The sequence below is a fragment of the Streptomyces mashuensis genome (assembly GCF_014654785.1).
Taxonomy (GTDB): Bacteria; Actinomycetota; Actinomycetes; order Streptomycetales; family Streptomycetaceae; genus Streptomyces; species Streptomyces mashuensis.
The window spans coordinates 1-446,740 of record NZ_BNBD01000004.1 but is presented as its reverse complement, the minus strand read 5'-3'; the positions used below and the strand labels follow the sequence as shown (position 1 = coordinate 446,740).

433 protein-coding genes, 14 tRNA genes and 5 pseudogenes are annotated in these 446,740 nt (G+C 72.6%); 174 read left to right on the top strand and 278 right to left on the bottom strand.

Translation table 11 applies throughout. From position 1 onward, the window contains the following. The first annotated feature begins 206 nt into the window (after nucleotides 1-206). The gene (locus IE305_RS13890) at nucleotides 207-455 is read left to right on the top strand and encodes a DUF3073 domain-containing protein (RefSeq protein WP_190129825.1); all 249 of its coding nucleotides are present in this window, start codon (nucleotides 207-209) and stop codon (nucleotides 453-455) included. A gap of 189 nt (nucleotides 456-644) precedes the next feature. Here the strand turns inward: IE305_RS13890 and purM are convergent, their stop codons facing one another. From purM to purS, 6 genes are all read right to left on the bottom strand, one after another. Further along, nucleotides 645-1,724 carry a phosphoribosylformylglycinamidine cyclo-ligase gene (gene purM, locus IE305_RS13885; protein WP_190129824.1) on the bottom strand — a complete coding sequence of 360 codons (1,080 nt, stop codon included), beginning with the start codon at nucleotides 1,722-1,724 and terminating at the stop codon, nucleotides 645-647. A 44-nt stretch (nucleotides 1,725-1,768) separates the two neighbouring features. After that, the gene (gene purF / locus IE305_RS13880) at nucleotides 1,769-3,286 is read right to left on the bottom strand and encodes an amidophosphoribosyltransferase (protein WP_190129823.1); all 1,518 of its coding nucleotides are present in this window, start codon (nucleotides 3,284-3,286) and stop codon (nucleotides 1,769-1,771) included. Nucleotides 3,287-3,414: 128 nt separating this feature from the next. Beyond that, a complete protein-coding gene (locus tag IE305_RS13875) occupies nucleotides 3,415-4,251 on the bottom strand; it encodes a sterol carrier family protein (protein ID WP_190129822.1) in 837 nt (278 codons plus the stop codon). Nucleotides 4,252-4,388: 137 nt separating this feature from the next. After that, on the bottom strand, nucleotides 4,389-6,638 hold the full coding sequence (gene purL / locus IE305_RS13870; RefSeq protein WP_190129821.1) for a phosphoribosylformylglycinamidine synthase subunit PurL: 2,250 nt from the start codon (nucleotides 6,636-6,638) through the stop codon (nucleotides 4,389-4,391). A 91-nt stretch (nucleotides 6,639-6,729) separates the two neighbouring features. Further along, a complete protein-coding gene (purQ, locus tag IE305_RS13865) occupies nucleotides 6,730-7,407 on the bottom strand; it encodes a phosphoribosylformylglycinamidine synthase subunit PurQ (protein WP_190129820.1) in 678 nt (225 codons plus the stop codon). Further along, complete coding sequence (purS, locus tag IE305_RS13860; RefSeq protein ID WP_006604673.1) at nucleotides 7,404-7,649, bottom strand: phosphoribosylformylglycinamidine synthase subunit PurS; 246 nt, start codon at nucleotides 7,647-7,649, stop codon at nucleotides 7,404-7,406. Before purS ends, purQ begins: the two co-directional genes overlap by 4 nt. 327 nt (nucleotides 7,650-7,976) lie before the next feature. Between purS and IE305_RS13855 the strand changes: the two genes are divergently transcribed. From IE305_RS13855 to IE305_RS13820, 8 genes are all read left to right on the top strand, one after another. Continuing rightward, nucleotides 7,977-8,294 carry a histone-like nucleoid-structuring protein Lsr2 gene (locus tag IE305_RS13855; protein WP_190129819.1) on the top strand — a complete coding sequence of 106 codons (318 nt, stop codon included), beginning with the start codon at nucleotides 7,977-7,979 and terminating at the stop codon, nucleotides 8,292-8,294. Nucleotides 8,295-8,469: 175 nt separating this feature from the next. After that, a tRNA-Gly gene (locus tag IE305_RS13850) sits at nucleotides 8,470-8,541 on the top strand. A gap of 45 nt (nucleotides 8,542-8,586) precedes the next feature. Next, nucleotides 8,587-8,658: transfer RNA gene (locus IE305_RS13845), tRNA-Gly, on the top strand. 46 nt (nucleotides 8,659-8,704) lie between these two features. Further along, nucleotides 8,705-8,776: transfer RNA gene (locus IE305_RS13840), tRNA-Gly, on the top strand. Nucleotides 8,777-8,854: 78 nt separating this feature from the next. Beyond that, nucleotides 8,855-8,927 (top strand) — tRNA-Gly (locus tag IE305_RS13835). A gap of 89 nt (nucleotides 8,928-9,016) precedes the next feature. Then, the gene (locus tag IE305_RS13830; RefSeq protein ID WP_229890918.1) at nucleotides 9,017-10,375 is read left to right on the top strand and encodes a sensor histidine kinase; all 1,359 of its coding nucleotides are present in this window, start codon (nucleotides 9,017-9,019) and stop codon (nucleotides 10,373-10,375) included. Then, nucleotides 10,372-11,010 carry a response regulator transcription factor gene (locus tag IE305_RS13825; RefSeq protein WP_190129818.1) on the top strand — a complete coding sequence of 213 codons (639 nt, stop codon included), beginning with the start codon at nucleotides 10,372-10,374 and terminating at the stop codon, nucleotides 11,008-11,010. Before IE305_RS13830 ends, IE305_RS13825 begins: the two co-directional genes overlap by 4 nt. A 36-nt stretch (nucleotides 11,011-11,046) precedes the next feature. Further along, nucleotides 11,047-11,119 (top strand) — tRNA-Gly (locus IE305_RS13820). A 123-nt stretch (nucleotides 11,120-11,242) separates the two neighbouring features. Here IE305_RS13820 and IE305_RS13815 read toward each other — a convergent pair. From IE305_RS13815 to purD, 4 genes are all read right to left on the bottom strand, one after another. Further along, nucleotides 11,243-12,142, bottom strand: a complete 900-nt coding sequence (locus IE305_RS13815) for a phosphoribosylaminoimidazolesuccinocarboxamide synthase (protein ID WP_190129817.1) — start codon at nucleotides 12,140-12,142, stop codon at nucleotides 11,243-11,245. Between the two features lie 71 nt (nucleotides 12,143-12,213). Then, nucleotides 12,214-13,692, bottom strand: coding sequence for a N,N-dimethylformamidase beta subunit family domain-containing protein (locus tag IE305_RS13810; protein ID WP_190129816.1), 1,479 nt, complete (start codon nucleotides 13,690-13,692; stop codon nucleotides 12,214-12,216). 185 nt (nucleotides 13,693-13,877) lie between these two features. Continuing rightward, on the bottom strand, nucleotides 13,878-15,620 hold the full coding sequence (locus IE305_RS13805) for a hypothetical protein (RefSeq protein WP_373311618.1): 1,743 nt from the start codon (nucleotides 15,618-15,620) through the stop codon (nucleotides 13,878-13,880). 209 nt (nucleotides 15,621-15,829) lie between these two features. Continuing rightward, entirely contained in the window at nucleotides 15,830-17,092 is a 1,263-nt protein-coding gene (gene purD, locus IE305_RS13800) for a phosphoribosylamine--glycine ligase (RefSeq protein WP_190129814.1), read from the bottom strand. A 332-nt stretch (nucleotides 17,093-17,424) separates the two neighbouring features. On the opposite strand from purD, the gene IE305_RS13795 reads away from it, so the two are divergent. Continuing rightward, nucleotides 17,425-18,153, top strand: a complete 729-nt coding sequence (locus tag IE305_RS13795) for an SLATT domain-containing protein (RefSeq protein ID WP_190129897.1) — start codon at nucleotides 17,425-17,427, stop codon at nucleotides 18,151-18,153. A 39-nt stretch (nucleotides 18,154-18,192) separates the two neighbouring features. On the opposite strand, the gene IE305_RS13790 is transcribed toward IE305_RS13795, so the two are convergent. The 4 genes from IE305_RS13790 to IE305_RS13775 all read right to left on the bottom strand — a co-directional run bounded on the left by IE305_RS13790 (nucleotide 18,193) and on the right by IE305_RS13775 (nucleotide 23,845). Further along, entirely contained in the window at nucleotides 18,193-18,843 is a 651-nt protein-coding gene (locus tag IE305_RS13790) for a putative DNA-mimic protein (RefSeq protein ID WP_190129813.1), read from the bottom strand. Nucleotides 18,844-18,962: 119 nt separating this feature from the next. Further along, complete coding sequence (locus tag IE305_RS13785; protein ID WP_190129896.1) at nucleotides 18,963-21,437, bottom strand: glycosyltransferase; 2,475 nt, start codon at nucleotides 21,435-21,437, stop codon at nucleotides 18,963-18,965. A 38-nt stretch (nucleotides 21,438-21,475) separates the two neighbouring features. Further along, nucleotides 21,476-22,282, bottom strand: a complete 807-nt coding sequence (locus IE305_RS13780) for a GntR family transcriptional regulator (protein ID WP_190129812.1) — start codon at nucleotides 22,280-22,282, stop codon at nucleotides 21,476-21,478. Between the two features lie 177 nt (nucleotides 22,283-22,459). Continuing rightward, nucleotides 22,460-23,845: an aspartate aminotransferase family protein gene (locus IE305_RS13775; protein WP_190129811.1), complete on the bottom strand. Its 1,386-nt coding sequence runs from the start codon at nucleotides 23,843-23,845 to the stop codon at nucleotides 22,460-22,462. Between the two features lie 352 nt (nucleotides 23,846-24,197). Between IE305_RS13775 and IE305_RS13770 the strand changes: the two genes are divergently transcribed. Further along, on the top strand, nucleotides 24,198-25,994 hold the full coding sequence (locus tag IE305_RS13770) for a serine/threonine-protein kinase (protein WP_190129895.1): 1,797 nt from the start codon (nucleotides 24,198-24,200) through the stop codon (nucleotides 25,992-25,994). 70 nt (nucleotides 25,995-26,064) lie between these two features. Here IE305_RS13770 and IE305_RS13765 read toward each other — a convergent pair whose 3' ends face one another. Next, on the bottom strand, nucleotides 26,065-27,348 hold the full coding sequence (locus IE305_RS13765; protein ID WP_190129810.1) for an adenylosuccinate synthase: 1,284 nt from the start codon (nucleotides 27,346-27,348) through the stop codon (nucleotides 26,065-26,067). A 177-nt stretch (nucleotides 27,349-27,525) separates the two neighbouring features. On the opposite strand from IE305_RS13765, the gene IE305_RS13760 reads away from it, so the two are divergent. After that, on the top strand, nucleotides 27,526-28,365 hold the full coding sequence (locus IE305_RS13760; protein ID WP_190129809.1) for a diacylglycerol kinase: 840 nt from the start codon (nucleotides 27,526-27,528) through the stop codon (nucleotides 28,363-28,365). A 386-nt stretch (nucleotides 28,366-28,751) separates the two neighbouring features. Here the strand turns inward: IE305_RS13760 and IE305_RS13755 are convergent, their stop codons facing one another. The 14 genes from IE305_RS13755 to IE305_RS13690 all read right to left on the bottom strand — a co-directional run bounded on the left by IE305_RS13755 (nucleotide 28,752) and on the right by IE305_RS13690 (nucleotide 42,603). Further along, nucleotides 28,752-29,423 carry a response regulator gene (locus IE305_RS13755; protein WP_190129808.1) on the bottom strand — a complete coding sequence of 224 codons (672 nt, stop codon included), beginning with the start codon at nucleotides 29,421-29,423 and terminating at the stop codon, nucleotides 28,752-28,754. Continuing rightward, nucleotides 29,420-30,742 (bottom strand): sensor histidine kinase, encoded by a 1,323-nt coding sequence (locus tag IE305_RS13750; protein ID WP_373311616.1) that lies wholly within the window; start codon nucleotides 30,740-30,742, stop codon nucleotides 29,420-29,422. The genes IE305_RS13755 and IE305_RS13750 overlap by 4 nt, the downstream gene beginning before the upstream one ends. Before the next feature lie 65 nt (nucleotides 30,743-30,807). Then, nucleotides 30,808-31,542 carry an alpha/beta hydrolase family protein gene (locus IE305_RS13745; protein ID WP_190129806.1) on the bottom strand — a complete coding sequence of 245 codons (735 nt, stop codon included), beginning with the start codon at nucleotides 31,540-31,542 and terminating at the stop codon, nucleotides 30,808-30,810. Continuing rightward, the gene (gene kynU / locus IE305_RS13740; protein ID WP_190129805.1) at nucleotides 31,539-32,837 is read right to left on the bottom strand and encodes a kynureninase; all 1,299 of its coding nucleotides are present in this window, start codon (nucleotides 32,835-32,837) and stop codon (nucleotides 31,539-31,541) included. The genes IE305_RS13745 and kynU overlap by 4 nt, the downstream gene beginning before the upstream one ends. Continuing rightward, a complete protein-coding gene (locus IE305_RS13735; protein ID WP_229890914.1) occupies nucleotides 32,830-33,696 on the bottom strand; it encodes a tryptophan 2,3-dioxygenase family protein in 867 nt (288 codons plus the stop codon). The genes kynU and IE305_RS13735 overlap by 8 nt, the downstream gene beginning before the upstream one ends. Before the next feature lie 110 nt (nucleotides 33,697-33,806). Further along, nucleotides 33,807-34,220 (bottom strand): DUF3151 domain-containing protein, encoded by a 414-nt coding sequence (locus tag IE305_RS13730; RefSeq protein WP_190129803.1) that lies wholly within the window; start codon nucleotides 34,218-34,220, stop codon nucleotides 33,807-33,809. Between the two features lie 125 nt (nucleotides 34,221-34,345). Then, nucleotides 34,346-35,788 carry an MFS transporter gene (locus IE305_RS13725; protein WP_190129894.1) on the bottom strand — a complete coding sequence of 481 codons (1,443 nt, stop codon included), beginning with the start codon at nucleotides 35,786-35,788 and terminating at the stop codon, nucleotides 34,346-34,348. A 137-nt stretch (nucleotides 35,789-35,925) separates the two neighbouring features. Continuing rightward, nucleotides 35,926-36,948 carry a class II fructose-bisphosphate aldolase gene (gene fbaA / locus IE305_RS13720; RefSeq protein WP_190129802.1) on the bottom strand — a complete coding sequence of 341 codons (1,023 nt, stop codon included), beginning with the start codon at nucleotides 36,946-36,948 and terminating at the stop codon, nucleotides 35,926-35,928. A 228-nt stretch (nucleotides 36,949-37,176) separates the two neighbouring features. Beyond that, complete coding sequence (pyrE, locus tag IE305_RS13715; protein ID WP_190129801.1) at nucleotides 37,177-37,716, bottom strand: orotate phosphoribosyltransferase; 540 nt, start codon at nucleotides 37,714-37,716, stop codon at nucleotides 37,177-37,179. A 42-nt stretch (nucleotides 37,717-37,758) separates the two neighbouring features. Beyond that, on the bottom strand, nucleotides 37,759-38,562 hold the full coding sequence (locus IE305_RS13710; protein ID WP_229890912.1) for an aldose epimerase family protein: 804 nt from the start codon (nucleotides 38,560-38,562) through the stop codon (nucleotides 37,759-37,761). 42 nt (nucleotides 38,563-38,604) lie between these two features. Next, complete coding sequence (locus IE305_RS13705; protein ID WP_190129800.1) at nucleotides 38,605-39,528, bottom strand: SRPBCC domain-containing protein; 924 nt, start codon at nucleotides 39,526-39,528, stop codon at nucleotides 38,605-38,607. Between the two features lie 107 nt (nucleotides 39,529-39,635). After that, nucleotides 39,636-40,286, bottom strand: a complete 651-nt coding sequence (locus tag IE305_RS13700) for an NAD(P)-dependent oxidoreductase (RefSeq protein WP_190129799.1) — start codon at nucleotides 40,284-40,286, stop codon at nucleotides 39,636-39,638. 139 nt (nucleotides 40,287-40,425) lie between these two features. Beyond that, nucleotides 40,426-42,009, bottom strand: a complete 1,584-nt coding sequence (locus IE305_RS13695) for a polyamine aminopropyltransferase (protein WP_190129798.1) — start codon at nucleotides 42,007-42,009, stop codon at nucleotides 40,426-40,428. A 57-nt stretch (nucleotides 42,010-42,066) separates the two neighbouring features. Then, nucleotides 42,067-42,603, bottom strand: a complete 537-nt coding sequence (locus IE305_RS13690; protein WP_190129797.1) for a DUF2617 family protein — start codon at nucleotides 42,601-42,603, stop codon at nucleotides 42,067-42,069. Between the two features lie 782 nt (nucleotides 42,604-43,385). Here IE305_RS13690 and IE305_RS13685 point away from each other — a divergent pair. Continuing rightward, the gene (locus tag IE305_RS13685) at nucleotides 43,386-44,594 is read left to right on the top strand and encodes a putative hexosyltransferase (protein WP_190129796.1); all 1,209 of its coding nucleotides are present in this window, start codon (nucleotides 43,386-43,388) and stop codon (nucleotides 44,592-44,594) included. 37 nt (nucleotides 44,595-44,631) lie between these two features. Here the strand turns inward: IE305_RS13685 and IE305_RS13680 are convergent, their stop codons facing one another. Both IE305_RS13680 and clpB read right to left on the bottom strand, forming a co-directional pair. Then, complete coding sequence (locus IE305_RS13680) at nucleotides 44,632-45,168, bottom strand: YbjN domain-containing protein (protein WP_229890911.1); 537 nt, start codon at nucleotides 45,166-45,168, stop codon at nucleotides 44,632-44,634. A gap of 115 nt (nucleotides 45,169-45,283) precedes the next feature. Further along, a complete protein-coding gene (gene clpB, locus IE305_RS13675; protein ID WP_190129794.1) occupies nucleotides 45,284-47,935 on the bottom strand; it encodes an ATP-dependent chaperone ClpB in 2,652 nt (883 codons plus the stop codon). 150 nt (nucleotides 47,936-48,085) lie between these two features. Between clpB and IE305_RS13670 the strand changes: the two genes are divergently transcribed. After that, on the top strand, nucleotides 48,086-48,490 hold the full coding sequence (locus IE305_RS13670) for a pyridoxamine 5'-phosphate oxidase family protein (RefSeq protein WP_190129793.1): 405 nt from the start codon (nucleotides 48,086-48,088) through the stop codon (nucleotides 48,488-48,490). Here IE305_RS13670 and IE305_RS13665 read toward each other — a convergent pair. Beyond that, complete coding sequence (locus IE305_RS13665; RefSeq protein WP_190129892.1) at nucleotides 48,465-49,439, bottom strand: hypothetical protein; 975 nt, start codon at nucleotides 49,437-49,439, stop codon at nucleotides 48,465-48,467. The two genes, IE305_RS13670 and IE305_RS13665, sit on opposite strands and share 26 nt — an antisense overlap. 157 nt (nucleotides 49,440-49,596) lie before the next feature. Between IE305_RS13665 and IE305_RS13660 the strand changes: the two genes are divergently transcribed. Further along, the gene (locus tag IE305_RS13660) at nucleotides 49,597-50,289 is read left to right on the top strand and encodes a hypothetical protein (protein WP_190129792.1); all 693 of its coding nucleotides are present in this window, start codon (nucleotides 49,597-49,599) and stop codon (nucleotides 50,287-50,289) included. A 25-nt stretch (nucleotides 50,290-50,314) separates the two neighbouring features. Here IE305_RS13660 and IE305_RS13655 read toward each other — a convergent pair whose 3' ends face one another. Beyond that, nucleotides 50,315-50,923, bottom strand: a complete 609-nt coding sequence (locus tag IE305_RS13655; RefSeq protein WP_190129791.1) for an SMI1/KNR4 family protein — start codon at nucleotides 50,921-50,923, stop codon at nucleotides 50,315-50,317. Between the two features lie 68 nt (nucleotides 50,924-50,991). Here IE305_RS13655 and IE305_RS13650 point away from each other — a divergent pair, with 68 nt between their 5' ends. Further along, the gene (locus tag IE305_RS13650; RefSeq protein ID WP_190129790.1) at nucleotides 50,992-51,447 is read left to right on the top strand and encodes a hypothetical protein; all 456 of its coding nucleotides are present in this window, start codon (nucleotides 50,992-50,994) and stop codon (nucleotides 51,445-51,447) included. Here the strand turns inward: IE305_RS13650 and IE305_RS13645 are convergent. The 7 genes from IE305_RS13645 to IE305_RS13615 form a co-directional block, all read right to left on the bottom strand. Then, nucleotides 51,417-51,980 carry a hypothetical protein gene (locus tag IE305_RS13645; RefSeq protein ID WP_190129891.1) on the bottom strand — a complete coding sequence of 188 codons (564 nt, stop codon included), beginning with the start codon at nucleotides 51,978-51,980 and terminating at the stop codon, nucleotides 51,417-51,419. The genes IE305_RS13650 and IE305_RS13645 overlap by 31 nt on opposite strands. A gap of 41 nt (nucleotides 51,981-52,021) precedes the next feature. After that, nucleotides 52,022-52,354 carry a hypothetical protein gene (locus tag IE305_RS13640; protein ID WP_229890909.1) on the bottom strand — a complete coding sequence of 111 codons (333 nt, stop codon included), beginning with the start codon at nucleotides 52,352-52,354 and terminating at the stop codon, nucleotides 52,022-52,024. A 9-nt stretch (nucleotides 52,355-52,363) separates the two neighbouring features. Then, on the bottom strand, nucleotides 52,364-52,891 hold the full coding sequence (locus IE305_RS13635; RefSeq protein WP_190129789.1) for a MepB family protein: 528 nt from the start codon (nucleotides 52,889-52,891) through the stop codon (nucleotides 52,364-52,366). Between the two features lie 80 nt (nucleotides 52,892-52,971). After that, nucleotides 52,972-53,361, bottom strand: a complete 390-nt coding sequence (locus IE305_RS13630; RefSeq protein ID WP_190129788.1) for a VOC family protein — start codon at nucleotides 53,359-53,361, stop codon at nucleotides 52,972-52,974. Between the two features lie 79 nt (nucleotides 53,362-53,440). After that, nucleotides 53,441-54,001 (bottom strand): DUF3291 domain-containing protein, encoded by a 561-nt coding sequence (locus tag IE305_RS13625; protein WP_190129787.1) that lies wholly within the window; start codon nucleotides 53,999-54,001, stop codon nucleotides 53,441-53,443. 836 nt (nucleotides 54,002-54,837) lie between these two features. Further along, on the bottom strand, nucleotides 54,838-55,038 hold the full coding sequence (locus IE305_RS13620; protein ID WP_190129786.1) for a DUF397 domain-containing protein: 201 nt from the start codon (nucleotides 55,036-55,038) through the stop codon (nucleotides 54,838-54,840). An 11-nt stretch (nucleotides 55,039-55,049) separates the two neighbouring features. Next, complete coding sequence (locus IE305_RS13615) at nucleotides 55,050-55,901, bottom strand: helix-turn-helix domain-containing protein (protein WP_190129785.1); 852 nt, start codon at nucleotides 55,899-55,901, stop codon at nucleotides 55,050-55,052. A gap of 263 nt (nucleotides 55,902-56,164) precedes the next feature. Here IE305_RS13615 and IE305_RS13610 point away from each other — a divergent pair, with 263 nt between their 5' ends. The 4 genes from IE305_RS13610 to nadE all read left to right on the top strand — a co-directional run bounded on the left by IE305_RS13610 (nucleotide 56,165) and on the right by nadE (nucleotide 59,779). Further along, nucleotides 56,165-56,659: an ATP-binding protein gene (locus IE305_RS13610; protein ID WP_190129784.1), complete on the top strand. Its 495-nt coding sequence runs from the start codon at nucleotides 56,165-56,167 to the stop codon at nucleotides 56,657-56,659. A gap of 171 nt (nucleotides 56,660-56,830) precedes the next feature. Then, on the top strand, nucleotides 56,831-57,121 hold the full coding sequence (locus IE305_RS13605) for a hypothetical protein (protein ID WP_190129783.1): 291 nt from the start codon (nucleotides 56,831-56,833) through the stop codon (nucleotides 57,119-57,121). Then, on the top strand, nucleotides 57,118-58,839 hold the full coding sequence (locus tag IE305_RS33480) for a sigma-70 family RNA polymerase sigma factor (RefSeq protein ID WP_190129782.1): 1,722 nt from the start codon (nucleotides 57,118-57,120) through the stop codon (nucleotides 58,837-58,839). Before IE305_RS13605 ends, IE305_RS33480 begins: the two co-directional genes overlap by 4 nt. 109 nt (nucleotides 58,840-58,948) lie before the next feature. After that, nucleotides 58,949-59,779 (top strand): NAD(+) synthase, encoded by an 831-nt coding sequence (gene nadE, locus IE305_RS13595; RefSeq protein ID WP_308440246.1) that lies wholly within the window; start codon nucleotides 58,949-58,951, stop codon nucleotides 59,777-59,779. Between the two features lie 70 nt (nucleotides 59,780-59,849). On the opposite strand, the gene IE305_RS13590 is transcribed toward nadE, so the two are convergent. From IE305_RS13590 to dnaK, 9 genes are all read right to left on the bottom strand, one after another. After that, nucleotides 59,850-60,386, bottom strand: coding sequence for a hypothetical protein (locus IE305_RS13590; protein WP_190129781.1), 537 nt, complete (start codon nucleotides 60,384-60,386; stop codon nucleotides 59,850-59,852). A 96-nt stretch (nucleotides 60,387-60,482) separates the two neighbouring features. After that, nucleotides 60,483-61,256 carry a helix-turn-helix transcriptional regulator gene (locus tag IE305_RS13585; RefSeq protein ID WP_190129780.1) on the bottom strand — a complete coding sequence of 258 codons (774 nt, stop codon included), beginning with the start codon at nucleotides 61,254-61,256 and terminating at the stop codon, nucleotides 60,483-60,485. A gap of 117 nt (nucleotides 61,257-61,373) precedes the next feature. Beyond that, on the bottom strand, nucleotides 61,374-62,105 hold the full coding sequence (locus IE305_RS13580) for a DUF4097 family beta strand repeat-containing protein (protein WP_190129779.1): 732 nt from the start codon (nucleotides 62,103-62,105) through the stop codon (nucleotides 61,374-61,376). A gap of 216 nt (nucleotides 62,106-62,321) precedes the next feature. After that, on the bottom strand, nucleotides 62,322-62,942 hold the full coding sequence (locus IE305_RS13575; protein WP_190129778.1) for a pentapeptide repeat-containing protein: 621 nt from the start codon (nucleotides 62,940-62,942) through the stop codon (nucleotides 62,322-62,324). Then, nucleotides 62,902-63,399: an SRPBCC family protein gene (locus IE305_RS13570; protein WP_190129777.1), complete on the bottom strand. Its 498-nt coding sequence runs from the start codon at nucleotides 63,397-63,399 to the stop codon at nucleotides 62,902-62,904. Before IE305_RS13570 ends, IE305_RS13575 begins: the two co-directional genes overlap by 41 nt. Nucleotides 63,400-63,576: 177 nt before the next feature. Then, a complete protein-coding gene (locus IE305_RS13565; protein ID WP_190129776.1) occupies nucleotides 63,577-64,029 on the bottom strand; it encodes a heat shock protein transcriptional repressor HspR in 453 nt (150 codons plus the stop codon). A gap of 1 nt (nucleotide 64,030) precedes the next feature. After that, a complete protein-coding gene (dnaJ, locus tag IE305_RS13560; protein WP_190129775.1) occupies nucleotides 64,031-65,203 on the bottom strand; it encodes a molecular chaperone DnaJ in 1,173 nt (390 codons plus the stop codon). Nucleotides 65,204-65,239: 36 nt separating this feature from the next. Next, entirely contained in the window at nucleotides 65,240-65,908 is a 669-nt protein-coding gene (grpE, locus tag IE305_RS13555; protein ID WP_190129774.1) for a nucleotide exchange factor GrpE, read from the bottom strand. Next, the gene (gene dnaK / locus IE305_RS13550) at nucleotides 65,905-67,767 is read right to left on the bottom strand and encodes a molecular chaperone DnaK (protein ID WP_190129773.1); all 1,863 of its coding nucleotides are present in this window, start codon (nucleotides 67,765-67,767) and stop codon (nucleotides 65,905-65,907) included. Before dnaK ends, grpE begins: the two co-directional genes overlap by 4 nt. Before the next feature lie 357 nt (nucleotides 67,768-68,124). Between dnaK and IE305_RS13545 the strand changes: the two genes are divergently transcribed. From IE305_RS13545 to IE305_RS13530, 4 genes are all read left to right on the top strand, one after another. After that, on the top strand, nucleotides 68,125-70,404 hold the full coding sequence (locus IE305_RS13545; RefSeq protein ID WP_190129772.1) for a (Fe-S)-binding protein: 2,280 nt from the start codon (nucleotides 68,125-68,127) through the stop codon (nucleotides 70,402-70,404). A gap of 152 nt (nucleotides 70,405-70,556) precedes the next feature. Beyond that, nucleotides 70,557-71,117, top strand: a complete 561-nt coding sequence (locus IE305_RS13540) for a Uma2 family endonuclease (protein WP_190129771.1) — start codon at nucleotides 70,557-70,559, stop codon at nucleotides 71,115-71,117. A gap of 51 nt (nucleotides 71,118-71,168) precedes the next feature. Beyond that, nucleotides 71,169-71,696 carry a MarR family winged helix-turn-helix transcriptional regulator gene (locus IE305_RS13535; RefSeq protein ID WP_190129770.1) on the top strand — a complete coding sequence of 176 codons (528 nt, stop codon included), beginning with the start codon at nucleotides 71,169-71,171 and terminating at the stop codon, nucleotides 71,694-71,696. A gap of 172 nt (nucleotides 71,697-71,868) precedes the next feature. After that, the gene (locus tag IE305_RS13530; protein WP_190129889.1) at nucleotides 71,869-72,822 is read left to right on the top strand and encodes a Yip1 family protein; all 954 of its coding nucleotides are present in this window, start codon (nucleotides 71,869-71,871) and stop codon (nucleotides 72,820-72,822) included. 76 nt (nucleotides 72,823-72,898) lie between these two features. On the opposite strand, the gene IE305_RS13525 is transcribed toward IE305_RS13530, so the two are convergent. The 3 genes from IE305_RS13525 to IE305_RS13515 all read right to left on the bottom strand — a co-directional run bounded on the left by IE305_RS13525 (nucleotide 72,899) and on the right by IE305_RS13515 (nucleotide 74,280). Continuing rightward, on the bottom strand, nucleotides 72,899-73,396 hold the full coding sequence (locus IE305_RS13525; protein ID WP_171078668.1) for a phosphoribosyltransferase: 498 nt from the start codon (nucleotides 73,394-73,396) through the stop codon (nucleotides 72,899-72,901). 51 nt (nucleotides 73,397-73,447) lie between these two features. Beyond that, nucleotides 73,448-74,023 carry a dCTP deaminase gene (gene dcd / locus IE305_RS13520; RefSeq protein WP_190129769.1) on the bottom strand — a complete coding sequence of 192 codons (576 nt, stop codon included), beginning with the start codon at nucleotides 74,021-74,023 and terminating at the stop codon, nucleotides 73,448-73,450. 92 nt (nucleotides 74,024-74,115) lie between these two features. Further along, a complete protein-coding gene (locus tag IE305_RS13515; RefSeq protein WP_190129768.1) occupies nucleotides 74,116-74,280 on the bottom strand; it encodes a hypothetical protein in 165 nt (54 codons plus the stop codon). A gap of 259 nt (nucleotides 74,281-74,539) precedes the next feature. On the opposite strand from IE305_RS13515, the gene IE305_RS13510 reads away from it, so the two are divergent. After that, nucleotides 74,540-74,610: transfer RNA gene (locus IE305_RS13510), tRNA-Gly, on the top strand. Nucleotides 74,611-74,691: 81 nt separating this feature from the next. Here the strand turns inward: IE305_RS13510 and IE305_RS13505 are convergent. From IE305_RS13505 to IE305_RS13485, 5 genes and pseudogenes are all read right to left on the bottom strand, one after another. Continuing rightward, nucleotides 74,692-75,234: an NUDIX hydrolase gene (locus IE305_RS13505; protein ID WP_190129767.1), complete on the bottom strand. Its 543-nt coding sequence runs from the start codon at nucleotides 75,232-75,234 to the stop codon at nucleotides 74,692-74,694. A gap of 5 nt (nucleotides 75,235-75,239) precedes the next feature. Continuing rightward, nucleotides 75,240-76,360, bottom strand: a pseudogene (locus tag IE305_RS13500) (NAD(P)-binding domain-containing protein). 47 nt (nucleotides 76,361-76,407) lie between these two features. Continuing rightward, nucleotides 76,408-76,662, bottom strand: a complete 255-nt coding sequence (locus tag IE305_RS13495; protein WP_190129766.1) for a hypothetical protein — start codon at nucleotides 76,660-76,662, stop codon at nucleotides 76,408-76,410. Then, nucleotides 76,656-77,075, bottom strand: coding sequence for an ATP-binding protein (locus IE305_RS13490; RefSeq protein WP_229890907.1), 420 nt, complete (start codon nucleotides 77,073-77,075; stop codon nucleotides 76,656-76,658). The genes IE305_RS13495 and IE305_RS13490 overlap by 7 nt, the downstream gene beginning before the upstream one ends. After that, complete coding sequence (locus IE305_RS13485) at nucleotides 77,072-77,506, bottom strand: hypothetical protein (protein WP_190129765.1); 435 nt, start codon at nucleotides 77,504-77,506, stop codon at nucleotides 77,072-77,074. The genes IE305_RS13490 and IE305_RS13485 overlap by 4 nt, the downstream gene beginning before the upstream one ends. 201 nt (nucleotides 77,507-77,707) lie before the next feature. Between IE305_RS13485 and IE305_RS13480 the strand changes: the two genes are divergently transcribed. The 3 genes from IE305_RS13480 to IE305_RS13470 are packed head-to-tail and all read left to right on the top strand — an operon-like array spanning nucleotide 77,708 to nucleotide 80,274. Continuing rightward, entirely contained in the window at nucleotides 77,708-78,802 is a 1,095-nt protein-coding gene (locus tag IE305_RS13480; protein WP_190129764.1) for a helix-turn-helix domain-containing protein, read from the top strand. Nucleotides 78,803-78,818: 16 nt separating this feature from the next. Beyond that, nucleotides 78,819-79,490, top strand: coding sequence for a YdcF family protein (locus IE305_RS13475; protein ID WP_229890905.1), 672 nt, complete (start codon nucleotides 78,819-78,821; stop codon nucleotides 79,488-79,490). 16 nt (nucleotides 79,491-79,506) lie between these two features. After that, entirely contained in the window at nucleotides 79,507-80,274 is a 768-nt protein-coding gene (locus tag IE305_RS13470; RefSeq protein WP_229890903.1) for a WbqC family protein, read from the top strand. Here the strand turns inward: IE305_RS13470 and IE305_RS13465 are convergent. Both IE305_RS13465 and IE305_RS13460 read right to left on the bottom strand, forming a co-directional pair. Beyond that, nucleotides 80,228-80,653: an Ig-like domain-containing protein gene (locus IE305_RS13465; protein WP_190129762.1), complete on the bottom strand. Its 426-nt coding sequence runs from the start codon at nucleotides 80,651-80,653 to the stop codon at nucleotides 80,228-80,230. The genes IE305_RS13470 and IE305_RS13465 overlap by 47 nt on opposite strands. A 156-nt stretch (nucleotides 80,654-80,809) precedes the next feature. Further along, nucleotides 80,810-81,292, bottom strand: a complete 483-nt coding sequence (locus tag IE305_RS13460) for a DUF5994 family protein (RefSeq protein WP_190129761.1) — start codon at nucleotides 81,290-81,292, stop codon at nucleotides 80,810-80,812. 206 nt (nucleotides 81,293-81,498) lie between these two features. Between IE305_RS13460 and IE305_RS13455 the strand changes: the two genes are divergently transcribed. The 5 genes and pseudogenes from IE305_RS13455 to IE305_RS13435 all read left to right on the top strand — a co-directional run bounded on the left by IE305_RS13455 (nucleotide 81,499) and on the right by IE305_RS13435 (nucleotide 84,082). Continuing rightward, nucleotides 81,499-81,801, top strand: coding sequence for a hypothetical protein (locus IE305_RS13455; RefSeq protein ID WP_190129760.1), 303 nt, complete (start codon nucleotides 81,499-81,501; stop codon nucleotides 81,799-81,801). Next, nucleotides 81,785-82,072 carry a hypothetical protein gene (locus IE305_RS13450; RefSeq protein WP_190129759.1) on the top strand — a complete coding sequence of 96 codons (288 nt, stop codon included), beginning with the start codon at nucleotides 81,785-81,787 and terminating at the stop codon, nucleotides 82,070-82,072. The genes IE305_RS13455 and IE305_RS13450 overlap by 17 nt, the downstream gene beginning before the upstream one ends. A gap of 453 nt (nucleotides 82,073-82,525) precedes the next feature. Then, nucleotides 82,526-82,696 (top strand): annotated as a pseudogene (locus IE305_RS13445) (arsenate reductase/protein-tyrosine-phosphatase family protein); the annotation flags it as partial. 136 nt (nucleotides 82,697-82,832) lie between these two features. Then, a complete protein-coding gene (locus IE305_RS13440) occupies nucleotides 82,833-83,162 on the top strand; it encodes a hypothetical protein (RefSeq protein ID WP_190129758.1) in 330 nt (109 codons plus the stop codon). A gap of 2 nt (nucleotides 83,163-83,164) precedes the next feature. Further along, on the top strand, nucleotides 83,165-84,082 hold the full coding sequence (locus tag IE305_RS13435) for an RICIN domain-containing protein (RefSeq protein WP_190129757.1): 918 nt from the start codon (nucleotides 83,165-83,167) through the stop codon (nucleotides 84,080-84,082). Here IE305_RS13435 and IE305_RS13430 read toward each other — a convergent pair. The 4 genes from IE305_RS13430 to IE305_RS13415 form a co-directional block, all read right to left on the bottom strand. Continuing rightward, the gene (locus IE305_RS13430; protein ID WP_190129756.1) at nucleotides 84,079-84,732 is read right to left on the bottom strand and encodes a CatB-related O-acetyltransferase; all 654 of its coding nucleotides are present in this window, start codon (nucleotides 84,730-84,732) and stop codon (nucleotides 84,079-84,081) included. The two genes, IE305_RS13435 and IE305_RS13430, sit on opposite strands and share 4 nt — an antisense overlap. Before the next feature lie 23 nt (nucleotides 84,733-84,755). Then, the gene (locus IE305_RS13425; RefSeq protein WP_190129755.1) at nucleotides 84,756-86,000 is read right to left on the bottom strand and encodes a glycosyltransferase; all 1,245 of its coding nucleotides are present in this window, start codon (nucleotides 85,998-86,000) and stop codon (nucleotides 84,756-84,758) included. A 172-nt stretch (nucleotides 86,001-86,172) separates the two neighbouring features. Next, nucleotides 86,173-86,601, bottom strand: a complete 429-nt coding sequence (locus tag IE305_RS13420; RefSeq protein WP_190129754.1) for a hypothetical protein — start codon at nucleotides 86,599-86,601, stop codon at nucleotides 86,173-86,175. A 50-nt stretch (nucleotides 86,602-86,651) separates the two neighbouring features. Further along, nucleotides 86,652-87,191 (bottom strand): DUF2231 domain-containing protein, encoded by a 540-nt coding sequence (locus tag IE305_RS13415; protein ID WP_190129753.1) that lies wholly within the window; start codon nucleotides 87,189-87,191, stop codon nucleotides 86,652-86,654. 159 nt (nucleotides 87,192-87,350) lie between these two features. Here IE305_RS13415 and IE305_RS13410 point away from each other — a divergent pair, with 159 nt between their 5' ends. Next, on the top strand, nucleotides 87,351-88,091 hold the full coding sequence (locus IE305_RS13410; RefSeq protein WP_190129752.1) for a helix-turn-helix transcriptional regulator: 741 nt from the start codon (nucleotides 87,351-87,353) through the stop codon (nucleotides 88,089-88,091). Between the two features lie 26 nt (nucleotides 88,092-88,117). Here the strand turns inward: IE305_RS13410 and IE305_RS13405 are convergent, their stop codons facing one another. Continuing rightward, a complete protein-coding gene (locus IE305_RS13405; RefSeq protein WP_229890901.1) occupies nucleotides 88,118-89,113 on the bottom strand; it encodes a GlxA family transcriptional regulator in 996 nt (331 codons plus the stop codon). 104 nt (nucleotides 89,114-89,217) lie between these two features. Between IE305_RS13405 and IE305_RS13400 the strand changes: the two genes are divergently transcribed. Next, the gene (locus tag IE305_RS13400) at nucleotides 89,218-89,904 is read left to right on the top strand and encodes an HD domain-containing protein (protein WP_190129751.1); all 687 of its coding nucleotides are present in this window, start codon (nucleotides 89,218-89,220) and stop codon (nucleotides 89,902-89,904) included. Nucleotides 89,905-90,195: 291 nt separating this feature from the next. Here the strand turns inward: IE305_RS13400 and IE305_RS13395 are convergent, their stop codons facing one another. From IE305_RS13395 to IE305_RS13295, 21 genes are all read right to left on the bottom strand, one after another. Next, nucleotides 90,196-90,417, bottom strand: coding sequence for a hypothetical protein (locus IE305_RS13395; RefSeq protein ID WP_190129750.1), 222 nt, complete (start codon nucleotides 90,415-90,417; stop codon nucleotides 90,196-90,198). 32 nt (nucleotides 90,418-90,449) lie between these two features. After that, the gene (gene qcrB / locus IE305_RS13390) at nucleotides 90,450-92,147 is read right to left on the bottom strand and encodes a cytochrome bc1 complex cytochrome b subunit (protein WP_190129749.1); all 1,698 of its coding nucleotides are present in this window, start codon (nucleotides 92,145-92,147) and stop codon (nucleotides 90,450-90,452) included. A gap of 102 nt (nucleotides 92,148-92,249) precedes the next feature. After that, nucleotides 92,250-92,945 carry a hypothetical protein gene (locus IE305_RS13385; protein WP_190129885.1) on the bottom strand — a complete coding sequence of 232 codons (696 nt, stop codon included), beginning with the start codon at nucleotides 92,943-92,945 and terminating at the stop codon, nucleotides 92,250-92,252. Nucleotides 92,946-93,496: 551 nt separating this feature from the next. After that, complete coding sequence (locus IE305_RS13380; protein WP_190129904.1) at nucleotides 93,497-94,879, bottom strand: hypothetical protein; 1,383 nt, start codon at nucleotides 94,877-94,879, stop codon at nucleotides 93,497-93,499. A 61-nt stretch (nucleotides 94,880-94,940) separates the two neighbouring features. Next, the gene (locus IE305_RS13375; RefSeq protein WP_229890899.1) at nucleotides 94,941-96,155 is read right to left on the bottom strand and encodes a peptidase M23; all 1,215 of its coding nucleotides are present in this window, start codon (nucleotides 96,153-96,155) and stop codon (nucleotides 94,941-94,943) included. Nucleotides 96,156-96,213: 58 nt separating this feature from the next. After that, nucleotides 96,214-97,017 carry a hypothetical protein gene (locus tag IE305_RS13370; RefSeq protein ID WP_190129747.1) on the bottom strand — a complete coding sequence of 268 codons (804 nt, stop codon included), beginning with the start codon at nucleotides 97,015-97,017 and terminating at the stop codon, nucleotides 96,214-96,216. A gap of 7 nt (nucleotides 97,018-97,024) precedes the next feature. Next, nucleotides 97,025-99,184, bottom strand: coding sequence for a hypothetical protein (locus IE305_RS13365; RefSeq protein WP_190129746.1), 2,160 nt, complete (start codon nucleotides 99,182-99,184; stop codon nucleotides 97,025-97,027). Further along, nucleotides 99,181-99,633, bottom strand: coding sequence for a hypothetical protein (locus IE305_RS13360; protein WP_190129745.1), 453 nt, complete (start codon nucleotides 99,631-99,633; stop codon nucleotides 99,181-99,183). The genes IE305_RS13365 and IE305_RS13360 overlap by 4 nt, the downstream gene beginning before the upstream one ends. 98 nt (nucleotides 99,634-99,731) lie before the next feature. Beyond that, complete coding sequence (locus IE305_RS13355; protein ID WP_229890897.1) at nucleotides 99,732-102,293, bottom strand: ATP-binding protein; 2,562 nt, start codon at nucleotides 102,291-102,293, stop codon at nucleotides 99,732-99,734. Beyond that, nucleotides 102,290-102,985: a hypothetical protein gene (locus tag IE305_RS13350; RefSeq protein WP_190129744.1), complete on the bottom strand. Its 696-nt coding sequence runs from the start codon at nucleotides 102,983-102,985 to the stop codon at nucleotides 102,290-102,292. Before IE305_RS13350 ends, IE305_RS13355 begins: the two co-directional genes overlap by 4 nt. After that, nucleotides 102,982-103,218: a hypothetical protein gene (locus tag IE305_RS13345; RefSeq protein WP_190129743.1), complete on the bottom strand. Its 237-nt coding sequence runs from the start codon at nucleotides 103,216-103,218 to the stop codon at nucleotides 102,982-102,984. The genes IE305_RS13350 and IE305_RS13345 overlap by 4 nt, the downstream gene beginning before the upstream one ends. A 102-nt stretch (nucleotides 103,219-103,320) precedes the next feature. Further along, nucleotides 103,321-104,610, bottom strand: a complete 1,290-nt coding sequence (locus IE305_RS13340; RefSeq protein WP_190129742.1) for a conjugal transfer protein — start codon at nucleotides 104,608-104,610, stop codon at nucleotides 103,321-103,323. A 153-nt stretch (nucleotides 104,611-104,763) separates the two neighbouring features. Next, nucleotides 104,764-105,771, bottom strand: coding sequence for a hypothetical protein (locus IE305_RS13335; protein ID WP_190129741.1), 1,008 nt, complete (start codon nucleotides 105,769-105,771; stop codon nucleotides 104,764-104,766). Beyond that, a complete protein-coding gene (locus IE305_RS13330; RefSeq protein WP_190129740.1) occupies nucleotides 105,768-106,262 on the bottom strand; it encodes a hypothetical protein in 495 nt (164 codons plus the stop codon). The genes IE305_RS13335 and IE305_RS13330 overlap by 4 nt, the downstream gene beginning before the upstream one ends. Further along, nucleotides 106,259-106,945 (bottom strand): hypothetical protein, encoded by a 687-nt coding sequence (locus IE305_RS13325; RefSeq protein WP_190129739.1) that lies wholly within the window; start codon nucleotides 106,943-106,945, stop codon nucleotides 106,259-106,261. Before IE305_RS13325 ends, IE305_RS13330 begins: the two co-directional genes overlap by 4 nt. Continuing rightward, the gene (locus tag IE305_RS13320; protein WP_190129738.1) at nucleotides 106,942-107,997 is read right to left on the bottom strand and encodes a hypothetical protein; all 1,056 of its coding nucleotides are present in this window, start codon (nucleotides 107,995-107,997) and stop codon (nucleotides 106,942-106,944) included. The genes IE305_RS13325 and IE305_RS13320 overlap by 4 nt, the downstream gene beginning before the upstream one ends. 11 nt (nucleotides 107,998-108,008) lie before the next feature. Beyond that, nucleotides 108,009-110,024, bottom strand: coding sequence for a type IV secretory system conjugative DNA transfer family protein (locus IE305_RS13315; protein ID WP_190129737.1), 2,016 nt, complete (start codon nucleotides 110,022-110,024; stop codon nucleotides 108,009-108,011). 118 nt (nucleotides 110,025-110,142) lie between these two features. Further along, a complete protein-coding gene (locus IE305_RS13310) occupies nucleotides 110,143-110,778 on the bottom strand; it encodes a hypothetical protein (RefSeq protein ID WP_190129736.1) in 636 nt (211 codons plus the stop codon). Nucleotides 110,779-110,825: 47 nt separating this feature from the next. Beyond that, nucleotides 110,826-112,880: a hypothetical protein gene (locus IE305_RS13305; protein WP_190129735.1), complete on the bottom strand. Its 2,055-nt coding sequence runs from the start codon at nucleotides 112,878-112,880 to the stop codon at nucleotides 110,826-110,828. Nucleotides 112,881-113,014: 134 nt separating this feature from the next. Then, nucleotides 113,015-113,233: a hypothetical protein gene (locus IE305_RS13300; RefSeq protein ID WP_190129734.1), complete on the bottom strand. Its 219-nt coding sequence runs from the start codon at nucleotides 113,231-113,233 to the stop codon at nucleotides 113,015-113,017. An 81-nt stretch (nucleotides 113,234-113,314) separates the two neighbouring features. Then, on the bottom strand, nucleotides 113,315-113,530 hold the full coding sequence (locus IE305_RS13295; RefSeq protein ID WP_190129733.1) for a hypothetical protein: 216 nt from the start codon (nucleotides 113,528-113,530) through the stop codon (nucleotides 113,315-113,317). Nucleotides 113,531-113,742: 212 nt separating this feature from the next. Here IE305_RS13295 and IE305_RS13290 point away from each other — a divergent pair, with 212 nt between their 5' ends. Together IE305_RS13290 and IE305_RS13285 are read left to right on the top strand one after the other, a co-directional pair. Then, on the top strand, nucleotides 113,743-114,159 hold the full coding sequence (locus tag IE305_RS13290) for a helix-turn-helix domain-containing protein (protein WP_190129732.1): 417 nt from the start codon (nucleotides 113,743-113,745) through the stop codon (nucleotides 114,157-114,159). Nucleotides 114,160-114,363: 204 nt separating this feature from the next. Then, nucleotides 114,364-114,630 (top strand): hypothetical protein, encoded by a 267-nt coding sequence (locus IE305_RS13285; RefSeq protein WP_190129731.1) that lies wholly within the window; start codon nucleotides 114,364-114,366, stop codon nucleotides 114,628-114,630. Nucleotides 114,631-114,729: 99 nt separating this feature from the next. On the opposite strand, the gene IE305_RS13280 is transcribed toward IE305_RS13285, so the two are convergent. From IE305_RS13280 to IE305_RS13270, 3 genes are all read right to left on the bottom strand, one after another. Next, complete coding sequence (locus IE305_RS13280; protein ID WP_190129730.1) at nucleotides 114,730-115,164, bottom strand: rodlin; 435 nt, start codon at nucleotides 115,162-115,164, stop codon at nucleotides 114,730-114,732. 185 nt (nucleotides 115,165-115,349) lie between these two features. After that, on the bottom strand, nucleotides 115,350-115,745 hold the full coding sequence (locus IE305_RS13275; protein WP_190129729.1) for a rodlin: 396 nt from the start codon (nucleotides 115,743-115,745) through the stop codon (nucleotides 115,350-115,352). A 182-nt stretch (nucleotides 115,746-115,927) separates the two neighbouring features. Beyond that, nucleotides 115,928-116,221, bottom strand: coding sequence for a hypothetical protein (locus tag IE305_RS13270; protein ID WP_190129728.1), 294 nt, complete (start codon nucleotides 116,219-116,221; stop codon nucleotides 115,928-115,930). A gap of 393 nt (nucleotides 116,222-116,614) precedes the next feature. Between IE305_RS13270 and IE305_RS13265 the strand changes: the two genes are divergently transcribed. Then, complete coding sequence (locus IE305_RS13265; RefSeq protein ID WP_190129727.1) at nucleotides 116,615-117,190, top strand: TetR/AcrR family transcriptional regulator; 576 nt, start codon at nucleotides 116,615-116,617, stop codon at nucleotides 117,188-117,190. 173 nt (nucleotides 117,191-117,363) lie between these two features. Here IE305_RS13265 and IE305_RS13260 read toward each other — a convergent pair whose 3' ends face one another. The 3 genes from IE305_RS13260 to IE305_RS13250 all read right to left on the bottom strand — a co-directional run bounded on the left by IE305_RS13260 (nucleotide 117,364) and on the right by IE305_RS13250 (nucleotide 120,327). Next, nucleotides 117,364-118,155 (bottom strand): SDR family NAD(P)-dependent oxidoreductase, encoded by a 792-nt coding sequence (locus tag IE305_RS13260; RefSeq protein WP_229890895.1) that lies wholly within the window; start codon nucleotides 118,153-118,155, stop codon nucleotides 117,364-117,366. Nucleotides 118,156-118,211: 56 nt separating this feature from the next. Continuing rightward, entirely contained in the window at nucleotides 118,212-118,889 is a 678-nt protein-coding gene (locus IE305_RS13255) for a ScbR family autoregulator-binding transcription factor (protein WP_190129726.1), read from the bottom strand. 166 nt (nucleotides 118,890-119,055) lie between these two features. Continuing rightward, complete coding sequence (locus IE305_RS13250; protein WP_190129725.1) at nucleotides 119,056-120,327, bottom strand: cytochrome P450 family protein; 1,272 nt, start codon at nucleotides 120,325-120,327, stop codon at nucleotides 119,056-119,058. Between the two features lie 56 nt (nucleotides 120,328-120,383). Here IE305_RS13250 and IE305_RS13245 point away from each other — a divergent pair. Beyond that, a pseudogene (locus IE305_RS13245) lies at nucleotides 120,384-121,421 on the top strand (ScbA/BarX family gamma-butyrolactone biosynthesis protein); the annotation flags it as partial. A gap of 46 nt (nucleotides 121,422-121,467) precedes the next feature. On the opposite strand, the gene IE305_RS13240 reads toward IE305_RS13245, so the two are convergent. Next, a complete protein-coding gene (locus IE305_RS13240; RefSeq protein WP_190129724.1) occupies nucleotides 121,468-122,817 on the bottom strand; it encodes an alpha/beta hydrolase in 1,350 nt (449 codons plus the stop codon). A gap of 248 nt (nucleotides 122,818-123,065) precedes the next feature. Between IE305_RS13240 and IE305_RS13235 the strand changes: the two genes are divergently transcribed. From IE305_RS13235 to IE305_RS13210, 6 genes are all read left to right on the top strand, one after another. After that, nucleotides 123,066-124,481 (top strand): carotenoid oxygenase family protein, encoded by a 1,416-nt coding sequence (locus IE305_RS13235; protein WP_190129723.1) that lies wholly within the window; start codon nucleotides 123,066-123,068, stop codon nucleotides 124,479-124,481. 153 nt (nucleotides 124,482-124,634) lie between these two features. Next, nucleotides 124,635-125,792, top strand: coding sequence for a VWA domain-containing protein (locus tag IE305_RS13230; RefSeq protein ID WP_190129722.1), 1,158 nt, complete (start codon nucleotides 124,635-124,637; stop codon nucleotides 125,790-125,792). 107 nt (nucleotides 125,793-125,899) lie between these two features. Beyond that, nucleotides 125,900-126,115 carry a hypothetical protein gene (locus IE305_RS13225; RefSeq protein ID WP_229890894.1) on the top strand — a complete coding sequence of 72 codons (216 nt, stop codon included), beginning with the start codon at nucleotides 125,900-125,902 and terminating at the stop codon, nucleotides 126,113-126,115. Continuing rightward, a complete protein-coding gene (locus IE305_RS13220; RefSeq protein ID WP_190129720.1) occupies nucleotides 126,112-126,348 on the top strand; it encodes a DUF7848 domain-containing protein in 237 nt (78 codons plus the stop codon). The genes IE305_RS13225 and IE305_RS13220 overlap by 4 nt, the downstream gene beginning before the upstream one ends. Before the next feature lie 158 nt (nucleotides 126,349-126,506). Then, a complete protein-coding gene (gene metG, locus IE305_RS13215; RefSeq protein WP_190129719.1) occupies nucleotides 126,507-128,234 on the top strand; it encodes a methionine--tRNA ligase in 1,728 nt (575 codons plus the stop codon). A 144-nt stretch (nucleotides 128,235-128,378) separates the two neighbouring features. Continuing rightward, nucleotides 128,379-128,756 carry a DNA-binding response regulator gene (locus IE305_RS13210; RefSeq protein ID WP_190129718.1) on the top strand — a complete coding sequence of 126 codons (378 nt, stop codon included), beginning with the start codon at nucleotides 128,379-128,381 and terminating at the stop codon, nucleotides 128,754-128,756. A 71-nt stretch (nucleotides 128,757-128,827) separates the two neighbouring features. On the opposite strand, the gene aspS is transcribed toward IE305_RS13210, so the two are convergent. Next, nucleotides 128,828-130,615 carry an aspartate--tRNA ligase gene (aspS, locus tag IE305_RS13205; RefSeq protein WP_190129717.1) on the bottom strand — a complete coding sequence of 596 codons (1,788 nt, stop codon included), beginning with the start codon at nucleotides 130,613-130,615 and terminating at the stop codon, nucleotides 128,828-128,830. Nucleotides 130,616-130,742: 127 nt separating this feature from the next. On the opposite strand from aspS, the gene IE305_RS13200 reads away from it, so the two are divergent. After that, complete coding sequence (locus IE305_RS13200; protein ID WP_190129716.1) at nucleotides 130,743-132,899, top strand: ATP-binding SpoIIE family protein phosphatase; 2,157 nt, start codon at nucleotides 130,743-130,745, stop codon at nucleotides 132,897-132,899. 26 nt (nucleotides 132,900-132,925) lie between these two features. Here IE305_RS13200 and IE305_RS13195 read toward each other — a convergent pair. Beyond that, nucleotides 132,926-133,760 (bottom strand): annotated as a pseudogene (locus IE305_RS13195) (pirin family protein). Nucleotides 133,761-133,881: 121 nt separating this feature from the next. Here IE305_RS13195 and IE305_RS13190 point away from each other — a divergent pair. Further along, complete coding sequence (locus IE305_RS13190) at nucleotides 133,882-134,793, top strand: trypsin-like serine peptidase (protein ID WP_190129715.1); 912 nt, start codon at nucleotides 133,882-133,884, stop codon at nucleotides 134,791-134,793. On the opposite strand, the gene IE305_RS13185 is transcribed toward IE305_RS13190, so the two are convergent. After that, a complete protein-coding gene (locus IE305_RS13185) occupies nucleotides 134,790-135,242 on the bottom strand; it encodes an SseB family protein (protein ID WP_190129714.1) in 453 nt (150 codons plus the stop codon). The two genes, IE305_RS13190 and IE305_RS13185, sit on opposite strands and share 4 nt — an antisense overlap. A 129-nt stretch (nucleotides 135,243-135,371) precedes the next feature. Here IE305_RS13185 and IE305_RS13180 point away from each other — a divergent pair, with 129 nt between their 5' ends. Then, nucleotides 135,372-137,198, top strand: coding sequence for an acyl-CoA dehydrogenase (locus IE305_RS13180; protein ID WP_190129713.1), 1,827 nt, complete (start codon nucleotides 135,372-135,374; stop codon nucleotides 137,196-137,198). A gap of 58 nt (nucleotides 137,199-137,256) precedes the next feature. Here the strand turns inward: IE305_RS13180 and IE305_RS13175 are convergent, their stop codons facing one another. The 4 genes from IE305_RS13175 to IE305_RS13160 are packed head-to-tail and all read right to left on the bottom strand — an operon-like array spanning nucleotide 137,257 to nucleotide 140,094. Next, the gene (locus tag IE305_RS13175) at nucleotides 137,257-137,781 is read right to left on the bottom strand and encodes a GNAT family N-acetyltransferase (RefSeq protein WP_190129712.1); all 525 of its coding nucleotides are present in this window, start codon (nucleotides 137,779-137,781) and stop codon (nucleotides 137,257-137,259) included. 14 nt (nucleotides 137,782-137,795) lie between these two features. Continuing rightward, nucleotides 137,796-138,332: a GNAT family N-acetyltransferase gene (locus IE305_RS13170; protein WP_190129711.1), complete on the bottom strand. Its 537-nt coding sequence runs from the start codon at nucleotides 138,330-138,332 to the stop codon at nucleotides 137,796-137,798. After that, nucleotides 138,329-138,853: a GNAT family N-acetyltransferase gene (locus IE305_RS13165; RefSeq protein ID WP_229890892.1), complete on the bottom strand. Its 525-nt coding sequence runs from the start codon at nucleotides 138,851-138,853 to the stop codon at nucleotides 138,329-138,331. Before IE305_RS13165 ends, IE305_RS13170 begins: the two co-directional genes overlap by 4 nt. Next, the gene (locus tag IE305_RS13160) at nucleotides 138,850-140,094 is read right to left on the bottom strand and encodes an NsdA family TPR-like regulatory protein (RefSeq protein ID WP_190129710.1); all 1,245 of its coding nucleotides are present in this window, start codon (nucleotides 140,092-140,094) and stop codon (nucleotides 138,850-138,852) included. Before IE305_RS13160 ends, IE305_RS13165 begins: the two co-directional genes overlap by 4 nt. Nucleotides 140,095-140,322: 228 nt before the next feature. On the opposite strand from IE305_RS13160, the gene IE305_RS13155 reads away from it, so the two are divergent. The 4 genes from IE305_RS13155 to IE305_RS13140 all read left to right on the top strand — a co-directional run bounded on the left by IE305_RS13155 (nucleotide 140,323) and on the right by IE305_RS13140 (nucleotide 143,181). Next, entirely contained in the window at nucleotides 140,323-140,787 is a 465-nt protein-coding gene (locus IE305_RS13155) for an ATP-binding protein (protein ID WP_190129709.1), read from the top strand. A 57-nt stretch (nucleotides 140,788-140,844) separates the two neighbouring features. Next, nucleotides 140,845-142,134 (top strand): M18 family aminopeptidase, encoded by a 1,290-nt coding sequence (locus IE305_RS13150; RefSeq protein WP_190129708.1) that lies wholly within the window; start codon nucleotides 140,845-140,847, stop codon nucleotides 142,132-142,134. 63 nt (nucleotides 142,135-142,197) lie between these two features. After that, on the top strand, nucleotides 142,198-142,851 hold the full coding sequence (locus IE305_RS13145) for a DUF4232 domain-containing protein (RefSeq protein WP_190129707.1): 654 nt from the start codon (nucleotides 142,198-142,200) through the stop codon (nucleotides 142,849-142,851). Between the two features lie 105 nt (nucleotides 142,852-142,956). Beyond that, nucleotides 142,957-143,181, top strand: coding sequence for a hypothetical protein (locus IE305_RS13140; protein ID WP_190129706.1), 225 nt, complete (start codon nucleotides 142,957-142,959; stop codon nucleotides 143,179-143,181). A 19-nt stretch (nucleotides 143,182-143,200) separates the two neighbouring features. On the opposite strand, the gene IE305_RS13135 is transcribed toward IE305_RS13140, so the two are convergent. Next, nucleotides 143,201-145,015 (bottom strand): NHL domain-containing thioredoxin family protein, encoded by a 1,815-nt coding sequence (locus tag IE305_RS13135; RefSeq protein WP_190129705.1) that lies wholly within the window; start codon nucleotides 145,013-145,015, stop codon nucleotides 143,201-143,203. 87 nt (nucleotides 145,016-145,102) lie between these two features. Further along, a complete protein-coding gene (locus IE305_RS13130) occupies nucleotides 145,103-145,885 on the bottom strand; it encodes a carbon-nitrogen family hydrolase (protein WP_190129704.1) in 783 nt (260 codons plus the stop codon). A 137-nt stretch (nucleotides 145,886-146,022) separates the two neighbouring features. Between IE305_RS13130 and IE305_RS13125 the strand changes: the two genes are divergently transcribed. Beyond that, complete coding sequence (locus IE305_RS13125; protein ID WP_190129703.1) at nucleotides 146,023-146,853, top strand: maleylpyruvate isomerase family mycothiol-dependent enzyme; 831 nt, start codon at nucleotides 146,023-146,025, stop codon at nucleotides 146,851-146,853. Nucleotides 146,854-146,892: 39 nt separating this feature from the next. On the opposite strand, the gene IE305_RS13120 is transcribed toward IE305_RS13125, so the two are convergent. The 6 genes from IE305_RS13120 to pdhA (IE305_RS13095) all read right to left on the bottom strand — a co-directional run bounded on the left by IE305_RS13120 (nucleotide 146,893) and on the right by pdhA (IE305_RS13095) (nucleotide 153,763). Then, nucleotides 146,893-148,224, bottom strand: coding sequence for an MFS transporter (locus tag IE305_RS13120; protein WP_190129702.1), 1,332 nt, complete (start codon nucleotides 148,222-148,224; stop codon nucleotides 146,893-146,895). Beyond that, a complete protein-coding gene (locus IE305_RS13115) occupies nucleotides 148,221-148,883 on the bottom strand; it encodes a GntR family transcriptional regulator (protein ID WP_190129701.1) in 663 nt (220 codons plus the stop codon). The genes IE305_RS13120 and IE305_RS13115 overlap by 4 nt, the downstream gene beginning before the upstream one ends. 113 nt (nucleotides 148,884-148,996) lie before the next feature. Then, nucleotides 148,997-149,866, bottom strand: a complete 870-nt coding sequence (locus IE305_RS13110; protein WP_190129700.1) for a helix-turn-helix transcriptional regulator — start codon at nucleotides 149,864-149,866, stop codon at nucleotides 148,997-148,999. 222 nt (nucleotides 149,867-150,088) lie between these two features. Further along, nucleotides 150,089-151,606 (bottom strand): dihydrolipoamide acetyltransferase family protein, encoded by a 1,518-nt coding sequence (locus IE305_RS13105; protein WP_190129699.1) that lies wholly within the window; start codon nucleotides 151,604-151,606, stop codon nucleotides 150,089-150,091. A 23-nt stretch (nucleotides 151,607-151,629) separates the two neighbouring features. Then, nucleotides 151,630-152,610: an alpha-ketoacid dehydrogenase subunit beta gene (locus IE305_RS13100; RefSeq protein ID WP_190129698.1), complete on the bottom strand. Its 981-nt coding sequence runs from the start codon at nucleotides 152,608-152,610 to the stop codon at nucleotides 151,630-151,632. Between the two features lies 1 nt (nucleotide 152,611). Continuing rightward, complete coding sequence (gene pdhA / locus IE305_RS13095; RefSeq protein WP_190129697.1) at nucleotides 152,612-153,763, bottom strand: pyruvate dehydrogenase (acetyl-transferring) E1 component subunit alpha; 1,152 nt, start codon at nucleotides 153,761-153,763, stop codon at nucleotides 152,612-152,614. 360 nt (nucleotides 153,764-154,123) lie between these two features. Here pdhA (IE305_RS13095) and IE305_RS13090 point away from each other — a divergent pair, with 360 nt between their 5' ends. From IE305_RS13090 to IE305_RS13080, 3 genes are all read left to right on the top strand, one after another. Next, nucleotides 154,124-154,795 (top strand): response regulator, encoded by a 672-nt coding sequence (locus tag IE305_RS13090; protein WP_308440245.1) that lies wholly within the window; start codon nucleotides 154,124-154,126, stop codon nucleotides 154,793-154,795. Between the two features lie 92 nt (nucleotides 154,796-154,887). Continuing rightward, nucleotides 154,888-155,346 (top strand): pyridoxamine 5'-phosphate oxidase family protein, encoded by a 459-nt coding sequence (locus IE305_RS13085; protein WP_190129695.1) that lies wholly within the window; start codon nucleotides 154,888-154,890, stop codon nucleotides 155,344-155,346. 15 nt (nucleotides 155,347-155,361) lie between these two features. Next, nucleotides 155,362-156,474 carry a phosphotransferase gene (locus tag IE305_RS13080; protein ID WP_190129694.1) on the top strand — a complete coding sequence of 371 codons (1,113 nt, stop codon included), beginning with the start codon at nucleotides 155,362-155,364 and terminating at the stop codon, nucleotides 156,472-156,474. A 66-nt stretch (nucleotides 156,475-156,540) separates the two neighbouring features. Here the strand turns inward: IE305_RS13080 and IE305_RS13075 are convergent, their stop codons facing one another. After that, nucleotides 156,541-158,202, bottom strand: a complete 1,662-nt coding sequence (locus tag IE305_RS13075) for a protein kinase domain-containing protein (protein WP_190129693.1) — start codon at nucleotides 158,200-158,202, stop codon at nucleotides 156,541-156,543. A gap of 397 nt (nucleotides 158,203-158,599) precedes the next feature. Here IE305_RS13075 and IE305_RS13070 point away from each other — a divergent pair, with 397 nt between their 5' ends. Further along, nucleotides 158,600-160,345, top strand: a complete 1,746-nt coding sequence (locus IE305_RS13070; protein ID WP_190129692.1) for a protein kinase domain-containing protein — start codon at nucleotides 158,600-158,602, stop codon at nucleotides 160,343-160,345. An 89-nt stretch (nucleotides 160,346-160,434) separates the two neighbouring features. On the opposite strand, the gene IE305_RS13065 is transcribed toward IE305_RS13070, so the two are convergent. The 9 genes from IE305_RS13065 to pdhA (IE305_RS13025) form a co-directional block, all read right to left on the bottom strand. Beyond that, a complete protein-coding gene (locus IE305_RS13065) occupies nucleotides 160,435-160,995 on the bottom strand; it encodes a bacterial proteasome activator family protein (RefSeq protein ID WP_190129691.1) in 561 nt (186 codons plus the stop codon). 139 nt (nucleotides 160,996-161,134) lie between these two features. Beyond that, the gene (locus IE305_RS13060) at nucleotides 161,135-161,797 is read right to left on the bottom strand and encodes a hypothetical protein (RefSeq protein WP_190129690.1); all 663 of its coding nucleotides are present in this window, start codon (nucleotides 161,795-161,797) and stop codon (nucleotides 161,135-161,137) included. Between the two features lie 132 nt (nucleotides 161,798-161,929). Beyond that, nucleotides 161,930-162,907 carry an NAD(P)H-quinone oxidoreductase gene (locus IE305_RS13055; RefSeq protein ID WP_190129689.1) on the bottom strand — a complete coding sequence of 326 codons (978 nt, stop codon included), beginning with the start codon at nucleotides 162,905-162,907 and terminating at the stop codon, nucleotides 161,930-161,932. A 9-nt stretch (nucleotides 162,908-162,916) separates the two neighbouring features. Continuing rightward, on the bottom strand, nucleotides 162,917-163,975 hold the full coding sequence (locus IE305_RS13050) for a potassium channel family protein (RefSeq protein ID WP_190129881.1): 1,059 nt from the start codon (nucleotides 163,973-163,975) through the stop codon (nucleotides 162,917-162,919). Then, entirely contained in the window at nucleotides 163,975-166,281 is a 2,307-nt protein-coding gene (locus tag IE305_RS13045; RefSeq protein ID WP_190129688.1) for a molybdopterin molybdotransferase MoeA, read from the bottom strand. Before IE305_RS13045 ends, IE305_RS13050 begins: the two co-directional genes overlap by 1 nt. Continuing rightward, a complete protein-coding gene (locus IE305_RS13040; RefSeq protein WP_229890890.1) occupies nucleotides 166,278-167,147 on the bottom strand; it encodes an NTP transferase domain-containing protein in 870 nt (289 codons plus the stop codon). Before IE305_RS13040 ends, IE305_RS13045 begins: the two co-directional genes overlap by 4 nt. Before the next feature lie 40 nt (nucleotides 167,148-167,187). Further along, entirely contained in the window at nucleotides 167,188-168,507 is a 1,320-nt protein-coding gene (locus IE305_RS13035) for a dihydrolipoamide acetyltransferase family protein (RefSeq protein ID WP_190129687.1), read from the bottom strand. Then, nucleotides 168,507-169,577 (bottom strand): alpha-ketoacid dehydrogenase subunit beta, encoded by a 1,071-nt coding sequence (locus tag IE305_RS13030; protein ID WP_190129686.1) that lies wholly within the window; start codon nucleotides 169,575-169,577, stop codon nucleotides 168,507-168,509. Before IE305_RS13030 ends, IE305_RS13035 begins: the two co-directional genes overlap by 1 nt. Continuing rightward, entirely contained in the window at nucleotides 169,574-170,743 is a 1,170-nt protein-coding gene (gene pdhA / locus IE305_RS13025; protein ID WP_190129685.1) for a pyruvate dehydrogenase (acetyl-transferring) E1 component subunit alpha, read from the bottom strand. Before pdhA (IE305_RS13025) ends, IE305_RS13030 begins: the two co-directional genes overlap by 4 nt. A 182-nt stretch (nucleotides 170,744-170,925) precedes the next feature. On the opposite strand from pdhA (IE305_RS13025), the gene IE305_RS13020 reads away from it, so the two are divergent. Next, complete coding sequence (locus tag IE305_RS13020) at nucleotides 170,926-171,414, top strand: Lrp/AsnC family transcriptional regulator (RefSeq protein ID WP_190129684.1); 489 nt, start codon at nucleotides 170,926-170,928, stop codon at nucleotides 171,412-171,414. Nucleotides 171,415-171,463: 49 nt separating this feature from the next. Here the strand turns inward: IE305_RS13020 and IE305_RS13015 are convergent, their stop codons facing one another. Further along, nucleotides 171,464-172,060 (bottom strand): TetR/AcrR family transcriptional regulator, encoded by a 597-nt coding sequence (locus tag IE305_RS13015; RefSeq protein WP_190129683.1) that lies wholly within the window; start codon nucleotides 172,058-172,060, stop codon nucleotides 171,464-171,466. Further along, the gene (locus tag IE305_RS13010) at nucleotides 172,057-173,589 is read right to left on the bottom strand and encodes a 3-hydroxyacyl-CoA dehydrogenase (RefSeq protein WP_190129682.1); all 1,533 of its coding nucleotides are present in this window, start codon (nucleotides 173,587-173,589) and stop codon (nucleotides 172,057-172,059) included. The genes IE305_RS13015 and IE305_RS13010 overlap by 4 nt, the downstream gene beginning before the upstream one ends. A 170-nt stretch (nucleotides 173,590-173,759) precedes the next feature. Between IE305_RS13010 and paaN the strand changes: the two genes are divergently transcribed. Next, a complete protein-coding gene (gene paaN / locus IE305_RS13005) occupies nucleotides 173,760-175,481 on the top strand; it encodes a phenylacetic acid degradation protein PaaN (protein WP_190129681.1) in 1,722 nt (573 codons plus the stop codon). Here the strand turns inward: paaN and IE305_RS13000 are convergent. From IE305_RS13000 to IE305_RS12990, 3 genes are read right to left on the bottom strand one after another with little or no spacing between them, the layout of a single operon-like run. Then, nucleotides 175,478-176,275, bottom strand: a complete 798-nt coding sequence (locus tag IE305_RS13000) for a TrmH family RNA methyltransferase (protein ID WP_190129680.1) — start codon at nucleotides 176,273-176,275, stop codon at nucleotides 175,478-175,480. The genes paaN and IE305_RS13000 overlap by 4 nt on opposite strands. Before the next feature lie 11 nt (nucleotides 176,276-176,286). Continuing rightward, nucleotides 176,287-177,522: an HTTM domain-containing protein gene (locus tag IE305_RS12995; RefSeq protein WP_229890889.1), complete on the bottom strand. Its 1,236-nt coding sequence runs from the start codon at nucleotides 177,520-177,522 to the stop codon at nucleotides 176,287-176,289. Beyond that, nucleotides 177,519-178,190, bottom strand: a complete 672-nt coding sequence (locus IE305_RS12990; RefSeq protein ID WP_190129678.1) for a DUF5819 family protein — start codon at nucleotides 178,188-178,190, stop codon at nucleotides 177,519-177,521. Before IE305_RS12990 ends, IE305_RS12995 begins: the two co-directional genes overlap by 4 nt. 230 nt (nucleotides 178,191-178,420) lie before the next feature. Between IE305_RS12990 and paaA the strand changes: the two genes are divergently transcribed. The 6 genes from paaA (at nucleotide 178,421) to IE305_RS12960 (ending at nucleotide 183,304) form a co-directional block, all read left to right on the top strand. Further along, nucleotides 178,421-179,386, top strand: coding sequence for a 1,2-phenylacetyl-CoA epoxidase subunit PaaA (gene paaA / locus IE305_RS12985; RefSeq protein ID WP_190129677.1), 966 nt, complete (start codon nucleotides 178,421-178,423; stop codon nucleotides 179,384-179,386). Then, nucleotides 179,383-179,670 (top strand): 1,2-phenylacetyl-CoA epoxidase subunit PaaB, encoded by a 288-nt coding sequence (gene paaB / locus IE305_RS12980; RefSeq protein WP_190129676.1) that lies wholly within the window; start codon nucleotides 179,383-179,385, stop codon nucleotides 179,668-179,670. The genes paaA and paaB overlap by 4 nt, the downstream gene beginning before the upstream one ends. Beyond that, entirely contained in the window at nucleotides 179,667-180,413 is a 747-nt protein-coding gene (gene paaC, locus IE305_RS12975) for a 1,2-phenylacetyl-CoA epoxidase subunit PaaC (protein WP_229890887.1), read from the top strand. The genes paaB and paaC overlap by 4 nt, the downstream gene beginning before the upstream one ends. Then, on the top strand, nucleotides 180,407-180,904 hold the full coding sequence (gene paaD / locus IE305_RS12970; protein WP_190129675.1) for a 1,2-phenylacetyl-CoA epoxidase subunit PaaD: 498 nt from the start codon (nucleotides 180,407-180,409) through the stop codon (nucleotides 180,902-180,904). Before paaC ends, paaD begins: the two co-directional genes overlap by 7 nt. Beyond that, the gene (locus IE305_RS12965; protein WP_190129674.1) at nucleotides 180,905-182,017 is read left to right on the top strand and encodes a 2Fe-2S iron-sulfur cluster-binding protein; all 1,113 of its coding nucleotides are present in this window, start codon (nucleotides 180,905-180,907) and stop codon (nucleotides 182,015-182,017) included. It begins immediately after the preceding gene. 102 nt (nucleotides 182,018-182,119) lie between these two features. After that, nucleotides 182,120-183,304 (top strand): acyl-CoA dehydrogenase family protein, encoded by a 1,185-nt coding sequence (locus tag IE305_RS12960; protein ID WP_190129673.1) that lies wholly within the window; start codon nucleotides 182,120-182,122, stop codon nucleotides 183,302-183,304. A gap of 35 nt (nucleotides 183,305-183,339) precedes the next feature. Here the strand turns inward: IE305_RS12960 and IE305_RS12955 are convergent, their stop codons facing one another. The 4 genes from IE305_RS12955 to IE305_RS12940 form a co-directional block, all read right to left on the bottom strand. Then, entirely contained in the window at nucleotides 183,340-183,687 is a 348-nt protein-coding gene (locus tag IE305_RS12955; protein ID WP_190129672.1) for a rhodanese-like domain-containing protein, read from the bottom strand. Nucleotides 183,688-183,722: 35 nt separating this feature from the next. Continuing rightward, complete coding sequence (locus tag IE305_RS12950; protein ID WP_190129671.1) at nucleotides 183,723-184,523, bottom strand: hypothetical protein; 801 nt, start codon at nucleotides 184,521-184,523, stop codon at nucleotides 183,723-183,725. A 67-nt stretch (nucleotides 184,524-184,590) separates the two neighbouring features. Beyond that, nucleotides 184,591-186,054, bottom strand: a complete 1,464-nt coding sequence (locus tag IE305_RS12945; RefSeq protein ID WP_190129670.1) for a DUF2252 domain-containing protein — start codon at nucleotides 186,052-186,054, stop codon at nucleotides 184,591-184,593. Between the two features lie 52 nt (nucleotides 186,055-186,106). Further along, nucleotides 186,107-186,190 (bottom strand) — tRNA-Leu (locus tag IE305_RS12940). 415 nt (nucleotides 186,191-186,605) lie between these two features. On the opposite strand from IE305_RS12940, the gene IE305_RS12935 reads away from it, so the two are divergent. From IE305_RS12935 to pknB, 6 genes are all read left to right on the top strand, one after another. Further along, nucleotides 186,606-187,445: an FHA domain-containing protein gene (locus IE305_RS12935; RefSeq protein WP_190129669.1), complete on the top strand. Its 840-nt coding sequence runs from the start codon at nucleotides 186,606-186,608 to the stop codon at nucleotides 187,443-187,445. Nucleotides 187,446-187,455: 10 nt separating this feature from the next. Then, a complete protein-coding gene (locus IE305_RS12930; RefSeq protein WP_190129668.1) occupies nucleotides 187,456-187,977 on the top strand; it encodes an FHA domain-containing protein FhaB/FipA in 522 nt (173 codons plus the stop codon). Between the two features lie 75 nt (nucleotides 187,978-188,052). Next, nucleotides 188,053-189,570, top strand: a complete 1,518-nt coding sequence (locus IE305_RS12925; protein WP_190129878.1) for a Stp1/IreP family PP2C-type Ser/Thr phosphatase — start codon at nucleotides 188,053-188,055, stop codon at nucleotides 189,568-189,570. 20 nt (nucleotides 189,571-189,590) lie between these two features. Beyond that, on the top strand, nucleotides 189,591-191,021 hold the full coding sequence (locus tag IE305_RS12920) for an FtsW/RodA/SpoVE family cell cycle protein (protein ID WP_373311608.1): 1,431 nt from the start codon (nucleotides 189,591-189,593) through the stop codon (nucleotides 191,019-191,021). Beyond that, a complete protein-coding gene (locus IE305_RS12915; protein WP_190129667.1) occupies nucleotides 191,018-192,472 on the top strand; it encodes a peptidoglycan D,D-transpeptidase FtsI family protein in 1,455 nt (484 codons plus the stop codon). Before IE305_RS12920 ends, IE305_RS12915 begins: the two co-directional genes overlap by 4 nt. Before the next feature lie 164 nt (nucleotides 192,473-192,636). Continuing rightward, a complete protein-coding gene (pknB, locus tag IE305_RS12910) occupies nucleotides 192,637-194,670 on the top strand; it encodes a Stk1 family PASTA domain-containing Ser/Thr kinase (protein WP_190129666.1) in 2,034 nt (677 codons plus the stop codon). 77 nt (nucleotides 194,671-194,747) lie between these two features. Here the strand turns inward: pknB and IE305_RS12905 are convergent, their stop codons facing one another. From IE305_RS12905 to IE305_RS12880, 6 genes are read right to left on the bottom strand one after another with little or no spacing between them, the layout of a single operon-like run. Then, complete coding sequence (locus IE305_RS12905; protein WP_229890885.1) at nucleotides 194,748-195,455, bottom strand: class E sortase; 708 nt, start codon at nucleotides 195,453-195,455, stop codon at nucleotides 194,748-194,750. 42 nt (nucleotides 195,456-195,497) lie between these two features. Continuing rightward, entirely contained in the window at nucleotides 195,498-196,373 is an 876-nt protein-coding gene (locus IE305_RS12900; RefSeq protein WP_373311606.1) for a class E sortase, read from the bottom strand. Beyond that, nucleotides 196,370-197,026, bottom strand: coding sequence for an aminodeoxychorismate/anthranilate synthase component II (locus tag IE305_RS12895; RefSeq protein ID WP_190129664.1), 657 nt, complete (start codon nucleotides 197,024-197,026; stop codon nucleotides 196,370-196,372). Before IE305_RS12895 ends, IE305_RS12900 begins: the two co-directional genes overlap by 4 nt. Then, nucleotides 197,023-197,205, bottom strand: a complete 183-nt coding sequence (locus IE305_RS12890; protein WP_190129663.1) for a hypothetical protein — start codon at nucleotides 197,203-197,205, stop codon at nucleotides 197,023-197,025. Before IE305_RS12890 ends, IE305_RS12895 begins: the two co-directional genes overlap by 4 nt. A 55-nt stretch (nucleotides 197,206-197,260) precedes the next feature. Further along, nucleotides 197,261-198,085, bottom strand: coding sequence for a class E sortase (locus IE305_RS12885; RefSeq protein WP_190129662.1), 825 nt, complete (start codon nucleotides 198,083-198,085; stop codon nucleotides 197,261-197,263). Nucleotides 198,086-198,121: 36 nt separating this feature from the next. Continuing rightward, nucleotides 198,122-198,886, bottom strand: a complete 765-nt coding sequence (locus IE305_RS12880) for a DUF881 domain-containing protein (RefSeq protein ID WP_190129661.1) — start codon at nucleotides 198,884-198,886, stop codon at nucleotides 198,122-198,124. A 146-nt stretch (nucleotides 198,887-199,032) separates the two neighbouring features. On the opposite strand from IE305_RS12880, the gene crgA reads away from it, so the two are divergent. Beyond that, complete coding sequence (gene crgA, locus IE305_RS12875) at nucleotides 199,033-199,287, top strand: cell division protein CrgA (protein WP_190129660.1); 255 nt, start codon at nucleotides 199,033-199,035, stop codon at nucleotides 199,285-199,287. 327 nt (nucleotides 199,288-199,614) lie between these two features. On the opposite strand, the gene IE305_RS12870 is transcribed toward crgA, so the two are convergent. Beyond that, on the bottom strand, nucleotides 199,615-200,490 hold the full coding sequence (locus IE305_RS12870; protein WP_190129659.1) for a rhomboid family intramembrane serine protease: 876 nt from the start codon (nucleotides 200,488-200,490) through the stop codon (nucleotides 199,615-199,617). Between the two features lie 113 nt (nucleotides 200,491-200,603). Next, complete coding sequence (locus IE305_RS12865; protein WP_190129658.1) at nucleotides 200,604-201,131, bottom strand: peptidylprolyl isomerase; 528 nt, start codon at nucleotides 201,129-201,131, stop codon at nucleotides 200,604-200,606. 227 nt (nucleotides 201,132-201,358) lie between these two features. Between IE305_RS12865 and IE305_RS12860 the strand changes: the two genes are divergently transcribed. The 4 genes from IE305_RS12860 to IE305_RS12845 all read left to right on the top strand — a co-directional run bounded on the left by IE305_RS12860 (nucleotide 201,359) and on the right by IE305_RS12845 (nucleotide 205,632). Further along, nucleotides 201,359-202,000, top strand: coding sequence for a DUF5324 family protein (locus tag IE305_RS12860; RefSeq protein ID WP_190129657.1), 642 nt, complete (start codon nucleotides 201,359-201,361; stop codon nucleotides 201,998-202,000). 457 nt (nucleotides 202,001-202,457) lie between these two features. Further along, on the top strand, nucleotides 202,458-203,009 hold the full coding sequence (locus tag IE305_RS12855; protein WP_190129875.1) for a Uma2 family endonuclease: 552 nt from the start codon (nucleotides 202,458-202,460) through the stop codon (nucleotides 203,007-203,009). 276 nt (nucleotides 203,010-203,285) lie between these two features. After that, nucleotides 203,286-204,641, top strand: coding sequence for an NAD(P)-binding domain-containing protein (locus IE305_RS12850; protein WP_373311604.1), 1,356 nt, complete (start codon nucleotides 203,286-203,288; stop codon nucleotides 204,639-204,641). A 16-nt stretch (nucleotides 204,642-204,657) separates the two neighbouring features. Further along, the gene (locus IE305_RS12845; RefSeq protein WP_190129874.1) at nucleotides 204,658-205,632 is read left to right on the top strand and encodes an L-threonylcarbamoyladenylate synthase; all 975 of its coding nucleotides are present in this window, start codon (nucleotides 204,658-204,660) and stop codon (nucleotides 205,630-205,632) included. Nucleotides 205,633-205,651: 19 nt separating this feature from the next. On the opposite strand, the gene IE305_RS12840 is transcribed toward IE305_RS12845, so the two are convergent. Continuing rightward, on the bottom strand, nucleotides 205,652-206,293 hold the full coding sequence (locus tag IE305_RS12840) for a carbonic anhydrase (RefSeq protein WP_004939886.1): 642 nt from the start codon (nucleotides 206,291-206,293) through the stop codon (nucleotides 205,652-205,654). Between the two features lie 100 nt (nucleotides 206,294-206,393). Then, nucleotides 206,394-207,485 (bottom strand): bile acid:sodium symporter family protein, encoded by a 1,092-nt coding sequence (locus IE305_RS12835; RefSeq protein WP_004939883.1) that lies wholly within the window; start codon nucleotides 207,483-207,485, stop codon nucleotides 206,394-206,396. A gap of 94 nt (nucleotides 207,486-207,579) precedes the next feature. Between IE305_RS12835 and IE305_RS12830 the strand changes: the two genes are divergently transcribed. Continuing rightward, a complete protein-coding gene (locus IE305_RS12830; RefSeq protein ID WP_004939882.1) occupies nucleotides 207,580-208,422 on the top strand; it encodes a COG4705 family protein in 843 nt (280 codons plus the stop codon). On the opposite strand, the gene IE305_RS12825 is transcribed toward IE305_RS12830, so the two are convergent. From IE305_RS12825 to IE305_RS12810, 4 genes are read right to left on the bottom strand one after another with little or no spacing between them, the layout of a single operon-like run. After that, nucleotides 208,403-209,779 (bottom strand): sensor histidine kinase, encoded by a 1,377-nt coding sequence (locus IE305_RS12825; RefSeq protein ID WP_004939880.1) that lies wholly within the window; start codon nucleotides 209,777-209,779, stop codon nucleotides 208,403-208,405. The genes IE305_RS12830 and IE305_RS12825 overlap by 20 nt on opposite strands. Continuing rightward, nucleotides 209,776-210,438 (bottom strand): response regulator transcription factor, encoded by a 663-nt coding sequence (locus tag IE305_RS12820; RefSeq protein ID WP_004939877.1) that lies wholly within the window; start codon nucleotides 210,436-210,438, stop codon nucleotides 209,776-209,778. The genes IE305_RS12825 and IE305_RS12820 overlap by 4 nt, the downstream gene beginning before the upstream one ends. Nucleotides 210,439-210,447: 9 nt before the next feature. Beyond that, the gene (locus IE305_RS12815; protein WP_004939876.1) at nucleotides 210,448-211,143 is read right to left on the bottom strand and encodes a phosphatase PAP2 family protein; all 696 of its coding nucleotides are present in this window, start codon (nucleotides 211,141-211,143) and stop codon (nucleotides 210,448-210,450) included. Further along, nucleotides 211,140-211,817 carry a DedA family protein gene (locus tag IE305_RS12810; RefSeq protein ID WP_040887897.1) on the bottom strand — a complete coding sequence of 226 codons (678 nt, stop codon included), beginning with the start codon at nucleotides 211,815-211,817 and terminating at the stop codon, nucleotides 211,140-211,142. The genes IE305_RS12815 and IE305_RS12810 overlap by 4 nt, the downstream gene beginning before the upstream one ends. A gap of 116 nt (nucleotides 211,818-211,933) precedes the next feature. Between IE305_RS12810 and IE305_RS12805 the strand changes: the two genes are divergently transcribed. The 3 genes from IE305_RS12805 to IE305_RS12795 all read left to right on the top strand — a co-directional run bounded on the left by IE305_RS12805 (nucleotide 211,934) and on the right by IE305_RS12795 (nucleotide 214,011). Then, nucleotides 211,934-212,305, top strand: a complete 372-nt coding sequence (locus IE305_RS12805; RefSeq protein WP_004939872.1) for a BlaI/MecI/CopY family transcriptional regulator — start codon at nucleotides 211,934-211,936, stop codon at nucleotides 212,303-212,305. Further along, nucleotides 212,302-213,234 carry a M56 family metallopeptidase gene (locus IE305_RS12800; RefSeq protein WP_004939870.1) on the top strand — a complete coding sequence of 311 codons (933 nt, stop codon included), beginning with the start codon at nucleotides 212,302-212,304 and terminating at the stop codon, nucleotides 213,232-213,234. Before IE305_RS12805 ends, IE305_RS12800 begins: the two co-directional genes overlap by 4 nt. A gap of 156 nt (nucleotides 213,235-213,390) precedes the next feature. After that, nucleotides 213,391-214,011: a phosphatase PAP2 family protein gene (locus tag IE305_RS12795; RefSeq protein WP_004939869.1), complete on the top strand. Its 621-nt coding sequence runs from the start codon at nucleotides 213,391-213,393 to the stop codon at nucleotides 214,009-214,011. A gap of 111 nt (nucleotides 214,012-214,122) precedes the next feature. Here IE305_RS12795 and nicT read toward each other — a convergent pair whose 3' ends face one another. Next, nucleotides 214,123-215,163, bottom strand: a complete 1,041-nt coding sequence (gene nicT / locus IE305_RS12790) for a Nickel transporter NicT (RefSeq protein WP_004939867.1) — start codon at nucleotides 215,161-215,163, stop codon at nucleotides 214,123-214,125. A gap of 447 nt (nucleotides 215,164-215,610) precedes the next feature. Here nicT and IE305_RS12785 point away from each other — a divergent pair, with 447 nt between their 5' ends. The 4 genes from IE305_RS12785 to IE305_RS12770 are packed head-to-tail and all read left to right on the top strand — an operon-like array spanning nucleotide 215,611 to nucleotide 220,236. Next, nucleotides 215,611-216,216 (top strand): hypothetical protein, encoded by a 606-nt coding sequence (locus IE305_RS12785; protein WP_004939865.1) that lies wholly within the window; start codon nucleotides 215,611-215,613, stop codon nucleotides 216,214-216,216. Beyond that, a complete protein-coding gene (locus tag IE305_RS12780; protein WP_040887933.1) occupies nucleotides 216,216-216,878 on the top strand; it encodes an ABC transporter ATP-binding protein in 663 nt (220 codons plus the stop codon). Before IE305_RS12785 ends, IE305_RS12780 begins: the two co-directional genes overlap by 1 nt. Further along, entirely contained in the window at nucleotides 216,878-217,594 is a 717-nt protein-coding gene (locus tag IE305_RS12775; protein WP_004939861.1) for an ABC transporter ATP-binding protein, read from the top strand. The genes IE305_RS12780 and IE305_RS12775 overlap by 1 nt, the downstream gene beginning before the upstream one ends. Further along, nucleotides 217,591-220,236, top strand: a complete 2,646-nt coding sequence (locus IE305_RS12770; protein WP_190129655.1) for an FtsX-like permease family protein — start codon at nucleotides 217,591-217,593, stop codon at nucleotides 220,234-220,236. The genes IE305_RS12775 and IE305_RS12770 overlap by 4 nt, the downstream gene beginning before the upstream one ends. A 15-nt stretch (nucleotides 220,237-220,251) precedes the next feature. Here IE305_RS12770 and IE305_RS12765 read toward each other — a convergent pair whose 3' ends face one another. The 3 genes from IE305_RS12765 to IE305_RS12755 form a co-directional block, all read right to left on the bottom strand. Continuing rightward, entirely contained in the window at nucleotides 220,252-221,547 is a 1,296-nt protein-coding gene (locus tag IE305_RS12765; RefSeq protein WP_004939858.1) for a sensor histidine kinase, read from the bottom strand. Nucleotides 221,548-221,549: 2 nt separating this feature from the next. Further along, nucleotides 221,550-222,239: a response regulator transcription factor gene (locus IE305_RS12760; protein ID WP_004939855.1), complete on the bottom strand. Its 690-nt coding sequence runs from the start codon at nucleotides 222,237-222,239 to the stop codon at nucleotides 221,550-221,552. Between the two features lie 276 nt (nucleotides 222,240-222,515). Further along, nucleotides 222,516-222,588, bottom strand: a tRNA-Ala gene (locus tag IE305_RS12755). A gap of 117 nt (nucleotides 222,589-222,705) precedes the next feature. On the opposite strand from IE305_RS12755, the gene IE305_RS12750 reads away from it, so the two are divergent. Together IE305_RS12750 and IE305_RS12745 are read left to right on the top strand one after the other, a co-directional pair. Beyond that, nucleotides 222,706-223,251 (top strand): helix-turn-helix domain-containing protein, encoded by a 546-nt coding sequence (locus IE305_RS12750; RefSeq protein WP_190129654.1) that lies wholly within the window; start codon nucleotides 222,706-222,708, stop codon nucleotides 223,249-223,251. Between the two features lie 47 nt (nucleotides 223,252-223,298). Next, nucleotides 223,299-224,450 (top strand): serine/threonine-protein kinase, encoded by a 1,152-nt coding sequence (locus tag IE305_RS12745; RefSeq protein WP_190129653.1) that lies wholly within the window; start codon nucleotides 223,299-223,301, stop codon nucleotides 224,448-224,450. A gap of 115 nt (nucleotides 224,451-224,565) precedes the next feature. On the opposite strand, the gene IE305_RS32970 is transcribed toward IE305_RS12745, so the two are convergent. The 10 genes from IE305_RS32970 to dnaA all read right to left on the bottom strand — a co-directional run bounded on the left by IE305_RS32970 (nucleotide 224,566) and on the right by dnaA (nucleotide 237,848). After that, nucleotides 224,566-224,700 (bottom strand): DLW-39 family protein, encoded by a 135-nt coding sequence (locus IE305_RS32970; protein WP_229890884.1) that lies wholly within the window; start codon nucleotides 224,698-224,700, stop codon nucleotides 224,566-224,568. A gap of 144 nt (nucleotides 224,701-224,844) precedes the next feature. Further along, a tRNA-Ile gene (locus IE305_RS12735) sits at nucleotides 224,845-224,918 on the bottom strand. Between the two features lie 74 nt (nucleotides 224,919-224,992). Then, on the bottom strand, nucleotides 224,993-225,619 hold the full coding sequence (locus IE305_RS12730; RefSeq protein ID WP_190129873.1) for a DUF3566 domain-containing protein: 627 nt from the start codon (nucleotides 225,617-225,619) through the stop codon (nucleotides 224,993-224,995). A 438-nt stretch (nucleotides 225,620-226,057) separates the two neighbouring features. Then, nucleotides 226,058-228,694: a DNA gyrase subunit A gene (gyrA, locus tag IE305_RS12725; RefSeq protein WP_190129652.1), complete on the bottom strand. Its 2,637-nt coding sequence runs from the start codon at nucleotides 228,692-228,694 to the stop codon at nucleotides 226,058-226,060. Between the two features lie 50 nt (nucleotides 228,695-228,744). Beyond that, nucleotides 228,745-230,790, bottom strand: coding sequence for a DNA topoisomerase (ATP-hydrolyzing) subunit B (gene gyrB / locus IE305_RS12720; RefSeq protein ID WP_190129651.1), 2,046 nt, complete (start codon nucleotides 230,788-230,790; stop codon nucleotides 228,745-228,747). 390 nt (nucleotides 230,791-231,180) lie between these two features. Further along, nucleotides 231,181-231,687 carry a DciA family protein gene (locus IE305_RS12715; RefSeq protein ID WP_190129650.1) on the bottom strand — a complete coding sequence of 169 codons (507 nt, stop codon included), beginning with the start codon at nucleotides 231,685-231,687 and terminating at the stop codon, nucleotides 231,181-231,183. Beyond that, the gene (gene recF / locus IE305_RS12710) at nucleotides 231,684-232,808 is read right to left on the bottom strand and encodes a DNA replication/repair protein RecF (RefSeq protein ID WP_190129649.1); all 1,125 of its coding nucleotides are present in this window, start codon (nucleotides 232,806-232,808) and stop codon (nucleotides 231,684-231,686) included. The genes IE305_RS12715 and recF overlap by 4 nt, the downstream gene beginning before the upstream one ends. Before the next feature lie 70 nt (nucleotides 232,809-232,878). After that, entirely contained in the window at nucleotides 232,879-233,754 is an 876-nt protein-coding gene (gene gnd / locus IE305_RS12705; RefSeq protein WP_190129648.1) for a phosphogluconate dehydrogenase (NAD(+)-dependent, decarboxylating), read from the bottom strand. Nucleotides 233,755-233,894: 140 nt separating this feature from the next. Continuing rightward, complete coding sequence (dnaN, locus tag IE305_RS12700) at nucleotides 233,895-235,025, bottom strand: DNA polymerase III subunit beta (protein WP_190129647.1); 1,131 nt, start codon at nucleotides 235,023-235,025, stop codon at nucleotides 233,895-233,897. 861 nt (nucleotides 235,026-235,886) lie between these two features. Further along, nucleotides 235,887-237,848, bottom strand: a complete 1,962-nt coding sequence (gene dnaA / locus IE305_RS12695; protein ID WP_190129646.1) for a chromosomal replication initiator protein DnaA — start codon at nucleotides 237,846-237,848, stop codon at nucleotides 235,887-235,889. 424 nt (nucleotides 237,849-238,272) lie between these two features. Between dnaA and rpmH the strand changes: the two genes are divergently transcribed. From rpmH to IE305_RS12650, 9 genes and pseudogenes are all read left to right on the top strand, one after another. Next, nucleotides 238,273-238,410 carry a 50S ribosomal protein L34 gene (rpmH, locus tag IE305_RS12690; protein ID WP_003956500.1) on the top strand — a complete coding sequence of 46 codons (138 nt, stop codon included), beginning with the start codon at nucleotides 238,273-238,275 and terminating at the stop codon, nucleotides 238,408-238,410. Between the two features lie 25 nt (nucleotides 238,411-238,435). After that, nucleotides 238,436-238,801: pseudogene (gene rnpA, locus IE305_RS12685) on the top strand (ribonuclease P protein component); the annotation flags it as partial. Nucleotides 238,802-238,887: 86 nt separating this feature from the next. Then, complete coding sequence (yidD, locus tag IE305_RS12680; protein WP_190129644.1) at nucleotides 238,888-239,205, top strand: membrane protein insertion efficiency factor YidD; 318 nt, start codon at nucleotides 238,888-238,890, stop codon at nucleotides 239,203-239,205. Between the two features lie 3 nt (nucleotides 239,206-239,208). Further along, nucleotides 239,209-240,312 carry a membrane protein insertase YidC gene (gene yidC, locus IE305_RS12675; RefSeq protein WP_190129643.1) on the top strand — a complete coding sequence of 368 codons (1,104 nt, stop codon included), beginning with the start codon at nucleotides 239,209-239,211 and terminating at the stop codon, nucleotides 240,310-240,312. Continuing rightward, complete coding sequence (locus IE305_RS12670; RefSeq protein WP_190129642.1) at nucleotides 240,312-240,839, top strand: Jag family protein; 528 nt, start codon at nucleotides 240,312-240,314, stop codon at nucleotides 240,837-240,839. The genes yidC and IE305_RS12670 overlap by 1 nt, the downstream gene beginning before the upstream one ends. 195 nt (nucleotides 240,840-241,034) lie before the next feature. Then, nucleotides 241,035-241,751 carry a 16S rRNA (guanine(527)-N(7))-methyltransferase RsmG gene (gene rsmG / locus IE305_RS12665; protein WP_190129641.1) on the top strand — a complete coding sequence of 239 codons (717 nt, stop codon included), beginning with the start codon at nucleotides 241,035-241,037 and terminating at the stop codon, nucleotides 241,749-241,751. A 272-nt stretch (nucleotides 241,752-242,023) separates the two neighbouring features. Next, nucleotides 242,024-243,112 carry a ParA family protein gene (locus tag IE305_RS12660; RefSeq protein WP_190129640.1) on the top strand — a complete coding sequence of 363 codons (1,089 nt, stop codon included), beginning with the start codon at nucleotides 242,024-242,026 and terminating at the stop codon, nucleotides 243,110-243,112. Continuing rightward, nucleotides 243,109-244,191, top strand: a complete 1,083-nt coding sequence (locus tag IE305_RS12655; protein WP_190129639.1) for a ParB/RepB/Spo0J family partition protein — start codon at nucleotides 243,109-243,111, stop codon at nucleotides 244,189-244,191. Before IE305_RS12660 ends, IE305_RS12655 begins: the two co-directional genes overlap by 4 nt. Before the next feature lie 348 nt (nucleotides 244,192-244,539). Continuing rightward, the gene (locus IE305_RS12650) at nucleotides 244,540-245,157 is read left to right on the top strand and encodes a GNAT family N-acetyltransferase (RefSeq protein WP_190129638.1); all 618 of its coding nucleotides are present in this window, start codon (nucleotides 244,540-244,542) and stop codon (nucleotides 245,155-245,157) included. Nucleotides 245,158-245,252: 95 nt separating this feature from the next. On the opposite strand, the gene trxA is transcribed toward IE305_RS12650, so the two are convergent. The 7 genes from trxA to IE305_RS12615 all read right to left on the bottom strand — a co-directional run bounded on the left by trxA (nucleotide 245,253) and on the right by IE305_RS12615 (nucleotide 255,303). Next, nucleotides 245,253-245,579: a thioredoxin gene (trxA, locus tag IE305_RS12645; protein ID WP_190129637.1), complete on the bottom strand. Its 327-nt coding sequence runs from the start codon at nucleotides 245,577-245,579 to the stop codon at nucleotides 245,253-245,255. Nucleotides 245,580-245,626: 47 nt separating this feature from the next. Next, nucleotides 245,627-246,595: a thioredoxin-disulfide reductase gene (trxB, locus tag IE305_RS12640; protein ID WP_190129636.1), complete on the bottom strand. Its 969-nt coding sequence runs from the start codon at nucleotides 246,593-246,595 to the stop codon at nucleotides 245,627-245,629. 141 nt (nucleotides 246,596-246,736) lie between these two features. Beyond that, nucleotides 246,737-247,645, bottom strand: coding sequence for an RsmA family anti-sigma factor (locus IE305_RS12635; protein ID WP_190129635.1), 909 nt, complete (start codon nucleotides 247,643-247,645; stop codon nucleotides 246,737-246,739). Beyond that, nucleotides 247,642-248,340 (bottom strand): RNA polymerase sigma factor SigM, encoded by a 699-nt coding sequence (gene sigM / locus IE305_RS12630; protein ID WP_190129872.1) that lies wholly within the window; start codon nucleotides 248,338-248,340, stop codon nucleotides 247,642-247,644. The genes IE305_RS12635 and sigM overlap by 4 nt, the downstream gene beginning before the upstream one ends. Before the next feature lie 641 nt (nucleotides 248,341-248,981). Then, nucleotides 248,982-250,670 (bottom strand): protein kinase family protein, encoded by a 1,689-nt coding sequence (locus IE305_RS12625; RefSeq protein ID WP_190129634.1) that lies wholly within the window; start codon nucleotides 250,668-250,670, stop codon nucleotides 248,982-248,984. Nucleotides 250,671-250,779: 109 nt separating this feature from the next. After that, entirely contained in the window at nucleotides 250,780-252,945 is a 2,166-nt protein-coding gene (gene murJ, locus IE305_RS12620; protein ID WP_190129633.1) for a murein biosynthesis integral membrane protein MurJ, read from the bottom strand. A 45-nt stretch (nucleotides 252,946-252,990) separates the two neighbouring features. Beyond that, nucleotides 252,991-255,303 carry a DUF6049 family protein gene (locus IE305_RS12615; protein ID WP_190129632.1) on the bottom strand — a complete coding sequence of 771 codons (2,313 nt, stop codon included), beginning with the start codon at nucleotides 255,301-255,303 and terminating at the stop codon, nucleotides 252,991-252,993. A 219-nt stretch (nucleotides 255,304-255,522) separates the two neighbouring features. Between IE305_RS12615 and IE305_RS12610 the strand changes: the two genes are divergently transcribed. Next, nucleotides 255,523-256,983, top strand: coding sequence for a CCA tRNA nucleotidyltransferase (locus IE305_RS12610; RefSeq protein WP_190129631.1), 1,461 nt, complete (start codon nucleotides 255,523-255,525; stop codon nucleotides 256,981-256,983). Nucleotides 256,984-257,060: 77 nt separating this feature from the next. Here IE305_RS12610 and IE305_RS12605 read toward each other — a convergent pair whose 3' ends face one another. The 3 genes from IE305_RS12605 to IE305_RS12595 form a co-directional block, all read right to left on the bottom strand. Continuing rightward, entirely contained in the window at nucleotides 257,061-258,380 is a 1,320-nt protein-coding gene (locus IE305_RS12605; RefSeq protein WP_229890882.1) for an MFS transporter, read from the bottom strand. Between the two features lie 87 nt (nucleotides 258,381-258,467). Further along, nucleotides 258,468-259,550, bottom strand: a complete 1,083-nt coding sequence (locus IE305_RS12600) for an inositol-3-phosphate synthase (protein WP_190129630.1) — start codon at nucleotides 259,548-259,550, stop codon at nucleotides 258,468-258,470. A 51-nt stretch (nucleotides 259,551-259,601) separates the two neighbouring features. Continuing rightward, nucleotides 259,602-260,270, bottom strand: a complete 669-nt coding sequence (locus tag IE305_RS12595; protein WP_190129629.1) for a PadR family transcriptional regulator — start codon at nucleotides 260,268-260,270, stop codon at nucleotides 259,602-259,604. 357 nt (nucleotides 260,271-260,627) lie between these two features. Between IE305_RS12595 and IE305_RS12590 the strand changes: the two genes are divergently transcribed. After that, entirely contained in the window at nucleotides 260,628-263,261 is a 2,634-nt protein-coding gene (locus IE305_RS12590; RefSeq protein ID WP_190129628.1) for a transglycosylase domain-containing protein, read from the top strand. A gap of 131 nt (nucleotides 263,262-263,392) precedes the next feature. Continuing rightward, the gene (locus tag IE305_RS12585; protein ID WP_190129627.1) at nucleotides 263,393-264,883 is read left to right on the top strand and encodes a glycosyltransferase family 87 protein; all 1,491 of its coding nucleotides are present in this window, start codon (nucleotides 263,393-263,395) and stop codon (nucleotides 264,881-264,883) included. Between the two features lie 49 nt (nucleotides 264,884-264,932). On the opposite strand, the gene IE305_RS12580 is transcribed toward IE305_RS12585, so the two are convergent. The 3 genes from IE305_RS12580 to IE305_RS12570 all read right to left on the bottom strand — a co-directional run bounded on the left by IE305_RS12580 (nucleotide 264,933) and on the right by IE305_RS12570 (nucleotide 267,583). Next, nucleotides 264,933-265,964 carry an alanine racemase gene (locus IE305_RS12580; RefSeq protein WP_190129626.1) on the bottom strand — a complete coding sequence of 344 codons (1,032 nt, stop codon included), beginning with the start codon at nucleotides 265,962-265,964 and terminating at the stop codon, nucleotides 264,933-264,935. Nucleotides 265,965-266,024: 60 nt separating this feature from the next. After that, entirely contained in the window at nucleotides 266,025-267,143 is a 1,119-nt protein-coding gene (locus IE305_RS12575; RefSeq protein ID WP_190129625.1) for a lipid II:glycine glycyltransferase FemX, read from the bottom strand. 110 nt (nucleotides 267,144-267,253) lie between these two features. Beyond that, nucleotides 267,254-267,583, bottom strand: coding sequence for a hypothetical protein (locus IE305_RS12570; RefSeq protein WP_190129624.1), 330 nt, complete (start codon nucleotides 267,581-267,583; stop codon nucleotides 267,254-267,256). Nucleotides 267,584-267,859: 276 nt separating this feature from the next. Between IE305_RS12570 and rpsF the strand changes: the two genes are divergently transcribed. The 4 genes from rpsF to rplI all read left to right on the top strand — a co-directional run bounded on the left by rpsF (nucleotide 267,860) and on the right by rplI (nucleotide 269,548). Beyond that, nucleotides 267,860-268,150: a 30S ribosomal protein S6 gene (rpsF, locus tag IE305_RS12565; protein WP_004950685.1), complete on the top strand. Its 291-nt coding sequence runs from the start codon at nucleotides 267,860-267,862 to the stop codon at nucleotides 268,148-268,150. Nucleotides 268,151-268,228: 78 nt separating this feature from the next. Then, the gene (locus IE305_RS12560; protein ID WP_190129623.1) at nucleotides 268,229-268,804 is read left to right on the top strand and encodes a single-stranded DNA-binding protein; all 576 of its coding nucleotides are present in this window, start codon (nucleotides 268,229-268,231) and stop codon (nucleotides 268,802-268,804) included. A gap of 42 nt (nucleotides 268,805-268,846) precedes the next feature. Next, complete coding sequence (gene rpsR, locus IE305_RS12555; RefSeq protein ID WP_004950692.1) at nucleotides 268,847-269,083, top strand: 30S ribosomal protein S18; 237 nt, start codon at nucleotides 268,847-268,849, stop codon at nucleotides 269,081-269,083. 18 nt (nucleotides 269,084-269,101) lie between these two features. Continuing rightward, nucleotides 269,102-269,548 (top strand): 50S ribosomal protein L9, encoded by a 447-nt coding sequence (rplI, locus tag IE305_RS12550; protein ID WP_190129622.1) that lies wholly within the window; start codon nucleotides 269,102-269,104, stop codon nucleotides 269,546-269,548. Nucleotides 269,549-269,676: 128 nt separating this feature from the next. On the opposite strand, the gene IE305_RS12545 is transcribed toward rplI, so the two are convergent. Then, entirely contained in the window at nucleotides 269,677-271,017 is a 1,341-nt protein-coding gene (locus IE305_RS12545; RefSeq protein WP_190129621.1) for an MATE family efflux transporter, read from the bottom strand. Between the two features lie 428 nt (nucleotides 271,018-271,445). Between IE305_RS12545 and dnaB the strand changes: the two genes are divergently transcribed. From dnaB to IE305_RS12520, 5 genes are all read left to right on the top strand, one after another. Then, nucleotides 271,446-272,975, top strand: coding sequence for a replicative DNA helicase (gene dnaB / locus IE305_RS12540; RefSeq protein WP_190129620.1), 1,530 nt, complete (start codon nucleotides 271,446-271,448; stop codon nucleotides 272,973-272,975). A gap of 172 nt (nucleotides 272,976-273,147) precedes the next feature. Further along, the gene (locus IE305_RS12535; protein WP_190129619.1) at nucleotides 273,148-273,663 is read left to right on the top strand and encodes a GNAT family N-acetyltransferase; all 516 of its coding nucleotides are present in this window, start codon (nucleotides 273,148-273,150) and stop codon (nucleotides 273,661-273,663) included. A 61-nt stretch (nucleotides 273,664-273,724) separates the two neighbouring features. Continuing rightward, nucleotides 273,725-274,594, top strand: a complete 870-nt coding sequence (locus IE305_RS12530; RefSeq protein ID WP_190129618.1) for an ATP-grasp domain-containing protein — start codon at nucleotides 273,725-273,727, stop codon at nucleotides 274,592-274,594. A gap of 58 nt (nucleotides 274,595-274,652) precedes the next feature. After that, nucleotides 274,653-275,798: a pyridoxal-phosphate-dependent aminotransferase family protein gene (locus tag IE305_RS12525; RefSeq protein ID WP_190129617.1), complete on the top strand. Its 1,146-nt coding sequence runs from the start codon at nucleotides 274,653-274,655 to the stop codon at nucleotides 275,796-275,798. 190 nt (nucleotides 275,799-275,988) lie between these two features. Then, nucleotides 275,989-276,768, top strand: coding sequence for a TetR/AcrR family transcriptional regulator (locus IE305_RS12520; RefSeq protein ID WP_190129616.1), 780 nt, complete (start codon nucleotides 275,989-275,991; stop codon nucleotides 276,766-276,768). Here the strand turns inward: IE305_RS12520 and IE305_RS12515 are convergent. After that, nucleotides 276,765-277,226: a MarR family winged helix-turn-helix transcriptional regulator gene (locus IE305_RS12515; RefSeq protein WP_190129615.1), complete on the bottom strand. Its 462-nt coding sequence runs from the start codon at nucleotides 277,224-277,226 to the stop codon at nucleotides 276,765-276,767. The two genes, IE305_RS12520 and IE305_RS12515, sit on opposite strands and share 4 nt — an antisense overlap. Nucleotides 277,227-277,430: 204 nt before the next feature. Here IE305_RS12515 and IE305_RS12510 point away from each other — a divergent pair, with 204 nt between their 5' ends. Beyond that, entirely contained in the window at nucleotides 277,431-278,681 is a 1,251-nt protein-coding gene (locus IE305_RS12510; protein ID WP_190129614.1) for an MFS transporter, read from the top strand. A 53-nt stretch (nucleotides 278,682-278,734) separates the two neighbouring features. Next, on the top strand, nucleotides 278,735-279,367 hold the full coding sequence (locus IE305_RS12505) for an HAD family hydrolase (RefSeq protein ID WP_190129613.1): 633 nt from the start codon (nucleotides 278,735-278,737) through the stop codon (nucleotides 279,365-279,367). A gap of 12 nt (nucleotides 279,368-279,379) precedes the next feature. On the opposite strand, the gene IE305_RS12500 is transcribed toward IE305_RS12505, so the two are convergent. From IE305_RS12500 to IE305_RS12490, 3 genes are all read right to left on the bottom strand, one after another. Continuing rightward, complete coding sequence (locus IE305_RS12500; protein ID WP_190129612.1) at nucleotides 279,380-279,874, bottom strand: NUDIX hydrolase; 495 nt, start codon at nucleotides 279,872-279,874, stop codon at nucleotides 279,380-279,382. A 52-nt stretch (nucleotides 279,875-279,926) separates the two neighbouring features. Then, the gene (locus IE305_RS12495) at nucleotides 279,927-280,823 is read right to left on the bottom strand and encodes a LysR family transcriptional regulator (protein WP_190129611.1); all 897 of its coding nucleotides are present in this window, start codon (nucleotides 280,821-280,823) and stop codon (nucleotides 279,927-279,929) included. 225 nt (nucleotides 280,824-281,048) lie between these two features. Next, on the bottom strand, nucleotides 281,049-281,429 hold the full coding sequence (locus IE305_RS12490) for a phage holin family protein (RefSeq protein WP_190129610.1): 381 nt from the start codon (nucleotides 281,427-281,429) through the stop codon (nucleotides 281,049-281,051). An 80-nt stretch (nucleotides 281,430-281,509) separates the two neighbouring features. On the opposite strand from IE305_RS12490, the gene IE305_RS12485 reads away from it, so the two are divergent. The 3 genes from IE305_RS12485 (at nucleotide 281,510) to IE305_RS12475 (ending at nucleotide 283,152) form a co-directional block, all read left to right on the top strand. Continuing rightward, the gene (locus IE305_RS12485; RefSeq protein ID WP_190129609.1) at nucleotides 281,510-281,827 is read left to right on the top strand and encodes a cupin domain-containing protein; all 318 of its coding nucleotides are present in this window, start codon (nucleotides 281,510-281,512) and stop codon (nucleotides 281,825-281,827) included. Nucleotides 281,828-282,053: 226 nt separating this feature from the next. Beyond that, on the top strand, nucleotides 282,054-282,275 hold the full coding sequence (locus tag IE305_RS12480; RefSeq protein ID WP_190129871.1) for a DUF5326 family protein: 222 nt from the start codon (nucleotides 282,054-282,056) through the stop codon (nucleotides 282,273-282,275). A gap of 430 nt (nucleotides 282,276-282,705) precedes the next feature. Further along, entirely contained in the window at nucleotides 282,706-283,152 is a 447-nt protein-coding gene (locus IE305_RS12475) for an SsgA family sporulation/cell division regulator (protein ID WP_126915073.1), read from the top strand. 12 nt (nucleotides 283,153-283,164) lie between these two features. Here the strand turns inward: IE305_RS12475 and IE305_RS12470 are convergent, their stop codons facing one another. From IE305_RS12470 to IE305_RS12460, 3 genes are all read right to left on the bottom strand, one after another. Beyond that, nucleotides 283,165-284,772 (bottom strand): SPFH domain-containing protein, encoded by a 1,608-nt coding sequence (locus tag IE305_RS12470; protein WP_190129608.1) that lies wholly within the window; start codon nucleotides 284,770-284,772, stop codon nucleotides 283,165-283,167. 89 nt (nucleotides 284,773-284,861) lie between these two features. Continuing rightward, nucleotides 284,862-285,098 (bottom strand): NfeD C-terminal domain-containing protein, encoded by a 237-nt coding sequence (locus IE305_RS12465; protein WP_190129607.1) that lies wholly within the window; start codon nucleotides 285,096-285,098, stop codon nucleotides 284,862-284,864. A gap of 25 nt (nucleotides 285,099-285,123) precedes the next feature. Continuing rightward, entirely contained in the window at nucleotides 285,124-286,431 is a 1,308-nt protein-coding gene (locus IE305_RS12460; protein WP_190129606.1) for a YibE/F family protein, read from the bottom strand. Between the two features lie 194 nt (nucleotides 286,432-286,625). On the opposite strand from IE305_RS12460, the gene thiC reads away from it, so the two are divergent. Then, nucleotides 286,626-288,425 (top strand): phosphomethylpyrimidine synthase ThiC, encoded by a 1,800-nt coding sequence (gene thiC / locus IE305_RS12455; protein WP_190129605.1) that lies wholly within the window; start codon nucleotides 286,626-286,628, stop codon nucleotides 288,423-288,425. Nucleotides 288,426-288,477: 52 nt separating this feature from the next. On the opposite strand, the gene IE305_RS12450 is transcribed toward thiC, so the two are convergent. The 3 genes from IE305_RS12450 to IE305_RS12440 all read right to left on the bottom strand — a co-directional run bounded on the left by IE305_RS12450 (nucleotide 288,478) and on the right by IE305_RS12440 (nucleotide 292,160). Continuing rightward, on the bottom strand, nucleotides 288,478-289,323 hold the full coding sequence (locus tag IE305_RS12450) for a hypothetical protein (protein ID WP_190129604.1): 846 nt from the start codon (nucleotides 289,321-289,323) through the stop codon (nucleotides 288,478-288,480). Between the two features lie 220 nt (nucleotides 289,324-289,543). Next, nucleotides 289,544-290,671 (bottom strand): metallophosphoesterase, encoded by a 1,128-nt coding sequence (locus IE305_RS12445; protein ID WP_373311600.1) that lies wholly within the window; start codon nucleotides 290,669-290,671, stop codon nucleotides 289,544-289,546. 352 nt (nucleotides 290,672-291,023) lie between these two features. Continuing rightward, nucleotides 291,024-292,160: a LacI family DNA-binding transcriptional regulator gene (locus IE305_RS12440; protein ID WP_190129603.1), complete on the bottom strand. Its 1,137-nt coding sequence runs from the start codon at nucleotides 292,158-292,160 to the stop codon at nucleotides 291,024-291,026. A 372-nt stretch (nucleotides 292,161-292,532) separates the two neighbouring features. Here IE305_RS12440 and hisC point away from each other — a divergent pair, with 372 nt between their 5' ends. From hisC to IE305_RS32965, 6 genes are all read left to right on the top strand, one after another. Beyond that, a complete protein-coding gene (gene hisC / locus IE305_RS12435) occupies nucleotides 292,533-293,612 on the top strand; it encodes a histidinol-phosphate transaminase (RefSeq protein ID WP_190129602.1) in 1,080 nt (359 codons plus the stop codon). Between the two features lie 226 nt (nucleotides 293,613-293,838). Then, complete coding sequence (locus IE305_RS12430; protein ID WP_190129601.1) at nucleotides 293,839-295,440, top strand: cytochrome ubiquinol oxidase subunit I; 1,602 nt, start codon at nucleotides 293,839-293,841, stop codon at nucleotides 295,438-295,440. 26 nt (nucleotides 295,441-295,466) lie between these two features. Continuing rightward, nucleotides 295,467-296,468: a cytochrome d ubiquinol oxidase subunit II gene (cydB, locus tag IE305_RS12425; protein WP_190129600.1), complete on the top strand. Its 1,002-nt coding sequence runs from the start codon at nucleotides 295,467-295,469 to the stop codon at nucleotides 296,466-296,468. Nucleotides 296,469-296,479: 11 nt separating this feature from the next. Next, entirely contained in the window at nucleotides 296,480-300,073 is a 3,594-nt protein-coding gene (gene cydD / locus IE305_RS12420) for a thiol reductant ABC exporter subunit CydD (protein WP_190129599.1), read from the top strand. A gap of 9 nt (nucleotides 300,074-300,082) precedes the next feature. After that, complete coding sequence (locus tag IE305_RS12415) at nucleotides 300,083-301,720, top strand: GAF domain-containing sensor histidine kinase (protein ID WP_190129598.1); 1,638 nt, start codon at nucleotides 300,083-300,085, stop codon at nucleotides 301,718-301,720. 148 nt (nucleotides 301,721-301,868) lie between these two features. Beyond that, complete coding sequence (locus tag IE305_RS32965) at nucleotides 301,869-302,954, top strand: M23 family metallopeptidase (protein WP_229890879.1); 1,086 nt, start codon at nucleotides 301,869-301,871, stop codon at nucleotides 302,952-302,954. Nucleotides 302,955-302,969: 15 nt separating this feature from the next. On the opposite strand, the gene IE305_RS12405 is transcribed toward IE305_RS32965, so the two are convergent. Beyond that, entirely contained in the window at nucleotides 302,970-303,833 is an 864-nt protein-coding gene (locus IE305_RS12405; protein WP_190129597.1) for an HAD family hydrolase, read from the bottom strand. A gap of 67 nt (nucleotides 303,834-303,900) precedes the next feature. Then, nucleotides 303,901-304,827, bottom strand: coding sequence for an LLM class flavin-dependent oxidoreductase (locus tag IE305_RS12400; protein ID WP_190129596.1), 927 nt, complete (start codon nucleotides 304,825-304,827; stop codon nucleotides 303,901-303,903). A 146-nt stretch (nucleotides 304,828-304,973) separates the two neighbouring features. Between IE305_RS12400 and htpX the strand changes: the two genes are divergently transcribed. Further along, nucleotides 304,974-305,876: a zinc metalloprotease HtpX gene (gene htpX / locus IE305_RS12395; protein WP_190129595.1), complete on the top strand. Its 903-nt coding sequence runs from the start codon at nucleotides 304,974-304,976 to the stop codon at nucleotides 305,874-305,876. 13 nt (nucleotides 305,877-305,889) lie between these two features. Then, nucleotides 305,890-306,477: a PspA-associated protein PspAB gene (pspAB, locus tag IE305_RS12390; protein ID WP_190129594.1), complete on the top strand. Its 588-nt coding sequence runs from the start codon at nucleotides 305,890-305,892 to the stop codon at nucleotides 306,475-306,477. Here pspAB and IE305_RS12385 read toward each other — a convergent pair. Genes IE305_RS12385 through IE305_RS12370 form a run of 4 tightly spaced genes read right to left on the bottom strand, consistent with a single transcriptional unit; the run spans nucleotide 306,395 to nucleotide 311,043 of the window. Then, nucleotides 306,395-307,396: a MerR family transcriptional regulator gene (locus IE305_RS12385; RefSeq protein ID WP_229890877.1), complete on the bottom strand. Its 1,002-nt coding sequence runs from the start codon at nucleotides 307,394-307,396 to the stop codon at nucleotides 306,395-306,397. The genes pspAB and IE305_RS12385 overlap by 83 nt on opposite strands. A gap of 14 nt (nucleotides 307,397-307,410) precedes the next feature. Then, a complete protein-coding gene (locus tag IE305_RS12380) occupies nucleotides 307,411-308,340 on the bottom strand; it encodes a metal-dependent hydrolase (RefSeq protein ID WP_190129592.1) in 930 nt (309 codons plus the stop codon). Between the two features lie 16 nt (nucleotides 308,341-308,356). Continuing rightward, nucleotides 308,357-310,147: an SDR family oxidoreductase gene (locus IE305_RS12375; RefSeq protein ID WP_190129868.1), complete on the bottom strand. Its 1,791-nt coding sequence runs from the start codon at nucleotides 310,145-310,147 to the stop codon at nucleotides 308,357-308,359. A 50-nt stretch (nucleotides 310,148-310,197) separates the two neighbouring features. Continuing rightward, nucleotides 310,198-311,043, bottom strand: a complete 846-nt coding sequence (locus IE305_RS12370) for a M24 family metallopeptidase (protein ID WP_190129591.1) — start codon at nucleotides 311,041-311,043, stop codon at nucleotides 310,198-310,200. A gap of 274 nt (nucleotides 311,044-311,317) precedes the next feature. Here IE305_RS12370 and IE305_RS12365 point away from each other — a divergent pair, with 274 nt between their 5' ends. From IE305_RS12365 to IE305_RS12350, 4 genes are read left to right on the top strand one after another with little or no spacing between them, the layout of a single operon-like run. Beyond that, nucleotides 311,318-312,304, top strand: a complete 987-nt coding sequence (locus tag IE305_RS12365) for an ABC transporter ATP-binding protein (RefSeq protein WP_190129590.1) — start codon at nucleotides 311,318-311,320, stop codon at nucleotides 312,302-312,304. Continuing rightward, nucleotides 312,294-313,220 carry an ABC transporter permease gene (locus IE305_RS12360; RefSeq protein WP_190129589.1) on the top strand — a complete coding sequence of 309 codons (927 nt, stop codon included), beginning with the start codon at nucleotides 312,294-312,296 and terminating at the stop codon, nucleotides 313,218-313,220. Before IE305_RS12365 ends, IE305_RS12360 begins: the two co-directional genes overlap by 11 nt. Beyond that, a complete protein-coding gene (locus IE305_RS12355) occupies nucleotides 313,217-314,128 on the top strand; it encodes an ABC transporter ATP-binding protein (RefSeq protein ID WP_190129588.1) in 912 nt (303 codons plus the stop codon). Before IE305_RS12360 ends, IE305_RS12355 begins: the two co-directional genes overlap by 4 nt. A 26-nt stretch (nucleotides 314,129-314,154) precedes the next feature. Further along, nucleotides 314,155-314,874: an ABC transporter permease subunit gene (locus tag IE305_RS12350; protein ID WP_190129867.1), complete on the top strand. Its 720-nt coding sequence runs from the start codon at nucleotides 314,155-314,157 to the stop codon at nucleotides 314,872-314,874. A gap of 37 nt (nucleotides 314,875-314,911) precedes the next feature. Here the strand turns inward: IE305_RS12350 and IE305_RS12345 are convergent, their stop codons facing one another. Then, complete coding sequence (locus IE305_RS12345) at nucleotides 314,912-316,180, bottom strand: CynX/NimT family MFS transporter (RefSeq protein ID WP_190129587.1); 1,269 nt, start codon at nucleotides 316,178-316,180, stop codon at nucleotides 314,912-314,914. Between the two features lie 50 nt (nucleotides 316,181-316,230). Beyond that, nucleotides 316,231-316,959, bottom strand: coding sequence for a FadR/GntR family transcriptional regulator (locus tag IE305_RS12340; protein ID WP_190129586.1), 729 nt, complete (start codon nucleotides 316,957-316,959; stop codon nucleotides 316,231-316,233). Nucleotides 316,960-317,035: 76 nt separating this feature from the next. Between IE305_RS12340 and IE305_RS12335 the strand changes: the two genes are divergently transcribed. Further along, on the top strand, nucleotides 317,036-317,803 hold the full coding sequence (locus tag IE305_RS12335; RefSeq protein ID WP_373311599.1) for a rhomboid-like protein: 768 nt from the start codon (nucleotides 317,036-317,038) through the stop codon (nucleotides 317,801-317,803). Here IE305_RS12335 and IE305_RS12330 read toward each other — a convergent pair. From IE305_RS12330 to IE305_RS12290, 9 genes are all read right to left on the bottom strand, one after another. Beyond that, nucleotides 317,736-318,566, bottom strand: a complete 831-nt coding sequence (locus IE305_RS12330; protein WP_190129585.1) for an HAD family hydrolase — start codon at nucleotides 318,564-318,566, stop codon at nucleotides 317,736-317,738. The two genes, IE305_RS12335 and IE305_RS12330, sit on opposite strands and share 68 nt — an antisense overlap. Next, complete coding sequence (gene serS / locus IE305_RS12325) at nucleotides 318,563-319,840, bottom strand: serine--tRNA ligase (protein ID WP_190129584.1); 1,278 nt, start codon at nucleotides 319,838-319,840, stop codon at nucleotides 318,563-318,565. Before serS ends, IE305_RS12330 begins: the two co-directional genes overlap by 4 nt. Before the next feature lie 627 nt (nucleotides 319,841-320,467). Next, entirely contained in the window at nucleotides 320,468-321,418 is a 951-nt protein-coding gene (gene pheA / locus IE305_RS12320) for a prephenate dehydratase (protein ID WP_190129865.1), read from the bottom strand. A 92-nt stretch (nucleotides 321,419-321,510) separates the two neighbouring features. Further along, nucleotides 321,511-322,800, bottom strand: coding sequence for an iron uptake transporter deferrochelatase/peroxidase subunit (gene efeB, locus IE305_RS12315; RefSeq protein WP_190129583.1), 1,290 nt, complete (start codon nucleotides 322,798-322,800; stop codon nucleotides 321,511-321,513). Continuing rightward, nucleotides 322,800-324,686, bottom strand: coding sequence for a copper resistance protein CopC (locus tag IE305_RS12310; RefSeq protein ID WP_190129582.1), 1,887 nt, complete (start codon nucleotides 324,684-324,686; stop codon nucleotides 322,800-322,802). The genes efeB and IE305_RS12310 overlap by 1 nt, the downstream gene beginning before the upstream one ends. Further along, nucleotides 324,683-325,177, bottom strand: a complete 495-nt coding sequence (locus IE305_RS12305; RefSeq protein ID WP_229890873.1) for a copper chaperone PCu(A)C — start codon at nucleotides 325,175-325,177, stop codon at nucleotides 324,683-324,685. Before IE305_RS12305 ends, IE305_RS12310 begins: the two co-directional genes overlap by 4 nt. After that, entirely contained in the window at nucleotides 325,174-325,839 is a 666-nt protein-coding gene (locus IE305_RS12300; RefSeq protein ID WP_190129581.1) for an SCO family protein, read from the bottom strand. The genes IE305_RS12305 and IE305_RS12300 overlap by 4 nt, the downstream gene beginning before the upstream one ends. Nucleotides 325,840-325,920: 81 nt before the next feature. Continuing rightward, on the bottom strand, nucleotides 325,921-326,682 hold the full coding sequence (locus IE305_RS12295) for a YcnI family copper-binding membrane protein (RefSeq protein ID WP_190129580.1): 762 nt from the start codon (nucleotides 326,680-326,682) through the stop codon (nucleotides 325,921-325,923). A gap of 109 nt (nucleotides 326,683-326,791) precedes the next feature. Further along, complete coding sequence (locus IE305_RS12290) at nucleotides 326,792-327,574, bottom strand: hypothetical protein (RefSeq protein ID WP_190129579.1); 783 nt, start codon at nucleotides 327,572-327,574, stop codon at nucleotides 326,792-326,794. 204 nt (nucleotides 327,575-327,778) lie between these two features. On the opposite strand from IE305_RS12290, the gene IE305_RS12285 reads away from it, so the two are divergent. Further along, complete coding sequence (locus IE305_RS12285) at nucleotides 327,779-328,300, top strand: ATP-binding protein (protein WP_190129578.1); 522 nt, start codon at nucleotides 327,779-327,781, stop codon at nucleotides 328,298-328,300. Between the two features lie 15 nt (nucleotides 328,301-328,315). Here IE305_RS12285 and IE305_RS12280 read toward each other — a convergent pair whose 3' ends face one another. Then, complete coding sequence (locus tag IE305_RS12280) at nucleotides 328,316-329,806, bottom strand: aminopeptidase P family protein (RefSeq protein WP_373311597.1); 1,491 nt, start codon at nucleotides 329,804-329,806, stop codon at nucleotides 328,316-328,318. A 101-nt stretch (nucleotides 329,807-329,907) separates the two neighbouring features. Beyond that, nucleotides 329,908-331,410 carry a PP2C family protein-serine/threonine phosphatase gene (locus IE305_RS12275; RefSeq protein ID WP_190129577.1) on the bottom strand — a complete coding sequence of 501 codons (1,503 nt, stop codon included), beginning with the start codon at nucleotides 331,408-331,410 and terminating at the stop codon, nucleotides 329,908-329,910. Nucleotides 331,411-332,188: 778 nt separating this feature from the next. On the opposite strand from IE305_RS12275, the gene IE305_RS12270 reads away from it, so the two are divergent. Both IE305_RS12270 and IE305_RS12265 read left to right on the top strand, forming a co-directional pair. Next, nucleotides 332,189-333,070 (top strand): bifunctional DNA primase/polymerase, encoded by an 882-nt coding sequence (locus IE305_RS12270; RefSeq protein WP_229890871.1) that lies wholly within the window; start codon nucleotides 332,189-332,191, stop codon nucleotides 333,068-333,070. Between the two features lie 416 nt (nucleotides 333,071-333,486). Next, on the top strand, nucleotides 333,487-334,209 hold the full coding sequence (locus tag IE305_RS12265) for a hypothetical protein (RefSeq protein ID WP_229890869.1): 723 nt from the start codon (nucleotides 333,487-333,489) through the stop codon (nucleotides 334,207-334,209). A gap of 665 nt (nucleotides 334,210-334,874) precedes the next feature. Here IE305_RS12265 and IE305_RS12260 read toward each other — a convergent pair. The 3 genes from IE305_RS12260 to IE305_RS12250 form a co-directional block, all read right to left on the bottom strand. Beyond that, nucleotides 334,875-335,843 (bottom strand): DUF5926 family protein, encoded by a 969-nt coding sequence (locus IE305_RS12260; protein ID WP_190129576.1) that lies wholly within the window; start codon nucleotides 335,841-335,843, stop codon nucleotides 334,875-334,877. A gap of 256 nt (nucleotides 335,844-336,099) precedes the next feature. Continuing rightward, a complete protein-coding gene (locus IE305_RS12255) occupies nucleotides 336,100-336,750 on the bottom strand; it encodes an ATP-binding protein (RefSeq protein ID WP_229890938.1) in 651 nt (216 codons plus the stop codon). Nucleotides 336,751-336,937: 187 nt separating this feature from the next. Then, complete coding sequence (locus IE305_RS12250; RefSeq protein WP_229890867.1) at nucleotides 336,938-337,789, bottom strand: glycerophosphodiester phosphodiesterase; 852 nt, start codon at nucleotides 337,787-337,789, stop codon at nucleotides 336,938-336,940. A 207-nt stretch (nucleotides 337,790-337,996) separates the two neighbouring features. Between IE305_RS12250 and IE305_RS12245 the strand changes: the two genes are divergently transcribed. Beyond that, nucleotides 337,997-339,478, top strand: coding sequence for a S1C family serine protease (locus IE305_RS12245; RefSeq protein WP_229890865.1), 1,482 nt, complete (start codon nucleotides 337,997-337,999; stop codon nucleotides 339,476-339,478). A gap of 60 nt (nucleotides 339,479-339,538) precedes the next feature. Further along, nucleotides 339,539-339,625 (top strand) — tRNA-Ser (locus IE305_RS12240). Nucleotides 339,626-339,697: 72 nt separating this feature from the next. Here IE305_RS12240 and IE305_RS12235 read toward each other — a convergent pair. From IE305_RS12235 to IE305_RS12145, 20 genes are all read right to left on the bottom strand, one after another. Then, a complete protein-coding gene (locus IE305_RS12235; protein ID WP_229890863.1) occupies nucleotides 339,698-341,167 on the bottom strand; it encodes a tyrosine-type recombinase/integrase in 1,470 nt (489 codons plus the stop codon). Further along, nucleotides 341,161-341,361 (bottom strand): helix-turn-helix transcriptional regulator, encoded by a 201-nt coding sequence (locus IE305_RS12230; RefSeq protein ID WP_190129573.1) that lies wholly within the window; start codon nucleotides 341,359-341,361, stop codon nucleotides 341,161-341,163. The genes IE305_RS12235 and IE305_RS12230 overlap by 7 nt, the downstream gene beginning before the upstream one ends. Before the next feature lie 4 nt (nucleotides 341,362-341,365). Continuing rightward, the gene (locus tag IE305_RS12225) at nucleotides 341,366-343,252 is read right to left on the bottom strand and encodes an AICE element replication initiation protein (protein WP_229890861.1); all 1,887 of its coding nucleotides are present in this window, start codon (nucleotides 343,250-343,252) and stop codon (nucleotides 341,366-341,368) included. After that, a complete protein-coding gene (locus tag IE305_RS12220; RefSeq protein WP_190129572.1) occupies nucleotides 343,249-344,163 on the bottom strand; it encodes a bifunctional DNA primase/polymerase in 915 nt (304 codons plus the stop codon). Before IE305_RS12220 ends, IE305_RS12225 begins: the two co-directional genes overlap by 4 nt. A gap of 153 nt (nucleotides 344,164-344,316) precedes the next feature. Next, a complete protein-coding gene (traB, locus tag IE305_RS33475; RefSeq protein WP_190129571.1) occupies nucleotides 344,317-346,392 on the bottom strand; it encodes a plasmid transfer protein TraB in 2,076 nt (691 codons plus the stop codon). Nucleotides 346,393-346,423: 31 nt separating this feature from the next. Beyond that, entirely contained in the window at nucleotides 346,424-347,005 is a 582-nt protein-coding gene (gene traA / locus IE305_RS12210) for a plasmid transfer protein TraA (RefSeq protein WP_190129570.1), read from the bottom strand. Beyond that, nucleotides 347,002-347,547, bottom strand: coding sequence for a hypothetical protein (locus IE305_RS12205; RefSeq protein WP_190129569.1), 546 nt, complete (start codon nucleotides 347,545-347,547; stop codon nucleotides 347,002-347,004). The genes traA and IE305_RS12205 overlap by 4 nt, the downstream gene beginning before the upstream one ends. Then, nucleotides 347,544-348,206, bottom strand: a complete 663-nt coding sequence (locus tag IE305_RS12200) for a GGDEF domain-containing protein (protein WP_190129568.1) — start codon at nucleotides 348,204-348,206, stop codon at nucleotides 347,544-347,546. The genes IE305_RS12205 and IE305_RS12200 overlap by 4 nt, the downstream gene beginning before the upstream one ends. Beyond that, entirely contained in the window at nucleotides 348,203-349,150 is a 948-nt protein-coding gene (locus tag IE305_RS12195) for a DUF2637 domain-containing protein (RefSeq protein ID WP_190129567.1), read from the bottom strand. The genes IE305_RS12200 and IE305_RS12195 overlap by 4 nt, the downstream gene beginning before the upstream one ends. Continuing rightward, nucleotides 349,147-349,395, bottom strand: coding sequence for a hypothetical protein (locus tag IE305_RS12190; protein ID WP_190129566.1), 249 nt, complete (start codon nucleotides 349,393-349,395; stop codon nucleotides 349,147-349,149). The genes IE305_RS12195 and IE305_RS12190 overlap by 4 nt, the downstream gene beginning before the upstream one ends. Nucleotides 349,396-349,503: 108 nt before the next feature. After that, nucleotides 349,504-349,710: a hypothetical protein gene (locus tag IE305_RS12185; RefSeq protein ID WP_190129565.1), complete on the bottom strand. Its 207-nt coding sequence runs from the start codon at nucleotides 349,708-349,710 to the stop codon at nucleotides 349,504-349,506. A gap of 5 nt (nucleotides 349,711-349,715) precedes the next feature. Next, entirely contained in the window at nucleotides 349,716-350,192 is a 477-nt protein-coding gene (locus IE305_RS12180; protein WP_190129564.1) for a hypothetical protein, read from the bottom strand. A 1-nt stretch (nucleotide 350,193) separates the two neighbouring features. After that, entirely contained in the window at nucleotides 350,194-350,820 is a 627-nt protein-coding gene (locus tag IE305_RS12175; protein WP_190129563.1) for a hypothetical protein, read from the bottom strand. Continuing rightward, the gene (locus IE305_RS12170; RefSeq protein ID WP_229890859.1) at nucleotides 350,817-351,557 is read right to left on the bottom strand and encodes an exonuclease domain-containing protein; all 741 of its coding nucleotides are present in this window, start codon (nucleotides 351,555-351,557) and stop codon (nucleotides 350,817-350,819) included. Before IE305_RS12170 ends, IE305_RS12175 begins: the two co-directional genes overlap by 4 nt. Continuing rightward, the gene (locus tag IE305_RS33470; protein ID WP_268255922.1) at nucleotides 351,554-351,679 is read right to left on the bottom strand and encodes a hypothetical protein; all 126 of its coding nucleotides are present in this window, start codon (nucleotides 351,677-351,679) and stop codon (nucleotides 351,554-351,556) included. The genes IE305_RS12170 and IE305_RS33470 overlap by 4 nt, the downstream gene beginning before the upstream one ends. After that, entirely contained in the window at nucleotides 351,676-351,918 is a 243-nt protein-coding gene (locus IE305_RS12165; protein WP_190129562.1) for a hypothetical protein, read from the bottom strand. The genes IE305_RS33470 and IE305_RS12165 overlap by 4 nt, the downstream gene beginning before the upstream one ends. Nucleotides 351,919-352,024: 106 nt before the next feature. Further along, nucleotides 352,025-352,402 (bottom strand): hypothetical protein, encoded by a 378-nt coding sequence (locus tag IE305_RS12160; protein ID WP_190129561.1) that lies wholly within the window; start codon nucleotides 352,400-352,402, stop codon nucleotides 352,025-352,027. Continuing rightward, a complete protein-coding gene (locus tag IE305_RS12155) occupies nucleotides 352,399-352,746 on the bottom strand; it encodes a WhiB family transcriptional regulator (protein WP_308440244.1) in 348 nt (115 codons plus the stop codon). Before IE305_RS12155 ends, IE305_RS12160 begins: the two co-directional genes overlap by 4 nt. Then, nucleotides 352,743-352,919, bottom strand: a complete 177-nt coding sequence (locus IE305_RS12150) for a hypothetical protein (RefSeq protein ID WP_190129560.1) — start codon at nucleotides 352,917-352,919, stop codon at nucleotides 352,743-352,745. Before IE305_RS12150 ends, IE305_RS12155 begins: the two co-directional genes overlap by 4 nt. Then, nucleotides 352,919-353,284, bottom strand: coding sequence for a hypothetical protein (locus IE305_RS12145; RefSeq protein WP_190129559.1), 366 nt, complete (start codon nucleotides 353,282-353,284; stop codon nucleotides 352,919-352,921). The genes IE305_RS12150 and IE305_RS12145 overlap by 1 nt, the downstream gene beginning before the upstream one ends. Before the next feature lie 319 nt (nucleotides 353,285-353,603). Between IE305_RS12145 and IE305_RS12140 the strand changes: the two genes are divergently transcribed. Together IE305_RS12140 and IE305_RS12135 are read left to right on the top strand one after the other, a co-directional pair. Then, nucleotides 353,604-354,371: a helix-turn-helix domain-containing protein gene (locus IE305_RS12140; RefSeq protein ID WP_190129558.1), complete on the top strand. Its 768-nt coding sequence runs from the start codon at nucleotides 353,604-353,606 to the stop codon at nucleotides 354,369-354,371. Further along, nucleotides 354,368-354,841 carry an NUDIX domain-containing protein gene (locus IE305_RS12135; RefSeq protein WP_190129557.1) on the top strand — a complete coding sequence of 158 codons (474 nt, stop codon included), beginning with the start codon at nucleotides 354,368-354,370 and terminating at the stop codon, nucleotides 354,839-354,841. The genes IE305_RS12140 and IE305_RS12135 overlap by 4 nt, the downstream gene beginning before the upstream one ends. On the opposite strand, the gene IE305_RS12130 is transcribed toward IE305_RS12135, so the two are convergent. The 8 genes from IE305_RS12130 to IE305_RS12095 form a co-directional block, all read right to left on the bottom strand. Next, complete coding sequence (locus tag IE305_RS12130) at nucleotides 354,829-355,395, bottom strand: HD domain-containing protein (RefSeq protein WP_190129556.1); 567 nt, start codon at nucleotides 355,393-355,395, stop codon at nucleotides 354,829-354,831. The two genes, IE305_RS12135 and IE305_RS12130, sit on opposite strands and share 13 nt — an antisense overlap. Nucleotides 355,396-355,406: 11 nt before the next feature. Further along, complete coding sequence (locus IE305_RS12125; protein ID WP_190129555.1) at nucleotides 355,407-355,853, bottom strand: GntR family transcriptional regulator; 447 nt, start codon at nucleotides 355,851-355,853, stop codon at nucleotides 355,407-355,409. A gap of 1,072 nt (nucleotides 355,854-356,925) precedes the next feature. Further along, complete coding sequence (locus IE305_RS12120) at nucleotides 356,926-357,468, bottom strand: SigE family RNA polymerase sigma factor (protein WP_190129554.1); 543 nt, start codon at nucleotides 357,466-357,468, stop codon at nucleotides 356,926-356,928. A gap of 143 nt (nucleotides 357,469-357,611) precedes the next feature. Continuing rightward, complete coding sequence (locus IE305_RS12115; RefSeq protein ID WP_190129553.1) at nucleotides 357,612-358,460, bottom strand: DUF1906 domain-containing protein; 849 nt, start codon at nucleotides 358,458-358,460, stop codon at nucleotides 357,612-357,614. Nucleotides 358,461-358,514: 54 nt separating this feature from the next. Next, nucleotides 358,515-359,669, bottom strand: coding sequence for a lipid-transfer protein (locus IE305_RS12110; protein ID WP_190129552.1), 1,155 nt, complete (start codon nucleotides 359,667-359,669; stop codon nucleotides 358,515-358,517). Then, the gene (locus IE305_RS12105; RefSeq protein ID WP_190129551.1) at nucleotides 359,669-360,109 is read right to left on the bottom strand and encodes a MaoC family dehydratase; all 441 of its coding nucleotides are present in this window, start codon (nucleotides 360,107-360,109) and stop codon (nucleotides 359,669-359,671) included. Before IE305_RS12105 ends, IE305_RS12110 begins: the two co-directional genes overlap by 1 nt. After that, on the bottom strand, nucleotides 360,106-361,077 hold the full coding sequence (locus IE305_RS12100; RefSeq protein WP_190129550.1) for a bifunctional MaoC family dehydratase N-terminal/OB-fold nucleic acid binding domain-containing protein: 972 nt from the start codon (nucleotides 361,075-361,077) through the stop codon (nucleotides 360,106-360,108). Before IE305_RS12100 ends, IE305_RS12105 begins: the two co-directional genes overlap by 4 nt. 206 nt (nucleotides 361,078-361,283) lie before the next feature. Continuing rightward, nucleotides 361,284-361,610 carry a hypothetical protein gene (locus IE305_RS12095; RefSeq protein ID WP_190129549.1) on the bottom strand — a complete coding sequence of 109 codons (327 nt, stop codon included), beginning with the start codon at nucleotides 361,608-361,610 and terminating at the stop codon, nucleotides 361,284-361,286. Nucleotides 361,611-362,040: 430 nt separating this feature from the next. Between IE305_RS12095 and IE305_RS12090 the strand changes: the two genes are divergently transcribed. Both IE305_RS12090 and IE305_RS12085 read left to right on the top strand, forming a co-directional pair. Then, nucleotides 362,041-362,838, top strand: coding sequence for a GGDEF domain-containing protein (locus IE305_RS12090; protein ID WP_190129548.1), 798 nt, complete (start codon nucleotides 362,041-362,043; stop codon nucleotides 362,836-362,838). Nucleotides 362,839-363,084: 246 nt separating this feature from the next. Then, nucleotides 363,085-364,044 carry an SGNH/GDSL hydrolase family protein gene (locus IE305_RS12085; RefSeq protein WP_190129547.1) on the top strand — a complete coding sequence of 320 codons (960 nt, stop codon included), beginning with the start codon at nucleotides 363,085-363,087 and terminating at the stop codon, nucleotides 364,042-364,044. A gap of 33 nt (nucleotides 364,045-364,077) precedes the next feature. Here IE305_RS12085 and IE305_RS12080 read toward each other — a convergent pair whose 3' ends face one another. Both IE305_RS12080 and IE305_RS12075 read right to left on the bottom strand, forming a co-directional pair. Further along, nucleotides 364,078-365,247: an RNA polymerase sigma factor gene (locus IE305_RS12080; protein ID WP_190129546.1), complete on the bottom strand. Its 1,170-nt coding sequence runs from the start codon at nucleotides 365,245-365,247 to the stop codon at nucleotides 364,078-364,080. A gap of 22 nt (nucleotides 365,248-365,269) precedes the next feature. Next, nucleotides 365,270-365,686 carry a YciI family protein gene (locus IE305_RS12075; RefSeq protein ID WP_190129545.1) on the bottom strand — a complete coding sequence of 139 codons (417 nt, stop codon included), beginning with the start codon at nucleotides 365,684-365,686 and terminating at the stop codon, nucleotides 365,270-365,272. Between the two features lie 301 nt (nucleotides 365,687-365,987). On the opposite strand from IE305_RS12075, the gene IE305_RS12070 reads away from it, so the two are divergent. Further along, the gene (locus tag IE305_RS12070; protein ID WP_190129544.1) at nucleotides 365,988-367,646 is read left to right on the top strand and encodes a long-chain fatty acid--CoA ligase; all 1,659 of its coding nucleotides are present in this window, start codon (nucleotides 365,988-365,990) and stop codon (nucleotides 367,644-367,646) included. Nucleotides 367,647-367,721: 75 nt separating this feature from the next. Here IE305_RS12070 and IE305_RS12065 read toward each other — a convergent pair whose 3' ends face one another. Continuing rightward, on the bottom strand, nucleotides 367,722-368,990 hold the full coding sequence (locus IE305_RS12065; RefSeq protein WP_190129543.1) for an MFS transporter: 1,269 nt from the start codon (nucleotides 368,988-368,990) through the stop codon (nucleotides 367,722-367,724). Nucleotides 368,991-369,128: 138 nt separating this feature from the next. Between IE305_RS12065 and IE305_RS12060 the strand changes: the two genes are divergently transcribed. Beyond that, nucleotides 369,129-369,755 (top strand): TetR/AcrR family transcriptional regulator, encoded by a 627-nt coding sequence (locus tag IE305_RS12060; protein WP_190129542.1) that lies wholly within the window; start codon nucleotides 369,129-369,131, stop codon nucleotides 369,753-369,755. A gap of 9 nt (nucleotides 369,756-369,764) precedes the next feature. Here the strand turns inward: IE305_RS12060 and IE305_RS12055 are convergent, their stop codons facing one another. Continuing rightward, nucleotides 369,765-375,173, bottom strand: a complete 5,409-nt coding sequence (locus IE305_RS12055; RefSeq protein ID WP_190129541.1) for a PAS domain-containing protein — start codon at nucleotides 375,171-375,173, stop codon at nucleotides 369,765-369,767. 210 nt (nucleotides 375,174-375,383) lie between these two features. Next, on the bottom strand, nucleotides 375,384-375,899 hold the full coding sequence (locus IE305_RS12050; RefSeq protein WP_190129540.1) for an SSI family serine proteinase inhibitor: 516 nt from the start codon (nucleotides 375,897-375,899) through the stop codon (nucleotides 375,384-375,386). Nucleotides 375,900-376,106: 207 nt separating this feature from the next. Between IE305_RS12050 and IE305_RS12045 the strand changes: the two genes are divergently transcribed. The 3 genes from IE305_RS12045 (at nucleotide 376,107) to IE305_RS12035 (ending at nucleotide 376,570) form a co-directional block, all read left to right on the top strand. Beyond that, a tRNA-Ser gene (locus IE305_RS12045) sits at nucleotides 376,107-376,197 on the top strand. Nucleotides 376,198-376,381: 184 nt separating this feature from the next. Continuing rightward, nucleotides 376,382-376,454 (top strand) — tRNA-Arg (locus tag IE305_RS12040). Between the two features lie 42 nt (nucleotides 376,455-376,496). Then, nucleotides 376,497-376,570 (top strand) — tRNA-Met (locus IE305_RS12035). A gap of 67 nt (nucleotides 376,571-376,637) precedes the next feature. Here IE305_RS12035 and IE305_RS12030 read toward each other — a convergent pair. Further along, a complete protein-coding gene (locus IE305_RS12030) occupies nucleotides 376,638-377,552 on the bottom strand; it encodes an LLM class F420-dependent oxidoreductase (protein WP_190129539.1) in 915 nt (304 codons plus the stop codon). Between the two features lie 185 nt (nucleotides 377,553-377,737). Between IE305_RS12030 and IE305_RS12025 the strand changes: the two genes are divergently transcribed. Together IE305_RS12025 and IE305_RS12020 are read left to right on the top strand one after the other, a co-directional pair. Next, nucleotides 377,738-379,291 (top strand): MFS transporter, encoded by a 1,554-nt coding sequence (locus IE305_RS12025; RefSeq protein WP_190129538.1) that lies wholly within the window; start codon nucleotides 377,738-377,740, stop codon nucleotides 379,289-379,291. 82 nt (nucleotides 379,292-379,373) lie between these two features. Then, entirely contained in the window at nucleotides 379,374-380,177 is an 804-nt protein-coding gene (locus tag IE305_RS12020) for a TetR/AcrR family transcriptional regulator (RefSeq protein WP_190129537.1), read from the top strand. A 164-nt stretch (nucleotides 380,178-380,341) separates the two neighbouring features. Here IE305_RS12020 and IE305_RS12015 read toward each other — a convergent pair whose 3' ends face one another. The 7 genes from IE305_RS12015 to IE305_RS11985 all read right to left on the bottom strand — a co-directional run bounded on the left by IE305_RS12015 (nucleotide 380,342) and on the right by IE305_RS11985 (nucleotide 386,466). Continuing rightward, nucleotides 380,342-381,910: an MDR family MFS transporter gene (locus tag IE305_RS12015; RefSeq protein WP_506005202.1), complete on the bottom strand. Its 1,569-nt coding sequence runs from the start codon at nucleotides 381,908-381,910 to the stop codon at nucleotides 380,342-380,344. An 82-nt stretch (nucleotides 381,911-381,992) separates the two neighbouring features. Further along, a complete protein-coding gene (locus tag IE305_RS12010) occupies nucleotides 381,993-382,487 on the bottom strand; it encodes a MarR family winged helix-turn-helix transcriptional regulator (protein ID WP_190129535.1) in 495 nt (164 codons plus the stop codon). Nucleotides 382,488-382,661: 174 nt separating this feature from the next. Then, complete coding sequence (locus IE305_RS32955) at nucleotides 382,662-382,901, bottom strand: hypothetical protein (RefSeq protein WP_229890857.1); 240 nt, start codon at nucleotides 382,899-382,901, stop codon at nucleotides 382,662-382,664. A 727-nt stretch (nucleotides 382,902-383,628) separates the two neighbouring features. Next, nucleotides 383,629-384,462 (bottom strand): RNA polymerase sigma factor SigF, encoded by an 834-nt coding sequence (locus tag IE305_RS12000; protein WP_190129533.1) that lies wholly within the window; start codon nucleotides 384,460-384,462, stop codon nucleotides 383,629-383,631. Nucleotides 384,463-384,662: 200 nt separating this feature from the next. Further along, the gene (locus IE305_RS11995; RefSeq protein ID WP_190129860.1) at nucleotides 384,663-385,487 is read right to left on the bottom strand and encodes an RNA polymerase sigma factor SigF; all 825 of its coding nucleotides are present in this window, start codon (nucleotides 385,485-385,487) and stop codon (nucleotides 384,663-384,665) included. Between the two features lie 450 nt (nucleotides 385,488-385,937). After that, nucleotides 385,938-386,231: a Dabb family protein gene (locus IE305_RS11990; RefSeq protein WP_190129532.1), complete on the bottom strand. Its 294-nt coding sequence runs from the start codon at nucleotides 386,229-386,231 to the stop codon at nucleotides 385,938-385,940. Nucleotides 386,232-386,274: 43 nt separating this feature from the next. Then, a complete protein-coding gene (locus tag IE305_RS11985) occupies nucleotides 386,275-386,466 on the bottom strand; it encodes a hypothetical protein (protein WP_190129903.1) in 192 nt (63 codons plus the stop codon). 491 nt (nucleotides 386,467-386,957) lie between these two features. Between IE305_RS11985 and IE305_RS11980 the strand changes: the two genes are divergently transcribed. After that, nucleotides 386,958-387,332, top strand: coding sequence for an STAS domain-containing protein (locus IE305_RS11980; RefSeq protein WP_190129531.1), 375 nt, complete (start codon nucleotides 386,958-386,960; stop codon nucleotides 387,330-387,332). Nucleotides 387,333-387,427: 95 nt separating this feature from the next. On the opposite strand, the gene IE305_RS11975 is transcribed toward IE305_RS11980, so the two are convergent. Continuing rightward, a complete protein-coding gene (locus IE305_RS11975) occupies nucleotides 387,428-388,051 on the bottom strand; it encodes a TetR/AcrR family transcriptional regulator (RefSeq protein ID WP_190129530.1) in 624 nt (207 codons plus the stop codon). A gap of 118 nt (nucleotides 388,052-388,169) precedes the next feature. On the opposite strand from IE305_RS11975, the gene IE305_RS11970 reads away from it, so the two are divergent. Together IE305_RS11970 and IE305_RS11965 are read left to right on the top strand one after the other, a co-directional pair. Continuing rightward, complete coding sequence (locus IE305_RS11970) at nucleotides 388,170-388,874, top strand: DUF998 domain-containing protein (protein ID WP_190129529.1); 705 nt, start codon at nucleotides 388,170-388,172, stop codon at nucleotides 388,872-388,874. Beyond that, complete coding sequence (locus tag IE305_RS11965; RefSeq protein ID WP_190129528.1) at nucleotides 388,871-389,077, top strand: DUF4287 domain-containing protein; 207 nt, start codon at nucleotides 388,871-388,873, stop codon at nucleotides 389,075-389,077. Before IE305_RS11970 ends, IE305_RS11965 begins: the two co-directional genes overlap by 4 nt. Nucleotides 389,078-389,257: 180 nt before the next feature. Here the strand turns inward: IE305_RS11965 and IE305_RS11960 are convergent, their stop codons facing one another. Beyond that, entirely contained in the window at nucleotides 389,258-389,806 is a 549-nt protein-coding gene (locus IE305_RS11960) for a TetR/AcrR family transcriptional regulator (protein ID WP_229890855.1), read from the bottom strand. Beyond that, on the bottom strand, nucleotides 389,803-390,234 hold the full coding sequence (locus tag IE305_RS11955) for an SRPBCC domain-containing protein (protein ID WP_190129527.1): 432 nt from the start codon (nucleotides 390,232-390,234) through the stop codon (nucleotides 389,803-389,805). Before IE305_RS11955 ends, IE305_RS11960 begins: the two co-directional genes overlap by 4 nt. Before the next feature lie 198 nt (nucleotides 390,235-390,432). Here IE305_RS11955 and IE305_RS11950 point away from each other — a divergent pair, with 198 nt between their 5' ends. Together IE305_RS11950 and IE305_RS11945 are read left to right on the top strand one after the other, a co-directional pair. Then, nucleotides 390,433-390,780, top strand: coding sequence for a VOC family protein (locus IE305_RS11950; protein ID WP_190129526.1), 348 nt, complete (start codon nucleotides 390,433-390,435; stop codon nucleotides 390,778-390,780). Nucleotides 390,781-390,893: 113 nt separating this feature from the next. Then, nucleotides 390,894-391,403: a hypothetical protein gene (locus IE305_RS11945; RefSeq protein WP_190129525.1), complete on the top strand. Its 510-nt coding sequence runs from the start codon at nucleotides 390,894-390,896 to the stop codon at nucleotides 391,401-391,403. 520 nt (nucleotides 391,404-391,923) lie between these two features. On the opposite strand, the gene IE305_RS11940 is transcribed toward IE305_RS11945, so the two are convergent. Then, nucleotides 391,924-392,124 (bottom strand): GntR family transcriptional regulator, encoded by a 201-nt coding sequence (locus tag IE305_RS11940; protein ID WP_308440247.1) that lies wholly within the window; start codon nucleotides 392,122-392,124, stop codon nucleotides 391,924-391,926. 210 nt (nucleotides 392,125-392,334) lie between these two features. Between IE305_RS11940 and IE305_RS11935 the strand changes: the two genes are divergently transcribed. Then, nucleotides 392,335-392,496, top strand: a complete 162-nt coding sequence (locus tag IE305_RS11935) for a hypothetical protein (protein WP_190129523.1) — start codon at nucleotides 392,335-392,337, stop codon at nucleotides 392,494-392,496. Beyond that, nucleotides 392,493-392,732, top strand: coding sequence for a hypothetical protein (locus tag IE305_RS11930; protein WP_190129522.1), 240 nt, complete (start codon nucleotides 392,493-392,495; stop codon nucleotides 392,730-392,732). The genes IE305_RS11935 and IE305_RS11930 overlap by 4 nt, the downstream gene beginning before the upstream one ends. Nucleotides 392,733-393,062: 330 nt before the next feature. Here the strand turns inward: IE305_RS11930 and IE305_RS11925 are convergent, their stop codons facing one another. After that, entirely contained in the window at nucleotides 393,063-393,434 is a 372-nt protein-coding gene (locus tag IE305_RS11925; protein ID WP_229890854.1) for a DUF3703 domain-containing protein, read from the bottom strand. A gap of 59 nt (nucleotides 393,435-393,493) precedes the next feature. On the opposite strand from IE305_RS11925, the gene IE305_RS11920 reads away from it, so the two are divergent. Beyond that, nucleotides 393,494-393,829 carry an ArsR/SmtB family transcription factor gene (locus IE305_RS11920; protein ID WP_190129521.1) on the top strand — a complete coding sequence of 112 codons (336 nt, stop codon included), beginning with the start codon at nucleotides 393,494-393,496 and terminating at the stop codon, nucleotides 393,827-393,829. A gap of 229 nt (nucleotides 393,830-394,058) precedes the next feature. Here the strand turns inward: IE305_RS11920 and IE305_RS33465 are convergent, their stop codons facing one another. From IE305_RS33465 to IE305_RS32940, 5 genes are all read right to left on the bottom strand, one after another. Continuing rightward, the gene (locus tag IE305_RS33465) at nucleotides 394,059-396,776 is read right to left on the bottom strand and encodes an AfsR/SARP family transcriptional regulator (protein WP_190129520.1); all 2,718 of its coding nucleotides are present in this window, start codon (nucleotides 396,774-396,776) and stop codon (nucleotides 394,059-394,061) included. A gap of 122 nt (nucleotides 396,777-396,898) precedes the next feature. Continuing rightward, a tRNA-Ser gene (locus tag IE305_RS11910) sits at nucleotides 396,899-396,986 on the bottom strand. A 141-nt stretch (nucleotides 396,987-397,127) separates the two neighbouring features. Next, nucleotides 397,128-397,634 carry a tRNA adenosine(34) deaminase TadA gene (gene tadA / locus IE305_RS11905; RefSeq protein ID WP_190129858.1) on the bottom strand — a complete coding sequence of 169 codons (507 nt, stop codon included), beginning with the start codon at nucleotides 397,632-397,634 and terminating at the stop codon, nucleotides 397,128-397,130. A 95-nt stretch (nucleotides 397,635-397,729) separates the two neighbouring features. Further along, entirely contained in the window at nucleotides 397,730-398,263 is a 534-nt protein-coding gene (locus tag IE305_RS11900) for a tRNA adenosine deaminase-associated protein (RefSeq protein ID WP_190129519.1), read from the bottom strand. A 163-nt stretch (nucleotides 398,264-398,426) separates the two neighbouring features. Then, nucleotides 398,427-398,732, bottom strand: a complete 306-nt coding sequence (locus IE305_RS32940) for a hypothetical protein (protein ID WP_229890934.1) — start codon at nucleotides 398,730-398,732, stop codon at nucleotides 398,427-398,429. Nucleotides 398,733-398,934: 202 nt separating this feature from the next. Here IE305_RS32940 and upp point away from each other — a divergent pair, with 202 nt between their 5' ends. Further along, nucleotides 398,935-399,570 carry a uracil phosphoribosyltransferase gene (gene upp, locus IE305_RS11895; RefSeq protein WP_190129518.1) on the top strand — a complete coding sequence of 212 codons (636 nt, stop codon included), beginning with the start codon at nucleotides 398,935-398,937 and terminating at the stop codon, nucleotides 399,568-399,570. A 67-nt stretch (nucleotides 399,571-399,637) separates the two neighbouring features. Here the strand turns inward: upp and IE305_RS11890 are convergent, their stop codons facing one another. The 5 genes from IE305_RS11890 to IE305_RS11870 all read right to left on the bottom strand — a co-directional run bounded on the left by IE305_RS11890 (nucleotide 399,638) and on the right by IE305_RS11870 (nucleotide 401,797). Further along, nucleotides 399,638-399,976 carry a tail fiber domain-containing protein gene (locus IE305_RS11890; RefSeq protein WP_190129517.1) on the bottom strand — a complete coding sequence of 113 codons (339 nt, stop codon included), beginning with the start codon at nucleotides 399,974-399,976 and terminating at the stop codon, nucleotides 399,638-399,640. Next, a complete protein-coding gene (locus IE305_RS11885) occupies nucleotides 399,973-400,173 on the bottom strand; it encodes a hypothetical protein (protein ID WP_190129516.1) in 201 nt (66 codons plus the stop codon). The genes IE305_RS11890 and IE305_RS11885 overlap by 4 nt, the downstream gene beginning before the upstream one ends. 87 nt (nucleotides 400,174-400,260) lie before the next feature. Next, nucleotides 400,261-400,560 carry a chaplin family protein gene (locus IE305_RS11880; RefSeq protein WP_190129515.1) on the bottom strand — a complete coding sequence of 100 codons (300 nt, stop codon included), beginning with the start codon at nucleotides 400,558-400,560 and terminating at the stop codon, nucleotides 400,261-400,263. 146 nt (nucleotides 400,561-400,706) lie between these two features. Continuing rightward, nucleotides 400,707-401,387 (bottom strand): LytR C-terminal domain-containing protein, encoded by a 681-nt coding sequence (locus IE305_RS11875; RefSeq protein WP_190129514.1) that lies wholly within the window; start codon nucleotides 401,385-401,387, stop codon nucleotides 400,707-400,709. 113 nt (nucleotides 401,388-401,500) lie between these two features. Continuing rightward, nucleotides 401,501-401,797, bottom strand: a complete 297-nt coding sequence (locus IE305_RS11870; RefSeq protein ID WP_004943146.1) for a type II toxin-antitoxin system VapB family antitoxin — start codon at nucleotides 401,795-401,797, stop codon at nucleotides 401,501-401,503. Nucleotides 401,798-401,885: 88 nt separating this feature from the next. On the opposite strand from IE305_RS11870, the gene IE305_RS11865 reads away from it, so the two are divergent. Next, on the top strand, nucleotides 401,886-403,469 hold the full coding sequence (locus IE305_RS11865) for a helicase HerA-like domain-containing protein (protein ID WP_190129513.1): 1,584 nt from the start codon (nucleotides 401,886-401,888) through the stop codon (nucleotides 403,467-403,469). Nucleotides 403,470-403,496: 27 nt separating this feature from the next. On the opposite strand, the gene IE305_RS11860 is transcribed toward IE305_RS11865, so the two are convergent. The 4 genes from IE305_RS11860 to IE305_RS11845 form a co-directional block, all read right to left on the bottom strand. Beyond that, nucleotides 403,497-403,706 carry a DUF5988 family protein gene (locus IE305_RS11860; protein ID WP_190129512.1) on the bottom strand — a complete coding sequence of 70 codons (210 nt, stop codon included), beginning with the start codon at nucleotides 403,704-403,706 and terminating at the stop codon, nucleotides 403,497-403,499. Nucleotides 403,707-403,792: 86 nt separating this feature from the next. Beyond that, entirely contained in the window at nucleotides 403,793-404,386 is a 594-nt protein-coding gene (locus tag IE305_RS11855) for an HhH-GPD-type base excision DNA repair protein (protein WP_190129511.1), read from the bottom strand. Between the two features lie 45 nt (nucleotides 404,387-404,431). Further along, nucleotides 404,432-407,296, bottom strand: a complete 2,865-nt coding sequence (locus tag IE305_RS11850) for a M48 family metalloprotease (protein ID WP_190129510.1) — start codon at nucleotides 407,294-407,296, stop codon at nucleotides 404,432-404,434. Between the two features lie 105 nt (nucleotides 407,297-407,401). Further along, entirely contained in the window at nucleotides 407,402-407,971 is a 570-nt protein-coding gene (locus IE305_RS11845) for a hypothetical protein (RefSeq protein WP_229890852.1), read from the bottom strand. Nucleotides 407,972-408,317: 346 nt separating this feature from the next. Between IE305_RS11845 and IE305_RS11840 the strand changes: the two genes are divergently transcribed. Beyond that, on the top strand, nucleotides 408,318-409,427 hold the full coding sequence (locus tag IE305_RS11840) for a sensor histidine kinase (RefSeq protein WP_190129509.1): 1,110 nt from the start codon (nucleotides 408,318-408,320) through the stop codon (nucleotides 409,425-409,427). Further along, nucleotides 409,424-410,164 carry a response regulator gene (locus IE305_RS11835; RefSeq protein ID WP_190129508.1) on the top strand — a complete coding sequence of 247 codons (741 nt, stop codon included), beginning with the start codon at nucleotides 409,424-409,426 and terminating at the stop codon, nucleotides 410,162-410,164. Before IE305_RS11840 ends, IE305_RS11835 begins: the two co-directional genes overlap by 4 nt. Here IE305_RS11835 and IE305_RS11830 read toward each other — a convergent pair. The 4 genes from IE305_RS11830 to IE305_RS11815 all read right to left on the bottom strand — a co-directional run bounded on the left by IE305_RS11830 (nucleotide 410,097) and on the right by IE305_RS11815 (nucleotide 414,029). After that, nucleotides 410,097-411,113, bottom strand: a complete 1,017-nt coding sequence (locus IE305_RS11830; RefSeq protein WP_190129507.1) for an acyltransferase domain-containing protein — start codon at nucleotides 411,111-411,113, stop codon at nucleotides 410,097-410,099. The two genes, IE305_RS11835 and IE305_RS11830, sit on opposite strands and share 68 nt — an antisense overlap. A 255-nt stretch (nucleotides 411,114-411,368) precedes the next feature. Further along, complete coding sequence (locus IE305_RS11825; protein WP_190129506.1) at nucleotides 411,369-412,520, bottom strand: beta-ketoacyl synthase N-terminal-like domain-containing protein; 1,152 nt, start codon at nucleotides 412,518-412,520, stop codon at nucleotides 411,369-411,371. Further along, nucleotides 412,517-413,767, bottom strand: coding sequence for a beta-ketoacyl-[acyl-carrier-protein] synthase family protein (locus IE305_RS11820; protein WP_190129505.1), 1,251 nt, complete (start codon nucleotides 413,765-413,767; stop codon nucleotides 412,517-412,519). The genes IE305_RS11825 and IE305_RS11820 overlap by 4 nt, the downstream gene beginning before the upstream one ends. Beyond that, nucleotides 413,760-414,029: an acyl carrier protein gene (locus IE305_RS11815; protein WP_190129504.1), complete on the bottom strand. Its 270-nt coding sequence runs from the start codon at nucleotides 414,027-414,029 to the stop codon at nucleotides 413,760-413,762. Before IE305_RS11815 ends, IE305_RS11820 begins: the two co-directional genes overlap by 8 nt. A gap of 287 nt (nucleotides 414,030-414,316) precedes the next feature. On the opposite strand from IE305_RS11815, the gene IE305_RS11810 reads away from it, so the two are divergent. The 5 genes from IE305_RS11810 (at nucleotide 414,317) to IE305_RS11790 (ending at nucleotide 419,251) form a co-directional block, all read left to right on the top strand. Then, nucleotides 414,317-415,426, top strand: coding sequence for a 3-oxoacyl-[acyl-carrier-protein] synthase III C-terminal domain-containing protein (locus IE305_RS11810; RefSeq protein WP_229890850.1), 1,110 nt, complete (start codon nucleotides 414,317-414,319; stop codon nucleotides 415,424-415,426). Nucleotides 415,427-415,460: 34 nt separating this feature from the next. Next, a complete protein-coding gene (locus IE305_RS11805) occupies nucleotides 415,461-416,165 on the top strand; it encodes an SDR family oxidoreductase (protein ID WP_190129503.1) in 705 nt (234 codons plus the stop codon). A 44-nt stretch (nucleotides 416,166-416,209) separates the two neighbouring features. Next, a complete protein-coding gene (locus IE305_RS11800; protein ID WP_268255926.1) occupies nucleotides 416,210-417,727 on the top strand; it encodes an MFS transporter in 1,518 nt (505 codons plus the stop codon). Between the two features lie 94 nt (nucleotides 417,728-417,821). Continuing rightward, a complete protein-coding gene (locus IE305_RS11795; protein WP_190129501.1) occupies nucleotides 417,822-418,586 on the top strand; it encodes an AfsR/SARP family transcriptional regulator in 765 nt (254 codons plus the stop codon). Beyond that, the gene (locus IE305_RS11790) at nucleotides 418,583-419,251 is read left to right on the top strand and encodes a 4'-phosphopantetheinyl transferase family protein (RefSeq protein ID WP_190129500.1); all 669 of its coding nucleotides are present in this window, start codon (nucleotides 418,583-418,585) and stop codon (nucleotides 419,249-419,251) included. The genes IE305_RS11795 and IE305_RS11790 overlap by 4 nt, the downstream gene beginning before the upstream one ends. Here the strand turns inward: IE305_RS11790 and IE305_RS11785 are convergent. From IE305_RS11785 to IE305_RS11760, 6 genes are all read right to left on the bottom strand, one after another. Further along, nucleotides 419,199-420,122: a UbiA family prenyltransferase gene (locus IE305_RS11785; RefSeq protein WP_190129499.1), complete on the bottom strand. Its 924-nt coding sequence runs from the start codon at nucleotides 420,120-420,122 to the stop codon at nucleotides 419,199-419,201. The genes IE305_RS11790 and IE305_RS11785 overlap by 53 nt on opposite strands. Nucleotides 420,123-420,242: 120 nt before the next feature. Next, nucleotides 420,243-420,770 carry a hypothetical protein gene (locus IE305_RS11780; protein ID WP_229890846.1) on the bottom strand — a complete coding sequence of 176 codons (528 nt, stop codon included), beginning with the start codon at nucleotides 420,768-420,770 and terminating at the stop codon, nucleotides 420,243-420,245. Between the two features lie 254 nt (nucleotides 420,771-421,024). Next, the gene (locus tag IE305_RS11775; protein ID WP_190129498.1) at nucleotides 421,025-421,414 is read right to left on the bottom strand and encodes a MerR family transcriptional regulator; all 390 of its coding nucleotides are present in this window, start codon (nucleotides 421,412-421,414) and stop codon (nucleotides 421,025-421,027) included. Between the two features lie 462 nt (nucleotides 421,415-421,876). Further along, nucleotides 421,877-422,218, bottom strand: a complete 342-nt coding sequence (locus tag IE305_RS11770) for an SCO5918 family protein (protein ID WP_190129497.1) — start codon at nucleotides 422,216-422,218, stop codon at nucleotides 421,877-421,879. Between the two features lie 239 nt (nucleotides 422,219-422,457). Beyond that, nucleotides 422,458-422,661 carry a cold-shock protein gene (locus IE305_RS11765; RefSeq protein ID WP_190129496.1) on the bottom strand — a complete coding sequence of 68 codons (204 nt, stop codon included), beginning with the start codon at nucleotides 422,659-422,661 and terminating at the stop codon, nucleotides 422,458-422,460. A 1,111-nt stretch (nucleotides 422,662-423,772) separates the two neighbouring features. Beyond that, complete coding sequence (locus tag IE305_RS11760) at nucleotides 423,773-424,513, bottom strand: hypothetical protein (RefSeq protein ID WP_190129495.1); 741 nt, start codon at nucleotides 424,511-424,513, stop codon at nucleotides 423,773-423,775. 164 nt (nucleotides 424,514-424,677) lie between these two features. Between IE305_RS11760 and IE305_RS11755 the strand changes: the two genes are divergently transcribed. Beyond that, nucleotides 424,678-425,247, top strand: a complete 570-nt coding sequence (locus IE305_RS11755) for an HD domain-containing protein (protein ID WP_229890843.1) — start codon at nucleotides 424,678-424,680, stop codon at nucleotides 425,245-425,247. Between the two features lie 9 nt (nucleotides 425,248-425,256). Here the strand turns inward: IE305_RS11755 and IE305_RS11750 are convergent, their stop codons facing one another. Both IE305_RS11750 and IE305_RS11745 read right to left on the bottom strand, forming a co-directional pair. Continuing rightward, entirely contained in the window at nucleotides 425,257-425,724 is a 468-nt protein-coding gene (locus IE305_RS11750) for an NUDIX hydrolase (protein WP_190129494.1), read from the bottom strand. 7 nt (nucleotides 425,725-425,731) lie between these two features. Further along, on the bottom strand, nucleotides 425,732-426,481 hold the full coding sequence (locus IE305_RS11745; protein ID WP_190129493.1) for a DUF5919 domain-containing protein: 750 nt from the start codon (nucleotides 426,479-426,481) through the stop codon (nucleotides 425,732-425,734). Between the two features lie 98 nt (nucleotides 426,482-426,579). On the opposite strand from IE305_RS11745, the gene IE305_RS11740 reads away from it, so the two are divergent. From IE305_RS11740 to IE305_RS11675, 14 genes are all read left to right on the top strand, one after another. Further along, nucleotides 426,580-427,278, top strand: a complete 699-nt coding sequence (locus IE305_RS11740; RefSeq protein ID WP_190129492.1) for an HAD family hydrolase — start codon at nucleotides 426,580-426,582, stop codon at nucleotides 427,276-427,278. A gap of 149 nt (nucleotides 427,279-427,427) precedes the next feature. Further along, complete coding sequence (locus tag IE305_RS11735; RefSeq protein ID WP_190129491.1) at nucleotides 427,428-428,522, top strand: hypothetical protein; 1,095 nt, start codon at nucleotides 427,428-427,430, stop codon at nucleotides 428,520-428,522. Between the two features lie 14 nt (nucleotides 428,523-428,536). Further along, the gene (locus tag IE305_RS11730) at nucleotides 428,537-430,567 is read left to right on the top strand and encodes a phosphoketolase family protein (protein ID WP_229890841.1); all 2,031 of its coding nucleotides are present in this window, start codon (nucleotides 428,537-428,539) and stop codon (nucleotides 430,565-430,567) included. Then, nucleotides 430,564-431,634 (top strand): enolase C-terminal domain-like protein, encoded by a 1,071-nt coding sequence (locus tag IE305_RS11725; protein WP_190129489.1) that lies wholly within the window; start codon nucleotides 430,564-430,566, stop codon nucleotides 431,632-431,634. Before IE305_RS11730 ends, IE305_RS11725 begins: the two co-directional genes overlap by 4 nt. Continuing rightward, the gene (locus tag IE305_RS11720) at nucleotides 431,616-432,062 is read left to right on the top strand and encodes a YdeI/OmpD-associated family protein (protein WP_190129488.1); all 447 of its coding nucleotides are present in this window, start codon (nucleotides 431,616-431,618) and stop codon (nucleotides 432,060-432,062) included. The genes IE305_RS11725 and IE305_RS11720 overlap by 19 nt, the downstream gene beginning before the upstream one ends. Beyond that, entirely contained in the window at nucleotides 432,059-432,724 is a 666-nt protein-coding gene (locus IE305_RS11715; RefSeq protein ID WP_190129487.1) for an HAD family hydrolase, read from the top strand. Before IE305_RS11720 ends, IE305_RS11715 begins: the two co-directional genes overlap by 4 nt. Beyond that, entirely contained in the window at nucleotides 432,721-433,518 is a 798-nt protein-coding gene (locus IE305_RS11710; RefSeq protein WP_190129486.1) for a class I SAM-dependent methyltransferase, read from the top strand. Before IE305_RS11715 ends, IE305_RS11710 begins: the two co-directional genes overlap by 4 nt. Beyond that, nucleotides 433,515-434,354: a creatininase family protein gene (locus IE305_RS11705; RefSeq protein ID WP_190129485.1), complete on the top strand. Its 840-nt coding sequence runs from the start codon at nucleotides 433,515-433,517 to the stop codon at nucleotides 434,352-434,354. Before IE305_RS11710 ends, IE305_RS11705 begins: the two co-directional genes overlap by 4 nt. Next, nucleotides 434,338-435,102 (top strand): phytanoyl-CoA dioxygenase family protein, encoded by a 765-nt coding sequence (locus tag IE305_RS11700; RefSeq protein ID WP_190129484.1) that lies wholly within the window; start codon nucleotides 434,338-434,340, stop codon nucleotides 435,100-435,102. Before IE305_RS11705 ends, IE305_RS11700 begins: the two co-directional genes overlap by 17 nt. A 3-nt stretch (nucleotides 435,103-435,105) precedes the next feature. Further along, nucleotides 435,106-435,756 (top strand): L-threonylcarbamoyladenylate synthase, encoded by a 651-nt coding sequence (locus IE305_RS11695; RefSeq protein WP_190129483.1) that lies wholly within the window; start codon nucleotides 435,106-435,108, stop codon nucleotides 435,754-435,756. Between the two features lie 168 nt (nucleotides 435,757-435,924). Beyond that, the gene (locus IE305_RS11690) at nucleotides 435,925-436,749 is read left to right on the top strand and encodes a hypothetical protein (RefSeq protein WP_229890839.1); all 825 of its coding nucleotides are present in this window, start codon (nucleotides 435,925-435,927) and stop codon (nucleotides 436,747-436,749) included. A gap of 42 nt (nucleotides 436,750-436,791) precedes the next feature. Next, nucleotides 436,792-438,321: an amino acid permease gene (locus tag IE305_RS11685; protein ID WP_190129481.1), complete on the top strand. Its 1,530-nt coding sequence runs from the start codon at nucleotides 436,792-436,794 to the stop codon at nucleotides 438,319-438,321. A gap of 372 nt (nucleotides 438,322-438,693) precedes the next feature. Next, on the top strand, nucleotides 438,694-439,302 hold the full coding sequence (locus tag IE305_RS11680; RefSeq protein ID WP_373311585.1) for a restriction endonuclease: 609 nt from the start codon (nucleotides 438,694-438,696) through the stop codon (nucleotides 439,300-439,302). Between the two features lie 171 nt (nucleotides 439,303-439,473). Then, nucleotides 439,474-439,683 (top strand): hypothetical protein, encoded by a 210-nt coding sequence (locus IE305_RS11675; protein ID WP_190129480.1) that lies wholly within the window; start codon nucleotides 439,474-439,476, stop codon nucleotides 439,681-439,683. Nucleotides 439,684-439,707: 24 nt separating this feature from the next. On the opposite strand, the gene IE305_RS11670 is transcribed toward IE305_RS11675, so the two are convergent. The 6 genes from IE305_RS11670 to IE305_RS11645 form a co-directional block, all read right to left on the bottom strand. After that, nucleotides 439,708-440,400, bottom strand: coding sequence for a hypothetical protein (locus IE305_RS11670; RefSeq protein ID WP_190129479.1), 693 nt, complete (start codon nucleotides 440,398-440,400; stop codon nucleotides 439,708-439,710). A 44-nt stretch (nucleotides 440,401-440,444) separates the two neighbouring features. Beyond that, nucleotides 440,445-441,053, bottom strand: a complete 609-nt coding sequence (locus IE305_RS11665; RefSeq protein WP_190129478.1) for a hypothetical protein — start codon at nucleotides 441,051-441,053, stop codon at nucleotides 440,445-440,447. Between the two features lie 270 nt (nucleotides 441,054-441,323). Further along, entirely contained in the window at nucleotides 441,324-443,051 is a 1,728-nt protein-coding gene (locus tag IE305_RS11660) for a relaxase/mobilization nuclease domain-containing protein (RefSeq protein ID WP_190129477.1), read from the bottom strand. Further along, nucleotides 443,052-443,708, bottom strand: a complete 657-nt coding sequence (locus tag IE305_RS11655) for a MobC family plasmid mobilization relaxosome protein (protein WP_190129476.1) — start codon at nucleotides 443,706-443,708, stop codon at nucleotides 443,052-443,054. It lies immediately after the preceding gene. 292 nt (nucleotides 443,709-444,000) lie between these two features. Continuing rightward, entirely contained in the window at nucleotides 444,001-444,768 is a 768-nt protein-coding gene (locus tag IE305_RS33760; RefSeq protein WP_190129852.1) for a DUF2637 domain-containing protein, read from the bottom strand. 265 nt (nucleotides 444,769-445,033) lie between these two features. Then, nucleotides 445,034-446,569 (bottom strand): DnaB-like helicase N-terminal domain-containing protein, encoded by a 1,536-nt coding sequence (locus tag IE305_RS11645; protein WP_373311583.1) that lies wholly within the window; start codon nucleotides 446,567-446,569, stop codon nucleotides 445,034-445,036. Nucleotides 446,570-446,740 lie beyond the last annotated feature (171 nt).

Here is a 446,740-nt window from a genome sequence, read left to right as displayed (position 1 = left end):
ATCACAGCTGACCAGCGGGGACGGGGCCTCTCGCCGGTTGTGCTCCGTGGCACGTCATGCGGGCGACGTACCGTATGGCCACAGAAGCAGGTACCGTTGAAGCCCTACAGGCCGGATCCCCAACCGCGGATCCGCTCTGACTCATGATCGTGAACGCGTGTCAAGACTCTGGGGCCGTCGAGCCCCGTCAATGAGGGGGTCGAGCCATGGGGCGCGGCCGGGCCAAGGCCAAGCAGACAAAGGTCGCCCGCCAGCTGAAGTACAACAGCGGCGGGACCGACCTCGCACGTCTGGCCGAGGAGCTTGGCGCATCGCCGAGCCAGCAGCCGCCGAACGGCGAACCGTTCGAGGATGACGAGGACGACGACCCGTACGCGCGGTACGCCGAGCTGTACAACAAGGACGACGACGACGAGGACGAGTACGACACGTCCCGCCAGCGTCGCCGCGCCTGACCTCGGCTGAACCCGACCACGGACCCGGTCCAGGGCCTCTGCCAGGACCGGGTCTTGTGCTGCCGTGACGCTGGGCGCTGTGCCTTCGCGTCTTCCGGTACCCCGGTGCGGGCCGTCGTTCGACTGCGGGCCGTGTGTGCCCGCCCGTGCCGCCCCTGCGGCACGACCGCCCACACACGGCCCGAGGGCTCACACCGCGTAGTCACCCTCGAGGGTGACGGCTTCCGTCGCCTCGCCGCGCTCCCGCACCTCGCCGCACACCCACGCGTCCACGCCGCGGTCCGCCAGGACCGACAGGGCGACGTCCACCGACTGCTGCGGCACCACGGCCATCATGCCGACGCCCATGTTGAGCGTCTTCTCCAGCTCGGGCCGGACCACGCCGCCCAGCGAGCCGACCAGGTCGAAGATCGCGCCCGGCGCCCAGGTGGAGCGGTCCACCGTGGCGTGCAGGCCGTCCGGGACCACCCGGGCCAGGTTGTTGGCCAGGCCGCCGCCGGTGATGTGCGAGAACGCGTGCACCTCGGCCGTGCGCAGCAGCGCCAGGCAGTCCAGCGAGTAGATCTTCGTGGGCTCCAGCAGCTCCTCGCCGAGGGTCCGGCCCAGCTCGGGGACCTCGCGGTCCAGAGCCCAGCCGGCCCGGTCGAAGAGGACGTGGCGGACGAGTGAGTACCCGTTCGAGTGAAGTCCCGACGACGCCATCGCGATGACGACGTCACCCGCCCGCATCCGGTCGGCGCCCAGCACCGCGTCGGCCTCGACCACGCCCGTGCCGGCACCCGCGACGTCGAACTCGTCGGGGCCCAGCAGGCCGGGGTGCTCGGCGGTCTCGCCGCCGACCAGCGCGCAGCCGGCCAGGACACAGCCCTCGGCGATGCCCTTGACGACCGCCGCCACCCGCTCGGGGTGGAGCTTGCCGACGCAGATGTAGTCGGTCATGAACAGCGGCTCGGCACCGCAGACGACGATGTCGTCCATGACCATGGCCACCAGGTCGTGCCCGATGGTGTCGTAGACGCCCATGCGGCGCGCGATGTCGACCTTGGTGCCGACGCCGTCGGTGGCCGAGGCGAGCAGGGGACGCTCGTAGCGCTTGAGGGCAGAGGCGTCGAAGAGGCCGGCGAAGCCGCCGAGGCCGCCGACGACCTCGGGGCGGGTGGCCTTCTTCACCCACTGCTTCATCAGCTCGACGGCGTGGTCACCGGCCTCGATGTCCACGCCGGCCGATTTGTAGGACGCCGACGCACTGGCACCGGTGGTCTGAGACATGCTTCAGAACTTTCGTGTCGTACTGCGGGGGTGTTGCGGGGGTCCTACGGGCGGCGCAGGGCGTCGGCGGCGTCGGGGCCGCCGGCCAGCTCGCTCTCCAGCAGGTGCTTGCCCAGCAGCTCGGGGTCGGGCAGCTCGATGGGGTACTCGCCGTCGAAGCAGGCCCGGCACAGGTTGGGCTTGGCGATCGTGGTCGCCTCGATCATCCCGTCGAGGGAGATGTACGCCAGGGAGTCCGCGCCGAGCGACCGGCCGATCTCCTCGACGCTCATGCCGTTGGCGATCAGCTCCGCACGGGTGGCGAAGTCGATGCCGAAGAAGCAGGGCCACTTGATCGGCGGCGAGGAGATGCGCACGTGCACCTCGGCCGCCCCGGCCTCGCGCAGCATCCGCACCAGGGCGCGCTGGGTGTTGCCGCGGACGATCGAGTCGTCGACGACCACCAGGCGCTTGCCGCGGATGACCTCCTTGAGGGGGTTCAGCTTGAGCCGGATGCCGAGCTGGCGGATGGTCTGGCTGGGCTGGATGAACGTCCGGCCCACGTAGCTGTTCTTGACCAGGCCCGAGCCGTACGGGATGCCGCTGGCCTCGGCGTAGCCGACCGCGGCCGGCGTGCCGGACTCCGGGGTCGCTATCACCAGGTCCGCGTCGGCCGGCGCCTCGGCCGCCAGGCGGCGGCCCATCTCCACGCGGGAGAGGTAGACGTTCCGCCCGGCGATGTCGGTGTCGGGGCGGGCCAGGTACACGTACTCGAAGATGCAGCCCTTGGGGCGGGCCTCGGCGAAGCGGCTGGTCCGCACGCCCTGCTCGTCGATGGCGATCAGCTCGCCGGGCTCGATCTCGCGAACGAAGGACGCGCCCACGATGTCGAGGGCGGCCGTCTCGGAGGCCACCACCCAGCCGCGCTCCAGGCGGCCCAGGACCAGCGGGCGGATGCCCTGCGGGTCACGGGCGGCGTACAGCGTCTGCTCGTCCATGAAGACCAGGGAGAAGGCGCCCCGGACCCGCGGCAGGACCGCGGCGGCGGCCTGCTCGACGGTCAGCGGCTTGCCGTCCTCGTCGGTCTGGCCGGCCAGCAGGGCGGTGACCAGGTCGGTGTCGTTGGTCGCCGCCACCTGGGTGGCCCGGCCGTTGTCGCGGGGCAGCGCGGCGACCATCTCCGCCAGCTCGGCGGTGTTGACCAGGTTGCCGTTGTGACCCAGCGCGATCGAGCCGTTGGCCGTCGCCCGGAAGGTCGGCTGCGCGTTCTCCCACACCGAGGCTCCGGTGGTGGAGTAGCGGGCGTGTCCGACCGCGATATGGCCCTTGAGGGAGCCGAGGGATGTTTCGTCGAAGACCTGGGACACCAGTCCCATGTCCTTGAAAACGAGGATCTGGGAGCCGTTGCTCACCGCGATGCCCGCGGACTCCTGTCCACGGTGCTGCAGCGCGTACAGCCCGAAATAAGTGAGTTTGGAGACCTCTTCGCCCGGAGCCCAGACACCGAAGACGCCACACGCGTCCTGGGGGCCCTTTTCGCCGGGAAGCAGGTCGTGGTTGAGTCGTCCATCACCACGAGGCACACCTCGAGTCTATGGCAGGGACGAGGTTCATCCGAACCGGGGACGGCCGGTATTGCCTCACACCACGCACAGCCACACCTCGGGCACAGGGAATGACCGCAAGTGGCTGGATTTCATCTGCTCTTCGCTCAAGCGAACAAAGGAAGTTGCGCCGAAAGATCGGCGCGCTCGCCGCTCGCGGTGACGGCGTGATCCGCCATGGCCGCCGGCCACGTCGCACGGCCCGTGGCCAGCCTGATCCACGTCACCGGGTCGGCCTCCACCACGTTCGGCGGCGTGCCCCGGGTGTGCCGCGGCCCCGCCACGCACTGGACCACGGCGAACGGCGGGATGCGCACCTCCACGGCGCCGCCCGGCGCCTTGGCGGCCAGGGCGTCGGCGAGCAGGCGTGTGACGGCCGCGAGGGCCTGCCGGTCGTGCCGTACGGCCGTACCCGTGGCCTCCGCCAGGTCGTCGGCGTGCACCACCGTCTCCACCAGGCGGGTGACCAGCACGTCGGCCACCGTCATGGGGCCGAGGACCGTCGTCACGACGTCGCCCGGATCCGCCTGCCGCAGCGCCGATTCCAGCCGTTCCACGGCCAGATCGAACCGTTCCAGCACGGCCTGCGGGCCTCCGGCGGCCACCGCCGCCGCGTTCGCCGACGTCTTCTCCGCCACCTCCGCGGCACGCTCGCCCATGCGGCCGACGTACTCGAGCAGGCCGACGCGCGGGGCCCGCGGCGCGGGCCGCGGGCCCTCGAGGAGCCGCGGCAACCACTCGACGGCGCCGACCACATGGACGATCAGCTCCCGCACGGTCCACTCGCCCAGCCGCGTACGGGCCGCCAGCAGCGCCTCCGCGTCCGGTTCCGCGCACACCACTCCCACCAGGTCGCGCACGGCACGCACCTGCCCTTCGAGGGCGGCGCGGGTGCGGACCGGGTCGAAGCTGCGGACACGGGGTTGACGCGGTGCTGAAGGCATGCCGCGAGCCTAATCGTTGGCCACGCTTCCGGGTGGGCCAACCGCTCAGTAGGGTCGGCCCACCCGTGTTTTTGCCATACGCATATGGCCAGTTGACGTATCCGGCTGTCGGACGGACGTCCCGCCGGGTTGTCGTATCAGCCGACGAGCGACGGGATCGTCGCCTCGTGCGCCGCCCGGAGTTCGGCCAGCGACAGACCGAACTGCCCCTGGATCTCCAGCGCTTCGCCGTCGACGACACCGATCCGGGTGGCCGGCAGCCCCCGCGCACCGCACATGTCGGTGAACCGCAGCTCCTCGCTGCGCGGCACGGAGACGACCGCGCGGCCCGCGGACTCGGAGAAGAGGAACACGAAGGGGTCCAGGCCGTCGGGGACGACGATCCGGGCACCCTTGCCGCCGCGCAGGCACGACTCCGTGAGGGCCTGGACCAGACCGCCGTCGGACAGGTCGTGCGCCGCGTCGATCATGCCGTCGCGGGACGCGGCGATCAGGATCTCGGCGAGCAGCTTCTCGCGGTCCAGGTCCACGGCCGGCGGCAGCCCGCCGAGGTGGTCGTGGATCACCTGCGACCAGGCCGAACCGCCCAGCTCCTCGCGCGTGTCGCCGAGGAGGTAGAGCAGCTGGCCCTCCTCCCGGAACGCCATCGGCGTACGGCGGTTGACGTCGTCGATCACGCCGAGCACCGCGACGACGGGCGTCGGGTGGATCGCCGTCTCGCCCGTCTGGTTGTACAGCGAGACGTTGCCGCCGGTCACCGGCGTGCCCAGGGCGAGGCAGCCGTCCGCCAGGCCACGGGTGGCCTCGGCGAACTGCCACATCACCGCCGGGTCCTCCGGCGAACCGAAGTTGAGGCAGTTGGAGATCGCCAGCGGGCGGGCGCCGGTGGCGGCCACGTTGCGGTACGACTCGGCCAGCGCCAGCTGCGCGCCCGCGTACGGGTCGAGCTTGGCGTAGCGGCCGTTGCCGTCGGTGGCGACCGCGACGCCGAGGCCGGTCTCCTCGTCGATGCGGATCATGCCCGAGTCCTCGGGCTGCGCCAGCACGGTGTTGCCCTGCACGAAGCGGTCGTACTGGTCGGTGATCCACGACTTGGACGCCTGGTTCGGCGAGGAGATCACCTTCAGGACCTGCTCGCGCAGCTCCTCCGGGGTCTGCGGGCGCGGCAGCGCGTTCGCGTCGTCCGCCTGGAGCGCGTCCTGCCACTCGGGGCGGGCGTACGGGCGCTCGTACACCGGGCCCTCGTGGGCGACGGTGCGCGGCGGCACGTCGACGATCTGCTCGCCGTGCCAGAAGATCTCCAGCCGCTCGCCGTCGGTGACCTCACCGATGACGGTGGCGATGACGTCCCACTTCTCGCAGATCTCCAGGAAGCGGTCGATCTTCGAGGGCTCGACGACGGCGCACATGCGTTCCTGCGACTCGCTCATGAGGATCTCCTCGGGCGAGAGGGTCGCGTCGCGCAGGTGCACACGGTCGAGGTCGACGCGCATGCCGCCGGAGCCGGCGCTGGCCAGCTCGCTGGTGGCGCAGGACAGCCCGGCGCCGCCGAGGTCCTGGATGCCCTCGACCAGGCCCTCGCGGAAGAGCTCCAGGGTGCACTCGATGAGGAGCTTCTCCTGGAACGGGTCGCCGACCTGGACGGCGGGGCGCTTGGTGGGCTTCGAGTCGTCGAAGGTCTCGGACGCGAGGACCGAGACGCCGCCGATGCCGTCGCCGCCCGTGCGGGCGCCGTAGAGGACGACCTTGTTGCCGGCGCCGGACGCCTTGGCCAGGTGGATGTCCTCGTGCTTCATCACGCCGATGCACAGGGCGTTGACCAGCGGGTTGCCCTGGTAGCAGGGGTCGAAGACGACCTCGCCGCCGATGTTGGGCAGGCCCAGGCAGTTGCCGTAGCCGCCGATGCCCGCGACGACGCCCGGCAGGACGCGCTTGGTGTCGGGGTGGTCGGCGGCGCCGAAGCGCAGCGGGTCCATGACGGCGACCGGGCGGGCGCCCATGGCGAGGATGTCGCGCACGATGCCGCCGACGCCGGTGGCCGCGCCCTGGTAGGGCTCGATGTACGACGGGTGGTTGTGCGACTCCACCTTGAAGGTGACCGCGTAGCCCTGGCCGACGTCGACGACGCCGGCGTTCTCGCCGATGCCGACGAGGAGGGCGTCGTTCTCGGGGGCCTTCTCGCCGAACTGGCGCAGGTGCACCTTGCTCGACTTGTACGAGCAGTGCTCGGACCACATGACGGAGTACATGGCGAGCTCGGCGCCGGTGGGGCGGCGGCCGAGGATCGCGCGGATGCGCTCGTACTCGTCCTGCTTGAGGCCGAGTTCGGCCCAGGGCTGCTCGACGTCGGGGGTCTCGTTGGCGTGCTTGACGGTGTCGAGAGTCATCAGGCGCTCTTCCTCGTTCGCTTCTCCGCCCGCGCGGCGAGAGGTGCGGCTTTCGTGCTCGTCTGCGGCTGGGTGGCCGCGCGTGCGACGCTCATGCGACCAGCTTCTTGAGGAGCGAGGTGAAGAATCCGAGCCCGTCGGTGCGGCCGGTGCCGACGAGGGGCTCGACCGCGTGCTCGGGGTGCGGCATCAGGCCGACGACGTTGCCGGCGGCGTTGGTGATGCCGGCGATGTCGCGGAGCGAGCCGTTGGGGTTGCCGTCGAGGTACCGGAAGGCGACGCGGCCCTCGGCCTCCAGCTCGTCCAGGGTCCGCTCGTCGGCCACGTAGCGGCCGTCGATGTTCTTCAGCGGGACGGAGATCTCCTGGCCCGCCTCGTAGTCGGCCGTCCAGGCGGTCTCCGCGTTCTCGACGCGGAGCTTCTGGTCGCGGCAGACGAAGTGCAGGTGGTTGTTGCGCAGCATGGCGCCGGGCAGCAGGTGGGTCTCGGTGAGCACCTGGAAGCCGTTGCAGATGCCGAGGACCGGCAGGCCGGCCTTCGCCTGCTCGACGACGGTCTCCATGACCGGCGAGAAGCGGGAGATGGCGCCGGCGCGCAGGTAGTCGCCGTAGGAGAAGCCGCCGGGCAGGACCACGGCGTCGACCTGCTTGAGGTCCTTGTCGCGGTGCCAGAGGGGGACGGGCTCCAGGCCGGCGATGCGGACGGCGCGCTGCGTGTCGCGGTCGTCGAGCGTGCCGGGGAAGGTCACGACCCCTACGCGTGCAGTCACGAGTCGACCCTCACGGTGAAGTCTTCGATCACGGTGTTGGCAAGAAACGTTTCGGCCATCTCGTGGATGCGGGCGAGGGCGGCGTCGTCGACGGGCCCCTCCACCTCGAGTTCGAATCGCTTGCCCTGACGGACGTCGGCGATCCCCTCGAAGCCCAGGCGTGGCAGTGCGCGCTGCACCGCCTGCCCCTGCGGGTCGAGGATCTCCGGCTTGAGCATGACGTCGACTACGACGCGTGCCACTGGCACTCCCGGTGTTGGTGCGTGAGCTGAAGCGGTACGGCCAGAGTACAGTCCCAAAAAATCTACGCGCATAGATATGCTGGGCTTATCCTCCGGGTTTCCCGGCGGGGGCCGGAACGGGGCGAGAGCGACCCCGGGAAAAATTCCGGGAAAAATGCCGCACGGCCGCACCGTCGTGATTGCGGGCGGCGGCAGGAAGAGAATTAACTGGGCCTCGCCTGGCAAAGCCCCTTGCTGTACAAATGAATATGTATTGATCGAGAACGACTACACCTCTTGCATCTCCGCAGGTCAGCGCGGGGATGCCGGCCGAAAGGACCGATTTCCGTGGCGCAGCGCGTAGTGGTCACACTCTCCGACGACATCGACGGCGGGGAAGCCGCGGAGACCCTCATCTTCGGACTCGACGGCAAGACGTACGAGATCGACCTGAGCGCCGCCAATGCGAAGAAACTGCGCGGCATCCTCGAGCCTTACGTGGAAGCCGGCCGCAAGCAGTCCCGGTCGGGCCGCGCGTACCGCCGCACGGCCGTGGCGCCGGACCCGGCGGCGGTACGGGCCTGGGCACGCTCGCACGGCATGGAGGTGCCGCCCCGGGGCCGCATCCCGAAGAAGGTCTACGACGCGTTCCACGCGGCGGTCTGAAGCGGGGGTCCGCGACGGGGGCCGGAGCACCGGCGGGCGGGGCCGGCGGGCGGCGGCGGGCGGGGGGCCGGCGGCGGCCGATCATCGGATTTGCCAACCGCCCCCCTTGATCGGCTACAGTCTGGATCAACGCCGAGGGGCAACGCCGGGAAGCCGGTGAGAACTTCGACGCCACGCGGGTGTAGCTCAGTAGTAGAGCGCCCCCTTTCCAAGGGGGAGGCGCAGTGTGCGATTCCTGTCACCCGCTCCGACCGTCCACCGGCCGCTTCATGCGGCCGGACCGGACGGCCACGCGGGTGTAGCTCAGTAGTAGAGCGCCCTCTTTCCAAGAGGGAGGCGCAGTGTGCGATTCCTGTCACCCGCTCCGACCGTCCAACCGGTTGCCTCGTGCAGCCGGACCGGACGGGCATGCGGGTGTAGCTCAGTAGTAGAGCGCCCCCTTTCCAAGGGGGAGGCGCAGTGTGCGATTCCTGTCACCCGCTCTCGACTGCTTACCGACCACTCCGGTGGATCAGGTAGAGTAGTCCTCGCACCGCCCGGTGAAAGCCGGTCGGGAGCATGCGGACGTAGCTCAGTTGGTAGAGCGCAACCTTGCCAAGGTTGAGGTCGCGAGTTCGAGCCTCGTCGTCCGCTCAGAGAACGAAGGGCCCCGGTCGGAAGACCGGGGCCCTTCGGCGTTCCGGCGCCGGGACGGGGGAACGAACGCAGCGGGGGTGGGACACGTGCTCGACAGCGTGCGGCGCATACGGAGCCAGAGCAAGGTCCGGAAGATCGATCTCTATACGCGGGTCGGCTCCTACGTCGTCCCGTGGTTCTTCCTGCTCCCCCAGGGGGCGCTGCTGCTGAAGGACGCGCCGGCCGAGGGCGGCGCCCGGCTGCTCGCGTGGCTGCTGTGCGGCCTCGGCGCCGCCGTGTGCCTGACCGGGATACCGCTGCTGAGCCGCGCCTTCGACCGGTACCTGGGCAGGGACGTGGCCTTCCGGTGGTGGCCCGCGGTCGTGGGCGTCCTGCTGCTCGCGACGCTCGCGACCAGCGTCGCGCTGACCTCGGTGGAGCACGGGGCGAAGACGGTGGGCGCCCAGATGCTGCTCGGCATGGGCATCGCGATGATCCCGGTCGGCTCCTACTGCCTGGTGGTCCGCAAGCGGGTCTTCGCGCTGTCGGCGGTGGCCGGCGGCGCGCTGCTGGCCGTGCCGTACTGGCCGGCGGGCGTTCCGTTCTCGGGGTTGCTGGCCATCGGGGTCGTGAGCCTGTTCATCTGCGGCTGGGTGATGTCCGTCGTCCGCGTCTCCGGGTGGATGCTCGGCATCGTCTGGGAGGTGGACGCGGCCCGGGCGGTGCAGGCGCGGCTCGCGGTCGCCGAGGAACGGCTGCGGTTCGGCCGGGACATGCACGACGTGCTGGGCCGGAACCTGGCCGTCATCGCCCTCAAGAGCGAACTGGCGGTACGGCTCGCGGAGCGCGACCCGGCGCGTGCGCTGGAGCAGATGACCGAGGTGCAGCGCATGGCACAGGACTCGCAGCGCGAGCTGCGCGAGGTGGTGCGCGGCTACCGCGAGGCCGACCTGCACACCGAGCTGGTGGGCGCGCGGGGCGTGCTGTCGGCCGCCGGGACCGAGTGCCTCATCGACGACATCGCGGGCGAGGAGCTGCCGGCGGCCGTGCAGTCGGTCCTGGCATGGGTGGTGCGCGAGGGGACGACCAACGTGCTGCGGCACGCCGACGCGCGGCGGTGCTCGATGCGGCTGCGGATCTCCCGCGGGCAGGTGGTCCTGACGATCGAGAACGACGGGCTGCGGGACGGGACGGCCGGCGGCGGGGGCGGTTCGGGGCTGGCGGGCCTGCGCGAGCGGCTGACGACGCTCGGCGGGACCCTGACGGACGGTCCGGGCGGCGGCAAGGGAACGTTCCGGCTGACGGCGAAGGTGCCGCTGACGGAGACGGGCACGGAGACGGACGCGGAGGCGGAGGCGGGCGCGGAGACGCGCGCCGAGGCGCGCGCGGGGACGGCCGCGCCCGTCCCCGCGCCGGTGGCGGTGACGGCCGGCGATGCGGGCCGTACGACGGGAGGGAACGCATGACGACGGCCGGTGCGGTGGCGGGCGGTGCCCCGGTGCGGGTGCTGCTGGCGGACGACGAGCACCTGATCCGGGGCGCGCTGGCCGCGCTGCTGGGGCTGGAGGAGGACCTGCGGGTGGTCGCCGAGGCCGGCTCGGGGCCGGAGGCGGTGGCGATGGCGCGGGCGCACCGGCCGGACGTGGCGGTGGTCGACCTCCAGATGCCGGGCTTCGACGGTGTGAGAGTCGCCACATCCCTGCGGGCCGAACTGCCCGGGTGCCGGGTGCTGATCGTGACGAGCCACGGCCGCCCGGGGCACCTGCGGCGGGCCCTGGAGGCGGGGGTGCGGGGGTTCGTGCCGAAGACCGTCTCGGCGCAGCGGCTCGCCGAGATCATCCGTACCGTGCACGCCGGAGGCCGTTATGTGGACCCGGAGTTGGCGGCCGACGCCATCAGCGCGGGCGACTCGCCGCTGAGCCCGCGGGAGGCCGAACTGCTGGAGCTGGCGGAGGACGGGGCGCCCGTCGCGGAGATCGCTGTGCGGGCCTCGCTGACCCCGGGGACGGTGCGGAACTACCTCTCGTCGGCCGCCGCGAAGCTCGGCGCGGAGAACCGTCATGCGGCGGCGCGCATCGCACGGGCTCAGGGTTGGCTATAGTGGTACCCGCACCGCACGGAAGAGCGGAGCAAACAGGCGGACGTAGCTCAGTTGGTAGAGCGCAACCTTGCCAAGGTTGAGGTCGCGAGTTCGAGCCTCGTCGTCCGCTCAGAGAACGAAGGCCCCGGTCGGAAGACCGGGGCCTTCGGCGTTCCCCGGGGAACGCCGGGCATGGAGAAGGGGGCTGCTGTGGCGTACGCCACAGCAGCCCCCTTCTCGTCTCACCGGCGGGTCAGGACCACTTCTGTCCCGTCAGGCGCTCGTACGCCTCGGCGTACTTCGCGCGGGTGCGCTCCACGATCTCCTGGGGCAGCGGCGGCGGGGGCTGCTCGCCGTTCCGGTCCCAGCCGGAGGCCGGGGAGGAGAGCCAGTCGCGGACGAACTGCTTGTCGAAGGAGGGCTGGGGGCGGCCCGGCTGCCAGGTGTCGGCGGGCCAGAAGCGGGACGAGTCGGGGGTGAGCACCTCGTCGGCGAGGACGAGGTCGCCGTCCGCCCACCCGAACTCGAACTTGGTGTCGGCGAGGATGATGCCGCGGTCGCGGGCGATGTCGCGGGCGCGGCTGTAGACGGCGAGGGTGGCCTGGCGGAGCCGGGCGGCGGTCTCGGCGCCGACCTGGCGGGCCACCTCCTCGTAGGAGACGTTCTCGTCGTGCTCGCCGACCTCGGCCTTGGTGGCCGGGGTGAAGATCGGCGAGGGCAGCTCGGAGCCGTCCTGGAGGCCCTCGGGCAGCGCCAGGCCGCAGACCGTGCGGGACTGCTCGTACTCGGCCAGGCCCGAGCCCGTGAGGTAGCCGCGGGCCACGCACTCGACGGGCACCATGTCCAGCGAGCGGCAGATCAGGGTGCGCCCGGCCCAGTCGGCGGGGGCGCCGGCGGGCAGTTCGTCGGAGAGCACGTGGTGGGGGACGAGGTCGGCGAGCCGGTCGAACCACCACAGGGAGAGCTGGGTGAGGATGCGGCCCTTGTCGGGGATCGCGGTGGGCAGCACCCAGTCGTAGGCGGACATGCGGTCGCTGGCCACCATCACCAGCCGGCCCGCCTCGTCGCGATACAGGTCGCGCACCTTGCCCGTGTGCAGATGCACAAGGCCCGGCACCTCCACGGGCTTGGGCTTCTCGACGAATCCGGACACAGAGCCTCCTGGTGGTTTGCGCCAAACACCTCGATTCTGCCGTACGGCGCGGCCGGCGCCCCAGCGAGGGGTCAGTCCCGTTTGCAGATGCGGTCGAGGAGGTTGGCGGTGGCCCGCTGGATGCGGGGGTCGACGTGGCCGGGCCGGTCCAGCGCCGGTGACCAGGCGAAGGTGCCGGAGGCGAAGACCAGGGCGCCGCTGGGGGCGCGGTAGAGCGAGGTCTCCTGGTGGCGGGTGGCGCCCTCGCCGTCGGTGTACGGGGAGTGGGCGAGGAGGATACGGCGGGTGTGCGGGGGCAGGGCGGTGCGCGGGTAGTACCGGTCGGCCTCGCCGGCCACCAGACCGGGGATCTCGTCGCCCTCGCCGGCGCCGGTGGCGTCCCACAGCCAGTGCCCGGCGTTGCGGACGACCAGGGGCGCGGGTTCGGGGACGCGGCCGCCGTACTGGATGCCGAGGAGCTGCTGCTCGGGGGGTGCCAGCTCGCGCCACAGCGCCGGGCGGCCGGGGCCGCGCCGTTTGCGGCAGGTGAGCAGGTGGTCGGGGCCGGCGGGGGAGGCGCCCAGCTCGGTCTGCCAGTACATGGTGTTGGCGGAGAGGAAGACGAGGGAGGTGCCGCCGTCGCGGGCGTCCTCGGCGACGCGGCGCATGGGCGCGGACCAGTACTCGTCGTGGCCGGGGAAGACCATGCCGCGGTAGCGCGCCGGATCGATTCGGCCGGCGTGCAGGTCGCGGGCCTCGGCGTAGGCGAGGTCGTAGCCGTAGCGCTCGGCCCAGCGGACGAAGTCGTAGGCGTGGCCCACGTGCAGGGGGAGGCCGGCGCCCGCGTAGGGGCGGTCGAAGGAGACGGTGGTGGCGGCGCCCTCCTCGCCGAGCAGCCGGCCCCCGTCGTCCCAGGCGTGGTAGAGGCTGGCGCCGGTGCGGCCGTCCTCGGGGTAGAGGTTGTACGCCTGCCAGGTGATGTCGGGGAGGACGAGGAGCAGGTCGGCGGGGGCGTCGTCGCGGACGGTGAAGGGGATGTGGCTGCGGTGGGCGTCGGCGGTGGTGAGGACGGCGACGTAGGCGCCGGTCCGCCAGAAGGACGGGATCTGGAGCCGCCAGGACAGCCACCAGTGGTGGCAGGAGACGGTGCGGTCGACGGCGAGCGGCGGGGGCTGGACGATGCCGGACAGCCGGGGGCTGGTGGTGATCTTGGCGGCGCCCACGCCGCCGTAGTGGCCGATGCGGTAGACGTCGACGGCGAACGGCTGGGGCGGGTCGACGGTGATGCGGAAGTCGATGGTCTCGCCGGGGGCGACGGCGCTCGCGGAGGCGAAGCCCTTGATCTGGCAGTGGACGTCGTCGGCGGTGCGCGGCCCGGGTCTGCGCTGGGGCGGGACGCGTCTTCCGCCGGGGGCGAGGACCGGATCGACGTACCAGGGGATGATCTGTCCCGTGTCGTCGAAGTAGTACTCGCCGCCGCGCAGCCAGGGCAGGGGGCCCTGGCCGAAGGGGTCGGAGACGGCGTGCGCGAGAGCTCCGGATTCCCAGCGGCGGATCTGCTCCGTCCCCATGTGCGACTCCCTCCCCTAGGCCCCCGTATAACCATTCGGTTTCCCAGCAGATCACACGATGCACCCGGGCGGTCACCGTTCGTCGGGAAATTACCCGAAAGTGATGGCTCTGCCCCTACTCAGCGTGACACTGTCACTGGCTGTCACTTCGGGCTGTCACTCCGGGCCGGACGGTGACGAGCGGTTCAGACCAGCCGGACGGGCTTCTCGGGGCGTACCCCCACCTCGCCCAGCCATGCGCGCAGCGGCTCGCCGTCACCGTCCTCGATGAGGCTGAGGACCGTACGGGTGAGGTCGCCGCGGCGGGTGCCGCCGACGAGGAGGGCCGGGCCGTCCAGCCAGTCCAGGCCCGGGGTGGCGCCCGCGGTGTCCACCGCGGCGCAGCAGACCATGGCCGTCACGTGGTCGGCCAGCAGCTCGCGGCCGCTGCGCGGCGGCTGGAGCGGGAACAGCGGGGCCAGCCCGTCGGCCCAGGAGCCCGCGGCGGCGACGGACGCGCCGCGCCGGGCCGCCCGCTCCTCGCGGGCCGCCTCCCGGGCCACCTCGGCGGTCAGCCGCACTTCGAGCTCCTCCCCCACGCCGCCGCCGGCCGGGCCGCTGAGCCGGTCCAGGACACGGGCGACGGTGGGCGCGGCGGGCCCGGGCCCCCGGCCGGGGGCGCGGCCCGGGCCGTGCGGCGTGATGTCGTCGAGCACGTCGAGGGCGCGGTGCAGGCGGGCGGCCTCCAGCCGCCACTTGCGGTCGACGACCTCCTCCGGGTACTGGCTCCAGGCCACGGGGGACCAGTCGGGGCCGGTCTCGGCGGGGCCGCCGTGGAACAGCCGGGCGGCCAGCAGGGAGGCGGCCTCGTCGATCAGGCCGGGCTCCTCCAGCAGGTCGCAGGCGGGCCGCTCGCCGAGCCGGGAGGCGAAGCCCTCGGCGAGCCGGTCGCGGCGGGAGAGCTCGGTGAGCGCCGAGACCACGCCCGCGTCGAGCCGCGAGGGCCAGCGGCCCATGCGCCAGGCCGGCAGGGCCACCCGGTTGAGCAGCCGGTCCCAGCCCGCGTACGCGAGCCCCACCTGCTCCTGGGCGACGATGCGCAGGCCGTAGTCCACCGCCTGGGCGCGCTCGGACGCGGCGGCGGCCACGCCGCGCTCCATCTCGGCGGCGTGGTCCCGGCAGGCGCGCAGCAGGAGGCGGGCCACCCAGCCGACGAACGCCAGCCAGCGCCGGTCCGCGGCGACCGCCACGGCGGCGTCCAGGCCCCGCACGAACCGCCGGGCGGCGGCTATGTCGGGGTGCGCGGCGGGGCCCGTGCCGGCGACGACGGGGGCGAGCAGGGCGCGGAGCTCGGAGACGCGCATCCACCACAGGAACGGCGACCCGATCACCAGGACGGGCGCCGTGACGGCCCGGCGCCGCAGCCGGGGCAGCGGACGCCGCCCGGGGCCGTGCGCCGGGTGCGTACGGTCCTCCAGCCAGCTGTCGCAGTCGGGGGTGAGCGCTATGGCCGAGGGGGCGGGCACCCCCAGCCGGTCGGCGAGGTCGCGGACGAGCCGGTAGAGGTCGGGCGCGGTGCCCTCGGGGATGGGCACGGTGGGGCTGAGGGCCGGCCGGGCGCGGGCCACGACCGCGGCCACCCCGGCGGCCAGCAGCAGGCTCAGCACCGCCAGGGCCGTCACGGCGGGGCGGGCCACGTCCCACGCGGAGCCCCGGGGCACGTGGCCGGTGGCCGTGCCCACGGTGAGCACCACGGCCGCGGCGGCGGGCAACAGGGCGACGGCCAGCGCGGCGCCGCGTACCCGCAGCACCGCCAGGGCCCGTGCGCGCGCGGTCGGCGCCACTGCATCCGGACCTGCCACGAACCGATCACCCCCAGTTGCCTCTCGTGCTCTGCCGAGGTGCCCGGCGTGGGCGGTCCCGCGCCCGACGCCGTCGCCGTTGCTCATCACCCCCACTGTGGCACCGGGCTCCGACATCGCAATGCCGGTGGGCCGGTTGCCGGACGGACGACGGCCTGCGCGGCACCCTAGTTGGGGGCGGTACGTGCGTCAGCCCATTGGGCAATCGCTCACCCGATGGAATGGCTTCGGGGCCAAGGGCATGCGGCGGAGGGGGACGGCCGTTCCGGGTGTGCCGCCCCCTCACGATGGGTCCTTCAGCGCGCTGCGCGGGCCTCCTGGGCGGCCTTCGCGGCAATGTCGGTGCGATGGTGCGAACCCGCCAGTCGCACGCGGGAGACGGCCTCGTAGGCCCGCTCACGTGCCGTGTCCAGGTCGTCACCGGTGGCGGTCACGGACAGCACCCGGCCGCCCGCGCTGACCACCCGGCCCGCGTCGTCCCGCCGGGTGCCGGCGTGCAGCACGTACGCGCCCTCGACGGCCGCAGCCGCGTCAAGGCCCTCGATCGGGTCACCGGTGCGCGGCGTCCCCGGGTAGTTGTGCGAGGCGACGACGACCGTCACGGCGGCGCCGTCGCTCCAGCGCAGCGGCGGCTGTTCGGCGAGCCGGCCGGTGGCCGCGTTCAGCAGCAGGCCGGCGAGCGGGGTCTGCAGCCGGGCCAGGACGACCTGCGTCTCCGGGTCGCCGAAGCGGGCGTTGAACTCGATGACCCGTACGCCGCGCGAGGTGAGCGCCAGGCCCGCGTACAGCAGGCCGGAGAAGGGCGTGCCGCGGCGGCGCAGCTCGTCCACGGTGGGCTGCAGCACCGTCTGCAGCACCTCGTCCACCAGCTTCGGGTCGGCCCACGGCAGCGGCGAATAGGCGCCCATGCCGCCGGTGTTGGGGCCCTCGTCGCCGTCCAGGGCGCGCTTGAAGTCCTGTGCGGGCTGGAGCGGCAGCACGGTCTCGCCGTCGGTGACGGCGAACAGCGACACCTCCGGCCCGTCGAGGAACTCCTCGATCACGACGCGGTCGCAGGCCAGCGCGTGCGCGCGGGCGACGGCCACGTCGGAGGTCACGACGACGCCCTTGCCGGCCGCCAGCCCGTCGTCCTTGACGACGTACGGCGCGCCGAAGGCGTCCAGCGCCTCGTCGGTCTCCGTGGGCGTCGTGCACACGTAACTACGGGCGGTGGGCACGCCCGCGGCGGCCATGACGTCCTTCGCGAACGCCTTGGAGCCCTCCAGCCGGGCGGCCTCCGCGGAGGGGCCGAAGACCGGGAAGCCGTGCTCGCGCAGCACGTCCGCGACGCCGGCGACGAGCGGCGCCTCGGGGCCGACGACCACCAGGTCCGCGCCCAGTTCCGTGGCCAGCGCGGCGACGGCCGCGCCGTCCTGGGCGTCCACCGGGTGCGTTTCGGCCACCTCGGTGATCCCGGCGTTGCCGGGGGCGCAGTGGACGGCGGTGACGCCGGGGTCGAGGGACAGGGAGCGGCACAGGGCGTGTTCGCGGGCGCCGCCGCCGATGACGAGGACCTTCACAGGAGCCACCCTATTGCCTGGCTTGTGGATCAGTACGACTCGGGGGGTGTGCCGCTCTCGTAGGAACCTCGTAGAGCCGCTCTGGAGCCGCGTCCGGCGGGCCGTCCCACCCCCGTGGGCGTCATCGGGGCCCGAGCGGCGAACTCTTTCGGGTGAGAGATGACGGGCCCTATACCCGATTCCGCAGCACGTACGGACGGAAAAGGCTGGATCTTGTGCCCAACGCCAACCATTCGGCGGTAGGAAGGTGGCAGCGATCACCGACAAGGGTCACTGTGTCGATTCGCCGACACCGGCGGCAGGAGAGGGAGTGCAGGGTGAGCCAGCCTGAGATGCAGCCCGAGGGGCTCCCGCGGGAGCAGGGAGGCCACCCCAAAGGGGTGCACAGGGGCGACCTGCGCGGCCGGACCTTCCCGCTGGGGGACTGGGGCGAGCCCGCCGAGCGGCTCGACGAGCTGTACCGGTGGGTCGAGGGCGGTGCGCTGCGCCTGGCCGACTGGTACCTGGACGACCGGGCCTGGAAGCGCCGCTGGGCGCGCGGGCTGCGCGTGGCCGCCGCGGCCTGTGCCGTGGTGGGGGCCGCGCTGCCGCTGCTCCAGCTGACCGGGGTGCTGCACCGGGGCACGTCGTGGGCGTTCCTGGCGCTGCTGGGCGCGGTGGCGTGCGTGGCCTGCGACCGGTACTTCGGCCTCACGTCGGGCTGGATGCGGGCGGTGGCCACGGCGCAGGCCGTGCAGCGGCGGCTGGAGGCCCTCCAGTTCGACTGGGCCTCGGAGTGCGTGCGCGAGGTGCTGGGCCCCACGGAGGGCACGGCCAGCGAGGCGGCGGAGCGCTGCCTGAGTGTGCTGCGGCGGTTCTCGGAGGACATCTCCGAGCTCGTCCGGGCCGAGACGGCCGACTGGATGGTGGAGTTCCGCGCGGGCCCGGCGCCGCTGCTGGCGCAGTCGCTGGTGGCGTGGGGGCCGCGGGGCGAGCCGGGCGGGCCCGTGGGCCGCTTCCCGATGCCGCCCCACACCCGGCCCAACATGCCGCGCCAGCGGCCCCCGGAGTCGCCCCGCTGACAGCGGCCGCCGGGGGCGTTCCCGTGTCCCGGGCCGTCGTCAGCTGAACACGATCATCGACCCCTGCCCCAGGCTGCGGGTGGCCGCCGCGTGCAGTCCCAGCCAGGCGTGCCGCTCGCGGGCGAAGGGGCTGTCGCCGGACGGGCCGGGTGTCGCGCGCTCCTGGAGGCCCGTGGGGCGCTGCGGGGCGGCCGGCGGCGCGGGCGGGTCGTGCGGGTCGATGCCCAGCGCGGGCGCCACGGCGACGAGTTCGCGCAGCAGCCCCTGGCTGGAGCCCAACGGGCCGCCGCCCTCCAGGAGTTCCTCGTTGGCCAGCGGGTGCGCGAAGTCCACGGGCACGTAGGCGCCGGCGTGGTCGTAGTGCCACACGAGGTGCGACTGCTGTGCCGCCGTCTCGAACATCTCCATCAACTGCTCGTAGTCGCCGCCCAGTTCGTCCACCGGGGTGACGGCGAGGCCGCACAGGTTCAGCAGGTGGGCGCGGCGCAGGAAGTGCAGGGCGTCGTAGTCGAAGGCGGCGACGGGCGCCACCTCCCCGGCGAGGCCGGGCATGTAGCCGAAGACGGGCACGGGCGGCAGCCCCGCCTCGCCGAGTGCCTTGTCGTAGGCGGCGATCTCCTCGGCGAAGGGGTTGTCGGGGCTGTGGCACAGCACGTCCACGAGGGGCACCAGCCAGAGGTCACAGGCCAACGTGAGCTCACTCTCGTTCCGCCGTCCGATGCGATGGTCGGGCCAGAGTAGTGCCGCTCAGCCGCTTGTCATACAGGCCCGGCCGACCGGAACGGCCCCGGTCCGGCATCGGTTGGGCCTCAGCCGGTCCCGCGGACGTCCCACACCCACGTGTCGCCGGCCCGTACGGGGGCCTTGCCGACCAGTGCGGTGACCGTCTCGCGCAGTTCCTGCGCGTGCGGGTGGTGCGGCAGGACGAGCGCGTCGGCGCGCCAGAAGTCCAGGTCGCGCTGGAAGTCGCGGCGGACCCGGGCGTCGACGGCGGGCTGCTTGCCCGTCTCGGCGACCTGCCGCAGCAGCTCGGACGTGGCGCGCGGCTCCGGCCCGTAGATGCCGGTGCGGTCCGGGCCCCAGGGGCCGTTGAAGTAGCCGCCGGGGAAGGGGAAGCCCAGGTCCGCGTCCATCTGCCAGCCCAGGGCCGCGGTGTCGCTCGGCGAGGGCACCGGTACGGGCACCAGGGAGCGGCCGGGGCGCACGTACTGGCGCCAGGTGCCGTCGGCGACGAAGGCGGGCGCGGGGGCGCGCTCGATCACCGGGTACGGGGTGGGCAGCAGGGGCAGCACGGCGACGACGAGGGCGGCGCAGCCCAGCACGCGGCGCGACGCCTCGCGCTCGCTGCGGGGCCGGCGCAGCACCAGCCGGTCGCAGGCCAGCGCGACGAGGATGCCCAGGACGGGGGCGCAGACCATGGCGACGCGGGACTCGATGACCGACTCGTAGAACGGCAGCTGCGCCAGCAGCCGCCACGGGCCGGGGAGGGTCTTGTCGGTGCCGGGCAGCGGGATGTTCTGGCCGAGGGAGAGGACGGCGGCGGCGAGCGCGGTGAGGCCGAGCGCGCGGACGCGCGGCTGGTCGCGCAGGTGCACGCAGACGGCCACGGCGACGGCGACGAGCGGCCAGCCGAAGAAACCGTTCTCCTCGGTGCGGTTGAGCGACAGCGACGCCGCCACCTTCTCGTCCCCGGCCAGCGAGCGGGTGGCGAACTCCAGCAGCGCCATCGGGTGGTTGCCCACCTGGCCGTGCAGCACGCTGTGGTAGCTCTGCGGGCCCAGGAACTGCCAGCCCACCGGGACGATCACCAGCGGTACGGCGACCAGCGCGGCCACGCCCAGGCCGCGCAGCAGGGGCCGGGCGACGGCACGCGCGACGTCCGGTGCGGCGATCGCGTAGAACAGCGCGAACAGCGCCATGCCGGTGACGGCCAGCAGCAGCGCCTCCTCGCCCAGGAACACCTGGTAGGCGAGGAAGAGGCCGAGCACGACGCCGTCGCGCCGGGTGCGGCGGCCCTCGCACAGCCGCAGCGCCCGGTCGACGATGAGCGGCATCATGAACAGCACCGCGAAGTTGGGGTGGGCGGTGCCGTGGGAGACCATGGGCGGCGCGAAGCCGCACAGCCCGCCGCCGAGCGCGGCCGCCCAGCGGGAGCGCACGAAGCGCCGGGCCAGCAGCCAGTACCAGGAGAACGCGGTGGCGGCCGTGCCGCCGATGAGCACCACGGCCCACGTGACGTGCGCACCGAACGCGAGCGTGACGGGCGCGAGCGGCACCGACAGGCCCAGCATGACGGTGTTCGCCATGAGGTTGACGCCCAGCGGGAAGTTCTGGAGGTCGCTGAAGAGCGGGTTGCGCAGGTGGGCGACGTTGTCCGCGGTGACCGCGAAGAACCACTCCCACTGCGTCTGGTCGGAGCCGGAGTCGGCCAGGTAGCGGTGGCCCGGGCCGGTCAGCAGCCCGGAGTAGAGGAACAGCGCCAGCAGCAGGTAGAGCGCGGGCACGGCCAGGGCGGCGGGGCCGGCGGCGCGCCAGCGGAGGCGGACCACGTCCGCCAGCACCCGCGGGTAGGCCAGCGGCCGCACCTTGGACCCGGGCTGGTGGGCCCAGCGGACGGGCACCTCGGCCACCTCCCAGTCGCGCTGGTGGAAGAAGCGCAGGATCTCCACGTCGAAGCTCCAGCCGTCCAGGCGGGAGTCGGCGAACGCGGCCCGCACCTTGTCGCCGTCGAAGAGCTTGAAACCGCACTGCGTGTCGCGGATGCCGGGCACGGCGGCGGCGCGTATGAGGCCGGCGCCCAGCCGGCCCAGGAGCTCGCGCACCGCGTGCTGGCGCACCGCTATCCGCGAGTCCGGCAGCGCACGGGAGCCGACGGCGGCCGCGGCGCCCGCGTCCAGCCGCTCGCTCAGGGCGCCGAACTCCTCGATGGGCGTGGCCAGGTCGGCGTCGGTGACCAGGACGCGGCGGCCGCGCGAGGCCAGCACGCCGGTGCGGACGGCGTGGCCCTTGCCGCGGTTCTCGGGGGTGCGGAGCAGCCGGACGCGGGGCTCCTCGCGGGCGGCGGCCTCGGCGACGGCGGCGGTGCCGTCGGCCGAGCCGTCGTCGACGACGATCAGCTCCCAGTCGGTGCCGGGGAGGGCGCGGAGGTGGTCGCGCACGGCGCGGAGCGTGGGGCCGAGCCGTTGTTCCTCGTTGTACGCGGGGACGACGACGGTGAGGTCGACGGTGCCGCGGTCCGGGGCGGGGCCGGCCGGCGGGCCGGCGGTGGCGCCGGCGGCGGGTATCGCGGGGCGGTCGGCGGGCGGCACGGCCGCGGAGGTCGTCACGAGCGGGCCTCGTTCCGCTCGGCGAGGGGGGAGGGGGCGCCGGGTGCGGTGGGCGTGGCGGGGGCGGTCGGGGCGTGTGCGTCGGCGGCGTGTGCGGGCGCGTGGGCCGGGGCGCAGGTGCGGGTGGTGCGCGCCGCGCAGAGCGTGTCGACCAGCCTGCGGGTGTGCGCGGCGTAGCCCTCGATGATGTCCTGCGCCCGTTCGGCGTCCTGGGAGGCCACGGCCTCGACCAGCTCGACGTGCCGGTCCCAGAGGCGGCCCCGCAGGTCGCCCAGGCGGCGCAGCAGCGGCACGGTGAAGACCCAGCCCTGCACCCGGATGCGGTCGAGGAAGGCGGATATGTACGGGTTGCCGACGAGGCCGGCCATCTCGCGCCAGAACCGCAGGTCGTAGCCGATGAGGATGTCGAGGTCGCCGGCCATGGCGGCGCGTGCCGCCTCCTCGGCGCGGCGCCGCACGGAGGCGAGCGCCTCGGGGGTGGCGGCGTACAGTGCGCGGGCCGCCGAGCGGCGGAAGACACCGTCGATGATCAGCGACCGGGCTTCGAGCATGGCGGTGAAGTCGGCGTGGGAGAACTCGCGCACCCGGTAGCTCTTGTGCAGCTCGACGTCGAGCAGGCCCTGCGAGCACAGGTCGAGGAGCGCCTCGCGGACGGGCGTGGCCGACACGCCGTACTGGTCGGCGATCTCCTTGACGGTGAACTGCCGGCCCGCCGGGAGCCGTCCCGCGATCATCTCGTCGCGCAACGCCTCGGCGATCTGTGAGCGCAGCGTCGTGCGCTTGACAGGCTCACTGCCGGGCATGGTCTCCGTCTCCCCTTCCGTGACCGCGCGCCGGGCATGCGAACGGCCCATCGCACACGAAAGGTTCACGCTACCAGGGGTTACGGAGCGGATCGGAGTGCGCACGGAGCGCGTACGACAGGGGCGCGCTGCTCACGCGGGCGCGCCCCTGCCGTCGGAGCCGGACGGCAGCGGCCGTCAGCCCCCGGTGGTGTACGTGTCGGCCACCGACAGGGCGGCGTCCAGGGCGGCCAGGCCCTCCTTCGCCTCCTCCTCGGTGATCGTGCAGGGCGGCACCACGTGGGTGCGGTTCATGTTCACGAACGGCCACAGGCCCGCCTTCCGGCAGGCCGCCGCAAAGGCGGCCATGGGGGCGGCGGCCTCGCCCGCGGCGTTGTACGGCACGAGCGGCTCGCGGGTGTCCCGGTCGCGGACGAGCTCCAGCGCCCAGAACATGCCCAGGCCCCGCACCTCGCCCACCGAGGGGTGGCGCGCGGCGAGTTCGCGCAGGCCGGGGCCGATCACGTCGGCGCCGATGCGGGCGGCGTGCTCCACCACGCCCTCCTCCGCCATCGCGGTGATCGTGGCGACGGCGGCGGCGCAGGCCAGGGGGTGCCCGGAGTAGGTGAGCCCGCCGGGGTAGGGGCGGTCCTCGAAGCCGGCGGCGATCTCCGCGGAGATCGCCACGCCGCCCAGCGGCACGTAGCCGGAGTTGACGCCCTTGGCGAAGGTCAGCAGGTCGGGGACGACGTCGAAGTGCTCGGCGGCGAACCAGCGGCCGGTCCGGCCGAAGCCGGCCATCACCTCGTCGAGGACGAGCACGATCCCGTACCGGTCGCACAGCGCACGGACGCCGGGCAGGTAGCCGGGCGGCGGCACCATGATGCCGGCGGTGCCCGGCACGGTCTCCAGCACGATCGCGGCGATGGTGCCCGGCCCCTCGAAGACGATGGTGTCCTCCAGGTGCGCCAGCGCCCGCTCGCACTCCTGCTCCTCGCTCGTCGCGTGGAACGGCGAGCGGTAGAGGTACGGCGCCCAGAAGTGCACCACGCCCGCCGCGCCCTGGTCGGAGGGCCAGCGGCGGGGGTCGCCGGTCAGGTGGATCGCGGTGGTGGTGGCGCCGTGGTACGAGCGGTAGGCGGAGAGGACCTTGGTGCGGCCGGTGTGCAGCCGGGCCAGGCGGACGGCGTTCTCGACCGCCTCCGCACCACCGTTGGTGAAGAAGATCTTGTCGAGGTCGCCCGGCGTGCGCTCGGCGATGAGGCGCGCGGCCTCGGCGCGCGCCTCCACCGCGAATCCGGGCGCGAACGTCGCGAGCCGGCCCGCCTGTTCCTGGATCGCCGCGACGACCTTGGGGTGCTGGTAGCCGATGTTGGTGAAGACGAGGCCGCTGGAGAAGTCGAGGTAGCGGTTGCCGTCGTGGTCCCAGAAGTACGAGCCCTCGGCGCCGGCCACGGCGAGCGGGTCGATGCGGCCCTGCGCGGCCCAGGGGTGGAAGACGTGCGCGCGGTCGGTGGCCTTGATCGCGGCCCCGGCCGCGGGGTCGCCGGGGAGGGAGGAGGGGGACGGGTTCGCGTTGCTCACGGGCGTGACCTCGGGGTGGGACGGCCCAGCGGCGGCTGGGGACCGGGCGGGCAGGGGGCGCTGTGTGCTGCGTACGCGCCGAGCCTAGGCCGCGCACGCCCCGTACGGCACCGGCACTGTGTCGGCCGCTCGCCGCGCACGTGGACACAGTGCCGGGCGCGGCGCCCCGCCGCGCGGATACCCGCCCTCCGGCGGTGCCGCTATCCTCCCCGCACCGAACACGGGGGAAGCGCACGGGGAAACACGCGCGCGGGACGCGCCCGGGGGGCACCGCATGAAGAGCAACGAACAGCACGAACAGAACGAACGGCAGCAACGGGATGAACAGGGTGAGCGGGGCGAACCGCCGGTGATCGAACGGCTGCGGCCGGAGGACCCGCGCACGCTCGGCGCCTACCGGCTGCTGGGCCGGCTCGGCGCCGGCGGCATGGGCCGCGTCTACCTGGCCCGCTCCGGCCGGGGCCGCATCGTCGCGGTCAAGCTGATCCAGCCCGAGCTGGCCGGGCAGGACGAGTTCCGCCGCCGGTTCCGGCAGGAGGTACGGGCCGCACGGCGGGTCGGCGGCGAATGGACCGCGCCGGTCCTCGACGCCGACACCGAGGCGGAGATCCCCTGGGTCGCCACCGGCTACATCGCCGGCCCCTCGCTGCGGCAGGTCGTCGACCGCGACCACGGCGCGCTGCCCGAACGCTCGGTACGGGTGCTCGGCGCCGGCCTGGCCCGCGCGCTCCAGGCGGTGCACGCCGCCGGGATCGTCCACCGCGACCTCAAGCCGTCCAACGTACTGCTCACCCTCGACGGGCCGCGCGTCATCGACTTCGGCATCGCCCGCGCCCTGGACCCCGTCACCGACGGCGGCGTCACCCGCACCGGGCAGGCCGTCGGCTCGCCCGGCTTCATGTCGCCCGAGCAGGTGCGCGGCGAGATCGTCACCCCGGCGGGCGACGTCTTCTGCCTCGGCTCGGTGCTGGCGTACGCGGCCACCGGCCGGTCGCCGTTCGGCACGGCCGACAGCGGCGCGCACGCCGTGATGTACCGCATCGCCGAGGAGGAGCCCGACCTCACGGGCGTGCCCGGGGGGCTGCTGGAGCTGATATCCGCGGCCCTGGCCAAGGCGCCCGGCGACCGGCCGACGCCCGAGGAGTTCCTGCGCCTCACGGGCGCGGCCGACCTCACCGCGACCCTCGCCGACCCCCGGTCGTCGGCCGAGCCGTGGCTGCCCGCGGCGCTGGTCGCCCGCCTGGGGCGGCACGCGGTGGCGCTGCTGGAGGTGGAGAGCCCGGAGGGGCCGGAGGGCCCGGAGTCCCCCGCCGGGGACGGCGAGGCGCCCACCCGCGTGGTGCCGCCGGTGGACGCCCGGCCGGCCGACCCGCCGACCGTCACCGCCTCCGGGGGCCACCCGCTGCCACCGCTCGCCCCGCCGCCGGGGCCGGGGGCGGGGGCGGGGGCGGGGGGCGCCTACGGGCCATACGCGCCGTACGGGATGCCCGGCGGCCCCGTGCCGCCGATGCCGCCGGTGCAGCCGGCGCGCCCGTCCCGTACCCCCCTCCTGGTGGCCGTGCTGGTCACCGCCGCGCTGCTGGCCGGCGGCGGCACCGTGTACCTGCTCACCCGGCCGCGCGACAACGCCGGCGGCCATGCGAGCGCCTCGTCCGGCACGGCCCCCGTCACCGCACCCCCGGCCGGCGCCTCGCCGAACTCGTCGGCGACGCGCCGCCCCACGGACGACAGCACCGAACCGGACCCCGTCCTCTCGCTCTCGCCCGCGGCCTCGCCCACCGCCGGCAACACCGGCGCGCAGGCGTACGCCGGCACCTGGCAGGCGGCCTTCAACTCCGGCAGCGGCCTCAACAACCGCACCCTCACCGTCCGGCGCGGCACGGTGACGCAGGTGACCATCCAGGGCAGCGGCGTCCTCGACGACGGCACGCCGTACAGCTGCCAGTGGACGGCGACGGCCACCGGCGGCGGCACCGCCGGCACCCCGCTGCACCTGGGCCCGTCGACCGTCACCCAGGCCAGCCCCCGCTCGGCCTGCCAGCCCGGCTCGGCCTCCGACCTGGTGCTGCTCCCGGACGGCCGGATGCGCCGCGACTTCACCGACAGCGGCACGCGCGACGCGTCGCTGGTCTACAGCAGAACGGGCTGAGAACGCGACCGCCCCGGCGGCCGGAAGGCCACCGGGGCGGTACGCGCGCAGACCGGACCGGTCGGACCGGTCAGAGGAACGAGCGGATCTCGATCGTCTCGTCGCGGCCGGGGCCGACGCCGATCGCGGAGATCGGGGCACCCGACATCTCCTCCAGCGCCTTCACGTACGCCTGGGCGTTCTTCGGCAGCTCGGAGAAGGTCTTGGCCTTCGAGATGTCCTCGGTCCAGCCCGGCAGCATCTCGTAGACCGGCTTCGCGTGGTGGAAGTCGGTCTGGCTGTAGGGCAGCTCCTCGACGCGCTTGCCGTCGATCTCGTACGCCACGCAGACCGGGATCTGCTCCCAGCCGGTGAGCACGTCGAGCTTGGTGAGGAAGAAGTCCGTCAGGCCGTTGACGCGCGTCGCGTAGCGGGCGATGACCGCGTCGAACCAGCCGCAGCGGCGGTCACGGCCGGTGGTGACACCGCGCTCGCCGCCGATGACGCGGAGCTTCTCGCCGTCCTCGTCGAACAGCTCGGTCGGGAACGGGCCGGCGCCCACGCGGGTGGTGTACGCCTTGAGGATGCCGATCACCCGGTTGATCTTCGTCGGGCCCACGCCCGCGCCCGTGCAGGCGCCGCCCGCGGTCGGGTTCGAGGAGGTGACGAAGGGGTACGTGCCGTGGTCGACGTCGAGCAGCGTGCCCTGGCCGCCCTCGAAGAGGACGACCTTGCCCTCGTCGATGGCGTTGTTCAGGATCAGCGTCGTGTCGGCGACGAACGGCTTGATCTGGTCGGCGTAGGCCAGCAGGCCGTCGACGATCTGCGCCGAGTCGATGGCGCGGCGGTTGTACAGCTTGGCGAGGAGCTGGTTCTTCAGCTCCAGCGCCGCCTCGACCTTCTGGGTCAGGATCGACTCGTCGTAGAGGTCCTGGACCCGGATGCCCACGCGGTTGATCTTGTCGGCGTAGGTCGGGCCGATGCCGCGGCCGGTCGTACCGATCTTGCGCTTGCCGAGGAAGCGCTCGCCCACCTTGTCGAGGGTGACGTTGTAGGGCGTGATCAGGTGCGCGTTACCGCTGATGAGCAGCTTGGACGTGTCGACGCCGCGCTCGTTCAGCCCGCTCAGCTCGGAGAGCAGGACCGCCGGGTCGACGACGACACCGTTGCCGATGACCGGGGTGCACCCCGGCGAGAGGATCCCGGAAGGGAGCAGGTGCAGCGCGTATTTCTGGTCACCCACGACCACCGTGTGGCCGGCGTTGTTGCCGCCCTGGTAACGCACCACGTAGTCCACGGAGCCACCGAGCAGGTCGGTGGCCTTTCCCTTGCCCTCGTCACCCCACTGAGCACCGAGCAGCACAAGTGCGGGCACAGGCGTACACCCCTTCCGGGCGGGGCATGTCCAACGTGCACAGGTGGCGGGAGGGCCGCTCAAACGGGCCTTTCACCGCCGCCGGAGCCGTCGAACCGGTGCCCCGGATAGACGAAGCCCCTGGCGCAACAGCGACAGGGGCTCTTGCACCGAGAGATTACCTGAGGAAGGACGAACGTGTCGGCTGCAGACCCGACCGGAGCGCAGCTGCTCGTCGTCATCGACCCGGTCGCGCGGCGTGTGGACGGCGAGTCCACACGGATCGCGAGGGACGTGCTGTGCGCCGGAGCGGTGGCCAAAATCTGCCTCCCGAGCGGGGCGGAGGAGGTGGCACGGGCGGTCGCCAGACGGGGTCGCCGCCGGACCGTCGTCATCGGTGACGACCGGGCCCTGCTGCGCGTGGTCGGCCTGCTGCACCGGCGCCGCGAGCTGGCCGACACGCCGCTGGCGTGGGTGCCGGTCGGTTCGCTGCCGGCCGTGACGGTGGCACGCGAGCTGGGCGTGCCGCTGGGGGCGGTCGCCGCGGCCCGGGCGGTGCTGGAGGGCGTGGAGCGGCGGCTGGGGCTGCTGGCGGACGACAGCGACGGCGTGGTGCTGCACGGCCTGCACGTGCCGTCCGGCGCGTCGCACCGCGCCGCGGCCGTGCCGGCCGGGGGCGGCGCCCCCTGGTGGTCACCGGCGGCCCGCACGGCCCGTACGGCGCTGACGCTGCTGTCGGGCCCCTCGGACCGGCACCCCCTGCCGGGCTGCGCGCGGCTGCGGGTGGAGGCGGACGGGGTGCTGCTGGCGGACCTGGACCGCCCGGTGGGCCGCGTCGCGGTGTCCGCGGTCGACGGCCTGGCCCACGTGGCGATCCACCCCCGCACAGGCACCCACCCCCTCCGCACCCACGCCCGCACGGTCACGGTCTCGGGCCCGGACTTCCGCTACCGAGCAGACAACCGCGTCCGCGGCCCGGTACGCACCCGCACGTGGACGGCGGTCCCGGAGGCCTGGCGACTGACGCTGCCGGGGTAGGGGGCGGTGCGGGGGGCGGATCGAAGGGGCGCAGCCCCTTCACGCCCGCGCCGGCGCGAGGGGCCGGGCCCCTTCACCGCCCGCGACCCGCGGGGCTCGAAAGGGCCGCCAGGCCCTTTCATCCCGCCGCGACGGCGCGCAACCACAACGGCGCAGCCCGGCGGTGCCGAACCCACCGGCCGGGGACAGCACGGCACCGCCGGGCTCCGCCGTGGGGGCTGATCACCGTCGCGGCGGATTGAAGGGGCGGAGCCCCTTCACGCCCGCGCCGGCGCGGCGGGTCCGAAGGGGCCGGGCCCCTCACGCCCACGCCGGCACGGCGGGCTCGCAGGGGCCGGGCCCTTCACGCCCGCGCCGGCGCGTCGGAGGCCCCCCGGCGGGAGCCGTCACGCGCCGGGCCGTACCAGCCCCGTCTCGTACGCGAAGACCGCCGCCTGCGTGCGGTCGCGCAGGCCCAGTTTCACCAGGATGCGGCTGACGTGCGTCTTCACCGTCGACTCCGCCACCACCAGGTCCGCCGCGATCTCCGAGTTCGAGCGGCCCTGGGCCACCAGCACGAGGACCTCCGTCTCGCGGTCCGTGAGGTCGCCGAAGCGTTCGGCCGAAGGGGGCGGCGTCGTGCGGCCCGCCGCGCCCAGGCGGGTGAACTCCTGGATGAGGCGTTTGGTGACCGCCGGGGCCAGCAGCGCCTCGCCGGCCGCGACGACGCGTACGCCCTCCGCCAGCTGCGTCGCCGACGCGTCCTTCAGCAGGAAGCCGCTCGCCCCGGCGCGCAGCGCCTGGTACACGTACTCGTCCAGGTCGAACGTGGTGAGCACCAGCACCTTCGCGTCCGCGTCGGCCGCGACGATCTCCCGGGTGGCGTCGAGGCCGTTCATCTCCGGCATGCGGATGTCCATGAGCACCACGTCCGGGCGGAGCGCGGCGACCTTCCCGACCGCGTCGCGGCCGTTCACCGCCTCGCCGATCACCTCGATGTCGGGCTGTGCGCCCAGCAGCACCGAGAAGCCCTCGCGGACCATCATCTGGTCGTCGACGATCAGCACTTTGATGCTCACTCGGCCACCGCCTCCGCGCCGGGCAGGAACGCCGTCACCTCGTAGCCGCCGTCACCCGTGGGCCCCGTGGCCATGCTGCCGCCGAGCATCGTGACGCGCTCCCGCATGCCGAGCAGACCGTGGCCCGCGCCCGGCGACGGCTTGGCCAGCCGGTCCGGCCGGCCGTTGACGACGCGCAGGCCCAGCCCGCCCAGGACGTGGCTGATCTCGACGCGCGCGGGCGCGCCCGGCGCGTGCCGCAGCACGTTGCTGAGCGCCTCCTGCACGATCCGGTACGCCGACAGCTCCACGCCCTGCGGCAGCCGCCGCACCGGCCCGGTCACGACGAGTTCGACACTCAGCCCGGCCTGGCGCACATTGGCCAGCAGCCCGTCCAGGTCGGCCAGCGTGGGCTGCGGGGCCTCCGGCCCCGCGTCGCCGAGCGCGTCGGGGTCCTCGGACCGTACGACACCCAGGACGCGCCGCAGCTCGGTCAGCGCGGCCACCGCGTTCTCGCGGATCGTGGCGAACGCGGCGGCGAGCTCCGGCGGCGGGTCCTGCACCCGGTACGGCGCGGCCTCGGCCTGGATCGCGACGACCGACATGTGGTGCGCGACGACGTCGTGCAGCTCGCGCGCGATGGTCGTGCGCTCCTCCAGCAGCGTGCGCCGTGAGCGCTCGGCGCGCGTGACCTCGGTCTGCACCTCCACCTGCCGCCGGGAGTCACGCATCGCCCGCCACGCCGCCACGGCGAAGAGCACGACGCCCGAGGCCACCGTCATCTCGAAGAGGACCCCGTAGCCGTAGCCGTAGGAGCCGCCCACCGAGCTCATCGCCGCGCCGAAGGCCGTGGTCAGCAGCCACATGCCGGCGGCGAGGCGGGGCCGGGTGCGCAGGGTGACGAGGGCCATCACGACGAGGTGGGACGCGAACCACACGGGGTTCCACGGCGTGCCGCCGACGACCGCGGCGCTCAGGAAGGCCGCGCCCAGCGACAGCCACCAGGCGCCGACCGGCCGGAACAGCGTCGTCACCAGCGGCACGACGGCGATCGCCGAGAACAGCAGGGCGTCGAGGCCCGGCCGGCGCGAGAACAGGGCGAGTGCCATCAGCAGGGCCAGCCCGGCGACCGCCGCGTGCGGCAGCCAGCGCACGTACCGCCGCAGCCCGGCCGGCACCCGGCGCAGCAGGGGGTGACCGTCGGCGAGGGGCGGCAGCGGCCGCAGCGCGAAGGCGTCGGTGAACAGGTCCTGGCGCAAGCCGGCGAGGGCGCCCCTGACGAGGTGGAACTCGCTGCGCGGGGCGGCGGTCGTGGGAGAGGTGTCGGTCACGCCGTCCACCGTAAGGAAACGTTTCCATCCCGGCGTCCCCACGGAAGCGGATCTGTGCGGGTCCGTCTCAAGTACTACCCGGCGGACCGCCCCGGGTCCTCCCTCACTGCTTCGCGCAGGACGTCGTACGCCGCCGTGCCCGGCGTGAGGGGCGCGAAGTGGTCCGCGCCGGGGAGGACGCGCAGCTCCACACGGCCGCCGGCGGCCCGCGCGGCGGCCGCGTAGCCGGTGGACAGGGCGGCCGGCACGTCGGCGTCGTCGCTGCCGTGCAGCACGGTGACGGGCACCCGGGCCGGCACCAGCCGTACGGGATCGGCACCGGCCTCGTCGTGCCCGCCCAGCAGCTCGTCCACGGCACCGTCGCTCAGCCGCAGCCGCCGGGCCAGCCCGAGGTCGGCGACGGGCGCCACGGCCACCACGTGGTCGACGGCGAGCCGTGCCCCGGCGGGCGAGGAGACGGCCCAGAGCGCGAGGTGCCCGCCGGCGGAGTGCCCGACGAGTACGTGCCGGCCGACGCCGCCGGCCGACCGCGACCCCACCGCCGCGACCACGTCCTCCGCCGTCGCCGGCCAGCCCCCTCCCCCGCCCACCCGGCGGTACTCGGCCAGCGCCACCTCCACGCCCTCGGCCGCCAGGGCCTGCGCCAGCGGCACCAGGTAGGAGCGGTCGTAGCGCTGCCGCCAGTAGCCGCCGTGCAGCAGGGTCACGCGGAGCCCGGCCGGGCCGTGCGCCGGCGGGCCGTACACGTCGACGACCTGGCTGGGGTGCGGCCCGTACGCGAGCGTGGTGCGCGGGCCGGCGGCGGTCACCGGACCGGCCCCGACGTCACCACCTCGCCGAGCACCCGCGCCGCGCGCTCGGTGTCGGCGAACGACGTGTACAGCGGCGCGAAGCCGAAGCGCAGCACGTCCGGGCGGCGGAAGTCGCCGACGACGCCGCGCCGGACCAGCTCCGCCATGACGTCCCCGGCGCCGGCGCAGCGCAGCGACACCTGGCTGCCGCGTTCCTCGTGCGGCAGCGGCGTCACGCACTCCGTGCGCCCGGCGGGCACGTACCGTTCCACGCAGCGCAGGAAGAAGTCGGTCAGGTCCAGGCTCTTGGCGCGCACCACGCCCAGGTCGACGCCGTCCCACACGTCGAGGGCCGCGTCGAGCGCGAGCAGCGACAGGATCTCCGGCGTGCCGACGCGGCCGCGCACCGCGCCGTCCGCGGGCGTGTAGGCCGGGTCCATGCCGAAGGGGTCGGCGTGCGAGTTCCAGCCGGGCAGCGGCGAGTCGAAGCGCGGCTGGAGTTCGCGGCGCACGTACAGGCAGGCGGGCGCGCCCGGCCCGCCGTTGAGGTACTTGTACGTGCACGCCACCGCGAAGTCCGCGCCGGACGCGTCGAGCCCGACCGGCAGCGCGCCCGCGCTGTGGCACAGGTCCCACACCGTGCGGGCGCCCGCGGCGTGCAGCGCCCCGGTGATGCCGGGCAGGTCGTGCAGCCGGCCCGTGCGGTAGTCGACGTGGTTGACGAGCGCGACGGCCGTACGGGGCCCCGCCGCCTCGGCGACGTCCGTGGCCGGCACCGCCCGCACCGTACAGCCCGTCAGACGGGCGGCGGAGGCGGCGATGTAGCCGTCGGTGGGGAACGTCGCCGCGTCGACGAGGACCTCGTCGCGGCCCGGCGCCGCGGCCCGCGCCAGCCGTACCGCGCCCACCACGGCCTTGAACACGTTGACGCTGGTCGAGTCGCCGGCCACCACCTGCCCGGGGGCCGCGCCGAGCAGCCGGCCGACCCGGTCGCCGACCCGCTCCGGCGCCGTCCACCAGCCCGACTCGGTCCACGAGCGGATGCGCAGCCGGCCCCACTCCTCCTCGACGACGGCCGCCAGCCGCCCGGCGACGCCGCGCGGCAGGGCGCCCAGCGAGTTGCCGTCCAGGTAGACGACCCCTTCCGGGTCGCCGGGGGCGTCGACCACGAACGCCTCCCGCCGGTCCCGCAGCGGATCGGCGGCGTCCAGCGCGGCGGCCTCGGCGGCCAGGCACGGCGGCCCGCCCGTCTCCGGCTCCGGCCCCGCCCACGGGGCGAACTCGGGCACCCCGCCCGGGAACACGTCAGACATGGCTGCGGGCCGTCCACAGCTCGGGGAACACGTGCTTCGCGGCCCGCTTCTCCAGCCACGCCACGCCCGCCGAACCGCCCGACCCCACCTTCGCCCCCATGGCCCGGCGGGTCGCCACCAGGTGGTCGTTGCGCCAGCGCCACACCAGCTCGGCGACCTCCGTCAGCGCCTCCCCCAGCCGGCACTCCGGGCTGTGCTGGTCACCGGCGTACACCTGCTGCCACACCCGTTCCACGGCCGGGTCAGGGGCGTAGCGCTCCGCCACGTCGCGGTGCACGACCGCGCCGGGTATCGCATGGCCGCGCCGCGCCAGCCAGCGCAGCACCTCGTCGTACAGGCCCGGCTCGTGCAGCGCCTTCTCCAGCTCGGCGTGGATGCGCGGCGCACCGCGGTAGGGCACCAGCATGGCAGCCGACTTCTCGCCGAGCAGGAACTCCAGCCGCCGGTACGTGGCCGACTGGAAGCCGGACGCCTCCCCCAGCGCGGCGCGGAACGCGTTGAACTGGGCCGGCGTCAGGTGCGCCAGCGGCTCCCAGCACGCGTTGAGCGCCCGGAGCTCGTACGTGGAGCGCTTCAGCGCGGCCATGGCCCGCGGCACGTCGTCCTCGCGCAGGCCCCGCGCGGCGGTCTCCCACTCGTGCACGATCAGCGTGAACCACAGCTCCATCACCTGCGTGGTGACGAGGAACGACATCTCGCCCGGGTCGTCGGTGAGGGGCTGCTGGAGGTGGGACAGGACGTCGGCCCGTACGTACTCCTCGTACGGGGTGGAGCCGGAGAACTCGAGGTTGGGCCCGGGAACGGGAGCCCCGTCCGGGGCGGGTGGTGCGGGCGGGCCGAGCGGTGGTTCGGGGAACACGTCGCCTCCCTGCAAGTCGCACGCCCCCCGGGATCGCCGGGGGCACGCCGCGATCATGCGGTGCCGGACGCCGCCACGGCAAGGGCCGTGACGGCGTCCCGGCCGGGCGGTCAGCCCAGGGTGTTGGCGGCGGTCGGCGAGCTGTCGCGCAGGAACTGCGAGCAGCGCTCGTACTCCTCCTGCTCGCCGATGGCCTGCGCGGCGCGGGCCAGCGCGTGCAGCGCCCGCAGGAAGCCGCGGTTGGGCTCGTGCTCGAACGGCACCGGCCCGTGGCCCTTCCATCCGCTGCGGCGCAGCGCGTCCAGGCCGCGGTGGTAGCCGGTGCGGGCGTAGGCGTACGACTCGACGACGCGGCCGGCCTCGAACGCCTCGTCGGCCAGCTGCGCCCACGCCAGGGAGGAGGCGGGGTACTTCGCGGCGACGTCGGCCGGGGCCGTGCCGGAGGCGAGCAGCTCGCGCGGCTCGGGGTCGTCGGGCAGGTGGGTCGGGGGCGGTCCCCCGAGCAGGTTCTCGTGAATGGCCATGGACTCCAGTCTGCCCGCTCGCGGGGCCGGTGGGCGGCCCGGGGCACGGCCTGTCCGCGGCGGGCGGGGGCACGGGGCGGGGGCACGGGGCACGGGCGGGGCAGGGCCTGTCGTCCGGTCGCGCGTCACGTCTCGCCCGGGTCGAGTGGCGGTGAGGACACCCCGCAGTGGTACGCGCACTCCGGGTGGCAGCTGCGGCGGCGCCGGTCGCGTACGGTCGTCCAGGCCAGCACCGAGCCGGCCACGAGCGCGCCCGCGCACAGCACCATGGCGCGGGTGAAGGCGGCGTCGAACGCGGCCGGGTCGCGCTGGGCGTCCTCGCCCATGCCGGCGGCCAGCGGGAGCGCGGCGACCGCGACGAGGCCGGCGGCCCGCGCGGCGGCGTTGTTGATGCCGCTGGCCAGGCCCGCGCGGGACACGTCCACGGACGCCAGCACGGTCGCCGTCAGCGGCGCCACCAGCACCGCCATGCCCAAGCCCAGCACCACGAGGGCGGGCAGCACGTCCCGCCAGTACACCGCGCCGCTGCCGGCCCGGGTCATCAGCAGCAGCCCGCCCGCGCACAGCAGCGGCCCCACGGTCAGCGGAAGCCGCGCGCCGATGCGCTCGGCGACGCGGCCGGAGCGCGCGGACAGCAGCAGCATCAGCACGGTGGTGGGCAGCAGGGCCGTGCCGGCGGCCAGCGCCGACCAGCCGGCGACGATCTGGAGCTGGAGCACGGCGAGGAAGAAGAAGCCGCTGAACGCCGCGTACACGAACAGCGTGACGACGTTGACGGCGGTGAACGTCCGGGCGCGGAAGATCTCCAGCGGCAGCATGGGGTTGGGCCGGCGCCGCTCCACGACGACGAACGCCACGCCGAGCAGGACGCCCGCGACGGCCGGCCCGAGCACAGCGGGCGAGGCGCCCCGGCCGGGCGCGGCGATCAGCGCGTACGTCACGGCGCCCAGCGCGAGGGCGCCGAGGGCCGCGCCGAGCACGTCGAAGCGGCCGCCTGCGGCGGGGTCGCGGGTCTCGGGGACGCAGCGGCGGGCGACCAGGACGCAGACCGCGGCCACGGGCAGGTTGATCAGGAACACCCAGCGCCAGCCCGGCCCGTCGACCAGCCAGCCGCCGACGAACGGGCCGACCGCGGCGGCCACGCCGCCCAGCCCGGACCAGGCGCCCACCGCGGGCGCCCGGTCCTCGGCGCGGAAGACGGACTGGAGCAGGGCGAGCGAGCCGGGCGTGAGGAGGGCGCCGCCGACGCCCTGGAGCGCGCGGGCGGCGATGAGCACGCCGGCGCCGGGTGCGAGCCCGCAGGCGAGGGAGGCGAGGGCGAACCAGATCACGCCGAGGAGGAAGATCCGGCGCCGTCCGTAGCGGTCGCCGAGCGAGCCGCCCAGGAGGATCAGCCCGGCGAGGGTGAGCATGTAGGCGTTGACCGTCCACTGGAGCGCGGCCAGGCCCACACCGAAGTCGCGGCCGATGTGCGGCAGGGCGACGGTCACGACGGTGCTGTCCAGCAGGGCCATGCCGCTCCCCAGCACGGCCGTGAGCAGCACGGCCCGGCCCGGCCCGGTGCCCATGCGGACGTCGGGGGGCGCGGGGGCGGGGGCGGTCACGGGGCGCGAACCGGTCACCCTCGCATGGTCGCGCAAGGGCCCGGCCGCCGCATGGTGACGGCGACCGGGCCCTTCGGATCCGGCTTCAGCGGATCACTGGGTCACTTCAGCTTGGTGCCCGTGGAGCGCAGGTCGGCGCAGGCCTTGGCGACGCGCTCGGCCATGCTCGCCTCGGCCAGCTTGCCCCAGGTGCGCGGGTCGTAGGCCTTCTTGTTGCCGACCTCGCCGTCGACCTTCAGGACGCCGTCGTAGTTCTGGAACATGTGGGCCGCGACGGGGCGGGTGAAGGCGTACTGGGTGTCGGTGTCGAGGTTCATCTTCACGACGCCGTTCTCCAGCGCGGTGCGGATCTCCTCCTGGGTGGAGCCGGAGCCGCCGTGGAAGACGAAGTCGAAGGGGTTGTCCTTGCCGAAGCGGGCGGCGACGCCCTCCTGGAGGTCCTTGAGCAGCTCGGGGCGGAGCACGACGTTGCCCGGCTTGTAGACGCCGTGGACGTTGCCGAAGGAGGCGGCCAGCAGGTAGCGGCCCTTCTCGCCCAGGCCCAGGGCCTCGGCGGTGCGGACGGCGTCCTCGACGGTGGTGTAGAGCTCGTCGTTGATCTCGTGCGAGACGCCGTCCTCCTCGCCACCGGTCGGGGTGATCTCGACCTCGAGGATGATCTTCGCGGCGGCGGCCTTGGCGAGCAGCTCCTGGGCGATGGCCAGGTTGTCGGCGAGGGTCTCGGCCGAGCCGTCCCACATGTGGGACTGGAAGAGCGGGTTCTCGCCCTTGGCGACGCGCTCGGCGGAGATGTCGATCAGCGGGCGGACGTAGCCGTCGAGCTTGTCCTTCGGGCAGTGGTCGGTGTGCAGCGCAATGTTCACCGGGTACTTCTTGGCGACGACGTGCGCGAACTCGGCGAGCGCCACCGCACCGGAGACCATGTCCTTGCTGTACTGGCCGCCCAGGAACTCCGCACCACCGGTGGAGATCTGGATGATGCCGTCGCTCTCCGCCTCGGCGAAACCGCGCAGGGCGGCGTGCAGAGTCTGCGTCGAGGTCACGTTGATGGCCGGGTAGGCGAACTTGCCTGCCTTCGCCCGGTCGAGCATCTCGTTGTAGACCTCGGGGGTTGCGATGGGCATCTGTCCGCTCCTTGTGATGTGCGGTTACGGGCGAATTCTGGGCCCTGACCTAGGGGGCGACGGTCATCGTCGCCACCATCTTCCCAGACTCCCCGCATTACTCCACATGAGGCTCACGCCTCCCCGCACGGGGGAAAGGCGCGTGGTTTCACGTGAAACCACGCGCCTTTCCTCACGCGATCATCCTCCGAATGCGGGATATCCGCAGGTCAGAGCGGGAGGCCGGGCTCAGGCCAGGTCGAGGTCGGCCAGCGTGTAGCCGGTGAGGTAGCTCAGGCCGGCGTCCTGAATGGCCTGCTCGGCACCCCGGTCGACGATGGTGGCCACGGCCACGACCTCGGCGCCGGCCTCGCGCGCGGCCTCCACGGCGGTCAGCGGGGAGCCGCCGGTGGTGGAGGTGTCCTCGACAACGAGCACCCGCCGGCCCTTGATGTCCGGGCCCTCGATGCGGCGCTGCATGCCGTGGGTCTTCTGCGCCTTGCGCACGACGAACGCGTCCAGCTTGCGGCCGCGCGCGGCGGCGGCGTGCAGCATCGCGGAGGCCACGGGGTCGGCGCCCAGGGTGAGGCCGCCGACGGCGTCGAAGTCCAGGTCCGCGGTCAGGTCCAGCATCACCTGGCCGACCAGGGGCGCCGCCTCGGCGTCCAGGGTGATCCGGCGCAGGTCGATGTAGTAGTCGGCCTCCTTGCCGGAGGAGAGGGTCACCTTGCCGTGGACCACGGCCTTGTCCTTGATGTGCTGCAGCAGGGCGTCGCGCGCGTCGGTCATGCCCCTGAGCTTAGGCCACGGTCCGGCCGGGTCCCGGTCCGCTCAGGCCGTGGTCCGCCAGGTCCAGGTGGTCGAGATCTCCAGCGGGTCGATGGGCGTGACCAGGCGGGGCTGGGTGTTGAGCCCGTTGGGCGGCCCGGACTGCGGCTCCACGCACACCGCCTCGGCCTGCTCGTCGTAGACGACGACCCACTCGGCGCGGCTGGTGATCCTCAGTTCCAGGGCGTCCGGCCAGCGCAGGGTGACGTCCACCCCGTCGGGCATGCCGAAGCAGTCGTCCCAGGGGCCGGGCTGCGGGTCGATGCGGCGGCCGGTGGGCAGGTGGTCGGCGCCGCGCTCCTCCTGCCAGGCGGGGCTGAAGCCGATCTCGGCGTCCTTGCCGGTGCCGAGGTTCCGCAGGAACCACGGGTGCCAGCCGGCCTGCGCCGGGAACGAGTCGCCGTACGTCTCCACGCCCATGGCCAGGGTCAGGGACCCGGGGTTCAGCTCCACCATCTGGGTGACCTTGCCGCTGTACGGCCAGGGGTCGGCCAGGTCGTACGTGAAGACGGCCGAGCGCTCGTCGGCCCGGCGTGTGGTCCAGGCGACGTCCCGGCCGGTGCCGTGAATGGCGTGCGGGCCCGAATTGACGGGCATCTGGTGCACGTCGCCGCCGTTGCGGAAGCGGCCGTGGTCGATGCGGCCGCACCACGGGACCATGGGGAAGCAGCCGTACCGGTCGCCCTGCCGCAGCAGCTCGGTGCCGTCCAGGCGCAGGCTGGTCAGCCTGCACCCGTGGACGGGGTCCACGGTCACCTCGGCACCGCCGGCCGTCAGCGTCACTGTGTGGGTCAGGTTCTCGCTCACGGTGCCGACCCTAGGGCCTCCGCCGGTACGGGGCCCGCCGGTTCACCGACGGCGGCGCAGCGCGCGCGTCACCACGACGGCGCCCGCGATGGCGAGCGCCGCGGCGGGCGCGGCCCAGCGCAGGGCGGCGGTGCCGGTGGCCGCCTCGGGCGCGGGGACGGGCGCGTACCGGCCGCGGGGCGGCGCGTGGTCGACCTCCTCGGCGCTCCGGCCGATCATGGTGCGCCGGGCGTGCGCCGCCTCTGCGGGCGGCTCCTCACCGCTGCCGCCCGCGTTCTCCGCGGCGGCCCCGAACCCTTCGGGCAGTGCGGCGTCCGCGAGGTCGCCGCTCTCGACGCCGCTGCCGGAGGCGGTGCCGACGAGGTCGTCGCCGTTGCCGAGGGGGGTGCCGGCTTCGTCGCCGAGGCCGGCGGCGTGCGGGTGGCCGCCGCGGGTGTCGGGCGTGGTGCTGTCGGGGCCGGTGGTGTCAGGGGCTTCGGTGTCGGGAGCTTGGGCGTCGGGAGCGGCGTCGTCCGTCCTGTCCGTCCCCTCCGCCGTGTCCTCGCGGAGGGCGTCCGTGAGGGCGGCGCCGAAGCGGTCGAGCAGGCGGCGGCCCGCGGACTCGGTGGTCTTGGGGTCCAGCTCGGCGAGGCGGCCGGCGCCGCTGACCGTGCCGGTGCAGGTCAGGCGGGTGCCGCCGGGTGCCTCCTCGGGCAGCGCGGTCAGCGTGAACGTCACCGTGGCCGAGCCCCGCACCTCGGTGCCCTCGCCCGACAGCTCGTACGCGCCCCCGCGCTCGGTGAGCCGCAGCGCGCCCCGGTACGTGATCGTGGAGCCGCCGATGCGCAGCCGCAGCCGTCCGGACAGCGCGGTGTCCGACGCGGCGTCCTGCTGCAACCCGGGCACGCAGCGGGCGACGCGCGCCGGGTCCGCCAGGACCTTCCGCACCGCGTCGGGGGGGAACGGAACGAACACCTCATGCTCCATGGCAAGCGAGCCTACCCACCGCCTCCGCCGTCGTTGCCGCCCCGGTCGAATCCGATCGAACTTTCCGTCAGAAGACGGTCAGAAGCCGGTCGGCAGCACCTGTTCCGTCAGTAGCCCACGGTGAAGCGCTCGCCGACGTGCTGCGGCTTCTCGATCTCGTCGACCAGCGCGACCGCGTAGTCCTCGGCGGAGATGCGGCTCGTGCCGTCGTCGTCCACGACGAGGTCCTCCAGGGCCGTGCGGTAGCGGCCCGTGCGCTCGCCCGGGGCGATCTGCCCGGCGGGGCTGAGGTTGGTCCAGCGGACGTCGGTGACCGAGCGGTAGACGTCGAGGGCGTCGCCGTGCGCGTGCATGATCTGGAGCAGTTCACCGGGCAGGCCGGGCGCGTCCCACACCCGGCTGCCGTCGGCGGTGCGCAGGGAGCCCGCGCCGCCCACGGCGATGATGCGCGGGGCCGCGTCGCCGAGCTGTCGTACGCCGGCGACCAGGGCTTTCGCGGCGGGCGCGATGGTGGCGGCGTGACCGGGGCCGCCTCCGCCGCCGACGGCGCTGACCACGACGTCCTGGCCGCGCGCGACCCCGGCCACCGCGTCGGCGTCGAGGACGTCGCCGGTGGTGACCGTGAGCCGGGGATGCTGCTCGGTGAGCCGGGACGGGTCGCGGACGACCGCCGTGACCTCGTGACCGCGGTCCAGCGCCTCCCGCAGGACGCGGCTGCCGATCATGCCGGTGGCGCCGAAGAGGGCGATCCTGGCCATGGGCTTCTCCTCCCGAATGCTCCCGGCGCTCCCGGGTGATCCTGCGTGATCCCGGATGTTCGAGCGCGGCACTGCCGCATGCCACGCTAGGCCCGCGCCCGGTGCCCCGCCACCGCGGCACCGCGCCGCGCGCGTGCCGTCAGCCCGGGTAGCGCGGGTGCATGAGCGTGGACGGCAGCAGCCCCTCCTCCCGGCCGAGCTCCGCGGCGTGGCGGTCCTCGCTGAGCTGGTGCGAGGTGAGTGCCTGCAGCGGGGGCCGTACGCCGGGCAGCCGCAGCCGTACGGGGTCGCGGGAGGCGAGGACGAAGCCCCAGCCGCGGCGTCCGTCGGGCCGGTCGGGCGAGGCGCGGACGCGGTAGGGGGCGGTGTGCAGGCCGACGGAGCGGACGGTGGTCTCGACGGTCCAGAAGACGTGGGGGCGGGCGTCCAGGTCACCGGCGTTCACGGCTATTCGGCCGCCGGGGGCGAGGGCGCGCAGGGCCAGCCCGTAGAACTCCTGGGCGTAGAGCTTGGCGCTGGGCGTGACGCCGGGCTCGGGCAGGTCGCAGAGGACCACGTCGTACGCGGCGGGGCCGGTGCCGGGGGCGGCGGGGCCGGGCCGGTCGCCGGGGTCGCCGCGCAGCCAGTCGAAGGCGTCGGCCGTGACGACGTGGACGCGCGGGTCCTGGTAGGCGCCGTGGTTGAGGGCGACGAGGCCGGGGTCGGTGCGGGCGAGGCGCAGCACCTCCGCGTCCAGTTCGACGACGGTGACGGTGGCCACGTCCGCGTACCGCAGCACTTCGCGCACCGCCAGGCCGTCGCCGCCGCCGAGGACGAGGACGTGCCGGTGGGGGCCGGCCATGGCGGGGTGGACGAGGGCCTCGTGGTAGCGGGCCTCGTCGCCGCCGACGCGGAGGCGGCCGTCGAGGAAGAGGGAGAGCGGCCGGCCGCCGGCCCCGCCGGTGAGGACGACCTCCTGCACGGGGCTGTGCACGGCGACGCGGACGTCCGTGCCGTAGACGGCGTGCCGGGCGGCGCGCTCGAAGGGGCCGCTGAGCGCCGAGCAGACGGCGAGTGCCAGCAGCACCAGGGCGTTGGCGACGACCAGCGTCCAGCGGGCGCGGGGCGACAGGTCGCCGCGGAACAGCCACAGCACCAGCGCGCCGCCGGCGACGGCGTTGACCGCGCCCGTGACGAGCGCGCCCGTCAACTGGCCCAGCACCGGCAGGAGGAGGAAGGGGAAGGCGAGCCCGCCGACGAGGGCGCCCACGTAGTCGGCGGCGAAGAGGTCGGCGACGGCGCCGCCGGCGTCCTGCCGGCGGATGCGCTGGATGAGGGTCATCAGCAGCGGCACCTCGGCGCCGATCAGTACGCCGGTCACGAGGGAGAAGCCGACGAGCGCGGGCCGGGCCTGTCCGTACCAGGCGAAGCAGGCGTAGAGCGCCATGGCGGACAGGCCGCCGGTCAGTGCGAGCAGGGCCTCGACCGTGGCGAAGCCGAGCGCCGCGCGGCGGCGCAGGCGTTTGGCCAGCAGGGAGCCGAGCCCCATGGCGAAGACCATCACCGACAGGACGACGGAGGCCTGGGTGACGGAGTCGCCTATCAAGTACGAGGCCAGGGCGACCAGTTCCAGCTCGTACACCAGCCCACAGGCGGCGCAGACGAAGACCGTGGTGAGCACGAGGAGGCGGCCGAGCCCGGCCGGTACCGGCAACCGCGCTGGCACCGGGCGGTGGTGAACCATGCGGTAACGCTACGTCACGAACCCATGACGCACTTGTCACCCACAAGGGTTAAATACTCACGCCGAGGGGTGACCCTCCAGGGGCGCCGCCGTGCGCACCCCCACGCGGGTGCGGGTGGCGACCAGCCGTCCTTCCTGCGGGTAGGCGTGCCAGGTGCGCCAGCCGACGCGGCCGTCGCAGCGCTGGGCGAGGAGCGCGGTGAACGCGTGCGGGCTGCCGGGGAACGTCCCGGCCAGGCCCTGCGGGTGGTCGGCGACCAGCGCGAGCAGCTCCTGCGCGCGCCCCGCGAACGAGCTGCCGGGCAGGGTCTCGACGCGCGCCGCGAACTCGTACTCCCAGGCGCCGACGCGCTTGGAGACGCCCAGGGGGAGCGGGGTGCTGCTGCCGGGTATGCAGGCGACGGTCTCGGAACAGATCCCGCCGTCCTCCCGGAGTATGACCTGGTGGGAGGCGCCCAGCAGGCGCAGTTGCACGGTGGACCCGGCGAGTTCGAGGTCGAGGACCGCCAGCGCGGGGAGGGGTTCCCTCCCCAGGCACCAGGCGAGGTCGGCGGCCCGGGTGTCGGTGTAGGTGGTCTTGAGCGTGGTGAGCATGGGTCGGCTCCGCGAGCGAGCAGGGGAGGGTGGGCCGGCCCGCTCCGCGGAGGACGGGGTCGAGGACGGGACCCCTGTCGGATTCCGGACGGTGCCGCCGGCTCATGCCCGCATACGAGGTCCCCGATTCCGCGTTCCGGGGGACGTTCCGGCATTCCCGGGAGGGCCTCTCAACGTGGCTCTGTATGGAGAGGGAATCACGAATGGGCCGCGCTCACAGCGGTTTTACCCATCATCTTCCCGATTCCATCCACGCGAGGGCCGAGCAGTTCACATGTTCAGCAGACCGGCGTCCGACCGGGCCCGCAGGACGGCTCCGCATATGCGTGCACGCATGGGCCACCTGCAACTCTCTCGCAATGCACGTGCACGAAATCGCTGTCAGGGCCACGGAATTCCGCGCGGGCCGTCGCGCATTCCGCACGGCAAGCCCCTCGTTCCCGGAAAGGAGACGGGCGCGGAGAACAGCGCGTACGCCGACGCCTGCTCCCCGACGCCCCGGTGGCCCGCGCGAGCGCCCCGGCGCGGACGACGCACACGTACGCGGTCCTCCGCACTCGCCGCCCCCGTACGCACCGGTCGTGAGCCGGCCCGCCCGGGCCCCGCCGGTGTGCCCGCCCGCCATGCACAGCACACCCCGCGCGCCGCCGCACGGCGACAGCCCGAGGTGCCCCCGTGCGGGTGGAAGGCGCACCGCATACGGGCGCTCCGCCTCGCGCGTGCGCAGGAGGGGCCGCATCGTCGGAGTGCCCCGACCACCGCGCCCGCACCGGAGGTGCCCCGTGCCCGCCGACACCGCAGCGCCCGTACGCGCCACGGACCCGGGCCGCCCCTCCGGCACCCGGCCCGGCCGCCGGGCGGACCGGGTGCGCGAGGCCCTGCACCGCGCGCTGCCCGCGCTCGCGCTGTACGCGGCGGTGCGGCTGACCGGCATGGCGGTGATGGCGGGGTGGGCCTGGTGGGTGGGCAAGCACCCGCGCACGCTGCTCGGGCACCTGTGGGACGGCATCTGGTACGCGGGCATCGCCCGGCACGGCTACGGCCTGGTGCTGCCCTCCCCCACCACCCGCGGCGTGATCTTCAACGACCTGGCGTTCTTCCCGCTCCTCCCCGGCCTGGTGCGGGCCGTGGCCACCGTCCTGCCCGTCACCGTGGTCAGCGCCGGGCTGCTGGTGTCCTGGGCCGCCGCCGGGGCGGCCGCCTGGGGCGTGTACGCGGTCGGCGAGCGGCTGCACGGCCGCCGCACCGGCATCTGGCTCGTGCTGCTGTGGGGCCTGCTGCCGCACGCCATCGTGCAGACCATGGCGTACACCGAGTCGCTGATGACGGCCCTCGCTGCCTGGTCCCTGTACGCGGTGCTCACCGGCCGGTGGGTGTGGGGCGGCACGCTCGCGCTGCTCGCGGGGCTGTCCCGGCCCAACGGCATCGCGGTGGCCGCGGCGCTGTGCTGCACCGCGGCGGCCGTGCTGTGGCGCCACCCGGCGGCCCGCCGCAACGGGCGGATCTGGCTGGGCGCGGCCCTGTCGCCCGTGGGCTGGGCCGGCTACGTGGTGTGGGCCGGCCGCGAGTCGGGCGGCGGCTGGCTGGGCTACTTCGAGGTGCAGCGGCTGTGGGGGTCGCGGTTCGACTTCGGGTGGGACGCGCTGCACTTCGTCCGCCACCTCGTCGTCGCCCGCGACTCCCTGGCGTACTACACCACCCTGGCCATCCTGGGGGCGGCGCTGCTGGCCCTGGTGTGCTTCGTCCTCGACCGGCCGCCGCTGCCGCTGCTGGTGTACACGCTGGTCCTGGCCGTGATCGCGGTGGGCGGCTCCAACTACTTCGCGTCCAAGCCGCGCTTCCTGCTGCCCGCCTTCCCACTGCTGCTGCCGGCGGCCCTGGCCATGACGAGAGCCCGGCCGCGCACCGTCGCCCTCGCGACGGCCACGCTGGCCGGGCTCTCCTTCTGCTACGGAACGTATCTGCTGACGATCGCCCGGGTGCCCATGTAGCGGGCCCCGGCGTGACCCCGCAGGATCAGTCCTGCGGTCAGTCCTCGGCGTCCGGCTTGTCGTCGCCGTCGGCCTCGATGTCGGCCTCCAGACCGAGCTGCTCGACGAGCCACTTGTCGAACTCGATCGACGCCCGCACCCAGCTGACCGTGCTGGACACGAAGTGCTCCAGCGAGACCCCGACGCCGATCAGCATCTGGACCTCACCGATCAGACGGACCGTGCCGTCGTCGTGGGTGTGGGTGTAGACCTTCGGCCAGAGGGTGCGACGGTTCCAGTCGTCGATCACCTCAAGGATCTTGGGCTTCTGCTCGATGTCGTGCGGACGGTCGTAGAACGTCCGCACCGAGAAGACCCGCTGCTCCTCCTCGCCCCGGAACATGAAGTACGTCCGGAACTCCTCCCACGGGGCAGCGAGGTCACCCTCGTCGTCCACGAGGTACTTGAGCTCCATCTGGTCGAGGAGCTGCTTGACCAGGTCCTGGTCGGGGATGACGGGGCCGGCCGGACCCGTCTCAGGCTGCGGTTCGGGCCGGGCCCCGAAGTTCGGAATCGAGGACGGGTCGATGCTCACCGTGTACTTCCCTTCGTACGGTCTCCCGCCATCCTCCCCCATCCCGGGCGGGGCGTGGCAAGCCCCGCCCCACCCGTGTCACGGTGTTGTCCGCCCGCCCGCCGGATTCAACGGTTCACCCGGCGGCCGGCTGCGGCACGGCGGCCACGGTGAGCTCCGTGCCCCCGTCCGCCACGTCGACCCGTACGGTGTCGCCGTCCCGCACCTGCCCCGCCAGGATGGCGCGGGCCAGCTGGTCGCCGATGGCCGTCTGCACCAGCCGGCGCAGCGGCCGGGCGCCGTAGCTGAGGTCCGGCGGAGCACCGCCGTCCGCGGCCGGTTCGTGGCCCAGCCGGGCCAGCCAGGCCAGCGCGGCCGGGCTGACGTCGAGCACGAGCCTGCGGTCGGCCAGCCGGCGCTGGAGGTGACCGATCTGCAGCCCGGCGATCCGCTCCAGCTGGCCGGTGCCCAGCGGGTGGAAGACGACGACGTCGTCGAGCCGGTTGAGGAACTCGGGCCGGAACGAGGCCCGCACCGTCTCCAGCACGCGCTGCTTCTTCTGCTCCTCGTCCAGCGCCGGGTCCACCAGGAACGTCGACCCCAGGTTGGACGTCAGGATCAGGATGGTGTTGCGGAAGTCCACCGTCCGGCCCTGGCCGTCGGTGAGCCGGCCGTCGTCCAGCACCTGGAGCAGGATGTCGAAGACCTCGTGGTGGGCCTTCTCCACCTCGTCCAGAAGGATCACGCTGTACGGGCGGCGGCGCACCGCCTCCGTCAGCTGGCCGCCCTCCTCGTACCCCACGTAGCCGGGCGGGGCACCGACCAGGCGCGCCACCGAGTGCTTCTCGCCGTACTCGCTCATGTCGATGCGGACCATGGCCCGCTCGTCGTCGAACAGGAAGTCGGCGAGCGCCTTCGCCAGCTCCGTCTTGCCCACACCGGTCGGGCCGAGGAACAGGAACGAGCCGGTGGGCCGGTCCGGGTCGGCGATGCCGGCCCGCGAACGCCGCACGGCGTCGGACACGGCCCGCACGGCCTCCGTCTGCCCGATCAGCCGCTTGCCGATCTCCTCCTCCATGCGCAGCAGCTTCTGCGTCTCGCCCTCCAGCAGCCGGCCCGCGGGGATGCCGGTCCAGGAGGCGACGACGTCGGCGATGTCGTCCGGGCCGACCTCCTCCTTGACCATGAGGTCCTTCGTGGCGGCCTCCTGCTCGGCCTCCGCCTCGGCCCGCGCGGCGTCCTCCAGCTCCCGCTCGACCGCGGGGATCTCCCCGTACAGCAGCTTCGACGCCGTGTCGAAGTCACCGTCGCGCTGCGCCCGCTCGGCCTGCACCCGCAGGTCGTCCAGGCGCTCCTTGAGCTCACCGACCCGGTTGAGGGACTGCTTCTCGCGCTCCCAGCGGGCGGTCAGGCCGCGCAGCTCCTCCTCCTTGTCGGCCAGGTCGCGGCGGAGCCGCTCCAGCCGCACCTTGCTGGCCTCGTCGGACTCGTTGCGCAGGGCCAGCTCCTCCATCTTCAGCCGGTCCACGGCGCGCTGCAGCTCGTCGATCTCCACGGGCGAGGAGTCGATCTCCATGCGCAGCCGGGACGCGGCCTCGTCGACGAGGTCGATGGCCTTGTCGGGCAGGAAGCGGGAGGTGATGTACCGGTCGGAGAGGGTGGCCGCGGCCACCAGCGCCGAGTCGGCGATCTGCACCTTGTGGTGCGCCTCGTAGCGGCCCTTGAGGCCGCGGAGGATGGCGATGGAGTCCTCCACGGAGGGCTCGGCGACCAGCACCTGCTGGAAGCGGCGCTCCAGGGCGGGGTCCTTCTCGACGCGCTCGCGGTACTCGTCGAGCGTCGTCGCGCCGACCATGCGCAGCTCGCCGCGGGCCAGCATGGGCTTGAGCATGTTGCCCGCGTCCATGGCCGAGTCGCCGCCGGCGCCCGCGCCGACGACCGTGTGCAGCTCGTCGATGAAGGTGATGATCTGCCCGTCGCTGGCCTTGATCTCCGCCAGGACGGTCTTCAGCCGCTCCTCGAACTCGCCGCGGTACTTCGCGCCCGCGACCATCGCGCCCAGGTCCAGGGAGACCAGCCGCTTGTTCTTCAGCGACTCGGGGACGTCGCCCTTCACTATCCGCTGGGCCAGGCCCTCCACGACGGCCGTCTTGCCGACGCCGGGCTCGCCGATGAGCACCGGGTTGTTCTTCGTGCGGCGCGACAGCACCTGCACCACGCGCCGGATCTCGTGGTCCCGCCCGATGACCGGGTCGAGCCGGCCCTCGCGCGCCGCCGCCGTGAAGTCCGTGCCGAACTTCTCCAGCGCCTTGTACGTGCCCTCCGGGTCCGGAGTCGTCACCCGCTGTCCGCCCCTTGCCTTCTCGAACGCCTCCAGCAGCTTCTCCGCGGAGGCTCCCTGTGCCGCCAGCAGCTCCCCGGTGCGCCCGCCCTTGGCCGCGAGGCCGATGAGCAGGTGCTCGGTGGAGATGTACTCGTCGCCGAGGTCGCGCGCCCGCTGCGAGGCGTCGGCCAGCGCGGCCATCAGCTCGCGGTTGGGCTGCGGCGGGGCGACGGTGGACCCCTGCACGCTGGGCAGCGCGGCGAGCTCGCGCTCGGCGGCCGAGCGCAGCGCCGCGGCGTCGGCCTCGACGGCCGCGAGCAGGTCCATCACGTTCTCGTTGTCGCGCACCGCGAGCAGCGCCAGCAGCAGGTGGGCGGGGGTCATGTCGACGTGCCCGGCCGCCACCGCGCGATCGTTCGCGGCGCTGAGCGCCTCACGGCTCTTGTTGGTCAGCTCGGCATCCACGACCTGTGACTCCTCCTCCGGCTGCGGATCAGCCCTGTTCCCGTCGGTGTCCCTGCGGTACTCGACCTCCGATAAGTTGAGTCTAGTCCACTCAATGTGGTTTTCCCAGTGCCGCCCCGGCCCACCCGGTGGCCGCACTACGCTGCCCGCATGGCCCACGACCTCCGCGCACTCGACCCCGACTACCTCACTTTCTGGCGTGAGCGGCACCTCTGCACCCTGACCACGCTCCGCCCCAACGGCACGCCCCACGTCGTCGCCGTCGGCGTCACCTTCGACCCCCACACCGGCATAGCCCGCGTCATCACCAACAAGGGCAGCCGCAAGGTCGCCAACGTCCTCGCCGCCGGGCCCGACGGCGCCCCCGTCGCCGTCTGCCAGCTGGAGGGCAAGCGCTGGGCCACCCTGGAGGGCCGCGCCGTCGTCCGCACCGAGGCCGACGTCATCGCCGACGCCGTCGCCCGCTACGCCGAGCGCTACGGCCGCACCCCCCAGCCCAACCCCGAACGCGTCGCCATCGAGATCACCGTCACCCGCGCCCTCGGCCGCGGCTGAGCGCCGCACGGATGTCGCGGATCATCACGTCCGGCCGGTCGAAGACATCCCTCGCCGTGAACCGCAGGATGCTCCCCACCTCCGGGCACGCCGCCAGATCGTTGAACCGCTCCACGTCGCGCTGATGCTGCGCCCGGCTCCCGTGCCAGGCGTAGCCCTCCGTCTCCACCACCAGCCCCGCCTCCCGGAAGAGGAAGTCGGGGTAGACCCGGCGGCCGGTGGTGGGCACGACGAGCATCACCTGCGTCTCCGGGTACAGGCCCGCGTCGTGCATCCGCAGCCGGGCGATGGTCTCGGCCGGGGAGCCCGCCTTCGGGTCGGCCAGCGCCAGCCACCACGCCGCCCGGCTCGCCCCGCGCAGCTCCGGTGCGGTGGTCAGGGCCCGCCCGACGGCGTCCACCGTCGTCAGCGGCGGCCCCCGCCGGCCGGACGGCACGGGACCGCCCGGCCCGGCCCGCTCCTCCACCTCGCACCGGTGGCGCCAGCCCAGCGCGGCGTCGACGGCCACCAGCACCTCGTCGCGCGGACCCGCCCGCAGCAGGTCGGCCAGCGTCCGGGCGACGGTGGTCGTCCGCAGGCCCCCGGCCGTCACCGTCACATCCGCCGCCGGCAGCGGCAGCCGCCGCAGCACCACGTCCTTCGGCGCCGCGCCCTCGCCGATGAACTCCGTGCGCGGCGCCCGCGGCACGATGCCGTGCAGCCGGGCCGCCGACCAGTGGCCGGCCACCCACGCGGGGTGCGCCAGCTGGTGCGCCCACAGCGCCTCCCGCTCCCCCACCGGCCGCCCCGGCAGCAACCACGCACCGGGCCGTACCCGCGTCCACCCCTCCTTCGTCAGTACGCGGCGCAACCGCGCCCGCGTCCACCCGCTCTCCAGCGCCTGCGCCTGCGCGGCAAGCACCACTCCGCCCTGCGACTCCGCCAGGGCCCGCAACTCGTCCCCCGTCATCACGCTGAGTAGTCTTCCGCTGCGGGTCAAGCCCCGCCAGCCCCTGTGGAAAACGCGGGTGACGACTTTCCCTGACGGCCCGTCACCCACCGTCAACTCCCGCCGCGCACCCTGTGGATACTCCCCGGTCACGCCACGGAACGGTTACGGTTCCGCCATGGGATGGGGTTGGCTGCAGCTGTCGACGGACGGCACACAAGGCGGCGGTATCCGCCTGAAATATCCGGACGCCGCCTTCACCACCGCGGTGGAGGCCCGCGCGGACTTACAACGGCACCTCGACAGAGGTGCCGACGAGCCGCACTTCGCCAAGGCCGCCGCGGCCTGGCGCGACGCCTCCCCGACCGCGAAGGCCGTCCGTTCCCTGCCGTACGCGTGGACGCTCTACGAGATACCGCGCGGCTCCACGCCCGCCGCGGCGGCCAACACCACCGCCCGCGAGCAGGCGCGACACCTCCTCGACCAGCCCTCGGCCGCCGGCCGCACCCGGTCGTCCCGGCCCTGGCAGGCCGGGCCCCGCTTCCCCCTGGTGCTGTTCGTCCTCGGCCTGCTCTTCCTCGGCGGCTGCGGCCTGAAGCTGGTGGCCGACGGCCTCACCGACCACCGCGAACCCACCTGCGACGGCAAGGCCATGCGGCCCTGGGACGTCTGCGTCACCACGAGGGCCGGCCGTTCCGGCAGCAGCCAGTACACCGAGACGTACCAGGAAAAGGCCGACGCCCTCGCCCACAGCACCGACTTCTCCGTGCCGCTGGGCGTGGCCCTGCTCGTGCTCTGCGTCGCCCTGCTGCTGTGGCGCCACTCGCGGACGAAGCGCCGCGCACAGTGGGCGAAGGAGCAGGAAAACTGAAGGGCACGAGGGCGGGCGGCCGTGGCTACCGCCCCGGCTCCGCCCCCGCCAGCCGGGCCTTGGCCTCCGTCCAGGGGCACGGCTCCTGCGGCCCCTCCTCACCAGGGGCCTCGTAGGCGTCCTCCTCGTACCAGCCCTTGCCGGCCAGCCACGTCTCCAGCCACTCCTCCAGGCTGCCGGCGTCGACGTACCAGGCGTCGGCCCAGTCGTCGTGGGCGTCGTTCGGCTCGTACAGCAGCACCGTGCCGGTCGCGCTGTGGCAGTCGACCGCCGCGTACATGCCGCAGCCCCAGTCGAGGAGCGGCAGCACACCGGCCGGCCAGTGCGGGTCGTCGGTGCAGGCGGCGTCCGAGAGCTCGTCGCGGTACGCCGAAACCAGGGTCCGCCCGTCACCCGTGAGGGGGAGCAGCTGGTAGCCGGGCCCGTAGCCGCCGTTGCCGACCTCCCGGTACAGCCGCGCGAGCAACGGCGGTAGCGCCAGCCCGAGTTCGGCCTCCACGGCGGCCAGTTCCCGCGCGCTCACCGGCGCGCGCAGCGCGTCACCCCTGTCGGCCCGGGCCCGTACGGCCACCCGGGCGACGACGTCGGGCCTCTCGCCGGCCCGCGTACCCGTCTCCGCATTCGTGTCCGTCACGCCCCGATCATGTCACTCGCCGCTGACACCGGGTTTCTCTACGCTGCGAGCCGGAGGTGCTCTCGGCCATGGAGGAAGCAGTGACGGCACAGGACGCGCCCGTGGCGAGCCCGCGGGTCCGGAACGACACCAGCCGCCCCGCGAGCGCGCAGACCGCCCCCGGCCGGCAACCGGAGCACAGCCGCGGCCTCCTCGCGCCCGTCCTCGTCAACCTCGCTCTCGGGGTGCCCGCGATGCTGCCCCTCTACCTCGCCTGGTGGCTGCTGACCGCGTACCTCCCCATGGACTGCCACACCCTCGAAGAAGCAGCCCGCCCCGATGTCACCAACTGCCACTACACCACCGTCGACCACGCGGGCCCCGTGATGTTCCTGCTCGCGGTCACCGGGGCGCTCCTCCTCGCCGTCGCCCTCGTCGTCGACGTCGTCCTGCCCCTGCGGCGCGGCCGCCGCCTCCGCCCCTGGCTCGGCGCCGCCGCGCTGATCCCCGTCCCCTACGCGCTGGCCGCACTCACGCTCGGCTGACGCGTCCACAGGCTGAGGTCGCTGCTCGTCGCGACCGCAAAGGTCTGCCCGGACTGCGAGAAACCGGCCGCCCTGAGCTCGGACCAGGACGCATGGAAGACGTGCCACCAGCCCTCCCCGTGCGCGTTCCGGTGCGGCATGCCGCCGTCACAGCAGAGCAGTACGCGGTGGTGCGGCCAGTCCGGCGCGACGACCTCCACGGTCCAGCCGTCGCCGGCCGTCCGGTGCAGACCACCGCCGTACAGCCCGGCGACGGGCACCCGTACGCCCTCCACCGGCCCCAGGCCCCGGCACGACAGCACGCCGTCCGCCGTGGTCTCCACGTCCTCGTCCGAGTCGCGGTCCCGCGCGATCCGTTCGCCGGTGACCGCGTCGAACAGCCCCCGCCCGGCGTGCGACACGGTCAGGACGAGGTCGCGGCCCGACGCGGGATGCGTCGCGAACCCGATGCCCGTCAGCCCGCCGACCGGCACGTACGGCGCGAACACCGGCCGCCACGGTTCCGGCGCGGCCGTGACAGGTGCGGCGAGCATACGGTCGCGCAGCCCGGCCTGGTACGGGGTGAGGGCGCGCGTCACGGCGCCACCCGGTGCAGCACGCTCCGGCCCGACCGCAGCCACGTCCGCGCAGCCTCCACCGTCACCTCCATGTCGTCGCGGTAGCCCCGCTGCGTGAACACGAGCACCTCACCCGGGCCACGCCGTCCGGCGCGAACAGCTGCGCCTCGGCCGCGACGACCGTGTTCACCGGCCCCGGCGCCGCCGCAACGCTCTCGTCGATGTCGAAATACGCCGTCCCGCACCCGCACGTGCGGCAGCTGAGCACGCAGCGCACGGTGCGTCGCATCGTCCCTGGTCAGGAGAAGATCCAACACGTCGGCGAGATCGTCGGGCAAGCGTTCGTCCACTCCCCGAGGCTATCCGGGGAGGTAGAGGGCGCGGGCACGTCCCAGGTCGGCAGGCCCGTCCTCGCCGAGGTGGAGGAAGTACTGCACCTGCCACGCCTGGGTGCTGCGGGCCTGCCGGCTGGTCGTGGTCACCCACGGCGGATAGACGCGGAATCCGCGCTTGCCGCCGGATCGGTCGCGGGAGACGATGTCGCGCTCGCACAACACCTCGCGCGGGAACACGAACTGCCCGAAGCCGTCGTCGTCGCGGCTGCTGATGACGAAGAGGTCCACGCCGTCGCCGGCGTCGAAGGGCCGGATCGGCCCCTCCTCCGACCGCTGCCACACCGTGACGAACTGGCCCACCTTCGCCGGGGTGGTCCTGGCCACGCGGAACCGGACCGCCCGGCCGTCGAGCGTGAACGCGCACGCCGCGTACTCGGCGCTCTCCGGTTCGGGCACCGGCTGCGAGCAGGCGAAACCGCACGGGTCGTACACCCGCGCCTTGGCCGCCAGCAGGTCACCGTGAAGCCCCGCCCATGGCTGATTCGTCACCATGCCGCCATCCTGCCTGACGTGGCGCTTCGCGTACGCAACGGTGGGGCCTCACCGGGCGGGACCGGACCACGCACCCGCGGTTACGCCGGCCAGCCGCCGTAGGGAACGGTGATGAGCTCCATGGCATGGCCGGCGGGGTCCATGAAGTACACGCCGCGCCCACCGTCGTTGTGGTTGATCGCACCGGGCTGCTGCCGGTGCGGGTCGGCATAGTGCTCGACACCGCGTTCCCTGATGCGTGCGTACGCCGCGTCGAACTCCTCCTCCGAGACCAGGAAGGCGTAATGCTGTGGGGTGATGCTCTCCGCGGGGATCGTGGCGAAGTCCAGCGTGACGCCGTTGCTCAGCTCGACCGCGATGAACGGACCCCACTCGGCGCTGATCTCAAGGCCCAGCACGTCCGCGAAGAACGCGGCGGATTCCCGGTTGTCACGGGCATGGACGATCGTGTGGTTCAACTCGACGGGCATTGGTATGCCTCCAGGGGCATCTCCCGGCACCTCCATGCCTCACTCGACCAGTGACCGACACGCGATGCCGCAGCGCATATTAGCGCTCAGTACGGTCGCTCTTCGGCCCGGTACCGTTGAGCCTCGTCGGAGTTCCGTCCGGGGCGAACGAGTGGCGGAAAGTGAAGGCGTGCGGCGCCACGCCGTGGTCGTGCAGGTGCTCCAGCCTGGACACCCCGTCCTCCCAACTGGGTATCACGCCGTCGGCGACCCACCAGAACACGTGACTCGGGTGTTCCGACCTCTCGACCCAGTCGTAACGCCTGTTCAGCGCCTCACGGTGCACACCGGTGTAGATGGCGTCGAAGGCCGGGCGCAGATCGGTCCAGAGCGAGAGGGTCGCGGCCAGGGCCGTGGTTTCCGCCGTACGACCCTTGTCGTACCAGCTCGGTACGGCGAACTCTCCCCACGCACCCCAGTCGGCCTCGAAGTGCGAGCCGCGTTCACCGTATTCCGCATCGGCGTGCGCGATGTATCCAGGGTGCTGGCTGATCTTCCGATAGACGGCCGCACCGAGGTCGTAGAACTCGCGCGTGAGCGGTCCCGGATCGGCGAGAGGCGACTTCAGGACGCCGAAGGTGTACAGAGCAAGCTGGGGCATGCGTCTCTCCCTGATTGGGGGTGCCTGGCGTGGACCCGGTCCGGCGCCTCCGTGGGCAACCGCCGAAGACCAGGTGAAGGTAGCCGCCTTTGCGGACCATGTCGAAGTTGCGTTTTCCCTGCCCAAATGCCCTCGTCGGCACGGCCATTGCGGGGGCGGCGCCCGTGCCGGTCGAGCCATGCTGCGGGCCACCCCGCGCCCTCACGGCACGCGTGAACACGGCCGAATGCAACGGGGGACGGAGCGTGGACGCGACGCCCACCCTCGCCGCCACTCTCCGGGCACGCCTCAAAGCCGCGAAGCGGCGCCCCCGCCCCGCACCAGCCCCGCCCAACCTCACCACCCGTCGCCGGGCACGCCCCCCAAGCCGCGAAGCGGCGCCCCCGCCCCGCACCCACCCCGCCCAACCTCACCGCCCCTCGCCGGGCACGCCCCCAAAGCCGCGCAGCGGCAGACCCCCAGGGCGCAGCCCAGGCCCTCCCCGCCCCAAGCCGCGAAGCGGCACAGTCGCGCTCCGCATTGCTGCGGCACGAACACGCCGTGGGCCAGCCATCTCGCCCTGCGCGGCACGTACGGACGCCCCCAACGCAACGGGGGCGGTGCGCCAGTCGCGCTCCGCGCAGCACCGACGCCATACGTGGAGGGCCGACCCTCGCCTTTGCGGGGCGCGTGAACGCCTCAAAGCACGTGGGGCGTAGGGCGGCGAGCTCGGCCGGGGCGTCGAGCTCCCGGAGCGCCAGCGCCTTACGCCCGGTACACGACTCGACGTACTCCCTTCTGGAGTACCTGCCGAAGAGCCGATCTCGCGCCTTGCGCTTCGGCCACCGCGTTCGAGGTCAGCACACCCGACGGCCGAACGCGTCACTCTTAGCGGCTCGCACGAACGCGGCCAGCGCGGCAGTGCCAGGGCGGACGACAACTCCGGGGTCGTCACTCTCACGCAGCACCGGCTCAGTGCCGGCGGCAGCCAGCTCTATGCAGGAGTTGTTTTCCCCTGTTCCGCAGAAGGAGCTCTTCTGCCATCGGGTCGGGCCCATAGGGATACCTCTCACGTCTCGCTCAGGATTTGCAGCACAAATTCGCGGCTCGCCTCGGCGTCAAGCGCCAAACGATCAGCCGTACGCAGCACCGTCCGGTACCGCTCAAGCTCAGTCTCGGCATCCAGGAAGAGACTGTCATGCACTTCATCGATCTGGACGGTGTCGAGCTGCGGCACATCGCCTGCGAAATATTGCATCGCGAAGCCCATGCAGACGAACCCCTCAGCGGCGAAGGGGATGACCCGCACGGTCACTCCCCGCTGCTCCGAGCTCTTCACGATGAGCTCGAGCTGGTCACGCACCACGCCGCGGTCGCCGACCTTCATGCGCAGCGCAGCCTCGTGCACGAAGAACTGGTAGGGCACGGCATCGACACGATCGAGGGCGCTCTTGCGTCGCATGCGGAAGTCGAGCACCAGGTCCAGGTTGCGCGGCCTGGCCTCCGGTGGCATGTACGAGAAGATGGCCTCGGAGTAGGCGCGGGTCTGCAAGAGACCTGGTACATAAACGATTTGCTGACTGGTGATCCGGCGCGCGTGCCACTCGAAGGCCGCCAGATCGAGCAACTTCTGCGGCACTCGCCCCTGGTACTCGCGCCACCAGCCGCGCTCCTGGCGCCCGGTCAGCTTCGCAAGCGCGTCGACGTACGCCTCGTCCGCGCAGCCGTACAGTGCCGCCATTGTGCGTAGCCGTTCCTCGCCGACGCCGAAACGACCAATCTCAATATGACTCAGCCGCATGGGTGTTACGCCCAACTGCGCGGCGGCTTCGCGCGCCGTAAGGCCCACTCGCTCACGCATTTTGCGCAGTTCGGCACCGAGTCGCGCCTGGCGCGCGGTGGGGTTGTTCCTGGGCGGCATGGAGCCAGTCTCCCTGCGATGGGGCGCGTGCGAGCGCCACGATGCCATGCCCGCCCCCGATGGGGCGAACTTCCTGGAGCTGGTTGCAAGGGGGCTAGATAGCCCCCTACGTTGAGTGCCGCGCCGCTCACGCAGCGACCACACCGGCCCCCGGAAGCGCACCGCCCTGCCCTGCCCCACTCACCCGTGCTCAGCGCAGCGCAGCAGCGGCAATGACACCGGCCGCCGAACGTTCACCCACCCCCCGTGCCCCAGGAGGCGTCATGCTGCTGCACCTGCCCGCGCCCAAGCCCCCCGCGCCCGACGTCGCACCGTTCGAGTACCGCTTCCACCTGCCCCGCGACGCCCGCGCCGTGCGCGTCGCACGTACCGCCCTCCGCACCGCGCTCCATGCCCACGACCTGCCCGAGTTCGTCGGGCGGGCCGAGCTGCTCGCCGGGGAGCTCGTCACCAACGCGTTCGTCCACACCACCGGCGACGCCGAACTCACCCTCTGGTGGTCGCAGTGGCGCGTCCTCCGGCTCAGCGTCCGGGACCACTCCCCGTACCGACCCACCCTCGCCCGCCCCCACCACTCCACCGACGAGAGCGGCCGCGGACTCCGGCTCCTCGCCCTGCTCTCCGACCGGTGGGGTTGTACCCGCGTCGTACGCGACCTCTACGGCGGCGAGACCAAGTCCGTCTGGTGCGAGCTCACCCGCCAGGCCCCACCCGCCTGGGCCGAGTGGGACAGCACCGCACCCACGACATCCGTATGACGCGTGCCGGCGGGCCGGTACCGGCCCGCCCCCGCTCCGGCGCTTGATCAACGGGCGCCGGAGACGGCCCGTGCGTATCTTTCCTCGTCCTCCGCCCAAAAACCGGTGATCCCGCGCCGCCGCGCACCCCTCTCCATCGACCCCGTTCCGCACCCCCTGGAGGAACGAACGATGGACCAACGGCTCGTGGTCACCAGCCTCACCAGCCTCGTCCGAACCGCCGCTCTCGCCACCGTCACCGTCGCCACCGACTGCTCGCTGCCCGAGGGCCTCGTCCGGGACCTCGTCGTGCTCGGCGCCAACGCACTCGTCTCCGACCTGCTGTTCCTCCTGCGCCGCCACGATCTCCGTGTGGCGGCCGGGCTCGCGCACGCCCGCCGGCGCCGTTCCACCACCGTGTCCGCCCTTGTGTCACCTTCGGACGTGACGTCCGCACCCCGGGCCGACGAGGTGACGCCGTGACGACAACCCACCGTCCCCACGAGGAAACCCCCTACGAGAAGGACCTGGCCGGCCGTCTGCGCACCGCACCGGCCGGGCCGGAACGCGACGCCGTGATCGACGAGATCCTCCGGCACTACAAGAGCCCCCTCAGCCACTACTGCCACCGGACCATGGGACCCCACCGGGCAGCCGCTGACGACGCGGCGGCGGACACCCTCTCGTCCGTGTGGTTGCTCCTGCACGGTGACGGGGGTGAGAAGCCGCCGCACCGGCCCGAACACCTGAAGAGCTGGCTCTTCGCCGTCGCCCGCCGGCGCTGCCTCGACCAGGGCCGGCGGATCGGGGAGCAGCGGAAGCGGTTCGTGGACGACCCCGATGCCGTTCTGCTGTCGCAGACGCCACGCGTGCTGCGCCTGGAGGCGGCCAAGGAGGACGATCTCGACGCCCTGCGCCAGTGCTTCGCCCTCGCCGAGGCCGTCGTACTGACCCTGCCCCGCAGGCAGCAACGCCTGTACCAGCTGTACCGTCTCCGCGACCTCAGCACGGCGCAGATCGCCGCGCAGCTGAGGTGCAGCACGGTCCAGGCCGACAGCCGGGTCCAGCGGCACCGTGACGCCCTCGCCCCGGCGCTCATGGTGAACCTGCTGGCCCGCGACCCCGACAGCCGCGACTCCCGGGCCTGGGCCCGGGCCCGGCCGGGTGGGCCGGCACCGGCGCCGGCACCGGCCGGGCCCCTCCCGGCGACCTCCTGCGCCGTACTCACCCGGGCCCTGGCGCAGCACGTCCGCGAGTCGCCGGAGATCCGGGCCATCCTCGACGATCCCGACAGCACCGCCGCGCTGCCGCGCAGGATCTGCCGGTCCCTGGAGCCGCACGCGAAGCACTGCGAGAGGTGCCGGGCCAATTACGAACGCATCAGGCTGCACCGCGTGCCCGCCGTCGCCGGCCTCCTCGGCCTGGGGGCGCTGACGAACGCCAAGCGGCACGGAATGCAGCCCGTCGCTTCCGTCTCGTCCGTCTCGTCCGTCTCGTCCGTCTCGTCCACCGCGCACACGCCGTCCCCCGGCTGGGGCCCCCGGCCCACCGTGGCACGCAACCTCCTCCTCTCCGCCCTGGGCACCGCGGCCCTGGGCGCCGCAGCCCTGTGGGGCGCGCCGGCCGCCGGCCTGCCGGACCACGGCCCTGACGCGAACCACCTGGCCCTCCTCGGCCCGTCGGTCAGCGCCCCGCGCGACGCGGCACCCGAGGAACGGCACGTACGAGCGCAGGGCGACCGGCAGACGTCACCGGCCGAGCCGCCCGCCGACCGTCCGGCGCCCGCGCCTTCCCCCCGGCGGTCCCCTGCGGGCGAGCGGAACGGCGCGCCGGAAGCCCCCCGGGAGCCGGCACTCCCGCTCCCCACCCCGTCCGCCCCGTCCGCCCCCTCCACGCCGGCCACGCCGTCGCCCGAGAAGACGGCGCCCGCCGAGAAGACCAAAGAGGCTGCCAAGAAGGTGCAGCCCCTGCAGCCCCAGCCCCACCCGACGCCGCCGGCCTCCGGGCAGTCTCCCCACCGACCGCACGAGTCCCTCCCCGGCTCGGGCCCGTCGCCGCGGCACACGATCATCGCCGTCCCGGGGCAGGTGGCGCAGAACCCCGGAAAGAAGCAGCCCCCGCCGTCCTCCGCCCCTTCCACCTCTTCCACCCCGTCCATCCCTTCGTCCACCCCTTCCGGTGTCCCCGGCGAACCGAGCTGACCCGGCCCCCCGGCTAGGCTGGCTCTCCAGCACCACCAGCACCGGAATCCCGGAACCCCGGAACCCCGGAACCCCGAAACACCGAACTCGCGAAATCGAGGAGCCCGACGTGAGCCAGCCCGCGTCCATCGCCCTGCAGCAGGAGATCGCCCGCGAACTCCAGGTCGCCGAGGTCTTCGACGCCGGGCAGGAGATCGAGCGCCGGGTGGCCTTCCTCACCGAGCGGCTGACCTCCAGCGGGCTGCGTTCCCTCGTGCTCGGCATCAGCGGCGGCGTCGACTCGACCACCGCCGGCCGGCTGTGCCAGCTGGCCGTGGAGCGGGCCCGCGCCGCCGGGCACGAGGCGGAGTTCTACGCCATGCGGCTGCCCTACGGCGTGCAGGCCGACGAGCACGACGCGCAGCTCGCGCTCTCCTTCATCCGCGCCGATCACGTCCTGACCGTGGACGTGAAGCCCGCCAGCGACGCCGCGCTGGAGGCCGCGGTCGCCGGCGGTGTGACCTTCCGCGACGCCCATCACCAGGACTTCGTGCACGGCAACATCAAGGCGCGGCAGCGCATGATCGCCCAGTACGCGGTCGCCGGCGCGCACCACGGGCTCGTTGTCGGCACCGACCACGCCGCGGAGGCCGTGTCCGGCTTCTTCACGAAGTTCGGCGACGGCGCGGCCGACCTCGTACCGCTGACCGGCCTCACCAAGCGCCGGGTGCGTGCTGTCGCCGAGGCGCTGGGCGCGCCCACCGAGCTGGTGTGGAAGACCCCGACGGCCGACCTGGAGACGCTCGACCCGGGCAAGGCGGACGAGGTCGCGCTCGGTGTCACGTACGACGACATCGACGACTTCCTCGAGGGCAAGCCGGTGGACGAGCGCGCCTTCGAGACGATCGTCAACCGTTACCGCCTCACCGAGCACAAGCGTCAGCTGCCCATCGCTCCCTGAGACCGGGGTCGAGTCTCCTCGGCTCCTCGACTCCTCGACTCCTCGACTCTTCGACTCCTCGACCAGACCTCTACTGGACCGGACCCGTCAGCGTTTCGATCGGCCGAGGCGGCCATTCCGGCTCCTTCCGGGTAAGCCTTGCCAGCTCTTCCGGTGGTTCGGCGCCGTCCTGAACGGTCATGACGTAGGCCTTCGCTTCCTGCAGGCTCAGCCGCGGGGCCTGCTTGCGCAGGTGGCTCATCGCGGCCACGACGCCTGCGGAGTGGACGAGCGCGCGAACCGTGGCGGCCAGCGGATCAGGTGGTCGGATGCCCCGGGTCTGCAGGAGGTACTGGTCCTCCCAGCCCTCGTCCTCCCACCAGACGGTGGGCACGTAGTGGATGCTCCCGTCGTGCCGGTCCACCAGGTAGTGGCCGCCGACGAAGCTGCCGCGCATGTCACGGGCCCGGGCCTGCTCCGCCGAGCGCCAGAAGACGAGCCAGCCGACTGTGCGTTCCTCCACGTGGTAGATGTCCGGCGTGGGGGGAGGCCCCTCCCACGGCCACGTCGGCAGCTCTCTGGCCAGGAAGGACTCGACGAGCTCGACGGCGCGTTCCTCGGAGATCACGGTCTCATCATTCGCCACAGGTCAAACGGTTTTCGGGCATGCCCGCGCCGTCCCCCGCCCAGATCTCAAACGCGGTCCGAGCCGCGGCGCTCCCGCTCAGGCCACCAGCCCCTCGCGTTTCGCGAGCAGGACCGTCGAGACGCGGTTGTTCGTGCCGAGCTTCCGGTAGACCTTCTCCAGGTGGCGGTTCACCGTGCTCGGGGAGATCAGCAGCCGGCGCGCGATGCCCTCGGCGGTGAGGCCCTCGGCCAGCAGCCCCAGCACCGTGAGCTCGCGCGGGGTCAGGTCGTGCGCGGTGGGCGCCGGCGCGGGGGGCGGCGCCACCGCCGTACGCAGGCGGCGCAGCTCGCAAATGTGGCGCTCCATGGTGAGCAGCAGGGGCTGGATGCGCACTGCGAGGGTGAGTTCCTGCTCGGTGAACGCGTCGCTGCGCCCGAGGACGAGCGAGCGCAGTGCCTGCGGGTCGCCGGGGACGGGCAGGCCCAGCTGCTCCTGGCCGCTGTACTCGCGGGCCTCGTCGTACCAGACCGAGTGCCGCCGTCTGTCGCTGATGCGGTCGAGGACGACCGGGGTGGTGCCGCCCGACATCAGGTGGCGGGCCAGGGGGTGCTGCGCGGGTGTGGGGTGCCGTCGGGTGAGCTCCGGGGCGAGGGAACCGTGGGCGTCGGGCGCCCATGCTTCCGTCCGGAGAACGCGCTCAGCGGTGTAGAAGCCGAAGAACGTCACTGCTCTGCACTCGAACGTCTGCTGGACGTGCTGCACGACCAACGGGCATGCCGCCGCCGGGTCGGTGTTCCCCAGCACGGCTGCCGCGAGGTCCAGCATGTGCTCGTAGTCCCGCGCACGTAACGGTGAACGTGGCTGTGCCATGCACGAGAGTCTGCAAACCGGCTCCCCCGACCACAAGGGGCCCCCTCCCCCCTCCCCTCCCCCCCTTCCCCGGTCTCAGGAGTGATCGGCGCTGTCTCGGGCGCGTCCGGCGCTGTCTCAGGACCGTTCGACGCTGATGGCGCCGCTGCCGGTGGACAGGTCGAGCCGGTACTTGCCGGACGAGTCGTTGTCGACGGCTATGTCCTTGCCGCCGCTGTTGGTCTTGGCCTTCACCTGGTACGTCGCGTCCGGGACGGTGAGGCTGACGGCGCCGCTGCCGGCCTGGGCGCGGACGTCCTGGGGCGCGGACAGCTTGATGTCGATGGCGCCGCTGTCGGTCTTCGCCGTGACCGGGCCGCCCTTCAGGCCGTGCGCGGTGATTGCGCCGCTGCCGGCGCGTATGTCGACCTTGCCGGTCACGTCGTCGAGGTCGATGGCGCCGGAGCCGGTCTTCACCTGCACCGCGCCCGTCCTGGTCAGCTTGACCGCGCCGCTGGAGTTCTCGCCGGTGACGGGGAGGCCCGCGGGGAGGTCGATCGTGTAGTTCACCGAGCAGTCGTCGCCGCAGCCGCGGAGAATCAGGACGCCGTTCTCCACCTGGTACGTCTTCCCCTCCGGTGCGGTGTCCCGGCTGTATTCCACGGAGCGGTGCACGTTCACCGTGGTGTCGCCCTGCCGGCCGCGCAGGGTGACACCGCCGGAGCCGTTGTCCAGGCGCACGGAGGTGATCTTCTGGGAGACGGTGGCGTCGTCCTCCAGGGTCTTGTTCAGCATGCCGCACGCGCTGAGTCCCCCGACGGCCACGCCGGTCGTCACGAGAGCAGCGATCAGACGGTTGCGCGTGCGCATGATGTGTTCCCCACCGTTCTTGAATTCCTGTCAGTCCTGTCAGTCCTGTCAGTCCTGTCGGCCTTCGGCCTGTCGGACTGTCGGCCCTGTCGGCATCTCCGAGTTTGTCAGCGGGGCATGATGCGAACCATCGGGGAAAACCCCGAGTTCCCCCCGATCCCGACCCCGAGGCTCCCCGAGTACCCCCGGCTTCCCCCGCCTTCTCCCGCCTTCCCCTCACTCCCCCGGCCCGGCCCCCACCCGGATGCCCAGCTGCGCCGCCAACGCCGGTGCCAGGTCCAGCAGCTGCGCGGGGCTGATCAGCGCGCCCGCGAGGCCGTCCACGCCCCGGGTCACCTCCAGCTCCGCCGTCTCCCGCAGGTCGACGTCCTTCAGCCGGGCCCGCGCGAAGTCCGCGCCCCTCAGCACGCAGTCGCGGAACACCACGTTCTCCAGCCGCGCCTCGCCGAAGTCCGGCTCGATCAGCACGCAGCCCTCGAACACGACGTCCTTCAGCGTCGCCTTCCGCAGGTTCAGGTAGTCGATCTTGCCGCCGGTGAACCGGACGCGGTCCATCCGCGCCCCGTGCAACTGCGCCCCGCCCAGCCGGGCGTCGACGACCTCCGCGTCCCGCAGCACCGCCTCCGCCAGGTCCGTGCCCACCCCGCGCACCTCGCGCAGCACGCTGTCGACGAACCGCGCCCGGCCCAGCTCCGTACCGTCCAGCGTGCACCGCTCCAGCACGCAGTCGAGGAAGCTCGACCCCCAGCCGTTCAGGCCGGACAGGTCCACGTCCTCGAACCGTTCGCCGTCGTGGTCACCGTCCGGCTCCAGCACCACTCTCGCCGCCCCTGCCATGCGCGCCTCCTCCGTCGGGGTCCATCCTCTCCCGCGTCAGCTCCGCCGCCCCCGCGTCGAGGATCGTGCCGAAGACGTAGGCGATCACAGCCTTCGCGGGCCCCGCGACGCACCGCAACGGCGGGCGGAACCGCGTCGTCCACTCGACCAGCGTGCCCTCCGGCACCTCCGTGAACGTCAGCCGGCCCAGCTCGTGCCGCGCCGACGGCACGCTGCGCTCGACGACGTAGTCGAAGCCGTACGGCGGGTTGTACGCGGTCACGCGCTCCCGGAACCAGCCGATCAGCCACGTGTGCAGCCGCACCGCCCCCACCCCGTACGGCGCGCCCTCGCCCTGCCGGGCCAGGCGCGCCCTCAGCACGAACGGCGAGCGCGTGTAGTGGGTGGTCGTGGCGCACCAGTCGAACACCTCGGCAATGGGTGCGTCGATCACCCGGCGGACCGTCACAGTTTCCATGCCCTGCCCCCATTCCAGTGGGCCTCGGTCGGCCCTGTTCACCCTGTGGACAGCCCGGAGCCCGCGATCGTGACAGCCCCGCCCACCCCGCGCCCCGTGACCCGCCTCACATACGCCGGTGGCCCCTCACCCGGACGGGTGAGGGGCCACCTGGCCACACGTCAGTGCACCACTGCGTCAGTGCTTCTTCTGGTCCCGCTTCGGCCGCCAGACCACCAGCGCGCTGGCCTGCTGCACCTCCTGGTACGGGACGAGGTCCCGGCGGTAGGAGGCGTGCACCGCCGCCTCCGCCTGCCGCATCGCCGTGGCCGCGCCGTCCAGCGCGTCCTGCAGGTCCGCGATCTTGGCCTGGAGCGCTGCGACCTGGTTCTCCAGCTCGATGATGCGCTTGATGCCGGCCAGGTTGATGCCCTCGTCCTGGCTGAGCTGCTGCACCTGCCGCAGCAGTTCGATGTCGCGGGCGGAGTAGCGGCGGCCGCGCCCGGCCGTGCGGTCGGGGGAGACCAGGCCGAGGCGGTCGTACTGCCGCAGTGTCTGCGGGTGGAGTCCCGACAGCTGGGCGGCGACGGAGATGACGTAGACCGGCGACTCGTCGGTCAGTTCGTACGGATTGCGTCGGCGGCCGTCCATCTCATGCTCCCTTCGCGGCCTGGAAGAGCTCCGCTCGCGGATCCTCGTTCGCTGTCGCCTCGCGGTAGGACTCGAGGATCTCCTTCGCCTTGCCGTCGAGGTGCGGCGGCACCGCGACCTCGATGGTGATGAGGAGGTCGCCGCGGGTGCCGTCCTTGCGCACCGCGCCCTTGCCGCGGGCCCGCATGGTCCGCCCGTTGGGCGTGCCGGCGGGCAGCTTCAGGGTGACCGCGGGGCCGTTCAGGGTGGGGACGCGGACCTCGCCGCCGAGCGCCGCCTCCACGAAGGTGACGGGCACGGTGACGGTGAGGTTGTCGCCCTTGCGGCCGAACACCGGGTGGCTGCCGACGTGTACGACGACGTAGAGGTCGCCGTGGGGTCCGCCGCGCTCGCCCGGGGCGCCCTTGCCGCGCAGCCGGATCCGCTGGCCGTCGGAGACGCCGGCCGGGATGCGGACCTGCATGGTGCGGGAGGACTGGGCGCGGCCGCTGCCCTTGCAGACGTCGCAGGGGTTCTCGGGGATCAGCCCGCGGCCCCGGCACTCGGGGCAGGGGTCGGTCAGCGAGAAGCTGCCGCCGGCGCCGCGCGACACCTGGCCGGTGCCGACGCAGCTGGGGCAGACCCGTGGCGTACCGTTTTTGTCGCCCGTGCCGGAGCACGCCTTGCACGCCGCCGAGGACGACATGCGGAGCGGGACCGTGGCCCCCTCCACCGCCTCGGTGAAGCTGAGCGTGACCTCCGACTCGATGTCCTGGCCGCGGCGCGGCTGGGTACGCGTACCCGTGCCGCCGCCGCGGTTGAACAGGCCGCCGAACACGTCGCCGAGGCCGCCGCCGAAGCCGCCGCCGGCCCCGGGCTGGGCGCCCCCGAAGAGGTCGCCCAGGTCGAAGTTGAACGATCCGCCGGCGCCCGGCCCGGCACGGAAGCCTCCGTTGCCGAACAGGGCGCGCGCCTCGTCGTACTCCTTGCGGCGCTTGGGGTCGGCGAGGACGTCGTTCGCCTCGGAGATCTCCTTGAAGCGCTCCTCGGCCGAGGCGTCACCCTTGTTGGCGTCCGGGTGGTACTCGCGGGCGAGCTTCCGGTACGCCTTCTTGATCTCCGCCTCGGTGGCGTCCTTGGAGACGCCGAGGACCTTGTACAGGTCCTTTTCGAGCAGGTCCCTGCTGAGGCTCATCCTCGACGTCCCTCCTTCCTCGTCCTCCGCTGTGCGTCAGCCCTCGTCCGGGCCACCGCTCTCCTCGTCCGACGACTCGTCCTCGGCCTTGGGCTGCGCGCCGGGCTGCGGCTCGGCCACGGCCACCCGCGCGGGGCGGATGGTCCGCTCGCCGATGCGATACCCCGGCTGCAGGATCTGCACGCACGTCGTCTCGGTGACGTCGGGCGCGTAGCTGTGCATCAGTGCTTCGTGGACCAGCGGGTCGAAGGGCTCGCCCTCCTTGCCGAACTGCTGCAGGCCCATCTTGGCGGCGACGGTCTCCAGCGACTCGGCGACGGACTTGAAGCCGCCGACGAGCTCGCCGTGTTCGCGGGCGCGGCCGATGTCGTCGAGCACCGGGAGGAGCTCCGACAGCAGGTTCGCGACGGCGACCTCCTTGACGGCGGCCCGGTCGCGCTCCACGCGGCGACGGTAGTTCTGGTACTCCGCCTGGAGCCGCTGGAGGTCCGCGGTGCGCTCGTTGAGCGCGGCCTGGGCCTGGTCCAGCTGCGCCTTCAGGCCCACCTCGACCAGTTCCTCGCCGCCGCCGGAGGCGCCGGCCGGGCCGGCCGGGCCCGCCTGTCCGGCGGACCCGGCGGCCTGCTGCGCCGCCTCGTCGGGCGTCGTGGCGTCGGAGGGTCCTTCAGGCTTCTCGTTGTCAAAGCCCGGGGTCTCCTCCGTCACGCGGACGCACCACCCTTCGGCTTCTCGTCGTCGATGATCTCGGCGTCGACCACGTCGTCGTCGGCCTTGGCGCCCGCACCGGCACCGGCGGCACCACCCGCGGCGCCGGCGGCGCCGTGCGCGGACTGGGCGTCGGCGTACATGGCCTGGCCGAGCTTCTGGCTGACCGCGGCGACCTTCTCGATCGCGGTGCGGATCTCGCCGGTGTCCTCGCCCTTGAGCTTCTCCTTCAGCTCGGCGACGGCGGTCTCGACCTCGGTCTTCACCTCGGCCGGCACCTTCTCCTCGTTGTCCTTGAGGAACTTCTCCGTCTGGTAGACGAGCTGCTCGCCCTGGTTGCGGGTCTCGGCGGCCTCGCGGCGGCGGGTGTCCTCCTCCGCGTACTGCTCGGCCTCCTGACGCATCCGCTCGACCTCGTCCTTGGGCAGCGACGAGCCGCCGGTGACGGTCATCTTCTGCTCCTTGCCCGTGCCCAGGTCCTTGGCGGTCACGTGCATGATGCCGTTGGCGTCGATGTCGAAGGAGACCTCGATCTGCGGGACGCCGCGCGGGGCCGGCGGGAGGCCGGTCAGCTCGAACATGCCGAGCTTCTTGTTGTACGCGGCGATCTCGCGCTCGCCCTGGTAGACCTGGATCTGCACGGACGGCTGGTTGTCCTCGGCCGTCGTGAAGATCTCGGAGCGCTTGGTGGGGATCGTGGTGTTGCGCTCGATCAGCTTGGTCATGATGCCGCCCTTGGTCTCGATACCGAGGGACAGCGGGGTGACGTCGAGGAGCAGGACGTCCTTGACCTCGCCCTTGAGGACACCGGCCTGGAGCGAGGCGCCGATGGCGACGACCTCGTCCGGGTTGACGCCCTTGTTGGCCTCCTTGCCGCCGGTCAGCTCCTTGACGAGCTCGGCGACGGCGGGCATACGGGTCGAGCCGCCGACGAGGACGACGTGGTCGATCTCGGACAGGCTGATGCCGGCGTCCTTGATGACGTTGTGGAACGGCACCTTGCAGCGCTCGAGCAGGTCGGCCGTCAGCTGCTGGAACTGGGCGCGGGTGAGCTTCTCGTCCAGGTGCAGCGGGCCCTCGGCGGACGCCGTGATGTAGGGCAGGTTGATCGTCGTCTCGGTGGACGAGGACAGCTCGATCTTCGCCTTCTCGGCGGCCTCGCGCAGGCGCTGGAGCGCCATCTTGTCCTTGGACAGGTCGACGCCGTGGCCGTTGGCGAACTGCTTGACCAGGTAGTCGACGACGCGCTGGTCCCAGTCGTCACCACCGAGGTGGTTGTCACCGTTGGTGGCCTTGACCTCGACGACACCGTCGCCGATCTCCAGCAGCGAGACGTCGAACGTACCGCCACCGAGGTCGAAGACCAGGATGGTCTGGTCGTCCTTGTCCAGGCCGTAGGCCAGGGCGGCGGCCGTGGGCTCGTTGACGATGCGCAGGACGTTCAGGCCCGCGATCTCGCCGGCCTCCTTGGTGGCCTGACGCTCGGAGTCGTTGAAGTACGCCGGGACGGTGATGACCGCGTCGGTGACCTTCTCGCCCAGGTAGGCCTCGGCGTCCCGCTTCAGCTTCTGCAGGATGAAGGCGCTGATCTGCTGCGGGTTGAAGTCCTTGCCGTCCAGGTTGATCTTCCAGTCGGTGCCCATGTGGCGCTTGACCGACCGGATGGTCCTGTCGACGTTCGTCACGGCCTGGCGCTTGGCGACCTCGCCGACCAGCACCTCGCCGTTCTTGGCGAAGGCGACGACGGACGGCGTGGTCCTGGCGCCCTCGGCGTTGGTGATGACTGTGGGCTCACCGCCCTCGAGAACACTGACGACGGAGTTCGTCGTACCCAGGTCGATGCCGACCGCTCGTGCCATGTCGCTTTCCTCCAGCTGACTTGAGTGGAACAGACTCAAGGGTGCAGCACCCGGCGAAACCTGTCAACAGAGCTGAGTCGGGCCCGCTCAACTTTTATATGATACTTACTGTCAGTGGCGGCCGGTGACACGTGGGTGGAAGCTGGAGCCGAGGAGGAGGAAGGGGAGAAGAAAGGGATGCCTGGGCGACGCAGATCACCGGCCATGCGGGTATATCGCGCGCGCGAAGGTGAGTAGTCTCGTACGGACTGGATAAGTTACCCATTAGTAATCCCGCTCGCAGTCCCGCCCGTAGTCCCACTATCCCGCTCGTAGTCCCGCTAGTAGTCCCGCTCTCGCGGGCCCGAGGAGCCACCCATGCAACTCGCCGCGATCATCGTGTCGCTGGTCCTCATCGCGGTCGGCGTCGCGCTGTTCGGCCGTGCCCTCCTGCAGCTGTACCGCTTCATGCGGCTCGGCCAGCCCGTCCCCGCCGGCTCCCGGACCGACGACCCCGCGCAGCGCACCGTCACGGTGGTCAAGGAGTTCCTGGGCCACACGCGCATGAACAAGTGGGGCGTCGTCGGCGTGGCGCACTGGTTCGTGGCGGTGGGCTTCTTCTCCCTGCTGCTGACGATCGTCAACGCGATCGGCCAGTTGTTCAAGGCCGACTGGATCCTGCCCGTCATCGGTGACTGGGCGCCGTACAACGTCTTCGTCGAGTTCCTCGGCACGATGACCGCGCTCGGCATCCTCACCCTGATCGTCGTGCGGCAGCTGAGCAAGCCGGGCCGGGCGGGCCGCAAGTCGCGCTTCGCGGGGTCCAACTTCGGCCAGGCGTACTTCGTCGAGGCGGTCATCCTGATCGTCGGCGTCTGCATCTTCATGCTGCACGCCCTGGAGGGCGCCCAGCACCACGTGGACGGCTACGAGGCCTCGTTCTTCATCTCGTACCCGGTGGTGTCGTGGCTGGAGGGGATGGACGTCTCCACGCTCCAGAACCTCACCTACTTCTTCGCGGGCCTGAAGATCGCGACCTCGTTCATCTGGATGATCACGGTCTCGCTGAAGACGGACATGGGCGTGGCCTGGCACCGCTTCCTGGCCTTCCCCAACATCTGGTTCAAGCGCGAGGCGAGCGGTGACGTGGCGCTGGGCGCGCTGCAGCCGATGACGAGCGGCGGCAAGCCGATCGACTTCGAGGACCCGGGCGAGGACGACACGTTCGGCGTCTCGAAGGTCGAGGAGTTCTCCTGGAAGGGCCTGCTCGACTTCTCCACCTGCACCGAGTGCGGCCGCTGCCAGTCGCAGTGCCCCGCCTGGAACACGGGCAAGCCGCTCTCCCCCAAGCTGCTCATCATGTCGCTGCGCGACCACGCGCACGCCAAGGCGCCGTACCTGCTGGCGGGCGGCGGCAAGGACGCGGAGGGCGCGGAGAAGGCCACCGCCGAGCAGCTGAAGGACGTGCCGGCCGCCGCCCTGGCGGAGGCCGAGCGGCCGCTGATCGGCACGCTGGAGGAGAACGGCGTCATCGACCCGGACGTGCTGTGGTCCTGCACCACGTGCGGCGCGTGCGTCGAGCAGTGCCCCGTCGACATCGAGCACGTCGACCACATCGTCGACATGCGCCGCTACCAGGTGATGATCGAGAGCGCGTTCCCGTCCGAGGCGGGCACGATGCTGAAGAACCTGGAGAAGAAGGGCAACCCCTGGGGCCTGGCGAAGAAGCAGCGCCTCGCCTGGACCAAGGAGGTCGACTTCGAGGTCCCGGTCGTCGGCAAGGACGTCGAGGACCTGACGGAGGTCGACTACCTCTACTGGGTCGGCTGCGCCGGCGCGCTGGAGGACCGGGCCAAGAAGACGACGAAGGCGTTCGCCGAGCTGCTGCACATGGCGGGCGTGAAGTTCGCCATCATGGGCGGCGAGGAGGCCTGCACGGGCGACTCGGCGCGCCGCCTGGGCAACGAGTTCCTGTTCCAGCAGCTGGGACAGCAGAACGTCGAGATGCTGAACATGGCGTTCGGTGAGGACTCGGACGACGAGTCGACGAAGAAGCCGAAGTCCAAGAAGAAGATCGTCGCGACCTGCCCGCACTGCTTCAACACCATCGCGAACGAGTACCCGCAGCTGGGCGGCGAGTACGAGGTCATCCACCACACGCAGCTGCTCCAGCACCTGATCGACGAGGGGAAGCTCGTCCCCGTCACGCCGGTCGAGGGCCTGATCACCTACCACGACCCGTGCTACCTGGGCCGCCACAACAAGGTCTACACGCCGCCGCGCGAGATCATCGCCAAGGTGCCGGGCCTGCGGAACGAGGAGATGCACCGCCACAAGGAGCGCGGCTTCTGCTGTGGCGCGGGCGGCGCGCGCATGTGGATGGAGGAGCGCATCGGCAAGCGCATCAACAACGAGCGCGTCGACGAGGCGCTGTCCCTCAACCCGGACATCGTCTCCACCGCCTGCCCCTTCTGCCTCGTCATGCTGACCGACTCGGTCAACGGGAAGAAGAACGAGGGCAAGGCGAAGGAGTCGGTCCAGGTCGTGGACGTCGCCCAGCTGCTGCTGGAGTCGGTGAAGACCCCGGCGGCCCCGGAGGGCGACGCTGACGGCGAACCGGCGGGCGCGCCGGAGCCGGACCCGGAGCCGGTGAAGTAGGCGGTGGAGCAGGCGGTGAAGTAGCCGCTTCCGCACCTACGGCAACGGCCGGGCCCCGCGACGTACGCGTCGCGGGGCCCGGCCGTTGTCATGGGTGCGTGGGACGATGAGTCCATTCGCTCCAGCAGCCCGCTCTTCCGAGGAGCCCCGTCATGGATCACGCCGGTAGGCGCGCCATCGCCGAGGAGCTGATGAAGCACGCTCCCGACGCGATCGCCGGGGTCGAGATCACGCCGGACGGAATCCTCATGATGCCGAGTCCGTCCGGCACTCACGAGCTCGTCGCAATGCGGCTGCGACATCAGCTCGACCCCCAGCTCGCAGAAGGTCTGGTGGCTCACACAGGGGGCGACGTCGAAGACCCCGCTCTCGGGCTCCTGCGCCGCCCGGATCTGGTCGTCCTTCCGGAGGCAGCGATGGACACCGCCGGCTCGTTCCGCCCCCGGGACCTGGAGCTTGTCGCCGAGATCGCCTCACCGGCCACCCACTCCAACGACTACACCCAGAAGGTGTACGACTACGCCGCAATGGGGATCGCGCTGTATCTGCTGATCGACCCTCGCAAGGGAACCGCGGCCGTCATGTCCGATCCGGGCACCTGCGCGGACGGTCGGTTCTCCTACCGCGCCCGCCACAACTACGTCTTCGGCGACAAGGTCTCCGTCGGCCCCTGGACCGTCGACACCTCCGAGTTCCGCCGCTACCCCTCCTGACCCCCCAACGCCCTTGATCTCAAGCAAGCTTGAGGTCCTAACGTCGTCCCCATGACGACGACGAAGCTCACCATCGCCAGCGCCGCCACCGAGAACCTCGCCGGGCAGCCCATCGGCTACTGGAGCTGGGCCGCCCACAAGGCCGTCATCCGGCACATCCGGTCCGCCATGGCCAAGATGGACCTCACCCAGCCGCAGTGGTGGGTGCTCAACCGGATCGAGGCCACGGAGGGCGGGCTGGGGCGCGAGGAGGCGCGGGAGTTGCTCTCCACCACCCTCGATGAGGCGCCGGACGAGATCGACCGGGCCCTGGACTCCCTCGTCGCCCGGGGCTGGGTGACGGAGTCGTCGGAGGGGGAGGAGGGGGACGGGGACCGGTACGTCCGGTACGTGCTGACCGACGCCGGGCGGGCGGCCAAGGAGCGGATCTTCGAGGTCGTCGTGAAGGTGCGCGAGGAGATCCACGCGGGCATCACGGACGAGGAGTACGTGGCCGCGCTGTCCGTCCTGCGCCGCATGATCAGCAACGTGGGCGCCGACGAACTGCTCTCCCCGGGGCGTTGGACGCCCAAGCGGTGACACCGGCAGTGGCACCCACGGCGTAGTGCGCGAGGAGTAGACGGCGGGCCCCGCCCCGGATTTTTCCCCTAGGGGATGTCACAGGTCGGCCGCAAACCCCGGCCCGTTACCCCGGGGACGGCGCCGGTCGCTCTCCGGAGCGGGTACGTTCGAGGGCGTGGCTGGATTCAGGATGGGACGCGGGCGGGACGCGCAGGGCCCGGCGCCCGCGCGGCAAGGACAGCAGCAGGCGCCGTACGGCGGGCAGCCGGGCGCGCCGGCGTACGGCGGTGCGCCCGGGGGCGGCTACGGCGGGCCGCAGCAGTGGCAGCAGCAACAGCCGCCGCAGCCCCCGCAGCCGGGCGGCTACGAGGAGCCGGAGTACTTCGGCGGCGGGCAGCCGCAGCAGCCGTACCCGCCCTCCCACGGGCAGCAGCCGTACCAGCAGCCCCACCAGCAGCCGTACGGTGCCCCGGCGTACTACGGGGACGGCGGCGACGCGGGGCGCACCCAGCAGTTCAGCGTGGGCGAGGCGCCGGACGCGTACGACGGTTACGACCCGTACGGCGACCAGGGCGCCCCGGTCGCGCCGGCGCCGCCGCCCGGGCCGCGGCTGCACTGGAAGGACCTGCTGACCGGCATCGTGCTGCGCCCGTCGGCCACGTTCTGGCAGATGCGCGACCACCAGGTGTGGGTGCCCGCGCTGATCGTCACGTTCGTCTACGGCCTGCTGGCCGTCTTCGGCTTCGACAAGGCGCGCGCGGACGTGCTGAACGCCTCGCTGGCGAACAGCCTGCCGTGGGTGCTGGTCACCGGCGTGGTCGTGGTGGCCGGTGGGCTGATCATGGGTGCGGTCACGCACACGATGGCGCGCCAGCTGGGCGGCGACGGCATATGGCAGCCCACGGTCGGGCTCTCCATGCTGATCATGTCGCTGACGGACGCGCCGCGGCTGCTGTTCGCGATGTTCCTGGGCGGCGACAGCGCGCTGGTGCAGGTGCTGGGCTGGGCCACCTGGGTGCTGGGCGGCGTGCTGCTCACGTCGATGGTGAGCAAGTCGCACGACCTGCCGTGGCCGCGGGCGCTGGGCGCGTCGGCGATCCAGCTGGTGGCGCTGCTGTCGCTGATCAAGCTGGGAACGCTGTAGAGGATCGCAATCCCCCTACGACTGAGGGCCCGCTCCGGTCTCCGGAGCGGGCCCTCACCCGTAGGTCGGGCGGGGATCAGGCGTCGAGGACCTGGCCCTCGCGGCGGACGACCGGCGGCTCGACCGACCAGGGGAAGTTGATCCAGTCGTCGGTGCGCTTCCAGACGTACTCGCACTTCACGAGCGACTGCGGCTTCTCGTAGATCACCGCGCTGCGCACCTCGGCGACGTGGTCGAGGCAGAAGTCGTGCACGAGCTTGAGGGTCTTGCCGGTGTCGGCGACGTCGTCGGCGATCAGCACCTTCTTGTTGGAGAAGTCGATCGCGTTGGGGACGGGCGCGAGCATGACCGGCATCTCGAGCGTGGAACCGACGCCGGTGTAGAACTCCACGTTCACGAGGTGGATGTTCTTGCAGTCCAGGGCGTACGCCAGACCGCCGGCGACGAAGACGCCGCCGCGCGCGATCGACAGGACGATGTCCGGCTCGTAGCCGTCGTCCGCGATGGTCTGGGCCAGCTCACGGATGGCCTGCCCGAAGAGGGGGTAGGTCAGGTTCTCGCGGTTGTCGCTCACTGTTGCTCTCGCCCTGTTCCCTGGGGTCTGTCCCTGGTCTTCCCGGTGGGGTCAGACCTGCGTGCGATGGAAGTTCTGGAAGGACCGCGAGGGGGTCGGCCCGCGCTGGCCCTGGTAGCGGGAACCGTGCTTGGCGGACCCGTAGGGATGCTCGACGGGGGAGGTCAGCCGGAACATGCACAGCTGGCCGATCTTCATCCCCGGCCACAGCTTGATGGGGAGCGTGGCCATGTTCGACAGCTCCAGCGTGACGTGCCCGGAGAAGCCCGGGTCGATGAAGCCGGCGGTCGAGTGCGTCAGCAGACCGAGGCGGCCGAGGCTGGACTTGCCCTCCAGCCGGGAGGCGATGTCGCCCGGGAGCGTGATCACCTCGTAGGTGGAGGCCAGCACGAACTCACCGGGGTGCAGGATGAACGCCTCGTCGCCCTCCGGCACCACCTCGCGGGTGAGGTCCGCCTGCTCGACCGCGGGGTCGATGTGCGGGTACCGGTGGTTCTCGAACACCCGGAAGTAGCGGTCGAGCCGCACATCGATGCTGGACGGCTGCACCATCGATTCGTCGTACGGGTCGATCCGCACGCGGCCGGCGTCGATCTCGGCCCGGATGTCCTTGTCTGAGAGAAGCACGCTCCGAGGATACGCGGAGAAGACGGACAACCCGACAACGCGGGCCCCAGCCCCGTGGTGACCGGGGCCCGCGCGGTGGGATGATCTCCGGTTCAGCCCTTCTCGGTCGCCACGGGGACGGACTGCCGCAGCCGGGCGCAGCGCGGGCAGCGCAGAAGCCGTCCGGGGCCGATCCGGCCGGGTCCGAGGTGCTGCATCGGGAACGAGGCGGTGCTGAAGACGTGCCCCTCGGCACAGCGAACGACGGTGCGGTCCATCGAGCTCCCTTTCCCCATGAAACGTGAGAGACAAAAGCCACATTAGGGGATGCATCGGACCGCCTTGAAGGCGGCACCCCGGAGCCCGGCAGGGACCACCCGCCACCCCCACGGTACGCCCAACTCCCCACCCGCACGCCGCCGTCCCCCGACCCCCCACATCGCCCTCACACGACAAGAAGGCCACCGCGGCAAGTGCACCGGGGGCCTTCGATGGGGTAGAGTGTGCGACGCTGAGACGCTCAAAAGGGCGCCTCGCGCGGGCGTAGTTTAATGGTAGAACATGAGCTTCCCAAGCTCAGAGCGCGAGTTCGATTCTCGTCGCCCGCTCTGTACGAAACCCCCAGGTCACAGGCGACCTGGGGGTTTCTTGTTGTCCAGTGAGGCCGGGGGCGCATAGCCCCCACCGCATCAGCGGAGGGCGGCGGCCACCCGTCGGCGCAGGCGCTCGTCGGTGATGGTCTCCGCGTCGCGCCAGGCGGCGTCGGTGACCTCCTCGGTCTGCAGCTGGTGGACGTCGGCGGTGGTGCGGAAGAGGAACCGGAAGTCGATGTGCTGGTGGTCGGGCTCACCCTTGGTGTCGTTCGCCGGGATCGGGTGAACGTCGATGTGGACGGGCCGGTCCGCCACAGCGGTGACGGCGTCGGCGGGGATGCCGGTCTCCTCGGTGAGCTCGCGCAGGGCCGCCTCCAGGAGGGTGTCGTCCTGGGCTTCGAGGTGGCCACCGGGCAGCAGCCACCTGTCCAGCGCGAGGTGGTGGATGTGCAGGATGCGGCCGTCCGGGCGCGCGAGGATGGCGCCGGCGGTGGCGTGGCCGCGGAACTCCTTGCGGCTGGCCAGGTCGGCCCCGTCGTCCAGGAGACCGAGGACGGGCGCGAGGGCGGGCTTCTCGTCGGGGTGCTCGTCGAGGTAGCCGTGGAGGGTGCTGCGGATGTGGTCTGCCGTGATGGCCAAGTCGATCACCTGTTGAAGTAGGAGAGCCAGGTCGCCGCGATCGCGGCTCGGTCGTCCGCGCTGACCTCGTGGAGGCCGGGGCCAGGTCGGCGCGGGTGTGCATCCTGATCGCGGCCAGGATCTCGGCTTGGACCAGGAAGATGAAAGGTCCGACGCTCGCGCCGTGCAGGAAGTTGACGGCGTTGCCGCCGTTGGCGAGGTAGAAGTAGTGGCCGGTGGTCTGGTAGCGGGTGACGTGCTCGCCGACCATCGTGCGGGTGTAGACGTCCGGCAGCGCGTCCAGCTCCAGCTCGTCCTCCCGCGAAATGACCGTAGCGACGTAGGCGCCATTGCGCAGGTGGGGGAAGTCCTCGCCCGTGAGGGAGCGGGCTCCGGTCGCGCAGAGCACCAGGCCGGCCGAGGCGAGGGCCGCCTCGCGGTCGCGGGCGACGGCAAAGCCTTGGGAGAGGGCCTGGGTGCGGCGGACGGGGTCGATGTCGTGGACCGTGACCTGGACGCCTTTGGCGTGCAGGAGGCGGGCGATGGAGGAGCCGAGCTTGCCGAAACCGATCACGAGGGCAGGGCGGCCGTGGAGGATGTCGCCGCGGTCGCGCAGGACGGCCTCGGTGAAGAAGACGACGGACTGACCGACCAGGAAGTCCTCCGGGTCCTTCAGCGGCGAGCGGGCGACCGAGACGACGGGACAGGGCAGCTTGTCGAGCGCCATGTAGCGGCGGTGGCCGTTCTCGGTGTCCTCGATGACGCCGAGGATCTGACCGGTGAAGCAGCTGTGGAGGTCGCCGAGGGCGGGGGCGTAGTAGCCGCCGACGTCCAGCAGCACCACCGGCTCGCCGGCGGCCCTGGCTTCGAGGTAGTCCAGGGCGGTGTCGGGGTCGGTGAACAGCTCGCGGGAGAGGGTGTCGCAGGGGGTGGTCTGTTCGATCGCGCGCTGGGCGGCGGGGAGGACGGACTTCGGCTTGGGCAGCACCGCCCGTAGCCGGGCCATCGCGGCGACCGCACGTACGAAGGCGGGCCGCTCGGCCAGCAGGTGCGTGATCAGGAAGGCAGTGGCCTGCTCGGTGGGGGCGAACTGGGTGGTGATCTTGGTGAAGTAGGCGTCCAGCCGGGCGCGCTCGAAGGGTTCCATGGCAGTTCCCTCTCGGTTGAGTCTGGGGTCGTGCATGGGCGGCTGGGTCAGGAGGCGTGGGCGAGGCCGAAGAGGAGCCGGTCGGCCGTGCGGCCGGCATCGAGGTAGGTGTCGAGACGGGCGGCGGTCGCGATCGCGGCGGGTGTGTCGTGGCTGGTGCGGCCGGGCGGGTGGGCCGGCAGGACGTGCGCGATGTCCTGCCCGTCCGGGCCGGGACCGGACCACGTCCAGGCGCTCAGCGCGAACAGCAGGCCCGGGCCGGGCCCCGAGGACGGCGCAGGGGTCAGGGTGCGGGTCAGCATGGCGTCTCCTGCAGGGCGGGCACGATGTGGAACCGCGACCAGACGATCTTTCCGGAGGGGTGAAGGGCATCGACGCCCCAGCCGACGGAGAGAGCGGCGACCAGACGCAGCCCGCGGCCGGACGTGACGTCGTGGGTCAGGACGCGGACTTCGGGCCGGCGCGGGTGGTCGTCATGGACTTCCAGGTGGAGATAGCGGCCGTCGATGGCCAGCCGGACCAGGAAGCTGCCGTAGGTGTTGGCGTGGACGACCGCGTTGGTCGCCAGCTCCGAAACGCACAGCCGGACGTCTTCGGCGAGGGCGTCCAGGCCCCAGGCCAGGAGGGTCTTGTCGACGAAGTCGCGGGCCAGTCCGACGGAAGCCGGCGCCGAGGCGAAGAATCGCTGGTCGAACCGGGTCATGGAGGGGTTCATGACTCCGCCTCCAGTGCCGGTGTGGACCCGTGGCCGCGCCGGCGGCCCTGGGATCCCCCGTGGCCAGGGCGCCGGTGGCGGGCCGGGCCCGGTAGCTCCTTGCGGACCAGCAGCAGCCGGGCCCCGGTCGCCGTGATGCGCTTGCTCCGCGTGGCGGCTATGGCCCTGGGGCCCAGGTGGGAGACGGAGGGCAGCACGACGCCGTAGGTGCCGGGCACACTCAGCGCGTCCATCAGTCCGGTGAAGGCAGCAGAGTTGACCGTGGTGACGCGTTCGGTGAACACGCCGGACAGCGAGAGCTCGTGCTGGTGGCAGTACTCGGCCAGCGACCGCTTCAGGGCCGCCTCGCGGGCCGTGGAGACGTTGACCAGCCGCAGGAAGCCATGGACGACCGGGCCGCTGACACGGCGATGCTCGGTGAGGGGTTCCATGAAGGGGACCGTCCAAAAGATCAAAGGGGCACGGCTCAGGAAGGCAGGCCACGCCAGCCGAAGAAGGCGCTGTGACCTGCGTGTTGAAGCGTGCTCCTGCTCGCGCGGCGACGAAATGACGCGGTGTTGCACTTGCGTTGCACTTCCGTCCCCCCGCATGCGTGTTCCGTGCTTGCATGAGCTCTCGGAAGGGAGCGACGCGTGGCGACCCTGCATCACTGGACCGGCCTGGAAGCACGTTCCTTGCGGCTCGCCCTGCGGATGAGCGTCCGCGCGTTCGCCCAGCACCTCGGCGTCGCCGTCCGCACCGTCTCCAACTGGGACAAGTACCTGTCCGCGACCGAGCCTCGCCCTGACACCCAGGCGATCTTGGACACCGCGCTCGCCCGCGCGGACGCCTCCGTGCACTTGCGGTTCGAGACGTTCCTCTCCGAGGCCGGCGGGCCGCCCGCGACGACCCGCCGCGTCACTTCGGCAGGCCCCAGGGCCTGGGAGTACGAGTCGTGGACCGACGACCTGGACCGGGTCGTGGTCGCCTTGAGCCGCCAGAACTTCGCCTTCGCCGACAACCTGCTGGGCCGGTGGCTGAACCGCTTCCGACCGCCGGAGTTGGACGACAAGGGTCTGTATCTCCTCGCCCGTTCCACAGCCCTCATGGGGGACCTCAAACGCGACCAGGGGGCGGTGGTGGGGCCGCTGTCGGCCCAGCACGCCTATGCCGGAGCTCGCTCGATCTTCAGCCAGCTCGACATCCCGCGCCGCGTCGCCCAGCTCGACCTCTCCCTGGCGGTCGTCGCCGAGATGTCCGGCCGCCTGGAGACCGCCGCCCGCACCTACGAACACCTGGCCGTCGACGACCGGCTCGCCCGCCGCGACCGCGCCAGGGCCCGCCTGTGGGTGGGGACCGCGCTGAGCAAGGAAGGCGAGCACGAGTACGCGGCCCGCGTCATGCTGGTCGCGACCCGCGACTTCGAAGACCTCGGCGAGCCGGACGACTGGTCCGTCGCCCACCAGAAACTCGCCCTCGCCCACCGAGGCGCCGGCGACCTGAGCAGAGCCCTGCACTTCATCGGCATCGCCCGCAGAACCGGAGCGGCCGACTCGCCGATGCAGCGCGTGCGTCTGGACACCGCTCACGGACACATCCTGCTGTCCGACCCTGCCACCCGGGATGATGGCCTGACGGCCCTCGACCAGGCCGCGAAGCTGGCCGCTCAGTACGGGATGAGCCACCAGCTGGCCAGCATCGAGAGCATCCGGAAGACCGCCGGGGTGATCAGCCCCCGGCGGGGGTGACCAGGGAGAGACGCCAGTGACGACGGACATCCAGCGGGCCATCACCGACGACCAGCGCCGGCGGGCAGAGCTGATCTGGGACTACCACCAGATGGGCCACGAGCTCCGGCCGGCGGACGCCGCGATCGGCCTCGGCAGCCACGACCTGGGCGTCCCCGCCTTCTGCGCCGAGCTGTACCGAGCCGGCCTCTTCCCCACCCTCGTCTTCTCCGGCGGGCCCAACCCCACCCGCCCCGGCCGCTTCCCTCGCGGCGAGGCCGTGCACTTCCGCGAGCACGCGCTCGCCCTCGGCGTCCCGGACGAAGCAGTTCTGCTGGAGCCCCAGGCCAGGAACACCGGGCAGAACATCACCTTCTCCCGCGACGTCCTGGCCGCCGCCGGCCTCGACGTCACGACCGTGCTGCTGGTCGCCATGCCCTACATGGAGCGACGAGCGTTCGCCACCGCCCGCAAGGTCTGGCCCGAGGTAGAGGTGCTCTGCGCCTCGGCGCCGCTGGAGTTCGACGACTACCTGAAGACGATCGGCGACGAGAAGCTCGTCGTCGACCAGCTCGTCGGTGACCTGCAACGCGTGATCGAGTACCCGAAGCTCGGCTTCGCCATCGAGCAGGACGTCCCGGAGGACGTGCATGCCGCGTACGTATCCCTCATCAGCGACGGCTTCGACAGCCGCCTCCTCACCACCTGAAACCGCACGGGGTGGGGTGTGTGCCATCCACCAGCCCAACTTCTTCCCCCGGCTGACCACGCTGGCCAAGCTGTTCGCGGCGGACTACTGGATCGTCCTCGACGACGTCCAGTTCACCCGCCGTGACTACCAGCACCGGGCCCGCCTCGCAGCCCTGGACAACCCGGCCGACCGCAGATGGCTGACCATCCCCACCCATCTGCCCAACGGCCGGCAGACGCTGATCAGGGAGGCGATGATGCCCGAGCCAGCCCGGTCCCGGGAGCGAACTGCCCGCGTGCTGCGACAGCACTATGGGGCCAGCCCCCACTGGCCCGTCTTCGAGCAGGCTCTGACCGTGGTTCTCGATGCCTTCGCCGACGGCCAGACGGCAGCCGTTGCCGAGGCGTCCACGCGGGCCCTGCTGGGCCTCCTGGGCTGGAGAGGCCACATCGTCCGCAGCAGCGGCCTTCCGGCCCGACCAGAACGCTCGCAGCGGCTCGCCGACCTGGCCGCCGCTGTCAGGTCCCGGTCGTATCTGTGCGGCACCGGAGGAATGCGCTACCTTCGCCCAGCCCCCTTCGCGGCCTACAGCATCACGGTCATGCCCCCCGAAGAGGATGTTCATGCAGGTCAGAGCAGAGACGACCCCCGGGCCCCCGTGATTCCCAAGAGCGTGAGTTCGATTCTCGTCGCCCGCTCTTACGGAAGACCCAGGTCACTGACCTGGGCCTTCTTCGCGTTAAAGGGCCGACGCTTCAGCCGATGCCGGGCTCGATCTCGCCGCGGGCGCTCACGGGCATGAACTTCTTGTTGCCCTGGAAGTGCGCCTCGTAGCCGGAGCCGAGCGCGTGGGCCCACAGCAGGGGGTCGAGGAGGTTCGATCCGCTGTCGAGGTGGGCGACATCGGTCGCGTCGGTGACCGGCGTACCGATCTGGCGGCTGTCGGAGACCGTGAAGGTGATCGGCTGTCCCTTGATGGGCTGACCGTCGCTGTCGATCAGTTTCGCGCTGATCTGCGCCTGCGCCTGCCCGAGCACGGCGCCCTTCACCGTTGACGCCGTGAGCTGCGGGTACTCCTTCTCCGGGTCCGGCTGGGGCTGCGGCGGGTAGTACACGTACGGGCCCGGCTGGGGGAACCCGTACGGTCCGGGCGGAGGGTGCTGCGGGTAGGGCTGCGTCACAGGGGCACCCCGCCACGGCTCCTCCGCCGCGTGCCCATCCGTCCCCTTCAGGACGGTTGGCAGCGGTCACCGCGGGCATCAGGAGTCGGCCGCCTCCGTTCGCCGGCCGTTCTGTGCAGCCCCAGGTCGGCGACTCGGGGGGCGCATGGCATGACGTCAGGTCGAGGATTTCCGGCCGGTTCCGGTGTTGATGAGAATCCGTGCCGCCTGCGTGACGTTGCCGGCCCGGACAGCCTGGGACATCGCGGCGCGGGCCGCCTGCGGGGTCGCGTGCGGTGGCACCACCAGCAGCGAAAAGTGGTCCTGTTCGCCCCGGGTGATCAGCACAGTGTCGTCACCGATCGGGAAGGAGTCGATGTGCACCACTCGGTCGTCGACGACCAGCCGGGTCGGAAGCTCGTCCCAGGCCGTGGCATCCAGCCCGACGCGGGTGATCGGGCCGAGGTGCTCGGTGAGAGCGCTCACCAGAGCGGGCAGCTCGGCCACGATGTCACGCGACCGCGGCCACCACGCCCCGTCGAGGATGCCCTCGCGGGATCCCGTCGTCTCCAACCGGAGGAGCGCGGTCCCCGGCTTCACGGCCTCGTCGAACGTGCCCGGCGGCAGCCCGGAGGCAGGGGGTGTATCGGAGTCAGCCATGATCGTTCCGCCCGTCTGCGGGTCAACGGAGCGGCGGATACCGCGTCCGCCGCTCTCCACGCTACGCCGCGGGCCACGCGCGTGGGGCCTCCTGACCGGAGCCTCCTGTGGAGAGAGCGAGTCGGCCTCGCAGAGCACACGTGCCCAGGCATAGGATGCAGAGGGGGTATGCCGAAGGCCCGGCACTGCGCCGCGGGAGGTACGCCATGAACAACGAGCAGCCGTCCTCCGCGGACCACGCCGAGGTCCGTATCGTCGGCGCGACGCCGGAGGTCTGCCGTCGTGTCGCGGAGGCGCTCCGTCACTGCTTCTCCTCGACCGAGCAGCGCAGTTACCCCGCGGGCCAGGACGGAGGAACCCGGCTTCACCTCATCGTCGACACCGCACACCCGGCGGAGCCCGCGCGGTCCTGGCTGGCGGCCAGCCGGTCGTCGGCCGACGAGCGTGCCGAGGCGGGCGAAGCGTGTCGACCGCGGCCCGGAGAGCGACGTCATGACGACACTGGGTGAACGCAGGGCCTATCGCAGGGCGGTCCTTGAAGCTCTGTACGCAGCCGTCGAACTCAATCATCCGGAGGTCAGCGGAGCAGCGCTCCGGGACCGGCTGCCCATGCCCGACGAGGATCTTTCGGCCGCCTGCGCCTACCTGGCGGACGCGGGCCTGATCACTGTCGACTGGACCTCGCACAACACACCCGCCACCGCCTCGCTCACCCATGACGGCATCTACTTCATGGAAGAGGAGGAGGCGGAGGAGCGGGAAGAGGAGGAACGCCACTGACGCAGGCGCCACTGTCCTGCGGCCGCCGGACAGCGGCAGCGAGCATCGACGAGACGGCCCACGCGCGAGTGCCACCACTTCGCGAGGCGCTCGACCGTCTCGCCACGACGGCCGGCCCCGCCCTGTTCCGTGCCCCATCCGTGCCCTTCAGAGCGGTGAACTGCGGTCTGAACTGTGCGGACCAGAGACCCCAGAATCCGCGCAAACCCACCATCGTCGCAGGTCACATGCATAAGAGCGGTGCGAGCGCTCGTGATTCCCAAGCTCAGAGCGCGAGTTCGATTCTCGTCGCCCGCTCTGTACGAAAACCCCAGGTCATCGACCTGGGGTTTTCTGCGTGAACTTCGCCCTCATGTGGACCGGCTCGACGGCGCTTGGTCGCGCGGCCGGCCTGGTAACACCTGCGCGCGACCACTCGGCGGCGAGCGGCCACCGCCCCGGAAGGTTCCGCCCGTGTCCGAGTCCTCCACGCCCTCGGTCCTGTTCGTGTGCGTCCACAACGCCGGCCGCTCCCAGATGGGCGCCGCCTTCCTCGCCCACCTCGGCCAAGGCCGCGTCGAAGTCCGCTCCGCCGGCTCGGCTCCCGCCGAGACGGTGAACCCGGCCGTGGTGGACGAGAGCGCCGCAACAAACTGAACGCAGTCGTGCCCCCTCCCCCGTAAGGGGCATCTCCGCCGGATGCGCCGTCCGGGCCCGGCGGGGGTGGATACCGTCGGCTGCTTGAAAGCAGCCTGAAAGCAGGACGGTACGGGGGAGTGGGATGTCGGGCTTCGAGGTGGCGGCCGGGTTCTTGGGGGCCTGGGCGGTGCAGAAGGTCAGGCGGGTGGCCGGGCGGGCGGATGCGGAGGTCGACCGCGCGGTGGATGCGGCGATGGACGACCTGCACGAGCTGGTGAGCACCAGGTTGGGAGAAGGCGCCGCAGAGCCGGAGCCCTCCGGCCGTCCGGCGACGGGATGCGGGTCGGGAAGCATCGCCGACCATGCCACCTTCAACGTCAATGCGGAGAACGGTGTGGCCGTCGGCATCGTCAGGGGCTCCCTGGTCGTAGGGGCGGGGACCCCTTCTCTTTCCGGTACGAAACAGAGCTGAGCGTGTCCGGCGTTTCCCAGGGCGGCCAGGACACCGAGCCGGCAGACGGCCCGCAGACGCGCACGCGGAGCGGCGACCTCACCGTCAGTTCCAAGGTCAACAAGGGCATATCGATCGGGTGGGCCGAGAGGGTCCTCATCAAGGTGCGGGAGCACCGCTCGCGCATCCTGTTCGTCGTGGTCCCTGTCGTCACGACAGGCGGCGCGTTCCTCGCCGGCACGCTCGTGCCGCACGAATCCGCGGCTCCGGAGCACGGCTCGCAGGGGCGGGGGAAGCCGTCGCCGTCCGTGCTCTCCTCGCCCTCCCCCGCCGGGTCCTCGTCCGCGTCGCCGTCGGCCTCTGCGGTGTCCCCGCCTCCTCCGGTGCCCATGGCCACGCGTGCCCCGGCCGGTCCCGACCCGCACGACGACAGCGGCGGCGGGCCGGCGCCGGGCCGGAGCCCCGATCCCGCGCCCACCGCGCAAGGCGGCGCGCCGGGCCCCCGGGCTGCCGGGACGGGGACGCTCTCCCCGGGAGCCCGGTCGCACCTGGAGAACGTCGCCCAGCAGCAGTGCCTGTCCGGTGACGACTTCTCTCCCGCCTTCGGGCCCTGCGGTGCCGGCTCCAGCTACTCCTGGACCCTTCGCTCCACCGGGGGCGGCGCCTTCACCCTGGTCAACCGCGCCAGCGGCAAGTGTCTGACGGCGCCGAACAACAACAACTACGCAGCCGGCCTGAATCCGTGCGGCTGGGGCGCCAACGAGCACTGGCACATCGACACCTCGGCCTCGGCGGGCCAGACCCTGCAGAACAACGAGACCGGCCACTGCCTGACGATCGCCCCGCCGCAGATCGGCTTCAACGGCGCCAACCAGGTGCAGGTGGCCACCTGCAACAGCGACGACCCCCGGCAGCTCTGGAAGGGCGGTGGGCCCGCCTAGGCGCGGGGGCCGCCGGCCGGGGCGGCGGCCTCCAGGTCGGTGATGCTGCCGGACATGATGGTGCGGACGTGCTCCGTGATGTGCTCGGCGGGCCAGTCCCACCAGGCCACCGCCAGCAGCCGGGCCACGTCCTCCTCGCTGTAGCGGGTGCGGATGAGACGGGCCGGGTTGCCGCCGACGATGCCGTAGTCGGGCACGTCCGCGGTGACCACGGCCCCGGACGCGATGATCGCGCCGTGCCCGATCCGTACGCCGGGCATGACGGTCGTGCCGTGGCCGAACCAGACGTCGTTGCCGACGACCGTGTCGCCCCGGTTCGGCAGGCCGGTGAGCAGGTCGAAGTGGTCGGCCCACGAGCCGCCCATGGTGGGGAAGGGGAAGGTCGAGGGGCCGTCCATGCGGTGGTTGGCGCCGTTCATGATGAACCGCACGCCCGTGCCCAGCGCACAGAACTTGCCGATGACCAGCTTCTCCGGCCCGTAGTGGTAGAGCACGTTGCGCGTCTCGAACGCGGTCGGGTCGTCCGGGTCGTCGTAGTACGAGTACTCCCCCACCTCGATCAGCGGGGACTTCACCAGCGGCTTCAGCTGCACCACGCGCGGCTGGCCGGGCATGGGGTGGAGGACGGTCGGGTCGGCGGGTACGGGCATGCGGGGTCCTTCCAGGTGGTCGTCTACGCGTGGTGGTTCATCGTGTCGTTCATCGTTTCGCGCAGTCGCCGGGCGGCCACCGTCGCCCCGTCGGTGCGGATCGTGGCGGCCACGGCTTGTGCCCGTGCGCGGGTCCCCGGCTCCAGGGCGGTCGCGAGCGCGGCCGAGAGGGACGCGCGGGCCGGGACCGGGCCGTCGTGGGCGGCGCCGATGCCCAGTTCGGCCACGCGGGCGGCCCAGTACGGCTGGTCCGCCATCTGCGGCACGATCACCTGGGGTGCGCCGGCGCGCGCGGCCGTCGTCGTCGTACCCGCGCCGCCGTGGTGCACGACGGCCGCCACCCGGCCGAACAGGGCCTGCTGGTTGACCTCGCCGACGACGAAGCAGTCGTCGCCGTCGTCGGCCGCGGCCAGGCCGGCCCAGCCGCGGGAGACCAGGACGCGGCGGCCCTGCGCGCGGACCGCCGCGACGGTCTCCTGGGCGGCGTCCTGCGCGTCGCGCATCGGCATGCTGCCGAAGCCCACGTACACCGGCGGCTCGCCGGCCTCCAGGAACGCCACCAGGTCGGCCGGCAGCGGGCGTTCGTCCTGCCGGATCCACGCGCCGGTCTGCACCACGTCGAGGTCCGCCGGCCGCAGCCACGGGGCCAGCGTGGGGTCGGCCGCCAGCCACGGGCGGTCGGTGAAGACGTGGCCGCGGACGTCGTCCACCGGGGGCAGGCCGACCGAGGCCCGGTGCGTGTTGATCGCGCCGCCGAACAGCAGGTTCATGTCCTCGGCGTTGAGGTCCCACAGCGCGCGGTTGTCCGCCACGCCCGTGGGGGCCGGGCGGCCCGGCCAGGCGAGCGGCGGGTGGTGCGGCGACGGCAGGTACGTGGGGAAGAACGCCACGAACCCGTAGGGGACGCCCCGCTTCTCGGCCACCGCGCGTGCCGCGGCCGCGGCCGGGAGCAGGCCGGTCGCCAGCACGGCGCCGCAGCCCTCGGCCACCGCGGCGACCTCCTCGTACGTCGCGGCGACGAGCCGGGCCGCACGCTCGGACAGCCCCTCCGCCGCCGGCTTCTCCGGCCCGGTCACCGCCTTGGTCGCCATGGCGCGCACCGACCGGCCCAGCGGCACCAGCGGAAGCCCGAAGCCGTCCAGCAGCTCCGCGAAGTCCGGCGGGGCGCACATCTGCACGTCCGTGCCCAGTTCCCGCAGGCTCAGGGCGAGCGCCACCATCGGTTCGACGTCGCCCCGCGACCCGTACGCCACCAGCAACACCCGCATACCGCAACCCCCGTGTTCGCCCGACCGCGCGCTCTCGCGCTCTGCTGACCTGGTGTTTTCCAGGTCAGGTCGGCGATTCTGCGGCATGACGGGGGCCTTGCCGCAAGGCCCCCCGTGCGCTATATCTTGATCATGGAGAGGGGCTCGCGCCCCTCATTTTTCTTTGTGACGCTCAGTCGCCCGCCACGCCCAGCGCCGTCAGCAGGACCAGGACGACCGTGGCCACGGCGAGGAGACCGTGGAGTACGACCACGGGCACCGGGAAGTGACGCTCCGGGGGGACGGCCGGCCCCGTCGCCGTACGGCGGACCGGGAGCCAGCGGGCCAGCATGGTGAAGCCCAGCAGGGCCACGGGGACGAGCAGGCCGAACGCGACCCAGGCCAGCACGTCCCGGTCGGTGAGCAGGTAGACGATCCAGACGACCAGGCCGGCCGCGGCGAGCAGGAAGTGCCCGAAGAGCACCGGCACGGGGAGCCGGCTGACGGCCCTTCCGCCCGTGCCGCCCTTCCCGCCCTTCCCGCCCTTGGCGATCCAGGTGCCCAGCAGGTAGAAGCCGCCGAGTGCGGTGACGACCCATGCGATCAGTGCGGCGATGCCCATGAGATTCTCCCGGGAACGTTCGAGTGGCGAGTAGGTACGCGTGTGCTCCGTCAGGACGGTTCCGGCGCCTTCTCTTCCCTCCGGTAGCCGTCGGCCTGGGTGTCCTCGTCCGCGACCCGCACCCCGTAGCGGTAGGCGAGCATGCCGCCCAGGTAGCCGGAGACCGCCAGCGCCGCGATCGAGGCGACGGACAGTGCCAGCATCGCCGCGCCCACCGCCCGGTCCGGCGGCTGGGCGGCGCGGCGCCAGAGGAAGTTGGCCGCGTACGCGCCCGTCACCGCGAGGTTGAGGGCCATGTGCAGGAGGCCCACCCGGAACGCGCGCGTGCCGGGCGGGACGACGCACAGGTCGAGGAAGCCGACGGCGGCGGCCGCCAGGGCGCCGATCACGCCCAGGGCGATCAGCCACAGGGAGCCGCGGGTCAGGAAACCGGGATCGTCCGTGAGGTGGGACGCGACGTCGAAGACGAGGCTCGCCACCCATGCCCCGATCGGCACAGTGACGAGGATCGGGTGCCACGGGTGCCCGTAGGGGCCTGCCAGGAGGGAGCTGACCGGCTGTTTCGCCTGGCGTTGTGCCGGAGTGGGCATGGCGGCCTCCGAGCGGTGGTCGGTGCGTCGCTGGACCTACCTTTTTCACCAATCAGTTTTGGCGAAATCCGGCGCCACGGTCAAGCAACCCGGGTGAACCGCGCTCCTAAGCGCCCCGCAGGGGTTTCTGCCCAAACTCTTGCGCGATACCGTGGCCCGGTGGGACTGGACGACACCTCGCTGACGACCCTGGCCGCCCTCGCCGACGACCTGCGCCGCAGCATGTTCGACTTCATACGGCGGCAGCGGCGCCCGGTCACCCGCGAGGAGGTCGCCGACACCGTGGGGATCTCCCGCAAGCTCGCCGCCTTCCACCTCGACAAACTCGTCGCGGCCGGCCTGCTGCGGGCCCACTACGGCCATCCGGAGGGCATCCGCAAGGTCGGCCGCCGCCCCAAGGTCTACGAGCCGGTCGCCGAGGCGATCGCCGTCAGCATCCCCGAGCGCCGCTACGAGATGCTCGCCGACGTCCTCACCGAAGCCGTGATGACCGAGGCGGACGGCGAGCCGGCCCGCGATGCCGCCCTGCGCGTGGCGTACGGACGCGGGGAGACCCTCGGCGCCGGCGAACGCGAGCGGGTGCGGCCGGGCCGGCTCGGCGCCGAGCGGGGCCTCAGCCTGGCCGCGGAGACCCTCGACGGCCTCGGCTTCGAACCGGAACGCGCCGCCCCCACCGTGCTGCGGCTGCGCAACTGCCCCTTCCACCCGCTCGCCGCCAAGGCCCCCGACCTCGTCTGCGGCCTCAACCAGGCGTTCCTCGCCGGCTACCTGCACGGCCTGGGCAGCGACAGGACCACGGCGGTACTGGCACCGCAGCCCGGCCACTGCTGCGTCGAACTCCGCGCGGGCGAGGACACCGACGACACCGGCCCGGCCGACGGGACCGCCTGCCGGAGGTGACGGCGGGCTCGGCCCACGTCGCCGCGTCAGGTTCCGGTTCCGCTGCGGAACGCCTTCCGGTACGCGTGCGGGGACGTGCCCGTGTGGCGGGTGAAGTGGTGGCGCAGGGTGGTCGGGGAGCCGAAGCCGGTGCGGTCCGCGACGAGGGTGACGGGCAGGTCGGTCGTTTCCAGCAGTTGCCGGGCGCGGTCGATGCGGGCGTGCAGGAGCCACTGGAGGGGCGTCGTGCCGGTCTGGGCGCGGAAGTGGCGGTTGAGGGTGCGGACGCTGGTGCGGGCGTGCGTGGCGATGGCGGTGAGGGTGAGCGGTTCGTGGAGGTGGCTCTCCATCCACCGCAGGACGGGCTGGAGCGCGCCGGGGTCGGCGGGCGGCTGCGGGCGTTCGATGTACTGGGCCTGACCGCCGTCGCGTTGCAACGGCATGACGATGCGGCGCGCGGTGGCCGCCGCGAGGTCCGCGCCGAGGTCGCGGCGCACCAGGTGGAGGCAGAGGTCGAGCCCCGCGGCCACGCCGGCCGAGGTGATCAGGTCGCCGTGGTCGACGAAGAGGACGGCGGGGTCGACGTCGACGCGCGGGTGCCGGCGGGCCAGTTCGCCGGCGTACTGCCAGTGCGTGGTGGCGCGGCGGCCGTCGAGCAGGCCCGTGGCGGCCAGCGTGAACGCGCCGACGCACACCGAGGCCAGCCGGGCCCCGCGCGCCGCCGCCCGCCGCAGTGCCTCGACCACGGCGGGGTCCGGTGCGGCGAGGAAGTGGGCGGTGGCAGGGACGACGACGGTGGCGCCCTCGCCGAGCCCGTCCAGGCCGTCGAGGCCGTACGGCGTACGGATGCGGAAGGCGCCGTGCTCGGGGGACGTGGTCACACTGCGGCCGGGGGCGCAGACCCGGAGGTCGTAGTACGGCGTGCCGGCGGCCTGGTTGGCGGTGCCGAAGACCTGGCCGGGGAGCGACAGCTCGAAGGGGACGACGCCGTCGAGCGCGAGCACGGCCACCGGCACGTCGGTCTTGGCAGTCATGGCAGGCATGGCCAGAAGTTAGCGCGGGTCGGCATTCCGGCCGCTGTGCGGGGCGCGGCCGGGGCCGCACGATCGAGGGGTGGCCCCCGTCTCCCCCTCCCCCAGGAGCCTTCATGTCCGATGCTGCTGCCCTCCTGCCCGCCGCGTACGACGCCTTCGGCCTGCCGCGGACGGAGCTGACCGCCCGTGCGCTGCGCTACGCCGAGGAGACCGAGCCCGCCGTCGTCTTCCGGCACAGCGTGCGGAGCTACCTCTTCGCCCGTGCGCTCGGTGATCACGACGGTCTGCGGCCGGGGGTGGACTACGACGACGAGCTGGTGTTCGTCAGCTGCGTGCTGCACGACCTGGGCCTGTCGGAGGCGGGGAACGGCGGCGGGCGGTTCGAGGTGGACGGCGCGGACCTCGCCGCCCGCTTCCTGCGGGAGCAGGGGGTGGGCGCGGAGGCGATGGCCGTGGTGTGGGACGCAATCGCCCTGCACACGTCGGAGGGGATCGCCCCCCGCAAGGGCCCGGAGGTCGCCCTGGCCCACGCGGGCATCTCGGCGGACATCCTGGGCATCGGCAAGGAGCTGCTGCCCACCGGCTTCGCCGACCGCGTCCACGCGGCGTTCCCCCGCGAGAACCTCGCGTACGCGCTGTCGGACATCGTCGTCCGGCAGGCCCTGGCCAACCCCGCGAAGGCGGGCCCGCTGGGCTTCCCCGGGCAGGTGCTGCGCCACCACGTGCCGGAGGGGACGCTGCCAGGCTGGTACGACCTGATCGCGGCGGCGGGGTGGGGCGACCGGCCGCTCGCAGGCTGACAGAACCGCAGGTCAGAGGCAGGGCGGAGGACCTTCGGACATACCTCTTGACTCTGTCCGAATAAGGAGGAAACTACCTAATACGCCAGACAACCGGTGAGAGCACATCGTCGGTGCAGACGTCAGCCGGCGAGAGCGACTCCCATGTCGGCTCAACTGGCCAGGCCCCCGGAAGAGCACGTACCGAGGCCGGGGTCGACAGCGACGGCTGGAGACCAGCGGACAGGTACGGAGCGCCGGGGGCTGTCGTATGCCCGTCGTATGCCCGGAGGCCCGTACCTGCACCTGTGCTCATCTGCCCGCCCGTTCGTCCGCCGCCGGCAGCGTCCACGCGTTGACCAGGCGCCGGGCGCGGCCCGCCTCCTCCGCGAAGACGAGGATCTGGAGCCGCCACGGGGAGCGGGAGAGGCGGCGGCGGGGGCAGGGGGCCGTGGTGGAGCGGATGCCGCAGGTGTCGAGGAAGCGGCGGACCTCCGCGGCCGCCGTGGGCGTGGCCACGCGGGCGACGGGCACCAGGAGCCCGTAGGGGTACGGGGCGCGGCGGGTCAGTGCCGGGCCTCGCCGACGGGCTGTTCCGTGTGCGCGTGGTGGCCGGCCCCGGGCCCGTGGTGGGCCTCGACGGCGTGCCGGTACTCGTCCGGCGTCGGCTTGGGCACCTGGCCGCCGGGGCCGAACCAGGCGGCGGCCAGCCGGGTGCGTACGCGCTCGGTCCAGGTGGTGGGGCGGCGGGTGCCGTGTTCGTCGGTCGCGGGCGGCAGCTCGGCCGGGCGCGGCTGGTCGTGGGCGGTGAGGCTGTAGAGGTCCGCCTGGACGAGGGGTTCGTGGATCTCGAAGTACTCGCCGTGCGGTGCCCGGGTGATGACGCCCGTCTCGCGGCCGTGCAGGATCTTGTCGCGGTCGCGGCGCTGGAGGCCCATGCAGATGCGTTTCGTGGCGACGAAGACCAGCACCGGCAGGACGAAGAAGCCGACCCGCACCGTCCAGGTGATCGCGTTGATGGAGAGGTGGAAGCGGGTGGCGAAGAGGTCGTTGCCGCCGCCGACCAGCAGGAGCAGGTACTCCGCGACCCAGGCGGCGCCGAAGGCGGTGCGCATGGGGTTGTTGCGTGGCCGTTCGGCGATGTGGTGCTCGCCCTTGTCGCCGGTGAGCCATGCCTCGAAGAAGGGGTAGAGCCACAGGGCGAGCAGGATGGCGGGGAAGACCAGGAGCGGGATGAACACGCCGAGGACGAGCGTGTGGCCCAGGAAGTTGATCTCCCAGCCGGGCATGACGCGGATGAGGCCCTCGGAGTAGCCCATGTACCAGTCGGGCTGGGCGTCGGTGGTCACCTGGTCGGGGCGGTAGGGCCCGTAGGCCCAGATGGGGTTGATCTGGGCGATGGCCGAGAAGATCGCGAGGATGCCGCCGACGAGGAAGAAGAAGCCGCCGGCCTTGGCCATGTAGACGGGCATCAGCGGCATGCCGACGACGTTGCGGTTGCTGCGGCCGGGCCCGTAGCCCTGGGTGTGCTTGTGGTAGAAGACGAGCAGCAGGTGCAGGGCCAGCAGCGCCACCATGATGCCGGGGATCAGCAGCACGTGGACGGTGAACAGGCGCGGGATCCAGATGCTGCCCGGGTACTCGCCGCCGAAGAGGAAGAAGACGAGGTACGTGCCGACGATCGGCACGGACAGGATCGCGCCCTCCATGAAGCGGATGCCGGTGCCGGAGAGCAGGTCGTCGGGGAGCGAGTAGCCCATGAAGCCGTCGAACATGCCGAGGATCAGCAGGCCGGCGCCGAACAGCCAGTTGAGCTCGCGGGGCTTGCGGAAGGCGCCGGTGAAGAAGACGCGCATCATGTGCACGAGCATCGCCATGATGAAGACCAGCGCCGCCCAGTGGTGCAGCTGACGGATCAGCAGGCCGCCGCGCACGTCGAAGCTGATGTCGAGGGTGGATTTGTACGCCTGCGACATGAGGATGCCGTTCAGGGGCGTGTAGCGGCCGTGGTAGACGACCTCGTCCATCCCCGGTTTGAAGAAGAACGTCAGGAAGACGCCGGTGAGGATGATGATGAGGAACGAGTAGAGCGCGACCTCGCCCAGCATGAACGACCAGTGGTCGGGGAAGATCTTCCGCAGGTTGGCCTTGGCGAGCGAGAAGAGACCGACGCGCCCGTCGGCCCAGTTCGCCAGCCGCTCGCCCCGGGACGCCGGCCCCGCGGGGCCCCGGCCGGCCGCGGGGGCCTGCTGTGTGTTCGTCATGCGCCGCACTCCCGGAAGACCCACGCGCTGCTCCGACGGGACCATCTTCCATGCGGTACGGGACGAATGCCCGGATTTGGCGTTATGTGTCGGCCGACCGGGTCAAACCTCGTCCTCCTCGCCGTACGGCGCCTCCTCGATCAGGCGTTCGGCGATGTCGGCGGCCCAGGCGTGCGCCCAGCCGCGCAGCGCGGTCCGTGCCGCCTCGTCGAGGCCCTGGGCGGCGAACGCGCGGTCGTCCAGCAGGTCCGCCGCCTCCAGGCGGGCCTGGAGGTCGGCAAGGTCGAACGCGTCGCGCGCGTGCCGCCGCCCGAGCGCCTCCAGCTCGGCCCAGGACCAGCGGCCGCACGCGGCCGCGGCCCGCACGTCCATCAGGTCCCCGGCGAGCCCACGGTCGGCCAGGGCCCGCACGCGCAGGCCCACGGCGTCCTCGACGGCGAGGGTCAGCCCGTGGACGGTGAGCACGGGCTGACGCATCGTCTCCTTGGCGAGGCCGACGGTGTACGCGTCATCACCCGTACCGGCGGCAGGATCGGCGACGACAAGCCGAGCCTCCAACGGCTCCCCGCCGCCGGTCACCCGCACCCCCCACCCCCGCTCGACCAGCCCGGCTCGCAGGGCATCGACGATCCGGTCCATGGGCTCGGCCGCATCGGTGACCAGCTCCAGCCCGGCACCGCCGGCGACCACCGCACCGATCCCGTGCGCGCGGAGGGCATACGCCCCACCGAGCACGAGGGGGTACGCGGCCCCGGCCACGACGAGGTCGGCGAGCAGCCGCCGCAGGGCGGGGGGCATGGGGGCGTTCGGCCCTTTGGGCTCGCGGGGGCCGTTGGGTGCGTCGGGGCCGTTGGGCTCGTCGGGTGCTTCGGACGCCGGGTCCAGGGTCATGGGGCGGATTATGACGCAGGGGTGGGGGGTGAGCGGGTGCGGTGGGGTGGGCGCAGGAGGTGGGCGCAGCGCGCCGGTGACCGGGTCCGGGGCGGCGGCCTGGTGGCCCCGGCGCGTGCACCGGCGCGGTGAGTCTGCGATGGGGCGGCGGCCTGCGGGCGGGCACGCGCTGGGCAGCCCTGACGCAGGTGGGGGGGGGCAGGCGCGCCGCGCGTCGCGGGTCGCCGCGGCACGGCTACGCCGGGGGCGACGGGCGCAAGCGCCCGTACGGCTATGCCGTGAGTGCGGCAATACGGGCGAGCGACGGACGCAGCTCGTCCGCGGCAGTGGGGTCGGCAGCCCGCGGGCGGGCACGCGCTGGACAGCCCTGACGGAGGCGCTGGGCAGGCGCGCCGCGCGCATCGCCGGTCGCCGCGGCACGGCTACGCCGCGGGCGACGGGCGCAAGCGCCCGTACGGCTACGCCGTGAGTGCGGCAATACGGGCAAGCGACGGGCGCAGCTCGTCCGCGGCAGTGGGATCGGCGGCCCGCAGCCGGGACCAGGCGGCGTGTGCGTTGCGTGCTGCGCGCCGGACGTCGCCCTCGGGCGCACCGATCGCCTGCCAGCGCTCGGCGGTACGGATGTGGAGCCGCGTGGCCTTGGCCCAGTCGTCCCGCAGCAGCAACGACAGCCACGCCCGCGTAGCGAGCGCCCCCGCGGAATGCGGGTGCAACGGCCCGTACTCGGCGGTCAGCGCGTCCTCCAGCTCCTCCGCATCCTGCGCGGCGGCCCGCAAGTCGCCGCGCAGCTCGGCGGTGACGATGCGCGAGAGAAGCGCGGCATGCCCCGGCTCCAGCGGGGGCACGGCGGGGGCAGGTGTGAAGGGGGAGGGCGCCGGTGCCGGCGCCGCTACGGGTGCGGCGGTCGGGGCCGGTTCGGGCTCCGCCACGGCTGCCGGCGCTGCGCCGGACTCAGACGCCGGGGCGGAGGCATGCTGCTGGGCCGGGGCGGCGTCGGGCGCGGGCGCCACGGCCGGCACGTCGGTCGGCTGCGGCGCCGGGGCCGGGGCCGGGGCGAGGGCAGTCTCCGGCGCGGGCGCAGCCGTCGGCCCCGGCTCGGGGGCACCCTCCGGCACCCCAACGGGCACCGCAGCACTCGGCTCCACCGCGACAGGCGCCGCCGCGCCCAGCCCCGGCGCGGGTGCCGTAACGGCGGTGGACGCCAGCGCCGGCCCCGCATCCGGGGCGCCCTCCGGCACCGCCACCGTGGGCCCCGCCGCACTCGGCACTCGCGCCGGCCCGGCGACCTGGGTCGACGCATGGCCAGCCCCCGCCACGGGCGCGGCCAGCCCCGGCTCGGCCGCGACGGGCGCCGTCGCACCCGGCCCCGCGGAGGCCGCCGATGCCGGCACCGCATTCGGGGCGGGCCCCGGCGCGGGGGCCGCGACCGCGCCCGGCCCGGGCGCGGGCTCCGAAACGGCAGAGGACGCCGACGCCCGCCCCGCATCCGAGGCACCCTCCGCCACCGCCACCGCGCCCGGTCCCGCCGCACCCGGCACCGCCTCCACGCTCGGCCCCGCCGCCGGCGGCACCGGATGTGGGCTGTCCAAGGGCGTGACCGCGCCGTCGTGGTCGACTATCAGGGGCCAGACCGAGCCGTCCGGTTCCTTCGCGTTGATGCGTATGGGGTGACCCCGGCGGGCCGCGCGGACGCGGATGTCGGCCAGGGCCGACGTTCTCGCGTCCTGGCCCGGCAGAAGGTCCACCGGTTCGCCCTCGACCGTCGCCTCACCCGTCGCGCTGATCACGACGGTGTAGACGGGCGTCAGGGGGACCGACTCGGGGTCCGTCACGACAGGCATGGTCAATCCTCACTTACGCCGGCCGGCTCCGGCCCGGCCCGGCCCGGTAATCATGACCGGGTCAGCCCGCGTTGGGGTAATAGGGGGGCGACCAGCCCAGGTACTTCGCCCTCCACTTCGTCTCGATGTCGGTGGCCGGGACGATCGAGATCTCCCCCGGTGTGCCGATGTCGTTCGACGCGATCTTGCCGTCGCCCACGTAGATGGCCACGTGGCCCGCCCGGTGCCCGGTGTCCCAGAACATCAGCGCGCCCGGCGGCGGGTTGCGGTCGCCGTCGTGCCGCATCTCCTTCGGCATCACCTCCTGGTAGTGGTCGATGGCGAACGGCGTGCCCGACGAGTTCCAGCCGTAGGCGATCGACGTGAAGGCGAGGCAGCGCTGGTACCAGATCGAGTGGTGGGTCTCCGCTTCCTTCCGGGCGTAGGCGATCGCTTCCGCCGTCGAGCTGCGGTTCTTCACCACCGCCGGCCAGTTCGCCTTCCCGTCGTGGAACGCGTCGCCCGGCTTCCCCGGGGTCCCCGGCGCGTCGCCGGTGCCGCAGTCGCCGTTGTCGTCGCCGCCGTCCGTGTCCTTCGGCTCGTCCGGGTCCGTCCCGTCGGCCTTGCCGTTCTCGTGGCCCCGGCCCGTGCTGCTGCCCCTGCCGGAACCTTTCTTCCCCGGCTGCGGCGGGTGGTTCTCACCGCGTCGCTCCAGGTCGATGCCCGCTTCCTTGGCGATGCTGCGGGCCTGCGTCTCCTTCGGCGCGTACGCGTTCGGGAAGCCTGACCGCTGGACCGCCTGGGCCGCGTCGTTGAGGGACATGGTTTCCCACCGGATGTCCGCGAGGCCGGGCGGGTCGCCGCTGTCGCCGCCGAAGAAGAACATCTTCGCGGCGTACTTCGGGTCGAGGATCTGCTCGCGCGTGCCCCAGCCCGACGACGGGCGCTGCTGGAACAGGCCCAGCGAGTCGCGGTCGCCCTTGTCGATGTTGTCGAGCTGCGACTCGGTCAGCGCCGTCATCAGCGCGATGAGCGTGGCCCGGCCGGGCAGCTTGCCGTCGACGGCCACCTGGTCGATGATCTTGGCGTTGGTGACCTGCTTGGCCCGCAGGTCCTTGTTCGCACCGCCGTTGGGGTCGCCCTGGCCGCCGTTGCCGTGCGGGCCGTCGTCGGCGGGCAGGCCGCGTTCGCCGCAGCCGGCGGCGGAGGCCGAGCCCCCGCCGATGCCGGCCATGGCGCCGAAGATGATGAGCGCGAAGATGCCGATGGCGGCGAGGGGCACCCCGATCTTCACCATCAGGGCACGCCGGGCTCCCCCAGCCGCCAGGGCTATCGCCTGACGTCCGTCCACCGGCTCAGACCCCCAGGATCCGGCCCACGCGCCACCCGGCGCCGCCGCGCGTGATCTCGGTGAGCAGGACCTTCTTCTCGTTGTACGTGCGGTAGCCCGCGACGGTCGTCTCGACCGTGACCCTGCGCCACACCCGCGCCGGCGTGTCCGCCTGGCTGCGCACGCGGTCGTCGTCGGCCGGGCCGACGGTGACGTGGTCGACGGTGGACACGCCGCCGTTCGACACCAGCTCGTTCCAGGCCGGGTCGTCGAACTGCGCGAGGTTCTCGGCCAGGGCCGGCGTCATCCAGGGGGCGGCGCGCTTCACCACCGCCCTGTGGCTCTTGTCCACCGGAGGGTTGCGGGCCCAGTAGACCTTCGCCCACCCCTCCGCCGCCGTCTCCGGCTTGCCGAGGTCGACAGGCACCGCCACGGACGCGGAGGGCGACGGCGACGGGGCGGCCGAGGCGCCCGGCGTGCCGGGCCCCTTGGCGTCCGCCTTCTCGCTCTGTGCGTCCGGCCCGCCGCCCGCCCGGACGACCTTCGCGGGCGGGCGCTCGTCCTCCGGCCACCAGTGCTGCACGGCCGCGCCCAGCAGGAGGAAACCGGCGATCACCACGATGGCGCCGCCCGCCGTCACCGGCTCGCGGCGGCGTTCCTCCGCCAGGCGCCGCTTGACCTCCACCTTCTTGTCCTGGCGGTAGATCTTGCGGGCGCGGCGGCGCAGCGACCGCTTGCCGACCTCCTCGATCTCGTCCGGGTAGTCGTACGGGGTCCGCAGCAGCTCCCGCCACTCGGCCGGGTCCTGCGGCTTCCGCTCCTTGCTCACTCCCTGCTCACCTGTTCTTCCTGGGGCGGCGGCCGGACGGGGCGGCGGGGGCACCGCCGGAACGATTCACCTGGGCCGAGCCGCCCGCCAGGGCCGCCCGGCGGGCGTCGCCGATGCGCTGCTGGCGTGCCGCGTTGTGCGGCCGCGGGGCCGTACGGAAGCGGTAGGCGTCCTGGCCGCGGCCCTGCGGCGTGGCGGGGCGCCGGGCGGCGGTGCTCTTCCCGGTGGCGTTCTTCTGCTGGCCGGTCTGGCCGGTCTGACCGTTCTGGCCGTTGGCCGGGCGGGTCGTCCTGCCGACCGTGGCGTTCTTCACGGCGGCGTTCTTCACCGCGGCGTTCTGCGCACCCGCGCCGTCCTGCCGCTGTCCCTGCCGTTGCTCGGAGCGGAGCGTGGTGCGCGGGCGGACGTTGCCGACCGCCGTCGTCCGCCGGTCCGGCAGCGTCGCGATCGTACGGCCGGCAGGGGCACCGGCCGCCGCGGCGCGGCCGACGGCCCCGCCACGTCCCGCGGCCGAGGCGCCGTCGGCGCCACCACCCGCGCCGGGCTTCTTGCCCAGGCCGCCTTCGGCGACCGGGCGGTGGGCGTTGGCGGCGTACCAGGAGCTGAGGCCCATGGCCTTGCCGACGTGCGAGACCTTGTCGTCGAAGGCGCGTGCGCCGGCCTTCGCACCGGCCCGCGCAGCCCCCATTGCTGCGCCGCCCGCCTTCCGGCCGGCCCAGCCGGCCGCGCGGCCCGTCTTCCGGGCCGTCCAGCCGGTCGCCCGGCCGGCGAGCCGGCTGGCGCCGCGGCCGAGGGCCATGCCGGCCGCCGAGGCGCCCGGCGACAGCGCGCCGGTGACACCGACGATGCTCTCCATGACCGCGCGGAACTTGAGCGCCACGATGGCCGTGGTGATGCTGACGCCGATGGCGGCGAAGTAGCCGTACTGGCCCATCAGCCCGATGCTGACGGTGTTCAGCACCAGGACGACGCCGAGCACCATCGTGCTGACGAACGACTGGAGCGCGAAGCCCAGCAGCGCGTCGAACCAGCGCAGGCCCCACTGCCGCGGCCGCCCGGGGATCACCCAGAGGCAGGCGAAGACGACGCCCGCGAGCAGCAGCATCATGGCGCCGATCAGCGAGGCGAGGGACGCGAAGGCCAGGGCGATGGCGAGGACGGCGAACATCAGGGCGCAGATGAAGGCCGCGATGCACACGGTGACCCGGCCGGCGTCCTTGCCCTGCCGCCAGTGCATGGCGGGCATGCCGATCTTCCCGTCGCTCATGTCCTGGCTGAGGAACCGCTTGCGGTCGTCGTCGAAGTCCTCGTCGGTCGGCTTGTCGGTGCGCTTCAGGACGTCCTGGCCGAACTCCTTGCAGGTGTCGAGGTTGCCGAACTCGGCGATGCACCAGGGGGTGACGACGTACGAGCGCCAGACGGCGTCGCTGGCCTGCCGCACGAGCAGGTTCTTCTTCTCCGCCTCGCTCGCGCCCTTGCCGGCGTCGCCCAGGTCGGCGCCGTCGACGGCGATGGGCTCCTTGTTGTCGCCCTTCATGCCGGCGGCGGCAGCCTTCATGGCGACGCTGGAGCCGACGTTGCGGACGCTGTCGATGCCGTCGACCCACACGCCGGGCGTGCTGATCAGCGACACGGCGAGGACGCCGGCGGCCGCCACCCAGCCGAGCTGGCTGAGATAGCTGCCGTTGGCCTTGCGGTGGTTGGCCCAGGCCACCAGGGCGCCCACCGCGAGGGCCGAGGGCAGCAGCGTCTCGCCGGCCTCCTTGCCGGCGCCGGTTATCGCGTCGGTGATGGCGTTGCGGATGCCGGAGACGTCGGTGAAGTTCAGCGTCCACTGGACGGCGACGACGGCCGACTGGGCGACCCACACGGTCAGGCCCATGAAGAGCGAGGCGATGCCCTGCAGGATCTGCCAGCCGACGTCCCGCCAGCCCAGCTCGGCGTCGAGCCGGAAGTAGCGGGCCGAGCCGTACAGCTCGTAGAGGGTGTGGCCGCTGCCCTCGCCGACGCGCGGGGTGCGGAGCAGGTCGCCGATGCCCGCGGGGTTGTACTTCTTGTACTTGTCGTCGTCGGCGGCGGCCGCCCCGGCCGTCACCATGATGGTGGTGAGGGCGCCGAGGAGGGGGATGGCGATGTTCCGGAATCGGGGGAGTCGGGGGAGTCTCATGCCGCGGGCCTCATCAGGGCGCTGCGGACGGGGACGGCGCTCGCCATCGCCTCGTCGTCGGCCAGCGCTACTTGGTCGACGAGCCACTTCCCCTCGACCTTGACCATGCGTATGGCCTCCCGCCTGTAGTAGGCGTGGCCGTCGACGACGGTCTTCTGTGTGAGCATCAAGCCCGTACCCGCGGAGTGGTTCCTGATCGGTCCCACGTCCACCGGTCCGCCCTCGACAGTGACAGTGACGCCTTCCTCGGGCTTACTGCGGGAGTCCCGGTAGGTTTCCAGGCACTCCGACCGAGTCAGCTTGGTCTCCGTCCTCAAGCCGCATCTCGTCTCCGCGTCCCCAGCGAGATCGGCCTTGACGTACCGAAGGGCGACGTCCTTCATCGCCGCCTCGTCCTTCGCCCGGGCCGCCGCCTCCGCGTCGGCGCGGGCGCGCTCCTCCTTCGTCACGCCGCCCGGGGTGCTCTTCCCGGAGGACGAGCACCCGGTGACCGCCAGCGCCGATACCGCCGACACGGTCAGGGCCGCGGCCACCGCCGCCGTGCGCCTCACGCGATCGCCCCCTGCGGCTCGGGCTTCGCCGTCGACACGGGCGCCGCCGCCGTCCGCGGCGTCGTGCTGAGCAGCTCCAGCAGTTCCAGCGACGGCACGTCGAACTGCACCGTCGCGCTGCTGAACCGGCGGTCGCGCATGATGCAGTGGCCGTGCCGGATCTCCTGCGTGACGTCGACGCCGATCGCCTGGATCAGCTGGCGCGTGTGCGGGCCCTTCGGCAGGTCCAGCAGGGCCGCCATCGCGTCCTGCTGCTCGGGCGTGGTCAGCTGGAAGCCGAAGACCGTCGTCATCTGCTCCACCAGGCCCGTCAGGCCGGCCAGCGACTCGGGGTCCTGCGTGTCGACGACCAGGGCGGTGTGCAGGGCGCGGCCGACACGGGCGATGTACTGGAGGAACGAGCTGCCCTCGCGCGTCGCCGTCAGGACGTGCACCTCGGGCACCGCCACGACCTTGCGCAGGCCGCGGAGGTCCTTCCGGCCGGCCATGCTGATGCCGTAGGCCAGCAGCGAGTGGACCAGCGCGACCGAGAGGCGCTGGTGCACCGACCAGTCGTCGCGGTCGTCGTCCGGCGACGGCAGCGTGATGCCGGGCACCTGCACGACCCAGATGCCGGGCGTGGGCGTGATGAGCGTGGAGCCGGAGGGCCGGCCCATGAAGGGCGCGCCGAGGCCGGTGAGCGACAGCTCGTACAGGGCGTCGCCGGCCTCGCGGGCCAGTTCGTCCGTCGACCGCCGCAGCCGCTCGATGACCTTCCACGTCGCCGGTTCGCCGTCGGCGATGACCTCGTTGACCGCGCTCTGGATGGGCGTCTCCGCGCCCCGCATCCGCAGGTGCTGCGGCAGGGCGATGCCCAGCTGCGCCGGGACCTCGGTCTGCGCGCGTTCGGCGCTCTCGCCCGACAGCAGCGTGAACAGGTCGGCCACGCCCGCGTACTCGGCGCCCGTCTCGATCAGGTGGGCGTTCAGTCCGTAGCGCTGTCCGGCCGACACCAGGCCGCCCATGTCGCCCTTGAAGTCCAGGGCGAGGACGAACGAGCCGCGGAACCCGGAGTCCAGCAGCGACAGCATCATGGCGGTCGTCTTGCCGCGGCCGCTTCGGCCGATGAACGCGGTCGTCGTCGCGTCGCCGCGCTCGGAACCGCCGGTGAGGTCGTTGCGGACCACGCCGGGCGTGGAGCCGGTGAGGTAGCCGATGATCGGGCCGGTGTCGTCGCCGACCGACGCGCCGCCCCAGAACCAGGAGCCGGCGAACGCGCCGACCGTGCGCGTGTGCACCAGGTCGGGCACGCGCAGCATGTCGCCGGGCTGCGCCTCCAGCCACAGCTCGCGCTGCTCCTCGGCGGCGACGCTCACCTCGATGCCGATGCCGCCGTAGAAGCCGATGACGGCGTCGCAGCGGGCCCGCAGGTCCTCCAGCGAGATGTCGCTGGTGACGATGAGGCGCGGGTGGTCCTCCATGAGGGTGACGTCCTCGCGCTTCATGTCGCGCGAGAGGACCGCCATCGTCTCCTCGGTCTCCTCGATCTCCTGCGCGGTCTCGCCGGCGGAGTGCTTGGCGGCGCTCTGCCGCTGCTCCTTGGCGAGGCGGCGCACCTCGTCGATCTGCTTGAGGGCGTCGCGCTTGTGCAGCACCTTGAAGCGGACCGACGGCTCGGGGTTGACCGGCTTGACCTGGATGTCGCGGGCGTTCTCGTCGTCGTCGCCGTACTCGGGCACGTACGTGATCTCGGCGACGGCCCGCAGCCACTCGCCGGCGCCCGGCGACTCCATCTCCTCCGGGAAGCCGTCCATGGTGAGCACCGCGACCCACGTCGTGGTGTCGCCGCGCTGGTCGACGACGCGCAGGTGGTCGGGGTACGGCAGGACGCGGCCGCGGGTGAGCTGGGCGAGCTTGGCGCCCGTGATCATTCCGTCGGCGTCGGGGTTCGGCAGGACGGTGTTGCGGCGCTGCTCGCGGGCGATCATCCAGGCGAGCATCTCGACGGTGGCCGGCTGGGCCTTCCACGGCGTCGTCTCCAGCTGCCGGCCCAGTCGGCGGGTGAGCGCGTCGAGGCGGGCGATCTCCTTCTGCGACACCGACGTCGAACCGATGCCCAGGGCCTCCTGCACGCCGCGGCTGCCGCGCGCCTTCGCCTGCGTGGCGCGCTCGGACAGCCGTACGCCGAGCAGCAGCAGCCGGGTGGGGAGCTCCAGCTGGTGCAGCCGTTCGACGCGCATGCCGGCCCAGTCGGCGTAGCGGCCGGCGGAGAAGAGGGTGTCCGCCTCGGCCCGGTACTCCTCGGCGTTGAGCGGCGCCCACAGCACCTTCAGGTGGCAGTCGTAGCCGGAGAGGGTACGGGCGAGGGCGCTGCTGGCCTGGTCGTGCTCGGCGTCGCGCGCCGACTCCGACATCAGGTCGGTGTTGGAGCTGCCGAGGACGAACCACGCCTCGGCGTGCGTCTCGGTGATGACGAGGCCGTCGGCGAGGGCGACGTAGCGGGGCGGCGGGGCGGACCGGTCGCCGTCGACCCCGAGGAAGCGGGCGATGCCCTTGGTGAACTTCATGGCGTACCTCACGTACCTTCCTGGCCGGCCCTGGCCCGCTGGGCGGCGAGCGGGGCGGGCATGGGCGCCGGGCGGCCGCCCGTCCACGCCTGCGGCGCGGCCCCGGCCTGCCGTTCGGCGCGGTGCCGGGCGGCCTGCTGTTCGGCGGCCTTGCGGTCCTTGGCGGACATGGTGCGCATGCGGGCGCGGTAGACGTGGTCGGGGCCGTACAGGCGCGGCCGGGCGTCGAGCCGGACGGGCCGGCCCGCGGTGGACTTCGGTTCGTCGCCGCCGAGCACGCCCTCGAAGACGCCCATGCCGGGCAGCGCCAGGAACTCCTCGCTGCGGTCGCCGAGGCGGGCGCGGAGCGGCAGCCACTCGCTGCGGTCGGCGGCGCGCCGGCCGCCGTTGACGACGGGGCGGTGGCCGACCGTCAGGTAGCGCACCGCGAGAGCCCACTGGGTCAGGTTCCAGCGGCGCTCGTTGCGGCGGGAGCGCTGCGAGCCGTAGAAGGTGATCAGCGCGGGCGGGGCGAAGTAGAGGGTGAAGAGGAACTTCGACGGGACGCCGAAGACGAGCAGCAGCCCACCCACCCAGACCGCGTAGATCACGGCACCGGTCACCAGGACGCGGCGGGACGGCCCCTCACCGAGGTCCATCCCGAACAGCTCGTGCTGCCGTGTCTCGAGGTCGAAGTGGCGGGTGAAGGTGTGCCCGACCCTCATGCGCCCGCCACTTTGTTCCAGATCGCGGTGAGCATGCCCTTGGAGGCGTCGGGGGCGAACACGAAGCCCGCGACGACGACGCCGGCCATGAAGTGGCCGAGCAGCTCGCCCCATTCGCGCTTGGCGTAGTGGCCGATGGCGCGGACGGCGAGCACGATCAGGAAGATGTTCCCGGCGATCAGGAACACCCAGGACTTGAGGGCGGCGCCGTCGGTCAGCGCGAGTTGCTGCATCTGTTTTCCCCTTGGGTGAACTACGGGTGCCGCACACGGCGGACGGTGGAACTGGGAGCACGGCCCGGTCCGGCGGGCGGCCCGCCGGCGGGCCGCCGCACGTCAGGGCGTGAGGCCGCCGTGGATCTCGGACACCTGCCAGCGCTCGGCGCCCTGGGCCGAGGTCACGCGGGTCACCTTGACCCGGTACGTCTGCTCCAGCTCGGCGGCGCCGACCTGCCAGCTGACGACGGCGGTGCCGACGCGGTCGGTGCCGCTGCCCTGGTCGACGGACCAGGTCCGGACAGAGCCGAGGGCCATGCCGGGCGGAAGGGCCGGGATGTAGGTGCCGGGTGCGGCGACGGACTCGGGCTCGCCGGCGGCGTACTTCCGGAAGAACTCCTCGACGACGTCACGCGTCTTGTCGCCGAACTCCATGTCGGCGCTCGACGTGGCGGGTGCCGGCACGGCGGGCCCGCTCGCCGGGACGCCGACGATGCCGGGCTGGCCGGTGACGACGATGCGGCCGGAGACGCGGACGACGGGGACCTCCAGGCCCACCCACCGGGTGGTGGAGGGCTTGGCGGTGGCCGGTTTGGACTTGTCGTCCGGCTTCTTGTCCTTGTCGTCCTTCTTCGCGTCGTCGGTCTTCTTGTCCTTGTCGTCCGGCTTGGGCTGCGACTGCTGCTGTTGCTGCTGGTCGGTGGCCGGGCCCTTGACGAGGACGTCGACGCGGACGCGGGCGCGCTTGTCGGCGAGCAGGGACACCTGGCCGGGCTGGGCCACGATCACTTCCTGGTGGCCCTTGGAGTTCCAGCCGGTGGTGGTGTCGGTGCCGCGGGGCATGTCGCGGGCCAGCGCGTCGGCGCGGGCCTGCGGATCGGACTCGTCCCAGGTCAGGTACGCGCGGGCGAACCGCGCGGCCACGGACTGCGCCTCCTGGACGGGGTAGTCCGGGCCGCTCTGCACCTGCACGGGCGCGGGCTTGGGCGCGGCGGGTGCCCAGATCCAGGACCGGACGCCGGTGATCGCGGCGAGGGCGACGACGGCCCACAGCACGCCGCGGCCGACCTTCACGGCGAACTTGGCGCCGCTGTTCTCGTCCTCGAGCTGCCACGGGACCTGGCTGCCGGCCGTGCCGCCCTGCGGGGCGGGCCCGCTGCCGGCGCCGCCGGCCTCGGCGGCCCCGGGCCGGACGGGCACGCCGTCCTGCGCCTGGAGCCGCGCGGCGGCCTGCGTCCACTGCTGGAGCCCGGCGGGCGCGGTCTGGGCGGCCGGCGCGACCGGGGCGGCCGGCGTGGGCGCGGTGGTGGCCTGCGCCGCATCCGTCCCGGTGGGCGGCGGGGCGACCTTGCCGGCCCGCGGCTCGGGAAGATTGAGTATCCGCCGCATGACCGTCTTGAACGTGCTCAACCTTGGTGACCCTTCCCCCGATCAAGGCCTGAGTGTCATGGACAGTACGTTGATCGATTACTGATCGTCAAATGCCTTCTATTGGCCTTTACCTGTCGCACGAACAACATCAGTTGATCGATCTTGAACGGACTTCAGGTCTGCGCCAAGCGCTTACTTCAGGGAAGGACCACGCCCCTGCGACTGTGTGGGCAGCACCTCGACGGCGGGCGCCACGGCGTTTTGCCGCTGTTCCGCCCGGCGTTCCGGTTGACGTTTTGTGGCCAAGTTGTTGCGCAGCCGCGGGCCTTCTGTCTGCAACGTCTCGTCCAGTCCCGTGCTGAGCCGGTTTGTCTGCTGCTGCGGGCCCGCCGAGGCCGCCGTCGCCGCCGCCGCATGCGTCTCCCGGAGGTCGGACTCCATTCGGCGCACTTCCGCGACGATTTCCGGATTGACGTCCGGGTTCAGCTTTGCCCTGATCTTCCGGTTGCCCAGCTCGTCGACGCCGGGCGGAATGCGCACATTTTCGTAGCGCTCATTCTGGAGAAGGTCGGCGGCCTGCACGTACTGCTTCGTCATCGCCGCCTTCTGCTGCGGCGTCAGGTCGTCGAGCTTCTCGACATGTTCGGCAAACTGGCCGGACCGGGTGAGTTCGTAGAGCTCGTGGTTGTCCGTCTTCGCCTTGAAACTGTCCGGCGTATGGAACTGGAGCTCGAACTTCTCCTTCGTCTCCGGGTGCTGCCACGCCGTGTTGACCCCCTTGTAGACGGGGTCCTCCCACGTGTTCTGCTCCGAAATCGGCTCGAAGCCCCGGGCGCGCAGCTCGCCGTACGCCTGCCGGGTGCCCTCGACGTAGCCGTCGGGCTCGAACGTGAGGGTGTAGCGGTTGAGGTCGTCGACGTCCGCGACGACGTCCTCGACGTCGTCACCACGGTCGACCGCGCCCGCGGCCTTGCGCCGGAAGGAGTCCAGCCCCTTCAGCGAGTACTCCAGGCCCTCCAGCCTGCCGCCGTGCGCGGCCGTGCGCTCCCCCACCTCGCCCAGCAGGCCGTCGAGCCGGCCCCGCGCCGCCTTCGCCGCCTCCCAGCGGGCGGTGACCACCCGGTTCTCCTCGGCGGTCAGCGTGAGGTGGTCCTCCCGCTTCTCCTTCGCGCCCCGCCAGGGGCCGACCTCGGTGCTCACAGCTCCGTCGCCCCCACGATGCCGCGCAGCTCCATGAGCAGCTCCTCCGCCCGGTCGGCGGAGATCTCCTCCAGGTGCGGCGGATTCGACGTGCGGGCGTCGAAGAACTCGGACACCGCGGTGTCGGGACGCCACTCGTTCGACCGCATGAACGTTTCGTCGTAGATACGCTCCGGGCTCCGGCGACGCCGGCACACCGTCGTCGGCGCCTTGCCCTCGCGCCACCGCCGCTCACTCGACCAGTAGGCCCAGTACGTCACCCAGCCCTGCCGGTCGGCGCGCAGCTGCGCCGCGCGCTCCGCCGGCACGGGGTGCAGCACGTCCGGCACCGGCGCGTACCGCACGGCCGTGTCCTTCACGTCGTGCCACTCCCAGTCGAGGAGCGACAGGTACTCCCAGTCGTCCCCCCGCCGGCGCCACAGCCCGTCCGGCCGCTCCGGCGTCCAGCCCTGCGGCACCTCGGCGAAATACTCGTACTGCTGCTCACTCATCCCTGGTTCTCCTCTGCGTCGTGGCCCGAGCCGTACCGCCTGCTCTGCAGCAGCCGCGCCGCGTCCTCGTGGCTCTTGCCGACGGCCACGCCACCGGCGGGCCGGCGGATGCGGGCGGAGCGGTAGAGATCGTAGAGAGGGCCGTTCTCCGACTGGACCGCAAAGCTCTCCGGCGTGTGGAACACGACCTCGAACACCGTCCCTCCGCCGGAACGGTCCCTCCAGGCCACGCGGAAAGCCTTGTGCACGAGGTCCTGCCAGCTGTTCCGCTCCGATCCCGGCACCGGCTCGAACCCCTGCTCGTGCAGCAGGGCGTACGCCTGCTGGACACCCGCCGTGTAGTGATCGGTTGCGAGGACCACGGTGTACCGGTTGAGATCGGTGATCTTCTCCGCGAACGTCCCGGCGTCGACCCGCAGCCGCACCCGGGCCGCGGCCTGGCGACGGAAGGCGGCGAGCCCCTTCAGCCGGAACTTCCGGCCCTCCTGCCGCGCCCCGCAGGGCTCCGCCAGCCGCGCCACCACGCCCTCGACCACGGCGTCCAGCGCGGGCATCGCGGCCCGCGCCCGGTGCCAGCGCGCCGTGACCACGGCGTTCTGCTCCGCGGTCAGCGCCAGGGGGAGTTCCAGGGCCGGGTCGTCGTCCCGCCAGGGGCCCGGGCCCGCGTCCTGCGTCGTGCTCACAGGTCCGTCGCTCCCTTCGCGCCGCACAGCTCGTGCAGCAGCCGTTCCGCCTCGGCCGCGGCGATCTCCACCAGGTGCGGCGGGTCGGACGGCCGGGGGTCGAAGAAGTCGTGCACCGCCGTCGTGGGCTCCCACGCGCCGTCCGGGCCGTACGCCTCGTCGTACACGCGCTCCGGGCTGCGGCGGCGACGGCACACCGTCGTCGGTGGCTGCCCCGCGTGGTGGGCGAGGGCGTCGGCGTAGTGCGCCCAGTACGTGACCCAGCGGGCACGGTCCGCGGCGAGGGCCAGGGCGTCGTCCGTCGGCAGCGGACGCAGGGTCTGGTGGGGTACGGGCAGGTCGCCGGCCGGGTGCCAGGACCAGTCCAGGAGGGAGAAGTACTCCCACGCGTCGCCCTCGTTGCGCCACAGGCCGTCCGGGCGGTCCGGCGTGCTGCCCTGCGGGACCTCGGCGAAGAACGCGTACCGCGCGTTCTCGCGGCGCCTGCGCTCCTCCGCCGCCGCGGCGATGCGGGCCTCCAGGGCCTCGGCGTCCGTGGCGCGGCCCGGGCGGTCCGGGGAATGGCCCGTCTCGCACTCACGGAACATGTAGTTCTGCCGGATGCGCTCCACCGTCGGCCACAGCCACATCTGGTGCCAGTACGCCATCTCCGACCCGGCACCCGCCGGGTCGGCGTCCGCCTCGGCCGCCGCCCGCCACGCGGAGTGCAGCGCGGCCAGCTCCTCCACCACACCGCCGTGCTGCGGCCAGCACGGCCAGATGCGCAGGTGCAGCTGCGGCGCGTAGTGCCGGCCCAGCCAGTCCACCCAGCCGGCCAGGTCCTGCCAGTCCTGGGCGGAGGCACGGAGGGACCAGGGCAGGCACTCCTTGGCCGCGCCATCGGCGGACGGCGCCGCCTCGCCCGCCGGCAGGCGTTCGATCAGTTCGGCGACGACCTCCTCGGCCTCCGCCACGCGCTGCTTCATACCCAGCGCGAACTGCTGGACCTTCTCCTCCAGTTCGGCCTTGTACGCCAGGAACTCGTCGAGCCGCAGCCCCTCGTCGTTCGACATCGCGACTCCCTCTACTGCGGCCGGTGGGTGGGCATGGGCGGCACGGGCGGCACCCCGTACGGCGTCACCTGCGGCGGCACGGGCGGCCCGGCCTGCGGCGGCACCGGGGGCGGCAGCTGCGGCGGCATGGGCGGAGGCGCCACCGCCTGCGGCTGCTGCACCGGCAACTGAACCGGCTGCGGCTGCTGCTCCGCGTACGGCTCGATGCCCGGCACCGCGCCGATGCGCGACGCACGCGTCGCGTTCTCACCCGCCCGCAGCGCCTGCCCGTCGCGGCGCTGGTCCCACGGCTCCAGCTGGACGATCACGCCGGGCGCGCCGCGGAACAGCAGCAGGGCCTGGCCGTGCGGGAGCTGCCGGATCTCCTCGGGGCGCAGGATGCGGCGCTCCCGGGTCACCTCCGACGTGGAGTAGCCGAAGATGCGGCTGGTGTCGCGAGAGGTGGAGAGCTCCACGAGCTCCGTCTCGCCGATCAGGTCGGAGAAGCGGCGGAGGGCGTCGATGTCCTTGAGGCCGCCCATGACGAGCGTCGCGGCGGCGTTGTCGAGGAGGGTGTCGGCCTCCTTGTCGCCCCAGCACAGGGCGGCCTGCGCCATGGACTGGAGGGCGTAGACGAGGTGGATGCCGTAGCCGCGCGCGTCGGAGGCGAGGGACGGCAGCTTGGGCAGCGGCGCGACGTTGGCGACCTCGTCGAGGACCAGGCGGAGGAACGGGTCGAGGCGGCCCGAGGGCATGCGCGGGGCGCGGCGCTTGGCCGCGTCGACGACCTCGCCGAGCAGCATGGTGGTGAGTGGTGCGACGTTGGTGGAGGCGTTGGAGTCGCTGATGAGGACGAGGGTGTCGTTCGACGCGACGAAGCGGTCGGCGTCGAAGACGGGCACGCCGGGGCGGGGTGTGACGCTGCGGAGCACCTTGCGCAGGGCGAGCGGCTCGATCTGCGCGGACAGCGTCTGCCGGGTGGAGGCGACGGTCTCGTCGGCGCCGGTGGAGACGGAGCGCAGGAGGACGTCCCAGCCGGGTTCGGCGTTCGGGTGGTCGGTGAGGATGGCGCGCGGTTCGCTGGCCGTCTCCAGGTTGGTGGCCCAGCGCAGCACGTGCTCGATGGTGCGGCCCTCGAGCGCGGCCGCGTGGAGCAGGCGGGTCAGGGCGGAGGAGGCGGTCTGCTTGAAGAAGCCGGAGTTGCCGGAGCCGCCGTCGTCGGCGCCCATGGCGGCGGAGAACGACAGGGCGCGGGAGGTGGCGGTCTCGCCGTTCTCGCAGCCGGCGACGGGGTCCCACACCATGGGGTCGGGCCAGCCGACGGTGTCGAGCGGGTCGAAGACCCAGACGCGGCCCTGGCGGGAGCGGGGCTCGGCGATGACGTCGAGGACGTCGGCGCGGGTGGAGGTGACGACGAGCGGGCCGGGGGCGTCGAGGCAGGCGGGGATGACGACGGTGCGGGACTTGCCGGCGCCCGACGGGGCGATGACGGCGACGGAGTCCTCGGGCGTGGCCACGAGCGGCTGGCCGGAGCCGAGCTGGCGGCCCATGCGCCAGCCGACCTCGCGGAGTTCGGCGCGGGCGGCGGCCTTGGCGTCGTAGCGGCCGTCCTTGCCGGTGAAGCTGGTGGCGCGGGTCTGCTTGGCGGCCTTGCGGGCGCGTTCCTCGCCGAGGTTGTACCGGGCCTCGTCGGCGCTGGCCAGGCCCTCGCCGCCGGCGCCGCGGCTGCTGCGGTGGTGGGCGCGTACGGCGAGGGCGATGACGAGGGACGGGACGGCGATGGTGGCGGCCCAGGCGCCGAGGGTGGTGGCGGGCGAGGCGGCCTGGATGCCGTCGCCGCGCAGCCCGTCGAGGGGGTGGTGCAGGGCGAGGGCCTTCACGGTGGCGGCGATGTCCGCGATGCCCATGCCGTCCGCGGTGAGGCACAGGGCGAGGTGCCAGGTGACGAAGAGGCCGACGAGGACCCCCACGGCTTTGGCGAGGGCTATCTGGCCCTGCGGGCCCGCCCCCGTTTCTCTCTTCCGTCCCGTTTCGCGGGTGTTTCCCACGCGTGGCCCCCGTCCTTCGTCCTGCGCTCCTCGCGGATCGCAGTGACGTTAACACCTGGCGCGGGGGCCACTTGTGTCACAGGGCTACTCGCGGTAGAGCAGCCCGGCGAACGGGGCGTCAGTGGCCGGGCCAGCCGTCGAGGTGGCGGTGGACGGTGACGGCCGGACGCGGGGTGGGGCGGTCGAAGGAGGCGGGGGCGGAGAGGACGGACGTCACCTCGGCGGCCAGCGCGTCGGTGCGCCGCTTGAGTTCGGCCGCGGGGAGGCGCGAGCGTCCGAGGTCGTCGAGGCGCCGGTGGATGCCGTCCAGCTCGGCGCGGGCGGCGGAGGACAGGCGGCGCTCCTCGTGGGTGGAGACGACGAACTGGTAGGCGGCGGCGAGCGTCTGGCAGCCGGTGCAGTGGTCGTTGAGGGCCTGCCCGTCGTTGACGGCGGTGAGCCGGACGTGGTCGCCGGCGAGCGTGACGATCTGGAAGGACAGGGCGACCGAGCGGCAGGCGTCGTCGGCGGTGCAGCGGGCGGAGCGGGCCACGGCCCGGTTGTCCAGGCGCGCGCCGGCCACGTGGCCGAACTGGCGGAGGGTGAAGCTGTCGCGCACGTCGGTGTGGTGGCGGTGGTCGGCCACGGTGCGGACGGCGTCGTGGGTGACGGCGACCGCCTCGGCCGCCTGGGCGGGGCCGCCGGTGACGGCGGTCGCCACGCCGGCCGCGAGCAGGCCGACGCGGAGGAAGTGACGGGAGATATAGGCGTGCATGGAGTGCCTCCAGGCGGGTGTGGGCGCGAAGGTGAGGGTGTGTGGGCTCAGGGCGTCGCCGTGGCCGTGGGCGGTGCCGGTGCGGGCGCGGGTGCGGGCGCGGTGGCCGGCGGCGGCGCGGAGGCGGCCGGCGGCGGGGTCGGCGCCGGGGTCGCCGGGGCGGGCGGCGGCGTGGTGGCCGGTGCGCTGGGCACCGGCTTGGGCGGGGGCGGGGCGGTCGGGGGTGCCGGGGCGGCCGGTGCGGTGGCCGGGGCCGTCGCCGGGGCGGGCTGCGGCGCGGGGGCGCTCGGCGCGGGGCCGGGGCGGCCGGGCGATACGGGCGCGGGCGGCGCGGTGGCGGCCGGGGCGGGACCGGGCGCGGGGGGCTGCACGGCGGGCGGCACGGCCGGCGGGATGCGCCAGGGCAGCGGCCGAACGGCGGGGGTGGCACCGTCGGGCGCCCAGCCGCCGGGCGGGCGGGCCCCCACGGGGCCGGGACCGGCCACCGGGCCGTCGGCCCGGTCCGGCCCGGGCGGTACGGGCACGACGGGGACGTGCGGTTGCAGCACCGGGGCGAGCGGCGGCGCCGGGGGCAGCGGCTTGGGCGTGACGCCGCTGGTCCACGCGTAGGCGAGGGTGGTGACGACGGCGGCCACGCCCAGGACGAGCACGGCGCGCAGCCGCGGCCGGCCGGAGGTGGCCCGCAGCGCGTTGCGGCCGAGGCGGCCGGAGAGCCGTACGGACAGGTACGTCATGCCGGCGAGCGGCACGATCAGCATGAGGCTGCCGAGGACGCCCGCCAGCCCGGCCGGGATCTCCCCGTCGGCGAACGCCTCGTACGTGCCGGCGAGCTGCACGGTGAGCGAGCGGGCGCCGGTGGCGACGAGGCGGGGCAGGTTCCAGAGGGCGTAGGCGAGTTCGGCGGCGAGGAACGGCACCATCGTCACCACCCACGCGGTGACGACCGCCCGGGTGCGGGGCTTGAGGTCGGCGACGGCCGGGTCGGTGCCGCGCCAGGGCAGCATGCTCAGCAGGATGGGCCGGATCCGGCCGTAGAGGTCGGGGACGCCGGCGAGGTCGCCGAGGATGAAGTAGCCGTCGAGCCGGACGGCGGGCATGAGCTGCTCCAGCACCTCGAAGTGGCCGAGGTAGACGGCGCAGAGCAGGAAGGGCTGGCCGGTGACGAAGTACAGGCCGGTCAGCAGGAGCATGAAGACGACGTTGAAGTAGACCCCGCCGAGGTCGGTGCGGAGCCGTCCGGCGCGGCCGATGCGGTAGACGTCGGTGACGTCGGTGTACATCGACGGCCAGATGAGGAAGATGCCGCAGCCGATGCAGCCGGGTCTCGCGCCGTCGTAGTGGCAGGCCGAGGCGTGCCCGAACTCGTGGAAGAGCAGCGAGGCCACGGTCAGGCCGAAGACGGCGAGCAGCAGCAGGGGCTGGTCGAGGACGTTGAGGACGGGCGTCATCGCACCGTGGAAGGCGAACAGCCACACGTCCATGGCGGCGGCGAGCAGCAGGACGCCCGCCACGACGAGCGGCCGGTGCAGCCAGGCGAGGGAGCGCGCGATGGCGACCGTGCGCCGCTCGCCGAAGATGATGCGGTGCCCCTTGAGGCTGAGCAGCAGGTCGGAGCGCGGCCCCTGGACCTCGTCGCTCTCCTGGCCGGGCGGCACGGTGACGCCCAGCGGCTCGAGCTTGTGCTCCACCAGATAGGCGATGTTGTCGCCGCTGACCTCACGGCCGAAGCCGGCGCTGACGACGCGCGCGACGGCGTCCGTGTCGCGTTTGCCGTCGATGGCCGACGCGACCAGGTGGAGCAGGTGGGACAGCTGCACCACCTGGCCGTCGGCCCGCCGGGCGAGGTACTTGGGCGTGGTGAACCCCGAGCCCTGGTACTCGCCGAGCAGGCGCAGCCCGGCCGCCGTGCGGGGTACGAGGGGCGGCGGGCCGGGCGGCAGCAGGAGGGTGGCCGGGCCCGCCGCCGGGTTCCGGTCCGGCGGCGCCTCCTCCAGCGCGTACGGGAACCCCCCGGGGCCGGGCACCGGCGCGCCGGTGCCGGTTCCGGTGCCGGGGGCGGGGGAGCGGCCGAGGCCGGCCTCTTCTTCTCCGACCACCGTCATGCTCTGCTTCCCCCTCGACCCCTCGGGCCCTCGAACCCTCGCGAACCCTCGAACCCTCGACGAACCGCTGTGTCCCCCGTGCGGCCCGGCGGGCCGCGCCTTCCCCTTGACGGGCCCGCCGGTGCTCGATGCGCCTACTGGCGGATGGAGATCGCCTGCTCGGCCTGCGACTGGGCCAGCGCGAACGGCGAGTCGGCGTTGGCGGCGAGGGACTCGTTGTGGGCCGCGACGTTGGCGATGTGCTTGGTGACCGTCGTCGTCCGGGTGAAGCTGAACTTCAGCCGGCCCAGGGCCTCACGGCCCGGCAGCAGCTCGGCGGACTCGGCCTCCAGCTCAACGGGGTTCATGCTCATGGCAGTGCCTCTCTGTGTCGGTCGGTGCGTGCGGTGCGGTACGTGCGGTGGTGTGCAACCGGCGCGGGAGCGCCGGCGTCGTCACTGCTGGATGGAGATGGTCTGGGCCGCCTGCGACTGCGCCACCGCGTCCGGCGAGCAGATGTTGAGCGCCTGCGACTCGTTGTGGGCCGCGACGTTGGCGATGTGCTTGGTGACCGTCGTCGTCCGGGTGAAGCTGAACTTCAGCCGGCCCAGGGCCTCGCGGCCCGGGAGCAGTTCGGCGGACTCGGCCTCGAGCTCCTGCGCGTCGAGCATGGTTCCCCCTCCGGGATGTGGTGCGCGTGGGTGCCGGGCACGGGCTGGACCCCCCGGCCCGTGTCCGATGTTGTCGGACGAGCTGTCCAACGAGATTGGACAGTAGTGGCCCGCGAACGCACCGCGCAACCGGAACGCCACAACGCCCGCCGTAGAATCGGTTCCACCCGAGCGCGCCCGCCCGAGCCAGCGAGAGCAGGAAGCGACCGTCAGTGGCCAACGCACTGCAGCAGATCATCAGACAGCGCCTCGACCGGCAGGGGTGGTCCTACGGAGACGTCGCCCGCCGGGGCGGCATCCCCCGCTCGACCGTGCACCACCTGGCCACCTCCGACCGCCTGGCGCGCATGCCGCAGCCGGCCACGCTGGAGGGGCTGGCCCGGGGGCTCGACCTCCCCCTGGACTCCGTGCGCCGGGCCGCCGCCGAGGCGTGCGGCATCCACCTCTACCCGACCACGCCGGAGGAACCGGCGGGCGCCCCGGCCGACCCCGAGGTCGACCTGCTGATCGCCAGCGTCCAGCGCCTCTCCGCCGAGGACCGTCGGCACGTGACGGCCCTGGTCGAGTCGTTGCTCGACCGCGCACCGAAGAAGCCCGCGGACGGCACCGGGGACCGGCGGGAGAGCTGAACCGGCTCGCTCCGTACGGGAGTTCGTCCGACGGCACACCGGCCGAACGTCCGTACGCGTACCCGGGTGAGCGCCCTACGGGGACGCCGCCGCCGGCCCGCACGGTTCCCGTGCACGGCCGGAACGGGCGAATATTCCCGTCCTGCCGAGACGCACTCCCCCGCCCCGATATCGTCGCGCTCTGCTTGAGTCCAGGGGGAATGCGTGCTCGTAGTCAGTGGTGGTTCGACCTCCAACGCCGTCGTCCGCGGGCGGTGCGGGGAATCGGTGGTCCTGCTCTCGGGCGACCTGCCCGAGGAGCTCACCGACAGCAGCGTCGCCGAGCTGCTGGACCTGGCCGCGGCCGTGCTCACCGGCGAGGAGATGACCATGTTCCGCGCCTGCCTCGACACCCTGCGCCGCGGCGGGCCGCTGCCGGGCCGGCGCCGCGTGGAGGTCGACGGCGCGGTGCTCACCGTGTACGAGAGCTGAGCCGCCGGCCCGCGCGATGGGCTCATGACGGCACGGAGCCGCCCCCCGGGATCGCCGGGGGGCGGCTGTCTTCGGGCGGGCGCCGGTCAGTGGCGCCGGTCAGTGGTGCCTGTGGTGCCCGTCGTCCTCGTGCACGACGATCTCGCGGTTGCCGGATCCGTTGCCGGACAGGATCGGGATCTCGTCCAGGATGTGCGACAGCGGGTCGTCGCCGTCGTTGATCGTCGAGTTCTCGGTGCACTGCTGCTGTTGCTGCGAGGACAGGATCGGCACGTCCTGGATGCCGACGTTGAGCAGGGCGAGGAGCGACTGGGCGCCCAGCTTGCCGATCGCGATGCAGGGCTTGTTGAGCGAGCCGTTGATCAGGCCCATCTGCGGGCTCATGTACCCGCCGGTCCAGGTGTTGCCGTACATCTGCGTGGCGCCGTTGGCGTTCGCGACGTCCCGGCCGTCGCCGATGGCCATCGCCGGACCCGCGGCACCACCGACAGCGGAGACCGCCAGAGCGGCCGTGGCCACAACCTTTTTGAACACGTCATTCCTCGCTCGGGGTCGACGAACTGCACGAACTACCTGCCCAACCCCGGAGCGTCGCGGAAGGTTATCGGGCCCCGCCGGGCTTCATTCGTTCGGCCCAGGGAAAACAACGGAAAATCCCCCCGCCGCGGGTCCCGCACACCCGCAGCAGGGGGATTTCGCCGTTCGCCGTCCCGGCCCGGTCAGTGACCGTTCGCGGAACCGTTGCCCGAGAGGATCGGGATCTCGTCCAGGATGTGCGACAGCGGGTCGTCGCCGTCGTTGATCGTGGAGTTGTCGGTGCACTGCTGCTGCTGCTGCGACGTGAGGATCGGAACGTCCTGCACACCGATGTTGATGAGCGCGAGGACGGACTGGAGACCCAGCTTGCCGATGGCGATGCAGGGCTTGTTCAGCGTGCCCTGGATCAAGCTCATCTGCGGGCTTTCCTTGCCGTCCGTGTGCGTGTTGCCGTAACCGGTCTTCGCACCATTGGCGTTCACGACGTCCTGGTCGTTCTCGATGGCCATCGCCGGGGAGGCGACGGCGCCGACCGCGGAAGCCGTGACGGCGGCCGTGGCGAGTACCTTCTTGAGCACGTCTCTTGCCTTTCGATCGAGTAGCGCCCCCACTGAGAAAGCGTTCTGCATAACTCCGACGCATTCCCGAGGTTCCGGCGCGCCCCGGTTTTCACTCATTCGCGCCAGTAGGGGAGTTGGCCGATCGAGCAGACAGGAAACCTGCTTCGGCGGATGGTTCTCCGGATACTTCTACGGATACTTCAGCGGGTCATTCGGCGATAGGAAAAAATGCTGGTCAGCGTGACGTAGCGGTACTGCCCGCCGCGTTCGCTGCGCAGTTCGCCGCGTTCTATCAGATGCGCCACGGTCCACGGCGTGAGGCCCAGCATCGAGGCCGCGGTACGGACCGGGACGCTCAGCCCCTCGAAGACCGCGGGGAGGGGCTCCCCGGCCACGCGGTCGTCCACTGTGCGCCCGCCCGCCACGAAGCGGTCACGTGCGGCGCCGTCGTGTGCGGCGTGGAAGTCGATCGCGGCAACAGCGTGACGTGCCATGTCGACCGCACCATCCCCTCGGTTCCGTCCAGTCACTTTCGTACTTGCCGTCAGGCAAGCCGGCCCCGTGGGAACAGTATGCACCCCCTAACCGGGCGTCAAGTACGGTATTCCGGGGCCTGCGGTCCGCGAAAGTGCCCGTACACGGGGGTGGAGGGGGCGGAACGGAGGCGCGCGGGGAGCCGGAAACCGGGCCTTCACGCCGTTGACCGGCGCCACGGGGCCCGCGCGGACGCCTAACGTATGGGGTGCCCACCCGGAAACTAACTTGCCGCCGGGCTAGTTAACTCCTCGAGGCACTGCCGAAGGGAGGCCGCCGCGGCCGGGCGCCCGTACCGGGCCCCGGCCGCGGCGGCCGGTTCACGACGGAAAGACGAAAGCGGGAAAGAGACCATGGCCAGCACCCCACAGGCCCGCCGGAGCAACACCCGCGAGCGCATCCAGCAGACGGCCCTGGACCTCTTCGTCTCGCGCGGCTACGACAAGACCTCGCTGCGGGAGATCGCCGAGGAACTGGGCGTCACCAAGGCCGCGCTGTACTACCACTTCAAGACGAAGGAGGACATCCTCACCGCGCTCTCGGACCAGCTGGGGGAGCCCGTCGACGCCCTCATCGCCTGGGGCCTGGGCCAGCCCCCCACCCTGGAGACCAAGCGGGAACTGCTCCGGCGCTACAGCGCCGTGCTCAAGGACGCCGCCCCTCTCTACCGCATCCTCCAGGAGAACCAGGCGTCGCTGCGGGAGCTCGCGATCGGCGAGCGGCTGCGCGAGCGCGTCGTCTCCGTCTCCCGCCTGGTGCAGGCCGGCGACGCCCCGCTGACCACGCAACTCCGGCTCGCGAGCGCCCTGCTGACCGTGCATTACGGCGCCCTGGACCTGGACGCGGTCCAGGGCGACCCGGAGGAGAAGCGATCGGTGCTCCTCGACATCGCGCTGGAGCTCCTGGAGTCGGCCGCCCCGGTCGGCTGAGGCTCACCTTCGGGTGAATCCGGCCGCCGGGCCGGCCCCGGAGAGCCCGGCAAACCGCACAGTCCGTTTTCCGGACGACATCCGTGCGGAGCGGTCCGTGCGGAGCGGTACGCAATGCACCCGCCGGAAGGCACGATTCCGCCCCCCAGGTGCCCGGAGACCTCCCCGGACGGTCAGCGCGCGGTGAAGCCGCCGTCCACGGGCACGGTGGCGCCGGTGACGAACGAGGAACGGTCGGCGCACAGCCACGCCGCGGCCTGCGCGATCTCCACGGGCTCTGCGACCCGCGGCAGCATCGAGCCGCCGGTCAGGAACTCCTCGACGCCGGGGTTCTCGTCGAAGCCCTTCTGCATCAGCTCGGTCCGGGTCGCGCCGACGGCCAGCGTGTTCACGCGGATGCCCCGGCTCCCGTACTCGTCGGCCGCCGCCTTCGTCAGGCCGATCACCGCGTGCTTGGCGGCGATGTACGGCGCGGACGGCACCCCGGGGGCGACCAGCCCGGCCGTGCTGGAGGTGTTGACGATGGAGCCGCCGTGCGGGTTCTCCAGCATCACGGGGATCTGCTGCCGCATGCAGTTCCACACGCCGCGCACATTGACGTCCATGATGCCGTCGAAGTCGGCGTCGTCCATGAGGTGCATCGGCGTGCGCGCCGTGCCCCAGCCGGCGTTGTTGAACGCCGCGTCCAGCCCGCCGTACGTCTCCACGGCCACCTCCACGGCACGCGCCGCGTCCGCGGCCACCGTCACGTCGCCGGGCACGGCGGTGGCGGCACCCCCGGCGGCGGTCAGCTCGGCGGCCAGCTCGTGCAGCCGGCCGGCGCGACGGGCCATGAGCACCACGGCGGCGCCCTCGGCGACGAACAGCCGGGCGGCGGCAGCACCGATGCCGCTGGACGCGCCGGTGATCATCACCGTTCTGCCGGCGAGCATGCCTTCTCTGTCGTTCGGGGCTCTGTCATTCATGGGAAGTGATCATCAACGACGCGCCGTGGACCCGGCAAGAGCCGGTCCCGCAGCGCTCAGACGGACACCGCCGCGGCCGCTTCCCTGGCCTCCTCGGCCGCCCGGCGGCCCGCCGCCACCACGCGCGCCCCGCGGTCCGGGGCCGTGTCGAGCTGCACCAGCACCGCGGGCGTGGCCAGCGCCGGCAGGATGTGCCGGAAGAGCACCGAGATCTGCTGCTCCAGGTCGGCCAGGCCCGTCGCGATCTGCGACACGATCATCACGCCCGTCCAGGCGCTGATCACGAACTTCGCCGTGACGTCGGGGTCCACGTGCGGCAGCACCTCGCCCCGGGCCTTGGCCTGCGCCAGCAGCCCGGAGGACACCACGTTCCACCCGGACCACGGGCCCTCGCTCACCAGCGGCTGCATCTGCGGGTCCATCGCCAGCCGGGCGCCGGCCCGGAGCAGCGGTTCGCCCGGCAGCCGGTGGGCCAGTGCCATGCCGACGTCCACCCACTCCTGGAGCTTGGACGCCTGCGGCAGCACGCCCTCCACGGAGACCTGCTCGGCCAGGATGCCGCGGGCGAGCGCCTCCTTGGAGTCGAAGTGGAAGTAGAGCGCGCCCTTGGTGACGCCGGCGCGGGCCAGGATGTCGGAGACGGTGCACGCCTCGTAGCCGCGCTCGGCGAAGAGCTCGGCGGCGGCCTGCAGCGCGGCCCGACGCGTCCTGATCCCCCGCTCCTGCTGCGCCACCCGTGACCTCCCCCTCGCCGCCGCCGGGCCGTTCCCCGCGCTCCCCGTCCCTCCCGGGGTCGCTCCCGGGAAAGCCGCCGACCGGACGGACCGGTATTTTACCCGTCCGCACATTATGGAATTCGCCTTGGCGAAAAACCGTCAGGGAAGCGAAACGGACACCTCGCTAGGAATGCGGACCGAGCCGTACCGGAAGCCGTCGGTGGCCGTGCGAGATAAACGACTCGAGCGGCTCCGCCGCCGCCGGCGGAACCGCGAGCGCAAGGTGGGGGAATCGGCCGAAAAGGGCGGGCAGTGCCAGGGACGCCTCCATCCGCGCGAGCGGCGCGCCGAGGCAGCGGTGCACGCCGTGGCCGAACGCCAGGTGCGTACGGCGCGTGGGCCGGGTGACGTCGAACCGCGCCGCGTCGGCGCCGTGCCGCTCCGGGTCGAGACCCGCGGCGCAGACGGACACCACGATCGGGTCGCCGGCGCGGATCAGCACGTCACCGGCCTCGATGTCCTCCACCGCGAACCGCAGGGGGACGGTGGCGACGGGGCCGCGGGCCCGGAGCGTCTCCTCCACCACGTCGTCCCACCCGGCGGCGCCGGAGCGCACGACGGCCAGCTGCGCGGGGTCACCGAGCAGGGCGAAGACCGCCTGGTCGAGGAGGTTGACGGTGGTCTCGTGGCCGGCACCGATGAGCAGCAGGAGCGTGTCGGCGAGCTCCTTCTCCGACAGGCCGCCGCCGGCCCCGTCGTGCGCGGCGATCAGGTCGCTCGTCATGTCGGCGCCGGGCGCGGCCCGCCGCACGTTGATCAGCTCGGTCAACAGCCCGTACAGCTCGCGCTGGTTGGCCTGGGCCTCCTCGGCGGTGAGGGAGGTGCGGAAGGTCGTGTCGACGGCCTGCCGCAGCGGGGCCCGCAGGTCCGCGGGGATGCCGAGCGTCTCGCAGAGGACGCCCAGCGGCAGCGGGTGCGCGAAGTGGGCGCGCAGGTCGACCACCTCGTCGGCGCCGAACTCCGCGAGCCGGTCCACCGTTTCGGCCACGACCGCCTCGACGCGCGGCCGCAGGGCCTCCGTCCGGCGGGCGGTGAACGCGCCGGCCACCGGGCCGCGCAGCCGGCGGTGCTCGGCGCCGTAGGCGGTGAGCATGTTGCGCACCGACACCCACATGGCCAGCGGCCAGCTCTCGTCCACCTCACCGGTGGCCCACGCGGGCCAGTGGCGGTGGGCGTCCTTGGAGACGCGCGGGTCGAGCAGGAGCCGCTCGGCGAGGTCGTGCCGGGTGACGGCCCAGGCGGCCACGCCGCCCGGCAGCTCCACCCGGACCACCGGCCCGGCCCGGCGCAGCCGCTCGGCCTCGCCCAGCACGTCCCGGCCGGAGGGGTCGAGCACGAAGGGCCGGGACCGGGGCGGGGGCGGGGGCGCGACGGGGCAGGTCTGCTGGGGCGGCATCGGGGGATCTCCGGGGTGCATGCGGTGCTGAACACCGCATTCTGTGCCCTTCCGTCATGGCGACGGAGGAAATCCGGCCACCGGGTATTGCTGTTCCGGACAATGTGCGTGCTTTTCTTGACCCCTGCGCGGCCCCGATTTACGGAGAGGGCGTGCAGCAGCCGAACAGTGCGAAGAGTACGAACCCTGCGTTCATTGCGAACGGGAACGGGGCCGGGAACGGGGCCGGGAATCCTCCGGCCCGGCAGACCCGGCAAATGAGCGGAACAATCGACTCCGTTCCCAGGGAGCTGGTGCACCGCGCGGCGGCGGCCGAGGTGTTCCTGACCGGGGGCGCACCGGCCGGCGGGCGGCGCTTCCTGCTCACGGCGCAGTGGCCCCGCGCGCACGCCTTCTTCACGCGCCCCGCGCCCGGCGGCCCGCGCCACGACCTGCTGCTGGCCGCCGAGACCATCCGGCAGGCGGGCCTCTACGTCGCGCACACCGCCTGGGGCGTGCCGCTGGGCCACCACTTCCTGCTGCGCGACCTGTCGGTGGCCGCCGCCGGGGAGGCCGGGGAGGCCGGCGAGGACGCGCTCGCCATCGGCCCGGCACCCACCGGCCTCACGCTGGAGGCCCGCTGCACCACGGCGGACCGGCGCGGCCGGCACGTCGCCTTCCGCATGGATCTCACGGTGCGCCGCGAGGGCCGGCCGGTGGCCACGGGCGGCGGCGCCTTCCTCTGCGTACCGCCGGCGGTGTACGCGCGGATGCGCGGCGACCGGTGCAGCTCCGCCGACCGGGCCGCGCTGCCCCGCCCGGCCCCGGCCGCCCCGGCCGCGGTCGGCCGGGAGGCCGCCGCCGACGTCGTGCTCTCCCCCACCGCCCGGCCCGGCCGCTGGCTGCTCAACCCGGACCCGCGCCACCCGGTGCTCTTCGACCACCCCGCCGACCACGTGCCGGGCATGGTGCTGCTGGAGGCGGCGCGCCAGGCCGCGTACGGCACGCTCGGCCCGGGGTCCGGCGAGCCGGTGGCGGTGGCCGCGGTCTTCGACCGGTACGCGGAGCTGGACCGGCCCTGCTTCCTGGACGTCACGGGTGCGCCGGGGGGCGGCGGGCCCGCGGTGGAGGTGACGGGCACGCAGGACGGGCTGCGGGTCTTCAGCTGCCGGCTGGTTCCGCGGCTTCCTGCTCCGGCTTCTGCTCCTGCTGCTCGTCGTCGCTCTTCTTCTCTTCTTCCTGCTTCTTCTGCTCCTCGGCCTTCTTCTCTTCCTCGGCCTTCTTCTCCTCTTCCTGCTTCTTCTGCTCGTCCGGCTTCTGCGGCGGCTGCGGCTTGTCCGCCGTGTCCTGCGGGAACGTGAGCTGCTGGCTCATCCACTCCAGCACCGGGCCTATCTCCCGCCGCCAGGTCGTGAAGTGGTGGCTGCCCTCGGGCAGGACGATCGACGAGGCGCTCATCGGCGCCTTGACCGCCTTGAGGAAACGCTCCGTCTCGGCATAGTTCTTCTCGCCCTTCTTGCTGGTGGTCACGAGCACGGACACCCGCGGCACCGGCATGTTCCTCAGCCGCCAGACCAGGTCGTGCTCGTTCTGCTTCTGCCGGGCCTCCGGGCCCGTGCCGAAGAGGTTGCCCGTGGTGAGGTCGTTGCCGACCTTGTAGTCGCCGGAGAGGGCGGCCGCCGCGGGGTAGACGCCGGGCTGGCGCATGGCGAGCTGGAGGGCGCACGTCCCGCCGGAGGAGTAGCCGAGGACGCCCCAGGCGCTGGGGTCGTGGCCGACGCGGTAGGTGCTCTTCAGCGCGTCGGGCAGGTCCTTGGTGAAGAACGTCTCGGCCTGCGGGCCGTCGGGCACGTCCACGCACTCGGTGTCGCGGGGCGGCGCGATGGTCGGCCGGACCATCACGATGACGGTGGGCTGCATCCGGTTCTCGGCGAGCAGCCGGCCCGCGGTCTGCGGCACCTGGAGGTGCTGCGCGAGGTTCATGATCCCGCCGGGATAGCCGCTGATCACGACCATGACGGGGAAGCGGTGCCGCTCGTACTGCTTCTGGAAGTACTGCGGGGGGAGATAGACGAACGCGGGATTGACGGCGTGCGAGCGCTGGCCGACGATCCGCACCGACTGGACCTTGCCCTCCTTGTCGGCGGGGCCGCGCGGAATTCCGCCCACCTTGTCGAGGCCCTGCGGGCCGGCGGGCTGCACGAGTCCGTCCTTGGAGGCGCCGACGGTGGCGTAGGGGCCGCCCTTGCCCATCTCGTTCACATTGACCGGGGACTTGTCGACCCGGCCGAGGAGCTGATTCCAGGTGCCGTAGAACTCGCCCCAGGAATTCACGGCGAGAGCCAGTGCGGCCATGACGGCCAGCTGGGTCATGAGGATGGTGCCCAGCCGTCCCAGGACGGGCAGCACACCGCGCCCGGCCAGGCGGGGCCACAGCCACACGGTGAGTGCCACGCACAACACGGCGGCGAACGCCACCGTGTACAAGAGCGACCGGCTGGTCAGGCCCATGTGCCTCTCCACTCCCTGCCCCGGGACGGGTACTCGTGTTCGGTCCGGCGATGTCACCGGTAAAGAGGCGGGAACACACGGACAGGGTTGCCCTGACGTGGCCCTGAACCGCTTTACTGCCCTCTTCTTCCTACCCACGGCCGGTGACCGGAGCCCCAATCCCAGGTGGAGACTGGCCGAACCCTCGCTTCCGCTGGAAGGTGGAAATCGAGGGCCTCGCGGGGGCGGGCCCGTGGAGGTGTCAGGGCATGACCGGCACGAACCCGTACGGGCAGCCGTACGAAAACCCGTATCTCAGCGGCCTGTACGCGCCGGTGCACGACGAGACCACCGCGTACGACCTGCCGGTCACCGGGCGCCTCCCGGAATCCCTCGACGGCCGTTATCTGCGCAACGGGCCGAATCCGCTGCACGTACCGGACCCGGCCGGATACCACTGGTTCTCCGGCGACGGAATGATTCACGGGGTGCGGCTGCGCGACGGGCACGCCGAGTGGTACCGGAATCGCTGGATCCGTTCCGAGTCGGTGGCGCGCGGCCTCGGGGAGAAGGTGCTGTACGGGCCGCGCCACATGGGCATGGATTTCGCGCCGAACACGCATGTGACGCTGTTCGCCGGGCACTGCCTGGCGCTGGTCGAGGGCGGCGCGCTCCCCTACGAGATCGACCCCGAGCTGGAGACGGTCGGCCCGTTCGACTTCCACGGCACGCTGCCCGGCGGCTACGCCGCGCACACCCTGACCGACCCGGACCGCGGCGAGCTGCACGCGGTGGCCTACTGCCCGGCGCTGCCGTACGTGCAGTACCTGGTGGCCGGGGCGGACGGGCGGATCCGGCGGCGCGTGGACGTGCGCGTCGACGGGCACCCGGTGATGCACGACTTCTCCCTCACGAAGCGGTACGTGCTCCTCTACGACCTGCCGGTCGTCTTCGACTGGCGCGGGCACCGCGGCCGGCCCCGCCCCGTCTGGCGGCCGGGCCGGCCGGCGCGGCTCGGCGTGCTGCCCCGGGAGGGCGGCGCGGACGCGGTGCGCTGGCTGGAGGTCGAGCCGTGCTTCGTCCTCCACCCGATGAACGCGTACGAGCACGGCGGCGGCCGGTACGTCACGGTGCACGTGCTGCGGTACGACCGCTACTTCGTCACGCCCCGGCCGCAGCCCGGCGAGCACGTGGCGCACCTGGAGCGCTGGACGGCCGACCTGACGGCCGGCACGGTGCGCCGGGAGCAGCTGGACGACCGGCCCGTGGAGTACCCGCGCGTCGACCCGCGCCGCCTGACCCGCCGGCACCGCTTCGGCTACGCGGTGCGGGAGCGCGGGCGGGGGGCGGGCGGGGGCGCGGCGCTGGTCAAGTACGACCTGGAGCGCGGTACGGGCACGGAGTTCCGGGTGCCGGCGGGCGACGACGTGGGCGAGGGGGTGTTCGTGCCGGCCGGGCCGGGCGCGGCGGAGGACGACGGCTGGGTGCTGGCGTTCGCGTACGACGCCCGGCGCGGGGCCTCCGACCTGCTGGTGCTGGCGGCCGCGGACGTGGCGGCCGGGCCGGTGGCGCGGGTGCATCTGCCGGTGCGGGTACCGGCCGGATTTCACGGCAACTGGATTCCCGACGACGCTACGGGGGAGCCGGAGGAGTGGCCGTGCGGTGAGGGCCCGGTGCGGTGGTGAACCCACCGATCGGCGTGTCGGGGGTGAACGTACTGGACTGGGCTTGACGACTGCCCTTACGTAGTCGTCAGCCACAGGACGTTCGCGCTCCACCCCATACCGCGGGCATTTCATCACATCCGGGACACGAGACAGCTGAAGGAACGTATTCCCATGGGCATTCGGAGTCTGCTGCGGATCGCATTCGGCCGTTCCGCGACGGGTACATCCGCCGAACCCGACGAACCGAGCGTGCCCCAGCAGAACGCGGGGCCGGCGGGGCCGGCGAACACGGCACCCCCTCCGGAGCCGCCGGCCGCGGAGGGGGTGCCCGCCACCGTCTCCGTACCGGCGCAGCCGACCGCCGAGACCGCCGACCGGGCCGCCGACCCGGCCGTGGACCGGGCCGGTGACACCGTGCCCGACCCCGGGCCGCTCGGGCCCATCCCGGGGCCGCCCGTGCCGCCGCCCGAGCCGACGCCCGAACCGGAGCCGCAGCCGACGCCCATGCCGAAGCCGAAGCCGGTGCCGCAGCCCGAACCGTCCCCGGCGCCGGACCCGCAGCCGCTGCCCGAGCCCCCGCCCGGCCCCGAGCCCCGGCCGCGGCCGGCCGAGCCCCCGCCGGGCCCCGAGCCCGAGCCGTCCCCCGCCATGGACCCGGACCTGCTCACGACGGCCGGGGCCTGCGTGCGACAGCAGGGGCTGACCGGGCAGCGCGCCGCCGTGTACCTCGTGCTGGACCGTTCCGGCTCCATGCGGCCGTACTACAAGGACGGCAGCGTCCAGCACCTGGCCGACCAGGTGCTCGCGCTGACCGCCCACCTCGCCGACGGCGTGCTGCCCGTCGTCTTCTTCTCCACCGACGTCGACGGCACGGCCGCGCTGACCGCCGGCGACCACGAGGACCGCGTCCGCGAGCTCCACGAGTCGTACGGGCACATGGGCCGCACCCACTACCACCGGGCGATCGACGCGGTCGTCGGCCACTACAAGGAGTCCGGCACGACCGACCCGGCGCTCGTCGTCTTCCAGACCGACGGCGCGCCCTCCGACCGGGCCGCGGCGGAGGAGGCGCTGTGCGCGGCGGCCGAGTTCCCCCTCTACTGGCAGTTCGTCGGCTTCGGCGACCCGGTGAGCAAGACCTTCGGCTTCCTGCGCCGGCTCTCCGAGCAGCTGCCGGTGCCGGAGCGGCGGGTGGTGGACAACGCCGGCTTCTTCCACGCCGGCAGCGAGCCGCGGCTGCTGCCGGACGGGGACCTCTACCGGGAACTGCTGGCCGGGTTCCCCGCATGGCTGGACCGGGCCCGCGCCGCGGGGATCGCCCGCCCGTAGCGCCGTCCGCGGATCCACTCGTACGGCCGCCCTGTACCGTCCCTGTGCGCGCTTAAACCACTCTCCGTAGTCGATCAGCGCGCGCAGGGCTGGGCATGGATAGGGCCGTGAACAACGAAATTCCCCCCGGTACCCTTGCCATCGACACCCGCACCGGCCGGCTCGGCCAGGTCATGGACCACCACGCCGGTTACGTACAGCTACGGCCGCCGCGCGGCGGGATCGAGTGGAACTGTCCTCCCGACAAGGCCCGGCCGGTCCGCCCGGGCCCCGAGCGCGGGGAGCACCGGGAGCAGCGCGAGCACCGGGAGCGCCCGGCGTGAGCATCAGGACCGTCTTCCGCTACGGGACGTGGACCCTCCAGCCGGACCGGGAGCCGGACGCCGAGCCGGTCACGTACGCGATGCAGTGCGCCGTGTGCGGGGCCGGCTCCGCGCCGCAGGAGGACGCGGCGGGGGCCCAGGACTGGGCGTTCCGGCACGCGGGGCGCAACCCCTCCCACCACACCTACCGGGAGGTGATCACCAGGCCGTGGCGGGCCTGGATGCGGCCCTGACCACCGGCCCCGGCCACCGCCCCTGACCGGCGGAGACGGCGTTGACGCAGCCGTCACAAAACGTCGCGATCGGCCCCTTGGCGCTCGGATACGCTAAAGGTGCGCCTCCACTTCCGAGGCGGGGACATCTCCACACCACCGACCAGGGAGCAGCCGCAATGGCTCGACACCTCATCACCAGCGCCCTTCCGTACATCAACGGGATCAAGCACCTGGGCAACATGGTGGGGTCCATGCTCCCGGCGGACGTCTACACGCGCTTCCTGCGCCAGACCGGGCGCGAGGCGCTGTACATCTGCGCCACCGACGAGCACGGCACCCCCGCCGAACTGGCCGCCAAGGAGGCGGGGCTGCCCGTCGCCGAGTTCTGCGCCCAGCAGCACGAGGCGCAGAAGGCGGTCTACGACGGCTTCCGGATCTCCTTCGACTACTTCGGCCGCAGCTCGTCCGCGGAGAACCGGGAGATCACCCAGCACTTCGCGCGGCAGCTGCAGAAGAACGGCTTCATCGAGGAGCGGGCCATCCGCCAGGTCTACTCGCTGACCGACGGCCGCTTCCTGCCCGACCGCTACATCGTCGGCACCTGCCCGCACTGCGGCTACGACAAGGCGCGCGGCGACCAGTGCGAGAACTGCACCCGTGTGCTGGACCCGACCGACCTGATCGACGCCCGCTCGGCGATCAGCGGCAGCAGCGACCTGGAGGTGCGCGAGACCAAGCACCTGTTCCTGCTCCAGTCGAAGCTCCAGGGCGAGGTCGAGGCGTGGATCGACGAGCACGGCAAGGACTGGCCGGTGCTGGCCTCCTCCATCGCCCGCAAGTGGCTGACCGAGGGCCTCAACGACCGTGCCATCACCCGTGACCTGGACTGGGGCGTGCCGGTCCCGGCCGACACGTGGCCGGAGCTGGCCGCCGAGGGCAAGGTCTTCTACGTCTGGTTCGACGCGCCGATCGAGTACATCGGCGCGACGAAGGAGTGGGCGGGCCAGGACCCGGAGAACCGCGACTGGAAGTCGTGGTGGTACGAGGCCGAGGACGTGCGCTACACGCAGTTCATGGCCAAGGACAACGTCCCCTTCCACACGGTGATGTTCCCCGCCACCGAGCTGGGCACCCGTGAGCCCTGGAAGAAGGTCGACTACGTCAAGGCCTTCAACTGGCTGACGTACTACGGCGGCAAGTTCTCCACCTCGCAGAAGCGCGGCGTCTTCACCGACACCGCCCTGGAGCTGCTGCCGGCCGACTACTGGCGCTACTTCCTGATGGCCGCCGCCCCCGAGTCCGACGACTCGTCGTTCACCTGGGAGCACTTCGCGGCCACGGTCAACAAGGACCTGGCCGACACCCTGGGCAACTTCGTCAACCGCGTCCTGTCGTTCTCCCGCAAGCGGTTCGGCGACGCGGTCCCGGTCGGCCTGGAGGAGGGCGAGGCCGAGGCGCAGCTGGGCCAGCAGATCGCCGAGCTGCTGCTGGAGTACGAGCGCCACCTGGAGGACCTCCAGTTCCGCAAGGCGGCGCAGGCGCTGCGCGCCCTGTGGAGCGCGGGCAACTCCTACCTGGAGACGAAGGCGCCCTGGCTGGAGATCAAGACCGACCCCGAGGGCGCGGCCCTGACGCTGCGCACGGCGATGAACCTCATCCACCTCTACGCGGTCGTCTCCGAGCCGTTCATCCCGGCCACGGCGGCGGCCATGCGGTCGGCGTTCGCCCTGGAGGACGGCACGGCGCAGAAGCGCGCCACGTGGGTGACGCAGGACGAGGCCAAGTCGCTGACCTTCGTCCCGGCGGGCACGCCGTTCACGGTCCCGCCGGTGCTCTTCGCCAAGATCACGGACGAGGACCTGGAGACGTACCGCGAGCGCTTCGGCGGCAGCGAAGAGGCGTAAGGACCATTGCCGCGCGAGGGCCCCGGAACCATGCGGTTCCGGGGCCCTCGCGCATGCGTTGATCCATCGGCAATCGTTCGTTGACCGCCGCCCCGCACGCTGGAGGGGTCCTTTCGGCGTGATCGAGGAAGAGCTGGGTTCGCAGTGTTCGACGAAGGCATCACCGTAAGCGTCCACGGCGGCGACGAGCTGGGCCGGTACCGGGTCGTCCGGCAGCTGCGCGCCCTTGCGGGCATCGGCGTCGTCGCGGCGGACGAGGGCCCCGCGGCCGTGGACGTCCTCCTGCTGTCGCGGCACGACCCCGAGGCCGCGGACCGGCTGCGGGCGATGGCCCGCGCGAACCGCGCCCCGCTGCTCGTGGTGGCCGACGACCTGGGCCCGGCGGAGCTGATGGCGGTCGGGGAGTACGGCGTGCGGTCCGTGCTGTGGGGCGAACGGCTGACCCCGGGCCGGCTGTCGCGCGCCGTGCACACCGCGGCCGGCTGCTGCCCGGGAGCCCCGCTGCCCCTGGCCCTGGTGTGACGCCGGTATGCCGAAGGCCGGCCGGGCTGCTGCCCGGCCGGCCTTCGGTACGCCGGTGATGCGGTGACGACCTACTTCGTCGGCTTGTACGGGGTCGGCTTCGCCGCGCCCGTACGGATGCTGAGGTGGAGCTCCTTCAGCCGCGCCTCGTCGACCTCGCTCGGGGCGCCCATGAGCAGGTCCTGGGCGTTGCCGTTGAGCGGGAAGGCGATGGTCTCGCGGATGTTGGGCTCGTCGGCGAGCAGCATCACGATGCGGTCGACGCCCGGGGCGATGCCGCCGTGCGGCGGGGCGCCGAACTTGAAGGCGCGCAGCATGCCGCCGAACTCGCGCTCGACGTCCTCGTTGCTGTAGCCGGCGATCTCGAACGCCTTGTACATGACGTCCGGCTCGTGGTTACGGATGGCGCCGGAGGACAGCTCGACACCGTTGCAGACGATGTCGTACTGCCAGGCGAGGATGTCCAGCGGGTCCTTGGTCTCCAGGGCCTCCAGGCCGCCCTGCGGCATGGAGAAGGGGTTGTGGGAGAACTCGATCCGGCCGGTGTCCTCGTTCTTCTCGAACATCGGGAAGTCGACGATCCAGCAGAACCGGAAGACGTTCTCCTCGAACTGGCCGGCGCGCTTGGCGGCCTCGACGCGGACCGCGCCCATGATCTTGGAGACCTCGTCGAACGCGCCGGCGCCGAAGAAGACGGCGTGGCCGGGCTCGAGGCCGAGGCGCTCGGTGAGGGCCTTGACGTCGTCCTCGGTGAGGAACTTGGCGATCGGGCCGGACAGCTGGCCGCCCTCGCCCACGCGGATCCAGGCGAGACCCTGGGCGCCCTGCTCGACGGCGAACTGGCCGAGGCCGTCGAAGAACTTGCGCGGCTGGTCCTGGACGGACGGCACGGCCAGCGCCCGGACGTGCTTGCCGGCGAACGCCTTGAACTCCGAGCCGGCGAAGACGTCGCTGACGTCGACGAGCTCCAGCTTGGCGCGCAGGTCGGGCTTGTCCGAGCCGTACTTGACCATCGCCTCGCGGAACGGGATGCGCGGGAACGGCGAGGTGACGTGACGGCCCTGGCCGAACTCCTCGAAGAGCTCGGTCATGACCTTCTCGATGACCTGGAAGACGTCCTCCTGCTCGACGAAGGACATCTCGACGTCGAGCTGGTAGAACTCGCCCGGCGAGCGGTCGGCGCGGGCGTCCTCGTCGCGGAAGCAGGGCGCGATCTGGAAGTAGCGGTCGAAGCCGGCGATCATCAGCAGCTGCTTGAACTGCTGCGGGGCCTGCGGCAGCGCGTAGAACTTGCCGGCGTGCAGGCGGGACGGCACGAGGAAGTCGCGGGCGCCCTCGGGCGAGGTGGCCGACAGGATCGGGGTGGCCAGCTCGTTGAAGCCGAGCGCGGTCATCTTCTCGCGCATGGCGCGGATGACCTGGGTGCGCAGCAGGATGTTGCGGTGCATGCGCTCACGGCGCAGGTCGAGGAAGCGGTACTCCAGGCGGCGCTCCTCGTTGACACCGTCCTCGGTGTTGATGGTGAAGGGGATCTGCTCGGCGGCGCCGAGCACCTCCACGTCGGTGACCTCGACCTCGATCTCGCCGGTGGGCAGCTCGGGGTTGACGTTGTCGGCGCCGCGGCTGACGACCTTGCCGTCCACGCGGACGACGGTCTCCTTGGTCAGGTGGCTCAGGGCCTCGTTGGCGGCGGTGCCGGGGCGGGCCACGAGCTGGACCAGGCCGTAGTGGTCGCGCAGGTCGATGAAGAGGATGCCGCCCAGGTCGCGCCGATTGTGCAGCCAGCCACTGAGCCGGACGTCGGTGCCGACGTCAGCCGCACGGAGCTCGCCGCAGGTGTGGGACCGGTAACGATGCATCGTTCATCCAAGTCGTGGTCGGAGGCGTGGGTCGTGCGCGGGCCGTGTGCGCACAGCACAGGCAAGGGTACTGCCCCCCGCATACCATCAGTGGTCCTGAGCGGCCATAACCACATAAAGTGGGGCAATGCGCACCGAGGACGTACTCACGGCCACCGCGACCGGTGTCTGGTACTGGGACAGGGCCTCGGACGTCGTCACCGTCGACGCGGAGGCCGCGCGGCTGCTCGGCCTGCCCGCCGCGCCGGCCCGGCTGACGGAGAGCGCCCTGCGCGCCCGCTTCTACCCGGCGGACTACATCGAGATGTCCGGCGTGATCACGCTGGCCCTGGCCGAGGACACCCTCGCCGAGTCCCGGATGCGGGTGGTGGACGAGGAGGGCCGGGTGCTGCGGACGGTGCGCAGCCGCACCCGGCAGGTGAACGACGGCGGTGACGTGACGAACGACGTGCGGCTGGTCGGCACCCTCCAGGAGGTGCCCGAGTCGCACCCCGCGGGCACGTACCCGGAGGCCCCGGCCGTGACGGGCGAGTGGCGCCGGCACCGCGAGGCGTTCCTGCTGGACGCCGGCCGGGCGCTGGCCGAGGCGCGGTCCACGTCCGAGGTGCTGCGGGTGGCCGCCACGCTGTCCATGCCGGGCTTCGAGCCTTCCGGCCTCGCGGTCTTCCTCGGCGAGGCGGGCCGGGTGCGGCTGATCGGCCTGCACGGCTACGGGCCCGGCGACATGGACGCGTTCCTCGACGTCCCCATGGACCGGCCCTACCCCGCCAACGAGGTGATCCGCACCGGCCGCGCCCTCTACCTCTCCGCACCCGAGGACTACCAGCGGCGCTTCCCCGAGGTCTACCCGCTGATCCGCCGGTTCAGCCGGCGGTCCTGGGCCTTCCTGCCGCTGATCAACGCGGGGCGCACCATCGGCGCCTGGATGGCGGGGTTCAGCGTGCCGGTGGCGTTCACGCCCGACGAGCGCTCGGTGCTCACCACGGTGGCGCGCATGCTCGCCCAGGCGCTGAGCCGGGCCAGCGCGCACGACTCGGAACGTGAGCTGGTCGGCGGCATCCAGCGCTCGATGATGCCCACGGTCCGGCCGGACATCCCCGGCATGAGCGTGGCGGCGCGCTACGTGCCCACGGGCGGCGGGCTGGAGGTGGGCGGCGACTGGTACGACATGATCCCGCTGCCCAACGAGAAATTGGCACTGGTCATCGGGGACGTGCAGGGGCACGACGTCCGCGCCGCGGGGCTCATGGGGCAGCTGCGGATCGCCCTGCGCGCGTACGCCTCCGAGGGCCACCACCCCGACGCCGTACTGTCGCGCGCCTCCCGCTTCCTGGCGGGCATCAACGGGGACGGCGGGGAAGGCGGGGACGCGGCGGGCGACCCCCGTTTCGCGACGTGCCTCTACATCGAGGTGTGCCCCAGCAGCGGGTCGCTGGTCATCGCCCGTGCGGGCCACCCCGACCCGGCCATCCGGCTCAGCGACGGCACCATGCTGGTGCGGCCCACGGCGGGCGGGCTGCCGCTGGGCATCGTGCCCGACACCGACTACCCCACCACGCGCATCGTCCTGGAGCCCGGCGAGACGATGATGGTCTGCACCGACGGCCTCATCGAGACGGGCGGCCACGACCTGGAGACGGGCTGGAGCCGGCTGCGGTCGGTCGTCGAGGAGCAGGAGCTCGACCACGAGGCCGAGGACGGCCTGGAGAAGCTCGCCGACGCGCTGGTGCAGGCCGTCCACGGCCCGCCGTCGCACCATATGACCGGCCCGCTCATCGACCGCCGCGAGGACGACATCGCGCTGCTGCTGCTCCGCCGCGACCCGCTGCCCCCGTACCCCGGCGCGCCCCCGGCCGCCCACCCGCGGCGCACCGTGCTGACCATCGCGCAGGCGGAGCCGGAACGGATCGCGGAGGCCCGGCAGCACGTGCGCGACCTGATGCACGACTGGCCGGACGAGGACCAGCGGGACTCGGCGGTGCTGATGGTCTCCGAGATGATCACCAATGTGCTGGTGCACACGGACGGGGACGCGGTGCTGGTGGCGGAGATATCCGGGCCGCCGGGGCGGCGCTGCGTCCGGGTGGACGTCGCCGACAGCAGCGACGAGCTGCCGCACCCCCGGCACCCGGGGGAGCTGGCCTCCTCCGGGCGCGGGCTGGTGCTGATGGAACTGCTGGCCGGGGCGTGGGGGGTGGACCCCCGCGGCGAGGGCAAGAACATCTGGTTCGAGCTCTACGAGGGCGCGCCGCGGCCGGCGGCGGGGTTCGAGGGCGTGACCTGAAGGGCGTGACCTGAGCGGCCGGGGGCTCAGCGGGCGTGGAGCTCCGGGGCCTCGGCGGGGATGACGCCCAGCCGGCCGGCCTGGAAGTCCTCGAACGCCTGGACCAGCTCGGCCTCGGTGTTCATCACGAACGGGCCGTAGTGCCGCATGGGCTCGCGGATCGGCTGCCCGCCCAGCAGGACGACCTCGAAGTTCTCCGTCCGCGAGTCCTGCCGCTCGTCGGCGCGGATCGTCAGGGAGCCGCCCTCGCCGAAGACGACGGTCCGGCCCTCGCCGAACGGCCGGCCCTCGGCGCCCGCCGAGCCCTGGCCGGCGAGCCCGTACGCCAGGGCGTTGAAGTCGGGTCGCCAGGGCAGCGTCACGGCCGCACCCGGGCTGAGGGACAGGTGGATCATCGTGATCGGGGTGTGCGTGGCGCCGGGCCCGGCGTGGCCCGCGACCTCGCCCGCGATCAGCCGGATCAGCGCCCCGCCGTCCGGGGAGGTGAGCAGGGTGACGGCGCCCGCCCGGATGTCCTGGTACTTCGGGGCGATCATCTTGTCCTTGGCGGGCAGGTTGACCCACAGCTGGAGGCCGTGGAACAGCCCACCGCTGAGGACGAGCTCCTCCGGCGGCGTCTCGATGTGCAGCAGGCCGGAGCCGGCCGTCATCCACTGCGTGTCGCCGTCGGTGATCACTCCGCCGCCGCCGTGCGAGTCGCGGTGCACGAAGGTGCCGTCGATCACGAAGGGGTCCAGGTACTGGTGGCGGATGCAGACCGCTCGGAGCGGTGGAGACGGCCAGCACGGGCCGGTCGGTGGCCCCGGCGGGTGCGGTGACGCGCGGCAGGACGAGCGGGTTTTCAACGGACACAGCGGGCATCCCGGCCTCCTCGGTCGATACGTCCAAGTTAGTTGAATCCTTAACCAACTGCAAGGGCGGAGCATTCCCGCTGCTCTGCGCGGAGGAGGTGGCCCGGCGGAGAAGGGTGGACACTTGATCAATGCGCATGAACGTCCGCCGCCCCCTGGCCCCCGCCGGTTACGCCGCCGTGCTGGGCCTCGTCGCCGTCCTGGTCGCCGTCGGGCTGCTGGTGGCACGCAAGGGGCTGGCCTTCGACGCCCCGGTGGCGGACGGCGACGGCAACGGGCACTTCGCCCAGCCCTCGGCGGCCGCCGAGGAGACGGCCCAGGCCATGCGCACCGCCGTACGCGCCGGAACCCCGGCCGCCGCCTCGCCCGCCCCCGCGTCGGCCGGCGGGCAGGGCACAGCCGCGGAGGCGGCGCCCCTGCCGTACGTGGGCACGTTCTTCTACACGGGGCAGGGCGCGCCGGACCACGGCTGCACGGGCACGGTGGTGCACAGCCCGCGCGGCGACGTGGTGGTCACCGCGGCCCACTGCGTGCACCAGGGCGGCTTCCGCACGGATCTCGCCTTCGTGCCCGGCTACCACGACGGCACGGCCCCCTACGGCGTGTGGCTGCCGGTCTCGGTCGACGTCGACCCGGCCTGGGCGGACAGCCAGGACCCCGACCACGACGTGGCGTACCTACGGGTCCGCGCCGCCGGCCCCGAGGCCGTACGGCGGCCCGTCGAACGGCTCACCGGCGCGGCGACCCCGGTCTTCGGGGCATCGCGCGAGGGGGCCGTACGCGTCCTGGGCTACCCGAACGGCGAGGACGCGCCGGTGGCCTGCGCCGGCCGCGTCGAGCCCGAGGGCGACACCCAGCTGCGCTTCCCCTGCCCCGGGCTGCCCAACGGCACCAGCGGCAGCCCGTTCCTCACGGGCGACGGCCGGCTGGTGGGCGTGCTGGGCGGCAAGGACACGGGCGGCGACGACGAGGTGTCATACAGCCCGTACCTGGGGGGCGCGGCGGAACGCCTGTACCGCCGCGCCACAGGTCTCAATGACTAGCCGTACATCCGTCGCATCATGAACTCCACCATCTGCTCGACGGCCTTGGCGTCGAAGACCATGCGGTGGTCGCCCTCCATGTCCAGCACGAAGCCGTAGCCCGTCGGGAGCAGGTCGATCACCTCGGCGCCGGTGAGCACGAAGTACTTCGACTCCTTGCCGGCGTACCGGCGCAGCTCCTTCAGCGAGGTGAACATGGGGATCACCGGCTGCTGGGTGTTGTGCAGGGCGAGGAAGCCGGGGTTGTCGCCGCGCGGGCAGTAGACCTTGGAGCTGCAGAAGACGGCCTGGAAGTCCTCGGCGGACATCTGGCCGGTGGTGAAGGCACGGACGGCGTCGGCGAGCGACGGGGGTGACGGCTCGGGGTAGAGCGGCTGTTCGCCGTAGCCGCCGGGCTGCTGCGGGGGTGCGTAGCCCTGCTGTGCCGCGTTCTGGTCGTAGCCGTACATGGCCCAAAGCGTAAAGGGTCACAGTTGGGCGATCAGGTCTTGCGCCTTATTACCGACGGGTAGCATCATGCTGCTACTGACCGGTACGCACAGAGGATCGCCTCTCCCGCACCTACGGAGCCGTCTGTCATGGGCCACTACAAGTCGAATCTTCGCGACATCGAGTTCAACCTCTTCGAGGTCCTCGGCCGCGACAAGCTGTACGGCACCGGCCCCTTCGGGGAAATGGACGTCGAGACGGCGAAGAGCGTGCTGTCGGAGCTGACCCGCCTCGCGGAGAACGAGTTCGCCGAGTCCTTCGCGGACACGGACCGCAACCCGCCGGTGTTCGACCCCGAGACCAACACCGCCCCGGTCCCGGCCACGTTCAAGAAGAGCTTCCGCGCCTTCATGGACTCCGAGTACTGGCGCCTGGGCCTGCCCGAGGAGATCGGCGGCACCACCTCCCCGCGCTCCCTGATCTGGGCCTACGCCGAGCTCATCCTCGGCTCCAACCCGGCCATCTGGATGTACTCCTCGGGCCCCGCCTTCGCGGGCATCCTCTTCGAGGAGGGCAACGAGCAGCAGAAGCACATCGCCAAGCTCGCGGTGGAGAAGGAGTGGGGCTCCACCATGGTCCTCACCGAGCCGGACGCCGGCTCGGACGTGGGCGCCGGCCGCACCAAGGCCGTGCAGCAGGAGGACGGCTCCTGGCACATCACCGGTGTGAAGCGCTTCATCACCTCCGGCGAGCACGACATGGCGGAGAACATCCTCCACTACGTCCTCGCCCGCCCCGAGGGCCACGGCCCCGGCACCAAGGGCCTGTCCCTCTTCCTCGTCCCGAAGTACGAGTTCGACTTCGAGACCGGCGAGCTGGGCGAGCGCAACGGCGTCTACGCCACCAACGTCGAGCACAAGATGGGCCTCAAGGCGTCCAACACGTGCGAGATGACCTTCGGCGACAAGCACCCCGCCAAGGGCTGGCTCATCGGCGACAAGCACGACGGCATCCGCCAGATGTTCCGCATCATCGAGTTCGCCCGCATGATGGTCGGCACGAAGGCCATCGCCACCCTCTCCACCGGCTACCTCAACGCACTCGAGTACGCCAAGGAGCGCGTGCAGGGCCCGGACCTGGCCAACTTCACCGACAAGACGGCGCCCAAGGTCACCATCACCCACCACCCCGACGTGCGCCGCTCGCTGATGACGCAGAAGGCGTACGCCGAGGGCATGCGCGCGCTGGTGATGTACACCGCCGCCATCCAGGACGAGATCCAGGTCAAGGAGGCCGCGGGCGAGGACGCCAAGGCGCTCAACGGCCTCAACGACCTGCTGCTGCCCATCGTCAAGGGCTACGGCTCCGAGAAGTCGTACGCGCTGCTCTCCGAGTCCCTCCAGACCTTCGGCGGCTCCGGCTACCTGCAGGAGTACCCGATCGAGCAGTACATCCGGGACTCGAAGATCGACACCCTCTACGAGGGCACCACCGCCATCCAGGGCCAGGACTTCTTCTTCCGGAAGATCGTCCGCGACCAGGGCCAGGCGCTCACCACCCTCTCCGAGGAGATCAAGAAGTTCCTCGCCGAGGCCGCGGGCGGCGAGGACCTCGCCGAGGCCCGCGAGCTCCTCGCCAAGGCCGCGGTGGACCTGGAGGGCATCGTCGGCGCCATGCTGACGGACCTCGCCGCCACGGAGAAGGACGTCAAGTCCATCTACAAGGTCGGCCTCAACACCACCCGCCTGCTGATGGCCTCGGGTGACGTCGTCGTCGCCTACCTGCTCCTCAAGGGCGCCGCGGTCGCCGCCGAGAAGCTCCCGACGGCCTCCACGAAGGACAAGTCCTTCTACACCGGCAAGATCGCCGCCGCGAAGCACTTCGCCCGCACGGTCCTGCCCCACCTCGCGGTGGAGCGCACCCTGGCCGAGCAGGTCGACCAGTCGCTGATGGAGCTGGACGAGTCGGCGTTCTGATCGCCTGACCTGCCGTGAGCGCCGGGCCCCCCGCGGGGGGCCCGGCGCTCACGCGTTCTCACGGGCGGAGGCCGAGCAGCATCACGTCGTGAAGGTCGGCGCCTTCCCAGGGCCGCGCCTCGCCGACCTTGCGGTACCCCCACGCCCGGTAGGCGGCGGTTGCCGCCGTGCTCTCCGGATGGACGTTGAGGAGCACCCGCTCGGCCCCGACACCGTCGAGCAGCGCGTCGTGCAGACGACGACCGACGCCCTGCCCACGCCACGCCCCCCGCACGGCGAGCTCCAGCAGCCCGAACGTCCGGTGCCCGTCCTCACGGCTCAGGTCGTCGGGCACGGGCTCGGTCAACTGAGCCCACCACCGCGTGGCGGGCCCGAGGAGGTGGCCGTACGCCATGCCGACCGGTTCGCCGTCCCCGGCGCGCGCGAGGACAGCGCGGAAGACCGGCTTACGGGCCAGCGTCCGGAAGCGCCGGCAGGCGGCCGAGACGTCGGCGGCGGACTCGCGGTACGGCGGCTCCGCGAACACCTCGGCGTAGACCAGCCTGAACGCGTCCTCGGCCGCTGCCGCGGCCGACCCGTCCATGCACTCGACCCTGCTCAGAGCGGCAGCTCGGCAACCATGACGGCGAACAGCGGCGAGTCCGGGAACGGCCGGCGCTCGCCGACCTTGCGGTAACCCCATGACTCGTAGAGCGCCTGCACCTTGGGGTGGGTGACGTCCACGAGCAGGGCGGCCAGGTCGTCGTCCGCCCGGTGCGCCAGCAGCGCGTGGTGCAGCCGCGCGGAGTGCCCCTGCTTCCGCCACTTCGGCCGCACCATCAGCTCCGACACGTGGAACGTCCGCGTCTTCTCCGGTGCGGGGTCGAGGTGCTCGCGCCACCACTCCCGCCCGGCCTGGGCGGCGGCCCCGTACGCGTACCCGACGGGCTCCACACCGTCGTACCCGATGACGCACGAGAACCCGGGATTGCCCGACCAGTGGTCCACGAACCAGGGGAACCGCTGGACGAACGGGTCGTCGGCCCGGTCGGCGTACGCGTCGGCGTGCACGTCGAGGAGCGTCTGGCGGATGCGGGCGGCGTCGTCGTGGGTGTACTGGCGGACGACGATCCCTCGCCCGTCGTCCCCGCTCACCGGATGTCCCGCAGCATCGCGGTCAGCACCGGTCCGTCCGGGGACGGCTGCTGGTGGCTGATCGTCGTGTAACCCCACGACTCGTAGAGCGCGAGCACCTTGCCGTCTCCGGCCTCGGCGTTCACCAACAGGGAGACGCGCTTCTCTGGGCGTCCGGCCAGCAGCTCGTCATGGATGCGGCGGGCGCTCCCGGTCTTCCGCCACCGCTCGCGCACCATGATTTCCTTCAGCGCCACGGTGGGTGTGCTGGTGCAATCGGCGGGGAGCGGCGTGGCCATGCGCTTCCACCAGCGGTCGTCGGGCGTCAGGGTGTTGACGTAGGCGTAACCGATGGGCTCGTCACCGTCGTAGCCGATCACCGCTTCCCACCCCGGGTCGTTCGCATGCCGCGCCAGCCGCTCGCCGTACCGCTCCACGGAATAGTGCGGGCGGTGGAGCTGGTCGGCGCCCAGCGCTCGGCGGCCCCCACCGGAATGGCCGGTGCGAGGCGCTTGGCGGCTCTGCTCTGCGCGGCGGCTCACGTCGTACCGCCGATCGAGCGCTCGAAGTCGTTCCATGCGCGCGCCTGCGCACTGCCTGGTGCTTCCCGGCTCAGCCTTCTGCCGAAGTCACGGAGGATATCGGCCACCCGGGGATGCTCGGCGCTGATCGTGACGGACATCGCGGTCCGAACGGCTGCTTCGACGTCGCCCTGGCACAGCTGGGCGATGGCGAGACGGGCCGTGACGATGGCCCGGTCTCGTTGCATGGACGGGCCGAGCAGAGCAAGGCTGCGGTGGGCGTGCGCTTCGGCCTGCGGGTAGTCGCCCAGGCTGAGGTACGCGGAGAGCGCCAGCTCCTCGACCTCTGCCCGGTTGCAGACGGCCCTCAACCAAGCAGGTCGCTGAACGCTCATGTCAGCGCGCTCCCACGCTTCCCTGGCATGGCCCAACGCTCGCCGCACCCCTTGGCGGTTGCCGGTGACGCCGTGGATCGCGGCTTGGCGAGCGTGCCCGAGGCAGGCGAACACCGGGTCGCGGCGGGCCACAGGCAGACCACGCGCCACGTCGTTGGCGGCCAGGGCGTCGGTGGGGCGTCCGAGGTGGCGATAGAGGCTGCCCGCGTGTGACCAGATCCGGAACTGAATCGTCTGATCGCCCGACATTGCCGCCAGCCCGGCGGCGCGATCGAGATGACGCTGCGCGGCTTCGAAACGGCGGCCATCGGTGGCCGCCCACATTGCCGACGACATGAAACCGGCGGCGCAGCCGTACAGGGCCCTGCGAGTGTGCTGGCCGGCGTCGCCGCGGCTCTGTAGCAACATGGCTTCACCGGCGAGGTCGCAAGCCCGCACTTCGATGCTGGTCCGACCTCCGTACTTGTGATCGTTCGCGATGATGGCAGCGAACTTGCGGTGCAGCCGTTCGACGTCGGTGAGACCGACACGGCGGGACGCCGCGGCCGCGGGGGCGCTGACGGCCAAGGCCGTTGCGGCAGCGACGGTCATGAAGTTTCGGCGGTGCACGGGGGCCTTCCCTCCTGTCGTTCGTGGTGGCGTAAAGCCCAGTTCCTCGGCCGAACACGCGAAGATCGCCTCTAAAGCCGCCCGCTGGGCTGGGTGCGGCCAGCGCGTGCGCCCGGAGACCCAATTCCGGACCGTCCGGTCGCCCACCGTGCCGGCGCGACCTCCCTCGATCAGGAGCAGGCTGACTTTGTTGGCGAGCTCCATCTGCGTGTAACCCGCCTCGGCCATACGGCGCTTGAGGAGTTCGTTGCCCTCCATGTGCCCACGGTAGCCACCCGGCGGCTCTGCGTGGCACACCGCGCCCTCGAAATTTCCGGTTCGGCGCGCTCAACGCCCCCACCACTTTTCCTCCCCCACCCCCCACCCCCGCCGTTGTACTGGGCATCCCCGGCCGGCGTTCGGGCCGGGACCGATAGGCCGTCACCGTCGCCTATTCGCCGCGCGCCCGCCCGGCGGCGGTGGCGGCTCGGACCATGTGAGGCGAGCATGACCACGACCCCGCACCCCGCCCCCACCGGCGTCCCCGCCTACACGCAGAGCCTGCCGCGTGAGCCCGCGTCCGCGCGGCAGGCGCGGTTGCTGGTGACCGCCGTGCTGCACACGTGGAATCTGCCGCACCTGCTCGACACCGGGTTGCTGATCGTCTCCGAGCTCGTCGGCAACGCCGTGCGGCACACCGCGTGCGACACCCTGCGCGTCACCGTGTCGCGCACGCGGGCCGGGCGGGTGCGGTTCGCCGTGGTGGACATGTCGCCGCAGCGGCCCGTGCGGCTGGCCGCGGGCAGCGGCGACGACAAAGGGCGGGGGCTCGCCGTGGTCGCGGCGCTCGCCGACCGGTGGGACGTCGACCCGCTGCCGTGGGGGAAGCGGGTATGGGCCGACGTCGGGGAAGCGCCGCCGGTCGCGCGGTTGCCCTGGCCGCTGACCTATGGGGCTCCGCCCCAGCGGTAGGACAAAGGGGCGGCCATTACCCCCCGGAATTCGTCCTCCCCTCCTTATCCTGGCCGCATGAGTTCTGCGCACCGCTTCGACCGCGGACACACCGACGACCTGATGTCCTTCCTCGCGGCCAGCCCGTCGCCGTACCACGCGGTGGCGAGCACTGCGGAGCGGCTGGAGAAGGCCGGGTTCCGGCGGGTGGCGGAGACCGACGCGTGGGATGCCACGGCCGGGGGGAAGTTCGTGACGCGCGGTGGCGCGATCATCGCCTGGTACGTGCCCGAGGGCGCGACGCCCTCGACGCCGTTCCGCATCGTCGGCGCGCACACCGACTCGCCCAACCTGCGCGTGAAGCCCGTGCCCGACACCGGCGCGCTGGGCTGGCGGCAGGTCGCCGTGGAGATCTACGGCGGGACGCTGCTCAACACCTGGCTCGACCGCGACCTCGGCCTGTCCGGGCGGGTCACCCTGCGGGACGGCAGCGACCACCTCGTCAACGTCGACCGGCCCCTGCTGCGCGTGCCCCAGCTCGCCATCCACCTCGACCGCGGCGTCAACAGCGAAGGGCTCAAGCTCGACGCGCAGCGCCACATGACGCCCTTGTGGGGCCTCGGCGAGGCGCGCGAGGGCGACCTCGTCCGCTTCGTGGCGCAGGAGAGCGACCTGCCGGCCGAGGAGATCGCCGGCTGGGACCTGATGACGCACAGCGTCGAACCGCCCGCCTACCTCGGCCGCGACCGCGAGCTGCTGGCCGGGCCGCGCATGGACAACCTGCTGTCCGTGCACGCCGCGACGGCCGCCCTGATCGCCGCGGCGGCCGCCGGCCCCGGCCACATCCCCGTGCTCGCCGCCTTCGACCACGAGGAGAACGGCAGCCAGTCCGACACCGGCGCCGAGGGCCCCCTGCTGGGCACCGTGCTGGAGCGGTCCGTGCTCGCCCGCGGCGGTACGTACGAGGACCGGGCCCGCGCCCTGGCCGCGTCCGTCTGCCTGTCCTCCGACACCGGCCACGCCGTGCACCCCAACTACCCCGAGCGGCACGACCCCGGCCACCACCCGGTGCCCAACGGCGGCCCCATCCTGAAGGTGAACGTCAACCAGCGGTACGCCACCGACGGACGCGGCCGGGCGGTGTGGGCCTCGGCCTGCGAGCGGGCCGGCGTGCCCTGGCAGACGTTCGTCTCCAACAACTCCATGCCCTGCGGCACGACCATCGGCCCCATCACCGCCGCCCGCCACGGCATCACCACCGTCGACATCGGCGTGGCCTGCCTGTCGATGCACTCCGCCCGCGAACTGTGCGGCGCCGACGACCCGTACCTGCTGGCCTCCGCCCTGGCCGCCTTTCTGGAGGACTGACCGTCCGACAGCCTGATATACAGCCCCCGGAACCAGCGCACCACTGACCCCGGGGAAACCACCATGACCACCCGCAGCCTTCGGATCGCCGTCGCCGCCCTCACCGCGACCGCCGCCCTCACCCTCACCGCGTGCGGCGGCGGCGATACGAAGAAGGAGCAGTCCGCCCCGGCGTCCGCCGGCGCCGAGGAGAACAGCGACGCGGGCACGGACGGCACCGCCGACAGCAACGACGGGACCGACAGCGACGGGGGCACCGACGACAGCGGCGAGGAGCAGGCCACGGCGGACAAGGGCGACGCCTGCGCCCCCGACGCGGTGAAGGTCGAGGTCCGGCAGGTGTCCTCGCCCGCCCGGCACGTCGTGCTGGTGGCGACCAACACCTCGTCGACGCTCTGCTACGCCTACGGCTTCCCGTTCCTGCGCTTCGACCAGGACCAGGCGTCGGCCGCCGCCGTCGAGGAGAGCCGCACCCAGGACCGCACCGCGCTCAAGCCGGGCAAGTCCGCGTACGCGGGTGTGCTCACGTCGGCGACCGACGGCTCGGGCGGGCCGGGCCGGGACGTGAAGGAACTGTCCGTCACCTTCCAGAACGCGAAGGGCGAGCCGGTCGGCACGCCGGCCCGCGTCCCCGCGCCCGGCGGGAAGCTGCACGTGGACGACACGGCCCGGACCTCGTACTGGGTGTACGACGAATCCGCCGCCCTGAAGTTCTAGCCCGGGAGTTCCGGCCCGGACGTTCCAGCCCGGACCGGCGGGGTAGCCGCACCTGTGCCCAGCCGGCCAGGCCGGCGACCTACGCCGAACTCCGGGAGGCAACCCATGGGCATGGGATGGTGCATTGGTCTGATCGCCGCGGGCGGGATCCTGACGTTCGCCGTCGACTGGAAAGCCGACGGCGTGAACGTCCCCCTGGTGGGGCTGATCCTCATGGCGGCCGGTTTCCTCGGCCTGAGCGCCTACGTGACCGTCTTCAAGCGCCGCCGCATGCAGCCCCCGCCCCCGGCGGCCCCCGTCGTGGAGGAGGACCACCGGTTCGTCCGGTGACCGGACCCCAGGAGCGCGGTCAGCCGTCCAGGCCCGCCAGCACCAGCGGCAGCCGGGCGGCGCCGCCCGCCACGACCCGGACCGGGACGCCCCAGTCCTGCTGGTGCACATGGCAGGCCGGGTATTCGTTGTCCGGGTCGTCGTCGCAGGAGGCGGCCATGGCCGAGACGTGCAGCACGCCCTCGGTCACGCCGTCCGCCAGCACCAGGTCACGGCCGAGATCCGTGCCCTGGCCCGCGCCCTCGGCCAGCAGCTCCGGCGGCGTCGAGCTGACGAGCAGCCGCGTCGAGGGGCCGTACCGCGTGTCGAGCTTCTGGCCCGCCGGGGCCTGGAACACCACGTCGAGCCGGAGGGCGCCGGGGGCGACCTCCGTGGCCTCGCGCTGCGTCCGGTGCGCCACGGCGTCGACGCGCACGGCCTCCTCCGGCAGGCGCAGCCGCGTCAGCCGGTGCCGGGCCGATTCGACGACCACGATGTCGTCGCCCACGAGGACCGCGCCGGACGGCTCGCGCAGGTCGGTGGCGAGCGTGCTGACCTGGCCGGTGGCCGGGTCGTAGCGGCGCAGGGCGTGGTTGTACGTGTCGGAGACGGCGACGGAGCCGTCGGGCAGCACGGTCACGCCGAGGGGGTGCTGCAACAGGGCCTGCGCGGCGTCGCCGTCGCGGTGGCCGAAGTCGAACAGGCCGGCACCGACGGCCGTGCGGACGGCGAAGCCGTCGCCGTCGCGCTCGACGTAGCGGAGGGCGGACGTCTCGGAGTCGGCGAGCCAGAGGCGGTCGCCGCCGGAGGCGAGGCCGGAGGGCTGGGCGAACCAGGCGTCGGCGGCGGGGCCGTCGACGAGGCCCTCGTTGGTGGTGCCGGCCGCGGCGGTGACGGTGCCGGTCCGCGGGTCGTACGTCCACAGCTGGTGGACGCCGGCCATGGCGATCCACAGCCGGTCGGCGAACCAGGCGACGTCCCAGGGGGACGACAGGTCGACCTCGCGGGCGGGCCCGGAGGTGGGCGAACCCTGCCACCACTGGCGGCCCGTGCCGGCCAGGGTGGTGACCTCGCCGGTGGCGGGGTCGTACGCACGCAGGGCGTGGTTGACGGTGTCGGCGACGGCGACCGTGCCGTCGGGCAGCAGCGCCAGGCCCTGGGGCTCGCTGAAGCGGGCCTTCTCGGCGGGCCCGTCGGTCAAGCCGCGCTCGCCGGTGCCGATGCGGCGGACGACGGTCTCGCCGTCGGCGGCGAGCTCGACGAGGGCGTGCCGGGTGGAGTCGGAGACGAGGAAGGTGCCGCCGGGCAGCAGCAGGGCCTTGCCGGGGAAGCGCAGGTCGGTGGCGGCGGGCTCCGGCGGGACGTAGGGGCCGTCGCCGCGGTGCAGCGTGCCCTTGGCGGCGTGCGTGGCCTCCAGCTCGCCGACCAGGCGTTCCAGGGCGTGGGCGTGGCCCTCGCCGGCGTGCTGGGCGACGACGTAGCCCTCGGGGTCGATCACGACGAGGGTGGGCCAGGCGCGGACGGCGTACTGCTTCCAGGTGGCGAGCTCGGGGTCGTCGAGGACGGGGTGCTCGACGCCGTAGCGCTCGACGGCGTCGACGACGGCCCGGTGGTCGGCCTCGTGCACGAACTTCGGCGAGTGCACGCCGATGATCACGACGGTGTCGCGGTGGGCCTCCTCCAGCTCGCGCAGCTCGTCGAGGACGTGCAGGCAGTTCACGCAGCAGAACGTCCAGAAGTCGAGGATGACGATGCGGCCCCGCAGGTCCGCGAGCGTGAGGTCCTTGCCACCGGTGTTGAGCCAGCCGCCCTTGCCGATGAGCTCGGGGGCGCGGACGCGTGCGTGTGCAGCCATGTCCCCATCCAACATCAGGGGCGTCGGCGTCTCTTCCCGTGTCTCGCCGACCGGACGATCAGCGTCTCAAGAAGCGGTCCACGCGGTCTACGGGTGCTTCAGCACACGGTCCTTCAGCGCCGGGAACTCCTCCCGGGTGCGGGCCACGGCTGCCGGGTCGATCTCCGCCGTGAGGACCTCCTCGTCCGGGCCGGCCTCGGCGATCACCTCGCCCCACGGGCCGACGACGATGCTGTGGCCGGCCTGGGGGGTGCCGCCGTGGGTGCCGGCGGTGCCGCAGGCGAGGACGTACGCCTGGTTCTCGACGGCGCGGGCACGGGCGAGCAGCGTCCAGTGCTCGCGGCGCCGCTCGGGCCAGCCCGCGGGGAGCACGAAGGCGTGCGCGCCGGCGTCGGTGAGGGCCCGGAAGAGCTCGGGGAACCGCAGGTCGTAGCAGGTGGCGAGGCCGGCGGTGAGGCCGGGCAGGCCCACGGTGACGGGCTCGGTGCCCGCGGACATGAGGACGGCCTCGCCGCGGTCGAAACCGAATCGGTGGATCTTCCGGTACGTGGCGGTGAGCGCGCCGTCGGGCGAGAAGACGAGGGAGGTGTTGTAGAGGGCACCGGCGGCGTCGCGTTCGACGACGGAGCCGGCGTGCAGCCAGACCGCCGCGTCGCGGGCGGCGGCGGACATCGCGGCGGCGGTGGGGCCGTCGAGGGGTTCGGCGCCGTCGGCGAAGCGGTCGAAGGCGAAGGCGCCGACGGTCCACAGTTCGGGCAGGACGACGAGACCGGCTCCGCGCTGGGCGCGGACCAGGGCGGCGGCGCGTTCACGGCGCGCGGCGACGGGTTCCTCGTCCCGCACACCCAACTGGATCAACGAGGCGCGCACAGTACCACCACTCTCCGCATGCGTCACACGAAACCTCTGCCGGGGCGACCGTCGGCAGCGTAACTTAGCGGTGGAGAACCCCGACAGCACATGCCACGCACCCACTCGCCGCACCGCACCGCCCGAGGGATCCGCCCGTGACAGTCCACCCCAGCCTGCAGCCCGCGATCGACGCCTGGACCCATTCCGTCGAATCCGTCAACGAATTGGTCAAGCCGCTCGCCGAGAGCGACTGGAACCGGGCCACGGAGTGCCCGGGGTGGTCAGTGCGCGACGTGGTCTCCCACATCATCGGCGTCGAGTGCGAAATGCTGGGCGAACCACGGCCCATTCACACGCTGCCGCGCGATCTCCGCCATGTCACCGACGAGTTCTCGCGCTACATCGAGGTGCAGGTGGACGTGCGGCGCTGCCACACGGCGCTGGAGATGACGTCGGAGCTGGAGTACACGATCATCCGGCGATCGCGGCAGCTGCGGAACGAGTCGCGGCCCCCGCACACACGGGTGCGCTGGCCGCTGGGCAGCGGCCACGAGCAGACGCTCGAACGGTCGCTCGTCACCCGGGCCTTCGACGTGTGGGTGCACGAACAGGACCTGCGCCGGGCGCTGGGCGTGCCGGGCAACCTGGACTCGCCGGCAGCCGTGCTGGCCCGCGACCACCTGCTGCGCGCGCTGCCGCGCGTGGTGGCCAAGGACGCGGCGGCGCGCGAGGGTTCGGTGATCGTCTTCGATGTGCACGGCCCGCTGGAGTTCCTGCGCACGGTCCGGGTGGGCCCGCGCGGCACGGCCACGGTGGACAGCACGGTGTCGCTGGGCCCGACGGTGACGCTGGCGCTGGACTGGGAGACGTACGCGCGCCTGGCGTGCGGCCGGGTGCGGCCCGCGGCGGTGCGGGACCGCCTCAAGGTGGAGGGCGACGAGGGGCTGGCGCAGGCGGTCCTGGACGTCTTCGCGGTCACGCCCTGAGCCCTCTGAGCCCTCTGAGCCCTCTGAGCCCCCGGGGGCTCACGCCGTGAGGTCGCCCTGGTTCACCGGTACGTGCACGGTCTCCACCCGTGACGCCACGACGCGTTCCCGTTCGCGCTGCGAGGCGCGTCCGCGCAGCCGCAGGATCTGCGAGAGGCCCACGGCCTGGAGGACGAAGACGGAGGCGAACGCCAGGCGGTAGTTGTCGCCGGTGGCGTCCAGGAGGAGGCCGACGGCCAGCAGCGTGGTGATGGTGGCGACGAAGCCGCCCATGTTGACGATGCCGGAGGCGGTGCCCTGCCGTTCCGGCGGGTTGGCGGGCCGGGCGAAGTCGAAGCCGACCATCGACGACGGGCCGCAGGCGCCCAGCACCACGCACAGCGTCACCAGCAACCACAGCGGCGCGTGGCCGGGCCAGACGAGGACCGCCGCCCAGAGCAGGGCCGTCGCGGTGAGGGTGCCCAGCACCAGCGGGAGGCGGGCGGCGTGGTGGCGGGCCACGATCTGCCCGTAGACGAGGCCGACGACCATGCTGACGAGCACGACGAGGGTGAGCAGCGTGCCGGCGGTGTCGAGGGACAGGCCCTGCGCCTCCACCAGGAACGGCATGCCCCACAGCAGCAGGAAGACCAGGACGGGGAACTGCGTGGTGAAGTGCGCCCACAGGCCCAGCCGGGTGCCGGGTTCCCTCCAGGCGCGGACGACCTGCTGCCGGACGAAGCCCTTGCCGGGGCGGGGGCCGGGCGCGGGTGCGTGGCCGTCGGGGTGGTCCTGGAGGAAGAGCAGGGCCAGCAGGAGCACCAGCAGCCCGGCGGCGGCGCTGCCGCCGAAGGTGGCGGTCCACCCGGCGTCGTGCAGCAGCCGGGCCAGGACGACGGTGGAGACGAGGTTGCCGCCCATCCCGATGAGCGCGGCCACCTGGGCGATGAGGGGCCCGGTGCGGGCGGGGAACCAGCGGGCGCCCAGCCGCAGCACGCTGATGAACGTCATCGCGTCGCCCAGGCCCAGCAGGGCCCGGCAGGCGAGGGCGGCGGCGTAGGAGTGGCTGAGGGCGAACCCGGCCTGCCCGGCGGTGAACAGGGCGGCGCCCAGGGCGAGCACCGTACGGGTGCCCAGCCGGTCGACCATGAGGCCGACGGGTATCTGCATGCCGGCGTAGACCAGCAACTGGAGTATGGAGAAGGTGGACAGCGCGGAGGCGCCGATGCCGAAGCGCTCGGCGGCGTCCAGGCCGGCCACGCCCAGGCTGGTGCGGAAGATGATGGCGACGAAGTAGACGGCGACGCCCACGCCCCAGACGGCCACCGCCCGGCGGCCGCCGGGCGGGTCGCCGGGCAGGGTGGCGCAGCCGCTCGGTCCGGCTGAGCTCATCGGATGTCCCCCCGGGCGAGGTTGCTGAACCGGTGGATGTGCCGGTCCACGGCGGCGGTGGCCGCCCCGGCGTCCCCGGAGCGCAGCGCTTCGAGGATCTCGGTGTGTTCGGCGATGCTCCGCGCGATGCGGTCGGGGTGGGCGTGCAGCACGGCGACGCCCATGCGCAGCTGCCGGTCGCGGAGCTGCTCGTAGAGGCCGGCGAGGATGCGGTTGCCGGCGTTGCGCACGATCTCGGCGTGGAACGCTCGGTCGCTGTCGGACACGGCCGCGAGGTCGCCCGCCTCCGCCTGCCGTCTCATCGTCTCGACGTGCTCCTCCAGGCGGGCGATCAGGGCCGGGGAGGCCGGGACGGCCTTGCCCGCGGCGTGCTTCTCCACCAGCAGCCGCGTCTCCACCACGTCCGCGATCTCCTGCGCGTCCACGGCGAGCACGAGCGCCCCCTTCTTGGGGTACAGCTTGAGGAGTCCCTCCCCCTCCAGCCGCAGCAGCGCCTCGCGGACCGGGGTGCGGGAGACGCCCACGGCCTGGGCGACATCACCCTCCGTCAGCAGGGTGCCGCCGGCGTAACGCCGGTGCAGTACGGCCTCCTTGACGTGCGCGTACGCGCGGTCGGCGGCGGCGGGGCGGGGGGTGCGGACGGCGGGGGCGGTCGGCATGCGCACAGCATAGATACAACACGGACGGCTGATGAGAGGCCGTCCGCCATACGGACGGCCCGACGGACGGCCCGCGGCGGCCCGCGGACGGCCTGCCCGGTGCCGGTTCTCCGTCAGTCCTCGTCGACGGGCGTGATGAGGACGAACCGCAGGTCCTGACGCTGGATGGGGAGCAGGACGTGGCTCGTCACCCGGATCTCCCTGTGGTCGTGGTACGGCAGGCACAGCCGGAAGACGTGGCCGTCGCGGTGCTCGACCACGTCGTGCTCCTCGGCCCAGATGCGGCGGCAGTCGGCGTCCGCGTCGAGGATCTCGGCGACGAGCGCGCGCAGTTCGGCGTTGCCCGGGTCGCTGTTGGCGGCCACGCGCAGCATGGCCAGGTAGACGCGGGCGCAGCTGTCATCCCAGTCGAGCATCTGCTCGCGGGCCTCGGGGTGCAGCAGCGCCCAGCGCATGAGGTTGGGGCGGGGGCGCAGCACCCAGGGGAACCAGGCGCCCATGAGGGCGTTGGCGGCGACGATGTTCCAGGCACCGTCGGAGAGGTAGGCGGGGCAGCCGACCTGGCGTTCGAGCAGGGTGCGGACGCCGGCGGGGAGGCCGGGGGCGGGGGGTGCGGCGGGGGTGCGGCCGGTCTCGGGGGGTCTGCGGCCGCTGACGGCGAGGAAGAGGGTGAGGGTCTCGGCCTCGCTCAGCCGCAGGGCGCGGGCCACGCGCAGCAGGAAGCCCTCGGAGAAGTCGTGCCGGCGGCCGGCCTCCAGGGCGCGGTACCAGCCCTCGCTGACGCCGGTCAGCCGGGCCACGTGCCGCTGGGAGAGGCGGCGGCCGGGGCGGGGCGACACGCCGCGCAGCTCGGGAACCGTCCGGGCGTCGACGCGGGCCCGCCAGGCGCGGAGCAGACGGCTGATGGACTCGCCGTCCGCGTGGCCGTGGTCGCCGCCGTGGTCGTGGTCACCGCCGGGGTCGTGGCCGTCCTCGCGGTCCACCGCGGCCTCCTGATGGCCTTCCGATCCGACACTGCAAGTGTCGGTCATTCTTCAGTAAATTGCCCAGACGGGCCATTCCACCCGTGCCGGTGGCGGGCCCGAGGCCGCTCAGCACACGGCGCGGGGCCCGGACGTCCTGGCCGCTCCTCACGGGAGGGGGGTGAGGAGGGGGAGCGTCCGGGCCCCGCGCCGCGTGCGCCCGTACGGGCGGCAGCCGGGGGCTCAGCCCCAGGTCACCAGGCGCCGCTGCGGGTCCTCCAGGACCGCCGCGATGTCGGCGAGGACCTTGGAGCCCAGTTCGCCGTCGACGAGGCGGTGGTCGAAGGACAGCGCGAGCGTGGTGACGTGGCGCGGCTTGACCTTGCCCTTGTGCACCCACGGCTGGAGCTTGATGGCGCCCACCGCCAGGATCGCCGACTCGCCGGGGTTGAGGATGGGCGTGCCGGTGTCGACGCCGAAGACGCCGACGTTGGTGATGGTGACGGTGCCGCCGCTCATGTCCGCCGGGCTCGTCTTCCCCTCCCGCGCGGTCGCCACCAGGTCCGCCAGCGCCTGCGACAGCTCGGGGAGCGTCTTGGCGTGGGCGTCCTTGATGTTCGGCACGATGAGGCCGCGCGGCGTGGCGGCGGCGATGCCCAGGTTCACGTAGTGCTTGAGGACGATCTCCTGGTTCTCCTCGTCCCACGACGCGTTGACGTCCGGGTTGCGGCGGATGGCCGTCAGGAGCGCCTTGGCGACGATGAGCAGCGGGTTGACCCGCAGGCCGGCCATGTCCGGGTCGGCCTTGAGCTTCTCCACCAGCTTCATGGTGCGCGTGACGTCGACGGTGACGAACTCCGTCACGTGCGGCGCGGTGAACGCGCTGGCCACCATCGCCTGCGCGGTCGCCTTGCGCACGCCCTTGACGGGGATGCGGGTCTCGCGGGCGCCGGCCGGGACCGCCACGGGGCCCTGCGGCGCGGCCTCGGGGGCGACGGGAGCGGCGGGTGCTTCGGGTGCGACAGGGGCGGCGGCTGCCGGGGCGGCCGTCAGCGCCGTGGCCGCCGCGTGCACGTCGTCGCGGGTGACGACGCCGTCGGGGCCGGTGGGGGTGACGGACGCCAGGTCGATGCCCAGGTCCTTGGCGAGCTTGCGCACCGGCGGCTTGGCCAGCGGCCGGGCCGCGGCGGGCGCCGCCGGGGCGGCGGGTGCGGGCACGCGCGGCGCGCACGGCACGGCGGCCGCCGGGGCGGGCGCCGGCGCGTGGCCGTTGAGCTCCGCCTGGAGGGCGGCGGCCACGGGGGCGGGCGCGGACGCCTCGGGGCGGGCCTTGCGGGGCCGGCGCTTGGTGGACGAGGGCGCGGCGCCGTAGCCGACGAGGACGGCCTGGCGGCCCTGGGCGGGCTCCTCCTCGCCCTCGGCGGGCAGGGCGGGGGCGGCCTGGGCGGTGCTCTCCGCGTGCGCGGCGGTCGAGGCCGGGGCCTCCTCCGCGGGCCCCGCCTCCGGCCGGGTGTCCACGGAGATGATCACCTGGCCCACGTCGACGGTGGTGCCCTCGGGGAAGCGCAGCTCGTGCACGACGCCGTCGTAGGGGATGGGGAGTTCGACGGCCGCCTTGGCCGTCTCCACCTCGCACACCACCTGTCCGTCGGAGACGGTGTCGCCCGGCTGGACGTACCACTTGAGGATCTCGGCCTCGGTGAGTCCCTCGCCCACGTCGGGCATCTTGAACTCGCGGAAGCGCTCGGTGTTCGCGGTCATGGTCACGCCTCTCCTCGGGTCCCCTAGTACGCCAGCGCGCGGTCGACGGAGTCGAGCACGCGGTCCAGGCCGGGCAGGTACTCGTCCTCCAGCCGGGACGGCGGGTAGGGCGCGTGGTAGCCGCCGACCCGCAGGACGGGGGCCTCCAGGTGGTAGAAGCAGCGCTCGGTGATGCGCGCGGCGATCTCCGCGCCCGAGCCGAAGAAGACCGGCGCCTCGTGCACGACGACCAGGCGGCGGGTCTTCTCCACGGACCGCTGGATCGCGTCGAAGTCGATGGGCGAGACCGACCGCAGGTCCAGGACCTCCAGCGACTTGCCCTCCTCCGCGGCGGCCGCGGCGGCCTCCAGGCAGGTCTTGACCATCGGGCCGTACGCGACGAGCGTCAGGTCGGTGCCCTCGCGGACCGTGCGGGCGGCGTGCAGCGGGCCCGGGATGGCGGCCGTGTCGACCTCGGAGCGGTCGTGGTAGCGGCGCTTGGGCTCGAAGTAGATGACCGGGTCGTCGCTCTGGATGGCCTGCTGGAGCATCCAGTAGGCGTCCGAGGCGTTCGACGGCGTGACCACCTTCAGGCCCGCGACGTGCGCGAACAGCGCCTCGGGCGACTCGCTGTGGTGCTCGACGGCGCCGATCGCGCCGCCGTAGGGGATGCGGATGACGACGGGCAGCTTGACCTTGCCGAGCGCCCGCGCGTGCATCTTGGCGAGCTGCGTGACGATCTGGTCGTACGCGGGGAACACGAAGCCGTCGAACTGGATCTCGACGACGGGACGGTAGCCGCGCAGGGCCATGCCGATGGCGGTGCCGACGATGCCGGACTCGGCCAGCGGCGTGTCGATCACGCGGTTCTCGCCGAAGTCCTTCTGCAGCCCGTCCGTGACGCGGAAGACGCCGCCGAGCTTGCCGACGTCCTCACCCATGATCAGGACCTTGGGGTCGTTCTCGAGGGCGGTGCGCAGGGAGGCGTTGATCGCCTTGGCGATCGAGAGCTTCTCGGTGCTCATGTCAGTTGCTCTCCTCGTCGGCGAACGAAGCCTGGTACGCGGCGAACTGCGCGCGCTCCTCGTCGACGAGGGCGTGCCCGTCGGCGTAGGTGTGCTCGAACATCGCCAGGGGTTCCGGGTCGGGCATGGTGCGCACGGTGTCGCGCACACGCTTGGCCAGGGCGTCGCTCTCCGCCTCCAGGGCGGTGAAGAACGCCTCGTCGGCCAGGCCCTCCTTCTCCAGGTGGGCGCGGAGCCGCAGGATCGGGTCCTTGGCCTCCCACAGCTCGCGCTCCTCGTCGCGCCGGTAGCGCGTGGGGTCGTCCGAGGTGGTGTGGGCGCCCATGCGGTAGGTGTACGCCTCGACGAGCATCGGGCCCTGGCCCGTGCGGGCGCGCTCCAGCGCGGCCCGGGTGACGGCGAGCACGGCCAGCACGTCGTTGCCGTCCACCCGCACGCCGGGGAAGCCGTAGCCCTGGGCGCGCTGGTAGAGCGGGACGCGGGTCTGCCGCTCGGTGGGCTCCGAGATCGCCCACTGGTTGTTCTGGCAGAAGAACACCACGGGGGCGTTGTAGACGGCGGCGAAGGTGAACGCCTCCGCCACGTCGCCCTGGGAGGAGGCGCCGTCGCCGAAGTAGGCCACGACCGCGGAGTCCGTGCCGTCCATGGCCGCGCCCATGGCGTAGCCGGTGGCGTGCAGCGCCTGCGAGCCGATGACGATCGTGTACAGGTGGAAGTTGTTCTCGTTGGGGTCCCAGCCGCCGTTGTTCACGCCGCGGAACATCCCCAGCAGGTTCACCGGGTCGACGCCGCGGCACCAGGCCACGCCGTGCTCACGGTAGGTGGGGAAGACGTAGTCGTCGTCGCGGGTCGCCCGGCCCGAGCCGATCTGCGCGGCCTCCTGGCCCAGCAGGGAGGCCCACAGGCCCAGTTCGCCCTGGCGCTGCAGGGTGGTGGCCTCGCCGTCGAAGCGGCGGGTCAGCACCATGTCCCGGTACAGGCCGCGGAGTTCCCCGGGCGTCAGGTCGATGGCGTAGTCCGGGTGCTCCACCCGGTCGCCCTCCGGCGTCAGCAGCTGTACGAGCTCCGGCTCACTGCCGGTCGCCTTCTTGGCGCCGGCGCGCTTGCCGCTGCTGCGGCGCGGCTTGCGCGCGGCAGTGCTGTCCACGGTCACGTGTCGCTCCTCCGTCTGTCCGGCCCCCGGGGTCGCCGGCGGCCGGAGGGGGTCCCTCCGCCGTGAGGCGAGGGGAGGCTCGCCCGCTCCCCGACGGCACACGGGGTGGGTGTGCCGAGGCCGGAACCGGGCGTGACAGTGCCCCGGCGAATGGCCTGCAATAAGCACGTTACCCAGTACTCCGCATTCCTGCGAAACCCTGCTTGACCTGCGATTTTGCTTGGATTTCCAAGTAAATCGAGAAAGCCGGGTCACGGTGGGTGCCAATGCACTGGTCAGCGCCTTGCGAGCCGCCGGAACGGGGGCACGTTATCCCGGAGGACAAGGGCGGGGGAAGGGTTGATGTGTGAGACTGTGACTGTGCGCGAACAGGGAAAAATCACGGTATTTCTGCTCGATGACCACGAAGTCGTGCGCCGTGGCGTGCACGAGCTGCTCTCCGGAGAGCCCGGGATCGAGGTCGTGGGCGAGGCCGGGACGGTCGCCGACGCCCTGGTCCGCATTCCCGCGACACGGCCCGACGTGGCCGTACTGGACGTTCGCCTTCCGGATGGCAGCGGAGTGGAAGTCTGCCGCGAGATCCGATCGCAGGACGAGAACATCAAATGCCTGATGCTCACCTCCTACGCCGATGACGAGGCCCTTTTCGACGCCATCATGGCCGGGGCCGCCGGATACGTACTCAAGGCCATCCGCGGCAACGAGCTCCTCACCGCCGTACGGGACGTCGCCGCCGGCAGATCCCTGCTCGACCCGGTGGCCACCGCGCGCGTCCTGGAACGCCTCCGTGACGGCCGCGGCGCCCGCGGCGACGACCGGCTGGCCACCCTCACCGACCAGGAGCGCCGCATCCTCGACCTGATCGGCGAGGGCCTCACCAACCGCGCGATCGGCGAACGGCTCCACCTCGCCGAGAAGACGATCAAGAACTATGTCTCCAGCCTGCTGTCCAAGCTGGGCATGGAGCGCCGCTCCCAGGCCGCGGCCTACGTCGCCCGCCGCCAGGCCGAGCAGCGCGGGCCGGCCCACTGAGACCCGCGGACACCCCCTACGGGACCAACGTCCCGCCCCACCCGGGCCCTGCTGCCCTACGGCGCGGACCGGCCCCGGTGCACAGTGAGGCCATGCCCACCGCGCCGCCCGGCCTCCCCGACCCGTCCTTCGCCACGGACGCGTACGCCCTCGGTCTGCTCGCCCGCTCCCCCTACGGGCGGATCTCCGTCAGCATGCGTGCGCTGCCCTTCGTCACCGTGGCCCGGCACGTCGTACGGGACGGGCGGGTGCTGCTGCGGCTGCACGGCGGCTTCGGCTACGCCGCCGCGTGCGACGGCAGCGTGGCCGCGTACGCCGCCGACAACCTCGCCGGGCGCACCGAGGGCGACGAGAGCGTGTGGACCGTCCAGTTCGTCGGCACGGCCCGCGCCCTCGAACCCGACGCGGCCGACCTGGAGCTCTTCGGCCGCGCCCCCACCACGGCCGACGGCGCGCCCTTCGTACCCGAATACCTGTGCATGGAACCCCAGTTCATCACCGTGCACCACCTCGAAGGCGTACCCGCGCGACAAGTCGCACACGCAGGGTGATCTAACATTTGGGGCGTGCCGCGCTCACTTGTCTCCCCCGCCCCGCCGGACGCCCCACCCGACCACGGCACGCTGCGCACCCTCCTGCGCCGCTACGAACGCGCCGGCGAGGTCGTCTCCTGCGAGACGCTCACCGAGGGTCTCCTCAACCGCGGCTACCGCCTCTCCACCACCCGCGGCCGCTTCTTCCTCAAGCACCACCTCGACGGCGACCGGGACACCATCGCGCGCCAGCACGACGCCACCCGCCGCCTGGACGTCCTCGGCCTGCCCGTCGCCCCGCCCGTCACCGACGCCGACGGCAACACCGTCACCGTCCTCGACGGCCGCTGCTACGCCCTCCACCCCTGGGTCGACGGCCGGCACCGCGACGGCGGCGAACTGACCCGCGCCCAGTGCCGCCGGCTGGGCGCGCTGCTGGGGCACGTGCACACGGGCCTGGAACGGGTCATGGAAGGGCCGGAGCGGGCCGTGCGGGGGCCTGTGGGGGGGCCCGGGGGGCCGGGGGCACCCGGAGCGCCCGGAGCGGGCCCGGAGGCCGGGGACGCCGCCGCCGACCCCGAGGACACCTTCGCGCTCATCGACGAGCTGCTGCGCCTCATCCGCCGCGGCCGCGCCGACCGGCCCCGCGACACGTTCGACGAGCTCGCCGAGCACCGCCTCGTCGAGCGCCGCGCCCTGCTGGAGCAGCACGCCCACCTCCGGCCCCCGCCCGCCGTCACCCCGGCCCGGGGCTGGGTGCACGGCGACTTCCACCCGCTCAACGTGCTGTACCGCGGCGGCGAACCCGCCGCGATCGTCGACTGGGACCGGCTGGGCGTGAAACCGCGCGCCGAGGAGGCCGTCCGGGCCGCCGTGATCTTCTTCGTCCGCCCCGACGGCACGCTGGACCTCGCCAAGGTCCGGTCGTACGCGCGCGCGTACCGGCGGGCGGCCGGAGCCGGCACGGACGAGATGGGCGCCGCGGTGCACCGGGTGTGGTGGGAGCGGCTCAACGACTTCTGGATGCTGCGCTGGCGCTACCAGCGCGGCGACCACCGCGCCGACCCCGGCTTCCCCGCGTCGGCGGCGCTGGCGGTGTGGTGGACGCGCTCGTACGAACGGGTGCGCGAGGCGTTCACCGACTGAGCACGTACGCGCAGAGGGCGCGCCCCCTGGTGGGGGCGCGCCCTCTGCGCGTGGTGCGACGGTGCGTCAGCCGGTGGGGCCCTGCACGGTGTTGCCGGCGGTGGTGGTGCCGGTGTTACCGGTGTTGCCACCGGAGTTGCCGCCGGAGGTGGGGGGCTGCGTCGGGTTCTTCGGGTCGTCCGTCGGCTGCTTGGTCGGGCCCGTGGTGGGCTCGGTCGGGTTCGACGGGCCGGTCGACGGCTCGTGCGAGGGCTTCTGCGAGTGCCCGCGCGTCGGGTTCGGGTCCGGGTCGCTGTTCCAGTCGGAGTCCGAGTCCCGCTCGCCGTTGTCCGTACCCGCCGTGCTGCCGTGACCCGGCGACGGGTTGCCCGACTTCTTGGGCCCCTTGGACGGTTCGGCGCTGGGGGAGGTGCTGGGCGAGACCGACGTCTTGGGGGTGCCGGTCTTGCCACCGGTGTCGTTGCCCATGCCCTTTACGACGAACGCCACGCCCGCCGCCACGACCACGAGCACCGCCACCACGGCCAGCCAGAGCTTGCCCTTGCCGCCGCCGTTGCCGTTGCCGCCGTGACCGCCGCCGTAGCCGGGGTCGCCGCCGTAACCGCCGCCGCCGGGGCCGCCGGCCGCGGGGCCGGGGCGCTGCGGCACGGCGCGCTGCTGCGCGGTGCCGGGGCCGTGCTGGGCGCGCGGCATCGCCGTGGTGGCGGCCATGCCGCCCGCGCCCATGCCGCCGATCACCTGGGTGGCGGCGGTGGCCTCGTCGACCGGGCCGGTGTCCCAGCTGCCGGTGTGGCCGCCCTGGTTGTGCAGCATCTCCAGCGCGTACTGCACCAGGCCGCGCATCTCCTCGGCGCTCTGGAACCGGTCGTCCGGGTCCTTGGCGAGGGAGCGCATGACGAGCCCGTCCAGCTCCGGCGGCACCGACTGGAGCACCTGCGACGGCGGCACCGGGGTGTCCTGGACGTGCTGGTAGACCACCGACAGCGGCGTCTCGCCGGTGAAGGGCGGGCGCAGCGCCAGCAGTTCGTAGAGCAGGCAGCCGGTCGCGTACAGGTCGGAGCGGGCGTCGACGGTCTTGCCGAGGGCCTGCTCGGGCGACAGGTACTGCGGCGTGCCCATCACCATGCCGGTCTGCGTCATGGTCGACTGCGCGCCGTGCAGGGCACGGGCGATGCCGAAGTCCATGACCTTGACGGCGCCGGTGTTGGTGATGATGACGTTGGCCGGCTTGATGTCGCGGTGGACGATGCCGTGCGCGTGGCTGTAGGCCAGCGCCTCCAGCACGCCGGAGACGATGATCAGGGCCTGCTCGGGCGGCGGCGCCTCCGCGTTGAGCAGCAGGTCGCGAATGGTGCGGCCCTCGACCAGCTCCATGACGATGTACGGCACGACATTGCGGCCGACGGTGTCCTCGCCGGAGTCGTAGACCGCGACCACCGCGTGGTGGTTCAGGCCCGCGACCGACTGCGCCTCGCGGGTGAAGCGGGCCTTGGAGACGGGGTCCTCGGCCAGGTCGGCGCGGAGCAGCTTGACCGCGACCGTGCGGCCCAGGCGTACGTCCTCGGCGGCGAACACTTCGGCCATGCCGCCGCGGCCGAGCCGGTGGGTGAGGCGGTAGCGGCCGTCGCCGACCAGACCACCGTTGCTCCACATTTCAGGCACATCGGGCATTCCGCTCCCGTTGGCGTCAGGGTCGGACGGACCCTGGGCGCTCTGCGTCTGTGCCATCAGTCCTCGCCGTCGTGTCTGGCCGCTTCGCGTGGGAGGCGATTGCGCGGGGGAATGTCGATGTAGCTATCTTCCGCTAGGGCACGGTACAGCCTTCACGCCGCGCGCCGGTCCGGGATGGACCGGCTATCAAACCCGTACCGGCACGAGCAAGGCAAATCCCGTGACGGCTTGTCGCGCATCCGGTCACGGAACGGGCACGCGGCTTGACGTGCCCGTGGCCTGCGGCAGACTTGGCCGGGATACATCAAGAACATCAGAAGAACGTGCTCCACCAGAAGAACACGATCGGACCTTCGTCCGGGACCTCCGGCCCCGGTTCGCGAGGACGAACCGCCCGCCGAAACGATCCGGGCGGACCGTACGCCAGGCAGTGCGCCGAGGGGGAAGTAACACCATGAGCCAGGACGGCGCGCAGGGCCGTTACGCGGGACGATCCGTCGGAGGCGGCCGCTACCAGCTCCGCGGCCTGCTCGGCGAGGGCGGCATGGCCTCCGTGCACCTGGCCTACGACACGGTCCTCGACCGCCAGGTCGCCATCAAGACGCTGCACACCGAGCTCGGCCGGGAATCGTCGTTCCGCGAGCGCTTCCGCCGCGAGGCGCAGGCCGTGGCCAAGCTCACCCACACGAACATCGTCTCGGTGTTCGACACGGGCGAGGACGAGCTCGACGGCGCCACGATGCCGTACATCGTCATGGAGTACGTCGAGGGCCGCCCGCTGCGCTCCGTGCTCGACGAGGACGTGGCCCGGTTCGGCGCCATGCCCGCCGAGAAGGCGTTGAAGATCACATCGGACGTGCTCGCGGCGCTCGAGGTCAGCCACGAGATGGGGCTGGTCCACCGCGACATCAAGCCCGGCAACGTGATGATGACCAAGCGCGACGTGGTCAAGGTCATGGACTTCGGCATCGCCCGCGCCATGCAGTCCGGCGTGACCTCGATGACGCAGACCGGCATGGTCGTCGGCACGCCCCAGTACCTCTCCCCCGAGCAGGCGCTCGGCCGCGGCGTCGACGCCCGGTCCGACCTGTACTCGGTCGGCATCATGCTCTTCGAGCTGCTGACCGGCCGGCTGCCCTTCGACGCGGACTCGCCGCTGGCCATCGCCTACGCGCACGTCCAGGAGGAGCCGGTCGCGCCCTCCTCGATCAACCGCTCCATCCCGCCGGCCGTCGACGCGCTCGTGGCCCGGGCCCTGAAGAAGAACCCGAACGAGCGTTTCCCCAGCGCCGAGGCGATGCGCGGCGAGTGCGCACGCGTGGCGACCACGGCGCAGTCCGCGCCGCCGCCCACCATCGTCGAGGGCGCCCCGGCGCCCCGCAGCGGCGCGGGCGTGGGCTCCGCAGTCTTCCCGCCCGTCGACGGCCAGCGGCCCGCTCCGGGCCCCCAGGGCCTCCAGACGCCCTACCAGCCCCCCGTCGGACCCCCGACCCCCCAGGGGCCCTACAACGGCGGCTACGGGCCCTCCACGCCCCCTCCCGGCCCGTACCAGACCCCGTCCCCCACTCCGGCTTACCAGCCGGGGCCGAGCACACCCCCGCCGTACGCGTCCCCCTCGGGGCCGGGCGCCGGTGGGTCCGGCGGCTCCGGGAAGTCGAACAAGCCGGTGCTGATCGGCTCGGCGGTCGTCGCCGTGCTCGCGGTCATCGCCGTGATCGCCGCCGTGTCGCTGAACACCGGCAACAGCGACGACAACGACAACCGGGCCGTCGCGTCCCCCAGCCGCGGCGCGGTCACGGCGGCGCCCGGCGGCGGCAACGCCACCACGGGCGGCACCACCGGCGGCACGACGACGGGCGGCGGCGGCACCGGTGGCGGCTCCACGACCACCGGGGGCACCCAGTCGAAGGTCAAGATGGGCGACAAGACCAAGACCATCGACACGGAGAAGTGCACCAAGGCGTACGACAACTGGCAGGACAAGTCGAAGAAGAGCGCCCCGGACTTCAAGTTCCTCTACATCGACTCGGTGAAGTCCTGCCTGGTGGCGGCCGGCTGGAAGTACCGCATCGACTCGGTGAACGAGAACCTGTGGGGCAAGGGCACCGTCATGACGCAGCTGCCCGACTCCGGTGACGCGTTCGACCCGAAGACGGGCGAGTTCGTGCTGACGGTGTCGACGGGCGAGCCGGCGTCGTAAGGCGTACGTACACGCGAAGGGGCCGGTCACCCGGGTGGGGTGACCGGCCCCTTCACGCATGCGGCTCGCGCAGGACTACAGCAACGGGACTACAGGTACGGGCCCGAGCGGGCGCCGCCGTGCTGCTGGCCCTCGTGCCCGTCCTCGTTGAGCACACCGGCCGGCAGGGCCCGCCGCATCTGCTCCAGCTGGGCGCGCGCCGCCATCTGCTGGGCGAACAGCGTGGTCTGGATGCCGTGGAACAGGCCCTCCAGCCATCCGACCAACTGTGCCTGGGCAATGCGCAGTTCGGCCTCGGTGGGCAGGTTCTCGTCGGTGAACGGGAGCGAGAGCCGCTCCAGCTCCTCGACGAGCTCCGGCGCCAGGCCGTCCTCCAGCTCCTTGACCGAGCTGCGGTGGATCTCCTTCAGGCGGGCGCGGCTCGCCTCGTCCAGGGGGGCCGCCCGGACCTCCTCCAGCAGCTGCTTGATCATGCTGCCGATACGCATGACCTTCGCCGGCTGTTCCACCATCTCCGTCACCGGGACCTCGCGCGACTCGTCGTCGCCCTCCCCGCCGCCGGGGCTGGCGCTGCCGAGAGCCATGCCGTCCGGTCCGACGACCAGAACGTGCGGGCTCTCCTGCGACCGTTCATTCCTCGGCATATCCATGCCGCCATTCTCTCGCACAGGTGATTTCCCCCTGGTGATGCCCCCGTACACGTCTGATCCACCGCGGTGGTGTGCGGGGGCGCGTGCCCGTACGGGGGGCGCGTGCCGTACGGGGGCGCTGGCCCGTAAGGGGGGCGGGTCAGCCGCGGCGGAGCCGCAGCGCGAGGAACGCGAGCCCGAGGCCGGTGAGCACCATGCCGGTGCCCAGGGGCAGCACCCGCATGGCGCGGGCGGGGTGGCTCGCCGCGGTGCGCGACGCGCTGTGCTGCGCGTGCGCCGGGTAGTGGTACGGCCCGTACGGGGCGGAGGGCGCCGCGGCGGACGGGGAACTGTCGCCCTGGGACAGCCACGGGGCGTCCTGGGCGGCGGGGGACTCCTGCGGGCCGGGCGTGTCAGGGGTGGCCGGCGGGTTGCCGGGCAGCCGCGGGTCCTGGGTGTCCTCGGGGTCCTCGCCCTCGGCGGCCGTGAGGCCCAGGGGGCGTGCCGCGGGGCCGTGCGGCACCGGGGGGTGCCGGCGGGGCGCCTCGCGGTGGCTGCTCTTGCCGAGGCCGGCGCCGGGGTGGGTGGCCGGGTGGTGCGGTTCCCCGGCCGGCGGGGTGCCGCTCAGCCGGCCCGGTACGGGCGACGGCGGCGTGGAGGGGAAGACCGTGGTCGAGGGCGTGGCCGCCACGGGTGCGGGAGGCGGAGCCGTCGGCTCGCGCTGTTCCGCCCGTGCCGGCCACGGGGCTATGGACCACGGCGCTATCAGTGCCGACGACACCGCCAGGCCGAACAGGGTCGTCGCCCGGGACCGAGCGCCCATGTCGTATCGCCACCCTCCGCAACGCGTCACCCCCCACGTGTGACCCCCTACGGACACCCCAACCCTCACACGGGCACGCGGGTGCGGCGCGCTGGGCGGCCGGTCGGGTGACGCGGGCGGAGCAGCCCCCGCTCAGAAGGTGAGCAGGACCTTCCCCACGTGCGTGCTCTCCTCCAGCACCCGGTGGGCCTCCGGGGCCTCCCGTACGGGCAGCGTGCGGTCGACGACCGGCCGGACCCGGCCGCCGGCGATCAGCGGCCACACGTGCTCGCGCACGGCCGCCACGATCGCCGCCTTCTCCTCCAGGGGGCGGGCCCGCAGCGTCGTACCGGCGACCGCCGCCCGCTTGAGCATCAGCTTGGTCAGGTCGATCTCGGCCGTGCGGCCGCCCTGGAGACCGATGATGACGAGCCGTCCGTTGACGGCGAGCGCCTCGATGTTCTGCGCGAGGTACTTGGCGCCGATGATGTCGAGGACGACGTCGGCGCCGACGCCGCCGGTCACCTTGTGCAGCTCCTCGACGAAGTCCTGCTCGCGGTAGTCGATGAGGACGTCCGCGCCCAGTTCGCGGCAGCGCTCCAGCTTCTCGGGACCGCCCGCCGTGACGGCGACGCGCGCACCGACGGCCTTGCCCAGCTGGACGGCCATCGTGCCGATGCCGCTGCCGCCGCCGTGCACGAGCAGCGTCTCGCCGGGGCGCAGGTGCCCCACCATGAAGACGTTCGACCAGACCGTGGCCGTCACCTCGGGCAGGGCGGCCGCGGTGACGAGGTCGAGGCCCTCGGGCACGGGCAGCACCTGGCCGGCCGGTACGCACACCTTCTCGGCGTAGCCGCCGCCCGCCAGCAGGGCGCACACCTCGTCGCCGACCGCCCAGCCGCTGACGCCGGCGCCGAGGGCGGCGATGCGGCCGGACACCTCCAGGCCGGGGTAGGGGGAGGCGCCGGGCGGCGGGTCGTAGAACCCCTGCCGCTGCACCACGTCGGCACGGTTGACACCGGCCGCCACGACGTCGATCAGGACCTCCCCGGCGCCGGGCGCGGGGTCGGGGACCTCGGCCCACACCAGGGCCTCGGGGCCCCCGGGAACGGGAATGGTGATCGCATACATGCCGCGAGGCTACTCCCACTCCCCGTCCGGGAGCGGGCGGGCGCGGACGATGGTGATCAGCCGGTCCGTGGCCTGGAGGGGGCCGGCCTGCGGGTCGTCGTACGGCAGGAGGCGGTGGCCGCGCAGCACCGACACCACCAGGTCGTCGACCTCGCGCACGCCGAGGCCCACCTCCGCCTTGACGACGGGGCGTTCGACGAGGTCGAGGCCGCTGCCCTGCTGGATGAGGTCCTCTATGACGGTGACGGCGCTGGGGCTGAGGACGGACAGGCCGAGCAGGCGGCCGGCGGCGCTGGCGCTGGTGATGACCGCGTCGGCGCCGGACTGGCGCAACAGGGGCGCGTTCTCCTCCTCGCGCACCGCCGCGACGATTTTCGCGCCCCGGTTGAGCTGGCGGGCGGTGAGCGTGACGAGGACGGCGGTGTCGTCGCGCTGGGTGGCGACGATGATCCGGCGGGCGCGCTGGACCTCGGCGCGCAGCAGCACGTCACTGCGGGTGGCGTCGCCGACGACGCCCGCATAGCCGTGGGCGGTGGCCGCCTCGACGGCCTTGGGGCTCGGGTCGACGACGACGATCCGGTCCTTCTTCTCCCGCCCCGACGTGCCGAGGGTCTGCACGGCGTGCCGGCCCTTCGTGCCGAAGCCGATGACGACGGTGTGGTCTCGCAAGGCGGCTCTCCAGCGGGTCTGGCGCCACTGCTCCCGGGTGCGCTCGGTGAGCACCTCCAGGGTGGTGCCGACCAGGATGATCAGGAAGAGGACCCGGAGGGGCGTCACGACCAGCACGTTCGTCAGCCGGGCGCTGTCGCTGTGCGGGACGATGTCGCCGTATCCGGTGGTGGACAGGGTGACGGTCGAGTAGTAGAGCGCGTCGAGCAGGCTCATCTCGCCGTCGGCGTTGTCGTGGTAGCCGCCGCGGTCGGCGTAGACGACGAGGACGGTGACGGCCATGACGAACAGCGCGAGCAGCAGCCGCCGGACGACCTGGCGGACGGGCGCGACGCTGTAGCGCGGCAGGACGATGCGGATGTCGGCGTCCTGACCGTCGGCGGCGGGCCCGGACTGCATCACGGTGTGCACCAGGGGAACGGCAGCAGCGCGACCTCGGTTCCCGGGGACGCCCCGCCGGGCGGTACGACGGCCAGCGCGTCGGCGGCGGCCAGGCCGCGCAGCATGGCGGGGCCGTGGAACCGCAGCGGGCGGGCCCGCCCGGTGCGGGTGCGGGCGACGGGCACGAGGCGGGTGTCGGCGGGGTGGCCGGTGACCTCGTCGGTGAGCCGCGCCAGGGGCGGTTCGGTGCGGGGTCGGCCGGACAGGGAGCGCAGCAGCGGCTCGGCGAGCGTGAGCAGGCCGGCGACGGCGGCGAGGGGGTTGCCGGGCAGGCCGACGAGGTGGCGGCGCGGGCCCAGGCGGGCCAGCAGCATGGGGTGGCCGGGGCGTACGGCGACGCCGTCGACGAGCAGCTCGGCGCGGAGGCGGCGGAGCGTGGGGTGGACGTGGTCGACGGGCCCGGCGGCGGTACCGCCGGTGGTGACGACGACGTCGGCCCCGGACCCGGCCAGGGCGGCGCCCAGCGCCCCGGCGTCGTCGCCCAGCCGCCGCACGCCGACGACGTCCGCACCGAGAGCGGTCAGCCAGGGCCCCAGCAGGGGCCCGAGGGCGTCCCGGATCCGCCCGTCCCGGGGCAGCCCTTCGTGCAGCAGCTCGTCCCCGAGCACGAACACCTCGACGCGCGGCCGAGGCACGACCTCCAGCTCGTCATACCCGGCAGCAGCAGCCAGCCCCAACACCACAGGACTGACCACGCCCCCGGCCCCCAGCAACTCGTCCCCGACCCGGCACTCCTGCCCCCGCGGCCGAATGTCCTGCCCCTGATCGACATGCCGCCCGGCATACAGCTCGGTACCCATACGAACGGTCCCGTGCTCGGAACGGAGAACAGCAGTGGCCCCGGGCGGCACACGAGCCCCGGTGGCAATCCGGACGGCGGCACCGTCGGGAAGGGGAGCGACGGAGGGGGAACCGGCGAGGAGGGGGGTGGGGGGGCCGGTGGGGGAGACGGCGGTGGAGGCCGCAGCGGGCGCGCCGGTGGCCGTCGCGGCGGCGCTGGACGGGGTGTTGGTGGGGGCGCCGGTGAGGCCGCCGGTGGGCGCGGCGGGGGCGGTGGGCGCGCCGGGGGCGTCTGCGGCCTCGGGGGCAGCGGTGGCGCCGGTGGCCGTCGCGGCGGCGCTGGACGGGGTGTTGGTGGAGGCGCCGACGAGGCCACCGGTGGGCGCGGCGGGGTGGCCGATCGCCACCGCGGTGGGCTGATCGTCCGCACCGGGCATGCCTGCGGCGCCTGGGGCCGCAGCGCTGTCGGTTGCCGTTGCGGGGCCGCCGGCAACGGCCCCGGCGGGGCCCCCGGCCGCCGGGCCGACGGCTGCTTGCCCGTGCGGGCAGACAGCGCCTGCGGCGCCCGAGGCAGCCTGATCACCCGCTGGGACAGCGGCTGCGCGGGCCGCGTTGGTCGCGTCCGCGGGCTCGGCGCCGGAGGCAGCCGCGGCGGCGATGCCACCGGTGGGCGCGGCGGGGTGGCCGACCGCGGCAACGGCGGTGATCTGGTCACCCGTGCGGGCCTCGTCCGCGGCGGCGACGGTTGCGGTGGCGGCTGCCTGCGCGCCGGCGATGCCGGCCGCAGGGCCCGCGGCCGCCTCAGCGGCGGCGCCTACGGCGCCCGGGGCGGCAGCGCCGCCAACAGCGGCCTGACCGTCCGCGAGGACAGCGGCGCCCGTGGGCACTGCGTCGGCGGTTCCCGTCGCCATCGCGGCGACAGCCGCCGGGCCGGCGCCTGCGGCGCCCTGGTCGGCCCCGCAAGTCCCACCCGCGGCGGCAGCCTCCGCGTCGGCGGCAGCCCCCTGGCCCTCCGGGCCGCCCACGGTGCCGGCGGTGCCCGATGTGCCGGTTCGTTCCCCGTCCCCGTCAGGGGACACCGGCAGGCGCCAGGGGCCCGGGCCCGAGACGGCCCAGCCGTCCATCGCGGCCGTGTCGAAGGCCGGCAGGTCGGTGAGCGCCGTCAGAGGTGCGGCCAGGACCTCGCCCAGGGCCTCGGACAGGGGCCGGGTGCGCGGTGCCGGCGGCGTGGCCGCGCGGGCGGCCGTGCGGCGGGCCGTGGGCCACGGGGTGCGGTTGCCGTGGCAGCCGGCGTCCGCGGGGGCCGGCTCGGGGGCTTCCGGTTCCTCCGGTTCCTTGAACGGGTCCTCGTCGAACGGGAAGAACGGGCGGCCGACAGGCCGCACCCGCATGCGGCCGGCGCCCGGCGCGTCGGCGAACAGCGCCAGCGCCTCGTCGGCGGCCCGGTCGAGCGCGTGCTCGGCGTCGTCCCTGCGGTCCGTCATGGCCTTCCGTCGTGCCCTTCCTGCTCGCGCGCCCACTCCTCCGCGAGCGCGGCGGCGCGGCGGGCCGCGCGGGCGACCGCGTCGGGGCCGCCCCCGTCCAGGGCCGCCGCGTACCCGACGAGGAACGTCGTCAGCGGCGCGGCCGGGCGGGCGACGCCGTGCGCGGCGTCGCGGGCGAGGTCGAGGAGACCGGCCGTGTCGACGTCGAGGCCGATGCCGAGTTCGGCCTTGACCGCGGAGATCCATTCATCCAGCACGGTCCTATCGTCCCTGATGCGGGCGCGGGCCGTGCCGATGTCCTCCCAGGTGTCGCAGTCGAAGGCGGCGGTGGGGTGCGGGAGCCGGGCCAGGCGCAGCTCGGCGGTGAGCAGCCGCACCGGCAGTCCGGTCAGCGTGCCGTGCTCGGCGACGAGCAGGCCGAGCTCGCGCCGCAGGTCCTCGGCGCGGTAGGCGGCCACGAGCGGCTGGTCGCGGCCGTCGGGGTCGGTGAGCAGCACGCCGTCGGGCCCGTCGGGCGCGGCGAGCGGGCGGAGGAGCGCGGCGGCGGTGCCGCGGTCGAGGAACGGCAGGTCGGCGGAGAGGACGAGGAGCCGGTCCGCGGTGACCTGCCGGAGCCCGGCGGCGAGGCCGGCGAGCGGGCCGCCGCCGGGCGGCTGTTCGCGGGTCCAGGTGACGGGGCGGGCGGTGGGCCGGCGGGGGCCCACGACGACGGTCCGCCGGGCGCCGGCGCAGGCGTCCAGCACCCGGTCGAGGAGCGGCCGGCCCCCGACACGTACGGCGGGTTTGTCCGCGCCGCCGAGCCGCCGGGCCGCGCCGCCGGCCAGCACCACCGCGTCGTACTCCGCCGTCGGGTCGTCAGCACTCACCCCCCGAGTATGGCGTGGGCCGCCGGCCGGCCGGATGCGGTCAGACGGTGCGCAGCAGGACCGCCGGTTGTTCGACGCAGTCGGCCACGTAGCGCAGGAAGCCGCCCGCGGTGCCGCCGTCGCAGACGCGGTGGTCGAACGTGAACGACAGCTGCACCACCTGCCGCACCGCGAGTTCGCCCTGGTGGACCCAGGGCTTGGGGGCTATGCGGCCGACGCCGAGCATGGCCGCCTCGGGGTGGTTGAGGATGGGCGTGGAGCCGTCGACGCCGAACACGCCGTAGTTGTTGAGGGTGAACGTGCCGCCGGTCAGCTCGGCGGGGCTGAGCTTGCCGGCGCGCGCCGCTTCGGTGAGGCGGGCCATTTCGACGGACAGTTCGACCGCGTTGCGGGCGTGGGCGTCGCGCACGACGGGCACGACGAGGCCGCGGTCGGTCTGGGCCGCGAACCCCAGGTGCACGTCGGGCAGCCGCACGATCTCCTGCGCCTCCGTGTCCACGGTGGCGTTGAGCTCGGGGTACTTGGCGAGGGCCGCGGTGCAGACGCGGGCCAGGAGGGCGAGCAGCGACACCTTGGCGCCGCCGGAGACGTTCATCGCGCGGCGGGCGGCGATCAGCTCGGTGGCGTCGGCGTCGACCCAGCACGTGGCGTCGGGGATCTCCTGCCGGCTGCGGCTGAGCTTCTCCGCGACCGCGCCCCGTACGCCCCGCAGGGGCACGCGCAGGCCGTCGGCCACGGGGCGGCCGGTGCCGGCGCGGCCCGTACGGGTCGTGGTGCGGGCGGGCCGCTCGGCGCGGGCGGTACCGGCTGCCCGTGCGGCCTGTTCGACGTCGGAGCGGAGTATCAGCCCGTCGGGCCCGGTGCCGCGCAGTCGTGTGAGGTCGACGCCGCGCTCGCGCGCCAGGCGGCGGACGAGCGGGGAGATGACGGCGACGGTGGCAGGTGGGGCGGCGGCGGCCGGCGGCGGCTCGGCGGCGGTGCGGCCGGCGTCGCGCGGCGAGGGCCGGACGCGGCGGCGGCGCGGGGCGGGCGCCTGCGTGCCGTAGCCGACGAGGACGTTGCCGGACCCTTCGGCCCCCTCTCCGGCGGCGGGCGCCGCCTCCGCGGCAGTGGCGTCGCCCACGGCCACGGTCAGCAGGGGCGCGCCGACGGGCAGTTCGTCGCCCTCGCCGCCGAAGCGGGCGGTGACCACGCCCGCGTAGGGGCAGGGGACCTCCACCATCGCCTTGGCGGTCTCCACCTCGACCACCGGCTGGTCGACGGCGACCACGTCGCCCACCTTCACCAGCCAGCGGACGACCTGTGCCTCGGTGAGGCCCTCGCCCAGGTCGGGCAGTGTGAACTCGCGCACCACGGCCATCAGCGCGCACCACTCTCGTCGTCGGTAGCGGCAGCGGTCCCGGGGGTCCGCTCGGTCCAGTCGGATTCCCACTGGAGGCGGGCGACCGCGTCGAGCACGCGGTCGACGCCCGGCAGGTGGTGCTTCTCCAGCATGGGCGGGGGGTACGGGATGTCGAAGCCGGTCACGCGCAGCACCGGCGCCTCCAGGTGGTGGAAGCAGCGCTCGGTCACCCGGGCGGCCACTTCGCCGCCGGGGCCGCCGAAGCCGGGGGCCTCGTGCACGACCACCGCGCGGCCGGTGCGCCGTACGGAGGCGCACACGGTCTCCTCGTCGAAGGGCACGAGCGACCGCAGGTCGACGACCTCCAGGTCCCAGCCCTCGTCGACGGCGGCCTCGGCGGCCTCCATGCAGACGGGCAGGGCCGGGCCGTAGGTGATCAGCGTGGCGGACGTGCCGCGGCGGCGGACCACGGCGCGGCCGATGCCGGGCACCTCGTCGGGCCGTTCGGGGTCCCAGGCGGCCTTGGACCAGTACAGGCGCTTGGGTTCGAGGAACACCACGGGGTCGTCGGAGGCGATGGCGGCGCGCAGCAGCCCGTAGGCGTCGGCGACGGTGGCCGGGGTGACGACGTGCAGGCCGGGGGTGGCGGCGTAGTACGCCTCGGAGGAGTCGCTGTGGTGCTCGACGCCGCCGATGCCGCCGCCGTAGGGGACGCGCACGGTGAGGGGCATCGGGAGGGCGCCGCGGGTGCGGTTGCGCATGCGCGACACGTGGCTGACGAGCTGCTCGAAGGCCGGGTAGGCGAAGGCGTCGAACTGCATCTCGACCACGGGCCGCAGCCCGTACATGGCCATGCCGACGGCGGTGCCCATGATGCCGGCCTCCGCGAGCGGCGTGTCCACGCAGCGGTCCTCGCCGAACTCCTTGGCGAGCCCGTCGGTGATGCGGAAGACGCCGCCGAGGGTGCCCACGTCCTCGCCGAGGACGTGCACGGCCGGGTCGTCGGCCATGGCGTCGCGCAGCGCCCGGCGGAGCGCCTCGGCCATGGTGGCCGGCTTGAGGCCGGGGCCGGCGGGGGCGGTGGTCATCGCTGCCTTCCTTCCTGGGGGCCGCCCTCCGGCGCACCGGGGAGCTCGCCCGCGGCGGTCAGCTCAGCACGCAATTGTGCTGCCTGGGCGCGCAGTTGGGCAGTCTGCTCGGCGTAAACGTGGGCGAACAGTTCCATCGGGTCGAGCACGGGGTCCTGGTTCATCCGCTCGCGCAGGTCGGCGGCCATGCGCTCGGCGGCGTCCCGTGCGGCCCGTATGACGTCCTCGGTCAGCAGCCCGCGGCCGGTCAGCTCGCGTTCCAGGAGGGTGACCGGGTCGTGGGCGCGCCACGCCTCGACCTCGGCGTCGCCGCGGTAGCGGGTGGCGTCGTCGGCGTTGGTGTGGGCGTCGAGGCGGTAGGTGACAGCCTCGACGAGGGTGGGGCCGCCGCCGGAGCGGGCGCAGCGCAGCGCGTCGGTGAGCACGTGGTGGACGGCGGCGGCGTCGTTTCCGTCGACCAGGCGGCCGGGCATGCCGTATCCGACGGCCTTGTGGGCCAGTGAGGGAGCGGCCGTCTGCTTGGCGAGGGGGACGGAGATGGCGAAGCCGTTGTTCTGCACGAGGAAGACCACGGGGGCGCGCCACACCGCGGCGAAGTTGAGCGCCTCGTGGAAGTCGCCCTCGCTCGTGCCGCCGTCGCCCACGAGGGCGAGCGCCACGACGTCGTCGCCCTTGAGGCGGGCGGCGTGGGCCAGGCCCACGGCGTGCGGGAGCTGGGTGGCCAGGGGGGTGCACAGGGGGGCGACACGGTGCTCGGCGGGGTCGTAGCCGGTGTGCCAGTCGCCGCGGAGCAGGGTGAGGGCCTGCACGGGGTCGAGGCCGCGGACGACCGCGGCGAGGGTGTCGCGGTAGCTGGGGAAGAGCCAGTCCTGCTGCTGGAGGACCAGGCCGGCCGCGACCTGGCACGCCTCCTGGCCCGTGGAGGAGGGGTAGACCGCGAGGCGCCCCTGCCGGGTGAGTGCGGTGGCCTGCGCGTTGTACCGCCGGCCGCGCACCAGCTGGCCGTGCAGCTCCAGCAGCAGTGCCGGGTCGAGCCCGGCGGCCGCGGGGGTGCCCAGGAGGCGGAGCGGCTCCGCGTCGGGCAGCAGCGGCGCGGGGTCGGTACGGGGTTGCCAGGCGGGGGGCGGGGCGGGCCGGTACGGGCCCGGCTGCTCCAGCACCGTCATGACGAGCACCTCCTCGGGGGCGAGCTCTGGGGACGAACGTGGCCGGAAAGCGACCCGCGCTCTCCCTACCGATTGTTCGGTCGTCGGCACTTTTTGGCTACAGGCGGCCGGAGCCTGTGGACAAACGGTTCTCCACAGCCTGAGATATGGACTGGACGTCCATGAAGGGGAGGCATGGCGGTATGGCGGAGGAACAGATGGCCACGCCGGGCGGCAGACCGCCCGCGCGCCCGCTGGACGACATCGACCGCTCGATATTGCGCATGCTCCAGGCCGACGGACGGGCCTCGATACGGTCCGTGGCCGAGCGCGTGCACGTCTCGCGGGCCAATGCCTACGCCCGCATCAACCGGCTCATCGACGACGGCGTCATCCGCGGCTTCGGCGCCCGCGTCGACCAGGAGCGGGCCGGCCACGGCGCGTCGGCCTACATCACGCTGAAGATCGTCCAGAATTCCTGGCGCACGGTCCGCGAAAAGATCCGCGAGCTGCCCGGGGTCGCGCACATCGCACTGGTCAGCGGCGACTTCGACGTGCTGCTGCTGGTGCACACGCGCGACAACCGCGCCCTGCGCGAGCTGGTCCTCACCCGCATCCAGGCCATCGACGAGGTGCTGAGCACCCGCACCCTGCTGGTGTTCGAGGAGACGGACCTCAAGGACGAGTGCTGACCGCGGGGGCCGGGCCGACGCTCACGGGCGCCCGGCCCCCGCGGTGGGCTCAGGCCGGGTCGTGCGTGCGCAGGCCCGCGAGGGCGGTGCGGACCACGGCGTCGGCCACCTCGTCGGCGGACGCTCCGCCGCGCCCGGGGCGGTACCACTCCGCCACCGAATTGATCATGCCGAAGAGCAGCCGGGTAGCCAGCCGTACGTCCACGTCCTGCCGGAGGTCGCCGTCCGCGGCGGCCTCCTTCAGCAGGGCGGCGACCCGGTGGTCGAACTCGCGGCGCCGCTCCATCGCCCAGCGCTCGGTGCCGGTGTTGCCCCGCACCCGCAGCAGCAGCGTGACGTACGGCAGCTCGTCGATCAGCACGTCCACGGTGCGCCGGGTGACGTACTCCAGGCGGTCGACCGCGCGTCCGGAGGTGGCCGCCGGCTCGTCCAGGACCGCGAAGAGCCCGTCGAGCGCGCGGCTTATCGCCAGCCGCAGCAGCTCCTCCTTGCTCCGCACGTGGTGGTAGATCGAGGACTTGGAGATGCCGGCGGCCTTGGAGAGGTGCTCCATGGACGTGCCGTCGTAGCCGCGCTCGTTGAACACCTTGACGGCGACCGCGAGCAGCGATTCGGGCGTGTAGGTGTCGCGCTTGGCCATGGTCATGATTGAACCAGGCCCTCGTCGGCGGCCGCACGGCGGCGCAGGGACTGGCAGGCGGCGTACCGGCCGCCGGGGTACTCGTCGTCCATGTTGCGCAGGAACCTCCCCAGCCACGCGTGCCCCACGGCCGCCCCCCACTCCAGGGGCCCGCGCGGGTAGTTCACGCCCAGCCGCATGGCGGTGTCGACGTCCTCGCGGCTCGCGACGCCCCGGCCGGCGGCGTCCTCGGCGAAGTCGGCGAGCTGGGCGACCGTCCGGGCCACGATCATGCCGGGGACGTCGCCGATGACGCTGACCTGCTTGCCGAGCGCCTGGAAGAGGCCGGTGGCGGCGGCCAGGTCGGCCGGGGGCACGGTCTCGGAGGCGGCCAGGGCGATGCGGGTGCAGGCGCGGTAGTCGAGGGCCAGGTCGAAGGTGATCAGGGGGCCGGGGCGGTGGGTGCCGGTGGCGGCCCTGCCGTCGGTCAGGGCGAGGCGGGTGCCGCCGGGCAGGACGATCCCGCCGTCCGCCGGGGCGGGCGCGCGGTCGCCGGGGACGACCTCGATGCCCGCCTCCTCGATCATCGGCAGCAGGTCGCCGGCGCCCGCGGGCAGGTCGCCGTGCCGGCCGACGGCGTCCGGCGGGGCGCACGGCGCGGCGGTGGCCGGCCCGGGCCGGGGGGCGCCCGCGCCGTGGTCGTACCAGCCGCGGCCCGACTTGCGGCCCAGCAGTCCGGCCTGGACCAGGCGCTGCTGGGCGAGCGAGGGCCGGAACTTCGGGTCGTGGAAGAACGCCTCGTAGACCGAGTGGGTGACGGCGTTGTTCACATCCTGGCCGATGAGGTCGGTGAGCTCGAAGGGGCCCATGGCGAAGCCGCCGCAGTCGCGCAGCACGGCGTCGATCGTGGCGGGTTCGGCGGCGCCCTCCTCGTACACGCGGAAGGCTTCGGCGTAGAAGGGCCGGGCGAGGCGGTTGACGAGGAAGCCGGGGGTGTCGGCGCAGCGCACGGGGGTCTTGCCCCAGGCGGTCATGAGGTCCTGGGCGGCGGTGGCGACGGTGTCGTCGGTGGCGTGGCCGCGGACGACCTCGACGAGGGGCAGGAGGGGCGCGGGGTTGAAGAAGTGCAGGCCGAGGCAGCGGCCGGGCCGGCGGAGGGGCGCGGCGACGGCGGTCACGGGCAGGGAGGAGGTGTTGGTGGCCAGGACGCAGGCGTCGTCGACGACGGCTTCGAGCGCGGTGAACAGCTGCTGTTTGGCGTCGAGTTGTTCCACGATCGCCTCGATCACCAGGGCGGCGTCGGCGAGTTCGGCGAGGCCGTCGGCGGGTCGCAGCCGTTCGAGGGCGGGTTCGAGCCGGTCCGCGGCGAGCCGGCCCTTCTCGGCGAGCCGGAGCAGGCGGTCCGACACGGCCTTCGCGGCCTCCGCGGCCCGGCCGGGGGCCGCGTCGTACAGCCGTACGGGATGTCCCGCGAGCAGGGCGACCTGGGCGATGCCCTGGCCCATGGTGCCCGTGCCGACGACGGCGACGGTGCGGCCGGGGTCGATGGCGGTCATGGCAGTGATCCTCCCCGATGAGTTGTCCACAGCTTCGCCGGGCCCCCTTGTCCCGACCGATCGTTCGGTTACTGTATCCAGCGGGGGTGCTTCCCCCGCAGCAGGAGCCCGAAAATTCCGTACGCAGTGCCCGTAGCAGGGTCTTCCGCCCGACGAGGAGTTGGTCAGACGTGACCGCCGGACTCACCACCGCCCAGCTGACCGAGAAGCACCAGCCCACGCTCGACCAGGCGCTCGCCACGATCCGCTCGCGCGGCTACTGGTCCCCCTACCCCGAGCACCCCAAGGCGTACGGCGCCGACGGCGTGCCCGGCAGCCTGGGAGCCGAGGAGGGGCACGCCGCCTTCGAGGCGCTGCGCGGCAAGCGGTTCGAGCTGGACCAGCCCGGCACCGACGGCTGGACGGCCACGGAGAGCTCGCCGTACGGGCTGGAGCTGGGCATCGAGTACCCGCACGCCGACGTCGACGTGCTGCTCGCCGCGCAGCGCGCCGCCATGCCGGCCTGGCGCGACGCGGGCCCGCGGGCACGCGCGGCGGTGTGCCTGGAGATCCTCGCCCGGATCAACGCGCGCACGCACGAGTTCGCGCACGCGGTCATGCACACCAGCGGGCAGGCGTTCATGATGGCGTTCCAGGCCGGCGGGCCGCACGCCCAGGACCGCGGCCTGGAGGCCGTGGCCTACGCGTACGCCGCGCAGACCGAGGCGGCGCCGCCGGAGGCCGAGTGGGTCAAGCCGCAGGGCAAGCGGGAGCCGCTGGAGCTGCGCAAGGCGTTCACCACGGTGCCGCGCGGCATCGGCCTCGTCATCGGCTGCAACACCTTCCCCACGTGGAACGGCTTCCCCGGCCTGTTCGCCTCGCTGGCCACCGGCAACGCGGTCCTGGTCAAGCCGCACCCCCGCGCGGTTCTGCCGCTGGCGCTCACCGTGCGCATCGCCCGCGAGGTGCTGCGGGACGCCGGCTTCGCCCCGGACCTGGTCGCGCTCGCCGCCGAGCGGCAGGACGAGGGCATCGCCAAGACGCTGGCCGTGCGCCCCGAGATCCGCGTCATCGACTACACCGGCTCCACCGCCTTCGGCGACTGGCTGGAGACCAACGCCCGCCAGGCGCAGGTCTTCACGGAGAAGGCCGGGGTCAACACGGTCGTCGTCGACTCCACCGACGACTACAAGGGCATGCTCTCCAACCTGGCCTTCTCGCTGTCCCTCTACAGCGGCCAGATGTGCACCACCCCGCAGAACCTGCTGGTGCCGCGCGAGGGCATCGCGACGGACGCCGGCCACAAGTCGTACGACGAGGTCGTCGCCGACCTGGCCGGCGCCGTCGACAAGCTGCTGGGCGACGACGCCCGCGCCAACGCCCTGCTCGGCGCCATCGTCAACGACCAGGTGAGCGCCCGTATCGACGCGGCCGCACAGCTCGGCGAGGTCGCCCTCGCCTCCCGTACGGTCGCCAACCCCGACTTCCCCGGCGCCACGGTCCGCACCCCGGTGATCGTGAAGCTGGACGGTGCCAAGCCGGACGCCGAGGCGGCGTACCTCTCGGAGTGCTTCGGGCCGGTGGCCTTCGCCGTGGCGGTCGACTCGACGGAGGCCGCCGTCGGCCTGCTGCGCCGCACGGTGCGCGAGAAGGGCGCCATGACGGTCGGGGCGTACACGACGTCGCCGGAGGCCGAGCGGCTGATCGAGGAAGCATGTCTGGAGGAGTGCGCGCAGCTGTCCCTCAACCTCACCGGCGGGGTGTACGTGAACCAGACCGCCGCCTTCTCCGACTACCACGGCTCCGGCGGCAACCCGGCGGCCAACGCGGTGCTGTGCGACAGCGCGTTCGTCGCGCCGCGGTTCCGCACGGTGGAGGTGCGCCGGCCGGTGGCACCGGCCGCGCAGGCCTAGCCGGCGGTGTGCGGCTCCGGGGCCGGGCCGGCCCCGGAGCGGGCACCCCAGTGGAACAGCGCCATGGCCACGCTGGTGGCCAGGTTGTAGCTGGAGACCTGGGGCCGCATGGGCAGGGCCACCAGGTGGTCGGCGGTGGCCCGCAGCTCCGGCGAGACGCCGTGCCGTTCGGAGCCGAAGACGAGCAGGGCGTCGTCGGGCAGGGTCAGCGCGCGGATGTCCGCGCCCTCGGGGTCCAGGACGTAGCGGGGTCCCGGCGGCAGCCCGTCGTACGGCAGCTGTTCCACGGCGGTGGCGTAGTGCAGGCCGGCGCCCGAACGGACGGCGTTGGGGTGCCAGGGGTCGAGGTCGCCGGTGGTGACCACGCCCGTGGCGCCGAAGCCCGCCGCGAGGCGGACGACGGCACCGACGTTGCCGAGGTTGCGCGGGTTGTCGAGGACGACGACCGGGGCCCGGCGGGGCCGTGCCGTCAGCGCCGCCAGGTTGTCCCCGCGGTCGCGCCGGCCGGCCAGGCCGGCCACGCCCGTCGGGTGGACGCGGGGCACGAGCGCGCGCAGCTCGGCGGCGGGGATCTCCACCAGCAGCCCGTCGAGGGTCCCGGCGAGGTCGGGCGCGAGGTCTGCGGCCAGCCGCAGGGCGGCGGCCTTGTCGGAGGCGACGGCGGTGCGCACCGGCGCCCCGAAGCGCAGGGCGTGCTTGAGCGCGTGGAACCCGTCGAGCAGGACGGCGTCCGGGGCCTCCCGGCCCCACTGCCGTACGGCGGCCGCGGCGGGGTCCTCGGTGGTGGCGTCCATGGGCCGCAAGCCTACGTGGCCGGTCCCCCGCCGCCGACGAGCGAGCCGTCGGGCGCCGGTTCCTCGCGCGGCGCGGGCACCGCGGCCGGGCGGGCGGGCCGCAGCCGGTCGCGGGCGCGGCCGGCGAGGGCGCCCAGGCGGAGGAGGAAGGAGGTGGGGAGGAAGACCGCGTCCGCCACGATCATGGCGAGCGAGAAGAACGGCAGGCCCAGCAGCACGGCGATGCCGGCGTGCTCGGCCATCATCACCACCAGCAGCACGTTCTTCGCGCGCCGGTTGAGCAGCGTGAAGGGGAAGGCGGTCTGGGAGATCACCGTGCCGTAGCTCATCAGCATGACCAGCACGCCGCTGCCCACCAGGGCGTGGGAGAGGCCGGGCCAGGGCGCGAAGTAGTCGATGTGCATCGGGTAGTAGACCGCGGTGCCGTCCTGCCAGCGCGAGCCCTGGATCTTGTACCAGCCGGCGGTGGCGTAGATCAGGCACACCTCGGCCATGATCACCAGCAGGGTGGCATTGTGCGCCAGGTTCGCCAGGGAGTCGAGCACGGTGCGGGGCTCGCCGGGCGCGTAGCGGCAGACCAGCCACCACAGCGCGTGGACGAGCCACAGTCCCCACAGCACGGTCGCCCAGCCGAGGCCGGGCAGCGGGCCGTGCTCCGTCCAGGCCAGGCGGGTGTCGGTGACGAGCTGCGCGGCGGCCAGGGCGGCGCCGCAGCCGGCCCACAGCAGGACGCCGCCCGGCTCGGGCGTGGTCGTGCCGGCGCGGGCGCGGCGCGCGGCGCGGCGGGCGTCCAGCGACCAGACCTGTCCGCAGCGGACCAGGACGAGGTAGAGCGCCATCAGGTGGATGACGTTGTCGCCGCCGTCGCCGACGAGGATGCTGCGGTTCTGCAGCGCGAGCACGCCGGTCATGGACAGGACGGCCATGGCCCGGGTGTGCCAGCCGAGCAGGAGGAGGGCGGCGGAGACCAGCGCGACGAGATAGACGGCCTCGAACCACACCGGGCTGTCGGACCACATCAGCGCGGTGAAGGCGTGGTTGTCGTCCGTGAGCCGGCGCGCCAGGTCCCAGCCCCAGGGGCTGCCGGGCCCGTAGAGCTCGTACCGGTGGGGCCACTCGCGGAGCAGGAAGCACACCCAGGTGAAGGACAGGCCGATACGCAGTACGGCCGTCTGGTACGGGCCGAGGGCGGTGCCGGTGACGCGGGCGAGCCCTTGGGCGAGGCCGCGGGTGAGCGAGCCGGTCATCGGTGACCTCCCAGGTCGGCAGTGGTGACGGGCCACCAGGGCAGCACCCGGTAGGCGGGCTTGGTGTCGGTCTTCTCCTCGCTCCACGGCGGCGGGGCGATGGGTGTGGTGACCGCACGGACCTGCACGCGGCCGGGCTCCCGGCCGCGGGGGCCGGTGGCGAGGCGGGCGACGACGATACGGCGGAGGTACTGCTCGGACAGCTCGCCGCGCAGGCCGACGGGGCGCCCCTGGGCATCGTGGGTGGCCGCGTAGAAGTCCCAGGCGCGGCGGAGTTCGTTCTGCTGCGTGTGGCTGGGCACGGGGTTGTGGCGGACGGCGGCGCCGTCCTGGGCCGAGAGGTCGGCCCAGGACGTGACGGTGACGGCGCCGCCGGGGCCGGGCAGTTCGGCGCGGGCCTGGACCGCGATGTTCTGCTGGAGCGGGTTGGGGGCGAAGAGCTTCCAGTTCTGTTCGAACTCGGGCAGCACGTAGTCGTCGATGGCGGCGGCGTGCTGCTTGCTGACCGTGTTCGGGGGCGCCACGTGCAGGAAGACCATGGCCAGGTGCACGGCCGCGGCCACCGTCACCGCCACCGCGCCGGCCGCCGTGACGAGGCGCGCGGGCAGCGAGAGCGCCTCCGGCCCGGCGTCGCCGCCGGCCCGCCCGTGCCCGTCGTCCGTGTCCATACCCCGCCCCGTTCCTGTGTTCGCACCGCCCCGGCCGGGCGGCGTGCACCCGAACGGTACCGAGGCCGTCCCGCAGGGCCCAGCGGCCCCGGCCCTTCACGGCTTCCCGGGGGTTGCGTCGGGGTTCTCCCGGAGGGAGATCCAGGGTTGACACCCTCCGCCGGGGCGGCTCACCATTGAACCGAACGATCGGTCGGTAGGGAGTTCCACGGCGGACGAGGGGGCACGGCATGACGGCGACGGCGCCTGAGACGGAAGCACCGGACACCGCGGGGCTGGAGGCGGTGTTCGAGGCCGCGGTGGCCGCCGACGAGCGCATCGAGCCACGGGACTGGATGCCCGACGCGTACCGCGCGACGCTGGTCCGGCAGATGGCCCAGCACGCGCACTCCGAGATCATCGGCATGCAGCCCGAGGCCAACTGGATCACCCGCGCGCCCTCCCTGCGGCGCAAGGCGATCCTCATGGCCAAGGTGCAGGACGAGGCCGGGCACGGCCTCTACCTCTACAGCGCGGCGGAGACGCTGGGCACGGGCCGCGAGGAGCTGCTCGACAAGCTCCACGCCGGCCGCCAGCGCTACTCCTCGATCTTCAACTACCCCACGCTGACCTGGGCGGACGTCGGAGCCATCGGCTGGCTCGTGGACGGCGCGGCCATCACCAACCAGGTGCCGCTGTGCCGCTGCTCCTACGGGCCCTACGCCCGCGCCATGGTCCGCATCTGCAAGGAGGAGTCCTTCCACCAGCGCCAGGGGTACGAGCTGCTGCTGACCCTCAGCCGCGGCACCCCCGCCCAGCACGCCATGGCGCAGGACGCCGTGGACCGCTGGTGGTGGCCCTCGCTGATGATGTTCGGGCCGCCCGACGACGCGTCCGCCCATTCGGCCCAGTCCATGGCCTGGAAGATCAAGCGGCACTCCAACGACGAGCTGCGCCAGCGCTTCGTGGACATCTGCGTGCCGCAGGCCGAGTCGCTCGGCCTGACCCTGCCCGACCCCGACCTCCGCTGGAACGAGGAGCGCGGGCACTACGACTTCGGCCCCATCGACTGGGACGAGTTCCACGAGGTCCTGCGGGGCAACGGGCCCTGCAACGACCAGCGGCTCGCCCAGCGGCGGCGGGCCCACGAAGAAGGCGCCTGGGTGCGCGAAGCTGCCGCCGCGTACGCGGCCAAGCACGGGGAGGCGACGGCATGACCGGCACCGACTGGCCGCTGTGGGAGGTGTTCGTGCGCAGCAGGCGGGGCCTGTCCCACACCCACGCCGGCAGCCTGCACGCCCCGGACGCCGAAATGGCCCTGCGGAACGCACGCGACCTGTACACCCGGCGCTCCGAGGGCGTGTCCATCTGGGTGGTGCCCTCGGCCGCCGTCACCGCTTCCTCGCCCGACGAGAAGGACCCCTTCTTCGAGCCGGCCGCCGACAAGCCCTACCGCCACCCCACGTTCTACGAGATCCCGGAGGGGGTGCAGCACCTGTGACCGGGACGACGAGCAGGACGACGGTGACGACAGTGGTCCCCGAGCGCGCGGCGCTCGCCCTCGGCGACGACGCCCTGGTGCTGTCGCACCGGCTGGGGGAGTGGGCCGGGCACGCGCCCGTCCTGGAGGAGGAGGTCGCCCTCGCCAACATCGCCCTGGACCTGCTGGGCCAGGCCCGGACCCTGCTGTCCCTCGTCGGCGACGAGGACGACCTGGCCTTCCTCCGCGAGGAACGCGCCTTCCGCAACGTCCAGCTGGTCGAGCAGCCCAACGGCGACTTCGCCCACACCATCGCGCGCCAGCTGTACTTCTCCGCCTACCAGGAGCTGTTGTACGGCCAACTGGCCGCGTCGGACACGGTGTTCGCGCCGCTCGCCGCGAAAGCCGTCAAGGAAGTGGCCTACCACCGGGACCACGCCGAGCACTGGACGCTCCGGCTCGGCGACGGCACCGACGAGAGCCGCCGCCGCATGCGCCACGCCCTCGACGCCCTGTGGCGGTACACGGGCGAGCTGTTCGAGCCTGTGGAGGGCCTGCCGGTCGACGGGCCGGCCCTCCGCGAGGGCTGGCTGGGCCGGATCACCGGCGTCCTGGAGCGCGCCGGGCTCGCCCTGCCGGAAGGGCCGCAGCACACCCCGTGGGCGGCCGGCGGCGGCCGGCAGGGCATCCACACCGAGCCCTTCGGACGGATGCTCGCCGAGATGCAGCACCTGCACCGCAGCCACCCGGGGGCGTCATGGTGACCGCGCCCACCGCCCTGGAGGAGCGGCTCCGCACCCTGGCCGGGGCCGTCCCCGACCCCGAGCTGCCCATGGTCACCCTCGCCGAACTGGGCGTCCTGCGCGGCGTCCACCTCACCGGCCCGGGCCACGTGGAGGTCGAGCTCACCCCCACGTACACCGGCTGCCCCGCCGTGGAGGCCATGGCGGCGGACATCGAGCGGGTGCTGCACGAGCACGGTCAGGCGGAGGTGACCGTGCGCACCGTCCTCTCCCCGCCCTGGTCCACCGACGACATCACCGCCGAGGGCCGGCGCAAGCTCGCCGAGGCCGGCATCGCGCCCCCGCGCCCGGCGGGGCACGGCGGGCCCGTCCCGGTGGGCCTGGCCATCCGCTGCCCGCACTGCGGATCCACCGACACGGAGCTGCTCAGCCGGTTCTCCTCCACCGCCTGCAAGGCGCTGCGCCGCTGCACGGCGTGCCGCGAACCCTTCGACCACTTCAAGGAGTTGTAGATGGCAGCGGTCCGCCACGGCGCCTTCCACCCCCTGCGGGTCGCGGCCGTCGAGCCGCTCACCGACGACGCGGTGGCCGTCACCCTCGCCGTCCCCCCGGAGCAGCGCGCCGCCTTCCACTACCTGCCCGGCCAGCATCTGGCGCTGCGCCGCGTCGTGGACGGCGAGGAGATACGCCGCACCTACTCGCTCTGCGCCCCGGCACCCGGCCCCGAGGGGCCCAGCACGCTGCGGATCGGGGTGCGGCTGGTGGAGGGCGGCGCGTTCTCCCCCTGGGCGCACAAGGAACTCGCCGTGGGGGACACCATGGAGGTCCTGCCGCCGGCCGGGCGGTTCGTGCTGGAGCCGCGGCCCGGCCACTTCGCGGCCGTCGTCGGCGGGAGCGGGATCACGCCCGTCCTGTCCATCGCCGGCACCCTGCTGGCCCGGGAGCCCCAGGCGCGGTTCTGCCTCATACGCAGCGACCGCACCACCGCCTCCACGATGTTCCTGGACGAGGTCGCCGACCTCAAGGACCGTCACCCCGGCCGGTTCCAGCTCGTACAGACCCTGACCCGCGAGGAGCAGCAGGCCGGCCCCGCCTCCGGCCGGCTCGACGAGGAACGGCTGACCGGGCTGCTCCCCGCGCTGCTGCCGGTGGGCGACGTGGACGGCTGGTTCCTGTGCGGACCGCACGGCCTGGTGGCCGGGGCCGAGCGGGCGCTGCGGGGGCTCGGGGTGGCCCGGGAGCGCATCCACGAGGAGATCTTCCACGTGGAGGAGACCGTGGCGGAGACCGCCGGGGACGCCGGGACCGCCGTCACCACGCCGGGCGCGGCGGCGGCCGGGGCTCCCGCGCACAGTTCCGTCACGGCCACGCTCGACGGGCGCAGCGGCCGCTGGCCGGTGCGGGACGGCGAATCGCTGCTGGAGACGGTGCTGCGCAACCGTGCCGACGCGCCGTACGCCTGCAAGGGCGGGGTGTGCGGGACGTGCCGGGCCCACCTGGTGGCGGGACAGGTGCGGATGGACCGCAACTTCGCGCTGGAGCAGGACGAGCTGGACGCCGGGTACGTGCTGGCCTGCCAGTCCCATCCGGTCACCGAGGAGGTGGAGCTGGACTTCGACCGGTGACCCCGCGCGGCCGGCCCGGGACATCCGCACGGTTCCGCCCGGCGCCCGACTGCACTAACCTGCCCACGATCTGACGATACGTCAGGCGGCAGGAGGCCGGCAGTGGACTTCACCTTCACCGAGGAGCAGCAGGCCGCCGCCGAGGCGGCGCGGGGTGTCCTGGCCAAGGTGACGCCCGACGGCGTGCCCAGCCCGGCGCGGGTGCCCGGGGCGGTGGCCGAGGGCTTCGACCGCCCCCTGTGGGACCGCCTGGCCACGGCCGGGGTGGTGGGGCTGACCGTGCCGCGCGCGCACGGCGGCGCCGGCCTCGGAGCCATCGCGCTGTGCCTGGCGCTGCGCGAGGCGGGCCGGGTCCTCGCCCGCGTCCCGCTGCTGGAGACCGGGGCCGCGGCCCTGGTGCTCGGCACGTACGGCGGGGACGCAGCCGGCCGGCTGCTGCCGGCCCTGGTACGGGGCGAGGCCGTCGTCACCGCGGCCGCCGCCGGGCCGACCGGGCACGGCCCGGCCGAGCTGGCCGTCACCGCACGCCCCGACGGGGACGGCTGGGTCCTCGACGGCGCCCACACCGCCGTCCCCTGGGCCCACAGCGCCGACCACCTGCTGCTCCCCGCCCACACCACCGAAGGACGGCCCGTCCTGGCGCTCCTGCCCCACGACCGGGCCCATGACCAGGCTCATGACCGTGCCCACGGCCCTGCCCACCACCGGCCCCGGCCCGGCGTCTCGCTCGCCGAGCAGGTGTCCACCACCGGCGAGCGGTACGGCCACCTCACGCTGGACGGGGTGCGGGCCCGCGCCGACGAAATGATCACCGCCGAGGGAGCCTGGGACGCGCTGCGCGACCTGCTGACGACCGGCACCTGTGCCCTCGCCCTCGGACTGGGCGAGGCCGTTCTGGAGCGGACCAGCGGCTACACCGCCGAGCGGCACCAGTTCGGGCACCCGCTGGCCACGTTCCAGGCCGTGGCCGTCCAGGCCGCCGACCGCTACATGGACCTGCGCGCCATGGAGGCCACGCTCTGGCAGGCGGCCTGGCGGCTGGAGTCGGGGGCGGACGGCCCGCTGCCGGCCGCCGCCGACGTGGCCGTGGCCAAGATCTGGGCAGCGCAGGGCGTGCGGCGCGTCGTCCAGACCGCGCACCACCTGCACGGCGGCGCCGGTGCCGACACGGACCACCCGCTGCACCGCTACCACGCCTGGGCCAAGCAGCTGGAGCTCTCCCTCGGCCCGGCCGCCGCCCACGAAGAGGCCCTGGGCGACCTGCTGGCCGCCCACCCCCTCACCTGAAGCTCACATGAAGCCTGAAGCTCCCCTGACAGGGCTCAGATCACCGTGCCGGGCGTGCCGTCAACGGCGACCACCGGGCGGCCCGTCGCCTCCCAGGCCGACATTCCGCCGTCGACGTTGACCGCGTCCAGGCCGCGCTGCACGAGGTACGCGGTGACCTGCGCCGAACGGCCCCCGGACCGGCAGATGACGTTGATCCGGCCGCCCTCGGGCGCCCGCTCCAGCAGCTCCTCGTAGCGCGCCACGAAGTCGCTCATCGGCAGGTGCAGCGCCCCCTCGGCGTGCCCGGCCCGCCACTCGTCGTCCTCCCGCACGTCCAGCAGGAAGTCGTCCGCGGCGAGGGAGTCGACACCGACCGTGGGAACACCGGATCCAAATCGCATGCCACCGAAGCTACCCGACGCGAAGCCGTCCGGCGTCAGCCGGTCAACGTCGCCAGGTGCGCCTCGCGCTCCGCGATCTGCGCCACCAGCCCGTCGCCGATCTGCGCCAGCAGCCCGTCCGGGTCGTCCTGCGCCATCTTCACCAGCGAGCCGATCGCCGACCCCTCCAGTTCGGCCGCCACCGACGTCAGCATGTCCTTGCGCCGCGCCAGCCACTCCAGCCGCTCGTACAGCTCCTCCGCGCGGCTCGGGCGGCGCTGCGGCGGCAACGGGCCGGCGGCCCACTCCGCGGCCAGCTCGCCCAGCTGATCCTCGTCCCCGGCGGCGTACGCGGCGTTGACGCGCACCACGAACTCCTCGCGCCGTGCCCGGTCCGCGTCGTCCCGGGCCAGGTCCGGGTGGGCCTTGCGGATCAGCTCCCGGTACGCCCGGCGGGCCGCGTCGCTCGGCCGCACCCGCTGCGGCGGCCGCACCGGCTGCCCGGTGAGCATCGCCGTCGCCTCCGGGAAGAGCCCGTCGGCGTCCATCCACCCGCCGAGCAGCTCCTCCACACCCGGGATGGGCTGGACCAGCGCCCGCGCCTCCTGCGCCCGGAGCACGTCCTCCGGGGCACCGGTGCGCGCCGCCACGGCCTCGGCGATCAGCGCGTCCAGCTCGTCGAGACGGGCGTACATCGGGCCCAGCCGCTGCTGGTGGAGCCGGGAGAAGTTCTCGACCTCCACCCGGAAGGTCTCGACCGCGATCTCGTACTCGATCAGGGCCTGTTCGGCGGTGCGGACGGCCTGTTCGAGCCGCTCGGTCCCCGGTTCCCCTGCGAGCGCTTCCGGATTCGTCACCGCCCCAGCCTATGCCGCCCCGGGGACCACCCACGGCCCCCAGGACCCGACAGGACCCCCCGGCCCCTCACACGCCCGTCTCGGCCGCCACCCGGCCGCTGCGCACCGCCGCCGCCAGCTCCGCGTGGTCCGCCTCCGTACGGTCCGCGTAGCGCACCGCGAACGCCGCCACCGCCTCGTCCAGCTCCTCGCCCTTGCCGCAGTAGCCGCCGATCAGCAGCGGGTCCGCGCTGTGCGCGTGCGCCCGCGCCAGCAGCGCGCCCGTCATCCGGCCGTAGTCGTCCAGCTCGCCCGGGGCCAGCGCCGCCGGGTCGACGCTGCCCTTGCGGTTGCGGAACTGCCGCACCTGGCAGGGCCGGCCCTCCACCGTCGTCCACCCCAGCAGCACGTCGCTGACGACCTGCATCGACTTCTGCCCCAGCACCACGCGCCGCCCCTCGTGGCCCACTTCGGCCGGCAGGAAGCCCGCCTTCTCCACGTACGGCAGCAGCACCGAGGACCGCGCCTCCTTCACCTGGAGCACCAGCGGCTCGCCCCGGTGGTCCAGGAGCAGCACCACCCACGAGCGCAGCCCCACGCTGCCCGTGCCCACCACGCGGAACGCCACGTCCTGCACCTCGTGCCGGGCCATCAGCGGCAGCAGCTCCGGCGGCAGCGTCGTCAGGTACTCCCCCAGCGCCGCGGCGACCGCCGCCGCCTCCCCGTCCGGCACCCGGCGCAGCACCGGTGGCGCGTCCACGAACCGCCGGCCGCCCGCGCCGTCGCTCTCGGTGGCCTTCGCGGCGAACCGGGCGCTCGTGTTCCGCCGGGCCTTGGCCGCGACCCGGTCCAGCGTGCCCACCAGCTGGTGCGCATCGGCGTGCGAGACGAGCGCCTCGTCCGCGATGGCGTTCCACGCGGCGGTCGCCGGCATGCCGGCCAGCAGCCGCATCGTGCGCCGGTAGGCACCCACGGCGTCCCGTGCCGCGTCCCGGCACGTCGCCTCGTCGGCCCCGGCCTCCCGGCCGGCCAGCACCAGGGAGGCCGCCAGCCGCTTCACGTCCCACTCCCACGGCCCGTACAGGGTCTCGTCGAAGTCGTTCAGATCGATGATCAGCTCGCCGCGGGCGTCGCCGTACAGGCCGAAGTTCGCCGCGTGCGCGTCCCCGCACAGCTGCGCGCCCACGCCCGTGACCGGCGTCTCCACCAGGTCGTACGCCATCAGCCCGGCCGAGCCGCGCAGGAAGGCGAACGGCGAGGCGGCCATGCGCCCCACCCGGATCGGGGTCAGCTCGGGCAGCCGGCCGGCGTTCGCCGCCTCCACCGACTCCACGGCCCCCGGGCGGCCCGCCGCGGGCCGCCACTCGGCGTGCGCCGCGCGCGGCACCGTACGACGCAGCGCCTTCCCCGCGCCCTTCGCGGCCTTCGCTCCGTTCGCGGCCTTCCGGCCCGCTCCCTCGGCCTGCGGCCGGGCGAACCCCGGCACGTACGGCAGTCGCGACATCCCCGCACTCCCCCTCGAGAGATCACAAGAGATCCCCACCGTACGCATCCTGCGGGTACGACAAAACTCCCCCAGGTCCGAAGACCTGGGGGAGTCGTTGTGCGCGAGGGGGGAGTTGAACCCCCACGCCCTTTCGGGCACTGGAACCTGAATCCAGCGCGTCTGCCTATTCCGCCACCCGCGCATGGGTGCGTCTTCCGGTTTCCGGCGGCTCCCCGGCGTTTCCGCCCGGTTGTCGTCCGTTCGCCTTCCGACATCGAGAACATTAGCACGGTCCGGAGGGTGGTTTCACACCCGTGGCCTCGGCCCCCTCGCCCGGCGGCCCCCGGCGTCCCCCGCCCAGGGGGCACGACGAGGGTCACACCGCCCTTGGCCCGGGGACCCCTCCGGTTGCGGGACACTGACCAGAGGGCGCCTCTACGATCCGTGGGTGACGGGACGCCCCGCACGTTCGCCGGACGGGGCGGCGGAGGGCGACACTCGTCACTCCTCGCACCGAAGGGGAACCAGCTGTTTTCCGGACGCGTGGATACGATCAGTAAGCAGTATCAGGAACGACACCGAGCATCACGGACGTCACTGAGGGAAGGAGGTGCCCCGTGGGAGTACTGAAGCGCTTCGAGCAGCGACTCGAAGGACTCGTGAACGGCACCTTCGCCAAGGTGTTCAAGTCAGAGGTGCAGCCCGTCGAGATCGCGGGCGCACTCCAGCGCGAGTGCGACAACAACGCCACCATCTGGAACCGCGACCGCACCGTCGTCCCCAACGACTTCATCGTGGAACTGAGCGCCCCCGACTACGAGCGCCTCAGCCCCTACGCCGGACAGCTCGGCGACGAGCTCTCCGGCATGGTCCGCGACTACGCGAAGCAGCAGCGCTACACCTTCATGGGGACGATCAAGGTCCACCTGGAGAAGGCCGACGACCTCGACACCGGCCTCTACCGCGTGCGCAGCCGCACTCTGGCCGCCAGCGAGTCGCAGGACCCCCACGCCGGCCGGCCCGCGGCCCGGGCCGCCGGCGGAGCCGCCACGCAGGGCGGCGGCTGGCCGCCCCAGCCGCACGGCGCCCCGCCCATGCCCACCAGCCCCCCGCCCGGCGTACGGCCCCTGCCGCCGCGCCCCGGCGGCCCCGGCACCGGCACCACGGGCGGCATGCAGACCCGGCGCTGGATCGAGATCAACGGCACCCGCCACCAGATCTCCCGGCCCACCCTGGTGCTGGGCCGCAGCACCGAAGCGGACGTACGGATCGACGACCCCGGCGTCTCCCGCCGGCACTGTGAAATCCGGGTCGGCACCCCCGCGACGATCCAGGACCTGGGGTCGACCAACGGCATCGTGGTGGACGGCCAGCACACCACGCGCGCTACGCTCCGCGACGGCTCACGCATCGTCGTGGGCAGCACCACCATCGTTTACCGGCAAGCCGAAGGGTGAAGCGGGGGCAATGTCAGAGCTGACCCTCACGGTCATGCGGTTGGGTTTCCTCGCCGTACTGTGGCTGTTCGTCATCGTGGCCGTACAGGTCATTCGCAGCGATCTGTTCGGCACGCGCGTGACGCAGCGCGGCTCCCGCCGCGGCGGGGACACCCGGCAGCAGCGGGCCCAGCAGGCCGCCCCGCCGCAGCAGCGCCAGCAGTCCGGCGGCCGCCGCGCGGACCGCGGCCGCCGTGGCGCGCCCACCAAGCTGGTGGTCTCCGAAGGCTCCCTCTCCGGCACCACGGTGGCCCTCCAGGGCCAGACGATCTCCCTCGGCCGTGCCCACGACTCCACGATCGTGCTGGACGACGACTACGCCTCCAGCCGGCACGCCCGGATCTACCCCGACCGCGACGGCCAGTGGATCGTCGAGGACCTCGGGTCGACCAACGGCACGTACCTCGACCGCACCCGCCTGACCGCTCCGACCCCGATCCCGCTCGGCGCGCCGATCCGCATCGGCAAGACCGTCATCGAGCTGCGGAAGTAGTAGGACCATGACGACCGGAGGGTGGGCAGCGTGGCTGGGAAGGGGCTGTACCCGGAGCCGACGGGCGAGGTGCGCATGAGTCTGTCACTGCGCTTCGCCGCCGGATCGCACAAGGGCATGATCCGGGAGGGCAACGAGGACTCCGGTTACGCCGGCCCCCGGCTGCTCGCCATCGCGGACGGCATGGGCGGCCAGGCGGCCGGCGAGGTCGCCTCCTCCGAGGTCATCTCCACCCTGGTCCAGCTGGACGACGACGTGCCCGGCTCGGACATCCTCACCTCGCTCGGCACGGCCGTGCAGCGCGCCAACGAACAGCTGCGCGTCATGGTCGAGGAGGACCCGCAGCTGGAGGGCATGGGCACCACCCTGACCGCCCTGCTGTGGACCGGCCAGCGGCTGGGCCTCGTGCACGTGGGCGACTCCCGCGCGTACCTGCTGCGCGACGGCGTCCTCACCCAGATCACACAGGACCACACCTGGGTGCAGCGCCTCGTCGACGAGGGGCGCATCACCGAGGAGGAGGCCACCACCCACCCGCAGCGCTCCCTGCTGATGCGCGCGCTGGGCAGCGGCGACCACGTGGAGCCGGACCTGTCCATCCGCGAGGTGCGGGCCGGCGACCGCTACCTGATCTGCTCCGACGGCCTCTCCGGCGTGGTCAGCCACCAGACCATGGAGGAGACCCTCGCCAGCTACCAGAACCCGCACGACACCGTGCAGGAACTGATCCAGCTGGCGCTGCGCGGCGGTGGCCCGGACAACATCACCTGCATCGTCGCCGACGTCCTCGACGTCGACGGCGGCGACACCCTCGGCGGGCAGCTCAACGACACCCCGGTGATCGTCGGTGCGGTCGCCGAGAACCAGCTCCAGTACGGCGACGGCGCCCTGCACACCCCGGCCGGCCGCGCCGCCGAGCACGCCCGCGCCCACCGGCCCGTCCCCCCGCAGGACGGCGGCGCCGGCGGCTTCGGCCCGCCCGGCAGCGGCGACGCCGCCATGGGCGCCGTGCCGGACGGCACCTTCGGCCCGTTCACCGACGAGGACTTCGTCAAGCCGCGCCGCAAGGGCGTCTGGCTGAAGCGGTCGCTGATCATCGCCCTGGCGCTGGGCGTCGTCGGCGGCGGCCTCTACGGCGGCTACCAGTGGACGCAGACGCAGTACTACGTGGGCGCCAAGGACAACGACCACGTGGCGGTCTACCAGGGCATCAACCAGGACCTGGCGTGGCTGAGCCTGAGCCGGCTCTACCAGGACCACCCCGAGATCGAACTCAAGTACCTCCCGGTCGACCAGCGCAGCCGTGTCGTGGACACGATCACGGTGGGCAGCCGGGACCAGGCCCTCCAGAAGGCCAAGGAGCTGGGCACGCTCGCCGGCGCCTGCAAGAAGGAGGACGAGCGGCGCAGGGCCGAGCAGCAGCAGCGGGAGAACGAGAAGCAGAACGCCGACCGGCTGAGCGGCGCGAAGGACCCGGCGAAGGAGAAGGAGGCCGAGGCGCGCGCCAACGCGGCCGCCACCCCGGCCCCCGGTCCCACCCTCAGCGAGGAAGAACAGAAGTTGGTCCCGCAGTGCAGCAGCGCCCAGCAGTGAAGCCGTAGGGGGCCACACGCATGTCAGCGATTTCACCGATGCCGAACACCACCAATACGACGATCAGCACCGCGGGCCCGCCCAGCCGGCGCAACACCGAGCTGGCGCTGCTGGCCTTCGCCGTCCTGATCCCGTGCTTCGCCTACATGAACGTGGGCCTCGCCATGGACGGCGAGATGCCCTCCGGCATGCTCGGCTACGGCATCGGCCTCGGCCTGCTCGCCGGCGTCGGCCACCTGGTGGTGCGGAAGTTCGCCAAGTACGCGGACCCGATCCTGCTGCCGATGGCGACGCTCCTGAACGGCATCGGCCTCGTGCTGATCTGGCGCCTGGACCAGTCGCCGCGGCTCCAGGCCTCGAAGGTCTACGCGCCGGCGGCCACCAACCAGCTGCTGTTCTCGGCCATGGGCATCGCGCTGTTCATCGCCGTGCTGATCGTCATCAAGGACCACCGCGTCCTCCAGCGCTACACCTACATCTCGATGGTGGTGGCGCTGGGCCTGCTGATCGCGCCGATGTTCTTCCCCGCGAAGTTCGGCGCGCGCATCTGGATCACCATCCCGGGCATCGGCGGCATCCAGCCGGGTGAGTTCGCCAAGATCGTGCTGGCGGTGTTCTTCGCCGGCTACCTGATGGTCAAGCGGGACGCGCTGGCCCTGGCCAGCCGCCGCTTCATGGGCCTGTACCTGCCGCGCGGCCGTGACCTGGGCCCGATCCTGACGGTCTGGGGCTTCTCGATCCTGGTCCTGGTCTTCGAGACCGACCTCGGTACCTCGCTGCTGTTCTTCGGCATGTTCGTCGTGATGCTGTACGTCGCGACCGAGCGCACCAGCTGGATCGTCTTCGGTCTGCTGATGTCGGCCGCCGGCGCGGTGGGCGTGGCCTCCTTCGAGACCCACGTGCAGCAGCGCGTGCAGGCGTGGCTCGACCCCATGGGCGAGTTCCTCAAGAGCAAGCAGGGCCTGGCCGGCCACTCCGAGCAGTCGATGCAGGCCCTGTGGGCCTTCGGCTCCGGCGGCGTCTTCGGCACCGGCTGGGGCCAGGGCCACTCCGACCTGATCGGCTTCGCCGCCAACTCCGACTTCATCCTGGCCACGGTCGGCGAGGAGCTCGGCCTGGCCGGCATCATGGCCATACTCCTGGTCTACGGGCTGATCGTGGAGCGCGGCGTGCGCACCGCGCTGGCCGCCCGCGACCCCTTCGGCAAGCTGCTGGCCACGGGTCTGGCCGGTGCGTTCGCCATCCAGGTGTTCGTGGTCGCCGGCGGCGTCATGGGCCTGATCCCGCTGACCGGTATGACGATGCCGTTCATGGCGCAGGGCGGTTCATCGGTCATCGCCAACTGGGCGCTGGTGGCCGTCCTGATCAAGATCAGTGACACCGCGCGCCGTCCCGCGCCGGCCCCCGCCCCGTCCCCCGACGCCGAGATGACCCAGGTGGTCCGCCCGTGAACAAGCCCGTGCGCCGGATCGCCGTCTTCTGCGGCCTGCTGGTCCTCGCCCTGATGATCAGGGACAACTGGATCCAGTTCGTCAAGGCCGGCGAGCTCAAGGCCGACAAGAACAACCGCCGCGTCACCATCGCCCGCTACGGCCAGCCGCGCGGCGACATCATCGTCGACGGCCAGAAGATCACCGGCTCGGTGGAGACCGGCGGCATCGACTACAAGTTCAAGCGCACCTACGTCAACGGTGCGATGTGGGCCCCGGTCACGGGCTACAGCTCGCAGGTCTTCGGCTCCAGCCAGCTGGAGTCCCTGGAGGACAAGGTCCTCACCGGCGACGACGACCGGCTGTTCTTCAACCGCACGGTCGACATGATCACCGGCAAGGGCAAGAAGGGCGGTGACGTGATCACCACCCTGAACGCCAAGGCGCAGGAGGCCGCCTTCAAGGGTCTGGGCGACAAGCAGGGCGCCGTCGCCGCCCTCGACCCGCGCACCGGCAAGATCCTCGCGCTGGCGTCCACGCCGTCGTACGACCCGTCGACGATCGCGGGCGCACTCGACGGCAAGGCGTGGAAGAACCTGGACTCCGACAAGGCCAAGCCGATGCTCAACCGGGCGCTGCGGCAGACCTACCCGCCGGGCTCCACCTTCAAGGTCGTCACGGCCGCCGCCGCGCTGGAGAACGGCCTGTACAAGGACGTCGACTCCAAGACGGACTCGCCGCTGCCCTGGACGCTGCCGGACACCCGGATCGAGCTGAAGAACGAGGGCAACCTGCCCTGCAAGGACGCCACCCTGCGCGAGGCGCTGCGGGTGTCCTGCAACAGCGTCTTCGGCAAGATCAGCGCCGACCTGGGCAACAAGAAGATGATCGACCAGGCGAACAAGTTCGGCTTCAACAAGACCGTCGACACGCCCGTCCGGACCGCGGCCAGCGTCTACCCCAAGGACAACCGGCCGCAGAACGCCATGGCCGGCATCGGCCAGGCGTCCAACCGCGCCACCCCGCTCCAGATGGCCATGATCGCGGCCGCCGTCGCCAACAACGGCAAGCTCATGGAGCCGTACATGGTCGACAAGCTGCGCGCCCCGAACCTCAACGTCATCGAGCACCACCAGCCCAAGGAGATGAGCCAGCCCATCTCCGCGGACACCGCGCGCCAGCTGCAGAGCATCATGGAGACGGTGGTCGAGAAGGGCACCGGAACCAACGCGCAGATCCCGAACGTCAAGGTCGGTGGCAAGACCGGTACCGCCCAGCACGGCGTCGACAACAGCGGCAACCCGTACGCGTGGTTCATCTCCTACGCCAAGACGGACAACGGTTCGCCGGTCGCCGTCGCGGTCGTCATCGAGGGCGACGAGAACACCGCCCGTGACGACATCGCCGGTGGTGCGCTCGCCGCCCCCATCGCCAAGAGCGTCATGGAGGCGGTGCTCAAGACGGAGAAGTGATCCGGCTCACCCCGTCGCAGCCGCACGCCGTTCCCGTCGGTACCGGTCCTGTATCGGGTGACCGTCGCACCCGGAAGGCGTCCGGCGCGGCGGGTACGGTATGCCGGACAGCACTCTGCCGGACGTAACGAAGGTGCGGTCAGGAGAACGGAAGGGCTGGAGCTATGGAAGAGCCGCGTCGCCTCGGCGGCCGGTACGAGCTGGGCTCGGTGCTCGGCCGTGGTGGCATGGCCGAGGTGTACCTCGCGCACGACACCCGGCTCGGCCGCACCGTCGCCGTGAAGACGCTGCGTGTGGACCTCGCACGCGACCCGTCCTTCCAGGCCCGGTTCCGCCGTGAGGCCCAGTCTGCGGCCTCGTTGAACCACCCCTCGATCGTCGCCGTGTACGACACCGGCGAGGACTACGTCGACGGCGTGTCGATCCCGTACATCGTCATGGAGTACGTGGACGGCTCGACCCTCCGCGAGCTGCTGCACTCGGGCCGCAAGCTGCTGCCCGAGCGGTCGCTGGAGATGACCATCGGCGTGCTCCAGGCGCTGGAGTACTCGCACCGCGCCGGCATCGTCCACCGCGACATCAAGCCCGCCAACGTCATGCTGACCCGCACCGGCCAGGTGAAGGTCATGGACTTCGGCATCGCGCGCGCCATGGGCGACGCCGGCATGACGATGACGCAGACCGCGGCCGTGATCGGCACCGCCCAGTACCTCTCGCCCGAGCAGGCCCAGGGCGAGCAGGTCGACGCCCGGTCCGACCTGTACTCGACGGGCTGCCTGCTGTACGAGCTGCTCACGGTCCGGCCGCCCTTCGTGGGCGACTCGCCGGTGGCCGTGGCGTACCAGCACGTGCGGGAGGAGCCCAACCCGCCGAGCATGTACGACCCCGAGATCACGCCGGAGATGGACGCCATCGTCCTGAAGGCGCTGGTCAAGGACCGCGACTACCGCTACCAGTCGGCCGACGAGATGCGCGCCGACATCGAGGCGGCCCTGGACGGCCAGCCGGTGGCGGCCACGGCCACGCTGGGCGCCATCGGCGCCGGCTACGGCGAGGACCAGCCCACCACGATGCTGCGCTCGCAGGACCGCGGCGGCCCGGCCGGCCAGACGTCGATGATGCCGCCCGTCCAGGACGGCGGCGGCTACGGCGGCTACGACGACGGCCAGGGCGGCGGACGCCGCGGCGGTGGCGGCCGGAAGAGCAACCTGTCGACGATCCTGCTGGTCGTGGCGGGCGTGCTGGTGCTCGTCGGTGCGATCTTCATCGGCAAGTCGATCTTCAGTGGCGGCAACAACTCGCAGGTCACCGTGCCGCGGCTGATCGGCGAGACGCTGGAGAGCGCGCAGAAGATGGGGCAGAACGGCGACTTCAAGGTCGTCCAGTCGGCCACGAAACCGTGCGACCAGCCCAAGGGCAAGATCTGCGAGCAGACGCCGGCGCCGGACTCCAAGGTCGACCGGGGCGGTGACGTCAAGGTCGTGGTGTCGGAGGGCGCGGAGAAGGTCAACGTGCCGGACGTCACCGGCACGAAGGTCGACGAGGCCACCGCGACGCTGGAGAAGCTGGGCTTCCAGGTCAAGACGAAGCCGGAGGAGACCGACGGCACGACCGCGGGTCTCGTCATGCGGCAGAACCCGAAGGCCGGCACCAAGCAGGACAAGGGCTCGGAGATCACCCTGACGGTGGCCGCCCAGGCCGCGTCGAGGACCGTCCCGCCCGTCGTCGGCCAGACCTACGACAACGCGTCGAAGCAGCTGACCGACCTCGGCTTCCAGGTGAAGCGCGAGGACGAGGACTCGACGCAGCCGCCCAACACGGTGGTCCGCCAGAGCCCCGACGGCAACACCTCGGCCCGCGCGGGCTCCACGGTGACGCTGTTCGTGTCGAAGGGCCAGGCCCAGCCGTCGCAGGTGCCGAACCTCGTGCCGACGTCGCTCAAGGACGCCAAGAAGGCGCTGAAGGACGCGGGCCTGAAGGTCGGCGCCATCACCGGCCCGCAGGACGACAACGCGGTGGTCGTCACACAGGACCAGGCCCCCGGCACGCAGGTCCCCAAGGGCACCGCGGTGAACCTCACCACGGCCCCCGGCGGCGGCGCCGGCCCCGGTGGCAACCCCGCCGGCCAGACCACCACGACCGGTGGCCAGGACACCGGCGGCGGCTTCTTCGGCGGCGTCTTCGGCCGCAAGCACTGAGAACGAACATATGCGGCAGGCCCCGGCGTCCGGGAACGGACGGCCGGGGCCTGTTGCATACCTGCGCCGGCTCGGCGTCAGCGCAGTTCCTTCGGCGGGGTGCGCTTGGCGTCGACCTTCTCCGTGCGGGACAGTTCCGCCCAGACGACGTAGCGGTAGTCGGAGGTGTAGACGGGCGTGCAGGTCGTCAGCGTGAGGTAGCGGCCCGGCCTGCTCCTCCCGGACTCCTTGGGCACCTGGTCGATCACGGCGGTGTTGTAGCGGGACGTCTGCTTCAGCTCCGCGTACACCGTGTAGACGTACCAGACGTCGCGCGTCTCGAAGACGATCGCGTCGCCGTCCTTCAGCTTGTCGATGTTGTGGAACTTCGCGCCGTGGCCGTCGCGGTGCGCCGCGAGCGTCACGTTGCCCTGCCGGTCCCACGGCATCGCCGACGCCACCGGCTCCTTGTAGAAGCCCGCCACGCCCTCGTTGAGGACCTTGCTGCCCGTGCCGGCCTTCACCAGCACCTCGCCGTTGTGCATCGCCGGTACGTGCAGGAAGCCGATGCCGTCCTTGGTGTCCAGGGCGCCGGGGGCACCGGAGCCGGCCCCGGGGGCGGACTGCGCCCAGTGGTCGCGGATCCTGCCGCCCTGCCGCTTGGCCTCGCGGTCCGCCAGGACGTTCGTCCACCACAGCGAGTAGACGACGAAGAGGGCCAGGATCAGGCCGGCGGTGATGAGCAGTTCCCCCAGCACGCCGACGGTGGCGGCTATGCGCCCCCGGGCGCGGTCGGTCCGTGCCACAGACGTTCGTCCCCCGCTTCGCTCCACTGGCCCCACTGGCCTTCAGCTGACGAGCGCATCCGGTTTGCCCTTGCTCCGCGGCCGCTCCTCGACCATCTTGCCCCACACGATCAGCCGGTACGTACTGGTGAACTCGGGGGTGCAGGTGGTGAGCGTGATGTAGCGGCCGGGCCGGGTGAAGCCGGAACCGGCCGGCACGGGGTCGATGACCCGGACGTTCGCCGGTGACGTCTGGTCCAGACGACTCGTCATCTCATAGGTGTAGAAGGCGTTTGCAGTCTCCACAACGATCTTGTCGCCGGGCTTCAGCCGGTTGACGTAGCGGAACGGTTCGCCGTGCGTGTTGCGGTGGCCGGCCAGCGCGAAGTTGCCCTGCCGGTCCCAGGGCATGGCGGTCGCGGGTCCGCCGTCGCCCGCGTAGTGCCCGACCATGCCCCGGTCGAGCACCTGGTGCTTGCCCACGCCCTGCGCGATGGGGGCCTTCACGTCGAGCGCGGGGATGTACAGGATGGCGAAGCCCTGGCCGGGCGAGAACTCGCCGGCGTCGCGGTCGTGGCCGGCGCCCGCGTTCGCCCAGCTGTCCCGCAGGTCGCTGGCGGCACCGCCGGCCTGCCGGTGCGCGATGACGTTGGTCCACCACAACTGGTAGGCGACGAACAGCAGCAGGACCGTGCCCAGGGTGATGAACAGCTCGCCGACCGCCCGGGTCGCGATCACGCCCCAGCTGTCCTTGCGGGCGCGCGCGGCGCGCTGTGCGGCGCGACGGCGCTCCGCGCGCCCTCCGGGGGCGGTGACGGGCTGCTCCGGCTCGATCCGGCGCAGCTGCATCGTGGGCCGGTCCTCGGGCGGCAGCGGCCGGGAGACCGGCGTGGGGGCCTCCCGGGGCCTGGCATCGCTCTCGGGCCGGAGAGCGGTCACGCCCCGTCCTTGCCCACCACCGGGGCGAGCCCCGCCGAACGTTCCACCGCCCCCGGGTCGCCGCAGGCGGCCAGCCAGTTGGCGAGCATCCGGTGGCCCCACTCGGTGAGCACGGACTCCGGGTGGAACTGGACGCCCTCGACGGGCAGGTCACGGTGGCGCAGGCCCATGATGATGCCGCCCTGGGAGCTCTCCGACTCCTCGGTCCAGGCGGTGATCTCCAGCTCGTCCGGCCAGGACGACCGGTCGACGGCCAGCGAGTGGTAGCGGGTGGCCGTGAAGGGCGAGGGCAGCCCCTTGAAGACGCCCTTGCCGCCGTGCACCACGGGGGAGGTCTTGCCGTGCAGCAGCTCGGGCGCGCGGTCGACGACGCCGCCGTAGGCCACAGCCATCGACTGCATGCCCAGGCAGACGCCGAAGACGGGCACGCCCGTGGTGGCGCAGTGCCGCACCATGTCGATGCACACGCCGGCCTGCTCGGGCGCGCCGGGCCCGGGCGACAGCAGCACGCCGTCGAAGCCGTCCTGGGCGTGCTCCGGCGTCACCTCGTCGTTCCGCAGGACCTCGCACTCGGCGCCGAGCTGGTAGAGGTACTGGACGAGGTTGAACACGAAGCTGTCGTAGTTGTCGACGACGAGGATGCGGGCGCTCACGGGGTCACCGCCTGCATGCCGTTGTTGTCGACCGTCACGTCGTTGAACGGCAGCAGCGGCTCCGCCCAGGGGAAGACGTACTGGAAGAGGGCATAGACGACCGCCAGCACCAGCACGAGCGCGATCAGGCTCTTCACCCATGCGTTGCCCGGCAGATGACGCCAGATCCAGGGGTACATGCTGTCCCTACCCGCCGATCAGTCGGAAGTTGCGACACCAGACTACGGGGGCAGCCTACGGCGCGGCGGGCGCTGTGGTCTCCAGGTGGGCCCAGACGACGAGCCGGTGGCTGTGCCCCCACTCGGGGTCGCAGGTGGTCAGCGTCAGATAGCGGCCGGGCGCGGCGTACCCGGCGGCGGCCGGCACGGGGTCGAGGACGCGGGTGTCGGTGGGCGCGGTGCGGTACGGCCGGGTGTCGACGCGGTACGTGAACCAGGTCGTCCCGTCGGTGAGCAGGACGGCGTCGCCGGGGCGGAGCCGTGGCAGGTCCTTGAAGGGGTCGCCGTGGGTGCGGCGGTGGCCGGCGACGGCGAAGTTGCCGGTGCCGCCGAGCGGCGCGCTGCCCTCGTAGTGGCCCAGGCCCCGCTTGAGCGTGTCGAGGCCGGTGCCCTCCAGGACGGGCTTGGCCCAGTCGGTGCCGAAGCGGGGCACGTACATGACGGCGAAGGCGGCACCGGCGCGCGGCGGGGCGGCGGGGGCAGCCGTGCCGCCGGTGCGGGGGGCCGGGGAGGCGGGCGGGGCAGGTGAAGCGGTGGCTCCGGGGACGGCCGGGGCAGTCACGCCGGTGCCGTCCGCGGGGGCGGGCACGGGGGCGGGGGCGGGCGGGGCCGCGTCGGGTCGTGGCTCGCCCGGCGGGGCGTCCGGGACCGTGGGCGGGGCCACCGCCGCGGAGCCGCCGTGCCGCGCCCACTGGTCCCGTAAGCGGCCGATCTCGCCGTCCATGGCGCTGTCGGCGCGTACGCCCGTCCAGTACAGGAGGTAGACCACGAAGAGCACGACGAGGGCCCCGCTGGTCAGGCACAGCTCGCTGAGGGCGCGTACGGCGCGTCGTGACCTCACCGGGCCGCTCCTTCCGGAGCGCCCCTCGCCGGGGCGCTAGCCGACGGGCTTGGCGTAGTGGAGGTCCACTGTGCCCGAGTAACCGGGCAGCGTCACCGTGTCGTGCTGGTCGACTTTCCAGCCGAGGCCGTACGCGGCCACGTACTGCTGGTAGTTCTGGATGGCGGGCGACTCGGCGAGGGCCTTGCGCAGGGCGGCGCGGTCGCCGACGGCCGTGACCTTGTAGGGCGGGGAGTAGACGCGGCCCTGCAGGATGAGGGTGTTGCCGACGCAGCGCACGGCGCTGGTGGAGATCAGCCGCTGGTCCATGACCTCGATGCCGCGGGCGCCGCCCTTCCACAGGGCGTTGACGACGGCCTGGAGGTCCTGCTGGTGGATGACCAGGTCGTTGGGCTGGGGCTGGGGGACGCCGGGGATCTTGGCGGTGGCGTTGGGGGGCGCGTCGGTGAGGGTGACGGTGAGGCCCTGGCCGCTGAGCTTGCGGGTGCCGGCGGCGTCCTCCAGGGCGGCGAGCTTCCGGTCCTGCGCCGCGGTGCTGCCGTTGTCGCGGCGGGCGAGGGCGTCGACGCGGTCGCGGGCGCCGGCCGCGCTCTCCTCCAGGTCCTTGTTCTTGCGGCTGCGCTCCTGGATGAGGTCGGAGAGCCGCAGCATGGAGTCGTCGGTGCGGATGTTGGTGCCCTGCGCGGTGTTGAAGCTGATCCAGAAGATGAGGCCGGCGAGCGCGAAGACGCCGGCGGTCAGCAGCCGCACCGGCCGGAACCGCCGGGCGGGCGCGTTGGTGGAGTCCGCAGAATTACGCACCGTACCCTTATCCTCTCCGACGCCGCGGAAGCACTACGCTAACGGACGCCCGGGGGATGGAAGCGCTCCCGTCGCGTCCCCGCCCCGGCGGACAGTCCTTGTAAGCCCAGCGCGGTCACGCAGCGCATCGACAGGAGAGTTCCCTCGTGCCGAAGTCACGGATCCGCAAGAAAGACGACTTCACGCCGCCGCCGGTGAAGCAGCAGAACCTGAAGCTGGTCACGGGACGCCGCTGGGTGGCGCCGGTGATGCTGGCGCTGTTCCTGATCGGGCTGGCCTGGATCGTCGTCTTCTACGTGACGAGCGGCGACATGCCGGTGGAGTCGCTGCACAACTGGAACATCGTCGTGGGCTTCGGCTTCATCGCCGCGGGGTTCGTGGTCTCCACGCAGTGGAAGTAGCGGCGGAACAGCAGCGGAAACAGCGGGCCGCGCAAGCTCTGGCCCGAGCTTTCCGATGAGTTATCCACACCCTCGTCCACAGTGGGGAAAAACTCAGAAGATCTGTGGATAACTTCCGCCAGGTTGACGCCGGTGTGACTGATCGCGACCGTCCCGCAAAGATCGTCACACCGGCTTCTTGGCATAAAGACCCAGGTCAGAGCGGTCCACTTGGCCGGAACGACGAGTTCCGCACAGCGCGCACAAGATCCGGCACGCGTTGTGGACAACCTGTGCGTCCACCGGTGTGGGTGACCACGGCCGATGCACCACCGCCCGGCCCCCTCCTCAGCCGCCGGTCAGCTCCTGCGTCCGGACGAACACCATGGCGGCGATCACCACCAGGGCCGCGCCGGCCGTCCCCCACTGCACCAGGGCACGCCTGCCGCGCGGCGCGTGCACCATGCCGAAGGCCACGGCCGCACCCACCACCAGGCCGCCGATGTGGGCCTCCCGGGCGATGTCCGACCAGGTGAAGGTGAAGATCAGGTTGAGCACGAGCAGCGCGATGATCGGCCGCATGTCGTACTTCAGCCGGTGCATCAGCACGGCCGTGGCGCCCAGCAGGCCGAAAATCGCACCGGACGCGCCCAGCGAGGGCTGGTTCGGGGCGGCCACCAGGTACGACAGGGCGCTGCCGCCGAGCGCCGAGAGCACGTAGAGCACGACGAAACGGAGGCGGCCGAGCGCCACCTCGAGCGGTGGGCCGAGCCACCACAGCGAGATCATGTTGAGCGCGATGTGCTCCGGCCGCTGGTGCAGGAAGGCCGCGCTCAGCAGCCGGTACCACTGGCCCTCCGCGACGCCCTCCAGCGGGCCGCCGTCCACGACGCGCGCCCTGCCCAGCATCTCCAGGGCGCTCAGCAGGCCCTCGCCGCCGGCCATGACGGCGATCCACAGGCCGGCGTTGACCGCCAGGATGATCTTCGTGACGAGGCGCGGGTCGGCCACGTGCACGCTGCCCGCGATCGTGCGCGGCGCGGTGGCGCGCGGGCCCGCGCCCGTACCCCCGCCGGCCCCGCCGCCGCCCGCGCACTCCGGGCACTGGAAGCCGACCGACGCGCTGACCATGCAGTCGGGGCAGATGGGCCGCTCGCACCGGGTGCAGCGGATGCCGGTCTCCCGGTCGGGGTGGCGATAGCAGCAGACGGCCTGGTCGTTCATGCTCTCCCCTTGCCCTGTGGCGAGCCGGTGAATGCCGAGCCCCGTCAGCACGCGCGGCCCCGCCCGTCATACGGACGGGCGGGGCTCAAGGTTCCCGTGGGAGCCGGCCGGCGTCAGCGCTTCTCGATGACGACCGACTCGATGCGCACGTCGTTGACCGGGCGGTCGGTGCGCGGGTTCGTCTGCGTCGTCGCGATGGCGTCCACGACCTTCTTGGAGGCGTCGTTGGAGACCTCGCCGAAGATGGTGTGCTTGCCGGTCAGCCAGGCGGTCGGCGAGACGGTGATGAAGAACTGCGAGCCGTTGGTGCCCGGGCCGGCGTTGGCCATGGCCAGCAGGTAGGGCTTGTTGAAGGCGAGGTCCGGGTGGAACTCGTCGGCGAACTTGTACCCCGGGCCACCGGTGCCGTTGCCCAGCGGGTCACCGCCCTGGATCATGAAGCCCTCGATGACACGGTGGAAGATCGTGCCGTCGTACAGACGGTCCGTCGTCTTCTGGCCCGTCTCCGGGTTGACCCACTCGCGCTCACCCGAGGCGAGCTCGACGAAGTTCTTCACCGTCTTCGGGGCGTGGTCCGGGAAAAGCCGGATCTCGATGTCGCCCTGGTTGGTCTTCAGGGTGGCGTAGAGCTGCTCAGCCACGATCTACCTTCCATAGTCTTCACTGACGGCTACCGATCCTCGCACGACCCGTCCCGTGCGCGTAGCCACCGAAGCGCCCGCGCGCGGCGGCGAACCGTGGCATTGTCGAGCCCGGGGCGCCGTTGACCCGGATGCCCGCTGCACATGCCGGACCACCCGTGGACAGGCATGATTTTCCACCGGGTGGAAAGGCGACATTCCAGTACGCCACCGAGGAGGAGGTTCTCGTGACCCGCAAGGACAGCGTGCGCGCCGCGACCATGACGGCCAAGGACAGCGTGCGTCACGCCGCGGAGGTGGTGGCGCCCTACGCCGGAACGGCCAAGGACACGGCCGTGCACTACGCGCACGAGGCCCGGGCCCGGCTCGCGCCGAAGGTCTCCGAGGCCGCCCACCAGGCCCGTTCGCAGTACGACGCGCATGTGCAGCCCCGCCTGGAGCACGCCCGCGAAGCCATTCCCCCCAAGGCCGGCCAGGCCGTCGCCCGGGCCCGCGCCGCCGCCGAGCCGGTGCGCGAGGAGGCCGTCGCCCGTACCGCCGCGGCCGTCGCCGCGCTGCGCGGCCAGGTGTCGGCCGCCGAGATCGAGAAGCTGGCGAAGAAGAAGCGCTGCCGCCGCGGCCGCGCCGCCAAGCGCGTCCTCCTGCTCGGCCTGCTCGCCGGCGGCGCGTACGCGGCGTGGAAGTGGTGGGACAAGCAGGCCAACCCCGACTGGCTGGTCGAGCCCCCGGAGGCCACCGAGCCCGCCGGCCGCGGCCGGCTCACCTCCGTCGACGGCAGCGGCGCCGACGCCCTCGACCCGGAGGTCCAGGCGAAGCAGGACCGCGCCGACACGGAGGCCGCCCCCGGCAACGACGACACCCGCGGCTGATCCGGCCGGGGCCCGCCCCGGCACAGCAGCACGGCACAGCAGCACGACAAAGCCCTCCGATCCGCGCTGTCGCAGGTCGGAGGGCGTTTTTTTGTGGAGCCTAGGGGAGTCGAACCCGAAATCGTTACCTTTCCAACCTGGGAAGATGCCGGAGGATCGGACATTTTCGCCTGTTTCCACCCTCTTGAACCCGGCTCCATCCCACTCGGTCCGCGACCCGTGTTGACGTGTCAACACAGACCAACGGGCGCTTACAGAAGCGAATCATGCAGCCTTCTGTTCGCCTTCACAGTCGCAACTACGCAGTAAGCAGGCGATCGGCGCCCCGCCCGCTAGTGCAAAGGCCCGACAGGCGACGGCTTCCCTACGGCGGACCGTACAAGCCTGCTCGGCTACCGGGCCCGCCTAGACTGGGCGCGGGAGGTGTGTGGTGACCGTTACTGAGGACCGGCCGCAGATGCTGGCCGAGGAGTTCGAGCGCATCGCCGCCGCCGCCGAGCGCGAAGGCGTCCGGATGGAGTTCATCCACGGCAGGCTGGGGGTCAAGGCGGTGCCGGACGGCGACCACGACGAGATCATCCGGTGGCTGATGGAGCACTGCATGCAGCACCGCCCCGACCTGTGGCTCTACCCCGAACGCGGCCTGCGCGTCGAGCAGTACCGCAAGGGCCACGCCAAGCCGGACGGTGCCCTCGCCACCAAAGGGGCGTTTGCCGGACAGGGCGAGTGGGCGGATCCCGGCCAGGTCCTGATGGTCGTCGAGGTCACCTCGTACGACAGCGACACCGACAAGCGTGACCGGGAAGAGAAGCCCGTCGCCTACGCGCAGACCGGCATCCCCCTGTACCTGCTGATCGACCGGGACACCTGCGAGACCCTCCTCTACACCGAGCCCGACGGCGGCACCTACGCCAGTCTGCTCCGCCGCCCGTTCGGCCGCACTGTCCATCTGCCCGAACCCGTCGGCTTCGACCTCGACACGGAACCCCTGAAGGACTGGGTGCGCTGACCCGGCCCGCGCCCGGCTCCACCGGACGCTTCCGGCCCGGTCGGTCCCACCGTGACGGCCCAGCAGCCGATCACAGTACTGATCAAGGCGCGGCCCGTGGAGCACGCAGGAAGAGGGCCGTGACGAGGAGGTCGGCGGTGAGGGCCGGGCGGCACTCCGGCCTGGCTCCCGCCCCGGGCGGACAAGTCGGTGCGGGTCTGGCGATAGTCCAGCAGGGCACTCCCACCCGGGGGCACACTGGGCCTTCGGGGGAGGCGCATGCGGCGTTGTGAGCGTATGCGTCCGACCTGGTCTGTCCGCGTCCGGGGAGAGTATGGACCGAGGGTCGGGGGTTGGATGACTCAGGTGGTTCCTTGGCGCCGTGAGCTGCGTGGGGTGGGGCGGCATGGTCCTGTGGTGGTGATCGGTGCGGGGCCGTACGGCCTGTCGGTGACCGCACATCTGCGTGCCTCGGGGGTGGATGTACGTATCTTCGGGGACATCATGGGCAGTTGGCGGCATGCCATGGCCACGGGCATGTTCTTGAAGTCGACACCGCAGGCGACGGACCTGTCGGCACCCGTACCCGGGGGGACGCTGGCCGACTTCTGCCGGGCCGTGGGTGGGAGCGTGCTGACGGAGCTGACGCCCATCCCGTGCGCGACCTTCGTCCGGTACGGCATGTGGTTCACCGAGCATTACGTCGGCGAGGTGGAAAACACCCGCGTCCGGACCGTCGAGCGGTCACGCACCGGCTACCGGGTCTGTCTGGAGGGCGGCGAGGAAATCGGTGCGGCAGCCGTGGTCGTGGCCACGGGACTGGGCGCGCTCGCCCATATTCCTCCCCGGCTTCTTCCCCTGGCACCGCGCGGACCGGGACCCGACGCCGCGCTGTCCCACACCAGCCAGCACACCGACCTCTCACGCTACGCCAGGCAGCACGTGGCCGTGGTGGGCGGTGGCCAGTCCGCCCTGGAAAGCGCGGCCCTCCTGCACGAAGCAGGCGCCGACGTCCGTGTTCTCGTCCGCAGTCCCCGGATTCGCTGGGGTGACACTCCGGTCCCGCACCGCCCTCTTCTTCAGCGGGTCATCAAGCCGTCCTCACCACTCGGCACCGGCTGGGCCCTGGCGACCGTCTGCCACGCGCCCCACGCGGTACGTCGTCTGCCGGCTCCTTCCCGGCTTCTGCTCCACCGGCGTGCCCTGGGGCCGTCGGGTGGGTGGTGGCTGCGCGAGCGCGTCGAGGGCGTCCTGCCCGTGCACTGTTCCCGCCACATCGTCCACGCCCACCTCCGCGGCGAGCAGGCACACCTCACGCTTGCGGGCGCGGGAGAAGGTCCGCCGAAGCTGTGCGTCGACCATCTCCTGGCCGCCACCGGCTACCGCCTCGACCTGGAGGCCCTGGAGTTTCTCTCGCCGGTCCTGCGCCACCGGCTCGACCGAGTCCCCGGCTCGCGGGCCCCCCGCCTGACCGCGGCGTTCGAGTCCTCCTTCCCGGCCCTGTACTTCACCGGGTCCCTGGCAGCCCCCACCTTCGGCCCGATGCTCCGCTTCGTCGCCGGTACCGCCTTCGCCGCGCGCCGCATCACTGCCCACCTGACCGGGCGCGCCCCCCACCACGGGCGGTCGGGGGTGGCGGTACGGCGGCAGTGAGAAGATTGCGAGGGTGATGGTAGTAACCAGTGATATCGAGAAGGCGGCCGAGGTGCTGCGCGCCGGGGGCCTGGTGGCCCTGCCGACGGAGACCGTCTACGGTCTGGGCGCCAACGCTGAAGATCCTGCCGCGGTCGCGCAAATCTTCCAGGCCAAGGGGCGCCCGCCCACTCACCCGCTGATCGTCCACATCGGCGGCGCGGACCAGCTGGACGAGTGGGTCGAGGAGGTGCCGGCGACGGCGCGCCTGCTGGCCGAGCACTTCTGGCCGGGGCCGCTGACGCTGGTCCTGCGGCGCGGCCGACGGGTGCCTCTCGAAGCCACGGGTGGCCTGGAGACGGTGGCTGTGCGGGTGCCCGACCACCCTGTCGCGCTCGCCCTGCTGGCGGCCTTCGGCGGCGGCATCACGGCTCCGTCCGCGAACCGCTTCGGCTCGGTCAGCCCCACGACGGCGGACCACGTCCGGGCGGAGCTCGGTGACGCGGTCGGCTTCGTGCTGGACGGCGGCCCGTGCGGCGTCGGCGTGGAGTCGACCATCGTCGATGTCACGGGCGACGTCCCGGGCATCCTGCGGCCCGGCGGCGTCACCCGCGAGGACCTCGAAGCGGTACTGGGGCGTCCGGTCACGGTCCCCTCCGCCAGCCACGTCCGGGTGCCGGGCCAGCACCCCTCCCACTACGCGCCCCGTGCGCGGGTCGTCCTGGCCGAGCCGGAGAAGGCCGTTGCCGAAGCCGAGCTCGCACAGCAGAGGGGACACCGGGTGGGTCTCCTTCTTCCCCCCGCCCTCGCCGGCGCTCCGGTGAAGGCGCACGCCGTCGTGACGGTCCCCGCCTCGATGCCGGCCTACGCGCGCGGGCTGTACGGGCTCCTGCGCGAGTTCGACCGGCGCGGGTGCGACCTCGTCATCGCGTCACTGCCGGCCGAGGAGGGCCTGGGGCTCGCGATCGCCAACCGGCTCCGCCGCGCCGCGGGACCCCGGCTCTCCCCGTGACCGTTCACGGCCAAAGCGGTCAGGACGCGGTGGCGGCCGCCGCGTCCAGGCCGTGGGCCGCGACAAGCCGTGCGCTGCCGTCGGCCAGGCGGTAGGACAGGCCCACCACGGCGGCGCGGCCGGCGGCGACCTTCCCGGCGAGGGCGCGGGAGCGGTCCAGCAGCAGGTCGGCGGTGTGCTTCACGTGCTCTGCCAGGATCTCGTCGGGTTCCACTCGCCCGGCCGCGCGGGCTGCCAGCACGCTGGGGGTGACCCGTTCGACGACGTCCCGTACGTAGCCCGTGGCGGGCACACCGTCCTCCAGCGCGGCGCAGGCGGCCCCGACCGCACCACAGGAGTCGTGGCCGAGCACCACGACCAGCGGGCAGTCCAGTATGCCGACGCCGTACTCGATGCTGCCCAGCACCTCCGGCCCCAGCACGTGCCCGGCCGTGCGCACCACGAACAGGTCGCCCAGGCCCCGGTCAAAGATGATCTCTGCGGCCAGGCGGGAGTCGGAGCACCCGAACAGCACCGCGAAGGGCTGCTGGCCCGGCGCGGTCTCGGCGCGACGGGTGGCGTCCTGGTTGGGGTGTTCGGGCCTGCCCGCGACGAAGCGCCCGTTACCGGCCATCAGCAGCGCGAAGGCGCCGGAGGGCGTCAGGGTCTGGATCTCGGTCATACCCGCAGCCTACGAGCCGGTACCTGCCGCACGCACTGCCTGGTCCTGGCGGAGCACGCCGTCTCGGGCCGCTGCGCATCCGGCGGGACACGCTTGCCGGTCACGCTGCCGCCGCGCCGTGCACCGGCTCCCTGACGTGCCCGGGCCGTTCGCGGACGATGCGGCCGGCGGCCAGTTTCTGCAGCAGGCCGTAGGCGAGTACGGGCAGCAGCAGGTAGGGCTTGTCAGGGAGCGTGGTGGTGATGAGGACGGCGCTCGCGCTGCTGTTGTTCATGCCGCAGGCGAGGGTGAGGGACGACCCGGTGGACGGTTCCAGGCGCAGCAGCCGGGCTGCGAGGTGCCCCAGGGTGAAGGAGAGCGCGCACACCACCGTCGCCACGGTCAGCGCGGCGGCGAGGAGGAGGGGCCGGGGCTGGCGGAAGAAGGAGCCGAGGGCGCCGCTGGCGTTGACGTAGGTCAGGAGCAGTGAGCCCCACAGTGCCGCCATCGGTGTCGCGTGCAGCACGGGCCTCGACGAGCGGGCCGGCAGCAGCATTCGGCACAGGATGCCGGCGCCGCAGGGCAGCAGGACGGAGGTGAGGGCGAATCCGGGGCCGAAGGTGTGGGCCGCCTGGTGCAGTGATGCCGCGTAGTCGCCGCCCAGCAGGGGGGACAGGGCGGTCATGGTCAGGGGGATGGTGAAGGGGCTCAGCAGGGTGGAGGCGAGGACGAGTCCGACCATGACGGGCTGGTCGGCGTTGCCCTTGCCGGTCCAGACGGTGGCGCCGGCCGCCACGGGCATCGCGACGATCAGGATCATGGCGGTGACGAGTCCGCTGCCGCCGTCGGTGTCGGGCGAGGTGTGCAAAGCGATCGCGACGGCGGGGATGACCAGCAGTGGGGCGATCAGGTGCAGGGCGAGGCCGGCGAGGAGAGCCAGGGGCCGCCGCAGTAGCCGGCCCAGGTCGCGGAGAGGTACCTGGAGGCCGGCCGAGAACAGCACCAGGGACAGCAGCGCCGCCGGGACGCTCACCGGGAGGTGTCCGGTCGGCAGCGGAACGGTGCGGGTGTGGCGGAGCCACAGGCCGGGTCCGGGCAGCGCGACGGCGGCGAGGTACGCCGTGGTGACGGCCCGTCCGAGCCGTCGGCGCAGCCACGCCGTCAGGCGGGCCACCGGGGAGGAGACGGGCTGTCGGGACGCGTCATGGCTCATGGCGATCAGGTTCCGGTACGGGGCGCGGCCTCGCCCGGCGGATCCGGGACGTGGTCAGGATGCGTTCAGGTCGGCGGTGGCACAGTCGGGCGCCATGACCCCTGAGATCTCCGAAACCACCGAAGTACCGGACGCGCGCGTCGCTGATGGCGTGGGCACCGTCCGCCGGCTGCCGTGGAACAAGGTCCCCGAAGTCACGCTGTACTTCTGGGTGATCAAGGTGTTGTGCACAACGGTCGGTGAGACCGCAGCGGATCTGCTCAACAGCAGGGCCGGTCTGGGGCTGACGGGTGTGTCGCTGTTGATGAGCGCGCTGCTGGCGGCGGCGCTGGTGGCGCAGTTCCGGGCCCGGTCCTACCGTCCCGGTCCGTACTGGCTGGTCGTGGCCCTGGTCAGCGTCGTCGGGACGCTGATCACCGACAACCTGACCGACAATCTGGGGGTGCCGCTCCCGGTCAGCACCGGCGTGTTCGCCGTCGCGCTGACCGGAGTGTTCGCCGTCTGGTACCGCAGTGAGCGGACCCTGTCGATCCACCATGTCGACAGCGTCCGGCGGGAGGGCTTCTACTGGCTGGCGGTGCTGTGCACCTTCGCCCTGGGCACCGCGGCCGGCGACCTGGTCGCCGAGCGCGTGGACTTGGGCTACTGGCTGTCCGCCGTGTTGTTCGCCTCGGTGATCGCCGCCGTCGCGGTGGCGCGCTTCGCCCTCGGCCTGGACGCGGTGTGGAGCTTCTGGATCGCCTACGTCCTGACCCGGCCGCTCGGCGCCTCGGCCGGCGACTACCTGTCCCAGCCTGCCGCGGACGGCGGCCTGGGGCTGGGCACGGTGGTCACCAGCGGGCTCTTCCTCGCCGTCATCGCCGGCCTGGTGGTGTTCCTGACGGTGACGCGCCGGGACGTGACCGAGCGGGAACGCCTCACGCCGCGGGAAGGCTGATGACGAAGGCGGCGCCCGGGGCGTGCCGGGCGTCGTGCCGCACGTCGCCGCCGGCGGAGCGGGCCAGGCGTCGCGCGAGCGGCAGTCCGAGGCCCGCACCGCCGTGCCCGTCGTCCGGGTCGGCACGGTGACCCGGCTGGAACAGCCGATCCGTGAAGGAGCCCGGGACGCCCGGACCGTCATCGGTGATCTCGACGCACACGCTGCCGTCCGGGTGCTGCCCGGCCCTGATGAGGACGCGGAAGCGGGCGTGGCGCAGCGCGTTGTCGAGGAGGGGGCTGACGATCCGTTCCAGCAGGGCGGCGGGGACGCCCACCGTCAGCGTGTGCGGGCAGCTCACCGTCACAGTGGCCGGGCCGTCGGCGGGGACCGCCGCGGTGAGGCGGTCCAGTACGGGCAGGACTCCGGTGGTGCCGGGGGCGGTGCGGGCACTGTCGCGGGCGTCGTCGAGGAGGGTGTCGCAGATCGTCCGCATGCACTGGGCCGCGTCCGCGAGTCTGGCGTGTGTGGCCCGGGTTTCCTCGGCCGAACGGGGCCGTACCCGCCACCAGTCCAGTTCCGCGGTGATGCGGGCGAGGGGGTTGCGCAGTTCGTGCGACAGCTCGGCGGTGAGCCGCTGTTCGTGCCGCAGCACCGCGCGGATGCGGTCCAGCAGGCCGTCCAGGGAGACTCCCAGCCGCGCCAGTTCGAGGGGGCGGTCGGTGGTGCCGAAGCGTTCGTCGGAAGCGACGGCGCTCCACCGGGTGGCCTGTTCGGTCATGGTCCGCACCGGGTGGAGGGCCCGTCCGACCGCGAGGCGGGTGAGGACGTAGGTGCAGACGAGGATCGTCGCGCCCAGGGCGAGGGAGGCGAGGAGCAGGGTGTCCGCCGAGGCCCGGTAGGGGGAGAGGTCCAGGGCGGTGACGACGACGGCGCGCGGTGGAGTGTGCGGGGCGGGGTCGCCGACGGGCCGGGAACACAGGCGCAGGGGACCGTGGGCCTCGATGGTGGCGCACCTCCGGGTGCTGCCGGGTGCGGCGAGCCGGGCGGCGGCTTCGGTGAGAGTGCTGCCGGCCGGGGCCGAGGCGGGGCGTTCGAGCAGCCGGGCGCCGGCGTAGATCCACACATTCGTGTCGAGCAGTGCGTCGTCCGCCGTCTCACGCACGCGTACCGGGTCGTGGCGGGTGTCCACGGTGGTGGCCACGGCCTCGGCGCGGGTGCGCAGTTCGTCGTCGGCCTGGCGCCGCAGATGGGTGCGGGCGACGACGTTGAACAACACGGTGAGGGCCACCATCACCAGGGTCGCCGTGGCGAGGGCCACCAGCGAGAGGCGGCCGCCCAGGGTACGGGGCCACAGGGCCCCGCGGGTCGTCGTCATACCAGCCGGTGCCCGATCCCTCGTGTGGTGCGGATGGTCAGGTCGCTGCCCGCTTCCCGCAGTTTGCGCCGTAGCCGGCTCAGGTACTGGTCGAGGGTGTTGTCGCTGACACGGGCGCCTTCGGGCCAGCCGGCCCGGACCAGTTCGCGCCGGCCCACGATGTCGCCGCGGGCGGCCATGAGCGTGGCCAGCAGACGGAACTCCGTCGGGGTGAGGGCGGTGTCACGCCCGGCCACGCCGGCGGTGAAGCGGGCCGGGTCCAGCGACAGGTCCCCCGTACGGGCCGGTGCCTCCCGCCCCGCCCGCTTGATCGCCGCTCGCAGGCGGGCAGCGAGTTCCACGAGGTGGAACGGCTTGGTCAGGTAGTCGTCGCCGCCGGCGGAGAATCCGCCGAGGCGGTCGGTGAGCCGGTGGTGGGCCGTCAGGAAGAGTACGGGCGCCCGGAAGCCGTTGGCCCGCATCGCCTGGCACACGTCGCGCCCGTCCGCGTCGGGCAACCCGACGTCCAGGACCACCGCGTCGACGGCGTCACCGGCCAGGCGCAGGGCGCCGGCACCGTCCCGGGCCCCTACCGCCGTGAAGCCCTCGTCACGCAGGCCGCGCAGCAGCACGTCCCGCAGGGCGTGGTCGTCGTCGACGACCAGGATGGTGTGCCGCACCTGTCTCCTTCACCGACTCGGGCGGGGGCCGGCATCGTGCCCCGGATCCGTTCCGTTCTTCTGCGCGGGGGTGGTGAGCGCGGGCAGCCACCGGGCGGCTGCCACGACGCACGCCGCGTACCAGGCGAGGGCGAAGAGCCAGCCGCCGATGACGTCGCTGAACCAGTGGACCCCGAGGTGGACGCGGGTCAGCCCGACCGCGGCACCCCAGCAGCCGATGACCGCGACAACGAGCGTGCGGCCGGGGAACGAGCGCAGGAGTACGGCCGTGATCAGCAGCGCGGCCGTGAGGGCCGCCGTGGTGGCATGGCCGGAGGGGAACGACCACCCCGACGCGTGCGTCGCCCACTCACCGGCCGGCGGGCGGGGCCGGCCGATCAGGTGGAGCACCGCCCGCCGCAGGAGCTGCCCCGCGCCCAGGCACAGCAGGCTCGCGGCGGCAGCGATCAGCTTGCGGCGCTTCGTACGCCCCGCGATGACACCCGCCACGGCGGCCAGTACATAGGGGATCGCGCCCGTACCCGTATCGGTCAGCCTCCGTATCGCGGTCACCGCCGTGGCGGGGCGGTGACCGACGGCCCACGAGAGCAGGGCGCGGTCCACGGGCAGCGGGGAACCACCCCGTGCGGTGACGATGCCGGCCAGCAGCGCGAAGCCGGCCAGGGCCGCGAGGCCCGCCGCGGCCGCCGTACGTCGCCGGATCACTCGCCGGCCCCGCCCCGCCGCCCGGCCGCGGCGCGACGGGAGCGCAGGAGCTCGGACAGGAGCGGCAGGAGCGAGAGCACGACGATCAGCGCCACGAGGGGCAGGAGGTACCGGTCGACGCTGGGGATGGACGAGCCCAGGGCGTAGCCGGCCAGGGTCAGGCCCACCGTCCACAGCAGCCCGCCGGTCACCTGCCAGAGCGTGAACGAACGCGCCGGTACGCCCAGGGCACCGGCCATGGGGTTGAGCACCGTGCGGACCACGGGCACGAACCGGGCCAGCACGATCGCCTTGGCGATGCCGTACCGGGCCAGCAGTTCCTCCGCCCGCCGGGCTCCTTCCCGCAGCCGGGCGGAGCGGCTGCGGGCGAGCAGGGCGCCGCCGGCCTTCCTGCCGATCAGGTAGCCGCACTGCGAGCCCGTCAGCGTCCCGGCGACGGCCACGATCAGCAGGGGCGCCAGCGACAGGTGCACGCCGGTGGCCGACGAGCCGGTGCACAGCAGACCGGCGGTGAAGAGCAGGGAGTCGCCGGGCAGGAAGAACCCGACCAGCAGGCCCGTCTCGGCGAACAGCACGACGCCGACCCCGAGCACCCCGAAGGCCGCCAGGAGTGACTGGGCGTCCAGGACATTCACGGCGAGCGGCGACGCCGTGGCGAACAAAGGTGCGGACATCGTCGCGTGCCCTTCCATAATGAGGGAGCGGGCGGCCTGCACGGCACCCCGGCTGACTACAAGCATATAGACGGTCTACTGGTGTGTAGACGACGGCAGGGTGAAGGAACGTTCCCATGACGAACGCGAAGGACGAGCGCCGGCCGGCGGGCGAGCTGGAGGCCGGGGTCCTGGCCGTGCTGTGGGCCGCGGGAACCCCCCTGACGCCGGCCGAGGTGCAGGCGGCCCTCCCGCACGACCCGGCCAGGACCACGGTGACCACGACCCTGGCCCGGCTGCACGACAAAGGCATAGCCGGACGCCGGCGCCAGGGCCGCGGCTACGCCTACTTCCCCGTCCAGGACGCTCCGGGCCTGACGGCCCTGCGCATGCACAGCGAACTCGAACGGGACGCCGACCGCGAAACCGTCCTGGCCCGCTTCGTCGCCCACCTCAGCCCCGACGACGAACGTCTCCTGAGAGACCTGCTGGACGCGGAGGAACAATGACCGCCCTCCTGCTGCTCCCGCTGCTGCTCCCCCTCGTCGCGCCCGCACTGGCACGGCGCACCGCGCGGCGGCTCGCCCCCGCCCCCGCCTTGTGGGTGCTGACCCTCGCCGCACTCGCGCTGGCCGGCGGTTCACTGACCGCGCTGGGCGCCCTCGTCCTCACGGGCCTGCTGAAAGTGCCCGCCTTCGCGTCGCTCGGGGAGCTCGTCCACCCCCTGCGCACCCCGTGGGACGCCGTCGCCGTGCCGTCGGCCGCGGCGGCGGCCGGCCTGCTCGCCGTCGGCGGCTGGACGCTGACCCGCTCCGCCGTCCGGCAGGCCAGAGGGCTGCGGGCCGCCCACACCGAGGCCGCCCGCCGTCCGGCGGCGGGGGACCTGTGCATCGTCGACTCGCCGCGGCCGGACGCCTACGCCCTGCCCGGCCGGCCCGGCCGCGTCGTGATCACCACCGCGATGATCCGCAGTCTCGACGCGGCCGAACGCGAGGTCCTCTTCGCCCACGAACGCGCCCACAACACCTACCGCCACCACTACTTCCTGGCTGCGGCCGAACTCGCCGCCCACTGCCACCCGGCCCTGCGCCCCGTCCGTGACGCCATCCGGTACGCGGCCGAGCGCATGGCCGACGAAGCCGCTGCCGCCACCGTCGGCGACCGGCGCCTGACCGCCCGCGCCATCGCCCGCGCGGCCCTCGCCTCCAGCGCCCACCGCTCCGGCCGGCCCGCCGTCGTACCGGCGGCGACCGCCGGCCCCGTTCCCCGCCGCGTCGCCGCCCTCCTCACCGGCCCCCCGCCCCGGCGCCACAGGGTCACGCCGTGGATCGCCCTCCTCCTCGCCGCCTGCGCCACCGCCTCCGTGGGCGCCACGGCGACCGGCATGGCCGATCTCCACCACGAGGTCGAAGTCGCCCAGGGTGAGATCGCTCGCTGATCACAGCCGCTCCGCCCGGGCGCGTGGAACCGCCCGCCTTCCGTTATCGTCTACCGGCGTGTAGTCACCCGCGCGAGCCGACCGCACGCCGCCGCCTGCCAACGGACCGCGCCCGCGCGGGGCCCGCGCCCGTTCACACGATGGGACCCACTGACGATGACGACCGCCTCCGCTCCGCCCGGCCTCGACGGAGCCGCGATAGACGGCGGCCTCTACACCGACGTCACCGACTTCGCGCACCACACGCGCTGGCTCAACGGCGCGGTGGCCTTCTACACGACCTACGGCATCGCCCTCTTCGGCCTCCTTCTGCTCGCCGCGTGGTGGCTGGCCCGCCCCCGCGACGCACGCACCATGGCCGCCGCACTGCTCACCCCGGTCGCGGCCGTCATCGCCTACCTCGTGAACGACGGCGTCAAATCCGTCTTCCAGGAAGCGCGCCCCTGCCGGGCCCTGCCGCACGACTTCCTCATCGAAACGTGCCCTCCGGCCAACGACTACGCCTTCCCCAGCAACCACACCACCGTCGCCTTCGCCGTGGCCGCCGGCCTCCTGCTGGTCAACCGGCGCCTGGCCGCACTGGCCTGGCCCGCGGCGATCCTCATGGCCGCGTCGCGCGTCTACGTCGGCGCCCACTACCCCCACGACGTCCTCGTGGGAGCCCTCGTCGGCATCCTCCTCGGAGCCGCCGTCGTGGCCGTCACGCGCCGGCCGGCCGCACCGGTCGTCTCCCGACTGCGCGGCGGCCCGGCACGGGCACTCCTCGGAGCCGCCTGACCGGTACGACGCCGCGGTCCGGCCCGCACGACGCCGGAGACCTCGCAACCCGGTCGGGGCAGATCACGGCGCCCGTCCGGGGCCTCCGGGCGGGCAAAACTGGTCCGGGGGTCAGTCGGGGGCCGCCTCGCCGGTCTGGACGCGGGCGGTCCACTTCTCCTCGATGCGGGCGAGCCTCCATACGGCCAGGGCGATGGCCCAGGTGGCGGCGAACAGGGCGACGATGGCGAAGCCGATCGTGTTCAGGTCCAAGCCGCCGATCCAGTCCCAGAACGGCCCGTGGAGGCCGGCCTTGTCGGCCAGGAGTGCCAGGAGTTCCACGGTGCCGATCAGCAGGGCGACGGCGACCGACAGGCCGGTGACGGTGAGGTTGTAGTAGACCTTGCGCACCGGCTTGGAGAAGGCCCAGCCGTAGGCGAAGTTCATGAACGTACCGTCGATGGTGTCCAGCAGCGACATCCCCGCCGCGAACAGCACCGGCAGACACAGGATCGCGTACCAGGGCAGACCGGAGGCGGCCCCGGAACCGGCCAGGACCAGCAGCGCGACCTCGGTCGCGGTGTCGAAGCCGAGGCCGAACAGCAGGCCCAGCGGATACATCTGCCACGGCTGGGTGACCGACTTCATCATCCGGCCCAGCAGGCGGTTCATGAACCCGCGATGGTTCAGCTGCTCCTCCAGTGCCGCCTCGTCGAAGTGGCCGGCGCGCATCTGCCGGAAGACCTTCCAGAGCCCGGCCAGGATCACCACGTTGATGAGGGCGATCACGTAGAGGAACACACCGGAGACGGTCGTGCCGATCCAGCCCGTGACGTCGTGCAGCTCCGAGTCGTCGTGCTCCACCGGCCCGGCCAGGCTCTTGACGCCGAGGGAGAGCAGGAAGGCCAGGGCGAAGACGACGCTGGAGTGCCCGAGGGAGAACCAGAAACCCACCGACAGCGGCCGCCGGCCGGAGTGCATCAGCTTGCGGGTCGTGTTGTCGATCGCCGCGATGTGGTCGGCGTCGAAGGCGTGCCGCATCCCCAGGGTGTAGGCGGTCACCCCGATCCCGATACCGAAGGTCTTCGTGCCCAGGCTGTAGTGCTCCGGGGTCACGAGCACGACCAGGGTGAACCAGCCGACGGCATGCAGGGCCAGGATGACGGCGGCCATCCCACCGAGCCGCCGCCACTCATGGCGAGAAACAGCTCCTGCCGCACGTCGCCAGCGCGAAGGACGTATGCCGGGGACGGTGGAGGAACCGGTGGTCGTCACAGGGAATCCTTCCGTCGGTGGCCAAGGGACGGCACACCGTAGGCGCCGATGATTCGTACCTGCAATGCCTATGCAACAACGCCCGGAAGCAGGAGGCCACCGGCAGGCGCACAGCCGCCACCACGCGCCGGGTAGCCCGGACAACGCAACGTAATGAGCTTGCAAGCCCAACCGAGGGCCCTCGGTCACCCGGGGGCGGGGACGGTCCGTCCGGTGGCCGTTTTTTTCACCGCGCGCTTACCTCGCGCGGTGCGGGCGCTGACCGGGGGGCTCCTAGCGTGGGAGCAGAGACGGAGAACCGGAGGCGGCTTTCCGGCCGCCCGCACCGCTGTGGAGGTGCCTGTCATGCGTCGTCCGCTCGCCGCCGCCGCGGCCGGTCTGGCCCTGGTCGCCGGAGCCGGAGCCGCGGCCTGCTCCTCGTCGTCGCCCCCTTCGCACCCGCCGCCGTCATCCTCACAGCAGCAGAAGCCGGCGGATACGAATCCGCCGGGCGACATACCCGACACCCAGGCGTTCGTGCCCTGGTCGTCCCCTGACGGTGCCTTCACGGTGAAGGTGCCGGAGGGCTGGTCGCGCAGTTCTCAGGGGGCGGCGACGGTGTTCACCGACAAGTTCAACAGTGTGCGTGCCGAGCGCGTCCCTGCCACGACGGCTCCCACCGTCGACTCCGTACGCATGCGCGACATACCCGAGATCCAGGCCGGCAGCAGGCATTTCTCCCTGGTCTCGGTGACCGAGGTACAGCGCAAGGGCGGCAAGGCGGTACTCGCCGAGTACCACGCCGACTCGGCGCCCGACCAGGTGACCGGCAAGAGCGTCCCCTTGGACGTCCAGCGGTACGTCTTCTTCTCGCCCGGCAAGGGTGAGGCCGTACTGACGCTGTCCGGCGGCGTGGGGGCGGACAACGTCGATCCCTGGCGGACCGTCACCGACTCCTTCCGGTGGTCGTGATGACCGTGCCCGTACTCAGCGCCCGCTCCCTGTACCGGTTCTTCCGGGCCGGGGAGGAGGAGACGTTCGCGTTGCAGGGCGTGGGGCTGGAAGTCGGCAGCGGCGAGACCGTGGCCGTGACCGGGCCGTCGGGCTCGGGGAAGACCACCCTGCTCAACTGTCTGGCCGGTCTCGACGAGCCCGACGGCGGCACCGTGACCGTCGCCGGTGAGCGGCTCAGCCACCGGCCCGAACGCGAGCGGAGCGGCATCCGCGCACGGCACATCGGGATGGTGTTCCAGTCGGGCAACCTGCTGGAGCACCTCACCGTGCGGGACAACGTCGCGCTCGTCCAGCGGCTGGTGGCCGCGCGGACCCGGGTGCCGCCGCAGGAACTGCTGGAGCGGACGGGCATCGCGCACCGCGCGGACGCACTGCCACGCCAGTTGTCCGGAGGGGAGGCGGCTCGTGCCGGTCTTGCCGTCGCTCTCGCCAACGCGCCGGAGGTGCTGCTCGCCGACGAGCCGACCGGTGAGGTGGACGGAGAGACCGAGCGGCGGCTGCTGGCCCTGCTGCGCGAGCGGGCCGCCGACGGCACGGCGGTCGTCGTGGTCACCCACAGCCGGGCCGTGGCGGCGGTCGCCGACCGGGTGCTGCGGCTGCGGGACGGGAGGTGGACGTGATGGGCGCCGTGGCCCCCGCCGTGGGCGTGCCGCTGGTCCGCTGCGAGAACGCGGCCCGTACCTACGGCCGCGGGCCGGCGGCCGTGGTCGCGGTGCACAGTGTGACCTGTTCGGTGCCGCCCGGCGCCCGCGTCTGCGTGGTGGGACCGTCGGGTTCGGGCAAGTCCACCCTGCTGCACCTGATGGCGGGCCTGGACCGGCCCACGACGGGCCGGGTGAGTCACCCGGGGCTCGGCGGGGAGGACGCGCGGGGGCTCGCCCGGCATATCGGCGTCGTCTTCCAGGGCCCGAGCCTACTGCCCCCGCTCACCGCCGCCGAGAACGTCGCGCTCCCCCTGCGGATCGACGGCGTGCCGGGGGACGAGGTCGCGTCCCGCACGAGGGCGGCCCTGCGAAGCCTGGACCTGGAGCCGCTGGCCGGCCGGCTGCCGGACGACCTGTCGGCCGGGCAGGCCCAGCGCGTCGCGGTGGCCAGAGTGCTGGCACGTGGGCCCGCCCTCGTGCTGGCCGACGAGCCGACCGGCCAGCTGGACCGCGCCACGGGCCGTCAGGTACTGACGGTGCTGCTGACCGCCGCCGCCGAGCTGGGGGCGGCGGTCCTGGTGACGACCCACGACCCGCTCGTCGCCCGTGCCCTGGACATCCGCTGGTACATGGCCGACGGACGGCTGGTCCAGCCGGAGGCCCGGCCGGAGAGGGAAGGGGACCCAAGGTGATCAGGATATGGCTGTCCGGTCTGCTGCGCCGGCGCGGCGGACGACTTCTCGGAGTCGCGGCCGGCGTGGCCATGGCCGTGGCGCTCCTGGCGGCGCTCGGCGGTTTCCTCGGTGCGACGCGGGCGACGATGACCGCCCAGTCCGTGCGCGGGGTCGTCGTGGACTGGCAGGTGCAGACGGTGAGCGGCACCGACACCCGAACGGCGCTGACCACGGTGCGGAACGTCCCGGGCACCCGGACGGCCCTGCCCGTCGGATACGCCGGCACCAGCGGCCTGGCCGCCACCGCCGCGGGCACCTCCCAGGCCACCGGCCCCGGCGTGGTACTGGGTCTTCCGGACGGGTACGGCGCGGCCTTCCCCGGCGAGATCCGGGTGCTGGCCGGCCGCGGCAACGGGGTGCTGCTGGCGCAGCAGACCGCCGCGAACCTCCACGCGGCCCCGGGCGACACGGTGACCGTCGGACGCGCCGGACTGCCGCCGGTGAAGGTCCGGGTGGACGGCGTGGTGGACCTGCCCCACGCCGACTCGCTCTTCCAGAACGTCGGCGCACCGCCGCAGTCGCAACCGACGGCACCGCCGGACAACGTCGTGCTGCTGCCCCAGGGCCGCTGGCACGCCACCTTCGACCCGATGGCCAAAGGCCGCCCCGATCTCGTCCACGACCAGATCCACGTGCGGCGCAGCCACACGCTGCCGCACGACCCGGCATCCGCGTACGTGGCGGCGACCGGCAGCGCGCACAACGCGGAGGCGCGGCTGGCCGGGACCGCGGTCGTCGGCGACAACCTGGGCGCCGTGCTGGGCGCGGCCCGCTCGGACGCCCTGTACGCGCAGACGCTCTTCCTCTTCCTCGGCGTCCCCGGCGCGCTGCTGGCGGGCGCGCTCACGGCGGCGGTTGCAGGATCGGGGGCTCAGCGGCGGCGCCGGGAGCAGTCGCTGCTGCGGGCGCGCGGTGCCCCGGCGGGGCGGCTCCTCGGCCTGGCGGCCGTGGAGGCCGTGGTCGTGGCCGCCGCCGGCGGGGCGGCGGGACTGGGCATCGCGGCGTTGCTGGGCAGGGTGGCCTTCGGCACGGCCGGCACGTTCGCCGCCGACTGGGCAGTGGCCGCGATCGTCGCGGGGGCGGCCATCGCGGGTGCCACCGTCCTGCTGCCCGCCCGCCGGGACCTCAAGGCGTCCACGGTCGTCGCAGGGCGCACGGCGGTGGAGCACCGCTCCGTGCCGCGCGCCGCGTGGTGGGTACTGGCCGCCGGGCTGCTGCTGGGGTCGCTGGCGGTGTTCCGGGTCACCAGCCGTACGAATTACGCCCTCGTCCTCGCTCCCGAGGGCACGCCCACCCTGTCGGTGGACTACTGGGCGTTCGCCGGGCCCGCGCTGCTGTGGGCAGGCGGAGCGCTGCTGGCCTGGCTGGTGGCGGACCTGGTGCTGCGGCGCGGCCGGCCGGTGCTGGCGCGGCTGCTGCGTCCACTGGCGGGGCCCTTGTCCGGGACGGTCGCGGCGAGCCTGTCGCGGCAGCGCGGCACGGTGCTGCGGGGCGTGGTCCTGCTGGCACTGGCGACGGCGTTCGCCGCCTCGACGGCCGTGTTCAACTCCACCTACCGCCAGCAGGCCGAAGTCGACGCGGTCCTCTCCAACGGCGCCGACGTCACCGTCACCGAATCCCCCGGCTCCACCACGAGCGCGGCGGACGCGGCACGGGTGGCGGCGCTGCCCGGGGTGCGGCGGGTGGAGCCACTGCAGCACCGCTTCGCCTACGTCGGCCCGGATCTGCAGGATCTGTACGGGGTCCGGCCGTCCACCGTCGTGGCGGCGGGCAGGCTGCAGGACGCGTACTTCTCCGGCGGCACCGCCCGGCAGGTGATGGACCACCTGGCCCGTCAGCCCGACGGGCTGCTCGTCAGCGCCGAGACAGCCAAGGACTTCCAGCTCAACCCCGGCGACCAGGTCAGCCTGCGCCTCCAGGACAACCGCACCCACCGGCTGCGGCCCGTCGTCTTCCACTTCGCGGGCGTCGTCAAGGAATTCCCGACCGCCCCCAAGGACAGCTTCCTGGTGGCCAACGCCTCCTATGTCGCCCGTGCGACCGGGAACGACACCGCCGGCACCCTGCTCGTCGACACCGGCGGCACCGGACAGCAAGCCGTGGCCCGGCACGTCCGGGCAACGCTCGGCCCCACCGCGCACGTCTCGGACCTGCCGTCGGCCCGGACGGTGACCGGCTCCAGCCTCACCGCCGTGGACCTGAGCGGTCTCACCCGCGTCGAACTCGGCTTCGCCCTTGCCATCGGAGCGGCGGCGGGCGGCCTCGTGCTCGCCCTCGGCCTGGCCGAGCGGCGGCGCACCCTGGCACTCGCCTCCGTACTGGGCGCCCGGGGGCGGCAGCTGTCCGGGTTCGTGTGGAGCGAGGCGGGCCTGGTCGCCACGGCCGGCGCGGCCGCCGGCGCCGTACTGGGCTGGGCCCTGTCCGAGATGCTGGTCAAGGTCCTCTCCGGCGTTTTCGACCCGCCCCCGTCGGCCCTCGCCGTGCCGTGGGACTACCTCGGCGCCCTGGCCGCGGCCGTAGCGGCGGCCCTGGCGGTGGCCGCCTGGACGGCGGTGCGGCACGCCCGGCGGCCACCGCTCACGGAGCTGAGGGAGCTGTGATCCCGAACAGGCCGGTCACGGCTCCGGCCCTTCCGGCCCGCCGGCGATCAGCCAGGTGAAACAAGGGTGGGGGGACCTCCTCGACACCCTCAGCCGACCGCCCTCGGCCTCCACCAGGGAACGGGCGAGCGCGAGCCCGATTCCATGCCCGCCGCCGTCATCCCGCCGCCGGGCGAAGACGTCCTCGTCATCAGGCAGGCCGGGGCCCTCGTCCTCCACATCCACAGCCACCACTCCGGCGGCGTCCCTGGCCCGTACCGTCACCACGCCCCGGCCATGGACGGCGGCGTTGGACAGCAGGACATCCAGCACCTGCCGGGCCGCGCGCGGTGAGCCGACCGCCTCGGGCAGCCCCTCCTCGACGACGACCCGCAGGGGCCGTCCGGCTGCCGCCAGTTCGCCGTGCCAGCGCCGCTCGGCATCGGCGAGCAGCGCGTTCAGATGCAGCGGCGCCCGCTCCGGCACGTCCCGGGCCAAGGACAGCAGATCGCCCAGTGTGGCCTCCATGGCGGCGAGCGAGTCCAGGGCGGTGCGCGTCGCGTCGCGCGGCCCGGGCGCGCCGGTGGCCGGCGCGCTCTCCAGCTCCAGGCGCGCCCGGGTCAGTGCGGTGCGCAGCTGATGGGAGGCGTCCGCGCTGAAGGCCCGCTCCCGCCCCAGGAGCCGCTCGACGCGTTCGGCAGCGCGGTTGAGGGCGGCGGCCACCTCGTCGGCCTCCGGCAGACCGCAGGCGGCGGCCCGTGCCGCCAGGTCTCCGCTCTCCAGCCGCCGGGCCGTCGCGGCGAGCGCCTCCAGCGGCCGCGCGAGGCGGCGGCTGGACCGCACGGACAGCGCCACCCCCACGCCGACCGCGACCGCCGCCAGTCCCGCCATGCCCGCCCAGGTCAGCGCCGCTCGCCGCAACGGCCCGCGGGCCGGCGACCCGGCCCGCACCACCGCCCGGACCCGCTCCCCGGCCCCCACAGGGACCGCCGTCACCAACCAGTCGCCCAGCTCCCCTGACGAAGTCCTGCCGGTCAGGGCGTCCCGCACGGGACCGTCGCCCCGCACCGGCCCGGAACCGGTGACGAGATGCGCCCTGTCGTCGTACACGGCGACCCGGGTGCCGGGCTCGGCGCGGGGCACCTCCATCGGGTCCCGTGTGTCGTGCACATTCGCCGGCACGTCCACCGTCGTCCGTTCGGCGAGTTCCTGCAGCACACGGACCTCCTCCTGCCGGTACAGCCGGAACACCGCCACGGCCAGCGGAACGGCGAACAGCATCACCGCGCACACCACGGCGACAGTGATCGCCCGGAGGACACGGTGCCGCACGGTCAGTGCCCCGGCGGCGGTTCGAGCCGGTATCCGAAGTGCCGCAGCGTCGTGATCCGCACCCTCTCACCGAGCTTGCGGCGCAACGCGGCCACGTGGACGTCCAAGGTCTTGGTGGCGCCGAACCAGTTCTCGTCCCACACATCACTCATCAGATCTTCCCGGCTGACCGCCTGCCCGACGGAGGCGGCCAGCCGGGCGAGGAGGTCGAACTCCTTCGGCCGCAGCTCCACCTCCCCCACCGGGGTGAGACAGCGCCGGGCGGCGAGATCGATCAGCAGGGCACCGTGGCGGATCCGTACGGCGTCGCCCGCACCGCGACCGCCGGGTGAGGCGCGCCGCAGATGGGCCGCGATCCGTGCCTGGAGCTCGGCGAGCCGGAACGGCTTCGTCAGATAGTCGTCCGCACCCGACTCCAGGGCCTCGACGACGTCCATCTCCCCGGTCCGGGCCGTCAGCACCACCAGCACCGCACCGGGAAGCCGCTCCCGCAGGCGACGGCACAGCTCGAACCCGTCGACGTCCGGCAGCCCCAGGTCCAGCAGCACCAGTTCGGCGGGCTCCCGGGCGGCCCGGGCGAGCGCGGCCGCACCGTCGGGACACCACTCGCTCTCGTACCCCTGGGCGCGCAGCATCGCGGTGAGCCTGTCCCCGATGGTGTCGTCGTCCTCGACGATCACGACGCGTGCCATGTCTTCACGCTAACGGCAGGGCACACGTACGACCTGTCACGCCGGCCGGCCGGACAGCCGCGCCTTCGGACGTCGTACCAGTGGCTCGCCGCGCCCGTTTGCCGGGGACACGGCTCGTCTCCGGCCACGCATCCACGCCGCCGGATACCAGGGGATCCATCTCCGAGCTCCCCCACACACTTTGCACGGCCGTCCGTGCTGACACGTCAACACGGAAAACCGGGACAAAAAGACCCCTCTGACCGCGTTTTCGCAGGTCAGAGGGGTGCAAGAGAGTGGAGCCTAGGGGAGTCGAACCCCTGACATCTGCCATGCAAAGACAGCGCTCTACCAACTGAGCTAAGGCCCCGCTGGGACCAGACTACCCGGTGCCCGGGGTGTTTCCCGACCGGGTATCGCCGCGACCCACCGCTCTCCGTAGGATGCACCGCGAGATTCGCGGCAGCGAAGCGAAGGGGAGAGCGAGATGGACGCAGCACAGCAAGAAGCCACCGCCCGCGCGCGAGAGCTGCAGCGGAGCTGGTACGGGGAGCCGCTGGGGGCGCTGTTCCGCCGTCTCATCGACGACCTCGGCCTCAACCAGGCCCGGCTGGCCTCCGTGCTGGGTCTCTCCGCCCCCATGCTCTCACAGCTGATGAGCGGTCAGCGGGCGAAGATCGGCAACCCGGCCGTCGTCCAGCGCGTCCAGGCGCTCCAGGAGCTGTCCCGGCAGGTCGCCGACGGCACCGTGAGCGCCGCCGAGGCCGCCGAGCGCATGGAGGAGGTCAAGCGCAGCTCGGGCGGGTCCGTCCTCAACTCCACGCAGACCACGGCCAGCAGCGGTGCCCCGACCGTGCGGCGCGTCGTGCGCGAGATCCAGTCGCTGCTGCGCTCGGTGGCCGGCGCCGGCGACATCATCGAGGCCGCCCAGCTGCTCTCCCCCACCCACCCCGAACTGGCCGAGTTCCTCCGCGTGTACGGCGCCGGACGGACCTCGGAGGCCGTGGCGCACTACGAGGCGCACCAGAGCTGAACGCACGCCGGGCGGGGCCGGCGCGGGGCGGGGGTGAGGCGAAGCTCATGGGCGAGGTCTTCGCCGGTCGGTACCAGCTGGTGGATCCGATCGGCCGCGGCGGGGCGGGAGCCGTCTGGCGGACCTGGGACCACCGGCGGCGGCGCTACGTGGCGGCCAAGGTGCTCCAGCAGAGCGACGCCCACACGCTGCTGAGGTTCGTCCGCGAACAGGCGCTGCGCATCGACCACCCCCACGTCCTCGCGCCGATGAACTGGGCGGCCGACGACGACAAGGTGCTGTTCACCATGGAGATGGTGGGCGGCGGCTCGCTGGCCCACCTCATCGGCGACTACGGCCCCCTGCCGCCGCGGTACGTCTGCGTCCTGCTCGACCAGCTGCTGTCCGCCCTCACCGCGGTGCACGCCGAGGGCGTCGTCCACCGCGACATCAAACCCGCCAACCTGCTCCTGGAGGCCACCGGCACCGGCCGGCCGCACTTACGGCTCTCCGATTTCGGCATCGCCATGCGGAAGGGCGAGCCGCGGCTCACGGAGACCAACCTGGTGATGGGGACGCCGGGTTACTTCGCGCCCGAGCAAATGCTGGGCGAGGAACCGGACTTCCCCGCCGACCTCTTCGCCGTCGGCCTCGTGGCGCTCTATCTCCTCACCGGCCGGAAACCCGACGCCGAGGCCCTCGTCGAGCGTTTCACGGAGCAGGGCGTGCCGGGCCCGCCGCAGGAAGTCCCCGCGCCGCTGTGGGACGTCCTCGCGCATCTGCTGCACCCGGACCCGTACGCCCGCTTCCGTACCGCCGCGGGCGCCCGCAAGGCCCTCGCCGCCGCCGTGGAGCTGCTGGCCGAGCCGCCGGCCGACGAGGAGCGCATCGAGGTCTTCGACCAGCTGGGCCCCCTGCCGCCCGGCTACGGCCCGGACGGACCGGAAACGCAGCCGGTGCCGGAAACGAAGCCGGTACCGGAGCCGGAAACGGAGCCGGCGACGCGGCCCGAAACGGAATCCGTACCGCCGCCGCCCGCGGTACCGCCCCTGCCCCCCTTGCCCGCCGTGCCGCCCCCGCCGGCGCAACCGCCGGCCACCCGCCCGTACCCCGCGCCCGTACGCGTCACCGCCCCCGTACGCGTCACCGCGCCCCTCGCCGTGCTGCTGCTGGCGTTGTTGTGCCTGGCCGTGGGCGTGTGGGCGCTGATGGCGGCCTGAGCTCCCGGGCTGATACGTGGTCTGCGTCACAGGGGGCGTTCACTGCCGCAACGCAACAGAGCGGGGCCCCGGCCGTGAACGGCCGGGGCCCCGCTTCGAGACTGTTGTGTGCGAGTCAGGCGTTGGTACCTGCGGGCACGGAGTCGGTCGCCTCCGTCCACAGGTCCTGCTCGGCGCGATCGGCCTGGATCTGCCGGTACACGAGGAGCCCGCCGATGGCGGCCAGTGCGACCAGGAGGAGCTTCTTCACCGCGCGACCTCGTCTTTCCTTAGACGTAAGGGGACCTCTGGTGGCCGATGATACACACCGGCCGATACCGATCGGTGACCTGGACCCCCGGTGACAAAAGCGATCGGCCCGAACGGAATTGTCCGTTCGGGCCGACCGAGGCGGTGGGGCTAACAGGACTTGAACCTGTGGCCTCTTCCTTATCAGGGAAGCGCTCTAACCGTCTGAGCTATAGCCCCTCGCGACACGGAAAACATTAGCGCACGTGGGGCCCAGTCCCAAAATCGTGCCCCGGGCCCCGCGCGCTCGACCGCTACTCGTCCTCCGCGAGCGTGAGCTCCACGCCGCCCACGAACCCGGCGGCGAGGTTGTAGACGAAGGCGCCCAGGGTGGCCAGGGCGGTGGCCAGCACCACGTCGATGACGGCGATGACGGACGTGAAGAGCAGCACGTGCGGCAGCGACAGGAACGACTCCAGGTCGAAGCCGCCGCCCTCGCTGGAGCTGGTGGCGTCGCTGACCGTGCCGCCGATGGCGGAGAAGACGCCCATGGCGTCCATGACCAGCCACAGCACGGTGGCGGCCACGATGGTGCACACGCCCAGCGCCACGGACAGCAGGAAGCTGACCTTCATCACCGACCAGGGGTCGGCCTTGGCCACGCGCAGCCGGGCGGTACGGCTCCGGGCGGCGGGTGCCGCCGGGCGGGGCGCGGCGGGGCGCTGCCGGGCGTCCTGGCCGCCCGGCACGTCGTCGACGGGGCGGGCGGGGGCCGGCACCGTCCCGGCGCCCTTGGCGGGCTTCTGGGGGGCCTGCCGAGCGCTCTGGCCGCCCTTCTGGGGGGCCTTCTGCGCGGGGCGCGGGGTGGCCTTGGGGGCCTGCGGCTCCCCGGCCGTCCCCTCGGCGGGCTCCCCGGCAGACTCCCCGGCAGACTTGGTCAGCCTGGCCGGCTCTCCGGCCGGCTCCTTGCCGGTGCCCTTGGCGCCGTCCTCGGCGGCCGGCTTCCCGGTCTGCTTCCCGGCGGCCGGCGCGGCCGGTGCGGCCGTCCGGGGATCCGTCCGGGGGTCGGTCTTCTTGTCCTGCTTCCCGTCCCGCTTGGCGGGACGCGCGCCCTTGGCGGACGCCGTCCGGGCCGCCGACGAGGCGGAACCGGAACCGTCCTCCGGGCGGGAAGCGGAACGGTCGGCCGGAGGCTCGTACGCCTTCGGCGGGTGGTAGGGCTGTGGACCCGTGGTCTCCGTCATGGTTCTCCCCCTGCCTGCGGGCCTGGCACCACCGCCCCGGGAGCCGGCGCCCTGCACGGGCGCCGCGCCGTCGAACGGGCCACGGGCACCGTCCCCGCCCGATGCGGTGACGGTGCCCGTGGCTCGGCTCACGACTTACTCCTCGGTGTCCTCGGCCGGGGGCGCCACGCCCTCGGCCGCCTGCGACCCGTCGACCTCGGCCGCGTCGGCCGACTCGTCGACCTCCTCAGCCTCGCGACCGGCCTCGGCGTTGCGGGCGATGCCCACGACGGCATCGCGCTTGCCCAGGTTGATCAGTTGGACGCCCATGGTGTCACGGCCCGTCTCCCTGACTTCGCTGACCCGGGTCCGGATGACGCCGCCGCCGAGGGTGATCGCCAGGATCTCGTCGCTCTCGTCCACCACCAGGGCCCCGACGAGCGAACCGCGGTCCTCGACGATCTTCGCGGCCTTGATGCCCAGACCGCCACGGCCCTGGACGCGGTACTCGTCGACGTTGGTGCGCTTCGCGTAGCCGCCGTCGGTGGCGGTGAACACGAACGTGCCCGGCCGGACCACGTTCATCGACAGCAGCTCGTCGCCCTCGCGGAAGCTCATGCCCTTCACACCGGACGTCGCACGGCCCATCGGGCGCAGGGCGTCGTCCGAAGCGGTGAAGCGGATCGACTGCGCCTTCTTGCTGATCAGCAGCAGGTCGTCGTCCGCGGACACCAGCTCGGCACCGATCAGCTCGTCCTCGCCGCCGGCCTCCGTCTCGCGGAGGTTGATGGCGATGACGCCGCCGGAGCGCGGCGAGTCGTAGTCCTTCAGCGGGGTCTTCTTCACCAGGCCCGACTTGGTGGCGAGCACCAGGTAGGGCGCGGCCTCGTAGTCGCGGACGGCGAGGATCTGGGCGATCTTCTCGTCCGGCTGGAAGGCCAGCAGGTTGGCCACGTGCTGGCCGCGCGCGTCCCGGCCGGCGTCCGGCAGCTCGTACGCCTTGGCCCGGTAGACGCGGCCCTTGTTGGTGAAGAACAGCAGCCAGTGGTGCGTCGTCGACACGAAGAAGTGGTCGACGATGTCCTCTTCCTTCAGCTTGGTGCCGCGGACGCCCTTGCCACCGCGCTTCTGCGAGCGGTAGTCCTCGATCCGCGTGCGCTTCACATAGCCGCTGCGCGTGATCGTGACGACGATGTCCTCCTCGGCGATCAGGTCCTCCATGGACATGTCGCCGTCGAAGGGCACCAGCTGGGAGCGCCGGTCGTCGCCGAACTTCTCGACGATCTGGGTCAGTTCCTCGCTGATGATCGCGCGCTGCCGCTCCGGCGAGGCCAGGATGGCGTTGTACTCGTCGATCTTCGCCTGGAGGTCGTCGTGCTCGGCGACGATCTTCTGCCGCTCCAGGGCGGCCAGGCGGCGCAGCTGCATCTCGAGGATGGCGTTGGCCTGGATCTCGTCGATCTCCAGCAGGCCCATCAGGCCGCTGCGCGCGACGTCGACGGTGTCGCTGCGCCGGATGAGGGCGATGACCTCGTCGATCGCGTCGAGCGCCTTGAGCAGGCCGCGCAGGATGTGGGCGCGCTCCTCGGCCTTGCGCAGCCGGAAGCGGGTGCGCCGGACGATGACCTCGATCTGGTGGGTGACCCAGTTGCGGATGAAGGCGTCCAGCGACAGGGTCCGGGGCACGCCGTCGACCAGCGCGAGCATGTTCGCGCCGAAGTTGGTCTGGAGGTCGGTGTGCTTGTAGAGGTTGTTGAGGACGACCTTGGCGACCGCGTCCCGCTTGAGGACGATCACCAGGCGCTGGCCGGTGCGCGAGGAGGTCTCGTCGCGGACGTCGGCGATGCCGCCGATCCGGCCGTCCTTCACCAGGTCGGCGATCTTCTGCGCGAGGTTGTCCGGGTTGACCTGGTAGGGCAGCTCGGTGACCACCAGGCACTGGCGGTTCTGGATCTCCTCGACCTCGACCACGGCGCGCATGGTGATCGAGCCGCGGCCCGTGCGGTACGCCTCCTCGATGCCCTTGCGGCCGACCACGAGGGCGCCGGTCGGGAAGTCGGGGCCCTTGATGCGCTCGACGAGCGCGTCGAGCAGCTCCTCGGGGGTGGCCTCGGGGTTGGCCAGGTACCACTGGGCGCCCTCGGCGACCTCACGCAGGTTGTGCGGCGGGATGTTGGTCGCCATGCCGACCGCGATGCCGGCCGAGCCGTTGACCAGCAGGTTCGGGAAGCGCGACGGCAGGACCGTGGGCTCCTGGTTGCGGCCGTCGTAGTTGTCCTGGAAGTCGACGGTCTCCTCGTCGATGTCCCGGACCATCTCCATCGACAGCGGCGCCATCTTGCACTCGGTGTACCGCATGGCGGCGGCCGGGTCGTTGCCCGGCGAACCGAAGTTGCCGTTGGAGTCCACCAGCGGCATCCGCATGGCCCACGGCTGGGCCAGGCGGACGAGGGCGTCGTAGATGGAGGCGTCGCCGTGCGGGTGGTACGTACCCATGACGTCACCGACGACGCGCGCGCACTTGTAGAAGCCGCGCTCGGGGCGGTAGCCGCCGTCGTACATGGCGTACAGCACGCGGCGGTGCACCGGCTTGAGGCCGTCGCGGACGTCGGGCAGCGCACGCGAGACGATGACGCTCATCGCGTAGTCGAGGTACGAGCGCTGCATCTCCGTCTCGAGCCCGACGGGCTCGACGCGCATGCCGACACCCGCCAGCGGGGCCGGGGCGCCCTCGGGGGTGACCTCGGGGACGGGTGCGGAGGGGGTCTCGGGGGTCGGGGTCTCGTCGGCCATTGCTGTTCAAAGTCCTTTCGCGCTGCGGCTGTTTCTCGTGGCCGACAGGCTCAGATGTCGAGGAAGCGGACGTCCTTGGCGTTGCGCTGGATGAAGGAGCGCCGGGCCTCGACGTCCTCGCCCATGAGCACCGAGAACAGGTCGTCCGCCTGCGCGGCGTCGTCCAGGGTGACCTGGCCGAGCACGCGGTGGTCGACGTCCATGGTGGTGACGCGCAGCTCCTCGGCGTTCATCTCGCCCAGACCCTTGAAGCGCTGGACCGAGTCGTCCTTGATCCGCTTGCCGTTCTCCCGGCCGAGCTGGATCAGGGCGTCGCGCTCGCGGTCGGAGTAGGCGTACTCGAAGTCGTCCTTGCCCCACTTGATCTTGTAGAGCGGCGGGCGCGACAGGTAGACGTGCCCGGCCTCGACCAGCGGCCGCATGAAGCGGAAGAGGAAGGTGAGCAGCAGGGTGTTGATGTGCTGGCCGTCGACGTCGGCGTCCGCCATCAGAATGATCTTGTGGTAGCGGAGCTTCGCGATGTCGAAGTCCTCGTGCACACCGGTGCCGAAGGCGGAGATCAGCGCCTGGATCTCCTGGTTCTGCAGGATCTTGTCGACCCGGGCCTTCTCCACGTTGAGGATCTTGCCTCGGATGGGCAGGATCGCCTGGTACTGCGGGTTCCGGCCGGACTTGGCCGAGCCGCCGGCGGAGTCGCCCTCGACGATGAAGATCTCGCACTTGGCCGGGTCGTTCGACTGGCAGTCGGCCAGCTTGCCCGGCAGCGACGCCGTCTCCAGCAGCCCCTTGCGGCGCGTCAGGTCGCGCGCCTTGCGGGCCGCGACGCGCGCGGTGGCCGCCTGGATGGCCTTGCGGATGATGTCCGCGGCCTCGTTGGGGTTGCGGTCCAGCCAGTCGGTGAGCTCCTCGTAGACCGCCTTCTGCACGAAGGTCTTCGCCTCCGTGTTGCCCAGCTTGGTCTTCGTCTGGCCCTCGAACTGCGGCTCGCTCAGCTTGACCGAGATGATCGCGGTCAGGCCCTCGCGGATGTCGTCGCCCGTGAGGTTGTCGTCCTTCTCGCGGAGCAGCTTCTTGTCGCGCGCGTACTTGTTGATCAGCGACGTCAGCGCGGCGCGGAAGCCCTCCTCGTGGGTACCGCCCTCATGGGTGTGGATGATGTTCGCGAAGCTGTAGACACCCTCGGTGTACTGGGTGTTCCACTGCATCGCGATCTCGAGGGAGAGCGACCGCTCCTTGTCCTCGGCGTCGAAGGCGATGACCGTGGGGTGGACCAGGTCGCCCTTGCGCGAGTTCAGGTAGCGGACGAAGTCGGAGATGCCGCCCTCGTAGTGGTAGCGGACGGAGAGCGGCTTGCCCTCCTCGTCCACGTGGTCCGGGCGCTCGTCGGTCAGCGACAGGGTCAGGCCCTTGTTGAGGAAGGCCATCTCCTGGAAGCGCCGCGACAGCGTCTCGAAGGAGTACTCGGTGGTCTCGAAGATGTCGCCGTCGGCCCAGAAGGTGACCGAGGTGCCCGTCTCGTCGGTCGCCTCGTTCTGCTGCAGCGGGGCGGTCGGGACGCCGAGCTTGTAGTCCTGGGTCCAGCGGTGGCCGTCGGTCTTGATCTCGACGGCGACGCGCGTGGACAGGGCGTTGACGACGGAGACGCCGACGCCGTGCAGACCACCGGAGACGGCGTAGCCGCCGCCGCCGAACTTGCCGCCCGCGTGCAGCACGGTCAGGACGACCTCGACGGCGGGCTTGCCCTCGGAGGGCACGATGCCGACCGGGATGCCACGGCCGTTGTCGACGACGCGCACGCCGCCGTCCGGCAGGATCGTCACGTCGATGGTGTCCGCGTACCCGGCCAGCGCCTCGTCGACGGAGTTGTCGACGACCTCGTACACCAGGTGGTGCAGGCCGCGCTCGCCGGTGGAACCGATGTACATGCCCGGGCGCTTGCGCACCGCGTCCAGGCCCTCCAGAACGGTGATCGCACTGGCGTCGTACGACGTCCCACCGCCGGCGGCGCCCGGTGCGGCGCCCACCGCCTCGGAGGGGGTGGTGTTCTCGTTGGGGTTGCCGGAATCGGCCACGAAGCGCCCTTTCTGGCACAGCACAGGACCTTCCCTGCTGCGACGGGGATCCCCGGGGCAGGCAGGAGCGGCTGCGTCGTTCGACAAGATCCGCGATTCGCGCGGGATTACTCTCTAGTGTACCGGTGGCGCTGACATGAATGGGGGTTTGGCGGTGCCTGAGTCCGCATGTGCCGCCCTGAACCGGCATCAGCCGACTCCCTATATGCGCCCCCGGGCTCCAAGAGGCTCACAGCGGCACTCAGCGCTTCCGGCTGTCAACCGCCCGCTACCGTGAGCGGGGTCTCACCCTCGGTCGCGCCCCGCACGGACAACGAACGACGGCGGCCGGCCGTCCCCGTCAGGGGTGGCCGACCGCCGTCGTCCGTTCCTCCGGTGCCGTCACAGGGGAGCGGTACGGGCGTCACTCCTGGCTCACCCGTACGTATCCCCGGGGCCGCGGCTGCCCGGCGCACGCAGCGGGCCGAACCGCTGCGCCGGGCCGCCCGGGCCCAGCACCTTGATCAGCTTCACCGTGCCCTGGCCCAGGTCCGCGTTGAGCCGCGCCACCAGCTGCGGCGCCAGCAGCCGCAGCTGCGTCGCCCACGCCGTCGAGTCGCACCGCACCGTCAGCACCCGCGCGTCCTCGTCGTACCGCTCCGGCACGCAGTGCAGCGCCAGGTCCGGCCCCACGATCTGCGGCCAGCGGCCCATCACCCCGCCCACCGCCGCCGGCGTCTCCCAGCCGCGCTCGGTGATCAGGCGGTTGATCGCCGCGCCCAGCGGCATGGGGTCGCGGCCGTCGGCACGCGCCCCCGAGCGCAGGCCCCCGCGCTTCGCCTGCTTCTTCTGCTGCACCGCGGCGCCCCGCGCCCGCGCCTGCTCCTTCGCCGCCCGCAGGGCGACGCGCGCCAGGTCCACACCCGACGGCTGCTCGCTCATACGCGCTCCACCGTGCCCTCCGACACCGCGAACCGCGCCCCGGACAGCGCCGCCGGCACGTCCTCGGCCACCGCCGCCGTCACCAGCACCTGCTCGGCCGGCGCCACCAGCTCCGCCAGCCGCTCCCGGCGCCGCGCGTCCAGCTCCGCGAACACGTCGTCCAGGACGAGCACCGGCTCGTTGCCCTCCGCGCGCAGCAGCTCGTACGAGGCCAGCCGCAGCGCCAGCGCGTACGACCAGGACTCGCCGTGGCTCGCGTACCCCTTCGCCGGCAGCCGGCCCAGGCCCAGCAGCAGGTCGTCGCGGTGCGGGCCGGCCAGCGTCACGCCCCGCTCGATCTCCTGCTTCCGCGCCTCGCCGAGCGCCGCCAGCAGCACCTCGTACAGCTCCTCGCGGCTCCGCACGCCCTCGGCGCCCGCCGGGCCGCGGTAGTCCAGGGCGACCGGGCCGCCGCCGGGCGCCAGCAGCTCGTACGCCTTGTCGGCGAGCGGGCCCAGCGCGTCGATCAGGTCCAGACGGCGCGCGAGCAGCTCCGCGCCGGCGCGCGCGAGGTGCTGGTCCCACACATCGAGCGTGGACAGGTCCATGGACTTGCCCCCGTGCCGGCGCGCCATCGCCGCCGACTTCAGCAGCGTGTTGCGCTGCTTCAGCACGCGCTCGTAGTCCGAGCGCACGCCCGCCATGCGCGGCGCACGCGCCGTGATCAGCTCGTCCAGGAAGCGGCGCCGCTCACCCGGGTCGCCCTTCACCAGCGCCAGGTCCTCCGGCGCGAACAGCACCGTCCGCAGGATGCCCAGCACGTCCCGCGGTCTGACCTGGGACGAGCGGTTGATCCGGGCCCGGTTGGCGCGGCCCGGGTTCAGCTCCAGCTCGATCAGCTGCTGCCGCTCGCCCTGCACCACGGCGGCCCGGACGACGGCCCGGTCCGCGCCCATGCGCACCAGCGGCGCGTCCGAGGACACCCGGTGGCTGCCCAGCGTGGCCAGGTAGCCGACGGCCTCGACCAGGTTGGTCTTGCCCTGTCCGTTGGGGCCCACGAACGCCGTGACGCCCGGGTCGAGGGCGACCTCGGCCCGGGCGTACGAGCGGAAGTCGGCGAGCGACAGATGCGCAACGTGCATGGTGACGCGCCGACCTCCCCCGGCTGCTGCTGTGGTGCTGGTGCGGGCTGCCCTGCGGCAGCCGGCGGAATTACTTGCTCTCGACCGCGTGGCCGCCGAACTGGTTGCGCAGCGCGGCGATCATCTTCATCTGCGGCGAGTCCTCCTGGCGCGACGCGAAGCGCGCGAAGAGGGAGGCGGTGATCGCCGGCAGCGGCACCGCGTTGTCGATGGCGGCCTCGACCGTCCAGCGGCCCTCGCCGGAGTCGGCCGCGTAGCCGCGCAGCCGGTCCAGGTGCTCGTCGTCGTCCAGGGCGCGGACGGCCAGGTCGAGCAGCCAGGAACGGATGACCGTGCCCTCCTGCCAGGAGCGGAAGACCTCGCGGACGTCGGTGACCGACTCCACCGCCTCCAGCAGCTCCCAGCCCTCGGCGAAGGCCTGCATCATCGCGTACTCGATGCCGTTGTGGACCATCTTGGCGAAGTGGCCCGCACCGACCTTGCCCGCGTGGACGGAACCGAAGTCGCCCTCGGGCTTCAGCGCGTCGAAGACCGGCTGCACCTTCGCCACGTGCTCGGCGTCGCCGCCGTACATGAGCGCGTAGCCGTTCTCCAGGCCCCAGACACCACCGGAGACGCCGCAGTCGACGAAGCCGATGCCCTTGGCGGCGAGCTGCTCGGCGTGCTTCTCGTCGTCGGTCCAGCGCGAGTTGCCGCCGTCGACCACGACGTCGCCCGGGGAGAGCAGCTCGGCGAGCTCGTCGATGGTGGACTGGGTGGCGGCACCGGCCGGCACCATGACCCACACGACGCGCGGACCCTGCAGGGAATCCACAAGCTCCTTCAGGCTGTGGACATCCGCCAGGTCGCGGTTGCGGTCGTATCCGATGACGGTGTGGCCGGCGCGGCGGATGCGCTCGCGCATGTTGCCGCCCATCTTGCCGAGACCGACGAGACCGAGCTCCATCAGTGATCCTTCGTGCCGTAGTCGTGCGATGCGTACCGGAGGTACCTCCTCCGAGCCTACGCCCGGGGGGTCCGTGCACAGCTGTGGGCCGGGGGCGCTCATCGGGTGAGCGCGCCCCTTCCGGCCACGGTGCGGCCGGGTCAGCCCGACAGGCGGACCGGCATGATCAGGTACTTGTACGCCTCGTCCGCCTCGGCGTCCACGGCGGGCTTGCCGCTGAGCAGCGCCGGCTTGGTGGGCGTGGTGAAGGAGAGCTGGGCGACCGGCGAGTCGATCGCGGACAGGCCCTCCAGCAGGAAGCCGGGGTTGAACGCGATGGAGATGTCGTCGCCCTCCAGCTGCGCGTCGACCCTTTCCACAGCCTGTGCGTCGTCGCTGGAGCCGGCCTCCAGGATGAGCACGCCCTGCTCGAAGCTGAGCCGGACCGGCGTGTTCCGCTCGGCGACGAGCGACACGCGCTTGACGGCCTCGACGAACGGGGCGGTCTCGATCACGGCCACCGAGTTGAACTCGGTCGGGAAGAGCGTGCGGTACTTCGGCAGGTCGCCCTCGAGCAGGCGGGTGGTCGTACGGCGGCCGGAGCCCTCGAAGCCGATCAGGCCCTCGCCGGCGCCGGAACCGCTCAGGGCCAGCGAGACGCTCTCGCCTCCGCTGAGCGACTTGGCGGTGTCCAGCAGCGTCTTGGCGGGCACCAGGGCGACGGCGGAGGTGTCCGGGGTCTCCGGCTTCCACATGAACTCGCGGACCGCGAAGCGGTAGCGGTCGGTGGAGGCCAGCGTGACGGTGTCGCCCTCGATCTCGATGCGCACACCGGTGAGCACCGGGAGGGTGTCGTCACGGCCGGCGGCGATGGCGACCTGGGCGACGGCGGAGGCGAAGACCTCGGCGGGCACGGTGCCGGTGGTGGTCGGCATCTGCGGCAGCGCCGGGTACTCCTCCACAGGCAGGGTGTGGAGTGTGAATCGCGAGGAGCCGCAGACGACGGTGACGCGCACGCCGTCGGTGGAGATCTCCACAGGCCTGTTGGGGAGCGAGCGGCAGATGTCGGCGAGCAGGCGGCCGGAGACCAGGACGGTGCCGTCCTCCTCCACGTCCGCCTCGACCGACACACGGGCCGAGACCTCGTAGTCGAAGCCGGAGAGGCTGAGCGTGCCGTCCTCCGCCTTCAGCAGCAAACCCGCGAGGACCGGCACCGGCGGACGGGCCGGGAGGCTACGGGCCGCCCAGGCCACTGCCTCCGCGAGTACATCGCGCTCCACCCGGATCTTCACCGGAACCGCCTCCTGCTTGTTGCTGGCTCGCCCTGCTGGCTTCTTCCTCTGGCGCCAATCGCCGGGGACCAGTCTGACGCACGCCGCTGACAGATGCTGCGGGCGGCGGTCAAGTCGAGGTCCGGGGCGTGGCGCCGGCTCGGCGCGAGTTGTGCACAGCCCCCGCTTCGAAGCGAGTTCCCCGGTTGATCTCTGTGGTCGTAGTAGTAGGGCCTGTGGAAACCGTGGATAACCGGCTTTGCCCAGGTCAGCGCCGGAATTTTGTCCACTGCCCCTGTGGGTGGCGCCGGTGGATAACCGGGGTGGTCTGTGGACCGCGCGAAGTTGTGCACACCCGATGCACAGGCAGGGCGCACTTCTCCCCAGGTGTGTCCCCAGCTTTACCCAGGTTGCCCACAGCCCAATCCGGCAGCTTGGTGTGACGCCTTTCACTCGGTGCGGTGATCTTCGGCGTTTCGTTGCCGAACAGTGGACAGGGATGTGGAAAGGCTGTGTATAACACCGGCTGTCCTGTGGGTGGCCGGTGGACAACCGCGACGGCGGCTGTGGGCAGCTCCGTCGTCCACAGGCTGTGGACCACCGTTTGCCACAAATCCACACCCCGCTGACCTCAGCTGATGGCATATCAACAGCCCGGTCTGTGGACACCGTATGGATAACTTCGCAGTCCCCAGGGTGTGGACGGTGGACAACCCCGGAATCTGTGGAGAACCCGCAGGCCGGGCCCACTATTCGAACAGACGGTGCGGGGGTCCGGGTACGCGGAAGGGCGCCCCGGGGGATCCCGGAGCGCCCTTGGACGGTCTGTGGAGTGCTGAGGAGGCCTGCGGAGGCCCGTGGTTGGGGCCTGTGGGGGCCGTGTCAGCCGTTCTTGATGCGGTTCGTCAGCTCGGTCACCTGGTTGTAGATGGACCGCCGTTCGGCCATCAACGCCCGGATCTTGCGGTCCGCGTGCATCACCGTGGTGTGGTCGCGGCCGCCGAACTGCGCGCCGATCTTCGGCAGCGACAGGTCCGTCAGCTCCCGGCACAGGTACATCGCGATCTGCCGCGCCGTCACCAGTACGCGGCTGCGCGAGGCACCGCACAGGTCCTCGACGGTGTGGCCGAAGTAGTCCGCGGTGGCCGCCATGATGGCCGTGGCCGTGATCTCCGGCGAGGCGTCCTCGCCGCCGGGGATCAGGTCCTTCAGCACGATCTCGGTCAGGCCCAGGTCGACCGGCTGCCGGTTGAGGCTCGCGAAGGCCGTCACCCGGATCAGCGCGCCCTCGAGCTCGCGGATGTTGCGCGAGATCCGGGAGGCGATGAACTCCAGTACCTCCGGCGGTGCGTTGAGCTGCTCCTGCACCGCCTTCTTCCGCAGGATCGCGATCCGGGTCTCCAGCTCGGGCGGCTGGACGTCCGTGATCAGGCCCCACTCGAAGCGGTTCCGCAGCCGGTCCTCCAGGGTCACCAGCTGCTTGGGCGGCCGGTCCGACGAGAGGACGATCTGCTTGTTGGCGTTGTGCAGGGTGTTGAAGGTGTGGAAGAACTCCTCCTGCGTCGACTCCTTGCTCGCCAGGAACTGGATGTCGTCGACCAGCAGGATGTCCATGTCGCGGTAGCGCTTGCGGAACGCATCCGCCTTGCCGTCGCGGATGGAGTTGATGAACTCGTTGGTGAACTCCTCGGAGCTCACGTAGCGCACACGCGTGCCCGGATAGAGGTTGCGCGCGTAGTGCCCGATGGCGTGCAGCAGGTGGGTCTTGCCCAGGCCCGACTCGCCGTAGATGAAGAGCGGGTTGTACGCCTTGGCCGGAGCCTCGGCGACCGCGACCGCCGCCGCGTGCGCGAACCGGTTGGACGCGCCGATGACGAACGTGTCGAAGAGGTACTTGGGGTTCAGCCGGGCCGTCGGCTCGCCGGAGCCGCCCCCCGAGCCGGAGCCGGAACCGCCGGTCCCGCCACTGCCGGAGCCCGGCCCCCCGGACGTACCGCCGGGCACCGGGCCGGCCCCCGCGCCGCCGCGCGGCCCGCCGTCGGGCAGCTCGCGGCGCTGCTGCTGGTCGTACGGCAGCCGCTCGGCGGCCTGGCCGGCCGTGCCGTAGTCGCGCTGCTGGTCGTACGGGTTGTCGTAGGAGGCGGGCGGCGTGGCGTACGGGTCGCGTTCGCCCTCGCCGAAGCCGCCGAGGCGCTGCTGCTGCCAGCCGTAATCGGCACCGGCCCCGTGGGCACCGCCGTTGCCGCCGGCACCGCCGTCGCCGCGCTCGGGCAGGGACGGGCCCGACGGCGCCGCGTGGCGCGGCCAGGCGCCGGGCTCGGGGCGCTGCTGGTACTCGGGGTAGGCGGGGCGCACGGACGGCAGGTCGTCGCCGGCCTGGCGGCCGTACGCGTCCCGGGCGTCGCGCACGTCACGGCCGTCGCGTGCCTCGTAGCCGCCGCCGGTCGCTCCGGAGCCCTCGTATCCCTCGTATGCGTCGCGTCCCTCGTACGAGTCACGGCCGGACCGGTCCGTGGGGCGGACGGGGGGCCGGCCGCGGTCCCGCTCCGGGGTGGCCGGGGCCTGGCCGGCCGACTCGTCGACGGTGATCGCGATGCGGATCGGGCGGCCGCACTCCCGGCTCAGGGTCTCGCTGACGATCGGCGCGAGCCGCCCCTCCAGGACGCCCTTGGCGAATTCGTTCGGGACCGCGAGCAGGGCCGTGTCCGCCACCAGCGCGAGCGGCTGGCAGCGCTTGATCCAGTGTTCGTCCTTCGTCTCGACGCCCTGGCCGCGCCCCTCGCCGAGGAGCTGCTCGAGCACGCGCGGCCACACTGCGGCAAGATCGGCGGGCAGGTCAGCCACAGGGCACGCTCTCTCAGTCACGGGGGGTGCCCTGGAGTCCCACGAATGTGTGGTTCTCGGGACGGGCGGGAAGGATTCGGAGTTCAGTCACGGTAGTCAGGCCGAGGCGCGTGGTTCAAGTCGTTGTCCACAGGGTGTGTACAAATGTGCCATGCGGCCGCGCCTGGCGCCGGACCGGGGCGGGAGCGGATACGGTGGGGGCGGTGCGCTGCCGGTTTGACCGGATGGCGTAACGGCGCGTACCGTGGCGAGGTCGAGTTGTCGATGGCTGCTGCCGCCTGCCTCCGATGGGCAAGGATCACGGTCTTCTTCTGATCGCGGTCATGAAGCGGTGCACTTGGGCGTATTGCGAGTCTCCTCGTGGGCGCACGGTGACAGCCAGGCGATGTACCGCCATCACACGATTCATTTCTGGAGTCCCCGAGTGAGCAAGCGCACCTTCCAGCCGAACAACCGCCGTCGCGCGAAGACCCACGGCTTCCGCCTGCGCATGCGCACCCGTGCCGGCCGCGCGATCCTCGCGTCCCGCCGCAGCAAGGGTCGCGCCCGCCTGTCGGCCTGACCAGCCCGACGTCAAGGTCCATGACGTGCTGCCTTCCGAGTCTCGGCTGAGGCGGCGCGAGGACTTCGCGACCGCGGTACGCCGAGGACGCCGGGCCGGGCGCCCGCTCCTCGTCGTCCACCTACGCAGCGGTAACACGGACCCGCACACGCCGGGGGGAACGGTCCCCCCGGCGCGTGCGGGTTTCGTCGTGAGCAAGGCGGTCGGCGGAGCGGTGGTCCGCAACCGGGTCAAACGACGGCTGCGCCACCTCGTGCGTGACCGGCTGGATGTGCTGCCCGCCGGTAGCCTGGTGGTGGTGCGAGCCCTGCCCGGCGCGGGTGAGGCGGAGTACGGCCGGCTGGCCCATGACCTCGACGCCGCACTGCAGCGGCTGGTGGGCGGGGGTGCCCCCGGCGGAGCCGAGGGCAGGGCACCACGAAGCAATCCCCCGGGGGGTGACCCCCGGAGCCCCGGGATCCCGGGAGGGAGCGCACGGTGAAGTACCCGCTGCTGTGGTTGATCAAGCTCTACCAGTGGACCGTGAGCCCGCTGCTGGGACCGGTCTGCAAGTACTACCCCTCGTGCTCGCACTACGGCTACACGGCCATCCAGGTGCACGGCGCGGTCAAGGGGTCCGTACTGACGGCCTGGCGCATCCTGCGCTGCAACCCGTGGTCGCTCGGCGGCGTCGACCACGTCCCTCCCCGGAAGCGTCCGGTCTGGCACCAGCGGCTGAGGAGCCGACTGGGCGGGCACCCCGCCATGGCGCCCGCCGCACAGCCCGAGACTCAGCCCAACGCCCAAGGAGCCTGATTCGTGGACACGATCCTCGGTCCTCTCTATGACGCTGTTTCCTGGATCATCGTCCAGTTCCACTCGTTCTACAGCCTGATCTTCAACAAGGACAGTGGCGCGGCGTGGGGTCTGTCCATCGTCTCGCTGGTGGTGCTGATCCGCATCTGCCTGATCCCGCTCTTCGTGAAGCAGATCAAGGCCACGCGGAACATGCAGGCGCTCCAGCCGAAGATGAAGGCGATCCAGGAGCGCTACAAGAACGACCGGCAGCGCCAGTCGGAAGAGATGATGAAGCTCTACAAGGAGACGGGCACCAACCCGCTCTCGAGCTGTCTCCCGATCCTGGCCCAGTCGCCGTTCTTCATCTCCCTCTACCAGGTCCTCAACCACATCGCCGGCGGCCGTGTCGTCGGTGTGATGGACCAGTCGCTGGTCGACAGCGCCCGTAAGGCGCACATCTTCGGGGCCCCGATCGCGTCCAAGTTCATGGACAGCGCGAGCAAGGTCGAGTCGCTCGGTGCCACGCTGACCGACGTCCGCGTCGTCACGATCATCATGATCGTGCTGATGTCGCTGTCGCAGTTCTACACGCAGCGCCAGCTGATGACGAAGAACGTCGACCTCACGGTGAAGACGCCCTTCATGCAGCAGCAGAAGATGCTGATGTACGTCTTCCCGATCATGTTCGCCGTCTTCGGCATCAACTTCCCGGTCGGTGTCCTGGTCTACTGGCTGACCACCAACGTGTGGACCATGGGCCAGCAGATGTTCGTCATCCGCCGCAACCCCACTCCGGGCAGCCTCGCCTACAAGCAGCGCCAGGAGCGCCTGCGGGCCAAGGGCAAGATCGTGGAGGACCCGGCCGAGGTCCAGGCCAAGGAGGCCGCCGAGGCCGCCCGTGCCGCCCGCCAGCAGCCCAAGCGGCAGACCAAGGCCAAGCGCCAGGTCGGCGGCTCCGCCCAGGCCACGCGGTCCACGGCGGGCTCGCAGCAGGAGACCGACGAGGCCACGTCCGGCGGTTCCCGTGAGACCAAGGCCGGCAAGCAGCAGGGCGGCGGCAAGTCCGGGCAGCGCAAGGGCGGCCAGCAGCGGCCCAAGCACCCCTCGCACCCGTCCAAGAAGTGATGAAGGAGCCCACTGTGACGGACACGCAGCGTCAGAGCGCCGCCGAGGTCACCGACACCCTCACCCGCCTCGAGCAGGAGGGCGAGATCGCGGCCGACTACCTGGAGGGGCTGCTGGACATCGCCGACCTCGACGGGGACATCGACATGGATGTCGAGGGCGACCGCGCCTCCGTGTCGATCATCAGCGACGGCACCAGCCGCGACCTGCAGAAGCTGGTCGGCCGGGACGGTGAGGTGCTGGAGGCCCTCCAGGAGCTCACCCGCCTCGCCGTGAACCGGGAGACCGGTGACCGCAGCCGCCTGATGCTCGACATCGCCGGCTTCCGCGCCCGCAAGCGCGAGGAGCTGTCCGGGCTGGGCACGAAGGCCGCCGAGGAGGCCCGCAGCACCGGCAAGCCGGTCAAGCTGGACCCCATGACGCCCTTCGAGCGCAAGGTGGTCCACGACGCCGTGGCCGCGGCCGGCCTGCGCAGCGAGTCCGAGGGCGAGGAGCCCCAGCGCCGGGTGGTCGTCCTCCCGGCCTGACGGTCTCGTCCGGTATGACGTCGGCCCCGTCTGCTCGTTCTGCGTGCGGACGGGGCCGAGCCTTCTCGGCATGATCCCCACCGGAATCAGCGGTGGATAATCGGCGGTAGAGGTCGGCGGACAGGATTCCGCCGCCCATGCGTACACACCCTGTGTACGGAAGAACCGAAGACGGAAGACGGAAGGACGGTTCCCGTGGAAGAGGCAGCGGAGCTCCCCCCGGCGCCCGCGGCGGCGCGGGCGGTATTCGGTGACCGCTTTCCGGAGGCCGTCCGCTATGCGGAGCTCCTCGCGGACGTCGGCGTCCAGCGCGGCCTGATCGGCCCCCGTGAGGTGCCCCGGCTCTGGGAACGGCACCTGCTCAACTGTGCGGTGCTCGGCGAGGCCGTGCCCGAGGGCGTCTCGGTGTGCGACGTGGGCTCCGGCGCCGGCCTGCCCGGCATCCCGCTCGCCCTGTGCCGCCCCGACCTCCAGATCACCCTGCTGGAGCCGCTGCTGCGGCGCACCACCTTCCTCCAGGAGGTCGTGGAGCTGCTGGGCCTGGACCACGTCCGCGTGGTGCGCGGCCGGGCCGAAGAGGTGCTCGGCAAGATGGAGCCGGTGCACGTCGTCACGGCCCGGGCCGTGGCGCCCCTGGACCGGCTGGCCGGCTGGGGCGTGCCGCTGCTGCGGCCCTACGGCGAGATGCTGGCCCTCAAGGGCGACACCGCCGAGGAGGAGCTGCAGAACGCCCGTGCCGCGCTCAGCAAGCTCGGCGCCGTGAACGCCTCCGTGCTGCACGTGGGCGAGGGCGTCGTCGATCCGCCGTCCACGCTGGTGCGGGTCGAGGTCGGGGAGAGCCCGGGCGGTGTGCGCTTCGCCGCCAAGCGGGCGAAGGCGGCCCGGACAGGGCGGGCGCGCCGGCGCCGCTGAGTGGGGGCCCTTGGGGCCCTTCACTGCGGGGCCCTTTACTCCATACAACCCGGCAAAACTACTCGTAACGGAGTGTCTCCGTCGGGGAGTGGCGCGTCACGGGCATCGTGTTTCACGTGAAACGTCGCTCCCTGGTGCATGGAATCATCGGCCGCGGTCGAGCGGCCGCCGCTCCGCGTGATCGTCGTCCGGTTCAGGACATGGGTTCATCCACAGGTTCACGGGATTCATCCACAGGAGAACGGGGCTCGCTGGTTCGTGACCCCGAAACCATGGCAGGCTCTGTGCATTGCGAGCCTGAAGTCGAGGAGAGTGAATCCTTGCGGTCCGACGCCAATATCGCGGGGCCGATGACCGATCCGGTCCCCGGCCCCCGCCCCGCCGACTCCGAACCCCTGGCTGCTGCCGCTCCTCTGCCGTCGGGCACGGTGCTGCCCCAGGGCGGCCCGGTGTCCTCCGGCGAGCTCGTTTCACGTGAAACGTCGACGTCCTCGATGCCCCGGCCGGAGCAGACCCGGGTGATGGTGGTCGCCAACCAGAAGGGCGGCGTCGGCAAGACCACGACCACCGTCAATCTGGCCGCGTCGCTGGCCCTCCACGGCAACCGGGTCCTGGTCATCGACCTCGACCCCCAGGGCAATGCCTCCACGGCGCTGGGCATCGACCACCACGCCGAGGTGCCCTCGATCTACGACGTCCTGGTGGACAACAAGCAGCTCTCCGAGGTGGTGCAGCCGGTCCGCGACGTGGAGGGCCTGTTCTGCGCCCCGGCGACCATCGACCTGGCCGGTGCCGAGATCGAGCTGGTCTCGCTCGTGGCGCGGGAGAGCCGGCTGGACCGGGCGATCAAGGCGTACGAGCAGCCGCTGGACTACATCCTCATCGACTGTCCGCCCTCGCTGGGCCTGCTGACGGTCAACGCCCTGGTCGCCGGTGCCGAGGTGCTCATCCCCATCCAGTGCGAGTACTACGCGCTGGAGGGGCTGGGCCAGCTGCTGCGCAACGTGGAGCTGGTGCGGGGGCACCTCAACCCCAAGCTCCATGTCTCGACGATCCTGCTGACCATGTACGACGGCCGGACCAGGCTCGCTTCCCAGGTCGCGGAGGAGGTGCGCAGCCACTTCGGCCACGAGGTGCTGCGGACCAGCATTCCGCGCTCGGTCCGTATCTCCGAGGCCCCCAGTTACGGTCAGACGGTCCTGACCTACGACCCGGGCTCCAGCGGTGCCCTGTCGTACCTGGAGGCGGCGCGGGAGATTGCGTTCCGGGGGATCGGGGTGCACTACGACGGCAGCAGGGCCCACACCGTGGGCCATCAGCAACAGCACGACCAGCACAGCATGGCGGAGGGGCTTCAGTGAGTGAGCGACGTAGGGGACTGGGCCGGGGGCTCGGTGCGCTGATCCCGCCGGCGCCGAAGGGGGCGGACGCGAGCGGGCCGGCGGTCGGGTCCGGCGTGACGTCGCCGTCGGCGGTGCCGGTGCTGGTGCCCGAGCGCGGGGTGGCCGCGGCGAAGGTGACGACGTTTCCGGTGGACGACGTGGTCGTGCCGGACAGCGCGGTGGTCCCCGAGTCGGTCGCCCGGGAGACGCACTTCGCGGAGCTCCCGCTGGACGCCATCACCCCCAACCCTCGGCAGCCGAGGGAGGAGTTCGACGAGGACGCCCTCGCGGAACTCGTCACCTCCATCCAGGAAGTGGGCCTCCTCCAGCCGGTCGTCGTCCGGCAGCTGGGTGCCGAGCGGTACGAGCTCATCATGGGGGAGCGGCGCTGGCGTGCCTGCCGGAAGGCCGGCCTGGAGCGCATCCCCGCCATCGTCCGTGCCACCGAGGACGAGAAGCTGCTGCTGGACGCGCTGCTGGAGAACCTCCACCGGGCCCAGCTGAACCCGCTGGAGGAAGCAGCGGCCTACGACCAGCTGCTCAAGGACTTCCGCTGCACGCACGAGGAGCTGGCCAACCGCATCGGCCGGTCCCGTTCGAAGATCACCAACACCCTGCGGCTGCTGAAGCTGGCGCCGGAAGTGCAGAAGAAGGTCGCTTCCGGAGTGCTGATGGACGGCCATGCCCGGGCGCTGGTCGCCGTCGAGGACCCGGCGGACCAGGTGGCGCTGGCCACCCGCATCGTGGCCGAGGGGCTCTCGGTCCGGACCGTCGAAGAGCTCGTCCAGCTGCTGAAGTCCGACCCGAAGAAGCCGCGCAAGGCCAAGAGCCCGCGGGCCGGCACTCGTATCTCGCCCGCGCTGACCGACCTTGCCACGCGGCTCTCGGACCGTTTCGAGACCCGGGTGAAGGTGGACCTGGGCCAGAAGAAGGGCAAGATCGTCGTCGAGTTCGCCTCGATGGAGGATCTGGAGCGCATCCTCGGCACCCTTGCCCCCGGCGAGGGCAAGGTGCTGGAGAAGCCTCTCGACGCCGACGGCGAGCGCACGGACGGCTGAGCGCGCGGAGGGCTGAGCGGGGGACACCGACCGGAGACCGGTCGGAGACCCACCGGAGGGCGGGTTGTGTTTCACGTGGAACACCACGTGGAAGACAACCCGCCCTTTGCCTTGTCGAGCTGTCCCGTCAATCTGCCGGTGGATACGATGCGTTGAGGTATGGCACATCCACGTTGGACGCAGTTCACGGAGGGGCGAGGCCATGCGAACGGTGAGCAGGACCGGACTGGTGGCAGCGGGCCTGGGCCTGGGGGCGGTCGGCGGATTCGTCGGCAGCTTTCTCAGGGAGCGCCATGCGCTGCTCACCACCCGGAGCGTGGCACGCGACGGAAGTGAGGTACTGACTGCATGGGGCGTCGGCTCGTACCGCTCACCTTGGACAACCTCCCTGACCTCCCGAAGCGCTGCCGCGCCTGCGTCTTCTGGGAGCTGGACCCCGTCAGTGGCGAGGCCGCGCTGAGGGCAGGCCGCCCGGACCTGGAGAAGGAAGCCTGGCTCTCCGCGGTGCTGCTGGAGTGGGGCTCCTGCGGCCGTGTCGTCTACGTCGACGAGGTGCCGGTGGGCTTCGTGCTCTATGCGCCACCCGCCTATGTCCCCCGGTCGACCGCTTTTCCCACCAGCCCGGTGGCGGCGGACGCCGTCCAGCTGATGACCGCCTGGCTGATCCCCGGGTACCAGGGGCAGGGGCTGGGCCGGGTCATGGTGCAGACGGTGGCGAAGGACGTCCTGCGGCGCGGCTTCAAGGCGATCGAGGCGTTCGGTGACGCCACATGGAAGGAGCCGGCCTGTGTCCTCCCGGCCGACCACCTTCTGGCGGTGGGCTTCAAGACCGTACGCCCCCACCCCCGCTATCCCCGGCTGCGGCTGGAGCTGAGGACGGCGCTCTCCTGGAAGGAGGACGTCGAGCTGGCCCTGGACCGGCTGCTCGGCGCGGTGCAGAAGGAGCCGGCGCTCCGGCCGCTCTAGGAGGGACGACAAACGGGCCCGTCCTGAAGGACGGGCCCGTTTCACGTGAAACAAGCGACTGCGGCTGCGGAAGCCACCGCGGCAGCCTCCGGCTGTCAGCCGTGGATGTGCTCGCTCAGCTCGCGCTCGAGCATCGCCTTCGGCTTGGCGCCGACGATGGTCTGCACGACCTCGCCGCCCTTGTAGACGTTGAGGGTCGGGATCGACATCACGCCGTACTTGGCGGCCGTGTTGGGGTTCTGGTCGATGTTGAGCTTCACGATCTCGAGCTTGTCGCCGTACTCCTCGGCGATGGCCTCGAGCGACGGGGCGATCTGGCGGCAGGGGCCGCACCACTCGGCCCAGAAGTCCACCAGGACGGGCTTGTCGCTCTTGAGGACTTCCTGCTCGAAGTCCTTGTCGGTCACAGACTTGAGAGCCACGGGGGTCTCCTTGGGGGTGTTTCTGCGGGAGGGGGGAGGGGGGTGGTTCAGGGGGTCTTCTCGGGCTCGCGGACACCCTCGCCGTCGGAGAGGGAGGCGAGGAACCGCTCGGCGTCCAGCGCGGCGGCACAGCCGGTGCCGGCCGCGGTGATGGCCTGGCGGTAGGTGTGGTCCACCACGTCGCCCGCGGCGAAGACGCCGGAGAGGTTGGTGCGGGTCGAGGGGGCGTCGACCTTGAGGTAGCCCTCCTCGTCGAGGTCCAGCTGGCCCTTGAAGAGCTCGGTGCGCGGGTCGTGGCCGATCGCGATGAACAGACCGGTCACGGGCAGCTCGGACGTCTCACCGGTGGTGCGGTTGCGCAGGGTCAGGCCGGCGAGCTTGGACTCGCCGTGCAGCTCCGCGACCTCGCTGTCCCACACGAAGGAGATCTTCGGGTCGGCGAAGGCGCGCTCCTGCATGGCCTTGCTGGCCCGCAGCGTGTCCCGGCGGTGGACGACCGTGACGGACTTGGCGAACCGGGAGAGGAAGGTCGCCTCCTCCATCGCGGTGTCGCCACCACCGATGACGGCGATGTCCTGGTCCTTGAAGAAGAAGCCGTCGCAGGTGGCGCACCACGAGACACCACGGCCGGACAGGTCGTCCTCGCGGGGCAGACCCAGCTTGCGGTGCTGCGAGCCGGTGGTGACGATCACGGCCTTGGCGCGGTGGACCGTGCCGGCCGAGTCGGTGACGGTCTTGATCTCGTCGGTCAGGTCGACGGCGACGACGTCGTCCGGGATCAGCTCGGCACCGAAGCGCTCGGCCTGGGCCCGCATGTTGTCCATCAGGTCGGGACCCATGATGCCCTCGCGGAAGCCGGGGAAGTTCTCGACCTCGGTGGTGTTCATCAGGGCGCCACCGGCGGTCACGGCACCCTCGAAGACCAGCGGCTTCAGGGAGGCACGGGCGGTGTAGAGCGCGGCGGTGTATCCCGCGGGCCCGGAGCCGATGATGATCACGTTGCGGACGTCGCTCACGGGTGTCTTCCTTGTCTCTGCCGACTGCTGGCTGTCTGGTCCTGCGTGGTGCTGTGTGCGTCTCACACCACCCAACGGATCCTACGGGGCGGGCATTCCCCGAGGGGACGACAGCGCGCGAGAGGCCGTGGCCGAGCGTGGTCAGGCACGGGGGAATGTGTGCTGGACCAGGACCGTACCCGGTACCGAGGGCGAGGTGGTCTCGCAGGAGGCCGAGACGACGTAGGCGTCGACCCGTCCGGCGTCCTCGGGGTGCGGCAGCACGACCAGGTAGGCGTCCTCGCCGCGGTACTTCTCCGGCCGGGTGCCGAGCGGCTGGTCCTGGCGGCCGATCCCGTCCCGGACGCAGGCCGGCGCGGTGGTGAGCCGCGCGCCCAAGGTGGTCTCCGCCGGCTTCTCCGCGCTCATCCCCCGCGACTCGGTGCTCTTCGTGCTCAGCAGCAGCTCACGGACATGGGCCTGGAGCGTGGCTGCTTCCTCGGACGAGACGGTGGGCCGGCCGTTGGGCGTCCCGGCGGCATCCGAGTGGGAACCACCGCCCTCGCCGGCCTGGAGAAAGAAGGTGCCGGCCCCGATCACGGCGGCGGCACAGGCCGCCCCGACGAGCGCCTGGCGCCACCGGCGCGCCCTGGCCCGGCCCGGCCCTGTTGCCGCGGGCGCGCGGCCGGAGGGGCGGGTGGGGGTGGGCCGGGGCGCTGTTTCACGTGAAACGGCGCCCTTCTCGTCGATGCCGGTTTCACGCGGTCCTGTTTCACGTGAAACGGAGGTCCGGTCCTCCGGGGCTTCGGGTGCGGTGGCCGACAGCAGCGCTTCGGCGGCCAGCGCGGCGTCGATGCGCCCGGCGATGTCGGCCGGCATCCGGGGCGGCCCGGGAAGGGTGCCCAGCAGGCCACGGATCTCGTCGAGGGACGTCCGTACGTCGTCGCACAGCTCGCAGCCGGCGAGGTGCTCCCGGATGTCCGCCGTGCGCGACGGCGGGAGCAGCCCCTCGGTCAGTGCGGAGATCTCCGCGACCTCCGGGTGCCCATCCGTGCCGGTCCTCGAGGTCACGCTCGCCCACCTCCGCCCTTCACTGGGTCTGTCTCTCCATGTCCCGCCGGTGGTGGGACGGACGTCCCTTGCGACCGGTTCCTTCCCCTGTCAAGGGCCGGGCTACCCCTGCCATCGGGCCGCAAATGGGTGAGGAGCGGCAGCAACCGGGCTCTCCCCCGGGCGCATCTGCTCTTCACCGTTCCGGTCGGCACTCCGAGGATGCGGGCCGCCTCGGCGACCGGATATCCCTGCATGTCGACCAGGACGAGCGCGGCCCGCTGATCCGGCGGCAGGGTGGTCAGCGCCTGGATCAGCTCGCGGTGCAGGTCTCTCCGCTCGGCGGGCGCCGCCGCCGACTCGTGCGGCTCCAGCAGCTGCTCCAGCCGCTCGGTCTCGGCGAGCGGCGCGGTCCGCCGGGACGCCGCCTTGCGGGCCCGGTCCAGACAGGCGTTGACGGTGATCCGGTGCAGCCACGTGGTGACGGCCGACTGCCCCCGGAAGGTGTGGGCGGCCCGGTAGGCGGACACCAGCGCGTCCTGCAGCGCGTCGGCGGCCTCCTCCCGGTCCCCGAGCGTCCGCAAGGCCACGGCCCAGAGCCGGTCCCGGTGCCGCCGGACTATCTCCCCGAACGCGTGGGGATCACCGTTGACGTGCAGGGTGAGAAGCTCGGCATCGCAAAGAGCGTCAACTTGCCAAGAATCAGTGCTTGGGATGTCACTCACCCCCTGCTGAGCGCTAGCTGTCACAGGATGTGGCTTGAAGCTTGCGGAGGTATTTAGAACTTCGTCGAGAGATCGACTAGCTGCTACCCAACTTGTGTTTTGCCTGTAGTTGCGTGGCGAAGAGGCAAATCTGGCTGGAAATGTTATGGCTTACCGGCGAATGCGGTGAAACAATCTCGCTCGAACGAGTGTTCCGTTGCCCGTCTCTTGTGAGTGGATGTATATGTCAAGACGAAGCTGGTTTTCTGTGGCAGTCGTAGCAGCGACTCTGGCGGGAGGCTTAACGGTTGCTCCGGCTGCTAATGCTGCTGGATCGCCTCCTGTTGAGTGTTGGGATTGGTGGCATAACGCCCATAAGTGGACTGCAAAGTGTGAAGTGAAGCGAGGGGCGGCGCGTGCTCTTACGGATTGTGGCGACATGAACAACCCTAGTACCAGATATGGTCGCTGGGTAGGGGTTGGAAGGTGGGACTTCGGCGGTGACTGCGGGGATGAGCACTTTACGGCATCTGACATCCAAAGCACCGAAGAATAAAAAATTAACCCTTGGTTATGCTTCTTCCGGGCCTGCCGGGAAGAGGTATTGACTGGTTTGCGGGCGTCGAGTTTTCGGCGCCCGCAACCTCACGAGTTCACCGACCTGGATCCGCATCGCTGGTCAGACCTAGGGCTTTGATTTCGGCGATTCCGCCGCGGTAGCTGCCCGGACCGTCAGGGGGGAGCTCGGTGACGTGAATCAGTACGTAGCGGCTCTTCAATGCTTTGTGGAGATTCGCCTTGAGGTTCTGGTCAACTCTTTTCAATTCGGTGATTCGCTGGGTAAACTCTCGAAGAGCTGAGGGGCTCTGTGCTGACGGGTCGGCAGCGAGTATCTCTACGGTTTGACCCGGGCGGTACATGATCACGTCAACTTCTGTGATGCTCTGGACGTTGCCTAGATCGACGATAATGCCACTTCCGTCCGCTCGGCGTGGAAGGTTTCCAAAATTCGGGAATCCGTCGAACCGCCCTGTGATCCACGCAGACGCAGGATTGCCGTCGGCGGAATTCTGAACTGTCTTAGGACTCGTGGGTGGTCCTAGTGGAGAGAATTCTGCAACGCTCGCAATCTGAAGCGGTCGCGCCACGATCTTCTGCGAAGCATCGTCCTCCGCCGACTGCGACCGCGGTGTGTCCTTCTCGCCGTCCTTGAGCAGCGCGTCCGCGATCTGCCAGCTGCCCAGGCCGAGCGCCGCGATCAGCAGCGCGGACACGCTCCACTTGAGGGCGCGGCCCGTACGGCCCTCCAGGGGGGCCGGCGGGGGCGGCGGTACCGGCTGGGCCGGGCTGCCGGGGCGGGCTGCCGCGCCCACGCGCGGATACGGCGGCGGGGTCGTGAAGTCCGGCTCCGGCGGGCGGATGCGCGGCATCGCGGAGACGGCCTTGGCCAGCTCCTCCGGCGTCGTGCAGGGCGCTTCCTGGGCCTTGTCGCTCCCGAGGGCCCGCATGGCCAGCTCGGAGAGGCCGCGGTGCACCCCGGCGCGCACCTGGTCGGGGGCGATGAGGCCGACCCCCTTGGGCAGGCCGGGCAGGCCGTGGGCGTTGCCCTCGTACGGCCAGCGCTGCGTGAGCGCGGCGTACAGCAGGGCGCCGATGGCCTCGGTGTCGGTGCGCTGCGGGTTGTCGGAGGAGATGCCGCGCAGCGCGGCCATCACGGCCAGGCCTCGGATGCGGTACTGGCCGGTGACGGTGCGCAGGACGGAGCCGGGGTTGAGCCGCAGATGGGCGAGGCCCTCGCGGTGCGCGGCGGCCATGGCCTGGGACACCTGGCTGACGAGCTGGTACGCCTCGTGCGGTTCGAGCGGCCCTGAGGAGAGGACGGGCGTGAGCTCGGTGGCGTCGGGCAGCCACTCGTGGACGACGTAGACGAGGTCGTTCTCCTCGACGGCGTCGAGGACCTGGACGAAGCGGGGGTCGCCCAGCAGGGCGGAGGAGCGGGCGGCGGCGAGGACGGGACGGGCCCTGGGGTGGTCGGCGGGCAGGAGGTGGACGCCCACGGCGCGGCGGAGCTTCTCGTCCACCGCACGCCAGCTGCTGAATCCCTCCAGACGGGTGACGCACTCCTCCAGGCGGTACCTTCTGGCGAGCTTGTGGCCGCTGTGCAACTCGAGCGGTTGTGCGTCGCGCGCGGGGCTTCCGCTCTCCGCGCGCTGGCTCTTGCTGTGGGTGCCGCCCTTGTCGTCGGTCTCGGTTCCGTCGGTCGCGGCCTTCTTCACGGCGCTCAGTGGCTGGTCGCCGCTGGTGTCGGCCACGTCGACGGCAGCCGTGCTCCGTTCCGCCACCGTCGCTCCTGCCTCCCCATCCGTTGCACGCTGTCCACAGCCAAGACAATTGTGCCCACAGTCCGGCGCTATGCACGACACGCGGCGGCGGGCGATGGTTGTGCTCCGGTCAGCGCCCGATCCGTCCGCGCACCATACCGACCATGGCGGTCAGCTCCTCGATCCGCATCCGCTTCGCGGCGATGTAGAACACCGCGATCAGGAGGAGACCACCACCGGCCAGCGATGCGAGCGAACCGATGACACCGCTGCCCAGGAGCTGACCGATTCCGTACGCGGTGGCGCCGCCGATGAGGGCGGCGGGCACGCAGGCGCCGATGAGGCGGGCGTAGGTGCGGACGACGCGGGCACCGTCGAGGTCGCCGCCGAGGCGGTGGCTCAGGCGGCGCCAGGCGACGCCGACACCGACCGCGTAGGCCAGGCCGTAGGAGGCGGCCATGCCGGCGACGGCCCAGCGGGCCGGCAGGACCAGGTAGCTGAGGGCGGACGCGGCCGCGTTGACGGCGGCGACGATCACCGTGTTGTAGAAGGGGGTCCGGGTGTCCTCGTAGGCGTAGAAGCCGCGGAGGATCACGTACTGCGCCGAGAACGGGATGAGGCCGACGCCGAAGGACATCAGGATGTAGCCGATGTTGGTGGCGCCGTTCACGCCCGAGCCGGACGAGAACATCAGGGTGGCCATCGGGACGCCGAGCGCCACGAAGGCGAAGGCGCACGGCACGATGGCGACGGCCGAGGTCCGCAGGCCGTGGGAGAGGTCGTCCCGGACGGCCGTGACGTCCCCGTCGTGCGCGGCCCGCGAGATGCGGGGCAGGACCGCGGTCATCACCGAGACGGTGATGATGGCCTGCGGCATCTGCCAGAGCTGGAGCGCGTAGTTGTACGCGGTGATGCCCGTACCCGGGTCGGTCTTCGCCGCGAGCGCGCCCGCCTTGGTGGCCAGCTGCGTCACGACCACCATGCCCAGCTGGTTGGCGAGGACGAAGAAGAGCGTCCACTTGGCCAGGCCCGCGGCCTTGCCGAGGCCCTGTCCGCGCCAGTCGAAGCGCGGCCGGATGCGGAAGCCGGTGTCCCGCAGGTAGGGCAGCATCGCCAGGGACTGGACGGCGAGTCCCAGCAGCGTGCCGATGCCGAGGAGGCGGATGCCCTCCGGCGTGATGGTGTCGGCGCTGACGTCGGTGCTGGTGTACGGGCCGAAGGCCCAGATGAAGGCGCCGAAGGTGGCGATGATGATGATGTTGTTGAGGACCGGGGTCCACATCATCGCGCCGAAGCGGCCGCGGGCGTTGAGGATCTGGCCGATGACGACGTGCACGCCCATGAAGAACAAGGTGGGCACGCAGTAGCGGGCGAAGGCGACCGCCACGTCCCTGCGGGCCGGGTCCCCGGCGATTGTCGGCGACATCAGCTGGATGAAGAGCGGGGCAGCGAGCACGCACACGGTGGTGACACCGGCCAGCAGCACGACGACGAGCGTGAGGAGCCGGTTGGCGTACGCCTCGCCGCCGTCGTCGTCGTTCTTCATAGCGCGCACGAGCTGCGGGATGAAGACGGAGTTCAGGGCGCCACCGGCGACGAGGATGTAGATCATCGTCGGCAGGACGTTGGCGACCTGGTAGTCGTCGTTCAGATTGCTCACGCCGATCGCGGCGGCCATCACCAGGTTCCGGCCGAAGCCGAGGAGCCGGGAGACCATCGTGCCGGCGGCCATCAGCGCGCTGGACTTGAGCAGGCTCGACGCCCGGCCGCCCTTGGCGGGCGCCGGCTCGGCGGCGGCCGCGGGCGGCACCGTCTCGCGCGCGGCCTCCTGCACCGGCTCGGGGCCGGGGCCCGACGGGGGCGGCGGGGGCGGGAATGCGGCCTGCCGCATGGGCTGCGTCGCCTGCGTGTCGTAGCCGCCCTGGCCGCCGTACTGGCCGGGCGCGGGGATCTGCTGCCCGGGGGTGCCCGGCGGGCGCTGCGGCTCGTAGGGCTGCTGCTGGTCGCGGTAGAGGTGCGCGAACGCGTCCCGGCCGCCGGCCCCCGCGGGGCCCTGCTCGCCGAAGCCGCTCACGCCGATGACCTGGGTCGCGGCCGCGTCGTCGGGCCGGCCCTGCGCCTCCGGCTGCGGGGCGGCGTTCCAGGGGCCGCCCGTGTAGGCGTCCCGCAGGTAGGGGTCACGGGCGTACGGCTGCTGCCCCTGGCCGGCCGGCGGCGGGGGCGGGGTCGGCGGGTAGTGACCCCGCTGGTCACCGCCGGTCCCGTGACCGCGGTCACCGTCGTACGGCGCGCTCATCGCTACCCCACCTCATCGTCCGCGGCCTGCCGGCCACACAAAACGTCAACGTTCCACTTTCTCACCCGAGCCGGACGGGGAACCGTCCCGCGCTCCGGATTCGGCTGCGGGATCACCCGGCTGCCCCGGCTCGCCGTCTCCGGCCCCGCCGTCGTCACCACAGTCTCCCCCGTCGCCGTTCCCAGGGCCGTCACCTGCGGCTCCGCGGGCCGCGGCCCGCTTGCGCTGGAGGTAGATCCGGAGCCCCGCGAGGACCAGGAGGAGGACACCACCCGCGATGACCAGCAGAACCATAGGGGTGATGGAGGTGACATGCACAGTGAAGAGCACCGGCTCGCCGTACGGCTGCCCGTCCTCCGTGTACAGCCGGGCAGTGACCTGCACCGGGCCGTTGGCGTTGGCCCGCGTCTCGAACTTCACCGACTGCTGGCGGCCGCCGCCGATCTCGATCTGCCGCGGCGCCTCGATCTTCAGGCGGTTGGGCTGGCTGGAGGTGAGCACCAGCTTCAGGCCCCTGACCCCCTGGAACAGGCCGTTGTGCACCGTGACCGGGATGGTCGCGCTGCGGCCGGACAGCGTGGCGTCCGACTTCTCCACCAGGTGCACCTGGCGGGTGAGCTCGGTGAGGTACGACTGCACCGCGTCCCGGAAGCCGGCGGCCCCGCGCGGGTTGCCGCGCCACGACGTCGACATCTCCCGCATGATCGCGCTGCCGAACGGGGTGACCACCCGGTCCTGCGAGGTGAGGATCACCTTGAAGCTGTCCAGTGCGCCCTGCGTCCGCTGAATCGCCTCGAACGCCTCGGTGGGCAGCTCCTGGTCGCGCAGCGACTCCGGGTACGAGCCGGCCCCCGGCACCTGCTGGTTCGCCGCCGGGTCGGGCTGCATCCGGGCCGCGTCGCCCAGGCTCATGGGCTGGGCCCAGCGCTCGTCCGACAGCCCCCGCAGCGCGGTCGCCATGGCCTGTGCCTGGCTCGCCGTGGGCATGCGCTGCGGGGCGACGACGATGCTCCGCTCGTTCTCCGGCGCCTGCTTGTTCACCACGAGGCTCTGCGCCAGGAACCGCTGCACGGCCAGCGAGGCGTCGTTCCCCCGCACCATGTCGCCCTGGAAGGCCGTGGACAGCCGGGCGTCCGCCACGATCGCGGTGTTCCCGCCACCGATCTGGCGGGCCGCCGTCGGCGCGTACGGCGAGCCGCCGGGCTCCTTGAGGCTGTCGCTGCGGGCGATGACGTTGTGGGCGCCCGCCGAGGTCGCCACGTCCACGATCGAGGAGTCCACCGCGCCGTCCACCGGCCAGGCGAAGTCCGTGCGCGGCTTCACGCCCAGGATCGTGTCGACCGTGACGGAGGCCAGCTCGGTGGCGGACTGGAGGTGGCTGAGCGCGCCCGAGACGTCCTTGCCGCGGTGGGCGAGCGACGCCAGGTCGGGGTCGGCGAACGGCAACGCCACGACCTCGTGGTTCGCCACCGCGTCCTGGAGCTGGTTGAGCCACTGCTTGGCGACTGCCTGGCCCTTGCCCGGCGTGCTCTGCCCGCCGGGGCCGCCGACCTGGTACCGCTTGGTCATCGCCTCGACCGTGGCCAGCAGGTCCGGGTCGATCACCCAGGTGACCGGCAGCGTCTTGCCCAGCGCGACCAGCTGCTGCAACCGGCCACCGGGGCCCAGCTCCGCGGCGAGGTCGTCATTGGGGAAGATCGGCGTCTGCTGCTGGTCCGGCTCGGTGCGGGCCGTGAGGTGCGTACCGGAGATCAGCGGCCACAGGAACGTCAGGCGGGTCTTCTTGCCCTCCGTCGCGGACGGCTGCCAGGGCAGCAGCGTCCGGTGGATGCCCAGGACCCGCTCCGACGAGCCGCCGGCCTGACCCGAGACGGTGACGCCCAGCTGGTAGACGCCGTCCTTGCCGAGGTCCAGGTCCTTGACCGGCAGGCTCAGCGTGAAGTCCCGGCTGACCCCCGGCGGCAGGGCGTCGAGCTTCTGCGTGTGGTTGCCGATCTCCGAGCCGTCCGACCCGGAGAAGCCGCTCCGGTCACCGATGTCGTCCATGTCGCTGCGCGTGCCGACCTGCTGGCCCACCCGCAGCCCCACGTGGGCGCCGGTGATCGTCGACCCGCTGTTGTTGGTGACCGAACCGGAGATCGTGAGGGTGTCGTCCTGCCGGGGCGCCACCGGAGCGAAACTGTCGACCGTCACACCGACCGCATGCCCACCGGGGTTGTCGGCGCGCGCCACCGGGGCCGCCCGCAGCTGCCCGAGCCCCAGGACGAACAGCATCCCCGCCAGGAGGACCGCAGTGCGTCGGCGCCACCGGCAGGCAGGAGCGGATCTCGTCCCCTGGAACTCTGCCGCCTCGGCCACGCGCTCGCCCGTCCCTCGTCGTCGTCAGTGGTCGTCGGATGTGCGTCCACGAATGGTAACGAGGCCCGCTGGGGCGAAGTGCCGCGGACCGCACTACAAGATCGCCGGTGCGCGCCCGTTGTCCGGGCCGGTCCTGCTTTGGGCCGGTCGCCTCCGCGACCGGGAACCCCGGGGGAACGAAGAGGCTCATCCGCGCGCGGACACGTACCCTCTTCTGTTGTGCCGAACGCCAACAATGACAGCCATACCCCGTCGCCGGTCAACGAGCTCAGCCAGGCGCAGCGCCGAGCCGTGAGCGAGTTGCTCCGGGTCTCCCCCGTGGCCGACGACCTCGCCCGCCGCTTCCAGGAGGCCGGGTTCACCCTCGCCCTGGTCGGTGGATCGGTGCGGGACGCGCTGCTCGGCCGCCTCGGCAACGACCTGGACTTCACCACGGACGCCCGCCCCGACGACGTCCTGAAGATCGTCCGGCCCTGGGCGGACGCCGTGTGGGAGGTCGGCATCGCCTTCGGGACCGTGGGCTGCCGCAAGTCCGACTTCGACATCGAGATCACCACATACCGGTCCGAAGCGTACGACCGCACCTCCCGCAAGCCCGAGGTCTCCTACGGCGACTCCATTGAGGAGGACTTGGTCCGCCGCGACTTCACCGTCAACGCGATGGCCGTCGCGCTGCCGGAGAAGGAGTTCATCGACCCGCACAACGGCCTCGACGACCTGGCCGCCCGGGTCCTGCGCACCCCCGGCACCCCCGAGGACTCCTTTTCCGACGACCCGCTGCGCATGATGCGGGCCGCCCGTTTCGCCGCGCAGCTCGACTTCGACGTCGCGCCCGAGGTCGTCACCGCCATGACCGACATGGCCGCCCGGCTGGAGATCGTCTCCGCCGAGCGCGTCCGGGACGAGCTCAACAAGCTCATCCTCTCGGAGCACCCCCGCAAGGGCCTCAAGCTCCTCGTCGACACCGGCCTGGCCGCCCACGTCCTGCCCGAGCTCCCCGCCCTCCGCCTGGAGCGCGACGAGCACCACCGGCACAAGGACGTCTACGAGCACACCCTCACGGTCCTGGAGCAGGCCATGGACCTGGAGCAGGAGGGCCCCGACCTGGTCCTGCGCCTCGCCGCCCTGCTGCACGACATCGGCAAGCCCCGCACCCGCCGCTTCGAGAAGGACGGCCGGGTCTCCTTCCACCACCACGAGGTGGTGGGCGCCAAGATGACCAAGGCCCGGCTGACCAAGCTGAAGTACTCCAACGACATGGTCAAGGACGTCTCCCGGCTGGTCGAGCTGCACCTGCGCTTCCACGGCTACGGCACGGGCGAGTGGACCGACTCCGCCGTCCGCCGGTACGTACGGGACGCCGGCCCCCTCCTGGAGCGGCTGCACAAGCTGACGCGCTCGGACTGCACCACGCGGAACAAGCGCAAGGCCAACGCCCTCTCCCGCGCCTACGACGGCCTGGAGGAGCGCATCGCCCGCCTCCAGGAGCAGGAGGAGCTCGACGCCATCCGGCCGGACCTCGACGGCAACGAAATCATGGAGATCCTCGGCATCCGCCCCGGCCCCGAGGTGGGCCAGGCGTACCGGCACATGCTGGAGCTGCGCCTGGAGCACGGCCCGATGGAGCCGGACGCTGCGGTGGCGGCGCTCAAGGAGTGGTGGGCCGAGCAGCAGGGCTGATGCATCGGCGGGCTCGTGTTCCACGCGGGTGTTTCACGTGAAACACGAGCCGGCCGGGTGCGCGGAGGGGCGGTGTTTCACGTGAAACGCCGCCCTTCTGTCGTGGAGCGCTGCTCCTCACTCGTGTCGCGCCGCTCCTCGGTCGTACCCGTCAGGCTGACCGCGACCACCGCGTAGACGACGGCCACGGCCACGACCAGTCCGGCGGACCGGCCGTCCGGTGGCAGGACCAGGGCCGCCACGCCGGCCGCTCCGACGAAGGCCACGTTGAACAGGACGTCGTAGAGGGAGAAGACGCGCCCCCGGAAGACGTCGTCCACGGAGGCCTGCACCACGGTGTCCGTCGCGATCTTCGCGCCCTGTGTGGTGAGCCCCAGGGCGAACGCGCCGACCAGCATGGGGGCCGGCTCGAAGGGCAGGCCCAGGCTCGGTTCCAGGACGGCCGCGGTTCCCGCGCAGGCGGCCATCCAGCCCAGCCGGCCCAGCCGCCCGACGGCCCACGGCGTGACGAGGGCCGCCGCGAAGAAGCCCGCGCCCGACACGGCCACCGCGTAGCCCAGCAGCGCCAGGCCCTCCGCCTCGCTGCTCGCCCACGCGTACCGGCAGAGCATCAGCAGGGTGATCGTCAGGGCGCCGTAGCAGAAGCGCATCAGCGTCATGGCGGTCAGGGCCCGGGCCGCGGTCCGGCGTTCGGCCAGGTGGCGGACGCCCGCGACGAGGCCGCGCGTGGTGATGAGCAGGGCGGTCCGTACCGGGGTGCGCGGGGCCACGTCCGGCCCGAGCAGCCCGGCCCGCATGCGCAGCGAGCTCAGGCCGGCGGCCAGGTAGAGCGCGGCGCCGAGCAGCACCACGAGGGCGTCGGCGGTGGCGCCGGCAGGGGCGCCGAGGCGTACGGCGAAGGCGAGGCCGCCGCCGGCGGTGGCGGCGAGCGTTCCGGCGGTCGGGGAGAGCGCGTTGGCCATCACCAGGCGTTCGGGGGAGTCGACGACCCGGGGCAGGGCCGCGGACAGGCCCGCCAGGACGAAGCGGTTGACCGCGGTCACCGACAGCGCGGAGGCGTAGAACAGCCCGTCCGGCACGTGGCCGACGACGAGTGCGGCGGTCCCCGCGGCCAGGGCGGCACGCAGCAGGTTGCCGTACAGCAGCACCTGGCGGCGGCGCCAGCGGTCGAGGAGCACGCCGGCGAAGGGGCCCAGCAGGGAGTAGGGGAGCAGCAGGACCGCCATGGCGGAGGCGATGGCGGCGGGGGACGTCTCCTTCTCGGGGGAGAAGACGACGTGGGCGGCGAGCGCGACCTGGTAGACGCCGTCGGCCGTCTGGGAGAGCAGCCGTACGGCGAGGAGGCGGCGGAACCCGTGCAGCCGCAGCAGGACGCGAAGATCACGCACAACGGGCATGGTGCCCAGCCTCACACAACACACAGGTCCCCGGGTGCAACACCCGGGGACCTGTGATCAGGCGAACGGCTCAGCGGGGGACGCGGCTCAGCGCTCGACCTCGCCCTTGATGAACTTCTCGACGTTCTCGCGGGCCTCGTCGTCGAAGTACTGGACCGGCGGGGACTTCATGAAGTACGAGGAGGCGGAGAGGATCGGGCCGCCGATGCCGCGGTCCTTGGCGATCTTCGCGGCGCGCAGGGCGTCGATGATGACGCCGGCGGAGTTCGGGGAGTCCCAGACCTCGAGCTTGTACTCCAGGCTCAGCGGGACGTCACCGAACGCGCGGCCCTCCAGGCGGACGTAGGCCCACTTGCGGTCGTCCAGCCAGGCCACGTAGTCCGACGGGCCGATGTGGACGTTCTTCTCGCCCAGGTCGCGGTCGGGGATCTGGGAGGTGACGGCCTGCGTCTTGGAGATCTTCTTGGACTCCAGGCGGTCGCGCTCGAGCATGTTCTTGAAGTCCATGTTGCCGCCGACGTTCAGCTGCATCGTGCGGTCCAGGACGACGCCGCGGTCCTCGAACAGCTTGGCCATCACGCGGTGCGTGATGGTGGCGCCGACCTGCGACTTGATGTCGTCACCGACGATCGGCACCCCGGCCTCGGTGAACTTGTCCGCCCACTCCTTGGTGCCGGCGATGAAGACCGGGAGGGCGTTGACGAAGGCGACCTTGGCGTCGATGGCGCACTGGGCGTAGAACTTGGCGGCCTCCTCGGAGCCCACCGGCAGGTAGCAGACCAGGACGTCGACCTGCTTGTCCTTGAGGACCTGGACGATGTCGACCGGGGCCTCGGCGGACTCCTCGATGGTCTGGCGGTAGTACTTGCCCAGACCGTCGAGGGTGTGGCCGCGCTGGACGGTGACGCCGGTGGCCGGCACGTCGCAGATCTTGATGGTGTTGTTCTCGCTGGCGCCGATGGCGTCGGCCAGGTCGAGGCCGACCTTCTTGGCGTCGACGTCGAAAGCGGCCACGAACTCGACATCACGCACGTGGTAGTCGCCGAACTGCACGTGCATCAGACCCGGCACACGGCCGTTCGGGTCGGCGTCCTTGTAGTACTCGACGCCCTGCACCAGCGAGGCGGCGCAGTTGCCCACACCGACGATCGCTACGCGAACCGAACCCATTCCGGTTGCTCCCTGTTAGTACTCGACGAACTCCCTGCGGACGGCAGGGGTTCACTTGGCGGTGTCGTCGGACGGATCCGGCCGGGTGCCACCCCGGTGCCGGGGCAGGCCGCCCGCTTCTCCTGATGTGTCGTGGGCGGCGGTGCCGTTGCGCTGGTCGCGCCCCGCCCGCTCGCTCTCGATCAGCTCGTTCAGCCAGCGGACTTCCCGCTCGACCGATTCCATGCCGTGCCGCTGGAGTTCGAGCGTGTAGTCGTCCAGCCGGTCGCGGCTGCGGGCCAGGGAGGCGCGCATCTTCTCGAGGCGCTCCTCCAGCCGGCTGCGGCGGCCCTCCAGCACCCGCATCCGCACGTCCCGCGAGGTCTGCCCGAAGAACGCGAAGCGGGCGGCGAAGTGCTCGTCCTCCCAGGCGTCGGGGCCGGTGTGGGCGAGCAGCTGCTCGAAGTGCTCCTTGCCCGCGGTGGTCAGCCGGTAGACGATCTTCGCCCGCCGGCCGGCCAGGGACGCCGCGCGGGCGTCCTCCGGGGCACTGCCGGGCTCCTCCGTCAGCCAGCCGTTGGCCACGAGGGTCTTCAGGCAGGGGTAGAGACTGCCGTAGCTGAACGCACGGAACACCCCGAGCGAGGTGTTGAGGCGTTTGCGCAGCTCGTACCCGTGCATGGGGGACTCGCGGAGCAGGCCGAGGACGGCGAACTCGAGGATGCCGGAGCGTCGGCTCATGTCCCCTCCTTCGTCCGCAGACCCTTTATTCCGAGCTGATGTATCGACTCGATACATCCCGACGATAGAACGAGCGTCCTGACTCGACAAGAGGGCCTGCGGTGAACGAGGTCACATCACCGATTCGTGGGACACAACCAGCCTGAATTGGAGTGAACATCCCCAGTGGGAGTGATTTGGCCGTGCGTAGTCTGTGCGCCATGCAGACCAATGGGAACCGGGTGACGCTCTCGTGCGTCCTCGTCCCGTACGCAGTACGGCCCTTCGCTCGGGGGGACAGCCGGGCCGTATGCCGGGGGGACCGCAAGCCACCTGCCGCTGTCAGGCGATAGCGCCTGCCCGAGGAGTAACCGTTCGATGAGCGAGCACCGCCGCAAGCCGCCGCAGTCTCATCAGGGCGGCGGCCGAGCCGCGGCCCGTCGCGCGGCTCAGCAGCCGGCGTCCGGCCGCCGCGCCGCACCACCCGGCAACTCCGCCGGGCGAGGCCGCGGCCGCGGGGACGAACCCCGTTCCGCAAGCCGCGCCGAAAGCCGCCGCGCCGCAGGTCAGCGCGGTACACCCGCGGGCCGCAGACGGTCACCGGACGCCGGGCCCGGCGGCGGTGGCCGCGGGCGCCGGGACGGGGGCCGGCCCGGGCGCCGGCGCCTGGTGGACTACCCCCGGGCCGGGAAGACCGGATTCCGGCGCTGGATCCCGTCCTGGAAGCTGGTGGCCGGCCTCGTCGTCACCTTCATAGGGCTCGTCGTCGGCATCGTCGGCGTGGCCCTGGCGGTCGTCCAGGTGCCCAGCGCCCAGAAGGCCGCCGTCGTCGAGAAGAACGTCTACTACTGGTCCGACGGCAAGCAGATGGTGGTCGCCGGCGGCGGCAACCTGAACCGGCAGATCGTGTCGTACCAGCAGATCCCCGACTCGATGAAGAACGCGGTGATCTCGGCCGAGAACGCCAGCTTCGAGAAGGACTGGGGCGTCGACCCGATGGGCATCCTGCGCGCCGTCGTGAAGATGGCGCAGGGCGGTGAGACGCAGAGCGGTTCGACCATCACCCAGCAGTTCGTGAAGAACACGTACCTGAGCCAGGAGCAGACGCTCAAGCGCAAGGCCACCGAGCTGCTCATCTCCGTGAAGGTCGGGGCCACCAAGGACAAGCCCTTCATCCTCGCCGGCTACCTCAACACCGCGTACTACGGGCGCGGCGCCTACGGCATCCAGGCCGCCGCCCGCGCGTACTTCGACAAGGACTGCGGCCAGCTGACGCCCAGCGAGAGCGCGTTCCTCGCCGCCACGCTCAACGGCCCGAACCTCTACGACCCCTACGGCGGTCAGGGCCCGGCCGCGACGCCGGAGAAGAACACCAAGCGCGCCACCGAGCGCTGGGAGTGGACGCTCAACCGTGAGGTCCAGGTCGGCCGGATGGACGCCGCCGAGCGCGACAAGTGGATCCAGAAGGGCTTCCCGCAGCCGCAGAAGCCCAAGCCGGCGACCAACCGGGCCGGTCAGATCGGCTACCTCACCGACCTCGCCGACAACTACATCGTCGCCCACTCCAGGATCAGCAAGGCCGAGCTGGACAAGGGTGGTTATCAGATCTACACCACCTTCGACCGGGACAAGGTCAATGCGCTGTCGAAGTCGGTCGAGGAGGTGCGGAAGGCGAACATCAAGCCGGACGTCCGCGACGTCGACAAGTTCGTGCAGTTCGGCGGCGCGTCCGTGGAGCCGAAGACCGGCAAGATCGTCGCGATCTACGGCGGCGAGAACGCGCTGGAGCACTTCACCAACAACGCCGACTACACCGGCGTCCAGGTCGGCTCGACCTTCAAGCCGTTCGTCCTGGCCGCCGCCATGACGCACGGCAAGCGCAACCCCGGGCTCGGCGAGAAGCAGAGCGACGCCCAGCGCACGCTCGTCTCCCCCGAGAGCATCTACAACGGCAACAACAAGCTGACGCTGCGCAAGTACAACGGCACCGTGTGGCACGACGAGAACGGCAAGGAGTGGCACCAGCGGAACGACGGTGACGAGGACCGCGGTCCCATCACCCTCCGCACGGCCATGCAGTTCTCCGTCAACACGCCCTACATCCAGCTCGGCATGGACGTGGGCACGGACCTGGTGCAGGAGGCCGCGCTCAAGGCCGGTCTCGACGAGGACCAGCTGGCCTCGCTGACGCCCACCTTCTCGCTGGGCACCTCGGCGCCCAGCGCGATCCGGCTCGCCGACGCGTACGCGACCTTCGCGGCGAGCGGCAAGCAGTCCGAGCCGTACTCGGTGGAGAAGGTCGAGAAGAACGGCAACCCCGTCTACGCGCACGAGAAGAAGACCGCGCAGGCCTTCGACCCGAACGTCGCCAACAACGTCACGGACGTGCTGAAGACCGTCGTCGAGGCGGGTACGGGTACGTCGGCGCAGCTGGGCAACCGGCCGGTGGCGGGCAAGACCGGTACGACCGACGGCAACCGGTCGGCCTGGTTCGCCGGGTACACGCCGCAGCTGTCCACCGCGATCGGGATGTACCGCGTGGACCCCAACGCCAAGCGGCAGGAGTTCCTCTCCATGCGCGGCGTGGGTGGCAAGCCCACCATTCACGGCGCCTCCTTCCCGGCCGAGATCTGGGCCGACTACATGGGCCAGGCGCTCAAGGGACAGCCGGTCATGCAGTTCGACCCGCCGCAGCCGATCGGTGAGAAGGTCTACGGCGACGGCGCCAGCCCCTCCCCCAGCGCCTCGCCGTCCGCCTCCGCGCCGGCCTCGCCGTCGCCCTCGGCGTCCGCCTCGCCGTCGAAGCAGCCCTCCAGCTCGCCGTCGCCGACCAGGAGCTGCGGCCTGCTGGACCCGAAGTGCCACTCGGGCAACGGGAACGGCGGCGGCAACGGCAACGGTGGCGGGAACGGCGGTCCCGGGGGCATCGGCGATCCGGGCGAGTCCCCGTCGCCCGACTACTCCCGGCGTCCGCAGGGCGGGGGAGGCCTCTTCGGAGGACCCCACGGCTGATCATCCGATTAATCCGGTCAGGCGGGCCTGACCTGGGCATTCGAGGGCCGTTCCGCGCACGCGCGGGACGGCCCTCGGGCGTTGTCCACAGGCACCGCCGGGTGCCGGGCCGGTACGGCAGGATGTCCGTCATGAGAAGCGTGCGGGACGACCAGCTTGTACGGCCCACCGTCGAGGACGAGGTGGCCGCCGCCGGCAGCGAGCTCTTCGGCGGGCCGGTGGGCCGCCGTGCGTTGCTGGGCGTGAGCTGGTGGACGCCGGTCCGGGTGATCGCGCTCGTCGCCATCGGCATGTTCGCCCTCGGCATGGTGCAGAAGCTGCCGTGCTACGACCACGGCTGGTTCCTGGGCGCCACCACCCAGTACACCCACGCCTGCTACTCCGACATCCCGCACCTGTACAACGGCCGCGGCTTCGACCAGGGGCTCATTCCCTATCTCGACCGCATCCCGCAGACGCTCTCCGGCGGCATGGAGTACCTGGAGTACCCGGTGCTCACGGGCCTGTTCATGGAGGTGGCCGCGCTGCTCACACCCGGCGGCGGCACCCTGCAGCACCGGGAGCAGGCGTACTGGTTCATCAACGCCGGGATGCTGATGGCCTGCGCCGCCGTCATCGCGGTCTGCGTGGCCCGGACGCACCGGCGCCGCCCGTGGGACGCGCTGCTGGTCGCCCTGGCCCCGGCCTTCGCGCTGACGGCCACCATCAACTGGGACCTGTTCGCCGTGGCCCTCACCGCGGCCGCCATGCTGATGTGGTCCCGGAGCAGGGCGGTGGCGGCGGGCGTGCTGATCGGCCTCGCCGCGGCGGCGAAGCTCTACCCCGCCCTGCTGCTGGGGCCGCTGCTGGTGCTGTGCCTGCGCGCCGGCCGCCTGCGCGCCTTCCTCGGTACGGCGGCGGCCGCGGCCGGGGCCTGGCTGGTGGTGAACCTGCCGCTGATGTTCACGCACGACGCCGGCGGCTTCCACATCCGGCCCGGCTGGGCGAAGTTCTACACCTTCAGCCAGGAGCGGCCGGTGGACTTCGGGTCGGTCTGGCTGGTCGTCTCCCAGCGCACCGGCGACCCGCTCGACGACGCCAACACCTACGCCACGCTGCTGATGCTGCTGGGCGCGCTGGGCATCGGGGCGCTGGCCCTGAGCGCGCCCCGGCGGCCCCGGTTCGCGCAGCTGGCCTTCCTGGTGGTCGCGCTGTTCATCCTGGTGAACAAGGTCTACTCACCGCAGTACGTGCTGTGGCTCGTGCCGCTGGCGGCGCTGGCCCGGCCCAAGTGGCGGGACTTCCTCGTCTGGCAGGCGTGCGAGGTGCTCTACTTCCTGGGCATCTGGTTCTACCTGGCCTACACCGGCAGCGGTGACAAGCACCAGGGACTGCCGGCCGAGGGCTACCAGCTGGCCATCGTCGTCCACCTGCTGGGGACGCTCTACCTGTGCGCGCTCGTGGTGCGCGACATCCTGCTGCCCGAGCGGGACGTGGTGCGCCGCGACGGCTCGGACGACCCTTCCGGGGGCGTGCTGGACGGGGCGCCGGACATATTCGTCCTCGGCGCCGACCGCGAGGAGCGGACGGCACCCGAGGACGGTACGCGTGTCCAGTGGGGCACCGGGAGCCGCCGGCCGTAGGCGGCGGCCCCGGTGGTCCGTGACAGGGGGGAACGGATCCGTGCGGGGATCAGTGGTCGAGGACGCGGTCGAACTGCGTCGTGGTGTGCCGCAGATGGGCCACCAGCTCGTCGCCGACCTGGGGGGCGGGCGCGTCGTTCGGCACGAACAGGATCGAGACCTGCATGTGCGGGGGCTCGGCGAACCACCGCTGCTTGCCGGCCCAGACGAAGGGCGACAGGTTGCGGTTCATGGTGGCGAGGCCCGCGCGGGCGACGCCCTTGGCGCGGGGCATCATGCCGTGCAGCGCCTTGGGCGCCTCCAGGCCGACGCCGTGCGAGGTGCCGCCGGCCACCACGACCAGGTAGCCGTCGCCGGGGGCCTTCTGTTGGCGGTAGCCGAAGCGGTCGCCCTTGGCGACGGCCGTGACGTCCAGGACCGCGCCGCGGTACTGGGTGGCGTCGTGGTCGCCGAGCCACAGCCGGGTGCCGATGCGGGCCCGGAAGCGGGTCTGCGGGTAGCGCTGCTGGAGCTGGACGAGCTCCTCGGCGCGCAGGTGGCTGACGAACATGGTGTGCAGCGGCAGGTGGGCGGCGCGCAGCCGCTCCATCCAGCCGGCGACCTCGTCCACCGCCGTGCTGCCGTCACCGCGGTCCAGCGGCAGGTGGATGGCGAAGCCCTCCAGGCGCACGTCCTCGATGGCGGCGTGCAGCTTGGGGAGGTCCTCCTCGCTGATGCCGTGCCGCTTCATCGTGCTCATGACCTCGATGACGACGCGCGCGCCCACGAGGCCGCGCACGCCCTCCACCGAGGAGACCGAGCGGATGACGCGGTCCGGCAGCGGCACCGGCTCCTCGCCGAGCCGGAAGGGGGTCAGCACCAGCAGGTCGCCGCTGAACAGGTCCTTGATCCGGGCCGCTTCGTAGGTGGTGCCGACGGCGAGGATGTCGGCGCCCATCCGGGTCGCCTCCTCGGCGAGCCGGTCGTGGCCGAAGCCGTAGCCGTTGCCCTTGCACACCGGGACGATCCCCGGAAACTGCTGGACGACGGACTGCTGGTGTGCCCGCCAGCGCGCGGTGTCGACGTAGAGCGTGAGCGCCATGGCCGGTCCCGGAACCTTTCCCTGGGTCTGCTGAGTGACGTGGTGGTGGTCGCGAAGGGGTCAGCGGCGCGACATGTACATGTCGAGAGCCTTGTGGAGCAGCTTGTTGAGCGGGAAGTCCCACTCGCCGAGGTACTCCGCCGCCTGGCCGCCGGTGCCGACCTTGAACTGGATGAGGCCGAAGAGGTGGTCCGTCTCGTCCAGCGAGTCGCCGATGCCGCGCAGGTCGTAGACGCTGGCGCCGAGCGCGTAGGCGTCGCGCAGCATCCGCCACTGCATGGCGTTCGACGGCCGGACCTCACGCTTGTGGTTCGCCGAGGCGCCGTACGAGTACCAGACGTGCCCGCCGACGATCAGCATCGTCGCCGCGGCCACCGCCTCGCCCTCGTGCACGGCGAAGTACAGCCGCATGCGGTTGGGGTCCTCGCTGTTGAGGGCCGTCCACATGCGCTGGAAGTAGCTCAGCGGGCGCGGGCGGAACTTGTCGCGCTCGGCCGTGATCTCGTAGAGGTGCTGCCAGGTCGGCAGGTCCTCGTAACCGCCCTGCACGACCTCGACGCCGGCCTTCTCGGCCTTCTTGATGTTGCGCCGCCACAGCTGGTTGAAGCCCTTGTGGACGTCCTCCAGGGAACGGTTCTCCAGCGGCACCTGGAAGACGTAGCGCGGCTGCACGTCACCGAAGCCGGCGCCGCCGTCCTCGCCCTGCTGCCAGCCCATCCGGCGCAGCTGGTCGGCGACCTCGAAGGCGCGCGGCTCGATGAAGGTGGCCTCGACGTCCCGCAGGCGCTTGGCGTCCGGGTCGGCGATGCCCTTCTTGATCGCGTCGGCGTCCCAGCGGCGGATGACGACCGGCGGGCCCATCTTCACGGAGAAGGCGCCCTGCTTCTTGAGGTGCTCCAGCATCGGGCGGAGCCAGTCGGCCAGGTTCGGCGCGTACCAGTTGATCACCGGGCCCTCGGGCAGGTAGGCCAGGTAGCGCTTGATCTTGGGCAGCTGGCGGTACAGCACCAGGCCCACGCCCACCAGCTGGCCGGTCTTGTCGAACCAGCCCAGGTTCTCCGACCGCCACTCGGCCTTGACGTCCGCCCATCCCGGCACCTGCATGTGACTGGCCGCGGGCAGGGTCTGGATGTACGCCAGATGCTGCTCTCGGCTGATGGTCCTCAGGGTCAGGCTCATGCGGGGCGCTCCTCGGCAGGTGTGTCCCCAGGATCGGGGCTCCGGCTCTCGCGCCGAAGCCTACTGCGACCGGGGAGCGCCCCGTTTGGGCGTACGGCCCCTTTTCCGACTTATCCGATCAGACCGCCGAACAGTCCTCCGTGGGCCATGCCCAGGAAGAAGCCGATGGCCGCCGCGCCCAGGCCGACGATCAGCAGGAAGCGCTCGGCGGTGGTGGCCGAGATGAACTGCCCCCACGCCCCCGTGAGGATGCCCGCAAGGCCGCTCCACGAGCTGAGCAGGTGCATGTCCTTGAACGCCGAGGAGACGAAGGCCACCAGACCGAGCACGACGGTCACGGCGGCGAGGGTGTTCTCGACGGGGTGGGGCTTGCCATCGCTGTTCAGCACGCCGTTGATCAGGGCGCGGAGCCCGTGGGGTTGCCGTGCTGCCTGTGTCATGGGGGTACCTCCTGAAGCCAGGCGGCGCGGTGTAGCGCCGGTCACACCCGTTGCGTTCAGAGTGCTGTGCCGGGCGGTCCGATTTCAACCGGACCGGGTGTTCGGGGTACTGTGTACGGTCTGCATCGGTGTCTGCCCGGACCCAGCGGCGGTCCCGGGGGCTACCCAGGGACTCCCCGCTGATTGTCAGTGTCGGCCGATACCGTTGTTCACGCATCACGACCCTCCTGCCACGGATCGACCGTGGCCGCTGAGTCCAAAGGAGGTGGGTTCCACATGCGTCACTACGAGGTGATGGTCATCCTCGACCCCGATCTCGAGGAGCGTGCAGTCTCCCCGCTGATCGAGAACTTCCTCTCCGTCGTCCGTGAGGGCAACGGAAAGGTCGAGAAGGTCGACACCTGGGGCCGTCGTCGTCTCGCTTACGAGATCAAGAAGAAGCCCGAGGGCATCTACTCGGTCATCGACCTGCAGGCCGAGCCTGCGGTCGTCAAGGAGCTCGACCGCCAGATGAACCTGAACGAGTCGGTCCTCCGGACCAAGGTCCTCCGTCCCGAGACCCACTGAACCCCGACGGTTCAGAGGTAATCGGGCTGCATCTCCACGAGTAGCAAGCAGCCAGCACACCCGCCGAGAGGTTCATCCATGGCAGGCGAGACCGTCATCACGGTCGTCGGCAATCTGGTCGACGACCCCGAGCTGCGCTTCACCCCCTCCGGTGCGGCGGTCGCGAAGTTCCGCATCGCGTCCACCCCCCGCACCTTCGACCGCCAGACCAACGAGTGGAAGGACGGCGAGAGCCTCTTCCTCACGTGCTCGGTGTGGCGGCAGGCGGCGGAGAACGTCGCCGAGTCGCTCCAGCGGGGCATGCGCGTCATCGTGCAGGGCCGGCTGAAGCAGCGGTCCTACGAGGACCGCGAGGGCGTCAAGCGCACGGTCTACGAGCTCGACGTCGACGAGGTCGGTGCCAGCCTGCGGAACGCCACGGCGAAGGTCACCAAGACCGCGGGCCGCGGTGGCGGTGGCCAGGGTGGCTTCGGTGGTGGCCAGGGCGGCGGCTGGGGCTCCGGCCCCGGCGGCCAGCAGGGCGGCGGCGGTGCTCCCGCCGACGACCCCTGGGCCACCGGCGCTCCGTCCGGCAGCCAGCAGGGCGGCGGCGGAGGAGGCTGGGGCGGCGGCTCCGGCAACTCCGGCGGCTACTCCGACGAGCCGCCCTTCTAAGGGCGTCGGCACAGAAACTTCTTGATTCACAGGAGAAAGACAATGGCGAAGCCGCCCCCGCGCAAGCCGAAGAAGAAGGTCTGCGCGTTCTGCAAGGACAAGACCGCTTACGTGGACTACAAGGACACGAACATGCTGCGGAAGTTCATTTCCGACCGCGGCAAGATCCGTGCCCGTCGCGTGACCGGCAACTGCACTCAGCACCAGCGTGACGTCGCCACGGCCGTGAAGAACAGCCGTGAGATGGCGCTGCTGCCCTACACCTCGTCCGCGCGATAAGGGAAGGGTGACCGACCAATGAAGATCATCCTCACCCACGAGGTCTCCGGCCTCGGTGTCGCCGGCGACGTCGTGGACGTCAAGGACGGCTACGCTCGCAACTACCTGGTCCCGCGCGGTTTCGCGATCCGCTGGACCAAGGGTGGCGAGAAGGACGTCGAGCAGATCCGTCGCGCTCGCAAGATCCGCGAGATCGCCTCGGTCGAGCAGGCCAACGAGGTCAAGGCCCAGCTCGAGGGTGTCAAGGTTCGCCTGGCCACCCGTGCCGGCGAGGCCGGCCGTCTGTTCGGCTCCGTGACCCCGGCCGACATCGCTGCCGCGATCAAGTCCTCCGGCGGTCCCGAGGTCGACAAGCGCCGTGTCGAGGTGGGCTCGCCCATCAAGACCCTCGGCGCCCACCAGGTGTCCGTGCGTCTGCACGCCGACGTCGTTGCCAAGCTCGGCATCGAGGTCGTCGCCGCCTGACGGCCGTGACCACAGGCACAGCCTGACGGAAGGGCCGCACCCCAGCCGGGGTGCGGCCCTTCCGCCGTTCCGGTCGCCTTCCGGCGGCTGCCGGGCGCGCCGTACCCGTACCCGTACGCGCGCCGGGCTCAGGCCCGGACCGCGCCGGTGACGAGCCAGCGGCCGGAACGGGCCCGCGCCCACAGGGTCAGCAGCCGGACCGCCATCATCACGGTCATCGCCCACCACAGCGTCGTCAGCCCGCCGCCCACCACCGGCACCAGGAGCGCGGCGGGCGTGAACACGGCCAGGACGAGCAGCATCGCCCGTGCCAGGTAGGGGCCGTCGCCGGCCCCCATCAGCACGCCGTCCAGGACGAACACCGCGCCGGCCACGGGCTGCCCCACCGCCACCACCAGGAGCGCGGGCAGCAGCGTGCCGCGCACCCCCGGGTCCGAGGTGAACAGGGGGACGAACACCGGCCGCGAGAGCACCACGAGGGCGCCCAGGACCACACCCGACACGACGCCCCACTGCACCATCCGCCGGCAGACGGCCTTCGCCCCGTCGCTGTCCCCGGCGCCCAGGTAGCGGCCGATGATCGCCTGACCGGCGATGGCGATGGCGTCCAGGGCGAAGGCGAGCAGGTTCCACAGGCTGAGCACGATCTGGTGGGCGGCGATCTCGTCGTCACCCAGCCGGGCGGCGACCGCCGTGGCGATCATCAGCACGGCGCGCAGCGAGAGCGTACGGACCAGCAGCGGCGCGCCGGCCTGGGCGCAGGCCCGGATGCCGGCGGCGTCCGGCCGCAGCGAGGCGCCGTGCCGCCGGGCGCCGCGGACGACGACGGCCAGGTAGACGGCGGCCATGGCGCACTGGGCGATCACGGTGCCCCACGCGGAGCCGGCGATGCCCAGGCCGGCGCCGTAGACGAGGGCGACGTTCAGCGCGGTGTTGAGGGCGAAGCCGCCCACGGCGACGTAGAGCGGGGTCCGGGTGTCCTGGAGCCCCCGCAGGACGCCGGTCGCCGCCAGGACGACGAGCATCGCGGGGATGCCCAGGGCGCTGATGCGCAGGTACGTGGTGCCGTAGGGCGCGGCGGTGGGGGAGGCGCCGAAGAGCCGGATCAGGGCGGGGGCCGCGACCAGGACGGCCGCGGCGACGGCGGCGCCGAGGAGCGCGCCGAGCCAGATGCCGTCCATGCCCTGCCGGATGGCGGCCCGCCGGTCACCCGCACCGATGCGCCGGGCGACCGCGGCGGTGGTGGCGTAGGCGAGGAAGACGAAGACGCCGGCGGCGGTGGTGAGGAGCGCGGCGGCGACCCCGAGGCCGGCCAGCTGACGGGTGCCGAGGTGGCCGACGATGGCGCTGTCCGCCATGACGAAGAGGGGCTCGGCGACGAGCGCGCCGAAGGCGGGCACGGCGAGTGCGACGATCTCCCGGTCGTGCCGGCGGATGCCGGTCGGGCCGGTGGTGGGGGCGTGGCTCACGGGGTGGTCCTCACAGGGCCGTCCAATCTTCCACAGGTAATCGCTGCACTTAGCTTACGCCCCTTACTTTCGGGACTGGTGTGTGATCTTCTCTGCGCCGTTTGTCGCGATCTCCGCCCACCCGGCGAAGTTTTTCTCCTCAACAGCCGGTGGATGATAAACATGCAGGTCAGGAGGGTGAGGTGAGGGGGACTGTGTGTTTGTCCACAGTGGTTTCCCCCGACCCATGCACAGGATCGGGGCAGTTCTCCACAGGCTGAGGCAGTTCATCCACACCCCCTGTGGATAACCAGATTGGCTGACGGTGCCCGCAGCCCTACCGTGGACCGGTCGCACGCGGAGTCCGGTGCGCGATGTGTCAGAGCCGTGCCGTAGGAAAGAGGGGCACGGCGAGGTCCGCTGCGCGGACGGGAGGAGGTGGCCCAGGGGTGAGCATCCCCGAGCCCATGGACGACCCCTGGGGCGAGGCCGGACCCGGCGACAGACTTCCCTTCCCGCGCTCCCGCCGGGGCGACGGACGCGACGGCGGCAAGGGCCGCGGCGGCCGTCACGACCGCGGCGACGGCTCCGGCCGTGACGGGCACGGCGGTCACGACGGCGGCGGTGGTGACGACGGCTGGGACCGCGGCAGCGGCTTCGAGCGCGTCCCCCCGCAGGACCTCGACGCCGAGCAGTCCGTCCTGGGCGGCATGCTGCTCTCCAAGGACGCGATCGCCGACGTCGTCGAGGTGCTCAAGCGCGAGGACTTCTACCGCCCCGCCCACGAGACCATCTACCAGGCCATTCTCGACCTCTACGCCAAGGGCGAACCGGCCGACCCCATCACCGTCGCGGCCGAGCTGACCAAGCGCGGCGAGATCACCCGCGTCGGCGGCGCCGCCTACCTGCACACCCTGGTGCAGTCGGTGCCCACGGCGGCCAACGCCGAGTACTACGCCGAGATCGTCCACGAGCGCGCCGTGCTGCGCCGCCTCGTCGAGGCGGGCACGCGCATCACGCAGATGGGATACGCGGCCGACGGCGACGTCGACGACATCGTCAACAAGGCCCAGGCCGAGATCTATGCCGTCACCGAGCAGCGGACCAGCGAGGACTACCTCCCGCTCGGCGACATCATGGAGGGCGCGCTCGACGAGATCGAGGCGATCGGGTCGCGCAGCGGCCAGATGTCCGGCGTCCCCACCGGCTTCACGGACCTCGACGCGCTCACCAACGGCCTCCACCCCGGCCAGATGATCGTCATCGCGGCCCGTCCCGCCATGGGTAAGTCCACCCTCGCGCTGGACTTCGCGCGGGCCGCCTCGATCAAGAGCAACCTGCCCAGCGTCATCTTCTCCCTCGAAATGGGCCGCAACGAGATCGCCATGCGTCTGCTGTCCGCCGAGGCGCGCGTGGCCCTGCACCACATGCGCTCCGGCTCGATGACGGACGACGACTGGACCCGGCTCGCCCGCCGCATGCCCGACGTCTCCGCGGCGCCGCTCTACATCGACGACTCGCCCAACCTGTCGATGATGGAGATCCGCGCCAAGTGCCGCCGCCTGAAGCAGCGCAACGACCTCAAGCTCGTCGTCATCGACTACCTCCAGCTGATGCAGTCGGGCGGCTCGCGCCGCCCCGAGAGCCGTCAGCAGGAGGTCTCGGACATGTCCCGCAACCTCAAGCTCCTCGCCAAGGAGCTGGAGGTCCCCGTGATCGCGCTCTCCCAGCTGAACCGTGGCCCCGAGCAGCGTACGGACAAGAAGCCGATGGTCTCCGACCTGCGTGAATCGGGCTCCATCGAGCAGGACGCCGACATGGTCATCCTGCTCCACCGCGAGGACGCCTACGAGAAGGAGTCGCCGCGCGCCGGCGAGGCCGACCTGATCGTGGCCAAGCACCGTAACGGCCCCACGGCCACCATCACGGTCGCCTTCCAGGGCCACTACTCGCGCTTCGTGGACATGGCACAGACCTGATCACCGGCAGCCCGGACACCGGTGCTAGGGTCTCGCCCACGCGAGAGACGCGTGATCAAGGACCAGGGAGGTTGATGAATATGGCCGCCGCCGGCCGTCCTCAGCATGCCCTCGTCCGGACGACGCGCTGACGGAGCGCGGTCCGGGTCGTTCCCACGACCAGGAGTGACACGTGTCCTCTTCCTCTGCCTCTTCTTCCTCTGCTGCCTCTGCTCATGCAGACCTGACCACCGACCGCCTCGTCCTCCGTCCCTGGACGACGGCCGAGGCCGCCGCGGTCGTCGGTGACTCCAGGCGCGCCGACTGGGCCGACGACTTCCCCGCCGAAGGCGACCGCGTCGTCGCCGGCCTCTTCGGCCAGTACCCCGACTGGCTCGGCCCGTACGGCCACCGTCTGGTCGTCGAGCGCGACAGCGGCCTGGTGGTGGGCTCCATAGGCCTGTTCTGGCCACCGGCCGACGGCACTCTGGAGATCGGCTACGGCATCGTGGCCTCCCGCCGGGGCCGCGGTTACGCCCCCGAGGCCACCCGGGCACTCGCCGCGTACGCCCTCGCCGCGCCCGGCGTCCACACCGTGGTCGCCACCGTGGAGCTCACGAACCCGGCGTCCGTCCGCGTCCTGGAGAAGGCCGGCTTCCACCACTGGGCCACCGACGAGCAGACGGCCCGCTACCGGCTGCTTGCCTGACACACCGTAGGGACCGGGGCCGGGTGTACTTTTGTGATCATCCGATCACGCTGGGAGTGAGATGTCCGTCCGGCCCCGTCTCCTGTACGTCACCGATCTCACCTATCAGGCGCGCGGGCGCCGGTACTGCGACGAGGACATCTTCCTGTCCGGCCGGCTGCGGGCGGACTTCGACGTCGCCCTGTGCCACCCGCGGGACGCCACGGCGCTGATGGAGTCCTTCGACGCCGTGGTCGTCCGCAACAGCGGTCCGGTGATCCACTACCAGGAGGAGTACGCCGCGTTCCGCGCCCGCGCGCTGGAGCGCGGCGTACGCGTCCACAACCAGCTGACCGGCAAGGCCGACATGGTGGGCAAGCAGTACCTGCTCGACCTGAGCGCCGAGGGCTACCCCGTCATACCCACCGCCGGCAGCGCCGAGGACCTCGGGCGGCTGCCGCGGGCGGAGGCGTACGTGGTCAAGCCGCGGTCGGGGGCCGACTCGATCGGCCTGCGCGTGGTGGACCGGGCCGGCCTGGAGTCCATGGCGGCCGGCGAGGACCTGGCCGAGGTGCTCGTACAGCCGCGGATCGACTTCCGCTACGAGGTCTCGTTCTACTTCGTCGACCGTGCCTTCCAGTACGCCCTGTACGCGCCGCGGCCCGAGCGGCGCTGGGAGCTGGAGCCGTACGCACCGACGGCGGAGGACCTGGCGTTCGCGCAGCGGTTCGTCGACTGGAACGCGATGGACCACGGCATCCAGCGCGTGGACGCCTGCCGCGCGCCGGACGGCGGGCTGCTGCTCGTCGAGCTGGAGGACCTCAACCCGTACCTCTCCCTGGACCTCGTCGCGCCGGCCGTGCGCGACGCGTTCGTGACGGCGATGACGGAGTCTCTGCACCGGCTCCTCGCCGGTGTCCCCTCCTCGGCGGGGGCCCCGGCCCGGACGTAGAGTCGACGGGAGAACGGCCGGCGCCGGACCCGCGGCGCGAGACCACCTGGAAGGCACCGTGACCGCGAACACCGCGCACACCGCGAGCACCGCTCCGGACCTGCTCGACCTGGCGCCGCTGAGCGCCGCCCACTTCGCCCGCGTCGAGGACAAGACGGCGGCGCTGATGCGGACGGCCGAGAGCGTCGTGACGATGCAGGGCGAGGCCCTGCTGCCGCTGGAGGCGTGCATCCGTTCCGCCGTACGGCCCGGCAGCACGGCCCTCAACGTGATCACCGGTCCGTACGGCGAGACGTTCGGCGGCTGGCTGCGCTCGTGCGGCGCGGAGGTCGTCACCGTGACGGCGCCCTTCAGCGGCGCCGTCGGCGCGGAGCAGGTCGCGGACGCGCTCCGTGCGCACCCCGCCATCGACTTCGTCAGCCTGGTGCACGCCGAGGCGGCCACCGGCAACACCAACCCGGTCGCCCAGATCGGCGCGGTGGTGCGGGAGCACGGCGCGCTGCTGATGCTCGACGCGGTCGCGTCGGTCGGCGCGGAGCCGCTGCTGACCGACGAGTGGGGCGTCGATCTGTGCGTCATCGGCGGGCAGAAGGCACTGGCCGGCCCCGCCGGTGTGTCGGTGGCGTCCGTCAGCGCCCGCGCGTGGGAGCGGATCGCGGCCAATGAGCAGGCGCCCCGCCGCTCGTACCTGTCGCTCCTGGACTGGAAGGAGCGCTGGATCGACGGCGGGCGCGCGGCCCTGCCGCACGCCCCGGCGCAGCTGGAGATGCTGGCGCTGGAGCAGGCCGTGGACCGCGTGCGCGCAGAGGGCCTGGACAGCGCCATCGCGCGCCACCGCGCCGCCTCGGCGGCCACGCGCGCCGGTGTACGGGCCCTGGAGTCCCTCGCCCCCTACGTGGTGCGGGACGAGGACGCCGCGCCCGTCGCCACGACGCTGCGCGCGCCCGACGGCGTGGACGCCCGGGACGTGGTGGCGGCGGCGCTGGCCGCCGACGCGTCGGTGCCGCTGCAGGCGGCGGGCGGTGCGCTGGCCAAGGAAATGATCCGGGTCAACCACTACGGGATGGACGCCGACCGCGAGACGGTCCTGGCCTCGCTGTCCGCGCTGGTGGACGGCCTGCGCGCGCTGGGCGCGCCGGTGGCGCCGGTGGACGGCGCGCTGGAGGCGGCGGGCGCGGCGTGGGACGCGGTGGCCACGGGCTGACCGGTCCTTCTGCGGGGCCGCCGCCGGTGCTGTTCGGCACCGGCGGCGGCCCCTTTTTTCTTGTCTCGTCCCAGAGAACTGTTAGCACGGGTTTTCGGTATATGTCGCCTGCGCCTCCTCGCTCACTCACACGGATAGAATCGGAACCCACGTCCCGTTTCCCTTCCCGGTACCCGGAGGCACCTCGCGCATGGACCGGACCCGTACGCCGTCCCGTCCGGCGGTGGCGCCGGCCACGCCGGTTCAGGGGTCCGCGGCCCTGCGGGCCGACGCGCGGCGCAATCGGCAACTCGTGCTGCAAGCAGCGCGATCGGCGTTCGAAGAACAGGGGTTGTCGGTACCGCTCGGCGAGATCGCGCGCCGCGCCGGCGTGGGCACGGGCACCGTCTACCGCCATTTCCCTTCCAAGGAAGCCCTGTTCAGGGCGACGGTCGTGGACCGGGTACGGCTCTTCACCGACTCCGCACGGGAGTTGGCGCAGGCGGACGACCCCGGACCGGTCTTCTTCCGCTACCTGGCGGCGGTGGTGCGGCTCTCGGTGCGCAACAAGGGGCTGTGCGACGCGCTGGAGGGCAGTTTCGAGCCCTCACCGGGCGTCGAGGCGGACTTCCGTGACGCCCTGGGCGTCCTGCTGCGCCGGGCCCAACAGGCCGGTGCGGTACGGCGGGACGTGGGGATGGACGACGTGATGGCGCTGCTGCTGGGGTGCCTGTCGATGGAGCAGCGCCGCGGGCCGGGGCTGCCGCCGGGCCGGATGACGGCGCTGGCCTGCGACAGCCTCCGCCCGGGTCGGCATGTGACGAAACTCCCCGCCCCGGTGCCGGAAGGGCGTAACGAAACGGGGCGATGCGCCGTGTGCGGCGACCCGGTGCGCTCGGCGCGTACGGGCAGGCCCGCGCGGTACTGCGGGGGCGCGTGCCGGCAGAAGGCGCACCGCGAGCGCGTGCGGGCGCGTGGGCGCGAAGGCTAGGAAGAGGGCGAGAGGGAGCGCACGGCGTCGACGAGCGGGGCGAGCTCGGCGCGGTCGGACGCGTCCTTGAGGGCCTCGCGCAGGGCGGCGTCGTTCGTGGGGCGGGCCTCGGCGAGCAGGGAGCGGCCGGCGTCGGTGACGTCGGTGTAGATGCCGCGGCGGTCGGTGGGGCAGAGGTAGCGGGTCAGCAGGCCGCGGTCCTCCAGCCGGGTGACCAGGCGCGTCGTGGCGCTCTGGCTGAGGACGACGGCGTCGGCGACCTCGTTCATGCGCAGGTGCCCGCCCTCGCCGTCGTGCTGGCGGCTGAGCACGTCGAGCACGGAGAACTCGCGGACGCTGAGGTCGTGGTGGGCCTGGAGGGCTCGTTCCAGGTGCGCCTCGATGCGGCTGTGCAGGGCGGACAGGGCGCACCAGCCCTGGGCCAGCCCGACGAGAGCGGGGTCCGGGGTGCGGGACATGTTTCGCGCCCTCCTTCGGTGTCCTACGCCTGAAGCGTGCTGTTCACACCAGGGTAGCCTTCCGACGCAATAGCAAGCGCTTGCAAGTATCGGCGGACGCAATTATTGTTTAGGCCGTTAGAAGGTGTGCGCGGTGTTTCTGGCCGTGGTGCTCCCGCCTTCCTCTCTTCCTCTCCCCCTCTTCCGTCTTCGAAGGACCTCGTCATGCCCCTCGCCCTGCTGGCGCTCGCCATCGGCGCCTTCGGCATCGGCACGACCGAGTTCGTCACGTCCGGCCTGCTGCCCGAGGTCGTGGACGAATTCGGCGTGTCCGTCCCCACGGCCGGCTACCTCTCCACGGGGTACGCCCTCGGTGTCGTCCTCGGCGCCCCGCTGCTGGCCGTGCTCGGCGCCCGCATACCGCGCAAGCGGATGCTCATGGGCCTCATGGGCCTGTTCGTCGTGGGCAACGCGCTCTCGGCCGCCGCACCCGCCTTCGGGCTGCTGCTCACCGGCCGGATCGTGGCCTCGCTGGCGCACGGCGCCTTCTTCGGCATCGGCGCCGTCGTGGCCGCGGACCTGGTCGCGCCGCACAAGCGGGCGGGCGCCATCGCCATGATGTTCACCGGCCTGACCGTGGCCAACGTCGTGGGCGTGCCCGTCGGCACCCTCGTCGGGCAGAGCGCCGGCTGGCGCGTCACCTTCTACGCCATAGCCGGCCTGGGCGTGCTCGCCGTCCTCGGCATAGCCGCGCTCGTGCCCGCCCAGCCGCGGCCGGAGCACTCGCCGGTCCGGGGCGAGCTGGCCGCCTTCCGTAACCCGCAGGTGCTCCTCGCCATGGCGATGACCGTCCTGGGCTTCGGCGGCGTGTTCACCATGACCACGTACCTCACGCCGATGGCGACCGAGGTCACCGGCTACGCCCCGTCCTCGGTGACCTGGCTGCTCGTCCTCTTCGGGCTGGGCATGGTGGGCGGCAACCTGGTGGGCGGGCGCTATGCCGACCGCGCGCTGATGCCGATGCTCTTCACCGCGCTCGGCGGCCTGGCGGTGCTGCTCGCCCTGCTGCCGCTCGCCGCGCACCACAAGGCGGCGGCGGCCGCGGACATCCTGCTCATCGGCGCCTTCGGGTTCGCCACGGTGCCGCCGCTGCAGAAGCGGGTGCTGGACCAGACGGCGGGCGCGCCCACGCTGGCCTCGGCGGTGAACATCGGTGCGTTCAACCTGGGCAACGCGCTGGCGGCCTGGCTCGGCGGCCTGGTGATATCCGCCGGCCTCGGCTACACCTCGCCCCCCTGGGTGGGGGCGCTGATGGCGGGGGCGGCGCTGGGGCTGGCGCTGGTCTCCGCGGCGCTGGAGCGGCGGGCCGTCCGGTCCGGACGCGTCGTGGCGGCGGGCCCGGCGACGGGCCGCGGGAACGCGGGGACCTCCGCGGCCGCCGAGGTCGCGGGCGAGCGGGTCGGGGCGGCGGGCTGAGAGAACCGGCGGAAGGGGGAGGAGCGCCACCGGGCCGCCTAGGCTCGGTGGCCATGAGCAGACTGCACTTGTTCGACCTGGACGGGACGCTGATCCGCGGCTCGGCGGCGGCCGTCGAGATCGCCCGCCGGCTCGGGCTGGAGGCGGAGACCGACGAGCTGGAGCGGGCGTTCGCGGCGGGGCGGCTGACGCCGGCGCGGTTCGCGGCACTGGCCGTGGAGCTGTGGACGGAGCTGACCGAGGCGCAGGTGGCGGCGGCCTTCGAGGGCGCGCCGTGGCTGGCGGGGATACGGGAGGTGTGGTCGGAGATCAGGGCGCGGGGCGAGCGGTGTGCGGTGATCTCGCTGTCGCCGGCGTTCTTCGTCGAGAGGCTGCTCGACTGGGGAGCGGATGCGGCGTACGGGTCGCGGTGGCCGGCGGTGCCGTTCCGGGAGGCGGTCGATCCGGCGGGCATCCTCGACGCGGCGGCCAAGGTGCGGATCGCGGACGAGCTGTGCGGGCGGTACGGGCTGGGCCGGGCGGACTGCGTGGCGTACGGCGACTCGATGTCGGACGCGCGGCTGTTCGGGGTGGTGCCGGTGTCGGTGGCGGTGAACGCCGACCACCACGTCCGGGACATCGCCACCCACGCCTACCGCGGCGGCGACCTGCGCGAGGCGTACGCGCTGGTGGCGGGGCGGGGGTAGGGGCCCAGGGGGTCATCCCAAGTCGTGGGCCAGCAGCGCCCGTACCCCCTCGATGTTGGCGCGGAGGTAGGCGCGCAGCGTCGGGGGGACGACCTCGACGGAGTCGAGGCCGGCGCGGGTGAAGGGGATGCTCACGACGTCGTAGGTGCCCTGCGGGTCGTCGATCTCGGGGCCGTGGCGGCGGGCGAGGTCCATGGAGGCGAGGCGGCAGACGAAGAAGTGCTGCACCTTCACGCCGTGGTCGTGGCCGTGGGGGTGGGGGACGGTGTCGACGAAGGCGGGGACGACGTCGGTGATCTTGGCGCCGAGCTCCTCGTCGACCTCGCGGTGGAGGGCTGCGACGACCGTGGTGTCGCCGGGTTCGACGCCGCCGCCCGGGGTGATCCAGTAGGGGGCCTGGCCGGGCTTGGTGCGTTTGATGAGGATCATGTCGAGCCCGCCGGTGGCGGGGTCGCCGTCGAGCAGGATGGCGCGGGCGGTGCGTTTGACCACGGGCCGTTCGGTCATACGGGACATCTGCCGCAACGGGGAGCGGCTGAAACCCGTCGGTGGGGGTCCGTCACCAGGACATCGCGGCGCGCAGCAGCCACTCGTGGGCGCGGGCGAGGTGCGGCTGGGCGAGGGAGCCGGTGCGGACGAGCAGGAAGTAGGTGCGCAGCGGGGGCACGGGCGGGTCGAGCAGGGCCACCACCTCTCCGCGGTCCAGGGCGTCGCCGCACAGGTAGCGGGGCAGGACGCCGATGCCGGCGCCGGCGGTGATGCTGGCCAGGACGGCCCGGAGGTCGGGGACGACGACGGTGCCGGGGGCGACGGGCTTGGAGTCGAAGACGGCGGCCCAGTAGCGGGAGACGAACGGCAGGCTCTCGTGCACCTCGACGACGGGGAGCTGTTCCAGGGCGTGGACGCCCTGGTCGCGCAGGACGGCGGGGCCGCCGAGGCGGGCGGCCCAGCGCGGGGCGGCGACCAGGACGTGTTCCTCGTCGCACAGCGGGGTGGCGGTGAGGAGCCGGCCGCGGGGCCGGGCGGTGGTGATGGCCAGGTCGTGGTGGCCGGCGGCGAGTCCCTCGAAGAGGTCGTCGGCCATGCCGTGGGTGGCGCGGACGGTCAGGCCGCGGGCGACGAGCGGGGTGAGCGCGGGGAGGGCGCGCAGGGCGGTGAACTCCGGTGGCCCGGCCAGGTGCAGGGTGCGCCGGGGGTGCCCGGGGTCGAGGCCGGCCTCGGTGATCTCCAGGAGGGCGTCGAGGTGCGGTGCGATCTTGTGCGCGAGCTCGTCGCCGAGGGTGGTGGGGAGGACGCCGCGGGCGCGGCGGAGGAAGAGGGGGCGTCCCAGCTGCCGTTCGAGGGTGCGGATCTGGCCGGTGACCGCGGGCTGGGAGAGGCCGAGGAGCGCGGCGGCCCGGGTGAAGGAGCCGGCCCGGTGCACGGTGACGAAGGTGCGGAGCAGGGCCAGGTCCATGCCGTCTCCCCCCAGCTGCCCGGAGTCGGTGCGCCACCGGCCGTAGGGGAACTATAAATAAGTCGATAGGGCGGTGTCGCCGGTGTGATTGGACACTGACGCAGAGTCAACTAGCCTGGATCGGGCGGTTCTTCCCGCGTGGAACCGCGACGGCTCGAGCCATGAGGGGGGAGGCTCGAGCCGTCCTGCGCGGTGGGGCCGGTGCGGCTGCCGGTTCCGGCCCGGTCAGTCCTGGTCGTCGGGCAGGATCATGTGCATCGCCCAGGCCACGACGGAGACGATCACGCCGCCGACGAGTGCCGCCCAGAAGCCCTCGACGTGGAAGGCCAGGCCCAGCCGGTCCGCCAGCCAGGACGTGAGCAGCAGCATCGCCGCGTTGATCACGAGGGTGATGAGCCCGAGCGTGAGGATGAAGAGCGGCAGGGACAGCAGCTTCACCACGGGCTTGACGATGAAGTTGACCGCGCCGAAGACGAGGGCCACGAGGAAGAGCGTGACCACCTTGCGGGCGGTGTTCTCGCCGGACAGGGTGATCCCCTTGAGCAGCCAGATGGCCACTGCCAGGGCCGCCGCGTTGGCGATCGTCTTGACTACGAAGTTCTTCATGGTGAGATCGTTGCAGACCGGCGCGGGCGATGAAGATCGTCCGCCGCGGAGCGACCGGCACGGTGGAGGACGGGCGAGAGATGAAGGCATTCCGGCTTGACGAACTGGAGGCCGAGCGCGTCGCCAACGACGGCGCCTATCTTCAGTTCCTGCGGGAGCGGAACATGTCGGCGGGGCTGTACGCGCTGAACGCCGGCGCCGTCGACCCGCAGGGCCCGCACGAGCAGGACGAGATCTACGTCGTGATCAGCGGCCGGGCCTCGGTCACGGTGGGCGCCGAGACGACGGAGGTGGGGCGCGGCAGCGTGGTCTACGTACCGGCGCGGGTGCCGCACCGCTTCCATCACATCAGTGAGGATCTCAGGGTTCTGGTGGTCTTTTCTCCACCCGAGAGCTGAGTCGTTTCCCCGCATCCCGTAGGGGGAGGTTCAGGGTCCGGCAAGGGGCGCGGGAGCCTCGCCGGGGCCCCTCCGCGACCTAGCATCGAAAGCACACCGGGACATTCGGGTCCCGGGCGGCCCGTGGGCCACGGCAGGGCATTCGTGAAGGGTGCCGTCGTGTCACCGGGACCGTGACATGACGGCGGCGCGGGAATCCGCGCCCGATGCGAGAGCAGGGGTCGAGATGGCGGAGAAGGGATTTCTCGCGGGGCTTCCGTGGTGGGTGAAGTGGATCGCGCTGCCCGTTCTGGTGCTGGTCGTCTTCGGCAGCCTGATCATGAGCCTGCTGGGCTTTGTCATCTCGCTGCTCTTCAAGGCGCTGCTGCTGGTGGCTCTCGTCGCCGGGCTGGTCTTCGTCGTCAGGAAATTCACGTCGTCGTCCTCGTCGTCGAGGGGCGACTGGTAGGGGACGGCCGGCCCCGGGCGCGCGAAAGCGCCCGGGAACGTCCCACCGGCAGGCGGCGTCGCCCACGCCACCGTCCGGTGTCCGCTCGGTCAACTCAACGAAGCGGAAGGCCCGGAGTTATCTCCCCCGTCAACTTCCCGCCGTCAACGTCGGCACAAGGCGCACGACATCGAGCGGTAATCCGTGGGAGCTCGGCCCACTTTGGCCAGTTCTCGGCCGGTCCGTGCCATCAAATCCCACGTTACGACTCCGCGGAGTAGTCGAGTCGCTACGCTCCAGAGTCGGAGAGCTCGTATGCTCACCCTCGGTCTCCATGAGTAACTGGAAAATCACTCCTTGTGATCCACTGGGCGTTCTTGTCAGACTATGGCGTCATTGGGGCCATCAGGCTTCAATCCCTGCCAAACCGACGAAGACGGGGCATTGGGCGATGCGCGACACAGTTCAGGCAGAAGTGGTCATGACCTTCCTCGTCTCCGAGGAGCTGTCCTTCCGGATCCCGGTGGAGCTGGGCTACGACAGCAGCGATCCCTACGCGGTGAAGTTCACCTTCCACCTCCCCGGCGACGCCCCGGTGACCTGGGCCTTCGCCCGGGAGCTGCTGCTGGACGGGCTGAGCCAGCCCTCCGGCGAGGGCGATGTGCACATCGCCCCCGCCTCCTCGCAGCACCTGTCGGACGTGTTCATCCGGCTGCAAGTGGGAGGCGAGGGGGCGCTGTTCCGGGCGGGGGCGGCGCCCCTCGTGGCGTTCCTCGACCGCACCGACCGCGTCGCCCCGCTGGGCGAGGAGCACACGGTCGCCGACTTCGACTACGAGCTCGCCGCCGCCCTCGACAGCATCCTCGCCGGCAACCCCGAGGGGCAGAACGCCGGTTGACCCGGCCCCGCCTCAGCCCTCCTCGGCCTCGACCGGCACCCGCTCGCTGCGCGGTGCCACCGCCGCCGTGCGCCGCCCGGAGGACGGAGCCCCACCCGTAGGAGCACCGCCCGCCGCGGCCCCGCCCACGGCCGGGCCCCCGCCGGACCGGCCGGTGCCGCCCGTGCCCGGACCCCCGTCCGCGCCCGGCGCACCGTTCACCGCGTTCACCGTGTTCAGCTCGTTCGTCTCGTTCATCACCGTCAGCAGCCGCCGGGCCAGACCCAGACCCGTACCCCCCATCGCCACGGCCTTCGCGAAGAGGTCCGACAACCCCTCCGCGCCGTTCAGCAGCACCACCTGGTCCACGTTGCCCAGCGCCAGACCCGCCGCCTCCACGATCTCCGGCCAGCGTTCCGCCAGCTGCTGTGCGACGACCGCCTCCTGGTTCTCGGCCAGCGCCTCCGCCCGTGCCTTGATGGCCGCGGCCTGCGCCAGACCCTGGGCGCGGGCCGCCTCGGCCCCCGCCAGCCCCTTGGCCTGCGCGGCCGCGGCCTCGGCCTCACCAGTGGCCCGGGTGGCGGCCGCCGCCGCGTCGCCGCGGGCCCGGGTGGCCTCCGCCTCGGCGGCCGCGGCGGCCTTCACCCGGGTCGCCTCGGCCGCCGCCGCCAGCTCGGTCTCCCGGGCCCTGGCCTCGGCGGCCGAGATCCGGGCGTCCCGCTCGGCCTCGGCCAGCGTGCGCTTCTCGTACGCCGCCGCGTCCGCCGGCTTGCGCACGTCCGCCTGGAGCTGCTGCTCCCGCTGCCGCGCCGCCAGCTCGGCCACCTTCGTCTCCTGCACCACGACCTCCTGCCGGGCCGCCGCCTCCGCCAGCGGGCCGGCCTGCCGGGCCTTGGCGGCCGCGCTGTCCCGCTCCGCCTGGTAGCCGGCCTGGAGGATCTCGCTGTCCCGCGTCGCCTCGGCCATCCGGGCCGCCGCCTGCTGCTCCGCCTCCGTGGCCCGCCGGCCCGCCTCCGCGGCCGCGATGCGTGCGTCCCGCTGCACCGCCGCCGCGTGCGGGGCGGAGAGGTTCTTGATGTAGCCCGTCGGGTCCTGGATCTCGTGGATCTGCAACGAGTCGATGATCAGGCCCAGCTTCTCCATCTCCGTGCCCGAGGCCGCCCGGGTCTCGGCCGTCAGCCGCTCCCGGTCGCGGATCATCTCCTCCACGGTCAACCCGCCGACGATCGAGCGGAGATGACCGGCGAAGACGTTGTGCACCCGTTCGGGCATCTGCTTCTGCTGGTCGAGGAAGCGCCGGGCGGCATTGGCGATGGAGACCAGGTCGTCCCCCACCTTGAAGATCACCACGCCGTGCACCTTGAGCGGTATGCCCTGGTTCGTCAGGCAATCCACATGCAGGTTCGCCTCGTTCAGGTCCAGGGACAGCTTCCGCACCGCCTGCACCCCGGGCAGGACGAACGTCCCGCGCCCGGTGACGATGCGGAAGCCCATGCCCTCCTCCAGGCCCTCCGTCCGGTGCTTCGAACCGGAGATCACCAACGCCTCGTTCGGCTCGGCGACCCGCCACATCAGCTTGAACAGTCCCACCACGACGCCCACGGCGACGACGACCGCCCCCGCCACGATGCCGATGACCATGCGCCACGTCCCCCTTCGTCGAGCACCGGCCGGAAGCACTCCGCCACCGGCCCGCACCTACGCGTACGCCTGCGCGCTTCCGCGCGCCCCTAGCCGTAAGCGGAAGTGACATACACCGTTCGAGGTGGCTGATAGTCGACGACGACCACCACCGTGCCCCGCTCGATGCGTTCGCCCGGCTCCGCCGGATGGGCCAGGAACGCCTCGGCGCCGCCCCGCACCCGGACCATGACCTCGCCGACCAGACCCGGCCCGACCGTCCCCGTCACCCTGCCGAGTGCACCGACCACCGACGCCCCCCGTCCCCCGCGGCCGTCCCTGCGCATGTCACTGCGCGTGTCACTTCGCGTGTCACTTCGCGCGGCGGCGCCTGCCGCCGCGGGCCCTGCCCCGCCCCCCGGCGCGGCCCCGCACCCCGCCGCCGGGGCTGCGGTCCGCGCTGACCACCAGCGCGGCCAGCACCGTCGTCACCGGCACCGAGGCGACCAGGCCGATGCTGCCGACGAGCGTGCGGACGATCTCCTCCGCGACGATCTCGCTCGTCGCGACCGCGCCCACCCCGCTGTCCGCGATCCGGAACAGCAGCAGCAACGGCAGCGCGGCACCCGCGTACGCCAGCACCAGGGTGTTGACCACCGAAGCGATATGGTCCCGCCCGATGCGCATCGCGGCGCCGTACAGTTTCCGCCAATTCGCCGTGGGATCGGCCTCCTTCAGCTCCCACACGGCGGAGGTCTGGGTGACCGTCACGTCGTCCAGCACGCCCAGCGAGCCGATGATGATGCCGGCCAGCAGCAGGCCCTGGATCTTGATCTCCGGGTAGAGGCTGTGCACCAGTGACGTCTGGTCGTCGGTGTTGCCCGTGAGGTGCGCCCACTCGGTGAACAGCGACCCCAGCAGGCCGATGAGGAGCAGCGAGGTCAGCGTGCCCAGCACCGCCACGGAGGTCCGGGCGTTGAGGCCGTGGCAGAGGTAGAGCGCGAGCAGCATGATGGCGCTGCCGCCGACGACCGCGACCAGGAGCGGGTCGGACCCCTGCAGGATCGCCGGAAGGATGAACATCGTCAGGATGCCGAAGCTGATGACGAGGGCGATCAGGGCGAACACCCCGCGCAGCCGGCCCACCACCACGACCGCCAGCGCGAAGATGCCGGCGAGTATCGCCATCGGCATCGTCCGGTCGACGTCGAGGACGGAGTAGCGCAGGTTCTCCGGAGCCTTCGGCGCGTACGCGAGCAGCACTTCCTGGCCGGTCTGGTATCGGCGGGTGGCGTCGGGCTGCACGATCTCCGCGAAGGTGCTGCCCTTGTCGGGGCCGGAGGTGACCTCGACGGTGGCCTTCTCGCACGGCCCCTTGACGACCGGCGGGCCGCCGGGCTGCTGCCGGCTCGGCTGGGCGCCGGCCCGGGCGCAGTCCATCTCCTCCACCGCCGTCACGCGCCCCGACTCGGTCTTCTGGTCGAGGCCGATGCCGGTGTGCTGGTGCGGCGGCGTGCCGCCGGGCCAGAGGACGATCAGGCAGGTCACCACGGCGGTGGCGAAGGGGATGAGCACCGCCGCGATGACATTGCGCAAACGTGCCGAAACCGGCGCGGCGGGGCCATGGGAGTGCGCGTGGGAGTGCCCATGGGCGTGGGGGGAGTGGTTCGAGCGGGTCACCCGCGCATCATCGCAAGCCCCCCTGGCCGCCCCGACGGGGTAGGCGCTAGCGTGGTGCCACCTTTGCAATCGCGGGAGCTCGGAGCACCGGGCTGAGAGGGCGCTGACCTTCGCACGGGACATGAGTGCGGAAGCTGCTGCGCCGACCGCCGAACCTGTTACCGGGTAATGCCGGCGTAGGGAGTTACGGTCATATGACCTCGCAGGATGCACGCACGTCCGCAACCGGTCGCGAGATCGGCTGGCACAAGGACTACGTGACCGGCTCGCGACCGGACCTCCGGGTCCCGGTCCGCCGGGTGCACCTCACCAACGGCCGGGACGTACAGCTGTACGACACCTCCGGCCCGTACACCGATCCGGCGGTCGAGACGGACGTCCGCCGCGGCCTGACGCCGCTCCGGGAGAACTGGATCATCGCGCGCGGCGACACCGAGGAGTACGCCGGGCGCCCGGTGCGCCCGGAGGACGACGGCATCAGGCACACCTCGCCGCGCGGCGGCCTGCGGAACCTGGACGCGGTGTTCCCGGGCCGGCCGCGCCAGCCGCGGCGGGCGCGCGGCGGCGCGGTCACGCAGCTGGCGTACGCGCGCCGCGGCGAGATCACGGCGGAGATGGAGTACGTCGCGCTGCGCGAGAACGTCTCCCCCGAGACGGTCCGCGAGGAGATCGCGGCGGGCCGCGCCGTCCTCCCGGCCAACGTCAACCACCCCGAAATCGAGCCGATGATCATCGGCAAGAAGTTCCTGGTCAAGGTCAACGCCAACATCGGCAACTCCGCGGTGACCTCCTCCATCGAGGAGGAGGTGGAGAAGATGACCTGGGCGACGCGCTGGGGCGCGGACACGGTCATGGACCTCTCCACCGGCCGCAACATCCACACCACCCGCGAGTGGGTGCTGCGCAACTCGCCCGTGCCGATCGGCACCGTGCCGCTCTACCAGGCGCTGGAGAAGGTGGACGGCAAGGCCGAGGAGCTGACCTGGGAGATCTACAAGGACACGGTCATCGAGCAGGCCGAGCAGGGCGTGGACTACATGACCGTCCACGCGGGCGTGCGCCTGGCGTACGTGCCCCTGACCGCGCGCCGCAAGACCGGCATCGTCTCGCGCGGCGGCTCGATCATGGCCGCGTGGTGCCTGGCGCACCACAAGGAGTCGTTCCTCTACGAGAACTTCGAGGAGCTCTGCGAGATCCTCGCCGCGTACGACGTGACGTACTCCCTCGGCGACGGCCTGCGGCCCGGTTCGATCGCGGACGCGAACGACGAGGCGCAGTTCGCGGAGTTGCGGACGCTGGGCGAGCTCAACCGCATCGCCAAGCGGCACGACGTGCAGACGATGATCGAGGGCCCGGGTCACGTCCCGATGCACAAGATCAAGGAGAACATCGACCTCCAGCAGGAGATCTGCGAGGAGGCGCCGTTCTACACCCTCGGCCCGCTGACCACGGACATCGCGCCCGCGTACGACCACATCACCTCGGGCATCGGCGCGGCGATGATCGCCTGGTGGGGCACGGCCATGCTCTGCTACGTCACGCCGAAGGAGCACCTGGGCCTGCCGGACCGCGACGACGTCAAGACCGGCGTCATCACCTACAAGATCGCCGCCCATGCGGCGGATCTGGCCAAGGGCCACCCGGGCGCGCAGGAATGGGACGACGCGCTCTCCGACGCCCGGTTCGAGTTCCGCTGGGAGGACCAGTTCAACCTGGCCCTCGACCCGGACACGGCCCGCGCCTTCCACGACGAGACGCTGCCGGCGGAACCCGCGAAGACCGCGCACTTCTGCTCGATGTGCGGCCCGAAGTTCTGTTCGATGAAGATCTCGCAGGACATTCGCCGGGAACACGGCGGAGCACTGGCCGCGGACGACGTGGACGCCGCGGAAGTGGAGGCCGGAATGGCCCAGAAGGCCAGGGAGTTCGCGGCCGCGGGCAACCGGGTCTATCTGCCCGTCGTCGAGAAGGCCGCGGAGCCGGCCGCGGAGTAGGCGGCACCCGCGGGTGACATGACGCGGGCCGTGGGGCCTCGGCCGCCCGGGGTTATTCGGGGCGGTGTTCCGAGGCGCTGCGGCCCGCGTTGCCGAATTCCGGGCCGCGGTCGGGGCCGCGGTCCGGGCCGGTGAAATCCGGGCTCGTCCACTCGGGGCGGCTGAACCCCGGGCGTGCGTGGCCCGGGCGGGGCGTACGGGACGGGCTCTGCGCCCGGCCGAGGGCGCGAGGGGTGCGGGGCGTGGACGGGGTGCCGGTGAGCGCCTCGCGGAGGAACGGCCGTACGCCGCGGTCCAGGAGCGCCTGCCGCCACGCCTCGCGGGCCCGCTCCGCCTCCTCGGCCAGCGGGTCCGGGACGGGCTCGTCCGCGGGCGCCCCCCGGCCGTTGCGCAGGGCGGTGACCAGCATGCCCGCCATGGCCACCAGCGCCCCCGCGACGGTGAGCGCCCCGAACCACCAGCCGATGCTGATCATCGGGCCGGCCACGGACTCGTTCACCCCGACCGTCCGGGTGACGTAGCCGATCAGCAGGAAGATCATCGCGGCGATGCCGGAGAGCGTCGGTGCCAGCACCGCCAGGACGGCCGCCGCGCCCGCCCCGTCGTCCTCCGGGCCGGCCCCGGAAACGACACCGCCGCCGTCCGGACGGGGCCGGGCGGCGGCGGGGCGGGCACGCAGCTTGTCACGCGCTTTCGCATAGTCGCGGTATTCCGCCGAGGCACAGGCGGTGATGGCGGCCATGGCACTCAGGGCCATGGCGCGCAGCTGTTCGGCGGAGAGCTGTTTCCCTATGGCAGCGGCGAGTTCCGGGTCGTGTTTCGCGGCACGCAGCGCCTGGTCGAGCACCCGCTCGAATTCCTGGCGGTCCTCGGCCGGCAGATGCCGATCGCTGTTCATGTGCGTCCCCCGATGCTCCGTAGGGCCTGGTGCCGGGGTGGAGCGGGCAGTGGGCGGAAACGGAGGAAACTCTTGGGCAGAACTGCGCGGGACAGCTGCCGGAGCCTGCTACGGATAAGCCGATGGTAGAGCCGCACCGGCGCGTGGTGACAGCGTGTTGTGAGAATTGGCCCGCGCCGGTGGAACTCCAGACATGCCCGGCGCGTGCCCGGACGAATCCTCAGCCGCCCAGCGGAAGTTGTACGACCAGCAGTTTTCCGGCCATCGTCACCCCGCCGTCCATGGCCAGGGCCAGCCCGTCGGCGTACAGGTGGGGGCCCTCCACGGCGGGCGCGGAGTCCTCACCGTCCGCATCCTCGGTACCGACCTCGCCGAGGAGGTACGGGATGGGGCTGTGCCCGTGGACGAGGCGGCTGCCGCCGTAGGTGGCCAGCAGCTCGCGCGCGGCCAGCGGGCCGGTCTCCTCGTCGCGGAAGGCGAAGCGCTTGGTGAACTTGCGGAACAGGTCCCAGACCTCGTCCGGGTCGTTGCGCTGGATCGCCTCGGTGATCGCGTCGTTGACGTCCTCGATGGAGTCGCCGAACTCCAGGTACGCCGTGGTGTCGGAGTGCACCAGCAGGTGCCCGTCCTCCTCCGCGATGGCGTCGAGTCGCGACATCCACTGGAGGTGGTGGTCCTCCAGACGCTCCATGTCGGAGCGCTGGCCGCCGTTGAGCAGCCAGGCCGCCTGGAAGGAGGCCGTGCCGGCGCCGGAGTTGACCGGCGTGTCGGCGAACCGCTTGGCGCCGATCAGCAGCAGCTCGTGGTTGCCCATGAGGGCCTTGCAGTAGCCACCGGCCGCCGCGGCCTCCGCGGACAGCCGCATGACGAGGTCGATCACGCCGACGCCGTCCGGGCCGCGGTCGGTGAAGTCGCCGAGGAACCACAGCCGGGCGTTGCCCGCGGCCCAGTGGCCCTGCGCGTCGATGAGGCCCTGCTCGCCGAGCGCCTCGTAGAGCTCGTCCAGATAGCCGTGGACGTCGCCGACGACGTACAGCGGGCCCGGACCGCCGGCCGGCAGGTGCTGCGACTGGGGCTGCGGCTGCTGCTGCGGCGGGGACAGCGGGGTCAGCTCGACGGTGGGGACGTCCTGCGGCGCGCCCTGGCCGATGACGGGCAGGTCGCGCGCGGTCGGGGTGTACCCGTCGGCGTAGTCCGGGTACTCCGGAGGCACGGGCGGCACCGGAGGGGCGGCGGGGTGCGCGGGATGGCCGTAGCCGGGTACGGAAGGATGCGCGGCGTATCCGGGGAAGTGCGGCATCGCCGCCGTGGTCCGTGCCGCAGGTCCCTGCCCGGCCCCCTGAGTCATCGACCCCTCCACCATCGCGCCGCCGTGCACCCTGTGGACCTTGCCTGGTCGACGGCGGTCCGTGGTGTCGTGCGCCCATCATAGGAATGACCGTCGCGCCTTGTGACGCACCAGGGGCTGTGAATCGGAGCGGGAGACCGGGTTCACCGGTCATTTCTCCCCAAATGAACCGTTACCTGAGCCGTTCGCGCCGGTCAGACGGGCTGTGCTCGCTTCCGCGCGCCGGAGGCGCCAGGGCGCCCGTGTGCCGGACCCCGGTCCACTCGTGGTTGACGCGGGTCGGGCGGTACGGGCCGGGTCGTGCGGGTCACCCGGGGTCGGCCGGGTGCGGGTGCGGTGGTGGACGCCGGCGTCAGCCGGGTGCGGGGCCGCCGGGCCGGGGTGGGGCCGGGCCGCGCGGCGCGCTGACGGTGGTGCGCGGCGGGCGGCGTTCGGAGGAGGTCCGCACGATCAGCTCCGTCGGTATCACCTGCTCCACCGGCCGGCCGGTGTCCAGCCCCTCGATGGCGTCGATCAGCAGCTGGACGACGGCGGTGCCGATCCGGCGCGGCTTGAGCGACAGCGTGGTGATCGGCGGCTCGGTGGTGGCGTACACCGTGGACTCGCTGCAGCAGACCAGCAGCAGGTCCTCCGGGACGCGCAGCCCGTAGCGGCGGGCTGCGGCGAGCAGGTCCGTGCCGTTCGGGTCGAACAGCCCGTACACCGCGTCGGGCCGGTCGGGCCGGGCCAGCAGCCGGTCGGCGGCCACGGCGCCGGCGCAGGGGTCGTGCGCCGGGTACTCCTCGTAGACCGGGTCCTGGCCGACGCGCTCGCACCAGCGCAGGTAGGCGGTGGTGGACAGGCGCGTGTACGTGTCGGTGGTGGTGCCGGTGAGCAGGCCGATCCGGCGCGCCCCGGCGGCGGCCAGGTGGTCGAGGATGCCGAGCACGGCGGCCTCGTGGTCGTTGTCGACCCAGGCCGTGACGGGCAGCGAGCCGGCCGGGCGGCCGTCGGACACCACGGGGATGCCCTGGCGGACCAGGTCGGAGACGACCGGGTCGTGGTCGGAGGGGTCGACGACGACGGTGCCGTCGAGCGCCACGTTGGACCACACGTCGTGCCGCGAGGTGGCCGGGAGGATCACCAGGGCGTAGCCGCGGGCGAGGGCCGCCGACGTCGCGGCCCTGGCCATCTCGGCGAAGTAGGCGAACTCGGTGAAGGTGAAAGGTTCATCCCCGTACGTGGTCACGGTCAGGCCGATGAGGCCCGATTTGCCCGTGCGGAGGGTGCGGGCCGCGGCGGAGGGCCGGTAGCCCAGCCGGTCCGCCACCTCGCGGACATGGCGTCGGGTCGCGTCCGGTAGCCGGCCCTTGCCGTTGAGCGCGTCGGAGACGGTCGTGATCGAGACCCCGGCTGCGGCGGCCACGTCCCGGATGCCCGCGCGCCCCTGCCGGGTGGACCGGCGGGCTGTCTCACCCCGGCTCACCTGGTGCTTCCCTGCTGCTGTCATGGCAGGCCGATAGTAGGGCTCGGGTGGTCCGCAGGGAGGGGGCCTCATTTGACTGTTGACAGGCACGTTTCTGCTGTGGCGTTTCCCCTGAATGACCATGGAAATGCAGGTAGTTGGGCGGCCGGGTGGGGGGCTGTCGGCCTCTGGCATATCCACGCCCAAGGAAGTGGTCAGGTCTCGGTGAGGTCTCAACTCACCTTCACGGGTGACGCGCGCCAGGGGGCCCGCCACGGCGCGCGCGATCAGCAGAGCGCTCCCCCGGCTCTGGACGCCGCCCGGGGGAATCCTCATAAGGTGTGCAGTATTCAGGTGTGCAGTATCCGGGCCGGACAGCCGAGGAGCCGGCGGCCCGGGGACCCGAGGAGGACCGCGGTGACCGAGAAGACCCCGAAGCTGCGCGCCGCGCTGGACGGTGTGCCCACGTACAAGCCGGGCAAGCCGGCGGCAGCGGGCGGCCCGGTGGCCTACAAGCTGTCCTCCAACGAGAACCCCTACCCCCCGCTGCCCGGCGTGCTGGACACGGCGCTGGCCGCGGCGGCCTCGTTCAACCGCTACCCCGACATGGCGTGCACCGGCCTGATGGCCGAGCTGTCCGAGCGGTTCGGGGTGCCGCTGACGCACCTGGCGACCGGCACCGGCTCGGTCGGCGTCGCCCAGCAGCTGGTGCAGGCCACGGCCGGCCCCGGTGACGAGGTCGTGTACGCGTGGCGGTCGTTCGAGGCGTACCCGATCATCACGCAGGTCGCGAGCGCCACGCCGGTGCAGGTGCCGCTGACGCCGGGCGACGTGCACGACCTCGACGCGATGCTCGCCGCGATCACGGACCGGACCCGGCTGATCTTCGTCTGCAACCCCAACAACCCCACCGGCACCGTGGTGCGCCGGGCGGAGCTGGAGTCCTTCCTCGACCGGGTGCCGTCGGACGTCCTCGTCGTGCTGGACGAGGCGTACCTGGAGTTCATCCGCGACCCGGAGGTGCCGGACGGCATCGACCTCTACCGGGACCGCCCGAACGTGTGCGTGCTGCGGACGTTCTCCAAGGCGTACGGCCTGGCGGGGCTGCGCGTGGGCTTCGCCGTGGCGCACGAGCCGGTGGCCGCGGCGCTGCGCAAGACGGCCGTGCCGTTCGGGGTGAGCCAGGTGGCGCAGGACGCGGCCGTGGCGTCGCTGCGCAGCGAGGACGCGCTGCGCGAACGGGTCGAGGCGCTGGTCGCCGAGCGGGCGCGGGTGGCGTCGGGCCTGGCGGGCCAGGGCTGGACGGTGCCGGAGTCGCAGGCCAACTTCGTCTGGCTGCGGCTGGGGGAGCGGACGGCGGACTTCGCCGCGGCCTGCGAGCGGGCCGGCGTGGTGGTCCGGCCGTTCCCGGGCGAGGGCGTCCGGGTGACGATCGGCGAGACGGAGGCGAACGACCTCTTCCTGCGGGCGGCCGAGCAGTTCCGCAAGGAGCTGTAGGACCCGCGCCGGAGTGACGGCCGTGAGCCCGAGGGGCCCCCACCGACCGGTGGGGGCCCCTCGGCGTTGTGCGCGCCAGGGCCGGTCGGGGTACCCCGGATGATTGTCCGAAAAGCCGGTGTGCCAGAATGCTTGTGAATGTGAACGCGTTCACAAGCGCGTCGTTATGACCCTGTTCTTCTACATATGCGGGGCCTGTACGGCGCAGAGGCAAGGAGAGACCCCGGTGAATCTGGCCCTCGCTCCGGAGACGCTCGCCCGGTGGCAGTTCGGCATCACGACCGTCTACCACTTCCTCTTCGTCCCGCTCACGATCAGCCTCGCCGCGATCACCGCCGGCCTCCAGACGGCCTGGGTGCGCACCGGCAAGGAGAAGTACTTCCACGCCACGAAGTTCTGGGGGAAGCTCTTCCTGATCAACATCGCCATGGGCGTGGTCACCGGCCTCGTCCAGGAGTTCCAGTTCGGCATGAACTGGTCGGCCTACTCGCGCTTCGTCGGTGACGTCTTCGGCGCCCCGCTGGCGATGGAGGCCCTGCTGGCCTTCTTCTTCGAGTCCACCTTCATCGGCCTGTGGATCTTCGGCTGGGACCGGCTGCCGAAGAAGATCCACTGCGCCTGCATCTGGATCGTGGCCGTCGGCACCGTCCTGTCCTCGTACTTCATCCTCGCCGCCAACTCCTGGATGCAGCACCCGGTCGGCTACACGGTCGACAAGGCCACCGGCAAGGCGCGGCTCACCGACATCTGGGCGGTGCTGACGCAGAACACCACGCTCGTCGTGGTCTTCCACACCCTCACCGCCGCCTTCCTCACCGGCGCCGCGTTCATCGTGGGCATCTCCTCGCTGCACCTGTGGCGCGCCCGGCGCAAGCAGCTGAAGGGCGAGGAGCTCGGCGAGAAGCAGCGCAAGCAGATCCCCGCGATGGTCGCCTCCCTGCGGGTCGGCCTGGTCGTGGCCGTGATCGCAGGTCTCGGCACGGCGATCAGCGGCGACTCGCTCGGCAAGGTGATGTTCGAGCAGCAGCCGATGAAGATGGCCGCCGCCGAGGCGCTGTGGGACACCCAGGCGCCCGCGCCGTTCTCCGTCTTCGCCGTCGGCGACGTCTCCCAGGGCCACAACAGCGTGGAGATCGAGGTCCCCGGCCTCCTCTCCTTCCTCGCGCACAGCAACTTCACCGACTCGGTGCCCGGCATCAACGACATCGCCGCGCAGGAGGCCGGCCGGTACGGCGGCAAGGCCGAGGACTACATCCCCAGCATCTTCATGACCTTCTGGGGCTTCCGCCTGATGATCGGCTTCGGCATGACGTCGTTCGCCGCCGGCCTCGTCGGGCTGTGGACCACCCGCCGGAAGCTGTGGCTCGCACCCGAGCACCGCCCCGCCGAGGGCACGATCCCCAGGCTGATGCTGACCCGCACCCGCGAACTGAGCCCCTCCCTGACCGCCTGGTCCTGGCGCGTGGGCATCCTCACCATGGGCTTCCCGCTCATCGCCAACTCCTTCGGCTGGATCTTCACGGAGATGGGCCGGCAGCCGTGGGCCGTCTACGGGCTGATGCGCACCGACTCCGCGGTCTCCCCCGGCGTGAGCCAGGGCGAGGTCCTCACCTCCCTCGTCGTCTTCACCCTGCTGTACGCCGTCCTGGCGGTCGTCGAGGTGCGGCTGCTGACGAAGTACGCCAAGGCCGGGCCCGACACGGACGAGAAGCCGCCGGCGAAGGACCCCAAGCTGCGGCTGCCGTCGGCCCGGGACGGCGGGGGCGGCGGAAGCAGTTCCGCCGAGGCCGCCGAGGACGCCGACAAGCCGCTGACCTTCGCGTACTGACGCGGCGGACGGAACGGAGAGAACCCATGCACCTCCACGACTTCTGGTTCCTGCTCATCGCCGTCCTGTGGACCGGCTACTTCTTCCTGGAGGGCTTCGACTTCGGCATCGGCGTGCTGACGAAGACCCTGGCGAAGGACCGCACCGAACGGCGCGTGCTGATCAACACGATCGGCCCGGTCTGGGACGCCAACGAGGTCTGGATGATCACCGCGGCCGGCGCCACCTTCGCCGCCTTCCCCGACTGGTACGCCGCCTTCTTCAGCGGCTTCTACCTGCCGCTGCTGGCCGTCCTCGTCTGCCTCATCCTGCGCGGCGTCGCCTTCGAGTACCGGCACAAGCGGTCCGGCGAGCGCTGGCAGAGCAACTGGGAACACGTCATCTTCTGGTGCTCGCTGCTGTCCGCCTTCCTGTGGGGGACGATCTTCGCCGCCATGGTGCGCGGCGTGCCGATCGGGGCGGACGGCGACTTCACCGGCGGCCCCGCCGACCTGGTCAGCCCGTATGCGCTGCTCGGCGGCCTGGGCATGCTCGTGCTGTTCACCTTCCACGGCGCCGTGTTCGCCGCGCTGAAGACCGACGGCGACATCCGGCACCGGGCCCGCGTCCACGCCGGCCGGCTCGGCCTGGCCGCCGTCGTGGTGGCGGGCGCGTTCCTGGGCTGGACGCAGGCGCAGTCCGGCAACGGGCGCAGCCTGGCCGCGCTCGTGGTGGCCCTCCTCGCCCTCGCCGGTGCGCTCGTCCTCAACCGGGCCGGGCGCGAGGGCTGGGCCTTCACCCTCTCCGGCGTGGCCGTCGCCGCTCTCTCCGCGACGCTCTTCCTCGCCCTCTTCCCCGACGTGATGCCCTCCTCCTCCGACCCCGCGTGGAGCCTGACCGTGTCCGGTGCGGCCTCCAGCCCGTACACGCTGAAGATCACCACCTGGGTGGCGGCCGTCATGACGCCCGTGGTCATCGGCTACCAGGCGTGGACGTACTGGGTGTTCCGCAAGCGGATCGGCACCCGGCACATCCCCGCCGGGCACTGAGGGCCGGCGCCGTGAAGCCCGTCGACCCCCGCCTGCTCCGGTACGCCTCGGCCACCCGCGTCTTCCTGGCCGCCTCCGTGCTGCTCGGCCTGGCGGGGGCCGGGCTGGTCGTGGCCCAGGCGATGCTGATCGCCGAGGTCGTCACCGGGGCCTTCCAGCACGGCCGGACCACGGGCGACCTGGCCCGCCCGCTGGCCCTGCTGGCGGCCACGGCCGGCGGCCGGGCCGTCGTGGCCTGGCTCACCGAGCTGTGCGCGCACCGCGCCGCCGCCGCCGTGAAGTCCCAGCTGCGCACCCGGCTGCTGGAACACGCCGTACGGCTCGGCCCGGCCGGCCACGGGCGCGCCACCGGCGAGCTGACCACGCTGGCCACGCGCGGCGTCGACGCCCTCGACGGCTACTTCGCCCGCTACCTGCCGCAGCTGGGTCTGGCCGTGGTCGTGCCCGTGGCCGTCCTGGCCCGCATCGTCTCCGCCGACTGGGTGTCGGCGCTCGTCATCGTCCTCACGCTGCCCCTCGTCCCCCTCTTCATGGTCCTCATCGGCTGGGCCACGCAGTCCCGCACCGACCGCCAATGGGCGCTGCTGGCCCGGCTGTCCGGGCACTTCCTCGACGTGGTGGCCGGGCTGCCCACGCTGAAGGTCTTCGGCCGCGCGAAGGCGCAGGCCGAGTCCATCCGGGCCATCACCGCCGACTACCGGCGGGCGACCCTGCGCACGCTGCGCCTGGCCTTCCTCTCCTCCTTCGCACTGGAGCTGCTCTCCACGCTGTCCGTCGCCCTCGTGGCCGTGGGCATCGGCATGCGGCTCGTCCACGGCGAACTCGGCCTGTACACCGGGCTGATGGTGCTCGTCCTGGCCCCCGAGGCGTACCTGCCGCTGCGCCAGGTGGGCGCGCAGTACCACGCGGCGGCGGAGGGGCTGTCCGCCGCCGACGAGGTCTTCGCGCTCCTGGAGACGGCCCCCGCCGGCCCGCAGGGCACGCACCCGGCACCCGACGCGCGCGGTGCCGCCCTCCGCCTGGAGGACGTGGTGGTCCGGCACCCGGGGCGCACCGCGCCCTCGCTGGGCCCGGTGACGCTCGAGGTCCGGCCGGGCGAGACGGTCGCCCTGACCGGGCCCAGCGGCGCGGGCAAGTCCACGCTGCTGCACGTCCTGCTCGGGCTGGAACGGCCCGCGGACGGGCGTGTGCTCGTGGGCGGTACGGACCTGGCATCGCTCTCCCCCGACAGCTGGCGGAACCAGGTGGCCTGGGTTCCGCAACGGCCCCACCTCTTCGCCGGGACCGTCGCCGACAACGTCCGGCTGGCCCGGCCGGGCGCCACGGACGCGGAGGTGCGGGAAGCCCTGCACGCGGCCGGTGCGCTCGCGTTCGTCTCCATGCTGCCGCAGGGCACTGACACCCGCCTCGGCGAGGACGGCGCCGGCCTGTCCGCCGGCCAGCGCCAACGCCTCGCCCTGGCCCGCGCGTTCCTCGCCGACCGGCCCGTTCTGCTGCTCGACGAACCGACGGCCTCGCTCGACGGCGAGACGGAGGCGGAGATCACCGAGGCGGTACGGCGGCTGGCCGTGGGGCGGACGGTGCTCCTGGTCGTCCACCGCCCGGCGCTGCTCGCGGTCGCGGACCGGGTGGTGGCGATCGGTGGGCCGGCGGCGGGGGACACGGCCGCCCCGTCGGTTCGTGGCCTCGCCCCGCAGCGTCCCGCCCCGTCGCCGGGCGACGAAAAGGCAGGAGAACGTCCCCCCGCGTCCCCCGCCCCTGAAGCCGCCCCCACCGCTCCCCTGCGCCGGCTCCGGCGCGCCGCCCAGGGGCAGCGGCGGCGCTTCGCGCTCGCCCTGCTGCTCGGCGCGCTGGCGCTCGGCAGCGCCGTGGGGCTCATGGCCGTCTCCGGGTGGCTCATCTCGCGTGCCGCGCAACAACCGCCCGTGCTCTACCTGATGGTGGCCGTCACGGCGACCCGTGCCTTCGGCATCGGCCGGTCCGTGTTCCGGTACGCCGAGCGCCTCGTGTCGCACGACGCGGCGCTGCGCGTCCTGGCCGCCCTCCGCGTGTCCGTGTACCGGCGCCTGGAGCGGCTCGCGCCGGCGGGGCTGCGCGAGACCCGGCGCGGCGACCTGCTCGCGCGCCTCGTGTCCGACGTGGACGCCCTCCAGGACTACTTCCTGCGCTGGCTGCTGCCCGTCGGCACCGCCGTGCTCGTCGGGGCCGCGTCCGTCGGCCTCACCACCTGGCTGCTGCCCGGGGCGGGCCTCGCGCTGGCCGCCGGCCTGCTGCTGGCCGGCCCGGGCGCGGCCGTGCTGTCCGGGGCGGTCGCCCGCCGGGCGGAGCGCCGGCTCGCGCCCGCGCGCGGCGAGCTCTCCACGCGGGTCGTCGACGTCCTCTCCGGCACCGCGGAACTGACCGTGGCGGGCGCCCTGCCGGGCCGCCTGGAGCAGCTGCGCCGCGCCGACGCCGGCCTCACCCGCATCGCGCGCCGCGGGGCCGCCGCGACCGCCCTGGGCGCCGGCGTCACGGCGCTGGCCTGCGGGCTGACGGTGACCGCCGCCGCCTGGGCGGGCGTGGCCGCGGTGCACGACGGGCGGCTCGGCGGCGTGTGGCTCGCCGTCGTCGTCCTGACGCCCCTCGCGGCGTTCGAGGCGGTCGCGGGCCTGCCGCTCGCCGTGCAGTACCGGCAGCGCGTCCGGCGCTCCGCCGAGCGCGTGTACGAGGTGCTGGACGCCCCCGAGCCCGTACGGGACGGGACCGGCGCGGCGCCCGCGTCGCCGTTCCCGCTGCGGCTGGCGGGCGTGACGGCCCGGTACGCCGGGCAGGAGCGCCCGGCGCTGGAGGACTTCGCGCTGGAGCTGACGCCCGGCCGCCGCGTGGCGGTGGTGGGCCGGTCCGGGGCGGGCAAGACGACGGTCGCCCAGGTGCTGCTGCGCTTCCTGGACGTCACCGCCGGCGCGTACACGCTGGCCGGGCGGAACGCCACGGCGACGGACGGGGACGGCGTACGGAGACTCGTGGGGTTGTGCGCACAGGACGCCTACGTCTTCGACAGCTCCCTGCGGGAGAACCTGCGGCTCGCGCGCCCCGGCGCGGACGACGCAGAGCTGCGCGGGGCGCTGGCCGCGGCCCGGCTGCTGGACTGGGTGGACGGCCTGCCCGAGGGCCTGGACACGCCGGTGGGGGAGCACGGTGCGCGGATGTCGGGCGGGCAGCGGCAGCGGCTCGCGCTGGCGCGCGCCCTGCTCGCGGACTTCCCCGTGCTCGTCCTGGACGAGCCGGCCGAGCACCTGGACCTGGCCACGGCGGACGCCCTGACGGCCGACCTGCTGGCGGCGACCGAGGGCCGGACGACCGTGCTGATCACCCACCGGCTGGCGGGCCTGGAGGCCGTCGACGAGGTCGTCGTCCTCGACGAGGGGCGCGTGGTGCAGAGGGGCGCGTACGCCGCTCTGGCGCAGGCGCCCGGCGCGTTCCGCCGGATGCTGGAGCGCGAGGGGGCCGAGGCAGCGCGGACGGCGGGCGCGACTGCCGGTGTGCACGCCGGTGCGGGCGCGCCGGCCCCTCCTCCCTCGCTTTCCCGGACTTCCCGGCTTTCCCCGGCAAATGCCGCTTATTAGGCTCGTCGCATGGCAGCGACCGCTCCGTCCTCCGGCTCGCCCGACGCGCCCGGTTCGCCCGACGCGCTCGACTCGCTCGACGCCGCCACGGAGGCCACCCGCAGTCTCCAGGGCCTGTCCACCGAGCTGACCTCGCGCGTGCCGCGGCTGCTGGAGGCCATGCGCACCGTCGGCACCGGCCGTGACCTGCGCACCACCCTCGACCGGATCGCCGAGACCGCCGCCGAGCTCGCCGACGCCCGCTGCGCGGCCATCGGCGTGGACGACGCCGGCGAGGAGGGCCTCGCCGACTACGTCACGTACGGGAGCGGTGCCGCGGCGGGCCGGCCTCCCGTGCCGTTCCCCGACGGGCGGCACGCGCTGGGCGTGCCCATTCGCGTCGAGGGCGAGAACTTCGGCCACCTCTACCTCACCGACAAGCGGGACGGCGGCGAGTTCAGCCTCGCCGACCTGCACATGGTCAAGGTCCTCGCCACCGAGGCGGGCATCGCCATCGGCAACGCGCGCGTGCACGAGGAACGCGCCCGGCGTGTGCGCTGGATCGACGGCTCGGTGGCCGTCACGACCGCCCTGCTGTCCGGCAGCGACGCGGAGGACGCGCTGTCGGTCGTCGCCGAGCAGGCGCGCCGCCTCGCCGACGCCGACGCCGGCATCGTGCTGCTGCCCGACGGCGAGGGCGGCCTGGAGATGGTGGCCGTCGCCGCCGACGACCCCGAGAACCTGCTGGGCACCGTCATGCCGCCGCACTCGCCGGTCGCGGCGCAGCTGCTGGCGGGCGAGCCGGTGTTCGTGGAGGACTCGGCCACCGACCCGCGCATGATCACCGAGGTGGCGCCGCGCTTCGGCCCGAGCATGCTGTTGCCGCTCAAGAGCGGCGACCGGGTGCTGGGCACGCTGGCCATCCCCCGGCGGCGCGGCGCCCGCCGCTACACCGCCGCCGAGCGCACCCTGGCCACCCAGTTCGCCGCGCAGGCCGCCCTGGCGCTGGTCCTGGCCGAGGCGCAGCGCGACCGCGAGCGGCTCGCGGTGCTGGAGGACCGCGACCGGATCGCCCGCGACCTGCACGACCTGGTCATCCAGCGGCTCTTCGCGACGGGGCTGCTGCTGGAGAGCGTCCAGCGGGTGGCGGTCGCGCCGGAGGCGCGGGAGCGGGTGGGGCAGGCGGTCGACGAGCTGGACGTGACGATCCAGGAGATCCGCACCGCGATCTTCGCGCTCCAGCAGGAACCGGCGGGGGCGCCCGCGGGGCTGCGCACGCGCGTGCTGCGCGAGCTGGGCACGGCCGCGGTGCCGCTGGGCTTCCAGCCGTCGGCCGCGTTCGTCGGGCCCGTCGACGCCAAGGTGGGCGAGCGCACCGGCAAGAACCTCGTGGCCGCGCTCCGGGAAGCGCTGTCCAACGCCTTCCGGCACGCCCGCGCCTCCCGTATCGAGGTGCTGGTCGACGCGACGGTCACGCTGCCCGACGGGCGGCCGGGGGTGCGGCTGTCGGTGGCCGACGACGGGGTGGGCATCCCCGAGGGCGGCCGCCGCAGCGGCCTGCGCAACCTGGCCAAGCGCGCGGAGTCGCTGGGCGGCTCCAGCCACTACGGCCCCGGCCTGGGCGAGGACGGCGGCGGCACGACGGTGGTGTGGGAGGCCCCGCTCTGACGGTGGCGGGGCCGTGAGCAGGGAGCCGTCCGGGGGACGCCGCGCCCCGGCCGGCCGTATCCGTTCCACCGAACGGTCGTGGCCGGGGAGCGGGAACCCCGTACCGCAGCCAAGATCAGGGCTCATGCGATGGTCGTACCGATCCCGCGTGGCGCGCTGGGCCCTGAGCCTGGCGGGTCTGAGCGTGCTGTGCGTGGCCGTCTGTCCCCTGTTCGGCGCCGCTCCGTCGGTCGCCGGCCGCACGTCGAAGCGGCTGGCGAGCGTCGGCTCGGAGGTGGTCCGGCTGGCCCGGGAGGAGAGCCGCATACAGCAGGGGTACGAGGACGGGCTCCGCGAGGCCGGCGGGCACCGGCGGCTCGGCGAGCGGCTGGCGCGCGAGCTGCGCCAGGAGGAGCTGGTGCGGGCGGCGCTGCTCCAGGACGCCGGGGCCGTGGCCCGCGCCCAGTACCGCACGGGCGGCTTCACCGCGCACGGCAGCATGGCGGTCGCCGAGGACCCCGTCGAGCTGCTGGAGCTCCAGTCCACGGACACGGCGCGGCGGCAGCGGCTGGCGCGGATGCTGATCGAGGCGGACGGCCGGCGGCAGGCGCTGGCCTCCGGGCGGCTGTCGGCCACCGTCTCCCTCCAGACGGTCAGCGCCGGTGTCTCCGCGCTGCGCGGCGAGAAGGAGGCCGTGACCCGGCGTCTGGCCAGGGCGCGCGCCGAGCTGAACAGCCTGGCCGACGCGGCCGTGCGTACCGGGCAGTGCGAGCCCGTCGACCTGGGCGGCCTGCAGAACGGGGCGCGGGCCTTGCAGGACGGCGCCAACGGCGCGGGCGGGGTCTCGGCGGCCGGATGGACGCGCCCCCTGCTGTCGTACCAGCTCAGCGCCGGCTTCGGCGGCACGGGCGCGCACTGGAGCGGGCACCACTCGGGGCAGGACTTCGCGGTGCCCACCGGCACGCCCGTACGGTCCGTGGGCGCCGGGACCGTGCTGTTCACCGGCTGCGGCGGGCCATTCGGCATGAGCCTGGTGGTGCAGCACGACGGCGGCTGGTTCTCGCAGTACGCGCACCTGGCCGCGACCCTGCCCGCCCCCGGGACGCGCGTGCGCGCCGGCGACTGGATCGGCCTGTCGGGCACCACCGGCAACTCCACCGGCCCCCACCTGCACTTCGAGGTCCGGCGCACCCCGGACTACGGCTCGGCGGTCGAGCCGGTGCGGTGGCTCAGGGCGCGCGGGGTGGTCCTGTAACCGGGCGCCCGGCGGCTACGGCAGCGCGTGCAGCAGCTGCTCGATGACGGCTGCCACGCCGTCGTCGTTGTTGGCCGCCGTGCGGTGCGTGGTGGCGGCCAGGACCTCGGGGTGCGCGTTGGCCATGGCGTAGGAGGTGCCGGCCCAGCCGAGCATCTCCAGGTCGTTGGGCATGTCGCCGAAGGCCACGACCTCCTCGGGGGCGATGCCGCGCAGCGCGCAGCACCGCGCCAGGGTGCTGGCCTTGCTCACGCCCAGCGCGCTGATCTCCAGCAGCGCGGTGGGGCTGGAGCGGGTGAAGGAGCCGTACTGCCCGCCCGCCGCGCGGGCGAGCTCCAGGAACTCGTCGGGGCCCAGCTCGGGGTGGTGGGCCAGCAGCTTGATGATCGGGGCGGCGTCGTCCGCGGCGGGGTCGAGGAACTCCTCGGCGGGGGCGATGCCCGCGGTGGGGTCGAGCCGGAACGGCGGGTAGGCCGGCTCGTAGTGGAAGCCCGTGGTGCGTTCCACGGCGAACGTGGCGGCGGGCGCGGCGGCCCGCACCGCGCGGACGACGGCCAGGGCCTCGGCGGCCGCCAGCGGGCGGACGTCCACGATCCGGCCGCCGTCGTGCAGGTCGACGACGGCCGCGCCGTTGGCGCAGATCGCCAGTCCGTGCCCCTGGACGTGGTCGGCGACCACGTCCATCCAGCGCGCCGGGCGGCCGGTGACGAAGAAGACCTCGATCCCCGCGGCCTCGGCCGCCGCCAGCGCGGCGACCGTCCGGTCGGACACCGTGTGGTCGTCGCGCAGCAGCGTGCCGTCGAGATCGGTGGCGATCAGGCGCGGAAGAGCGCCGGTCCGGGGCGCGGCCGGGGTCTGGGGCTCGGTAGCGGAAGTCACCGTCTCATTGTCGGACACCGCCGGTCCGCGGACGTCCTGGATCGGGCCCCGGTCCGGGGCCCGGCTCTCACCCGGCCGACGGGCCGGGGGACAGCAGGCCCGGGGCCTCCGTGACGATCTTCTCGAAGACGCCGGGGTCGGTGGCGAAGTCCGAGTCCGGGACCGGCGTGTGGATCACGATCTCGTCGAAGCCGAGCTCCGCGTGGCGGCCGGCGAAGTCGACGAACGCCTCGACCGACTCCAGCGGCCGGTTCCGGTCCGGCGTGAAGCCGGTGAGCAGCACCTTGTGCACGGACGCCACGTCCCGTCCGGCCTCGGCGCAGGCCCGGCCGAGTGCCTCGACCTGCCGGGCGAGGGCGGCGCGGGACTCCTCGGGGGTGCCCGTCTCGTACAGCTTCGGGTCGCCCGTGGTCACCCACGCCTGCCCGTACCGCGCGGCCAGCTTCAGCCCGCGCGGGCCGGTCGCGGCGACCGCGAACGGCAGCCGGGGCCGCTGGGCGCAGCCGGGGATGTTGCGGGCCTCGCCGGCCGAGTAGAAGCGGCCCTCGTACGTGACGGCGTCCTCGGTCAGCAGCCGGTCGAGCAGCGCCACGAACTCCGCGAACCGGTCGGCGCGTTCCCGCGGCGACCACGGCTCCTGGCCGAGGGCGGTGGCGTCGAAGCCGGTGCCGCCGGCGCCGATGCCCAGCGTGATGCGGCCGCCGGAGACGTCGTCCAGCGAGATGAGGTCCTTGGCGAGCGTGACCGGGTGCCGGAAGTTGGGCGAGGTGACCATCGTGCCCAGCCGCAGCCGCCGGGTGGCCGCGGCGGCCGCGGTCAGCGTCGGGACGGCGCCGAACCACGGCCCGTCGCGGAAGCTCCGCCAGGACAGGTGGTCGTAGGTGTACGCGGCGTGGAACCCCAGTTCCTCGGCGCGCAGCCACGCGTCGCGGCCGCCGTCGTGCCAGCGCTGGTAGGGCAGGATCACGGTGCTGAGGCGCAGGGAGGACGTCATGGCCCCCAGCGTACGGCGGCCGCCCCGTGCGCCCCCCCGGCAGGACGGCCCGGTGCGGGCCGCGCGGTGGGAGAATCGGGACAGAGGCACCACGGGGGCATCCGCCGCCCGGCCGCGAGGCCGTCTGGTCGCCTGGGAGGTGTGCCGTGCAGGCCACACGCTTCGCCCCCGACCGGGGGCTGACCACCCGCATGGTCGGGACCATGTTCGTCATCGGGCTGCTGTACGTCGTCTTCGTGGGCGTGCTGATCGCGTTGCTGCGCGGCGCCTGGCCGCTGGTGCTGCTGGTGGCGGGTGCGCTGTTCGTGGCGCAGTTCTGGTTCAGCGACCGGATCGCCGCCTACGGCATGGGGGCGCGGGAGGTCACCCCGGAGCAGGCGCCCGAGCTGCACGGCGCGGTGGACCGGCTGTGCGCCCTCGCGGACATGCCCAAGCCCCGGGTGGCGCTCGCGGACAGCGACGTGCCCAACGCCTTCGCGACCGGCCGCAACCAGCGCAACGCCCTGGTGTGCGCGACGACCGGGCTGCTGCGCCGGCTGGAGCCGGAGGAGCTGGAGGGCGTCCTTGCGCACGAGCTGTCGCACGTCGCGCACCGCGACGTGGCGGTGATGACCATCGCCTCGTTCCTGGGGGTGCTGGCCGGGGTGGTCACCCGGATCGGGCTGTGGGGCGGCTTCCGCAGGCTGGGCGGCCGGGACAGCAACACGGCCGTGCTGATGCTGCTGATTCCGCTGGTCAGCGCCGTGGTCTATGTGATCAGCTTCCTGCTGACGCGGCTGCTGTCGCGCTACCGCGAGCTGTCGGCCGACCGGGCCGCCGCCCACCTCACCGGGCGGCCGTCGGCGCTGGCCGCCGCGCTGACCAAGGTCACCGGCGACATGGCCCGCATCCCCACGACGGACCTGCGCAAGGCCGAGCCGTTCAACGCGTTCTGGTTCGCGCCCGCGTTCTCCGCCGACAGCCTCGGCCGGCTGCTGTCCTCGCACCCGACGCTGGAGCAGCGGCTGGAGCAGCTCGGCCGGATCGCCGTGCAGCTCGGCCGGGCGTGAGGGAGGTCCGGCCGTGGGGTTCTGGGACGCCGTGCTCGGCCGCAGCACCCCCGTGCGGCCCGACCTCGACCGCCTCTTCGCCCTGCCGTCGGCAGCGGTGACCTTGCAGGCCGGGGCGGGGTTCGCACCGACCGGGCGGGGGTCGGTGTGCTTCGCGGGCGTGGAGGGCGGTGCCTTCGAACGGCTGCGGCAGGACGTGCGGGAGCTGCTGGACGCCGGCGCCGGGCCGGGCGGCGAGCCGGTGGAGACCTGCCGCGACGCGTTCGGCTACACCTGGCTGCTGGCCCGCCGGCCGCCCGGCGACACGGCCGCGCTCGTCAACGACCTGCACGCGGTCAACACCCTGCTGGAGGAGGGCGGGTTCGGCCCGCAGCTGCTGTGCTCGCTGATGGGGTTCCGGGACGCGGAGGGGCATCGCCCGCTGGCCCTCGTCTACCTGTACAAGCGCGGCACCTTCTACCCGTTCGCGCCCGTGCCCGGCGCGGACGGCAAGCGGGACAACGCGCTGGAACTCCAGGTCAGGGCCCTGCTGGCGGATGATCTCCAGGTCGAGAAGGATCTGGCGCGGTGGTTCCCGGTGTGGGGCGCGCCCGGGTTGTGAGCCGGTCCATCGTGCGGGACTGCACCTCCCGTTCGGCCGCGGCGGCGACGAAGGCCGGTACGTGCTCGGCGCCTACGAGCTCCCGTACGGCCGCGACCGTACGGGCCGGCAGCAGCACCGCCTCGCGGGCCTCGCCGGGGGCGGGGAGCGGCTTCGCGGGGCCGGGCGGGGGCGGGGCGTCCGGGACCGCCGTGTGCAGGTAATCGCGGAGGTGCCGGGTGGCCAGCAGCCGCATGGCACGGGCCAGTTCGGCGTCCAGCGTCTGCTGGGCCAGCGGCCGCAGCCGGCGCACCAGGGACGCGGCCTCCAACGCCTCCTCGTCGGACGGCGGATGGCCGAAGAACTGGTGGAACACGTGCTCGGACGTGAGGTCGAGGAAGCGGGCCGCAATGTGCTCCACCTGGACGCGCAGCTCCCGCAGGTGGCCAGAGATGGCCGACAACGGCACGCCCGCCGCGTGGAGTTCGGCCGCCACCGCCAGCTCCTGGGGGCTGGGCACCAGGAACTCGCCGGGCACGTCCGGCACGGGCACGAGCACGCCCAGCTCGACGGCCTCCTCGACGGCCGTCTCGTCGGCCGTGCCGCCGAACGTCTCGATCAGCGCCTCGCGCGTGATGCGGCCGGTCTCCTCGTCCGTCCACGGCCCGTCCACCTCGGCCACCAGGCCGAGGACGCCGCCCAGCCCGCGGCCGGCGTCCCACGCCTCCAGCAGCTCCTTGATGCTGGCGAGGGTGTAGCCGCGGTCGAGGAGCCCGGCGATCTGCCGGAGCCGGGCCAGGTGGGCCTCGCCGTACACGTTGGCCCGCCCGCGCCGCTCGGGCCGGGGCAGCAGCCCGCGGTCCTGGTAGGCGCGGATCGTCCGGACCGTGGCCCCGCTGTGGTGGGCCAGGTCCTCGATCCGGTACTCGGTCTGCGGCACGGGCACCCGTTTCCTCACGCCAGGGCCGCGCGGCCGATCGCACCCGCGGCGGCCCGGGCCCCGGGCGAGGCCGCCAGATAGTCCACGGCCCGGCGCAGCGAGCCTTCCCGGGAGGGATGGTACGACCGGCGGAGATAGCGCGGTACCGCCGAGCCCAGCTCCCGCCAGCCGGGCAACAACCCCTTGGCGACGGCCCGGTTGTGGTCGCGCAGCCGGTAGCCGCGCCGGCCGGCGAGCTCGGGGTCGTGCCGCATCAGGTAGGCGGTGCCCCAGCTCCACAGGTAGCAGAGCACCGGCGCCGTGACGAGCATGCCCAGCACCCGGCGGGCGTAGCGGCCGGGGTCCTCGCCGCCGCAGTGCTGGTACATGTCGAAGGCGACCGCGCGGTGCTCGACCTCCTCCGCGCCGTGCCAGCGCAGCAGGTCCAGCATCACCGGGTCGGGCCCGGCCCGGTCCAGGGCGCGGGCCCGCAGTATCCAGTCGCCCATCACAGCGGTGAACTGCTCGATCGCGGCGATCACCGACAGCCGGAAGCGCAGCCACTCGCGCTCGGGCACCGGCAGCCCGAACGGGGGCTCCTCGCCCAGCAGCACGTCGAGGAGGAAGTCGACGTGCCGCGTGTACGGGCGGGTGTCGAGGCCCTGGGCGGAGAGGTGGTCCAGGACGTGGGAGTGCTGGACGCTGTGGGTGGCCTCCTGGCCCATGAACCCCTTGACGTCGGTGAGCAGTCCGGGGTCGCGGACCAGGGGCAGCGCCTCCTTGAACACCTTGACGAACCACCGCTCGCCCGCGGGCAGCAGCAGGTGCAGCACGTTGATGACGTGGGTGGCGGTGGGTTCGCCCGGGATCCAGTGCAGGGGCGTGTCCTGCCAGTCGAAGGCGACGCGGCGCGGCGCGATGCGGTGGCCTTCTCCCGCCGCCCGGACGGCCGGCTCGTCGGTCATGACCCTCTCCTCCGTCCTACAGCTTCGGCTCGACACGGGCCAGGGCCCGGCTCGCGCGGGGTGCGACGCGGGCCAGCAGCCGCAGGCCGCGCGCCTCGGGCGTCACCGGCACCACGGCCGCGTTCTCCACGACGGCGCGCAGGACCGCCCGGGCCACCTTCTCCGCCGGGTAGCCCCGCCGCCCGTACAGCCGGGTGGTCCGCTCCCGCAGCCGTCGCTGCTCGTCGGCGGGGACGCCCGCGAAGACGGCGGAGGAGGTGATGCCGGTGGCGACGAAGCCGGGGCAGACGGCGGTGACGCCGATGCCGCGGCCGGCCAGCTCGGCGCGCAGGCACTCGCTGAGCATCAGCACCGCCGCCTTGGAGGTGCTGTAGGCGACGAGCGTCCTGGAGGGCTGGTACGCGGCGGCGGACGCGATGTTGACGATGTGGCCGCCCTGGCCGCGCTCGGCCATGCGGCGGCCGAAGGCGCGGCAGCCGTGGACGACGCCGCCCAGGTTGACGTCGAGGACGGTCCGCCACTCCTCGGCGGACGTGTCGAGGAACCCGCCGGCCAGGCCCACGCCGGCGTTGTTGACCAGCACGTCGACGACGCCGTACTCGGCGGTGACCTTGGCGGCCAGCTTCTCCATGGCCGGCCCGTCCGCGACGTCGCAGCACTCGGCCCAGGCCTCCGGCGCGCCGCTGAGCCGGGCCAGCTCGGCGGTGCGCGCCGCGCCCTCGGCGTCCCGGTCGACGGCCACGACCCGCGCGCCGGCCTCGGCGAACGCGAAGGCCGTGGCCCGGCCGATGCCGCCGGCCGCGCCGGTGACCAGCACCAGCTGCCCGGCGAACCGCTCGGCGTGGGGGCCCGTGCCGGCCGGCGCGGGCACGGGCGTGCCCGCGCGGCGGGCCTCCTCGCGCTCGGCGACGAACCCGGCGATCCAGCCGGCCAGCTGATCGGGCCGGGTGCGGGGCACCCAGTGGCCGGCGGCCACTGTACGGCGCACCAGGTCGGGGACCCAGCGGTCCAGGTCGTCGTAGAGCCGCACCGACAGGTACGGGTCGTCGGTGGGCACCACGAGCTGCACGGGCGCGTGCGCGAAGGCGTCGGCGCGCGGCCGGCGGGTGCGGGCCAGGACGTTGTCGCGGTAGAGCCAGGCGCCGTGCGCGGCGTCCTCCGGAAGCGACGCGGTGGGGTAGGGCGGCGCGTCCGCCGGTACGGGCTCGCGGCGCTGCACCATCCCGGGGAACCGCCGGCCCAGCGGGCCGCGCCACAGCGCCTCGGGCAGGCGGGGTGTGTGCAGCGCGTAGACGTACCAGGAGCGGCGGGTCTGGCCCAGCAGCTGCGCGAGCCGGCGCGGGGTGGGCCGTACGGCGCGGTCGCGCAGCCAGTGCCCCAGGTGGTCCAGGGACGGGCCGGAGACGGAGGTGAAGGAGGCGATCCGGCCGCGGGTGCGGGGGCTCGTGGCGAACTCCCAGCCCTGCACCGACCCCCAGTCGTGGCCGACGAGGTGGACGGGCCGGTCCGGGCTGACCGCGTCGGCGACGGCGAGGAAGTCGTCGGTGAGCCGCTCCAGCGTGAACCCGCCGCGCAGCGTGCCCGGCGCGGTGGACCGGCCGTGGCCGCGCACGTCGTACAGCACGACGTGGAAGCGGTCCTGGAGCCGCAGGGCGACCTGGGCCCAGATCTCCTTGCTGTCGGGGTAGCCGTGCACCAGGACCAGCGTGGGCCGCCCCGTGTCCCCCAGCTCGGCCACGCACAGCTCGACGTCGCCCGACGTCACCCGGCGCTCGCGCGCGCCCGGGATGCCCCTGCCGTCCGCCACCACGTCGTGCACGCCCTCTCCGCTCTCTCCGGTCCGTCCGTCCTGTCCGCTCACGCCACCGCCCTCTCCGCTCGCCGCCGCCGTACGTGCGGCAGGTCGTCGTCCAGCCAGAACGCGCTCTCCTCGGGGTCCGCCGAGTCGGTGACCACCAGCAGCTCCTCGAACTTCACGCCCCGGCCCCCGAGGCCCAGGTGCGGCTCGACCGCCCACAGGCCCGGCTGCGGCGGGTGGCCGGAGAAGCGGTACGGGCTCCACAGCGGCGACCAGCCCTCCCGGTGCCCGCGCAGGGCGTCGGAGGCCAGGCCGCGCAGCGCCCGCGCGCCGAACCCGAGGACGTGCGGCGACCAGCGGCGCTCCGGCAGCCGGCCCACCTTGTGGGCGATCACCCCGAAGGGGTAGGCCCGGTGCCGGTTGGTGTAGCCCTGGCGGACCATGAGCCGGTCCACGTCCTCGTAGATCTCCCGCAGCGGGCGGCGCTCGCGCACCTCGCGCAGGATCAGCTCCCGGTGCTCCAGCAGGTCGTCGAGCATGCGCTCGTGCAGCGGGTCGCGGCCCAGGCAGCCCGCGTACCCGATGTCCACCGTGAAGCCGCGGTGCACCGGCGCCAGGTCGAGGATGAACGGCATCCCCGGCTCCAGCCGCCGCCCGGTGGGGAAGAACTGCAGCGGCACCCGGAACCCCGCGAACGCCGTGCGGTCGCCGAACCACGCGAACGGCAGATGGAACCAGTCCCGCACGCCCCGCCGGCGCAGCCACTCCCACTGCATCCGCGCCGCCTCGCGCTCCGTGGTGCCCGGCTCCAGCCGCGCGGCCACCTCCTCCGCGCACGCGTACGCCAGGCGCTGTGCGTCGCGGAAACCGCGCAGGTCAGCAGCGCCGCCGGTGCCGTCCGCCATGCCGCCCACCCTCCACCGGGCACGCGCAACCGGCACCAAGTCGGCGCCACCGCACGCACGTTGACACCAACGAATGTGACAATGCCCGGCGGTCACGTCAAGGCCCACGACGCACACCTGTGGAAAACCACCCCCCGCCGCCCCACCGCCCCTCTCCTTCTTCGCTCCTCCTCTTCCCGGCCCTCCCCCTAGGGTCCCGTAAGACCGGAGGAGTACACCGATCCCACCGTCAGGTCTGACGACGGCCGCCGTTTCCCGCACTACGGTCGAAGACGTGTCTGTGATCGCCACCGAAAGCCTCAGCAAGCGGTTCCCCCGGGTGACCGCGCTCGACCGGCTCACCGTCGACATCGCGCCGGGAGTCACCGGTCTGGTGGGCGCCAACGGGGCCGGCAAGTCGACGCTGATCAAGATCCTGCTCGGCCTGTCGCCGGCCACCGAGGGCCGTGCCGAGGTGCTCGGCCTCGACGTCGCCACCCAGGGCGCGAGGATCCGAGAACAGGTCGGCTACATGCCGGAGCACGACTGCCTGCCACCCGACGTCTCGGCCACCGAGTTCGTCGTGCACATGGCGCGCATGTCGGGCCTGCCCCCCGCCGCCGCCCGCGAGCGCACCGCCGACACGCTGCGCCACGTCGGCCTCTACGAGGAGCGCTACCGCCCCATGGGCGGCTACTCCACCGGCATGAAGCAGCGCGTCAAGCTCGCCCAGGCCCTCGTCCACGACCCACGACTGGTCCTCCTGGACGAGCCCACCAACGGCCTCGACCCGGTCGGCCGGGACGAGATGCTGGGCCTGGTCCGCCGCGTCCACACCGACTTCGGCATCTCCGTGCTCGTCACCTCCCACCTGCTGGGCGAGCTGGAGCGCACCTGCGACCACGTCGTCGTCATCGACGGCGGCCGGCTGCTGCGCTCCTCCTCGACCGACGAGTTCACGCAGGTCACCGGGTCCCTCGCGGTGGAGGTCACCGACACCGACAGCCACCCGGACGGCACCCGCGCCCTCCTCGACGCCCTCATCCGCGCCGGCCTCACCGCCGGCCCCGCCACCCACGCCGGCGAGCAGGCCGCACCCGGCTCCGGCCACGTCCTGCTGGTCGACGTCGCCGACGAGAGCACGTACGACGTGGTGCGCGACACCGTCGCCGACCTGGGCCTCGGCCTGGTCCGCATGGAACAGCGCCGGCACCGCATCGCCGAGGTCTTCCGCCCCGGCACCGGCCCGTACGACGAAAGGGGCAGCGCCGATGCGGCCTGACACCACCACGACGCCCGGCGCTCCCGGCACCACCCCCGGCACCGCCCAGGACGTCATCCACAACATCGGCTACCGCACCTACGACGGCCCCCGCCTCGGCCGCGCCTACGCCCGCCGCTCGCTCTTCTCGCAGAGCCTGCGCGGCGCCTACGGCCTGGGCCGCTCGGCCAGGTCCAAGGTGCTGCCGATGATCCTCTTCGGTGTGATGTGCCTGCCCGCCGCCATCATCGTCGCGGTCGCCGTCACCGTGAAGATGAAGCAGCTGCCGATGGAGTACACCCGCTACGCCATCTACCTCCAGGCCGTCATCGGCCTCTACCTGGCCGCTCAGGCACCCCAGTCGGTCTCCCGCGACCTGCGGTTCCGCACCGTGCCGCTGTACTTCTCCCGGCCCGTCGAGCGCATCGACTACGTCCTCGCGAAGTTCGCCGCGCTCGCCTCCGCGCTGTTCGTCCTCACCGCCACGCCCCTGCTCGTCCTCTACGTGGGCGCCCTGCTGGCCAAGATGGACGCCGGCGCCCAGACCGAGGGATTCGCCCAAGGACTGGTCTCCGTGGCCCTGCTCTCCGTGCTCTTCGCCGGCATCGGCCTCGTCATCGCCGCCCTCACCCCGCGCCGCGGCTTCGGCGTCGCCGCCGTCATCGCCGTCTTCACCATCTCCTACGGCGCCGTCAGCACCGTCCAGGGCATCGCCCTGGGCACCGGCCACACCGGCGTCATCCCCTGGCTCGGCCTCTTCTCCCCGGTCACGCTCATCGACGGCGTACAGACCGCGTTCCTCGACGCCACCACCGCCTTCCCCGGCGGCGAGGGCCCCGGCGCCGCCACCGGAGCGGTCTACCTCCTCGTCGTCCTCGCCGTCATCGCGGGCTCGTACTGGGCACTCATGCGCCGCTACCGAAAGGCCGGGCTGTGACAACGCTGCACCTCGACAACGTCTCCCGCTGGTTCGGAAACGTCGTCGCCGTCAACGACATCAGCATGTCGGTCGGCCCCGGCGTCACCGGCCTCCTCGGCCCCAACGGCGCCGGAAAGTCGACCCTCATCAACATGATGGGCGGCTTCCTCGCCCCCTCCACCGGCACCGTCACCCTCGACGGCACGGCCGTCTGGCGCAACGAGGCCGTCTACCGCCACATCGGCATCGTCCCCGAGCGCGAAGCCATGTACGACTTCCTCACCGGCCGCGAATTCGTCCGCGCCAACGCCGAACTGCACGGCCTGGGCGACACCGAGGCCCAGCGCGCCCTGGCCACCGTCGAGATGGAGTACGCCCAGGACCGCAAGATCTCCACCTACAGCAAGGGCATGCGGCAGCGCGTGAAGATGGCCTCCGCCCTCGTCCACGAGCCGTCCGTGCTGCTCCTCGACGAGCCGTTCAACGGCATGGACCCGCGCCAGCGCATGCAGCTGATGGACCTGCTGCGCACCATGGGCGACGAGGGCCGCACCGTGCTGTTCTCCTCCCACATCCTGGAGGAGGTCGAGCAGCTCGCCGCCCACATCGAGGTCGTCGTCGCCGGCCGGCACGCCGCCTCCGGCGACTTCCGCAAGATCCGCCGCCTGATGACGGACCGGCCGCACCGCTACCTCGTGCGCTCCAGCGACGACCGCGCCCTGGCCGCCGCGCTCATCGCCGACCCGTCCACCACCGGCATCGAGGTCGACCTCAAGGAGGGCGCCCTGCGCATCCAGGCCGTCGACTTCGGCCGGTTCACCGAGCTGCTGCCCCGCGTCGCCCGAGCGCACGGCATCCGGCTGCTGACCGTCTCGCCGTCCGACGAGTCGCTCGAATCGGTCTTCTCCTACCTCGTTGCGGCCTGAAAGGAGGCCAGACCATGTCGTACGCGATCTACCACCCGACCGTCGCCCGGCTCACCTACCGGGGTCTCCTCGGCCGCCGCCGCGCCGCGATCCTCTTCGCCCTGCCCGCGCTGCTGCTCGTCCTCTGCGTCGCCGTCCGGATGCTCACCGGCGCCGACGACGACACCGCCCGCACCGTCCTCGGCGGCTTCGCCGTCGCCACGATGGTGCCCCTCATCGGCGTCATCGCCGGCACCGGCGCCATCGGCCCCGAGATCGACGACGGCTCCGTGGTCTACCTGCTGTCCAAGCCGGTACCGCGGCCCACCGTCATCGTCACCAAGCTGCTCGTCGCCATCGGCGTCAGCGTCACCTTCTCCGCCCTCCCCACCCTGATGGCCGGCTTCCTGCTCAACGGCAACAGCCAGAACCTGGCCGTCGCCTACGCCCTCGCCGCCGCGGTCGCCTCGGTCGCCTACAGCGCCGTCTTCCTCCTGCTCGGCACGGTCACCCGGCACGCCGTCATCGCCGGGCTCGTCTACGCACTGGTGTGGGAGTCGCTGCTCGGCGGCCTCATCTCCGGCGCCCGCACCCTCAGCGTCAAGGAATGGGCGCTGGCCGTCGCGGAGCGCACGGCGGCCGACGGGGCCGTCAGCGCCCAGGTGGGCCTGCCGCTCGCCGTCACGCTGCTGGTCGTGGTCCCGGCCGCCGCCACCTGGTACGCGGCCCGCCGGCTGCGCGCCCTGACGGTGGCGGGGGAGGAGTAGGGAAGCAGGAACGAAGCCCGGCCGGGCCCCGCTCGGATCAGATCTTGCGGGCCCGGCCGGCCCCCAGCCCCAGGAACAGCAGCGCGGCACACGCCACGAGCAGCAGCCCCACCGGCAGCGTCCAGCCGCCCGTCGCCTCGTGCACCGCACCGATCGCGAACGGCCCCATCGACGCCAGCAGGTAGCCCCACGTCTGCGCCATGCCCGACAGCCGCGACGCCGTCTGTGCGTCCCGCGTCCGCAGCACCATCAGCGTCAGGGCCAGGCCCAGCAGACCGCCCTGCGCCACGCCCATCAGCGTCGCCCACACCCAGGCGCCCGCCACCGGCGCGACCAGCAGGCCCGTGACGCCCGCGGCCATCAGCAGGACGACGACCACCGCGGGCACCCGCTGGTCGCGCAGCCGCCCGGCGACGATCGGCACGAAGAACGACCCGGCCATCTGCACCAGCGTGTAGAACGCGTAGACGATGCCGGCCTGCCCCTTGCTCATCCCGTTGTCGGTGAAGACCGTCGGCATCCAGGCGATGCACACGTACGCGACCAGCGACTGCGTGCCCATCAGCAGCGTGACCTGCCAGGCGAGCGGCGACCGCAGCAGGTCGGGGCCGGAGGAACCGCCCGCGCCCGCCGCACCCGTGGCCAGGCCCGCACCCGCACCCGCATCCCTACGGGCCCGGCGCGCCCACACCGCCTGCGGCAGCCAGACGACCACCGCCACGGCCGCGAGCAGCGCCCAGGAGGCCAGCGAGCCCTGCCAGCCGCCCAGCGCGTTCTCCAGCGGCACCGCGGCGGCCGCCGAGCCGGTGGCGCCCAGGATCAGCGTCGTGGAGTAGACGGCGGTCATGCTCGCGGCGCGGTCGGGGAAGTCCCGCTTGACCAGGCCCGGCATCAGCACGTTCAGCAGGGCGATCGCCGTGCCCACGAGCGCGCAGCCCACGAACAGCGCGGCCGCCGGCGGCGCCACGCGCAGCAGGATGCCGCCGCACAGCAGCGCCAGCGCGCCGCAGAGCACCGCCTCCGTGCCGAAGCGGCGGGCCAGCCGGGGCGCGACGATCGAGCCGAGGCCCATGAAGAGCAGCGGGATCGTCGTCACCAGGCTGCTCGCCGTGGCCGTCAGGCCGAAGTGGTCGCTGATCCCGCTCATCACGGGCGAGACGCCCGCGAGCGCCGCCCGCATGTTGAGCGAGGCCAGCACGATGCCGGTGAGGACGAGAGCGGGGTGGGCGCGCCGTACGGCCGGCGCCACGGGCGGTGCCGTGGGGGTGGTGGTCGTGGGTATCGGGGCGGTAGCCGGTTCCGGCATGGGGGTGCTTCTCCAGGAGGCCAGGGTGCGGGTGAGGGGGCGGGCGTGTGTCAGCCGTCGAGGTCGTCGTCGAGGCCGTCGAGCAGGGCCTCGACGGCCTGTTTCTGGCGTTCCAGCAGCGTGCGGGCCGCGCGGTCGGCGGCCTCGGGGTCGCCGGAGGCGACGGCGTCCATCACGGCGTGGTGGTCGCCGTGCACGATGTCGGTCATCTGCCGGTCGCCGAGCGCCGTGACCAGCGCCTCCCGCACCGAGCTGGTGAACCAGCCGTACGCGGCCGTCAGCGCGCCGTTGTGCGCGGCGTCGACCAGCGCGCGGTGGAACTCCACGTCGAGGTCGGCGTAGCGCTCGATGCCCTCGGGCAGCGGGTGGCCCGCGGCGTCCTCCAGCGCCGTCTGCGCGTCCAGCGCGGCCCGCATCCGGGCCAGGTCGGCGGGTTCGTGGCGGGCCGCGGCCAGCCGTGCGGCCTCGGTCTCCAGGGCGATGCGGAGCTCCAGGACGTCGCGGACGCCCGCCATCCGCACCCCGCGCATGACCTCGGCCGGGTCGGTGCGGGAGACGACGAACGTGCCCTCGCCCTGCCGGGAGCGGAGCATCCCGGCGTGCACGAGGACGCGTACCGCCTCGCGGACCGTGTTCCGGCCCACCTGGAGCTGCTCGGCGAGGGCGTGCTCGGTCGGTATGCGCTCGCCGACCGGCCACTCGCCGTTCGCGACCTGGGCGCGCAGCTGCTCGACGACGGTGTCCACGAGGGACTGCCGTCCCGCCGCTCGCAGTGCCATGTGTCCGCGTCCCCTTCCGGAAGTCTGTAGAAGCCGGGCTGCCCGGTCATCCTACAAATGTACATGCAGCGTACACATGCCAAGGTGCGGCTACCGTCGTAGGGTGCGGCCCGAACGGCTCTGCGGCGCGGTGCGTGCCTGGGTGGTCTCCGCCCCCGGCACGCACATCTACCTGCTGATCATCGGGGTCACCAGCCTCGTGGTGGCCTCGGCCAGCGAGGGCCTGGAGGCGTTCCTGCTGCACCGCACCAGCAGCAACATCCACCAGTTGCACCGGCACCCCGTGCAGTCGCTGTTCATCAGCGGGTTCTGGATCGAGACGCCCTCGTCGTTCCTGCTCTACGTGGTGCTCTTCGAGGTGCTGCACGCCAACGTCGAGCGCTGGGCCGGCACGGCCCGCTGGCTGTTCACCGTGGCGCTGGCGCACGTCGCCGCCACGCTCATCAGCCAGGAGATCCTGCTCCAGGCGATCGAGAGCCACTCGGCGCCGCGGTCGATGAAGCACGTCGTCGACATAGGCGTCTCGTACGGGCTGGCCGGCTCCACCGGCCTCCTCGCGTACCGCGTGCCGCGCCCCTGGCGCTGGCCCTACGTGGCCGGCGCGGTGGCGTTCTTCGGCGTACCGCTGCTGGCCGGCGGTACGTTCACCGACACGGGGCACGCCGTGGCGCTCTGCCTCGGCCTGGCGTGCGGGCCGCTGACGCGCGGCAGGCCGGTGTGGGGCCTGCCGCGGCCGCGGGCCCTCCTGGCGGCGGCCGCAGGCAGGGATCCCGCGTTCAGCCGGACCGGCCGAACAGCCGCTCCAGCACCACCGCGATCCCGTCCTCGTCGTTCGAGGCGGTGATCTCGTCGGCGACGGCCTTCAGCTCAGGGTGGGCGCCGGCCATCGCCACGCCGTGCCCGGCCCAGCCGAACATCGGCACGTCGTTCGGCATGTCGCCGAACGCGATGGTCTCCGCGGCCTTCACGCCCAGCCGGCGGGCGGCCAGCGACAGGCCCGTGGCCTTGCTGAGACCCATCGGCAGCAGTTCGACGATGCCGGGGCCGGCCATCGTCACGTCCACCAGCCCGCCGGCGGCCGCGCGGGCCGCCCCGACGAGGGCGTCGTCGTCCAGGTCCGGGTGCTGGATGAAGATCTTGCTCAGCGGCGCGGCCCAGACCTGCGCCGGGTCGGTGATGGGCACCGCGGGCAGCGGCCCCTCCTGGACCCGGTAGCCGGGGCCGACCAGGACGTCGCCGTCCAGGCCGTCCCGGCAGGCCGCCACGTACAGCGGGCCGGTCTCCGCCTCGATCTTGGCGAGCGCCAGGCCGGCCAGCTGCCGGTCCAGCGTGACCGAGGTCAGCAGCCGGTTCTCGCCCGCGTGGAAGACCTGCGCGCCCTGGCCGCACACCGCGAGCCCGCGGTAGTCCAGGGACTCCAGGACGTGCCGCGTCCAGGCGACGGTCCGGCCGGTGACGACGATGTGCGCCGCGCCCGCCGCGGTGGCCGCCGCCAGGGCGGCCCTGGTGCGCTCCGAGACGGTCTCGTCGGAGCGCAGCAGGGTGCCGTCGAGGTCGGTGGCGACCAGGCGGTACGGAAGGGGGCTCGCGTCGCTGGTGTCGCTCACTTGCCGACCGGCTCCAGGACCTCACGTCCGCCCAGGTACGGCCGCAGCACCTCGGGGACGCGCACCGAGCCGTCGGCCTGCTGGTGGTTCTCGAGGATCGCCACGATGGTGCGCGGAACGGCGCACAGCGTGCCGTTGAGGGTGGCCAGCGGGCGGACGTTCTTGCCGTCGCGCATGCGGACGGACAGGCGGCGGGCCTGGAACTCGTCGCAGTTGGACGTGGACGTCAGCTCGCGGTACTTGCCCTGGGTGGGGATCCACGCCTCGCAGTCGAACTTGCGGGAGGCGGAGGCGCCGAGGTCACCGGTGGCGGTGTCGATCACCTGGAACGGCAGCTCCAGGCTCGTCAGCCACTGCTTCTCCCACTCCAGCAGGCGCGCGTGCTCGGCCTCGGCGTCCTCCGGCGCGATGTACGAGAACATCTCGACCTTGTCGAACTGGTGGACGCGGAAGATGCCGCGGGTGTCCTTGCCGTAGGTGCCGGCCTCGCGGCGGAAGCAGGGCGAGAAGCCCGCGTACCGCAGCGGCAGCTGGTCGGCGTCGATGATCTCGTCCATGTGGTACGCGGCCAGCGGCACCTCGGACGTCCCGACGAGGTAGAAGTCGTCCTTCTCCAGGTGGTAGACGTCCTGCGCGGCCTGGCCGAGGAAGCCGGTGCCCTCCATGGCGCGCGGCTTGACCAGCGCCGGGGTGAGCATGGGCGTGAAGCCGGCCGCGGTGGCCTGGGCGATGGCGGCGTTGACGAGCGCGAGCTCCAGCAGGGCGCCCACACCGGTGAGGTAGTAGAAGCGCGAGCCGGAGACCTTGGCGCCGCGCTCGACGTCGATGGCGCCGAGCAGCTGGCCGAGCTCCAGGTGGTCCTTGGGCTCGAAGCCCTCGGCGGCGAAGTCGCGGGGGGTGCCGACGGTCTCCAGGACGACGAAGTCGTCCTCGCCGCCGCGCGGCACGTCGGGGTGGACGAGGTTGCCGATCTGCAGCAGCAGGCGCTGGGTCTCGGCCGCGGCCTCGTCCTGCTCGGCGTCGGCGGCCTTGACGGCGGCGGACAGCTCGCCGGCCTTCTTCAGCAGCTCGGCCTTCTCGTCGCCGGTGGCCTTGGGGATCAGCTTGCCGAGCGCCTTCTGCTCGGCGCGGAGTTCGTCGAAGCGGACGCCGGACGACCTGCGCCGCTCATCGGCGGAGAGCAGCGCGTCGACGATGTCGACGTCCTCTCCACGGGCACGCTGGGACGCGCGCACTCGGTCGGGGTCCTCACGAAGCAGGCGAAGGTCAATCACCCCCCTAGGCTACCGTTGGCGACTGCTGTTGCTGAAGGTGATGCCCCGTTGGTGGTGATACGCCCCATTCCGCGGTGGCGGAAAACAACAGCCGGGCGCCCCGTGATCTTTCTTCGGGCCCGGGGAAAACGCAGAAATATCAGAGAAAATGTGCCGTTTTGGCCTGAGTTGATCTCATATTTCTGCTCCGCCCGCATTTGGTCACGGACGGTGAATCGCGGCCCCGCGCCTGACCGCCGCCGGCGGTGCCGGTTGTCCACAGGAGCAGGGCATTCCGTTTCTTTGTCCACAGGCGAGGGGTGTTCTGCTGTGGATGTCGGAATTGAAGATTCCGTCTGACCTCGCCTTCACCGGGGTTTTTCCTGGCAAACCTCACCCGGCCACTCTTTGGGGTGGTATCCCCTCACCCTCAAGGGTTGTTCGAGGCTTTTCGGTGGACATGGCGGCTGGGGGTGACGGACGGCCGCCCTGTGGACGGAGTGTGCGGCCCACGGCGGTGATTTGTCGACTTCGCCCCTTTCCTGGGGCTTCTCGACACCTCTCTCTGTCGACTTATCCCCAGCGCCGCAACGGCCCTGTGGATAACTCTGTGGGTAACCCACAGCGCCCCCGGCCCCGGCCGACGGCTCAGGCCCGCCCGTCCTGGCAGCGCGCCAGCCACTCCGCCGCCGACGCGAAATCGCCGTCCGTCGTCCCCGGCCGCCCCGCGCCGCCCGGACGCGGCCGCGCCACCTCGTCCTCGGCCCCCGCCTGCGGGTACGAACCCAGGAACCGCACCCGCGGGAACGTCCGCTTCAGCCCCATCAGGGCCTCGCCCACCCGCCGGTCGGAGATGTGGCCCTCGCAGTCGACGGAGAAGCAGTACCGGCCCATGCCCTCGCCCGTCGGCCGCGACTCGATCCGCATCAGGTTGACCCCGCGCACCGCGAACTCCTGCAACAGCTCCAGGAGCGCACCCGGGTGGTCGTCGCCCAGCCACACCACCAGCGACGTGCGGTCCCGGCCGGTCCGCGCCGCCGGCCGCGCCGGACGGCCGGCCAGCACGAACCGGGTCTCCGCGTTCCGGGCGTCGTGGATGTCGGTGACCAGCGGCTCCAGGTCGTACGTGGCCGCCGCGAACTCGCCCGCGAACGCACCGTCGTAGCGCCCCTCGCGGACCAGCCGCGCCCCGTCCGCGTTCGACGCCGACGACTCCCACACCGCGTCGGGAAGGTGCCCCGCCAGCCACTTGCGGACCTGCGGCTGGGCGACCGGGTGGCCGGTGACCGTCTTGACGTCCTCCAGCCGCGTGCCCGGCCGGACCAGCAGCGCGAAGGCGATGGGGAGGATGACCTCCCGGTAGATCATCAGCGGCTCGCCGGTGGCCAGCTCGTCCAGCGTGGCCGTCACCCCGCCCTCGACCGAGTTCTCGATCGGCACCAGCGCTGCCGCGGCCTCGCCGGTGCGCACGGCGTCCAGGGCCGCCGGCACGGAGACCATCGGCACGAGCTCGCGCGTGGCCGCCTCGGGCAGCGTGCGCAGGGCGGCCTCGGTGAAGGTGCCCTCCGGGCCGAGATAGGTGTAGCGGCTGGCCGGCATCACGGTGATTGCTCCTCCGGGGGACCCACGGGGCCTGGGCGCCCCCACGGTCCCCCACCATAACGAGCGCGGCGGCACGGGGGTTCGGGCCCTCAGCCCTCCAGCAGGCGCTGCCCCACGTACTCGCCCGGCGCGCAGCCGCCCGGCACCGCGTACAGCCCGCTCGCCTCGTGGCTCAGGAACCGCGACAGGCCGTCGCCCCGGTCCAGCTTCCGCTGCACCGGCACGAACCCCTGCATCGGGTCCGACTGCCACGCCACGAACAGCAGCCCCGCGTCCGGCGCCCCGTCCTCGCGGTAGCCGTCGTGGTACGAGAAGGCGCGCCGCAGCATCTTCGCGCCCCGGTTGGACGCCGGCGCCGCCACCCGTACGTGCGCGTCCCCGGGGATGGCCAGCGACCCGTCCGGGCCCACCTTGTTCAGGTCGACCGGCGTGGTCTCCGTACCGCCGGACAGCGGCGCGCCGTCCGCCTTGCGGCGGCCGATCACGCGTTCCTGCCGCTCCAGCGACAGGTGGTCCCAGCTGTCCAGCAGCATCCGGATGCGGCGCACCACCGCGTACGAGCCGCCCGCCATCCAGTCGTTCCCGCTGCCCGCCACGAAGATGCGCTCGGCGAAGTCCGGGTCCGACGGCTTCGGGTTGTTCGTGCCGTCGATCTGGCCCATCAGATTGCGGCCCGTCCTCGGCTGCGCGGCCGCGCCGGGCGTGCGGTTGAAGCCGTTCATCTGCCAGCGCAGCCGGGCCGTGTCCCCGGCCTGCTTCTGGAGCAGCCGCAGCGCGTGGAACGCGACCAGCGCGTCGTCCGCACCGATCTGCACCCACAGGTCGCCGTCGCTGCGGCGCGGGTCGAGCGCGTCGGCGGTGAACGCCGGCAGCGGCTCCAGCGCCGCCGGCCGCCGGTCCGCCAGGCCCGTGCGGTCGAAGAACGTCCGCCCGAAGCCGAACGTCACCGTCAGCGAGCACGGCCCGGCGTCCAGCGCGACCCCGCTGGTGTCGTCGCGCGGCGCCGCGCCCTCCATCAGCTCGGCCGCCGTCGCCGACCAGCGGCGCAGCAGCGCCGCCGCGGCCCTGCGGTCGGCGCCCGGCGCCAGGTCGAAGGCGGCCAGGTGGCCGTGCGCCTGCGCCGGCTGCACGATGCCGGCCTGGTGCTCGCCGTGGAACGGCACCGCCGCCGAGCCCACGCCGGCCAGCGGCGCGGGCTCCTTCCGCACGGCCTCGGCACCGAACGCGCCCGCCGTGCCGCCCACGAGGAGCCCGGCCGCGCCCGCGGCACCGGCGGTGCCCAGCAGCCGGCGGCGCGAGAGGCCACCCCCGCCCTCCGGCGCTGCCTCCGCCGCGTTCCCCGCCTTCTCGGCCTTCTCGGCCTTCTCCGCTCTCAGCATCAGTGGACCTTCACGTTCCCGGTCTCGGTGGTCTGGTCGATGTCGGAGGTGCGCACGGTCAGCGTCAGCCGCCAGTCGCCCGCCATCGGCAGCTGGAAGCCGGCCGCCCGCCACACTCCCGTGCCCCGGCGCTCCAGCGAGGTCTTCAGCGGGCCGATGCCCTTCTGCTGCTGGGTGAACGACAGCGACAGCTCGGCCACGTCGACGGGCCGGCCGTCCGGGCCGGTCAGGCGCACCTCGACGGCGTTGCCGCCGGTGCCGGCCGGGTCGACGGCCACGTCGGCCGTGCCGCGGCCGTTCGCCCCGCCCGTGTCGTACGCGATCCGCACCTTCTGCGGGCCGGACCGCTGCTCCCCGGCCGCGGCGGTGGCGGCGCGCTGCTCCTCCTCGGCGCGGCCCGGCTGGGTGCCCGTCAGCAGCGTCGTGACGGCCAGCAGCACCACCGCGACGGCGGCCTCGGCCAGCACGGCCCGGCGCAGCCCGGCCCGGGCGGTGTCGGCGTCGCGCTCGCGCCGGCCCGCCGCACGCGCCAGCGCGGCCCGCTGCCGCGCCAGCTGGGCGGCCCGCACGGGGTCGCGGCCGGCGTCGCCCTTCGGCGGTCGCACAGGGTCCTTCGCCCCGCGCGCCGCCCCGCCCGCGCCCTGGCCCGGTCTTCCGTCCGTCAGCCGTGCCGTCCAGCGCCGCGACAGCAGCGCGGCGCCCACCATGGCGGCCACCAGGGCCGTCTTGAGCAGCAGCAGCCGCCCGTACGCGGTGCCGGTCAGCGCGTCCCACGAGCCGACCTGCCGCCACGACTGGTACACGCCCGTCGCCACCAGGACGCACACCGCGCCGAACGCCAGCCGCGAAAAGCGCCGTACGTCCGCGCGCGGCACCGCGTCGCCCGCCCACAGCGCCGCCAGCAGGGCGGCGAGCCCGCCCAGCCACGCCGCGACGGCCAGCAGGTGCGCGCCGTCGACCGGCATCGCCAGCCACGCCTGGAGGCCCGCCGAGGCGTGCTCGGCCATGGCCCAGGTGGCGGCCAGGCCGCCCGCGACGACCGCGCCGGCCGCCCCGAGCCCGTACGTCACCGCCGTACGGCGCCGCAGGGCGCGCGGGTCCTGGCCGGCCGTGCCGAACAGCACCGCCACGCACACCGCCGCCGCGCTCAGCAGCACGAGCCGCGAGAGCAGTGCCGCGCCCGGCTTGGTGGACAGTGCGCCGGTGAGGAGGGACAGGTCCGCGACCGCCCCCAGCCCCTTGCCGCCGGTGTACGCGCCGCGCAGCAGCAACAGCAGCGCCGTCGACAGGAACAGCGTCACCCAGCCCGCCGTCGCGACCCGCTGCACGGCCCGCGAGGCGTGGCACAGCGCGGCGAACAGGCAGCCGCCCACGAGGAGGACGAAGCCGGCGTAGGCGGCGTAGCGGCCGATGCCGTAGAAGGTGGCGACGGCCGGGTCGGTGCGGGTGGCGGCGGTCGCCACGGACACCGTGGTCTTCGACGGGGCGCCGACGGAGAAGGTGAAGGCCCCGGCCACCGGGTGGCTGTCGGCGGACACGGCCTGCCAGGCGACCGTGTACGTGCCGTCGGCGATGCCGGCGCGCAGTGCGACGACGGCCGTCTCCGCCTTGCCGCCGTCGTGCGCCGGCCGGCCCTCGTCGACGCGTTCGCCGCGCGGGTCGAGGACTCGTACGGACGCGTCGGTGAGCAGCACGCCCTCGGAGAACGCCAGCCGCACCTGGCGGGGCGCGGCCGGCACGACCGCGCCCTCGGCGGGGTCGGTCGAGACCAGCGCGGCGTGTGCGGAGGCGGTGCCGGCGCCGAGGGTGAGCGTGCACAGCAGCGCGGCGAGCAGCGTGCCCAGCAGGGCGGCCGCGCGCCGCGCGGTGACCGGGGTCCTCGTCATTTCTGCGCGTCGCCGCCGGGCCGGTAGGAGGCGCTCTCCACCGGCACCTGCACCGTGATGGGCCCGGACGTCGCGAAGTGCAGCGTCATCTCGACCTTCTCGCCGCGCTGCGGCTTGTGGCCGAGCTTGCCGAGCATGAGGTGCGTGCCGCCGCGGGAGAGCGTCAGCTCGCCGTTGGCGGGCACGCCGAGCTTCTCGGCGTGCTTCATCTGCGAGCCCTCGGTGGTGTGCAGCGTGACGTCCGGCGAGAGCGGGCTGGTGACCTTGGTGAGCTCGTCGGCCTTGCCGCCGTCGTTCTTCACGGTGAAGTAGGCGGCGGCCATGTCGTCCATGGCGGGCTGCGGCATGTAGGCGCCGCTGACCGACAGCTTCGGCTTGTCGTCGCCGCCGGTGCCGCAGCCGCTGACGAGCAGCAGCGCGCCGGCGAGGACGGCCGGCAGGGCGGCGGCGGTGGCCACCGTGCCGCGGTTGAGCTTCCTGGCGCGGGTCACGGGTTCTCCCCCTGGACGACCTTCGGGAGGTCCTTGGCGTACTGGTCGGAGGTGGTGGACGAGGTCCAGATCCAGTGGCCGCCGTCGTCCTTCGGCGAGAAGCCCACGACCTCGGCGCCGTGGCTGACGGTGACCGAGCCGTCCTTCTCCTTCTTCGGCTTCTCGACGAGGATGCCCAGCGGCTTGGCCGCGGCCTGGATCGTGTCGAAGTCGCCGGTCAGGCCGACGATGTCCTGGCCGCCCTGCGCGTCGAGCCACTCGCGCATGCGCTTCGGCGTGTCGCGCTCGGGGTCGGTGGTGACGAAGACGACCTGGAGCTTCTCCTGCTCGGCCTTCGGCAGCTTCTTCTCGGCGGCGGCGATGTCCGCGACGACGGTGGAGCACACGTCGGGGCAGTAGGTGTAGCCGAAGTAGAGCAGGACCGGGCGGCCCTTCGTCTCCTTGACCAGCTCGTACTTCTTCTCCGAGGTGTCGGTCAGCACGAGGTCCGGCTTGGGCTTGGGCGCGTCCAGGACGATCGCGCCGGCCTTCTGCGGCTCGGCGGACACATCGGCGGCGGGCTTGTCCTTCCCGGCGTCGCCGGAGCCGGAGCCGCAGGCCGCGAGGGTGAGCGCGGCCGCGGTGGCCAGGGCCGCGCCGAGGAAGCGGGTGCGCTTGCGCATGGGGTGCTCTCTCAGGTGGTTCGGGGCGGTACGGGCGCCGGGGCGGGGCGCCCGTACGCGTCGGGCGGTGGGCCGGGTGCGTCAGGCGGACGGACGGCGGCGGGCGCGCACGCCGAAGGCGACGCCGGCCGCGCCGACGACGATGCCGGCGACGGCGAGGACACGGGCGGTGGTGTCGGAACCGCCGTCGTCGCTCTTCTCAGCAGCCTTCTCGTCGGTGGTCTCGACGGTGGCCTTGGCGCCCTTGCCGTCCTTGGCGTCGTGGGAGTGGGAGCCGGCGCCCGCCTGGCCCTTGTCGACCAGCTTCAGCACCGGCGCCGGGTGCTCGGGCTCCTCGCCGCCCGGCTTCGACGGGTCGATCCAGCGGACGACGTCGTCGTCGGAGTACGTCTGGAGGGCCTTGAAGACCAGCTCGTCGGTGTCGGTGGGCAGCTGGCCGACCGACAGCGGGAACTGCTGGAACTGACCCGGCTCGATCTTCCCGCCGGACCAGGTGACCTTGCTGACGGCCTCTTCGATCGTCTTGCCGTGCATCTGCAGCGGCTTGTCCAGCTTGGTCTTCTCCACCTTCACGTCCCAGCCGGGCACGGCCTGCGGCATGACGGAGGCGAGCGGGTGCTTGGGGTCGAGGTTCAGCTCGACCTTCACGGTGGAGGCGTTGTCCTTCTCGTTCGGCACCTTGACGGCGATGGTGCTGTAGCCGCCCTTCTCGGCGGTGCCCGGCTGCACGCTGACGTGCGCGAAGGCGGGGCCCGACAGCAGCAGGACGCTGCCGGCGGCGAGGCCGGCGACGGCGGCGGCACGGGCGACACGGGCAGTACGGGCAGTACGGGACATGTTCATGGGAACGGCACTCCAGGCAGGAGGAACGGATGAGGGGTGGCACGCGTGCGGCGACAGCACGCGAGCACACCCCCACCGGTCTGCCCGGGGGGACGGGTACGTCGCGTGGTCAGGCCGCGAGGGCCAGGCGCGGCGGGCCGCGGCGGACCACGGCGTGCCGCAGCTCGGGCTCGCGCGCCGGGCGCGCGTCCTCGCCCCCGTACGGCCGCGCCGCCACGGGCCGCTCGCCGGCGGACGCACAGGCCGCCCGTACGAGCAGCAGCACGGCACCCAGCGCGCGGACCAGGGCGCACGTGGCCAGGGCGCGGGCGGACCGGGCCGACAGGCGTATCGCCCGCCACAGCGCGGCCTCGCCGCGCCGCAGCAGCCAGCCGAGGACCACGGCCGCCAGCAGGTGCGCCAGCAGCATGGGCAGCGACGGCAGAAGGTGCGGCAGAACGGCCCCCGAGCCGCCGGAGGGGGCGGGCGGTACGGGCGCCGGGGCCCCGGTCCCGGCCGGCCCGAACCCGGCGTCGGCGAGGACCTGACGGGCCTCCGCGGTGGAGGCGGGCCGCGGCTGGTTGCAGTTCAACTGCGCCGCGAAGTCGATCAGATGGCGGTCCCGGCCCGCGGACGCCGCCGCCGTGCCCTGCCCCAGGCCGAAGAGGACGTGCAGGGCGAGCTGCCCCACCGCCAGCGCCGGGGCGATCGCCGCGAGCGGGCGCTCCCGCCCGGAGGCCGGCGCCACCACCGCGAACACGGCGAGGAATCCGGCCACGAGCGTCCACGGCGGCACGCCCGCGCAGGACGCCAGCACATGCCCGCCCGCGGACAGCAGGACGCAGGCCGCGGCGAACACCGCGGCCCGGGTCAGTCGCAGATCGGCGCCGGCGCGCACGACGGGGTCAGGCATGGCTGCGCCATCATCCCACCGCGCGAAGCCGATCACCGCGGCAGGGGGCGGCCCCGCGCCCCGGGCGTCACCCGCGCCCCCATACACGCCCCCGGCCGCACCGCGCGTCGGCCGAATGAGCGGACTCACACGCCCGCCAGGCTTACGCCACGCCGACGAGGGCTATACGTAACGGTATGTCGAGCCGCAGCCAGGAGGCTGAGCATGAGCATTTGGTGGTCACTCCACTTGCGGCGCGAGGCCGCGAGCGTTCCGCTCGCCCGTCGGCTGCTCATCGGGGCCATGGAAACGGCCGGGGTCGATCCCGAGACCTCCTACGACCTCGCGGTGGCGCTCAGCGAGGCGTGTGCCAACGCCGTGGAGCACGGCGGTGACGCCTCCTCCGGCTACCGCGTCACCGCCCTGATCGACGGCGACACGTGCCGGATCGAGGTCACCGACTCCGGCCCCGGCTTCGCCGGCCGCCCCCGCCGCGTCCGCGGCCGCCCCACGACTCCCCGCGCCACGAGGGTCCGCCCCGGGGAAACCCCCGCAGGTCACCCCTACGACAAAACCCCGGCCGTGCACGAGGAGCACGGCCGGGGTCTCTATTTGATCGCGTCGCTCACGGACCACGTCCACGTCCACAACCGGCCGGGCCGGCAGGGCGCCGTGGTCCGCTTCGACAAGATCCTCAAATGGCGCGACGGCGGCCCCCCGGCGGCGGCCCTGCTGCGGGCGTCGTAGGGGACCGTTCCCGGCTCAGCCGCGCAGCGACGCCATCCACGCCTCGACGTCCGCCGAGCGGCGCGGCAGGGCGGCGGAGAGGTTCCGGTTGCCGTCCTCCGTGACGAGGATGTCGTCCTCGATGCGGACGCCGATGCCGCGGTACTCCTCCGGCACCGTCAGGTCGTCGGCCTGGAAGTACAGGCCCGGCTCGACGGTGAGGACCATGCCCGGCTCCAGGACGCCGTCCACGTACGTCTCGGTGCGGGCCACCGCGCAGTCGTGCACGTCGAGGCCGAGCATGTGGCCCGTGCCGTGCAGGGTCCAGCGGCGCTGGAGGCCCAGCTCCAGGACGCGCTCGACCGGGCCCTCCAGCAGGCCCCACTCGACGAGCCGCTCGGCCAGCACGCGCTGGGCGGCGTCGTGGAAGTCGCGGTACTTGGCGCCGGGGCGGACCGCCGCGATGCCGGCCTCCTGGGCCTCGTACACCGCGTCGTAGATCTTCCGCTGGAGCTCGGTGTACGTGCCGTTGACGGGCAGCGTGCGCGTGACGTCGGCGGTGTAGAGGGTGGTGGTCTCCACGCCGGCGTCGAGGAGGAGCAGGTCGCCCGAGCGGACCGGGCCGTCGTTGCGCACCCAGTGCAGGGTGGTGGCGTGCGGGCCGGAGGCGCAGATCGAGCCGTAGCCGACGTCGTTGCCCTCGACGCGGGCGCGCAGGAAGAACGTGCCCTCGATGTAGCGCTCGCTGGTCGCCTCGGCCTTGTCGAGGACCTTCACCACGTCCTCGAAGCCGCGCACCGTGGAGTCGACGGCCTTCTGCAGCTCGCCGACCTCGAAGGCGTCCTTGACCAGGCGCTGCTCGCTGATGAAGATCCGCAGCTCCTCGTCGCCCCGCTCGTCCGCCCGGCCGGCCAGGGCCGCCTCGATGCCGGCGTCGTGGCCGCGCACCACGCGGACCGGGCCCTCGGCCGCGCGCAGCGCGTCCGGCAGCGTGCGGACGTCCGCGGCGGGCAGGCCCAGCAGCTGCTCGGCCTCGGTGAGGCTGTGCCGGCGGCCGACCCACAGCTCGCCCTGGCCGTCCAGCCAGAACTCGCCGTTCTCGCGGTTCGAGCGCGGCAGCAGGTAGACGGTCGCCTCGTGGCCGGTGGCGCCCGTGGGCTCCAGGACGAGGACGCCGTCCTGCGTCTGGTCGCCGGTGAGGTACACGTACTCGGTCGAGGCGCGGAAGGAGTACTCGGTGTCGTTCGAGCGGGTCTTGAGGTTGCCCGCGGGGATCACGAGCCGCTCGCCGGGGAAGCGCGCGGACAGCTCGGCGCGGCGCCGCGCGGTCTCCCCGGCCTGGGGTATCGGCGTCAGGTCGCGGAGCTCCGTGTCGGCCCAGCCGGACTTCATGTTCTCGGCGAGCTCGTCGGAGACGGCGGGGTACAGGCCGTTCTTCCGCTGCTTGATCGGCTCGTCGCCTTCGGGGTTCTCGGGCGCGGGCTGCTCGGTCACTGCAATTCCTCCTCGGACGGGGCCGTCTTCCATCGTATGTGCGGGAAAGACGCCCGAGAAGGCTTTGACCGATAGGCCGGAATCTCCTGCTCGAAGCCCTGCGTGAAGCCCTGCTCGATGCCCTGCTCGAAGCGCTACTCGAAGTACGCGGCCAGGACGATCACGTCCTCGCCGTCCGCCGTGCCGGGCTCCTCGCCGTCCTCCACGGGCAGCACCGTGCGCAGCACGTGGTCGGCGACGGCCCCGGGGTCGTGCCGGGCGGTGCGGGGCACGCTCGCCGCGGCCCGGTGCAGCCGGGCGAAGGCCCGGTCCATCGAGTCGCCGGCGCGGTGCAGCAGTCCGTCGCTGTAGAAGAGGAGCGTTTCGCCGGGCGCGGGCCGGATCTCCACACTGGGCGCCTCCCAGCAGGCCAGCATGCCCAGCGGCGCGGAGAGCGAGGTCTCCACGTACGCGGCGCGGCCCGGCCCGACGATCAGCGGCGAGCAGTGGCCCGCCCCCGCCACGACGACCTTGCGCTCGGCGGGGCGGCAGTGCGCGAAGAGGGCGGTCGCGGCGCGCGCCGGCTCGGTCAGCCGCAGCAGCAGCTCCAGGTCGGACAGGACGGCCACCGGGTCCTCGCCCTCCATCACGGCGTACGCGCGCAGGGCCGCCCGCAGCCGCCCGGTGGCCGCGACGGCGGCCGGGCCGGAACCGGTGATGCCGCCGATGGCCAGGCCCAGCGCCCCTTCGGGCAGCGGCAGCGCGTCGTACCAGGCGCCGCCGCCGCGCGGCCCGCGGCGGTGGCGCACGGCCAGCCGGACGCCCGGCACCCGCGGCAGCCGGCCCACCAGCAGTTCCTCGTGCAGGGCGGCGACGGTGCGCCGGGCGTCGGTCAGCTCCAGCAACCGGGCCAGGTGCTCGGTGGCGTAGCCGCAGTACAGGCCGGTGAGGTGGCGCTGGCGCTCGGTGGGCTCGGCCGGCTCGTCGTACAGCCAGACGGCGGCGCCGATACGGCCGGCGGCGCCGCCCGTACGGCCGGGGCCGGGCGCCGACTCCAGCGGCACCGCGTAGCTGGCGGCGTAGCCGAGGCGCTCGGCCACCGCGCGGTGGCGCGGGTCGCGGCCGTCCTCGGCGGGGATGTCGGGGTGGGCCGTGCCGGTGCGGTCGCCCTCGGGCGGCAGGTCGTCGAGGAGGCCGGGGTAGGGGGACGCCGGCACGGCGGCGATGTCGTCGGCGGTGGGGTCGTCCTCGGCTCCGGTGCCGGTGCCGGTGGCGGGGCCGCGGTCCGCCGGGAGGGTCTCCAGGTGGCCGAGGTCGGCGCGGCCCAGGCCCAGGCCGACGGTCATGGGGTGGCCGCCGGTGCCGCCGGCGGGCCGGAGGGTGACGAGGCCGCGCCCGGCGCCCACCAGGGAGGCCCCGGCGCGGAGCAGTTCGCGCAGTGCGTCGTCGAGCGTGCCGGTGCGGGCGAGCCGGTCGGTGAGTTCCTGGAGCGTGGTCAGGTCGGAGACGAGGCCGGCCAGGCGGTCCTGGACCAGGACGGCGGCGGCCGGGCCGGGCGCGGGGGAGGCGGGAGTGGGCACCGCGGGGGCCGAAGTGTGCGCGGGCGCGGGGACCGGTGGATTGATTCCGGCCACTTTCGGCAGGTGCGGCGCGGTCATGGCCGGCTGCCTCGTGCGGGCCCGGCGGGGGCGCGCTGGGGGCCCGGCCGGCCGGGGCCGCGCCGCAGGGCGGCGGGGCGGCCGGACCGGCCGCTCAGCATGGGAAGCTCGGGTTCTCCGCTCATCGGCACCGCAAACCCCCTGTCGTGTCGCGCACCGGCGGTGCTCCACATGTACACGCCCGGGTCAGGGGATGTCCAGCATTGGACCAGTGGGATTGGTGGTGTCTGGTGAGGTTTTCAAGTTGGCCGGAAAATAGTGCCGTGGCCCTTCTTTTGAGGTCGACTGGCGTCGCTCCAACAACGCGTCACATCCACCGCGGTGGGTACGTACTCCTAGGACGGGCGACGGCAGTTGGGGCCGCCCCGCAACCCGGGGGCGGGCCCGAGCGTCTTATCGGTCAGCGGCCACGCCTGTCCCGCTGCGGCGTGGGGCGACCCATGCCGCGGGCGAGGGGCGCACCGGCTCAGCACGAAGCGCCATGCACGCGCCACCCCCCGCCAGGTTTCACGCTCGGCCCGCGACGTGATGCGCTGCGTCCTACGCGCAGCGATCTCCGATCCATGTGATGTGCTGCCGGCCCGGGGGACCACGGCGCGTTGAGTACCGCGCCCATCAGTGCCCGTAGTGCCATGTAGGTCCCGTAGGTCCCGGCCGAGCCGGGGACTACGCCCAGTTCTTTGCGAGTCATGCGAAACGCGGCGCGCCTCCGGGCGCGACGCGGCCCCTGCCGAGGGCAGGGGCCCACCTTCGGCGTTCACGGAAAGGACGAGCGCTCATGCGCGAGATCCCCGGAAGGCGACGCAAGATCTCCCTCCGCCGGGCCGGCCGGTCGGCGGTCCAGACGGCGGCCCTGACCTACGCCACCGAGTGGCGGTGGCCCGTCCTCCCGGGCGTGGGGCTGCGGCCCGGCACGGGCCGGGTGCACGAGTGCGCGTGCCCGGACCCCGGGTGCGTGGTGCCGGGCGCCCACCCCTTCGACCCGGGCCTGCTGGCGGCCACCACGGACGCCCGGATGGTCCGCTGGTGGTGGACCAACCGGCCGGAGGCGCCCATCGTGCTGGCCACGGGCGGGCGCGCGCCGTGCGCCGTGAGCCTCCCGGCGGTCGCGGGCGCCCGCGCACTGGCCGCGTTCGACCGCGCGGGCGTACGGCTCGGCCCCGTGGTGGCCACGCCCAGCCGCTGGACGCTGCTGGTGGCCCCGTACTCGCTGGAGGTCCTCGGCGAGCTGCTGCACCGTCAGGACTGGGTGCCGGAGTCGCTGCGCTTCCACGGCGAGGGCGGCTACACGGTGCTTCCGCCGTCGCCGACCGGCGCGGGTCGCGTGCGCTGGGAGCGCGCGCCGCAGCTGGTGGACCCGGCGGAGGCTGCGGGCGCCGCGGGGGCGCCGGCGGCCGGGCAGGACACGGGCGCGGGGACGGACGGGAACGAGGGCGCAAGCGCGGGCGCGCGGCCGGGCGTTGACCGCACCGGGTGGCTCACGCGCACGGGGCTGGGCCGCCGCTCCGGGGGGAGCGAGGGGCCTTCCCGGGCCTCCGGCGACTCCGGCCGGCTGCCGCAGCCCTGGCTGCCGGACGTCACCACGATCGTGGACGTGCTGGTCGAGCAGGCCGTACGGGCGGGCAGCCCGGGAGGCGGCGGCAGCCGGCTGGCGTACTGACGGCCGGCGGCCGGTGGGCCGGCCCCGTGAGGGCGCGTACGGACGGGAGACATACGCGCCCTCACTCGTACGGGTGCAAGCCGGAGCGGAAACCCCAGGAAACGGGCGCGCGGGTGCGTGAACAGGGCGCTCTTGGCCCTATGTTCGGGGCAAGGCTGTGCCGGGCGCCCTTCTTCACGGAGCGCCGTCGGCCCGGCGGCACCCGCGTGCGTACGGGCGCCGCCCCCGTGATCGGCACGGCCATCCGGTGTGCGACCGTTCCGTTCCGCGAACAGGCTCCAGCAGGCTGCCGCGGGGTGATGGCAGTGTGATGGCAGGTGGTCCCCATGGAGCGTCCGTTGGCGTGTCCGTCCCGTGTGCCCGGCGCCGAGCCCGGCGTTCCGCCGGAACAGTTCGGTGCTCCGGGTGTGCCGGGTGTGCCGGAACCGCGCGGCGCGCATCTCCGGATGGCCGTCCTCGCGGGCGCGGTCGTCCTGGCCGTGGCCCTGCCGCTGGCCGCGGCCTCGGCCGGCGCGGCGGGCCAGGCGGGCCATGAGGGGGCCCCGGGGCGCGAGGGCGTGAAGCCCGGCGCGGGCTCGGGTGCGGGCTCCGGCGTGAAGTCCGGCGTGAAGTCCGGTGCAGGGCGCGGACGTACGGGCGCGAGCCGCCCGGCCACCGGGGGCGCCCCCGGTACGTCGTCCGACCTGCTCGGCCTCGACGGCTCCCCCGACGGCCTCGCCGACCCCTCGGCCCCGCCCGCGCCGTCCCCCGGTGCCGCCCCGGCCGACGGCGGCCGGGGCGCCGCCGGCGACCGGTTGCGGAGCGCGGCCCGCTGCGGACCCGAACTCTCCGCGCCCGAGGGCGTCGAGGCCCAGACCTGCGTCATGGAGCAGGGCCCCGACACGTGGGGCCGGCTCTACTACCGCAACGCCACGGGCACGCCGCTGACCGGCGTGCTCACGGTGATGGCGCCCGACGGGCACACGATGCAGGTGCACTGCCCGATGGCCGCAACCGATGATCCGGACATGTGCGAGACCCCCCGGGAACGGACCGCGCACGGACATGGCGCGTATACGGCGGTCTCGGAGGTCGGCTCGGCGGAAGGGAAGCTGCTCCTCCGGTCGGGAAGCAACTCGACGGGCCCGGACGAGGGTTGATCGCGAGCCGCTGACCGGCCCCGCCGGCGACCGCCAGCGACCGGCGCCGGCCCTGTCCGGGTGGCCGGGCGCGGGCCGGCATGGCGCCGGCGCACGGTGCGTACGGGCGCCGGAGGGCGCGCCCGGGGGCGTGGGCGCGGGCAGGCCCGCGGTCAGGGAGCCGTGGGGAAACGCGGAGAGCCGTAGGGAGCCGCGGAGAGCCGCGGGGCGCGTACGGGAGGGGGTTCCTGGTTGCCCGGTCGGGGGCCCTGCAAGGGCGGCTGCCGTCCCCGGACATGGAAGCGCCCGGTCGCTGGCGACGGGGGATGCACCAGCGACCGGGCTCCTAAAAAGGTAACAAGAGATCGGCGGTTCGCAAATTCGATCGTGGATTTCCGGACGCCGATTTCCTCGCCTGCGGCGGGAGTTGTGACAGGAGTCACGCGCTTTGACCCGGGGTTTACCCGGTGGGCGTCCCGCGGCCGCCCTTTCCGTCCGCCTTCGGAAGGGAGAAGCGGCCCGGGTGGGTGGCCGAATACCTCCGGCCCTCCCGCCCGGACACCGCACGGCGCGATCACCCGACGTGGCCGACGGGCCGGCCGGCCGGTCATGTGGCCGGTTCCCCGGCCGGCCGGTTGAACGATCAGCGGGTGATCAGTTGAACGCTTGACCGGCTCTTGACCGGATCAATTCAGGGTCACCTGGCGGCTGGTGAGGCCGCTGCGCGCCCGCCGCTCCTCCGCCGACAGCGGCGCGGAGTCCGCGAGCGCCCCCGTGAGCCGCTCGGCGAAGGCCGCCGCCGGCTTCTCCACGTCCTCGGCGGTCATGCCGCTCGGCAGGTCCCACACCGGGACGGTCAGCCCGTGCGCGCGGAACGACCCGACGAGGCGCGTGCCCTCGCCGAGCGAGGACGCGCCGGCGACGTGCAGCCGGGCGAGCGCGTCGAGGAGCTGCTCCTCCGGGTGCGTCATCACCCAGCGCAGGTGGTTCTTCTCCGGCGTCTCGCACCAGTACGCGGCGTCGACACCCGACAGCCGGACGGTCGGGATGGCGGCGGCGTTGGCGCGCTCCAGCGACGCGGCGACCTCGGCGCCCGCGTTCTCGGCGTTCTCCACCCAGAACTCGAAGCCGGTGTGCACCACCGGCGCGAAGGGCCCGGCCGGGTCGAGCAGGTCCTGGAGACGCGGACCGTCCGCTTCCGCCCGGCCGGCGGTCACCGGCGTGCCCGGCTCGGCGGTCAGGGCGCGGCGCAGCGTGTCGGCGAGATCGCGGCTGAGGTCGCCGGTGGGGGTGTCGTTCTGCAGGCCGAGCAGCACGGCGCCGCTGTCGCGGCGCAGCGCGGGCCAGGCCATCGGCAGCACGGTGGCGAGGGTGACGGAGGGAACGCCCTCGGGCAGCCCGTCCTTCAGGTGCAGCTCGACGGTGGCGGCGGGCACGAGCTCGCGCAGCGCGACCCAGTCGGCCTCGCCGGGCAGCCCCTCGAACGGGCGCTGCACCAGCTCGACGGAGGCGTGCGAGGCGGCGCGGCCGTGGCAGGCCTTGTAGCGCCGGCCCGACCCGCAGGGGCAGGGCTCCCGGGCGCCGACGACGGGGATCGGCGCGTCGCCGGGCTGCGGCGTGGCGGCCTTGGTCTGGGGGCGGCGCTTCTTGGCCATGGTGTGCGTGTCTCCCGCTCGGTCGGCTCGGTCGGCTCGTTCGTGGCGCGAGCCTAGCGCCCGCCACCGCGGCACCCGCGGGCACCGCGCGGCGGGGACGCGTGGGCTGCGCGGGAGGGAGTACGCGGGACGGGGCGGGGGAGTGAACGGCGCGGCGGGCGGGGTGCCGCCGTGGTGCCGCTGCCGTGGCGCCGTACGCCGGTACGACCGGCTGCCGTACGCCGGTACGGCCGGTGTGCTCGGTGGCCCGTACCGGTCAGGCGGGCTCGTCGAGGTCCCGCAGCTCCCGGAGGCCCGGGACGCCCGGGAGGCCATGGAAGGTGCTCAGGCCGTCCAGTTCGTCCAGGTCGTCCAGCTCGTCCAGGTCGTGGACGGCGGGTGACGGTGCGGTCGGCCGGTGGCGGCCCGGGCGGGCGCCGGCGCGGGTGGGGGGCGCGGAATCGACGCGCGTAGCGAATCCGGTGTGCGCGCAGAGCGCGGCCCACACGGTGACCTCGCCGGAGCCGTCCCGTACGCCCCAGTCCTGGGAGAGCGCGCTGATGATGTTCAGTCCGCGGCCGCCACGCGCGGTGACCGAGGGCGTGGCCGGAAAGGGGCGGGTGGGCCCGCCGCCGTCGGTGACCTCGACGGTGAGCCGACCGCGCTCGTCCACGCGCCAGGCGGCGCGGAACCCGTAGCCGTCACCGTCGCTGCTGCCACCGCTGCCGTTACTACCGCTGCTGCTGCCGCTGCCGTTGCCGCTCTCCCGGCTCAGCGGGCGCCCGTGCCGGTAGGCGTTGCTGAGCAGCTCGGAAAGGATCAGAACGGCGTCGTCGATGACGGCGTCCGGTACCCCGCTGGTGCGCAGATCCTCGCGCATCCGGTGTCTTGCCTCACCCACACCGGCGGGACCATGGGGTACGGCCATGATCGACGACGTGGGCACCTCCTGTGCCACCACCAACGCCACCCCCGAGACCTCCTTTGCCCCACGTCAGGGGATGGATGCCCCAATGGCCTGGACCGGAAACCGGCCAACCCCGACGCGGTGGGGCACTCACGCCGGTCGAATACGTACCGAACGCGCCGGTGTACGCCCTGTCATGTGCACGGTCTCATCGGCGCCCGAGTTGCGTGAGGACGGCCCTGGGGCGGTTGGTGATGATCGCGTCGACGCCGAGCCGGACGCACAGTTCGACGTCCTCGGGTTCGTTCACGGTCCAGACGTGCACCCGGTTCCCGGCCCGGTGGGCGCGGGCGACGTAGTCGGGGTGGTTGCGGACGACGCGGATGCCGGGCCCGGCGATGCCGACGCCCGGCGGCAGCCGGCCGTCGCGGTACCGCGGGCCGAGGAACTGCATCAGGTACACGGTGGGCAGGTCCGGTGCCGCGGCCCGCACCCGGTGCAGCGAACGTGCCGAGAAGCTCATCACCCGTACGGGCGAGGGCTCGTCGGGTGGCGGGTCGGCGAGGCCGAAGCGGCGGAGGAGGACGAGCAGCCGTTCCTCGACGCGGCCCGCCCAGCGGGTGGGGTGCTTGGTCTCGATGGCGAGTTCCACGCGGCGGCCGGAGTCGGAGACGAGCTCCAGGAGCCGTTCGAGGGTGAGCACGGAGGTGCGGTCGTGGTCGGGGGCGCCGCGGTCCGGGTCGCGGTCGGGCGCCTCGGCCTCGTCCGCCGGTGCCTTCCACGAGCCGAAGTCGAGGGCGGCGAGGTCGGCCAGCTCGAGCGTGGAGACGGCGCCGCGGCCGTTGGAGGTGCGGTTCACGCGCCGGTCGTGCACGCAGACCAGGTGTCCGTCGGCGGTGAGCCGCACATCGCACTCCAGCGCGTCGGCCCCGTCCTCGATCGCCTTCCGGTACGCGGCGAGGGTGTGCTCCGGGGCGTCCTCGGAGGCGCCGCGGTGGGCGACGACGTCGAGGTGGTGACGTCCGGGGCGGAAGTCCCCGGCCGGGTGCGCGTAGGTCACCGCGTTATGGTGCCACCGGCTGGCACAATCGCGCATGGGGCCTTTTCTTCGGGGTCTTCAGGGTTTGTCCCGGGAACCCCGGCAGACACAGGCTCCGCTTACGGCGGTCTGACGCGGCATGGGAAAGGCTGGCGGCAGAGTGCCGCGGCCGTGGCCGGATCCCGCCGCGACCACCTGAATGACGTGTACCTGATTGAGGAGACAACTGTGAGCACCGAGAACGAGGGCGCCGCCGTTCCGTCCGCGGCAGGGCCGCGGACGGAGTCTCCGACGTCTCCCCAGGTGCCGCCGGTCCCGCCGGAGGCACCGGCGGTGGGCCCGTCGCTGGACAAGGCACCCGCGCAGACCCCCGCGGACACCGCGGGGCAGGCCGGGAACGTACCGCCGCAGGACCCGGCGCAGCACCAGGCACAGCAGCCCCCGGCCCAGCCGGCAGGCCCCCAGCCCCCCAACCCCGGCTGGTACGGCGCCCCGCCGGCCGCCACCGGTGGGGGCGCCGGCGGCGTGCCGCCGTACGCGGGCGGGGGACCGTGGGGCGTGCCGCCCATGGCGCCGCCGCCGCGCCGCAAGGGCGTGGGCGGACTGGTGGCGGCGGTGGTCGCCGCGGCGCTGATCGCGGGCGGTGTGGGCGGTGGCGTGGGCTACTGGGCCGCGGAGCGCAGCGGCGAGAGCTCGACGACGATCTCGTCGTCGGCCGACCCGAAGACGGAGAGCCGGGTGCCCGGCTCGGTCGCCGACATCGCCAACAAGGCGCTGCCGAGCGTGGTGACGATCGAGGCGCAGAGCGGCAACGGCGAGGGCGGCACGGGCACGGGCTTCGTGTACGACAAGCAGGGCCACATCCTCACCAACAACCACGTGGTGGCGTCGGCGGCGGAGAGCGGCAAGCTGTCGGTGACGTTCTCCGACGGCAAGCAGTACGCGGCCGAGGTGGTGGGCCGGGCACAGGGCTACGACGTGGCGGTGATCAAGCTGCGCGACCCGGCGGGGGCGAAGCTGAACCCGCTGCCGCTGGGCGACTCCGGCAAGGTGGCGGTGGGCGACGCGACGGTCGCGATCGGCGCGCCGTTCGGCCTGTCGGGGACGGTCACGACGGGCATCGTCAGCGCGAAGAAGCGGCCGGTCGCGTCCAGCGACGGGGGCGGCGGCGGGCAGGCGTCGTACATGAGCGCGCTGCAGACGGACGCGTCGATCAACCCGGGCAACTCGGGCGGCCCGCTGCTGAACGCGCAGGGCGCGGTGATCGGCGTGAACTCGGCGATCCAGTCGGCGGGCAACGGCGGCGGCTTCGGCGGCCAGGGCCAGGCGGGCAGCATCGGCCTGGGCTTCGCCATCCCGATCAACCAGGCGAAGCGGGTCGCGGAGCAGCTGATCCGGGACCGTACGCCCATCTACCCGGTGATCGGGGCGGTGGTGAACATGAAGGACGCGGCGAACGGCGCGGTGATCGCCCCGTCGGGCACCAACGGCGCTCCGTCGGTGACCGCGGGCGGCCCGGCCGACAAGGCCGGCCTGAAGCCGGGCGACGTGATCACGAAGCTGGACGACACCCTGATCGACAGCGGCCCGACCCTGATCAGCGAGATCTGGACGCACCGCCCCGGCGACAAGGTCACGCTCACCTACACCCGCGACGGCAAGCAGACGACGACGGACATCGTCCTGGGCGAACGCCGGGGCGACAACTGACCGCCACACCGCCCCGCCCACCCGGTAGTCTGTCCCCGCGCCGCCGACGAGGCGACGCGGGGAGGCTTGCCCGAGCGGCCTAAGGGAACGGTCTTGAAAACCGTCGTGGCAGCGATGTCACCGAGGGTTCAAATCCCTCAGCCTCCGCCCACGCAGCGAAGGCGCTGTTCAGAAGGGGTGTCCGGTGGTTCCGGCACCCCTTCCCGCTTTGGATCTGTCTCAGTCCGGCTCACTGAATCCCGGTGTTGACCAGGGCGTGCGGGCCAGCGGCGGGCCGGGTGGTCCGCCGGCTTCCGCGAGTGCGCGGTCGACGAGGGCATTGGTGACCTGCTGGGCGCCGCGGAGGATCTTCGCGTAGAAGCGGTACAGCACCGCCACGCTGTGCCCGGCACGCCGGGCAACCTCGACAGGGTTCGCGCCCGCCATGATCAGGAATGAGATTCCGGCGTGGCGCAGTGAGTACGGGACCTCCGCGAGAGGTGTATCCGCGTCTTCTGGCGCCAGGACCATTTCCCGGGCGTCGCTCCAGAGCCCGCAGTACTCGTTGGAGGTCACCCGGCCGCCCCCCACCGCCCAGAAAAGACGGCCGTCCGGTGCGGTGCCGTGACCCCTGATGTGTTCGCGCACCATGCGCACAAACACCGGCGGGATGGGTGACGACCGGACCGAGTTCCGGGCCCTGTGCTTCAGGCCGCGCTCGTCGTGCGTCTTGCCGCCGTCGGTCCAGCCGGAACCGACTTCGGCATGACTTTCGGAGACGAGAACCTCACCCCATGGCTGCGTGCCGTCTTCCAGCTCATCGGGCAGGTAGAAGTCCGTGTCCTTCAGAGCTGCTGCCTCGCCCGGCCGCGTGAGGGCGTAGTAGATGCTGGCGAAAAAGACCTTGAGGTGTTCGCCGCGCGGTCCGAGGCGCCCCACCGCTTCGATCAGTTCCTGTGAGAGCTGCTGGTCGGGTACGTAGCGGAAGTCGACCTCGTCGTCGGTCTTGGGCGGCTCCCAGTCGATTTTCGACAGGGGGTTGACCGTGAGCAGCTCCCGTTCGATTGCGTACCGCACGGCGTTGCTGAGCACGCTGTGCCGACGCCTGATCGTGTTGTCCGCCGCCGTTGTGCCGTCGAGTTTCACGGACAAGGCGTCCAGGGCGGGGCGGAGATTGCGGGGCCTCATGGCCTCGTCCACCTTGAGCGAGTTCCGGGTGAACCAGGCCAGCGTTGCGGTGACCTCCTCGGGAGGGGTCTCCGCGTCCTTCCGGGCGAGAAGCTTGCCCTGCTCGTTCCGCACCATGCGGAACGCCCAGTCCCGGAGCGCCTTCCGGGCCAGCGCCGCGGCAGGCGCACCGCGGTCGGAGGAGACCAGTACCGGCGTGACGATGCACAGCGACTCGGCGATGCCGGCGCGGTGCTTGGCCGAACTCTTCGGCCACTTCATCAGGGCGTACGCGCACGCGTGCTGGTACCAGCTCGGCATCTGGACGTCGATCAGCTCGGACTCAGGCAGGCCGGTCTCGATGTCGAACGGTTGGCGCTTGCGCAGAGCGGTCAGCAGCTCGGCTCGTCGGCCGTCGGCCTGTTCGAAGGTGAGGTAGCTCTTGGAGTGCGACTTGGTGGCTGTCCGCCATCGGAGTTCGAATGGCTTCCGGCGCCCTTTCCGCTCACGGATGCTCCAGAACTCGACGTCGTAAGTCAGCAAACCGGCCCCTCTTCGTGCCCGGTGAGCCACTGGTCAACGTCGGTCCGGCGGAAGCGCAGGTGACCGTTGGGAAGCCTGATGCACTTCGGGGCCTTCCCGCGGGCACGCATGCGATAGAAAGCGGCGCGGGACATGCCCAGCTCCTCCAGGACGTCGGCGAGCTTGAGGTGAGGTTCGCGGCGGGGGCTGGACATGGGCCTACTCCTCTCCGGTGGTCGGGTCGCAGCACGGGTGCGTGGTCTCGCCGGTGGCGATCAGGAGGTCGGCGAGCGGGGTGGCGCAGACGGTGCACAGGCGGGGTTCGGGGGTGGTGGCATCCGAGAGGTGCTGCATTTCAGCGCCCGGAGCGCCCGCAGCACCCGGTGAGGGGTGTTCGCCCAGGTCGGGAGGGGTGTGCCTTGCGGGTGCTGTGGACGGCGCAGCGCCCGGTGCAGCACCCGCAGCGCCCGGCGTGGTGGCGGGAGTGGGGTGCTCGCGGGTGCTGCGGGTGCTCGTGCGGGTGCTAGGGCCTGAGCCAGCGCCCGCACGTTCTTGCTGGTCAGTGTGGGTTTCGGGTGCTGCGGGCGCTCCGGGTGCTGTGTTGCAGGTGTTCTCTGCCGATGTGAGGCAGTAGAGGCGAGAGCGGTTGCCGTTCGACTGGCGCTTGGAGTCGTCGACGTTGATCCCTACGGTGCGCAGGGCCGGCGCAAGGCGCTTGAGGTGGCCGGCAGCGCGGGTCGGGTCCTTCGGCCACTTCTTCGGGAGCTTCTCCGGCGTGGTGACCGATTCGAGCAGCTGGGCGGCCGTGACGGTGATGCCCTCCGGGCCGGCGGCGCGGACCAGGTCGACGACGGCCTGGGCGAACGGTTCGCCGTCGAGGACGTCGGCGACCGCGTCGGCCGCCGTGGCCCGGTAGGAGTCGAGGGTGTTCCAGCCGGTGACGTGGTCGACGGCGGCCAGGACGCGGGCGAAGTCGGCCATGCGGGGGCGTTCGGTGAGCTGGACGTCCGGCAGGGCCTTGAGGACCTGGGCGAGGAGGTCGAAGAGGCTGGCGAGGATGGCCGGGTGGGCGTCGGCGTACGCCCGGTCGAGTTCGGCCTCTTCGCGGCGCTTGTGGTCGGGGATGAGCTGCAGCTCGATGGTCAGCAGCCGTTCGGCCAGGTCGCCGGCCAAGGCTCCGGCGTCGATGGTGGTCATCGCCAGGACGCGCCGGAACTCCAGGACCACGACGTCGTCGTCGGTGTAGAGGGCCCGGTCGACGATGCCGTCGCCGGTGACCGCGCGGCACAGGGCGTCGGAGAGCCAGGCGGGGATGATCGAGACGTTGTCCAGGCAGATGCCCCAGGAGTTGAACGCCTGAACGGCCCACGACTTCAGGTCGCGCGGCGCGGTGCGCTTCGGGGCGCCGGAGGGGTCGATGATGCCGATGACCATCTGGGCGCCCTTGGACTTGCCGGTGCCCTGCTCGCCGCGGAAGGCGAGGATCGGGTGGGGCAGGTCGGGGATGAACGCGGCGACGAGCCAGGCGGCCAGGAGGCGGAAGCCGTCGTCGGTGGTGTTGAGCAGCCCCCGGAGCTGGGCCAGGCCGTCGCCGTCCCGGACGGGTTCGGGGAGCGGCTTCATGGCGCCGGAACGGCGGAAGACGACGGGGGACGCGGGCAGGCGCTGCCAGCCGTCGGGGCCGATGGCGATGCAGCGGCCGTCGGTGGTGCCCAGGTCGACGATGATGCGGTCGTCGTGCCGGGCGACGCGTAAGTGGGGTGTGCGGGGCTCGGCCATGGCGGCGACTCCTTCCAGGACGGTCATGGCGTCGGCGAGAGCCGATTGGGAGGGGACGGTGCCGTCGTTGGTGTCGGCGAAGATGCGGGCGAGCTGCGAGCGCAGGCCGGCCTTCCCGCGGAGGGGCAGGGCGATGTTGGGGCCGTCGACGGTGATGCCGTAGGGGCGGCCGTCGTCGGACATGAACAGCTCGTAGCGCTCGCGTGCCAGGGCGGCGAGTTGCGATGCCTGGGACGGGCCTTTCTTGTCGGGGTCGACGCCGTGGTCCTGCAGAAGGCGGCGGGCCAGGTCGTCCGTGCTGGCGGTGCGGTCGTGCTCGCTGGTCACCTGCTGCTCCGGCGGGTGCGGCGGGCGGCGGAGGCGACGGTGGCCAGGGCTTCTCGTTCGGGCAGGCCGACGTGGACGGCGGCGTCCACGAGCGCGGCGGCGATGCCGTCGGCGTCCGGGCCGCCGGTCTCGTACGCGCGGCAGGCGGCCCAGTACAAGCGATCGTTGCGGCCGGTGCCGTCCTTGCCCGCGGGAGTCGCGTCCAGGACGAACCGGATCAGGCCCGTTGCCGTACGGCCGGACGTCCCGGCCGTACGGCCCGGTCGGCTCAGGGGACGCGGCGTCGGGGGAAGGACCAGGTGTAGCAGCTGCTCGGGTACGGGCGCGGCGGGCAGGCCCGGCGAGTCGGCGGCCAGGGCGTAGCGGCCGGCCGTGGTCAGGGAGCCGGGGCCGACGAGGTAGCCGCCAGGGCCGCGGATGTCGATGCCGGGGGCGATCCTGCCCACGGAGTTCGGGATGCGGGCGTCGGCGGGGCTGGAGAACCAGCGGTGTTGCCCGCCGCTGGGAGTCAGCACCGTGACCGTGTCCGGGATCTCGAAGCCGTGCAGGCGCGCCAGGCCCGCGAGGGCGGCGGGGCCGTCCTGGCCGTGCTTCACGTCGAGGTCGACGCCGACGAGGTGGTGCGGCGGCCGGCCACAGGCGATGCCGTAGCCGGTGGCCCAGGGCGCCGCCTCGAACAGGGCTCGGACGGCGTCCGGGTCGGTGGTGGCGTCGTGCACGCCGTGGCCGAGGTGGCCGCACTCGCCCCGGCACGGCTGGGGCTTGGGTTCGTCTCGGTGCGGTGAGCGGACGGCGGGGAGCTTGGTCCGGGACAGGGGGATGACGGCCAGGCCGTGTGTGGTGGCAGTGAGGGCGCTCCGCAGGGCCTGGGCGTGAGCGCTGGAGGAGTGGTCCGGTGCTGTCGGGTGCATGGGAGTGGTTCTCCGGGCGGACGCAGATGGGCTGTCAGGGGTGTCAGGCCGGCGGCGTCGGACGCGTCTGACGGGGGTCGCGGGCGCGCGTGACCCGCGTATTGGGGCTCGTGGCTGTCAGGCCCGTCTGACGCGTCTGACGCGTCAGGTCTGTCAGGCGGCCCGGTCCTCGTCGTCGTGGTCGCGCACGATGCGGTACTCGCCCGTCTCCCCCGTCTCCTCCAGACGGCCGGCCATGATGAAGGCGGCGACCTGACCGGAGACCCACGAGCGGGAGCGGCCGTGGCGGTCGCAGTGCTCCATGAAGTCGGCGGGGCGGACGATGGTGCGGCCCTCGGCCTCGAACTCGTCGAGGATGTCCTCCATGACCTGGCGGGCCTGCGCGGGCGAGACGCGGTGGCGGGGCTTCTCCGGCGGACGCTCGGCGAACTGCACGACGTGGGTGGCCGAGGGGAGTTCGCGCTCCGGGTCGACGTCCTGGTCGTCGTCGTAGTCCTCGTAGTTCTCCCCGAGGTTGTCGTCCTCGTGGTCGTCGAACTGTTCCTCGTGCTCTTGGTCGTGCAGCGCATGGCGGCGGTGGCTCACGGTGTCCTCCTTCTGCGAGTCGTGGGCAGGGGCGGCGCCGGGCATGGGGTGGCGGGTGCGCTGGGTGAAGTGGCGGCCGGCGGCGCGCTTGGCGGCCTCCGCGGTGACGGGGTCGAGGGTGGCTCGGGTCTCGGCGAAGGTGAAAACGATCCAGTCCAGGTATTCGCGCGGGGTGAGGTAGGAGCGGGCGGGGGTGGCCCAGAAGGTCTCGGGGATGCCGTTGGCGACGAGGTAGCAGTAGCCGGGCCTCTTGTCCTTCCACAGGTGCGGGGCGGCGCCTGCGTCGAGGACCTCGTCGTCGAGGGCGAACCCGGCGTCGCGCTCGTTGCGTACGCCGTAGACCCACGAGGAGCCGAGGGAGGCGCGGGTGTCGGTGGAGACCTGGTTGCCCGAGGCGCGTTGCATCGAGACGACCAGCGTTATGCCGGCGGAGCGCGCTTCCTGGGCGATGCCGGTGAAGACGTCCTCGTCGGTCTCCCGGATGGTTTTGGCCGCTTCCTCGAACCAGCACAGCAGGTACGGCATGCCGGGCGAGCCGTCGGCCTGGGTCTGCGCGCACTCGGGGACCCACTGCTTGTAGCCGTACTTGGCCAGCCACCGGGTACGGGCGGGGATCGCGGCCTTGATGGCAGCGATCATCGCCTCGGTGGACTTCATGTCCAGGGCCGCCCAGTCGACGGCGGGCAGCAGCGGGCCGAGCGTCTGATCGGCCTTGGCGGGGTCCGATGCCCACACCACGGCATCGCGGCGCGAGAGGACCTCGGCCAGGGCGGAGAGGCCGCCCTCGGACTTGCCGGAGCCGGTCATTCCCATGATCAGAAGGTGCATGGCGTTGCGGCCGGCTTCCGGGTCGCCGGGGAAGTAGAGCACGGCGTCCGTGCCGTCCTCGTAGAGGCCGACGTGGACGGGGTCGGCGATGCTGCCGCCGGGGTGGGACGGGCCCGGGTAGGGGATGGTGTTCTTGAGCAGGTCGTGCGGGACGATCGTGAGCTGGGCGCGGGACGCGGAGTCGGGGTCGGGGGTGACGCGCACGGCGTTCTTCGGGACGTCGAGGGCGCTGGCCAGCAGCGGCGTTGTCTTGCTGACATCGTCGGCGGTGAGTTCGCCGCGCGGCAGCTGCAGGTCGAAGGTCGCCTTGTTGGGTGCGACGCTGCTACGGGTGATCTGGGCTTTGGCCAGGCCGACCTTCTCCAGTAGACCGCCGTCGGCACCGCCCGTGGCCTCGGGGTTGCGGCGCAGGATCTGGCGGATGTTCCAGGACAGGGCCAGTGCCGGTGCGCCCATGAAGTACAGCCCGCCGAGAGGGCCGGCGTCCGGGCCTGCGATGGCGGCCGCGGTGAACCAGCTGGAGCCCGCGGCGACGGTGATTGCGGAGTGCAGGCGGCGTTGTGCGGTGGTGGCCTTGCCCATCCACCAGGTGACGCCGGCCAGGGCGACGGAGGTGAGGGTGAGGCCGGCCGTGGCGGCGGCGCTGTTGCCCCAGTAGTGGTGGGCGGGCAGGGAGGCCAGGCCGGTCCCGGCTCCCACCAGCCACGGGGGCAGGTGCGGCTTGACGCGGTGGGACAGGTACTCGCGGACACCGCCCGCGCCGGCGGGGGCGCGGAGCTGTTCCTCGTGGACCTGGTCGGGGGTGAGCTGGGACACGGCCGTGTGCCTCCTTCACGTACGCGGTGGATCAGCCGTTGAAGTCGAACCGGCGGGTCGGGCGCTGACGGGAGCGGTAGGGGGCGAGTTCGGGGGCGAACTCGCGCTGGAAGGCGGCGTAGGTCGCGGCCACGTTCTTGGCGGTGTCGCGAGCGTCCTCGGCGGCCTGCTTGAGCCGCTTGGCCACACGCCGGGCCCGCATGCGCGAGCCGAAGGCGCGGCCGTCCGGGTCGGGAATCTCCTTCAGGACGGAGTGCAGGACCTCTGAAGCGCCGGCCAGCTCGAACGACAGCTGGAGGAAAATGCCGCGGGCCGTCTCGCAGTAGTTGCGGATGTCGACATTGCTGAAGAACTCCGGGTCGGCGAGGGGGCTGTGGCCGTCGCTCCCGCCGCGTCCGTCGCGGCGGAAGAACCCCGAGGCGCTGTTGCCGCCTCCGCCGCCACCGCCGGTCCCGCGGTTGCCGTTGCCCTGGCCGCCGACGTGGAAGTGGTACTCGCGGGTGCGGTTGCTGGTGCGGTAGCGGGCGCCCCCGTTGTTGGTGCCGCGGGCCGAGCCGTTGCCGGCGCCGGGGGTGCCGGGGCCGAAGCCGTATCCGTTGGGCGGGGTCGTCATCGGGCGGACTCCTTCTCGGTCGGGTACTCGGTCTCGTTCGCGGGCAGGTCAGCGGTGCGGGTGGCGCGGCGCAGGTGCCGGGCGACGTGCGCGGCGAGGAGGAGCAGCAGCCACAGCCACGGCAGCGGGTTGGTCAGCGGGCCGAAGGCCACCGACGCCGCTGCCCAGCCACCGGCCGTCAGTACGGCCGCGGCCAGGGCGACGCGCCAGGTGCGTACACGCCTGTGAGGGGTGGGCCGCCGGAGCGTGGCCCAGACCAGCCAGCCGGGCCCGGCCATGGCGAGGGCGGCCAGCGGCAGCCACAGGCCCGGGGCCTGGGCGTGAGCGACGGCAGCGGCCACCAGGGCGGCGACGGCGACGGCGGTCGGCACGAACGCCCGGCGGCGCTTCCACGCCGCGCGTCCGATCGCGGCCGTGAGGCGCTGGCCCCAGGTGAGCTGTTCGGGGACGACGACCACGACGGGGGTCTGGTGACGGCCGCGACGCTGTTTGGGGACCTTGGGGATGCGGACGGTGGTCGTCTCGCGCGGGAAGAGCGTCATCGGTCGTGCCCTCCGCGGGCCGGGCGGCGGCGGACGCCGGTGCCCGGCCGTCCGATGCGCCGGCCGTTGACGGTGGCGTACACGTCGCAGCTCATCGCGGGCTGCCAGCGGTGGCCGAGCCGCTTGGCCCTGTACATGGCCTCGTCGGCGCCGCGCAGCAACTCGGGGAGCCTGGCCCCGGGCCGGTGGCTCCGCCGGCAGATGCCGATCGAACCGCTCGGGTGGATGGTGACGGTGCCGGTGTCGATGGCGTCCGACAGCTTCGGCCACAGGCCGTACGTCAGTTCGATCTGAGGGTCGGTGTCAGGGGCGAGCCGTATGACGGCGGCGAACTCGTCGCCACCGAGGCGGCCGGCGAACCCGTGCCGGTCGGCGCACCAGACGTCGAGCCGATGGCCGACGGCGGCGAGGACCTGGTCCCCGGCGAAGTGGCCGTAGGTGTCGTTGATGTCCTTGAAGCCGTCCAGGTCGAGCAGCAGGACGGCCGCGTGCGGGTGCTTGACAGCCCGGTTGGCGCGGCTGGTGAAGGCGGCGCGGCTCATCAGCCCGGTCAGCGGATCCGTCCGGGCGGTACGCAGGCGGCGGGCGAGGAACAGGGCGTGGGCCGCCCACCCCGCCACCGGGGCGGCGATGGGCACGGCCTGCAGCAGGGGCGTCATGAGGCTTCTTCCTCCATCTCCGGGAGTTCGTGGTCGTCGGTGCCGGTGCCGTTGCTCGATTTCGTGAGGGACACCACGGGTGCGGGGCCGGCGGGGATGGGAGCTGCACGATCCGCGGTGGGCTCCGGTGCGGCGGCCAGGCGGGGCGCGCGGTAGGCGGCGTCACGGATGCGGGCGGCGCGGCCGGTGCCGATGCCGTACGTCTTCATGAGCCAGGTCGCCGAGGCATCGCCGCCTTCGGCGATGCGCTGCCGGGCGGCGCCGATGAGCTCGTCGTCGGACATGCCCTTCGGCAGGGCCCGCCGCTGCTTGCTGCCGGTGGCGGCACGGCGGGGCTGCCGCGGCTTGGCCGCGCCGTCGACGGCAGGGGGGTGACCCGGTAGAGCCGGTAGGGCCGCCGCCTCGGCGAGTTCGACAGGCTGCTGCTGTGGTGCGGTGGCGGTGTCGGCGACAGGGCCGCGGGGGGAATCGTCGACGGGGCTGTCGGTAGGGGGCAGGGTGCTGAGGTGCCCCATGTGGACCAGCAGGCCGAGGGTCACCGGCGGGATGGCGGAGACCGCCACGATGAGCGGCCAGGACACCGTGATGACGCCCGCCGAGGCGGCGTGATCGACGGCGTTGCCGGCCACCGAGAGCGCGATGCCGCCGATGGCGTTGGCCTTGGCCCAGGCACGGGCCTGGCGGTTGCGGGTGGCGCGGCCGAGCCACAGGCGTACGGCCGTCATGGCGTAGGCGTCGACGGTGAGCGGCAGCAACCAGGACAGCCACGACCACCAGCCGGTACGTACGGCCAGGTCCTGCAGGGCGGCGTACGAGGAAGCGGCGGCGGCCAGGCCGACCGCGCCCATGCCGACGTACAGCAGCCAGTCCCTGCGGGTGTCCCCGGCGGCTCCCGTTCCGGTACCGGTCCTGGTCCCGGTCTCCGGGATGGTCGACGCGCTCATTGCAGCGCCTCGGACAGGGCGTTGATCGCGGTGGTGGCGACGGTGGTGACGGCCTTGCGGGTGCCGTTCGCGAAGCCGGTGCCGGTGAGGAACAGGCCGATCAGCAGGCCGACGATGAGCGTCGACCAGCGGTGCCCGACCCACACGCACAGCGCGATGCCGACCGTGATCAGCAGCAGGGTCAGGGACACGGTCACCACCGGCGCGGACGCCGCGGCGAGAGTGACCAGGGGCGGGGAGAACATCGGCGAAGCCTCCGTCTCAGGCGGGAGGGAAGCAGGAAGGGAAGGGGCCCGCCCGGTATGCGGGCAGCGAGGACTCGGCGGCATGCCGGGCGGGCGGAGCGGCCGGCGCTACCGGCCGTGTTCGCGCTCGTGGAGGGACGCGACCAGGTCGATCAGCGCCGGGTCGGTGGCGTAGCCGGCGTAGGAGCCGTCGGCGTGCCAGACGTGCCAGCGGGGGGTGATCCATCCGGGGATGAAGACGCCCACGGCCAGGTACCGACGGGTGCGGATCACCGGGTCGACGATGGTGACGGTCGAGGGGAGCGGCTCGGTCATCGTGCTCACCCCTCGTCCTGCGAGAGGGGAACGCCCAGTTCCTCGCAGTTGGACGTGCGCTGCAGGTCGTCGAGGACGAAGGCGAGGTCGTACTCGCTGTCGACGAGCACCTCCACGTACTTGCCGCACGGGCACGGGCAGAGGAGGAACAGCTCGTCCGGCGGGCCGTCGAGGCCCCTTTCGGTGACGCGCAGGAGGAAGAGGCCGGCGCCGAGAGGGGCCACGGCCATGGCCGGTCCCTCGCTGCCGCTCGGGTAGCCGGTCCAGGAGCCGGCCGTCAGGACCCGGGCGAGCGTGTTCGGGAAGTCGCGGGCCACGCACGCGGCGGCACGCGCCACGACGTCCCTGCGCTCCTGGACCTCGCGCTGCTTGCGCTCGTACGCCCAGGCCGCTTCGACCTGCTGCTGGTACTCGGCGGCCAGCGCGAGCAGGGCGGGCAGGTGGTGGTCGGCCTTGCTGGCGGTGATCAGGCGGTCGGTCATGTCAGGCCGCCTTCCGGTTGTCGGCGACGGCGTCGAGCCAGCTGTCGAGACTCGTGTCGGACGACGTGCCCCAGCAGTTCCCCTTCTGCAGGCCGAGGAAGCCGGGCGCGGTGACGACGATGACGTTCTTCTGGCCGCAGCGCCGGACGAAGACCGGCTCGTCGAACACCGTCCACCGGTGCATGAGTGCCGGGTCGAGCTCGATCGGCTCGGCGGTCAGGGGGCGGGTGAGGTGTTCCCTGACGACCTTCCTCCAGTCGAGGAAGGCGGCAGCCGTGCAGGCGTTGACGATCCCTTGCCGGTGTTCGGCCGTCACCCACAGCGCCTCGTCATCGTCGGTGCGCCACAGGTCGAGTTCGACCTCGTCGTCGTAGCCGACGGCGTTGACGAAGTTGGCCAGGAAGGCGACCTCGTGACGGTCGACAAAAGCGGACCAGGACTCTGCCGATTCACGGGCGGAGGCCCGGCCGATGGCCATCGTCTGCAGGTCGGAGGCCACGGCGTACAGGTGCTCGCCGTCGAAGTCGAGCAGCATGCCGTCGAGGCCGATCGTCCCGGTCACGTGGGGAAGTACGCGGGTCACGGCCTGGCGGAGACCGGTGACGCGGATCTGGGTCGAGTCGGTCATCGTGTGGTCCCTTCGGGGGCGCCGTCGTGCGGCACGTACGGCCATGGGGCGTCGACGTGGGCGTGAGGGTCGGTGCGGCGCAGGTAGGTCTGCAGGCTGGCGGCCTGTTCCGCCGCCCGCTCGACCTGCAGCGCGTGCAGGGTGTGGGGCTGCATGGCGCCGAGGCGCGGGTAGGCGCGGCCGAGGCGCCAGGCCAGACGGGCGGCGGCCACGGCATCGGCGGACGGCGAGTGCGGTCCGTCGTGTTGCACGTGCCAGTGCGCGCACAGGTCGGGAAGCTTGCGGGAACCGCGGCGGTACCGCTGGACCTGCTTGTCGATGACCAGCGGGTCTATGACCGGCGCCAGTTCGCGCCCCGGGAGGTGGTCGACGAGCGGCACCAAGTCGTGCCGGCGGCACTCGCGGTCGAGGATCGTCAGGTCGAAGCGGGCGTTGAAGACGACCAGCGGGTGCCCGGCGACCAGCAGGGCCACCAGCAGCGCGGTCATCTCGGCGATCGCCTCCGCCGCCACGCGCCCCTCCAACTGGGCGCGCTCGGTAGTGATGCCGTGCACGGCGGTGGCTTGCGCCGGGATCACCACGCCGGGGTTGATCAGCCAGTCGGTCACCTTGGTGTCCTGGCCGCCGCCGACCTCGACGACGGCAGCCGCGACGATGCGGTCGGAGTTCCAGTCGGTGCCGGTCGTCTCGGTGTCGAAGGCGACGAGACGACTGTCCGGCCAGATGGTGACGCTCACTGGACCACCTCCAGGGCAACGGCGGGGAGGCAGATGTGCGTACGGGTGGCCCGACGGCCGGCGTGCTGCTTGCGGTAGTGGCAGCGCCAGCCGCAGACGCGGCAGCGGGTGCGGGCGCTCACGCGATCCGCCTCCCCACCAGCGGCGTGTCGGCGGCCGCGAGCGCGTCGAGCGCCTGGTCCGTGAGCTGGGGCGCGTACTCCGGCAGCGCGCCGAGGCGGTCGAGGGTGTCGATGAGCAGGGACAGCGGCTCCGTGTCGCCGTCCCAGTACGCCGTCACGGCCGAGCGCGCGGCGCCCAGGAGCTCGTCGTGGGCGCGCTGCAGCGCGGCGATGCGGCGGCGCGGGTCGGTCCTGGTCATGGGTCGCAACCTCCGTGAAGTCGAGGTCGAGGGCGCCGCCGGGCCCGGGCAGCACGAACCAGCGGTCAGAGCCCAGCAGCGAGAGGAGGAGAAGAGAGAGCGCAGGTCAGCGGCGTCGGACGGGCCGCGGCGCCTGCGAACCGTTGAGGATCGAGCGCAGGACGACAGCCACCACCGTCAGCGAGAGCGCGGCCACCGCCACCGACGCCGCCACCACGGCGACCGACAGCAGCAGCGCGACCAGGACGACGCCGACCACGAGCACACCGCCGGCGCCCACGGCCACGGCCGCGCCGGGCGAGAGGCGGCCCACCTCGCGGGGGCGAGCCGGGCCACCGTCGCAGCGGCAGACCGCGCAGTGGTGCCCGTAGCCGTGCGGCGGGGGCGGCGGGGCCGGGAAGAGCTGGTTGCCGAACGCGTCGAACACGGCCGGGGTCGTGACGCGCTCACCCGGCGGCGGGAAGAAGCCCTTCACGCTGTTCATGCCGCGGCCTCCCTACCCTGCAACCGGCGCTCGCGCTCGTTCGCGGTGAGGCCGCCGAAGACGCCGTACCGCTCGCGGTTGTCGAGCGCCTGGCGCAGGCAGGCGTCGATGACCGGGCAGCGGTTGCAGATCTCCTTGGCGTGCGCGATGGCCGCCGCGGACTCCTCGAAGAACAGGTCGGCGTCCGGGCCGCGGCAGAGCGCTCCGTCGACGACCGCCAGGTCGACGCCGGCCACCGGGGGACCGCCGGGCCGCCGCTTGCGCGGCGACGTCCAGGGCCCCTTGACCACCCGCAGGTGCGGACGGACCGTGCCGCGGATCGTGGGTGCCTGGGCGCGCCTCACCGCAGCACCCCCGCACGCTCGACGCGGGCCAGCGGCGAGAACTCGTTCCCGCACCAGCCGCACACCTCCCGCGCCGCCGTACGGCACCGCGAGACGCGGACCGAGCGGTTGCAGCGCGGGCACGAGGCCGACCGGCACAGCGGCCGCCGGTCGTAGCTGGGAACGGCCGGCATCACGCCACCCCCCAGGCGACGCGGACCGGGTCGGTGGCCATGGTCACGGCCGCGAACACCGTGACGCACAGGCCCTGCGCCTGCCCTCGGGCCTCGAAGTGCCAGTTCCCGTCACTCATGGGCCGCAGCTGCGTGGTCACGCCCATGACGGCGGCCACCCGGGCCACGGCCGGGAAGAGGACGTGGGAGGGCAGGAACGAGAACTGGACGAGGACGTCGCCGGTGTGGACCGTCACCGACGGCGACGGCAGACCGGGGATGGACTCCAGAAACCCCGCCACCTTCCGCAAGGTCAACGACAGCTCGTCGGCCGACGGCACGACGGCGGTCTTACGGGTGGGCAGGGGCGTACGCTGGTCGAGCATCAGTGCTCCTAAGCCAGGACTGATGTGGGAGGCCCCGCCGGGGGCCGGACGGTGTGCCAGCACCTCCGGAACCGACACGGCGGGGCTTTCGCATGTCTCCCAGCGAGCGAGACATGTACTACATGTATCTCACTGTGGGTGCGTGCGGACGCGGGCGTCAAGCCCTGTGCCGGTGCTGGTTTCGAAGAGGTTGCCGTCTTGCTCGATGACGAGCATCCCGCGGTCGAACGCGACAAGTTACCGATGCTATGGACGAGTTGGGGGACGTCTCAGTACCGTTCAAGTCGTCCCAGGACGTCCCGCGCCGAGGGAGTGCGGCATGGCGAACGAGCGTCTCCGCAGCGCGATCGTCGCGCGCGGCCTGACCGTCGACCAGGTGGCTGCCGAGATCGGGGTCGACCCGAAGACGGTCGACCGATGGATCGGCAACGAGAACAGGAAGCCCTACCGGCGTTCGCAGTACGCCCTGGCGAACCTGCTGAAGCGAGACGTGTCGTACCTGTGGCCGGAAGAACGGACCGCCGGCGAGGTGCGTGAGGCCGGGCAGGCGGAGCTGGTCCGGCTGTACCCCCACCGGGCCGTCGTCCCACGGGAGTTCTGGCCGGAGCTGTACGCCAAGGCCACGCGCTCGTTCGACGTCCTCGCCTACTCCGGCTTCTGGCTGAGCGAGGACCCGGCGTTCTTCAAGGTCGTCCGCGAGAAGTCGGCCGACGGCGTGCCCATTCGCTTCATGCTGGGCGACCCGGAATGCGCGGCCGTCGCTCAGCGCGGCGAGGACGAGGGCATCGGCGTCGGCATGGCGAGCAAGGTCCGGAACGCGCTGATCAACTACGCCCCGCTGTTCGGCTTACCCGGCGTCGAGTTCCGGCTGCACTGCACCACCCTGTACAACTCGCTCTACCGAGCCGACGACGAACTGCTGGCCAACGGGCACATCTACGGCGTCGGCGCCTACCTCGCGCCCGTGTTGCACCTGGTCCGAGTGCCGGGCGGCGAGCTGTTCGACTCGTACGCTGAGAGCATCGAACGCGTTTGGCAGGGGGCGCGCACCATTCGCAGCCCCCACGAGCTAGGAGCGGCGGCATGAGTCGGACCGACTACTTCAACGACCCCAAAGCACCGGCGGCCAACTCCGTTGTCCCGTCGGTCACCGCGGTGGTGCGCAACGAGGCCGGCGAACTGCTGCTGATCCACAAGACGGACAACGACCTGTGGGCCCTGCCGGGCGGCGGCCACGAGATCGGCGAGTCCATCGCGGACACCGTGGTGCGCGAGGTCGAGGAGGAGACCGGCATTCGCGTCGAGGTCCTGGAGGTGAGCGGCCTCTACACGGACCCGGGGCACGTCATGGCGTACGACGACGGCGAAGTCCGTCAGCAGTTCTCGATCTGCTTCCGCGCCCGGCCGGTGGGCGGTGAGCTGCGGACCAGCAGCGAGTCGAAGGAGGTCCGGTGGGTCCCGCCGGCGGACCTCGATGAGCTGGACATCCACCCTTCCATGCGGCTCCGCATCGACCACGGCCTCGACGGCCGGCGCGAACGGCCCTACATCGGCTGAGGGACGCCGGCGGCGGCCAGCCTGCCGTTGACGCGCGCGCTGGCCGCTTGGATCTCGGGCTCCGCTCGCCGGATGAAGCGGCCGACGACACTGTCCGGACCGTACCGGCCGACGATCTCGGCGACGCGGTCGGTCGGGTTCGTCGGCCGGCCGTCGGGTGTGGTGTTCATGTCGCAGAACAGCAGCGCGTCGACGAGGTCCGGCCGCTCCAGCTCGAACTCGTCCTCCAGCTCCCGCCGGAGCCCGCGCTCCTCGGCCTCCAGGAGCGCGCACGAGTGATGGGCGACGAGCCGGACGACACGCTCGTCGGCGTGCTCGACGTTGCGGAGGAACCGGGCGCCGTCGAGGGGGTGGAAGCCGGTGTCGACGAGCCGCGGCGAGTAGCCGACGTCGTGGAGCACGGCGGCCGCTTCCAGCAGCTCGGCGTCGTCACCCAGCACGGGAGCCAGGCCCCGGGCCCGCTCCTGCACACCACAGGAGTGCGCCCACCGCCGCGGCAGCGGCTCGGCCAACAGGGACTCGGCAAGCTCGTGGGCCCAGGTGATAAGTTCCATGAACCTCGACCCTACGGGTTGCCGGCCCCGGGCGGGAGAGCCTTCACGATCCGCCCCTTGCCGTGCACGGGTTCGAGCAGACCCTCACCTTCGAGCTGGCCCAGGGCCTTGCGGACGGCGGTACGGGAGACGCCGAAACGCTCGCAGAGGGCAGCTTCTGAGTGAAACGTCCCGCCAATTTGGAACCCCCCGACGGCCAGCTCTGTGCGGACCTGGGCGACGAGTGACGGGGTAGCCACGCCGCCCTGGACCTGCCAGCCGACCCCCGGCAGGGCCTCGATCAGCCCCTCCGCGGCGAGCGTCTGGAGAGCTCGACGAACAGTCGTTCGCGAGACGGCGTGTGCGCGCATCAACGCTGCTTCGGACGGCAGGGCTTCCTCTATCTCGCCGGCATTGAGCTGCTGGCGCAGCGTCTCAGCGATCCGCAGGTAAGTCCCGCGAGGGCTCGAGCCAGACACCCGACTCCTTTCCTAGACCGTCGAATAAGCATAGACGCGCGCCTTCATGGTGGACGGAATGCGCGAATCGTCAGTGTTCGATTACTCGAATGTCATTCGAATGCTTCGCAGTCTATTAATTTCCTGTGAGGTCGCTCACGCCGCTTTTCGGGATAATTGGTACCTAAGTGAGGCAAAGGGCCTACCTCTGGAATGGTGAGTAAGGTCACATTGTCGTGCCCGTGTGTTATGGGCTCTCGAAAACCCAGCTCAGGACCCGTTTGAGCCTCTGGTTTTTACCGCCGATGGCATGGCGAGCGGCCCCCCGTGTCAAGGATGTCTACGTAAGAAGTGCAACTTGGTGCCCGTGTCAGCCATTCAGCAATATGGGGCACAGGAAAGCCCGCCCACATCGCACAGGCTTGGGGCAAGAGCGATTTGAGCGGGCCTGGAACCTCTAGGAGGCTCATGATGAGTTTCGCCTGCACCCCAGGGGAGCTGTCAAACCCCGTTGCCCGTCCGTGGGTGGTCACCGTGATCGTTATCGTGCTACTCGGGTGGCCAAGGGCCGCGGATGTAGCAGGCGCCTACGCTGATGCGGTGGCCCTAACGACGTTCGTGGCAGCTGGTGGCGCAGCAGCGCGCTGGCGGCCCAAGGCTCGGCGTAACTGATCAGATTGCGAGGGCTGTGGGCTGTGGGCGGGCCAAGAGACGGCACAGCCGAGCTGTTGCTTGAGTCTCTGCAGGCCATCGCCGGGTTCCTCGCGAAGCCAGAACGGTCTTGAAAACCGTCGTGGCAGCGATGTCACCGAGGGTTCAAATCCCTCAGCCTCCGCCGGCCCTGCGCGTCATCCGCAGGTGAGAAGGGGTGCCCCCGGGGTGGGGCGCCCCTTTTGCGTGGGAGGGGTGGCGGGCTCTGGTCCGGTCGGTGGGAGTGGGCCTACGCTTCCGGGCGGGTTTCGGCTGTCCGGTGAGCTGGAGGAGCCATGGGCGCGGAGCGTGGAGCCGGGGGGTGGGGGCCCTTGGTGGTCGGGGTGGTGGCGTTGGTGGTGCTGTATTTCCTGCTCACGCACTGGTGAGCCCGGTCCGGGCCCTACGCCGCGCGGGCCAGGTCCGGGTCCTCGCGGAGTTTGCCGAGGGCTCGGGAGACCGCGCTCTTGACCGTGCCGACCGAGACGCCGAGGAGTTCGGCGGTCTGCGACTCGGAGAGGTCCTCGTAATACCTGAGGACGACCATGGCGCGCTGGCGGTCGGGGAGGCGGTGGACCGCGCGCCACATCGCGTCGCGCAGTGCCTGCTGCTCGGCCGGGTCGGCGACCGGGCGCGTCTCGCGCTCGGGGAGCTCGTCGCAGGGGAACTCGTCGACCCGGCGCTTGCGCCACTGCGAGGTGCGCGTGTTCACCAGGGCGCGGCGCACGTAGCCGTCCAGGGCGCGGTGGTCCTCGATGCGGTCCCACGCCAGGTACGTCTTCGTCAGTGCCGTCTGCAGCAGGTCCTCGGCGTCGCACGGGTTCGAGGTCAGGGAGCGGGCGGTGCGCTGGAGCACCGGGCCGCGGGCCCGTACGTACGAGGAGAACGACGGGTACACGGCGGCCGTGGAGGCGCCGGTGCACACAGACGTCGAGGTCACTGTCATGCCCTCAACGCTAGGAGCGCACCCACCGCCCGCGGATCGGCCGGAGGTGCCGAAGCGCGGTCCGCCTCAGGTCGTATGAGTCGGGTTGTCCCCACCTCCTGGAGGGGGAGGGTGGACGGACACGCAGCGTGACCAGCCGGGATTCAGCGGATCACCGCTACCGGGGCGTCGATCAGGTTGCGGTCGATGGTGAGTTTCCGGCCACCGTACGACTCCGTGACGTTACCCGCGTACTGGTGGATGCGCCGGTGCGGGCGCCACGCGGAGGCCGACAGCATCGGCTCGTGGTCGGTCGACGCGCTCACGCGCCAGCGCGCGAACCAGAGGATCTCCGGCAGGTCGTCGTAGCCGGCCCGCCGTGACAGCTCCATGTGCCGCACCCCCGACTCCGCACTGCTGTACAGGCCGGGCAGATAACCGTACCGGTCCACCGTCGAGCTCCACGAGCGGATGAACGACAAGGTCAGCGGCCCGCACTCCTCGTCCTTGTAGTCGTACGCCTCCATGTCGAGGTACAGCGGGCTGCCCTCGGCGATCCCCAGCGACGACGCGCGCCGCGCCGCTTCCCGTCCCTCGTCCGCGCCCTGCCCCCACGGGTCGTCGCCGATCGCGAAGCCGCGCTTGTTGTCGGCCCGGACGCACGGCGACTGCGAGCCGACGAACACCGGAAGCACCCGCCAGCCCAGGTCACGCGCGCCGGTCAGCCAGCGCCTGCTGAGGTAGCGCTGGTGCGGGCAGGCGCGGGCCCGCCCCGCGTAGTACACGCCGACGGCCCCGTAGCCGGAGGTGCCCCAGGCGCTGAGCGTCGTCAGCGGCGGCGCCTGGCAGGTGTCGAACCCCCGCCCCCGGTACACGCTCGCCCCGCCGTACGTGCCGCCGGGCCCCGGGTTCGGGACGGCGGCCGCCGGCGCGGCGGCGGCCTGGCCGATCACCTGGGCCAGGGCCGCCGAAAGGGCGACGAGATATCCGATGATCTTTCTCCGTCGGGTCATAGGCGTGAGTCAAGGGGCCCGGCGCCGGAAGGCCCGCGCTGACACGCCCTCCGTTCATCCGTCTGCCCCGAGAATGAGCCCCGACGTGGGAACCCCCGCTCCGGCGGTGACGAGTGCGTGCGCGGCGCCCGGCACCTGGTTCGGGGACGTGCCGCGCAGCTGCCGCACCGCCTCCGCGATGCCGTTCATGCCGTGCAGGTACGCCTCCCCGAGCTGCCCGCCGTGCGTGTTCAGCGGAAGCGCGCCCGCGGCCACGAACTCCCCGCCCTCGCCCGGCCCGCAGAAGCCGAACTCCTCCAGCTGCATGAGCACATACGGCGTGAAGTGGTCGTAGAGCACGGCCACGTCGACGTCCGCCGGGCGCAGCCCCGACCGCTGCCACAGCTGCCGCGCCACCACCGCCGTCTCCGGCGGCCGGGCCGCCTCCCCCCGGTGGAAACCCGTCATCTGCTCCTGCCCGCGCCCCGCGCCCTGCGCCGCCGCCCGTACCAGCGCGGGCGGATGTCGCAGGTCACGGGCGCGCTCGGGGGTCGTGACGACGAGCGCCTGGCCGCCGTCGGTCTCCTGGCAGCAGTCCAGCAGCCGCAGCGGCTCGGCGATCCAGCGGGACGCGGCGTGGTCGGCGAGCGTGATCGGCCTGCCGTGGAAGTACGCGGCGGGGTTCGTCGCCGCGTACCGCCGCGCGGTGACGGCGACATGGCCGAAAACGTCCGCCTCCAGGCCATGCACGTGCAGGTAACGGCGCGCCGCCAGCGCCGCCCACGAGGCGGGCGTGAGCAGCCCCGCCGGCAGCATCCACCCCAGCGCGACGCCCTCGGCGGACGGTTCGCGCTGCCGTACGCCCGCGCCGAAGCGGCGCCCGGAACGTTCGTTGAACGCGCGGTAGCAGACGACGACCTCCGCCGTGCCCGACGCCACGGCGAGCGCGGCCTGCAGGACGGTGGCGCACGCGGCGCCACCGCCGTAGTGCACACGGGAGAAGAACGTGAGCTCGCCCAGCCCGGCCGCCTGCGCCACGGCGATCTCCGGGCTGGTGTCCATGGTGAACGTCACCAGGCCGTCGACGTCGCCGGGTACGAGCCCGGCGTCGGCGACGGCGGCCCGCACGGCCTCGGCGGCGAGGGCGAGTTCGCTGCGGCCGGAGTCCTTGGTGAAGGGGGTGGCACCTATGCCCACGAGGGCGGCGGAGGCGGCGCGGGGGCGGATCATCAGGGTTCGCCTCCGGGACCGGGGTGGTCCGCCGGGGCCGGCCGGACCACGGCCGTCACCGTTGCCGTCACCGTTGCCGTCACGTGGCGGCCTCGTTCGTTCGTGCCCGTGACCTCGACGGTCAGGACCTCGCCGCTCTCCTCGCTGACGGACGTGACGGTTCCGGTCAACGTCAGCGTGTCGCCCGGGTAGTTGGGCACCCCCAGCCGGACCGCGAGGCGGCGCAGGGTGGCGCCGGGGCCGAGGTGGCTGGTCACGTAGCGGGCGACCAGGCCGTTGGTGGTGAGGATGTTCATGAAGACGTCCGGCGCGCCCTTGGCGCGCGCGGCCTCCGGGTCGTGGTGGACGTCCTGGAAGTCCCGCGTGACGAGGGCCCCGGTGACGATCAGCGTACGGGTCACGGGGATCACCAGCGGGGGGAGTGGGGTCCCGCCGGTCATGGCCCCTCGTCCCGGGTTGCGGCTGGCCGGAAGACGGGGATCAGCTGCCCGCCGCCGGTGCCGCCCGCGTCGCCTCCGCCGCCCGCGTCGGCGTACTCCACGGTCACGGGCAGGCCGACGCGCAACCCCTCCGGTGCCACGCCCCTGATCTCCGTGGCCATCCTGACCCCCTCGGCGAGCTCGATCACGCCGGCGCAGTGCGGCATCGTGGCGCCGGGCACGGGCGGGTGGTGGACGACGGTGTACGTGTACACGGTCCCGGCCCCGGACGCCCGGACCGCCGTCCAGCGCTCCGACCCGCAGTCCGCGCACCCCGGCACCCACGGGAACCGCGGCGTGCCGCAGTCCGTGCAGCGCTGGAACAGCAGCCGGCGGGCGGCGACGCCCTCCCAGAAGCCGGCGGTGTCGCGGTTGATCACGGGGCGGGGGCGGGGTCCCTGTGTGCCGGTCCGGGCCGGGGCGTACTTCAGGATCCGGAAGCGGTGCACCCCCGCGAGCTCGCCGCCCGCCCGGATCTCGGTGCGCGTCGTGACGAAGTGGCCCGTGCCGAGCCTGGTGGTCTTCCGGGGCGACACCGATTCGATCACCGCGTCGTACGTGATCACGTCGCCGGGCCACAGCGGCCGCAGGTACTCCTGCTCGCAGTCGGTGGCGACGACCGCCGTGCACCCGGCGTCGTCGAGCAGCGCGAGCAACTCCTCGTAGGCGGCGGATCGTTCGGGCGTGCCGCCGGACCGCCGCGGGGCGCCGCCCCGCATGATCCAGACCTGGAGCATCGCGGCGGGGGCCACGGCCCCGGGCCCCTGGTGGACGGGGTCGGTGTCGCCCATGACCTCGCACCAGTGCCTGATCATCGCGGGGTTGACGACGTCCGGGCCCCGGGCGGCAACGGCCGCGGGACGGCCCTCGTACGCCGCGAGGCGCAGAGCGAGACTGTCGTCGTCGTCCGGACCGGCCAGCGGAGACATGCAACTGACTGTCCGTCAGATAAATCGACCCCGTCAAGGGGGCGTCCTCGGGCTCGCCGTCGGGCCCGCCGCCCACAACGACGCGCGGCGGCACCGGAGTGCCGCCGCGCGCTTCGTACCGACCCTGTCCACTCTCACCACATCACACCCGGTGCCGCCCCTGTGGGGGGCGGGGGCGGCACCCGGGACCGGGGGAACCCCGCGTGTCAGAACATCCGCGTGAAGGTGATCCTCACATTCTCCTGATAGATCGCCGTATGGCCGCTGTGGCCCGGTCCGTTGACGCTGGCGGTGTTGGCCTGGTTCGCGGCTCCCTCGCCCGTGGCCTGCTGCTGGGTGGTCGTCGCGTTGCCGTTGTTGGTCCCGCCGACGCCGCTGCCGACGAGGCCGGCGGTGGCGGCCGTGCTGCCGCGGTTCGCCAGCTGGCCGTAGCCGTCGTCGGCCGCCTGGGCGGACCCGGCGAAGAGCAGCGCGACCATCGGGAGGGCCGCGAGGGCGGCGAAGACGCGGGCGGCAGTGCGGGTGCTTGCCATTGTCAACTCCTTGCAGAAGGAACTACTGGACCGAGCCAGGGGGTTGGCCGACCGTCCCGGCGCTGTGTCGACGTCGTGCCTCCAGAATTGCCCACCGAATCTCCACCGAACCCCCCGTCTGTCCCCATTCCCTCGCAAGCATGATGTATCACCCCTAAACACCCATCACTCCACAAGCGCAGGCAACGGCCCCCACTTCGCGCGCTCCGGCCCCTTGCCCCCCAGGCGATGAACCGTTTCGGCAGGGCGGCGTGGCAGCCCGCGCCCCGGCGTCAAGCGCCGGCCCGAAACGGGGACGTCCTGCATGACGGCCCGGCCGTCGTCACAACAGCAACAACAGCAACAACAGCAGCACCGACAACACCGGGCCCGACAGCTCCAACCACCCCACCCACCAAGGGAATTCGCCTCAGCAGCAGGAAGGTGCCCGATGAACCTCATACTCCAGGCCCTGCCCGTCGCCGCTCCCACGCTCGGCTGGGCCGCGCACGCCCTCTACCTCGTCCGTCGCCTCCGCACCGCCCGTACCGACCGTCTCACCGGCCTCATGCGTCGCGAGGAGTTCTCCGCCCGCGCCGTGCGGGCCGTCCGCCATCCGCACGCCGCCGTGCTCCTCCTCGACCTCAACGGTTTCAAGCAGATCAACGACACGCACGGGCACGAGGCGGGCGACCGCGTGATCGCGGCCGTCGGGCGCCGGCTGGCCGCCTGGGCCCGGGAGCGCGGCGGGTTCGCCGCCCGCCTGGGCGGGGACGAGTTCACCGCGCTCGTCCGGCTCGCCCCCGACGCCGACCCGGACGCCGAGATGACGTACCTCTCCGCCCGGCTGTCCGTGCCCCTCGACGCCGGTGGCGTCACGCTCCGCCCCCGCGCCTCGATCGGCCTCTGCCGCACGTCGTCCATGCCGGGCGCGGGCCTCTCCGACTTGCTGCGGGCCGCCGACGAGGCGATGTACGCGGCCAAGCGCTCCGGTGACGCCTGGCGCCCGGCCGGCCGTACGACCACCGAGGCGGAGGTGCGTGCCGGGGTGCGCGCCGACGTACGTGGAGACGTCCGCGCCGAGGTCCGCACCGACGTACGTAGCGACGTACCTGCCGGCGTACGCCGTGACGCAGCCGTCCGGCGCGCAGGCCGGCCCACGCGCCGCCCCACGCGCCGCGCCGGCCTCGCCGCCCAGTCCGCCGCGCACCTGACCCTGCTGCAACCGGCACGCCGCCGCGCCTCGTAACGCCCCGCTCCTCCCGCACCACCACCGGCGGCGCTCCGTACGCCCGCGCGCCGGGCGCGTACGGTCTCCGCCCCGCCGCCGTCAAGCCCCCCGCTCCGGACGACCTCCGTCCGTTATCCGGTCAGACGTCCCCGCCATCCGGGACGTGCGATTGACGCGCCCCCGTCCCCTCGCCAGGCTGCCTCGCGGAGTGAGCCGCCCCCACCGGCAGGACCAGGCAGCACCAGCCCGCCCAGAGGAGGACTCATGCCCCGTACTCGTCACACCGGTACTCGTCACACCCGTACGCGTCACACCCGGCTCCTGACGTCCGTGGCCGTCGCCACCGCCGTCGCCGCGACCGTCGTCGCGCCCGCGTCCGCCGCCGCGGACAGCGCGGCCGCCCCCCTGCCGCCCACCGCCCGCTACGTGGCGCTCGGCGACTCGTACACCTCCGGCCCCGGCATCCCCCGCCAGGCCGACGCGCGCTGCGACCGGTCCGACGCCGACTACCCCGCCCTCGTCCGCCGCACGCTCGGCTTCGCGCGCTTCACCGACGTCAGCTGCGCCGGCGCGACCACCGACCACCTGTGGCAGGCCCAGCGCGGCACCGGCAACCCGGCCCAGCTGGACGCCGTGACCCCCGACACCGCGCTCGTCACGCTCGGCATCGGCGCCGCCGACGCCGGCCTCGCCGACGTCGTCGCCCGCTGCGCCCACCCCCGCGGCCCCGTACCGCGCGACAACCCCTGCCAGCGGGAGTTCAACCGCGGCGGCACCGACGAGCTCGACCGGCGCATCGAGGCCGCCGCGCCGCGGATCACCGCCGCGCTCACCGCCGTGCACCGCCGGGCCCCGCACGCACGCGTGGCCGTCGTCGGCTACCCGGCGATCATCGGGGACGACACCGAGGGCTGCCGCACGTCCCTGCGCCTCGCCGACGGCGACCAGCCGTACCTGCGCGGCGCCCTGCGCCGGCTCAACGCGATGCTGCGCCGCCAGGCCACGGCGCTCGGCGACGTGTACGTCAACACGCACGCCACCACGACCGGGCACGACGCCTGCCGCCCGTTCGCCGACCGGTACGTCGAGGGCCTGACCACGCGCCCCGACGTGCGCCCGGCCGCCCCGCTCCACCCCAACGCGCGGGGGGAACGCGCCATGGCCGAGGCCGTCGTCAACACGCTGATCCTGGGCCCCTCCTGGCCGGGAACGCCCCGCTGGTAGGTCACCCCGGCCGGTGACCGTCACCGGTGACCGTCAAGGGTTCCGGCGGGCGTTGCGGCGGGTCTTGAGCCGGCCGTTGAGCCGGGCGGCCTGGCGCGTCAGGTGATCGCGTTCGGCGAGGTTGGGTGCCTTGTGGGCCGCCTCGGCGTACAGCCGGGCCGCCGTCGCCAGGTCGCCGTCGCGCTCGTGGAGGTACGCCGCCACGGCGGCGTGGCGCGGCAGGGAGCCGTCGAGCGCCGCGAGCGCCGCCAGGCCGGCGCGCGGCCCGTCGGCCTCGCCGACGGCGACCGCGCGGTTGAGGCGGACGACGGGGCTGTCGGTCAGGCGCGCGAGTTCGTCGTACCACTCGACGATCTGCACCCAGTCGGTCTCCTCGGCGGTGGGCGCGTCGGCGTGCAGCGCCGCGATGGCGGCCTGGGCCTGGAACTCGCCCAGCCGGTCGCGGGCGAGGGCCGCCTGCAGGACGCCGACGCCCTCGGCGATCAACGCCGTGTCCCACCGGCCGCGGTCCTGCTCGGCGAGCGGCACCAGGCTGCCGTCGGGCGCGGTCCGGGCGGCCCGGCGGGCGTGGTGCAGCAGCATGAGGGCGAGCAGCCCGGCCACCTCGGGGTGGTCGACGGCGGCCGCGAGCTGCCGGGTGAGCCGGATGGCCTCGGCGGCGAGGTCGACGTCGCCGGAGTAGCCCTCGTTGAAGACGAGGTAGAGGACGCGCAGCACGGTGGCGACGTCACCGGGCCGGTCGAACCGCACGTCGGACACGGTGCGCTTGGCCCGGCTGATGCGCTGTGCCATCGTCGCCTCGGGTACGAGACAGGCGGCGGCGATCTGGCGTGTGGTGAGCCCGCCGACGGCGCGCAGCGTGAGCGCGACCGCGGACGCCGGGGACAGCGACGGGTGGGCGCACAGGAAGTACAGCTGGAGCGTGTCGTCGACGGCGGGCGCCGGGCCGGGCGCCGGTTCCTCCTCGACGCGGTCCTCGCGCCGGCGGCGGGCGGCGTCGGCACGAGTCGCGTCGAGGAACTTGCGCCAGGCCACGGTGATCAGCCAGCCCTTGGGGTCCCGTGGCGGGTCGGCCGGCCAGACCCGGAGCGCCTCGACGAGGGCGTCCTGCACGGCGTCCTCGGCCGCCGCGAAGTCGGCTCCGCGGCGGACGAGGACGGTGAGGACGACCGGCGTGAGGCTCCGGAGCAGGACCTCGTCCATCTCCTCGCCCCTCAGTGAGCCATCAATGGGGGCACTCGGTGGTGCTGGGCGTCTCGGCCAGGAACGGGCGCACCTCCAGCCACTCGTGGATCGGCTTGCCGCCGGCCCCCGGCGCGGCCGACAGCTCGCCGGCCAGCTCGACGGCCCGCTCCTGGCTGTCCACGTCGATGATCATCCAGCCGGCGATGAGGTCCTTCGTCTCCGCGAACGGCCCGTCGGTGACCGGCGGGCGCCCCTCGCCGTCGTAGCGGACCCACATCCCGTCGGGGGCGAGCGCGTTCCCGTCGACGAACTCGCCGGTCTTCTCCAGCCGGGCCGCGAAGTCGTGCATGAACTGCACGTGCGCGGAGATCTCCTCCGGCGTCCACTGGTCCATCGGCACGTCGTTCACCGGAGCCGGGGCGCCACGGTAGTGCTTCAGCAGCAGGTACTTGGCCATCGTGCTTCTCCTCGGTGCTCGTACGACCCATTGTGGTCGTGTGGTGGTCGCGCGGGGTCGCTTTCACCTCGGGGACGGAGCCGGACGTGGGTTCTCGACATGGCAGGCCGAAATCGCCGGCCATTTTTTTCCTGCTTGTCTTCCTGCTCGTCTTCCCGCTCGTCCGGGGGACCGGCCGATCAAGATCAATCTCACCGGTGCGGGTCGCTCCGGGGTAGTGACTTACCGGGGGATACGCCCCCACAATCACCGGGAACGACTCTCGCGTCACGCAACGGCGCGCGAAATGGGAGGCCCCCAGGTGCAGAGCACGATGCAGGACGTACCCCTGACCGTCACCCGGATCCTGGCGTACGGCGCCCGGGTGCACAGCAGCTCCCGGGTCACGACCTGGACGGGGGAGGCGGAGCCCCAGCGGCGCACCTTCGCCGAGACCGGCGAGCGGTCCCACCGGCTCGCGCACGCCCTGCGCGCCCTGGGCGTGCGCGAGGGCGACCCCGTCGGCACGCTCATGTGGAACACCGGCGACCACATGGAGGCGTACCTCGGCATTCCCGCCATGGGCGCCGTGCTGCACACGCTCAACCTGCGCCTGCCCGCCGAGCAGCTCGCGTGGATCGTGCGGCACGCCGCCGACCGTGTCGTCCTCGTCAACGGCTCCCTGCTGCCGCTGCTCGCCCCGCTGCTGCCGCACCTCGACTGCGTCGAGCACGTCGTCGTCGCGGGCCCCGGCGACACCTCCCTGCTGGCGGGCCGCCGGCCGGAGGTGCAGGTGCACGCGTACGAGGAGCTGCTCGCCGCGCAGCCCGGCGACCCGTACCCGTGGCCCGAGCTCGACGAGCGGGCCGCCGCCGCGCTCTGCTACACCTCCGGCACCACCGGCGAGCCCAAGGGCGTGGTGTACAGCCACCGTTCGGTGTACCTGCACGCGATGGACGTGTGCAACCCGGACGCGTTCGGGCTGACGGCGGCGGAGACGTGTCTGCCGGTCGTGCCCATGTTCCACGTGAACGCGTGGGGGCTGCCCTACGCGGCGTTCATGGCGGGCACCTCGCTGCTGATGCCGGACCGCTTCCTCCAGCCCGCGCCGCTCGCCGACATGATCGCGGCGGAGCGCCCGACCGTCACCGCCGGCGTGCCCACCATCTGGCAGGGCCTGCTGGCCGAGCTCGACGCGCGGCCGCGCGACGTCTCGTCGCTGCGGACCGTGGTCAGCGGCGGTTCGGCGTGCCCGCCGGCGCTGATGAAGGCGTTCGAGGAGCGGCACGGCCTCACGGTCGTCCAGGCGTGGGGCATGACGGAGACGTCGCCGCTGGGCTCGGTCGCGTACCCGCCGCACGGCCTGGAGGCCGACGAGGCGTGGCCGTACCGGATCACGCAGGGCCGGCTGCGGCCGGCCGTCGACGCCCGGCTGGTCGGCCCGGACGGGCGCGTCCTGCCGTGGGACGGGAAGTCGGCGGGCGAGCTGGAGGTGCGCGGGCCGTGGATCGCCGGCGCCTACCACGGCGGAGCGGACGGCGAGCCGCAGCGCCCCGCGGACAAGTTCAGCGAGGACGGCTGGCTGCGCACGGGTGACGTCGGCACGATCACGCCGGACGGCTACCTGACGCTGACGGACCGTGCGAAGGACGTCATCAAGTCGGGTGGTGAGTGGATCTCCTCGGTGGAGCTGGAGAACCACCTGATGGCGCACCCGGAGGTGGCGGAGGCCGCGGTGGTGGGCGTGCCCGACGAGAAGTGGGGCGAGCGGCCGCTGGCGGCGGTGGTGCTGCGGGACGGCGCGGTCGTCGACTACGCGGGCCTGCGGGCGTTCCTCAGCGAGCGGATCGCGCGCTGGCAGCTGCCGGAGCGCTGGACGGCGGTCGAGGCGGTGCCGAAGACGTCGGTGGGGAAGTTCGACAAGAAGGTGCTGCGCCGGCAGTACGCGGACGGCGAGCTGGTGGTGACGACGCTGGCCTGACGGCAGCCGGTCCGAGGGCAGGTGTGCGCGTGGGGTGGGACGCCGATGCGGTCCCACCCCACGGGTTCTTGTGCCTTACGCGGTGGCGGGCCGGTCGGCGAGCCGGCCGCCGAGCCAGCCCACCAGGACCCAGACGACGGCGATGCCGCAGACGCCGTTCCAGCCCCAGTGGTCGAACGCGGGGCCGGCGAGGGCGGAGGCCGCGGCTCCGCCGATGAACGCGGCCACGACGTACGCGGTGTTGGCGACGGCCGGCCGGTCGGTCGCGGAGAGGGCGCGGGTCTGGTTGGCGACCTGCCCGGACATGAGGCCGGCGTGGATGAGCACGGCCGCCGTGCACAGCGCCCACAGCGCGTGCCCGCCCAGCCAGAAGAGCGGTACGGAGACGGCCGTCAGGCCGTACGCGACGGTGACGACGCGCAGCGTGCCGAAGCGGTCGATGAGGCCGCCGGATATGGGCCCGGCGACGGTGGAGACCAGGCCGAAGAGGCCGAACAGGCCGGCGGTGCCGAGGGACAGGTGGTACGGGCCGTCGGTGGTGAGCAGCAGGGTCAGCGTCGTCCACAGCGCGCTCCAGGCGCCGAACAGCCCGCCCTGGCGCAGGCAGGCGGCCCGCAGCCCGGGGGAGGAGGCCAGCAGCTTCGGCAGGCCGGCGATGGCGCGCAGCGGGTTGGCACTGCCGTTGGCGCGGGGGCGGGTCTCGGCGGGGAGCATCAGCGCGGTGAGGGCGCCGACGGCGACGGTGAGCGCGGCCGCGCCCAGGAAGACGGCGCGCCAGCCGAACGCCTGCCCGGCGAGGCCGCCGATGACGCGGGCGGCGACGATGCCGGTGAACAGCCCGGCGACGACGGCGGAGACGTGCCGGCCGCGCCGGTCGGCGGGGGCGCGCTCGGCGACGAGCGGTACGAGCAGCTGGGGTACGACGGTGGCGGCGCAGGCCACGAGCACGGCGCCGGCCAGGGCGGGCAGCCCGGGCGCGAACCCGGCGGCCACGAGGGCCACGGCGGCGACCAGCGAGAGGCCGCCGACGAGGCGGCGCCGGTCGGCGGTGTCGCCGAGCGGGGCGAAGGCGAGGAGCCCGAGGGCGTAGCCGAGCTGGGAGACGGAGGCGATCCAGCCGGCGGCGGAGGCGGGGACGCCGAGGTCGCGGGCGATCAGGCCGAGGAGGGGCGCGGCGAGGTAGATGTTGGCCGCGGTGACCGCCGTGCAGAGGGCGATGACGCCGAGGAGGAGGGGCGGGAGGCCGCGACCGCCGCCGCCGGTGGTGGGCTGGGGGGCGGCCGGTCCGGTGGCCTGGGCGGTGGCCTGGGCCGGTGCGGTGGACGGTTGGGCGGTGGCGTTCATGCGGTCGGTCTCTCCCCCTGAGCGGTGACTGCGCGGGACGGGATGGGCGGTTCTGCGAGTGGGTAACCAACTGGTTGGTTGATAGATTCCCGCTGCACCCGAACTCTGTCAACCGAATAGTTGGTTAGCCTGTTCCGCATGGCTGGAGTCAGGGACCCCGAGGCGACCAAGGCCCGCATCTTCGAAGCGGCCACCGCCGAGTTCGCCGCGCACGGCATCGCCGGCGCGCGCATCGACCGCATCGCGCAGGCCGCACGGGCGAACAAACAGCTGATCTACGCCTACTTCGGCAACAAGGCCGAGCTCTTCTCCCAGGTCATGGAGGCCCGGCTGATGGAGCTGGCCGCCGCCAACCCCGTCGACGCGGACGACCCCGTCGGCTGGATCGACCGCCTCATGGACTACCACCGCACCCACCCCGAGGTGATCCGGCTCGTCTACTGGGAGGGCCTGGAGTACGGCTCCGGCGGCATCCCGCACGAGGACGAGCGTCAGCAGCACTACGACCGCAAGATCGCCGCCTTTGCGAAGGCCCAGGAAGAGGGCACCCTCGACTCCGCCATCCCCGCGCCCGACCTGCTCTTCCTGATGATCGCGATGGCGTCGTGGCCGATCGTGCAGCCGCACATGATGCGCATCATCGTCGGCACGGAGGAGAAGGACCGCGAACGCCTGCACGCCTCGGTGCGCACGGCGGCCCGCCGGCTGACGGGCTGGACGGAAGGCAAGGACCGTACCGAAGGCGACGCGGCCCCCACGGCCTGATCGTTCCGCCTAATTCGTGCCGATCTTCGCCAGCAGGTCCACGATCCGGCTCTGCACCTCCGCGCTCGTCGACCGCTCGGCGAGGAACAGCACCGTCTCGCCCGACGCGAGCCGCGGCAGCTGCGACGGGTCGATGTCGGCGGACGTGTAGACGACGAGCGGCGTGCGCTTCAGCGAGCCGTTGCCGCGCAGCCAGTCCACGATGCCGGCGCGTCGGCGGCGCACCTGCATCAGGTCCATGACGACGAGGTTGGGCCGCGTCTGCGCCGCGAGCGTCACGGCCTCGGAGTCCGTCGCCCCGCACACCACGTGCATGCCGCGCCGCTCCAGCGTGGCGGTCAGCGCGTTGGCGATCGGCTCGTGCTCCTCGACGAGCAGCACCCGCGGCGGGTGCATCTCGCTGTCGCGCGGCGCGAGCGCCTTGAGCAGTACGGCAGGGTCGGCGCCGTACGCGGCCTCACGCGTCGCGTGCCCCAGGCCCGCCGTCACCAGCACGGGCACCTCGGCCGCGACGGCCGCCTCGCGCAGCGACTGGAGCGCGGTACGGGTGATGGGGCCGGTCAGCGGGTCCACGAACAGCGCCGCCGGGTACGCGGCGACCTGCGCATCGACCTCCTCGCGCGAGTGCACGAGCACGGGCCGGTAGCCGCGTTCGGTGAGCGCCTGCTCGGTCGACTCGTCCGGCGCCGGCCACACGAGCAGCCGCCGCGGGTTGTCGAGCGGCTCCGGCGGCAACTCGTCGTCCATCGGCGGCCGCACGGTCTCGACGACCTCGACCGCGCCGTTGGGCCCGTCGAGCGGCTCGGGCCCCTCCGCGCCCTCGTCGGGCGCACCGACGGTGAACGCCCGCCCCTCGGTGGCCGGCCCGCCGAGCGGGTGCGGGCGGGGGGCGGAGCTGTGCGGCTGCGGCTGCGGCTGCGGCTGCCGGTCGCCCTCGGCGGGGTTGGCGAGCTTGCGCCGCCGCCCCGACCCGGCCGCGGGCGCCTCCCCGGCGCCGGGCCCCTGCCCGAGCGTACGCACGCTGATGGGACGCGGCGCACTCGCCGCCCCCGCCCGCGAGGCGGCCCCGGGCTCCTCGGCCAACGCCCGCCGGGCCCGCCGCCGCCCGGTGCCGGTGCCGGCGGAGCCGGCGTCGTCCGGGGCGCCGGCGAAGGGAGGCTGGGGGCCGCCGTTGGGGACGCCCGCGTCGTGCGGGGCGGCGCCGTCCGCCGGGGCCCCGCCCATGGCGAACGGGCCCCGCGACCCGGCCGCACCGTCGGCGCCGACTGCTTGCTGCACGCCCGCGGGGCTGTTGCCCGCCTCCGGGTGCACGGGATCCATGACGAACGGCCCGTGGGGCCCATCCGCACGGTACAGGCCCTGGGGGGTGCCGTCGGCGGGTGCGCCGGCCGGGTGGTTGGTGCTGACGGGGGCGCCGGGAGCGTTGCCGGCTGCACCGGCGTGCGGTGCTCCGTCCGGTCCCACGGCGAACGGGCCTTGGGGGCCACCCGTGCCAGGCGTACGGGTCTGGTTGGCGTTCGCCCCGCCGGGGCCGATCGCGAACGGTCCCTGGGGGTCGCCGTCGGCGGGTGCGCCGGCCGGGGTGCTGGTGCTCGGTCCGCCGTGCGGTGTGCCGTTGGTGCCGTCGGCGAACGGGCCCTGGGGCGCGCCTGTGCCCGGCGTACGGATCTGGTTGGCGTTCGCCCCGCCGGGGCCGATCGCGAACGGGCCGTGGGGGTCGCTGTCGGCGGGTGCGCCGGCCGGGGTGCTGGTGCTCGGTCCGCCGTGCGGTGTGCCGTTGGTGCCGCCGGCGAACTGGCCCTGGGCCGCGCCCGTGCCGGGTGTACGAGTCTGGTTGGCGTTCGCCCCGCCGGGGCCGATCGCGAACGGGCCGTGGGGGCCGGCGTCGGCGGGCGCGCCCGCCGGGGTGTTGGTGGCGCCGGGAGCGTTGCCGGCTGCACCGGCATGCGGGGCTCCGTCCGGTCCCACCGCGAACGGGCCCTGCGGGCCACCCGTGCCGGGCGTACCCGCGGGGTTCGCCCCGCCGGGGCCTACGGCGAACGGACCGCGCGGCTCATCCGCACCGTTGCCCGCCCCGCCGCGGGGGCCGGCCGTGCCCGGCGTACCCGTGGGGTCGTTGCCCCCACCGGGGCCGACCGCGAAGGGACCCTGCGGGCTCGCGCCGCCAGTGGGTGCGCCGTGGGGGCCGCCCGTGCCGGCCGTAGCCGTGGGGTTGTTGCCCCCGCCAGGGCCGACCGCGAACGGGCCCTGCGGGCCCGCGCCCCCAGCGGGCGCGCCGTTCAGGGCGCTGTGCGGTACGGGGCCGCTCGTGCCGGCCGTAGCCGCCGGGTTGTTGCCCGGGGTGCCGTGCGGGACCCCGCCAGGGCCGACCGCGAAGGGGCCCTGCGGGCTCTCCGTGCCGTTGTCCGTTCCGTCGTTCGGGCCGACCGCGAACGGGCCCTGCGGGCGCGCGCCGCCCGTGGGTGAGCCGTTCGGTACGCCGTGGGGGCCGGCCGTGCCGGCCGTAGCCGTGGGGTTGTTGCCTCCACCGGGGCCGATCGCGAAGGGGCCCTGCGGGCTCGCCCCGCCAGCGGGTGCGCCGTTCGTCCCGCCGTGCGGTACGCCCTGGGGGCCGCCGGTGCCGGCCGAAGCCGTCGGGTTGTTGCCCGCGGTGCCGTGCGGGGCCCCGCCGGTGCCCATCGCGAACGGGCCCTGCGGGCTCTCCGTGCCGTTGTCCGTTCCGCCGTTGGGGCCGACCACGAACGGGCCCTGCGGGCTCGCCCCGCCAGTCGGCGTGCCGGTCGGGGCGCTGTGCGGTACGCCCGAGCCGGCCGCAGCCGTCGGGTTGTTGCCCGCCGTGCCGTGCGGGACCCCGCCCGGGCCCAGCGCGAACGGGCCCTGCGGGCCACCCTCGCCCTTGGCCTCGTCCCGTTCCGGGCGCGTGGGCGCACCCGCGAACGAGCCCTGCGGCCCGCCCGCACTCGGCGTGCCGTTCACCGTCCGGCCGGCCTCGGGGCCCCGCGGTGCGTCCGCCAGGAACGCCGACGTGCCGCCCTGCGGGCTGTTGCCGTGCCCGTTGTCGAGGAACGCCGAAGTGCCGCCGTCAGGCGTCGCACCCGTCGGGCCGCCGTGGCGGCCGTTACCGGGGAACGCCGCCGGGCCACCGCCGGAGGTAGCGTCCGTCGGGCGCTCCCCCCGACCGTTGTCGAGGAACGACGCCATGCCGCCGTACGCCGCCCGGTCCGGAGCGCCCGCAGACGCACCGGCCCCCGCGTCCTGCTGCGGCCCGTCGCCCAGGAACGCCGCCGTACCGCCCGCGCCCGCCGGTGCACCCGCACCCGCAGGCGCACCCGCACCCGCGCCCGCAGACGCACCGGCACCCGCGCCCGCATCCCCCCGCGGCCCATCGGCCAAGAACGCCGCCGTACCACCCGCACCCGCCGCAGCCTCCGGCCTGCGGTCCGCCTCCGCCGGTGGCAGTGCGAACGCCGTACGCGCCACCGCCGCCACCGCCGCGTCCGCCTCCGGCGTCGGCTGGCCCGTCGGCTGGCCCGGGATCTGCCCCGCGCCCTCCGGCATCGCCTCCGTCATCGCTTCCGCCACCGCCGCCGCGCGGCGTGCACGTCGGCCCGTCGGGGCGCGGTCCGCGCCTTCTGCGCCGGCTGCGCCGTCCGCGCGGTCCGCCTCCGCCGGCGGCAGCGCGAAAGCCGCACGCTCCCCTTCCGCGGCGCCGCGGCGCGCGCGCCGCCCCGTGGGCGTGCCCGTGCCCGCGCCCGTACCCGTGGACTGCTGCGGGACCCGCACCGCGTCGGCCGAAGCCGAAGCCGGCGGTTCCTCCTCGCGGGCCGGGCCGCGGCGGCGGCCGGTCGCGGTGCCCTCCGGGTGCGTGCCGCGGCCGCGCTGCGCCGGCATCGGCATGACCGTCGTCAGGTTCTCCGTGTCGGGGCCACTGCGTTCCGACGGCGGCGGCACCGGGCCCGCCTCCGCGGACACCGGCACCTCCAGCACGTACGCCTTGCCGCCCGACGCGCCCGGCACGTCGTGCGTCTGCACCACGCCGCCGTGTCGCCGCACCACGCCGCGCACGAGCGGGCCGTGCACCGGGTCGCCGCCCGGGTGCGGGCCCCGCACCTCGATGCGCACGACCTCGCCGCGCTGTGCCGCCGCCACCACGATCGTCGAGTCGCCCGAGGCGGGGACCTGCCGCGCGTTGCCCGTCGCGTCGACCCCGGCCACGTCCGCGATCAGGTGCGCCAGCGCCTGCGCCAGCCGCTTGCCGTCGACCTCGGCCTCGATGGCGGGCGCGTGCACCGCGAACTGCGCCCGGCCCGGACCGATCAGGTCCACCGCGGCTTCGACGCCTGCCGCCACCACGTCGTCCAGCGAGACCTTCTCGCGCTCCAGCCGGTCCGCGCCCGCGTCCAGCCGCTGGTACGCCAGCACGTTGTCGATCAAGGTGGTCATCCGGCCGTAGCCCGCGGCCAGGTGGTGCAGGATCTGGTTCGCCTCCGGCCACAGCTGGCCCGCCGGGTCGTCGGCCAGGGTGCCGAGCTCCGCACGGAGTTCGTCCAGCGGCCCGCGCAGCGCCGTGTCGAGCACCGCCCGCAGCTGCGCGTGGCGCGCGGCCAGCGCGTCGTACGCGCGCCGGTCGGTGAACGTCATCACCGCGCCGACCAGCTGTTCCCCGTCCCGCACCGGCGCCGTCGTCAGGTCGACCGGCACCGCGCGCCCGTCCTTCGCCCACAGCACCTGCCCGCGCACCCGGTGCTTGCGGCCGGAGCGCAGCGTGTCCGCGATGGGCGACTCGTCGTACGGGAACGGCGTGCCGTCCGGCCGCGAGTGGTGGATGAGGGGGTGCAGCTCGCGCCCGCCCAGGTCACTGGCGCGGTAGCCGAGGATCTGGGCCGCCGAGGGGTTGACCAGGACCACCTTGCCGGCGGTGTCCACGCCCACGACGCCTTCCGCCGCCGCGCGCAGGATCATCTCGGTCTGGCGCTGCTGCCGGGCGAGTTCGGCCTCGGTGTCGAGCGTGCCGGTCAGGTCGCGGACGACGAGCATCAGCAGCTCGTCACCCGTGTAGGAGGCGTGCGGCTCCGCGTACGGCGTGCGGCCGTCCTCCAGGTTGGCGCTGGTCACCTCGACGGGGAAGCGGGTGCCGTCCGTCCGCCGGGCGATCATGCGGGTCGGCTTCGTGCGCCCGCCGTCGGGGTCCTCGCGCGGCGGCCGCATGCCGCCGGGGATGCGCCGCGAGTCGAACTCCGGCAGCAGGTCCAGCAGGCCGCGCCCGACCAGCCCGGTGCCGGGCACCTCGAACGTCTCCAGCGCGATGGTGTTGGCGTTGACGACCGTGCCGTTGCAATTCACCAGCAACAGGGCGTCGGGCAGTGCGTCGAGTATGGCTGCGAGGCGAGCAGCGCCTCGGGATGGCCTGCTGCTCACGACGACGCTTCCTCCCTGCTCACCGCACCTTGCCAACCCGCTCCGGGCGGTTTCCTGCCGCCCCGGGGCGTGTCATCGAGGGCAGTCTACGGGCTGCGGTGGCGGGCGGTACGGCGGTCGACGCGTGTGGCGGGACGGTCCGGAGCGGCCCTTCAGGGCGCTCCGGGCAGGCCCGACATGCCCCTCGTGTCCCCCTTCATGGGGACGCTTTCACCACCCGTGACGCGTATGCGCCTGCGGCTTCTTCGGCGAGCCCTTCGACTGCCCGAACGGCTCCCCGAAAAGCTTGGACACCTTGTTCCAGCGGGCCGTCTCGCAGCCGTCCGTCCGCTTGAAGTCGGTGTTCACCGGCCGGCCGGCCCACGTGCCGGAGACGTGGGCGCGCTCCGGGCCGCCGTAGAGCATCGTGCACATCTGGTTCTTCGGTACGGGCGCGAACAGGTCCTTGCCCCACCGGGTCTGCTGGTCGAGCTGGTCGCATGCTTCCTGCGCGTGCGGGTGGGTGCCGCCGGCGGGGTGGCAGTGCAGCTCGTACGTACGGGTGCCGGGGCCCGCGCCCGTCACCGTGATCCGCAGGTGGTCGCCGCCGGCGTCCGGGCCGCCGCCCAGCGGGATGGGGGCGACGGGCGCGGCGGGCACGGCGCCGGCGGTGGAGCCGGCGAGCAGCGCCAGGAGCGGCGCTGCGGCCGCGACTGCGGCGGCGAGGGCGGGACGATGGAGCGGCATGCGGTACTCCCGGGGTGCGTGGGGCGGGTGGGCCGGGGGTCGGCCGGACCTTCACCGGGAGTAACGCGCCGGAGCGCCCTGCGTTGCGCGCCGGAACGCCTTTGCCCAGGGAGGCCGCGGCCCGGTACCGTAGGGGTGCGATTGGTGACGAGCCGCAAGGCTGTGTCATCATCTGCACGCGGCATTCGCGTACGCGCGGATGCGGCTGGAGGCGTCGCCTAGTCCGGTCTATGGCGCCGCACTGCTAATGCGGTTTGGGCCTTAAAGCCCATCGAGGGTTCAAATCCCTCCGCCTCCGCCGTCGCGTGAGCCCCGGTCGTCCTTGTGGCGGCCGGGGCTTCGTCGTTTCCTCCCCACACCCCCACTGACCTGTGTTTCCGCAGGTCAGTGGGGGTGTGGGGAACGGATTTCGTCTCGCGGCGAGGTTCATGTAATGTTGTTCCCGCAACGCCGACCGGCCGGGAAACCAGCCGGGAAGCCGAGCGCTCGTAGCTTAACGGATAGAGCACTTGACTACGGATCAAGAGGTTGCAGGTTCGAATCCTGCCGAGCGCACAGCCGGAAGGCCGGGACTTTTGGACCCGGCTTTTCGACCGTCGCGGGGTGGAGCAGCTCGGTAGCTCGCTGGGCTCATAACCCAGAGGTCGCAGGTTCAAATCCTGTCCCCGCTACTCAAGACCGAGGGCCCGGTACGTTTCGTACCGGGCCCTCGGTGTTTTCCGGGGCCCGGTCCGTCGGTCAGTGGCCGTTGCCGAGCGCGAGCTCCTCGGCCAGGGTCCGCCACAGTGCGCGTGGCGGCTCGGTGGTCCGCGGGTCGCCCTCCGGGACGACCTGGAGCGCCACGTGGTCGGCGCCCGCCGCGAGGAACGCGTCCACGCGGGCCCGTACCGCCTCGCCGTCGCCGAGCGCGAAGAGCGCCTCGACCAGGCGGTCGCTGCCGTCGCCGGCGAAGTCGTCCTCGGTGAAGCCCAGCCGCAGCAGGTTGTTCCGGTAGTTGGGCATGGGCAGGTAGAAGCCGAGGTAGGCGCGGGCGCGTTCGCGGGCGCGCGCCGGGTCGGTGTCGAGGACGACCTTCAGCTCGGGCGCGAGCAGCGGGCCCTCGCCGAGGCGTTCGCGGGCCTGTGCGGTGTGCTCGGCGGTCACGAGGTACGGCAGGGCGCCGGCCGCCCGGTCGCGGGCGAGCTCCAGCATCTTCGGGCCGAGCGCCGCCAGCAGCCGCTGCCCGGCCGGCAGCGGTACGGGTGCGGCGTCGAGCGCGTCGAGGTAGCGCCGCATGGTCGTGTACGGGCGCGCGTAGTCCTTGGCGAGATGGGAGTGGCTCGCGCCCAGGCCGAGGAGGAAGCGTTCGCGCTGCCCGGCCGGCAGTGCCGCGACGCCGGCGGCGACGGCCGGGGCCTCGTGGTCCCAGATGCTGAGGATGCTGGTCCCGACGGTGACCCGGGTCGTGGCCTCCAGCAAGGGGGCGATCTGCTCCAGCGAGGGGTTGCCGCCGACCCACAGCGCGCCGTAACCCAGCTCCTCCAACTCCGCTGCCGCCTCGCGCACTTCGCCGACCCGCGAGGCGTCGTCCGCGCGCAGGCCGACGGCCCAGAGCCCGATGGTGCCGAGCCGGGACGCGAGCGTGCGCCCCGTTGCTTCGTGATCTTCGCTCATGCCCCGGTCAACCGGAGGTCTCGTCCGCTTATTCCCTGTCCGCAGTCCTGAGGCGGCCCCGAATCCGTTGATCGAAAAAAGTCTTGTACGGCGTACAGGGACTCTTGTACGGTGTACGACGCCAGCTCGGCCATACACCGTAGAAGAGCTGTAGAAGACCCGTAGAAAACCAAGGGGGACCCCTCATGCCGTCGACCACCGCCGGATCACCACCCGCCACCTCCGGCCCGGCCTCCGACCCCACCGCGCCGGAACCGCACCCGCACCCGCACCGCAACCCCACCCGGTGGCTCGTCCTCGGCGTCATCTGCCTCGCCCAGCTGACCGTCCTGCTGGACAACACGATCCTCACGGTCGCCGTCCCCTCCCTCACCAAGGAGATGGGCGCGACCACCGCGGACGTCCAGTGGATGCTCAACGCCTACTCGCTGGTGCAGGCGGGCCTGCTGCTCGCGGCCGGCAACGCCGCCGACCGCTACGGCCGCAAGAAGCTGCTCGCCCTCGGCCTCGCCCTCTTCGGCGCCGGCTCGCTCGTCGCCGCGCTGTCGCAGACCACCGGCCAGCTGATCGCCGCACGGGCCGGCATGGGCGTCGGCGGCGCCCTCCTGATGACCACCACGCTCGCCGTCGTCGTGCAGATATTCGACGACGAGGAGCGGCCCAAGGCCATCGGCCTGTGGGGCGCGGTCGGTTCGCTCGGCTTCGCCGCCGGCCCGCTCATCGGCGGCAGCCTGCTCAACCACTTCTGGTGGGGCTCGGTCTTCCTCATCAACCTGCCCGTCGCGGTGATCGGCCTGCTCGCCGTCCTCAAGTGGGTGCCCGAGTCGAAGAACGGCACCGGCGACCGGCCCGACCTGGTCGGCGCCCTGCTCTCCACCCTCGGCATGACCGGCGTCGTCTTCGCGATCATCTCCGGCCCCGGCCACGGCTGGACCTCCGGCCGCGTGCTCGGCTCCGGCATCACCGGCCTCGTCGTCCTCGCCGTCTTCGCCGTGTGGGAGAGCCGCTTCCCGTACCCGATGCTCGACATGCACTTCTTCCGCCACAGCCGGTTCGTCGCCGCGGTCGCGGGCGGCATCCTCGTGGCGTTCGGCATGGGCGGCTCGTTCTTCCTCCTCACCCAGCACCTCCAGCTCGTGCTGCACTACGACCCGCTCCAGACCGGCCTGCGCATGACGCCGCTCGCGCTCGTCATCGTCGTCCTCAACCTCACCGGCGTCGGCGCCCGGCTGATGGGCAAGGTCGGCGCACCGGCCGCCATCGCGGGCGGCATGACCCTGCTCGCCGCGGGCCTCGCGATGATCGCCCTGCTCGGCGCGCACGGCTACGGCGGCATGCTGGCCGGCCTGATCGTCATGGGCGCCGGCCTCGCGCTCTCCATGCCCGCCATGGCCAACGCCATCATGTCGGCCATCCCGCCGGAGAAGGCCGGCGTGGGCGCCGGCGTCAACGGCACGCTCCAGGAGTGCGGCAACGGCCTCGGCGTCGCCGTCCTCGGCGCCGTCCTCAACTCCCGCTTCGCCTCGCTCCTGCCCGCCGTCGCCACCGGCGCCGGCTCCCTGCCCGCCGCGCTCCAGCTCACCCGCACGCCCGGCGAGCGCGCGGCCGTCCAGGACGCCTTCGCCTCCGGCGTGCAGTCCGGCCAGCTGGTGGGCGCCGCGGCCGTCCTGGCCGGCGGCCTCGTCTCCGGCCTGCTGCTGCGCCGCGCGGAGCGGTCGGCCCGGCAGTCCGCCGCGTAGCGACGGCTGCATAGCATTCGACACGTATGCGCAGGGAAGACGGCGCAGGGAAGACGGCGCAGTGAAGAGGGAGAGCGCGCACATGGCGAGCGGCGGTCGCAAGGGCACCCCCCGCACCAGCGTCTGGCTGGCCGGCAAGGACGAGGCGCCGCGGCGCAGGGCGGAGGGCGCGCCCGGCGAGGGCGGGCTCGACCTGCCGCGGATCGTGGCGACCACGGTGCGCATGCTGGACGCGGAGGGCCTGGCCAAGTTCTCCATGCGCAAGCTCGCCGCGGAGCTGGGCGTGACCGCCATGTCGGTCTACTGGTACGTCAAGACCAAGGACGACCTCCTCGAGTACGCCGTCGACGAGGTCTGGGCCGAGCTGGACGTGCCGGACCCGGCCGAGGAGGGCGCCGACTGGCGCGACCAGCTCCGCGCCATGGCCGTCACCTACCGCCGCGTCCTGGTCGCCCACCCGTGGGTGCCGCAGCTGCTGTCCCGCTACTTCAACATGGGTCCGAAGGCGCTGCGCTTCTCCGACACGCTGCTCGCCGTGATGCGCCGCTCCGGTGTGCGCCCCGCGGAGCTGACCGGCTCCCTCGGCGCGCTCTTCCAGTTCGTGTACGGCTTCGCGTCGCTGGAGAGCCTCCACCGGGCCCGGGTGCGGGAGGAGGGCATGGACCTGGACGAGTACTACGAGAAGGCCAAGGACCTCGTCCTCAGCAGCCCGGAGATCACCCGGACCGTGCCCGAGGCGGTGGAGCTGGTCGAGGCCCGCGAGGGCGAGCCGATCGAGGAGCTGTGGCAGCGCGACTTCGAGCTCGGTCTCGAGACGGTCATCGCCGGCATCGAGGTCATGCGCGACCGCCACCGCGACAGTCCGCAGGCACCGCAGGCACCGTAGCCACCGCTGGAACGGTGGCACGACGAACGGCGCCGCCCCCCTTCTCGGGGGGCGGCGCCTTCGTCGTGTTCCCGGCCCCGGAGGGGTGCGCGCAGGGCCGTCCCCTGCCGTTTCGCGCACACCCCGCCGGGGCCGCTTCCGGTACCTGCCCGGCGCGCCTCCGCTCAGCGGCGTGCCGTGCTCCGTACCGGAGTCTCGGTGGTGGCGGTGGCCGGGGCGGCCGCCGCCGTGCTCTTCAGAGCGACCTCCTTGATGAACAGCGTCACCAGGAAGGCGATCAGCGCGCAGGGCGCCGCGTAGAGGAAGACGTCGCCGATGCCGTGGCCGTACGCGCTCTCGATCACGTCGCGGACCGGGGCCGGCAGCGCCTTCAGGTCGGGGATGCCCCCGCCGCTCGTCCCGCCGTGGCCCATGGCGGCGACCGCCTTCGGGCCGAGCTTCATCAGGCCGTCGCGGACGTAGTCCGGGACGCGGGTGGCGAGGACCGCGCCGAGCACCGAGACGCCCACCGCGCCGCCGAGCGAGCGGAAGAAGGTGACGACGGAGCTGGCGGCACCGAGGTCCTTGGGCTCGACCTGGTTCTGGGCGGCCAGCACCAGGTTCTGCATCATCATGCCGATGCCGAGACCGGTGAGGGCCATGAAGACGGCCAGGTGCCAGTACGGGGTGTCGTACCGCATGCCGCCCAGCAGGCCCAGGCCCGCCGTGAGCAGCACGCCACCGCTGAGCAGCCACGCCTTCCAGCGGCCGGTCTTGGTGATGACCTGGCCGGAGACCGTCGAGGAGACGAAGAGTCCGGCGATCATCGGGATGGTCAGCACGCCGGACATGGTCGGCGACTCGCCGCGGGCCAGCTGGAAGTACTGGGAGAAGAAGACGGTGCCGGCGAACATCGCCACGCCCACGAAGAGGCTGGCGAGCGCGGACAGCGCGATCGTCTTGTTGCGGAACAGCCGCAGCGGGATGATCGGTTCGGCCGCCTTGGACTCGGCCAGCACGAACAGCGCGGCGAGCAGCACCGAGCCGGCGACCATGACGCCGCTCTGCCAGGAGACCCAGTCGTAGTCCTTGCCCTTGCCGGCCCGGGTGACCCAGATCAGCAGCAGGGTGACGGAGGCGGTGATGAAGAACGCGCCGAGCCAGTCGACCTTGACGTCGCGCTTCACCACGGGCAGCTTCAGGGTCTTCTGCAGCACGACCAGCGCGATGATCGCGAAGGGCACGCCGACGTAGAAGCACCAGCGCCAGCCGAGCCAGTCGGTGTCGGTGATGACGCCGCCCAGCAGCGGGCCGCCGACGGTGGCGACGGCGAAGGTCGCACCGAGGTAGCCGGAGTAACGGCCGCGCTCACGCGGGGAGATCATGGCCGCCATGACGATCTGGGCGAGCGCGGAGAGACCGCCCACGCCGATGCCCTGGACGACGCGGCAGGCGATGAGCATGCCGGTGTTCTGGGACAGGCCGGCGACCACGGAACCGGCCACGTAGATCACCAGGGACAGCTGGACCAGCAGCTTCTTGCTGAACAGGTCGGACAGCTTGCCCCACAGCGGGGTGGAGGCGGTCATCGCCAGCAGCGAGGCGGTGACGACCCAGGTGTAGGAGGACTGGCTGCCGTGCAGGTCGTGGATGATCTCCGGCAGCGCGTTCGAGACGATCGTCGAGGAGAGGATCGCGACGAACATGCCGAGCAGCAGGCCCGAGAGGGCCTCCATTATCTGGCGGTGCGACATCGGGGCGGCCTCGCCGGCGGTGGAGGCGTCCCGCACACCGGCTGGTGTGGTCTTGGCCATGGACGTCCTTTCAGGTGGGGGGTTACGCGGGTGTACGGGGGGTGGTGGGCCGGGAAGCGTCCCGGTGCGCCGGCACGGCCGCCCGGGGGCGGCACTCGCCGAAGTCCTCGCGCAGCCTGCGGAGCAGCGCGTTGAGGCGGGTGACGTCGTCGTCGGACCAGTCGTGCAGACAGGCGGCGAGCGCGTCGGTGTAACGGGCGGAGACCTCTCCCAGCTGCGCGTCGCCCGAGGGCGTGAGGCGCAGCAGCCGGCCCCGCTTGTCCAGCGGGTCGGGGTGCCGCTCGATCCAGCCGCGCTCGGCCGCGTACGCGACGTGCCGGCTGGTCACGGAGGCGTCGATGCCCAGCAGCTCGCCGAGCTTGCTCATGCGCATCTCGCCGTGCTGGGAGAGCAGCGCGAGGAGGATCGCCGTGGCGGGTGAGCAGTCCTGGGGAAGGACCCGGCTCAGGCCGCGCTTGACGGCGCCGATGGCGCTGAGCTGGCGGGCCAGCTCCTCGTACTGCTCCTGTGCGGCCATCGGCCGGGACTCCTTGCTGCACGCCGGAAACGGTTGTTGTTGCTTAGGGCAACCATAGGAAGATTGGTTGCTGAAGGCAAACGAAATCGGGCATTCGGTGGTAAAGGAAGCGCCAAGGGTTCCCCGGTGGTACGTAAAGATGCAGATCAGAGGTCTGGGGCCTGGGCCGGGGGCTCAGGGGGATGCCGCGGGCCAGACGTCGCGGGTCTCGATCCACCAGCCCGGCGGGACGCGCCAGGCGTCGACGCACACCGTCCAGCGCCCCTCGGCGGTGCCGCCGGGCGCGATGGGTACGGGCAGCGGGTGTACGGAGGGGAGGGTCGTCCAGTCGGTGCCCAGGGGGCCGAGGACGTGGGTGCCCAGGACGACGGAGCCGGCGGTGACCGCGCTGCGGCCGGTGTTGGTGAAGGTCACGGCGACCCGCTCGCACCAGGGCACGTCACCCGGTTCGGGCGGTACGCGGCGGGGCGGGCCCGCACGGAGGGCGGGGGACGGCGGGGGCGGTACGGACGTCGGCGGGGACGCTGCCGGTGGGCGCTGCGGAGTGCCGCCGCCCGGTGGGCCGCCGCCGCTTGTGGCGGGGCTCGGCCGCGACGGAGGGCCGCCCGGGACGGGTACGCCGGTCGTGCCGGCGGTACGGGGCGGGGCCGGGGCGCCCGGAGTATGGGGCGCGGGCGGCGCGGAAGCAGAGGGCCGGGGCGGGCCGGACGTGGGGCCGGGGCCTTGCGGGGCGCGGTGCGCCGACGCGTACGGGGAGGGGAGCGGGGTGAGAGGTGACGCCGGAGGGGCAGGGGGCGCGGCTCCGTCCAGCGGTACGAACCGTACGCCGCCGGTGGGCGGCACGGCTCCGTACGCCGGTCCGGGTGCGCCGGGACCGGCGGCCCCCGTGGCGATGCGGCCTTCCCGGTCGCCACCGCCGCAGCCGGTGATCACGGCACCCAGGCAGAGCACGACGGCAGAGGCGGAGACGATCGTCGTCCGGCGCAGTCGCATCGGCCCAGTGTTACTGACGGGTGGTCAGCTGTACACGGTCCTGCCGTCCGGCCGGCCGGTTGGCCGGTTTCGGTCGGCGCTCTCTCGTCGTTGTTCTCTCGTCGTTCTCTCGGCGATCTCTCGGCGATCTCTCGGCGTTCAGCCGGTTTCAGTCGGCGATGAGCCCTTCGCGCAGCTGGGCGAGGGTGCGCGTGAGGAGCCGGGAGACGTGCATCTGGGAGATGCCGACCTCCTCGCCGATCTGCGACTGGGTCATGTTGGCGAAGAACCGCAGCATGATGATCTGCCGCTCCCGGGGCGGCAGCTTGGCCAGCAGCGGCTTGAGCGACTCGCGGTACTCCACGCCTTCCAGCGCCGTGTCCTCGTACCCCAGCCGGTCGGCCAGCGAGCCCTCGCCGCCGTCGTCCTCGGGGGAGGGGGAGTCCAGCGAGCTGGCGGTGTAGGCGTTGCCCACGGCGAGGCCGTCGACCACGTCCTCCTCCGAGACGCCCAGGCACAGGGCCAGTTCGGGCACGGTGGGGGAGCGGTCGAGCTTCTGTGCGAGCTCGTCGCTGGCCTTGGTGAGGGCGAGCCGCAGCTCCTGGAGCCGGCGCGGCACGCGCACGGACCAGCTGGTGTCCCGGAAGAAGCGTTTGATCTCGCCGACGACGGTGGGCATGGCGAACGTCGGGAATTCCACGCCGCGTTCGCAGTCGAAACGGTCGATCGCCTTGATCAGCCCGATGGTGCCGACCTGCACGATGTCTTCCATCGGCTCGTTGCGGCTGCGGAAGCGGGCCGCCGCGTAGCGCACGAGGGGGAGGTTGAGCTCGATGAGGGTGTCACGGACGTACGTGCGCTCGGGGCTCCCGGGCTCCAGCGCGGCCAGCCGGAGGAAGAGGGAGCGGGAGAGGGTGCGGGTGTCGATGGCTTCGCAGTCGTCGAGCACGGCGTGCGGTGCGTCGTTGGCGAGCACCTTCGCGCTGCCCAGGTCTACGGACATGCCACCCCCTTGAGGTCGCGGACGGGTCACAGCGGGCGCCCCGGACGAGGGTACGGCCGGGGGCTTCGGCCCCCACCTGAATACCGGAGGCCGCGCTGCGGCAAACGCAGTTCCAGCAGAATGTCACATGTCGGCAACACGCTGTAGCGCCAAGTCGACTTATCTTCCCCCTGGCCCGGAGTGCGGGTCACCCGCAGGGGTTAGGCGTCGATTCGATTTGCGGAACGCAGGCGGGCGAAGCTCCGTGAGAGTAGCCGCGACACGTGCATTTGCGACACCCCCAGCTCCGCACTGATCTGCGACTGTGTCAGATTGCTGTAGTAGCGCAGCAGCAGGATGCGCTGTTCGCGCTCCGGCAGCTGTACGAGCAGGTGACGTACCAGGTCGCGGTGTTCCACCCCCGCCAGCGCGGGGTCCTCGTAGCCGAGCCGGTCCAGCAGTCCGGGCAGCCCGTCGCCCTCCTGGGCGGCCTCCAGCGAGGTGGCGTGGTAGGAGCGGCCGGCCTCGATGCAGGCCAGCACCTCCTCCTCGGGAATTTTCAGCCGTTCGGCGATCTCGGCGGTGGTCGGCGAGCGGCCGTGCAGCACGGTCAGGTCCTCCGTCGCGCCGTTGACCTGCACCCACAGCTCGTGGAGGCGGCGCGGGACGTGGACCGTGCGGACGTTGTCGCGGAAGTAGCGCTTGATCTCGCCGATCACCGTGGGCATGGCGAAGGTGGGGAACTGCACCCCGCGGTCGGGGTCGAAGCGGTCGATGGCGTTGATGAGGCCGATGGTGCCGACCTGCACCACGTCCTCCATGGGCTCGTTGCGGCTGCGAAAACGCGCCGCCGCGTACCGCACGAGCGGGAGGTTGGCTTCGATCAGGGCGGCGCGCACGCGGGCGTGCTCGGGGGTGCCCGGTTCGAGGGTGGCGAACTTCTTGAAGAGCACCTGGGTCAGCGCCCGGGCATCGGCACCACGGCCCTCGCGGGTGCGGGGGGCGGGGGCCTCGGGGGGCTCGGTGGCGTCCGGGGCGTTGTCCACGGCGGTGTCAGGGGCGGTGTCCGGGGCGGCGTCTGCGGCCTCCGTGGCCCCGGCGACGGGGGCGTCGTCCACGGAGGCGCAGACGTGCTCCACGGAGTCGCAGGCATGCTCCAGGGAGTCGCAGGCATGCTCCGCGGTGTCGCGGGCGTGCTCCGCGACACCGCCGGCGTCCTCGGCGCCGGAACCGTCGGTGTCCTCGGTCCGGTCCGGTTCCCCGGTGGGTCGTTCGCGCCGGAGGGGGGCTTCGGGCGCTGTACGGGCCGGCACGGTCACCACCCCTTCACTGGGCGAACTGATCCGGTCAAAAGCGGTCATAGCATCACAACACATGTCCACTGTGTGCAAGCACCGCAAAGTGCCGTGTTGGCCGTGCAAAAGACCCCCCACCGGGACGGTGGGGGGTGGTGGCGCGGGGCCTGGCGCGCGTGTCGCCGGAGGCGGCCGGAGCCGTCAGACCACGTAGTCGGCGATCACCCAGGTGGCGAATTCCCGCCACTGGCCGACGCCCGCCTGGTGGGCGGGGTGGTCCAGGTACCGCTGGAGCGCCTCGGTGTCGTCGACGGTGCAGTTGATGGCGTAGTCGTACGCGATGGGGCGGTCGGAGATGTTCCAGGCGCACTCCCAGGAGCGCAGCTCCGGAATGGCGCCCCCGAGCGCCTCGAACGCCGCGACGCCGGCGGCCACGCGCGGGTCGTCACGCGTGACGCCCTCGTTGAGCTTGAACAGGACGAGGTGGCGGATCACGGGCGGGGTCTCCGTTCCTGGGCGGGGCAGCTGACGCAGCGGATCAGCTGATGAGCTGGGTCATGAACTCGCCGATGCTGCCGGCGGCGTCGGAAATGCCCTGGAAGCCTATGTGCACCAGCTCGGCCGAGCGGCCCGGGGAGTGGATGATCGTGTACGCGACGAAGATGCCGAGCCCCCAGAGCACGACCTTCTTGGTCTCTATCTGCGCCATGTCGCCCTCGTCGTCCTCCACGACCGGATCCTGCGTCTGGAGGCGGAGTCTATCCGCGCAAACGCGCGAGCGAATGTTTGGCCGAATCGTGTCGCCGTGTCGGTCGGTGTGGGGGTCCTCACACCACCTTTAGGGACCTTCGGCCCTGGGGACGGGGCCCTTCGCCGGTCCCCGGCGGCGCCGCCGGAGCGGAGGATGGTGGTGAGCCGCCGGGTCTGGCAGGAATCCGGTGGCCCAGGACACGGGCGCCCGAGCGGGGTCCGGCCGCGCATCCCCCCGACCGCGGCCGGCACACGGGACCGTGTCCGCGCCGGGGGAGGAGGCTTGTCCCCCCGATGCCGCCTCCCCCGTCCTGCGCCTGCCGGAAGCCCCGGCTCCGGAGTTCGCGCGCACACGGCCCGGAGCCGGGGCTTCCGGCGTCCCGCACAGGTGATTCGGGCCCGTCGTCCGGGCACCACAAAGGCACACGGCGTACGACACACCACAGATGATGTGCCCGATGAGGGAGGGCGGTGAGGTTCGCCATGGGCGTGCACGAGCTCGCCTTCTCCCTGCGGGAACGCGTGGTGGGGGGAGCGGTCGTCGCGGAACTCCTCGGCGAAATCGACATCTTCGCCGAACAGACACTCGCCCCGCGCCTGGAGTCCCTGGCCACCCGCTGCCGCGGCGACCTGGTCGTGGACCTGCGCGGCGTGACGTTCCTGGACGCAAGCGGCATCCGCCTCCTGCTGCGCACGCACCTGCGCGCGACGGCCCGCGGGGCGCGCCTACGGGTGGTCCGCGGCGGCCCGATGGCGACGAAGGTGATCCGCATCGCGGGCGTGGAACAGGCATTCACCTGGCTGGACGCGTTCCCCCCGGTGGGGGTGGGGAGCGTACCGGCGTAACAGCCCCGGGTACTGCCCGTGGGGCCGCCTCCAGGCGTCGACGACGGCGCCGGGGCGGCCGCTTCGCGGCTGGGGATGGGGCTCCGCCGGCCGGGTCAGCGGTAGGCGGCGAGGAAAGCGCGGACGCCGGCCGTGGCGTAGTGGTCGAGTTCCGGCTGGGTGTGCTGCGGGCTGCCGTGGAACATGGCCTTGTTCACGGGGATCCACAGCAGCAGGCCGGAGAAGTGGTTCGCGGCGAGGGTCGCGTCGTCGATCCGCAGCAGGCCCTGGTCGGCCAGGTGCCGGAAGGTGTCGGCCAGGGTGGCCAGCACCCGCTCGAAGCCCTGCTCGTACCAGGCGGCGCCCAGCTCGGGGAAGCTGTCGGCGTTGGCGACGACGAGCCGCCGGAGCTGGAGCACCTGGGGGTGGGTCAGCGTGGTCAGGAACCGGTGGGCCAGCCGGACGAGGTTCTCCTCCAGCGAGGCGGCGTCGGCGGGGATGCCGGAGACCGCGTCGATCATGGCGTCGACCCGGTCGGTGGTGGCCATGACGATCTCGGCGAACAGGGTCTCCTTGTCCGCGAAGTGCTTGTACACCGTCTGCTTGGACACGGCGGCCAGCTTGGCGATGTCGTCCATGCTCGTGCGGGCGTAGCCCTTCTCCATGAACACCGCCGTGGCGGCCTCGATGATCGCCTGATGCTTGCGCGCGGATCGCCCGCCGGGCTCGTTCGCTTCCATGTCTCCTCCTCGGCTTGGCACCTGGGAGGCAACAGTACTGGACAGTCCAGTTCTGGGATGAGTACTGTACCGTCCAGTTCCCGGGCTGATGCCGGCCCGGGCATAGGGGGAGATCTTCATGACGCAGGCGATGGGCGCTCCGCTCACCAGCAGTTTTGTCCCGGCTCGGGTCTCGGCCCGCGCCCTGCTGGCCGCCGGGGCCGCGGCCGGCCCGCTGTTCCTGGGCGTAGGGGTGGCCGGGGGCCTCACCCGTGACGGCTTCGACTTCACCCGCAACGCCCTCAGCCAGCTGAGCCTCGGCTCGCCGGGCTGGATCCAGGTGGCGAACTTCCTGCTCACCGGCGTGCTGATCACCGCGGGCGCGGTGGGCGTCCGGCGAGCCATCGGGCGTGGCCCGGGCGGCACTTGGGCGCCGCGGCTGATCGGCGCCTTCGGCGCATCCTTCCTGGTCGCCGGGGTGTTCACCGCCGATCCGGGCGCGGGCTTCCCGGCCGGTACGCCGGACGGCCCGGGCGCGATGAGCGCGCACGGCGCCGTCCACATGCTCGCCGGCACGGCCGGCTACCTCGCGCTGTGCGCCGCGTTCCTCGTACTGGCCCGGCACTTCGCCGCCCACGGCCGCCGGGGCTGGGCCATGACCTGCCGCGTGGTGCCGGTGGGCGTCCTCGCCGGCTTCGCCGCCTCGGCCACCACGGTGGCGGCCTTCACCGCCGGAGCGGGCCTCGGCCTGCTCGCCCTGACGGCGGTCACCACCCGCCTGGCCGCCCCCGCCCGACCCACCATCCACATCCACCCGTACCGAGGACAGGAGCCCGCAGCATGACCGCACCGGTGAAAGGCCCCGCCAGCTACTTCCCGTCGATCGAGAAGAAGTACGGCCGCCCGATCGAGGAGTGGAAGACCCTGATCCGTACGTCGCCGCTGACCAAGCACATGGAGCTTGTCGCGTGGCTCAAGACCGAGCACGGCCTCGGCCACGGACACGCCAACGCCCTCGTCGCGCACACCCTCGCCGAACGCGCCTGAGTTCGATACCTCGTTGATCGCGTACCGGTGGTCCAGCCACCGACCGCGCCGGTTGTTGCTCAGCGGCCCCGTTCCGTCGCGCGGAGGGGGCAGCCGGTGTCGACCCGGGAGGCGAGTTCGGCTCGGAGCGCCGACAGCTCGTGGGTGCGGGCGCGGGTGTGTTCAGCCGAGCGTGCGCAGCTACGGCTCCGTGAAGGCGCGGGCGCCGGCCTGCCATGTGAGGTCGAGGTCGGAGCCGCCGGGGAAGCGGTCGTCGAGTTCGAGGACGACCATTCCGTGCGCGTACGACCAGAGGGCCTGGGCGAGGTGGGGGTCCTCGGTGGCGAGGAAGAAGGGGCTGCCGGCCCACTCCTCCAGCCTCTCCGGCAGGGCCGCGCGCGGCAGGGGCCCGGTGGTGGCCAGGCGGTACAGCGCCGGGTGGGCGAGTGCGTGCCGCCGGTACGCAGCCAGCAGCACCGGTACGCGGTCCGTCGGGGACGCCCCGGCCAAGGCGGTGTGCAGGGCGGTGCCCATGTCGGCGAGGGCGTCCTCCACGAGCGCCGCTTCGACGGCTTCCTTGTTGCGGAAGTGCTTGTAGAGGGAGGGGGCGCGGATGCCGAGGCGTTCGGCGAGGGCGCGCATGGTGAGTTCGTCGCGGCCCCGCTCCTCCAGCAGGTCGCGGGCGGCTGCGACGATCTGGACGGCGCGGGGCGTGCGCGAGGTGCGGAGGGGCTGCTGATCGGGGTTCACTGCTGCTCGGCTCGCTCCTTGAGGGCGGTGTTCATGGCCGCGAAGGCGTCGTGGACGTCGAGCTTCCGGCGTACGAAGGGTACGGCCACGAGGGCGCCGGTGAAGGTCTCGGCATGGGTGAGCCGCACGTTGCCGGGCCCGGTCTCCTCGATGAGGAAGGAGTGCTCCCCGTCGAGGAGGCCGGGCACCCCGAGCCGCCCGAGCCAGCGCAGCTCCCGCCCGGGGACGGCGGCGCGGACGGTGGGGCGGAAGCGCATGGTGGAACCGTTGTTGACGAGGGTCATCTTCAGTGCGGCGCCTTCTTCGGCCTTCCCCTCGGCACTGACGAGGAAGGGGTTCCACTGCGGGTAGGCGTCGAAGTCGGTGAGCACCTGCCACACGCGGGCGGCGGGGGCGGCGATGTCGATGTGGGTGCGGACGGCGTGCATGGGGGGCTCCGAGGGGAGAGAGATGGCTAACGCTGTTAGCCGCGTGATCACACCGTACGGCTAACGGCGTTAGCCTGGCAAGTGGTGCTGGGGGCGGGCGCCGGCCTGGTCGCGCATCGAAAGGGCATGCAGCGGCGGACGGGGCGTAGTACACCTGGGAGGACGCGAAGGTGGGGACGTTCTCGTGGGGAGTCAGTCATGGCCGTTCGCCGTGTCGTGCCCAACATCCGCTCGGAGGCGGCGCAGGAGAGCCGGGAGTTCTACGGCCTGCTGGGCTTCGAGGAGGTCATGAACCACGGCTGGATCATGACGCTCGCCTCCCCGGCCAGCCCGGCAGCGCAGATCAGCGTCATGGCCGACGACAAGACCGCGCCGGTCGCTCCTGACATGAGCGTCGAGGTGGACAACGTGGATGCGGCCTACGCGGTCATGCGGGCGAGCGGTGCGGAAATCGTGCACCCGTTGCAGGACGAGGAATGGGGCGTACGACGATTCTTCGTCCGCGACCCGAACGGACGGGTGGTCAACGTACTGGGCCATCGTTGACGGCCGTCGATCGGAGGCCATCTGGCAGGGCAGCCGCTCGAACGGAAACACGATGCAGCAGCATCGGCTGGTATGCGAGCCTTCTTCTGCCAGACGCCGAACGGAAGACTCTGATGACCCGCGACGACGCCCTCAAGCAGCTCAGCCACATCGCGCGTGAGAGGGCATTCGGTAGGCACGTCGGCTCCGACCGGCTCATCCAGGCAGGGCTGGACGCGCTGATTGCCGGGGTGGAGAGCCCCTCTCTGGCCATGCTGGCCGGTCTCCTCCGGAGCGAAGAGCCCGAAGCTCCAGCACTCTTCGACCAGGTAATGGATGAGCTGGGGCTGCTCTTCCACCCGCCCGCTGACCCTCGGGCCGCAAAGTGGGCGATGGCCTACTGGGTCGCCGGTCAGATCGCCGACGGATCCCTGGACCCGACCACCGGCACCCACCTCATCTGGGCAGACATCGCCGAGGGCCTCGGCTATCCCGCAGAGCTGGAACCACTTGTCCACTGCGCACACAACCTGGACGGCTGGGAAGAGAGCTGGGGAGTCTCCTTCGAAGACCTCGACAGGGAAGCAGTCGAGGCCGCGAAGCAGTTCCTGAGCGAGCAGCCGACAGCACAAGCGGCGGGCTGACCATCCGGTTCTTGCTCGCTGCGGATCAGCGGCCCTCTACGATCCGGTGCCTGCTGGTTCCCGAGCTGCTGGAACGGATCACCGCGGCGCGCGGAACTGGACGAACTCGCCGTAGCCGAACGTGTCCTTGAGCGGGTGAGTCGATCGCGGCTGGCTGCGAAAACTGCCCGACGGCCGGTTTACCACCCGCCTGTAACCAGTCCGCCGCCCGCTGCGCGGCCGTGGGGCGTGGCCCGAGGCGTAAGGGCGAGCCCCCGCGGGGTGTGAAGTGTGATTGCGCCGCTGCGCGGCTTGCCCCCGCCCACCCGCCCGTTTGCCCGGCGGCGTGTCGGCACCGTGCGAGGTCTAGCGCGACTGCGCCGCTGCGCGGCTTGGGGCGGGGAGGGCCGGGCTGCGCCCCGGGGGGCCGCCCGCTGCGCGGCCGTGGGGCGTGGCCCGCGACGTGTGGGTGCCGGCGCCGGGGCGGAGGCGAAGTGCTACCCCGCCCACCCGCCCGTTTGCGGCGGCGAGTTCGTGCCGTTCAGTGTTTGGGGTTCTTCGCGACGAACGAGCCCAACCCCGGCTCCGTGTAGGTCAACCCCTCCTCGCGCAGGGCGCGGAGGACCTTGTAGGCCGTCATCGTTGCGATCTGGAACTCCTCCGCCAGCTGGAGAACGGACGGCACACGGGTCCGCGGAGGGTACGTCCCATCTTTGATGCGCTGTCGCATGACCTCGGCCACTTGCCGCCAGCGCGGGATGTCAGGAACGAATTCGATCACAAGCAGAACGCTACGTGCACCATGCGGTACTGCGCGAGGGAAGAATTACGTCAATTATGTGCGTCATAAGGGTTCTAGGGTCTGGCGTTGCTAGCGTCTTGCGCACACAAGGCCCCGGCGGTCGCGGCAACGACCCCGGGGCGTGGCCAACGCCAGGCAAGGAACGCTGACATGAAGAAGGTTATCGCCTACTGGTTCCGTCGGAGGCGGGTAAGGGGGTGGAGCTACGCCACTGCTGCCGCCGCGAAGTCCGTTCCGCCGCGGCCCGCGTACGCCGTCACCATCGGCGCGCACGGCATCGACTTCGTGCCGCAGACGGAGTTCACGCGGTGAGCGCGCGTGACGAACTGCGGTCGAAGGTGGCGGAGGTGAACGCGCGCAGCCGTCAGGGGCGGGCGGCTCCCGAGCTCGTGCGCGTACCGCCCGGTGTCTCGGGGCCGCGACGGTGTGACGGTTGCTGGGAGATCAAGCAACGCCGGTACCGTGCCGTCGCGGTGGGCGATCGGGCCGAGGCGGTCCGGGCGACCCAGGACATGGGGCTCCACCTGCGCTACACCCACCTCGACTGACCGCTGAGCCGCGAAGCGGCGGCCTTCGCTGCGCAGCCAACCCCGGTACGGCTCAGCCGTGCGTTGCGGGTCGCCCCCCACGGCCGCGCAGCGGGCGGCCTCCTGGGCGCAGCCCGGCCCTGCCCGCCCCAAGCCGCGCAGCGGCGCAGTCGCGCTACGCCTTCACCCCGGCGGGGCGTGTCCTCGCGCCCGCGGGCACGCGCTCATAGCCGCGCAACGGCGGTCCTCGCTGCGCAGCCAACCCCGGCACGGTTCAGCCGTACGCCGCGGGTCACCCCCACGGCCGCGCCGCCCCCGGCGCGCACCCCGCCCCACCCCAGCCGGCCCGCCCTACGGTCGCAGCGCGATGCCGGCCTCGCGGAGCAGGGCGGCGAGGTCGTCCGGGATCGGCATGGGGGTGGTGAGGCCGGCGCGGGTGCGGCCGGTGTTGCCGTCCGGGTACTTGCCGGCTGCCGAGCCGGGGGCGGCCACGGCCAGGCGTACCAGTTGGCCGAGGGCCTCGCGCAGGTCGCGGTCGCGTACGGCGAGTCGGAGCATCACCCCGTGGTTGCGGGTGTGGGCCCACGGCCAGGGCTGGGACAGGATGTGCGCCCGCTCGGCGGCCCGCCATCGCTGTTCCATCGGCCCCGGTGTGCGGGCTGCGGCCATCTCGGCGTTGAACGCCTCGAGCAGGCGGGGCGGCATGGGAGTACGGCGGGACATGGAAGACCTCCGACGGTTCAGGATGTCGTGAATTCAAGCACTCGTGTATCGTCTTGTCCATGCTGAACCTCGCGACCGACCTCGACGCTCTGACCCGCTTCGGCCGGGCGCTGGCCGACCCGATCCGCTGCCGCCTGCTGCTCGCGCTGCGTGAGGCCCCGGCCTACCCCTCCGACCTGGCCGACGCGTTGGGGATCTCCCGCACCCGGCTGTCGAACCACCTGGCGTGCCTGCGCGACTGCGGCCTGGTCGTCACCGTCCCCGACGGCCGCCGCACCCGGTACGAGCTGGCCGACCCCCGCCTCGGTCACGCGCTCGACGACCTGCGCAACGCCGTGGTGACCGTCGCCACCGACCGCACGTGCGTGGACGCCGACGAAAAGGGGTGCTGCTGAGGAACGGGGCACCCCCCGTCAGGCCGTCCGCCTGACTGTTCTGCGACGAGACCGCCCGCTCGCTGTACACCTAACTACGAGTCCCTCACCCTGCCCGCCGACCCGGACCAGCGGCTGAGCGTCTACACCGCCGAGGCGGGCTCCCGCTCCGAAGAGGCGCTAGCGGCGCTTCGGCTCCTGACCGAGACCTCGCAGACCTCGCACGGGCTGCATGCCGGGCACTGACGGATCAGCCGAACTCCTCCCTCAGCAGCCCCTCCACATCTGCCGCCTCTCCCGCGCCCCGCCGCCCCAGCACCTCGCGCGCCTCCCGCAGGCAGCCTGCCGCGATGCGGGATTCGCCCAGGCTCAGCAGGCCCCTCCCCCTCGCGAACAGCGCCAGGCCGCGGCAGTACGCGTCGCCCAGGCCGGCCTCCAGGGACAGGGCGTGGTCCGCCGCTTCCACTCCCTCGCGGTGGCGGCGCTGGTCCAGGCGGCAGTGGGCCAAGTACGCGGACGTCAGGGCCTCTTCGCGGGGGGACGAGGCCGCGTTCACGGCATCCCGCAGGCGGTCCGCCGCCGTCGTCGAGCGGCCCGCCCGGAGCCACGTGCGGCCCGCCTGGCGCAACACGTACGCCTGCGGGTCGTCCGCGGTCCTCGCCACCGCCTCGTCCGCCGTCTTCAGCGCCCGGTCCATGCGGCCCGCCACCGCCTGCGCCAGGCCCAGGTCGGCGAGCGCCCTCGGGCACCCCGCCGCGGCCGCCGGTTCCAGCAGCGGTACGGCCTCTTCGCCCCGCCCCATCGCCAGCAGCACGCCGCCGAGGTCACGACCTGCCGCCAGCCGGCCGTCCGCGTCGCCCGCGGCCTCCGCCCACCGCACCGCCGCCCGCAGCAGCCGTTCGCAGCGGTCCAGCGTGTCCGCCCCGCAGCGCGGCACCGCCAGGACCCGGAGCGCGCCGGCCACGCCCGCGCCGTCTCCCGCCTCCGCCGCCCGCGCGAGCGCCTCCTCCGCCGGGCGGCGCAGCACGTCGTGCGCCGCCGTTCCCGCCAGCCGCTCCGACCACACGCCCAGCAGCGCCACCGCCGCCGGCACCAGGCCACCGCCCCACACCCCCGGAAACGGGCCGGCGGCGCCCGGCGACGACGACCAGTGGGCCACCACCCGGCGCAGCGCCGCCTCCCGCGCCTCCTCCCCGTCCGTGCGCTCGCTCAGGCGGCGCGCGTGCTCCCGTACGAGCGCGTGGCACCGGTACGTGCCCCGGCCCGCCCGCTCCCACAACCCCGCCGCCACCAGCTCCCCGGCCACGGCGTCGCCGTGCTTCGCGCCGCCGGGCAGGTCCGCCGCCGCCGCGACCGTCGCGCCGTCGTACGCCGGTACGTCGGCGACCGTCGTCAGCCGCAGCGCCCGCGCGCACTCCGCCCCGAGCGCCTCGTACCCCACCCGGAACGCCGCCTCCACCGGTTCCCCGGCCCCGGCCTCCTCCCGCAACCGGTCGGCGAGATCGGCGAGCGTCGAGAACTCCCGCCCGGCCAGCCGCGCCCCCGCGATCCGCAGCGCCAGCGGCAGCCGTCCGCACGCCGTCACCACCGACTGCGCGGCGCGCGCGGCGGCTCCCGTGCCCACGGCGCCCGAGACGGCCGAGAGCAGGGCCAGCGCCTCCTTCTCCTCCGGGACGTCCACGGTCAGGCGTCGTGCGTCCGGCAGTTCCACCTCCCCCGTCGCGGCGGTGACGATCACGGCGCACCCCGGCAGCATCTGCTCCACCTGCGCCGCGTCCCGCGCGTCGTCCAGCACCAGGAGCAGCGGCCGCCCGGTGGCCAGTGAGCGCAGGAGCGCGGCCTGCCGCTCCGTCCCCTCGGGCAGGGCCCCGTCCCGTACACCGAGTTCCCTCAGCAGGCAGGTGAGCGCGGTGGACGGGTCGAGCGGACGGTCCGAGCCGCCGCGCAGGCCGAAGAAGTGCCGGCCGCCGGGGAAGGCGTCCCGCAGCGCGTGGGCGGCCTGGAGGGCGATCGCCGTCCGGCCCACGCCGTTCGCCCCTTCCAGGACCACCAGCCCGCCCGCGCGTACGGCTGCCACGGCGGCCTCCACGAGGTCGCGCCGTCCGCTGAAGTCGGCCGGGCGGGGCGGCAGCCCTTCAGCAGCGCCCCGTGTCGTGTCCCGCGTCGTGCCCCCGCCCGCCGGGCGGGCCGGACCGGCCGCCGGGACGCCCAGTGACGGGTCGTCCGTGAGCACCCGTTCGTGGAGCGAGACCAGTTCCGCGCCCGGTTGCGTTCCGCACTGCTCGGCCAGCACCCGCTGTGCGTCGGCGAAGACGGCCAGTGCCTCCGCCTGCCGCCCGGCCCGGTGCAGGGCGAGCATGAGCAGCGCGCGGGAGCGTTCGCGCGCCGGGTGTTCGGTGACGAGCGCCCGCAGGTCGGCGATGGCTCCGGCGTGCTGCCCCAGCGCGAGGGCGCACTCGAGGAGGTCCTCGCGAGCGGTGGCGCGTGCCTCGTCCAGCCGCCGGCGCTCGCGCTCGGCGTACGGGCCGGGGAGCCCGGTGAGCGCCGTGTCGCCCTCCCACAGGTCCAGCGCGGCGGTCAGCAGCGCGTGCGCCCCCGCGACGTCGCCGTCCGCCTTCGCCGTCGCCGCGGCCGCCAGTCGCTCCGCGAAGACGGCGGCGTCGACGCACTCGGCCGGCACCCGGACGGCGCACTCCGTGTCCGTCGCCACCACCGGCAGGTCGAGGGTGGTGCGGAGCCGCGCGACGTACGAGCACAGGGTGTCCGCCGCGTGCACGGGCGGCGCCGGACCCCACAGGGCCTCCACGAGCTCGGCCGTGCCGATGGGCCGCCCGCCGCGCAGCAGCAGGACGGCCAGGGCGGCCCGCTGCTGCGGCGGCCCGAGGACGAGCGGCTGGCCCCGCCGTTCGGCCCGTACCGGACCGAGCAGGTGGAACCGCAGGTGCTGGGTCTCCTCGTCACCGGGCACGGGCGGCGCTCCTCGGCTCCTCGACGGTCCGAAATGCCCCTATTTGTACCCGCGCTGCACTGGGCGGAAACGGACATGAAAGAACCGGCCCGGTCCACTCGAAGTGGACCGGGCCGGTTCAGTGGCGGTAGCGGAGGGATTTGAACCCTCGGTGACTTGCGCCACACTCGCTTTCGAGGCGAGCTCCTTCGGCCGCTCGGACACGCTACCGAGAGAGAGCTTAGCGGACGCGGGGCCGTGCTCCGCAATCGGTTCCCCGGACGAAGGGTGTGATCGTGCGCACTTCCGTCCTGCGGGCCCTTCGATGCTCCCGGCCGGAGGCTTCCGCCCACGCATCCGCCGGCGCCCTCGTCACCGCTCCCGGAAGAACCGTGTCAGCAGCTCCGCGCAGTCCTCGGCCAGCACGCCCTCGATCACCTCGGGCCGGTGGTTCAGCCGCCGGTCGCGGATCACGTCCCAGAGCGAGCCGGCCGCGCCGCCCTTCTCGTCGACGGCGCCGTACACGACGCGGTCCACGCGGGAGAGGACGATGGCGCCCGCGCACATCGTGCACGGCTCCAGCGTCACGACGAGCGTGCAACCGGTCAGCCGCCACTCGCCGACGGTCCGCGCGGCCTCGCGGATGGCCAGGACCTCCGCGTGGCCGGTGGGGTCGCCCGTCGCCTCGCGTTCGTTGCGGCCGCGGCCGATGACCGAGCCGTCCGGGGCCAGCACGACGGCGCCCACCGGCACGTCGCCGGTGCCGGTGGCCCGTACCGCCTCCGCCAGGGCCTCCCGCATGGGGGCCCGCCAGGGGTCCCGTACGGGATCGGGGCCCTGGACGGGGCCGGCTGCTGCTCCGGGTGTCACGGGGGCCATGGGTGTCACGCCCGCGGCCCCGGGGACGGCTTCCTTCTTCATGGCACCAGTGTGGGTGACGGCTCCGGGCCCGCTTCCGGCGCCCGGGCCGGGGGTCAGCGGACGGCCTCCAGACGGTCGGTGCAGCCGAGGGAGTCGGCGATGTCGCTGAGCGCGTCGCCCTCCATCGCCAGCAGCTCCTTGCTGCTCACGCCCAAGTCCTCCAGCAGCTCGGAGTCGCCCAGCGGGCCGTGCGGCGGCGGCTCGGTGCCGTTCGCCGCCACCCCGGCGTCGTCGTCCTCGTCCGGCTCCGGTTCGCCCTCCTCCGTGCCGTCCAGGTCGAGGGCGTCCAGCTCGTCCGCCTGGTCGTCCTCCCGTCCGGTCAGCTCGTCGACGAGCATCGCCCCGTACGAGCTGCGGGAGGCGCGGGCCGCGTCCGAGACGAAGATGCGGGGATCGTCCTCGCCGTCCACCCGGACGACACCGAACCAGGTGTCCTCCTGCTCGATGAGGGCCAGGACCGTGTCGTCGTCGGCGGCGGCCTCGCGGGCCAGGTCGACGAGGTCGGTCAGGGTTTCCACGTTGTCGAGTTCTGTGTCGCTCGCTTCCCACCCGTCTTCGGTGCGCGCGAGCAATGCGGCGAAGTACACCGTGACTCTCCCACTGGTCATAGGCGGTGCCGGGTCGGACGGGGGCCATCCCGCCCACTGGGAATCGTGGCAGAAACCCGGCCGTCGCGAGAGGTCTTCCGCGCTGCGTCGTGCAGCAGTCCGAAGAGATGTCGCTCACGTGGGGCTCCGGGCCCGCCACGGCTCACCACCGGAAAGTCCGCATCCGCATCTGCTGACGCATCCGCGCCGCCCGGGCGCGCCGCGGCTGGACCCGGTCCCGCAGCTCGCGCGCCTCGTTCAGTTCCCGGAGGAACTGCGCGCGGCGCCGCCTGCGGTCCTCGGTGCTTTCCGTGGTCTCCGTGTTCTGCGTGTTTTCCGGGCTCGCCGCACCGGACGCCGCGGACGCCGCGGATATCGCCCCGCCGTGGGACGGGGACGGGGACGGGGACGGGGACGGCCGGGCCCGTCGTGGTTCCTCACGGGCCGCGCGCGTCCTCCGGGGCCCCACCGGCGTCTGTTCGGCGGGCTTGGGGGGTTCCTGTTCGGGGCCGGCCATGGGCAGCACCACCTCGTGCCGGGGTTCTCGAGGTTCTTCTTTCCGGCTTCCCCTCCGACTTTCCCTCCGACCGGTGGCCTGATGCCAGACCTGCGACGCGTACGGCGGACGCCCGGCGGGGCCGGGGCCCGTAAAGCTCGGTTAATGTCGATGCATGCGGATCCACGTCGTCGACCACCCCCTGGTGGCGCACAAGCTCACCACCCTGCGCGACAAGCGCACCGATTCCCCCACCTTCCGGCGCCTCGCCGACGAGCTGGTCACCCTGCTCGCCTACGAGGCCACGCGCGACGTGCGTACCGAGCAGGTCAGCATCGAGTCCCCGGTCACCGCGACCACCGGCGTCCGGCTGTCGCACCCGCGGCCGCTGGTCGTGCCGATCCTCCGGGCGGGCCTCGGCATGCTCGACGGCATGGTCCGGCTGCTGCCGACCGCCGAGGTCGGCTTCCTGGGCATGATCCGCAACGAGGAGACGCTCAAGGCGGAGACGTACGCCACCCGGATGCCCGACGACCTCTCGGGCCGCCAGGTCTACGTCCTCGACCCGATGCTCGCGACCGGCGGCACGCTCGTCGCGGCGATCCGCGAGCTGATCGACCGCGGCGCCGACGACGTCACGGCGCTGTGCCTGCTGGCCGCGCCCGAGGGCGTCGAGGTCATGGAGCGGGAGCTCGCGGGCGCCCCGGTCACCGTCGTCACGGCCTCCGTCGACGAGCGCCTGAACGAGCACGGCTACATCGTCCCGGGCCTCGGCGACGCCGGCGACCGGATGTACGGCACGGCGGGCTGAGCCCCCGCGACCGAAGCGCCTCCGCGCCTACGGCCCTCCGGCACCCCTGGCCGGAGGGCCGGCCGCGTCATACGGCCGTATCGGCGCGGTCGAGCTTCTGTTCGAGCTCCTCGATCCGGCGGTGCAATGCCTGGATGGCGACCAGCGCAACCCCGAACGCGTCGACCACGGCGATCGCCTTGTCCGTCCGCCCGAGGCCGAACGCCGCCTTGAAGTCCTGGGCCATGGGGCCCAGGTGGCGCACGTGCGGGGGCTCCCACGCGTAGCGCCAGGCCGAGACCGGCAGCGCGGCGACCTTCTCCAGTACGCAGTGACCGTTGACGGGTGCATCGGCCACCTCCATGGGGGGAACGGAGGGGGCGACCAGGGCCGTCGCGCTCCGTGCCCGCGCGAGCAGGAGCTTCACCGGTCCCACTCCACCGGCGTGACGTCGGCCTTCACCGCGCGGTCGCTGAAGATCGCATAGTGGACGAAGGGGAGGCAGCAGAAGAGGAAGAGACCGATCAGGGCGAAGATCGGGGCGATGGCCTCGTGCTGGTCCGGGAGCGCCGCGGCGGCGGTGCGGGCGGCGGGCAGAGCTGCGAAAACGACGAAATCGGTCATGCCGCCCCTAACGATCACGGTGTCAACACGACACGTGCGATCACCCCGCGCGGGCGATCGCGGCTGATCGCGGGGGACCGCGGAGGATCAGCGCAGCACCGTGCTGAGGGGCGCGAGCGGTGCCAGCATCGGGGTCCGGCTGAGTACCTGGTAGAGCACCACCGGGTCGGGGAGGTCGGCGCCGCCGCAGTGCTGGAAGGGCACGCTCATCGGCACCTCGGTCACGCCGCTTCCCAGGCCGGGGGTCTGCACGGCCTGTCCGACCGCATCCGTCGTGTGGTGGACCGTGGCGCAGGCGTTGTCCAGTGCCGGACTGGCGATGGCGCCGACTCCTCCGGCGAACGCGGGCGCGGCTGTGGCGAGCCCGAGTCCCATTCCGGTCGTCACGGTGGTGAGGGTGACGGCCGCGGCTCGTCTGCTGTACGGGATCATGCCTGGCCAACGACCGACGTGCATTCATGGCGGGGACAACCACCCGCTCGGCCGAGCCGAGGCCCGTCAGCGGCCCGGCCGGCCCCTCGGCAGACCGCCGGTCAGCACCCCGTCGCCGACGCCGACGGTGCCGTCTGTGACGCCGGCGGTGACGGTTTCGGTGGTTCCGTCAGGGCGGCGAGGGCCTTGTCGGCGTCCTCCTTGGGGGTGAGCGACTTGTAGGCCGCGCCGAGGACCAGGTCGACCTCCTGCGGCGATTCCCGGTCGTCGTTCTTGACCTCCGTGCCGCCCAGCTGCGTGCCCAGCACCTTCAGCGCGCCGTCCACCGCCTCGCGGGAGCCCAGCAGCACCGCCGTCGCGGTGACCTTCTTGTCGTAGTCCTCCTGGGCGTTGCCCACCTTGCCGATGCGGAAGCCGCGGCGTTCCAGCTCGTCCGCCGTGATCTTGGCGAGGCCGCCGCGTGGCGTCGCGTTGTAGACGTTGACGGTGATGTCGCCCGGCTTGGGCGGCGGTGGGCCGTCCCGCCGGACGCCCGGCCGGCCGTGGGCGGCGGGCTTGCAGTCCGTGCCGCTGTGCGCGGCCACCGTGCGGGTCTGCTCCGGTCCGCCGGTGAAGACCTCCACGAGCTGGTACGTGCCCCACCCGGCCAGGCCCAGTGCCGCGGCCGAGGCGACCGCGGCGAGCGCGACCCTGCGGCGGTTCCTGGCGCGGCGCGTGTGCGGGAAACGGCGGCCCGTGACGCGGTACCGGCCCCCCATGCCGGGAGGGGTGAGCATGCTCATGGGCGCAGCGTAGTGCGGGCCGGACCCGCTGCCTACTAGATGATCAATGGGTTGCCCGGACGCCTACCCGATCGGGCCAACCGCGGGACGTCAGTCCGTGCTCCGGCGACAGGTCAGTCCAGTTCGAGCACGCGCGCGTGCAGCACCTGGCGCTGCTGGAGGGCGGCGCGCACCGCCCGGTGCAGGCCGTCCTCCAGGTAGAGGTCGCCCTGCCACTTCACGACGTGCGCGAACAGGTCGCCGTAGAACGTCGAGTCCTCGGCGAGCAGCGTCTCCAGGTCGAGCTGCTGCTTGGTGGTGACGAGCTGGTCAAGGCGTACCGGGCGAGGGGCCACATCCGCCCACTGGCGGGTGCTTTCCCGGCCGTGGTCGGGGTACGGCCGCCCGTTTCCGATGCGCTTGAAGATCACACGGAAAGCCTACCGGGCCGGTGGCTCCGAGCGCAGCCACGGCGCGGGAGTGCGAAGGTGACAATCAGCCGCATACCGGGAGTGATGCATGGGACCGCAGCACGACAGTTCCCCTCCGCCGGGCCCGGATCCCGCGCTGTCCGGCCTGCCCGGCCCGGCCGGGAAGATCGCGGAGAGTTACGCCTTCGGGGGCCCCGTCCTCGACCTGGGCGCGCTCCTCTGGGACGGCGCGTGCCTGCCGGTGGCGCCGGTGCGCGTGCCGCTGGCCATGCTCAACCGGCACGGTCTCGTCGCGGGCGCCACCGGCACCGGCAAGACCAAGACGCTCCAGCTGATCGCCGAGCAGCTGTCCGCGCAGGGCGTCCCCGTCTTCCTCGCCGACGTCAAGGGCGACGTCTCGGGTATCTCGGTGCCGGGCACGGACAGCGACCAGGTGCGGCGGCGGGCCGCCGAAGTCGGCCAGGACTGGTCCCCGGCCGGCTGCCCCGCCGAGTTCTACGCCCTCGGCGGGCTCGGCACCGGCATCCCGCTGCGCGCGACCGTCACCGACTTCGGGCCGCTGCTGCTCGCGAAGGTGCTGGGCCTCAACGCCACGCAGGAGCAGTCGCTCGGGCTGGTCTTCCACTACGCGGACGCGAAGGGCCTGGAGCTGACCGACCTGAAGGACCTGCGGGCCGTCACCGCCTTCCTCACCTCCGACGCCGGCCGGGAGGAACTGCGCACGGTCGGCGGTCTGTCCGCGCAGACCGCCGGCGTCATCCTGCGCGCGCTCACCGTCTTCGAGCAGGAGGGCGCGGGCCCGTTCTTCGGCGAGCCCGCCTTCGACAGCGGCGAGCTGCTGCGCACCGCGCCCGACGGCCGCGGCCTGGTCTCCGTCCTGGAGCTGCCCGCCGTGCAGGACCGGCCGAAACTGTTCTCCACCTTCCTGATGTGGCTGCTCGCCGACCTCTTCCACAGCCTCCCGGAGGTCGGGGACGTCTCGAAGCCGAAGCTGGTGTTCTTCTTCGACGAGGCGCACCTGCTGTTCCGCGACGCGTCCAAGGCGTTCCTGGAGTCGGTGGCGCAGACGGTGCGGCTGATCCGTTCCAAGGGCGTGGGCGTCTTCTTCGTCACCCAGACGCCGAAGGACGTGCCGGCCGACGTGCTCGGCCAGCTCGGCAACCGGGTGCAGCACGCGCTGCGCGCCTTCACGCCGGACGACGCGAAGGCGCTCAAGGCCACGGTGAAGACGTTCCCCGTCTCCGCGTACGACCTGGAGGAGGCGCTCACGAGCCTGGGCACGGGCGAGGCGGCGATCACGGTGCTGAGCGAGCGCGGCGCACCCACGCCGGTGGCGCTGACGCGGCTGCGCGCGCCGCGCTCGCTGATGGGGCCGGCCGACCCGCAGGCACTGGACCGCGCGGTCCGGGAATCGCCGCTGTACGAGCGTTACGCACAGGCTGTGGACAGGGAATCGGCGTACGAGAAGCTGACCGGGGGTGGGGGCGGGGCGAAGGAAGAGGCACCGGCGCCGGCACCGGCCTCGCCCCCGCCCAAGGGCAAGGAGGAGCCGTCGCTGCTCGAACAGGTGGTCTCCAGCGGCGTCTTCACGTCGCTCGCCCGCTCCGTGGGCACCCAGCTGGGCCGGGAGATCACCCGCTCGATCTTCGGCACGGCACGCCGCCGCCGCTGAGCGCCCGCCCCTGCCTCCCCGGCCCGGCTACTCGGCGATCTCGGTCCGCTCGCACCACTCGAAGACGGGCAGCCGGCCCTCGGCGGTGTCCTGGTGCCGGGGCGTGACCTTGAAGTGCTCGTACCCGCCCCGGTGCCGGATCTTCAGCTCGATACCGGGCGGCGTGATCGGTACGACCCGCTCGGGCAGATCGTCGGGGCCGCCTTCGAGAAACGCTTTCACACCAAGGGGACTCATGGCGCACAGTCTTGCCGCGCACGGAGCCGACGGCTCTGCGACGCGCCGACGAAGGCGTTCGCGTGCCGATGCGTGGCATCACCCGCTCATCCGGTGGCCTTCTTGGCGGCTCGTTTCATCTCCTTCTTGTAGGCGCGGACCTTCTCCAGCGACTCGGGCCCGGTGATGTCGGCGACGGAGCGGTACGAGCCCTCCTCGCCGTACGCCCCGGCCGCCTCGCGCCAGCCCGCGGGCCGCACCCCGAACTGCTTGCCCAGCAGCGCCAGGAAGATCTGCGCCTTCTGCTTCCCGAACCCGGGCAGGTCCTGGAGCCGCCGCAGCAGCTCGGCGCCGCTGCCGGCGTCCCGCCAGACGGCCTCGGCGTCACCGTCGTAGTGCTCCACGAGGTGCCGGCACAGCTGCTGCACCCGGCCGGCCATCGACCCCGGGTAGCGGTGCACGGCCGGCTTCTCCGACAGCAGCGCCGCGAACGCCTCGGGGTCGTACGCGGCGACGGCCCGCGCGTCCAGGTCGTCGCCGCCCATGCGGCGGGCGATCGTGCACGGGCCGGTGAAGGCCCACTCCATGGGGATCTGCTGGTCCAGCAGCATCCCGACGAGGGCGGCCAGCGGGCTGCGCGAGAGCAACGCGTCGGCCTCGTCGTCCTGGGCCAGGCGGAGGGCGCGTCGGGCACGTTCCATGCCCCGATCCCGCCCCGGGGGCGGGCGGGGCGCATGTCGCGGCTGTCAGGTGAAGGGTTCGCCGACCCTCGCCACCTCCTTCACCCTCGCCGTCGCCCGCAGGAGGAAGCCGGCGGCCCTCACCGTCGAGTCGACCGACTGTACGAGCAGGTCGCCGTCCGACCGGTCCGTGGACTCCTTGCACAGCCGGCCCGCCGCCGCCAGCTGGGCGATGTACTTCTCCCACTGCTCCTGGGCCTGCGCGTCCGGTACGCGGAAGAACGCCGCGGAGTCCCGCGCGACGCCCGACAGGGCGGTGCAGTGGGGGCGGACGCGGTCGTTGTCGATCTCCCCGCCGGCGTCCTTCAGGAGCCGGACGTAGGCGAGGGAGACCTTGGCCGAGCGATCGAGCAGGTCCTGGCCGCCGTGGCCGTACCAGGCGAGCACCTGGATCCGCCGGACCAGCGGCGAACGGGGCGGTGGCGGGCCGGCGGCGGGGCGGGAGGAAGCAACCGATGCCTTCGCGTCCCGCCCGTCACCCAGCCGCGGCACCGTCGCCAGCACGCTCACGGCCAGGGCCGCCGCGCACACGGCGGCGACGACGAGGCGACCGGCGGACGACGCCCCGCCCGGCTGCCACTCCCCGGGCGGAGCTGCCGGCCGCGGCGGTACGGCACGTCCCGCCGCCGTACGGGTCCCCGTACGCCTCCACTGCCGCACCGCGCCCGCCCCCGACACCGCCGCCGCCGCGAACAGCGCACCCCCCGCGCCGAGCACCAGCGACGGCCCCAGCAGGTACGGCAGCATCGACCAGGAGGGGCCCGCGACGCCGGGGCGGCACGCCTGGCCGAGGGCGGCCAGCGGCCGGACGCACCCCGAGACGGAGTCGGACAGGGCCAATCCCGCGAAGGTCACCGGCGCCGCGACCACGGCCGCGGCCAGCGCCGCCGGCAGCCGGTGGTGGCCGGACGACCGGCTCGCGGCGACGGCGGCGGCCGCCGTCTGCGCCAGCGCCACCGTCAGCACCACCCACCCGTAGTACGTCACCGCGTGGTCCGCGGTCGGCAGCCGGCCCGAGACGAGCCGGGCGTGCAGGGCCGCCGCCACCCCGACGAACGCGGCGGCGCCCGCCGCGACGCCGAGCAGCGCCGACTGGAGCAGGACGCGCACCCGCGGGGGCCGCGGCCCGGGCGGCCACCCCGGCACGTCACCGCCCCCGGTGGCCCGCCGCACCCATGGCGGCGTACCCGTGCCGGGGCGGATCAGCCGGGCCAGGAGCGGTACGAGCGACAGGGCCGCGAGCGCGGGAAGCGAGAGAGGGCGGTGGCTCTCGGCCAGCAGGTTCACGAGCAGCGTCCCGTACCAGGAGCGGAAGCCCTCGGGCACGGTGAACCTGCCGTGCGCCTCGGCCGCGGCGGGGAAGTCGAGCGGCTGCCCCATCGCGTAGAAGACGCCGCTCTCCCGCCACCACGCGTACCAGGCGGCGAGGAGCAGGCACAGGCCCGCGAGGCACAGCAGCATCGGCGGCAGGACCGACCGGCCCCGCCAGGCGCCGGCCCACAGGCGGGCGCACTGCGCGGTCCACCAGACCAGCGCCGTGCCGGCGACCACCATGAGGAGGAGCGGCGCGGGCCGGTCGGGCAGCCAGCGGGACAGCGTGAGGTCGTCCACCAGCAGCTCGCCCAGGGCCATGCCGGTGCCGAGCCACAGCCCGGCGCGGACGCCGGAGGGGACGCGGCGGCCCGTGAGCAGTGCGTGGGCGACGGCGCGCCACACGGCGACGCCGACCACGCCGGTGACGAGCGCAGCGGTAGCCAGCGCCTTGGCCACGTCCCACGACCGGCTGTTCGCCAGCAGCGACGTCGTCTCGTTCAGGAGGGAGCCGATGAGCGTGGCGGCGGCCCCCGTGACGAGCAGGGGCAGGGGGCGGAGGCCGAACAGCACGGCCGGGTCGTCGAGGGACTCCCGGCGCACCTCCCACCGGGGGTGCGTGCGCCACTGCTCGGCGAAGGAGGCGAGGGCCCGCCGGACGGCACCGCGCGGCGGGGCGGTGGCGGCGACGGCGGGGAAGGCCCATCCGCTGCGGTCGGCACCCCAGCGGAGGGCGGCCCGGTCGGCGTGGATCTCGCGGCTGCGCAGCACGTCGGAGCGGGCGAGGTAGACGAGGGCGACGAGGAGCGCGAGCAGCTCCAGGTTGCGCGTCACGGACGGGAGTTCGAGGGGCTGGGACAGCTTGCGCTGGTTGAGGACGCCGTGGACGCCGTACACGGCGCCGGGCAGGAGCACCACGGCCACGAAGGCCCGCCAGAGGGCGATGGTGGCGTGGGTGAGGGTGACGTCCTTGTTGCGGATGTGGGCGAGTTCGTGCAGCAGGACGGCGCGGAAGCCGGCGGGGTCGGTGTGCCGGCGGGTGAGCAGGCCGCCGTGCAGGCACACGACGGGGCGGCGGTTGCTGCCGAAGACGACGGCTCCGGTGGACGCCGCCGCGGGGTCGACGACGACGCGGGGCGGGCGGGGCAGCCCGGCGGTGGCCGACAGCGCGGCGAGCGTACGGGCGATGCCGTGGTCGGCGTCGGCCTTCTCCAGCGGCACGACGCGGCTCCGCCGCGTCTTCCAGCGGGGTGTGAGCCGGAAGAGGACGGCCGCGACGGCCAGCAGCATCGCCGGCCAGGCGATCGCCACCCACCAGGGCAGGCTCGGGTCGTAACGGGCCATGCAGGCGTCGAACGCCTTGGCCTGGGCGCTCACGGTGAACAGCAGCTCGACGCCGGCGTCGTGGTACGGGTCGGCGCCGGCGGCGAACAGGCAGCCGTAGGTGCCCATGCCCTTGGGGAGCACGGCGTTCCGGGCGATCCGGTCCAGGACGTGCCCGCAGCTGACCAGCAGCAGGACCATCAGGAGGACGAAGCGCAGGGTGGTGCCGGCGACCATCGACCGTTCGTCGAACCGGGCGGGGGGCGGAGCGGGAGCTGGTGCGGGAGCTGGAGGGGGCGTCGCCGGGATGGGGGGTAAGGGGGGTGGCGTGGCCATGCGGCGTCAGCCCTGCTCCGGGGGCGTCGTACCCGGCGTGCCCGGATCGCCGCCGCCGTTGGGCCCGGCGAGGGCGAGGCGGGCCACGACCGTGTCGGCGACGGACGTGGCGCGGCCCCGGCCCACGCCCCGTTGCACGGCCGACTCGACGACGCGGCGGTGGATCTCGGCGAGCTGCTCGCGGGTGAGGGGCGGCAGGGTGACGGGGTCGGCGGGGTGGCCGTTGTTCTTGCGGAGGACCTTGCGCAGGACGGCTCTGGTGCCCTTGGCCGTGCTCTGCACGGCGGCGCCGGCGAGCTGCCGGCCCGCCTCGTCGACGACGAGCCAGATGACGGGCGTCACCATCGTGGCGACCTCGCCGAGCCCGAACCCGAGGGGCTCGCGGCGCGGGCCGCCGCGCGTGAGGCGGCGCACCACCGTTTCGTCGTCGAACTCCATCAGGGCGGTGACGAGGGGCAGTTCCTCGGGTGCGACGTGGGTCACGACGTCGCGGACGACGTCCCGTACCCGGGTCGCGCCGGGTCCTGCGGGTCCGCCGGGTCTGCCGGGCCCGCCGGGTTGTGCTGCAGCGCTCACGGCGCCCCCTTGTGGCCTGTGTGGTGGCCTGTGTCAGCAACAGTGCACGCTACAACGGAACTTCGGGCTCCGCCCCGGTTCCGTCCGGGTTCGGTCCGGGGTCCGTCCCGGTTCCGTCCGGGGCTACCTGCGGTAACCGCCCTGTGACGCACGGCACGGCGAAAGTGCCCGGGCCGGCCCCACAATGGAATGGATGTGTACTGCATCAAAGCGGTGCCCGGCAGAGAGGCCGTCTCTGACAGATCGATAGGATCGGGGTACTGAGATGGCACGGGGGCACGGGTTAAGAGCGGTGAGCCGCGGCGGCGACGGGTCGGCCGGGGCTCCGGACCGGCATGCGGCGGTCGTGGAGGCGATCCTCCGCGCGTACGCCGACGCGCTCCGCAGGACCGGCAACGTCCTCGTCACCGACCCCGAGTTGTGGCAGGGCTGCGAACGCCAGGCGCGCGGCATCGTCCGCGACTGCCTGCGCGCCCTCGACGGCGAACCGCGGCAGCTCACGGAGGACGTGGAGTTCGACTCCATGGCGCTGGGCGCGCGCCGCGCGCTCCAGCACGTCCCCGCCGAGGAGTCGGTGGCCGCGTCGCACGTCCTGTTCGACACGGTCTTCCAGGCGCTCACCGACCCGGCCCGGGGCCTGTTGCGCGGGGACGGCGACCGTGACGGCGGCGGTGACGGCAACCGTGACGGCGGCGACGGCACGGCCCGGCTGGCGAGCGCGGTCGCCAGCCTGCACCACAGCATCAAGATCCGCGTCCAGGCCGCGTTCATCGGGTACGAGGCGTTCGTCGCCCACAGCGTCGGCGAGGCCGACTCCACGCGCCGCGCCCAGCTGGCCGGCGACCTCCACGACCGCGTCGGCGGCGGCCTGAGCCTGGCGCTGCGCTGCCTGGAGCTGTACGAGGCGGAGCGGGGGACGGAAGCGAAGACCGGCGACGGAGCCCCGAAGAAGAACCGTGACCGGCTGGAGGAGGCCAAACGGGCGCTCCTCGACGCCATCTGGTTCACCCGGGAGCTGGTCACCGGCCTCCAGTCCGCGCCCCCCGAGGCCGGGCTGCGCGTACGGCTGGAGGAGTACGCCGCCACCGCGGCCGCCGGGTCCGTCGACGTCGGCGTACGGGTCAACGGCGACGAGGACTGGGTCCCCGGCGCCGTCCGCGAGGAGGTCTTCCTGGTGGCGCGCGAGGGCCTGCGCAACGCCCTGCGGCACGCCGGGGCGTCGGTCGTCGGCGTGGAGGTCGACGTCACGCCGCAGTCGGTCGCGGGCGTGGTCGCCGACGACGGGCGCGGCTTCGTCGTGGACGGCGCGCGCGGCGGGGGCGGGCTGGCCTCGATGCGGGACCGCGTACGGGCGCTCGGCGGTGAACTGACCGTGCACAGCAGGGTCGGGAGGGGGACGTGCGTGGTGTTCCGGGTGCCACTGCACCGCGGCGGCCGGCGAGGGGACGACCGATGACGGCGGTGACGGCGGTGACCGCGCCGGCGGACATCCGCATCCTGGCCGCCGACGACCACAGCCTGCTCCGCGAGGCGCTGTGCGACCTGCTGGAACTGACCCCCGGCCTGACGGTGGTGGGGCAGACCGGCGACGGCGCGGAAGCGGTGCGGCTGGCGGCCGCCCTCCGGCCGGACCTGGTGCTGCTCGACCTCGACATGCCCGGCCCCGGCCCGGTGGCCACGGTCCGCGCACTGCACGCCGCCGTGCCGGGCGTACGGGTCGTCGTCCTGACGATGCACGGCGACTCGGGCCTGGTGGGCTCGCTGCTGGAGGCGGGGGCGGCCGGGTTCCTGCACAAGGGCGTGGAACGGAACGTCCTGGTGGCGGCCATCCGCGGTGCCATGGCGGGCGACACGACGGTGATCTACCACCGCGATCAGGCGGGGGCCGCCCCCGGACCCGCCCCCAGTACTGCCGCTCCCACTCCCACCACCGAGACGCTGACCGTGCGCGAGCGCGAGGTGCTGATGTGCGTGGCGCAGGCGATGAGCAACCGGCAGATCGCCCGGACGCTCGCCATCGCGGAGGGCACGGTCAAGCGCCACCTGCGGAACATCTTCGACAAGCTGGGTGCGACGTCCCGGCTCGACGCCGTCAACAAGGGCCTGCATCAGGAAGCGGGAGTGGTCACGCCGCGTCCCAGGCAGGCACCTGCGCCTGCCCTTCGGCCCGCAGGAGTGCGGCCACGGCCGTGACCGCGGCGCGGTCGTCCTCCGGGGTGCCGGGGCGGGCGGGGAGCAGGGCGGTGGCGGCGCTGCCGCCCCGGCGCACGGCGCGGTGGCGGCGGGCGAGGGTGGTGAGGTTCTGGCCGGGCCCCGCCTCGATCAGCAGGAAGTCGCCGCTGCCGAGCAGCCCGTCCAGGGCGGGCCCGAACTGCACCGTGTCGGCGAGCTGCCGGGCCCAGTAGTCGGCGCTGCGGGCCACGTCGGGCGTCAGGGGCTGACCGGTGTAGCCGGAGCGGATGGGGATGCGGGGCGCGTCGAGCCGTACGGTCGCGAAGGCGGCGCGCGCGGCCCGTACGGCCGGTTCCATGGCCGGCGAGTGGAAGGGCAGCGTGGCGGGCACGGGCAGGACGGTGAAGCCCTCGGCGCGCAGCGCGCCGGCGACGGCCGTGAGGTGGGCGGTGGTGCCGGCCAGCATGGTCTGCCGCCCGGCGTTGACGGCGGCGATCGCGACGTCGCCCGTGAGACGGGGCCGCAGCTCCTGCGCGGAGGCGACGACGGCGAGCATGCCGCCCGCCGGGATGTCCCGCAGGTAGGCGACGCGTTCGCGCACCATGCGGGCCGCGTCGGGCAGGGAGATCACGTCGGCGAGGACGGCGGCGACGAGCTCGCCGGCACTGTGCCCGATCATCGCGGCGGGCCGCACGCCCCAGCCGAGCAGCATGCGCCCGAGCGCGTACTCGACGGCGAAGAGGAGGGGCTGCGCGGTGTCGACGTCGTCGACGGAGGCGCCGGGCCGCTCGTCCAGCCACGCGTCCCGCAGCCGCTCGGCGTCGGCGCCCATGAGGCCGAGGGCCTCGTCGAACGCGCCGGTGAAGCAGGGGTCGTACTGGTGCAGGCCGGCGGCCATGCGGACGTATTGGGAGCCCTGCCCGGGGAAGAGAAGGGCGACGTGGCGGTGGGGCGGGGGTGTGGTCGACATGAGGTCCTGTGCTTCGTCAGCGTTCGGAGGCGTTCGTGGGCGTTCGTGGGAGCCGTTCGGAGGCGTTCGTGGGCGTTCGTGGGCGGAGGGGTGGCCGCGTGTGCCCGGCCGGGGGAACCGGGCACACGCGACGCGGGACGGGAGCACGGCGACGGGGACGAGCCGCCGGGCTCCGTGGTGCGAGGGGCACGCCCCCCAACCGGGGGACGGGGGCGGGGCGCCGCGGGTGCGGCTGTCACCCGCCCGGTACGGGCCCTACGCCCCCGGCCGTACCGCCACCAGGCAGCCGACGCTCCCGTCCGGGCCGATCGAGGTGATCAGGGCGACGTCCCGTTCGGTGGCCGGTGTCCGCCAGGTGGCCAGGACCGCCGCCAGCTGGAGGCCCGCGCCGGCGCTGTGGGTCTCGCCCAGCACCGGCTGGACCCTCAGCGTGCGCGGTGAGGTGCCGAACACCTCGCGCAGCGCGCGGTCCTCCACGGCGGACCAGCCGCGGCGGCCCGCCGCACCCGGGGCGACGACGGTCACCTCCTCCGGCGCAACGCCACTGCGCCGCAGCGCCGTACGGACGCACGCGGCGAGCCGCCGGCCCACGTGGGCCAGGCCCTCGGACGGGTTGGCGAAGCCGGTCTCGCACGCCAGCAGCCGCGCCACCGGGCGCTGTCCGGTGCCGTACGAGCCGGCCCGCTGGAGCGCGAAGACCGCGGCGCCCTCGCCCAGTGGCACGCCCGGCGCCAGTGCGCCGCTGCGCCGCCAGGCCCACGCCGTGTGGGCGGACAGTTCTTCCACCGCGCCGGTCAGGAGCCGGTCCGCGTGCCCGTTCAGCAGCGCGCCCCGCGCGTAGCGCACGGCGTGCAGCGCGGCCAGCGGGCCCCCGGAGACGGTGGCGTTGACGCCGGTGAGCCCGTGCCGGATGGCGGTGCGGCCGGCCGCCGCGTTCATCAGCGTGCCGGGGAACTGCGACGGGTTGACGTAGTACGGCCGTTCCTGGACGAACGTGTCCCGCGTGAACTCCGCCAGCGCCCGCGCGCTGCCCACCGACGTGCCGAGCACGATGCCCGTGTCCGAAGCGGCCGGCCCGGCCGGCCCCTCCAGGGCCAGTGTGCAGGCCGCCGCGGCCAGTTGTTCCGTACGGGTCAGCCGGCTCAGGCCCTTGCGTCCGAGGACCTCCTCGGGCCGGAAGCCGGACACGGGCAGCACCGCTTGGGCCGGCGGGTACGCGGCCGGGTCGCCCGGCAGGGCGCCGGCCTCCGTGCCGGCGGGGAGCCGGCCGTCGGCCACGGCCGCCAGCGGCGCAAGCCCCGCGCCCGCCGCGCTGAAGGCGGCGCACGCCACCACATCCACGGGCGCGACGACGGTCTCCGCGCCGACGGGGGTTTCCGTGGTTTCCATGAGTACGGGGGCGGTCATGCGGCGAACTCTCCGAAGATCGTGACGGCGTTGTTCCCGCCGAAGGCGAAACCGTGGTTCTCCACCACCCGCGGCCGGTGCTCCCGGGCCCTGTGCGGCACGCAGTCCACGTCCGCGCCCAGGGCCGGGTCGACGACACGTACCGTCGTGCTCGCCGGCAGGAAGCCCTCGCTCAGCGCCGCGCAGCACACCACCGCGCCGAACGCCGCCGCCGCGCCCATCGTGTGGCCCAGCATCGACTTGACCGAGCTGATCGGCGGCACCGTGCCGCCGAACGCCTCGCGCACCGCCGCGACCTCCGTCGAGTCGTTCGCCGGCGTGCCCGTGCCGTGCGCGCACACGTAGTCCACGTCGCCCGGCGCGATGCCCGCGCTGCGGTGCGCGCGCCGGATGCACTCGGCGATGGACGCCGCGTACGGGTTGGTCATGTGGTGCGCGTCGCAGGTCATGCCGTAGCCGAGCACCTCCGCGTAGATGCGGGCGCCGCGGGCGAGCGCCGACTCCAGCGGTTCGAGGAGCAGCGCGGCGCCGCCCTCGGCGGTGACGATGCCGTCGCGGTGCTCGTCGAAGGGCCGCGGCACGTCCTCGGCGAGCGCGCCGAGCCGGTGGAAGCCGGCGTGCGTGGCCCGGTTCGACGCGTCGGCGCCGCCGCACAGCACCACGTCGGCCTCGCCGGTGCGGATCAGGTCGTAGCCGTAGCCGACCGCGTAGTTGCCGGCGGCGCAGGCGGTGCCCAGCGTGAGCGCCTCGCCGGTCAGGCCGAGCTCGGCGTTGACGGCCGCGGCGATGCGGCCGGCGTCGGCCTGCTCGACGAGGTCCGGGGAGAGCAGGCCGAGGCCCTCGCCGACCCACTGGGCGGTGAGCTGTTCCAGGACCTGCGACTCGCCGTTGGTGGTGCCGAAGCAGCTCGCCGCGCGCAGCGCCGCCGGACCGGCCTCGGTCAGGCCGGCGTCCTCGGCGGCCTGGCGGGCCGCCGCCGCGGCGAGCTGGGCGCTGCGCCCCCACCGCGAGGGGTGGATGCGGCGCAGGTGTTCCTCGGCCTTGAAGCCCTGCACCTCGCCGGCGAGGGTGCGTTCGAAGCCGGTGGTGTCGAACTGCTCGGCCGGTGCGATGCCGCTGCGGCCCGCCCGGATCGCGTCGACGAACTCGCGGGCACCGAGCCCGAGTCCGCTGACCGCGCCGAGGCCGGTCACGACGACGCGGCGGGGCGCGGGCGTCGCCGTGCCGGCGGTTCCCCGGTCAGACATGGGCCGCCACCGTGCCGTACTTGCTCACCAGCTCGTAGGCGGTCGTCAGGTCGTCGAGCTCCGTGACGTCGCTCTGCGGGATCTTGATGCCGAGGTCCCGCTCGAACCGGGAGTAGATCTCGATCACGAGGAGCGAATCGGCGTCGAAGTCGTCGACGAAGCTGCTGTTCCCGGTGAGCTCCTCCGCGTCGACCTCCAGCACGTCGGCGACGATGGCGCGCACCTTCTCGCGCAGTTCCCCGGAAATCATTGCCTCGCTCATCGCTTTCCCCCTTCGTCGGTCTTTCCGCGCCGTTGTGGCGCCCTTTCATGGGACCGTGCGGCGAGGATGGCGGGCAAGCACTACGAAAGTGACACGGGGAGGGGTAGGGGGCGCATGTGCCGGGGCTGCGGGATGTGACGCAGCGCCTCTGACCTGCTGCTTCCGTCTCTCTTTTATGTTCTTTGCATGCGTCTTCCTGGTGGTGTGTATTTCTCTTCGTCGCGCCTCCAACCCCTCTTGAATTTCCGCTCCACTTTCTTCCTACGGGTGTACGCCAGCATGGGAGCGTGGACATCGAACCGATACATCCGGGAACGCCACCGGTCGGAATTTCTGCCGCAGCGCTGTGGCTGCCCGGCGGCGTGTCCAAGGTCTCCGAAGCCGTCGAGCACCGCCGCATCCGCGCCCGTACGGCGCGCGAGCTGGGGCACGAGGCGCTGCCCTGCGCCGACGACGTGGCGGCCCCCGACATGGCCGTGCACGCGGCGCGGCAGGCCCTCGCCGCCGCCGGCGAGCCGGCCGCCGCCCTCGACGTCGTGTGCCACGCGTGGATGTACCACCAGGGGCACGACCTGTGGTCGGCCCCGCACTACGTCGCCCGCGCGCTCGGCGCCGCCGCGGCGCTGCCCTTCGGCATGCAGCAGGTGTGCAACGGCGGGGCGATGGGCCTCGACACGGTGGCGGCACAACTCCTCCACCGGGGGGCGCGGCCGGGGCCGGGCAAGGGACAGGGCCAGGGCCTGGGGCTGGTGACCACGGGCGACCGGTTCGTGGAACCGGGCTTCGACCGCTGGGCGGCCGACTACGGGGTCGCGTACGGCGACGCCGGCACGGCCGTCCTGCTGCGTACCCCCGCCGGGCCCCGCGACCCGTTGCTGCTGCGCGCCGTCGCCACGGCCGCGGCCCCCGGCCTGGAGGAGATGCACCGGGGCGCCGACCCGCTCTCCGACGCCGCCCGGACGCTGCGCGACCGCGTCGACATGCGGGCCACGAAGCGCGCGTACCTCAAGGAACACGGCGACGAGCCGTTCCGCACGGCGAACGAGCGCTGCGTCCGCGAGGTCGTGGCGGGCGCGCTGCACGAGGCGGGGCTCGCCGCGGACGACCCGCGCATCCGCTGCGTGGTCCTGCCCCGGTTCGGGCTGAAGACGCTGGAGGAGGGGTGGCGGCCGGTGCTGGCGGACTGCGTGGCCGCCCCGGCCGTGGACCTGGGCCGCGACACGGGCCACCTGGGCGCGGGCGACGCGACGGCGAGCATCGCGGAACTGGTGCGGGACCGGGTCCTGGCGCCGGGGGAGTACGCGCTCGTACTGAGCGCCGGAGCCGGGTTCACGTGGTCGTGCCTGGCGGTGGAGGCGACGAGGGCGGCCGGGCTGACGAAAGAGACGCAGCGATGAGAGCGGCGAGAGCAATGAGGCAGAGGAAGACGACATGACACGTTCCGTATTCGTCACCGGCGGCAATCGCGGGATCGGCCTGGAGATCGCGCGGGCCATGGCGGCCGACGGCGACCGGGTCGCGGTCGGCCACCGCTCCGGCGAACCGCCCGAGGGGCTGTTCGGCGTGCGCTGCGAGGTGACCGACCAGGCGTCGGTGGACGCGGCGTTCGCGGCCGTGGCCGAACACCAGGGCCCGGTGGAGGTGCTCGTCGCGAACGCCGGCATCACGCGGGACACGCTCATGCTGCGCATGGGCGACGAGGCGTTCGACGAGGTGCTCGACACCAACCTCAAGGGCGTCTTCCGTACGGTGCGGGCGGCGGCGGGCGGCATGATCGCCGGGCGCCGCGGCCGGATCGTCCTCGTCTCGTCGGCGCTCGGCTTCCTGGGGTCGCCGGGTCAGACGAACTACGCGGCGACGAAGACGGCGCTGCTGGGCCTCGCCCGCTCGCTGGCCTGGGAGGTCGGCTCGCGCGGCGTGACGGTCAACCTGGTCGCGCCCGGGATCATCGACACCGACATGACGCGGGACCTGACCGACCGTCGCATGCGCGACGTGATGCGGATGACCCCGCTCGGCCGGCCGGGCACGGCGGCCGAAGTCGCCGCGGCGGTCCGGTTCCTGGCCAGCGACGCCGCCGGATACATCACTGGCGCGGTCCTCCCGGTGGGCGGCGGAATCGGCATGGGCGTCTGAGCGTTCCGGCGGGCGTCCGGAAGGAGATATTTGCTGTGGCAGACATGGAAACGAAGGCAGCTGTGACGGGGGCGGCCGGAACGACGGCGGCGGCTGCGACGACCGCAGGCTTATCGGCTACGGGCTCGCAGGCGAGGGGGTTACGTCCCGGGGCTGCGGCCCCCGGCGAGCACCGGCCCCGCAGGCTGACCCTCACCGTCGCCTGCTTCGGGACCCTGCTGGTCCTCACGAACTACTGCGCGCCGATGTCCACCCTCTCGGACACCGCCGCCGACCTGCACTCCAGCGTGTCCGGGCAGACGTGGATGCTCAGCAGCGTGATGCTGGGCATCGCCGCCCTGCTGCTGACCACGGGCGGCCTGGGCGACGCGCACGGCCAGCGGCGCGCCTTCCTCGCCGGCTCCGCCGTGCTCGCGGTGAGCACTGCGGCCGGGGCAATGGCCACCGGCACCGGGATGTTCGTGGCGGCACGCATCGTCCAGGGCATGGGCAGCGCCGCGATCCTCACCGGCAGCCTCGGCATCATCGGGCACAACTTCCCCGCCGGCCCCCAGCGCACCAGGGCCACCGGCCTGTGGGGCGCCATGGTGGGCGGCGGCATCACGCTGGGCCCGTCCCTGTCGGCGGCGCTGGCCATGGCCGTCGACTGGCGGTTCGGCTACTGGGTCTTCGCGGCCGGCGCGGTGGTGCTGACCGTGGCCGTCCGCACCTGCCTCGACGAGTCGCGCGGCAACCGGCCGGAGCGCACCGACTGGACGGGCGCGGTGCTGTTCGGCGGTGCGGTGACGGCCCTGCTGGCCGCGCTGATCGAGGGCCGCAGCGGCTGGGGCCGGCCGCAGGTGCTGGTCCTGTTCGCCGTCGCCGCCGTCGTCGCGCTGGCCTTCGTCGTCGTCGAACTGCGTACCTCCGCCCCCATGCTGGACCTGCGGCTGTTCCTCAGCCCCGGCTTCAACGCGGCGACGCTCGGCTCCCTCTTCACCGGCCTGTCCGTACTCGGCGTGCTCAGCTACCTGCCCACGGTCATGGAGAAGTCGATGGGCATGGCCGCCCTCCCGGCCGGCGCGATGCTGGGCGTGTGGTCGGGCACCTCGTTCGTGGTGTCGCTGCTGGCCCGCAGGATCGGCGACCGGGTGCAGGGCTGGCACCGCCTCGTCATCGGCATGGCGCTGAGCATCGTCGGCGACGTCGCCGTCCTCGGCATCGCCCCGGACGCGCACTGGGCCCGGTTCCTGCCGGGGCTCGCGGTCAGCGGCGTCGGCAGCGGCCTGCTCAACGCGGCCTTGGCCCGCATGGCCGTGGAGAGCGTCCCCGTCCACCAGGCCGGCATGGGCGCGGGCGCCAACAACACCGCGCGCTACGTGGGCGCGGCGATCGGCGTGGCGCTGACGGTCGTGGCGTCGACGTCGGTCGGCTCGTCCGGCGACCCGGCCGTCGACGCGGGCGCCGGCATGGACCGGGCGCTGCTGCTGAGCGCCGGGCTGTCGGCGCTGGGCGGGCTGGCCATCGCGGCGACACGGCTGTGGTCGGCACGTGAGGAACGCACCCGCGCCTCTGCCCATTAGGGAGCAGCAACGTGCCCCTTTCGCGGCAGAACGGCGCCGGCACCGCCCCCCCGGGCCCCCTAACGTCGGAGGTCCACTGAGAGGGGACACAGGCATGGTGGGGATGGCGTTCGGGGTCCTGGGGACGCTCGACCTGTACACGGTGGACGGCACGCAGACGATCCGGGGGCCGAAGCTCAGCAAGGTCTTCGCGCTGCTGCTGTCGCGCCCCAACCGGTTCGTGGGGCTCGACCTGCTGATCGAGGAGCTCTGGGAGGAGCGGCCGCCGCGCAGCGCGGTCATGACGGTGCGGACGCACGTCCACCACCTGCGCAAGGTCCTCAAGGACCACCGGTTCGCGGCCGGCGCCCAGCCGCTGATCGAGAGCAAGCCCAACGGCTACGTGCTGCGTACGGCGCAGGCGCCCGTGGACGCGGAGGTCTTCCGGCAGCTCACCGCGGCGGGCCGCGACCTGCTGGCGGAGGAACGGCTGCAGGACGCCTCGGCCGCGTTCCGCCGGGCCCTCGCCCTGTGGCGGGGCCCGGTGCTGGACGGCATCGAGCACGGCCCGGCGCTCCAGCGGTACGCCGCCGACCTGGCCGAACAGCGGCGCCGCGTCCTGGAGATGCGGCTGCACGCGGACATGCGGCTGGGCCGCTACTGCGACATCGTCGGCGAACTGCGGCAGCTCATCGCGGCCCAGCCGCTCGACGAGTGGCTGCACGGCCTGCTCATCGACGCGCTGCGCCGCTCGGGCCGGCGGGCGGAGGCGCTCGGCGCGTACCAGAAGCTGCGATCGCTGCTGAAGGACGAACTGGGGCTGGAACCCTCGCAGGAGGTCCAGCGCATTCAGCACGAGATCCTCAGCAGGGCGGCGTGATCGAGGACTTGCTGCCGGGCCCGGTGGTGGCGGTCGGTACCACGGACGACGGGCCGGCCGCTGGTCTCTCCCTGCTCTCCCCGGAGGAAGAGGCGCTGATCGAGGGCGCGGCGGAGGGCCGGCAACGGAAGTTCCGGGCGGCGCGTGGCTGTGCCCGGCGTGCCCTCGTACGGCTGGGGGTGCCGCCCGTACCCGTCCTGCGCGGCCGGCACGGCGAACCGCGCTGGCCTGCGGGGATCGTCGGCAGCCTGACGCACTGCCCGGGCTACCAGGCGGCGGCGGTGGCGAGGGCCGGGGAGGTCGCGGCGCTGGGCGTGGACGCGGAACCGAACCGCCCGATGCGCCGCGCGGGAATGCTGGAACTGGTCACGGTGGCGGAGGAACGCGCGCGTCTGAGGGAGCTGGCGCGCCTACGGGACGACGTGTCCTGGGACCGCCTTCTGTTCAGCGCGAAGGAGAGCGCCTACAAGGCGTGGTACCCGCTGACGGGCCGGCGCCCGGGCCCGGCCGGCATCGTGATCGAGGTGGGCATTGCGGGTCGCTTCGAGGCCCGGATGGAAGGGACCGGGACGGCCCTGGAGGGCTGGTGGCTGGCGCGGGGGGAATTCCTGCTCACCGGAGCAATGCTGCGAGCAGCAGCGCCGAACAAGCGGCGTACTGCGTGACCATGAATGCGCGATAGGGCAGCCGGCTGATGCGGCGGGGCTGGTCCGATGACGTGCGCAGGGTGAGAACTGCGGTGGCGACGGCTCCGGTGGTGAGGAAGAGGGCGGGAAGTATCAGCAGGGGGATACGAAAGAGAGCGACGAGGAGAAAAGGAAGGGCGACGGCGAGCGGATTGACGGCGCAGACGGCGCGGGCCCGGCGCTCGCCCCAGACGACGAGGGCGGTACGGCGCCCGGCGGCGGCGTCGCCCCGCAGGTCGGAGAGGTCCTTCACGAGCGCCCCGACGGCCCCCATCCACAAGGTCATCACGGTGCCGAAGGCGAGCACGGTCCCCCCGCCGGCCCCGGCCCCGCCGCTCACCCACCCGGCGGCGAACGTCAGCCCGCCCAGCACGAGCACGGCGGCGACGGCGGTGGGCGTGGACCGCTTCAGCGCGATGCGGGGCGCGGAGTACGCGTACCCGCAGAGCAGATGAGCCCCCACGAGCGGCAGCAACCAGCCCACGCCACTGACCGCGGCCAGCAACAACGCCACCCCCACCAGCCCCCGGGCCACCCGCCGCGCGTCCCGTACGGGCAGGTCCCCGCGACTGACCGGCCGCCCATTCCCGTTCACCCGGTCCTCGGGCGCATCGTGCACCCCATTGACGAGATACGTGTACGCGGTGGCAGCAACCCAAGCACCCCCGGCCGTCAGGAACACGCCGCTCCCGGACACGGCCGGCCCCGCCAGCAGGTAGGCGGCGGAAAACCGTAACAGGAAGACGACCTGCACGGAGGGCCGTGATTCCTGGAGACAGAGCAGGAGAATGCGAGGAACACGCAGCACGGCGGCGACGGAATTCCGGGCGGGTATTGCGTTGGAGAGCATGCGGTCAGCATGTCAGTCGGGAAGGGGAAGAGCCGGGCCAGGTCCAGGAATCCCGCATTCCGAAAAGGATGCTCTGCTTTTTTGTTTTCCCGCTTTCCTGCTTTTCCGGGAAGGGGCCGGCTACCGCTGGCTGTTGCGGAAGCCGATGATCACCGCGCCCCACCAGCACGCCTGGGACACGAGGGCGGTCCCCGCCCCCCACGCGAGGAACCGGCGCGGTGGCTGTTCGCCGGGCCGCCGGCCGGTCATGCGCCGGTTCAGCAGGCCGGCCTGCAGCCCGTTGAGGGACAGCAGCAGGACCAGCACCAGCTTGACGCGGGTGAGCGTCGACGAGGTGTCCGGGTGCAGCAGTACGCCGCTGCCCACCAGCCCCGCCAGGCCGGCCCAGATCGGCGTGTGCAGCCGGCCCGCGGCGTCGAGCGCATCGTTCAGCGCCATGCGGCCGGTCAGCCACAGCAGGCCGTAGTAGTCGGCGACAAGCACGGCGCCGAAGCCCAGCACGAGGGTCGCCAGGTGCACGAAGAGCGCCGCGGTGTGCAGCGAGGCGTCCACCCGCAGGTGCCCCGAGACCCAGACGGCGACGCCCCACGCCGCGCAGACGGCCAGGGCTGCGGCGCCGACGGTCCACCACGAGTCGTACAGCCTCACCGGCCGCGCGTGCCGGGCGCCCCTCGCCCAGGACGGAGCCGTCCGGGGGCGGGGCAGGACGGACACCGACGGGTCGTGGGGCAGGGCGGTGGGCACAGTTCTCCGATCGAGTAAGGCGAGGCTTGCCTCACCTGAAGCGAAGGTCACTATGACCGGCCGGACCGCTGATCACCACCTGTGGTGGATGTTGTGATCACCCCGTGGCCAAGCCGATACCCACGACCGCGCGCCGGCCGGATCGGCCGCTCAGGTGATCAGCTCGAAGCCGCACCGGGACCGGGGCCGGGACCGGGGGCGGAGCCGGAAGAACGTGAGCCGGCGGACGCCTCCTCCGCCGCACGGCGGTACTCGGCGTTGATGCGCTGGGCTTCCTCGAGCTGGTCCTCGAGGATGACGATGCGGCAAGCAGCCTCGATCGGGGTTCCCCTGTCGACGAGCTCGCGGGCGCGGGCGGCGATCCGCAGCTGGTAGCGGGAGTACCGGCGGTGGCCGCCCTCCGAGCGCAGCGGAGTGATCAGACGGGCCTCGCCGATGGCCCGGAGAAAGGCAGGGGTCGTGCCGAGCATCTCGGCGGCCCGGCCCATGGTGTACGCGGGGTAGTCGTCGTCGTCCAGGCGATCGCTGAGTGGGATGTCTGCTGCCATGTCACCTCGTTGTGCAACGCGTCGAGGGGCCCTGGTGCCGTACGGCACCAGGGCCCCGAAGGAAATTCAACACCATCTGTCGGCCCTCATGCTGTGCCGACCTTCTGTTTCCGCTACCCGGCCCACGAGGGGGAGGGGTGCGGGGATCGCAGCTGTGTGACCGGGGACCACCATCCAATCGGGGGTCTTGCGGTACCCGGACCGGAAGCTTCGCGGACCGGGCGATCCTGATGGCGTCTGCTCCTCCGTCCTTCCTCCGAACTACGTTCTTGCCCTTCCAACAAGACAAAGGCTAGCCATGCGGTGGGGCAATGTCTACTGCGACAAGCACAGATTTTGGTGTCTGTGGGCCAGAGGTATGACAGCGGTGAGGGCCCTGCCGACACGTGTCGGCAGGGCCCTCACCAGGACCTTGCGGGCCTTCGACGGCGGCGGCGCTCGTCCGCCCGTCCTTGCTGTCCTTCACCCCTCCGGGGAGGCGACGCCGCCGAGCAGCGCCGCCGCGGCCTGGAGCGGAGTGGGGGCACCCATCGGCGCGACCTCGGGATGTCCGGGGTGCTCGGGGTGCTCGGGATGTGCGTGGCAGGTGAAGCCGAGGCGGGTCATGGCCCGGACGACTTCGCCGCTGGTGAAGTCGCGGCGGTCCTGCCGGGTGACGACCTGCCCCACTTGCTTGACCGGGTAGCGGCGGCGGCCGATGGTCACGGACTCACCCGTGACGGGCTCGGGCGTGATGCCCTCCATCGCGGCCACCACCCCGCTCTTGGTCAGGTCGAACGGGTACCGGGCGATGACACAGCGCATGAGGCCTCACAGCGAAAGGGGACGGCGGGCCGGCACGTGTCGTGCCTCCCGGCGGAAAGGGAGTGGGCTGGTGGCCGAATGCGGGGGTGGGCCGAGCAGGACCGGCGGGAAATGTGCCACCGGCTGCGAATACGGCGGAGGCGTCCGGCCTTCTCTCCGCTCGCCCTGAAACACAGCGAGCCGGGTCCCGCACCCAAGAGGTGCGGGACCCGGCTGCGATGCATGCGTCGGTGCCGTTGTCAGGCGATGACGATGTTCTCGGCCGTCGGGCCCTTCTGGCCCTGCGCGATGTCGAAGGACACCTTCTGGCCTTCCTGCAGCTCGCGGAAGCCCTGGGCGGCGATGTTGGAGTAGTGGGCGAAGACGTCGGCGCCGCCGCCGTCCTGCTCGATGAAGCCGAAGCCCTTTTCCGCGTTGAACCACTTCACGGTGCCGGTAGCCATATTATTTCTCCTTCGGGAGACGGTGTCGGGAATCCGCCCGGTGCGAATTCCGTGTCGCCGTGATGATTAACCCGTAGGAAATAAACCTTCCGGCAACCACACCTGCAACTGTTGTCGACGGTAGCACGGTGCGATCGATTCTTCACGGTCAACGGTTCCGCTCCGCCCGGGAATCGATAAATACTCGCCGGGCCCCGCACCTATTTCTCATTTCACGAGAACAGATTTTGATACCCGCGGCCGCGCCCTTTTCTGCCGCCCCCGCCCGCTCGCGGCCCGTGACCTCGGCTGACGGCAGAGGTGCCGCGGCTCCGGCCGGTGGTGGGGACGGCGGCGACGGAGGCGCCACAAGAGACGTAGGTCACACCGCCTGCGAGGGTGCGACGCCCGGGGCCGGCTTGGCCACGGAACGCCGAAGGCCCCGGCCGGTTTCCCGGTCGGGGCCTTCGGTAGTGCCCGGTGAGGCACTGGCGGAGGATACGAGATTCGAACTCGTGAGGGGTTGCCCCCAACACGCTTTCCAAATGTTCGTGTGGGGGTTCGGATGGGTGTGGGACGGTTCTGACCTGCGGGGGAGCCGAGCGTGTCCCCGGTTTCGAATGGCTCCGGACGAGAGCGAATGAGACCAGAACTGAGACCAAGAGAGGCTGACGTTTTGCCTGGTGGTGCGCCTTCCGGTGTCTCTGGTCGATAGCTGGCCGCTGCTCGGCGGATAGCCGTACTTGTAGCTCTTCCTCCTGGGAGCGCTGCCACGCGGAGGTGGCAGCGCTCCCAGAGGGCTGCCTTAGGCGATGCCCCCGGCTCAGCGCTTCTGGCGGAACGCCCAGCAGATGGCGGCGATCAACCCCTGAGCTGATGCCACTGCCGTTGACGTCGTCGAGTCGATGGAACTTCCGGTGACGCCAAGAGCGGCTGCGTAGCCGGCTGCGTAGCCGGTGGCGAGGGCGACGAGCAGCGCCCGGGGGCTTCGGGGCTCTTCGCTCCCCGCGGGAAGCGGCTGCATACTGGGCATGACTACCTGCACCTTTCTGGTGGTGGGTGGTTGGCCGCTGCCCTCGGATGTTGCCGTGGAAAGTGCTTCCGAGGGTGGCGGTGGTACCGGGCCTGACTGTTATGCCTTGCCATACGAGGCGCGGTCGGCCAGCAAGGCCGCGACTTGGTGCTCCACGATGGTCAGGCGTGCTTCCAGCGATGACGGCTCGAACGGGTACCCACGTTCGGACGAGGCTGCGAAGGCCTCAAAGAGATGGGCCGCTGCGCTCCTGGCGCTTTGGCTGGCCTCTTGACGCCTGGTGACCAAAGCTGTAAAGGCAGCTGCCCTTCCCCTGCCGGACCTGTCCGTCAGGAATGGAAGCTCTGGCTCCTCACCCTGCGGAGTCATGACGCGTTGATCACCAGGGAGCGGTGAGTCGGTGCCGGATGCAGCGATCGTCGCATTCCGCAGGGCTGCAAGGAGATCCTGATCGTCGATGATCTTCTCTGCCTCCTTCCAAGTGCGCTCGACCAGTCGGTAGGCGACGACGAACGGTGCAGCTGGCCCGAGGGCCTCCTCTCCCGTGTTCTCGTCTTCTGTGGACGTGCCGTCGTAATGAGCGGCCCACTCGTTCACGATGGCCCCGTACCGTTTGTGAGCCGCGGACTTGGATAGCCCGCCGAGGGCCTGGCCGATTTGCTCCCATGGCGTGTCGCGTTGCCGCTCGGCGATGACGGCCTGTTCCAGGAGTTCTTCGGCCTTTTCGGCGAGGCGTCTGGCCTGCTCGACTAGCTGGCCGGCAGCAACGCCCTTAAGGGCGTCCTCGGCCCGCGCCTCGTTGACGACGAGGTGTGCCATCTCGCAGTCCGTGATCCTCATAGCAGCGAGCGTGACGCATGATGCGACGGGCTGTCAACTATCGTTCCATGAGGCGTCGCCAGTGGGGCGACGAGTTGTTTCCTGACGGCGACATCCGTAGTCCGGTAAGCGCTCGGCCAGCCGTACGGGTGATGGCCGAAGGCCCGCCGACGTACGCTCGTCGCGTGGCGACGACCGATGGAAAGTGGGCGTATGAGCTGGCGGGTGAGCTGCTGCGATGCAGCCTTCCCCGCAGGTGGTCACACACGCTGGGTGTCGCTGCATGTGCGCGGACGCTGGCGCCGCTGGTCGGGGAGAAGGCACTGGTCCTGGAGGCCGCCGCAGTGCTGCACGACATCGGGTACGCGCCTCCGCTCGTCCGCACCGGGTTCCATCCGCTGGACGGAGCTCGGTACCTCAGGGGCGTGCGTGCAGCGGACACGCAGGTCGTCCGGCTGGTGGCGAACCACTCGTACGCGCTGCTGGAAGCCGAGGAGCGGGGCCTCCGGGACGAGCTGGCGGATGAGTTCCCCCTTCTGGACGATCCGCTCCTCGTGGACGCGCTCGTCTACTGCGACATGACCACGACGCCGGACGGCTGCCGAATGACGTCCCAGGAGCGGCTGAGCGAGATCACCAGCCGCTACGGGGAGGACAGCGTGGTGGGACGTTTCATCCGCCAAGCCGCACCGCACATCCACGCGAGCGTGGATCGCGTGCGGGCGGCTGCCGCCGATGCCGGAGTCGGGCTGTGAATGCGGTGATCACCCGAGGTAGGGATAGGTCCCGGCCAGGTAATGGCCGATCTGCTCGTGCATGCTCGGATGGATGTCGAGCTTGTGGAGGTCGTCCGGGCTGACCCAGCGGACGCCGTCGGCCTCGTCGTTGACCGTGGGCTCCCCGCCGATGGGGCGCCCGATGTACACGGCCTCGTACTGCTGCCGGATCTCGCCGTCGGTGTAGGCGACGATGTGGGCGGGGTTGGAGTACACGCCGAGGAAGCCGGTGACCTCCGCGACGATTCCGGTCTCCTCCTCGCACTCGCGGACCGCGCATTGTGCCGGGCTCTCGCCGATGTCCTGGGCGCCGCCGGGCAGCGCCCATTGGCCCGTGTCGCGCCGTCGCTGCAGAAGGATGGCGCCTTCGTCGTTGACCACGAGCAGGTTGCTGGCGGGGATGAGGGTGTTGGCCTTGGGGGCCTTGGGGTCGTGGTAGTACTCGGTCCTGCCCACGGTGGTGCTACTCCTGCCTGTCGGGCGCCCAGGGGCGCGCGGATGCCCACACGGCCTCGAAGCTGTCGCCGTACCGCTGGAACCACTCGCCGCCGTCTGTGTTGCGGAGCTGGAGGATCGGGTTGGCGCTGGCCGGCTGGCCCCAGATGTGCGGGTTGACCATGAGGTGGTCGTCGTATCGGAAGAGCGAGTTGTAGAGCGTGGTGTCGTGGAGGCGGACCTCGCAGCCCGGATGGCCGACGAGATCGCGGTAGTACGTGAGGGAAGCCCTGATCTTGGCAGCGAGCGTGTCTCCGATGCCTTCCTCCCGCCCCCTGACGCTGACCGCCTCCCCGGAAGGGTCGCCGAAGCACAGCCGGACGCGGACGCCGGCCTCTGCCCGCTCCCGGAGCATCCTCGCGATATGCGGGTTCGTCTGTGCGAAGAAGGTCCCTGAGAAGACGAGCACGTCGATCTGCTTCATGGCGCCCAGGAGGAGGGAGAGCCACACATCACGGGGGACGCTTGCCCGGTTGGGGAAGGTGTCGACGAGTTCCGAGCGGACCGGGCCGAGCCTCGTGACCCCCTGACCGTTCTCCGGCCACAGATACGCCTCGTCGACGCCCAGCAGGTTCGCGACTGTCCAGCGGTGCCGGCGGTGCGGGACCCGCCCACTGACCCACCGGCTGGCTGTCTTCGGGTCGACGGAACAGGCTTCGGCCATCGCCTCCACCGTCAGGCCGCGTTGCACAAGCGCGGAACGCAGTCGCTCATTCACTCAGGCAAGCCAACCGGACGGTAGCGGCAGCCCGCAAGTGTCGTGAGCCTGCCACGCGCGGTTGTGGCCGGAACCGTTCGTACGCCTACGCTGACCCGGTGCCACTGATCGTGCTCTGGGACATCGACCACACCCTCATCGAGAACTCCGGTGTCAGCAAGGAGATCTACGCCGCCGCCTTCAAAGACCTCACCGGCCGTGCCGCCGTCCACCCGGCTCGCACCGAGGGCCGGACCGACCGGCTGATTCTCGCGGGGATGTTCCGGGACCAAGGAGAGGAACCGCCGGCGTGGGAGAGCATCCAGCCCGTACTGGAGGCCGCCGGCGCAGCGCGGGAGGCCGATCTCGCCCGCCGCGGCCGTGCCCTTCCCGGCGCCCGCGAGGCCCTCGCTGCGGTGGCAGCCGAGCCCGGCATGATCTCCTCGGTCCTGACCGGGAACGTCCGGGCGAATGCGCAGGTCAAGCTGAGGGCTTTCGGGCTGGACGGGCAGGTCGACATGGAGTGCGGGGCATACGGAGCGGACGCGGCTGACCGCGCCGACCTGGTCGACGTTGCGAGAGCCCGTGTCCGAGCGGCTCATGGCACCCCAGCCGACACGCCTGCCGTCCTTATCGGTGACACCCCACGCGATGTCCAGGCAGCCCTTGTCTCCGGTGCGCACGTCGTCGCTGTGGCCTCCGGCGTCCACAGCGCGGATGAATTGCGCGAAGCCGGAGCGAGCGTCGTCCTCGCCGACCTGACCGATGTCGCTGCCTTGATGCGCCATCTACGGTCGCTGGCTCACGCCGCCCGCTGAAAACGTCCCGGGACGTCCGTCAAAAGATCCCTGCGCGTGGTTCGCCGTCCTGCCATACGACGGCAATCTCTTGGGGGCCGTCGGCGGCGTCGCTCTCCCCGCTCCGCCGACCCGTCATCCCACTCCGGCCTCATGGATGGAGCACGTGCGTGACAGCATTACTCGGCGGACCGGCAGGCGCGACGTCCACACTCACGGATGTGGAGCGGCTCGCGGAGCGATACCAGGTGCCGGTCGAAGACGCCCTGCTCATCGCGATCAATCTTCACGGGATCAACGGGGACATGCCGCGTCACCGCGCACGCTTGCAGGTGCGGCTGGACAGTGCTCGCTCGGTGCCCTGGCAGCTCATCGTCCCGTTGAACGCGACGGAGTCGCCCTTCCGCTTGCTGGGGGACGGCCGACTGCTGCTGGGGGTCTCTCCGGTCGGCGTTGTGGAGCGTGTCGACGCCGATGAGGCAGTCGGTGGTTATTTTCGTGACAAAGGCTCGGCCCTCACGCTCAACCCGAATGCCCGCAGCCGCTGCGTGGGCTGTGCGTTCTGCCCCAACACCCTGGAAGCTGCTGCAGACCCGCGCCTGTCGGAGGAACAGGATCTCCGAGAGCTGCTCGCCGCGCTGCGTGAGCAGCACCCGAGGCAGGACCTGACGGAAGTCCGCGAGGTCACCGTTTCCACCGGATGCTTCGAGCGGGAATCAGCCGCCGTCGATCACCTTCGGGCCTTGCGTTCCGTGCTGGCCGAGTACGGTGTCGATGCCCGGCTCGGCTTCCTCACGTCGGTTTTGCGCTCACGGCAGGCATTCGAGGAACTTACCGACATCGGGCCCTTCGTGCTCCGGCTCACCGTTGAATGCTTCGAACGACGTGATCTCCTGCTGAAGGCCAGCAAGGCGGCTCTGACGACTTCCTGGATGCCGGAGGTGCTGAGGCGAGCGGTCGCCTCGGGACACGGTACGTCGTTCACGTACATCGTGGGCCTCGACGGCTTCGAGGCGCTGCGCACGGGCATCGAGGCCCTGGCCTCCTACGTGACCGAGTTCCCCAACTTCCAGGTCTACCAGGCCCACAACGGCATCATGACCGGCCTGCGTGCCCCGGGAGCCCAGGAGCTCGAGTACTACCTGCGCGCTCGCTCGGAAATAGAGAAGATCATGAAGCCCTCCGGGCTGCGGCCTTCGGCGTGGGAGTGCTACCGCCCCCTGTGGTACTTCACCTTCGCTGACGAGACGCTGGTCGGCGCGTGATGGAGGGGAACGCCGTGCTGGCCGACGCTCTATGGAGGGCTGTCTGTTACGCCTCGGTGTGCCAACTCCACCTACGGGACAATGTTCTGCTCCACCAGCCACTGACTGCCGAGCACGTCAAGGAGCGCCCGTCAGGTCACTGGGGAACCGTGCCGGGTACGGCGTGGGCCTTGTCCCACCTCGCCCTTGCCGCCGGAGATCTCGACAGGGAAGTCAGCCTCGTGCCGCTCCTCGGAGCCGGGCACGCCGGCGTCGTCCAGCTCTCCGCTTCCTGGGTGACCGGCGAGCTCGGCAGACTGCGCCCCGGGTTCGACCAGGATGCCGACGGCCTCCGACGGCTGTCGCGGTCGTTCCCAGGCGTGGACGGACTGGGGGCGGAGGTCACCCCGGCGCTGCCGGCCGGCGCCTTCCTGGGCGGACGCCTCGGTGGCTGCCTGCCCTTCGCCCAAGGGGCCGCGCTGGACGCCCCCGGCAGGATCGTTGTACCCGTGATCGGTGACGGCGAGTGCGAGACCCCGACGACTGCGGCCGCCTGGCTCGCTCACGGAAACCTGGCCCGCGCCGGCGTACTCCCCGTGGTGCACGTGAACGGCTTCCGCATGGGCGGGCCGTCCTTGCTCGGAGCGCTGGACGACGATCACCTCAGGGCGTACTTCTCCGGGCTTGGCTGGGAGGCCGGGATCGTGCGCGTCACCAGCGGATCACAGGCCGAGCACGCCTCTTTTCAGGCTGCCCTGTGGGATGCCATAGAAGCCACCCTCAACGACCGGCCCACGGCGCTCGTCCTGCGCTGCGTCAAGGGATGGACCGGCCCTGTGGCCCTCGGAGGCCAGACGCTTCTCGGAACGCCCGCCCTGCACAAGACACCCCTCACGAGCCCACGCGCCGACGCGGAACATCTGTCGCAGCTCGCGGACTGGCTCGCCTCCTACCAGCCCTCCCAGCTCTTCGAGACGAACGGGCGCGCCCGAGGTCCGCTCGCAGAGGCCGTTGCCCAGGCCCGGTGGTGCTCCCTTCACTCCACACGGCCGGAGGCACCTTCCAACCCGCGACAGGACCTGGCCGTCACGTTCGCGAGCGCGGTCAGGGGCGTCGTACGGCAACACGCCGAGCGAGGGGACTTCCTGCTCCTGAGCCCCGACGAACTGGCCTCCAACCGACTTCCCGATCTCGCCGGTGAGCGGTGGGTTCACGAGCTGCTGGCAGAGGAGGTGCTCCTGGAGTGGCTCGCCGGCTGGACCGCCAGTGGGCGCCGTGGGCTGCTCGTGTCATACGAGAGCTTCGCTCCTTTGCTCACCAGCGGCCTCGTGGGCCACATCAAGCAGCGGCGTCTCGACGGCGCACAGGGCCTGCCCAGCCTGAACCTCCTCCTGACCTCCTATGGCTGGCAGAACGTGCACACGCACGGCGATCCGTCCCTCGCCACCACCCTCTTGGCCCTGGGCGCCCCCGGTGTGCGTGTGCTGACGCCGGCAGACCCGGCCCGGACGGCGGCAGTCTTGGACGAGTCGCTCGAGTCCGTGGACCGCGTCAACGTGGTCATCACCGGCAAGCACACCCGCACTCTCCACCCGAACGAATGCCTTGCCGAGGAGCTGAGCCGGGGCCTCGCGGTATGGCCCCACCTCAGCGACGAGGACGAGCCTGATCTGACGATCGTGACAGCAGGCGACATCCCCGCCGCGGTAGCCACCGAAGCCGCCGACCGCATTCGCCACCGCCACCGGTGCCGGGTCCGAGTGATCAACCTGCTGGACCTCACGGTCCTCGGCGCTCCATCCGTGTGGCCGCGGGGGCTGAGCGGTACCGAGACCGAGCACTATCTCGGTACCCATGCTGCGGTTCTCATCCTTACCTTGGGCCATCCGGCCGCCGTGTGGGGTCTGCTGGCCGGAAGGCTCCGCCGTCCCGTAGAGGTCATCGGATGGCGCGAGCCCGTCGGACCCCTGTCGCAGCGCGACCTCGCCCACACCATGGGCATGGACGTGGGGGGAGTCGAGCGGGCTGCTGGCTTCCTCCTGGCCGCCCGCGAGGTGGTCCGATGACCTCGTGGACCATCAAGGACCTCCGCGTGGTCCAGGCGAGACAGCTCGCGGCGCCGGGGGACGACACGTTCTTCATCGCGGTTCGGGCTGCGGACGCGGTCGGCTGGTACGGCCCGGTCGGGGAACGTGTCGGCCGCTACGTGAACGACGTGCTGGCCCACGAGACGAAGGATGCACTGGTCACTGACCACATCGGTCTGCTGGGCGAGCTGCGGGAGGCGGCTCGCAGGCTTCCGTCCGAGGCGGCCTCCTGGGCGGTCGGCGTGGTCGATTGCGCCGTCTGGGATCTCCACGGTCGACTCGCCGAGGGCACCGTGGCGGAACTCCTCGCTGCGGCCGCCCCCCGGCCGTTGATCCCGGCGTACGCGTCCTGGCTGACCCAGGACCTCGGCCATATCGACAACCAGGACGTGCTGACCAGGGTCATGGCCGGTGGCTGGAGCTTCACCAAATGGGGGCTGCGTCGCGACCCGGCCGATCCACCCGGGGAAGCCGCGACCCGCATGGCCCGGGCGGTCGAGTGCTGCTCCCAGGCTCTCGGCGTGCCGCTCGCCGTCGACGCGGTCGGCACCTGGACGCCGGCCGTGGCCCTGGCCTTCGCGCAAGTGGCAGACCCCGTGTTCCTCCGGTGGCTGGAGGACCCACTGCCGCGTCACGACGCGGACACCTATGAACTCCTGGCGGCGACCGCGCTGCCGCTGGCTGTCGGTGAACGCGCGCACTGCGACGAGGACCCCGCCGGTCTGATCCAGTACGTCCGGCCCAGCGCCCTGACCCTCGATGCCGTGGGGTGCGGCGGTCTGACCCGGGCAACGCAGATCATCCATGTCGCCCAGACTCTGGGTGTTCCCGTCTACCCGCACGGCCGCTCGCTCCTGCCCGGACTCCATCTCGCCGCCGCCTACCCCGACGCCGTACCGGCCGTCGAGTACCGGCTCCGGTGGGAGCCCGGACGTCAACGCCTCTACGAATCGCCGCTCCGCCCCGAAAACGGCCGTCTCCGCCTGCCGGACATTCCTGGTCTCGGCACCACACCAAGGAGCACTGCATGCCCAGCGTCGCGCTGAACCTCCCCGTTGAGGGCACGGTCACCCATAGCCCGGAGGGGCCGCTGCTGCGGCTGTCGCAACGACTCGACGGGCACGACACCTTCCTCACCGGGAGCCTCGACATCGCGGACACGTCGGTCTCGGTGCGCATTCTGACCCTGGACAGTGTCACGGTCCTGCGTCCTGCGGACAGCTTCCTGCCGCCGGCCGACGGCGAGCACTGGACCGGCAGGCTCCATTTACCGCACGGGTTACGCCAGCGCAGCGTCCCGCCGGACCTCAACGCAGCTGCCGACCAAGCGGCACGGTCCTTCGACGGACTCGACGAAGCGGAGCTGCGGTACGTCCTCACCTTCCTGTCCGAGGCCACCACTCCCGCGATCCGGCGGGCCCGTATCGAAGCCGTTGTCTCCGCGCTGCCGACCACCACCGGGAGGAATCAGTGACATCACGACCCGAACTCCTGGTCTCCGTGGACGTCGGAGGCACCCTGGGCACGGCCGACGGCCCCGGTCTGACCATGCGGCTGGTCGCGGCGTCGCCGCTTCCTCCCGCGCGCACTCGCGAAATCCTGCGGTCCAGCCTCCACACCCGTCCGGCTCTGACCGACGCCCTGGTGAGCGAGGTCTGTGACGCTATCCGGGTGCCGACCGAGACGTTCCCGCGAAACGTGCCGCCGGCCCCGCTCAGCCTTTACCCCGGTACCACCGAGGCCCTGCGCAGGATGAGTGCCGCAGCGACCGTTGTCACCCTGTCCAACGTCACCTGCGTCGACGCCGACACCGACGGACTGCACACGCTCCTCTCCCCGTGGGTGAGCGACTTCTTCCCGTCATGCCGCATTGGCTACACGAAACCCGACCCCCGCGCCTTCCGCGTCGTGACCGAGCACTTCGGCACCGAGCCCAGTGGCCTGATCCATGTCGGTGACGACTGGGCGTGCGACATCGTCGGAGCCGTCGAAGCAGGGGCCAGGGCCGTGTGGATCTCACATGGGAGACAAGTCCCCGACGAGTCCCTGCTCGTTGACCACGGTGTGCTTGTCGCCGGAGACCTGGCGGCAGCCGCCACCTACATCCAGCACCTCGCCGCACGGAGCGCCACATGAGCCTGTTCACCGGAACCGCAAGCTACTACCGCCAGTTCCGCCCCGGCATCCCGGAAGGCGTCGCCGCAGCCCTGGACCAGGCCGCCCCGACACGGACCGACGGCCCGCGACGGCTGTTGGACATCGGCACCGGCACCGGATTGGTCGCCGAGGCGCTGATCGACCGGTTCGACGACATCATCGCCATCGACAACGACGCCGCCATGCTCGCCGCGGCGGAATCGGCCCTGCGCCCCAAGCTCCCCGAAGGCTTCAGCCTGTCGCTCGTCGAGAGCACCGCCGAGGACTTCACGCCGCCCAGCGGATGGAAGGCCGACCTGGTCACCATCTGCCGTGCGTTCCACTGGCTCGACCAGGCGGCCGTGCTGGCTCGCCTGGACCACCAAGTGGCCCCGGACGGCGTCGTCGCCATCTTCGGCGACAGCAGCTTCTGGACCGCCACCAGCCCCTGGAAGGAAGCCGTCCGGGACGTCATCAAGACGTTCCTCGGCGAAGAGCGCCGCGCCGGATCCGGCACGTTCCAGCACCACAACCGCCCCTACAGCGAGATCATGGAGGAGTCGCCCTTCGACCAGGTGGAGGAGGCCCGCATCCCCGTCCACCGCACCTGGACCGCCGAGAGCATCCTCGGCTACCTCTACTCCACTTCCTTCGCCGCGCCCCACCTCTTCGGCGATCGACTGCAGGAATTCGAGGCCGCCGTCAGGCAACGGCTCGCGGACTTCAGCGCGGACGACACCTTCCCGGAGGAGAACGAGTTCCTGATCCGCTTCGGACGGCGGAGCAGGAGGTGACGACCGACAGCACCGGGCGGGCGTTCGCCGAGCTCACCGCACCTCGCGTCACGGCTGAACTTGGCGAGCGTTCCGTTGTTTGTCTGCCGCTCGGATCGACGGAACAACACGGCCCGCACCTGCCCTTGGACACGGACACCGTCATCGCCGAGCGTTTCGCACACCGCCTGACCGCACACGTGGCCGGACGGCATGACCTGTGGGTCGGGCCTGCCCTCCCCTACGGTCTCTCGCCGGAACACGCTCGCACGCCTGGCACCGTCACCCTGGACCTTCGCTTGTACGCCGAGCTGATCACCAAGCTCGTCGACGAGTACGTCCGCTCCACGTCTGTCCGGTCCGTGCTCCTCATCAACGGCCATGGGGGCAATCGCGGTGCCCTGGAAGCCCTGGTCCACCAGCTTCGTCACTCTCACGGCATCACCGCCTGTGTGCTGCACCCCGCCGCACTCGCCGTCGGCCGCGTTCCGATCGGTGGCGAGATGCCCGAGGTGCATGCAGGAGTCCTGGAGACGGCACTCATGCTCGCCCTCGACCCGGACCGTGTCCGACTGGACCTTCTGCCGGGCAAGGAATTCGCCGACCTTGGCCGGCGTGGAGCGATCGGTCATCTCGTACTTGATCGCGGCGTGACCTGGCCTTGGACCTCCGACGATCCCACGCTGTCCGTCGCCGGCGTCATCGGCGGCGATCCGCGAAGGGCCACTCCAAAACTCGGTCAGCAGCTCATCAGCGCCGCCCTCAACGCCGGCATGCACGTACTCGACCGCATCGATACGGCCACGTCCCCCGGGACGTCGGAAACCTTACGGAGACACCATGGCCCTCACACGTGAGGAGAAGGACGCGTTCAAACGAGACGGCGTCGTCATACGCCGTGGTCTGGTCGCCCCCGGGCTGGTACACCGCGCCAGTTCGCTGATCGAGACCTGGTACCGAGACCTGCAACCCAGCGACATCCCGGCCTACAGCCAGCGCACCTTCGCCCCCGAACTCGGGAGCCACCCCGACATCCTGGCCCTGTACGGGCAGACGGAAGCCGCCGAACTCGCCACCGGTCTGCTCGGAGCAACCCTCCCCGTCACCACCGCCCAGATCCAGATCCGCGTACCCGAGTCCGAGTTCCCTGGCGTGCAGCCGGAGAAGACGATGCATGTGGACGGGGTCTCCTGCCCACACCTCGACCCGAGGGAACTGCGCACCTTCTCGCTCCTCGTCGGAGTCGTTCTCTCCGGCGTAGACAGCGCACAGGACGGCGCGCTGCACTACCAGCCTGGCGGTCACCACACCATGGCGGACTGGTTCCGCACTCAGTGGGCGCTCGGCATGACGGAGCAGGTGCCACCCGAAATCGACCACAAGCAGGGCGTGCCCCTGCTCGGCGTCCCTGGCGACGTCCTGCTCATGCACCACCTCGTCCCGCACTCGGCGGGGCGGAACCTCACCCCCTTCCCCCGGGTGATGGCCTACTTCCGCGTCTCCCACCCGCACCACCCGCGCCGCCGCCTCGAAGCTCTCCGCGACCCGTGGCTCGACTACCCGGCTCTCGCCGCCACCCCTCAGCCCGCTGCCGACAAGGAGTAGCCCATGCGTGTCATCGGACCCGAAGACATCGACACTGCCGTACGGGCGATCGAGGACGGCGGACTCGTCGTCGTCCCCACCCGGCGCTGGTACATGATCTGCGCCGATGCGAGCAATGCGCGGGCGTGCGACAGCATCATCACGGGGAAGCGCCGCCCCAGCGGCAAGCCGCTCGCTTACGTAGCTCCCTCCATGGCCTCCTGCGAGGATCACTTCGTCCTCAGTCCGGAGGCCAGGCGACTTGCCGCGGCCTTCTGGCCTGGTGATCTCGCACTGCTGCTGCCGTGGAACGACGCGGAAGAAGCTGCCCGGCACGCGGCAGTGGGATCACCTGCCCTGGTCACGATCGCCCCCGGCTTCCTCGGAGACCTCGCGTCGGCCGTAAAAGTCCCCCTCGCGGCCACCACGGCGAACGTCTCCGGGGACGCCGGCCCGAACGATCCGGGCCCGGCCATCACCGTCCATCAGGTCCACGCCTTCCTGACCGCCTCGGGCCTGGACGCAGACGTCCTGGTCGACGGCGGGGTGTGCCCTGCGGCGAACCACATGACCATCGTCGACTGCTTCACCCCGGAGGCCAGGCTGGTGCGCACGGGGCTCGTCCACCAGCGGGCCCTTTCGGCAGCGCTCGGCACCGAGATCCGGACCGCTTGACGACCCTCGCCTCCTCATGCTGAGCAAGCAGGAGGAGGCTACCGGAGCGAAAATGATGTCTACGACCGGCGGTCAGTCATTCATTGACATGCACCCGGCGAGGGGTGATGCCGCGCTGCGGCGGGTCCTGGAGGACGCCTCGATGGGGCGGTGGAAGGACCGCGGGACTTGCTGGCGGCTACCGGTTCCGACTGGGATCGCCGGATCTTCCGCCTCCAGGTTCTCGCGGAAGCGGGAGCGCGGCTACGGTTCGCCGACACCTGGGCGAAGGCAGAACCGCGCTCGTCGCACGCACTGGCCCTCCTCGCGAACGTGCAGGCCCTCCGCGCGATGGTTGCCGGGCGTGACGCCGGCTGGTCGCTGATGGAGGAGGCGTGGGCCACCTGTCACGCCGCGCTGGATGTATGGCCGCACGACGTGGCGCCTCTCGTGGTGATGCTCGCGCTTCTGCGGACGCACACGCCCGACCGGGCGACGCTGCAGCAGGTGTGGGCGGAGATCAAGCAGCGTGATCCGTGGAACCGCGAGGCGCATCATGAGGTCGTCACCTACTTGTTCCCGCGCTACCACGGCGAGGCCGGGGAGGCGATGTGGTGGGCTGAGGAGCAGGCGTCCGCCGCCCCGCGAGGGTTGCCGATCGCGGTCCTGCCGCTAGTCGTGATCGCCGAAGACCACCGATCGCGCCAGGAGCGAGACCAGACGGCCTACGGGCTGACCATCCACCCTTGGATCGACTGCCCACAGATTGATCACGTGCTGGAGCGCTGGTGGCGGTATCGCGCGCCCCGTCCGCACGCCTGCTTCGCCGACGACGCCAACTATCTCGCGCACGCGCTGTCGTTCGCCACCCGGCACAGCGAGGTCCTGGATGTCTTCGACGCGATCGGCCCCTACGCCACCAAGGTGCCCTGGTCGTACTGCGGCCAGGCCGGCGAACTGTTTGCCCGGCACCGCGCCTGGGCCTACAGCCCGCCGCGGCGCCGGCACCGCTGAGCACCCCCATGCACACCCCGATGAAGGAAGGACGGCACCCTCATGCCCTTTGATGTCTCCCGTGTCTCCGACGAGGAGCGCCTGAAGCAGCTCGGCTACCAGCAGACGCTGGCCCGCTCCATGTCCGGCCGGGCCAACTTCGGCGTCAGCTTCACGATCATCTCCATCCTCTCCGGCTGCATGACGCTCTACGGCTATGGCATGAACACCGGCGGACCCACGGTGATCATGTGGGGCTGGCTGTTCGTCGGCCTGATGACGCTGTTCGTCGGGCTGTCCATGGCAGAGGTGTGCTCCTCCTACCCCACCAGCGCGGGCCTGTACTTCTGGGCGCACCGCATGGCACCTCCCAGAACGGCCGCAGCGTGGGCATGGTTCACCGGCTGGTTCAACACCCTGGGCCAGATAGCGGTGACCGCGGGGGTCGACTTCGGCGCCGCCACTTTCCTCAACGCCCTGCTCGACCTTCAGTTCGGCTTCTCCGCCACCCCCGGCCACACCATCACGCTGTTCGGGATCATCCTTGTCCTGCACGGTGTGCTGAACACCTTCGGGGTTCGCATCGTCGCCTTCCTCAATGAGGTGTCCATCTGGTGGCACATCGTCGGCGTGGTCGTCATCTGCGGTGCCCTGGTGCTCGTGCCCGAGCACCACCGGTCGACGGGCTTCATCTTCGGCGAGTTCGTCAACAACACCGGCTTCTCCTCGAGCGCCTATGTGGTGCTGATCGGACTGCTGATGGCGCAGTACACCTTCACCGGCTACGACGCCTCGGCCCACATGACCGAGGAGACTATCGACGCCTCCACCGCCGGCCCAAGAGGCATCGTCCGGTCGATCCTCGTCTCCCTCGCGGCCGGCTTCGTCCTGCTGTTCGGCTTCACCTACGCCATCCAGTCCTATGCGGGTGCACTCGGATCTGCGACGGGGGTGCCCCCGGCGCAAATCCTCATGGACGCTCTCGGCGCCGCCGTCGGCAAGTGGCTGCTGCTGGTCGTCATCGTCGCCCAGCTCTTCTGCGGCATGGCATCCGTCACGGCGAACTCGCGGATGATCTACGCGTTCTCGCGCGACGGCGCCCTGCCCTTCTCCAAGGTGTGGCACAAGCTGAATCCCGCAACGCGCACACCCACCAACGCCGTGTGGCTCGCTGCCGGTGGCGCTTTCGTCCTCGGCCTGCCTTACCTGTGGAACACCACGGCCTACGCGGCCGTCACGTCGATCGCGACCATCGGCCTGTACATCGCCTACGTCATCCCCACTTTCCTCCGGCTCCGCCAGGGCGAACGGTTCGAGCGCGGCCCCTGGCACCTCGGTGCCTGGTCGCGCATCGTCGGCACGATCGCCGTCGCTTGGGTCGTGGTGATCACCGTGCTGTTCATGTTGCCGCAGACCTCGCCCGTCACCGCACGCACCTTCAACTACGCCCCTATCGCGGTCGGCGTCGTCATCGCCTTCTGCGGCACCTGGTGGTTCGCATCGGCCCGCAAGTGGTTCCTCGACCCGGCACACCCACGCAACTCGGACCCGAACCAGGAGCGTGCTCAAGCGCAGCAAGGTGCTCGCCCGTAGGGCACCTTCGACAGGCGCCAGGTTCGGCGCGCGTCGAGAACGGCTGAAGCCGATGGGGTGGCCAGTGAATGCGCTGGTAGCCGGTGGTTGCACTGAGGGCGCTGCGGGTTTCAGTGACCGAAAACCCGCTACTGCAGGTGATCGTCTCCGGACGGATTGTCGGTGGCGCGTGCTCTCATGCAACCTGCGCGCGGATGTGCCAATGATCTCGGCAGGGGGGTTCTTCATGGTGGTACAGGTGAAGGCGCACGAGTGGGGCGGTGTCCCCCTTCACCCGGACGGCGTTCGGTGAGCCGCCGTCCGGTACGGCGGACGGGCCGGCGGCGCCCGTCCCGCCGGTCCAGGAAGCAGGACGAGAAGGTCGGCCTGCTGGTGGCCACGGTGGTGGCGGTTGCTCTGGTGGCAGCCGTCGTGCAGTGGCTGCTCGCGCACTGGTGGGTCCTCCTTCTCGCGGCCGTGGTCGCCGCTGTCGTCGGCGGCCTCTGGCTGCAGCGGGCGCGGGAGCGGGCCGAGTGGGAACGCGTCCGGGCGCGCGCCCTGCGACTGCGCATCGCCGAGATCGATGCGCTGGATCACCGTGCCTTCGAGTTCGCCATACGGGACTTGATGCGACGGGACGGCTGTCGGGCCGAGCGGCTCGGCGGTGCGGGTGACAACGCCTGCGACGTGCGTGCTGTCGACCCTGCCGGTCGTGTGTGGGCGATCCAGTGCAAACACCGGCGGGACGGTGACCGCGGCTCCGCCGTCGGTGTCGGGGTGCTGCAGCAGGTCAACGGCACCGCGCGGCAGATTCACGGGGCGGACGTCGCGGTCGTCCTCACCAACGGCCGCTTTAGCTCCAAGGCCATTCCCTGGGGGAGGGACCACCGGATTCATCTCGTCGATCGCCGTTTGCTCGGCGAATGGGCGGCTGGCTCTCGTCCCCTGTGGGACCTGCTGGACCACATTCCGCCCGCACGCCGCCCTACTGCCCTGTCATGACGCGTAGGGGGATAGGTCGGATGCGGAGGCATGCTGCACGGGCGTGCCCGCAAATCCAGCCACCGGACCGGCGCTCTGTCGCCATTCACTGCTGATGGGGCTGTTGCGGTGCCCGCTTCGGGCTATGCAGGAAGGCGGGGAGGGCACGTGCTGGGGGAGGGGACTGGTCGGGTGACCATCAACGTGGCGCTCTTGCTAGCCATCATCATCGTTGTGCGATTGCGTCGGCGCACCGAAGCCCGGAGCCGGTTCGACGAGAAGCTCACCGTGGTCATTGTGCTGGTGTTCGGAGTGCTGATCGCTCCGACCAGTTTCGGACAAGGGGTACTCCACATTGTGGGGCAGCTCGCCCGGAGCATCTCGCAGAACAGCGGGTTCTGAGAGGCGACGGATGCTTTGTGATGTTCAGGCCCATTCGGTCAGGTCGTAGACGGCCTCGCAGTACGGATCGTCTGCGTCGTCCCTGCGGTGGGCGGCGAGTGTCTGTTCGTCGTCGGGGTTGAGCAGGGCGATCAGTTTCGTCGAGGCCCACCATCCGACGGTGCGTGGTTCCGCGGTCTTGGTGTCGCGCGTCGCCAAATCCAGGCCGATCGTGCGGCCGTCGCGCACGAGGTAGACGCGCACGAAGCCGGGGCTGTGTGCGTCGAAGCCGACCATGCGGTAGAGATCGGGCGCCGCCGATCCCGCGGCGCCGTGCCACAGAGGGTCGCCGGCAAGGTCCCCGATTACGTAGTCCAAGGAGTCGGCGTCCGTGACGTCGGCGTCATGGGGCAGGACGCCAGCTTCGGTCAGCGTGTCTGCGCCGATCACTTCGGGCTCGGCGCGGACGCCCGCGGCGGTCTGATGGTCGGTGGCCCACCGGGCGATGCCCCGCAAGGCACCGACGTACCACCACGTGGGGATCCACTCATCGCTCTCCGCGCGGCGCGTCGGCAGATCGACGAGGAGCGAACCGGACTGCGAGTCGCCCAGGCGGAGGCGAATGCTGTTCCCGGCTGGGCGCAGTCCTCGGACGTACAGTTCCGTTCCGGGCAACGGGACGCCGATGTAGCGCCGCAGCGTCAGCAGGACACGGGTGCAGTGTTTGTCCATGGCCATCAGGTACCCACTCTCCCGTGCCTGCCGACATCAGCGCTGGACCGTCACAGGTTGTTGATCCAGTCGGGGCACAGCGTCTGGCCGCGGCAGAAGGCGGTGACCGTGCCGATCGGTCGCCCGTCGGGCGTGCGCGAGCCCCCAGGGCCGACATCGTCGCGCTCGGCGACACTGGTGATGGTCATCCGGACGCTGCCGCCGCTGGTGACGACTCCGTCGTACTCGGCGCGCGTTCCCCTGACTCTGTCGGCCTTGCCGTTGTACGGGGCGTTGATCGCCTTCTTGCCGCGCATGTTGTGCTTCTCGGCTGCGTGACGTGCGCCGAAGTCGCTGGTGCCCTGCCGGGTCGGGATGTCGTTGTAGTCCCAGTCGAGTGCGGACCAGTTGATCCGGTACCAGGGGATGGACGGGTCGGGCGGTACGGACCGGCCGCCCAGGCTGAGGACGTCTGCCGGCAGCGGGACCCCCTCCGCGATGGCCTTCTGCACGCCGAAGATCTTCACGTACTCGTCGTTGGAATAGATCTGGACGTCGGCAGGGACCGCAGGGCCGTCGGTGCTGTGGTTCGCCGTGGCGGAGGCACTGCCAGGGATCGCCAGTCCGAGTAAGCAGGATGCCGCGATGCCGGCGAGCGTCGCCTTGCCTATCAGTCGCACGAAACCTCCAGGAAAGTCGGACAACCACCGTTCCAGTGGGACGGCAGCCGTTTCGTGTGCTGTTCGGCTGCGATGTTATGTAGGTGGCCAAGGCCCTCGTCCACCGGTTGAGCGCAGTTGCGGCAGGAATCGGTCCCTCCCCTTCTGTGTGGAATTGCTGCATCACGCCTGGACACCCTGCCTCCGGCGGCCCGACCGTCATTCGCTTGCTCCCCGGGGACTTGACTCAATGGCGGCCGGTGGACAACCCGGCTGATACACCACCGGTGGCTATCGGACCGGCCTTCCTGCCGGTCCTGTGGGACGCCTACCAGCCGTCGACGCCGACGGTCGCGTGGGCCGAGCGCTGACCATGGACATTGGCTTGGTCTGAGGGCTCGGTGTATGAGCAGGCAGGCCGGCCGTTCGCCGGATCCGCCAGACGAGGACGTCGCTGATGGAGCCGGCGCTGTCCAGCTCCCGTTGTTCGGCAATCTCGGCGAGGAGGGCGCCGGTCTCGTATCCGGCGCGTTCGGCTTCGGAAAGTGTGGCTGCGAGCCCGTACCAACCAGGCTCGGCCAGTGCCTTCTCCGCCAGCTCCGGCAGGGCAGCTCGGACGGTGGCGGCGTGCCTCCGGTGGTGATGAGCAGGAAGTGCCTGGCCTTGCTGGCGGAGGGCGGTCAAGGGCGCTGCGGCAGCTTGACGGTAGGCGGCACGAAGGTGGTCGGCGGCTTGGCGAGCGGCGGCGGCCTGCTGGGCGTGCTGGTGCTTGCTGTGCCAGTTCGCGGCAGCGATTGCCAGGAAGATCAGTGTGTCGATCACCATCGCTGTGGCCGCTCCATCTTCCCCGCGTCCAAGCACGGGGCCGCTGTAGACGAGGTCGCGGGCCGCTTTGCGGAGGGCGCGGTCGTGGAGGCGCTCGGCGCGGATGTGAGACCATGAAGCACGCTCGAAAGCAACCGCTGCTTCGCGCAGCTCTTGGCGGGTGGCGGCGGCGCTGGTCTTGGCGAGGGCGTCGAGGACCTCGCCGCCTGCGGCGATCTCCGACGCCGCCGTGGCGTCGTCACCTTGCTCGATGACGGACACGGCTTCCCAGGCGGCCTGCGTGGCCGCGCGCCGGGCCGCGGCGGGGCTGTCCGCCCGAGGACGATCCGTCCGGGTGTCCGGCTCGGCTGGCCTCTGGCTGTCGGTGAAGCGGTGGCGGATGCGGGGCAGGGAGAGGTCGGGGGCGAGTTTCGAGCCGGAGTAGAAGATGGGCCGGCCGTCCTTGTTGCGGTCGCTGGGCAGCGCAACCGTGTAGCCGAGGAGGTCGCCCGAGGGGGCGATGCGTTGGCGTATGAGCAGGCCGGCGTTGGCCAGACGGATGAAGAACTCGGTCTCGCTGTCGGCCCCGGCGACCGCGCGACGTACGGTTTCGCGGAGTTCCTCGCGTGGGGTGCGGCCACGGTGCAGCCGTTCGGCTTTGCGGCGCTCGGCGTTGGTGGGACCTTTGGCGGCGGTGCGATCGCCGCGTACCACTTGTCGCAGGCCGTATTCCTTCTCGATGGCGGCGAGTTCCTTGTCGGCGGTGAGGTAGTCGTTCCAGTGCCGGGCGGGGCGCAGGTCGCCTCGGACCTTGGTGGCGGCGATGTGGATGTGGTCGTCGGCATGGCGGACGGCGACCCAGCGACAGCCGTCCGGATCGCCGTCGGGCGCGATGCCGGTGGCAGCCACGACGCGGCGGGCAACATCAGCCCAGTCCTCGTCTGTGAGGTGATGGTCTTCGGGTGCGGCCCGGATCGAGCAGTGCCACACGTACTGCTCGGGTGCGCGGTTGCCAGCCTGCTTGACCCGAAGGTCCAGGGCCTGGACGAGCTGCTCCTTCGCGTGGCACGGGTCGGGGGAGCGCCCGGGGTCGGGTGCGAAGCCGTCCCAGGAGGCGACCAGGTGGGGGTCGGTGTGCTCGTTGGCCTTGCCGGGGCCGTAGAGGTAGGCGATGAGTTTGGCGGTGTTCTTGCCGCTGGTGATCTTTGCGATCATTCAGGCAGCCGCCTTCGTGATTGCCGTGCGATACGAGGCGGCGTCGATGTCCGCGACGGCAGCGCGGACACCGTCCAGGGTGCGTGTGGCTGCGACGAGCACGGCGGCGTCCACAGGCTGGGGATTGCCGCCGGAGTTCAGCACGCGCGCGATCTGATTGACGTTGTTGCCGATCTTGGCGACCTGGGTGCGTAGGGCGTTGAGCTCGTCGATGAGGTCGTCGACCGCGGTGCGCTGGCCGGGCAGGGCGAGGTCGCCTTCGAGGTAGGCCATGACGACCGCGCCGACGAGGTAGGCGCCGGAGATGTTCATCGCGCGGGCTCGTGTCGTGATCGCGTTCTTCTCGGTGACGCTGTAGCGGACGTCGACACGCTCTTTGCGCTGAACGTCTTCGCGCTGTCGGCGACGTGCGACGCGATGCAGGGCGGCTTCGTCGGCGGCGCGCGGTAGCGGCAGCGGCAGTTCGAAGGGTTCGACGATGCTCTTCCCCTCCTCGGGTGCCCCCTGGTGCCCGAGTGCCTCCGCCACCCCCGGGGCGGAGGCTTCACCATTGGTCCGGCCGTTGGACGGTCCAATGGGATACCTTGCTGCGCTTCGGGTTGAGGTGGTGGGCACCTCCTGCTGATCGAGGGCAGGGGCGTGGGTCTGGTCATGCATGTGTGGTGCGCTCCATAGGGATGACGGGGTTGTCGAACGGGGTGGACTGTTTGTGGTCTGCGGCTCTTTGGCTGGCCGAATCGTCCGGTCCCGGGTGTGGGAGAGGCCAGGGCAACATCCGTTCCGGGGACGGTCCCCGCGCGATCCTCGTAGCCCGTGCGGGGACCGGTCCCGCGGATGGGGCGTGCCTAGGGGGGCCGAACCCCTGAGGCCGTCCGGGAGCGGGGACCGGTCCCGCCCCCGAATGAGCCGCATTCTGTCCGGTAGTGCCTTGACCTGCGAAGACTTCTGGTCAGCCGCTGGGGACGGTTCCGGCCGGTTCGGCCGACGGCTGGCGCAGGGCGTGCATGACCTGGGTGAGCCGGTCCTGGCTGATGCGGTGACCGGCCGCACGGATGGTCTGGCGGACGGTGTCCCGGGTGGGTGTTTCGTCCGTGGCAAAGAGCGGCCGTGCGAGGTCGACCAGCTCATCGAGGCCGGCTGTGGGCGGTCGACCGATGCGACGGGGACCGACCGTCCCGTCACCGCTCCCCGGTTCGTCCTGGTCCGCCTCTTCGGCGGCCGGGCGGTGAAGCGCCGGAACCGGTACGGGACCGTCATCGGTCGGTTCGGGGGCGGTTGCGGTGTGGCGCGCGACGAGGATGTGCAGGTGCACGGCGCCGGCGAGGGCGAGCGGGGCGAGGGTGGAGAGGACGCCAACGGTGGCGTCGCCGAGGTGCAGGCCCTCCGGTAGGGACTGCTGGTTCAGGCGTATGGCGTGCAGGGCGTTGGCCCAGATGCTGGCGGCGGTCGCGGTGCCGAAGAGCATCCATACGTAGAGGCGGGCGCTGAAGGATGCGGTCCGCAGGACGAGCAGGGCGCGGACGCCGTAGGCGATGAACCCGTCGATCACGAGCGGGAAGAGGTAGGTCAGGAAGCCGCGGATGTGGATGGCGGTGGCCATCTGCTGGAGGGCGTCGTACGAGAGGGCGCATCCGGCGCCGCCGAGGGCCGTGATGGCGGCGCGGTCCCAGCCAGTCGCCTGATGGCTGGGGGAGGCGGGAGTGGCGAGGGCGAGCATGGTCACGAGGTGGTGCTCCGGTCCCGTTTCAGGGCGTTCGTGGGGTGTCGGTGGAGGCGTTCACGGAGGGGCGTACACGCGAGCCCCCTTCTAAAGGGGGGCTCGCGCGTGAACGCTCGGCGCATGTACGCCGTGTGCGGTCGCGTGATCGTCTGACCTGCGGTTTTGCCGCGAGCGTGAGCGGCGTGGACGGTTTTCGGGCCGTGGTCCCATGAGGGGCGCGTGTACGGTCCCGTGTACGGTCCGGTCGGCTCGCGCGGCGGGGTCAGCAGACGGCGGCGATGTGGCGCGCGGAGGCGTGGTAGCGGGCTTGCTGCCCGCCGCCGGTGCCGCCCGCGATGCCGTCGGCCTTCGTGGCCAGTCCCGCCTTGACCAGGCTGTCCAGGGCTCGGCGGGCCTTCTCGACGGCGGCTCGGTCGGGGTTGGCCGCGCCGGTCTGAGCGATGGCGAGGTCGCGAACGCTGAGGCCGCCGGGGGCGGCCCGCAGGATGGTGACCGGGTCGAGGGCGGGGTCGACGGTCGTGGTGCCGTGAACGTGGTCGTGGATCAGCTGCAGGGGGCCGATCTCACCGGTCGGCGTCTTGAGGTGGTGAAGGGTGACGGCAGGGTCGCTGGCCTCTCCCGAGATGAACAGGACGCTGCCCGCGCCGGAGGTGATCCACGTGGAGCCGTAGACGCGGTCAAGTGCCGGCCGCTGGTCGCGAGCCGCCTCGGCGGGGGATTTGCGCTGGTGGTGGAGCTCCATGACCTCGACGCCGTTGCGCAGGGCGCGCATGCGGGCGTTCTGGAAGGCGACGGCGAGGGCGTCGTCGACGAGAGTGCTGACCGCGTCCTTCAGGCTGTCGATCACGATGGTGTCGGCCTGGTGGGCAGCGGCCAGATCGCTGAGGAGGTCGGGCTCCTTGTCCAGGGTGGCGGGCAGCGGCCCCTGCCAGACCGCGAGCCGTTCCCGCAGGATCGCCTCGTCCTTCACGCCGATGCGGCGTGCCATGGCGCGGGCGATCTGCTGCGGGCGGTCCATGGCCAGGTACAGCACCCGCTTGCTGGGCGCGACCGGCATGTCGAGGACGGACTCCTGGAGGCCGATGCGGGCGAGGATGACCTGGTGGGCCAGGGTGGTCTTGCCGACGCCCGGAGCCCCGACGATCATCAGGCTCTCGCCGGACGCCCACGCGGTCTTCTCCCGAGTGCCCCACAGCGGTTCCTTGTCGGCGCCGGTCTCGGTGACGAACCGCCAGCCGTCAACCAGGTACCGGGAGAGGCGTCCGCAGCCGGAGGCGAGTGCCCGTTCCCGTTCGGTACCGATGTCCGTCTCGATGGCGGAGCGGATCTCGTCGGGGTCGGCACCCGGCTCCTGCGTGCGCTGGACGGTGCGGAAGCCGTGTTCACGCAGACGGCGCAGAGCCGCTGCTCTGCGCACGATGTCCGCGTAGTAGGCAGCGTGGCTGGCCGAGGGCGGGGCGCCGTAGAGCTGGTGGACGTAGACGATCCCGCCGACCCGGTTGATGTCGCCCTGGCGCGTGAGGAGGTCACTCACGGCGATCGGGTCGGTCGGCTTGTCCTCGCCACGCAGGGCGAGGAGCGCTCGCCAGATGGTCTCGTGGTGCGGGCGGTAGAAATCGCCCGCGTCCAGCATGGCGCGGACCTCGTCGATCACATCGGGCCCGTGCATGCAGGCGCCGAGGACGGCGCGCTCGGCCTCCGCGTCGTGCGGCGGCTGGACGGTCATGTCGGTGGGCGACACGGGGCCTGCCGCCTGGTGGGATGGCATCTCCGGCGGCTGGGCCGTACCCTTTGGCAAGGAAACTCCTCACCCGGCAGGCCATATGGGGCGGCAACCCCGGCCAGGCCGGTCTGATCGTTCAGGGATGGGCGGTCTGAGGTTTCTTCTTTCGGCCCCCGGTGTTCGTAGGACGCTGTTGGCGAATTCGGGGGCTGGTCCTACTTCGCCCCGCCGAGCGTGAGCTCGGCG

What these genes read in the sequence shown, in the direction of transcription:
- IE305_RS13780 (WP_190129812.1), bottom strand. Translation starts at nt 22,282, where the DNA reads ATGCCCGGCAGTGAGCCTGTCAAGCGCACGACGCTGCGCTCACAGATC.
- IE305_RS12585 (WP_190129627.1), top strand. Translation starts at nt 263,393, where the DNA reads ATGAGAAGCGTGCGGGACGACCAGCTTGTACGGCCCACCGTCGAGGAC.
- IE305_RS13570 (WP_190129777.1), bottom strand. Translation starts at nt 63,399, where the DNA reads ATGGAAACTGTGACGGTCCGCCGGGTGATCGACGCACCCATTGCCGAG.
- IE305_RS11925 (WP_229890854.1), bottom strand. Translation starts at nt 393,434, where the DNA reads ATGTCCCGCCGTACTCCCATGCCGCCCCGCCTGCTCGAGGCGTTCAAC.
- IE305_RS13175 (WP_190129712.1), bottom strand. Translation starts at nt 137,781, where the DNA reads ATGGACGGGTCGGCCGCGGCAGCGGCCGAGGACGCGTTCAGGCTGGTC.
- IE305_RS12175 (WP_190129563.1), bottom strand. Translation starts at nt 350,820, where the DNA reads ATGACCGACTCGACCCAGATCCGCGTCACCGGTCTCCGCCAGGCCGTG.
- dnaK (WP_190129773.1), bottom strand. Translation starts at nt 67,767, where the DNA reads ATGGCACGAGCGGTCGGCATCGACCTGGGTACGACGAACTCCGTCGTC.
- IE305_RS12775 (WP_004939861.1), top strand. Translation starts at nt 216,878, where the DNA reads ATGGGCGCCGTGGCCCCCGCCGTGGGCGTGCCGCTGGTCCGCTGCGAG.
- IE305_RS12495 (WP_190129611.1), bottom strand. Translation starts at nt 280,823, where the DNA reads ATGGACCTGGCCCTGCTCCGCACCTTCGTCACCGTGCACCGGGCCGGC.
- IE305_RS13070 (WP_190129692.1), top strand. Translation starts at nt 158,600, where the DNA reads ATGAGCCAGGACGGCGCGCAGGGCCGTTACGCGGGACGATCCGTCGGA.
- IE305_RS12670 (WP_190129642.1), top strand. Translation starts at nt 240,312, where the DNA reads ATGAAGGAGCCCACTGTGACGGACACGCAGCGTCAGAGCGCCGCCGAG.
- IE305_RS11865 (WP_190129513.1), top strand. Translation starts at nt 401,886, where the DNA reads ATGGGACCGCAGCACGACAGTTCCCCTCCGCCGGGCCCGGATCCCGCG.
- IE305_RS12400 (WP_190129596.1), bottom strand. Translation starts at nt 304,827, where the DNA reads ATGACGTCCTCCCTGCGCCTCAGCACCGTGATCCTGCCCTACCAGCGC.
- IE305_RS13050 (WP_190129881.1), bottom strand. Translation starts at nt 163,975, where the DNA reads ATGCAGTCCGGGCCCGCCGCCGACGGTCAGGACGCCGACATCCGCATC.
- IE305_RS12095 (WP_190129549.1), bottom strand. Translation starts at nt 361,610, where the DNA reads ATGGCAAGCACCCGCACTGCCGCCCGCGTCTTCGCCGCCCTCGCGGCC.
- IE305_RS12855 (WP_190129875.1), top strand. Translation starts at nt 202,458, where the DNA reads ATGCTGGCCGAGGAGTTCGAGCGCATCGCCGCCGCCGCCGAGCGCGAA.
- IE305_RS12600 (WP_190129630.1), bottom strand. Translation starts at nt 259,550, where the DNA reads ATGGGTTCGGTTCGCGTAGCGATCGTCGGTGTGGGCAACTGCGCCGCC.
- IE305_RS13265 (WP_190129727.1), top strand. Translation starts at nt 116,615, where the DNA reads ATGGCCAGCACCCCACAGGCCCGCCGGAGCAACACCCGCGAGCGCATC.
- murJ (WP_190129633.1), bottom strand. Translation starts at nt 252,945, where the DNA reads ATGAGCGCGCCGTACGACGGTGACCGCGGTCACGGGACCGGCGGTGAC.
- IE305_RS13230 (WP_190129722.1), top strand. Translation starts at nt 124,635, where the DNA reads ATGGGCATTCGGAGTCTGCTGCGGATCGCATTCGGCCGTTCCGCGACG.
- IE305_RS13580 (WP_190129779.1), bottom strand. Translation starts at nt 62,105, where the DNA reads ATGCGCACGCGCAACCGTCTGATCGCTGCTCTCGTGACGACCGGCGTG.
- IE305_RS13615 (WP_190129785.1), bottom strand. Translation starts at nt 55,901, where the DNA reads ATGCCGCCCAGGAACAACCCCACCGCGCGCCAGGCGCGACTCGGTGCC.
- IE305_RS12605 (WP_229890882.1), bottom strand. Translation starts at nt 258,380, where the DNA reads ATGCCCGTTGTGCGTGATCTTCGCGTCCTGCTGCGGCTGCACGGGTTC.
- IE305_RS13635 (WP_190129789.1), bottom strand. Translation starts at nt 52,891, where the DNA reads ATGGTGACGAATCAGCCATGGGCGGGGCTTCACGGTGACCTGCTGGCG.
- IE305_RS12510 (WP_190129614.1), top strand. Translation starts at nt 277,431, where the DNA reads ATGCCCCTCGCCCTGCTGGCGCTCGCCATCGGCGCCTTCGGCATCGGC.
- IE305_RS12260 (WP_190129576.1), bottom strand. Translation starts at nt 335,843, where the DNA reads ATGGCCAAGAAGCGCCGCCCCCAGACCAAGGCCGCCACGCCGCAGCCC.
- IE305_RS13260 (WP_229890895.1), bottom strand. Translation starts at nt 118,155, where the DNA reads ATGAATGACAGAGCCCCGAACGACAGAGAAGGCATGCTCGCCGGCAGA.
- IE305_RS13190 (WP_190129715.1), top strand. Translation starts at nt 133,882, where the DNA reads ATGCGCATGAACGTCCGCCGCCCCCTGGCCCCCGCCGGTTACGCCGCC.
- IE305_RS11785 (WP_190129499.1), bottom strand. Translation starts at nt 420,122, where the DNA reads ATGCTCTCCAACGCAATACCCGCCCGGAATTCCGTCGCCGCCGTGCTG.
- IE305_RS12380 (WP_190129592.1), bottom strand. Translation starts at nt 308,340, where the DNA reads ATGACCGACGAGCCGGCCGTCCGGGCGGCGGGAGAAGGCCACCGCATC.
- IE305_RS12990 (WP_190129678.1), bottom strand. Translation starts at nt 178,190, where the DNA reads ATGGACACGGACGACGGGCACGGGCGGGCCGGCGGCGACGCCGGGCCG.
- IE305_RS12285 (WP_190129578.1), top strand. Translation starts at nt 327,779, where the DNA reads ATGAGCATTTGGTGGTCACTCCACTTGCGGCGCGAGGCCGCGAGCGTT.
- rpsF (WP_004950685.1), top strand. Translation starts at nt 267,860, where the DNA reads ATGCGTCACTACGAGGTGATGGTCATCCTCGACCCCGATCTCGAGGAG.
- IE305_RS12830 (WP_004939882.1), top strand. Translation starts at nt 207,580, where the DNA reads ATGACCCCTGAGATCTCCGAAACCACCGAAGTACCGGACGCGCGCGTC.
- IE305_RS11775 (WP_190129498.1), bottom strand. Translation starts at nt 421,414, where the DNA reads ATGGCAGCAGACATCCCACTCAGCGATCGCCTGGACGACGACGACTAC.
- IE305_RS13805 (WP_373311618.1), bottom strand. Translation starts at nt 15,620, where the DNA reads ATGAGCAACGGCGACGGCGTCGGGCGCGGGACCGCCCACGCCGGGCAC.
- purL (WP_190129821.1), bottom strand. Translation starts at nt 6,638, where the DNA reads ATGACTCTCGACACCGTCAAGCACGCCAACGAGACCCCCGACGTCGAG.
- IE305_RS12255 (WP_229890938.1), bottom strand. Translation starts at nt 336,750, where the DNA reads ATGGCCGTACCCCATGGTCCCGCCGGTGTGGGTGAGGCAAGACACCGG.
- IE305_RS13240 (WP_190129724.1), bottom strand. Translation starts at nt 122,817, where the DNA reads ATGGGCCTGACCAGCCGGTCGCTCTTGTACACGGTGGCGTTCGCCGCC.
- IE305_RS12810 (WP_040887897.1), bottom strand. Translation starts at nt 211,817, where the DNA reads ATGTCCGCACCTTTGTTCGCCACGGCGTCGCCGCTCGCCGTGAATGTC.
- IE305_RS12475 (WP_126915073.1), top strand. Translation starts at nt 282,706, where the DNA reads ATGCGCGACACAGTTCAGGCAGAAGTGGTCATGACCTTCCTCGTCTCC.
- IE305_RS13020 (WP_190129684.1), top strand. Translation starts at nt 170,926, where the DNA reads ATGGCGGAGGAACAGATGGCCACGCCGGGCGGCAGACCGCCCGCGCGC.
- IE305_RS13490 (WP_229890907.1), bottom strand. Translation starts at nt 77,075, where the DNA reads ATGAACCCCTCCATGACCCGGTTCGACCAGCGATTCTTCGCCTCGGCG.
- IE305_RS12930 (WP_190129668.1), top strand. Translation starts at nt 187,456, where the DNA reads ATGTCAGAGCTGACCCTCACGGTCATGCGGTTGGGTTTCCTCGCCGTA.
- IE305_RS13115 (WP_190129701.1), bottom strand. Translation starts at nt 148,883, where the DNA reads ATGCCGACCGCCCCCGCCGTCCGCACCCCCCGCCCCGCCGCCGCCGAC.
- IE305_RS12825 (WP_004939880.1), bottom strand. Translation starts at nt 209,779, where the DNA reads ATGACGACGACCCGCGGGGCCCTGTGGCCCCGTACCCTGGGCGGCCGC.
- IE305_RS11815 (WP_190129504.1), bottom strand. Translation starts at nt 414,029, where the DNA reads ATGAGCGAGGCAATGATTTCCGGGGAACTGCGCGAGAAGGTGCGCGCC.
- IE305_RS12190 (WP_190129566.1), bottom strand. Translation starts at nt 349,395, where the DNA reads ATGTTCTCCCCGCCCCTGGTCACTCTCGCCGCGGCGTCCGCGCCGGTG.
- IE305_RS13160 (WP_190129710.1), bottom strand. Translation starts at nt 140,094, where the DNA reads ATGGAGGGCAACGAACTCCTCAAGCGCCGTATGGCCGAGGCGGGTTAC.
- qcrB (WP_190129749.1), bottom strand. Translation starts at nt 92,147, where the DNA reads ATGACGAACACACAGCAGGCCCCCGCGGCCGGCCGGGGCCCCGCGGGG.
- IE305_RS12575 (WP_190129625.1), bottom strand. Translation starts at nt 267,143, where the DNA reads ATGAGCCTGACCCTGAGGACCATCAGCCGAGAGCAGCATCTGGCGTAC.
- IE305_RS13605 (WP_190129783.1), top strand. Translation starts at nt 56,831, where the DNA reads ATGGACCAACGGCTCGTGGTCACCAGCCTCACCAGCCTCGTCCGAACC.
- IE305_RS12120 (WP_190129554.1), bottom strand. Translation starts at nt 357,468, where the DNA reads ATGACAGTGACCTCGACGTCTGTGTGCACCGGCGCCTCCACGGCCGCC.
- IE305_RS11875 (WP_190129514.1), bottom strand. Translation starts at nt 401,387, where the DNA reads ATGAGCATGCTCACCCCTCCCGGCATGGGGGGCCGGTACCGCGTCACG.
- IE305_RS13540 (WP_190129771.1), top strand. Translation starts at nt 70,557, where the DNA reads ATGGATCACGCCGGTAGGCGCGCCATCGCCGAGGAGCTGATGAAGCAC.
- thiC (WP_190129605.1), top strand. Translation starts at nt 286,626, where the DNA reads ATGACCTCGCAGGATGCACGCACGTCCGCAACCGGTCGCGAGATCGGC.
- IE305_RS12310 (WP_190129582.1), bottom strand. Translation starts at nt 324,686, where the DNA reads ATGACGAGGACCCCGGTCACCGCGCGGCGCGCGGCCGCCCTGCTGGGC.
- IE305_RS13140 (WP_190129706.1), top strand. Translation starts at nt 142,957, where the DNA reads ATGGGCATGGGATGGTGCATTGGTCTGATCGCCGCGGGCGGGATCCTG.
- IE305_RS12515 (WP_190129615.1), bottom strand. Translation starts at nt 277,226, where the DNA reads ATGTCCCGCACCCCGGACCCCGCTCTCGTCGGGCTGGCCCAGGGCTGG.
- IE305_RS12075 (WP_190129545.1), bottom strand. Translation starts at nt 365,686, where the DNA reads ATGGCCAAGTACCTGCTGCTGAAGCACTACCGTGGCGCCCCGGCTCCG.
- IE305_RS13795 (WP_190129897.1), top strand. Translation starts at nt 17,425, where the DNA reads ATGCAGCCCGAGGGGCTCCCGCGGGAGCAGGGAGGCCACCCCAAAGGG.
- IE305_RS12470 (WP_190129608.1), bottom strand. Translation starts at nt 284,772, where the DNA reads ATGGTCATCGGCATCGTGGCGGGGGCGGTCGTCGTCGCCGTGGGCGTC.
- IE305_RS12000 (WP_190129533.1), bottom strand. Translation starts at nt 384,462, where the DNA reads ATGTCCGTAGACCTGGGCAGCGCGAAGGTGCTCGCCAACGACGCACCG.
- IE305_RS13650 (WP_190129790.1), top strand. Translation starts at nt 50,992, where the DNA reads ATGGAGGAAGCAGTGACGGCACAGGACGCGCCCGTGGCGAGCCCGCGG.
- IE305_RS13725 (WP_190129894.1), bottom strand. Translation starts at nt 35,788, where the DNA reads ATGGGCACCGGGCCGGGCCGGGCCGTGCTGCTCACGGCCGTGCTGGGG.
- IE305_RS11975 (WP_190129530.1), bottom strand. Translation starts at nt 388,051, where the DNA reads ATGGAAGCGAACGAGCCCGGCGGGCGATCCGCGCGCAAGCATCAGGCG.
- IE305_RS12150 (WP_190129560.1), bottom strand. Translation starts at nt 352,919, where the DNA reads ATGCCGGCCGTTCCCAGCTACGACCGGCGGCCGCTGTGCCGGTCGGCC.
- IE305_RS13495 (WP_190129766.1), bottom strand. Translation starts at nt 76,662, where the DNA reads ATGCTGACCCGCACCCTGACCCCTGCGCCGTCCTCGGGGCCCGGCCCG.
- IE305_RS12580 (WP_190129626.1), bottom strand. Translation starts at nt 265,964, where the DNA reads ATGGCGCTCACGCTCTACGTCGACACCGCGCGCTGGCGGGCACACCAG.
- IE305_RS13120 (WP_190129702.1), bottom strand. Translation starts at nt 148,224, where the DNA reads ATGAGCTCAGCCGGACCGAGCGGCTGCGCCACCCTGCCCGGCGACCCG.
- IE305_RS13660 (WP_190129792.1), top strand. Translation starts at nt 49,597, where the DNA reads ATGGGATGGGGTTGGCTGCAGCTGTCGACGGACGGCACACAAGGCGGC.
- aspS (WP_190129717.1), bottom strand. Translation starts at nt 130,615, where the DNA reads ATGCATCGTTACCGGTCCCACACCTGCGGCGAGCTCCGTGCGGCTGAC.
- IE305_RS12490 (WP_190129610.1), bottom strand. Translation starts at nt 281,429, where the DNA reads ATGAAGAACTTCGTAGTCAAGACGATCGCCAACGCGGCGGCCCTGGCA.
- IE305_RS13535 (WP_190129770.1), top strand. Translation starts at nt 71,169, where the DNA reads ATGACGACGACGAAGCTCACCATCGCCAGCGCCGCCACCGAGAACCTC.
- IE305_RS12780 (WP_040887933.1), top strand. Translation starts at nt 216,216, where the DNA reads ATGACCGTGCCCGTACTCAGCGCCCGCTCCCTGTACCGGTTCTTCCGG.
- IE305_RS12360 (WP_190129589.1), top strand. Translation starts at nt 312,294, where the DNA reads ATGCGGCCTGACACCACCACGACGCCCGGCGCTCCCGGCACCACCCCC.
- IE305_RS12840 (WP_004939886.1), bottom strand. Translation starts at nt 206,293, where the DNA reads ATGACCGAGATCCAGACCCTGACGCCCTCCGGCGCCTTCGCGCTGCTG.
- upp (WP_190129518.1), top strand. Translation starts at nt 398,935, where the DNA reads ATGCGGATCCACGTCGTCGACCACCCCCTGGTGGCGCACAAGCTCACC.
- IE305_RS13620 (WP_190129786.1), bottom strand. Translation starts at nt 55,038, where the DNA reads ATGGGCCCGACCCGATGGCAGAAGAGCTCCTTCTGCGGAACAGGGGAA.
- IE305_RS12995 (WP_229890889.1), bottom strand. Translation starts at nt 177,522, where the DNA reads ATGACCGGCTCGCTCACCCGCGGCCTCGCCCAAGGGCTCGCCCGCGTC.
- IE305_RS13060 (WP_190129690.1), bottom strand. Translation starts at nt 161,797, where the DNA reads ATGGGCGCTCGGTCCCGGGCGACGACCCTGTTCGGCCTGGCGGTGTCG.
- IE305_RS13670 (WP_190129793.1), top strand. Translation starts at nt 48,086, where the DNA reads ATGGCCCACGACCTCCGCGCACTCGACCCCGACTACCTCACTTTCTGG.
- IE305_RS12795 (WP_004939869.1), top strand. Translation starts at nt 213,391, where the DNA reads ATGACGACCGCCTCCGCTCCGCCCGGCCTCGACGGAGCCGCGATAGAC.
- IE305_RS13015 (WP_190129683.1), bottom strand. Translation starts at nt 172,060, where the DNA reads ATGACCATGGCCAAGCGCGACACCTACACGCCCGAATCGCTGCTCGCG.
- IE305_RS13630 (WP_190129788.1), bottom strand. Translation starts at nt 53,361, where the DNA reads ATGCCCGTCGAGTTGAACCACACGATCGTCCATGCCCGTGACAACCGG.
- IE305_RS13150 (WP_190129708.1), top strand. Translation starts at nt 140,845, where the DNA reads ATGAGTTCTGCGCACCGCTTCGACCGCGGACACACCGACGACCTGATG.
- IE305_RS11695 (WP_190129483.1), top strand. Translation starts at nt 435,106, where the DNA reads ATGCGTGTCATCGGACCCGAAGACATCGACACTGCCGTACGGGCGATC.
- IE305_RS12485 (WP_190129609.1), top strand. Translation starts at nt 281,510, where the DNA reads ATGAAGGCATTCCGGCTTGACGAACTGGAGGCCGAGCGCGTCGCCAAC.
- IE305_RS13035 (WP_190129687.1), bottom strand. Translation starts at nt 168,507, where the DNA reads ATGGCCGTGGTGCGCGAGTTCACACTGCCCGACCTGGGCGAGGGCCTC.
- IE305_RS12290 (WP_190129579.1), bottom strand. Translation starts at nt 327,574, where the DNA reads ATGCCTGACCCCGTCGTGCGCGCCGGCGCCGATCTGCGACTGACCCGG.
- IE305_RS12025 (WP_190129538.1), top strand. Translation starts at nt 377,738, where the DNA reads ATGCCGTCGACCACCGCCGGATCACCACCCGCCACCTCCGGCCCGGCC.
- IE305_RS12745 (WP_190129653.1), top strand. Translation starts at nt 223,299, where the DNA reads ATGGGCGAGGTCTTCGCCGGTCGGTACCAGCTGGTGGATCCGATCGGC.
- IE305_RS11660 (WP_190129477.1), bottom strand. Translation starts at nt 443,051, where the DNA reads ATGATCGCAAAGATCACCAGCGGCAAGAACACCGCCAAACTCATCGCC.
- IE305_RS13385 (WP_190129885.1), bottom strand. Translation starts at nt 92,945, where the DNA reads ATGCCCCCCGCCCTGCGGCGGCTGCTCGCCGACCTCGTCGTGGCCGGG.
- IE305_RS11765 (WP_190129496.1), bottom strand. Translation starts at nt 422,661, where the DNA reads ATGGCTACCGGCACCGTGAAGTGGTTCAACGCGGAAAAGGGCTTCGGC.
- IE305_RS12345 (WP_190129587.1), bottom strand. Translation starts at nt 316,180, where the DNA reads ATGCCGGAACCGGCTACCGCCCCGATACCCACGACCACCACCCCCACG.
- IE305_RS13250 (WP_190129725.1), bottom strand. Translation starts at nt 120,327, where the DNA reads ATGCCGCCCCAGCAGACCTGCCCCGTCGCGCCCCCGCCCCCGCCCCGG.
- IE305_RS13010 (WP_190129682.1), bottom strand. Translation starts at nt 173,589, where the DNA reads ATGACCGCCATCGACCCCGGCCGCACCGTCGCCGTCGTCGGCACGGGC.
- IE305_RS12085 (WP_190129547.1), top strand. Translation starts at nt 363,085, where the DNA reads ATGCCCCGTACTCGTCACACCGGTACTCGTCACACCCGTACGCGTCAC.
- gyrA (WP_190129652.1), bottom strand. Translation starts at nt 228,694, where the DNA reads ATGGCCGACGAGACCCCGACCCCCGAGACCCCCTCCGCACCCGTCCCC.
- IE305_RS12965 (WP_190129674.1), top strand. Translation starts at nt 180,905, where the DNA reads ATGGCAGCGGTCCGCCACGGCGCCTTCCACCCCCTGCGGGTCGCGGCC.
- IE305_RS12145 (WP_190129559.1), bottom strand. Translation starts at nt 353,284, where the DNA reads ATGCTCGACCAGCGTACGCCCCTGCCCACCCGTAAGACCGCCGTCGTG.
- IE305_RS11795 (WP_190129501.1), top strand. Translation starts at nt 417,822, where the DNA reads ATGGTGGGGATGGCGTTCGGGGTCCTGGGGACGCTCGACCTGTACACG.
- IE305_RS12520 (WP_190129616.1), top strand. Translation starts at nt 275,989, where the DNA reads ATGGACCGGACCCGTACGCCGTCCCGTCCGGCGGTGGCGCCGGCCACG.
- IE305_RS12925 (WP_190129878.1), top strand. Translation starts at nt 188,053, where the DNA reads ATGAGTCTGTCACTGCGCTTCGCCGCCGGATCGCACAAGGGCATGATC.
- IE305_RS13350 (WP_190129744.1), bottom strand. Translation starts at nt 102,985, where the DNA reads ATGAGGGTCGGGCACACCTTCACCCGCCACTTCGACCTCGAGACACGG.
- IE305_RS13825 (WP_190129818.1), top strand. Translation starts at nt 10,372, where the DNA reads ATGACGACGGCCGGTGCGGTGGCGGGCGGTGCCCCGGTGCGGGTGCTG.
- IE305_RS11760 (WP_190129495.1), bottom strand. Translation starts at nt 424,513, where the DNA reads ATGAGGATCACGGACTGCGAGATGGCACACCTCGTCGTCAACGAGGCG.
- IE305_RS13405 (WP_229890901.1), bottom strand. Translation starts at nt 89,113, where the DNA reads ATGCCTGCCATGACTGCCAAGACCGACGTGCCGGTGGCCGTGCTCGCG.
- paaA (WP_190129677.1), top strand. Translation starts at nt 178,421, where the DNA reads ATGACGGCGACGGCGCCTGAGACGGAAGCACCGGACACCGCGGGGCTG.
- IE305_RS13075 (WP_190129693.1), bottom strand. Translation starts at nt 158,202, where the DNA reads ATGGCACAGACGCAGAGCGCCCAGGGTCCGTCCGACCCTGACGCCAAC.
- IE305_RS13700 (WP_190129799.1), bottom strand. Translation starts at nt 40,286, where the DNA reads ATGGCCAGGATCGCCCTCTTCGGCGCCACCGGCATGATCGGCAGCCGC.
- IE305_RS11710 (WP_190129486.1), top strand. Translation starts at nt 432,721, where the DNA reads ATGAGCCTGTTCACCGGAACCGCAAGCTACTACCGCCAGTTCCGCCCC.
- IE305_RS11945 (WP_190129525.1), top strand. Translation starts at nt 390,894, where the DNA reads ATGACCCGCGACGACGCCCTCAAGCAGCTCAGCCACATCGCGCGTGAG.
- IE305_RS12715 (WP_190129650.1), bottom strand. Translation starts at nt 231,687, where the DNA reads ATGAGCGAGCAGCCGTCGGGTGTGGACCTGGCGCGCGTCGCCCTGCGG.
- IE305_RS12370 (WP_190129591.1), bottom strand. Translation starts at nt 311,043, where the DNA reads ATGGCGGACGGCACCGGCGGCGCTGCTGACCTGCGCGGTTTCCGCGAC.
- IE305_RS12480 (WP_190129871.1), top strand. Translation starts at nt 282,054, where the DNA reads ATGGCGGAGAAGGGATTTCTCGCGGGGCTTCCGTGGTGGGTGAAGTGG.
- IE305_RS12870 (WP_190129659.1), bottom strand. Translation starts at nt 200,490, where the DNA reads ATGAACGACCAGGCCGTCTGCTGCTATCGCCACCCCGACCGGGAGACC.
- IE305_RS13545 (WP_190129772.1), top strand. Translation starts at nt 68,125, where the DNA reads ATGCAACTCGCCGCGATCATCGTGTCGCTGGTCCTCATCGCGGTCGGC.
- IE305_RS13085 (WP_190129695.1), top strand. Translation starts at nt 154,888, where the DNA reads ATGCCCACCGCGCCGCCCGGCCTCCCCGACCCGTCCTTCGCCACGGAC.
- IE305_RS11800 (WP_268255926.1), top strand. Translation starts at nt 416,210, where the DNA reads ATGGAAACGAAGGCAGCTGTGACGGGGGCGGCCGGAACGACGGCGGCG.
- IE305_RS13610 (WP_190129784.1), top strand. Translation starts at nt 56,165, where the DNA reads ATGCTGCTGCACCTGCCCGCGCCCAAGCCCCCCGCGCCCGACGTCGCA.
- IE305_RS13055 (WP_190129689.1), bottom strand. Translation starts at nt 162,907, where the DNA reads ATGTATGCGATCACCATTCCCGTTCCCGGGGGCCCCGAGGCCCTGGTG.
- IE305_RS11655 (WP_190129476.1), bottom strand. Translation starts at nt 443,708, where the DNA reads ATGCATGACCAGACCCACGCCCCTGCCCTCGATCAGCAGGAGGTGCCC.
- IE305_RS11850 (WP_190129510.1), bottom strand. Translation starts at nt 407,296, where the DNA reads ATGGTCGCCGGCACCACCCTGCGCTTCGTCCTCCTGATGGTCCTGCTG.
- IE305_RS12505 (WP_190129613.1), top strand. Translation starts at nt 278,735, where the DNA reads ATGAGCAGACTGCACTTGTTCGACCTGGACGGGACGCTGATCCGCGGC.
- IE305_RS13455 (WP_190129760.1), top strand. Translation starts at nt 81,499, where the DNA reads ATGAACAACGAGCAGCCGTCCTCCGCGGACCACGCCGAGGTCCGTATC.
- IE305_RS13065 (WP_190129691.1), bottom strand. Translation starts at nt 160,995, where the DNA reads ATGGATATGCCGAGGAATGAACGGTCGCAGGAGAGCCCGCACGTTCTG.
- IE305_RS12570 (WP_190129624.1), bottom strand. Translation starts at nt 267,583, where the DNA reads ATGACACAGGCAGCACGGCAACCCCACGGGCTCCGCGCCCTGATCAAC.
- IE305_RS13450 (WP_190129759.1), top strand. Translation starts at nt 81,785, where the DNA reads ATGACGACACTGGGTGAACGCAGGGCCTATCGCAGGGCGGTCCTTGAA.
- IE305_RS12445 (WP_373311600.1), bottom strand. Translation starts at nt 290,671, where the DNA reads ATGACTCAGGGGGCCGGGCAGGGACCTGCGGCACGGACCACGGCGGCG.
- IE305_RS11805 (WP_190129503.1), top strand. Translation starts at nt 415,461, where the DNA reads ATGACACGTTCCGTATTCGTCACCGGCGGCAATCGCGGGATCGGCCTG.
- IE305_RS11670 (WP_190129479.1), bottom strand. Translation starts at nt 440,400, where the DNA reads ATGGCCATGGACAAACACTGCACCCGTGTCCTGCTGACGCTGCGGCGC.
- IE305_RS12650 (WP_190129638.1), top strand. Translation starts at nt 244,540, where the DNA reads ATGGGGCGTCGGCTCGTACCGCTCACCTTGGACAACCTCCCTGACCTC.
- IE305_RS12160 (WP_190129561.1), bottom strand. Translation starts at nt 352,402, where the DNA reads ATGAACAGCGTGAAGGGCTTCTTCCCGCCGCCGGGTGAGCGCGTCACG.
- IE305_RS13485 (WP_190129765.1), bottom strand. Translation starts at nt 77,506, where the DNA reads ATGGAACCCCTCACCGAGCATCGCCGTGTCAGCGGCCCGGTCGTCCAT.
- IE305_RS12660 (WP_190129640.1), top strand. Translation starts at nt 242,024, where the DNA reads ATGGCAGGCTCTGTGCATTGCGAGCCTGAAGTCGAGGAGAGTGAATCC.
- IE305_RS13345 (WP_190129743.1), bottom strand. Translation starts at nt 103,218, where the DNA reads ATGCAGCAACTCGCGCTGACCGACGGCGCCGCCCTCAAGTCCTGGGTG.
- IE305_RS13235 (WP_190129723.1), top strand. Translation starts at nt 123,066, where the DNA reads ATGACCGGCACGAACCCGTACGGGCAGCCGTACGAAAACCCGTATCTC.
- rpsR (WP_004950692.1), top strand. Translation starts at nt 268,847, where the DNA reads ATGGCGAAGCCGCCCCCGCGCAAGCCGAAGAAGAAGGTCTGCGCGTTC.
- IE305_RS12100 (WP_190129550.1), bottom strand. Translation starts at nt 361,077, where the DNA reads ATGTCTCCGCTGGCCGGTCCGGACGACGACGACAGTCTCGCTCTGCGC.
- IE305_RS13690 (WP_190129797.1), bottom strand. Translation starts at nt 42,603, where the DNA reads ATGCTCACCACGCTCAAGACCACCTACACCGACACCCGGGCCGCCGAC.
- IE305_RS12060 (WP_190129542.1), top strand. Translation starts at nt 369,129, where the DNA reads ATGGCTGGAGTCAGGGACCCCGAGGCGACCAAGGCCCGCATCTTCGAA.
- IE305_RS13310 (WP_190129736.1), bottom strand. Translation starts at nt 110,778, where the DNA reads ATGCACGCCTATATCTCCCGTCACTTCCTCCGCGTCGGCCTGCTCGCG.
- IE305_RS13000 (WP_190129680.1), bottom strand. Translation starts at nt 176,275, where the DNA reads ATGGACGCCACCACCGAGGACCCCGCCGCGGCCGCCGTACGGCAGTGG.
- IE305_RS12275 (WP_190129577.1), bottom strand. Translation starts at nt 331,410, where the DNA reads ATGACCGCGCCGCACCTGCCGAAAGTGGCCGGAATCAATCCACCGGTC.
- IE305_RS12295 (WP_190129580.1), bottom strand. Translation starts at nt 326,682, where the DNA reads ATGAACATGTCCCGTACTGCCCGTACTGCCCGTGTCGCCCGTGCCGCC.
- IE305_RS13200 (WP_190129716.1), top strand. Translation starts at nt 130,743, where the DNA reads ATGCGCACCGAGGACGTACTCACGGCCACCGCGACCGGTGTCTGGTAC.
- IE305_RS13155 (WP_190129709.1), top strand. Translation starts at nt 140,323, where the DNA reads ATGACCACGACCCCGCACCCCGCCCCCACCGGCGTCCCCGCCTACACG.
- IE305_RS11770 (WP_190129497.1), bottom strand. Translation starts at nt 422,218, where the DNA reads ATGCGCTGTGTCATCGCCCGGTACCCGTTCGACCTGACCAAGAGCGGG.
- kynU (WP_190129805.1), bottom strand. Translation starts at nt 32,837, where the DNA reads ATGTCTGACGTGTTCCCGGGCGGGGTGCCCGAGTTCGCCCCGTGGGCG.
- IE305_RS13705 (WP_190129800.1), bottom strand. Translation starts at nt 39,528, where the DNA reads ATGGAGCATGAGGTGTTCGTTCCGTTCCCCCCCGACGCGGTGCGGAAG.
- IE305_RS13585 (WP_190129780.1), bottom strand. Translation starts at nt 61,256, where the DNA reads ATGGCACAGCCACGTTCACCGTTACGTGCGCGGGACTACGAGCACATG.
- IE305_RS12590 (WP_190129628.1), top strand. Translation starts at nt 260,628, where the DNA reads ATGAGCGAGCACCGCCGCAAGCCGCCGCAGTCTCATCAGGGCGGCGGC.
- dnaJ (WP_190129775.1), bottom strand. Translation starts at nt 65,203, where the DNA reads ATGAGCCTCAGCAGGGACCTGCTCGAAAAGGACCTGTACAAGGTCCTC.
- IE305_RS13565 (WP_190129776.1), bottom strand. Translation starts at nt 64,029, where the DNA reads ATGGACGGCCGCCGACGCAATCCGTACGAACTGACCGACGAGTCGCCG.
- pyrE (WP_190129801.1), bottom strand. Translation starts at nt 37,716, where the DNA reads ATGACCGACGCGCGCGACGCCCTGCTGCAGCACATCAAGGACAAGGCC.
- IE305_RS12560 (WP_190129623.1), top strand. Translation starts at nt 268,229, where the DNA reads ATGGCAGGCGAGACCGTCATCACGGTCGTCGGCAATCTGGTCGACGAC.
- pdhA (WP_190129685.1), bottom strand. Translation starts at nt 170,743, where the DNA reads ATGACGGTGCTGGAGCAGCCGGGCCCGTACCGGCCCGCCCCGCCCCCC.
- IE305_RS12165 (WP_190129562.1), bottom strand. Translation starts at nt 351,918, where the DNA reads ATGACCAGGACCGACCCGCGCCGCCGCATCGCCGCGCTGCAGCGCGCC.
- IE305_RS12220 (WP_190129572.1), bottom strand. Translation starts at nt 344,163, where the DNA reads ATGCACCCGACAGCACCGGACCACTCCTCCAGCGCTCACGCCCAGGCC.
- IE305_RS11820 (WP_190129505.1), bottom strand. Translation starts at nt 413,767, where the DNA reads ATGTCTGACCGGGGAACCGCCGGCACGGCGACGCCCGCGCCCCGCCGC.
- IE305_RS11965 (WP_190129528.1), top strand. Translation starts at nt 388,871, where the DNA reads ATGACCGCACCGGTGAAAGGCCCCGCCAGCTACTTCCCGTCGATCGAG.
- IE305_RS12890 (WP_190129663.1), bottom strand. Translation starts at nt 197,205, where the DNA reads ATGTACCCCTGGATCTGGCGTCATCTGCCGGGCAACGCATGGGTGAAG.
- IE305_RS12955 (WP_190129672.1), bottom strand. Translation starts at nt 183,687, where the DNA reads ATGCGATTTGGATCCGGTGTTCCCACGGTCGGTGTCGACTCCCTCGCC.
- IE305_RS13295 (WP_190129733.1), bottom strand. Translation starts at nt 113,530, where the DNA reads ATGCTCGACGCGCAGGAGCTCGAGGCCGAGTCCGCCGAACTGCTCCCG.
- nicT (WP_004939867.1), bottom strand. Translation starts at nt 215,163, where the DNA reads ATGGCCGCCGTCATCCTGGCCCTGCATGCCGTCGGCTGGTTCACCCTG.
- IE305_RS13430 (WP_190129756.1), bottom strand. Translation starts at nt 84,732, where the DNA reads ATGCCCGTACCCGCCGACCCGACCGTCCTCCACCCCATGCCCGGCCAG.
- efeB (WP_190129583.1), bottom strand. Translation starts at nt 322,800, where the DNA reads ATGCTGAGAGCGGAGAAGGCCGAGAAGGCCGAGAAGGCGGGGAACGCG.
- IE305_RS13575 (WP_190129778.1), bottom strand. Translation starts at nt 62,942, where the DNA reads ATGGCAGGGGCGGCGAGAGTGGTGCTGGAGCCGGACGGTGACCACGAC.
- IE305_RS13330 (WP_190129740.1), bottom strand. Translation starts at nt 106,262, where the DNA reads ATGAGTGAGCAGCAGTACGAGTATTTCGCCGAGGTGCCGCAGGGCTGG.
- IE305_RS12030 (WP_190129539.1), bottom strand. Translation starts at nt 377,552, where the DNA reads ATGAGCGAAGATCACGAAGCAACGGGGCGCACGCTCGCGTCCCGGCTC.
- IE305_RS12415 (WP_190129598.1), top strand. Translation starts at nt 300,083, where the DNA reads ATGGCAGCGACCGCTCCGTCCTCCGGCTCGCCCGACGCGCCCGGTTCG.
- IE305_RS12180 (WP_190129564.1), bottom strand. Translation starts at nt 350,192, where the DNA reads ATGACCGACCGCCTGATCACCGCCAGCAAGGCCGACCACCACCTGCCC.
- IE305_RS12195 (WP_190129567.1), bottom strand. Translation starts at nt 349,150, where the DNA reads ATGAGCGCGTCGACCATCCCGGAGACCGGGACCAGGACCGGTACCGGA.
- IE305_RS11835 (WP_190129508.1), top strand. Translation starts at nt 409,424, where the DNA reads ATGACGGCGGTGACGGCGGTGACCGCGCCGGCGGACATCCGCATCCTG.
- IE305_RS13180 (WP_190129713.1), top strand. Translation starts at nt 135,372, where the DNA reads ATGGGCCACTACAAGTCGAATCTTCGCGACATCGAGTTCAACCTCTTC.
- IE305_RS11830 (WP_190129507.1), bottom strand. Translation starts at nt 411,113, where the DNA reads ATGTCGACCACACCCCCGCCCCACCGCCACGTCGCCCTTCTCTTCCCC.
- IE305_RS12200 (WP_190129568.1), bottom strand. Translation starts at nt 348,206, where the DNA reads ATGACGCCCCTGCTGCAGGCCGTGCCCATCGCCGCCCCGGTGGCGGGG.
- IE305_RS12800 (WP_004939870.1), top strand. Translation starts at nt 212,302, where the DNA reads ATGACCGCCCTCCTGCTGCTCCCGCTGCTGCTCCCCCTCGTCGCGCCC.
- IE305_RS11950 (WP_190129526.1), top strand. Translation starts at nt 390,433, where the DNA reads ATGGCCGTTCGCCGTGTCGTGCCCAACATCCGCTCGGAGGCGGCGCAG.
- IE305_RS12750 (WP_190129654.1), top strand. Translation starts at nt 222,706, where the DNA reads ATGGACGCAGCACAGCAAGAAGCCACCGCCCGCGCGCGAGAGCTGCAG.
- purM (WP_190129824.1), bottom strand. Translation starts at nt 1,724, where the DNA reads ATGTCTCAGACCACCGGTGCCAGTGCGTCGGCGTCCTACAAATCGGCC.
- IE305_RS11860 (WP_190129512.1), bottom strand. Translation starts at nt 403,706, where the DNA reads ATGAGTCCCCTTGGTGTGAAAGCGTTTCTCGAAGGCGGCCCCGACGAT.
- tadA (WP_190129858.1), bottom strand. Translation starts at nt 397,634, where the DNA reads ATGGCCCCCGTGACACCCGGAGCAGCAGCCGGCCCCGTCCAGGGCCCC.
- IE305_RS13625 (WP_190129787.1), bottom strand. Translation starts at nt 54,001, where the DNA reads ATGCCCCAGCTTGCTCTGTACACCTTCGGCGTCCTGAAGTCGCCTCTC.
- IE305_RS12140 (WP_190129558.1), top strand. Translation starts at nt 353,604, where the DNA reads ATGGCGAACGAGCGTCTCCGCAGCGCGATCGTCGCGCGCGGCCTGACC.
- IE305_RS12340 (WP_190129586.1), bottom strand. Translation starts at nt 316,959, where the DNA reads ATGGCACTGCGAGCGGCGGGACGGCAGTCCCTCGTGGACACCGTCGTC.
- IE305_RS12300 (WP_190129581.1), bottom strand. Translation starts at nt 325,839, where the DNA reads ATGCGCAAGCGCACCCGCTTCCTCGGCGCGGCCCTGGCCACCGCGGCC.
- IE305_RS12020 (WP_190129537.1), top strand. Translation starts at nt 379,374, where the DNA reads ATGGCGAGCGGCGGTCGCAAGGGCACCCCCCGCACCAGCGTCTGGCTG.
- IE305_RS13415 (WP_190129753.1), bottom strand. Translation starts at nt 87,191, where the DNA reads ATGCCCACTCCGGCACAACGCCAGGCGAAACAGCCGGTCAGCTCCCTC.
- IE305_RS12090 (WP_190129548.1), top strand. Translation starts at nt 362,041, where the DNA reads ATGAACCTCATACTCCAGGCCCTGCCCGTCGCCGCTCCCACGCTCGGC.
- rplI (WP_190129622.1), top strand. Translation starts at nt 269,102, where the DNA reads ATGAAGATCATCCTCACCCACGAGGTCTCCGGCCTCGGTGTCGCCGGC.
- IE305_RS12050 (WP_190129540.1), bottom strand. Translation starts at nt 375,899, where the DNA reads ATGCCGCTCCATCGTCCCGCCCTCGCCGCCGCAGTCGCGGCCGCAGCG.
- IE305_RS12465 (WP_190129607.1), bottom strand. Translation starts at nt 285,098, where the DNA reads ATGCGCAGGGACGGCCGCGGGGGACGGGGGGCGTCGGTGGTCGGTGCA.
- IE305_RS13440 (WP_190129758.1), top strand. Translation starts at nt 82,833, where the DNA reads ATGTCGGGCTTCGAGGTGGCGGCCGGGTTCTTGGGGGCCTGGGCGGTG.
- IE305_RS13460 (WP_190129761.1), bottom strand. Translation starts at nt 81,292, where the DNA reads ATGGCTGACTCCGATACACCCCCTGCCTCCGGGCTGCCGCCGGGCACG.
- IE305_RS33760 (WP_190129852.1), bottom strand. Translation starts at nt 444,768, where the DNA reads ATGCTCGCCCTCGCCACTCCCGCCTCCCCCAGCCATCAGGCGACTGGC.
- IE305_RS11720 (WP_190129488.1), top strand. Translation starts at nt 431,616, where the DNA reads ATGCCCAGCGTCGCGCTGAACCTCCCCGTTGAGGGCACGGTCACCCAT.
- IE305_RS12945 (WP_190129670.1), bottom strand. Translation starts at nt 186,054, where the DNA reads ATGCGTACGGTGGGGATCTCTTGTGATCTCTCGAGGGGGAGTGCGGGG.
- paaD (WP_190129675.1), top strand. Translation starts at nt 180,407, where the DNA reads ATGGTGACCGCGCCCACCGCCCTGGAGGAGCGGCTCCGCACCCTGGCC.
- IE305_RS12185 (WP_190129565.1), bottom strand. Translation starts at nt 349,710, where the DNA reads ATGACCGAGCCGCTCCCCTCGACCGTCACCATCGTCGACCCGGTGATC.
- IE305_RS13135 (WP_190129705.1), bottom strand. Translation starts at nt 145,015, where the DNA reads ATGGCTGCACACGCACGCGTCCGCGCCCCCGAGCTCATCGGCAAGGGC.
- IE305_RS12500 (WP_190129612.1), bottom strand. Translation starts at nt 279,874, where the DNA reads ATGACCGAACGGCCCGTGGTCAAACGCACCGCCCGCGCCATCCTGCTC.
- IE305_RS13695 (WP_190129798.1), bottom strand. Translation starts at nt 42,009, where the DNA reads ATGGTTCACCACCGCCCGGTGCCAGCGCGGTTGCCGGTACCGGCCGGG.
- IE305_RS12115 (WP_190129553.1), bottom strand. Translation starts at nt 358,460, where the DNA reads ATGACCCGACGGAGAAAGATCATCGGATATCTCGTCGCCCTTTCGGCG.
- IE305_RS12335 (WP_373311599.1), top strand. Translation starts at nt 317,036, where the DNA reads ATGCCAAGGTGCGGCTACCGTCGTAGGGTGCGGCCCGAACGGCTCTGC.
- IE305_RS12065 (WP_190129543.1), bottom strand. Translation starts at nt 368,990, where the DNA reads ATGAACGCCACCGCCCAACCGTCCACCGCACCGGCCCAGGCCACCGCC.
- metG (WP_190129719.1), top strand. Translation starts at nt 126,507, where the DNA reads ATGGCTCGACACCTCATCACCAGCGCCCTTCCGTACATCAACGGGATC.
- IE305_RS13810 (WP_190129816.1), bottom strand. Translation starts at nt 13,692, where the DNA reads ATGGGGACGGAGCAGATCCGCCGCTGGGAATCCGGAGCTCTCGCGCAC.
- IE305_RS11970 (WP_190129529.1), top strand. Translation starts at nt 388,170, where the DNA reads ATGACGCAGGCGATGGGCGCTCCGCTCACCAGCAGTTTTGTCCCGGCT.
- IE305_RS13365 (WP_190129746.1), bottom strand. Translation starts at nt 99,184, where the DNA reads ATGAGACTCCCCCGACTCCCCCGATTCCGGAACATCGCCATCCCCCTC.
- recF (WP_190129649.1), bottom strand. Translation starts at nt 232,808, where the DNA reads ATGCACGTTGCGCATCTGTCGCTCGCCGACTTCCGCTCGTACGCCCGG.
- IE305_RS12595 (WP_190129629.1), bottom strand. Translation starts at nt 260,270, where the DNA reads ATGAGCCGACGCTCCGGCATCCTCGAGTTCGCCGTCCTCGGCCTGCTC.
- cydB (WP_190129600.1), top strand. Translation starts at nt 295,467, where the DNA reads ATGCACCTCCACGACTTCTGGTTCCTGCTCATCGCCGTCCTGTGGACC.
- IE305_RS11855 (WP_190129511.1), bottom strand. Translation starts at nt 404,386, where the DNA reads ATGGAACGTGCCCGACGCGCCCTCCGCCTGGCCCAGGACGACGAGGCC.
- IE305_RS12920 (WP_373311608.1), top strand. Translation starts at nt 189,591, where the DNA reads ATGTCAGCGATTTCACCGATGCCGAACACCACCAATACGACGATCAGC.
- IE305_RS13270 (WP_190129728.1), bottom strand. Translation starts at nt 116,221, where the DNA reads ATGGCACGTCACGCTGTTGCCGCGATCGACTTCCACGCCGCACACGAC.
- IE305_RS12760 (WP_004939855.1), bottom strand. Translation starts at nt 222,239, where the DNA reads ATGGCACGCGTCGTGATCGTCGAGGACGACGACACCATCGGGGACAGG.
- IE305_RS13875 (WP_190129822.1), bottom strand. Translation starts at nt 4,251, where the DNA reads ATGCCTTCAGCACCGCGTCAACCCCGTGTCCGCAGCTTCGACCCGGTC.
- gnd (WP_190129648.1), bottom strand. Translation starts at nt 233,754, where the DNA reads ATGGAGCTCGGTCTCGTCGGTCTCGGCAAGATGGGCGGCAACATGCGC.
- IE305_RS11885 (WP_190129516.1), bottom strand. Translation starts at nt 400,173, where the DNA reads ATGACCGATTTCGTCGTTTTCGCAGCTCTGCCCGCCGCCCGCACCGCC.
- IE305_RS12130 (WP_190129556.1), bottom strand. Translation starts at nt 355,395, where the DNA reads ATGGAACTTATCACCTGGGCCCACGAGCTTGCCGAGTCCCTGTTGGCC.
- IE305_RS13145 (WP_190129707.1), top strand. Translation starts at nt 142,198, where the DNA reads ATGACCACCCGCAGCCTTCGGATCGCCGTCGCCGCCCTCACCGCGACC.
- IE305_RS12205 (WP_190129569.1), bottom strand. Translation starts at nt 347,547, where the DNA reads ATGACGCTCTTCCCGCGCGAGACGACCACCGTCCGCATCCCCAAGGTC.
- IE305_RS12230 (WP_190129573.1), bottom strand. Translation starts at nt 341,361, where the DNA reads ATGTCCAGCCCCCGCCGCGAACCTCACCTCAAGCTCGCCGACGTCCTG.
- IE305_RS13305 (WP_190129735.1), bottom strand. Translation starts at nt 112,880, where the DNA reads ATGACGGTGGTCGGAGAAGAAGAGGCCGGCCTCGGCCGCTCCCCCGCC.
- IE305_RS12270 (WP_229890871.1), top strand. Translation starts at nt 332,189, where the DNA reads ATGCGCGAGATCCCCGGAAGGCGACGCAAGATCTCCCTCCGCCGGGCC.
- paaB (WP_190129676.1), top strand. Translation starts at nt 179,383, where the DNA reads ATGACCGGCACCGACTGGCCGCTGTGGGAGGTGTTCGTGCGCAGCAGG.
- IE305_RS12850 (WP_373311604.1), top strand. Translation starts at nt 203,286, where the DNA reads ATGCGTCCGACCTGGTCTGTCCGCGTCCGGGGAGAGTATGGACCGAGG.
- IE305_RS11700 (WP_190129484.1), top strand. Translation starts at nt 434,338, where the DNA reads ATGGCCCTCACACGTGAGGAGAAGGACGCGTTCAAACGAGACGGCGTC.
- IE305_RS13045 (WP_190129688.1), bottom strand. Translation starts at nt 166,281, where the DNA reads ATGACGGACCGCAGGGACGACGCCGAGCACGCGCTCGACCGGGCCGCC.
- IE305_RS13380 (WP_190129904.1), bottom strand. Translation starts at nt 94,879, where the DNA reads ATGCCTGTCGTGACGGACCCCGAGTCGGTCCCCCTGACGCCCGTCTAC.
- IE305_RS13030 (WP_190129686.1), bottom strand. Translation starts at nt 169,577, where the DNA reads ATGACCACCGCCCCCGCCGGCCCCGGCCTCAAGCCGGCCACCATGGCC.
- IE305_RS13300 (WP_190129734.1), bottom strand. Translation starts at nt 113,233, where the DNA reads ATGAGCATGAACCCCGTTGAGCTGGAGGCCGAGTCCGCCGAGCTGCTG.
- IE305_RS13645 (WP_190129891.1), bottom strand. Translation starts at nt 51,980, where the DNA reads ATGCTCGCCGCACCTGTCACGGCCGCGCCGGAACCGTGGCGGCCGGTG.
- IE305_RS11920 (WP_190129521.1), top strand. Translation starts at nt 393,494, where the DNA reads ATGCTGAACCTCGCGACCGACCTCGACGCTCTGACCCGCTTCGGCCGG.
- IE305_RS12845 (WP_190129874.1), top strand. Translation starts at nt 204,658, where the DNA reads ATGGTAGTAACCAGTGATATCGAGAAGGCGGCCGAGGTGCTGCGCGCC.
- IE305_RS13375 (WP_229890899.1), bottom strand. Translation starts at nt 96,155, where the DNA reads ATGGTGAAGATCGGGGTGCCCCTCGCCGCCATCGGCATCTTCGCGCTC.
- IE305_RS12015 (WP_506005202.1), bottom strand. Translation starts at nt 381,910, where the DNA reads ATGTCGCACCGCCAGATAATGGAGGCCCTCTCGGGCCTGCTGCTCGGC.
- IE305_RS12530 (WP_190129618.1), top strand. Translation starts at nt 273,725, where the DNA reads ATGTCCGTCCGGCCCCGTCTCCTGTACGTCACCGATCTCACCTATCAG.
- IE305_RS12450 (WP_190129604.1), bottom strand. Translation starts at nt 289,323, where the DNA reads ATGAACAGCGATCGGCATCTGCCGGCCGAGGACCGCCAGGAATTCGAG.
- IE305_RS11685 (WP_190129481.1), top strand. Translation starts at nt 436,792, where the DNA reads ATGCCCTTTGATGTCTCCCGTGTCTCCGACGAGGAGCGCCTGAAGCAG.
- IE305_RS13105 (WP_190129699.1), bottom strand. Translation starts at nt 151,606, where the DNA reads ATGACCGCGAACACCGAGCGCTTCCGCGAGTTCAAGATGCCCGACGTG.
- IE305_RS12110 (WP_190129552.1), bottom strand. Translation starts at nt 359,669, where the DNA reads ATGATCCGCCCCCGCGCCGCCTCCGCCGCCCTCGTGGGCATAGGTGCC.
- IE305_RS12080 (WP_190129546.1), bottom strand. Translation starts at nt 365,247, where the DNA reads ATGGACGAGGTCCTGCTCCGGAGCCTCACGCCGGTCGTCCTCACCGTC.
- IE305_RS12440 (WP_190129603.1), bottom strand. Translation starts at nt 292,160, where the DNA reads ATGACAGCAGCAGGGAAGCACCAGGTGAGCCGGGGTGAGACAGCCCGC.
- IE305_RS11825 (WP_190129506.1), bottom strand. Translation starts at nt 412,520, where the DNA reads ATGACCGCCCCCGTACTCATGGAAACCACGGAAACCCCCGTCGGCGCG.
- IE305_RS11725 (WP_190129489.1), top strand. Translation starts at nt 430,564, where the DNA reads ATGACCTCGTGGACCATCAAGGACCTCCGCGTGGTCCAGGCGAGACAG.
- IE305_RS13730 (WP_190129803.1), bottom strand. Translation starts at nt 34,220, where the DNA reads ATGGCCATTCACGAGAACCTGCTCGGGGGACCGCCCCCGACCCACCTG.
- IE305_RS13100 (WP_190129698.1), bottom strand. Translation starts at nt 152,610, where the DNA reads ATGAGCACCGAGAAGCTCTCGATCGCCAAGGCGATCAACGCCTCCCTG.
- IE305_RS13400 (WP_190129751.1), top strand. Translation starts at nt 89,218, where the DNA reads ATGTCCGATGCTGCTGCCCTCCTGCCCGCCGCGTACGACGCCTTCGGC.
- IE305_RS13530 (WP_190129889.1), top strand. Translation starts at nt 71,869, where the DNA reads ATGGGACGCGGGCGGGACGCGCAGGGCCCGGCGCCCGCGCGGCAAGGA.
- IE305_RS11955 (WP_190129527.1), bottom strand. Translation starts at nt 390,234, where the DNA reads ATGCACGCCGTCCGCACCCACATCGACATCGCCGCCCCCGCCGCCCGC.
- IE305_RS13425 (WP_190129755.1), bottom strand. Translation starts at nt 86,000, where the DNA reads ATGCGGGTGTTGCTGGTGGCGTACGGGTCGCGGGGCGACGTCGAACCG.
- IE305_RS13515 (WP_190129768.1), bottom strand. Translation starts at nt 74,280, where the DNA reads ATGGACCGCACCGTCGTTCGCTGTGCCGAGGGGCACGTCTTCAGCACC.
- IE305_RS13420 (WP_190129754.1), bottom strand. Translation starts at nt 86,601, where the DNA reads ATGGGCATCGCCGCACTGATCGCATGGGTCGTCACCGCACTCGGCGGC.
- IE305_RS12280 (WP_373311597.1), bottom strand. Translation starts at nt 329,806, where the DNA reads ATGGAAGACGGCCCCGTCCGAGGAGGAATTGCAGTGACCGAGCAGCCC.
- IE305_RS12835 (WP_004939883.1), bottom strand. Translation starts at nt 207,485, where the DNA reads ATGAGCCATGACGCGTCCCGACAGCCCGTCTCCTCCCCGGTGGCCCGC.
- pheA (WP_190129865.1), bottom strand. Translation starts at nt 321,418, where the DNA reads ATGCCGGCCAGCCGCTACACCTATCTCGGCCCGGAGGGCACCTTCACC.
- fbaA (WP_190129802.1), bottom strand. Translation starts at nt 36,948, where the DNA reads ATGCCCATCGCAACCCCCGAGGTCTACAACGAGATGCTCGACCGGGCG.
- pknB (WP_190129666.1), top strand. Translation starts at nt 192,637, where the DNA reads ATGGAAGAGCCGCGTCGCCTCGGCGGCCGGTACGAGCTGGGCTCGGTG.
- traA (WP_190129570.1), bottom strand. Translation starts at nt 347,005, where the DNA reads ATGACGACCCCGCCCAACGGATACGGCTTCGGCCCCGGCACCCCCGGC.
- IE305_RS13890 (WP_190129825.1), top strand. Translation starts at nt 207, where the DNA reads ATGGGGCGCGGCCGGGCCAAGGCCAAGCAGACAAAGGTCGCCCGCCAG.
- IE305_RS12105 (WP_190129551.1), bottom strand. Translation starts at nt 360,109, where the DNA reads ATGACCGGCGGGACCCCACTCCCCCCGCTGGTGATCCCCGTGACCCGT.
- IE305_RS12010 (WP_190129535.1), bottom strand. Translation starts at nt 382,487, where the DNA reads ATGGCCGCACAGGAGCAGTACGAGGAGCTGGCCCGCCAGCTCAGCGCC.
- IE305_RS13320 (WP_190129738.1), bottom strand. Translation starts at nt 107,997, where the DNA reads ATGTCGAACGACGAGGGGCTGCGGCTCGACGAGTTCCTGGCGTACAAG.
- IE305_RS12785 (WP_004939865.1), top strand. Translation starts at nt 215,611, where the DNA reads ATGCGTCGTCCGCTCGCCGCCGCCGCGGCCGGTCTGGCCCTGGTCGCC.
- IE305_RS13185 (WP_190129714.1), bottom strand. Translation starts at nt 135,242, where the DNA reads ATGTACGGCTACGACCAGAACGCGGCACAGCAGGGCTACGCACCCCCG.
- IE305_RS12135 (WP_190129557.1), top strand. Translation starts at nt 354,368, where the DNA reads ATGAGTCGGACCGACTACTTCAACGACCCCAAAGCACCGGCGGCCAAC.
- IE305_RS11935 (WP_190129523.1), top strand. Translation starts at nt 392,335, where the DNA reads ATGAAGAAGGTTATCGCCTACTGGTTCCGTCGGAGGCGGGTAAGGGGG.
- IE305_RS13665 (WP_190129892.1), bottom strand. Translation starts at nt 49,439, where the DNA reads ATGACGGGGGACGAGTTGCGGGCCCTGGCGGAGTCGCAGGGCGGAGTG.
- IE305_RS12805 (WP_004939872.1), top strand. Translation starts at nt 211,934, where the DNA reads ATGACGAACGCGAAGGACGAGCGCCGGCCGGCGGGCGAGCTGGAGGCC.